This window comes from Bombilactobacillus bombi, from assembly GCF_003522965.1.
GTDB lineage: Bacteria > Bacillota > Bacilli > Lactobacillales > Lactobacillaceae > Bombilactobacillus > Bombilactobacillus bombi.
On sequence record NZ_CP031513.1, the window covers coordinates 807,400 to 1,268,772 of the forward strand.

409 protein-coding genes, 8 tRNA genes, 3 rRNA genes, 1 other RNA gene, 6 pseudogenes, 1 CRISPR repeat array and 2 riboswitches (2 of these 430 cut by a window edge) are annotated in these 461,373 nt (G+C 34.9%); of the genes and pseudogenes, 84 read left to right on the forward strand and 343 right to left on the reverse strand.

The features are described 5' to 3' along the window. The 7 genes in view from DS830_RS04175 to lysA are tightly spaced (at most 14 nt apart) and all read right to left on the reverse strand, a layout consistent with a single transcriptional unit that may run on beyond the window. Nucleotides 1-199, reverse strand: the start of a protein-coding gene (locus DS830_RS04175) for an aspartate-semialdehyde dehydrogenase (RefSeq protein ID WP_118908358.1). 860 nt of this gene lie to the left of the window's left edge; only the first 199 of its 1,059 coding nucleotides appear in the window; the start codon lies at nt 197-199; its stop codon lies beyond the left edge, outside the window. Continuing rightward, nucleotides 199-1,386 (reverse strand): aminotransferase class I/II-fold pyridoxal phosphate-dependent enzyme, encoded by a 1,188-nt coding sequence (locus DS830_RS04180; protein ID WP_118908359.1) that lies wholly within the window; start codon nt 1,384-1,386, stop codon nt 199-201. Before DS830_RS04180 ends, DS830_RS04175 begins: the two co-directional genes overlap by 1 nt. A 12-nt stretch (nt 1,387-1,398) precedes the next feature. Beyond that, on the reverse strand, nt 1,399-2,163 hold the full coding sequence (dapB, locus tag DS830_RS04185) for a 4-hydroxy-tetrahydrodipicolinate reductase (protein WP_162887574.1): 765 nt from the start codon (nt 2,161-2,163) through the stop codon (nt 1,399-1,401). Beyond that, nucleotides 2,164-3,087: a 4-hydroxy-tetrahydrodipicolinate synthase gene (dapA, locus tag DS830_RS04190; protein WP_118908361.1), complete on the reverse strand. Its 924-nt coding sequence runs from the start codon at nt 3,085-3,087 to the stop codon at nt 2,164-2,166. A gap of 14 nt (nt 3,088-3,101) precedes the next feature. Then, complete coding sequence (locus DS830_RS04195) at nt 3,102-4,256, reverse strand: N-acetyldiaminopimelate deacetylase (RefSeq protein WP_118908362.1); 1,155 nt, start codon at nt 4,254-4,256, stop codon at nt 3,102-3,104. 4 nt (nt 4,257-4,260) lie between these two features. Continuing rightward, the gene (gene dapD / locus DS830_RS04200; RefSeq protein ID WP_118908363.1) at nt 4,261-4,974 is read right to left on the reverse strand and encodes a 2,3,4,5-tetrahydropyridine-2,6-dicarboxylate N-acetyltransferase; all 714 of its coding nucleotides are present in this window, start codon (nt 4,972-4,974) and stop codon (nt 4,261-4,263) included. A 2-nt stretch (nt 4,975-4,976) separates the two neighbouring features. Next, nucleotides 4,977-6,296 carry a diaminopimelate decarboxylase gene (gene lysA, locus DS830_RS04205; RefSeq protein ID WP_118908364.1) on the reverse strand — a complete coding sequence of 440 codons (1,320 nt, stop codon included), beginning with the start codon at nt 6,294-6,296 and terminating at the stop codon, nt 4,977-4,979. Nucleotides 6,297-6,385: 89 nt separating this feature from the next. After that, a riboswitch (Lysine riboswitch) is annotated at nt 6,386-6,564 on the reverse strand. Between the two features lie 303 nt (nt 6,565-6,867). On the opposite strand from lysA, the gene DS830_RS04210 reads away from it, so the two are divergent. The 3 genes from DS830_RS04210 to DS830_RS04220 all read left to right on the forward strand — a co-directional run bounded on the left by DS830_RS04210 (nt 6,868) and on the right by DS830_RS04220 (nt 11,733). Then, nucleotides 6,868-8,220, forward strand: coding sequence for an aspartate kinase (locus tag DS830_RS04210; protein WP_118908365.1), 1,353 nt, complete (start codon nt 6,868-6,870; stop codon nt 8,218-8,220). 11 nt (nt 8,221-8,231) lie between these two features. Beyond that, entirely contained in the window at nt 8,232-9,218 is a 987-nt protein-coding gene (dapF, locus tag DS830_RS04215) for a diaminopimelate epimerase (RefSeq protein WP_118908366.1), read from the forward strand. Between the two features lie 109 nt (nt 9,219-9,327). Continuing rightward, nucleotides 9,328-11,733, forward strand: a complete 2,406-nt coding sequence (locus DS830_RS04220; RefSeq protein ID WP_118908367.1) for a Xaa-Pro dipeptidyl-peptidase — start codon at nt 9,328-9,330, stop codon at nt 11,731-11,733. A gap of 47 nt (nt 11,734-11,780) precedes the next feature. On the opposite strand, the gene DS830_RS04225 is transcribed toward DS830_RS04220, so the two are convergent. Next, nucleotides 11,781-13,217, reverse strand: a complete 1,437-nt coding sequence (locus DS830_RS04225) for an APC family permease (RefSeq protein WP_118902310.1) — start codon at nt 13,215-13,217, stop codon at nt 11,781-11,783. A gap of 135 nt (nt 13,218-13,352) precedes the next feature. Then, entirely contained in the window at nt 13,353-13,838 is a 486-nt protein-coding gene (locus tag DS830_RS04230; protein WP_118902313.1) for a GNAT family N-acetyltransferase, read from the reverse strand. Nucleotides 13,839-13,927: 89 nt separating this feature from the next. Between DS830_RS04230 and DS830_RS04235 the strand changes: the two genes are divergently transcribed. Continuing rightward, nucleotides 13,928-14,860, forward strand: coding sequence for a glycosyltransferase family 2 protein (locus DS830_RS04235; protein ID WP_118908368.1), 933 nt, complete (start codon nt 13,928-13,930; stop codon nt 14,858-14,860). A 40-nt stretch (nt 14,861-14,900) separates the two neighbouring features. Here the strand turns inward: DS830_RS04235 and DS830_RS08865 are convergent, their stop codons facing one another. From DS830_RS08865 to DS830_RS04245, 3 genes are all read right to left on the reverse strand, one after another. Continuing rightward, nucleotides 14,901-15,074 carry a hypothetical protein gene (locus tag DS830_RS08865; RefSeq protein ID WP_162887514.1) on the reverse strand — a complete coding sequence of 58 codons (174 nt, stop codon included), beginning with the start codon at nt 15,072-15,074 and terminating at the stop codon, nt 14,901-14,903. A gap of 151 nt (nt 15,075-15,225) precedes the next feature. Then, the gene (locus tag DS830_RS04240) at nt 15,226-16,566 is read right to left on the reverse strand and encodes a glucose-6-phosphate isomerase (RefSeq protein ID WP_118908369.1); all 1,341 of its coding nucleotides are present in this window, start codon (nt 16,564-16,566) and stop codon (nt 15,226-15,228) included. Nucleotides 16,567-16,659: 93 nt separating this feature from the next. Next, nucleotides 16,660-17,280, reverse strand: coding sequence for a VanZ family protein (locus tag DS830_RS04245; RefSeq protein ID WP_118902322.1), 621 nt, complete (start codon nt 17,278-17,280; stop codon nt 16,660-16,662). Between the two features lie 87 nt (nt 17,281-17,367). Between DS830_RS04245 and DS830_RS04250 the strand changes: the two genes are divergently transcribed. Beyond that, nucleotides 17,368-19,527 (forward strand): LTA synthase family protein, encoded by a 2,160-nt coding sequence (locus DS830_RS04250; protein ID WP_118908370.1) that lies wholly within the window; start codon nt 17,368-17,370, stop codon nt 19,525-19,527. A 69-nt stretch (nt 19,528-19,596) separates the two neighbouring features. Here DS830_RS04250 and DS830_RS04255 read toward each other — a convergent pair whose 3' ends face one another. From DS830_RS04255 to DS830_RS04265, 3 genes are read right to left on the reverse strand one after another with little or no spacing between them, the layout of a single operon-like run. After that, entirely contained in the window at nt 19,597-21,066 is a 1,470-nt protein-coding gene (locus tag DS830_RS04255; RefSeq protein ID WP_118908371.1) for a sensor histidine kinase, read from the reverse strand. Next, on the reverse strand, nt 21,063-21,785 hold the full coding sequence (locus DS830_RS04260; protein WP_118902331.1) for a response regulator transcription factor: 723 nt from the start codon (nt 21,783-21,785) through the stop codon (nt 21,063-21,065). Before DS830_RS04260 ends, DS830_RS04255 begins: the two co-directional genes overlap by 4 nt. A gap of 24 nt (nt 21,786-21,809) precedes the next feature. After that, nucleotides 21,810-22,637 carry a Cof-type HAD-IIB family hydrolase gene (locus DS830_RS04265; protein WP_118908372.1) on the reverse strand — a complete coding sequence of 276 codons (828 nt, stop codon included), beginning with the start codon at nt 22,635-22,637 and terminating at the stop codon, nt 21,810-21,812. 145 nt (nt 22,638-22,782) lie between these two features. On the opposite strand from DS830_RS04265, the gene DS830_RS04270 reads away from it, so the two are divergent. Next, nucleotides 22,783-23,256 carry a nucleoside 2-deoxyribosyltransferase gene (locus tag DS830_RS04270; protein ID WP_162887515.1) on the forward strand — a complete coding sequence of 158 codons (474 nt, stop codon included), beginning with the start codon at nt 22,783-22,785 and terminating at the stop codon, nt 23,254-23,256. Between the two features lie 42 nt (nt 23,257-23,298). Here the strand turns inward: DS830_RS04270 and DS830_RS04275 are convergent, their stop codons facing one another. Both DS830_RS04275 and DS830_RS09045 read right to left on the reverse strand, forming a co-directional pair. Then, nucleotides 23,299-23,496 carry a hypothetical protein gene (locus tag DS830_RS04275; protein ID WP_118908374.1) on the reverse strand — a complete coding sequence of 66 codons (198 nt, stop codon included), beginning with the start codon at nt 23,494-23,496 and terminating at the stop codon, nt 23,299-23,301. Between the two features lie 12 nt (nt 23,497-23,508). Beyond that, nucleotides 23,509-24,156 (reverse strand): C40 family peptidase, encoded by a 648-nt coding sequence (locus tag DS830_RS09045; RefSeq protein WP_118908375.1) that lies wholly within the window; start codon nt 24,154-24,156, stop codon nt 23,509-23,511. Nucleotides 24,157-24,340: 184 nt separating this feature from the next. Here DS830_RS09045 and DS830_RS04285 point away from each other — a divergent pair, with 184 nt between their 5' ends. Further along, nucleotides 24,341-25,510: an iron-containing alcohol dehydrogenase gene (locus DS830_RS04285; protein ID WP_118908376.1), complete on the forward strand. Its 1,170-nt coding sequence runs from the start codon at nt 24,341-24,343 to the stop codon at nt 25,508-25,510. A 141-nt stretch (nt 25,511-25,651) separates the two neighbouring features. Here the strand turns inward: DS830_RS04285 and ssrA are convergent. The 12 genes from ssrA to glmS form a co-directional block, all read right to left on the reverse strand. Next, nucleotides 25,652-26,019: a transfer-messenger RNA gene (ssrA, locus tag DS830_RS04290) on the reverse strand. Between the two features lie 120 nt (nt 26,020-26,139). Further along, on the reverse strand, nt 26,140-27,330 hold the full coding sequence (locus DS830_RS04295) for an acetate/propionate family kinase (protein ID WP_118902349.1): 1,191 nt from the start codon (nt 27,328-27,330) through the stop codon (nt 26,140-26,142). Between the two features lies 1 nt (nt 27,331). Further along, entirely contained in the window at nt 27,332-28,360 is a 1,029-nt protein-coding gene (locus DS830_RS04300) for a class I SAM-dependent methyltransferase (protein WP_162887516.1), read from the reverse strand. A 211-nt stretch (nt 28,361-28,571) separates the two neighbouring features. Continuing rightward, nucleotides 28,572-28,925 (reverse strand): ComGF family competence protein, encoded by a 354-nt coding sequence (locus tag DS830_RS04305; protein ID WP_162887517.1) that lies wholly within the window; start codon nt 28,923-28,925, stop codon nt 28,572-28,574. Between the two features lie 46 nt (nt 28,926-28,971). After that, nucleotides 28,972-29,277: a hypothetical protein gene (locus tag DS830_RS04310; RefSeq protein ID WP_118908379.1), complete on the reverse strand. Its 306-nt coding sequence runs from the start codon at nt 29,275-29,277 to the stop codon at nt 28,972-28,974. Next, on the reverse strand, nt 29,261-29,719 hold the full coding sequence (locus DS830_RS04315) for a hypothetical protein (protein ID WP_118902361.1): 459 nt from the start codon (nt 29,717-29,719) through the stop codon (nt 29,261-29,263). Before DS830_RS04315 ends, DS830_RS04310 begins: the two co-directional genes overlap by 17 nt. Beyond that, on the reverse strand, nt 29,688-29,987 hold the full coding sequence (comGC, locus tag DS830_RS04320; RefSeq protein WP_118902364.1) for a competence type IV pilus major pilin ComGC: 300 nt from the start codon (nt 29,985-29,987) through the stop codon (nt 29,688-29,690). The genes DS830_RS04315 and comGC overlap by 32 nt, the downstream gene beginning before the upstream one ends. 4 nt (nt 29,988-29,991) lie before the next feature. Then, nucleotides 29,992-30,993, reverse strand: a complete 1,002-nt coding sequence (locus DS830_RS04325; RefSeq protein WP_118908380.1) for a type II secretion system F family protein — start codon at nt 30,991-30,993, stop codon at nt 29,992-29,994. Continuing rightward, nucleotides 30,959-31,930, reverse strand: coding sequence for a competence type IV pilus ATPase ComGA (gene comGA, locus DS830_RS04330; RefSeq protein ID WP_162887518.1), 972 nt, complete (start codon nt 31,928-31,930; stop codon nt 30,959-30,961). Before comGA ends, DS830_RS04325 begins: the two co-directional genes overlap by 35 nt. Nucleotides 31,931-32,012: 82 nt before the next feature. After that, nucleotides 32,013-32,741: a YebC/PmpR family DNA-binding transcriptional regulator gene (locus DS830_RS04335; RefSeq protein ID WP_118902372.1), complete on the reverse strand. Its 729-nt coding sequence runs from the start codon at nt 32,739-32,741 to the stop codon at nt 32,013-32,015. Between the two features lie 77 nt (nt 32,742-32,818). Further along, the gene (locus DS830_RS04340; protein ID WP_118908382.1) at nt 32,819-33,322 is read right to left on the reverse strand and encodes a VanZ family protein; all 504 of its coding nucleotides are present in this window, start codon (nt 33,320-33,322) and stop codon (nt 32,819-32,821) included. A gap of 188 nt (nt 33,323-33,510) precedes the next feature. Beyond that, nucleotides 33,511-35,322 (reverse strand): glutamine--fructose-6-phosphate transaminase (isomerizing), encoded by a 1,812-nt coding sequence (gene glmS / locus DS830_RS04345; protein ID WP_118908383.1) that lies wholly within the window; start codon nt 35,320-35,322, stop codon nt 33,511-33,513. Nucleotides 35,323-35,560: 238 nt separating this feature from the next. On the opposite strand from glmS, the gene DS830_RS04350 reads away from it, so the two are divergent. From DS830_RS04350 to DS830_RS04360, 3 genes are read left to right on the forward strand one after another with little or no spacing between them, the layout of a single operon-like run. Further along, a complete protein-coding gene (locus tag DS830_RS04350) occupies nt 35,561-35,896 on the forward strand; it encodes an Arc family DNA-binding protein (protein WP_118908384.1) in 336 nt (111 codons plus the stop codon). Between the two features lie 13 nt (nt 35,897-35,909). Further along, nucleotides 35,910-36,761 carry an SPFH domain-containing protein gene (locus tag DS830_RS04355; RefSeq protein ID WP_118908385.1) on the forward strand — a complete coding sequence of 284 codons (852 nt, stop codon included), beginning with the start codon at nt 35,910-35,912 and terminating at the stop codon, nt 36,759-36,761. Next, entirely contained in the window at nt 36,761-37,051 is a 291-nt protein-coding gene (locus DS830_RS04360; protein WP_118908386.1) for a hypothetical protein, read from the forward strand. Before DS830_RS04355 ends, DS830_RS04360 begins: the two co-directional genes overlap by 1 nt. 54 nt (nt 37,052-37,105) lie before the next feature. On the opposite strand, the gene glmM is transcribed toward DS830_RS04360, so the two are convergent. From glmM to murB, 4 genes are read right to left on the reverse strand one after another with little or no spacing between them, the layout of a single operon-like run. Then, entirely contained in the window at nt 37,106-38,461 is a 1,356-nt protein-coding gene (gene glmM, locus DS830_RS04365; protein WP_118902389.1) for a phosphoglucosamine mutase, read from the reverse strand. Nucleotides 38,462-38,509: 48 nt separating this feature from the next. Then, entirely contained in the window at nt 38,510-39,517 is a 1,008-nt protein-coding gene (locus DS830_RS04370) for a CdaR family protein (protein WP_118908387.1), read from the reverse strand. Further along, a complete protein-coding gene (gene cdaA, locus DS830_RS04375) occupies nt 39,514-40,353 on the reverse strand; it encodes a diadenylate cyclase CdaA (RefSeq protein ID WP_118902395.1) in 840 nt (279 codons plus the stop codon). Before cdaA ends, DS830_RS04370 begins: the two co-directional genes overlap by 4 nt. A 17-nt stretch (nt 40,354-40,370) precedes the next feature. Then, entirely contained in the window at nt 40,371-41,261 is an 891-nt protein-coding gene (gene murB, locus DS830_RS04380; RefSeq protein ID WP_118908388.1) for a UDP-N-acetylmuramate dehydrogenase, read from the reverse strand. Between the two features lie 108 nt (nt 41,262-41,369). Here murB and DS830_RS04385 point away from each other — a divergent pair, with 108 nt between their 5' ends. Then, entirely contained in the window at nt 41,370-41,906 is a 537-nt protein-coding gene (locus DS830_RS04385) for a 3'-5' exonuclease (protein WP_118908389.1), read from the forward strand. A 14-nt stretch (nt 41,907-41,920) separates the two neighbouring features. Here DS830_RS04385 and tsaE read toward each other — a convergent pair whose 3' ends face one another. Genes tsaE through DS830_RS04400 form a run of 3 tightly spaced genes read right to left on the reverse strand, consistent with a single transcriptional unit; the run spans nt 41,921 to nt 44,063 of the window. Continuing rightward, nucleotides 41,921-42,388: a tRNA (adenosine(37)-N6)-threonylcarbamoyltransferase complex ATPase subunit type 1 TsaE gene (tsaE, locus tag DS830_RS04390; protein ID WP_118908390.1), complete on the reverse strand. Its 468-nt coding sequence runs from the start codon at nt 42,386-42,388 to the stop codon at nt 41,921-41,923. Nucleotides 42,389-42,390: 2 nt separating this feature from the next. Continuing rightward, on the reverse strand, nt 42,391-43,365 hold the full coding sequence (pta, locus tag DS830_RS04395) for a phosphate acetyltransferase (protein WP_118908391.1): 975 nt from the start codon (nt 43,363-43,365) through the stop codon (nt 42,391-42,393). Between the two features lie 11 nt (nt 43,366-43,376). Beyond that, on the reverse strand, nt 43,377-44,063 hold the full coding sequence (locus tag DS830_RS04400; protein WP_118908392.1) for a uracil-DNA glycosylase: 687 nt from the start codon (nt 44,061-44,063) through the stop codon (nt 43,377-43,379). Nucleotides 44,064-44,122: 59 nt separating this feature from the next. Here DS830_RS04400 and DS830_RS04405 point away from each other — a divergent pair, with 59 nt between their 5' ends. Together DS830_RS04405 and DS830_RS04410 are read left to right on the forward strand one after the other, a co-directional pair. Further along, nucleotides 44,123-45,019, forward strand: coding sequence for a Cof-type HAD-IIB family hydrolase (locus tag DS830_RS04405; protein ID WP_118902413.1), 897 nt, complete (start codon nt 44,123-44,125; stop codon nt 45,017-45,019). Nucleotides 45,020-45,027: 8 nt separating this feature from the next. Beyond that, a complete protein-coding gene (locus DS830_RS04410) occupies nt 45,028-45,576 on the forward strand; it encodes an LURP-one-related/scramblase family protein (RefSeq protein WP_118908393.1) in 549 nt (182 codons plus the stop codon). 16 nt (nt 45,577-45,592) lie between these two features. Here the strand turns inward: DS830_RS04410 and DS830_RS04415 are convergent, their stop codons facing one another. The 6 genes from DS830_RS04415 to secG all read right to left on the reverse strand — a co-directional run bounded on the left by DS830_RS04415 (nt 45,593) and on the right by secG (nt 50,935). Next, complete coding sequence (locus tag DS830_RS04415; RefSeq protein WP_118908394.1) at nt 45,593-46,144, reverse strand: GNAT family N-acetyltransferase; 552 nt, start codon at nt 46,142-46,144, stop codon at nt 45,593-45,595. A gap of 239 nt (nt 46,145-46,383) precedes the next feature. Continuing rightward, nucleotides 46,384-46,944, reverse strand: coding sequence for a TetR/AcrR family transcriptional regulator (locus tag DS830_RS04420; protein ID WP_118908395.1), 561 nt, complete (start codon nt 46,942-46,944; stop codon nt 46,384-46,386). A gap of 26 nt (nt 46,945-46,970) precedes the next feature. Next, nucleotides 46,971-47,447, reverse strand: a complete 477-nt coding sequence (gene smpB / locus DS830_RS04425) for an SsrA-binding protein SmpB (protein ID WP_118902429.1) — start codon at nt 47,445-47,447, stop codon at nt 46,971-46,973. 21 nt (nt 47,448-47,468) lie between these two features. After that, nucleotides 47,469-49,784 carry a ribonuclease R gene (gene rnr / locus DS830_RS04430; RefSeq protein WP_118908396.1) on the reverse strand — a complete coding sequence of 772 codons (2,316 nt, stop codon included), beginning with the start codon at nt 49,782-49,784 and terminating at the stop codon, nt 47,469-47,471. A 113-nt stretch (nt 49,785-49,897) separates the two neighbouring features. Further along, a complete protein-coding gene (locus DS830_RS04435; RefSeq protein WP_118902435.1) occupies nt 49,898-50,641 on the reverse strand; it encodes an alpha/beta hydrolase in 744 nt (247 codons plus the stop codon). Between the two features lie 57 nt (nt 50,642-50,698). Beyond that, nucleotides 50,699-50,935: a preprotein translocase subunit SecG gene (gene secG / locus DS830_RS04440; protein WP_118902438.1), complete on the reverse strand. Its 237-nt coding sequence runs from the start codon at nt 50,933-50,935 to the stop codon at nt 50,699-50,701. Between the two features lie 188 nt (nt 50,936-51,123). On the opposite strand from secG, the gene DS830_RS08975 reads away from it, so the two are divergent. Further along, nucleotides 51,124-51,273, forward strand: coding sequence for an SAP domain-containing protein (locus DS830_RS08975; RefSeq protein WP_240366850.1), 150 nt, complete (start codon nt 51,124-51,126; stop codon nt 51,271-51,273). A gap of 90 nt (nt 51,274-51,363) precedes the next feature. Next, entirely contained in the window at nt 51,364-51,657 is a 294-nt protein-coding gene (locus DS830_RS08980) for a hypothetical protein (RefSeq protein WP_240366835.1), read from the forward strand. On the opposite strand, the gene DS830_RS04450 is transcribed toward DS830_RS08980, so the two are convergent. The 9 genes from DS830_RS04450 to DS830_RS04490 all read right to left on the reverse strand — a co-directional run bounded on the left by DS830_RS04450 (nt 51,654) and on the right by DS830_RS04490 (nt 60,073). After that, nucleotides 51,654-53,315 carry a 6-pyruvoyl-tetrahydropterin synthase-related protein gene (locus DS830_RS04450; RefSeq protein ID WP_162887520.1) on the reverse strand — a complete coding sequence of 554 codons (1,662 nt, stop codon included), beginning with the start codon at nt 53,313-53,315 and terminating at the stop codon, nt 51,654-51,656. The genes DS830_RS08980 and DS830_RS04450 overlap by 4 nt on opposite strands. Before the next feature lie 202 nt (nt 53,316-53,517). Continuing rightward, nucleotides 53,518-54,813 (reverse strand): phosphopyruvate hydratase, encoded by a 1,296-nt coding sequence (gene eno, locus DS830_RS04455; protein ID WP_118902442.1) that lies wholly within the window; start codon nt 54,811-54,813, stop codon nt 53,518-53,520. 66 nt (nt 54,814-54,879) lie between these two features. Further along, nucleotides 54,880-55,635: a triose-phosphate isomerase gene (tpiA, locus tag DS830_RS04460; protein ID WP_118908398.1), complete on the reverse strand. Its 756-nt coding sequence runs from the start codon at nt 55,633-55,635 to the stop codon at nt 54,880-54,882. Between the two features lie 20 nt (nt 55,636-55,655). Further along, nucleotides 55,656-56,870 (reverse strand): phosphoglycerate kinase, encoded by a 1,215-nt coding sequence (locus tag DS830_RS04465; protein WP_118908399.1) that lies wholly within the window; start codon nt 56,868-56,870, stop codon nt 55,656-55,658. Between the two features lie 99 nt (nt 56,871-56,969). After that, the gene (gene gap / locus DS830_RS04470) at nt 56,970-57,986 is read right to left on the reverse strand and encodes a type I glyceraldehyde-3-phosphate dehydrogenase (protein WP_118902451.1); all 1,017 of its coding nucleotides are present in this window, start codon (nt 57,984-57,986) and stop codon (nt 56,970-56,972) included. A 37-nt stretch (nt 57,987-58,023) separates the two neighbouring features. Further along, on the reverse strand, nt 58,024-59,061 hold the full coding sequence (locus tag DS830_RS04475) for a sugar-binding transcriptional regulator (protein ID WP_118908400.1): 1,038 nt from the start codon (nt 59,059-59,061) through the stop codon (nt 58,024-58,026). 199 nt (nt 59,062-59,260) lie between these two features. Beyond that, nucleotides 59,261-59,332: transfer RNA gene (locus tag DS830_RS04480), tRNA-Arg, on the reverse strand. 99 nt (nt 59,333-59,431) lie between these two features. Then, nucleotides 59,432-59,689, reverse strand: a complete 258-nt coding sequence (locus DS830_RS04485) for a hypothetical protein (RefSeq protein WP_118908401.1) — start codon at nt 59,687-59,689, stop codon at nt 59,432-59,434. A 3-nt stretch (nt 59,690-59,692) separates the two neighbouring features. Continuing rightward, nucleotides 59,693-60,073, reverse strand: coding sequence for a hypothetical protein (locus tag DS830_RS04490; RefSeq protein ID WP_162887521.1), 381 nt, complete (start codon nt 60,071-60,073; stop codon nt 59,693-59,695). 529 nt (nt 60,074-60,602) lie between these two features. Here DS830_RS04490 and DS830_RS04495 point away from each other — a divergent pair. Then, nucleotides 60,603-61,157, forward strand: coding sequence for an NADPH-dependent FMN reductase (locus tag DS830_RS04495; RefSeq protein ID WP_118902462.1), 555 nt, complete (start codon nt 60,603-60,605; stop codon nt 61,155-61,157). Between the two features lie 133 nt (nt 61,158-61,290). Beyond that, on the forward strand, nt 61,291-61,881 hold the full coding sequence (clpP, locus tag DS830_RS04500) for an ATP-dependent Clp endopeptidase proteolytic subunit ClpP (RefSeq protein ID WP_118902465.1): 591 nt from the start codon (nt 61,291-61,293) through the stop codon (nt 61,879-61,881). 63 nt (nt 61,882-61,944) lie between these two features. Here the strand turns inward: clpP and DS830_RS04505 are convergent, their stop codons facing one another. Both DS830_RS04505 and DS830_RS04510 read right to left on the reverse strand, forming a co-directional pair. Further along, the gene (locus DS830_RS04505; protein WP_118908403.1) at nt 61,945-63,303 is read right to left on the reverse strand and encodes an FAD-dependent oxidoreductase; all 1,359 of its coding nucleotides are present in this window, start codon (nt 63,301-63,303) and stop codon (nt 61,945-61,947) included. Nucleotides 63,304-63,439: 136 nt separating this feature from the next. Beyond that, on the reverse strand, nt 63,440-64,309 hold the full coding sequence (locus DS830_RS04510; RefSeq protein ID WP_118908404.1) for an NAD(P)H-hydrate dehydratase: 870 nt from the start codon (nt 64,307-64,309) through the stop codon (nt 63,440-63,442). A 59-nt stretch (nt 64,310-64,368) separates the two neighbouring features. Here DS830_RS04510 and DS830_RS04515 point away from each other — a divergent pair. Next, a tRNA-Leu gene (locus tag DS830_RS04515) sits at nt 64,369-64,452 on the forward strand. A 103-nt stretch (nt 64,453-64,555) separates the two neighbouring features. On the opposite strand, the gene DS830_RS04520 is transcribed toward DS830_RS04515, so the two are convergent. The 4 genes from DS830_RS04520 to DS830_RS04535 form a co-directional block, all read right to left on the reverse strand. Next, complete coding sequence (locus tag DS830_RS04520; RefSeq protein WP_118908405.1) at nt 64,556-64,903, reverse strand: carboxymuconolactone decarboxylase family protein; 348 nt, start codon at nt 64,901-64,903, stop codon at nt 64,556-64,558. A 132-nt stretch (nt 64,904-65,035) separates the two neighbouring features. Beyond that, nucleotides 65,036-65,392 (reverse strand): DUF1516 family protein, encoded by a 357-nt coding sequence (locus tag DS830_RS04525; protein ID WP_118908406.1) that lies wholly within the window; start codon nt 65,390-65,392, stop codon nt 65,036-65,038. A 103-nt stretch (nt 65,393-65,495) separates the two neighbouring features. Next, entirely contained in the window at nt 65,496-66,707 is a 1,212-nt protein-coding gene (locus DS830_RS04530) for a metal-dependent hydrolase family protein (RefSeq protein WP_118908407.1), read from the reverse strand. A gap of 24 nt (nt 66,708-66,731) precedes the next feature. Beyond that, entirely contained in the window at nt 66,732-68,348 is a 1,617-nt protein-coding gene (locus DS830_RS04535) for a peptide ABC transporter substrate-binding protein (protein ID WP_118908408.1), read from the reverse strand. Nucleotides 68,349-69,187: 839 nt separating this feature from the next. Between DS830_RS04535 and DS830_RS04540 the strand changes: the two genes are divergently transcribed. The 6 genes from DS830_RS04540 to DS830_RS04565 are packed head-to-tail and all read left to right on the forward strand — an operon-like array spanning nt 69,188 to nt 75,251. After that, a complete protein-coding gene (locus DS830_RS04540) occupies nt 69,188-70,636 on the forward strand; it encodes an MFS transporter (protein WP_118908409.1) in 1,449 nt (482 codons plus the stop codon). After that, complete coding sequence (aroC, locus tag DS830_RS04545) at nt 70,629-71,798, forward strand: chorismate synthase (protein ID WP_118908410.1); 1,170 nt, start codon at nt 70,629-70,631, stop codon at nt 71,796-71,798. The genes DS830_RS04540 and aroC overlap by 8 nt, the downstream gene beginning before the upstream one ends. 13 nt (nt 71,799-71,811) lie before the next feature. Next, nucleotides 71,812-72,339: an amino acid biosynthesis protein gene (locus DS830_RS04550; RefSeq protein WP_118908411.1), complete on the forward strand. Its 528-nt coding sequence runs from the start codon at nt 71,812-71,814 to the stop codon at nt 72,337-72,339. A gap of 8 nt (nt 72,340-72,347) precedes the next feature. After that, nucleotides 72,348-73,655, forward strand: coding sequence for a 3-phosphoshikimate 1-carboxyvinyltransferase (aroA, locus tag DS830_RS04555; RefSeq protein ID WP_118908412.1), 1,308 nt, complete (start codon nt 72,348-72,350; stop codon nt 73,653-73,655). Then, a complete protein-coding gene (locus tag DS830_RS04560; protein ID WP_118908413.1) occupies nt 73,652-74,749 on the forward strand; it encodes a prephenate dehydrogenase in 1,098 nt (365 codons plus the stop codon). Before aroA ends, DS830_RS04560 begins: the two co-directional genes overlap by 4 nt. A 1-nt stretch (nt 74,750) precedes the next feature. Next, complete coding sequence (locus tag DS830_RS04565) at nt 74,751-75,251, forward strand: shikimate kinase (protein WP_118908414.1); 501 nt, start codon at nt 74,751-74,753, stop codon at nt 75,249-75,251. A 12-nt stretch (nt 75,252-75,263) separates the two neighbouring features. Here DS830_RS04565 and DS830_RS04570 read toward each other — a convergent pair whose 3' ends face one another. From DS830_RS04570 to DS830_RS04595, 6 genes and pseudogenes are all read right to left on the reverse strand, one after another. Beyond that, nucleotides 75,264-75,869 carry a response regulator transcription factor gene (locus DS830_RS04570; protein WP_118908415.1) on the reverse strand — a complete coding sequence of 202 codons (606 nt, stop codon included), beginning with the start codon at nt 75,867-75,869 and terminating at the stop codon, nt 75,264-75,266. Continuing rightward, the gene (locus tag DS830_RS04575; RefSeq protein WP_118902504.1) at nt 75,862-76,992 is read right to left on the reverse strand and encodes a sensor histidine kinase; all 1,131 of its coding nucleotides are present in this window, start codon (nt 76,990-76,992) and stop codon (nt 75,862-75,864) included. The genes DS830_RS04570 and DS830_RS04575 overlap by 8 nt, the downstream gene beginning before the upstream one ends. A gap of 33 nt (nt 76,993-77,025) precedes the next feature. After that, entirely contained in the window at nt 77,026-77,760 is a 735-nt protein-coding gene (locus DS830_RS04580) for an ABC transporter permease (protein WP_118908416.1), read from the reverse strand. 2 nt (nt 77,761-77,762) lie between these two features. Beyond that, nucleotides 77,763-78,641: an ABC transporter ATP-binding protein gene (locus tag DS830_RS04585; protein ID WP_118908417.1), complete on the reverse strand. Its 879-nt coding sequence runs from the start codon at nt 78,639-78,641 to the stop codon at nt 77,763-77,765. 145 nt (nt 78,642-78,786) lie between these two features. Continuing rightward, nucleotides 78,787-79,536: a tyrosine-protein phosphatase gene (locus DS830_RS04590; protein WP_118908418.1), complete on the reverse strand. Its 750-nt coding sequence runs from the start codon at nt 79,534-79,536 to the stop codon at nt 78,787-78,789. A gap of 89 nt (nt 79,537-79,625) precedes the next feature. Beyond that, a pseudogene (locus tag DS830_RS04595) lies at nt 79,626-79,781 on the reverse strand (amino acid permease); the annotation flags it as partial. A 248-nt stretch (nt 79,782-80,029) separates the two neighbouring features. Here DS830_RS04595 and DS830_RS09050 point away from each other — a divergent pair. From DS830_RS09050 to DS830_RS04610, 3 genes are all read left to right on the forward strand, one after another. Continuing rightward, nucleotides 80,030-80,278 (forward strand): matrixin family metalloprotease, encoded by a 249-nt coding sequence (locus DS830_RS09050; RefSeq protein ID WP_162887522.1) that lies wholly within the window; start codon nt 80,030-80,032, stop codon nt 80,276-80,278. A gap of 23 nt (nt 80,279-80,301) precedes the next feature. Next, nucleotides 80,302-81,060: a hypothetical protein gene (locus DS830_RS04605; RefSeq protein WP_118908420.1), complete on the forward strand. Its 759-nt coding sequence runs from the start codon at nt 80,302-80,304 to the stop codon at nt 81,058-81,060. Nucleotides 81,061-81,302: 242 nt separating this feature from the next. Beyond that, complete coding sequence (locus DS830_RS04610; RefSeq protein ID WP_118908421.1) at nt 81,303-82,184, forward strand: hypothetical protein; 882 nt, start codon at nt 81,303-81,305, stop codon at nt 82,182-82,184. Nucleotides 82,185-82,607: 423 nt separating this feature from the next. On the opposite strand, the gene DS830_RS04615 is transcribed toward DS830_RS04610, so the two are convergent. The 24 genes from DS830_RS04615 to DS830_RS04730 all read right to left on the reverse strand — a co-directional run bounded on the left by DS830_RS04615 (nt 82,608) and on the right by DS830_RS04730 (nt 110,165). Next, entirely contained in the window at nt 82,608-83,291 is a 684-nt protein-coding gene (locus DS830_RS04615) for an SDR family oxidoreductase (protein ID WP_118908422.1), read from the reverse strand. A 3-nt stretch (nt 83,292-83,294) separates the two neighbouring features. Further along, nucleotides 83,295-84,248 carry a DNA-binding protein WhiA gene (gene whiA, locus DS830_RS04620; RefSeq protein ID WP_118902528.1) on the reverse strand — a complete coding sequence of 318 codons (954 nt, stop codon included), beginning with the start codon at nt 84,246-84,248 and terminating at the stop codon, nt 83,295-83,297. 2 nt (nt 84,249-84,250) lie between these two features. Next, nucleotides 84,251-85,291, reverse strand: a complete 1,041-nt coding sequence (locus DS830_RS04625) for a gluconeogenesis factor YvcK family protein (protein ID WP_118902531.1) — start codon at nt 85,289-85,291, stop codon at nt 84,251-84,253. Continuing rightward, a complete protein-coding gene (gene rapZ, locus DS830_RS04630) occupies nt 85,288-86,187 on the reverse strand; it encodes an RNase adapter RapZ (protein WP_118908423.1) in 900 nt (299 codons plus the stop codon). The genes DS830_RS04625 and rapZ overlap by 4 nt, the downstream gene beginning before the upstream one ends. Nucleotides 86,188-86,291: 104 nt before the next feature. Further along, nucleotides 86,292-89,129 (reverse strand): excinuclease ABC subunit UvrA, encoded by a 2,838-nt coding sequence (gene uvrA, locus DS830_RS04635; protein WP_118908424.1) that lies wholly within the window; start codon nt 89,127-89,129, stop codon nt 86,292-86,294. Next, a complete protein-coding gene (gene uvrB / locus DS830_RS04640; protein WP_118908425.1) occupies nt 89,129-91,138 on the reverse strand; it encodes an excinuclease ABC subunit UvrB in 2,010 nt (669 codons plus the stop codon). Before uvrB ends, uvrA begins: the two co-directional genes overlap by 1 nt. Before the next feature lie 97 nt (nt 91,139-91,235). Continuing rightward, a complete protein-coding gene (locus tag DS830_RS04645; RefSeq protein WP_118902543.1) occupies nt 91,236-91,871 on the reverse strand; it encodes a YfbR-like 5'-deoxynucleotidase in 636 nt (211 codons plus the stop codon). Nucleotides 91,872-91,954: 83 nt separating this feature from the next. Beyond that, the gene (locus DS830_RS04650) at nt 91,955-93,673 is read right to left on the reverse strand and encodes a phospho-sugar mutase (RefSeq protein ID WP_118908426.1); all 1,719 of its coding nucleotides are present in this window, start codon (nt 93,671-93,673) and stop codon (nt 91,955-91,957) included. A gap of 72 nt (nt 93,674-93,745) precedes the next feature. Beyond that, on the reverse strand, nt 93,746-94,681 hold the full coding sequence (trxB, locus tag DS830_RS04655; RefSeq protein WP_118908427.1) for a thioredoxin-disulfide reductase: 936 nt from the start codon (nt 94,679-94,681) through the stop codon (nt 93,746-93,748). A 71-nt stretch (nt 94,682-94,752) separates the two neighbouring features. Further along, nucleotides 94,753-95,586: a prolipoprotein diacylglyceryl transferase gene (gene lgt / locus DS830_RS04660; protein WP_118908428.1), complete on the reverse strand. Its 834-nt coding sequence runs from the start codon at nt 95,584-95,586 to the stop codon at nt 94,753-94,755. Continuing rightward, nucleotides 95,583-96,533, reverse strand: a complete 951-nt coding sequence (hprK, locus tag DS830_RS04665) for an HPr(Ser) kinase/phosphatase (RefSeq protein WP_118908429.1) — start codon at nt 96,531-96,533, stop codon at nt 95,583-95,585. Before hprK ends, lgt begins: the two co-directional genes overlap by 4 nt. 32 nt (nt 96,534-96,565) lie before the next feature. Then, nucleotides 96,566-96,928 carry a phage holin family protein gene (locus DS830_RS04670; RefSeq protein ID WP_338024779.1) on the reverse strand — a complete coding sequence of 121 codons (363 nt, stop codon included), beginning with the start codon at nt 96,926-96,928 and terminating at the stop codon, nt 96,566-96,568. 31 nt (nt 96,929-96,959) lie between these two features. Further along, complete coding sequence (phoU, locus tag DS830_RS04675) at nt 96,960-97,643, reverse strand: phosphate signaling complex protein PhoU (RefSeq protein ID WP_118908430.1); 684 nt, start codon at nt 97,641-97,643, stop codon at nt 96,960-96,962. Nucleotides 97,644-97,676: 33 nt separating this feature from the next. Beyond that, the gene (gene pstB, locus DS830_RS04680) at nt 97,677-98,435 is read right to left on the reverse strand and encodes a phosphate ABC transporter ATP-binding protein PstB (RefSeq protein ID WP_118908431.1); all 759 of its coding nucleotides are present in this window, start codon (nt 98,433-98,435) and stop codon (nt 97,677-97,679) included. Between the two features lie 11 nt (nt 98,436-98,446). Beyond that, nucleotides 98,447-99,247 carry a phosphate ABC transporter ATP-binding protein PstB gene (pstB, locus tag DS830_RS04685; protein ID WP_118908432.1) on the reverse strand — a complete coding sequence of 267 codons (801 nt, stop codon included), beginning with the start codon at nt 99,245-99,247 and terminating at the stop codon, nt 98,447-98,449. A gap of 4 nt (nt 99,248-99,251) precedes the next feature. After that, complete coding sequence (pstA, locus tag DS830_RS04690; RefSeq protein ID WP_118902567.1) at nt 99,252-100,136, reverse strand: phosphate ABC transporter permease PstA; 885 nt, start codon at nt 100,134-100,136, stop codon at nt 99,252-99,254. Next, nucleotides 100,136-101,053: a phosphate ABC transporter permease subunit PstC gene (gene pstC, locus DS830_RS04695; RefSeq protein WP_118902569.1), complete on the reverse strand. Its 918-nt coding sequence runs from the start codon at nt 101,051-101,053 to the stop codon at nt 100,136-100,138. The genes pstA and pstC overlap by 1 nt, the downstream gene beginning before the upstream one ends. A 1-nt stretch (nt 101,054) precedes the next feature. After that, nucleotides 101,055-101,918: a phosphate ABC transporter substrate-binding protein PstS family protein gene (locus DS830_RS04700; RefSeq protein ID WP_118908433.1), complete on the reverse strand. Its 864-nt coding sequence runs from the start codon at nt 101,916-101,918 to the stop codon at nt 101,055-101,057. A gap of 77 nt (nt 101,919-101,995) precedes the next feature. Further along, the gene (locus DS830_RS04705; RefSeq protein WP_118908434.1) at nt 101,996-103,651 is read right to left on the reverse strand and encodes a sensor histidine kinase; all 1,656 of its coding nucleotides are present in this window, start codon (nt 103,649-103,651) and stop codon (nt 101,996-101,998) included. A 22-nt stretch (nt 103,652-103,673) separates the two neighbouring features. Beyond that, a protein-coding gene (gene prfB, locus DS830_RS04710; protein WP_240366837.1) for a peptide chain release factor 2 occupies nt 103,674-104,793 on the reverse strand; the annotation gives its coding sequence in 2 pieces (ribosomal slippage) (nt 103,674-104,720 and nt 104,722-104,793; 1,119 coding nt in all). A 181-nt stretch (nt 104,794-104,974) separates the two neighbouring features. Beyond that, nucleotides 104,975-107,335: a preprotein translocase subunit SecA gene (gene secA, locus DS830_RS04715; protein WP_118908436.1), complete on the reverse strand. Its 2,361-nt coding sequence runs from the start codon at nt 107,333-107,335 to the stop codon at nt 104,975-104,977. A 142-nt stretch (nt 107,336-107,477) separates the two neighbouring features. After that, nucleotides 107,478-108,026 carry a ribosome hibernation-promoting factor, HPF/YfiA family gene (hpf, locus tag DS830_RS04720; RefSeq protein WP_118902583.1) on the reverse strand — a complete coding sequence of 183 codons (549 nt, stop codon included), beginning with the start codon at nt 108,024-108,026 and terminating at the stop codon, nt 107,478-107,480. Between the two features lie 164 nt (nt 108,027-108,190). Then, nucleotides 108,191-108,874: a ComF family protein gene (locus tag DS830_RS04725; RefSeq protein WP_118908437.1), complete on the reverse strand. Its 684-nt coding sequence runs from the start codon at nt 108,872-108,874 to the stop codon at nt 108,191-108,193. Next, on the reverse strand, nt 108,867-110,165 hold the full coding sequence (locus DS830_RS04730; RefSeq protein WP_118908438.1) for a DEAD/DEAH box helicase family protein: 1,299 nt from the start codon (nt 110,163-110,165) through the stop codon (nt 108,867-108,869). The genes DS830_RS04725 and DS830_RS04730 overlap by 8 nt, the downstream gene beginning before the upstream one ends. Between DS830_RS04730 and DS830_RS04735 the strand changes: the two genes are divergently transcribed. Then, entirely contained in the window at nt 110,141-110,830 is a 690-nt protein-coding gene (locus tag DS830_RS04735; RefSeq protein WP_240366838.1) for a YigZ family protein, read from the forward strand. The two genes, DS830_RS04730 and DS830_RS04735, sit on opposite strands and share 25 nt — an antisense overlap. Here the strand turns inward: DS830_RS04735 and DS830_RS04740 are convergent, their stop codons facing one another. The 18 genes from DS830_RS04740 to rfbA all read right to left on the reverse strand — a co-directional run bounded on the left by DS830_RS04740 (nt 110,831) and on the right by rfbA (nt 128,921). After that, complete coding sequence (locus DS830_RS04740) at nt 110,831-111,913, reverse strand: glycosyltransferase family 4 protein (protein WP_118908439.1); 1,083 nt, start codon at nt 111,911-111,913, stop codon at nt 110,831-110,833. Between the two features lie 96 nt (nt 111,914-112,009). Then, nucleotides 112,010-113,575: a ribonuclease Y gene (rny, locus tag DS830_RS04745; RefSeq protein WP_118908440.1), complete on the reverse strand. Its 1,566-nt coding sequence runs from the start codon at nt 113,573-113,575 to the stop codon at nt 112,010-112,012. 122 nt (nt 113,576-113,697) lie between these two features. Further along, the gene (gene recA / locus DS830_RS04750) at nt 113,698-114,792 is read right to left on the reverse strand and encodes a recombinase RecA (RefSeq protein ID WP_118902597.1); all 1,095 of its coding nucleotides are present in this window, start codon (nt 114,790-114,792) and stop codon (nt 113,698-113,700) included. A gap of 41 nt (nt 114,793-114,833) precedes the next feature. Beyond that, nucleotides 114,834-115,364, reverse strand: a complete 531-nt coding sequence (locus DS830_RS04755; protein WP_118908441.1) for a nicotinamide-nucleotide amidohydrolase family protein — start codon at nt 115,362-115,364, stop codon at nt 114,834-114,836. Between the two features lie 105 nt (nt 115,365-115,469). After that, nucleotides 115,470-116,051, reverse strand: coding sequence for a CDP-diacylglycerol--glycerol-3-phosphate 3-phosphatidyltransferase (pgsA, locus tag DS830_RS04760; RefSeq protein WP_118902603.1), 582 nt, complete (start codon nt 116,049-116,051; stop codon nt 115,470-115,472). A gap of 5 nt (nt 116,052-116,056) precedes the next feature. Further along, nucleotides 116,057-116,893 (reverse strand): helix-turn-helix domain-containing protein, encoded by an 837-nt coding sequence (locus tag DS830_RS04765; protein WP_118908442.1) that lies wholly within the window; start codon nt 116,891-116,893, stop codon nt 116,057-116,059. A gap of 51 nt (nt 116,894-116,944) precedes the next feature. Beyond that, complete coding sequence (ymfI, locus tag DS830_RS04770) at nt 116,945-117,670, reverse strand: elongation factor P 5-aminopentanone reductase (protein WP_118908443.1); 726 nt, start codon at nt 117,668-117,670, stop codon at nt 116,945-116,947. A gap of 7 nt (nt 117,671-117,677) precedes the next feature. Further along, nucleotides 117,678-118,928 carry an EF-P 5-aminopentanol modification-associated protein YfmH gene (gene yfmH, locus DS830_RS04775; protein ID WP_118908444.1) on the reverse strand — a complete coding sequence of 417 codons (1,251 nt, stop codon included), beginning with the start codon at nt 118,926-118,928 and terminating at the stop codon, nt 117,678-117,680. Then, nucleotides 118,921-120,207, reverse strand: coding sequence for an EF-P 5-aminopentanol modification-associated protein YfmF (gene yfmF / locus DS830_RS04780; RefSeq protein WP_118908445.1), 1,287 nt, complete (start codon nt 120,205-120,207; stop codon nt 118,921-118,923). The genes yfmH and yfmF overlap by 8 nt, the downstream gene beginning before the upstream one ends. After that, entirely contained in the window at nt 120,200-122,482 is a 2,283-nt protein-coding gene (locus DS830_RS04785; protein WP_118908446.1) for a DNA translocase FtsK, read from the reverse strand. The genes yfmF and DS830_RS04785 overlap by 8 nt, the downstream gene beginning before the upstream one ends. A gap of 135 nt (nt 122,483-122,617) precedes the next feature. After that, a complete protein-coding gene (locus tag DS830_RS04790) occupies nt 122,618-123,361 on the reverse strand; it encodes a 3-oxoacyl-ACP reductase (RefSeq protein ID WP_118908447.1) in 744 nt (247 codons plus the stop codon). Continuing rightward, complete coding sequence (locus tag DS830_RS04795; RefSeq protein WP_118902621.1) at nt 123,358-123,582, reverse strand: DUF2829 domain-containing protein; 225 nt, start codon at nt 123,580-123,582, stop codon at nt 123,358-123,360. The genes DS830_RS04790 and DS830_RS04795 overlap by 4 nt, the downstream gene beginning before the upstream one ends. Continuing rightward, the gene (locus DS830_RS04800) at nt 123,569-124,075 is read right to left on the reverse strand and encodes a QueT transporter family protein (protein WP_118908448.1); all 507 of its coding nucleotides are present in this window, start codon (nt 124,073-124,075) and stop codon (nt 123,569-123,571) included. Before DS830_RS04800 ends, DS830_RS04795 begins: the two co-directional genes overlap by 14 nt. Nucleotides 124,076-124,081: 6 nt before the next feature. Next, nucleotides 124,082-124,125: riboswitch (PreQ1 riboswitch) on the reverse strand. A 34-nt stretch (nt 124,126-124,159) separates the two neighbouring features. Continuing rightward, nucleotides 124,160-125,584, reverse strand: coding sequence for an oligosaccharide flippase family protein (locus DS830_RS04805; protein ID WP_118908449.1), 1,425 nt, complete (start codon nt 125,582-125,584; stop codon nt 124,160-124,162). 23 nt (nt 125,585-125,607) lie between these two features. Next, entirely contained in the window at nt 125,608-126,453 is an 846-nt protein-coding gene (gene rfbD / locus DS830_RS04810) for a dTDP-4-dehydrorhamnose reductase (protein WP_118909099.1), read from the reverse strand. After that, on the reverse strand, nt 126,443-127,474 hold the full coding sequence (gene rfbB, locus DS830_RS04815; RefSeq protein ID WP_118908450.1) for a dTDP-glucose 4,6-dehydratase: 1,032 nt from the start codon (nt 127,472-127,474) through the stop codon (nt 126,443-126,445). Before rfbB ends, rfbD begins: the two co-directional genes overlap by 11 nt. Further along, nucleotides 127,474-128,055, reverse strand: a complete 582-nt coding sequence (gene rfbC, locus DS830_RS04820; protein WP_118902632.1) for a dTDP-4-dehydrorhamnose 3,5-epimerase — start codon at nt 128,053-128,055, stop codon at nt 127,474-127,476. Before rfbC ends, rfbB begins: the two co-directional genes overlap by 1 nt. Beyond that, nucleotides 128,055-128,921, reverse strand: coding sequence for a glucose-1-phosphate thymidylyltransferase RfbA (gene rfbA / locus DS830_RS04825; RefSeq protein ID WP_118908451.1), 867 nt, complete (start codon nt 128,919-128,921; stop codon nt 128,055-128,057). The genes rfbC and rfbA overlap by 1 nt, the downstream gene beginning before the upstream one ends. Nucleotides 128,922-129,354: 433 nt before the next feature. Here rfbA and DS830_RS04830 point away from each other — a divergent pair, with 433 nt between their 5' ends. The 3 genes from DS830_RS04830 (at nt 129,355) to DS830_RS09055 (ending at nt 132,311) form a co-directional block, all read left to right on the forward strand. Next, nucleotides 129,355-129,873 carry a hypothetical protein gene (locus DS830_RS04830; protein ID WP_118908452.1) on the forward strand — a complete coding sequence of 173 codons (519 nt, stop codon included), beginning with the start codon at nt 129,355-129,357 and terminating at the stop codon, nt 129,871-129,873. A gap of 218 nt (nt 129,874-130,091) precedes the next feature. Then, nucleotides 130,092-131,240: a hypothetical protein gene (locus DS830_RS04840; protein WP_118908454.1), complete on the forward strand. Its 1,149-nt coding sequence runs from the start codon at nt 130,092-130,094 to the stop codon at nt 131,238-131,240. 870 nt (nt 131,241-132,110) lie between these two features. Continuing rightward, nucleotides 132,111-132,311, forward strand: coding sequence for a transposase (locus DS830_RS09055; protein WP_118908455.1), 201 nt, complete (start codon nt 132,111-132,113; stop codon nt 132,309-132,311). A 585-nt stretch (nt 132,312-132,896) separates the two neighbouring features. Here the strand turns inward: DS830_RS09055 and DS830_RS04850 are convergent. The 9 genes and pseudogenes from DS830_RS04850 to trmL all read right to left on the reverse strand — a co-directional run bounded on the left by DS830_RS04850 (nt 132,897) and on the right by trmL (nt 142,247). Further along, nucleotides 132,897-133,804 (reverse strand): annotated as a pseudogene (locus DS830_RS04850) (IS30 family transposase). A gap of 659 nt (nt 133,805-134,463) precedes the next feature. Next, a complete protein-coding gene (locus DS830_RS04855) occupies nt 134,464-135,561 on the reverse strand; it encodes an acyltransferase family protein (RefSeq protein WP_118908456.1) in 1,098 nt (365 codons plus the stop codon). Between the two features lie 70 nt (nt 135,562-135,631). Continuing rightward, entirely contained in the window at nt 135,632-137,833 is a 2,202-nt protein-coding gene (locus tag DS830_RS04860; protein ID WP_118908457.1) for a hypothetical protein, read from the reverse strand. Between the two features lie 29 nt (nt 137,834-137,862). Continuing rightward, entirely contained in the window at nt 137,863-138,807 is a 945-nt protein-coding gene (locus tag DS830_RS04865) for a glycosyltransferase family 2 protein (RefSeq protein WP_118908458.1), read from the reverse strand. 5 nt (nt 138,808-138,812) lie between these two features. Next, on the reverse strand, nt 138,813-139,751 hold the full coding sequence (locus tag DS830_RS04870) for a glycosyltransferase family 2 protein (RefSeq protein ID WP_118908459.1): 939 nt from the start codon (nt 139,749-139,751) through the stop codon (nt 138,813-138,815). A gap of 2 nt (nt 139,752-139,753) precedes the next feature. Then, nucleotides 139,754-140,608 carry a glycosyltransferase family 2 protein gene (locus DS830_RS04875; protein ID WP_162887523.1) on the reverse strand — a complete coding sequence of 285 codons (855 nt, stop codon included), beginning with the start codon at nt 140,606-140,608 and terminating at the stop codon, nt 139,754-139,756. Between the two features lies 1 nt (nt 140,609). After that, nucleotides 140,610-141,269 (reverse strand): sugar transferase, encoded by a 660-nt coding sequence (locus DS830_RS04880; protein ID WP_205526770.1) that lies wholly within the window; start codon nt 141,267-141,269, stop codon nt 140,610-140,612. A gap of 34 nt (nt 141,270-141,303) precedes the next feature. After that, nucleotides 141,304-141,711, reverse strand: coding sequence for a DUF1149 family protein (locus tag DS830_RS04885; protein WP_118908462.1), 408 nt, complete (start codon nt 141,709-141,711; stop codon nt 141,304-141,306). A gap of 26 nt (nt 141,712-141,737) precedes the next feature. Then, nucleotides 141,738-142,247, reverse strand: coding sequence for a tRNA (uridine(34)/cytosine(34)/5-carboxymethylaminomethyluridine(34)-2'-O)-methyltransferase TrmL (trmL, locus tag DS830_RS04890; protein WP_118908463.1), 510 nt, complete (start codon nt 142,245-142,247; stop codon nt 141,738-141,740). Nucleotides 142,248-142,563: 316 nt separating this feature from the next. Between trmL and DS830_RS04895 the strand changes: the two genes are divergently transcribed. After that, nucleotides 142,564-143,583 carry a GMP reductase gene (locus DS830_RS04895; RefSeq protein ID WP_118908464.1) on the forward strand — a complete coding sequence of 340 codons (1,020 nt, stop codon included), beginning with the start codon at nt 142,564-142,566 and terminating at the stop codon, nt 143,581-143,583. A 53-nt stretch (nt 143,584-143,636) separates the two neighbouring features. Here the strand turns inward: DS830_RS04895 and DS830_RS04900 are convergent, their stop codons facing one another. Next, nucleotides 143,637-144,800: an AI-2E family transporter gene (locus DS830_RS04900; RefSeq protein ID WP_118908465.1), complete on the reverse strand. Its 1,164-nt coding sequence runs from the start codon at nt 144,798-144,800 to the stop codon at nt 143,637-143,639. Nucleotides 144,801-144,803: 3 nt separating this feature from the next. Next, nucleotides 144,804-145,166 carry a PTS glucitol/sorbitol transporter subunit IIA gene (locus DS830_RS04905; RefSeq protein ID WP_118908466.1) on the reverse strand — a complete coding sequence of 121 codons (363 nt, stop codon included), beginning with the start codon at nt 145,164-145,166 and terminating at the stop codon, nt 144,804-144,806. A gap of 105 nt (nt 145,167-145,271) precedes the next feature. On the opposite strand from DS830_RS04905, the gene DS830_RS04910 reads away from it, so the two are divergent. Both DS830_RS04910 and DS830_RS04915 read left to right on the forward strand, forming a co-directional pair. Then, nucleotides 145,272-146,291, forward strand: coding sequence for a lactonase family protein (locus DS830_RS04910; RefSeq protein ID WP_162887524.1), 1,020 nt, complete (start codon nt 145,272-145,274; stop codon nt 146,289-146,291). Nucleotides 146,292-146,312: 21 nt separating this feature from the next. Further along, nucleotides 146,313-147,140 carry an undecaprenyl-diphosphate phosphatase gene (locus DS830_RS04915; protein WP_118908468.1) on the forward strand — a complete coding sequence of 276 codons (828 nt, stop codon included), beginning with the start codon at nt 146,313-146,315 and terminating at the stop codon, nt 147,138-147,140. Nucleotides 147,141-147,224: 84 nt separating this feature from the next. Here the strand turns inward: DS830_RS04915 and mgtE are convergent, their stop codons facing one another. The 4 genes from mgtE to yjbM all read right to left on the reverse strand — a co-directional run bounded on the left by mgtE (nt 147,225) and on the right by yjbM (nt 151,005). After that, the gene (gene mgtE / locus DS830_RS04920; RefSeq protein WP_118908469.1) at nt 147,225-148,595 is read right to left on the reverse strand and encodes a magnesium transporter; all 1,371 of its coding nucleotides are present in this window, start codon (nt 148,593-148,595) and stop codon (nt 147,225-147,227) included. A gap of 67 nt (nt 148,596-148,662) precedes the next feature. After that, nucleotides 148,663-149,556 (reverse strand): RluA family pseudouridine synthase, encoded by an 894-nt coding sequence (locus DS830_RS04925; protein ID WP_118908470.1) that lies wholly within the window; start codon nt 149,554-149,556, stop codon nt 148,663-148,665. After that, nucleotides 149,553-150,353, reverse strand: a complete 801-nt coding sequence (locus DS830_RS04930; RefSeq protein WP_118908471.1) for an NAD kinase — start codon at nt 150,351-150,353, stop codon at nt 149,553-149,555. The genes DS830_RS04925 and DS830_RS04930 overlap by 4 nt, the downstream gene beginning before the upstream one ends. Next, a complete protein-coding gene (gene yjbM, locus DS830_RS04935) occupies nt 150,331-151,005 on the reverse strand; it encodes a GTP diphosphokinase (protein ID WP_118902684.1) in 675 nt (224 codons plus the stop codon). Before yjbM ends, DS830_RS04930 begins: the two co-directional genes overlap by 23 nt. Nucleotides 151,006-151,159: 154 nt before the next feature. Here yjbM and DS830_RS04940 point away from each other — a divergent pair, with 154 nt between their 5' ends. Beyond that, complete coding sequence (locus tag DS830_RS04940; RefSeq protein WP_118902687.1) at nt 151,160-151,774, forward strand: DsbA family protein; 615 nt, start codon at nt 151,160-151,162, stop codon at nt 151,772-151,774. On the opposite strand, the gene DS830_RS04945 is transcribed toward DS830_RS04940, so the two are convergent. From DS830_RS04945 to DS830_RS04960, 4 genes are all read right to left on the reverse strand, one after another. Next, nucleotides 151,722-152,603 (reverse strand): competence protein CoiA, encoded by an 882-nt coding sequence (locus DS830_RS04945; RefSeq protein ID WP_162887525.1) that lies wholly within the window; start codon nt 152,601-152,603, stop codon nt 151,722-151,724. The genes DS830_RS04940 and DS830_RS04945 overlap by 53 nt on opposite strands. Before the next feature lie 128 nt (nt 152,604-152,731). Then, a complete protein-coding gene (locus DS830_RS04950) occupies nt 152,732-153,376 on the reverse strand; it encodes an adaptor protein MecA (protein ID WP_118908473.1) in 645 nt (214 codons plus the stop codon). Between the two features lie 131 nt (nt 153,377-153,507). After that, nucleotides 153,508-153,906, reverse strand: coding sequence for a transcriptional regulator Spx (spx, locus tag DS830_RS04955; RefSeq protein ID WP_118902695.1), 399 nt, complete (start codon nt 153,904-153,906; stop codon nt 153,508-153,510). Nucleotides 153,907-154,133: 227 nt separating this feature from the next. After that, the gene (locus tag DS830_RS04960; protein WP_118908474.1) at nt 154,134-154,871 is read right to left on the reverse strand and encodes an MBL fold metallo-hydrolase; all 738 of its coding nucleotides are present in this window, start codon (nt 154,869-154,871) and stop codon (nt 154,134-154,136) included. Between the two features lie 25 nt (nt 154,872-154,896). On the opposite strand from DS830_RS04960, the gene DS830_RS04965 reads away from it, so the two are divergent. After that, nucleotides 154,897-155,319 (forward strand): hypothetical protein, encoded by a 423-nt coding sequence (locus DS830_RS04965; RefSeq protein ID WP_118908475.1) that lies wholly within the window; start codon nt 154,897-154,899, stop codon nt 155,317-155,319. Here DS830_RS04965 and DS830_RS04970 read toward each other — a convergent pair. From DS830_RS04970 to DS830_RS04990, 5 genes are all read right to left on the reverse strand, one after another. Next, complete coding sequence (locus tag DS830_RS04970; RefSeq protein WP_118909100.1) at nt 155,316-157,307, reverse strand: copper-translocating P-type ATPase; 1,992 nt, start codon at nt 157,305-157,307, stop codon at nt 155,316-155,318. The two genes, DS830_RS04965 and DS830_RS04970, sit on opposite strands and share 4 nt — an antisense overlap. A gap of 1 nt (nt 157,308) precedes the next feature. After that, nucleotides 157,309-157,725 carry a CopY/TcrY family copper transport repressor gene (locus DS830_RS04975; protein WP_118908476.1) on the reverse strand — a complete coding sequence of 139 codons (417 nt, stop codon included), beginning with the start codon at nt 157,723-157,725 and terminating at the stop codon, nt 157,309-157,311. A gap of 121 nt (nt 157,726-157,846) precedes the next feature. Continuing rightward, a complete protein-coding gene (ptsP, locus tag DS830_RS04980) occupies nt 157,847-159,580 on the reverse strand; it encodes a phosphoenolpyruvate--protein phosphotransferase (protein ID WP_118908477.1) in 1,734 nt (577 codons plus the stop codon). After that, nucleotides 159,580-159,846, reverse strand: a complete 267-nt coding sequence (locus DS830_RS04985; RefSeq protein WP_118902710.1) for a phosphocarrier protein HPr — start codon at nt 159,844-159,846, stop codon at nt 159,580-159,582. Before DS830_RS04985 ends, ptsP begins: the two co-directional genes overlap by 1 nt. Nucleotides 159,847-159,986: 140 nt before the next feature. Next, nucleotides 159,987-160,172 (reverse strand): hypothetical protein, encoded by a 186-nt coding sequence (locus DS830_RS04990; RefSeq protein ID WP_118908478.1) that lies wholly within the window; start codon nt 160,170-160,172, stop codon nt 159,987-159,989. 307 nt (nt 160,173-160,479) lie between these two features. On the opposite strand from DS830_RS04990, the gene DS830_RS04995 reads away from it, so the two are divergent. Further along, nucleotides 160,480-162,663, forward strand: coding sequence for an ATP-dependent Clp protease ATP-binding subunit (locus DS830_RS04995; RefSeq protein WP_118908479.1), 2,184 nt, complete (start codon nt 160,480-160,482; stop codon nt 162,661-162,663). A 248-nt stretch (nt 162,664-162,911) separates the two neighbouring features. On the opposite strand, the gene DS830_RS05000 is transcribed toward DS830_RS04995, so the two are convergent. The 12 genes from DS830_RS05000 to DS830_RS05055 all read right to left on the reverse strand — a co-directional run bounded on the left by DS830_RS05000 (nt 162,912) and on the right by DS830_RS05055 (nt 173,595). Beyond that, nucleotides 162,912-164,303, reverse strand: a complete 1,392-nt coding sequence (locus tag DS830_RS05000) for an FtsX-like permease family protein (RefSeq protein WP_118908480.1) — start codon at nt 164,301-164,303, stop codon at nt 162,912-162,914. Between the two features lie 10 nt (nt 164,304-164,313). After that, nucleotides 164,314-165,030 (reverse strand): ABC transporter ATP-binding protein, encoded by a 717-nt coding sequence (locus tag DS830_RS05005; protein WP_118908481.1) that lies wholly within the window; start codon nt 165,028-165,030, stop codon nt 164,314-164,316. 34 nt (nt 165,031-165,064) lie between these two features. After that, complete coding sequence (locus DS830_RS05010) at nt 165,065-165,961, reverse strand: DUF4097 family beta strand repeat-containing protein (protein WP_118908482.1); 897 nt, start codon at nt 165,959-165,961, stop codon at nt 165,065-165,067. Nucleotides 165,962-165,972: 11 nt separating this feature from the next. Continuing rightward, nucleotides 165,973-166,740, reverse strand: coding sequence for an ABC transporter permease (locus DS830_RS05015; RefSeq protein ID WP_118902722.1), 768 nt, complete (start codon nt 166,738-166,740; stop codon nt 165,973-165,975). A 24-nt stretch (nt 166,741-166,764) separates the two neighbouring features. After that, nucleotides 166,765-167,523, reverse strand: coding sequence for an ABC transporter permease (locus tag DS830_RS05020; protein WP_118908483.1), 759 nt, complete (start codon nt 167,521-167,523; stop codon nt 166,765-166,767). Continuing rightward, a complete protein-coding gene (locus DS830_RS05025) occupies nt 167,492-168,400 on the reverse strand; it encodes an ABC transporter ATP-binding protein (RefSeq protein ID WP_118908484.1) in 909 nt (302 codons plus the stop codon). The genes DS830_RS05020 and DS830_RS05025 overlap by 32 nt, the downstream gene beginning before the upstream one ends. A 118-nt stretch (nt 168,401-168,518) precedes the next feature. Continuing rightward, nucleotides 168,519-169,139: a DUF1700 domain-containing protein gene (locus tag DS830_RS05030; protein ID WP_162887526.1), complete on the reverse strand. Its 621-nt coding sequence runs from the start codon at nt 169,137-169,139 to the stop codon at nt 168,519-168,521. After that, the gene (locus tag DS830_RS05035) at nt 169,132-169,452 is read right to left on the reverse strand and encodes a PadR family transcriptional regulator (RefSeq protein WP_118908486.1); all 321 of its coding nucleotides are present in this window, start codon (nt 169,450-169,452) and stop codon (nt 169,132-169,134) included. The genes DS830_RS05030 and DS830_RS05035 overlap by 8 nt, the downstream gene beginning before the upstream one ends. 57 nt (nt 169,453-169,509) lie before the next feature. Next, the gene (locus DS830_RS05040; protein WP_118908487.1) at nt 169,510-170,466 is read right to left on the reverse strand and encodes a DUF4097 family beta strand repeat-containing protein; all 957 of its coding nucleotides are present in this window, start codon (nt 170,464-170,466) and stop codon (nt 169,510-169,512) included. After that, the gene (locus DS830_RS05045; RefSeq protein WP_118908488.1) at nt 170,463-171,107 is read right to left on the reverse strand and encodes a DUF1700 domain-containing protein; all 645 of its coding nucleotides are present in this window, start codon (nt 171,105-171,107) and stop codon (nt 170,463-170,465) included. Before DS830_RS05045 ends, DS830_RS05040 begins: the two co-directional genes overlap by 4 nt. Before the next feature lie 127 nt (nt 171,108-171,234). Beyond that, nucleotides 171,235-171,915 carry a histidine phosphatase family protein gene (locus tag DS830_RS05050; protein WP_118908489.1) on the reverse strand — a complete coding sequence of 227 codons (681 nt, stop codon included), beginning with the start codon at nt 171,913-171,915 and terminating at the stop codon, nt 171,235-171,237. Nucleotides 171,916-172,017: 102 nt separating this feature from the next. Beyond that, nucleotides 172,018-173,595: a peptide chain release factor 3 gene (locus tag DS830_RS05055; RefSeq protein ID WP_118908490.1), complete on the reverse strand. Its 1,578-nt coding sequence runs from the start codon at nt 173,593-173,595 to the stop codon at nt 172,018-172,020. A 117-nt stretch (nt 173,596-173,712) separates the two neighbouring features. Between DS830_RS05055 and DS830_RS05060 the strand changes: the two genes are divergently transcribed. Both DS830_RS05060 and DS830_RS05065 read left to right on the forward strand, forming a co-directional pair. Continuing rightward, nucleotides 173,713-174,177 carry a hypothetical protein gene (locus DS830_RS05060; protein WP_118902748.1) on the forward strand — a complete coding sequence of 155 codons (465 nt, stop codon included), beginning with the start codon at nt 173,713-173,715 and terminating at the stop codon, nt 174,175-174,177. Continuing rightward, a complete protein-coding gene (locus DS830_RS05065; protein ID WP_118908491.1) occupies nt 174,174-174,683 on the forward strand; it encodes a methylated-DNA--[protein]-cysteine S-methyltransferase in 510 nt (169 codons plus the stop codon). Before DS830_RS05060 ends, DS830_RS05065 begins: the two co-directional genes overlap by 4 nt. 51 nt (nt 174,684-174,734) lie before the next feature. Here DS830_RS05065 and DS830_RS05070 read toward each other — a convergent pair whose 3' ends face one another. Together DS830_RS05070 and recX are read right to left on the reverse strand one after the other, a co-directional pair. Continuing rightward, entirely contained in the window at nt 174,735-175,271 is a 537-nt protein-coding gene (locus DS830_RS05070; RefSeq protein WP_118902754.1) for a DUF402 domain-containing protein, read from the reverse strand. A 67-nt stretch (nt 175,272-175,338) separates the two neighbouring features. Continuing rightward, nucleotides 175,339-176,121 (reverse strand): recombination regulator RecX, encoded by a 783-nt coding sequence (gene recX, locus DS830_RS05075; RefSeq protein WP_118908492.1) that lies wholly within the window; start codon nt 176,119-176,121, stop codon nt 175,339-175,341. A gap of 56 nt (nt 176,122-176,177) precedes the next feature. Here recX and rlmD (DS830_RS05080) point away from each other — a divergent pair, with 56 nt between their 5' ends. Then, the gene (rlmD, locus tag DS830_RS05080; protein ID WP_240366787.1) at nt 176,178-177,554 is read left to right on the forward strand and encodes a 23S rRNA (uracil(1939)-C(5))-methyltransferase RlmD; all 1,377 of its coding nucleotides are present in this window, start codon (nt 176,178-176,180) and stop codon (nt 177,552-177,554) included. Between the two features lie 444 nt (nt 177,555-177,998). Here the strand turns inward: rlmD (DS830_RS05080) and DS830_RS05085 are convergent, their stop codons facing one another. From DS830_RS05085 to DS830_RS05095, 3 genes are read right to left on the reverse strand one after another with little or no spacing between them, the layout of a single operon-like run. Continuing rightward, a complete protein-coding gene (locus DS830_RS05085) occupies nt 177,999-179,150 on the reverse strand; it encodes a hydroxymethylglutaryl-CoA synthase (protein ID WP_118908493.1) in 1,152 nt (383 codons plus the stop codon). Then, nucleotides 179,151-180,398, reverse strand: coding sequence for a hydroxymethylglutaryl-CoA reductase, degradative (locus tag DS830_RS05090; protein WP_118908494.1), 1,248 nt, complete (start codon nt 180,396-180,398; stop codon nt 179,151-179,153). It abuts the gene before it with no gap. Then, on the reverse strand, nt 180,395-181,552 hold the full coding sequence (locus DS830_RS05095) for a thiolase family protein (protein WP_118908495.1): 1,158 nt from the start codon (nt 181,550-181,552) through the stop codon (nt 180,395-180,397). Before DS830_RS05095 ends, DS830_RS05090 begins: the two co-directional genes overlap by 4 nt. A 42-nt stretch (nt 181,553-181,594) precedes the next feature. Between DS830_RS05095 and DS830_RS05100 the strand changes: the two genes are divergently transcribed. Beyond that, nucleotides 181,595-181,894: a hypothetical protein gene (locus tag DS830_RS05100; RefSeq protein WP_118902769.1), complete on the forward strand. Its 300-nt coding sequence runs from the start codon at nt 181,595-181,597 to the stop codon at nt 181,892-181,894. On the opposite strand, the gene galU is transcribed toward DS830_RS05100, so the two are convergent. From galU to map, 3 genes are all read right to left on the reverse strand, one after another. Further along, the gene (galU, locus tag DS830_RS05105; RefSeq protein ID WP_118908496.1) at nt 181,895-182,788 is read right to left on the reverse strand and encodes a UTP--glucose-1-phosphate uridylyltransferase GalU; all 894 of its coding nucleotides are present in this window, start codon (nt 182,786-182,788) and stop codon (nt 181,895-181,897) included. It abuts the gene before it with no gap. A 73-nt stretch (nt 182,789-182,861) separates the two neighbouring features. Next, nucleotides 182,862-183,806: a YihY/virulence factor BrkB family protein gene (locus DS830_RS05110; RefSeq protein WP_118908497.1), complete on the reverse strand. Its 945-nt coding sequence runs from the start codon at nt 183,804-183,806 to the stop codon at nt 182,862-182,864. Nucleotides 183,807-183,812: 6 nt separating this feature from the next. Continuing rightward, nucleotides 183,813-184,601 (reverse strand): type I methionyl aminopeptidase, encoded by a 789-nt coding sequence (gene map / locus DS830_RS05115; protein WP_118908498.1) that lies wholly within the window; start codon nt 184,599-184,601, stop codon nt 183,813-183,815. Between the two features lie 237 nt (nt 184,602-184,838). Here map and DS830_RS05120 point away from each other — a divergent pair, with 237 nt between their 5' ends. Together DS830_RS05120 and DS830_RS05125 are read left to right on the forward strand one after the other, a co-directional pair. Then, nucleotides 184,839-185,291 carry a flavodoxin gene (locus DS830_RS05120; RefSeq protein ID WP_118908499.1) on the forward strand — a complete coding sequence of 151 codons (453 nt, stop codon included), beginning with the start codon at nt 184,839-184,841 and terminating at the stop codon, nt 185,289-185,291. Between the two features lie 15 nt (nt 185,292-185,306). Then, nucleotides 185,307-185,774, forward strand: coding sequence for a GtrA family protein (locus DS830_RS05125; RefSeq protein ID WP_118902783.1), 468 nt, complete (start codon nt 185,307-185,309; stop codon nt 185,772-185,774). Between the two features lie 40 nt (nt 185,775-185,814). On the opposite strand, the gene wecB is transcribed toward DS830_RS05125, so the two are convergent. The 5 genes from wecB to DS830_RS05150 form a co-directional block, all read right to left on the reverse strand. Then, on the reverse strand, nt 185,815-186,957 hold the full coding sequence (gene wecB / locus DS830_RS05130; RefSeq protein WP_118908500.1) for a non-hydrolyzing UDP-N-acetylglucosamine 2-epimerase: 1,143 nt from the start codon (nt 186,955-186,957) through the stop codon (nt 185,815-185,817). 72 nt (nt 186,958-187,029) lie between these two features. Then, a tRNA-Arg gene (locus DS830_RS05135) sits at nt 187,030-187,103 on the reverse strand. 65 nt (nt 187,104-187,168) lie between these two features. Beyond that, entirely contained in the window at nt 187,169-188,362 is a 1,194-nt protein-coding gene (locus DS830_RS05140) for a DEAD/DEAH box helicase (RefSeq protein WP_118908501.1), read from the reverse strand. After that, the gene (locus DS830_RS05145) at nt 188,362-189,351 is read right to left on the reverse strand and encodes a Gfo/Idh/MocA family protein (protein ID WP_118908502.1); all 990 of its coding nucleotides are present in this window, start codon (nt 189,349-189,351) and stop codon (nt 188,362-188,364) included. Before DS830_RS05145 ends, DS830_RS05140 begins: the two co-directional genes overlap by 1 nt. Further along, entirely contained in the window at nt 189,352-190,110 is a 759-nt protein-coding gene (locus tag DS830_RS05150) for a GH25 family lysozyme (RefSeq protein WP_118908503.1), read from the reverse strand. Nucleotides 190,111-190,596: 486 nt separating this feature from the next. Here DS830_RS05150 and DS830_RS08945 point away from each other — a divergent pair, with 486 nt between their 5' ends. Beyond that, nucleotides 190,597-190,908, forward strand: a complete 312-nt coding sequence (locus DS830_RS08945; RefSeq protein WP_118908504.1) for a hypothetical protein — start codon at nt 190,597-190,599, stop codon at nt 190,906-190,908. A gap of 104 nt (nt 190,909-191,012) precedes the next feature. Here the strand turns inward: DS830_RS08945 and DS830_RS05160 are convergent, their stop codons facing one another. From DS830_RS05160 to DS830_RS05170, 3 genes are all read right to left on the reverse strand, one after another. Further along, nucleotides 191,013-192,041: a branched-chain amino acid aminotransferase gene (locus tag DS830_RS05160; protein WP_118902799.1), complete on the reverse strand. Its 1,029-nt coding sequence runs from the start codon at nt 192,039-192,041 to the stop codon at nt 191,013-191,015. 389 nt (nt 192,042-192,430) lie between these two features. Continuing rightward, nucleotides 192,431-192,868, reverse strand: a complete 438-nt coding sequence (locus DS830_RS05165) for a MarR family winged helix-turn-helix transcriptional regulator (protein WP_118902802.1) — start codon at nt 192,866-192,868, stop codon at nt 192,431-192,433. Nucleotides 192,869-192,977: 109 nt separating this feature from the next. Beyond that, nucleotides 192,978-196,112, reverse strand: coding sequence for a pectate lyase-like adhesive domain-containing protein (locus tag DS830_RS05170; RefSeq protein ID WP_118908505.1), 3,135 nt, complete (start codon nt 196,110-196,112; stop codon nt 192,978-192,980). 339 nt (nt 196,113-196,451) lie between these two features. On the opposite strand from DS830_RS05170, the gene DS830_RS05175 reads away from it, so the two are divergent. Then, nucleotides 196,452-197,039 (forward strand): site-specific integrase, encoded by a 588-nt coding sequence (locus DS830_RS05175; protein WP_118902807.1) that lies wholly within the window; start codon nt 196,452-196,454, stop codon nt 197,037-197,039. A 1,470-nt stretch (nt 197,040-198,509) separates the two neighbouring features. On the opposite strand, the gene DS830_RS05180 is transcribed toward DS830_RS05175, so the two are convergent. Then, complete coding sequence (locus tag DS830_RS05180; protein ID WP_118908506.1) at nt 198,510-199,532, reverse strand: zinc-binding alcohol dehydrogenase family protein; 1,023 nt, start codon at nt 199,530-199,532, stop codon at nt 198,510-198,512. A 138-nt stretch (nt 199,533-199,670) separates the two neighbouring features. Here DS830_RS05180 and DS830_RS05185 point away from each other — a divergent pair, with 138 nt between their 5' ends. Then, on the forward strand, nt 199,671-200,042 hold the full coding sequence (locus DS830_RS05185) for a winged helix-turn-helix transcriptional regulator (RefSeq protein ID WP_118908507.1): 372 nt from the start codon (nt 199,671-199,673) through the stop codon (nt 200,040-200,042). Nucleotides 200,043-200,411: 369 nt separating this feature from the next. On the opposite strand, the gene DS830_RS05190 is transcribed toward DS830_RS05185, so the two are convergent. Further along, nucleotides 200,412-200,705 carry a hypothetical protein gene (locus DS830_RS05190; RefSeq protein WP_118908508.1) on the reverse strand — a complete coding sequence of 98 codons (294 nt, stop codon included), beginning with the start codon at nt 200,703-200,705 and terminating at the stop codon, nt 200,412-200,414. A 583-nt stretch (nt 200,706-201,288) separates the two neighbouring features. Between DS830_RS05190 and DS830_RS05195 the strand changes: the two genes are divergently transcribed. After that, a complete protein-coding gene (locus tag DS830_RS05195) occupies nt 201,289-201,483 on the forward strand; it encodes a hypothetical protein (RefSeq protein WP_118908509.1) in 195 nt (64 codons plus the stop codon). A 351-nt stretch (nt 201,484-201,834) separates the two neighbouring features. Here the strand turns inward: DS830_RS05195 and DS830_RS05200 are convergent, their stop codons facing one another. Further along, nucleotides 201,835-202,167: an ArsR/SmtB family transcription factor gene (locus DS830_RS05200; protein ID WP_118908510.1), complete on the reverse strand. Its 333-nt coding sequence runs from the start codon at nt 202,165-202,167 to the stop codon at nt 201,835-201,837. A gap of 50 nt (nt 202,168-202,217) precedes the next feature. Continuing rightward, nucleotides 202,218-204,083 (reverse strand): heavy metal translocating P-type ATPase, encoded by a 1,866-nt coding sequence (locus tag DS830_RS05205; RefSeq protein ID WP_118908511.1) that lies wholly within the window; start codon nt 204,081-204,083, stop codon nt 202,218-202,220. 407 nt (nt 204,084-204,490) lie between these two features. On the opposite strand from DS830_RS05205, the gene DS830_RS05210 reads away from it, so the two are divergent. Next, a complete protein-coding gene (locus tag DS830_RS05210; RefSeq protein ID WP_118908512.1) occupies nt 204,491-206,098 on the forward strand; it encodes a peptide ABC transporter substrate-binding protein in 1,608 nt (535 codons plus the stop codon). A 40-nt stretch (nt 206,099-206,138) separates the two neighbouring features. Next, a complete protein-coding gene (locus DS830_RS05215) occupies nt 206,139-206,981 on the forward strand; it encodes a M55 family metallopeptidase (protein ID WP_118908513.1) in 843 nt (280 codons plus the stop codon). A 191-nt stretch (nt 206,982-207,172) separates the two neighbouring features. Here DS830_RS05215 and DS830_RS05220 read toward each other — a convergent pair whose 3' ends face one another. Genes DS830_RS05220 through DS830_RS05230 form a run of 3 tightly spaced genes read right to left on the reverse strand, consistent with a single transcriptional unit; the run spans nt 207,173 to nt 209,423 of the window. After that, entirely contained in the window at nt 207,173-207,529 is a 357-nt protein-coding gene (locus DS830_RS05220; protein WP_205526771.1) for a hypothetical protein, read from the reverse strand. A gap of 53 nt (nt 207,530-207,582) precedes the next feature. After that, nucleotides 207,583-207,951, reverse strand: coding sequence for a TetR/AcrR family transcriptional regulator (locus DS830_RS05225; protein WP_118908515.1), 369 nt, complete (start codon nt 207,949-207,951; stop codon nt 207,583-207,585). A gap of 59 nt (nt 207,952-208,010) precedes the next feature. Beyond that, complete coding sequence (locus DS830_RS05230) at nt 208,011-209,423, reverse strand: hypothetical protein (RefSeq protein ID WP_118908516.1); 1,413 nt, start codon at nt 209,421-209,423, stop codon at nt 208,011-208,013. 139 nt (nt 209,424-209,562) lie between these two features. On the opposite strand from DS830_RS05230, the gene DS830_RS05235 reads away from it, so the two are divergent. Beyond that, nucleotides 209,563-211,254, forward strand: coding sequence for a phosphoenolpyruvate carboxykinase (ATP) (locus tag DS830_RS05235; RefSeq protein WP_118908517.1), 1,692 nt, complete (start codon nt 209,563-209,565; stop codon nt 211,252-211,254). Nucleotides 211,255-211,289: 35 nt separating this feature from the next. On the opposite strand, the pseudogene DS830_RS05240 reads toward DS830_RS05235, so the two are convergent. From DS830_RS05240 to DS830_RS05340, 21 genes and pseudogenes are all read right to left on the reverse strand, one after another. Continuing rightward, nucleotides 211,290-212,180, reverse strand: a pseudogene (locus DS830_RS05240) (ADP-ribosylglycohydrolase family protein). A gap of 82 nt (nt 212,181-212,262) precedes the next feature. Then, the gene (locus DS830_RS05245) at nt 212,263-213,600 is read right to left on the reverse strand and encodes a M20/M25/M40 family metallo-hydrolase (RefSeq protein ID WP_118908518.1); all 1,338 of its coding nucleotides are present in this window, start codon (nt 213,598-213,600) and stop codon (nt 212,263-212,265) included. Between the two features lie 251 nt (nt 213,601-213,851). Then, nucleotides 213,852-214,574, reverse strand: coding sequence for a DUF6994 family protein (locus DS830_RS05250; protein ID WP_118908519.1), 723 nt, complete (start codon nt 214,572-214,574; stop codon nt 213,852-213,854). A 14-nt stretch (nt 214,575-214,588) separates the two neighbouring features. Beyond that, entirely contained in the window at nt 214,589-215,947 is a 1,359-nt protein-coding gene (gene rlmD, locus DS830_RS05255) for a 23S rRNA (uracil(1939)-C(5))-methyltransferase RlmD (protein WP_118908520.1), read from the reverse strand. A gap of 60 nt (nt 215,948-216,007) precedes the next feature. Further along, entirely contained in the window at nt 216,008-217,003 is a 996-nt protein-coding gene (locus DS830_RS05260; protein WP_118908521.1) for a diacylglycerol kinase family lipid kinase, read from the reverse strand. A gap of 10 nt (nt 217,004-217,013) precedes the next feature. Next, nucleotides 217,014-218,444, reverse strand: coding sequence for an Asp-tRNA(Asn)/Glu-tRNA(Gln) amidotransferase subunit GatB (gatB, locus tag DS830_RS05265; protein WP_118908522.1), 1,431 nt, complete (start codon nt 218,442-218,444; stop codon nt 217,014-217,016). After that, entirely contained in the window at nt 218,444-219,886 is a 1,443-nt protein-coding gene (gatA, locus tag DS830_RS05270) for an Asp-tRNA(Asn)/Glu-tRNA(Gln) amidotransferase subunit GatA (protein WP_118908523.1), read from the reverse strand. The genes gatB and gatA overlap by 1 nt, the downstream gene beginning before the upstream one ends. A gap of 2 nt (nt 219,887-219,888) precedes the next feature. Further along, nucleotides 219,889-220,185 carry an Asp-tRNA(Asn)/Glu-tRNA(Gln) amidotransferase subunit GatC gene (gatC, locus tag DS830_RS05275; protein WP_118908524.1) on the reverse strand — a complete coding sequence of 99 codons (297 nt, stop codon included), beginning with the start codon at nt 220,183-220,185 and terminating at the stop codon, nt 219,889-219,891. A 20-nt stretch (nt 220,186-220,205) separates the two neighbouring features. Continuing rightward, nucleotides 220,206-221,345: a CamS family sex pheromone protein gene (locus DS830_RS05280; RefSeq protein ID WP_118908525.1), complete on the reverse strand. Its 1,140-nt coding sequence runs from the start codon at nt 221,343-221,345 to the stop codon at nt 220,206-220,208. An 11-nt stretch (nt 221,346-221,356) separates the two neighbouring features. After that, nucleotides 221,357-223,366 carry an NAD-dependent DNA ligase LigA gene (gene ligA, locus DS830_RS05285; protein WP_118908526.1) on the reverse strand — a complete coding sequence of 670 codons (2,010 nt, stop codon included), beginning with the start codon at nt 223,364-223,366 and terminating at the stop codon, nt 221,357-221,359. A 14-nt stretch (nt 223,367-223,380) separates the two neighbouring features. Continuing rightward, a complete protein-coding gene (gene pcrA, locus DS830_RS05290) occupies nt 223,381-225,612 on the reverse strand; it encodes a DNA helicase PcrA (RefSeq protein ID WP_118908527.1) in 2,232 nt (743 codons plus the stop codon). 155 nt (nt 225,613-225,767) lie between these two features. Then, entirely contained in the window at nt 225,768-227,066 is a 1,299-nt protein-coding gene (gene purB / locus DS830_RS05295) for an adenylosuccinate lyase (protein ID WP_118908528.1), read from the reverse strand. Nucleotides 227,067-227,068: 2 nt separating this feature from the next. After that, the gene (locus tag DS830_RS05300) at nt 227,069-228,187 is read right to left on the reverse strand and encodes an ATP-grasp domain-containing protein (RefSeq protein ID WP_118908529.1); all 1,119 of its coding nucleotides are present in this window, start codon (nt 228,185-228,187) and stop codon (nt 227,069-227,071) included. Between the two features lie 11 nt (nt 228,188-228,198). Further along, nucleotides 228,199-228,774 (reverse strand): xanthine phosphoribosyltransferase, encoded by a 576-nt coding sequence (locus tag DS830_RS05305; RefSeq protein WP_118902866.1) that lies wholly within the window; start codon nt 228,772-228,774, stop codon nt 228,199-228,201. Nucleotides 228,775-228,981: 207 nt separating this feature from the next. Next, a complete protein-coding gene (locus DS830_RS05310; RefSeq protein WP_240366788.1) occupies nt 228,982-229,614 on the reverse strand; it encodes a glycoside hydrolase family 73 protein in 633 nt (210 codons plus the stop codon). Nucleotides 229,615-229,717: 103 nt separating this feature from the next. Further along, on the reverse strand, nt 229,718-229,918 hold the full coding sequence (locus DS830_RS05315) for a cold-shock protein (RefSeq protein WP_118902869.1): 201 nt from the start codon (nt 229,916-229,918) through the stop codon (nt 229,718-229,720). 249 nt (nt 229,919-230,167) lie between these two features. Beyond that, nucleotides 230,168-230,253 (reverse strand) — tRNA-Leu (locus DS830_RS05320). Nucleotides 230,254-230,303: 50 nt separating this feature from the next. After that, nucleotides 230,304-230,738 (reverse strand): hypothetical protein, encoded by a 435-nt coding sequence (locus DS830_RS05325; RefSeq protein WP_118908530.1) that lies wholly within the window; start codon nt 230,736-230,738, stop codon nt 230,304-230,306. Nucleotides 230,739-230,749: 11 nt separating this feature from the next. Further along, the gene (nadE, locus tag DS830_RS05330; RefSeq protein WP_118902875.1) at nt 230,750-231,571 is read right to left on the reverse strand and encodes an ammonia-dependent NAD(+) synthetase; all 822 of its coding nucleotides are present in this window, start codon (nt 231,569-231,571) and stop codon (nt 230,750-230,752) included. Nucleotides 231,572-231,584: 13 nt separating this feature from the next. After that, complete coding sequence (locus DS830_RS05335) at nt 231,585-233,060, reverse strand: nicotinate phosphoribosyltransferase (protein ID WP_118902878.1); 1,476 nt, start codon at nt 233,058-233,060, stop codon at nt 231,585-231,587. A gap of 21 nt (nt 233,061-233,081) precedes the next feature. Further along, on the reverse strand, nt 233,082-234,149 hold the full coding sequence (locus tag DS830_RS05340) for a glycosyltransferase (protein ID WP_118908531.1): 1,068 nt from the start codon (nt 234,147-234,149) through the stop codon (nt 233,082-233,084). A 79-nt stretch (nt 234,150-234,228) separates the two neighbouring features. Here DS830_RS05340 and DS830_RS05345 point away from each other — a divergent pair, with 79 nt between their 5' ends. After that, the gene (locus DS830_RS05345; protein ID WP_240366789.1) at nt 234,229-234,942 is read left to right on the forward strand and encodes a WecB/TagA/CpsF family glycosyltransferase; all 714 of its coding nucleotides are present in this window, start codon (nt 234,229-234,231) and stop codon (nt 234,940-234,942) included. 51 nt (nt 234,943-234,993) lie between these two features. Here the strand turns inward: DS830_RS05345 and DS830_RS05350 are convergent, their stop codons facing one another. The 6 genes from DS830_RS05350 to DS830_RS05375 all read right to left on the reverse strand — a co-directional run bounded on the left by DS830_RS05350 (nt 234,994) and on the right by DS830_RS05375 (nt 239,671). After that, nucleotides 234,994-236,385: an O-antigen ligase family protein gene (locus tag DS830_RS05350; RefSeq protein WP_118908533.1), complete on the reverse strand. Its 1,392-nt coding sequence runs from the start codon at nt 236,383-236,385 to the stop codon at nt 234,994-234,996. A gap of 15 nt (nt 236,386-236,400) precedes the next feature. Further along, a complete protein-coding gene (locus DS830_RS05355) occupies nt 236,401-237,099 on the reverse strand; it encodes a GntR family transcriptional regulator (protein ID WP_118902889.1) in 699 nt (232 codons plus the stop codon). A 131-nt stretch (nt 237,100-237,230) separates the two neighbouring features. After that, nucleotides 237,231-237,302, reverse strand: a tRNA-Gln gene (locus tag DS830_RS05360). A gap of 5 nt (nt 237,303-237,307) precedes the next feature. Then, nucleotides 237,308-237,390, reverse strand: a tRNA-Tyr gene (locus tag DS830_RS05365). A 94-nt stretch (nt 237,391-237,484) separates the two neighbouring features. Continuing rightward, on the reverse strand, nt 237,485-238,969 hold the full coding sequence (locus DS830_RS05370; protein WP_118908534.1) for a peptide MFS transporter: 1,485 nt from the start codon (nt 238,967-238,969) through the stop codon (nt 237,485-237,487). Nucleotides 238,970-239,050: 81 nt separating this feature from the next. After that, nucleotides 239,051-239,671: a DNA-3-methyladenine glycosylase gene (locus DS830_RS05375; RefSeq protein ID WP_205526772.1), complete on the reverse strand. Its 621-nt coding sequence runs from the start codon at nt 239,669-239,671 to the stop codon at nt 239,051-239,053. Nucleotides 239,672-239,834: 163 nt separating this feature from the next. Between DS830_RS05375 and DS830_RS05380 the strand changes: the two genes are divergently transcribed. Continuing rightward, on the forward strand, nt 239,835-240,272 hold the full coding sequence (locus tag DS830_RS05380) for a GNAT family N-acetyltransferase (RefSeq protein WP_118908535.1): 438 nt from the start codon (nt 239,835-239,837) through the stop codon (nt 240,270-240,272). A 75-nt stretch (nt 240,273-240,347) separates the two neighbouring features. On the opposite strand, the gene DS830_RS05385 is transcribed toward DS830_RS05380, so the two are convergent. The 19 genes from DS830_RS05385 to DS830_RS05475 form a co-directional block, all read right to left on the reverse strand. Further along, nucleotides 240,348-240,420, reverse strand: a tRNA-Thr gene (locus DS830_RS05385). Nucleotides 240,421-240,465: 45 nt separating this feature from the next. Then, nucleotides 240,466-240,538 (reverse strand) — tRNA-Asn (locus DS830_RS05390). Between the two features lie 7 nt (nt 240,539-240,545). After that, nucleotides 240,546-240,662 (reverse strand): 5S ribosomal RNA (gene rrf / locus DS830_RS05395). Between the two features lie 60 nt (nt 240,663-240,722). Then, nucleotides 240,723-243,640 (reverse strand): 23S ribosomal RNA (locus tag DS830_RS05400). Between the two features lie 176 nt (nt 243,641-243,816). Beyond that, a 16S ribosomal RNA gene (locus DS830_RS05405) occupies nt 243,817-245,379 on the reverse strand. Together the 16S, 23S and 5S rRNA genes with 2 tRNA genes alongside form the textbook arrangement of a ribosomal RNA operon. A 308-nt stretch (nt 245,380-245,687) precedes the next feature. Further along, entirely contained in the window at nt 245,688-246,977 is a 1,290-nt protein-coding gene (serS, locus tag DS830_RS05410; RefSeq protein ID WP_118908536.1) for a serine--tRNA ligase, read from the reverse strand. Between the two features lie 313 nt (nt 246,978-247,290). Beyond that, nucleotides 247,291-248,157 (reverse strand): WxL domain-containing protein, encoded by an 867-nt coding sequence (locus tag DS830_RS05415; protein WP_118908537.1) that lies wholly within the window; start codon nt 248,155-248,157, stop codon nt 247,291-247,293. 22 nt (nt 248,158-248,179) lie between these two features. Next, on the reverse strand, nt 248,180-249,229 hold the full coding sequence (locus DS830_RS05420; RefSeq protein ID WP_118908538.1) for a WxLIP family cell surface protein: 1,050 nt from the start codon (nt 249,227-249,229) through the stop codon (nt 248,180-248,182). A gap of 35 nt (nt 249,230-249,264) precedes the next feature. Continuing rightward, nucleotides 249,265-250,089, reverse strand: coding sequence for a WxL domain-containing protein (locus tag DS830_RS05425; RefSeq protein WP_118908539.1), 825 nt, complete (start codon nt 250,087-250,089; stop codon nt 249,265-249,267). Between the two features lie 81 nt (nt 250,090-250,170). Continuing rightward, nucleotides 250,171-251,184, reverse strand: a complete 1,014-nt coding sequence (locus DS830_RS05430) for a WxL protein host-binding domain-containing protein (RefSeq protein ID WP_162887529.1) — start codon at nt 251,182-251,184, stop codon at nt 250,171-250,173. Between the two features lie 17 nt (nt 251,185-251,201). Continuing rightward, nucleotides 251,202-251,990 carry a hypothetical protein gene (locus DS830_RS05435; RefSeq protein ID WP_162887530.1) on the reverse strand — a complete coding sequence of 263 codons (789 nt, stop codon included), beginning with the start codon at nt 251,988-251,990 and terminating at the stop codon, nt 251,202-251,204. Nucleotides 251,991-252,019: 29 nt separating this feature from the next. Further along, entirely contained in the window at nt 252,020-253,063 is a 1,044-nt protein-coding gene (locus tag DS830_RS05440) for a WxL protein host-binding domain-containing protein (RefSeq protein WP_118908542.1), read from the reverse strand. A gap of 72 nt (nt 253,064-253,135) precedes the next feature. Continuing rightward, on the reverse strand, nt 253,136-253,975 hold the full coding sequence (locus DS830_RS05445; RefSeq protein ID WP_118908543.1) for a hypothetical protein: 840 nt from the start codon (nt 253,973-253,975) through the stop codon (nt 253,136-253,138). Nucleotides 253,976-254,036: 61 nt separating this feature from the next. Continuing rightward, on the reverse strand, nt 254,037-255,080 hold the full coding sequence (locus tag DS830_RS05450) for a WxLIP family cell surface protein (protein WP_118908544.1): 1,044 nt from the start codon (nt 255,078-255,080) through the stop codon (nt 254,037-254,039). 16 nt (nt 255,081-255,096) lie between these two features. Further along, a complete protein-coding gene (locus DS830_RS05455; RefSeq protein ID WP_118908545.1) occupies nt 255,097-256,149 on the reverse strand; it encodes a WxL protein host-binding domain-containing protein in 1,053 nt (350 codons plus the stop codon). Between the two features lie 99 nt (nt 256,150-256,248). Then, nucleotides 256,249-257,322, reverse strand: a complete 1,074-nt coding sequence (locus tag DS830_RS05460; RefSeq protein WP_118908546.1) for a DUF3324 domain-containing protein — start codon at nt 257,320-257,322, stop codon at nt 256,249-256,251. Nucleotides 257,323-257,449: 127 nt separating this feature from the next. Then, nucleotides 257,450-258,166, reverse strand: a complete 717-nt coding sequence (locus DS830_RS05465; protein ID WP_118908547.1) for a WxL domain-containing protein — start codon at nt 258,164-258,166, stop codon at nt 257,450-257,452. Nucleotides 258,167-258,272: 106 nt separating this feature from the next. Continuing rightward, entirely contained in the window at nt 258,273-258,722 is a 450-nt protein-coding gene (locus DS830_RS05470; RefSeq protein ID WP_118908548.1) for an LPXTG cell wall anchor domain-containing protein, read from the reverse strand. A 107-nt stretch (nt 258,723-258,829) separates the two neighbouring features. Next, on the reverse strand, nt 258,830-260,329 hold the full coding sequence (locus tag DS830_RS05475) for a glycosyltransferase (protein ID WP_118908549.1): 1,500 nt from the start codon (nt 260,327-260,329) through the stop codon (nt 258,830-258,832). A gap of 108 nt (nt 260,330-260,437) precedes the next feature. Here DS830_RS05475 and tpx point away from each other — a divergent pair, with 108 nt between their 5' ends. Then, nucleotides 260,438-260,929 (forward strand): thiol peroxidase, encoded by a 492-nt coding sequence (gene tpx, locus DS830_RS05480; RefSeq protein WP_118908550.1) that lies wholly within the window; start codon nt 260,438-260,440, stop codon nt 260,927-260,929. A gap of 39 nt (nt 260,930-260,968) precedes the next feature. Here the strand turns inward: tpx and DS830_RS05485 are convergent, their stop codons facing one another. Then, complete coding sequence (locus DS830_RS05485) at nt 260,969-261,730, reverse strand: flavodoxin family protein (RefSeq protein WP_118908551.1); 762 nt, start codon at nt 261,728-261,730, stop codon at nt 260,969-260,971. Further along, nucleotides 261,730-262,902: an MFS transporter gene (locus DS830_RS05490; RefSeq protein ID WP_118908552.1), complete on the reverse strand. Its 1,173-nt coding sequence runs from the start codon at nt 262,900-262,902 to the stop codon at nt 261,730-261,732. Before DS830_RS05490 ends, DS830_RS05485 begins: the two co-directional genes overlap by 1 nt. A gap of 67 nt (nt 262,903-262,969) precedes the next feature. Between DS830_RS05490 and DS830_RS05495 the strand changes: the two genes are divergently transcribed. Then, nucleotides 262,970-263,332 carry a hypothetical protein gene (locus DS830_RS05495; protein ID WP_118908553.1) on the forward strand — a complete coding sequence of 121 codons (363 nt, stop codon included), beginning with the start codon at nt 262,970-262,972 and terminating at the stop codon, nt 263,330-263,332. A 53-nt stretch (nt 263,333-263,385) separates the two neighbouring features. Here DS830_RS05495 and DS830_RS05500 read toward each other — a convergent pair whose 3' ends face one another. Then, entirely contained in the window at nt 263,386-264,732 is a 1,347-nt protein-coding gene (locus DS830_RS05500; protein WP_118908554.1) for an NCS2 family permease, read from the reverse strand. A 186-nt stretch (nt 264,733-264,918) separates the two neighbouring features. Here DS830_RS05500 and galE point away from each other — a divergent pair, with 186 nt between their 5' ends. Beyond that, nucleotides 264,919-265,917 carry a UDP-glucose 4-epimerase GalE gene (gene galE, locus DS830_RS05505; protein ID WP_118900963.1) on the forward strand — a complete coding sequence of 333 codons (999 nt, stop codon included), beginning with the start codon at nt 264,919-264,921 and terminating at the stop codon, nt 265,915-265,917. Between the two features lie 249 nt (nt 265,918-266,166). On the opposite strand, the gene DS830_RS05510 is transcribed toward galE, so the two are convergent. From DS830_RS05510 to DS830_RS05545, 8 genes are all read right to left on the reverse strand, one after another. Continuing rightward, complete coding sequence (locus DS830_RS05510) at nt 266,167-268,902, reverse strand: SLAP domain-containing protein (RefSeq protein WP_118908555.1); 2,736 nt, start codon at nt 268,900-268,902, stop codon at nt 266,167-266,169. A 199-nt stretch (nt 268,903-269,101) separates the two neighbouring features. Then, the gene (locus DS830_RS05515; protein ID WP_118908556.1) at nt 269,102-270,037 is read right to left on the reverse strand and encodes a dihydroorotate dehydrogenase; all 936 of its coding nucleotides are present in this window, start codon (nt 270,035-270,037) and stop codon (nt 269,102-269,104) included. 9 nt (nt 270,038-270,046) lie between these two features. Continuing rightward, nucleotides 270,047-273,220: a carbamoyl-phosphate synthase large subunit gene (carB, locus tag DS830_RS05520; protein WP_118908557.1), complete on the reverse strand. Its 3,174-nt coding sequence runs from the start codon at nt 273,218-273,220 to the stop codon at nt 270,047-270,049. Further along, nucleotides 273,204-274,298: a carbamoyl phosphate synthase small subunit gene (locus tag DS830_RS05525; protein WP_118908558.1), complete on the reverse strand. Its 1,095-nt coding sequence runs from the start codon at nt 274,296-274,298 to the stop codon at nt 273,204-273,206. Before DS830_RS05525 ends, carB begins: the two co-directional genes overlap by 17 nt. After that, nucleotides 274,298-275,581, reverse strand: a complete 1,284-nt coding sequence (locus DS830_RS05530; protein WP_118908559.1) for a dihydroorotase — start codon at nt 275,579-275,581, stop codon at nt 274,298-274,300. The genes DS830_RS05525 and DS830_RS05530 overlap by 1 nt, the downstream gene beginning before the upstream one ends. Beyond that, the gene (locus tag DS830_RS05535; protein WP_118908560.1) at nt 275,578-276,516 is read right to left on the reverse strand and encodes an aspartate carbamoyltransferase catalytic subunit; all 939 of its coding nucleotides are present in this window, start codon (nt 276,514-276,516) and stop codon (nt 275,578-275,580) included. The genes DS830_RS05530 and DS830_RS05535 overlap by 4 nt, the downstream gene beginning before the upstream one ends. A 198-nt stretch (nt 276,517-276,714) precedes the next feature. Beyond that, the gene (locus DS830_RS05540; RefSeq protein WP_118908561.1) at nt 276,715-278,364 is read right to left on the reverse strand and encodes a putative polysaccharide biosynthesis protein; all 1,650 of its coding nucleotides are present in this window, start codon (nt 278,362-278,364) and stop codon (nt 276,715-276,717) included. An 82-nt stretch (nt 278,365-278,446) separates the two neighbouring features. Continuing rightward, entirely contained in the window at nt 278,447-279,397 is a 951-nt protein-coding gene (locus DS830_RS05545; protein WP_118908562.1) for a GDSL-type esterase/lipase family protein, read from the reverse strand. Between the two features lie 77 nt (nt 279,398-279,474). Between DS830_RS05545 and DS830_RS05550 the strand changes: the two genes are divergently transcribed. Then, nucleotides 279,475-280,104: an HAD family hydrolase gene (locus tag DS830_RS05550; protein WP_118908563.1), complete on the forward strand. Its 630-nt coding sequence runs from the start codon at nt 279,475-279,477 to the stop codon at nt 280,102-280,104. A 55-nt stretch (nt 280,105-280,159) separates the two neighbouring features. Here the strand turns inward: DS830_RS05550 and DS830_RS05555 are convergent, their stop codons facing one another. From DS830_RS05555 to alsS, 9 genes are all read right to left on the reverse strand, one after another. Further along, nucleotides 280,160-281,932 carry an oleate hydratase gene (locus DS830_RS05555; RefSeq protein ID WP_118908564.1) on the reverse strand — a complete coding sequence of 591 codons (1,773 nt, stop codon included), beginning with the start codon at nt 281,930-281,932 and terminating at the stop codon, nt 280,160-280,162. A gap of 110 nt (nt 281,933-282,042) precedes the next feature. After that, nucleotides 282,043-283,227 carry a NupC/NupG family nucleoside CNT transporter gene (locus DS830_RS05560; protein WP_118908565.1) on the reverse strand — a complete coding sequence of 395 codons (1,185 nt, stop codon included), beginning with the start codon at nt 283,225-283,227 and terminating at the stop codon, nt 282,043-282,045. A 171-nt stretch (nt 283,228-283,398) separates the two neighbouring features. Beyond that, nucleotides 283,399-283,872, reverse strand: coding sequence for an S-ribosylhomocysteine lyase (locus DS830_RS05565; RefSeq protein ID WP_118908566.1), 474 nt, complete (start codon nt 283,870-283,872; stop codon nt 283,399-283,401). Continuing rightward, the gene (locus DS830_RS05570; RefSeq protein WP_118908567.1) at nt 283,865-284,722 is read right to left on the reverse strand and encodes a MetQ/NlpA family ABC transporter substrate-binding protein; all 858 of its coding nucleotides are present in this window, start codon (nt 284,720-284,722) and stop codon (nt 283,865-283,867) included. The genes DS830_RS05565 and DS830_RS05570 overlap by 8 nt, the downstream gene beginning before the upstream one ends. Continuing rightward, nucleotides 284,712-285,851: a 5-methyltetrahydropteroyltriglutamate--homocysteine S-methyltransferase gene (locus DS830_RS05575; RefSeq protein WP_118908568.1), complete on the reverse strand. Its 1,140-nt coding sequence runs from the start codon at nt 285,849-285,851 to the stop codon at nt 284,712-284,714. The genes DS830_RS05570 and DS830_RS05575 overlap by 11 nt, the downstream gene beginning before the upstream one ends. Nucleotides 285,852-286,230: 379 nt before the next feature. Continuing rightward, nucleotides 286,231-287,148 carry a zinc metalloprotease HtpX gene (gene htpX / locus DS830_RS05580; RefSeq protein WP_118908569.1) on the reverse strand — a complete coding sequence of 306 codons (918 nt, stop codon included), beginning with the start codon at nt 287,146-287,148 and terminating at the stop codon, nt 286,231-286,233. Between the two features lie 13 nt (nt 287,149-287,161). Then, a complete protein-coding gene (locus DS830_RS05585; RefSeq protein WP_118908570.1) occupies nt 287,162-287,713 on the reverse strand; it encodes a LemA family protein in 552 nt (183 codons plus the stop codon). Nucleotides 287,714-287,902: 189 nt separating this feature from the next. After that, nucleotides 287,903-288,607 carry an acetolactate decarboxylase gene (gene budA / locus DS830_RS05590; protein ID WP_118908571.1) on the reverse strand — a complete coding sequence of 235 codons (705 nt, stop codon included), beginning with the start codon at nt 288,605-288,607 and terminating at the stop codon, nt 287,903-287,905. A gap of 17 nt (nt 288,608-288,624) precedes the next feature. Then, nucleotides 288,625-290,298: an acetolactate synthase AlsS gene (alsS, locus tag DS830_RS05595; RefSeq protein ID WP_118908572.1), complete on the reverse strand. Its 1,674-nt coding sequence runs from the start codon at nt 290,296-290,298 to the stop codon at nt 288,625-288,627. Nucleotides 290,299-290,482: 184 nt separating this feature from the next. Here alsS and DS830_RS05600 point away from each other — a divergent pair, with 184 nt between their 5' ends. Then, nucleotides 290,483-291,580: an SLC13 family permease gene (locus DS830_RS05600; protein WP_118900926.1), complete on the forward strand. Its 1,098-nt coding sequence runs from the start codon at nt 290,483-290,485 to the stop codon at nt 291,578-291,580. A gap of 46 nt (nt 291,581-291,626) precedes the next feature. On the opposite strand, the gene DS830_RS05605 is transcribed toward DS830_RS05600, so the two are convergent. The 5 genes from DS830_RS05605 to DS830_RS05625 all read right to left on the reverse strand — a co-directional run bounded on the left by DS830_RS05605 (nt 291,627) and on the right by DS830_RS05625 (nt 295,364). Beyond that, the gene (locus tag DS830_RS05605; RefSeq protein ID WP_118908573.1) at nt 291,627-292,268 is read right to left on the reverse strand and encodes an SDR family oxidoreductase; all 642 of its coding nucleotides are present in this window, start codon (nt 292,266-292,268) and stop codon (nt 291,627-291,629) included. 122 nt (nt 292,269-292,390) lie between these two features. Continuing rightward, nucleotides 292,391-292,813: a DUF3284 domain-containing protein gene (locus tag DS830_RS05610; protein ID WP_162887531.1), complete on the reverse strand. Its 423-nt coding sequence runs from the start codon at nt 292,811-292,813 to the stop codon at nt 292,391-292,393. Beyond that, nucleotides 292,810-293,007 (reverse strand): hypothetical protein, encoded by a 198-nt coding sequence (locus tag DS830_RS05615; protein WP_118900921.1) that lies wholly within the window; start codon nt 293,005-293,007, stop codon nt 292,810-292,812. The genes DS830_RS05610 and DS830_RS05615 overlap by 4 nt, the downstream gene beginning before the upstream one ends. A gap of 4 nt (nt 293,008-293,011) precedes the next feature. Continuing rightward, nucleotides 293,012-294,379, reverse strand: coding sequence for a PTS sugar transporter subunit IIC (locus DS830_RS05620; protein ID WP_118900919.1), 1,368 nt, complete (start codon nt 294,377-294,379; stop codon nt 293,012-293,014). A 103-nt stretch (nt 294,380-294,482) separates the two neighbouring features. Then, nucleotides 294,483-295,364: an RluA family pseudouridine synthase gene (locus tag DS830_RS05625; protein ID WP_118908574.1), complete on the reverse strand. Its 882-nt coding sequence runs from the start codon at nt 295,362-295,364 to the stop codon at nt 294,483-294,485. Between the two features lie 142 nt (nt 295,365-295,506). On the opposite strand from DS830_RS05625, the gene DS830_RS05630 reads away from it, so the two are divergent. Then, a complete protein-coding gene (locus tag DS830_RS05630; RefSeq protein WP_118908575.1) occupies nt 295,507-295,980 on the forward strand; it encodes a nucleoside 2-deoxyribosyltransferase in 474 nt (157 codons plus the stop codon). 14 nt (nt 295,981-295,994) lie between these two features. Further along, nucleotides 295,995-296,846: an aldo/keto reductase gene (locus DS830_RS05635; RefSeq protein WP_118908576.1), complete on the forward strand. Its 852-nt coding sequence runs from the start codon at nt 295,995-295,997 to the stop codon at nt 296,844-296,846. On the opposite strand, the gene DS830_RS05640 is transcribed toward DS830_RS05635, so the two are convergent. Then, nucleotides 296,839-297,711, reverse strand: coding sequence for a LysR family transcriptional regulator (locus tag DS830_RS05640; RefSeq protein WP_118908577.1), 873 nt, complete (start codon nt 297,709-297,711; stop codon nt 296,839-296,841). The two genes, DS830_RS05635 and DS830_RS05640, sit on opposite strands and share 8 nt — an antisense overlap. A 97-nt stretch (nt 297,712-297,808) precedes the next feature. Here DS830_RS05640 and DS830_RS05645 point away from each other — a divergent pair, with 97 nt between their 5' ends. Together DS830_RS05645 and DS830_RS05650 are read left to right on the forward strand one after the other, a co-directional pair. Further along, the gene (locus DS830_RS05645; protein WP_118908578.1) at nt 297,809-299,437 is read left to right on the forward strand and encodes a malolactic enzyme; all 1,629 of its coding nucleotides are present in this window, start codon (nt 297,809-297,811) and stop codon (nt 299,435-299,437) included. Between the two features lie 20 nt (nt 299,438-299,457). Then, nucleotides 299,458-300,423 carry an AEC family transporter gene (locus DS830_RS05650; protein ID WP_118908579.1) on the forward strand — a complete coding sequence of 322 codons (966 nt, stop codon included), beginning with the start codon at nt 299,458-299,460 and terminating at the stop codon, nt 300,421-300,423. Nucleotides 300,424-301,160: 737 nt separating this feature from the next. On the opposite strand, the gene DS830_RS05655 is transcribed toward DS830_RS05650, so the two are convergent. The 5 genes from DS830_RS05655 to cas9 all read right to left on the reverse strand — a co-directional run bounded on the left by DS830_RS05655 (nt 301,161) and on the right by cas9 (nt 310,743). Beyond that, complete coding sequence (locus DS830_RS05655; RefSeq protein WP_118908580.1) at nt 301,161-301,535, reverse strand: ASCH domain-containing protein; 375 nt, start codon at nt 301,533-301,535, stop codon at nt 301,161-301,163. Between the two features lie 168 nt (nt 301,536-301,703). Continuing rightward, nucleotides 301,704-304,708: direct repeats of the CRISPR family, unit length 36 nt; unit sequence GGTCTTACACTTATAATTTTGACTTACCTCTAAAAC. 20 nt (nt 304,709-304,728) lie between these two features. Beyond that, nucleotides 304,729-305,394 carry a type II-A CRISPR-associated protein Csn2 gene (gene csn2, locus DS830_RS05660; RefSeq protein ID WP_118908581.1) on the reverse strand — a complete coding sequence of 222 codons (666 nt, stop codon included), beginning with the start codon at nt 305,392-305,394 and terminating at the stop codon, nt 304,729-304,731. After that, nucleotides 305,391-305,696, reverse strand: a complete 306-nt coding sequence (gene cas2, locus DS830_RS05665) for a CRISPR-associated endonuclease Cas2 (RefSeq protein WP_118908582.1) — start codon at nt 305,694-305,696, stop codon at nt 305,391-305,393. Before cas2 ends, csn2 begins: the two co-directional genes overlap by 4 nt. Nucleotides 305,697-305,707: 11 nt before the next feature. After that, on the reverse strand, nt 305,708-306,601 hold the full coding sequence (gene cas1 / locus DS830_RS05670; protein WP_118908583.1) for a type II CRISPR-associated endonuclease Cas1: 894 nt from the start codon (nt 306,599-306,601) through the stop codon (nt 305,708-305,710). Nucleotides 306,602-306,765: 164 nt separating this feature from the next. Continuing rightward, the gene (gene cas9 / locus DS830_RS05675) at nt 306,766-310,743 is read right to left on the reverse strand and encodes a type II CRISPR RNA-guided endonuclease Cas9 (RefSeq protein ID WP_118908584.1); all 3,978 of its coding nucleotides are present in this window, start codon (nt 310,741-310,743) and stop codon (nt 306,766-306,768) included. A 232-nt stretch (nt 310,744-310,975) separates the two neighbouring features. Between cas9 and asnB the strand changes: the two genes are divergently transcribed. Beyond that, a complete protein-coding gene (gene asnB, locus DS830_RS05680) occupies nt 310,976-312,934 on the forward strand; it encodes an asparagine synthase (glutamine-hydrolyzing) (protein ID WP_118908585.1) in 1,959 nt (652 codons plus the stop codon). Between the two features lie 120 nt (nt 312,935-313,054). Here asnB and DS830_RS05685 read toward each other — a convergent pair whose 3' ends face one another. From DS830_RS05685 to DS830_RS05700, 4 genes and pseudogenes are all read right to left on the reverse strand, one after another. After that, nucleotides 313,055-317,233 carry a pectate lyase-like adhesive domain-containing protein gene (locus tag DS830_RS05685; protein ID WP_118908586.1) on the reverse strand — a complete coding sequence of 1,393 codons (4,179 nt, stop codon included), beginning with the start codon at nt 317,231-317,233 and terminating at the stop codon, nt 313,055-313,057. A gap of 96 nt (nt 317,234-317,329) precedes the next feature. Then, nucleotides 317,330-317,518 (reverse strand): transcriptional regulator, encoded by a 189-nt coding sequence (locus DS830_RS05690; protein WP_118900801.1) that lies wholly within the window; start codon nt 317,516-317,518, stop codon nt 317,330-317,332. A gap of 443 nt (nt 317,519-317,961) precedes the next feature. Next, nucleotides 317,962-319,347, reverse strand: a pseudogene (locus DS830_RS05695) (MFS transporter). Between the two features lie 7 nt (nt 319,348-319,354). Then, entirely contained in the window at nt 319,355-319,765 is a 411-nt protein-coding gene (locus DS830_RS05700) for a MarR family winged helix-turn-helix transcriptional regulator (RefSeq protein ID WP_118908587.1), read from the reverse strand. A gap of 140 nt (nt 319,766-319,905) precedes the next feature. On the opposite strand from DS830_RS05700, the gene DS830_RS05705 reads away from it, so the two are divergent. Next, nucleotides 319,906-320,736: a glycosyltransferase family 8 protein gene (locus DS830_RS05705; RefSeq protein WP_420836981.1), complete on the forward strand. Its 831-nt coding sequence runs from the start codon at nt 319,906-319,908 to the stop codon at nt 320,734-320,736. Nucleotides 320,737-320,809: 73 nt separating this feature from the next. Here DS830_RS05705 and DS830_RS05710 read toward each other — a convergent pair whose 3' ends face one another. The 21 genes from DS830_RS05710 to DS830_RS05810 all read right to left on the reverse strand — a co-directional run bounded on the left by DS830_RS05710 (nt 320,810) and on the right by DS830_RS05810 (nt 343,981). Further along, entirely contained in the window at nt 320,810-321,433 is a 624-nt protein-coding gene (locus DS830_RS05710) for a CBS domain-containing protein (protein WP_118908588.1), read from the reverse strand. Between the two features lie 2 nt (nt 321,434-321,435). Continuing rightward, complete coding sequence (locus tag DS830_RS05715; RefSeq protein ID WP_118908589.1) at nt 321,436-322,140, reverse strand: ABC transporter ATP-binding protein; 705 nt, start codon at nt 322,138-322,140, stop codon at nt 321,436-321,438. After that, complete coding sequence (locus tag DS830_RS05720; RefSeq protein ID WP_118908590.1) at nt 322,127-322,921, reverse strand: ABC transporter ATP-binding protein; 795 nt, start codon at nt 322,919-322,921, stop codon at nt 322,127-322,129. Before DS830_RS05720 ends, DS830_RS05715 begins: the two co-directional genes overlap by 14 nt. After that, nucleotides 322,918-323,868 carry a branched-chain amino acid ABC transporter permease gene (locus DS830_RS05725; protein ID WP_118908591.1) on the reverse strand — a complete coding sequence of 317 codons (951 nt, stop codon included), beginning with the start codon at nt 323,866-323,868 and terminating at the stop codon, nt 322,918-322,920. The genes DS830_RS05720 and DS830_RS05725 overlap by 4 nt, the downstream gene beginning before the upstream one ends. A gap of 8 nt (nt 323,869-323,876) precedes the next feature. After that, on the reverse strand, nt 323,877-324,755 hold the full coding sequence (locus DS830_RS05730; RefSeq protein WP_118900791.1) for a branched-chain amino acid ABC transporter permease: 879 nt from the start codon (nt 324,753-324,755) through the stop codon (nt 323,877-323,879). A gap of 45 nt (nt 324,756-324,800) precedes the next feature. Next, nucleotides 324,801-325,988, reverse strand: a complete 1,188-nt coding sequence (locus DS830_RS05735; protein WP_118908592.1) for an ABC transporter substrate-binding protein — start codon at nt 325,986-325,988, stop codon at nt 324,801-324,803. 376 nt (nt 325,989-326,364) lie between these two features. Then, nucleotides 326,365-326,670, reverse strand: coding sequence for a glycine cleavage system H family protein (locus DS830_RS05740; protein ID WP_118900788.1), 306 nt, complete (start codon nt 326,668-326,670; stop codon nt 326,365-326,367). 2 nt (nt 326,671-326,672) lie between these two features. Further along, a complete protein-coding gene (locus DS830_RS05745) occupies nt 326,673-328,061 on the reverse strand; it encodes a lyase family protein (RefSeq protein ID WP_118908593.1) in 1,389 nt (462 codons plus the stop codon). Further along, nucleotides 328,054-329,118: a lipoate--protein ligase gene (locus DS830_RS05750; RefSeq protein WP_118900784.1), complete on the reverse strand. Its 1,065-nt coding sequence runs from the start codon at nt 329,116-329,118 to the stop codon at nt 328,054-328,056. The genes DS830_RS05745 and DS830_RS05750 overlap by 8 nt, the downstream gene beginning before the upstream one ends. 135 nt (nt 329,119-329,253) lie before the next feature. Further along, nucleotides 329,254-330,342, reverse strand: coding sequence for a PTS sugar transporter subunit IIC (locus DS830_RS05755; protein ID WP_118908594.1), 1,089 nt, complete (start codon nt 330,340-330,342; stop codon nt 329,254-329,256). Between the two features lie 11 nt (nt 330,343-330,353). Beyond that, nucleotides 330,354-331,292, reverse strand: coding sequence for a 2-dehydropantoate 2-reductase (locus DS830_RS05760; protein WP_118908595.1), 939 nt, complete (start codon nt 331,290-331,292; stop codon nt 330,354-330,356). A gap of 219 nt (nt 331,293-331,511) precedes the next feature. Further along, complete coding sequence (locus tag DS830_RS05765; protein ID WP_162887533.1) at nt 331,512-334,403, reverse strand: BspA family leucine-rich repeat surface protein; 2,892 nt, start codon at nt 334,401-334,403, stop codon at nt 331,512-331,514. 222 nt (nt 334,404-334,625) lie between these two features. Further along, nucleotides 334,626-335,777 (reverse strand): ArgE/DapE family deacylase, encoded by a 1,152-nt coding sequence (locus DS830_RS05770; RefSeq protein ID WP_118908597.1) that lies wholly within the window; start codon nt 335,775-335,777, stop codon nt 334,626-334,628. 9 nt (nt 335,778-335,786) lie between these two features. After that, entirely contained in the window at nt 335,787-336,548 is a 762-nt protein-coding gene (locus DS830_RS05775) for an amino acid ABC transporter ATP-binding protein (RefSeq protein WP_118900775.1), read from the reverse strand. Next, nucleotides 336,541-338,049, reverse strand: a complete 1,509-nt coding sequence (locus DS830_RS05780) for an ABC transporter substrate-binding protein/permease (protein ID WP_118908598.1) — start codon at nt 338,047-338,049, stop codon at nt 336,541-336,543. Before DS830_RS05780 ends, DS830_RS05775 begins: the two co-directional genes overlap by 8 nt. Before the next feature lie 552 nt (nt 338,050-338,601). Beyond that, the gene (locus tag DS830_RS05785; protein WP_118908599.1) at nt 338,602-339,966 is read right to left on the reverse strand and encodes an NAD-dependent succinate-semialdehyde dehydrogenase; all 1,365 of its coding nucleotides are present in this window, start codon (nt 339,964-339,966) and stop codon (nt 338,602-338,604) included. A 134-nt stretch (nt 339,967-340,100) separates the two neighbouring features. Further along, a complete protein-coding gene (locus DS830_RS05790; RefSeq protein WP_118908600.1) occupies nt 340,101-340,865 on the reverse strand; it encodes an ABC transporter ATP-binding protein in 765 nt (254 codons plus the stop codon). After that, nucleotides 340,858-341,757 carry an ABC transporter permease gene (locus tag DS830_RS05795; protein WP_118900768.1) on the reverse strand — a complete coding sequence of 300 codons (900 nt, stop codon included), beginning with the start codon at nt 341,755-341,757 and terminating at the stop codon, nt 340,858-340,860. The genes DS830_RS05790 and DS830_RS05795 overlap by 8 nt, the downstream gene beginning before the upstream one ends. Further along, nucleotides 341,757-342,749: a tryptophan ABC transporter substrate-binding protein gene (trpX, locus tag DS830_RS05800; RefSeq protein ID WP_118900766.1), complete on the reverse strand. Its 993-nt coding sequence runs from the start codon at nt 342,747-342,749 to the stop codon at nt 341,757-341,759. Before trpX ends, DS830_RS05795 begins: the two co-directional genes overlap by 1 nt. 294 nt (nt 342,750-343,043) lie before the next feature. After that, entirely contained in the window at nt 343,044-343,457 is a 414-nt protein-coding gene (locus DS830_RS05805; RefSeq protein WP_118908601.1) for a cupin domain-containing protein, read from the reverse strand. A gap of 77 nt (nt 343,458-343,534) precedes the next feature. Further along, nucleotides 343,535-343,981, reverse strand: coding sequence for a MerR family transcriptional regulator (locus DS830_RS05810; RefSeq protein WP_310648249.1), 447 nt, complete (start codon nt 343,979-343,981; stop codon nt 343,535-343,537). 131 nt (nt 343,982-344,112) lie between these two features. Here DS830_RS05810 and DS830_RS05815 point away from each other — a divergent pair, with 131 nt between their 5' ends. The 5 genes from DS830_RS05815 (at nt 344,113) to argH (ending at nt 348,984) form a co-directional block, all read left to right on the forward strand. Next, nucleotides 344,113-344,787, forward strand: coding sequence for a class I SAM-dependent methyltransferase (locus DS830_RS05815; RefSeq protein ID WP_118908602.1), 675 nt, complete (start codon nt 344,113-344,115; stop codon nt 344,785-344,787). Next, complete coding sequence (locus DS830_RS05820) at nt 344,766-345,029, forward strand: YkoF family thiamine/hydroxymethylpyrimidine-binding protein (protein ID WP_118900760.1); 264 nt, start codon at nt 344,766-344,768, stop codon at nt 345,027-345,029. Before DS830_RS05815 ends, DS830_RS05820 begins: the two co-directional genes overlap by 22 nt. 205 nt (nt 345,030-345,234) lie before the next feature. Then, a complete protein-coding gene (locus tag DS830_RS05825; protein ID WP_118908603.1) occupies nt 345,235-346,173 on the forward strand; it encodes a nitronate monooxygenase in 939 nt (312 codons plus the stop codon). A 215-nt stretch (nt 346,174-346,388) separates the two neighbouring features. Further along, nucleotides 346,389-347,609 carry an argininosuccinate synthase gene (locus DS830_RS05830; RefSeq protein WP_118908604.1) on the forward strand — a complete coding sequence of 407 codons (1,221 nt, stop codon included), beginning with the start codon at nt 346,389-346,391 and terminating at the stop codon, nt 347,607-347,609. Continuing rightward, nucleotides 347,596-348,984 carry an argininosuccinate lyase gene (gene argH, locus DS830_RS05835; RefSeq protein WP_118908605.1) on the forward strand — a complete coding sequence of 463 codons (1,389 nt, stop codon included), beginning with the start codon at nt 347,596-347,598 and terminating at the stop codon, nt 348,982-348,984. The genes DS830_RS05830 and argH overlap by 14 nt, the downstream gene beginning before the upstream one ends. Before the next feature lie 84 nt (nt 348,985-349,068). On the opposite strand, the gene DS830_RS05840 is transcribed toward argH, so the two are convergent. The 4 genes from DS830_RS05840 to DS830_RS05855 form a co-directional block, all read right to left on the reverse strand. Further along, complete coding sequence (locus DS830_RS05840) at nt 349,069-350,319, reverse strand: MFS transporter (protein ID WP_118908606.1); 1,251 nt, start codon at nt 350,317-350,319, stop codon at nt 349,069-349,071. Between the two features lie 128 nt (nt 350,320-350,447). Beyond that, nucleotides 350,448-352,457: a right-handed parallel beta-helix repeat-containing protein gene (locus DS830_RS05845; protein WP_118908607.1), complete on the reverse strand. Its 2,010-nt coding sequence runs from the start codon at nt 352,455-352,457 to the stop codon at nt 350,448-350,450. A gap of 499 nt (nt 352,458-352,956) precedes the next feature. Further along, entirely contained in the window at nt 352,957-353,781 is an 825-nt protein-coding gene (locus DS830_RS05850) for an SDR family NAD(P)-dependent oxidoreductase (protein WP_118908608.1), read from the reverse strand. 268 nt (nt 353,782-354,049) lie between these two features. Continuing rightward, nucleotides 354,050-354,871: an AraC family transcriptional regulator gene (locus tag DS830_RS05855; RefSeq protein WP_118908609.1), complete on the reverse strand. Its 822-nt coding sequence runs from the start codon at nt 354,869-354,871 to the stop codon at nt 354,050-354,052. Between the two features lie 147 nt (nt 354,872-355,018). Between DS830_RS05855 and DS830_RS05860 the strand changes: the two genes are divergently transcribed. The 4 genes from DS830_RS05860 (at nt 355,019) to xylB (ending at nt 360,882) form a co-directional block, all read left to right on the forward strand. Then, entirely contained in the window at nt 355,019-356,689 is a 1,671-nt protein-coding gene (locus tag DS830_RS05860) for a glycoside hydrolase family 43 protein (protein ID WP_118908610.1), read from the forward strand. Next, the gene (locus tag DS830_RS05865) at nt 356,689-357,933 is read left to right on the forward strand and encodes an MFS transporter (RefSeq protein ID WP_118908611.1); all 1,245 of its coding nucleotides are present in this window, start codon (nt 356,689-356,691) and stop codon (nt 357,931-357,933) included. Before DS830_RS05860 ends, DS830_RS05865 begins: the two co-directional genes overlap by 1 nt. Nucleotides 357,934-358,015: 82 nt before the next feature. Then, nucleotides 358,016-359,356 (forward strand): xylose isomerase, encoded by a 1,341-nt coding sequence (xylA, locus tag DS830_RS05870; protein WP_118900747.1) that lies wholly within the window; start codon nt 358,016-358,018, stop codon nt 359,354-359,356. Nucleotides 359,357-359,373: 17 nt separating this feature from the next. Continuing rightward, nucleotides 359,374-360,882 (forward strand): xylulokinase, encoded by a 1,509-nt coding sequence (gene xylB / locus DS830_RS05875; protein WP_118908612.1) that lies wholly within the window; start codon nt 359,374-359,376, stop codon nt 360,880-360,882. A 34-nt stretch (nt 360,883-360,916) separates the two neighbouring features. On the opposite strand, the gene DS830_RS05880 is transcribed toward xylB, so the two are convergent. From DS830_RS05880 to DS830_RS05945, 14 genes are all read right to left on the reverse strand, one after another. Further along, nucleotides 360,917-362,071 carry an ROK family protein gene (locus tag DS830_RS05880; RefSeq protein ID WP_118908613.1) on the reverse strand — a complete coding sequence of 385 codons (1,155 nt, stop codon included), beginning with the start codon at nt 362,069-362,071 and terminating at the stop codon, nt 360,917-360,919. A 96-nt stretch (nt 362,072-362,167) separates the two neighbouring features. Further along, nucleotides 362,168-362,395: a hypothetical protein gene (locus DS830_RS05885; RefSeq protein ID WP_118900741.1), complete on the reverse strand. Its 228-nt coding sequence runs from the start codon at nt 362,393-362,395 to the stop codon at nt 362,168-362,170. After that, nucleotides 362,389-363,231, reverse strand: a complete 843-nt coding sequence (locus tag DS830_RS05890; protein ID WP_118908614.1) for a hypothetical protein — start codon at nt 363,229-363,231, stop codon at nt 362,389-362,391. Before DS830_RS05890 ends, DS830_RS05885 begins: the two co-directional genes overlap by 7 nt. A 36-nt stretch (nt 363,232-363,267) precedes the next feature. Further along, nucleotides 363,268-364,257, reverse strand: a complete 990-nt coding sequence (locus DS830_RS05895; RefSeq protein WP_118908615.1) for a DUF4767 domain-containing protein — start codon at nt 364,255-364,257, stop codon at nt 363,268-363,270. A 91-nt stretch (nt 364,258-364,348) separates the two neighbouring features. After that, nucleotides 364,349-367,486, reverse strand: coding sequence for an AAA family ATPase (locus DS830_RS05900; protein ID WP_118908616.1), 3,138 nt, complete (start codon nt 367,484-367,486; stop codon nt 364,349-364,351). Beyond that, on the reverse strand, nt 367,487-368,617 hold the full coding sequence (locus DS830_RS05905) for an exonuclease SbcCD subunit D (protein WP_118908617.1): 1,131 nt from the start codon (nt 368,615-368,617) through the stop codon (nt 367,487-367,489). Between the two features lie 18 nt (nt 368,618-368,635). Next, nucleotides 368,636-369,655, reverse strand: coding sequence for a linear amide C-N hydrolase (locus tag DS830_RS05910; protein WP_118908618.1), 1,020 nt, complete (start codon nt 369,653-369,655; stop codon nt 368,636-368,638). A gap of 41 nt (nt 369,656-369,696) precedes the next feature. Beyond that, nucleotides 369,697-372,699: a type I restriction endonuclease subunit R gene (locus DS830_RS05915; RefSeq protein WP_118908619.1), complete on the reverse strand. Its 3,003-nt coding sequence runs from the start codon at nt 372,697-372,699 to the stop codon at nt 369,697-369,699. Between the two features lie 18 nt (nt 372,700-372,717). After that, nucleotides 372,718-373,974, reverse strand: a complete 1,257-nt coding sequence (locus tag DS830_RS05920) for a restriction endonuclease subunit S (protein WP_118908620.1) — start codon at nt 373,972-373,974, stop codon at nt 372,718-372,720. Between the two features lie 6 nt (nt 373,975-373,980). Continuing rightward, nucleotides 373,981-375,555, reverse strand: a complete 1,575-nt coding sequence (locus DS830_RS05925) for a type I restriction-modification system subunit M (RefSeq protein ID WP_240366790.1) — start codon at nt 375,553-375,555, stop codon at nt 373,981-373,983. Nucleotide 375,556: 1 nt separating this feature from the next. Further along, on the reverse strand, nt 375,557-376,111 hold the full coding sequence (locus tag DS830_RS05930) for a restriction endonuclease subunit S (RefSeq protein ID WP_118908622.1): 555 nt from the start codon (nt 376,109-376,111) through the stop codon (nt 375,557-375,559). A gap of 124 nt (nt 376,112-376,235) precedes the next feature. Next, nucleotides 376,236-377,216: an anti sigma factor C-terminal domain-containing protein gene (locus DS830_RS05935; protein ID WP_240366791.1), complete on the reverse strand. Its 981-nt coding sequence runs from the start codon at nt 377,214-377,216 to the stop codon at nt 376,236-376,238. Next, nucleotides 377,209-377,703, reverse strand: a complete 495-nt coding sequence (locus DS830_RS05940; RefSeq protein WP_118900725.1) for an RNA polymerase sigma factor — start codon at nt 377,701-377,703, stop codon at nt 377,209-377,211. Before DS830_RS05940 ends, DS830_RS05935 begins: the two co-directional genes overlap by 8 nt. Before the next feature lie 119 nt (nt 377,704-377,822). After that, nucleotides 377,823-378,848, reverse strand: a complete 1,026-nt coding sequence (locus DS830_RS05945; RefSeq protein WP_118908624.1) for a threonine aldolase family protein — start codon at nt 378,846-378,848, stop codon at nt 377,823-377,825. Nucleotides 378,849-378,991: 143 nt separating this feature from the next. Between DS830_RS05945 and DS830_RS05950 the strand changes: the two genes are divergently transcribed. Together DS830_RS05950 and DS830_RS05955 are read left to right on the forward strand one after the other, a co-directional pair. Beyond that, nucleotides 378,992-379,447: a MarR family winged helix-turn-helix transcriptional regulator gene (locus DS830_RS05950; protein ID WP_118908625.1), complete on the forward strand. Its 456-nt coding sequence runs from the start codon at nt 378,992-378,994 to the stop codon at nt 379,445-379,447. A gap of 26 nt (nt 379,448-379,473) precedes the next feature. After that, nucleotides 379,474-380,871 carry an MDR family MFS transporter gene (locus DS830_RS05955; RefSeq protein ID WP_118908626.1) on the forward strand — a complete coding sequence of 466 codons (1,398 nt, stop codon included), beginning with the start codon at nt 379,474-379,476 and terminating at the stop codon, nt 380,869-380,871. Between the two features lie 101 nt (nt 380,872-380,972). Here DS830_RS05955 and DS830_RS05960 read toward each other — a convergent pair whose 3' ends face one another. Beyond that, on the reverse strand, nt 380,973-382,829 hold the full coding sequence (locus DS830_RS05960; protein ID WP_118908627.1) for a glucose PTS transporter subunit IIA: 1,857 nt from the start codon (nt 382,827-382,829) through the stop codon (nt 380,973-380,975). 37 nt (nt 382,830-382,866) lie between these two features. Continuing rightward, entirely contained in the window at nt 382,867-384,327 is a 1,461-nt protein-coding gene (locus tag DS830_RS05965; RefSeq protein WP_118908628.1) for a glycoside hydrolase family 1 protein, read from the reverse strand. Nucleotides 384,328-384,453: 126 nt separating this feature from the next. Between DS830_RS05965 and DS830_RS05970 the strand changes: the two genes are divergently transcribed. Continuing rightward, nucleotides 384,454-385,449 carry an AraC family transcriptional regulator gene (locus DS830_RS05970; protein ID WP_118908629.1) on the forward strand — a complete coding sequence of 332 codons (996 nt, stop codon included), beginning with the start codon at nt 384,454-384,456 and terminating at the stop codon, nt 385,447-385,449. A 65-nt stretch (nt 385,450-385,514) separates the two neighbouring features. Here DS830_RS05970 and DS830_RS05975 read toward each other — a convergent pair whose 3' ends face one another. From DS830_RS05975 to DS830_RS05995, 5 genes are all read right to left on the reverse strand, one after another. Next, on the reverse strand, nt 385,515-386,414 hold the full coding sequence (locus DS830_RS05975; protein WP_338024783.1) for a LacI family DNA-binding transcriptional regulator: 900 nt from the start codon (nt 386,412-386,414) through the stop codon (nt 385,515-385,517). Nucleotides 386,415-386,427: 13 nt separating this feature from the next. After that, nucleotides 386,428-387,249, reverse strand: coding sequence for an HAD family hydrolase (locus DS830_RS05980; protein ID WP_118908631.1), 822 nt, complete (start codon nt 387,247-387,249; stop codon nt 386,428-386,430). A 116-nt stretch (nt 387,250-387,365) separates the two neighbouring features. Then, nucleotides 387,366-387,659 (reverse strand): hypothetical protein, encoded by a 294-nt coding sequence (locus DS830_RS05985; protein ID WP_118908632.1) that lies wholly within the window; start codon nt 387,657-387,659, stop codon nt 387,366-387,368. A gap of 164 nt (nt 387,660-387,823) precedes the next feature. Further along, nucleotides 387,824-388,153 carry a beta-ketoacyl-[acyl-carrier-protein] synthase family protein gene (locus DS830_RS05990; protein ID WP_118908633.1) on the reverse strand — a complete coding sequence of 110 codons (330 nt, stop codon included), beginning with the start codon at nt 388,151-388,153 and terminating at the stop codon, nt 387,824-387,826. Between the two features lie 341 nt (nt 388,154-388,494). Continuing rightward, nucleotides 388,495-390,219, reverse strand: coding sequence for an MFS transporter (locus DS830_RS05995; protein WP_118908634.1), 1,725 nt, complete (start codon nt 390,217-390,219; stop codon nt 388,495-388,497). A 157-nt stretch (nt 390,220-390,376) separates the two neighbouring features. Between DS830_RS05995 and DS830_RS06000 the strand changes: the two genes are divergently transcribed. Continuing rightward, nucleotides 390,377-390,946: a TetR/AcrR family transcriptional regulator gene (locus tag DS830_RS06000; RefSeq protein WP_118908635.1), complete on the forward strand. Its 570-nt coding sequence runs from the start codon at nt 390,377-390,379 to the stop codon at nt 390,944-390,946. 480 nt (nt 390,947-391,426) lie between these two features. Here the strand turns inward: DS830_RS06000 and guaA are convergent, their stop codons facing one another. The 3 genes from guaA to coaA all read right to left on the reverse strand — a co-directional run bounded on the left by guaA (nt 391,427) and on the right by coaA (nt 394,860). Continuing rightward, nucleotides 391,427-392,974 carry a glutamine-hydrolyzing GMP synthase gene (gene guaA, locus DS830_RS06005; protein WP_118900708.1) on the reverse strand — a complete coding sequence of 516 codons (1,548 nt, stop codon included), beginning with the start codon at nt 392,972-392,974 and terminating at the stop codon, nt 391,427-391,429. Between the two features lie 64 nt (nt 392,975-393,038). Further along, the gene (locus tag DS830_RS06010; protein WP_118908636.1) at nt 393,039-393,851 is read right to left on the reverse strand and encodes a Cof-type HAD-IIB family hydrolase; all 813 of its coding nucleotides are present in this window, start codon (nt 393,849-393,851) and stop codon (nt 393,039-393,041) included. A gap of 79 nt (nt 393,852-393,930) precedes the next feature. Next, complete coding sequence (coaA, locus tag DS830_RS06015) at nt 393,931-394,860, reverse strand: type I pantothenate kinase (RefSeq protein ID WP_118908637.1); 930 nt, start codon at nt 394,858-394,860, stop codon at nt 393,931-393,933. Nucleotides 394,861-394,910: 50 nt separating this feature from the next. On the opposite strand from coaA, the gene DS830_RS06020 reads away from it, so the two are divergent. Next, nucleotides 394,911-395,468: an SGNH/GDSL hydrolase family protein gene (locus DS830_RS06020; protein ID WP_118908638.1), complete on the forward strand. Its 558-nt coding sequence runs from the start codon at nt 394,911-394,913 to the stop codon at nt 395,466-395,468. A 151-nt stretch (nt 395,469-395,619) separates the two neighbouring features. Here the strand turns inward: DS830_RS06020 and DS830_RS06025 are convergent, their stop codons facing one another. The 10 genes from DS830_RS06025 to DS830_RS06070 form a co-directional block, all read right to left on the reverse strand. After that, nucleotides 395,620-397,011 (reverse strand): amino acid permease, encoded by a 1,392-nt coding sequence (locus DS830_RS06025; RefSeq protein ID WP_118908639.1) that lies wholly within the window; start codon nt 397,009-397,011, stop codon nt 395,620-395,622. 278 nt (nt 397,012-397,289) lie between these two features. After that, nucleotides 397,290-398,033 carry an SDR family oxidoreductase gene (locus tag DS830_RS06030; RefSeq protein ID WP_205526814.1) on the reverse strand — a complete coding sequence of 248 codons (744 nt, stop codon included), beginning with the start codon at nt 398,031-398,033 and terminating at the stop codon, nt 397,290-397,292. Between the two features lie 345 nt (nt 398,034-398,378). Then, nucleotides 398,379-399,842, reverse strand: a complete 1,464-nt coding sequence (locus DS830_RS06035; RefSeq protein WP_118908641.1) for a glycoside hydrolase family 1 protein — start codon at nt 399,840-399,842, stop codon at nt 398,379-398,381. Between the two features lie 20 nt (nt 399,843-399,862). Continuing rightward, nucleotides 399,863-400,696, reverse strand: coding sequence for a histidine phosphatase family protein (locus DS830_RS06040; protein ID WP_162887535.1), 834 nt, complete (start codon nt 400,694-400,696; stop codon nt 399,863-399,865). 28 nt (nt 400,697-400,724) lie between these two features. After that, nucleotides 400,725-402,611 carry a beta-glucoside-specific PTS transporter subunit IIABC gene (locus DS830_RS06045; protein WP_118908643.1) on the reverse strand — a complete coding sequence of 629 codons (1,887 nt, stop codon included), beginning with the start codon at nt 402,609-402,611 and terminating at the stop codon, nt 400,725-400,727. Nucleotides 402,612-402,727: 116 nt separating this feature from the next. Beyond that, nucleotides 402,728-403,579, reverse strand: a complete 852-nt coding sequence (locus DS830_RS06050; RefSeq protein ID WP_118908644.1) for a PRD domain-containing protein — start codon at nt 403,577-403,579, stop codon at nt 402,728-402,730. 238 nt (nt 403,580-403,817) lie between these two features. After that, nucleotides 403,818-405,359, reverse strand: coding sequence for a glycoside hydrolase family 43 protein (locus tag DS830_RS06055; RefSeq protein ID WP_338024772.1), 1,542 nt, complete (start codon nt 405,357-405,359; stop codon nt 403,818-403,820). Continuing rightward, nucleotides 405,356-406,027: a beta-phosphoglucomutase gene (pgmB, locus tag DS830_RS06060; protein WP_118908646.1), complete on the reverse strand. Its 672-nt coding sequence runs from the start codon at nt 406,025-406,027 to the stop codon at nt 405,356-405,358. Before pgmB ends, DS830_RS06055 begins: the two co-directional genes overlap by 4 nt. A gap of 2 nt (nt 406,028-406,029) precedes the next feature. After that, nucleotides 406,030-408,822: an alpha-L-rhamnosidase gene (locus DS830_RS06065; protein ID WP_118908647.1), complete on the reverse strand. Its 2,793-nt coding sequence runs from the start codon at nt 408,820-408,822 to the stop codon at nt 406,030-406,032. Nucleotides 408,823-408,836: 14 nt separating this feature from the next. After that, nucleotides 408,837-410,540: a glycoside hydrolase family 3 protein gene (locus DS830_RS06070; protein WP_118908648.1), complete on the reverse strand. Its 1,704-nt coding sequence runs from the start codon at nt 410,538-410,540 to the stop codon at nt 408,837-408,839. A 121-nt stretch (nt 410,541-410,661) separates the two neighbouring features. On the opposite strand from DS830_RS06070, the gene DS830_RS06075 reads away from it, so the two are divergent. From DS830_RS06075 to DS830_RS06085, 3 genes are all read left to right on the forward strand, one after another. Beyond that, a complete protein-coding gene (locus DS830_RS06075) occupies nt 410,662-411,684 on the forward strand; it encodes an AraC family transcriptional regulator (protein ID WP_118908649.1) in 1,023 nt (340 codons plus the stop codon). Between the two features lie 106 nt (nt 411,685-411,790). Further along, nucleotides 411,791-413,089 carry a PTS sugar transporter subunit IIC gene (locus tag DS830_RS06080; protein ID WP_118908650.1) on the forward strand — a complete coding sequence of 433 codons (1,299 nt, stop codon included), beginning with the start codon at nt 411,791-411,793 and terminating at the stop codon, nt 413,087-413,089. Between the two features lie 3 nt (nt 413,090-413,092). After that, nucleotides 413,093-414,502 carry a glycoside hydrolase family 1 protein gene (locus tag DS830_RS06085; protein WP_118908651.1) on the forward strand — a complete coding sequence of 470 codons (1,410 nt, stop codon included), beginning with the start codon at nt 413,093-413,095 and terminating at the stop codon, nt 414,500-414,502. A gap of 180 nt (nt 414,503-414,682) precedes the next feature. On the opposite strand, the gene rpoN is transcribed toward DS830_RS06085, so the two are convergent. The 23 genes and pseudogenes from rpoN to DS830_RS06195 all read right to left on the reverse strand — a co-directional run bounded on the left by rpoN (nt 414,683) and on the right by DS830_RS06195 (nt 439,757). Continuing rightward, nucleotides 414,683-415,966, reverse strand: a complete 1,284-nt coding sequence (gene rpoN / locus DS830_RS06090) for an RNA polymerase factor sigma-54 (RefSeq protein ID WP_118908652.1) — start codon at nt 415,964-415,966, stop codon at nt 414,683-414,685. Between the two features lie 84 nt (nt 415,967-416,050). Then, on the reverse strand, nt 416,051-417,175 hold the full coding sequence (locus tag DS830_RS06095) for a glycoside hydrolase family 172 protein (RefSeq protein ID WP_118908653.1): 1,125 nt from the start codon (nt 417,173-417,175) through the stop codon (nt 416,051-416,053). A gap of 2 nt (nt 417,176-417,177) precedes the next feature. Then, nucleotides 417,178-417,579, reverse strand: a complete 402-nt coding sequence (locus tag DS830_RS06100) for a PTS sugar transporter subunit IIA (protein WP_118908654.1) — start codon at nt 417,577-417,579, stop codon at nt 417,178-417,180. A gap of 26 nt (nt 417,580-417,605) precedes the next feature. Further along, entirely contained in the window at nt 417,606-418,433 is an 828-nt protein-coding gene (locus DS830_RS06105) for a PTS system mannose/fructose/sorbose family transporter subunit IID (protein ID WP_205526773.1), read from the reverse strand. Next, complete coding sequence (locus DS830_RS06110; protein ID WP_118908655.1) at nt 418,426-419,211, reverse strand: PTS mannose/fructose/sorbose/N-acetylgalactosamine transporter subunit IIC; 786 nt, start codon at nt 419,209-419,211, stop codon at nt 418,426-418,428. Before DS830_RS06110 ends, DS830_RS06105 begins: the two co-directional genes overlap by 8 nt. A gap of 12 nt (nt 419,212-419,223) precedes the next feature. After that, nucleotides 419,224-419,703 (reverse strand): PTS sugar transporter subunit IIB, encoded by a 480-nt coding sequence (locus DS830_RS06115; RefSeq protein WP_118908656.1) that lies wholly within the window; start codon nt 419,701-419,703, stop codon nt 419,224-419,226. A 73-nt stretch (nt 419,704-419,776) separates the two neighbouring features. Continuing rightward, nucleotides 419,777-422,431, reverse strand: a complete 2,655-nt coding sequence (locus DS830_RS06120; RefSeq protein ID WP_118908657.1) for a sigma 54-interacting transcriptional regulator — start codon at nt 422,429-422,431, stop codon at nt 419,777-419,779. A gap of 960 nt (nt 422,432-423,391) precedes the next feature. Then, a pseudogene (locus tag DS830_RS09060) lies at nt 423,392-423,565 on the reverse strand (IS256 family transposase); the annotation flags it as partial. A 262-nt stretch (nt 423,566-423,827) separates the two neighbouring features. Then, nucleotides 423,828-424,217 carry a phosphoglycerate mutase family protein gene (locus DS830_RS06130; protein ID WP_118908659.1) on the reverse strand — a complete coding sequence of 130 codons (390 nt, stop codon included), beginning with the start codon at nt 424,215-424,217 and terminating at the stop codon, nt 423,828-423,830. Between the two features lie 53 nt (nt 424,218-424,270). Continuing rightward, the gene (locus tag DS830_RS06135; protein ID WP_118908660.1) at nt 424,271-424,501 is read right to left on the reverse strand and encodes a phosphoglycerate mutase family protein; all 231 of its coding nucleotides are present in this window, start codon (nt 424,499-424,501) and stop codon (nt 424,271-424,273) included. 50 nt (nt 424,502-424,551) lie between these two features. Beyond that, nucleotides 424,552-424,929, reverse strand: coding sequence for a VOC family protein (locus DS830_RS06140; protein ID WP_118908661.1), 378 nt, complete (start codon nt 424,927-424,929; stop codon nt 424,552-424,554). Nucleotides 424,930-424,939: 10 nt separating this feature from the next. Next, nucleotides 424,940-426,343 carry a glycoside hydrolase family 32 protein gene (locus tag DS830_RS06145; RefSeq protein WP_240366792.1) on the reverse strand — a complete coding sequence of 468 codons (1,404 nt, stop codon included), beginning with the start codon at nt 426,341-426,343 and terminating at the stop codon, nt 424,940-424,942. Then, nucleotides 426,340-426,756 carry a PTS sugar transporter subunit IIA gene (locus DS830_RS06150; RefSeq protein WP_118908663.1) on the reverse strand — a complete coding sequence of 139 codons (417 nt, stop codon included), beginning with the start codon at nt 426,754-426,756 and terminating at the stop codon, nt 426,340-426,342. Before DS830_RS06150 ends, DS830_RS06145 begins: the two co-directional genes overlap by 4 nt. Before the next feature lie 22 nt (nt 426,757-426,778). Further along, nucleotides 426,779-427,267 carry a PTS sugar transporter subunit IIB gene (locus tag DS830_RS06155; protein WP_118908664.1) on the reverse strand — a complete coding sequence of 163 codons (489 nt, stop codon included), beginning with the start codon at nt 427,265-427,267 and terminating at the stop codon, nt 426,779-426,781. 8 nt (nt 427,268-427,275) lie between these two features. Further along, nucleotides 427,276-428,076, reverse strand: a complete 801-nt coding sequence (locus DS830_RS06160; RefSeq protein ID WP_118908665.1) for a PTS system mannose/fructose/sorbose family transporter subunit IID — start codon at nt 428,074-428,076, stop codon at nt 427,276-427,278. Beyond that, nucleotides 428,063-428,839, reverse strand: a complete 777-nt coding sequence (locus DS830_RS06165; protein ID WP_118908666.1) for a PTS mannose/fructose/sorbose/N-acetylgalactosamine transporter subunit IIC — start codon at nt 428,837-428,839, stop codon at nt 428,063-428,065. The genes DS830_RS06160 and DS830_RS06165 overlap by 14 nt, the downstream gene beginning before the upstream one ends. Before the next feature lie 142 nt (nt 428,840-428,981). Next, the gene (locus tag DS830_RS06170) at nt 428,982-431,468 is read right to left on the reverse strand and encodes a sigma 54-interacting transcriptional regulator (protein WP_118908667.1); all 2,487 of its coding nucleotides are present in this window, start codon (nt 431,466-431,468) and stop codon (nt 428,982-428,984) included. Between the two features lie 297 nt (nt 431,469-431,765). Then, entirely contained in the window at nt 431,766-432,791 is a 1,026-nt protein-coding gene (locus DS830_RS08875) for a sugar kinase (protein WP_162887536.1), read from the reverse strand. Nucleotides 432,792-432,794: 3 nt separating this feature from the next. Next, complete coding sequence (locus tag DS830_RS08880; RefSeq protein ID WP_162887537.1) at nt 432,795-433,448, reverse strand: bifunctional 2-keto-4-hydroxyglutarate aldolase/2-keto-3-deoxy-6-phosphogluconate aldolase; 654 nt, start codon at nt 433,446-433,448, stop codon at nt 432,795-432,797. A gap of 1,256 nt (nt 433,449-434,704) precedes the next feature. Continuing rightward, on the reverse strand, nt 434,705-435,598 hold the full coding sequence (locus DS830_RS06180; protein WP_162887538.1) for a dihydrodipicolinate synthase family protein: 894 nt from the start codon (nt 435,596-435,598) through the stop codon (nt 434,705-434,707). A gap of 44 nt (nt 435,599-435,642) precedes the next feature. Continuing rightward, nucleotides 435,643-436,932 carry a transporter permease gene (locus DS830_RS06185; protein ID WP_118908669.1) on the reverse strand — a complete coding sequence of 430 codons (1,290 nt, stop codon included), beginning with the start codon at nt 436,930-436,932 and terminating at the stop codon, nt 435,643-435,645. A gap of 39 nt (nt 436,933-436,971) precedes the next feature. After that, nucleotides 436,972-438,093: an NAD(P)-dependent alcohol dehydrogenase gene (locus DS830_RS06190; protein ID WP_118908670.1), complete on the reverse strand. Its 1,122-nt coding sequence runs from the start codon at nt 438,091-438,093 to the stop codon at nt 436,972-436,974. Nucleotides 438,094-438,836: 743 nt separating this feature from the next. Next, a pseudogene (locus DS830_RS06195) lies at nt 438,837-439,757 on the reverse strand (IS30 family transposase). Nucleotides 439,758-440,115: 358 nt separating this feature from the next. On the opposite strand from DS830_RS06195, the gene DS830_RS06200 reads away from it, so the two are divergent. The 3 genes from DS830_RS06200 to hxlB are packed head-to-tail and all read left to right on the forward strand — an operon-like array spanning nt 440,116 to nt 442,418. Continuing rightward, nucleotides 440,116-440,850, forward strand: a complete 735-nt coding sequence (locus DS830_RS06200) for a sugar phosphate isomerase/epimerase family protein (RefSeq protein ID WP_118908671.1) — start codon at nt 440,116-440,118, stop codon at nt 440,848-440,850. A 48-nt stretch (nt 440,851-440,898) separates the two neighbouring features. Beyond that, nucleotides 440,899-441,855: a sugar kinase gene (locus DS830_RS06205; RefSeq protein ID WP_118908672.1), complete on the forward strand. Its 957-nt coding sequence runs from the start codon at nt 440,899-440,901 to the stop codon at nt 441,853-441,855. A 23-nt stretch (nt 441,856-441,878) separates the two neighbouring features. Further along, complete coding sequence (hxlB, locus tag DS830_RS06210) at nt 441,879-442,418, forward strand: 6-phospho-3-hexuloisomerase (protein ID WP_118908673.1); 540 nt, start codon at nt 441,879-441,881, stop codon at nt 442,416-442,418. Nucleotides 442,419-443,684: 1,266 nt separating this feature from the next. Here the strand turns inward: hxlB and DS830_RS06215 are convergent. From DS830_RS06215 to DS830_RS06280, 14 genes are all read right to left on the reverse strand, one after another. Further along, a complete protein-coding gene (locus DS830_RS06215; protein ID WP_118908674.1) occupies nt 443,685-444,662 on the reverse strand; it encodes a LacI family DNA-binding transcriptional regulator in 978 nt (325 codons plus the stop codon). Nucleotides 444,663-445,637: 975 nt separating this feature from the next. Then, entirely contained in the window at nt 445,638-445,922 is a 285-nt protein-coding gene (locus tag DS830_RS06220; RefSeq protein ID WP_118908675.1) for a hypothetical protein, read from the reverse strand. 178 nt (nt 445,923-446,100) lie between these two features. Continuing rightward, entirely contained in the window at nt 446,101-446,928 is an 828-nt protein-coding gene (locus DS830_RS06225; protein ID WP_118908676.1) for a PTS system mannose/fructose/sorbose family transporter subunit IID, read from the reverse strand. After that, nucleotides 446,925-447,758, reverse strand: coding sequence for a PTS mannose/fructose/sorbose/N-acetylgalactosamine transporter subunit IIC (locus DS830_RS06230; protein ID WP_118908677.1), 834 nt, complete (start codon nt 447,756-447,758; stop codon nt 446,925-446,927). Before DS830_RS06230 ends, DS830_RS06225 begins: the two co-directional genes overlap by 4 nt. Nucleotides 447,759-447,782: 24 nt before the next feature. After that, entirely contained in the window at nt 447,783-448,277 is a 495-nt protein-coding gene (locus DS830_RS06235) for a PTS sugar transporter subunit IIB (RefSeq protein ID WP_118908678.1), read from the reverse strand. 26 nt (nt 448,278-448,303) lie between these two features. Beyond that, on the reverse strand, nt 448,304-448,711 hold the full coding sequence (locus DS830_RS06240) for a PTS sugar transporter subunit IIA (RefSeq protein WP_118908679.1): 408 nt from the start codon (nt 448,709-448,711) through the stop codon (nt 448,304-448,306). Between the two features lie 117 nt (nt 448,712-448,828). Next, on the reverse strand, nt 448,829-451,378 hold the full coding sequence (locus DS830_RS06245; protein ID WP_118908680.1) for a sigma 54-interacting transcriptional regulator: 2,550 nt from the start codon (nt 451,376-451,378) through the stop codon (nt 448,829-448,831). Nucleotides 451,379-451,764: 386 nt separating this feature from the next. Further along, nucleotides 451,765-452,964 (reverse strand): MFS transporter, encoded by a 1,200-nt coding sequence (locus tag DS830_RS06250; protein WP_240366793.1) that lies wholly within the window; start codon nt 452,962-452,964, stop codon nt 451,765-451,767. Between the two features lie 114 nt (nt 452,965-453,078). Continuing rightward, nucleotides 453,079-453,576 (reverse strand): hypothetical protein, encoded by a 498-nt coding sequence (locus DS830_RS06255; protein ID WP_118908681.1) that lies wholly within the window; start codon nt 453,574-453,576, stop codon nt 453,079-453,081. After that, on the reverse strand, nt 453,567-455,855 hold the full coding sequence (helD, locus tag DS830_RS06260; protein WP_118908682.1) for an RNA polymerase recycling motor HelD: 2,289 nt from the start codon (nt 455,853-455,855) through the stop codon (nt 453,567-453,569). Before helD ends, DS830_RS06255 begins: the two co-directional genes overlap by 10 nt. A 205-nt stretch (nt 455,856-456,060) precedes the next feature. After that, nucleotides 456,061-456,831: a hypothetical protein gene (locus DS830_RS06265; protein WP_118908683.1), complete on the reverse strand. Its 771-nt coding sequence runs from the start codon at nt 456,829-456,831 to the stop codon at nt 456,061-456,063. Nucleotides 456,832-456,869: 38 nt separating this feature from the next. Continuing rightward, nucleotides 456,870-457,640, reverse strand: coding sequence for a hypothetical protein (locus DS830_RS06270; protein ID WP_118908684.1), 771 nt, complete (start codon nt 457,638-457,640; stop codon nt 456,870-456,872). Further along, on the reverse strand, nt 457,633-458,346 hold the full coding sequence (locus DS830_RS06275; protein ID WP_118900583.1) for an ATP-binding cassette domain-containing protein: 714 nt from the start codon (nt 458,344-458,346) through the stop codon (nt 457,633-457,635). Before DS830_RS06275 ends, DS830_RS06270 begins: the two co-directional genes overlap by 8 nt. Beyond that, on the reverse strand, nt 458,321-458,713 hold the full coding sequence (locus DS830_RS06280) for a GntR family transcriptional regulator (protein WP_118900581.1): 393 nt from the start codon (nt 458,711-458,713) through the stop codon (nt 458,321-458,323). Before DS830_RS06280 ends, DS830_RS06275 begins: the two co-directional genes overlap by 26 nt. Nucleotides 458,714-458,886: 173 nt before the next feature. On the opposite strand from DS830_RS06280, the gene DS830_RS06285 reads away from it, so the two are divergent. Further along, complete coding sequence (locus DS830_RS06285) at nt 458,887-459,792, forward strand: proline-specific peptidase family protein (protein WP_118908685.1); 906 nt, start codon at nt 458,887-458,889, stop codon at nt 459,790-459,792. A gap of 118 nt (nt 459,793-459,910) precedes the next feature. Here the strand turns inward: DS830_RS06285 and DS830_RS06290 are convergent, their stop codons facing one another. Beyond that, nucleotides 459,911-460,792 carry a LysR family transcriptional regulator gene (locus DS830_RS06290; protein ID WP_118908686.1) on the reverse strand — a complete coding sequence of 294 codons (882 nt, stop codon included), beginning with the start codon at nt 460,790-460,792 and terminating at the stop codon, nt 459,911-459,913. A gap of 15 nt (nt 460,793-460,807) precedes the next feature. After that, a protein-coding gene (locus DS830_RS06295; protein WP_118908687.1) for a triphosphoribosyl-dephospho-CoA synthase crosses the window boundary here: on the reverse strand, nt 460,808-461,373 show its 3' portion. 286 nt of this gene lie beyond the right edge of the window; the window shows 566 of its 852 coding nt (coding positions 287-852); its start codon lies beyond the right edge, outside the window; it ends in the stop codon at nt 460,808-460,810.

Here is a 461,373-nt window from a genome sequence, read left to right on the forward strand (position 1 = left end):
CCACATTTTCAAATGATTTTGGAGTAGCTTCTTCCACTATTACTTCTTGATCATTGAATTTCAACTTTTTCCCTGCAGAACGTTTTGATGCTAAAAATTTTACATCTTTTACAGGAATGTTTGATTGCTCTAATTCACTAATTAACCGACTGCCAACTGCACCAGTTGCACCTAAAATAGCCACAACATACTTTTTCATTAACCTTTGACCTCTGTTTTTAAAAATTTTTGTATACGATTCATTGCTGTTTGTAAATCTTTATCGCTCGCAGCGTAAGAAAAGCGTACGTAGCCTGCACCTCCGGGACCAAAAGCACTACCTGGTGTACCTCCCACTTTAGCCTTTTGTGCTAAATCTAAAGCAAATGCTTCGTCATCTGTACCATAAACCGATGGAATCTTCACAAAAATATAAAAGGCACCTTCACTTGTGATAGTTTCCAATCCCATCTGCTTTAAAGCTGTCATAATATAATCTCGACGTTGCTGATAAATCTTTCTAGCTGCTATTGGATCAGCAGCACCATTTTCTAAAGCCTCCGCTGCAGCAGCTTGTGCTGGATTTGATGGAGCTGTTACCATAAAAGCATGCATTTTTGTAATTAAGCCAATTAAATCTTTGGGACCCACAACATAACCTATCCGGTAACCCGTCATTGCATGCGATTTAGAAACTCCATTAATTAATAACGTTCGTTCTGGTAAATAGCGGGCAATTGAAACATGAGGTTGATCATAAGTAAATTCACTATAAATTTCATCAGAAATGACATATAAGTGATGTTCTTTAATAATTTCAGATAATTGTTGTAAATCTGTTTGTGAGTACTCACGTCCAGTAGGATTAGTTGGATAATTTAATAAAATGGCTTTAGCTTGAGGATGCTGTTTTAAGGTAGTTTCTAAATCTTCAGGAGTTAAAACAAAATCACTATGCGCTGTATTAATAGCAACTAACTGCGCTTGTGTATATTGAATTAGAGGAAAATAAAGTGCATAAGATGGTGTAGGTACGATAATTTCATCCCCTGGCTGAAATAGTGCCAACATTGTAGCTGCTAAAGCTTCTGTCGCTCCTACAGTGACAACAATTTCATTTTGAGGATTATAATCTAAGCCTTCTGTGCGTTGCAAATAATGGCTAACAGCTTGCCGCAACTTTAAAGTACCTGTTTGTGCTGAATAGTGAGAATCATTATTCAAAATACTCTGCACTGCTGCTTGTTTCACATGATCTGGTGTGTTTAAATCAGGTTCTCCCAAAGTCAGCTTGACAATTCCAGGAATATTTTCTACTTTTTGTGAAAAAGCTCTAATGCCTGAAGGTTTAATATTTTTAATTCGCGTTTGCGTGATTTGTGCTAAATCCGCGGGTAAGTCTGGCATTTTTATACTTCCTTATAATATTTTTTCTAATCCAACTACTAATTCAGATAAGTCTAATACCCGATCTAAAGCTACTTGAACTCCTTGCATAAATGAAGATCGATCAAAAGAATCTTGTCTGATTGTTAAAGCTTCTCCAGGTCCACCAAAGAGCACTTGTTCATGAGCTAAATAACCGGGCAAACGCACCGAATGGACCTTAACCCCTTGATAATCAGTCCCTCGAGCAGCTACTTCATTCGAGTTATCTTTTGTTAAAGGCTGTTTTAAGCGACTTTGAGCTATGAGTTGTGCTGTTTTAATGGCTGTTGCTGATGGAGCATCAATTTTATCTTGATGATGCATTTCAATCACCTCAGCATCTGGAAAATATTTAGCCGCTTCTTGAGCAAACTTCATCAATAAGACTGCTGATAAGCCGAAGTTAGGAGCAATAAGGCCGCCAATATGCTGTTTATTCGCTAAAGCTTGAAGTTGTTCAATTTGAGAATCTTTTAATCCACTAGTACCAATAATGGGACGAATTTGATGCTCCAAGGCGTATTTAGTGTTTTCAAATACTGCTTGCGGAGTTGTAAAGTCAATCCAAATATCAGCAGCAATATCAACGTCAGCTAATTTTTCAAAAATTTGTACATCTGCTGGTAAATTTGTTAATTTTTGGGCATGAGGCGCTAAAGCGGCTACTAATTGGCAATCAGATTGCTTCATGACTAACTGTGCTGCTTGTTGTCCCATAGAACCTGTAATACCTGCAATTATCACTTTTTTCATAATTTAATTAACTCCTAACTCTAATGGTAATGCTCCCGATAAAGCATGTTCTTGGAGTCCTAAGTGCAAAGCTAATTGCTCTTTTTCAGATTCATTTAAATCCATAATTGGTAAACGACAACTACCACTAGCAAGTCCCTGTGCTGTTAATACAGCCTTTACTGGCGATGGGGAAGGATACATAAACAAAGCTTGCATTTTAGGTAGTAATTGCCGTTGTAATGTTCCTGCAGTTTGAACATCGCCTTCGGCCAATGCACCATACATTGATCGCATGGCTTTTCCATAAATATGTGCAGCTACGGATATGACGCCACGAGCACCCAAAGTTTTAGCCGTTAAAGCCTGTGCATCTTCTCCAGTATAAACCATAAAATCATCTGTGGTATTTTCTATGATATATTCTAAGTCTTCTAATGAAGTACATTGCTTAACACCAGCAATTTGTGGGTTTTGAGATAATTCCACAATTGTCTCTTTAGCAATCGTAATCCCTGTTCTTCCTGGAATATTATAAATCATCAAAGGAATTTGCGATTGAGCTGCTACTGCTGCAAAATGAGCTTTAATACCACGCTGGTTGGGCTTATTGTAATATGGGGCCACTACTAATGCTGCATCAACTCCTGGAATTTGACTTACTTCACGGGTAAATTGAACTGTCTCTGCAGTATTATTACTTCCTGTACCAGCAATTACTGGAACACGTTGTGAGATAATTTGCGCAAAATTCGTATACAATTCAATTTTTTCATCATGACTCATTGTAGCCGCTTCGCCAGTTGTACCGCCAATTACAAATCCGCGACTGCCCGTTTTTAATAAATGCTCAGTTAATTGTTCTAATCCAGGATAATCAATACTGCCATCATCTTTAAAAGGCGTAATAATTGCTGTCATTAAATCAGCATTTGTAAAATTTGTCATTGCACTTTCCTCCTTTAATTAGTTTGCATATGGTTATTCAAAAAGCCAATCATCGCTTGCATCCCAGCAAACATTGCATCTTCTTGAGGATTAAAAGTTGCAGAATGCAATTGTGCCTTATCTTGAACGCCCAGCCAAAACATTGTTCCTGGAATTTGTGCTAACAAATATCCAAAATCTTCTCCTGTCATAGCTGGTTGCGTTTCTTGATACTTAATATCAGGATTACTTTTCATATAATTAATAAATTCTGCTGTTAATTGGGGATTATTTTCAACAGGCCAATAACCGCCTTGATGGAGCTCTACTTGCACATCAGCATTAAAACTCTTAGCAATACCAGCACCAATTTCTTGCAAACGTTGATCGATTCTTTCAATCATAGTTTGTGTTAATCCTCTAATAGTACCTTCCAAATGAGCGTGACCAGCAATTACATTCCGAATAGTTCCAGCTTCCATTTTCCCGATTGTCACTACCCCACCTTCAATTGGGTCAATACTACGAGAAATAATTGTCTGTATTTGTTCAATCATTGCTGATGCCGCTACAATCATATCATTAGCTCTTTGAGGGTAAGCAGCATGCCCATCTTGTCCTTGCAGATCAATATTTATTTCTGTAGTACCTGCAAATAAAGTTCCTAAACGACAGCCAATTGTGCCTGATGGCAAATCTGGTGTTACATGTAGGGCATAAAATTCATCTGGGCGCCAAGCACCTTGAAAAACTCCCTGTTCATAAGCCAGCTTCCCGCCATTTTCACTTTCTTCAGCAGGCTGGAAAAAGAAGATTAAATCATCTTGTGGTTGGTGTTCACTGAAATAATTTAAAATGCCTAAAGCTACAGTCATATGCAAATCATGACCACATGCATGCATTTGTCCAGTATGACAAGAAGAAAACGCTAAGTTAGTTTGTTCTGTTACAGGTAAGCCATCAATATCAGCACGATAGCCAATAGTTTTTTGAGGATGGGAGCCATGTACTTTTACTAATAAGGCAGTAGGCAATTGCGGAATTGTTTTTATTTCTAAATGTTGCGCATTAAATTGTTTAATTATTTTGATTAAATAATCATGAGTTTGTGTTTCTTGTAAAGCCAATTCAGGTATTTGGTGTAAATCGCGGCGAATTTGGAGTAGTTGTTGTTTGGTTAAAATACTCATAAGCTCACAACTTTCTCAAATCAGTTTCAATTTTGGTTTTAGCACTAGTTTTAGCATCGATTTTTTTAATCAATTTAGCCGGAACGCCCGCAACTACGCTATGAGCAGCTACATCTTGGGTAACGACTGCGCCGGCAGCAACGACTGCCCCAGCACCCACCTGTACTCCTTCTAACACAACCGCATTAGCGCCAATTAAAGCACCCGCACCTATTCTTACTGGTTGGGCCGAAGCTGGTTCAATCACTCCAGCTAAAACTGCACCCGCACCAATATGAGCATTAGCGCCAACAATCGCTCGACCACCCAAAACTGCGTTCATATCAATCATGGCACCCGCGCCTATTTCTGCACCAATATTGATAACTGCTCCCATCATAATGACGGCTTGATCACCTATTTCAACTTGATCACGGATAATTGCTCCTGGCTCAATCCGCGCATTAATTGCTTTCATATCTAAAAGTGGAACAGCCGAATTACGACTACTATTTTCGATTTGATAGTCCGTAATTTCATTAGCATGTTGTTTTAAAAATGGACCTAAATCTTCCCAATCACCAAAAACCACTCCAGTTGTTTTTTCAATAAAAGTTTGCACTCCCTGAGGCCAGGAAAGATTTTCTAAATCACCTTTCACATATACTTTAACTGGAGTTTTTTTAGGAGCATCACTGATAAATTTGATGATTTCTGGTGCTGATAATTTGTTTTTCATAACTAATTCCCCCCTTTTTGTTGATAAAAACAATCATGACTTACTAAATCAGCGTACGTTTCCCGTTTTATAACTAATTGAGATTTGCCTGCTTCCGCAAAGACTACTGCAGGACGCGGAACGCGATTATAATTGGAAGCCATGCTGTAACCATAAGCACCAGTTGCTAAAACTGCAACAATGTCTCCCGGATGGCTAGCGGGCAATTTTTGTTGATCAATTAAAATATCTCCTGATTCACAATATCGTCCAGCTAAATGGACTGTTTCTACTGCTGCTGCTTGAGGATTTCTAGCCAAAATAGCTTCGTAATCAGCCTGATATAATGCAGGGCGAATATTATCACCCATTCCTCCATCAACATTAACATAAGATTGCAAACCGGGGACATCTTTTCGTGAGCCAATTGTATATAAGCTATAGCCTGCTGCCCCAACAATTGAGCGTCCTGGTTCAATCCAAATAGCGGGGATGGACAATTGATACTTGCTTGCAGATCTTTTTACTGCTTGAACAATGGCTTTGACGAAAACTTCTGGCTCAATAATTTGATCTTGAGCTGTATAACGAATACCAAAACCACCACCTAAATTCAACACTTGTGGCTGATAGTCATACTGCTGTGACCAGTCTTTAATGATTTGCATCAAAGCTTGCACTTCTAATTCAAATCCTTCGACCTCTAAAATCTGTGAACCAATATGAGCATGGATTCCAATTAAATCCATGCGAGAATTAGCTAAAACCATTTTGAGAGCTCGAGTTGCTTGTCTTGAACGAACATCAAAACCAAATTTACTATCTTCTTGCCCAGTTTGATCATATTGGTGAGTATGAGCTGTTACTCCAGGAGTAATGCGCAGCATAACTTTAATTTCAGCTTGATTTTCTTGCAGAATTTGATCCAACAATTCAATCTCATAAAAATTATCTAAAATAATAACTCCCACATGCTGCTTAACCGCTAATAATAATTCTGCTGGTGTTTTATTATTTCCATGAAAGCTCACTTTCTCCATCGGAAATCCAGCCTGTAAAGCGGTATACAATTCTCCTCCAGAAACAACATCAATATGTGCCCCTGCTTGGTTTACTACTTGATACATAGCAATAGCTGCAAATGCCTTACTGGCATAACTAACAGCATAATCAATATTTTGTTGAGCAAATGCTGTTTGAAAAGCTTGCAGCTGCTGTTTAATGCGAGCCACATCATAAACAATTAATGGTGTCCCAAAATTTTGAGCTAATTCTAAAGCATCAACCCCACCAATAGTTAGATGGTTATGCTCATTAATATCATATAGATTATTTGTTAGCATTGGCAACTCTCCTATTATATTAAAAAAGACTCTTTTGTGCGCATAAGCAAACAAAAGAGTCCTTCAGACAAGATATTATCTGGTTTCAATTTTGTCGATAGCGCTCCGCAAATTATCATTTGCGACAGTCCGCAATTTATTGGATTACGTCCCAGCTAATTAATCACTGCAATAATTAATGCTTCGGCAACCGCCCCTTTCACTAGTTTCGATGCCTTTGCAGAAACTCCACTAGCTAATCATGTTGATTGCGACCTCTTCGATTAACAAAAATATTATTATTAATTAATCATAATGTCAACACTTTTCATAATTTATTAATTAAAAAGTGCAAAAATAAAACCACAATTGCCAAAATAACTTCACTGCCAGCTTAATTTATTTTAAAAATCAAAGCCAGAAAAATTGCTTCAAAATAGGACTATACCAATATTTTCAACTTTCAAAATAAATAATTTTTTTCAATAATGCTCCTTAGTCGTTGAAATTTATATTTGCAGATTAAAATTAAAATGTTACAATTTAGCCTAATTACATTAAAAAAATTTTAATAAAAGAAGGATTCGTCAAAATGAGAGTTGTTAAGTTTGGTGGTAGTTCACTCGCTAATGGTCCTCAAGTTCAAAAAGTACTTAATATTATTTTAGCTGAACCTAAACGTCATGTCATCGTTACTTCTGCACCTGGAAAAAGGTCAGATTCTGACATTAAGGTAACCGACCTTTTAATCAAATATGCAAATTGTGTACTTCAAAAAAGAGATTATCAGGCAGCCTTAAATCAAATCTGGACACGTTATCAAGAAATTGCTGATTTTTTTGATATTTCTCAAAATTCATTGCAACCTTTAAAACAAGAACTCATTGAATTACCCTTAACTAACTATGCCAATTATGATTTTTTAATGGCTGCTTTCAAAGCGCATGGAGAAAAAATTAATGCCCAATTACTTACTCTAATTCTGCAAAAACAAGGTGTTGCAGCACGCTTTTTAGATCCAAAAACTGCTGGATTACTGGTAAGCGATGTGCCTAATGATGCCGCCGTTTTACCACAAACTTATCAAAATTTAAAAAAATGGCGCCACACCCAAGAATTGTTAATCGTTCCAGGATTCTATGGCGTCACTGAAAGTGGGCAAATTGCGACCTTTTCACGTGGTGGTTCTGATATTACCGGTGCCATTTTAGCACAAGGGCTACAAGCTGAGCTGTACGAGAATTTTACTGATGTCAATGCAATTTATGCTGCTGATCCTCGAATTGTAACACATCCTCAACCAATTCAAGTTATGACTTATCGTGAATTGCGGGAGTTATCTTATGCAGGTTTTTCGGTGTTCCACGATGAAGCATTGATACCTGCAATTGAGGGCCAAATTCCAATTAAGGTCAAAAACACTAATCATCCTAATCTTCCTGGAACTATGATTGTTCCTGAACAACATTTTCATACTCAAAATGTCATTACTGGCGTGGCTAGTTCCAATCATTTTGCAGCACTTTATTTGCATCGCTATCTGCTTAATAAAGAAGTTGGTTTCACATTAAAACTATTACAAATTTTTTATCAATTTAATATCTCTTATGAACATATGCCGTCAGGGATTGACGACTTGACAGTTATCTTTGACAAACGCCAATTTACAGAGGAATTACGCCAACAAATGTGTCAAAAAATTCAAGAAGTTTTAAATCCGGACTATTTAGAATGGATTGACGACTATGCTATTCTGATGATTGTAGGTGAAGGAATGCGAAATAAAATTGGTGTCATGAAATTAATCACTTCATCTTTGGCCAAAAAAAATATTGGACTGCATATGATTAATCAAGGTGCTTCTCGGATTTCAATTATGTTAGGAACCAAACAAGCTGATGCACCTATCGCAGTTTCAGAAATTTATCATCAATTTTTTAATTAAAGGAGAATATCATGGTTACAATTCAAAAAGTGCATGGCTCTCAAAATCAATTTTTTTTACTTGATCAAACTACTTTACAACAGCCACTCACCCAAGAAGAATTAGTCATCCTAGCAAAAAATATTACTAATTCACAAACTGGACTTTTAGGTGGTGCTGATGGCTTGTTAGTAGTTAGTAACTCTCAACATCTGCCAGCACTGGGAAAAATGCAAGTAATTAATGCTGATGGTACTATTGCTTCAATGTGCGGTAATGGTCTTCGTACTGTAGGACGCTATTTAGCCGAAAAATATCAGCAAAATGATTTTATTGTGGAAACTGAGCAGGCTGATTTAAAAGTTACTTGCCAAGCTGATTGGGCGCCAGATGTCAAAGCTATCAGCGTGGAAATTAGCCCAGTCAGTTTTCAACGTGCGGCATTACCCTTTGACAACTTAGGAACGGAACAATTAATTAATCAACCTGTCCCAGTATTAGCTTCTGATTTAAAGTTCACAGCTATTGCTGTGCCCAATCCACACTTAATTAGTTTTGTATCGGCTAAAATTTTAGCTGGCGACTTACTAAAAAATTTAGGGACCAAACTTAATCAAGCTAATCCTTATTTTCCCGATGGTGTCAATGTCAGTTTTGCTCAAATTATTAATGAGCAACAACTATTTGTTCAAACTTTTGAACGAGGCGTTGGCTTCACTAATGCTTGTGGTACAGGGATGTCGGCGACTAGTCTTGCCTTTGCTCTCATTCATCCAGAGTTGAACATTTTCGATCGTTTGCTGACAGTTTATAATCCCGGCGGTTATGTTCAAACCCGAGTTCATCAAACTGATAATCATTACTGGATTGAACTTATTGGTAATGCCACAATCACCCACTATCTAGACTTAAATGAAAATGACTTGCATCATGCCACTATCGACCCAGCACAAGTAAAAATCACTCCAACAGTTGAAGATGCTGCTTATCAACAATTTATTAAAGATCGTCGTCCATAAGTAAAAACGATATTATTTAAAATAGTTCCTACCTTTACTAGAGGTTAGGAACTATTTTGCTCACTTGTATGATGCGTTATAATTATTAAATACTCATGAGGAGGTTCTTATGAAATTAAATCAATTTGCTATCAAACCCACTGACGTACAGCAAGAAATTTTTGAACTACAGCAGATTCATTTTATTGACGCAGATTTTCTTGATTTGGCACCACATCAAGCCTTAAAGCAGCTATTGCTCACTAGTTTTCCCGAATTGGATGATATTAAATCTCAAACAGTTCAATTACGAACTTTGATGGCGACTTCTCACCAAAATGCTGAAGAATATGTACAACAAGAGCAAATCACAGCCACCGCTTTTTACAATCTTTATTTTCAATTGTTAGGCTTTGAAGTTGAGCAAGATTTTGATTTGCAGCAACCTTTAAAAATCAAAGCTGATGTTCACCATCCGCAATTTGTCGACCAACAGCTAACTACTTCAGACTTGGTTCATGGATGGTATCAACTCTTAATTACTCATACTGTTCATGGACAAACATTCTTAGATGAGTTGGCTAGTCGCGGTTATTTTGAAACAATAATGCACAATAGTTCTAAACCGTTGATTTTTAATGGCAAGACTCAGCCTGTTTTTGATACTAATCAACTTCTTCATGAGGTGGTTTATGTAGAATCTAGCTTAGATAGCGATCATGATGGTCAACGTGATTTGTTAAAAGCCGAAATTATCAGGCCCAGTGAATCTAATCACCAACCGGTTCCTGTCCTTTATACCGCTTCACCTTATAATCAAGGGACTAATGATGTAGCTGGTGAACGATTAACCCATAATGTTAATGTTTCACTCACACCTAAACAACCTACTGTATCCACGATTGAGCAAAATCAAACTACTTCATCAAAAATTCCTGCACCCAGAGCTATTAAGGGACAAACCAAGCATGCTCAAGCTAGTTTTGGTAATCATTTTAGTTATAGTTTGAATGATTATTTTCTTGCACGTGGATTTGCAGTGGTGTATGCCGCAGGTATCGGCACGAAAGATTCTCAAGGTATGCGCATCTGTGGTGATGATCAAGAAACTCAATCTGCAACTGCAATTATTGAATGGCTTAACGGTCAACGCACGGCTTTTACTGACAAAACCCAACAAATTAGTATCAGTGCCTGGTGGTGCAATCACCATATTGCTATGACTGGTCGCTCTTATTTAGGCACTCTTGCAACTGCTGTTGCTACAACTGGTGTTGCTGGACTCAAAACCATTATTTCCGAGGCAGCAATTTCTAGTTGGTATGATTATTATCGTGAAAACGGACTCGTAGTTGCTCCGGGAGGATTTCCAGGTGAAGATGCAGACGTTTTAGCAGAAGAAACTTTTTCCCGTCAAAAACAGGCAGGTGATTATCAGCAGATTAAAGCCACTTGGCTGGAACAATTACACCAAATAAAACAACAGCAAGATCGTCAAACGGGTAACTATAATGATTTTTGGGATAAACGCAACTACCGTCATAATATTAAAAAAATTAAAGCCGATATTATCATGGTTCATGGCTTAAATGATTGGAATGTGAAACCCAAAAATGTTTACAAACTATGGCAGGCTTTAAAAGACATCCCCGTAACTAAAAAGTTAATCCTTCACCAAGGTCCTCATATTTATATTAATAATTTTCGTTCATTGGACTATACTGATATGATGAATCTTTGGCTAACATATAAGTTGTACGATGTTAATAATCAAGCAGCACAGATTCTTCCAGATGTTTTAATTCAAGATAATGCACAAGCAGAAACCTGGCATAGTCAAACTGACTGGGGCAATAAAAATAATTCACACCAAGTTTATTATTTACAAAATCAACAACTGCAAACTCAGCCAGCACCTAAAGATTTGACACCGCAAATTTATCGTGATTATCTGATTCCAGAAAAATTTAATTATTATACAAATCATTTAGAAAATTGGAAAAATGACTTGGTTCAAACAGATTCCGATTTGGCAGCAACACGTTTAATCTTTAAAACGGCACCTCAAACTGAAACTCTCATCTTAGATGGCAGACCACAGGTCAAGTTACGTTTAGCCAGTGATCACAATATCGGGTTAATAAGCTGTCGTTTAATTGACTATGGTACTTATCACCGTTTAGAGAAATTACCCCAAGTTCTAGAAACACAAGCCTTTGATTTGGGATTTCATTATCAAAAAGAAGATTTACGCGAATACCAATTGTCTAACTCAACTAGCGATTACCAGCTTATTTCTTTGGCCCACATGAATCTTCAAAATCGTACTGCCTTAACTCAAGTTGAAACCGTTAATCCCGGGGAATTTTATGAATTCACTTTAGCATTACACCCCACCCATTACCGCTTATTACCAGGGCATCAGCTGGGATTAATTGTCTATGCTACCGATATGGAAATGACAATTCGAGGCAATCAAGATATTCATTATCAACTTGACTGTGCTAATTCTAAATTAATACTTCCGTATTGCTAAGCAATAAAAAAACTTGATTAATCATAGACTAATCAAGTTTTTTTATTTTAACTATTTTTCTTTTCCAAATAGGAATGATGCATACCATAAAAGAAGTAGACCAAGACCCCTACCAAGAACCAGGCTCCAGCATATAATTTAGCTGCGTGGCTCAAACCATAAAACACTATCAAAGAACCAAGAAAACCTAAAAATGGTAATACTGGATAAAGTGGCATTTTAAAACCTGTATTCACAATATCTTTACCCTCACGCCGGCGAAGTCCATAAATACCTAAAGAAACAAACATAAAAGCAATCAACGTCCCTGCTGAAATCAGTTGTGATAATTCATCAAAAGGAAATATGGAACCAATAATAACAGAAACTAGTGTAATCACAATTAAAGCATGATTTGGTAGATTTTTATCATTTACTTTTCCCAACCATTTTGGCAATAAACCATCACGACCAAAAGAATAAATCAATCTTGAACCAGCCAGCATCATCCCAATCAAGGCTGTAAACATGCCAATAACAGCAATTGCTTGGACTACAGAAGCAACAATACCATGTCCACTATGACGTAAAGCCCAGCCAACAGGCTCAGCATTATTTGCATATGAGGTATATTTAAACATTCCTACTAATACCAAGGCAACAGCAACAAACAATACTACTGCAATCACTAATGAACCTAAGATTCCACGAGGCATTGTTTTTTGAGGTTCTATAGCTTCTGCAGAATTAGCTGCAATTGAATCAAAACCAATATAAGCTAGAAAAATCATTGAGACCCCGGCATAAATACCCTGCCAGCCGCCAAAAGCACTCCCATCTGGATTAGCATGATACTTCGGAATGAACGGCGTATAATTTTGAGCATGAATAGCTGTTGCGCCAACAATAATAAATAAAATAATAGCTAAAACTTTAGCCACCACTAAAACATTCTCTACACGAGCTGCTTCTGTTACACCACGAGAAAGCAGGAGGGCTACACCAATAGTCACAATCGCAGCGACTAAATCTATTACTCCTCCATTACTGCCTAAAGGATTAGCTAAAGCATTGGGCAATTTTAAACCCAAAGGAGCAATTAATCCTCGAAAATTAGCAGATAAACCAGAAGCCACAAAAGCAACTGCAATAAAATATTCTGCAAGTAAAGCCCAACCGGCAACCCAGCCAAAAAATTCACCAAAGATTACATTAATCCAAGAATATGCCGAACCGGCAAAAGGCATTGCTGAAGCCATTTCTGCATAAGCAAAAGCAACTAATCCGGCAACCACGGCTGCACCTAAAAACGACAAGATAACTGCTGGTCCAGCATGCTCAGCTGCTACAGCTCCCGGCAAAGTAAAAATAGTGGTCGAAACAATTGTCCCCACACCTAAAGCCAAAAAATCACGCACTCGTAGGGTCCTCTCTAAATGCGCATCTTTAATTTCGTATACACTTGGATCTTCTTTACGCAACATCCGCTGTAGTAATTTATTCAAGCTCGGTACCCCCATGATTTCTTTGAAATTTAAATTAGAAATTGATTAATATTTTCTAACAACAGTACCATTTTGTCAATAACTTGAACCCAATTTAATGGAAAATAATGAAATAAATAATATTTTTACAGAAAACTAATCATTTAATGATTTTTTCATTACGATATCCGTGGGAATAAAACCCATTTTTTGATATAAATGCTGAGCTATTTGATTTTTACCAAAAACATGAAGTCCTAAATGTTGATAACCGAGTTTTTTAGCCTGCTCAAAAACTAATTGTAAGCCTTGCTGGCCATAGCCTTGATTTTGATATTTGGGCAAAATCGCATAATCATTGATAAACAAATAAGGTTCATCAGGCTGATCACCGTCCACCACTTCTGCTAACCAGACGTAGCCATATATTGGCTGTGACTTTGAACATAAAACATAGAAATAGTTATGATAAGTATCAAGTCCTTGTGGAAGTAACATCTGAAAATCTTCAGCAGCTCGCTGTTGAGCCTGATCTGGATGCCATAATTTATTGGCTACTTTTTGTTGTGCATATTCATGAATTTGTGAATGCAAAAATTCATTAAACTGTTGTTTTGTCATTGCTTGTAGTTGTAATTGCATAAATTTCTCACTTTCTATCTTAATCACAGCTAGAAATTTAGCTTAATTAAGGTTATGATTATTTTATCAAATAAAGAGGTTAGAACATAATGAACCAAAAAGTTAGTATCATTGTTCCTTGCCACAACGAAGAGGAAACAGTTGAACTTTTTTATCAAGCAATTAAAAAAACTTTTAGCAAATTACCTAACTATCAACCGTCCATCTTATTTATTAATGATGGATCTACTGATGACACATTAACCAAATTGCGGCAATTAACGGATAAAACGGATATTGATACTCATTTTATCTCATTTTCACGTCAATTTGGTAAAGAAGCTGGAATATATGCGGGACTGAAGAACGCTGATGGTGATTTAGTCACTATTATGGATGCAGATCTTCAAGACCCACCAGAAATGTTGATTCAAATGATTCAGCTTTTAGAAACTACCGACTATGATTGTATCGGCACTGCCCGCACGGATCGTAGTGGCGAACCTAAGCTGCGGTCTTTTTTTTCTAATATGTTTTACAAAATTATTAATCGGATTTCAGATACCCAAATCGTTCCGGGAGCCCGAGATTTTCGGCTTATGCGACGTGACATGGTTGATGCCATTATTGAAATGAGCGAATATAATCGTTTTTCCAAAGGCATCTTTTCTTGGGTGGGCTTTAAAACAAAATACCTCCCTTATAAAAATGTAGCCCGAGCAGCGGGCACTACGAGTTGGAATTTTTGGAGTTTATTCAAATATTCGATTGAAGGCATTACGGATTTTTCAACCGTCCCGCTGATTATTGCCGTTTGGTTAGGCTTATTTGTTATGTTTGTTGCCTTTGCTGGATTAATTTTTATTGTTATTCGGTCGCTGATTTTTGGCAATCCCACTAAGGGATGGTCATCAACGATCTCCATTATTCTCTTTTTAGGGGGAATGCAGCTGTTCTTTTTGGGGATTATTGGCAACTATATTGGGAAGATTTTCTTAGAAGTTAAAAAACGTCCTATTTATATTATTAAAGAGAAAAAATAATTAAGAAAAAAACTCCATGATTTTAATAATCAGGAGTTTTTTAATTGGGGAATTTTTTAATTTTTTCTAAATCACTTGCCTCTAAATAAAATTTAACTTCCCCAGTTTGTTCATTAACTTTAAGAACTAAGGGCTTAGAGATAGTAAACAACACGTCTGATTTTACTTTTAGACTGTTGGGCGAAACTACCAATTTATATTTATCATCTTTCATTAACCTTCCCCTATTCATCTTTTTGACTAATTATACACACCCTAATAGACTTTTACTATTTAAAGTTAAAAGAGGACGAAACTCATCGTTCCGTCCTCTTTTAACAATAGTCTTCAATAAAATTATATCTTAGCACTTTTATGCTTAATAGTTATAGTCGCTTATTTAATTGTTCACCTAATTCTTCATATCCAGGACGACCTAATAATGCGAACATGTTCTTCTTATAAGCTTCAACACCAGGTTGATTAAATGGGTTAATGCCATTTAAATAACCTGAAATAGCTACTGCAATTTCAAAGAAGTAAATCAAGTAACCTAACGTATAAGCATTTTGTTCAGGAATATGAACGCTCATTACCGGGACACCACCATCAGTATGGGCCAAAACTACTCCTTCATAAGCACGCTTATTCACGTAATCCATAGACTTACCTTCTAGATATTGCAAACCATCAAGATTACCAGCTTCTGCTGGAATAGTAACATCGTGACGTGGATTATCAATCATAATCACTGTTTCCATTAAATTACGACGTCCCTCTTGGATATATTGTCCAAGAGAATGTAAATCAGTTGAAAAGTTGGCAGAAGCCGGGAAAATACCCTTTTGATCTTTGCCTTCAGATTCACCCATTAATTGTTTCCACCATTCACCAAAATATTGCAAATTAGGTTCATAGTTTTCTAATAATTCTGTTGTATAACCTTTTCGATATAAAATATTTCTTAAAGCTGCATATTGATAAGCTTCGTTTTGATCTAAGTCAGCAACATTATAGTCACTCCGAGCTGCAGCAGCACCTTGCATTAATTGATCAATGTCAATACCAGCAACTGCAATTGGCAATAACCCTACAGCAGAGAGAACGGAAAAACGACCCCCAATATCATCAGGAACTACGAATTCTTCATAACCTTCAGCATCAGCTTCGGTCTTCAAAGCCCCTTTAGCCCGGTCAGTTGTAGCAAAAATTCGTTCTTTGGCGCCTTCTTCGCCGTATTTCTCAATTAATTTAGCCTTCAAAATTCGAAAAGCAATGGATGGTTCTGTAGTTGTACCTGATTTAGAAATGACATTAATACTGAAATCACGCTCACCAATAACTGCAAGTAAATCAGCCAAATAATTAGGACTAATGGAATTTCCACAGAAATAAACTTCTGGAACTTGGCGATCATTGTGAATATTATAAAAACTGCTACTTAAAAAATCAATTGCGGCCCGCGCACCTAAATATGAGCCCCCAATACCAATACCAACAAAAACTTCAGAATTAGATTGAATTTTTTGGGCAGCTTTTTTAATCCGAGCAAATTCTTTCTTATCATAATCAACAGGTAAGTCAATAAAACCCCGAAAATCATGGCCGGCACCTGTACCAGCTCGTAATTCTTGATCAGCTGCTGTAACCAGTGGCTGCATTTCCTTTAGTTCATTATCATGAACAAATTTTCCTAATTTGGATGCATCAAATTTAATATGTGCCATAGTTTCCTCCTCAATTATTATCTTCATTGACTATTTTAAACTACTACTGCTCAAATTGTCAGGTGTTTTTTGTAAACTCGACAATTAACTAAGCTATTTTTTAATTTTTTTCATGAAAGTTTGATATAAAGCAAAGCAAGCATAACCAATAGCTGCACCTACTGTATTAAAAATAACATCGTCAATGTCACTTACACCAGTAAATAAAACGAATTGCAAACTTTCTATCAATACAGAAAGCAACATTCCTGAAAATACTGTTTTACTGAAATTAATTTTTAACGGATTTAATAGTGGTAGTCCCAAGCCCCAAGGAATAAACCATGCAATATTACCACCAAAATTATATATAAAATCAAGAATTGATTTTCCGGTCGTTAATTTAAAAGTTTGCACTAATGGCTGAAAATTAATATTGGATAAAGAACGATGCCAGTAAAAATGAAAATCCCAAGGAAAATAACCATGTCGAAAAACGGTTAGAAAAAATAACAGCAATAAATAAATGGTAAAAACACTCAGAAGTATTTCATGTTTCCAATTCGATTTTTTTCTTTTGATCAACAAATAAACCACTCTAATTATTAAAAAGAGCAGAAAATAAAAGATTGTTTTATCTAAGCTATAAAATATCAATCTAATTAAAGGAAAATGATTGATTTTGTCAGAATATTGGAAATATACTTGTTGATAGATTGAGTTCAAAAAAATCATATTAGTCCCTCTGTGGCTATTTAACCTAATAAAATGTTAGAATTGAATTTATATTAACAGATAACTTATCTGGAGAGAAAAGTATTAATGATGACAACGAAATTAAAACAACTTTTAAAACAGCGTACTGGTTGGATTTTATTATTAGTGATTTTTATTTGGATCAAAACAGTTATTGCGTATTATTTAGACTTTAATATGGGAGCAATGGATCCATTACAGCATTTTCTAATGATTCTCAATCCGATTGCTTCGACGCTTTTATTGATGAGTTTGACCTTATATTTTAAAAAGCCTAGTACAACTTATATTACCGCAATGATTATTTATCTTTTAGAAACTATTTTGTTATACAGCAACATTTTGTATTATCGCGAATTTAATGATTTTATTAGTTTTAATACTATTATGAGTGTTGGTAAGGTTTCTAAAGGTCTTGGCAGTAGCGCCATCGCGATGGCTCAGGCTCATGATTGGATTTACTTTGTGGATTTTGCCGTTATAATCATTTTATTCTTTACCAAAAAAATCAAGATTGACCATCGACCTTACAGTCGCTTACAAGCTTTTACAGTAACTAGTATAGCTTTATTTGGTTTAGTCTTAAACTTATTTTTGGCTGAATTAAGTCGACCTCAATTACTAGTGCGTACTTTTGATCGAACTTATATTGTCAAATACTTAGGACTAAATTCCTTTTTAACTTATGATGGTTTGAAAACTGCTCAGAGCAATTCGTTGCGTTCAGGAGCACAAGGCACTAGTATGGATCCAGTTTTAAAATTTGTTAATCAAAATTATGCTGCGCCTAATCCCCAATATGCTGGTGTAGGACGCGGCAAAAATGTGATCATCATCCACTTAGAAAGCTTTCAACAGTTTTTAATTGATAGCAAGGTTAAAGATCAAGAAGTAACGCCCTTTCTCAATAGTTTATATCATGATGATAATACCTTATCGTTTTCCAATTTTTTCCATGAGGTGGGTCAAGGTAAAACTAGTGATGCTGAAACAATGTTAGAAACCAGTTTATTTGGTTTACCTGAGGGATCTTTCTTTACTAGTTTAGGTACTAATAACACTTTTCAAGCAGCACCTGCCATCTTAGATCAACAGCAAGGCTACACGAGTGCAGTTTTTCATGGTAATATTGGATCATTTTGGAGTCGTGATACTGTTTATAAAAATATGGGCTATCATTATTTCTTTGATCAAAAATATTACCAACAAACTGCTGACAGTAACACTTATTGGGGCAGTAAAGATAAATTACTCTTTTCTGAAAGTGTTAAATATTTAGAGCAGCTGCAACAACCATTTTATGCCAAATTTTTAACAGTGACTAACCACAACCCTTATGAACTATCAGATACTGATACTGAGGGCTTTGAAAAGCCTGATACCCCTAATACTATGGTTAATAATTATTTTGCTACAGCACATTATCTCGATGAAGCTTTGCGTGAATTTTTTGATTACTTAAAAGCTAGTGGTTTATATAATAATTCCATCGTTGTCTTATATGGTGATCACTTTGGTCTGAACGAAGGTGATGAAAAAGCACTAGCTCCTTTATTAAATCGTGACCCTGATACCTGGACTACATTTGATCACTTACAATTACAACGAGTGCCTTTCATGATTCATATGCCTGGACTGAAAGGTGGCATTCAAAAGCAATATGGTGGTGAAATTGATGCCTTACCTACTTTATTACATCTTTTAGGTGTCAATACTAAGCCATATATCTTTATGGGAACAGATTTATTATCACCTCAGCATAATCAAAATGTTATTTTCCGTAATCATTCCTTCGTTACCCCTAAATACACTGTTGTAAATAGTAATAATGACAAATTAACGATTTATCAAAATAGTAACGGTGAACTTTTAACCAATCCTGATCCGCTCATTCAAAAACGCCTTCAAAAAATTTCTCAGCAAAAAGTTCACGAATTAGAACTATCTGATATGATTAATAAAACCAACTTGTTACGTTTTTACACACCTGCTGATTTTAAACCTGTTAATCCTAAAAATTATAATTACCAAAATCAATATCAGCAGCTGTTAAAAATTCGCAATAACTTAGGTGAACACTCGACCAGTCTTTTTTCCAAAAATGGTAATAAGTCCACAACGGGACTTTATAAAACTAATGCTCCAGAACTTCAAAATAACAATGCTGCCCTTTACGAAATTCCTCAATTGAATAATTCTCCTAATAGCAATTCTTCCAGTAAATAAATTATAAAATCTTAAAAGGCTGAGACCAACAATTGTCTCAGCCTTTTAAATATATTTATCTAATCATTATTAACTGTCTTTCTTTTTTGTAATAATTGTTTCATCATAAAAGATTAACGTAAAAGTAGTCCCAACATTTAATTCACTGTGCACTTTAATCTTACCTTGATGTTGTTGCATTAACTGATGAACAATTGCTAGACCTAAACCAGATTCACCATATTTAGTACTTTTACGTGAGGGATCGGCCTTATAATATCTTTCCCAAATATTTTTAACTTGATCTTTACTCATTCCAATACCATTATCAGTAATAGTAATAGTTGTTGTCGCCAAATCAGAATCATGTATGGCTTTAATTATGACTGTACCATTTTTAGTAAATTGAATTGCATTTTGTGTGATATTAAAAATAATTTGAATAAAACGATCATAATCTGCATACACTGTAGCCTTTTCATCCACAATTAGTTGAAGCTGATCTTGAGCTGCTTCTGCTTTTTTAGTTAGTTGCGAAACAATATTTTCTAAAGGTGACTTAATGGCAAAAGTTCTCTGATGCAGAGGTATTTGATTAGTTCTAATTTTTTCATAGTCAAGATTTTCATTGACTAAGCGAATTAGCCGTTTAGTTTCATTCCGCATTAAAGTAATGCTTTTATCACGTGATTCTTCCGGAATAGCATTGTAAGCTAATCCTTCTAACAAACCATTAATTGTTGTTAATGGTGTGCGCATTTCGTGAGCCGCATCGGCCATAAAATCTTTTCGTCGCTGTTCTTGACGTTCAATCTCTTCATCAGATTTTTGCAACGAATGAGTCATTTCATTAAAGTCCGAAGCTAAATCATCAATTTCGTCTCGCCCATTTTGTGTAATTTGGACACTAAAATCACCAGCAGCCACTTGCTTTGTTGCCCGTCTTAAGCGATCAATTCTTTTAACTTGCCAGTTGGCTAAAAACCAACTCATAATGACTGCAATAATTGTCGAAATTAAAAACGCCAAAATTACATTATTTTTAATAGAATTAATACTTGTTTCCACTGCTGAAACTTCGGCCCCAACCCACAAAATTGCTACTAAATTATTGTCTTTATCAAACCAAGGTTTAATAATATAAGTCATCGGATGTTTACGAAATAAAGGTGCTTGTTGATTATGATTACTATTGCGTTCTCGGATAACGGTACCAGCGTTTAACAATTTCCATGTCCGATGATCAAAAGATGGTTCATTAGTAACAGAAGGATACAGTTCATGTCCGCGCTTGTCAAACATAGCAAAAGTCACTTTTTCATTGGCCAAAACATCTTGCACCGAAGCAAAAGTTTCTGGAGTTATATTTTGAATATTCCCAGTTGCTGGATTTACTCTGAGTGCCATCGCCTGTAAGTTATCAGAATAGCCTTCCATCTGCATCCAAGTCTGTTGATAAGCCATATTTTCACTGTAGTGATAAATAGCAAAAGCAATAATACTCAAACAAGTAACAACAACTACTAAAAATCCGAGCATATATTGATAAATTAACTTCATTTAGTTTGCACGTCCGAATCGTCAAATTTATATCCTACTCCCCAAACAGTTTGTATAATTTGAGGACCTACTTGTTCTACTTTATGACGTAATTTTTTAATATGGGCATCAACTGTCCGTTCATCACCAAAATAATCATAACCCCAAACTTGTTGTAACAGTTGTTCACGTGTAAATACTTGCTTAGGTTTACTAGAAAGTGCCTTTAATAAATCAAACTCTTTAGGTGTTAAATCGGGAATTTCTTGCTCTAATAAGTATGCTTCTCGAGTTGCACTACTTAATTTAAAATGTTTAGTTTGAATATCAAATTTTTTTTCTTGCGCTTTTTCTTGCGCTTTATGTTCTTCTTGTAAGCCTGAGCGCCGATATAAGGCTTTAATACGCGCAATTAGAGTAATAGGACTAAAAGGCTTAGTCACATATTCATCTGCATATTCTAATCCTAAAACTTGATCACTTTCAGAATCGCGTGCTGTTAACATGATAATCGGTACTGTTTGTGATACATCACGGATTTCTTTAGCTACTTCCATCCCATCTTTGCCCGGCAAATTTAAATCTAAGGTAATGACATCCCATTCTTGCGCATGTTGATTAAATAACTCTATTGCTTCATCACCATCATAGGCAAAAACAACTTCCCAATTTTCCTTTTGAAAAAACATTGACATCATTTCTGAAACAGATTTATTATCCTCAATCATTAGTAATTTCATGTGTTCTCATTTCCCATCTATCAATTAGTTATTAGTTAAGATAAACTTCTTAATGACTTCTGCCACTGCATCATGATTATAATCATTAGATGTTACATAATTAGCAGCATCTTTAACCTCTTTGGCAGCATTTTGAACAGCTACACCTAATCCTGCAACTCTAATCATACTCAAATCATTAGTATTGTCACCAATGGCAATAATTTCAGTAGGCTTAATATTTAAAATTTCAGCTAATTCTAATAGTCCCTTGCCCTTATTAATCCCCGCTTTATTAAATTCCATATATCGATTTGACGAATAAGTACAGGTAGTATCTGTCAGAATATCTTGCGGAATTTGTGAGTGTAAATCATCAAGATTAGCTCGTTCTTTATCTTTGTACAACATTTTAATTAAAGGCTGATTTTGTAAAAAATCTAAAGATGGCTCATCAAAAACATGATAAGCAAATCCCATTTTATCAAGATAATTTTTTTCGTCATTTTCGATATTATATACATAAATATCTGTTAGAGTGTAGATATGCATTGTGGCTTTATTTTTTACACCTACTTGAAATAACGTATTCACTGTGGCAAAATCCATCAATGTTTTAGCAATTACTCGTTCATTTCTATTTTCAGTAATTGCACTGCCATTAAAAGAAATAACATACTCATTGCTGGCCTCGGTCAAATTTAATTCTGATAAGGTTTGATGAATTAAAGTAAAACCACGACCTGTATTGGGAACAAAAATAACCCCCAAATCCCGGGCCATTGCAATTGCTTCCTGCGTTTTTTGACCGACGTGTTTTTCGTCATTTAGTAATGTTTCATCTAAGTCACTTGCAACTAATTTATATTTCATATTTATAAAACTCCTATTATTATTATACTTAGTTTACTGTATCATTAATGTTGCTAAAATTAAAATTCACCTGATTATTTTTAAGATTTATTATCGTAATTTATTTGTCTCATGTATAATAAAATAAAAAACAATGGAGACAAAGATGACTAAAAAGAACATTCTTTATTTTGCCTGTTCCTGGTTTTCAACACAAGAAAAAGAATTTATGGAAAAAGGACAACAAGCTTTAAAACAAAATCCCACTGTTGACTGGGAAAATACCTTTCGCCCCTTAGAACATCAATATCACAATATTGATGTTAGCCAGCATCCTGAAGCTCTTGCCGATCCAGCTTGGCAAATGGGAACTTTTCGTAATGACTTGTTTGGTATTGATCGTGCAGATTTTGTTTGTGGCTTATTTTTGCCCCAAAAACCAGATTCTGGTATGGCTTTTGAGTATGGTTACGCTTACGCAACTCATACGCCAATTGTTTCTGTTATTCCAGATGATGATCAATCCGAAATTAATTTAATGCTTTTACCTAGTGTGACTCGTTATTTACACTTAAGCGAACTAGCCACTTTTGATTTCAATCAAATAGAATTTGATTTATTTTCTGCAACTGCATTTTAGTTTCCAAAAAGCGATATCTCTTATTTGAGAGATATCGCTTTTTTAATGATGTATTAAAATTATTATTCCTAATACAAATAAAAGAATTCCAATTAAACCTGTAATTGCAGCTAGTAGTTTCATTAATTGACTAATATTAATATCTTTTTTATGGAATCCTTCTTGAAAGTTACGAAAGGCATAAAAAATTTGTCCAATCGCAATAATAATTAAGCCAATACCAACAATTACTCGTAACATTTAAAGCTCCTGTTAGTTGTTATTTAAACGTCGGCCAAAAGAAGGAGTAAACCATTGTAACTTACCTACTTTTACGTTTTGACCAGGTGCTGGAGCATGGATATATTGACCATTGCCTAAATAAATTGCAACATGCTCAGCCGTTCCTACATCTCCCCAAAACAATAAATCTCCGGGTTTAATCTGTGATAATGGTACATAAGTACCATAAGTACTTTGTTGCTGTGAAGTACGCGGCAAATTAATACCATTTTCGCGAGCAGTATACTGCACTAAACCTGAACAGTCAAAACCATTAGGTGTGCTTCCGCCCCAAACATATGGTACCCCTAAATATTTTTGCGCTGTCTGAGTTAAATCAGTTGCTGAAAAATCGGCCGCTACATCTTCAAAATCTATATTAGAAAAGATAGTCGTTGTGGTTGTAGTAGTTTGAACAGGTGCCAGCGTTGTAACAGGTGCAGACTGTGGCGCAAATGCTGCTGCATTAACAACAATTGGTTCTGCAGTTTTCACTGTTTTATCAGTTACAGCTATTTCAGGATTTTCTTGATGACTGACAACAATATCTTGTGCAAATACAGTGGTAGTTGATACAGACGTTAATCCCACACAGACGCCTAAAGCTGCTAATATTGGTAAAGATAATCTCAAATTCATTAATGTTTCCCCTTTATTGCCTTCAATCTATTAATTATCATAACATAATTGTCTATAGGATGGCACTTTTCTTCCAATTTCCAGTGCAAGAAAGTTTGTTTGTGAAATTACAATCAAACCGTTTACAAGTTACTTTCAGGGTGCTATATTTAAGTTGCTGACAAAGCAGATTGGAGATTATCTTATGAAAGAAAATTTTGATTTTTTAATGCCTAGTGTGAACTTTTTTGGTAAAGGTGTTATCAAAAAAATCGGTAACAGAGCCCAAATGCTTAATATGCATAAGCCGTTAATTGTTACTGATAAATTTTTACGAAAAATGGATAATGGTCCTGTTGAACAAACTTTAAATTCCTTAAAGGAAGCTAAAGTTGATTATGTTATTTATGATGGTGTTGAACCTAACCCTAAAGTACGGAATATTGAAGCCGCTAAAAAAATTTATTTAGATAATAATTGTGACAGTATTATCACTGTTGGTGGTGGCTCATCTCACGATGCTGGTAAAGGTACAGGTATTATCCTTACTAATGGTGACGATATTACTAAATTGGCTGGCATTGAAACTCTTGAAAATCCCCTGCCACCGCTCATGGCTGTTAATACAACTGCTGGAACCGCTTCCGAATTAACTCGCCATTGTGTTATTACTAATGAAGAAACTAAACTTAAATTTGTTGTCGTCTCTTGGCGTAACGTACCATTAGTATCATTTAATGATCCAATGTTAATGTTAGATGTTCCTGTAGGACTCACAGCAGCAACGGGGATGGATACCTTTGTACAAGCTATTGAACCTTACGTATCTACTAATCGTAACGAAATTACTGATGGTCAATGTGTTCAAGCTATTAAATTAGTAGAAGAAAGTCTTCGCGAAGTAGTTGCTAATGGTCATAATATTGAAGCTCGTACCAAAATGGTTGAAGCCGAAATGTTAGGTGGCATGGCTTTTAATAATGCTGATTTAGGTTATGTTCATGCCATGGCTCATCAATTAGGCGGTCAATACGATGCTCCCCATGGCGTATGTTGTGCTATTTTATTACCTATCGTGGAAAAATATAACATTATTGCTTGTCCTGAAAGATTTGCACAGTTAGCTGAGATTATGGGTGAAGATACAACAGGACTTTCAACTCGTGATGCTGCTGAATTATCCATTAAAGCAATGCGTCAAATGTGTGATGATGTTCATATTCCTCGTAGTATTAAATCAATGGGAGCTAAACCGGAGGATTTTGAATTAATGGCAGAAAATGCTCTCAAAGATGGTAATGCTCCTTCTAATCCTCGTAAAGGTACTAAAGAAGAAATTGTTCAACTATTCCAAGAAGCATATGATGCTGAATAACTAATAATTCAATAACAAATAGAACCAATAAGCAATCAAATTTTTAATTGATTGCTTATTTTAATTTAAAAACCAAAAAAGCCCCGAACCACTTGGTGGCTCAAGGCTTTGACTGCTATTGGTTAAAGATGAATAAATCTAAAATGGAGATGAGGAGAATCGAACTCCTGTCCATACATACTGCCACACCAGCATCTACATCCATAGTCATACTATTTATAGTTCACCGTTAAGAACGCTGTATGACTGAGCTAACCTTAACGGCTAGCCTGGAAGTCTCTTTCTAGTTGCTCAGGTGGTGCAACTAGACGTAGCTCAATTTTTTAAGACCCAATTTAACCCTTGAGCGAAGCTAAACGGATCACGCTAAAAACTGTTTTTAAGCAGCTAAAGCGTAAGAATTATTATTATTTTTTGCAGTTATAATTTAACTGTAACGTTTTTACGTAGACGTAACCTACGAGATGCAACCAGTGCTCAACTACATATGTCGAATCCATAACATCCCCGTTAAGCAACAACAAGTATAATCCAAATAATATCATATTTCAAGTAATATCAAAATAAAATACCTCATTACTGCAAACATTAAATGTTTTGCAATAATGAGGTAATAGACTTAAATGATTTTACTTAACTAAACGTTCAAATTCATGAACGATCATTAATTCTTCATCGGTGGGAACTACTAAAGCTGTAATTTTTGAATCTGGAGCGGAAATTTGACGGATACCTTTGCCATTTTCATTAGCTGCTTGATCTACTTTCATACCTAAGAAGTTAAAATTATCCATAATTGCTTGTCGAATAACGGGATTATTTTCTCCCATCCCAGCTGTAAAAATCATAACATCTATACCGTGCATTTCAGCAATATACGAACCTATATATTTAACGATTCGATTAATAAAGACTTCAATAGCTAACTTAGCATCAGGATTACTATCCTTTGCGGAAATCAAATCCCGCATATCAGGAGAAATACCAGATATTCCCTTTAATCCTGATTCATTATTCAGAATATCGATCATTTCGTGAATATCATTAATCTGTAATTTTTCCATTAAAAATGCAACTAACGAAATATCAATATCGCCAGCACGTGAACTCATCGTTACTCCTGAAATTGGTGTAAATCCCATTGAAGTATCAAAAGAATGTCCATCCTTAATAGCGGTTACAGATACGCCACTGCCCATATGCAAGCTAATCATTTTTTGTTGGCTATAAGGAATGTCTAAAAATTCAGCTGCCTTATGGGAAACATAATCATGACTAGTACCATGGGCACCATAACGATGAGCACCAAATTTTTCATCATATTCTTTCGGTATTGAATATACTTGATTCATTTTAGGTAATTTTTTGTGGAAAGTTGTATCAAAGACTGCAACTTGTGGAACTTCAGGAAGCATTTGCGCAAATGCCTCAATACCCTTTCTTTCTGCGGGATTATGCAATGGTGCATACTCATCAATTTGAGATAGCTTAGATAAACTTTGCTCATTTAACAAAGTTGAATCATCAAAATATGGTCCCCCAGAAACTACTCGATGACCAATTCCTGAAATATCTTGAACGTCGTTAATAACATTTAAATCTAATAGTTGTTTAATTAGAATTTCTACAGCTTGGACATGACTGTTAATAGGAATTTCTTGTGTATGTTTTTGTCCTTGATAAGTAATTTCAAAAACTGAATGATCCAACCCCAGTCGGTCAACCATCCCTTTAACAATCACTTCTTCTTCAGGCAAAGCAAATAGTTTGAATTTTAAGGTAGAACTACCCGAATTTACTACTAAAACCTTCCGCTTCATATCATTTCTCCCAATCAAATGTTTTTTGACTCCAATTTTGTAATTGGTTCTTAAACTTAATTATATCACTGGTATCGCTTAGATTGGGGATTTGTCCCATTAATACCTCTTTGGTTTGTTTGGCGTTTGCGCCGTGGCGTTGTAAAACAACCAATGATTTTTCGGCAGCTTCACTTGTAAATAAAGATTGTGGCAAGCTTAACACGGCTTGCAAATATACTGAATTTACTAACCAATGTGCTAAAGTTGATGCTTGATCAGTTTGAAAAATTTGGGAAGGCACAATAAATATGCCAATACCTCCTGCGTGCACATTTTTCATTGATTGTTCCATAATCAGGTGATGAGCGTAAGAATGACCAGATTGAGCTTTAGTTTGAAAATTTAAAGTATTTTCATCAAGTGGATAATAACCTACTGGTAAATCTGCCAAAATCAAATCATAATCGCTGACAATCCAATCAGCAACTGCATCTTGATGATATAAATCGATTTCACTTTTTAAGGCGTTTCCAATAGCAGCAGCCAGTTCTAATGAATTATGATCATTATCAATGCCATGCATCGACAAACCCAAAGTGGTACTTTTTTTCAATTCTAAGTTGGTTTCAATTAATAAATTACCTGTGCCTACTGTGGAATCCATTGTTTCCAAAGTTTTGCGCGGATAGTTACGAAACACTTCTGCTATCACCAGTGAACTTAAAGTTCCGATTACATCCGGTGTCATCAACAAGTTTACATCTAATTGATCAATCTTTTGCGCTTTGATAACGGCAAACTCTAAAGCACGCTTTATATCTAACAAAGAATAATCATTCAAATTAAAATTTTGATATTTTTGATCTAGCTGTTGGGCTTGTTCTCTAGTAGGATAGCCGTCTTCAACATAAGTTTTTTGTTCCAGAATATTAAAAATATTTTCCGATAAAGCTTCTCGATAAGAAATATTTAAAATCTTTCGCAATTCTTCAGTCGTTTGATCAATAAAACCAAATATTTGGTTCAACGGCTTTTTTATTTGAGCCATATATCCATCCCCTAATATCATAACATCTGTTAATATATGTTAACGGAAATTATCTTATTTAGCAAAGGTTATAATTTTTTGTGAATAAATATAATCAAGCTGCTGATAGTTTTTTAACTCTTGTGTATAAAAATTCAAGTAAGCTAGTATCAAAATACATTCAATATTCAACAATAAAACTGCAATTAGAGTTGTTGATGCAGACCGTTTTTTATTGAAAGTCAAGATAATATTCCCACTTTCTTTGGAATTGGTCAATAGCATTTATTTGCACAGTATGTCCTTTAGTTATGAAGTTAATATTTTGTTGATTTAACAATAAGGGCATATGTCCTTCTGTCTTTCCTGTAACCCGCAACATATTGTGATAAACCTGTAAATGATATATCTTATGAGGAAATTTATAATTAGCACCTGATTCAAATTCAATCGTTTTATTATCTGCTTTAATTAAAGAAGCATCTGCTGTTAATTGTTCCAAGCGCAACATGGAAATAGCCCAGCTGCTTTCATTTTGAAATAGGTGTTTGTTATTATTATGATAGGAATTAATTAAAAAGACCATTATCGAGAAAGTTAGTATTAAAATAAATAAAGAAACAAGGGCTTCACTAAGTAAAAAAGCGGAATGTTTTTTGTTTGCGATCATACTCCAAAGATTGGTTTTTTTGGTAAATTTCAAGTTTTTTTCCTCGATTATAAAAATAATACTTTTTATTTTTAAGTGTTATCTGCGTGATATCTGGATGCTGTATTTTTTGCCAGCAAGCTAATTTCAAAAAAGACCTTTGTTGAACTTGCTGTACTTTTTGTTGAGTAGGAATAATACAAAGTGGAATCACTGCCACAGCTTGTAAAACCAAAAAAAATCCTAACATATTATCTAATAGTAAAAATGCCTTATGTTTTGTCTTCAACTATCTCTCCCCAATGCATTTGAACTGTTAACTTGAACTGTTGCTTTGTAGTTCTGGAAGTAAAAATTATTTTTTGTGGTGTGACTTCTCCGCAAGTGATACGAATAAATGGTTTTTGTAAACGGCACTCCAATTCTGCCGGTAGTTTTTGTGTATATGATCTTTCTGGATGCACAGGATCAATAAACTGCAATTGATGCTTTTGAGAATTAAAGCTTAAATCACGCACTTCATTATATAAAAAGGAATCATTAACCAAATTATGCCAGTTACTTTGAAAAGCAATAACGGCAATTTTTTCCTGTTGTAATTCTAATTGTTCATGATAATTAATTGTTGGTAACAATAAAAGTGCACAGACTATTCCTAAAGTGATAACAGCTTCAATTAAAGTAAATGCAGCTATGGGCTTATTTATTTGGTGCCACCACATTACCATCATTAATCTTATAACCATCTTTAACGGCCTTTTTGGCTTGTGATTCAGATAAGTAATGTTCTTTTTCTAGAATTTCCCAACTTGGATTTTGACCATCGTACATATCTACTTGAGTTTGTAAGGTAGTTCTAAAAGCAGCATTTGTTTTATTTTCGGCAGATTTTTTTTGTTGATTCACATTAGGAATAATAATTAACAATAATAAAGAAATAATAAATAAAACAATAACCATTTCAATTAATGTAAAGGCAGAATGTTTAGTTTTAAGCAATGATCTACATTCCTTTCATCAAAGAATAAATTGGTAATAAAATACTTAAATAAGTACCTAAGATAAGGACTGCAACAAGTAAAAAAAACAATGGCTGAATTTGATTAATTAATTTTTGCATTTGTTGTTGCAACCGCTGATGCTTGATTTCTGCTATTGTCTGTAATTCTAAAGCAGTTTGCTTTGCACTATGCCCTAAATTCATCGCAATATTAATTTCTGTGGGTAAAAAAGGATTATGTTTAATAATTTGAGAAAGTGATATTCCAGTGAGAATTTGTTGTTGCACTTTTTCAGCTAATTGCCGCTGAATTGATCCTAGTGTTAATTGTTTACTGGCTACTAAGATTTCATTTAAAGAAAGTCCACTTTTTAAAAAAGTTGCAACCGCTGACAAAATCACATAATGAAAATAATTTCGATACATACTACCAATAATCGGCCAACGCATTTGATGTAAAGCTCGTTGTGTTTCTGTGGCATGCACTAAATATCCTATTTCCCCAATGATACCTAAAATTATCAATCCCACTAATATCTTAACTAAAATCCAATACATTGTAGGCAATGCCAAATGAGGTAGTTGTTGAGCCATTTCCACTTTTAAAAAAACTATTAAAGAAATTAAACTGATTAATAAAAAACAAGGATACGCCAATAAATTCAAAATTTTTTGTAAATTTTTTTGTCGGATAGTCAAAGTAGCTGCATTTTCTCGTAAACATTTAATTAAATTGCCATGAATATCTGCAATAGTAATTTGGCTGAGAATTGTTTTTGATAAACCTGTAAGAGCTAATGTGTCAGCTAAACTTTGCCCCTTATCCAATTGTTGAATTAAATTGATCAGCAATGGATTTTCATCTGGTAAAATCAACCGCATAGATTCCAATGCCATTTCTATAGAAAAACCATTTTCTAATAATTTTGCTAAAATTAGCAAAAACGTGGCTTGTTGTTTGAGCTTTAGTTTAACCGGTTTTATATCTTTGATACGTTTGTTCATCTAGTAATCCCTTTTTATAATCGATTTGTAACATTGTTTGCCAATCAGAATAATTACTTTGCGGAATTTGAATCGCTTGGCTTAAATTTTCTTCTAATAAAACGTCGCGATAAGCCTTTACGATACCTGTAGTTTGAAGAATTAAACGTTGATAAATAACACAATTTAAAACAGAATGTAATTCTCGTTGACTAATACCTAATTCCATCATGCGCCCAATGACGGCAAATTTATTACGCGCATGAACTGTTGAAATAACCAGATGCCCACTCAAGGCAGCTCGAATTGCCATTTCACTACTTTCTTCATCTCGTATTTCTCCTAAAATCAAAATATCTGGGCGATGACGCAAAGATGTTCTAATCAAATCTGCGTAACTCATTTGTGCACGTTTATTGACTTGAATTTGTAAAAAATCGGGTTCAATAACCTCTACTGGATCTTCAATTGCTAAAACAATTTTGTGTTGGCTATATTTTTTTGTTAATTGATACATAGCCGTTGTCTTTCCTGATCCTGTTGGCCCGCTAAATAAAATTAGCCCTCTTTGATTCATAATATCTTGCCACTGTTGTCCGTTTAATTCATTTTGTGTGAGTTGACGTAAGGGATAGATTAAGCGAATAACAAGCGACTCTTTATTGGAATAATTTCCTAAGGATGATAAACGTAAATTCACTACTTGATCTCGAAAATTAAAATTACGCGCTCCTGCTTGTGGACGCCGATGCTCACTAATATCCATATCAGAAGTGAATTTCAAATAATTTATAACTCCCACCGCAAAATCGGCTTCTAAAAGCTGATAATCATGAATACCATCAATTTCTCGCATTTTGATTATCATTTTATCTTTTTGAGGCAAGAAAAAAATATCGGAAACATCTCTTTGACAAGCAAAATCTAATATTCTTTTTACATATTGTTCTGGCTTCATTCTCCTCATCTCCTTTCCAATAATAAAATACCCAAAAAACAAAAAAAATCCCGAAATTATTTCGGGATTTTTTATTTACTTATTAGTCTTCATCAGCTGCAGCTGTGAAAACCTCAGAAACATCATCATCGTCTTCTAATTGATCAATCATATGTTCAAATTGTTCTTTTTTATCTTCAGGAACCGGAACTGTATTTTTAGGAATCATCGTTAAAGTTGCATTGGCTAACTTATATCCCTTAGCCTCTAAGGCATCACGCACAGCGGCAAATTCTTTGGCTTCTGTATAAATTTCATAGGCATCATCGGATGTCTGCAAGTCATCGGCTCCAGCATCCATTAAATCTTCTAACATTTGATCTTCATCTGCATCAGTTGTAGAGCGATCAATTACAATATAACCTTTACGATCAAATAAATAAGATACTGAACCCGCAGATCCCATGCTACCCCCATTACGAGTAATTGCCACTCGTACAGAAGTTGCAGTCCGATTTTTATTATCAGTTAAAGTATTAACTAAAACTGCTACTCCGCCCGGTGCATAACCTTCATAAGTAATTTCTTCATAATTAGCTCCACCAGCACCAGAAGCTTTATCAATTGCGCGTTTAATATTATCTTTAGGCATATTAGCAGCACGTGCTTTATCCATCACCAAACGAAGAGCCGCGTTGTTCGCCGGGTCAGAATCACCACCCTTTGCTGCCATATAAATTTCACGGGAAAGCTTTTGGAAAATCTTTCCACGTTTTGCGTCTTGGGCATTTTTACGTCCTTGTATATTATGCCACTTAGAATGTCCTGACATCCGCTAACTCCTTCTTTCTATATTTAGTGTGAATAACATAAAACCGTATATTATCATATCAGAATACTGCTTGTGCTTCAATGCTTTTTGCTTAATCTACTATAAATAAATAAGATAATTATAGTTAATAAAATTCCACAAAATGCTCCTGAACTATCAAGTATCACATCTTGAACAAGTGGTGTACGTCCAGAAGTTAACATTTCGTGAAATTCATCAAATCCAGCCCAGCCCGTAACAGTAAACCAAGCCAACCAAGGAGATAAAGCAACATGCTTAACTTCATTTTTTAAAAATAAGAATGTTGCTATTCCTAACAAACCAAAAATGCTAAAATGGGCAAATTTGCGGATGAAAAATTCTACCAACTTAAAATAACCTACCGCTGCGATTGATTTTTCTTTATCCGCATATACAAATTTAATTTTGCTTAAAGAATCATAAAAAGGCTGATTGGCTAAATAACGTTTTAAAAATGGAACTGATGTTTGCTGATGATAAGTCATTGAAGAACTAATAAATAATCCTCCGATAATTAATACTATTACTACTAAAGACAACCATTGTGCTTTATTTTTCATTAATTAACCCTCTAATTAACTTTAATAATACCAATATAACCCATTTTGTTCAAAAATAAAAAATAATATTGTAACAAACTGACTTTTTCAAACATTGATAGTGTCCAACTTAATTTTTATCAAAAAAATTCGTAAAGATGGTCAATTATCTCTACGAATTTCCACTCAAAATTAATCTAATAATTATTTTATTCTACTGTGACACTTTTAGCTAAATTACGTGGCTGATCAACATCATTGCCATGTTCTACAGCTGCATAATAAGCAAACAATTGCGCGGGCACTATTGCTACCAACGGCATCAACCGTTCATCGATATCTGCTAGAACTATTTGATCATCTGCATTTGATAAATCCTTTTTGCTAATGATTAAAGCATGTGCGCCTCGACTTAAAACTTCTTTGACATTACTACGAGTATGAGCAGCAGTGCTCTTCTCTAAAACAAAAGCAACAACTGGTGTTTGCTCTTCAATCAAAGCAATTGTTCCATGCTTCAACTCTCCTGCTGCAAATCCTTCTGCGTGAATATATGATACTTCCTTCAACTTCAAAGCAGCTTCTAAAGCAGTAGCATAACCATTACCTCTACCAATAAAAAAGGCTGCCATTTGATTATAAAAATAATCATGAGTTAATTGTTTTAAATAATCTTTTTGATCAACAATCGTTTGGATTGCATTGGCTGCTAAACTTAATTGATTATCGATATCTATTTTTTTAGCAGCATTAAGCTCTTTTTGTATACCCAAAGACTGAGCAATAACTGCCTGTACAGCGATTTGGGCCACATAAGCTTTAGTAGAAGCCACGGCAATTTCTGGACCAGCACATAAAGGCAAAGCAAAATCAGCTTCACGTGCTAAGGTCGAATTTGCGACATTAGTCACAGTTAGAGTTGGACAATCTAATTGACGAACTTTATCTAAAACCTGACGACTATCTGCTGTTTCCCCACTTTGGCTTAAGAAAACAAAAAATGGTTTTGCTGATAATTTAGGCAAATGATGACCAAATTCACTGGCTAATTGTACTTCTACAGGTACATCTGCTAAATCTTCGAATAATTGCTTACCAACTAAACCAGCATGATAACTTGTTCCAGCCGCCACAATATATAATCGATCAGCTTGTTGTAACGCTGTTAACAATTGAGAACTAATGCTAGCTTGTTCATTATGATAATAATGTTCACTAATGCGGCGCAAAACAGCTGGTTGTTCATCAATTTCTTTTAACATGTAATTATCATAAGTACCCTTGGAAACATCATCAGCATCCATTTCTACTTTGTAAGATTGGCGTTCAATAGTTTGTCCTTCCAAATTAAATAATTGAATGTGATCTTTAGTTAAAACGCCTAATTCACCATCATGTATTTCCATGAAAGTGTTAGTTTGATCTAACATTGCTAAAGCGTCAGAACAAATAACATTAAAGCCTTTTGCCAAACCTATTAATAAAGGGCTTTTATTTTTAGCAATAAAAAGTTTATCCGGTTCTTGCCGATCCATTAAAGCAAACGCATATGATCCTTCTAAAAGTTGAAGTGTTTTTTGCAAGGCTTGTTGTGCATTTAAGTGTTCAGTTGAAGCAAAATAAGCAATTAATTGGACTACAACTTCCGTATCAGTATCACTTTGAAATGGAACATCTCGCAAATATTCTTGTTTTAATTCCGCAAAATTAGTAATCACACCATTATGAACCAAATAAAAACGACGATCCTGAGAAAAATGAGGATGAGCATTACTCTGACTTGGTTCTCCATGTGTTGCCCAGCGCGTATGCCCAATACCGGACAAACCTTGATCAGCATTAGTAATAGAATTTTGTAAATTAACAATTTTTCCAGTTCTCTTGATTAAAGCATCATGACCTTCTTGGTTATTAACATAAATGCCAGCTGAGTCATAACCACGATATTCTAGCTTTTTTAATCCAGATAACAAAATTTCGGTTGTATTGGGATTACCAACCACACCTACAATTCCACACATAAATATCTCTCCTAAAATTGGTATAGTCCTTATCGTTATAAGCAAATCGAACTTAACAACTGAAATGTTAACAATCTTAAGAAAATTTGTCAACAAATATATAAAATTGGTATACCTTGATATCAGATAATGTCGAATGTAATAATATTTAACTAGCCTTAATTATTAACCATAAAATGCTTAATTTTATTTATCTCGTAATATCAATGTGATATTATAAGACAAAGGAGGTAATGCTGTGACATCTATCATGACAACAATTCGTTTTCCTAATGAAATTTATCAGCAATTAAAACAAGTAGCACAATCTCAACATACCAGTATTAATCAAATGGTAGTCCACAGTGTCCAACAAGCTTTAAACGGCGCTAATACACCTTCGATTGAAAATCAATTGGTAATCAACCAAATAGTTCCTCCAGAGCAAATCCTGAGTGACAGCGGACTAGTTAAGGTCAATGGAATTTATTATCGTTATCTCACTGAAAATAACGATTCTATTATTGCAGATACGGCCTATGTTGTCATTGCTGCCACAGGCAATATTCTCACTATAAGAGCAATTAAGAAATGAGGTAAATTATATTATGCCCTTTGGAATTAAAGTAGTATCCCAAAATTGTCAAGGTTTGGTAGAATCTTTTGGCAAATATAAACATAGTGTTGAATCTGGTTTGCATTTTTATATTCCATTAGTTCAACATATACGTATAGTAAGTCTGGCAATGCAGCCGATAGAATTACCCCATTATTCCATAATTACTAAAGACAACGCAGAAGTATCAACTTCAATTACCTTGAATTATCATGTAACTGATGCAGTTAAATATGAATACAATAATACCGATTCCGTAGAATCAATGGCACAATTAGTCCGGGGCCACTTACGCGATATCATCGGTCGTATGGAACTTAATGATGCTTTAGGTTCTACTGCCAAAATTAATGCTGATTTATCTATTGCTATCGGAGATTTAACTAATACTTATGGTATTAATGTAGATCGTATCAATATTGACGAATTACTTCCTTCTGAAGAAATTCAACGGGCTATGGATAAACAATTAACAGCAGATCGCCAACGCATTGCTACTATTGCGCAAGCTGAAGGAGAAGCAGAATCTATTCGCCTGACCAACGAAGCCAAAAACAACGCTTTAATGGCTACGGCCAAAGCCCAAGCTCAAGCTACTCGTACTCGTGCTGATGCTGAACGTTATCGAATTGATACTGTGCAAGCTGGTTTGACTCATGCAGATGATAAATATTTTAAAAATCAATCTATCAATGCCTATAGTAAGTTGGCAGAATCAGCTGCTAATGTTGTTGTGGTCCCTAATGATGACAGCAGCAATTACGGTCAAACAGCGTTAATAGCCCAAGCACTAAAGCAAGATAATAATTTTACTGATGATTATCAATCATCGGAGCCCAAATAATGTTAGCCGGTGGATGGATGGAATTAATCGTAGTTATATTAGTAATATTTTTCTTATTATCGAAATTAGTTAATTGGGCTTACTCGCATAAAAATAAGAATTTACCGAAAGCACAAAAACATCCCGGAGTATTAACTAATGTGAAACATTATCGACCGTCACATTTTGTTCAACAAGCACAAACAGATACGCAAGATAAAGCTGTTTCATCTGAGTCTTCACTACTAAATAAAAACATTAAGCAGCATCTCAAAAAGAAGTCACAGCACCATCATGATAAAACCAAATAAAGCCAACAATAGGAATAATCCGTTGTTGGCTTTATTTGATATACTTATTTTAAACTATAATCCCATTTTTGCTTGTACTACTTGGGCGATTTGTTCAGTGTATTGATTAGCTTTTTCTTCACTGGCTGCTTCTACCATTACGCGTAATAATGGTTCTGTTCCACTAGGACGAACTAAAACGCGACCGTCACCATTCATCTCTTTTTCAACTGTATCAATAGCTTCTTGAATAGCAGGATAGTTCTTCCAATTTTCTTTATCTGTGACTTTAATATTAACTAACTTTTGTGGATAAGTTTTTACAGGTGCTGCCAATTCTGAGAGTTTTTTACCAGTTTGTTTCATTACATTTAATAATTGAATCCCTGTTAACATACCATCACCTGTATTATGCACATCGAAAATAATAATATGTCCAGATTGCTCGCCTCCCAAATTGTAACCATTTTGAACAATTTCTTCAGCAACATGCCGATCGCCAACGGCGGTTTGAACAGATTTCATATCGGCAGCTTCAATTGCCTTATAAAGTCCCAAATTACTCATAACAGTAGTCACAATAGTATCTTTCTTTAAGCGGCCATGATCTTTAAAATATTTTCCTAAAATATACATAATTTTATCGCCATCAACAATATTGCCTTTCTCATCAACAGCAATACAACGATCCCCATCACCATCAAAGGCTAAACCAGCTTGTGCTTCTTGAGCAACAACTTCACGAGCTAATTTATCTGGATGTGTTGAGCCTACACCGTCATTAATATTAATTCCATCAGGATTAGTAGCAATTGTTGTAAATTCAACATTTAAATCTGCGTAAAGTTTGGTAAGTAATTTGCTAGTAGAACCATTGGCTCCATCTAATACAATTTTCATCCCTGATAAATCATCAGAAATGCTTTGCCGTAAAAATTCTAAATACTTTAAGGAACCTTCTTTATAACTTTCCAATGTGCCTAAACCTTCAGCTGCTGGTCGCGGTAAGCTATCAACTTCCTGATCCAAAAAATGTTCAATTTCAGCTTCGGTTGCATCTTTCAGTTTATAGCCGTCAGATCCAAAAAATTTAATACCATTATCACTAGCAGGATTATGTGAAGCTGAAATCATGATTCCAGCATCAGCATCTTGAACCTTAACCAGATAAGCAACTGCTGGAGTTGTAATAACTCCTAAATCTAACACTTCTATCCCCACAGATAATAATCCAGAAATTAAAGCCATTTCTAACATTTGTCCTGATTTGCGAGTATCGCGGGCTACCAAAACTGTTGCTCGATCGTCATCATTATCCTTTTGTTCTGATAATACATAACCACCAGCTCTACCCAGCTTAAAAGCTAGTTCTGGAGTTAATTCTTTATTTGCTACACCACGAACACCATCAGTTCCAAAATATTTAACCATTTTTTAACCTCTTAACTTACTTTTTATATTTAGTATTTAATCGATTCTTTAATTGCTCCCACCAATTTCGCCTACGTTAGAATTAACCTGGTTATCAGAATTACCTCGCCGGGCATAAACTTTAATTGTGCGTGGGTTTGAATCTATAATATCAGATTTTATTTGATTAAGTGTTATTATTTCATAATTCTTCTTTCCCAACTTAGTGACGTCAATTGGAACTACAATTTCATTTGTCTTGTCTAAAACCGATTTACGGGCAAAAATTGTCACTTCATTAACCTCTGAAGAAAGATTATATTCCTTGTCAGAAGCTCCAGTTTGAGTAAACCTTAAGGGAACTTTCTTTTTTGGTAAAGAAATTGGTATTTTAACATTAGTTGTTTGAGGTGACATTAAAACTGATAATGTATGCCCCTGGGCATCTAATGCTTGTAAAAGTACTTCTTGATGAAAATCTGTAGTGGAATTTTTAGGTAAATTAGCACGAGCTACTATTTGACTAACACGCTGGACTTCTGAACGGGCTCCTACAACCTGAACTATCTGTGGATTAACAGAAACATCCCCTACTTCGTATCCTTGTGCTACACCACCTGAATTATATGCAGTTTGAATAGGAAAAACTTTTTCCATCCGTGGTTCAATGTCTATATCGACATAATGTGGCTTAATTGTATATTTTAATTCGCGATTTAAACCATTTTGTCGAATACGTACGCGGTGTTTCCCAACTCCTAATTGACGTAAATCAATATACGTAGTAAAATTTTGCGTATTTTTAGTAGCAGTTACTAGAGCTGCTGGTCCTTGGATTTTGACTTCAACTTGCTTAGGATAACCTGTGACAAAAAAACTATTAGTATCAACATTTACCTGTAAATTCATGGTGATTGTTGCACTTTTTTCTGCCACTGCCACATTGTTAGAATTAGCGGCACTCCGGGTACTTCCCAACCCTGGGGCCGAAACACTAATATAAATCCAGATGGCAACTGCTAGTGATAAAATCATATAAAAGTATTTAGAATTAGTAAAATGACGCCATTTATTCATTTGTTAGCCCCCTTTTTACTACGTGGGATAAGACTACCAAAAAAGGATTTATTTTTTTCAACACGTGGTTCTAGTTGAGCTCGTAAATAATTCAAATAATCATCACGACTTAAATCCAGCATCATATGATTTTTATGTGTAATCATTACCCCGCCAGTTTCTTCAGAAACTACTACTGTTAAAGCGTCGGTTACTTCACTAATTCCTACTGCTGCACGATGTCTCGTTCCTAATTTCTTCGGAATGGCATTGCTTTCTGATAACGGCAAATAAGCTGCTGCAACCTCAATTTTATTTTTATTAATAATAACAGCACCATCATGCAACGGAGTGTTAGGAATAAAGACATTTATTAACAATTCACCAGTGACATCAGCATTTAGTTTGATACCGGTTTCGACATAATCTTCCAACCCTGTATCCATTTGAATCGTAATTAAAGCGCCTATACGACGTTTAGACATATATTCAATAGCTTTATCTAACGCATTGATTAAGTTGTCAGCAATATCTTTTTGCTCATTTTTCACAGGAAAGAAAAATGGCATTCGTCCTAACTTTTCTAATCCTCGTCGAATTTCCGGTGCAAAAATAATAATAATAACAATGACTGCCCAATTAAAAACTTGATCTGTCAAATATGCAACTGTCCGTAGATTTAAAAACCAACTTATTAATTTAATAATAATTATAATTGATAATCCCTTAAGCAGTTGAATAGCTTTAGTGCCTCGTATTAACATTAATAATTTATAAATTAAATACCAGACAAATAAGATGTCAATTATGTTAGTCAAAGTACTTAAAGTAAATAAATGACTGATAATATTTTGCATATATTCTTCCTTAACTTTTAATCTTCACCAATAATTCGCACTTCAGTTTCGAGCTGGACTGCAAATTTTTCCTTAACGGTTTTTTGAATTAAATGAATTAAGTTCAAATAATCTGTCGCGGTGGCATTACCGATATTAATGATAAAGCCAGCATGCTTCATAGACACCTGAGCGCCACCAATCGTTTTGCCTTGTAATCCTGCTTGAATAATTAAAGGCCCTGTAAAATGGCCTTCAGGACGTTTGAAGACACTACCACATGATGGATATTCTAACGGCTGTTTAGAACGGCGTAATGCATTTAATTCATCCATTTTAGCTTGAATTTGGGATTGTTGTCCTTTTTGTAAAGCAAAGGTCACTGATACTACGATACCATGATTTTCTTGGACGACACTATGCCGATAAGAAAAATGTAAGTCAGCCCCTGATAAAACTACTTCGCGCCCATCGGGTAAAATTTGATCAATACTATGAATGACATTTGCCATTTCTCCACCGTAAGCACCCGCGTTCATAAATGCTGCTCCTCCAACACTTCCCGGAATTCCTGCCGCAAATTCTAAGCCAGTCAAGCTGGCTTGACAAGCTACTTTAGTTACATCAATAATTGCTGCTCCTGCTTCAGCAGTAATTTGTTGATTATCAACTTTTATTTGTTTAAACTTGGGCAACATAATTACTAAACCACGAATGCCCCCATCTTTAATAATTAAGTTGCTGGAATTGCCTAAAGTCGTTACTGGATAACCTAAATTGCTTGCTGTTTTTAATAATAATTTTAATTCTTGTCGATTAGTCGGAAAAGCCAAAAAATCCGCTGGTCCACCAGTTTTGGTGTACGTATAGTTACTTAAAGGCTCATTAAGTTTAATTTCAATTGGTAAATCTTGTAATTTTTTTATCATTTCAAATTTAACCTCTTAACTTTAATATGAACAAAGTTAATATTTATCATTGGTACCAAATATAGTATATAATGAAAATTCAGAATAATTCACTAAGGAAGTAAAATTATGAATTTTGTGGCAATGGATTTTGAAACTGCTAATGGTCGTGGTTCCAGCGCTTGTTCATTAGCGTTAGCTTTAGTCGAAAACAATCAAATCACGGATACTTTTTATACGTTGATTAATCCTCTTCAAGACTTTAATTATCGTAATATTGCAATTCATCATATTCGACCAGCAGATGTGGAAAAAGCTCCTACATTTGATCAAATTTGGCCTCATATCCAAGATCTTTTTACTTTGGATAATATTGTTGCAGCCCACAATGCTAACTTTGATATTCGAGTTTTACGCCAGACAATGGCAATGTTTAATTTACAAGCGCCATCTTATTACGCAATAGATACTGTGCGGACTTCCCGTAAATTATATCCCGAAATGCCTAATCATAAATTGAACACTGTTGCCAGTTTGTTAAAAATACCTCTCCATCATCACCACCACGCTCTTGATGATACCATTGCTTGTGCAGAAATTCTAATTAAAACTGCTGCGCAATTTGGTGAGGAACCAATTAAAAAGATGACCAAAATTATTTCTTAGGTCATCTTTTTTAATTACTTTTTATCAAAGTCTTGAAATAGACTATTTAACAAATGGTGATAGTGTTGACCAAGTGCTTGAAATTCTAATTGACGCTGAAGTGCAGTTTGACGCGTAATTTTAATCCGCAAATAAGTTGATGGCAATTGCTCAGCAATAAATTGGGACCATTCAATAATCACTACCCCATCACCATTGAAATATTCATTCAAACCCAATTCATCAGCTGAAGAATTCTCCAAGCGATACATATCCATATGATATAAAGGAATCCTTCCAGTTTGATATTCTCTAATCAAAGTAAAAGTGGGACTTTTAACTGGACGAGTGATATCTAATCCGCGAGCAATTCCTTGTGTCAATGTAGTTTTGCCAGCACCTAAGTCGCCATCTAACAAAATTAAATCTTGTGGTTGTAACAATTTACCTAACTTTTGTCCACAAGCCACAGTTTCAAGATAATTGTTAGTTATATATTTCATCTTTAATTTTGCAATGCTTGGGCAGCTGTAATTAAAGCTAACTTGTAAACATCTTCTTCGTTGCATCCCCGTGATAAATCAGATACTGGTTTATTTAATCCTTGAAGAATAGGTCCGATTGCTTCAAAACCACCAAAACGTTGTGCAATCTTGTAACCAATATTACCTGATTGTAACTCTGGGAAAACAAAGACAGTAGCTTGACCAGCCACTTGAGAATCTGGTGCCTTTTGTTGTGCAACTGTTGGTACAAAAGCAGCATCAAATTGTAATTCACCATCTAAAACTACTTCTGAATCCATCTCATGAGCTAATTTGGTTGCTTCAGCAACTTTAGTGACCTCATCACCTTTAGCAGATCCCTTAGTAGAAAAACTCAACATAGCAACTTTAGAATCAATATCAAATAACTGCGCCGTTTTAGCAGATGTTACCGCAATTTCAGCTAATTCTTGTGCACTAGGATTAATATTTATTGCACAATCAGCGAACAAATAACGTTGATCGTCTTTTTGCATGATGAAAGCACCGCTAGTTCTGGTTAAACCAGGTTTAACTTTAATGATTTGTAACGCAGGACGTACTGTATCACCTGTAGGATGAATAGCTCCGGAAACCATCCCATCTACTTGATCTAAATAGACTAACATTGTACCGAAATAATTAGGATCGCGTAACATCTGTTGTGCTTGTTCAGCCGTATTTTTACCGTGACGACGTTCAACAAACGCAGACACCATCTGAGCAAACTCGGAGTAATTATCAGGATCTAAAATAGTAATATCGGATATATCAACAGTTGCACTTTGAGCTGCTGCTTGAACTTGCTTTGGATTACCTAAAAATACCGGCTCCAAAATTTTTTCTTGATGTAAACGAGCTGCCGCCTTTAAAATTCGAGCATCTGTTGCTTCTGGAAACACAATTCGTAAGTTTTTACCATCAATTTTTTGTTTTAATGATTCAAATAATTCCATTATAATGCCTCCTAATTTTCTTTTACTTCTTCTGGCAGCTGCCAGTTAATTGGTGTTTCACCATATTTCTCTAACGCATCATTAGTCTGAGAAAAGGGACGGGAACCAAAGAAACCATAATTGGCTGAAAAAGGGCTTGGATGAGTAGAACTAATAATTGTATTTTGAGCGGTATCAATTAAGACTGATTTTGACTTTGCAGCCTTTCCCCAAAGTATAAAGACAACGTGTCCCTTTTTAGAAAGTTCACTAATGGCCTTATCTGTTAATTTTTCCCAGCCTTTACCTTGATGAGAAAACGCTTGACCCTTGCGAACTGTCAAAACTGAATTTAATAGCAAAACGCCTTGATCCGCCCAACTTTTCAAATATCCATGGTTAACTGGTGTAATGCCCAAATCAGCTTGTAATTCTTTATAAATATTTTGTAAAGAAGGTGGCACCTTATTACCCGGCAAAACGGAAAAACTCAAACCATGCGCTTGATGTGGGCCATGATAAGGATCTTGACCTAAAATTACTACTTTCGTATCTTTAAACGATGTCCATTCAAAAGCTTGAAAGATATGATACATGTCTGGATAAATGGTCTGTGTTTGATATTCAGATTTTAAAAACTGATGTAACTGCCGATAATAATCCTTGTCAAATTCCGGTCCTAAAATATCTTGCCAATCATTTTTTATTAATTGTTTCAACTCAATACTCACCCTACTTATGTTAAAATTTCAATATAAAGTTGAGAGGAGATTTACTCGTGATTAAATTAATTGCTTCTGATATGGATGGCACCTTATTAAATAATAAATCAATTGTATCGCAAGACAATATTGCAGCTATTGAAGCTGCTCATCGTGCACACATTAAATTCGTCGTTGCCACCGGTCGAGGTTTATCTGAAGCTGCACCTTTAGTACAAGAATTAAATCAACGTCCCGATTTTATCACCCTCAATGGTGCCCTAGTTTATAATCAACAACTGCAACCAGTTGTTAAACTGCCTATTACTAACGAAGCTTTAACTGCTAGTTTAAATATTCTTGCGCAACATCACCTTTATTATGAAATCGTAACCACTGACGGTATCTATTCTACCAGTAGAATCCAACGAATTCAAAACACAGCTTACTTTTTAAAAAAATTAAATCCAACTCTATTGTATAAGATGGCAGTCGCACGAGCAACATCTCGCAGTGAATTAATGAATATTACTTACGTCAATAATTTTGCTCCCCTTTTAAAAAATCCGCAAACTGAAGTGATGAAAATTTTAACATTTAAAGGAAAAAATGCACAAGATTTCAGCGATGCTCGCCAAGAATTACAGAATTTAGATGATATCATTGTTACCTCATCATCACCTAACAATATTGAAATTAATAGCCAAAAAGCTCAAAAAGGAATTGCTCTAACTAAATTTGCTGCTGAACAAGGTATACAAATGCAAGAAGTCATGGCCATTGGTGATAATCTGAATGATCAATCAATGATTTTAGCAGCAGGAATCGGAGTGGCTATGGATAACGCTATTGAACCAATTAAAGAAATTGCTCAATATCAAACTAGTGATAATAATCATAATGGAGTCGCTCAGGCCATTTGGCATGCTATTAAATTGAACCGCACCATGGAGAGGAATGGTAAAAATAATTGATTTTTTATATGCAATTTAATGCTGCTAATATTCCGGGAGTTATTGAGGTTACAAATGTTAAACAAGAACAGCTTTATTATTTAATAAGAACCCAGCCCCACTGGAAAACTAGCTATAATTTATTAGGCATTAGTCAAGATGTTATTGGTCAGATTAAACAAATATCTTCTAGTAATTGGCCTAACTTTAAAATAACAATTGGTTCACAAGCAATTACCAATGTTTATCATGTCAGTAATTCACGCCATCAACTAATGATAGCACCTAGTTTGCATTGGATTATTAAGGGTAACCTTTTTGAAAATAATTATATTGTCCATAATTTTCATCATAAATTAATAATGACGGTTGATAATATTTATTTTAAAAATGGACATGAAGGCTACTTGCTCAATATTGAAGACACAGCTGAACCTAAAATTGGCATTTTATTGGCGGCAGTTCTTAATCAAACTAGTCGTAATACTAAAAATAAGCGCTCTATTGAGCGCTTAAAAGGTCAACAAATGAAAGTTAGCTTAAAAAGAAATATCGATATGCATTTCAACAAACGCTAATTTTCATAATAAAAAATCATAACTTTTTTTGCATATGATAATATTGATGACTACCAATTGGCATTTCACCTACAATCTCAAATCCCAAATGTTGATAAAGCTTTGAAGCTTTGTTATTTGTAAAATCTACATTTAAACCCAAGACAGAAGCATCAAAGAACTGGGGGATTGCTTGAATGAGTTGCGTAGCAATACCCTTTCCTTGATAGTTGGGTGCCACCGCTAAACAGTCTAAATACCATTCTCCAGGTAAACTCTCTTTATCAGGAAAAAGCTCAAAATTGGCTCCTAAACCATATTCTTGGGCGACAGATTGATAGTATTCATCAATTTGTGCTTCCATTTCTGCAGGATATCCCACTAACACCCCTACTACTTGTTGATCAATCTCAGCCACAAGCGTATTTTGATAATTATAATGCGTTCCCGGCTTATCAAAAGCATCTTCTAGCAAACTTTTAATTTGCTGAGGATGCTTTTGCATTGTCTTTAACTCCATATCGATAAAAATTGGTTCTAAAATCTTAAAAACTATTGAAGCATCTTTTTTTTGCGCTTGTCTAATCATAATCCACCTTTACTAAAATTATTCAAATATAATAGATACTCTAATATAGAATCTATTTAAAGACAAATTTTTAGTTTGATAATTAGACCAAAACAAAAAAGCCGTTACCGGCTTTAATGTTATCGTTTGTTGATGTTTTTATTATCATCAAGCTTTCCTGATGACAATTTAAATAATAACAGTAAAATAATTAAAAATAAAGCCACATTTTAGCAAATATGTCCCGCTTTGGGAACTTTTTATTGCATTGTATCATTATTGAAGTGGAATAAAAACATTTCAAGCCCACAATTTAATTTTTTAATAATAACTTCAGGCTTTGCTTGTAATTGCGAATCAAACCAATCCATCAAATTATACAATATCCCAGCTACCATAAAATCCAATTCATATGGATACTTATTAAGGAATATCTTAAAATAAGGACCATAATCTTGTTTATCAATATAGGTCAACAAAAATTGCTTTAGCATTTCTAATAAATAAAATTGTTGTTTTTGATTAACCAATAATTGATATACATTAAGACAACAAATACGATGATGAACAATATAACTAATACTGTAATCAATTAGTTGCGGCCAACTATTTAATTTTTGCTGTAGTAATCTCTGCAAATCTTGACGCAACATTTCAAGACACAAATCTTGCATCCCCGCAGGAAAATTACGATAAATTGTACTACGGCTCATAGCACTATAAGCAGTTAATTCTTTAATAGTTAAATTACAGCCTTGCGGCTGAGATAATAATTCACGTAATTTTTGTATTAAATAAGCAGTTGTCGCCACTGTTGTCATTAAAATCGTCCTCACGTATTTATTACTTAATGCAAAACGTTCTTTAAATTGCGGCGAATTTCACGTTCTTGATCGCGCCGTTTCAAAGTTTCCCGCTTGTCATAAAGTTTTTTACCTTCAGCTACTCCTATCAAAACTTTAGCAAAACCATGTTTCAGATAGACCTTTAAAGGGACAATTGTAATTCCTTTTTTCTGAATTTGATTTGCTATTTTTTTAATCTCTTTTTTGTGTAGAAGCAACTTACGATTACGTAAAGGATCATGATTGAACTGATTTCCTTGATCATATGGACTAATATGCACATTGGAGAGTAACAATTCGCCATTATGAATTTGCGCAAAACCGTCTTTAATATTAATTCTTCCAGCTCGAATTGATTTAATCTCTGTGCCTGTTAAAGCCATTCCCGCTTCATATGTGTCCAAAATATTATAATTATGGCGCGCTTTTTTGTTAGTAGCCATCACATTAGCCGGTTTTTGGGGGTGTTTTTTCAACACAATCACCTTCTTCAAGCGAAATTATGATTTACGCTCATATTTATTGCTTCGATTACCTGAATATTTGTGTTTATGATCAGTATTACTATTTTGTCGACGTCGATTGGAAAAACTACGTTTAGCTTCTTGGCGTCTTTGTTTTTCTGCGTCAGCACGTTCTTGTTCTTCTGCAGTGAGCACCGGTTCAAAATCTACTTGGCGTTGTTGGGCATCAGCTCGAATTAAGCGTACCTTAATAGGGTCACCCATTGTATAGGTTTTATGGGTACTCTTGCCTACCAGGGATAATTCTTTTTCGTGATATTCATAATAATCATCTAACATATTGGATATATGCACTAGACCTTCAACTGTGTTTTCTAAAGAAACAAACATTCCAAAGCTCATCACAGAATTAATGACTCCATCATATTCTTGACCAACTTTATCCATCATAAATTCTGCTTTTTTCAGATCATCAACAGCTCGTTCTACATCAATCGATTTCCGTTCACAAGCTGAAGTATTCACTGCAACCTCAGGTAATTGTTCATCCCATTTATCTTGAATTGGTAATTCTGTTCCCTCATCTGCATAACTATGAATCATCCGATGAACCATTAAGTCAGGATAACGTCTAATGGGCGAAGTGAAATGTGTATAATAAGTTGCTGCCAAGCCAAAATGTCCTAGAGGATCAGGCGAATATTTAGCCTGTTGCAAGCTACGCAATAACATAGTTGTAATAACCGTTTCTTGAGGCTTACCGGCAACTTTTTCTAAAACTGTTTGAAACATTTTAGGAGTAACATCATTGGCATTACCTGGAACAGATAAACCAAAAGAACTAGCAATTTCAAAAAAGTTTTTTACTTTATCGCCATCTGGCTGTTCATGAACTCGATACAAGAAAGGCACGTGCATTTTATTATAATGTTCTGCAACAGTTTCATTTGCTGCCAACATAAATGACTCAATCATTTTTTCTGAAGTTCCGCGTTCACGTAATTTAATATCGAGTGGTTTACCATTCTCATCAACAATAATTTGAGCTTCAGTTTCTTCAAAATCAATGGCACCTCGTTGGTGACGCATATTAAAGAGAATATCATGCAATTGTGCCATTTCTTCTAACATTGGTACTAACTCTTGATATTTTGTACGTAATTGCTCATCGCCGTCTAAGATTTTATTGACATTATTATAGGTTAAACGTGCATGAGAACGAATCACACTTGGATAAATTTCATGGTGCACAACTTTTCCATCAGCATTAATCTCCATGTCACAAGTTAATGTACACCGATCTTCTCCTGGATTTAGGGAACAAATTCCATTGGACAAGCGAAATGGCAGCATTGGAATCACACGGTCAACTAAATAGGTACTTGTGCCCCGTTCATAAGCTTCTTTATCTAACCAACTATCAGGTTTAACATAGTGGGTCACATCAGCAATATGCACCCCTAAATGATAATTGCCATTCTCTAATTTCCAAACAGTAACAGCATCATCAAAGTCTTTGGAATCATCACCATCAATTGTGACAACTTGTTGTTTAGTATTGTCGCGCCGACCTTGCCAGTCTTGAGGCTGTAACTTATCCGGAATGGTTTGCGCTTCTTGGAGCACTTCTGGTGGAAACTCATCTTTGACATCATTTTGATAAACAATTGTCATTTCATCTACGCCAGGGGCATTTTTATTGCCTAAAGTCTTCAAAGCAATTCCCATCATACTCCGTGGAAATTGATCATTCGGATAAGATTCAATCTCTACTTGCACCATATCTCCCATTTGCGGCACAAGACCATTACTTTTAATAAATACCGGATTGTTGGCTAATTTTTTTTCATAGCTGTGAACATAACCAATTAATCCTGTTTTTTGGGCTTGAACATCGCTATAAGGCATGAATTCACCCACTAGCTGTTTCACACCATGGTCAATGATTTTAGTAATCTTACCTTCGGCTCCATTATCGCCCCAAGGATTAGCTGGTTTTATAATTTTAACTTCTACTTCATCATCATTAATTGCATGTAGAGTATTAGGTTTTGCAATAAAAATATCCGGCTCCTCTTCATCATAGCGCACAAAGCCGAATCCCCGATCATTAGCCCGAAAATTTCCTGTTACAGTCTGATTAATTGGGGCTAACTTAAATTGATTATTATTATTGACAGCAATTTTATCTTCGCCTTCTAACACAGCTAAGGCTTTTAAAACCCGATTATACGCTGTCGTTCCATGCAGACGAAGAAAATCTGTAATTTGTTGAGCTGTATATTTACGTTCTGGATATTGTCGAAAAACTTCAAGAACATCCGAGATTAATTTATTTTTTTCAAATTCCATTAAGTTTGTTATACTCCCGTTAATATAATGAATTTTAGATAGTTTTTAACTTTAATAAATACTATTCCAAAGTCAAATTTTTTATTCTTAATACACAGCAAAAACTGTTGTTATTATTTCAATTGTTCAAGAAATTTCAGTAAATCTTTCTCTAATTGTGGTCGCGCTGAGTTAACTGTAATTACATGACCTGCATCTTGATATAAATGAAAATCAGTCTCAGTCGTTAAATGAGACTGTAGCTGTTGGGCTGCTTGATAATTAACCATTTCATCTTTGGTACCATGACCAATGAATACCGGTTGCTTAATTTTGGCTAACTGTTGCCCTACTTCTAAGGTTGCTTGAGAAATAGAGTCTAAAGCTGGGCCTAATAAGCGCTCAATCGTCCTTTGATGCTGGGCCTGTTGGGCAATACTTATTTGCTGCAACTGATCTATTTTTCGTGCATATTCAAAAAATCCCGCACGTACATTAGTAAAATCCTGTGAAAATAATGGTGAACCCAAAACTCCCCCGCCTTTAATTTGCGGATAAGTTTCTAGAGCTTTTAAAGCAAATATTGAACCTAATGATAACCCAAAAATCGCGGTAACTTTTTTGTTTTGCTGTTGCACAAACTCTATTGCCTTTTGCGTATCATTCCACCAAGCAGTCACACTTCCCTTATTCAAAATATCTAAAGGATTATTTGTGCCGTGTCCGCTAAAAAGCGGTGCATAAACACTAAATTGGGCTTGCTTTAATCTTCTCATAACTGCTCGAAAATCATTAGGTGAACCTGTATACGAATGTAACAAAATAATTGTTTGGGAATCCTGATTTATAAATAATGTTTTAGGGGGAACTATTGCCATTGTAAAAACCTCACAATACAAAAAAATCCTACTGCAAAAAACAGGAGGATTTAATTACTATTTTGACGATAAGAAAGCCAATGCTAACGCACAAACAAAGAAAATAATTGCTAATACTGTCGTCACTTTTTCCATGAATGCTTCAAAGCCCCGCTTCTTTTGGGTATTAAATAAATCACCCGCACCGCCAGACAAAGCATTCAAAGCATCTTGTTGTTTTTGTGGTTGCATCATAACGGCAATAACAATCAAAATTGAATCAATAATCAGAATATTCATTATTAGATTATACACGTGTAAAACCTCCGCTACTAGCACTTCTACTAGAATAGCATAAAACAGACTTCTTTACCAGTAAGACATGATATAATAGTTAAAATAATCTAAAGAAGACCTGCTATGAATCAAAGACCACAATTTTCTTACAGCTAAATTGTCAAGAATTTCAACAATATTATTGGTATAAACAAGAACTACAAGAAATTTGCCGCCAGTATCACTTGCCTGTTAATGGTACAAAAGCTGAACTAACACAATACATTTTGCGTTTATTGCAAGGAGAAAAACCTCAAACCATTAAACCCCTTCGCAATATATCTACTACCTTTTTGCTAACGGCCAACCAAAACTAAACTATTAGCTAGTAATTTTCGTCTTAATAACCAAGCGCGTCAATTTTTCGCAAATTATTTTCACAAAGAAAATTTCCACTTCAAAAATCGATGGCGATTAAATTACGGGCTGTTCAACAAAATCAAGATCAAAATGCCACCGTCCAAGATTTAGTTGAAGCATACATACATCCTAATACTAGTAAAATAAATAACACTGACGAAGAAAAAACTTATCAATGGAATAATTTTGTCAAAGACTTTTGTGCTGATCCTCAAACTGAAAAATTTCCTAATAAACTGAAAACAGCTGCCATTTTATGGAAGCATGTCCGTGATAGTAATTTACCAAAAACTTATACTTCGTCGTTATTAACTAAATATGCGCAAGAAATTAATGCTTAATACACTTTACGTAATTTTTTTAGTAATTGCCATTTATGTTCACTGACAATCAATACTAAGCCGATAAGACTAAAACAGCTAATTGCTAAAGCCACTTTAGCTAAAATAGTGTATTGGTAGCTAATTTCAATATTATTAACTCCTGACTGAGTTTGTATTTGCACTGTACCCCGATGAGAACTATGTGCTGGCACTGTAACATTATTAATTGTTGCGTGAACTCCCTTATAAAATAAAATTGGTAAATCTAGTGTTGCCGATTTTTTATTATAATATTTGACTTGATATATATCCGGTGTCGTTTGATAATTCAACTTAGTTTTAACACCATCAACTAAAAATAGATGGTGCTTAATTTGTTTGCTATAAGGCAAACTTTTTTGGGGATAGTAGTCTAACTGATTGAATTCATGAATTTGACGGTTGATATTTTGAGATGTGATTATTGCTAAAGGCTGTGTTTGTTGAAACAATTGTTGTGCACTCATATAAACTTGCAACACACAAGCAGTCATTACCGTCAATAAAGTCATTAACTTGACAATAGCAGAAAATTTTTGGACGATTTTAACTAAAATATGACTCAAATAAATTGCCAAAAAGAAATTGGCAATATTTAAAAAACGCCACGGAAATTGTAGATAATTCAAAGGTGTATTTTGTAAAGATGACCAAGGAAAAATTTTAGTCGATAAAATCACTGCGATAATTGCTTCAATTGCAACAATGCGATAACTAAACTTATCTTGCCAAACGAATAAAACAATTAAAATAAGTGCAGCTATTGCAATGATTCCTAAAGAGTAACTGCGAATATCAGTATGCAGAGAATTTTTGAATAACAAATAAGGGCTTTGGGCAGTTTGGGCTAAATCCAGTAATGCTGGTCGATTAATTTGAAGTGCTCTCTTTTGTTCAATCATTGGAAGAAAAAAGCCAACACTGGTAATTATCACTAAAACTATTGCTTTTGCTCCATTGACAAGTAGTTCTCCCCAATATTGCCAATGATGTGAAACCTTATTGAACAATATTAAAATGGGCAATGGCAGCATTATTATAATAACCGTTACGGCAGTTAATGGATGAGTCAAAATAATTAAACTCATTCCTAACGCTAATATTGGCCAACTTTCAAATTCTCCAGCCAATAATTTAGCTGCTGCATAAAATACCATCGGCATAAAGATATAGGAAAGATACTCAGCAACACCGACACGATAGAAAACACTAGCTAAGCGGAAGAATGATAATGTGTAAATAATGGCAAACAATAATGACTGTAAGGTATTGTGCGCCCATTTATTCATAAAATAATAAGCGCTGACCATTGTTAAAAAGGTAATCAATGTTAAAAAAATCAAAAACCCTAATAATGGTGTTCCGACTAATTTGTAGATTAGATATCCTGGCAAAATGGTTAACCATGGATAAAACATATTAGTAAAATTACCCACATGATTCCAATAATCAAAATTAGTCGGCGATTCTAAAATATTGCCTAAACTATCAATTCGATTCCAATGAAACAATAAATCATAACTATCTAACAAATGAATGGAGCCATGTGGTGCAAATAAAAAAGTATAAAAAATACTAATAATTAAAAAAGTTAGACCAATGATGGTGTACTTGATAATTTTATTATGATTAGCCATCATATCTCCTTTGGTATTTAAAAAATTTATGGTGCAAAACCATTTTATATTACACAGCTTAATCCCTTAATAATTTTCTAAGAGGCGGTAGTTATCTTGTTGACTTACATAGTATAACATGTTAATAATTTATATTTTAAATCAGATATGTACCAAAAAAGCCGATCTCAGTTTCAAGACCGGCTTTTAATTAGTTTAGAGCTTATTTATTAATGTTGTAAAAACTCTTAGAACCCTTGTATTCAGCAGCTGATCCTAATTGCTCTTCAATCCGCATTAATTGATTGTATTTAGCAATCCGGTCTGTCCGACTCATGGAACCAGTCTTAATTTGACCAGCATTAGTTGCAACAACCAAGTCAGCAATTGTGGTATCTTCAGTTTCACCAGAACGGTGAGAAACAATTGCTGTATAACCAGCTTCTTTAGCCATTTCAATAGCTTCAAATGTTTCTGTTAAAGTACCAATTTGGTTAACCTTGATTAAGATAGAGTTAGCGACACCCATGTCGATACCCTTCTTCAAGTAATCAGTGTTAGTTACAAATAAGTCATCACCAACAAGTTGCACTTTCTTGCCTAACTTTTCAGTGAGCATTTGCCAATCTTCCCAATTGTTTTCATCCAAAGGATCTTCAATGGAAACGATTGGGTATTTGTCAACTAAACCATCTAATAAGTCAACAATTTCTGCAGCAGTATAAGACTTGCCGTCACCCTTCATATCATACTTGCCAGTTTCAGCATTGTAGTATTCTGATGAAGCACAGTCAAAGGCAATAGCAATATCAGTACCAGGCTTGTAGCCAGCACGTTCAATAGCTTCAACTAAGACTTGGAAAGGTTCCTCGTTATTTTGCATTTTGTTAGGAGCAAATCCACCTTCGTCACCAACAGCAGTAGAATCACCACGTTCTTTCAAGATTGCTTGTAGATTATGGAAAGTTTCAGATCCCATCCGTACAGCTTCATGAATGCTCTTAGCACCAACGGGCATAATCATGAATTCTTGGAAGTCGACGTTATTATTAGCATGTTTACCACCATTGATAACATTCATCATTGGTGTTGGCATTACATAACTATTTGGTCCACCTAAATATTCATATAAAGGCATACCTAGTTCATCAGCAGCCGCATGAGCAGCAGCTAAAGAAACACCTAAAATAGCATTTGCACCTAATTTACCTTTGTTAGGAGTACCATCTAATTCAATCATTGCCTTATCAATGGCACGTTGATCAGTAACATCCATGCCAACAATCTTTTTAGCAATAACATCGTTCACGTTCTTAACAGCTTTCAAGACGCCCTTACCCATGAAGCGGGACTTGTCGCCATCACGTAATTCAACAGCTTCGTGTTCACCAGTAGAAGCTCCAGATGGAACACTAGCACGGCCAAAGCCACCTAATTCAGTATAAACTTCAACTTCGACTGTTGGGTTACCGCGAGAATCCAAGATTTCGCGGGCAAAAATATCAGTAATTACAGACATTTATAATTCTCCTTTGTTTAAATACGTTCGTTTCAATTTTAACATTTAACCATGTACAAATAAATATTAATCTTGATAATTAACAAGCTGCAAGAAAGATTCTGGCTCTAAGCTGGCACCACCAACTAAGCCGCCATCAATATCAGGTTTGCTCATTAAATCTTTCACGTTAGCTGGTTTAACTGAGCCACCATATTGAATGCGAACATTATCAGATGTTGTTGCATCATATAAATCCTTCACAGTTTCGCGAATAACATGGCAAATTTCTTGAGCTTGATCAGAAGTAGCAGTCTTACCAGTTCCAATGGCCCAAATTGGTTCATAAGCAATTACTAAACCAGCAACTTGCTGAGCTGATAATCCCTTTAAGGCTGCAGTTACTTGATTTTGAACCCATTCTTCTGCTTTACCAGCTTCACGAGTTTCTAAAGTTTCACCACAGCAAATGATTGGTGTCATTTGATTATCTAAAACCGCATGTGCTTTTTTATTGATATCATCATCAGTTTCGTGGAAATAATCACGCCGTTCCGAATGACCAATAACAACATAATTAATACCCATTTCATTTAAAACTTGGGGACTAGTCTCACCAGTAAAAGCACCAGAATTTTCAAAATAGCAGTTTTCGGCTGCAGTATGCAAGTTGCTTCCTTTAGCAGCAGCTAACAAAGCGGGTAAGTCGACTGCTGGTGCAGCAATTACTGATTCAACTTTATTAGAATCAGGTAATTGATCCTTAACAGCATTAACAAATTTGGTTGTATCTTCAGGATTATTGTTTAGTTTCCAATTTCCTGCAATAATTGGTGTCCGCATAGGAATCTCCTTTAAATAAATTATTTATCTGAAATTGAAGCAATACCAGGTAGGTCTTTACCTTCCAAGTATTCCAAGGAAGCTCCACCACCAGTAGAAATATGAGTTAATTGGTCAGCAATACCTAATTGTTGAGCTGCGGCAGTTGAGTCACCACCACCAACAATTGTAGTAGCATCTTGCAAATCACCCAAAGCTTTACCAACTTGTAAAGTACCGTTAGCAAAATTGCTCATTTCAAAAGCACCCATTGGACCATTCCAAACAACAGTCTTAGCACCTTTTAATGTATCTTCAAATAATTTGATTGTCTTCGGACCAATATCCAAAGCCATCATATTATCAGGAATTTCAACATCATCAGTCACTTCATGGTCAGCATCGTTGGAAAATTCACTGGCAACTACGTGATCAACAGGCAAAACAATCTTGTCTCCAGCTTTTTCTAATAATTCTTTTGCCATAGAAACACGATCTTCTTCAAACAAAGACTTACCAATCTTATGGCCTTGAGCAGCTAAGAAAGTATAAGCCATTCCACCACCAATTAAAATGTGGTCAGACTTAGGAATCAAATTGTCAATAACTGCAATTTTATCAGAAACCTTAGCTCCACCCAAAATAGTTACGAATGGATGAACTGGATTTTCAACAGCGTTACCTAAGAATTTAATTTCTTTTTCCATTAAGAAACCAGCAGCAACTGGTTTATTAGCAGCCTTCATGGCAGAAGAAATACCAACGTTTGAAGCATGAGCACGATGAGCCGTACCAAAGGCATCATTTACAAATACATCACCTAAAGAAGCCCAGTATTCCCCCAATTTTGGATCGTTTTTGCTTTCACGTTTGCCAAAGTCGTTATCAATATCTTGGAAACGAGTATTTTCCATTAAGATAACATCGCCATCATTCATAGTGTTAATAGCATCTTCTAATTCTGCACCTTCATTGACAGGTACAAACTTAACGTCTTGATTTAATAATTCAGATAAACGTTCAGCCACTGGTTTTAAAGTTAATTCTTTCTTGTCATCATCACTTTTAACACGTCCTAAATGTGACAAAAGAATTAATTTACCTTGATGTTCAATAATATATTTGATTGTTGGCAATGCTGCCACAATCCGGTTATCATTGGTAATTTTATTATCTTTTACTGGAACGTTAAAGTCAGCCCGCATTAAAACCTTTTTACCTTGGACATCAACGTCAGAAACGATTAATTTAGCCATTTATCAAATGCCTCCAATTTTTCAATAAAAAAAGGCCGAAGGAGAATGCCTCCCTCCGCCTTCTTCAAGTAATTCATATCCAACTTTTAAAGTTATGGATTACAACAAGCTTGCAAATTTTTGCAAAGTACGGATCATTTGAGCTGTAAAGCCTGATTCGTTATCATACCATGCAACTGTCTTAACAATTTGTGCATCGCCAGCTGTAACAACTTGTGTTTGAGTTGGGTCAAATACGGAACCAAATTCTGTACCAATGATATCTGAAGAAACAATTTCATCATCATTGTAACCGAATGATTCACTGCCATCTGTAACTTTCTTAACAGCTGCATTAACTTCTTCAGCTGTAACTTTCTTGTCTAAGATAGCATCCATTTCTGTTAAAGAACCAGTGATAACTGGAACACGTTGTGCATGTCCATCTAATTTACCCTTTAATTCAGGGATAACCATACCAATAGCCTTAGCAGCACCAGTTGAATGTGGAATTGTGTTTTGAGCAGCAGCACGAGCAGCACGTTTGTTACCTTTACGGTCTGGACCATCTTGTAACTTTTGTGTAGCTGTGTAAGCATGGATTGTTGTCATTGTACCAACTTTGATACCGAAAGCATCATTAACAGCTTTAGCTAAAGGTGCCAAGCAGTTTGTTGTACATGAAGCAGCAGAGATGATTTGATCATCTTTAGTGATTGTGTCATCATTAACGCCATAAACAACTGTCTTCAAATCGCCAGCTGGAGCGGAAATAAGCACTTTCTTAGCACCTGCATCAATATGAGCTTGTGCTTTTTCTTTTGATGTGTAGAAGCCAGTACTTTCAAGTACTAATTCAACACCGTCATTCTTTACCCAAGGAATGTTACGAGCGTCGGACTCTGCATATACAGGAATTTTCTTACCATCAATAACAATTGCATTGTCAGTTGAAGAAATTTCATGTTTGAAAATACCATGTGCAGTATCATATTTAAGCAAATGTGCCAACATTGCTGGTGATGTTAAGTCGTTGATTGCAACAACTTCCAAGTCATCATTTGCAACTTCATAAATACGACGCAAAGCCAAACGACCAATACGTCCGAAACCATTAATACCTACTTTTGTAGCCATGTTAAGATTTCCTCCTTCAGGAAAAATAAGTTTTATTTTAAAGGTTTTTATCCCTTAAAATCATTTCTGAGGCTGCCTCATCAGTAATCAAAATTGTTTGATGAGGAGCAACTTTCATATATGACTCAATTGCAGCGGCCTTTTGTGGCCCACCCGCAATCGCAATCACATGTGAAATATCATTAAGATCCGAGATCTGTAATCCTATCTTCGGTACCTTATATACTACATGTCCTTGAGCATCCAAGAAATCGCCAAAGGCTTCAGCTACTGCTTGTCTTTCAGCCAATAAATTAACCTCAGCTGTTGGCATATTCCGCCGATTAGCCATTGTCTTTGCCCGGCCAATACTGTGAATAACGACGTCAGCATGATTAATTAAATCTAATACTGATTTGACAACTGGTTCTTGAAGTAGTGGTTCTACACTTTTAGTAGAAATATCTTCTGGAACATACAAGTTACGGTAACGTCCACCACTATGTGTTGCCATCTCTGCACAAACAGTATTAGCTTGAATGGCCATGGTTTCACCTAATCCACCCCGAGCTGGAACAAATAATAAATTACGCTCATGAGACAAATTAACTGATAGTGATTCGCTAACTGAGGCCATCGTTGTCCCACCCATCACCGCAATGATTGAGCGTCCACCAGGAAGGATGGCTGCTAACAATTCATTTAATTGTTGACCCATTAGATCAAGAATGCTGTGATGATGTTCACTATTGCCAGGTACAATTATAACTCGACTAATACCTAAAACTGAAGCTAATTGCTCACTTACAACATTAGCATCATGTAGTCGGTTCATCAAACCACTTAACTGCTGGACCAATTCCAAGCCTTTAGGAGTCAAAGACATACCAGACTTTGATGATTCTAATAAGCCACTATTACGAAACAAATCGGTTTCTCGCCGCAAAGTACGCTCAGTCGTTTTTAAGTCAGCCGCCAAGATTCTCCTACCAACTGGCTGCATCCAACTAATTCTCTGCAAAATGCGATATCGCCATTGAACTGTTTGTAAAAAGTCGGGCGCAATGGATTCTATTAACTTTAAATCATTATCCATTTAAACACGTCCTTCTCATGGGACGTCAATTGTCCCTGTGTGACATAATTAGACCCATCACTTCCAAAATAAAGGTGAGTTGCTATTCCTTAACTCACAAGTAGATTATAACAAGTGTAAATTCTAATTGCAACCAAGTAGCCCAAAATATTTTTAATAACAAAAAAAGACCGCTCAATACAGCGGTCTTCCAAAATTATGCGCCACCTGGGAGTCGAACCCAGATCCCAAGAACCGGAATCTTGTGTGCTATCCATTACACTAGCGGCGCAACACGAGTTATATTTTAACCCGTGTTTATTATTTTGGCAAGTATCAATTCTTAAATATATGATTTAGTATAAACATATTAATGTAGGTAAATCTAAAATCAAGCTGACTCGCGCTTCCTGTATTTAAGAACACGATAACTAAATAGTACAAGAAAAATCACCAATGTTAAAATCAAATACAAACCGAGTAGTATGAATAAAACAACTAGCCAACCTCTGGAATCTCGTTGTGCCATTTGAAATAATTCTATAAATCGCTGCAATCTAAAGACCATTTTGCTTACAATCCGTGATACAAATAAAACCATTGCAATAACTAATGCATCAACTAAAGATCGCCTAGCTAATTTTTTCATAAACTACCTCTCTTTATGATTATCATTTATTTGCTCATAGGCTGATAATGTAAAAATAGTTAGAACCAACGACATAATCACACCTGCTAAGATAGAAAAAATCATCAATTTGGACTGAGACATTGTTTGAGAAAACAACAATAAGCAAGGTAACATGCCGCCAAGAAAATACAGTAACCACGCATATTTAATTTTAATTTTGAAAAAAATTACAACGGCCGACAACAAAAAAGCTAAAATGACAACACTTGCTCCTATCCAATTAAAAGATTGTTGAAAGATCAAGTCAAAAATCAAGTAGAAAGTTAATAGCTCTATAAGAGCAATCAATAACCGCAGAAAAACATTTTGTGCTTGATACCATTGTCGATATCGTTTCATCATTAATCACCTACCGAATTTTTAATTAGTAATAACTAAAATTATAATTGACAGAATTCTAAAAAGCGATAATTTTATGAAATAATAATTGCAATGAACTCAATTATTTAGTCAGTTTATATAATTGTATAATGACTTAAAATCTAATTATACGGTGGTAGAAAATTATTTTTCTTTAGCTTTCAAAAGTACTGATTTTTAACTTTAACAAATTAATGTTTAACTAATGTCAAACAATTAATTTATGATTTGCAAAAATGACGCAATTACTCAATATTAATTATCCATCTTTAATCTCAACACTAAAGTAGACTGGTCATTTTGCTTTAGAACCCCACTCTGCACAATTGCTGCCTTAATTACTGGTTTATTTAGCTAAATTAAAATCTCTAAAAGTTATAATTATCAAGCGATTTATTCCTATAAATTGAACCGGATTGATTATTCAAAATTAAAAGGAACAAATCTCAGCATTTTTTGTAAGACCTCGATATACTATTTATGAAGTTTAAAAAAGAAAGAGGTTTTTATTATGACAAAGACTATTGGAATTTTTGTAGGCAGTTTGCGCAAGGGTTCTTATTCACGGATTATTGCTCAGGAGATGGCTAAACAATTTCCTGCTGGTTATGAAGCTAAATTCATCGAAATTGGTGACTTACCTTTATACAACCAAGACTTTGATGACTTGAACGAAGTACCTGCACAATATCCAAAATTCCGTGATGAGGTCAAAGCAATTGATGCTGCTTTGTTTGTTACACCAGAATATAACCGCAGTGTTCCAGCAGTTTTGAAGAACGCTTTAGATGTTGCTTCTCGTCCTTATGGTGCTAATGTTTGGGATGGCAAGCCAGCAGCTGTTGTTTCTGTTTCTATTGGTGCCATTTCTGGCTTTGGTGCTAACCAGCATTTACGTCAAGCATTAGTCTTTTTGAACATGCCAACTTTGCAACAACCAGAAGCTTACATTGGTAATGTTACTAACTTTATTGACGAAGACAAGGGCGAAGTTAATAATCAAGGAACTAAAGACTTTTTGAAGTCAATTGATGAAGCTTTTGTTAAGTTAATTGACCGTTATTAATAATCTCGGCATCCGTTTAATTCGGATGTCTTTTTATTTACATACGAAGCTTTGATAGTTGACTTTTCCTGTAAATGTGATAAATTAGCAGAGTAACCAATAGAGTGCTAATTAATAAATAGGAGGCTACGAAATGTTAGTTCCAACAGTTATTGAACAAAGTCCCCGCGGCGAACGGGCTTATGATATTTACTCACGCCTTTTAAAAGATCGAATCATTATGTTGTCTGGTGAAGTGAATGATCAAATGGCAAACACTGTTATTGCCCAATTATTATTCTTAGATGCACAAGATTCTAAAAAAGATATTTATATGTATATTAACTCTCCTGGTGGTTCAGTCACAGCTGGCTTAGCAATCATGGATACTATGAACTTTGTTAAAGCTGATGTCCAAACCATTGCAATGGGGATGGCAGCATCTATGGCTAGTGTCTTGTTATCATCTGGTGCCAAGGGCAAACGTTTTGCTTTGCCAAATTCCACAGTCTTAATTCACCAACCTTCTGGTGGTGCTCAAGGACAACAAACAGAAATTGAAATTGCTGCTGAAGAAATTCTCAAAACGCGTGAACGTTTGAATAAGATTTTGGCTGACAATTCTGGTCAAGATATCGAAACCATTAAAAAAGATACCGAAAGAGATAACTACATGACTGCTCAAGAAGCCAAAGATTATGGTTTGATTGATGACATCATGGTTAATAAATCCGCGGAAAAATAAATAATAATTAAAGAGCCTGAGATAATTCTTACCTCAAGCTCTTTTTGTTTACAGAGAAATAATTTATTTAGCTTGCAATTGCCGTTGAGCTTTTTGAGCTGCAACATTCATAATATTCCAAGGACAATCAAATCCAGGTTGGAAGAAGAAATCCGTATAAGCTAAATCTGCCACAGTTAAATGTTGCTGAATGGCTAAAGAAATTGTATTAATATTCGCCGTAACATCAGCAGTCGACATGATTTGTGCCCCTAAAATTTGACCATTTTCAGGATTATAAGTTAATTTAAATTGTACTTTAGCATTATGAGCGTCAGGCACAAACGGTGGACGGTAGCTATCTTCCACATACACTGAAGCTGATTGAACAGGATAGTTTTTGGCAGTTGCATCTTTAATGCCCGTCGAAGCAAAATGATAACGGAACACTGAAAGTGCAGAAGATCCCGAAACAGCAGGTGTTGGTTGACTAGCCTTTTCCAAATTTTTCACTGCATAGCGACCTTGGCGCCGACTATTAGTGGCTAAGGCAATTTTAGCAGGTTGACCAGTAGGTGCAAAAGTTACATAAGTTGCATCTCCAACAGCAAAAATATCTGGTTGACTAGTACGTTGGTATTGGTCAGTTTTTATTGTTTGATCATCATTTAATTCTAAAGTATCAGCTAACCAAGCAGTATTAGGTTTAACTCCAACGGATTCAATCACTAAATCCGCTGCATAAGTACCCTTGTCTGTTACAACTTGTTGAACTTTGCCATTATCACCAACAAATCTTTGGACATTTTCACCTAAAGCTAAGTCCACGTTATTTTGTTTTAACTCTTGCGCCAAAACATCAGTAAATTCAGAATCCAAATACGTTCCTAAAATTCGAGGTAAAACATCAATTATTGTTACTTGTTTGCCGGCTTTAGCAAATGCCTCAGCGGCTTCAATTCCGATATAGCCTGAGCCAATCACCACCACTTTATCAATCAGCGGTTCCACAGTTGCGCGTTTGAGCTTCATTGCCCAATCACGACCCCGCATAAAATAGATATTCTTCAAATCATTACCAGCAACTGGAATTTGTGCTGGAACTGCTCCAGTGCTGATAATAAGCTTATCATAACTTTCAGTTCTGGTAGTATCATCAGCTAAATTGTGAACTGTTACTTGATGCTCAGTAGAATTAATCGCAGTAACATCCTGTTGAATAAATACATGAACACCCTTTTTTTCCATGTCCTCTTTGGTTGCATAGCTTACACTATTAACATCTTTAACGACACCTTCTAAATAAAGCTGCATTCCACAGGAGAGAAAAGAAAGAAAATCGCCCTTTTCATACCATTGAATCTCTGCTTGTGGATAGTCTTGCAATAATTCTTGCACCGCTTCAAAACCACCATGTGATGAACCAACTACAACTACTTTCATAAATTGAGTTCCTCCCTTTTCAGTTACACCTACATTATAATGGTTCTAAATTAGAATGCAATATTATCTCTAGAATAACTCTCGGTAATTGTTATAAATGTGCTTGTACCACTGCCATAGAACCAAAAATAATTATTTAATGATTGACTGAACTATCTTTTGCATGTGCAAATTGGTTCATCCATTGAGGTAAATACTGATCAATCATCGTCGGTAACACAACATAGTTATCTTTGGCTAACAACTCTGCCCCGTAGCTGTGCAAAAAAACTGCCGCTAAAACAGCATCATGCCAATTAGAAAATTGTGCTGCAAAGCCTGCTATCATACCAGTTAATGTATCACCCATTCCCCCGGTAGCCATTGCTGGAGTTCCCAGTGTGTTTTCATAGATTTCTGCTTCATTGTTGAAATAAATATGCGAAGGTGAGCCCTTAAGAATTAATGCTGTTTGGGGCGCTGCTATCTGTTGCAAATATTGATAATTATTAGTTGTTGTTTGCTGTTGAGGTGTTAATCCACTCAACCGTTGCCATTCAATTTGATGAGGTGTTAAAATCACCTGGGCTTGACAATGTTGGAGATCAATTTGATATTGAGCCAATAACGTAATCGCTGAAGCATCAATAATCAAACATTGTTGTTTACTAACTTTTTTAATAATGGCCGTCAGTAACTGCGCATTATTGGTAGTTACTTCTAAACCGGGGCCAATAGCAATGACATTTACACTAGTTAATAATTCTAGTAATGGTTTAGAATTATTTAAATCTAAAACCATTGCCTCGGGCAAGCGTGCATGCAAACTAATAAAATTATCTATACTAGTAGCGACACTAACTAGTCCAGCTCCTGTATACACTGCTGCTGTAGCAGCCATAATAGCTGCACCACCAAAATTAGCGCTTCCAGCAATTAATAAAACTTTACCAAAAGTACCCTTATAAGAATTGTGGGGGCGCGGTTGAATAACATTATTTAAAATTTTTGTTGTAAGTTTTTTCATAATTTTTAAATTTCCTAGTTACAATTAGTTTAAAATTTGATAAAATTAGTATTTGTAAAGCCGCTGTGGCGGAATTGGCAGACGCGCAGCGTTCAGGTCGCTGTATGGTTTTCCATGTGCAGGTTCGACTCCTGTCAGCGGCAATATTGTTTCTGTTAATGGTTTATCAATATTTATCAGAATACGGTCTTCTCATTCATTATATTTATTAAAACAGAAGTTCTTAGAACTTCTGTTTTTTAATTCCTAATTTTCTTTTTCTTGAAGATATTGAGCAAATGATAATGCTTTTGCACCATAAACTGTGGAAGGTCCACCTCCCATTAAAATTGCAACATTTACTACTTCTGCCAATTGTTCCATAGTAACACCATTTTTTAAATTACTTTTAACGTGTGACATGATACAGCCTTCACAGCGATCTGCAATCGCAATTCCTAAGGCAATCATTTCTTTGGTTTTCGTATCCAAAGCACCTTCTTGCATTGTAGTTTTAACTAAACCACCGAAGGCTTTCATTTCTTCTGGTGATTGCTTACGCAAATTAGCCGTTTCTTTTCCAAATTTTTCATATTGTTCACTATAATCAACCATAATCTATTCCTCCATTTATAAGTACTTATCTTTATTAAACCGCAAAAAGTAAATGCTTTCAATAGATATGCGACCAACAAAAAATCCGATATAAAATTATATCGGATCAAAATCTAGTTTAACTACCTTAGCCTAGTGAAACAATGGGAAACCATCCGTCATTATAAAACCGATAATAACCACAATAACTGCTAAAATAAGAGCCCCATAAAACATAACTCGAGAAAACTGTTTCTTTAATTTTTTGGCAAAGGCCATTTCAATTAAACCAATTAAACCTACTGCAAGGATAATTTTCACAATTGTCAAAATTGGATGCTCATGCCAAGCATAACTAAACATTAATGCTCCACTAATAATCAATATTATGTAGCAAATACGCGCAATCATTACCCAAACTTTGGCTTGGGGAACTTTAGCTAATAAACCGCCAATAATTGCTACAAATAATACTACGCCAACAACTAGATGTAACCAAGGCCACAACATTTTATCACCTCAAATATTAATAATAATTATTATAGAACAATTTTTGAATAATAGAATCAAAAAAAGCATTCCACTTTTCAGAAGAATGCTTTCATAATTTTAATTATGCTGGTTGGTGAACACAGACACCACCTTGATAAACAGCTTTTTCTTTTTGAATAACTTTAATATCTTGAATAGGATTATCTTTCATTACAATAAAGTCTGCCACTTTACCCACACTAATCTCACCGTAGTCTTTGCTGACATGCATCGCTTTGGCACAATTAATTGTCGCAGTGTCAATCGCTTGTGCTGGTGTCATGCCTGCTTTTTCTACATATAATTGCATTTCATAGGCACTTTCATTTTCAAAGCCATTATAAGGAGTCCCTGCATCAGTCCCCATAGCAATAGGGATTCCAGCAGCAGCAGCTTTTTTGATACTAGCAAAGTGTTTTTTAATATTGATGATAACTTTTTGACGTGCCCAATCAGCAACTGTGTCTTCCCCATATTTGTAGATTGCATACATAGCATTCATCGTTGGTACCACAAAAGTTTTATGTTCTTTCATGATATCAATGGTCTCATCATCAATATCAAAGGCATGTTCAACTGTATCTACACCAGCTTGAGCTGCTTCTTTAACTCCAGCATTGCCTTGGGCATGAGCAGCAACAGTCTTATTTTTGTGATGGGCTTCTCGAACAGCAGCTTTGACTTCATCTTCATTAAATTGGATATCATCTGGTGTTTCACCATTACGCAAAACCCCACCAGTCACCATTAGTTTAATATTATCGACACCATTTTTCATAGATTGACGAACGCCCTTAATCATTTCGTCTACGCCATCAACTTCAATTCCTGATCCATCACCGTGACCTCCAGTCATGGTGAAAGCTTTACCGGAAGTCATAACTCGTGGACCAGCAATCATCTTTTGATGTTGCATTATTTTAATAGGAATATCAATATCATAAGCAGCACCTACATTGCGAATATAAGTGACACCGTGATTAATGAGATCTTGCATGTTTTTTATAGCAAACATTGTCTGTATAGCTTTAGGATCAGCGCCTTCAATGCTACTTTCTTGTTCGGCCCAATAAGTTGGAGTACTCCCAATATGGGTATGAGCATTCATAATGCCAGGCATAACATATTGATTATGAAAGTCTACAATTTGATCAACAATTGACTCTGAAGGTACTCCTTGTCCCATAGCAGTTATTCTTTGAGTATCAGTGTCAACGGTAAAATATTGTTGTGGTTGAAAATCTTGTTGTTCATGTTGATAGATATTAGCGTTAATAAAAGTTATTTTAGTCATTATAAAGTCCCTCTCTTTTTAAAATTATTTCCAATAAGCATATTGCAATTGTCCTGAATTTCCAGACATAGCATCCCATTTCAACCCACCTAATTTACTGTTGACAAAATGTGCTTGGGCTGCTTGATAAGTAGGAGCTACACCGGCAATTTGCATTAAACGTTGATCGGCTTGCTTTTCAAATTCCCACCGTTGTTGTGCTGAATAAGTTGTTGTATCAGAAACTTTATCCATCAGTGCATCATATTGGTCATCTTTAGTTTTTGCAAAATTAATTTGATTATTGCTGCGCATCCCATCTAGGAAGTTTTGGGCATCAGGATAATCAGGTCCCCAACCCACTGTACAGATATCAAAATCACAACTAAAATCACGTGAAACATGAGTTGCATGTGGTACAGAAACAATATTGATTTTTAGGCCGGGCAAGTTCTTTTGGACAGCACCTTGTACATATTCAGCCAATTTCTTTTCGGTATCAACGTCATCCACCAAAAAGTCTAATGTGACCTTAGATTTACCTAAATCACTTTGAGCTTTTTGCCAATATTGTTTAGCTTGATTAACATCTGTCGGTGCTAAATTTCCTACTTCATCAATAAAATCACGTCCTGTTTTAGGATCTTTAGCATAATTTTTAGGTACTATATTAGTTGCAGGTCGCGAGCCATCTTGCAATACTTTGTTAGCTAATTGCTGGCGGTTGATAACTAAGCTAATAGCATGCCGCAAATTTTCATTAGCTGTAGCTGTTCGTTTAGAATTGAAATAAATATAATTGTTACGTCCTGTTGGCGTTACTACAAGTTCTTTGCTGTTGCGATTTTGCTTCACAAATTGACCACTAACATTAGTTAAATCTACACTGCCAGATTTAAACATACTTTGAGCTGTATTATCATCTTTGACGACATTGACATCAACTTTGGCAATTTGCACATGTTTAGCATTCCAATAGTACTTATTTTTTACGTAATGCCAAGAATCATTATTGCCATTCCACCCCTTCAAAGTGTATGGTCCATTAGCAACTGTTGTTTGATCATTAGTGCCATATTTTTCACCATATTTTTTAATAGCAGCTGTTTGGACCGGTTTATAGCCTACAAAAATATAATTAATAAATGGAATAGGCTTAGTCAAAGTTATTGAAAAAGTTCGTTGGTTGATAGCTTTGACTCCTAATTTATGTGGATCCATCTTACCAGTATTAATGGCTTTAAAGTTTTGAATATATTGAACATCTGTAGTAGCTTGCGATTTAGTTTTAGGATCGGTGGTTCTTACTAGCGAAGTTACAAAATCTTGGGCTGTTACAGGCTTACCATCTTGCCAACGTGCATTCTTTTTAATCTTAAAAGTATATTTAGTTCCATTTTCTGTGGGCTGAACAATTTTTTCAACCATCCCGGGAACTATCTTATTATTACGATCTCGTTTATAAATACCTTCACTGATTTGATCAAGAATAGCTCCCCCATTAGTTTCAATGGACTTATTAGGATCAACAGTCATCGGTTCTCCTGGGATCGTAATTTTTAAAGTTTGATTATCGGCACCAGCTGCTTTGGAACCACAACCGGTTAATAAGGCTACTCCTACCACCAAATACATCCACAGCTTCTGCTTTTTTTGCCACATAATTACTTCCCCCTTTAAATGTTTTTTGATGACTATTGCCAACAAAAAAACGCCCTTTTAGAATATTAATCTAAAAGGACGCCAAAACGCGGTACCACCTTCGTTACAGAATTGTTAATTCTGTCGCTCACGTACGCCTGCATTAATCAGGATAACGTTCGCGCTATAAAGGGCGCACCCGCGTTACTCTCAGCGAATAACTTGCTCTAACTCAACTTTCATTAATAAGACGTTACACCTTCGCAGATAACGGTGCTCTCTGACAACCTCTTAATAACTACTCCTTAAATTATCTTAGCAATTTCTCATCTATGTTTAATGATTATTATCATAACAGGTTAATTGTAATTGTCAACTATTATATTATTTTTATTTTTAATTTTTGGAATTAGAAAGCTGTTTCTAAGTTGTTAAAAAAATAAAATCAAGCTTATGGCTGATAAATCACTAGATTTTTATTAAAATGTTATTATTCTCAAAATCAAAATTATAATAACTGTTTATTTTATTATAGTAATTTAAAAATTAATGTTGACACATTTAATTACTAATGTTTTAATGTAAACATAATTTATTGAGAAAGGAAGATTAAGATGACTTGTTGTTTACTTAAGAAAGTTTATTATTTTGACTTTGCTTATTTTAAGTAGCGTTCGCATCATGAACTTAGATGCGAACGGTGCTTACGTTCGTGTCTAGGCAAAGTCATCTTGATCTTAGCCAATTAGACACGTTAGTCTAATTGGCAAGTATAAATAACCATATTTATATAATATATAAGCCAGTTAGATTATGATTATAGTCTAGCTGGCTTTTATTTATTTTAAGGAGTGATTTGGATGCATAAAAAGCAGTTATCATTTAGTTTATATCTTAATTATTTTGTACATGGCATCGGTATTATAATTTTAACCCAAAACATGCTGGCTTTAAGCCAGCATTGGCACTCTCCTCTTGCAACCGTGTCATATGTCATCTCTGGAATTGGGATTGGCAGATTTATCGCTTACTTTATTTTAGGCAATTTATCTGACCGCTTTGGCCGTAAAATTTTTGTTAATTTAGGAATGATTAGTTATTTAATTTTCTTTTTAGGGATGGCTTTTGTAACTAATATTAAGATTGCATATTTTTTGGCCATCTTGGCAGGTATCGCTAATTCAGCGTTGGATGCTGGCACCTATACTACTTTTTTGGAAATGGGTGGTACTCAAGGATCTGCTAATGTTTTATTAAAGGCTTTTATTTCATCTGGCGAATTCTTATTGCCATTAGTGGTCGCTATGATTGAAGCTCAAAAGATGTGGTATGGCTGGTCCTTTATTCTAGCTGCCATAATTTTGGTTATTAACTTAGTTTTACTTAATCGGCAAAAATTTCCACCACGTAATCAAGCTAGTGAACGCGAAGCAAATATTATTAAGCAAATATCACCTATCAAAAAAATAATTGCTTCGATTGGCTTATCTGGATATGGCTATACTTCAATGGCTCTTATGATTTTATACACACAATGGATTAGTCTTTTCGCCACCAAAACTTTTCATTTTAATTCCGTCTTAGCACATTGGCTGTTATCTTTATACAGTATTGGCTCTATCAGTGGTGTAATTATCATTTTTATTCTATTAAAAAGGACTGTTGCTGAAACCAAAATACTTATTTTCATGAATGTTGGCTCTCTACTAGCACTATTAATCATTTGTTACAGTCAGTTGGCGGGATTATCAATGCTAGCGGCGTTTGCTTTTGGTTTTACAGCTGCAGGTGGTGTATTACAAGTTGGTTTAAATCTCTTTGTTAAACTGTATCCGCAGATTAAAGGTCGCATCACCGGAATATATTTCACTTTCGGTAGCTTAGCATCGTTTACTATTCCGTTAATTACTGGATGGCTTTCTCAGCAAAGTATTGCTCAAGCAATGCGCTTTGATTTAGTAATTGGTTTAGTTGGATTATTATTAATAAGTATCACTAGCTGGGCAGTTTATACACCAAGCTCTTTAAATCACGAACGAAAACGAATTAACCAAATTGATCAACATATTATTCACTTACTCAATCAACGTTTTGATACAGTTAAGGCAATTGGGAATTTAAAACAGCAGCAGCAACTGCCGATTTTAGATCAAGAACGGGAAAATGATATTTTAAATTTAGTTGCGCAAAAAAGCTGTCATCCAGAACATACACAGTATATGCAGATAATTTACCAATCGATTATGGCTAACTCACGTGCCTACCAACATAAAAACCATTCAGATAAGGAGAATGTCAACAATGATTAATTACATTACCGCCGGCGAATCACATGGTCCCCAATTAAGTGGGATTTTAACTAATATTCCAGCAGGTTTAACTTTAAATATTGACAATATTAATGCTGCATTAGCTGCTCGCCAAGGTGGCTTTGGTCGGGGAAGTCGCCAACAAATTGAACATGATACGGTTATTATTACTGGCGGAGTTCGCCATGGCATTACTTTAGGAAGTCCAATTTCTTTAACAATTAAAAATCGAGATCATGCACATTGGTCAAAAATTATGGATCCTTTAACTTCTCCTACAGCAAATAATACTCTGCGTAAAGTCACACGCCCGCGCCCCGGACATGCAGATTTAGTTGGAGGTATGAAATATGGTCACCGTGACTTACGTAATGTATTAGAGCGTTCTTCGGCCCGTGAAACTGCCATGCGCGTTGCAATTGGGCAAATATGTAAGCAATTATTAGCACAATTAGATATCCAATTAATTGGTTATGTTCAACAGGTTGGTCCTATTTCTACCAACGAGGACACTACTTTAACTATACAACAACTACAACAAGAAATAATTAAAAATGATTTGCGTATTCCTGACCAACAATTAGTAGATAAAATTCATGATTTAATTATCGCTACTAAAAAAGCTGGTGATACTTTGGGAGGAGTTGTACGAGTTGTTGCTGAAAATGTACCAGCTGGCTTAGGCAGTTACACCAATTGGGACACTAAATTGGATGCTCAACTAGCTGCTGCTGTTATGGGAGTAAATGCCATTAAGGGAGTTGAAATTGGCGATGGTTTTACGGCAGCTAGTCATTATGGAAGTGAAGTTATGGATGAAATTGATTGGGAGGCTGAAACTGGTTGGACTCGTTTATCTAATCATTTAGGAGGATTTGAAGGTGGTATGACTAATGGTATGCCTATTATTGTCAAAGCAGCCATGAAACCTATTCCGACTTTGTATAAACCACTCCAAAGTGTTGATATTCAAACTAAGATTAAGCAAAAAGCTAATGTGGAACGCTCAGATACTACGGCTATTGTGCCAGCTTCTTTAGTCGTTGAAAGTGTTGTTGCTATCGAACTAGCAAAAGCAATTACTGCTACTTTTGATGGTAGTAACTTATCTCGATTACAAAAAGCAATTGCTGATTATCGTCAAGAACTAAATAATTATTAACAGGAGTACCTAAATGATTATTCATACTTTAGGACCTGAGGCTACTGATAGTTATGCGGCAGCACAAATTTATAACCATCAACATTATGCTGATCAAGCCCAAATTGTTGGACATCCCAGTTTTGAATCTTTATTAAGTAATTTAACAGCTTATTCGCAAGATTATTTATTAATACCTGCAGCTTTTAAATCAACAATTTTCAAAGCTAGTTGGGGAGATATTCACTACGCCTTATTAGAAAAAATAGATTTAATGGACTGCTTTATAACTAAGTTAGATCCGCTAGTCGTTATTAAAAGACTTAACGCGGATAATCGCATCGGCTATACTCATGCGGCAACTGCACAATTGCTCACCCGTATTGTCAAAAACGTGGAAGTACAAACTGTTGCGAGTAAATATTTAGCCTATCAAGCTTATCAGCTTAACCAAGCAGGCTATGTCTTAACCAACATTAAAAATGTCCAAATAACCCAGCATGAACAAATTATTAAACGTTTGACACCATCAATGGTATGGTGCGTCTATCAAATTAGTTAGGTGATTATATGATAAATTTACAGAGTCAACCACGTTATGGATTACACGGAGCCCTCAATATTCCAGGTGATAAAAGTATTTCTCATCGCGCCTTAATTATTGGGGCTTTGAGCCATGGTACCACTCATTTAGAACATTTCTTACAAGCAGAAGACTGTTTATCAACACTATCTGCTCTCCAAGCTTTAGGAGTACCTATTACTCATGAGAAAGAGACTGTAACTATTCACGGTCAAGGCTTAGCTGGTTTAACAGCACCCAAACATGCTCTAAATATGGGAAATTCAGGTACGACTACTCGTTTGCTTACCGGTGTCTTAGCAGGGCAAGCATTTACTACTACTTTAATAGGAGATTCCTCTTTAAGTCAACGCCCTATGGAACGGGTTCGTCATCCCCTCAACCAAATGGGAGCCCATATAAACCTCACAGCGGGTCATTTACCTATGACAATTAGCGGCCAAAACTTGCATGCGATTACTTACCAAATGCCAGTCGCAAGTGCGCAAGTCAAAAGTGCAATAATTTTGGGTGCATTACAAGCTCAAGGTCCTAGTACAATTGTTGAATTACTACCGACTCGTGATCATACTGAAAGACTTCTCCAAATTTTTGGTGCTGACATTCAGACAGCTCAAGATAAACGAACAATTACCATTCAACCTCAACCACAGTTAGCTGCTCAAGACTTAATTATTCCCGGTGATATGTCTTCGGCTGCTTTCTTTATTACTGCAGCTAGCATTGTGCCCAATTCTCATATTAAATTAACTAAAATAAATTTGAATCCAACACGTACTGGTCTCTTGTCTGTTTTAAAACGCATGGGAGGAAATATTCATCTTACAGCACTGGGGCAAATTGCCGGCGAACCGGTTGGTGATATTGACGTTGAAGCTGCAACTTTAAAACCAATTCAACTAACAGCCACAGATATTCCCGCCATCATTGATGAGTTGCCCTTAGTCGCTCTATTAGCCGCTAGTGCTAATGGCATCAGCAAAATCAGCGGAGCCAGTGAACTGCGAGTTAAGGAAACTGATCGAATTGCTTGCATTACTAGCGAATTACAAAAGCTAGGCATCAATATTAAAGAATTGCCCGATGGTTTTCTCATTGATGGTCGTACTGCTTGGTCTGTCCGTAATCAACAATTAGACAGCCACAAAGATCATCGTATCGGGATGATGCTAGCCATCGCAGCTTTAAAAATAACAACTCCATTAAAATTAAACCATGCCAGTGCCATCAATATTTCTTATCCCACATTTTTCCAAGATTTACAGGAATTACTGACGAAGGAGACATCATCATGACAAAAGTTTTAATTAAAGGATTAGGTTTAATTGGTAGTTCTTTAGCTTTAGCTATTAAACAAGCACATCCAACTATAACTTTAATTGGTTGTGACATCGATGCTGCTAGTCTGAGTTATGCCCAACAGCAAAACATCATTGATATATCTACGACTGATTTCAGCACTGCCGCTCCGCAAGCCGATGTGATTATCTTAGCTAGTCCAGTCAATATAATTATCAAAGACTTGCAGCTATTAGCAACCCTGACCTTAAAACCACATGTCCTCATCACTGATGTAGGCAGTACCAAACAAACAATTGTAAAAGCTGCAAAACCCTTGCAGCAACAAGGGATTGCCTTTATTGGTGGTCACCCAATGGCAGGTTCACATAAATCAGGAGTTACTGCTGGTCGAATTGATTTATTTGAAAACGCGTTTTATTTTTTAGTACCTCAATTAACCTCTCCGCAGATTATTGCTCAACTTCAAGACTTACTAAGTGCTACTCATGTGAAATGGTTAACCGTAACGCCACAGCAACATGATCGAATTGTAGGTCAACTAAGTCATCTACCCCATATTGTTGCTGCGGGTTTAGTTAATGAAACTCAAACTACCCTTCAAAATTCTCCCCTAGGTTTACGCTTAGCGGCTGGCGGATTTAAAACTCTTACTCGCATTGCTAGTTCTGATCCTACTATGTGGACAACAATCTTACTAGAAAATGCGCCTTTGATTAGCGCCCAACTCCAAGATTATATTGCTGCATTATCCCAAATTCAAACTGACTTAAAAAACCTAAATAAACCAGCCATTGAGCAATTCTTTACCAATGCTAAGATTACTCGTGATCACTTAGGTCCACAACAATTAGGTAGTCTCCCTAATTTTTTTGATTTATTTCTTAATATTCCAGATCAAGTAGGAGCAATTGCTGATGTTACGCAACTGCTAGCAAAAGGTCACATTAATTTAGTCAATATTCATATTTTAGAAGTTCGTGAAGATATTGATGGTGTTTTACAATTAACATTTGACAACGCCAAAAATCAACAACAAGCAGCTAATTTATTACGTGCTGCCAATTATCAAATTATCAGGAGGAATTAAGATGCAAGCAATTCTAGTCGGATTTATGGGCAGTGGTAAAACTACCATCGGCAGTTTATTAGCGCAACAATTAAAGACTCAACATTACGATTTAGATGACTTAATCGTCCAACAAGCAGGCCGCAGTATTACGGAGATTTTCGCCCAAAGTGGCGAAGAATATTTTCGTCATTTAGAGCAACAAACACTCAGTCAAGCTTTAACTAATAAGGGTATTTTATCTACTGGTGGCGGTACACCAACTATTGCCCCAAATGCTGCAGTACTCAAAGCTAGCTCAACACCTGTTATCTGGCTCACTGCAAAAGATCAAACGATTTTAGAACGTGTCACGCAAGATCAAAGCCGCCCGTTAGTTAATGATTTAGATCAAAACTCTTTATTACAGTTAAAACAAAAGCGGGAAACATTATATGCTGCAGTCGCTGATTTAACAATCAACACTGATTATCTAACACCTTTACAAATTGTTCAAAAAATCCAAGAATGGTTAACCAATTAAAAACGCTCAAAGCTATAACCAGCCTTGAGTTTGCGCCACATGAACTGCTTCAATACGATTTTTAGCTGCTAATTTACTCAAAATAGCTGAAATATAATTACGAACTGTACCATTAGATAAAAATAGTTTCTGACTAATTTCAGCTGTAGTCAAACCAGTAGCAATACCAGCGAGCACATTTTGTTCCTGTACAGTAAGCGGATTAGCTATACCGCTTAACACAGATTGCACAAGTTCAGGTGCATAAAGCACTTTACCAGCCATGATTTGATGAATAGCAGATATCAAATCATCACTGGAACTATCTTTAAGTAAGTAACCAGCTACTTCAGCAGCAACTGCTTGTTCAAAATAACTTTTATTAGCAAAAGTTGTTAAAATAATAGACTTAGTGCTTAGATGTTCGTCATTAATTTTTTGAGCAATTTGTAAACCAGTCATTTGGGGCATTTCTATATCTAATAATGCAATGTCAGGTACTTGTTTTTGAATTTGTTCCCAAGCAACTATTCCAGATTCATAACTTCCAACAACTTCTAAATCATCTTCTAAATTTAAAATAGCCGTTAAAGCTGAGTTTAACATTGCTTGATCTTCAGCTAAAATCATTTTAATCATTTATCGACTCCTTTAAAGGCAAATTTAATTTAATTGTGGTGCCATGATTAGTACTATTAATAGCAAAATTTCCTTGCAATTGGCTAATACGTTCTCTCATCCCTAAAATACCATGAGCCCCTGGTCGTATTTGTCCAAAACCAATTCCATCATCATTAATCACAACTAAAGCTTGTTGTTGAGTTTGCTTAAAGCTAACATGAACCTCACTTGCTTGACTATATTGCATCACATTAGTGAGGGCTTCTTGTAAAATGGCTGCAATAGTTTCTTGAACAACTAAAGGCCACTTTTGCACTAATTCTTCTTGTTCTGTAATTAAATTAATTTTTAATCCTCTTAATTTATCAGTTAAATTGACTAAAACCTCAGTCAAAGTTAATTTTCGTAAATTAGTAACAATTTCGCGAACTAAAGTCAAATTTGATCTTGAAGCTGTTTGAATTTCAATTAGTTGCTGGTTCACTTTATCCGGATTACGTTGTAATAATTTTTGCGCTAATTCTGCTTTTAAAGTTATAGTCGCAAAGGATTGTCCTAAAGTATCATGTAAATCTCGCGCAATACGGTCTCTTTCACCGCGTCTAATTAACATTTCATAACGTTTATTTTGTTGTTTTAAAATGCCAGAACGAACATAATTATTACGAATAGAACGACCACCTAATGGTGAAAATATAATAAATAATAAAAAGACAGACGTTGAAGTAATATCTCCCCAACTATAAATTTCCATTAAAAATGGATGAATAAACATTATCAATAGCCCACACGCCAGAGCGATATAATATTTTAATAAATAGCTGCGGAATTTTTGTTTTGCAATTGGTAAAGATCCTATTACCCAAGCAGTAAATAAAAACAAAAACAACATTCCTTGATAATAAATTAAAATTAAAGTTATTAAATATTGTCCTAATATCCATAATGGCAATTTAGCTGTAATAATATAACTATTACGATAAAACCAAACAAAAATAGCTAATAAGACCAATGCTATCCAATCTTTATAGTGGCGGTAAGGAAACATTTGCACTAGTGGTATCACTAACCATAATAACCATAAATAAGGAGCAAATCCAAAACGTTTGGGAAATAAAATATATTTGTGGATAAATTCCATAAATCTATCTATCCTTTCACTTACTAAAGAAATTTAGACTTTTGAACGTTTTCTTTGAACAATAAACATTAACATTATACCAAGTGCTAACCAAATTAGTTCCCCCAATAATGAAGGTAGTGACCATTTTTGTCGATTAATTAATTGGTTAATAATATCCATAGTTTGATAAGTAGGCAATGTTTTTCCAATTTGTTGTAACCAATCCGGAAACATTGTTAAAGGAAACCATAATCCACTAATCAGTGCTAAAGGAAAAACTAACATTGAAGAAAAAAGATTAACCATACCAGCATCACCCATAAAGGTAATGACTGAACCAAATATCATCAATATGATGCTTCCAAAAGTAACACAAAGAGTAATAATAGACCAATTAATTAAAGATAACTGCACTCCTACAATTACATAGGCAATTATTTCAATTGCAATTACTTCAACTACCGTCAAAAATAAGATTGTAAGAAAAAAAGAACCATAATAAGTACTAGGATTAAGAGAAGTTACATCCATTAGCCTAATAAAATGCTGTTCTTGATCATCTAAAATATTATTTACAACTGTGATTATTGAACTTAATAAAGTGGCAAAAATTAACATACTGACTAAATAAGTTACTTTAAATTCTTTCGGCACACTTTGATTCACAATTTTAGTAAAAATTAAATAAAAAAGTGCTGGCATTAAGATATCAAAACTAAAAAAACGTAAATTACGAAAAATTAAACGTTTAAAATTCATCTGTGTTAAAACTAGAAACTTTTTCATAATTATTTCTCCTCATTGATTTGACGAAAGATATCGTCTAACGACTTTTGTTGAATCTGCAAATCACGAATATATAACATTTGTGGAGCTAAGTCTTGCAAAAATTGGTCAACATTATCAACTCTAAAACAATAATAATTTTGTTGGTGACTTTCTAAAATTCCATTCTTGATTTGTAATTGCTCTTCTGTTAAGTCACTAATGAATTTGATTGTGTTTTGATTAAATTTTTGCCGTAGACTTTGTAAACTACCATCATGAATTAAATGTTGATCTTTTAAAAATAAAATTCTTGTTGCCACATCTTCAATTTCAGATAAATAATGGCTAGTAACAATAATAGTTTTACCTTGAGCAGTTAATTGCCGAATATTATTCCAAAAGTGATGTCGACTAGTTGTGTCCATCCCTGCAGTAGGTTCATCCAAAAATAACAATTGAGGATCTCCGGCTAAAGCCAAAGCAAAGTTCAATTTACGTTGTTGACCTCCAGACAATTTATTTACATAGTTATTGATATCTTCACCTAAATCAGCAATTGTTTGTAAACTTTTTGTAGTCATTGGTTGAGTATATAAAGAACGTAGTATCTCAATTAATTCAGAACCTCGCACTCGTTTCATAACTAAATCATCTTGAAACATTACTCCAATATGATTTTTAACTAAGTTGGACTGTGGATTATTTTGTAAAATGGTAACTCTTCCGGTAGTACTGGTTTGTAATCCCAGTAGAATTTTAATCAAAGTGGTTTTACCAGCACCATTAGCTCCTATTAATCCAATCACCTCACCAGATTTAATCGAAAAATTAACATCTTCAAATACTATTTTCGTATCATAACGTTTGCTTAAGTGTTGTACTTCAACGATTTTGTCCATAATTACACTCCTTTAAACTGATGAATATAGTTTAGCAAGTGTACAATTATTCCAAAAGTCATAATCGTCATCGTTTAAGATGACAAATGTCATAACAAAAAACCTGCGGACAATTGACACATGTCCGCAGGTTTTTGAAATATTATTATTCTAATAATTTTGCTTGCAACTGTTGTACTTCTTTTGCACTAAAATTCAAAGCTTGTTGAGCATAGGTATAAATATCACCATAATTATCGTTAATTAATTGTAGAGCTTTTTGTAAATACTCTGGTTTAACATATAAAGCAATTGCCATAGCATCTAAAGCCGCTTGCTTAGCTCCTTGTTGACGATAATAATCAATGATGACATCATTAGCAGCCTTACGATCTTGATTTGTCTGTAAATAATCTTGTAATATTTGATCTTCATCGACATTTAATAGAGCTAGAACTAACGCTGCTCCAAAACCAGTCCGATCCTTACCAGCAAAACAGTGAAATAAAGTTGAACCAGTGTTATTTTGTAATATCAATTGCAAGAATTGCGTATAGCCTGCTTGAGCATTTTTATCTAAAACCAAATCATGATAGATACTCATCATATGCTCATCAACTTTATCAGTGGCGCCAATAGCAATAAAGTCATCTAAACTAGCATTATTATTGGCTGATTTTAAAATATCAATGTTAATAATTTTCACACCAGGTAATTGATCATCCGGTCGCTCTTGAATTTCAAAATCACGGCGAAAATCAATTGCCTGGGTCAAGTGATAATTATTAATTAATTCTTGTTGAGTTGCTGTATCTAAATTTACTAGTTCCCCTGAACGTAATAATGCCTTAGCTTTAATTGTCTTACCATCTTTAGTCGTCATACCACCTAAATCACGAAAGTTAGTTAATTCCATTTACTCTACCCCACAACTTTAATTTATTTTTATAGTGTACTACACTTTGAACTTTAGTTATAAGAAAATACTTAAAAAATTACGCTTAATTAACGATGGGACGTAATATAAAAGAACAAATAACATAAAGCTACAAATGGTATTGTACAATATAAGGCAATTCGCTGTTGCGGATCAAACCAAATCAGAAGACAAGATAATCCACTAGCGATTAAAGCAAAATATGGAATCCAAGGATAACAAGGAGCATTGATTCCAGGCAAACAATATAGTCCAATACTTTTTGGAATCATATTCTTTACTTTTTTATTTAAATAATTATTTGGTAATGAACGTAATTTTACAGATAAAATATGAGTATTGGAACAGGAATATATACTCCTATAAATATTACAATAGGTCAAAATCAGGCACAATCAATAATGGATTTTTACTATTATAATAATGGTTGGGTGTAGCTGGAAATACAGATTATGTATTAGGTAATAGCCCCGTGAGCTTTGTATATTCAAATTTTAGTTGTGCAACTATCAATGCTTGGGGAAATATATATAACAGCCTATCAAATAGTAAAAAAATCCAGGTTTGGTCACATGAAACAGGTCATGCAATGGGATTAGCACACAATGACGACCTAAGTTACATAAGTGTAATGAGATCTTCTTTATATAGTAATGATTATAGAAATTATGACGGTCCAACAGCTAATGATCTTGCAGGAATCAATCATTTGTACAGATAAAATAATCTAAGAAGGAATGTATTATGAAAAATTTTAAAATATTAATAGTAGGGCTTATTTCTTGTATAGCTCTTATAGGTGGCATTAGCTTATATACTTCACATCATGCGTCACTTAAAATAAGTGAGGTTAAAACCATAAATACAAAATCAAGTAAGCGTAAAAAGATTACAAACAAAAAATTTTATAAAGGAAATATACGAGAAATACCAGGAGATACACTATTTGTAGATTATCCAAAAAGTTTTAATGGATTAATAAGTAAAGGTAAAGCAACAATTTTAGGCACAGTTACAAACTTACAAGATGCTTCTAATGATTCTTTACCTAACAGACCGATGACAATGGCTACTATCGCAATTGATCAAATTCTAGCTGGGAAATTAGATAAACAAGAAACAAAAGTGAAAGTTCTATTCATGGGTGGAAATATAGCAAATAATAAACTTTTAAGAGATGTTTCTAACAAAGATTATTTAACGCCCCAACAAAGAGAAGCAGCTCAATCTAACAAAATTATTACTGTTAAATATTCATATATGCCATTACCACAAATAGGAAAAAAGTACGCATTGATCATCTCGCCAGAAAAAAAGGGAGTTAATGGTATTCCAGAAGTGTTTTATATGCCAATATATTCAGGAAAAGGCGTATTCATTAGAAACTCTAAGGGACAATACTTAAGAGAAGCAGAACCGCAACCAGTGGGTGGTGGAGATGGTACAAAGAGTAGTAACACCAGCGAAAATGACGATTTAATAATGAATCGGGGGAATGAATAATTTGATTAAAAAGAGCAACACAGCAGATTAACCCAAACAAGCAATTACAGGTTTATTCTAAAACCCGCTCTAAAATCCCCTCAACATCATAAAATAGTTAATCCAATAATATTTTTAGAAAAAACAGATTGTCCACTTTCAAAAATTGAAACTACAGTAACTTTTAATCTCAACAAAGTATAGTCTAATAATATAGGGACAAAATAATAAATTAGATGCTTAAATCTAGATTGGAGCTTTAATTGGTAAATTTAAAATATAGACCAAAAAGATTATTTTATCTTGGATTATTAGCTATAACCTGCTTTTTAATAGTTGGCTGTACTAAAACTAATAAATCAATTAATAATACTTCCCATCCTCAAAAAGACAAGTATGCCTTAATTTTAGAAAAATCTAAAAATATTGGTAAAAAACAAAAAACTACTATCAAAAATTTAAAGGCTGTTACTTATGATCCAGGTCCAGCTATCAATGAATATATCAATAGAAAAGATTATAATGACATGTTAAGGATGTCATCTGGATTAGTCCAAGGTGTCGTTACGCAATGGATTACCTTGCCTAATAAAACTGGAACTATGGTAAATACAGCCGAATATCCACCGTTCACCGTGTTAAAAGTATATGTCCATCATTCCTTAGCAAATAAAAGTAAGCCCTTAGAAAACAAATATATTTACGTGTATTTCACAGGTGGCATAAAGGGCGACCAGAAATTAGCGCAGCAATTGGAAAAATCTAAGTGGAATGATTACAATGCAGATTTAAATCAGATTTCATTTATGACCAAAGAAGAATTGCCTATACCATATGTTGGCACTGAAGTGGTGATTAATCCAGCTAGAAGCCCCATTTCAGATGTTCCGGAAGCTCAAAAGTTAGTTCCATCTAAATATATTTATATGTTAACTTGGGCGGAACGCAGCCTCTGGCTCAAAGACAAAAACGGACAATATCAAATGTCTAATAGTAATTTTATCCACAAACTAAACAATTCACCCCAGTATAAAGAAGAATATGAAACCAGGCACGAACAGTATCTGCCTGGTGAGGATCCTCTCTTAAGTAAAGATCAAAAGATTACGAAAAAGATTAATCAGCTAACTAATGATGTCAAATAAGTCAGTTGAATAAATTATTGTTATTAAGTATTGCACTGAAGTCAAAGAGTTCTTTGCGTGCTGGTGTTTTTGATTGTGGCACCATCGCCTGTTTAATAAACCAGACCCCGCTCTAATTAAAAGAAGTATAGCCAATTCAAAGGATTTAAAATTTCTAAAAATAAGTCGAAGAAATATTGGCTAAAAGTCTGCTTAAAGTTCCTTCTTTGACGCCAATATTTCCAAGTTGCACCAAACAAGGCAAGCACAGCACATATAATTGGATAGATAGTTAATACTAACAATAAATTGAGAATTATTTTCATTAGATTATACCATCTTGATTTCTTAAATAATAAAATTAGTTATTATCAACAACAGATTGATTAAATTAAAAAAGGCTGAGAACTATTCTCAGTCTTTTTTATATAGAACAATATCTATTTAAGAAGATAAATTTGCTAAAGCTTGCGCAATTAAAATATCACCATTACTAATATCAAAAGCTTGATTAATAGTTCGTGGCTGATTTAAGCATTCCACAACTGTCTGCGCTACATCTGAGCGTGTTATTGTTCGTACTTTGTTATCAACAGTTAAATCTAATTGCGGCCCCAGCACTACTTCCCCTGTTGGAGTTGCATTAGTTAGAGCTGCTGGACGAATAATTGTATACGCTAAGCCACTATGCAACAACCATTCATCTGCATAATATTTAGCCGCATAATAATAATTGCCGGTACTTAGTTCACGTTGTTGATAAGACCAAAGTGACCGATTTTGAGCTCCAATAGCGCTTATAATAATAAAACGTTCTATATCTGCTTTTTTGGCAGCTTCCATAGCCTTCACGGCGCCATCTAAATCGACCATCATTGTTTTATCAGCACCAGTTTTGCCACCTGAACCAACCGCAAAAACCACTGCTTGTTGATCTTTCATTGCTGCTTGTAAATGGGTGATATCTTTTTCCACATCAACTAAAGCAGTTTGATAACCTTGTTCTTGATAATCTTCAATTTGCGAAGTTGAACGCAAACCAGCAGTAACTTCATGCTGACTAACTTGTAATTTTGCTACTAGAAGACGACCAATTTGTCCATGTGCACCAATCACTAAAACTTTCATTAATTAATTTTCCTCCGTAGCTACTTGATATTGGGTTTTAATTAGATCATCTAATTTACGCAAACGATGATTAATTCCTGATTTTGAAATTGGACCACTGGGAACCAGTTTACCTAGTTCATTTAAGGACATCTCAGGATGTGCCAGGCGCAATTCAGCAATCTCTTTTAATTTGGGTGGCAGCTGATCTAAGCCATAATTGTCCCGCAAAAATTCAATATTAGCAATTTGACGACTAGCAGCTTTAATGGTCTTATTGATATTAGCATTTTCACAATTTACCAACCGATTAACTGAATTACGCATGTCTCGGACGATACGAATATCTTCAAATTTCAACATTGAACTGGTAGCACCAATGATTTGCAGAAAATCAGAAATTTTTTCAGCACCTTTTAAATAAGTAATATACCCATTTCGGCGCTGAGTAGCTCGCGCATTGAGATTAAATTGGTTCATTAACTGCATTATTCCTTGGTTTTGATTTTCATAAAGAGAGTAAATTTCCAAATGATAACGGGATGTCTCCGGACTATTGACACTGCCACCAGCCAAAAATGCTCCTCGCAAATAAGAACGTGCTCGCTGTTGAGAAGTTAAAACTTCTTCGGGGATATCTGTTCGAATTTGAAAACTATTATTTTCAATAATTCGTAAATCAGCTAATATTTCTTGCACATGTTGGCGTAAACGCACAATATATTGATTATTCTTCTTTAATTTCATTTTTCGGCGTACAACCAGGTCCGATTCTACCGTATATAACTGATGCAACAATGAATAAATCCGCCGTGCAATTGCTGGATTTTCTGTAGGCACATTCAAAATAAAACGATGATCGACTAATGATAAACTACCACTCATTCGAATAATGGCTGATAGTTCTGCACGTGCATGTTCTGGATGCACTTCCAAACTAGTTAATTCTTTTTTAACCTCACTGGCATATGACGCCAAGACTATCGCTCCTCATTTTTACGATTACCGGCTTGAAAGGCCAAGTTTACAATTTCTCGAGCCACTTTGTTGCCATCATGAAAAGCTCCGCCATCATGTAATGACAAAAAATCATCCGTGATAACCCGGCAACCCATTTTTCTCAGTTCTGTAAAATCGCTACCAACTTGTTTTAAATATTCGTTATAGCGCACATAATCCATATAATTAGGCGGCACAGGCGTACTATTCACCAATACTGTATCAATAAAGTGACCTCCAAGGTGCTGATTTAATACTTTAACATGATCAGCATCCGTAAAGTTGACGGTTTCTCCTTTTTGAGTCATGATATTGCAGATATAAACTACCTCCGCTTGCGTCTGCTTTACAGCTTCGCCTAAATTACTAATCATAAGATTCGGCAAAATACTGGTAAACAAACTACCAGGACCCAAAACAATTACATCGGCCTGCATAATTGCAGCCAAAACAGGTAATACTGCTTCTGGTTGTTCTTCAGGATTATTAGTATCAGTTACCCAGACTCGTTGAATCGTTTTGCCAGCATACGTGATTTCATGTTCTCCAGCTAAAGTAGTGCCATCTGTAAATTCAGCATTTAAGGTTAAGGGTTCATTGGAAGCAGGAAAAACATGACCTTCCACTTCCATCATGCGTGACAATTCCTGTACAGCATCAAAAATATTATTACCATACATTTCTGATAAAGCGGCAATCACTAAATTGCCAATGGCATGTCCTGCTAAGAAGGAATCATCACTCGCAAAGCGATATTGAAAAACATCCAATGATAACTTATCCAAATTAGATAAAGAAACTAGCACATTACGAATATCCCCGGGGGGAACAACATTGATATAATTACGAATTGCTCCCGACGAACCACCATCATCGGCTACTGTTACTACGGCCGTGATATCAGCATTTAAATCACGTAAACTATTCAAAACTACCGGCAATCCTGTACCACCGCCGATTACGGTTATTTTAGGGCGACGGCCTTTAATAACCTTAATTGTTTTTGCCATATTTATACTCATGAACGATTCACCGTTTCCTTATATCGATTTATATCTCGGTGTACGATATTCACAGGATATCCTGCCTGCCGCAAGTCATTACCTAAACGTTGAGCAATTGCAACCGAGCGATGTTGCCCACCCGTACAACCAATTGCAATTGTTAGACTAGTTTTACCTTCTTGCTGATAGCCAGGAATAATATTTTTTAATAAGTTAATATATTGCTGATAAAATTTTTTCGTAACATCTTTATCAAACACATAATCTGCTACTGGAGCCTGCAAACCTGTTTGAGTTCGTAATTTTGGCAAATAATATGGATTAGGCAAAAAACGTACATCCATCACATCATCAGCGTCAATGGGCAAACCATACTTAAAACCAAAAGACATCATCACAATATGAAAAACATCTTCATCTTTTTCTTCAAACTCTTTAAAAATTTTTTCGCGCAACTGTCGTGGAGATAAGTCAGTAGTATCAATTACTAACTCAGCTCGTTCACGAATTGGCAGCAACAGTTCACGTTCGTGATTGATACCATCAATTAAACGCCCATCCATAGCCAAGGGATGTGAACGTCGAGTTTCCTTATAGCGAGCCACCAACTCAGAGTCAGTCGCATCTAAAAACAAAACTCGCGTCCGCATAGATTCAATATCCTCAAAATCTGCAAAAATACTTAGAGCCTTATCATAAAATTCGCGAGAACGAATATCAATGACCAGTGCTACTTTATCTATTTTATCTGATTGTCTTAGTAACTCACTAAATTTTTCTAATAAAGATGGTGGCATATTATCAATGCAAAAATAACCCATATCCTCAAATGACTGTACTGCAACAGTTTTACCTGCCCCACTCATACCCGAAATAATAACTAAATCTTTAATATTAGTTACTTCTGTTGTCATGTTCACACCCACTCTCCAAATATATAATAACCTTTCTGTTATCTTACTGCCAAATAAATAGACGAGCAATTATTAATTGTGCCCGTCTACTATTAATATCTAACCTATTCAAGTGTTTCAAATTTTTCTAAAACTGGTTTCAAATATTGTCCAGTGTAAGACTCTTTGACTTGTACAATTTGCTCCGGTGTTCCAATAGCTACAACTTGTCCACCTAAGTCGCCGCCTTCTGGTCCCAAATCAATAATCCAATCTGCGGATTTAATCACATCTAAGTTATGTTCAATCACAACTACTGTATTACCTTGATCAACCAGTCTTTGCAGCACATCTAACAAACGTTTAATGTCATCAACATGTAAACCCGTAGTCGGTTCATCCAAAATATAGAAATTATGACCATCTGATTTCTTATAGAGTTCTGACGCTAATTTCATTCTCTGGGCTTCTCCCCCAGACAAAGTAGTAGCCGATTGTCCTAGTTGAACATACCCTAAGCCGACATCCGCAATTGTCTGTAATTTACGCTCAATTTTGGGTAAATGCTCAAAAAATTCCAAAGCTTCTGCAACGGTCATTTGTAAAATTTCCGCAATGTTCTTACCCTTGTAGGTGACTTGTAAAGTTTCCGAGTTATAGCGCGTACCATGACAAACTTCACAAGGTACATAAACATCTGGCAAAAAATTCATCTCAATTTTAATAATGCCGTCCCCTTTACATGCTTCACAACGGCCACCTTTAACATTAAAGGAAAAACGTCCTTTAGTATAGCCTCGAACTTTGGCTTCATTAGTCTTAGCAAATAAATCACGTATATCATCAAAAACTCCCGTATAGGTCGCTGGATTACTCCGCGGAGTACGTCCTATCGGACTTTGATCAATATTAACAAGTGTTTTTAAATCTTCAAAACCGGTAATTTTTTGAAATTTACCAGGACGATGATTATTATGATTCAATTTTTGTGCTAAGGCTCGTTGTAAAATTTGGTTCACTAAAGATGATTTTCCCGAACCCGAAACCCCAGTGACAGCGATAAATTTTCCAAGTGGAAATTCGACATCAATATTTTTCAAATTGTTTTCAGCAGCACCATAAATTTTGACAGATTGACCCGTGCCATTCCGACGTTTTGTGGGTAATGGAATATATTTTTTGCCGGCCAAATATTGCCCTGTTAAAGAATCAGGATTGGCAGCTACTTCTTGAGGTGTGCCTGCCGCTACTATCTGTCCTCCCGCTGCACCCGCACCAGGACCAACATCAATCAAATAATCAGCCTGCCGCATTGTATCTTCATCATGTTCTACAACAATTAAGGTATTACCTAAATCTCGCATAGCTTTAAGCGAACGAATTAATCGATCATTATCACGTTGATGCAAACCAATCGAAGGTTCATCTAAAATATATAATACTCCGGATAAGTTAGAACCAATTTGAGTAGCTAAGCGAATGCGTTGGGCTTCTCCACCTGATAGAGTTCCCGCCGAACGCGAAAGTGTCAAGTAATCCAAACCGACATTTTGCAGAAATGTCAACCGATCAATTACTTCTTTTAAAATTGGCTGGGCAATTACTGTATTTTGTGGTGATAACTTAATAGATTTAAAAAATGGTAATGCTGCTTTGATAGGTAAATCTGAGACCTCAGCAATGTTTTGCTGAGCAATTTGTACGCTGAGAGCTTTACGATTCAAACGTGTACCATGACAAGTTTGACAAACTGATTCAGTCATATATTTGCGCATAATATCTCGCATAAAAGCACTTGAAGGCTTGCGATAACGATGGGCAATATTAGGAATGACACCTTCAAATGTAGTATCAACATCACGTACACTACCAAAATCATTATCAAAATGAAAATGAAATTGCTGTTTATCAGAGCCATAAAGCAAAAAATCTTGTTGGTTTTGGGGCAATTTATTAAATGGTGTATCTTGGTCAATTCCAAATTGCGCAGCAGCTTGTTGTAATAAATGTGGATAATACTGTGAATGTTCTTGGTTCCAAGGAACTATCGCTCCTTGATTCAAGGTTAAATGACGATCGGGAATTACTAAATCCAAATCCACTTCTAACTTCATACCTAAGCCATCACAATCTGGACAAGCCCCAAAAGGTGCATTAAAAGAAAAAAGCCGTGGCTCTAATTCTCCTACTGTAAAACCACATAAAGGACAAGCATAGTGTTCTGAAAATACTAAGGGCTCACCACCAATTATATCTGCGGTCATATACCCACCTGATAAGCGCAAGGCCGATTCTATAGAGTCAAATAGTCGTGAACGGATGCCATCTTTAATTACTATTCGATCCACAACGACTTGCAAATTATGCTGTTGATTTTTATTTAATTCAATCTCATCAGTAATATCATGTTGCTCACCGTCAATAATTACCCGTACATATCCTTGCTTGGCAATTTGTGCTAATACTTTTTTATGTTGTCCTTTTTTACTGCGTATTACTGGCGATAAGATTTGTAATTTGGTTCGTTCGGGCAATTTTAATAACCGATCCACCATTTGTTCGACTGATTGTCGACTAATAATAGTACCATCATTAGGACATACTGGCGTCCCTACTCGCGCCCATAAAAGCCGCAAGTAATCATTAATTTCAGTAGCGGTACCAACAGTAGAACGAGGGTTTTTGGACGTAGTTTTTTGATCAATAGAAATTGCTGGACTCAATCCATCAATTGAATCGACGTCAGGTTTATCCATTTGTCCCAAAAACTGCCGCGCATAAGAGGAGAGACTTTCAACATAACGTCGTTGCCCTTCTGCATAAAGGGTATCAAACGCAAGTGAACTTTTTCCAGAGCCTGAAAGCCCAGTCATCACTACCAATTTATTACGAGGAATGGTGACATCAATATTTTTCAAATTATGCGAACGAGCACCATGAATGACAATATTATCGTTTACCATTAACTAATCTCTGCTTTCAATTCTAAAATTGTATCACGTAAAGTTGCTGCTTGTTCAAAATCTAACGCTTTGGCAGCACGTTCCATTTGTGCAGTTAGCTGTTGTAACAACTCTTGTTGCTCTTGATCTGACATATTATCAAAGTCAATTTCCACAGCCGCTGCTTGTTCCACTTCACCATCATGATCGACCGTTTTAATCGCGGAAATTGCATCACGAATTGGTTTTTGAATCGTTTGTGGGGTTATATGATGCTTCTCATTATATTGTTCTTGAATTTGACGCCGACGCTTGGTTTCAGCAATCGCTGTTTTCATCGAATCTGTCATGTGGTCTGCATACATAATAACATGTCCATCTTTATTACGAGCTGCACGGCCAATAGTCTGAATTAAGGGCCGTTCTGAACGCAGAAATCCTTCTTTATCAGCATCCAAAATCGCAATTAATGATACTTCAGGAACATCAATTCCTTCGCGCAAAAGATTAATTCCGATCAAAACATCATACTTACCTAAGCGTAAATCCCGGATAATTTCTGTTCGTTCGAGGGTTTTAATATCACTATGCAAATAGGCTACTTTAATACCCAAATCTTTCAAATAGTCAGTTAAGTCTTCAGCCATTTTCTTGGTCAAAGTGGTTATCAAAGTTCGCTCTTTCTTCTCAATCCGTTGATTGATTTCAGCTACTAAATTATCAATTTGACCCATAATTGGTCGTACTTCGATATCAGGATCTAAAAGTCCTGTTGGTCGAATAACTTGTTCAACTACTTCACCAGTGCGTTCTAATTCATAGTCACCTGGAGTGGCAGATACATACAAGATTTGATTGACATGCTTTTCAAATTCTGCCAAAGTTAACGGACGATTATCTAAGGCACTAGGCAAACGAAAACCATAATCAATGAGCATCTGTTTGCGCGCACGATCACCATTATACATCCCACGAATTTGCGGCATAGTTACATGAGATTCATCAATCATAATATTAAAATCATCTGGAAAAAAATCTAACAACGTAAATGGCGGTTCGCCTTGAGCTCGTCCTTCCATGTGTCGAGAATAATTTTCAATACCGGAAGTGTAGCCCATTTCCCGCATCATTTCAATATCATAATTGGTACGCTGTTCTAAACGTTGCGCTTCTAATAATTTGCCTTGACCCTTTAATTCGGCCAACCGGTCCGCTAATTCTTGACTAATCCGTTTTAAGGCGGCCGTCATTTGCTCTTCATTCGTCATAAAATGAGTGGCAGGAAAAATGGAAACTTGTTCTCTTTCACCCAAAATTTCTCCGGTTAATGGATCCATTTCCAAAATACGATCAATCTCATCACCAAAAAACTCAATCCGTAAAGAATTGTCATCCCGCGAGGCTGGAAATATATCAATCACATCGCCACGGACGCGAAAACGTCCCCGCTGAAAATCAATATCATTACGTTCAAATTGGTTATCCACTAAGTCTTTGAGCAACTGCTGGCGATTAATCTCTTGTCCTGTGCGCAAAGAAATCACACTAGCCTGATATTCTCGAGGATCACCTAAACCAAAAATACAAGAAACTGATGCAACAACAATCACATCATTACGTTCCAATAAAGCCGAAGTAGCTGCGTGTCGTAATTTATCAATTTCATCATTAATACTAGAATCTTTCTCAATATAGGTATCGCTGGAGGGTACATAAGCTTCAGGTTGATAATAATCATAGTAACTCACAAAATATTCAACCGCATTATGGGGAAAGAATTCTTTAAATTCGCCATAAAGTTGACCGGCCAGAGTTTTATTGTGCGAAATAACCAAAGTAGGCTTGTTTAAATTCTTGATGACGTTAGCCATCGTAAAAGTTTTACCGGTTCCTGTCGCTCCCTTGAGTATTTGCTCATGATTGCCTGTCTGAAAATCGTGAGTCAATTTGTCAATAGCTTGTTGTTGATCTCCAGCTGGTTGATATTTAGAAACTAATTCAAATTTATTATCGGTTATCCGTTCTAGCATGCTTTACTCCTTTGACACTAAAAAAGCTGGAAATAATTCCAACTCTAATTTCTATAGTTATACTATCATAGCGAACATACTTTCGCTATTATTAAAGCTACTTTTCTGTCAAAATTTGTCGACTAATAGCTGTCAGTTTTTCTCGTGAAGCAAAATCTTCATTTAACAAATCTGGTAATACTGTCTGTAAGAAGTATTTTCCACAGGCTAAATTTTGAAATTTTTTGATGGTCACTAGGCTTTCACTGAAAATTTCAATGAAAACATTATCTGGATTTCCTTTTTCAATTTCACCAAAAGATTCATACAACAAATCAACTTTGTCAGCAATTGCTAAAATATTGCCTTCCAAAGTGTCATCTTTGCCTTCTCCCAGCCGCCGGCGAAAACGATCTTGTAAGTTATCCGGAATTTCTTTTTGGATAAAGTTCTCTGTCATGTCTTCATCAACTTGTGCTAACATTTGTCGTAATTGCTTAGTTGCGTATTTAACTGGCGTTTTAATATCTCCAATAAATCGCTCCGTATAATCGTGATTCAGTGCTTTTTCATATAATGACTGCCAATTAATCTGATTCCCCGCTAATTCTTCAATATCACCTAAAATTTGAGCAATTTCTGTCACTTTGAACGAATGCGCTGCTACGCTATGTTGCTGATATTGAAAATGACCTGGAGCTCGGTCTAAATTTTCGAGGTTGGTCAATCCTTGAATAAATTGATGAATTCCCATAAAAAAACGCCTCCCGCTTGCCTAAAATTTCTAATATGTTAATCCAAATTAGAAACAATTGCAAATAGAAGACGCTATTAAAATTAATACCAACTATCAATTGCTTCTACATAAGCTGCTAAATTATCATTAGCTTCAGCTTCTGTATTAGCGGTCACACCTACGTAATTTTTAATTTTTGGTTCTGTTCCTGATGGGCGCACAGCAATCCAAGTTTCATCAGCTAAAATAAATTTCAAAACATTTGCACTGGGCAAACCTAATGCTTTGGTTGTCCCATCGGCATTTTTTTGCAGTCCACTTTGAAAATCCTGAACACTAATAATCTTAGTGCCATTAAATTCTGTAGGTTCATTTTGGCGGAATCGATTCATTAATTTATCCATTTTAGCAATGCCATCTACTCCAGCAAAAGTTTTGGAAATAGTTTTTTCTTTATAATAACCGTAACGTTGATAAATATCTTGCAAGCCATCATACAAAGTCTTATTTTGACTCTTATAATAAGCAGCAACTTCTGCTAACAGCACACTAGCTTGAATGGCATCTTTATCACGGACAAATGGTTGCACCAAATAGCCATAACTTTCCTCAAAACCAAACAAAAACTCATGACTGCCAGTTTCTTGAAATTGTTGAATTTGTTCTGCAATAAATTTAAAGCCTGTTAAAACATTAATCATTTCTACGCCATAAGCTTGGGAAATTTTAGTTGCTAACTCCGTGGAAACAATTGATTTAACTACAGCCCCATTTTGCGGTAATGTGTGTGTTCTTTTTTTTGCACTTAAAATATACTCTAACAAAACACTAGCAATTTGATTACCAGTCATGAGTTGATACTGCCCATCAGGTTGCCGTACTGCTGCTCCCAAACGATCAGCATCAGGATCAGTAGCAATTAAAACATCAGCAGAAATTTTTTGTCCGTCTCTAATAGCCAAATTAAAAGTTTCGCTAAATTCTGGATTAGGAAATTCCACAGTTGCAAATTCCGGATCCAAAATAGCTTGTTCTTGAACTAATTGCATTTTAGTAAAACCTACTTGGCTAAAAGCACGACCAGCCAGCATCTTGCCGGTTCCGTGCAAAGGCGTATAAACAAATTTTAAATCACGATATTGGTTTATAAGGTTTTGATCAATCGAAACAGATTTTATTTCTTGAAGATAGGCTTGATCTACATCTTCACCAATTAAATGTAAGAGTTGCTGCTGACGTAAATCATGAATATCAGCTACTGCGATGGCAAATAAGTCCCGGGCTTGACGTACATAATTAGTAATTTGATCAGATTCTTGAGGTGGCATTTGCCCACCATCAGGACCATAAATTTTAAAACCATTATATTTAGCCGGATTATGACTAGCAGTAATCATAATTCCTGCATAAGTATGGAGATAACGTACTGCAAATGATAACTCAGGAGTAGGTCTTAAACTATCAAACAAATATACTGGAATTTGATGATGTCCTAATACGCGCGCAGATTCTGCAGCAAAAAGTTGAGAATTGTAGCGTGAATCAAAACTAATTGCTACTCCACGCTGTTTTTTGGTGTCATCTAGCGTATCCATAAAACGGGCTAAGCCTTCAGCAGCCTGGCGTACTGTATAAATGTTCATCCGATTAATACCTGGTCCAAGAATTCCTCTCATGCCAGCAGTTCCAAATTCCATCGGCGCGTAAAAGGCATCTTTCAATTCTTCTTGCTTGTCTTTCAAACTATCTAATTGTTGTTTCAAAGCTAAGTCTAAGTTTGCATAATTAGCCCAGACTTGATAATTATCTTGCCAATCCATGATTAACCCTCCAAATTGATACTAACTGCCCCTTATTATAACGTTTGCGACAAAAAAAGACTAACAAAATTGTTAGTCAACATCAGTTAAAGTTTGTAAATAGTTGAAAACTCCTTGACCTGCTAGTCCACCTTCACCAACAGCAGTAGTAATTTGCCGCAAATCTTTTTTGCGCACATCCCCGACGGCAAAAATGCCTGGAACTTTGGTCTCCATATGGTCATTAGTTTCGATCCAATTATCTGCATTAGTTATTTTCAAATTATTTAAGGCTTCAGTATTCGGCTTAATTCCCACATAGATAAAGACTCCCGCTGCGTTAATTATTTTTTCTTGACCAGATTCTTTATCTTGATAACGCACAGCGGTTACTTTCTTGTCATCACCTTGCACTTCTTCTACAGCAGCATTCCAAATAAATTTAATCTTGTCATTAGCAAAGGCTCTTTTTTGTAAAATTTGTTGAGCTCGCAGTTGATCACGCCGATGAACAATGGTTACTGACTTAGCTAATTGCGTTAAATAAATTCCTTCTTCTACCGCTGAGTCGCCACCGCCAATCACTACAACGTCTTCACCTTTAAAGAAGGCACCATCACAGACAGCACAATAAGATACTCCTTTTCCAGAATATTCATCTTCACCAGGAATACCAATTTTCTTATATTCTGAACCCGTGGCAATTATTAATGCTGGCGCTCTGAAAGTTTCATCGGTAGTATGAACCAACTTATCATTACCATCTAAACTTACTGATTCTACTGTACCATATTGATAATCAACCCCAAATTGCGTTGCTGATTGATACATTTGTTCACCCAGTTCAGGACCCATGATTGATTTAAACCCCGGATAATTTTCTATGGCTGCAGTATTATTCATTTGACCGCCATAAATACCCCGATCAAGCATCAATACTTGTAAGTTAGAACGTGAAGCATACAAAGCCGCAGTCATTCCGGCAGGACCAGCGCCAATAATAATCACATCATAATTTTTTTCTGACATAAACTTAATCCTCCATTTTTTTGCATATAATCATCATAAATTGCTTAAAGCGCAATTACCAACAATTTGCTTTAACGTTGATACGGATACTTAAAACCACTACCAGCGAGATAATCTGGTAAATTACCTTGGCGTCTTCGATAAATGACAACAACCAGCGCCCCAATAAAAAGCACTACTGACAGTACTTGCGATACTCTTAATGCTCCCCAATAAAGACTATCAGTTCGCATTCCTTCCACAAAAAAACGTCCTAAAGAATACCACAGTACATAACTTAAAAATACTTCTCCTTGTTTAAAGAGTTTTGGTCGATGACGTAAAGTTAATAAAATAATTAGACCAATCAAATTCCAAACGGATTCGTATAAAAACGTTGGCTGCCGATAATGTCCATTGATAAGCATCTGTTGAATTACAAAATTGGGCAGATGTAAGCCCTGTAAAAAACTAGCTGAAGTAATTGCCCCATAGGCTTCCTGATTCATAAAATTACCCCAACGACCAACAATTTGACCAACTAATAAACTTGGAGCAGCGATATCTAACACTAACCAAATAGGTAACTGCCGTTTTTGTGTAAAAACAATCGTTACTAATAAGGCAGCAATCAGACCACCATAAATCGCAATACCACCATGCCAAATTTTAATAATTTCACTAGGATATTGTGCATAAAATGACCACTGAAAAATTACATAATATAAACGGGCCCCAATTAAAGCAAACGGAACTCCCCATAATACCAAATCAATAATATCATCAGCCATAATTTGGCGTTTCTGGGCTTCACGTAAGGCTAACCAGACTCCAATAATAGCCCCCGTAGCAATTAACACTCCATACCAACGAATAGCAAAGGGGCCCAACTGTAGAAAAATAGGATTTAAAACTAATAAGCTCATTTATTAGCGTCACTTTCAGAATTTTTTTTGATTAAACCAGTAAGATTTTCTTCAAAACGAGCGGCTGCATCATAGCCCATCTTTTTTGCTCGATAATCCATTGCTGCAACTTCAATAATATTAGCAATATTACGTCCCACTTTAACCGGAATCGTCATTGAAGGCACTACAACATCAAAAATTTGTTCTGTATTATCATCCAAACCAATTCTTTCATAATTTTCGTTTGGAGACCAATTTTTGAGATTCATAATTAAAGAAATTTCCATAGAAGTTCTGACTGCACTAGCACCAAACAAGTTCATAACATCGATAATACCAATGCCTCGCACTTCCATTAAATTTTTTAAAATTTCGGGTGCTTCACCGACTAAAGTATGCTCATTTTGTTGGAAAATATCAACTCGATCATCAGCAACTAGACGATGTCCGTTCTTAACAAGTTCTAGAGCAGTTTCACTTTTACCGATTCCCGAGTCACCTTTAATTAAAACACCTAAACCGTAAACGTCAACTAAAACACCATGAATACTCTGACGTTCTGCCAAAACTTTTTCTAAATATTGTGTAATAATGTTAGAAACTCGCGTTGTTGTTAATGGTGAGCCCAAAATTGGTATTTGATGTTCATTTGCTGCCTGCCGCATTTCTAGTGAAGGTTGAATCCCTCGAGAAAAGACAAAGGCAGGCGTTTTATCAGTACACATTTCTGTCAAAACATGATACCGATTCTTAGGAGTCATAGCTTTTGCATAAGATGTTTCAGTTTGTCCAAATAATTGCACTCGTTCATACGGATAATAATCAAAATAACCTGTTAATTCTAGACCTGGACGCGAAATTTCGGTTTCCACAATCGGGCGTTTAGCAAGATATTCTTGGCCATAATAAACTTCAATATTAGTATTATTAATTAAATCTTGTACAGTGATGATGTTTTTTCCCATAATTACACTCATTCCTTAAAAACTTTTCTTAACTAAAATCTTCTTTGAAAAGCATGATAACCGATAAAAGAATTCGCTATTGACATTATCAAAGCAATAAAAATTGCTGCACTAAAACTACGTAAAACAAAACCACTAATCAACCAGGCAATTATCTCTAAAGTTAAACCATTAATCACTAAGGAAAAGAGACCAAAAGTTAATAAAGTAATTGGAAAAGAAATAATATGCAAGATTGGCTTAATCGTCATATTTAACAACACTAGTAAAAATCCCGCAATAAGGGCAGTTAAAAAATTATCTATAAAAAACATACTCGGTAAAACCCGAGCAATTGCCATAAACAATAGTGTGTTAATAATAGTTTGGTAGATAATCTTCACGATTGTTCCCACTTTCAAAGACTACTTTATTGAAAAAGTTCATCTAATATTTTCTATTTTGCTGATCATCTCTACAATTAAGATCTGCTAGTTTGCCTCGTTTTAAATAGACTACCCATTCACACAAGTTAGTAATATAGTCACCCATGCGCTCTAAATAATTAGTTACCGATAAATACGAAGTCCCGTTTTCAACGGTTTGGGCATCATTTTTCATATCCATAATACAAAGATGCTTAATTTTTTGTACTAAGCGATCAATATCATTATCTTGTTGCGCAATCTCAATAGCTCGCTGATCATCTTCTTGTAAATATGATTCAATTGCTTGAGTAAACATGGCCTCTACTTGTTGCGAAACTTGTTGAATGAGCTTTTCTACGTCAGGAAGCGTTGATTTTTCATGTAAACGCAAATCTGCGCGAGCAATACTAACAGCATGATCACCAATGCGTTCTAAATCTGAACTAGCTTTTAAGACTGTCATAATCATTCGTAAATCGCTAGTCACAGGCTGTTGCAAAGCAATCATTTCAAAAGATTTTTTTTCTAAGTCCATTTCACGATTATTAATTTTTTGATCATCAACAACCACTTGCTGTGCTAAATCCTGATCATGAGTAATAAAAGCAGTTACTGCCTTTTTGATAGCTTCATTGACCATCATTGCCATTTCTGAAAAACGAATGTGTAAATTATTTAATTCAGTTTCAAATTCACTTCTCATAATGAGCCCCCTTAAATATTATAGTTAAAACACTTATCCAAACCGACCACTAATATAATCTTCAGTCTTTTGCTGATGAGGATTCAAGAAGATTTTTTTAGTTTGATCCATTTCGATTAATTCGCCTTGATAAAAAAAGGCAGTCTGATCAGAAATACGTGATGCTTGATGCATACTATGAGTTACAATGACAATCGTATACTGTTCTCTTAACTCTAATAACATATTCTCAATTTTTGTAGCTGAGATAGGATCTAAGGCTGAAGTTGGTTCATCTAACAAAATCACCTCAGGCTTAACGGCTAACACCCGCGCAATGCAAACACGCTGCTGTTGACCACCCGACAGCGCCAAAGCACTTTGGTCTAGTTTATCTTTGACGTCATCCCAAACTGCTGCTTGCCGCAAACTTGTTTCTACGGCTTCATCTAAAACTTCTCTTTGTCTGACTCCTGCAATTTTTAAACCATAAACTACATTATCATAAATCGAAAAGGGAAAGGGATTAGGTTGTTGAAATACCATACCCACACGTTTGCGGAGCTGAACGGTGTCCATTGCTGGTGCGTACATATTCTGTCCTTCAAGAGCAATATTACCCGTAATTGTTACATTGTCAATTAAATCATTCATCCGATTCAAACACCGTAAAAATGTCGATTTACCACAACCAGATGGACCAATCATGGCGGTAATTTCATCACGCTTAATATCCATTGTAATACCTTTAAGTGCTTCTTTATGACCATAAAACAAATGGACATCTTGTGCTGTTATGATTGCATCTGTCATCTTCACTACTCCTAACCAAAATGTCCAGAAACATAATCTTCCGTTAATTGAACTTGCGGTCGAGTAAATATTCGACGCGTTTGATCATATTCAATTAATTGACCCTGATGGAAAAAAGCTGTGTAATCACTAACTCTAGCAGCTTGTTGCATATTGTGGGTCACAATAATGATTGTATATTGTTTTTTTAAATCTTGCATAGTTTGTTCAATATTAGCTGTGGAAATTGGATCTAACGCACTAGCAGGCTCATCCATTAACAAAATATCAGGTTCTAAAGCTAAAGCCCTCGCAATACATAATCTTTGTTGTTGACCACCAGACAAAGCCAGCGCACTTTTATTCAGATCATCTTTCACCTGTTCCCACAATGAGGCCTGCTTTAAAGTAGTTTCTACAATTGCAGCTAATTTTTTAGCATCATGCAAACCGCGTTGCTCCAACGCAAAGGTGATATTTTCACGAATAGATTTAGAAAATGGATTGGGACGTTGGAAAACCATCCCAATATGCTTACGTACTTCATAAACGTCTACTTGAGAAGTATTAATATCAACATCGCGATACATTATTTTGCCGGTTACTTGCGCTCCAGCAACTGTATCATTCATGCGATTTAAACTGCGTAAATAAGTTGATTTGCCTGAGCCAGAAGCACCAATTAGAGAAGTAATCTTGTACCGCTCAAACTGCAGACTCACCCCATGTAATGCCTCATGGCTACCATAACTGACGCGCAAATCATCGGTTGATAATGCTATTTCATGTTGTCTTTCGTCTAATATCCGTGTAAAGCTAGCTTTTTTTGTCATTAGATTATTCACCTGTCAGATGTTTGTATAATTTGCCACCCAGATAGCGTGCTAACAAATTAAAAATTAAAACTACTGCTACTAATACTAGTGAAGAACCGGCAGACACTGCACTAGCATCTGGAATCAAACCTTCTGAATTAACTTTCCAAATATGAACCGCTAACGTTTCTGCTGGCCGCATAAAATTCAAAGGCGAAGTTAAACTAAAAACATTCCAATTAGTAAAGTCAAGTGGTGGTGCACTTTGACCCGCAGTATAAATCAAAGCCGCTGCCTCGCCAAAAACTCTCCCAGCAGCCAAAATAATGCCCGTAATAATTCCTGGCAAGCATTCTGGAATAATCACATGAATAACAGTTTCCCAACGTGATAGCCCCAAGGCAAGTCCTGCTTCTCTTTGACTTAATGATACAGTTTGTAACGCGTCAGTAATGCTGCGAACCAATAAGGGTAGATTAAAAATAGTAAGTGTTAATGCACCCGATAAAATCGAAAAACTTAAGTGAAAGTTTACTACAAATACTAAAAAGCCAAATAATCCCACCACAATAGATGGTAAAGAACTTAAAACTTCAATAGCTGAACTAATCAAGTTAGCCAATTTTTGATTAGTTGTATATTCTGATAGATAAATGGCAATTCCAAGAGCTAAAGGAATCGAAACTAACATTGACAAAATTAGTAGATATAATGAATTAAATAATTGAGCGCCAATACCACCACCAGCTTGGAAACTTTTAGCAGCACTAGTTAAAAATTTCCAACTAAGATGGGGAATGCCAGCAACAAAAATATAAATGAGTAATGCTGCTAAAATTACAACAATTACTCCTGACATGAAATAAATGACCCCAGTCATTAAGTGATCAATTTTTTTTGCTTTCACTACAGTTCACCTCGTTTAGCCAAATATTTAATGACAATATTAAATAGAAGTGACATTATCAATAATAATAAGGCTAGTGTCCATAAAGCATTATTGGCACTGGTTCCCATAACTGTATTACCCATATTCATTGTTAAAACACTGGTCAAAGTCGTTGCCGGTGAAGCTAAACTGCTAGGCATGAGTGCTGCATTTCCAATCACCATTTGAACAGCTAAGGCTTCCCCAAAGGCTCGCGACATCCCAAATATTATCGCCGTCATTAATCCCGGAGCTGCTGCTCTTAGAACAACCTTATAGATGGTTTGCCAGCGTGTAGCCCCTAATGCCAAAGAAGCCTCACGATAATGACGCGGCACCGCCTTTAAAGCGTCCACAGCCATCGAAGTAATAGTTGGTAAAATCATTACTAATAATACCAAGGTTCCAGCCAAAATTCCAAAACCACTACCACCAAAAAGTTTCTGTACAGCAGGCACAATTACTGCCAATCCAATAAAACCATAAACGACTGAAGGAATCCCAACCAATAATTCAATTACTGGTTGTAAAATTTTATTCCCTCGCTTAGGTGAAATTTCAGTCATAAAAATAGCTGCGGCCAATGAAAATGGTGTAGCCAAAACAACCGCTAATAGTGTTACAGCAAAGGAACCCACAATCATTGGCAAAGCTCCAATTATGGGCCGATGATGGATGTTGGTTTGATCAGGCGCCCAAGTAGTTTTGGTGAAAAAATCTACTAAACTCCCATGATCTTGTACAAAAATTGCAATCCCTTTAGTTGCAATAAAACCAAAGATGGCTAACACTAATAAAATAATTAATAACGTACAAAATTGCGTTAATAAACGGCCACGAGTTTCAATTTTGGCTGATAGTGAACGTTGTTTTAAACTTTTAGCAATTGGATCCATTTTAGTCACGCACCTTAATTCTGGTTGTTTTTCCTGTAGCATCTTGCTGATAATGCATTTGTTTAATTGGAATATAGTGCATTTGACGCACTTCGTGCTTTTGAAAATTATCACTTAAAATATAATCAATTAGTTGTTTAGTCTCATTATTAGCATTCTTAGTTGTATACATATGCTCATAAGACCAAATGGGCCAAGTATTATTGGTCACGCTTGCTACTGATAATTTAACTCCATTTATTTTCAAAGCTGGTGTTTCCTTGGTCAAATATGGCCAAGCTACATAACTAATCGCTCCAGGTGTATTCTTAACAATTTGGCGGACCATCCCACTAGAATCTTGTTCAGAAGATTTTTTAGATGGTCGTCCTTGCATCACTTGTTGTTCAAATATTGTTCTCGTTCCGCTTCCTTGAGCCCGGTTAACTAACGTAATTGCTAAATTGGGACCACCCACTGCTTGCCAATTATCAATTTTGCCCATAAAAATTGCTTGTAATTGCTGTAAAGTTAGGTTATCAACGCCTACTTTTTTATTAACAATCGGCACAACTGCGACTACACAGACTCGATGATCTACCATGTTTGAAGCTTGGATACCCTTTTTTTGCTCTGCAAAGACGTCCGAGTTCCCAATCTGAACAGCTTGTTGTTGAACTTGAGAAAGTCCCGTGCCGCTACCTCCACCTTGTACATTAATGTACGCTTGAGAATTTTGTTTGCTGAATTGCTCACCAGCTGCTTCTACTAATGGCTGCAATGCTGAAGATCCTACAGCAGTTACTGTTTGTTGTTTAGTTTGTGAACAACCCGTCACAGTTAACAAAACTACTCCCAAAAGAAACAATTTGGGGAATCTTTTCATATCTTTCCTCCATCACCAGCATACCAAAATCTGGATTCTAGTAGTTAATTAAACTCATTTTTAATTATCTCATAATTTTATAAAGGTAGGTGTACATCAATAAGTGTCCCTTTATTAATTTGACTGGATAACTCAATGGTTCCGTTTAACGCTTGTACTGCTTCTTGGACAATTGCTAAACCTAAGCCTGTCCCTTGTTGGTGCTCTTTATCAACCCGATAAAAACGTTCAAAAACCTGTTTTTGATTTTTAGCGTCGATACCAATACCACTATCTTTAATTGTTATATTCAAATAATTTTCAATCTCATTATGATCCACTTTAATCAGCACTTGACCACCCACACGATTATACTTAACCGCATTACTAATTAAATTTTGGAATATTTCCCATAATTCTTGTTGATATGAACTAACCCAACTATTTCCTTGCCATTGTCGTTCAATTTTTAAATGCAACTTATTAATTTGTTCTTGCTGTTGTTGTAAGGCCTTTTTTACTAATTCCATTGTATCAACTCGGTCAGGCAATAAATTCTCTTGATGATCTAATTTATTTAATGTGACAGTATCGTCCAATAATTCATCTAGACTTTGTGCTTGCATCCTAATTTGCTTCAAAATCTCATTATCTGAATTGGTTTGTTGCAATAATTGATCAACATTTTGAATAATGGCTGTAACTGAAGGTTGTAATTTTTCACTTACGTTATCGATAAAATCTAATTGCTGTTGCTGTAATTGATGAATATTGGTTAAGTCATACAAAATAACAATTACTTGTTGTTCTAAATCTTCACTGCTATGGGCAATCCGAATAACATTAGCATCCACGTATCGATCTGAATCACCATATAATTGAATGTGCCGATGATGATTACGATTTTTACGTAAAGTATGTTCAATCATCCGACTTAAAGCATAAGTTTGAATGTCATCAACAAAAGGATGTTTGTTTTCTGCAATTTGTTTACCTAACATAATTGACAACATTTGATTATGCAACAAAACATTACCTTCAGCATCCAATAACATGACCCCTACTGGAAGATGTCCCATTAAACTTTGAAACCGCCGTTTTAAAATGGAATTAGTTTCTACTTGCTGTTGATTGTGCTTATCTAACGCATTAACCGCATGAATCAAAGACGTATAAGGTGTATTTTCTTTGGTAATCAAAGATTCAGTTTGTTCATTAGCTTTAATTTGTTGCAATTTTTGTACAATTGCATGTAAATAGCGGCGTTGTTGCCGATAAGTAAAGTACTGAATAGCCATTATTAACAACCATAAAACAAGATAAATCGCAGAAAATAACCCGACCAGATTAGAATGCTGCCAAACTGATTGATATTTTTTTACCATTACCCGCTGACGGTTATTAGTCGTAGAATCTAGTAAATATAATAAATAACGTTGTCCTCGAAAATGCTGTAAATAATAGGGATTAGTATTATCTAATTGATTTTGCTGCAAAACATCATGCACTTGTTTTTGACGTGTAGTCTGTGGATGGTTTGAATCTGTAACAACTGTCAATTGATGATCGTCGGCCCAAGATGCTAGCGAACGCCGGTTAGTATCTTTTTTTAATACTTGATAATCATTTTTTAAAGCTGCTAGATGATTAATTTGATCTTGTTTGACAAATTGACTCAAAATAAAGAGACAAAAACTATAAATCAAAATACCCACCAAGGCAGTTATTATAATTGTTCGTCGTTGCCGGCGCATAAGCTATTCCTCTTTTCTCGTTTTAATTGACATTACTTTGACTTAATTCCCATTGCAGATAGGAATAAATAAATGCATCCAAATCACCATCCATTACGGCTTGACCATTTCCGGTTTCATAATTAGTACGATGATCTTTGACCATTGTATAAGGATGAAAAACATATGAACGAATTTGTGAACCCCAACCAATTGCAGATTGTTCACCCTTAATTTGAGCTTCGCGCTCCTTTTGAGCTGCTAGTTCACGTTGATAAAGTTTGGCGCGCAACATGTTCATTGCTGTTTGACGATTTTGTAATTGCGAACGCTGAGCTTGAGAACTAACTACAATTCCTGTAGGCAAATGAGTAATTCGAACAGCAGAAGAAGTTTTATTGATATGCTGCCCACCAGCACCACTAGAACGAAAAACATCAATTCGTAAATCATCAGGATTAATATCAACTTCAATACTATCATCAAGTTCAGGCATCACTTCAACTGAAGCAAACGAAGTATGGCGACGACCAGCTGCATCAAATGGAGAAATTCGAACTAAGCGATGTACACCACTTTCCGAACGCAATAAACCATAAGCATTATGTGCCTTAATCATCAAAGTTACACTTTTAATCCCTGCTTCTTCGCCAGCTTGATAATCTTCTACTTCAATTTGAAAATTATGCTGGGTGGCCCAACGTTCATACATGCGCAATAACATTGATCCCCAATCTTGGGATTCTGTGCCGCCAGCTCCCGGATGTATTTCTAAGATGGCATTGTTGGCATCATAAGGGCCACTTAATAATAGAGTGATTTCATATTGGTGTAGCTGCTGTTCTAATAATTGCAAATTTTCAGTTAGTTCGTGGCGTAATTGTTGATCACTATCATCTTCTTGTAGTAATTCTAAAGCCACCTCAGCATTTTCTTGTTGTTCCTGCAGCTTGATAAATGTATCATACTGATCTTTCAATTGATTAGTTTCATTAATAATTTTTTGCGCTAATTGTTGCTGATTCCAAAAATCTGGCTGAGCCATCTTTTGTTCATTAATCGCAATACTTTCTTTTAGGCCATCTAAGTCAAAGAGACCCCCTAAATTGATTAATTTTGGCCGCAGATTGTTCTAATTTGTTTTTAAATTCTGCAATTTCCATTTTCATTCTCCATCTTATTAAAATTCTAAAAAAGAGGACCGTGACAAAATATTTATCACAGTCCTTCCCAATGTCATTTCAATTTTTACAAAATATTCGTAGAAAAATTCAGCTTAATTGTTGCTACAAAGCAGGACTCAACTTACATTAAGCAACAATAAATCACTTTTTACCAAGTAATTTATCTTTGAACATTTTGGCGAATTTCTGCTTTCATAAATAGACGTGTCACATCATATTCAATGTCTGCAATCATTTGTTCAAACATTCTGAATCCTTCTTCTTGATACTCAACCAATGGATTCATTTGTCCATAACCACGTAATCCAATAGATTGACGTAATTGATCCATTTCATCAATATGATTGGTCCAATGTTCATCCACAACTCGTAAAATAACAACTTTTTCAAATTCCAGCATTTGTTCATCATTTTGTAATTGTTGTTGCTTTTGGTGGTAATTATCTAAAGCAAAGTCATCTAACAATTGATATATTTCTGCTTGAGACTTGCCATCTAAATCCTTACGTTGCAACTGTTTCGGACTAATCATTGCAGTAATAGCAAAGTCATAAATACCATCTAAATCCCAATTTTTAGAATCACCATTAGTCCGCGAATCAACTTGGCTGCGAATTGTCCGCTTAATCATATCTAATAAGATTTTTTCTAGACTCTGCTTTTCTGTAATAACTTGCATACGTTGCTTATAAATAACTTCCCGTTGTTCACGCATAACGTCATCATACTGCAAGGTATTCTTCCGCGTATCATAGTTATTTCCTTCAACCCGCTTTTGGGCAGATTCAACTTGCCGGCTCAGCATCCGACTTTGAATCACTGTATCTTCGTCATAGGCTTTAGTATTTTCTAGCCACTTTTTGGCTCTTTCAGAACCAAAACGCTTCATTAAATCGTCTTCTAACGACATATAGAAAATGGTTTCCCCAGGGTCACCTTGCCGTCCTGAACGTCCACGCAACTGGTTATCAATCCGCCGAGATTCATGGCGCTCAGTACCAATAACACATAATCCGCCCAATTCTCTAACACCAGGTCCTAATTTGATATCTGTCCCACGACCAGCCATATTAGTAGCAATAGTCACAGCGCCCCGCTGGCCGGCTTTGGCAATGATTTCAGCTTCTTTGGCATGATTTTTAGCATTTAAGACTGCATGAGGGATATGCTCTTCATCTAAACGTTGCGATAGATATTCTGATGTTTCAACGGCCACTGTACCAACCAAAATTGGCTGTCCCTTAGCATGACGCTGTTTAATATCTTCTACAACAGCTTTAAACTTACTTTTGATAGTCAAATAGAGCATATCAGGATGATCAACTCGAGCAATAGGCTTGTTCGTTGGAATCGTAATAACTTCCATGTTGTAAATTTCCCGAAATTCTTCTTCTTCGGTTTTAGCCGTTCCTGTCATTCCGGATAACTTATCATACATTCTAAAGAAGTTTTGATAAGTTATGTTAGCCATGGTTTTGGTTTCATCCTGAATTGGTACGCCTTCTTTGGCTTCAATTGCTTGATGTAAGCCATCAGAAAAGCGCCGACCTTCCATTACCCGTCCAGTAAAGGAATCAACAATCATAATTTTTTTGTCAGTAACCACATAATCTTTATCTTTATCCATTATATAGTTAGCTCTTAAAGCTTGATCAATATGATGGTTTAACAATGTATTATCGATATCATAGAGATTTTTTAAACCAAAAGTTTTTTCACCTTTACGAATTCCACTTTCGGTTAAACCAATAGTTTTTGTTGGCCAATCGATTTTATAATCGTCAGGTACTAAAGTTTTCACAAAATGATCAGCACGCAGATAAAGTGCTGTAGATTGTTCTGCTTGTCCTGAAATAATTAACGGTGTTCGCGCTTCATCAATCAAAATCGAATCAACTTCATCGACAATCGCATAATTTAATGGCCGTTGAACCATTTGTTCTTGATAAACCACCATATTATCACGTAAATAATCAAACCCTAATTCACTGTTCGTTGAATAAGTAATATCACAGTTATAAGCTTCGCGTTTTTCATCAGGACTCTTAGAATTTAAATTCAATCCTACTGATAGTCCCAACCAATTATACAAACGCCCCATTTCAGTAGCATCACGTTGTGACAAGTACTCATTGACCGTTACTACGTGTACACCTTTACCAGTCAAAGCATTCAAATATACTGGTAAGGTAGCTGTTAATGTCTTACCTTCACCAGTTTTCATTTCAGCAATATTACCTTCGTGTAAAGTAATACCACCAATTATCTGAACATAAAAAGGGTATAAACCTAATACGCGCTTAGCACCCTCACGCGCAGTGGCAAAGGCCTCTGGCAAAATATCATCTAAGGTTTCTCCCTTTTGTAAACGTGCTTTAAATTCTGGCGTCTTCGCTTTTAAATCTTCATCTGAAAGTTGCGCATATTCATCTGCATAGGCTGTTACTTTATCGGCTATTTTGCCCATGCGCTTGACTTCGCGCTTATCACTTTCAACCCATTTTTTAATTGGATTTCCCATTTATTTAAATCTCTCCTGTACTTTTACATATCTACAATATCTTATCATTTTACCACTAATAATTAAACCAATATTAATTATTGGGTAGAAAAAAGTGGCTGGAACTTAATTATAATCGTTCCAACCACCAGATAATCTTAGACTATTCTCCAGTTTCAATCAAACCATATCGGCCATCATTGCGTTTATAAACAATGCTGGTGCCATTAGTTTTTGCATCTTCAAAAACAAAAAAGTTATGACCTAACATATCCATTTGTAAGACTGCTTCTTGAGCATCCATTGGTTTCAAAGAAACATGCTTAGTTCTAACAATAGCTAAATCGTCACTAGCTTCTGCTTCAGTGTCACTTGGTCCAACTAAATTAAAGTCTTTAATTCCTTTTTCGCGTGACTTGCGATTAATTTTAGTTTTAAATTTCCGAATTTGGCGTTCTAATTTTTCAAATACAGCATCAATGCCCTTATACATGTCAGGGTCAATTTTTTCTGCACGTAAGGTTAAATAAGGCATTGGAATCGTGACTTCTACTTTGGTACTTTTAGTGCCATATACCTTTAAATTGACATGGGCAATTGGATTTTCAGTATCTTTAAAGTATTTATTTAAATTTCCCAGACGCTTTTCAATATAACTTCTAATAGCGTCAGTTACCTCAATATTTTCTCCGCGAACATTGATTTTTAACATCAGAAACGCTCCTTTAAGGTTATTTGGAAATGAGACAAAGATTGATATTCAATAATTTAAATATCAATATAATCATTCCCACTATTACCTATTAAAAATATTTTGTCCCAAATCCCCTTATCTGTATTATAGATTTTTTTGTAATGAACAACAACTATTAATTACTAACGCGCTAAAGAAAGTGAGGATATCTGTCCTTGATAACCTTGCTGGCGTAAACAATCACGCGCATGAAAAATTGTCCGCCCAGTAGTATAAATATCATCTAAAATTGTTACTTGTGTGGCTTGTAAAATTGCCGCATAGTTTTGGTTAAAGTCAAAAAATTGTGGGGTTTTTAGACGTTGCTGGCGATTTTTTTGTGCTTGTGGCGTGCTGGTTGGTAACTTGATTAAAGCAGGAGTTAAGTTGACAAGATCGCCAAAAATTCCCTTGACGGGATCAAATTGTCGTTGTTGCCAGTGATTTTTCTGCGTTGGTACATAAATAAAAGGTGGTTGCCATTGGCGTAATACTTGTTGTAGATAAGATTGAAATACTAGACGTAATACATAATCGCCATAACGTTTATAACGCTTAAAATAATCATGCATGGCCAAATTATAACTAAATATTGCTTGATGCTTAAAATTATGATATCCCAATGCTTGCCAATATTTACAATCAGGACATTGCTTTGATTTATCTTGCTGACGAAAACAAGTAGGACAGTGTGGTGCTTTAATTTGGTGAAATTCAGCCCCACATCGTGAGCATAAAAAATCTTGCTTAATTTTCTTACCGGCAAAGATTTCTTGTGGTGTTAGTTCATGGACAATTTCATCTCGACACAATAAACAATTATTCATCCTGGTTTAACCTTCTAATCTGGCGAATAGCTTGGTCAATCGCTAAAGTATATTGCTTAGCAAAAAATATAACCTGATTATCACTATGTTCAGCACTCCGCCCTGCACGACCTGCAATTTGAATTAAAGTTTGTGTATTAAAGCGACGTGAGTCGGCTTGCCAAACCATAACATCAATATTAAAAAAAGTAACACCCCGTTCTAAAATAGTTGTAGTTACTAATGCCTGCCATTGATTATCTCGAAAAGCTTGGACCTTCTGTCCACGTAAGGGATCTTTAGTATGGACAAAAGTTTGCTGTAAATTCGGTAATTCTTGGTGCAACAACTGTGAGATAAATTCCGCTTGTTTAATACTATCTACAAAAAGCAAGAAACGCTGTTGTTTTTGATATAAAGTGGTAATACTGTGCAATAATTGCTCATTCAAACAGTTAAATCGTTGACGCCAAATTAGTCGAAATTGTGGTTCTGGTAAATCATGTCCATGAAAGCGCCGGTTCAAAAGACTATAATTTAATTGTCCTTGAGCTATTTGCTGCTGATATTCTGGGCTAGGAGTAGCTGATAAATAAATTAGCGTATGACGCTTTTTCACTGCTTGTTGGACTGCTTGGTGCAATAATGGATTATTGACATAAGGATAAGAATCACACTCATCTAAAATTAATAAATCAAAAGCTGCACGAAACTTTAATAATTGATGGACAGTACAAATCAAAATTTGCGAATAATAATAATGATTTGCACCTTGACCATGTAGTAGACTAACTCCAGTAGTCCTAAAGGCTGCTTTAATTCGTGGATAAAGTTCATTGCACACATCAACTCGCGGAGCAGTTAAGGCAATTCGTTCACCTTGCCTAATAGCTTGCGCCAACATGGCAAATAACATTTCCGTTTTGCCACTGCCTGTTACAGCCCATACTAAATGTTCTTGCTTGTTCATCTGCACTTGACAAAGTTGACAAGATATTGCGTGTTGCTTAGGAGTCAATGTACCTGTCCAAGTTAAGGGATGCGGTGGTACTATAAAATCATTTTGTTCCGGATATGCTATTAAATAGTCCTGATTAGTTAAGCGTCCTAAAACTAGGCATTCCGGACAATAAAACAACTGTGGCGTGATACTATAAGTGCTTTGACAATTGACCATTTGACAACGTTGACAGCGAAATTGATCATTGGCTAAACTAATTAAAGCCGGAAATTTTTGTGGATGTGGATTATCTTTAGTTGTTACAATTAAACGTCCAGATAAATCTTTTGTTTCTTGCAAATTATCACCCATTAATTAATTACACCTGGAAAGGAGATTTTACTATCAAAACTTATATTACAATCAAAGAAAATTACCAACATGAATTAATAATAAAAAAATCCCGTTTTATTACCAATTTAGCGCGCGTTCAGACTCCGGAAGCTGCTCAAGATTTTATTACCCGTATTAAAAAACAAGAATATAAGGCTAATCATAACTGCAGCGCCTTTATTGTCGGTGATCACAACCAATTTCAACATGCCAATGACAATGGAGAACCAGCGGGCACAGCAGGAATTCCGATGTTAGAAACTTTACAACAAATGCAAGTCCAAAACGTGGTAGCTGTTGTTACGCGATATTTTGGAGGCATTAAACTAGGAAGTGGTGGTTTAATTAGAGCTTATCGCCAAAGTGTCTCCCAAGCTATTAATGCTGTAGGACGTGTTCAAGGCATCCAACAACAAGAACTATTAGTCACTATTGCCTACAATAAGTTAGATTCACTCATGTATTGGTTACAACAACAACATCTTGTAATTGCCAATACTAGCTATACTGATCAAGTAATCTTGACCATTTTAGTGAATAAAAATCAAATCGAACAAACAAAAAAGGACTTGAACAATTTATTAAATGCTCAAATCCAAATGGAATTAGGAAATACAACTTTTAATGAAATTCCCTTAGTTTAATTAGTGTTTTTCCAAACGTTTAACTAAGTGTTGAATAGCATGAAGCAACGGTTGGCGATTTTCGCCAACTAATCCGATTGATTCTACAAATAATTCTAATCCGACTAAAGCAGCAATTGTTAATAAAATGCCTCCCCAGAATGAAGAAACTGGATATAACAAAGCAATAAAAGAAAAAACTAATGATAAACCATAAATTACCAAAACCGTTTGACGATGGCTTAATCCTAACTGCATGAGACGATGGTGTAAATGATGGCGATCAGCTTGTGAAATTGGTTTATTATTTAAAAATCTGCGCAACATTGCATAAATGGTATCAGTAATGGGCACTCCTAAAATAACAATAGGGATAATTAAAGATACAAAAGTAACATTTTTTAACCCTTTTAAGGAGAAAACTGCAATCATAAAACCGATAAACAACGCTCCTGTATCACCCAGAAAAATTTTGGCGGGATGAAAATTATGTGGTAAAAATCCTACGAGTGAAGCCACCAGCGCAAAAATCCAAATGGAAACATACGTATCTGTAGTAGTCAAAAAGAAGTAGCCAATTATCCCCATCGTAAAAAGTGCAATTATTGATACACCCGTAGCTAAACCATCCAAGCCATCAATTAAGTTAACTGCATTAGTAATTGCTAAAATCCAAAAAATAGTTACTGGTAAACTTAACCAACCTAATTGAAACGAACCAATAAATGGAATTACAACATACGTCATTTTAATTCCAGCCAAAAAATAAATTACCAATGCTGCAATAAAAATCCCCAACATTTTTTGTGAAGGTTTAAGTTCTCGGATATCATCAATTAGACCCGTTAAAATTATAATGCATTCTGCCAAAAAGACGCTAAATAACTCGTGCGTCGGAAATTGCGGTCGTAATAGAACAAAAGTTGAAAAAGTAAATGCCAAAAAAATAGCCAAGCCCCCCACAGTAGGCATTGGTTTTTTATTAACACGCCGGGCATTGGGTTTATCAACTGCTCCTAAAACAAAAGCAAGCTTGCGCACGAAAGGAGTTATTACTGCTGCAATAATCATAGTTAAAAATAATTTGACGATAATATTAAACATTGTGTAGCAAGCCCCTTTCACATACTATGAATTATAATAGTTAGCGCGAATTTATACAACTTATACTCCTAATTTTAAAATAAAAAAGCTTATGCCCTATTTGGCATAAGCAATTTTTCTAGTTTCCCTAATTACTGTTACTTTGATATGTCCTGGATATTCTAATTCTTTTTCGATTTGATTTTTAATCTTTCGAGCTAGAATTGTTGATTGGTTATCAGAGATTTTGTCAGGTTTAACCATAATTCTAATTTCACGTCCTGCCTGAATTGCATAACAATGATCAACGCCATCATAGCTATTAGCAATTGTCTCCAATTTTTCCAAACGATGAATATAATTTTCCATTGATTCAGAGCGAGCACCTGGACGTGCAGCTGAAATTGCATCAGCTGCAGCTACTAACATTGCAATCATTGAAGTAGGTTCAACATCTCCGTGACTAGCGGCAATTGTATTCACTACAACTTTAGGTTCTTTGTATTTAGTAGTAACATCGACTCCAATTTCTACGTGTGAACCTTCAATTTCATGATCCAAGGCTTTTCCAATATCATGTAACAGCCCTGCGCGTTTCGCTAAAGTTTCATCTTCACCTAATTCAGCAGCCATTGTACCAGCAATTTTTGCAACCTCAATTGAATGACTCAGAATATTCTGGCCATAACTAGTCCGAAAGTTAAGTCGACCAACAATTTTAATTAAATCAGGATTCATATTATGAATTCCCAAATCATAGACTGTTTGTTCGCCTAACTCTCTAATTCTAGTATCCATCTCTTTACGAGACTTATCGACCATTTCCTCAATTCGTCCAGGATGAATGCGCCCATCAGAAATTAATTTTTCCAATGTTAAACGTGCTATTTCACGGCGAATTGGGTCAAAACCACTCAAAGCCACTGCTTGTGGCGTATCATCAATAATAACATCAATACCCGTCAAAGACTCAATGGTTCGAATATTACGGCCTTCACGACCAATAATTCTTCCCTTCATCTCTTCATTGGGCAAAGCGACAGTTGTGACAGTTGATTCTGATACCGTGTCAGCAGCCGATTGTTGAATAGCTTCAACTACTAATTGCTTGGCCTTTTTCTTGGCATCTTGCTGGGCTGATTCTTCACTAGCACGAATGAGCTGCGCTTTTTCTTGAACCAGTTCATCATTCAATTGATTTAAAAGAAAATCACGCGCTTGTTCGTGAGTCATACCCGCAATTTCTTCTAGCTTTTGCTGCTGTTTTTCTAAGGTTGAAATTACTTCTTTTTGTTGATTCTCTAATTTTTGTTCTGTACTATCAATTTTTTCCTCGCGTTTTTCAAGAGAATGTTCGCGTTGATCCAACGAGCTATCCTTACGATCTAAGGTGTCTTCTCGTTGTAACATTCTGTTTTCCTGACGCTGAAGTTCTTTGCGTCGTTCACGCAAGTCATCTTCTTGTTGCTGACGATACTTATGACTTTCTTCACGCGCCTCAATTAGTGCTTCTTTTTTAGCTGAAGCAGCATCCTTTTTAGCCGTTGCAATAATACTTTCAGCAGACTTACCAGCTTGCTTCAAGCTATTTTCATAAGCACTTTTCCGCACAAAAAAACCGATTACAGCACCAATTATTAGCATCAAAACTGCGACCGCGAGGACAGCGAGATTAAATGACATTTGCTTACCTCCAAGTCACATTGTACTAGTTTGGCTTTAAAAATATTTTAGGTACATAATAATATTATGGTTTATTGGTCCAACTGTCAACGATGTTTGCTCAATAAAAAAAGAAGAATCCTTTAAGATTCCTCTTTGACAACTGTTTTATCTTTAGTTTTAGCTTTATCTGCCTTATTTGGAGCTTTTTCTTCAGATTCCTTAGAATCTTCCTGAGTTAAGTCAGAATCCATTCCATAAGCAACCCGAACTTTTTGTTTAATTTCAGCTTTTAAATCAGGATGTTCATCGAGATACTTTTTAACATTTTCGCGTCCTTGGCCAATTCGCTCATTATTGTAAGAATACCAGGAACCACTTTTTTCTACGATATCTTTTTCAGCACCCATATCAACAATCTCACCAGTCTGCGAAATTCCTTTGCCGTACATCATATCTACATGAGCTACTTTAAAAGGAGGTGCTACTTTATTTTTGACTACTTTGATTTTAACACGATTACCAATAACGTCAGAACCATCTTTGATTTGTTCGGCTCTGCGTACTTCTAAACGAATAGTAGAATAAAATTTTAATGCCCGACCACCAGGAGTCGTCTCAGGATTACCAAACACAATCCCAACTTTTTCACGTATTTGGTTGATAAATAAAGCAATAGTTTTGGTTTTGTTAAGTGTACCTGATAATTTACGTAAAGCTTGGGACATTAAACGTGCCTGCAAGCCCACATGGGAATCTCCCATCTCTCCATCAATTTCTGCTCGAGGAACTAAGGCCGCAACTGAATCAATAACCAAAATATCAACAGCACCACTAGAAACTAAAGCGTCAGCAATTTGTAGTCCTTGTTCACCAGTGTCTGGTTGGGATAACAACAAATTATCAATATCAACTCCTAAAGCTGTTGCATAAGTTGGATCCATCGCATTTTCGGCGTCAATATAGGCTGCTGTGCCGCCGTTTTTTTGAACTTCGGCTACTGCATGCAAAGCTACTGTGGTTTTACCAGAACTTTCCGGTCCATAAATTTCCACAATTCGGCCACGGGGAAATCCACCTACGCCTAATGCATCATCTAAAGCCAAAGAACCGCTGGAAACTGTGGAAATTTGGGTTTGTGCATTTTCACCAAGACGCATTACTGCTCCTTTACCAAAATCCTTTTCGATTTTTTTCAAAGCAATGTCTAATGCTGCTTGACGTTCATCTTTTGCCAAAAAAATACCTCCTCATCGAACACATGTTCTCACATATAGTATTATAAGCTATTAGCTACCATATTGAAAGCTGCAACCACACTTTTTTTACGCACATCAGCTCGATTGCCCGCAAACTTAAATTGTTGCGCTACAGTTGTTGTTGGACTGTTAACTGCAATCCACACAGTACCAGCTGCATGTCCTTCTAACGATTCTGGACCCGCAGCGCCAGTTAGACCAACACCGAAATTGCTATTAACAATCTGAGCACTGTGAATTGCCATTTGCATGGCAGTCCATTGACTGACAACTCCATGCTCTTGCAATTTTGTTGCTGGAATATCCAAAAGTTGAGCTTTCATCTTTAGCGAATAAGTGATAAATCCGCCCTCTAGAACCTTAGATGCGCCCGGCACCGAAGCCAAAGTAGCTTGAAAAAGGCCAGCAGTTAAACTCTCAGCTGCTGTAATTGTTTGTTTTTGTTGTGTTAATTGCTTAACCACAAATTGAAACAGAGAATCATATTTCTCCAAAACAAAGGGTGCGCTACTTGTCTGAGACTTCTTGAATTCTTGCAACAGTTCTTGCATGATATCACCTTCTATTTATAATTACAATTTTTAAACTTAATATTTTTAAAATAAAAAACGAGACTTTTTGACGACTTGTTCCGCCAAATGTCTCGTAATCTCGACTTATTTAAAATCAGCGTAATATTGCTTATTTTGAATCAAATAATCATAGGCAGAATATATTGTAAAAATTAAACAAATATACAACATAATCGTTCCAAAAGGCAAATGCCAATAACTAAAGAGCGGATCATTTAACAATAAGAAGACAATCGCCAGCATTTGAGTAGTTGTCTTGATTTTTCCAGGCATTTGGGCAGCCATCACTTGGCCTCCTTGCTCAACAATCAATAACCGCAAAGTCGTAATCAGCAATTCTCGACAAGCAATAATTGCTACAACCCATGCAGGAGCTTGTTTATTAGCAGCCAAATAAATGAACGCCGTCAAAACCAGCATTTTGTCTGCTAAAGGATCCATAAATTTACCAAAATTAGTCACCAAATGTTGACTGCGAGCAATTTTACCATCAGCCAAATCAGTTAAAGAAGCAGCTACAAAAATCACCGCCGCAATTAAATACTCCCAAGCAACACTTGTCCCTAAAAACTGTACTTGACCTAAATGAAAGTTAATTGACATAAAAATCATAAAAATTGGAATTAAGATAATGCGAACAACAGTCAATTTGTTTGGTAGATTCATAATAATTACTCCTTAATTGAAAGCGTGTAAGTGTGGACGGTTCCCACTTGATGTTCTGATACTGGTAATTGAACATCATTCAAATAAATTTCAGTCGAAGCAGCGTTACCGGTTTTAATAGAAATTTTTTGAACATCAGCTTGTAAATCTACATCGTGACTCGAACCAGCATTGACAACCCCTTGCCATAACGTTTGTCCTTCATCTCCAGTATTCACAGTAATCCAAGCATCCGCATTAGTGGCAGTTAAACGTAGATTATGTGCACTGGCAGATTGCCAATTAGTCACGACAAAACCATCTGTTTGTTTATTATCAGCTTTAATCTTTAATTGCTGCTCAGAAGCCGGTGCTTTTTTAGTTGTATCTGCTTTTTTCTTTGCTTTTGTTGATTTATGTGTTGTAGGTTTTTTTGTTTCTACTTGTGTTGTCTTGGGAATCTGATGTGCATTTTGACTATGCACTTTGGCCATTACTAACCCGATTAAACAAACAATTACTACGACTACTGCTAAAATACTAATCTGTGGTAAATGATTGCGAATGCTATTCCATAGAGTTTCTTTTTTAGGCTTTGGCGTTTCTGGCTGAACTTCCTCTGGCTGAACTTGGGGAATTTCATCGCCAAACTCCTGTAATAAAGCTTTACTATCTAAACCAACGCTTTCGGCATATTGCTTCACAAAAGCTCGAACATAAAAGTCTCCTGGTAATTGATCGAATTTTTCTTCTTCAATTGCTACCAAATAGCGCTTTTGAATCTTGGTTTTCTTTTGTAAATCATCAATTGTGTAGCCCCGTTCCAAACGGGCACTGCGTAATTTTTCTCCTATTTCACCCATGATAAACCACCGTTATTTATTTAATTTGAGTATAACACAAAATTTAATAATTTATTCTAACCAACCACCAGTAATATATAATGTTTGGCCTGTTAAATATTGAGCTTGTGGCGATAATAAAGCATGCACCCAATAGCTAATATCTTCGCCTTCAGCTAGGCGTCCCATCGGAATTTGCGCACGCAATTGTTCTTTATTAGCCGCAGAAAATTGAGCCAGCATCGGCGTATTAACAGCACCAGGTGCAATAACATTAACTGTAATACCTAAACTGGCAACTTCCTGTGCGTAAGCTTGTGCAAATGCCGATAATGCGCCTTTTAAAGTGCTATAAATAACTTCCATCGCACTCCCACGTTTGCCGTAAACAGACCCTATTAACACAATTCGTCCATTTTGACTCTGAGCTAGCTTTTCTTGCAGTTGCTGAATTAGTAACAAGGGCACTTTCAAATTGACATTTAATAATTGGTCAAATTTAGCTTTGGGCACTTGCGAAAATAACCGATAATCAGTGATACCTTGAGCAGCAATCAAAGCATCAATACTAAAAATACTTTCAACTATTTTGGGAATGCAATCAGTTTGGTTAAAGTCAGCTGCAATTATTAAAAAATCCTGCTTGGGAAATTGACAACGCCAATCTGCTACATTTTTTTGTAATTGATCTAAGTGTTGATTTCCTTGTAAATACAATGACCAGCCACTTTTAGCCAGATCATAACTGATTTTTTGACCAATTGCGCCACTAGCACCTAATATTAACGCCCATTTCATTAATAATCTACTCCGGATATAAAATTGTTTTAGTAAAATTATGTGGTTGTAAGACCTTTGTAGCCAAAGATATTAAATCTTGTACCTGAACTTGACTTAATAGTTGTGGTACTTGATTAATCTCTACTCCGTAAAAGTCTAATTCAGCCGCTTCCGTGGCCAAATTTTCTAAATAATCTTGCGCAAATAGATAAGAACCAATACTATCACGTCTAATAATTGCCATATTATCTGCGGTTAATTCTTGACGAAAACCATCATGAAATAAATATTCTTCTATTTGGGCAGCTAATTCTTGCGGATGTTGAGTTTCCCCACTAATCAAAATGAAAGCATACTGGCGTTCAACTATTACATTATACCCAAAAGAATCATCAAGCAAACCATCATTTGATAAATTTTGATGAAATTCTGACATATCGCCAAATATTAATTCCAATAACAAGTCGAGATGGTTTTGCAGCAAAATCATTGTTGTCAAATCAAAATATGCCGTATCAACCCTCAATCCAATCATCAGATGAGGCCGTTGAGCTTTAAAATGAATTATTTGTTGATTTTTAACAGCGTTGAGTTGCGGTTGCATTCTAATGGGACTAGCACCTTGACGTTGCACTAACTGTTGTAAAGATGTATTTTGCTGCGCTAAGTTCAAAATGCAATCTTGTACTTGTTTTACATCAACATTACCTGCCAAATATAATCTTAAATTAGCAGGATTATAATATTTTTGATAAATTGTCTGTAAAGTGGCAGGTGTAATTTGCTTAATGGAAGAAATACTACCTGCAATATCTTGAGCAATTGGATCATCTGGAAATAAATTATTTAAGGTAGTTTGCTCTAAAATCCAATCGGGCATGTCAGCGTACATTTGAATTTCTTGAGCAATAATTTCTTGTTCACGTGCCACATTTTGCGGAGTGAAATAAGGATGACTAATTAAATCAAGCAGTGTAGTTAAATTCTCAGAAACATGACCAATTGTTTTAAACAAAAAAGCTGTCTTTGTATAACTAGTAAAAGCATTAGCATCAGAGCCAAATTGAGCAAACCGCTGTGAACTATCATAACCAGGTTTAGCAAACAATTTATGCTCCAAAAAATGGGCCGCTCCAGCCGGTATATCTGCAAAAGTATCTAATGAACCAAAATCAACCATTGCAATAGCATAAGTTTGATTAAATTGAGTGTTGACTAATGCCCTAATTGGAAAATTTAATTGCTGGCTAATCTCAATTACTTCTAAATTATCCATTTACCTTCTCCTTTTTTGCTTTTTCTGTGCCTAACAAGCAAAATTCAGCAATTTCGTGCAAATGACTTGCAGCTTGATGAATATCTTGCAAGGAGACTTGTTGAATTTTTTGTAGATAATGTTCATCATCTATCATAATTCGTGGATTTAATGCTTTTAGTAAGAGTTGATTGGCCGGTGTAGCAATACTGTCTGCTAATTCCAAGCGTTGATTAATTAAAGCTAACTTAGCGTGTTGCAATAAATCTTCTAATTGTTCAGTTGCTAAAGTAGCAATTTGTTGTGAAATAATTTGTTTTGTTTGGGCCAATTTTTCAGCGCTGATACCTGCATAAATAGAAATAATCTGCTGATATGAATTGACATTACTGTAAATTGAATAAGCTAACCCTGCTTGTTCACGCACCTTTTGGAACAATAAGGATTGATCATCGCCACCTAGCATCATATTTAAAACTTGTAAAACAGACTTACGCGCAGGCACTTGATAAGCTAGTGCTAATTGACTTTGTTGAATCTGTTCTTGTCTTTGCTGAACAAGAGGTTCCTCAGTAAAATTCAGCAGTGACTTCATTTGTAAATTAACTGATTGTTGTCGTGCTTTTAATTGCTGTAGATAGCTGGTTAATTGCGTGATAATACTTTGATCAACATCCCCCACTAAAGTGGCAATTACACGATTAGTCTGTAGTATAGTTTGATATTGTTGCCAAAGTTGTTGTGGAGATACTTGCTGCAACTGCCTTAAAGTCCCAAAAGCAGGAATCGCTAATTCAGGATAATTTTGATAAATTAATTTTTGTAAATCCAATGAAGCTTGTAGTGAATAATTATCAGCAATACTTGCATAAGCGTTAACCAAATTAGTCTGTTCAATTTGAAAAGCTTGTTGAGAAAATTGTTTTTTAGTCTGATTAGCATTGGGATGTAACAAGCATTCCCACAACAACTTTTGTGCTGCAGAGAAAATTTCTTCATTGTCATAACTAACAGGCGCACTAATGGCTAAAGACAAAACATTAAGATTTTGCAGAATAGTTGTTTTAGCAGTTAATTCGGCGCCATATAGAGATGATAATTGCCGTGATAATAATGATTCTTTTGGCCAAGCGGCACTAGAACGCTGTAGCATATTGGCTAACAAACGACGGCTGGTTGTAGAATTTAATTCTTGTTCAGCCACAAAATTAACTTCTAAACGGGCTACATGAAATTTAGTGGTTGGCAACCATAAAATTTCTATTCCAGGTGCTACTTGAAAAGTTTGAATATCATTCATCTGTTTGTTCTTCTTCTCCTGGTTGTTTAATTAAGACCTTGCGCGGTTTCGCGCCACGAGCTGGTCCAACAATGCCTCTTTCTTCCATATAATCTACTAAACGTGCCGCACGATTATAACCAATTTGAAAACGACGCTGCAGCATGGAAACACTCGCTTTTTGTTCATGGGCTACTAAGTCAATGGCTGGTTGCCAATATTCATCATCAGGCTCATCGCTTTTTGCTTCTTTACTATCTGGATCAGCTGGTATCATTTCTTCATCATATTCAGCTGCTTGTTGATCACTCACAAATTTTACTACGCGTTCCACATCTTCAGAAGAAATATAGGCGCCTTGAATTCGTTGCGGCTTGGATTGTCCAATCGGTTCAAACAACATATCACCACGCCCTAAAAGCTTCTCCGCTCCCGGAGAGTCCAAAATCGTACGTGAATCAACATTACTAGATACTGCAAATGCCATTCTTGAAGGAACGTTGGCCTTTATCAAACCTGTAATTACATCAACTGACGGCCGCTGTGTAGCAATAATTAAGTGCATGCCTGCAGCTCGAGCTTTTTGGGCTAAACGGACAATTGAAACTTCCACCTCGTGGCCAGCTGCCATCATTAAATCTGATAACTCATCGACAATAATGACAATATAAGGTAATTTTTCCATGACAGGATTATTTTTGTCACTATTATTTACTTCAGCTGCTTGGTTGTATTCTTCAATTTTACGATTGCCCGTTTTTTCAAACAATTTATAACGCCGTTCCATTTCATTAACAGCCTTTTGCAAAGCCCCAGTAGCACGCTTGGCTTCAGTTACTACAGGAATTAATAAATGAGGAATGCCGTTATAAACACTTAATTCTACCATTTTGGGATCAATCAGAATTAACTTAACTTCTGAAGGACGAGCTTGCATTAAAATTCCAGTAATAATTGTATTGATAGCCACAGACTTACCACTACCAGTGGAACCTGCAATTAATAGATGGGGTAATTTAGTCAAATCACACATTGCAATTTGGCCATAGACATCTTTCCCCAAAGGAACAGCCAAAATATGGCCTTCGTGTTGTGGCTCATGTTCGACAATTTCGCGAAAAGATACCACTGATGGATGTTGATTAGGCACCTCAATCCCAACATAAGGCTTGCCAGGAATAGGTGCTTCAATTCGGATATCTTTAGCGGCTAAGGCTAAAGCCAAGTCATCAGCTAAATTAACGATTTTGCTAACCTTAACACCTACGGCAGGTTGAACTTCATATTTAGTTACAGTTGGCCCTAAAGTGGCCTTCTTTACTTCTACTTGAACACCAAAACTATCTAAAGTTTGCTTTAACTTTTTACGATTAGTATCAATTAATTCATATTCTGAAGATTGATCCGTTTCGGGAATTTTAGTTAATAAGTCAACATTAGGCAATTGATAATCACTATTATCTTGCTGTCTAATCACTGGTTTAGTTTCGACTTTGGCGTCAACAGCAGCTGTTTTACTTGGTTGCGATTGAACTGGTTGGGGACCTTCAATTTCAAAATCATCTTCAGCCTGTTCCAAAGGCATTTCCGGTATTGTCGGTTCAGCAAAGTCATGCACTGGTGTCGGCGACTTTTTAGCTTTAGATTTAGCTGTTGCCTTAACTTGTTTTTGATGTTTGGCATAAGCAGTTTTGAAATATTTATAAGCGTGCTGTAGCCAAGAAACTGCTTGTTGTCCGATTTGAACTACTTGCGCAAACTTCACATCAAAAAACATTAATCCGCCCATAAATGCTAATAAAGTACAAATCAAAAAAGTCCCAATTGTGGAGAATAGCGGTCGAGAAATACTAAATAATAACGCTCCTAACATTCCTCCACCAACATCGGTCGCTACTTGATTATTCTGCATATCATTAACGATTAAACGCCATGAAACTCCTAAAATATCATTATTTAACGCTAGTTTTTGAAATAATACCGCCTGCATCATAGCCAAAATACTTGTAAGTAATAACAATACGCCGAAAGAACGTTTAAACCCGAGGTGAGGAACTTTGCCTAGACCAAACATCACAATTCCTAAAATAACAAGGATAATTGCTAAAATTTGAAAACAATCGCCAACTGCTATTCGATAAATATTAGCCCAAAAACGGCCGACTAAACCTAATTTAAAACCAGCAAAAATTGAAATAATTACGATAAATAGACCAATTATATTAATTGTATAATTGGCAGAAGTTTTCTTTTGCCGTTTTGTAGTTTTCTTTTTTGTTTTCCGTTTAGTTGCCATCTTTGTCTCCTGCAAATTAATTCATCTTATATTATTGCATAAGATAGCTATTAACGACGACCTAAAAGCTATTTTTTAATGTTTTTTTAAGACAAAAGAAAAGACGGACAACGTCCGTCTGATTAAATTGCTATATTAAATTTCTTTACCGAGCGAAAAGCCACCATCAATCGGTAAAACTGCTCCATAAATATACTCAGACACTGCACTCGCAAGAAATAATGTTGCCTGCGCGATTTCTTCTGGTTGAGCATATCGTCCAATTAAGGTCTGGCGTGCTACTTTTTTAGCAGTATCAGTATTAGTGTTGAAATCTTCTTGTGTCATTGGCGTTTGAACAGCTCCAGGAGCTAGACAATTAGCCCGGATCTTGAATTTACCATAGTCAAAATTCAATTGTTTTGTATAACCTACAATAGCATGTTTACTAGCCGTATAAGCTGCGCCACCGCCACTAGCCATGAAACTTGCAATGGAGGCCATATTAACAATAGTTAAAGGGCGCTGAGCAGCTAAACTTTTCGCAATAAAAATATTGCAAACTAAATACATACTTCGTAGATTAGTATTTAAGACTTGATTCCATAACTGCTCATCAGTAGCTAATGAAGGTTGGTAATCATCCAAGATCCCCGCAGTGTTACAAATAATATCCATCCTAGCTAATGGCTCTAATGTCACTTTCACATCAGTGGCCTGCATTAAATCAAGTTGAATAAAATGAAACCGAGCATGTTCAATATTAGCTACGTGCAAATCAATGCCATAAACCTCACAGCCTTGCTCTAAAAATAAGCGACATTGGCTGGCGCCAATCCCACTAGCACAACCAGTCACTAACACTCGTTTGTCTTTTAAGTCTGGATAAATGGCTTTCATGAAACTAATTGCCAGTCATCAGCCAAAATATCACAGGAAGTTGGCTGAAATACTGAAAAGGCTGGTGTTTCATCCGTTTTAATTAAAAAATAAGGATTCACAGCTTCTCCTTGATACTGGGCATCAGTTATTTCAATAATATATTGCTCACCGCTCGTCCAAGATTGGCGCACAACTTTTTTCCCTTGTTGCAATTGTTCTAAAGCTTTAGTGAACGGCATGTCTAATAACTTCTCCCTTACTAAAATCAATTTTACGACTAATAATATCAATAATGATAGCTCCTATAATCATTGAGAGCATTTCCCCAGCAGAAACCGTTACCCAAGTCCACACTAATGGTAACTTCATAAACAAATGCATCTCCAGAGCTACTAAAAAGGTCCCTGGTATCTGACAAACGGTCGCAATGGCATATTTTTGCCATTTTATTGATGTTTTACTACCGAAATACCAGGTTAAGCAAGTACCAATAATCGTGCCAGCTGTTCCAAAAATTAAATCAGGCATTCCTACAGTAGAAAATAAATTTGTAATGAAACATCCTAAAGTTACTGCAATAATATATTTCTTGTTAAAAGCTGCCAGGTGATTAAACAACTCTGCAAATCTAATTTGCACGGCGTTAAAACTTAACGGTGCAAACAATAAAGAAATTGCAACATATAATGCAGCAACGATTGCGGGCAAGGCCCAATTTTTACTTTTTTGCATAATATTACTTCCTTAGTTTTTTTAAATGGGATTTTGCGAACCATTCACTGTTTATGATAACAAAATTATAAAATAACTCAAAACTTATTTAGCTGGTTTTTGCAACAATTGTCTCACAACTTGCAAAATTGGTGGCTTTAAAATAAAGATTCCCAATCCATAAATTACTATACCAATAATTACTTCTATCAAAGCTGTTAATATGGTGAATTTCCAAGTCATGTGTAAATAAAATACCACTATAAACATAATTAAACCCGATAAAAGATATTTCCAAAGGCCAATAAATAAATCTGATAACTGCATGGACTTATGAATGGCCACTAATTGATAAATAGTAACAGCCCATTCACAAAGCACCGTTGAAATCATTGCCCCATTAGTTTTCAATAACAAAATCAGTGGTACATTAAAAACCACACTCAAGATAGCTCCTAAAGTGACAGAAGCAGTGTATTGGCGATTTTTGCCCAAGGGTAAAAGATATTGATTTCCTATAATACTTGACCATGCAATCGGTAATATTATTAAAGACTCAATCATAATTAAAGGTGAAATAGACTCATACCCGTGACCAAAAAATAAAGGTGCAAACTTCCAAGCAACTGCTGCAATGCCAAACATCATTGGAATTGCAGCCGCACTTGAATAATCAAAAGCCTGTTGGGTATAGCGATTAACCTTTTTTAAGTCTCCATGGGCAAATACATTGGCCACTCGTGGCATCATTACTGTAGCTAGCGAAGTAACTATTGCTAAAAGCATCCGAATAATATTATCGGAATAAGTATAAAAACCAGCAGCTTCTACTGAGACCATAATTCCTAGCATGGTTTTATTTAATATCAAATAAACTTGTAACGCAATCTGAGGAAGAAACAAGGTTAATGATGGACGTAAATGTTGCCAAATATTTAATTGGTGCCATTTAGGCGGTACAATATAAGTTTTTAAATAAGGAAATAATGACATATTTCCCAGTAATTGAGACATGGACAAAATAAAAATATAAAGTATTATATCGTTTTTGTTTTTGACTAAAGTAAAGATAAAAATAATCGAAATCAACTTCACAACAACATTTCGAACCACAGTCACTTTAAAATTCTCAACTCCCATAAAAAACCAAGAAATATCAAAAGCAGCTGCAATAATTAAAATGGATTGCATTAAGTAAGCCAACTGATAAGTGTGAGTCAAAAATACAAATAAATAAAATAGAATTAAAGCTAGAGCAATCGTAAATAGACGCATAATAAAAATTTCCCAAAATGTTTGGGAAACCTTGTCTTTATCATCTCTTAAATAGGCAATTTGTCGATTACCGTAGAGAGCTACTCCGATACTGCCAAATAAGATAAAATATTGCGTATTAGCATTTGTTAATGAATTAATTCCACTGCCTGTTGGTCCTAAAACTCGAGAAATATAAGGCATTGTAATTAAAGGTACAATAATAACAAAAATTTGATAAAAAGCATTGTAAAGATAGTTCTTGATTAACTGCAATTTAATTACCTACAAACTTATTTTTAAAGATCAAAACACTGATTAACAGCCGTTTGCCAACTAGGAATTTCAAATCCTGTCTGCAAAACTTTATCAATACTTAAAATTGAATGTTTTGGGCGTTGAGCAACCTGGGGATATTGGTTTGAAGTTACGGGCAAAACTTGAACAGCTTGATTTTTTAAAATTTCCTGCGCAAATTCATACCAAGAACAACTACCCATATTAGCTAACTGATAAATTCCAAAGTCAAGTCTTTGTTGCCAAGCAAAGACCATAAATTCGGCTAATGTCTTTGTCCAAGTAGGACGACCAAATTGGTCATTAACTACTGTAATTTGGTCATGAGTTTGGGCTAAGTGCAACATAGTTTTTACAAAGTTGGCTCCATATTGACCAAACACCCAAGAGGTTCTAATAATATAATAGTTATTCATTATTTGTGTAAGATGTTGCTCACCCGCTAATTTGGCTTTGCCATATTCATTTTGTGGATGTGGTTGATCATCTACTTGATAAGCAGTCAAATTAGTTCCATCAAACACATAATCAGTACTAATATAAAACAAAGTAGCACCAATTTCTTGTGCTGCTTGCGCAAGATTAGCTGTGCCCTGATCATTCACCTTGTAGTTCAAGCTTTTTCCAGGTTCGGTTTCAGCAGCATCAACTTTAGTATAAGCTGCACAATCAAAAATAACTTGCGGCTGATACCTAGCCAAATAATGCTGAACAACAGTTAAATCGGTAATATCTAATTCTTGTGAACTGGGAGCTAAATAAGTTATTTTTTGGGTTTGCAGCAACAATCGTAATTCGGTACCTAATTGTCCGTTAGCACCCAAGATTAAAATTTTATTATTGGCCATTTTTTTGATATTCACTTTCTACGGCCTGTTTATCATTAATCCACCACTCACGATGATTACGATACCAGTCAATTGTTTGTTTTAATCCTGCTTCAAAATCTGTATATTGTGGCTGCCAGCCTAATTCCGTGCGCAATTTAGTAGCATCAATCGCATACCGTAAATCATGCCCTGGTCGGTCTTTCACTTCATCATAAGCATCCACAGGCTGGTGCATCAACTTTAATATTAATTCTAAAACATCGCGGTTATTTCTTTCACCATTAGCACCAATTAAATAAGTTTCACCAATTGTACCTTGCGTTAAAATCGACCAAACAGCATGTGAATGGTCTTTTGTATGAATCCAGTCGCGGACATTCTTTCCACTGCCATACAGCTTTGGACGAATACCACACAAAACATTCGTAATCTGACGAGGTATAAACTTTTCGATATGCTGATAAGGTCCATAATTATTGGAGCAATTAGAAATAGTAGCTCTTAACCCAAAAGAACGTACCCAGGCATGTACTAATAAATCCGAACTGGCTTTAGAAGCTGAATAAGGGCTGCTGGGATTATAACGACTAGTAGGTGTGAATTTCTCACCTATACCTTCCCCATGACCCGGTAAGTCTTCTCGCAATGGGAGATCACCGTACACTTCATCAGTGGAAATGTGGTGATAACGAACGTTATGCTTCCGGCATGCTTGAATTAATGTATAGGTACCCACAATATTAGTTTGAATAAAAGGATCAGGGTTATTTAAAGAATTATCATTGTGACTTTCAGCAGCATAATGTACAACCGCATCAGTTTGAGCTATTAAATTATCTACTAATTGGGCATCACAAATATCCCCAACAACTAATTTAACTCGATTAGAAGGCAATCCTGCTAAATTTTCTCGATTACCTGCATACGTTAATTTATCTAGAACTGTTATTTGTGTTTGGGGTTGGTTTTGAACTAAATAATGTACAAAATTAGAGCCAATAAAGCCGGCTCCTCCAGTTACTAAAATTTTTTTTAACATTAAATTTCTCCATAGACAAAGGGATTATTTTTTTCAAATTCTTGTAAGCTTTGCCGATGTGCATCTTTTTCAGAAGTTATAGCTTGATCCAAATCAATTGGCCAAGCAATCTTTAATTGTGGATCACAATAAGAAATGCCATCGTCAGCCTGAGCATCATAATAATTATCACACTTGTATAAAAAATTAACATTATCAGTTAAGGTCACAAAACCATGAGCAAAACCTTTAGGAACTAACAATTGGCGATGATTACTTTCAGATAAGATATAACCTTGCCATTTTAAATAAGTAGGTGAACCCAAACGCAAATCAACTATAACATCCCAAACAACACCAGTCACAACTCTAATTAACTTAGTCTGAGCTGCTTGTCCGTTTTGAAAATGCATCCCTCTTAAGACTCCTGCTCGAGTAGATAAGGAATGATTATCTTGAATAAAGTTAAAACTAATACCAGCATCATGAAAATCTCTTTGGGAATAAGATTCCGTAAAAAAACCACGTTGATCCCCAAAAAACTGTGGTGTAATTAACTTCACATCTTGCAAAGCAGTTGTTTGAATTTGTAATTTACCCATCATTGTGCCACCAATCGTAATAAATATTGTCCGTAGTCGTTTTTTTGCAACGGTTGAGCTAATTTAATAACTTGTTCTTGACTAATATAACCCATGCGATAAGCTATTTCTTCTAAGCATGCGACTTTCAAATTTTGATTGTGTTGAATTGTCGCAATAAAACTGCTAGCTTCTTGCAAAGAATCATGAGTGCCAGTATCTAACCAAGCATAACCCCGACGCATAATCTCAACGTCAAGTTGGCCTTGATTTAAATAAGCTTGATTAATACTAGTAATCTCTAATTCTCCTCGAGTTGAAGGTTCGACTTGCTGGGCAATGTCCACTACTTGATTATCATAAAAATAAAGCCCCGTTACTGCATAATTACTGGCAGGATGCTTAGGTTTTTCAATAATCGATTTAACATGTTTATCCTCGTCAAATTCCACCACACCAAAACGTTCTGGATCGTTAACATGATACCCAAAAACCGTGGCACCGTGAACTTTTTGAGCCGTCTTTTGTAGTAATTGGGATAAACCACTACCGTAAAAAATATTATCACCCAAGACTAAACAAACCGAGTCGGAACCAATAAACTGACGTCCGACAATAAAAGCATCCACTAAACCACGTGGTTGTTCCTGGACAGCATAACTAATATTTAAGCCTAAACCACTACCATCATTAAATAACTCTTCAAAACGTGGTAAATCATGAGGTGTTGAAATAATTAAGATATCACGTATGCCAGCGAGCATCAACACCGACATGGGGTAATAAATCATTGGCTTATCATATATTGGAATTAGCTGCTTTGAAATAGCCTTTGTAATTGGATATAGTCTCGTACCTGAACCACCAGCTAAAACAATTCCTTTCATTATTGGGTCCTCTTCTCTTGAATAAAATTCCTAGTCTTTATGATAACATATGACTTTAATATTATTAATTTACAATACTATGGATAATTTTTAAAAGTCTAATCTTAATATAAACATAGATAGAAAGATAATTGTAATTTGATTTTTCTAGCATATAAATGAATTATATATTAGAAAAGTAATCTAAGGAATAAATAATATACTAGAATCTATACTTCAATAATCACATGAACTGCGTAAACTTTTAACTAAAAATTAACTTGTATTTGCTAATATAAATATATAAAATATTGATGTTAACTTTTATTAAATTACTAATTTAAAAATAGCAAGTAATTGTTTTGAATACTTTATTTATAATACGCTATAAACACAGCAATTTTAATTATTCAAAATTAATAATTCAAGGAGAATAGTTTTTACAATTTTACATATGAAAAATAAACATTTAATTATTTTATTAATTATTAGCTTTTTAGGAATTATGATTAGTTATATCATTTTCAGTAAGAATTCTTCCTATATACAAAACATTTCACCTTCAAAAAAAGATTTTGTAACAGCAACTGAGTTCAAAGATAATAAGACAACATTCAATAACGGTACTTATATTTATAATATTGATAATATAGGTATTAGCAATAACACAAATAAGAAGAATTTCATAGATATTAATGGCTGGATATTAAAAAAGGGAGTCAACATTAAAAACATTGTTATCAATGCTGCTTTTAAAAGCAACTCAACCTTCTATTACTTATTACCCACCTCTGTTGTAATCAGAGAAGATGTTACTAATTTATTTAATAAAAAAAATAATTATGATTATTCAGGATTTACTGTGCACATACCTATTGATAGTAAACTAGATATTTCGCAACATCGACTTTATATATTTTTGAAATTAAACGGATCTGAAAAAATAATAAAAACAAATTCATACCTTAATTAGATAAAGGGAATAATTATGAGATTTTTAAATAAATTAAAATTAGATTTTATAAAAAACTATGAATTTTATTTATTAGGTTTAATGTATAGTATCCTATTTAGTACAATCAAAATTTTTGGTGACGATAGTATAAATATGCAAATACCATTGAAATGTGTATTAGAAAATGTTTATAAATCATATTTTACTTGGTCATCTCGATTATTGTTAATACCATTATGTATTATACAGAAATAATTAGTAATTATCATATTTTCTTTTTTGGATTTGTAACTGGTTTATTGATATTCTTACTGGCTAGAACATTAAATTTATTATTTAATGAAAAAAATAATAAATTGATTAAATGGGGAATTATATCTTGCATTCTAATGTATCCTTTTGACATATTGTCTTCTGCGGGTTGGATTGCCACTATTGCTACTTACTTTTGGCCATTTGCATTAACAGTTGTCAGCCTTATACCATTAATAAAATCTTTAAAAAATCAAAAAACATCAATGATTCAAAATATTTTATGTTCTCTCAGTTTAGTTTATGCTGCTAACAATGAACAAATAGCAGTTATACTTATAATAATATATACATCTTTTTTGATTATTTTAAAAATAACACATAGGTTAAATAAATTAATTATTTTACAATACATTTTTATATTGATTAGTATTATATTTATATTAACTACACCTGGAATTATCGCTCGTAGTAATGCAGAAGTTAAAAATTGGTTTCCTAGCTTTATAGCATTAAATAATATATCTAAATTCCAACTAGGATATACTAGTACTTTATATACAGCAGTTTTTCATCCCAATTGTTTAATTATAGCTATTGTTTCAATACTCTTCATTATTAATAATAACAATAATAGAAGCAATCTAATAAGAATAATTTGTACTATTCCTCTTGCAATAATTATAGCTTTTAATCCAATATTTACTAATATTATTTATATAAGCAAATCAATAACTTATCCAAAACTTATATATGGATTAGTAACTACTTATAACTATACAGATATAAGTATTTTTTTAGAATATCTAGTATTAAGTTTGTTTTTGATAACTCTTGTACTAAGCATTTATTTTTCCTTTAATACTATAGAAGATAGAATATTATCCTTGACGTTATTAATTGGAGGCGTTATGTCTAGAATTGCAATGGGTTTTTCACCTACTATTTGGATATCTAATCTTAGGACTTATAGTCCTTTATTTGGCTGTATATTTTTAATACTTATAATGTTAATAAAAAAATTATTTTTTAATGATTATTGTGGAAAACAACAAAAAATAAATATTATTACTATTTTCATTATATTTGGATGTTTTAATACATTATCATTGTTTATTCAAGTTATAAATTAACTAAAAATATGTTAGTGTTTTTTAGAATATCTAACTAAATATGTATAAATTTTAAAAAAGCTTTCTTTTTGGGCTCTATACTTTTGAGTGTTGATAGAAATATCAATACTTTTTTTGATATCTGATCATAATTAGATAAAATAAAAGAAACATTGTCCTGCTCGACCACCTAGTCGATTAAAACTAATGAAAGTAAGTTAGACAATATCTCTTAATAATGATTAAATCAATCTTGTCCTTGGAATAAAAGACCCCGGCTCATTTTAAATGAAAAATGTCCGTGAGAACGTGCTGAAAAATATGGTCAAACGGTTACTTCTTTTATACCCATTTAACTTATCTGCGCACATACTGTTTTTATTGCAACAATGAAACAGTAGTCAATAATTTCTGAAAAGATAGTTGGCTGCTTTTGCCCACACTTAACCGTAGTCCCTGCTATTTAGAACTGCAGAAACCGCGCCATTAGTGTCGTGTTTGCCGTCACAGTACAATAGCTCAGACTGATGTGGGTGGCTCCTCATTGTTGTATTTATCCGCGGCGTGCATTAGAATGTGATTTTAGAAGCTCGGCACAATACTTCGTCGAAAGATATTGCTGATCGGCAGAACATCTCTGCCAAAAGTGTACAACGATTTTTAGACTAAGATTATGCTGACTTACAACATTTACACTGTTACCATTTGCCAGCTCATTTATCGTTTGATGAATGTAAAGCCGCCAAGTTGATTGCTTTATTATTGCAGATGCTCAAACTCATCAATTGTTAGAAGTATTACCGACTCGCCTAACCTAAGGTCTCAAGGCTTATTCTTAACGCTTTTATGTGCAACAAAGAAGTTAGATACAGATAATTGTTGTAGATTTGAATGCTGCTTATATTCATTGGATTCTCCAAGTATTTCCACAAAACTAGATTATTATTGATCGGGTTTCATGTAGTGCAATTAGCTAATCAAGCTGTGAATACTATCCGTGAACAAATTATGCAGACTTATGAGCAATCAAGTTCTCCGTATCGACTGTTGAAATTTCATTGGAGACTCTTTTTGAAGAATAGTAGTGCCTAGAAGCACAACGTATGCAATATCAGTTCCACTTACGCCTTTTTGAGACCCAATTTAATCTGGTTCATGCTGGACTGCAATTAAACAAAGCTTTGGCTAGACTTATGAAAGTCTGCGCCAAGCTATCGCTGAACGTAATCCTACTTTATTACAGCAGACCTTCAGCAATTATCATCCACTGTATTAATGCCATGGATTAGGTAGTGCAAACATTGAAACAAAATCAAGCTGCAGTAGTGAATAGCTGTCAGTATTACTTTTAGTAACGGGTCCCCTTAGAAGGATTTAACCATCGCAATTTTACGGACTAGTTATGGCATCCGCAATTGGCAGCATTTACGCTTACGCATTTATCTAAAGTTTGCCGTTTAATGGGTGTAAGGCAAAACCGTCTATCAGTTGAATTCTTTTAGTGTACCCTAAAATTGAAATCAAGGCTTTAAAAATCCATAACTACTGGGAAAACGAGAAAGCCAGTGTGACTAATTAGTCACACTGGCAGGAAAAAATCTATCAACACTCTTTGACATAGAAACTCTTTTTGTAATAAATATAATAATTTAGATTTATATCAGGTAGATTACAAATTTAATCCGAACAAGCTCTAAAAACTTCAATGGCAGTTCGATAATAATGTAGTTTTAAAGGTCGGTTATTAATCAGTTCCACAGCTTCCAGTACTTGATCAGCTGTGACCTCATTAAAATTAGTCTGCTTGGGAAAGAACCAGCGCAGCTTCCGATTAAAATACTCATTACTGCCCCGTTCCCAAGGCGAATAGGGATGACAGAAATAAGTAGTTAAACCATAGTCCTGTTTCAGGTCTTGATACTGGGCAAACTCTTTGCCATGATTGACCGTAATGCTTTGAACGGTGCTGCCAAACCGGCGCATAAAGCCTGCAAAGGCTTGATTTAAGGATTGAGAGGTCCGATCTGGAGCCTTTGTCGCCCAAAAGAAGCGACTGCGTCGTTCTACAAAGGTAACTAAGCAAGCTTTGCTTTGCCCCCGACTAGATAAAACAGTATCCACTTCCCAATGACCAAACGTCTGACGTTGATTAATCGCTGCTGGGCGTTGTTCTCCAGTTTGATATTGTCCTCGAGTCTCTGCTTGCGTTGACGACAACGATTACGATCAGGCAAATTCTGACAATCAAAGTCCAATCGCCTCTGATGCAGCCAATGATAAATCGAAGCTGGCGCTATCTTAAATTTAGCAGCAATGGCTTCCGGAGACCAAGCCAAGCGTAAATGGTTTTCAATCAACTGCTTGAGAGACGCATTCAGAATGGTTTTACGGCCGCAATGTTGTCTTTTTTGATCGGCATCCTGCTGGGCTAAAACCGGGTCATAGGGTTTTACCCGTTGTAATTCGGTACAGATAGTGGACTTAGCTACACCAACTGCATCAGCGATTTGTTGTTGCGTTTGACCTTGTTGCCGTAAAAGGGCTATCGCTTCACGGTCAAACTGTGTTAAAGTAGAAGTGCTCAAAGTAATCCCTGCTTTCATGGTTTGTGTAGTAACTACCATTGAAAAGGAATTATTTTGGGTTTTTTAGATTAATGATGTTCGAATTAATTATAGAATCTACGATCACCAAAAAAAGTTTAGTAATGGTTTTTACAATAGCATTAATCCAAAAATAAGATTTCAGCGAAACTTTTTTGAAACATTTAGGACAACTATTAATAACTTATTTTATACGGTTCAACTATTTTTCGACTATGCATGCGTAATCATATTTATCATTTAACTTTTAAGACTTCAATATTGAATTTTTCTATTCTAAGTAATTATAACCATTATATTCAGCACTAAACTAAAAATTAAAAGCTATCGTAATTCAATTTTATAAAAAAATTAGCACTAGTAAATTGCTGGTCTGATTTTGTTGAAAAATATATAATTACCAATTTCATCAATTAATAATTAATGTAGACAAACTTATAAAGTAGACTAACTTATAGACTTTGTCATTAAGTTAGTAAGCTTTATAAGCAGTATTTACTAGCCAATAATATCAATAAAAACGTTTAACTAATCAAAGATACTTTAAATTATTAATATACTAAAAAGAGAGATTTCTTAGTAAGATATTTACACTAGATTCTTAACAAACACAATTAGAATAAAATTGCAATCAAGTGTACTCATATTAAAAAATTTTTCTTTACACTTTTTAACTTATCAGAAATATTATTAATAACTTTTATTTCTATGTTATTTAGGAAATATTGTCTTATTAAATCAATAATAACCAATAAAATTAATATACAAGCAGCCCATAAAAAACAATACAAATATATGATTAATATGTTAGAATATTGAAATCTTTTTGCATTAATTATAGTTGGTATTATAAATATTGAAAATAAATAATGAGTATGAACTACATATACAGATAAAACAGTATTGGAAATTTTATTAATAAAAGAATTATAAAAACTTTTTTTATTCAAAGTTATGATAAATAACTCCGTAGCCGCGATTACTTCAAAGGGACTATTTCCACCAATAAAATATATTAATTTTTTAGAATCATAAAAAACTAAATGGTATTTAATAAGTAAACTCATCACTGCAATAGAGCAAATCATTAATAAAATCATCAAAATAAATATTGATAAATGTTTTGATAATTTATATTTTTTATTAATAAAGTTTGATTTATATAAACCAATATAGCTTCCTAACATATAAATATATAAACTAGTAATAAATGTATCACCTGATGTTCCGGTTGAAAGATTTTTAAAAAAAGTTGAACAAACAAATAAATAAATAAATCCAACAATTAAAATCCATAAAAATTCAGATTGAGATAAATTTTTTAAAAATTTATTAATAAACGGAGAAAGTAACATCAAAACTATATAAACTGTAATAAACCAGTAAGTACCAAAAAATACTGGAAAAATGAATTGTATAATTTGTTCAACATTTAATATATTAGGTAAAAAGATAATACTAACTATTGTTAAAATCCAAGAGTAAAAAATAGTTGTCAGCCATATCTTAATAGTTGCAGTTATCCTAAAACTATTCTTACTAATCAAAAAATATCCTGTTATTAAAAAAAATATATTAACTCCTAATTTTGCTCCTATCCACATTGTTTCTATTAAGACAACTCGCGGTATTGTCATATTAAAAAAATTCCACTTAGTTTCTATTGCTATATGACCTAAAATAATTAAAAAAATAGAAACAATACGTAATACTTCTATTTTTGAATCTCTATATTCCATCTATAAGAATCTCCTATATATTTAGAAAATTATATATCTAAACTAGAACATAATCTCAAAATTAACATATCTACTCAATAACATCTAATTTAGATTTTCTAATATAAATCATTATTGCAAGCAAAGGCAGACACAAGAATACAGGATAAATATAACGTACAAGTACTACAGGAGCAGCCCATAATGTTGCCCACTGAATTGTCATAAAGAAGGAGATTGTTAATGCTTTCCAAGATGTTTGTGCAATTAAGATTAATAAAACAACTAATATTATCCATCCCCAAAATGCTGGATCAAAGAAACTTGCAATCACAGGATATTGGTAATAAGTTCCATCTTGTTCTAAGCCATAAATCAATTGATACAATGATGGAAATAATTTCCAATTATTAATAATAACGCCATCTTTTTTCATCGGACCATTTTTAGTTTCATTAATTACCTCGTTATAAATATTACCAGATTTAGAAGGATACGTACTTTGCGGATAATACCAACCTAAATTTTGATTCAAAATAACTTGTAAAGTGGCTAGTGGATAATGTGAAATAATTTGCTTCATCATTTTAGAACGTCTTTGATTATAATTCCCCTGATAAATATGATGATAGTGAACTCCTAATTGACCCCACACCGTATTAGCCTGATCAGCAAATTGTGGACTATAAAAATGTGAATATTGTTCAGGTGTTCCTTTAGGCAAAATTGTCCACAGCAATTGTTTGTCAGCCAAGCTAAATTTATTTCCAACATTGACATAACCACCAAAAATAATCTGTGCTTTCAATCCGCCTACATTATCCATATTCCTGACGCCACCCCCTTGGTTAACATCAACTGCAGAACTAGGCAAGCTATGAACAACTGGTCCATTAAAAAGATAAAACAATGCCCCTGTAGCTACAATGATTGCTACAATTTGTTTCCAATATTTCCAACAACCCCCTAACCAAAAAGGTAAAAACATAATTAACACTAATCGACTACTGTTTCTAAAAGTCAAAAATACAAATAAAGAGAGAATTAAAAGAACTAATTTACCATATGAATGGAAAAATTTCGGACCATCTTGCCACATTTCCAGCAAAAAAATCATGATTAAAACCGCAGCTAATCCACACCAAGTATCTTTGGTGTTAGATTGGGCTAAAGAAGTCCAATTAGTAATATGCAACGTCCACCAACTCCAAACAACTACTTGAAGTATCCAAGGAAGCTGCCAACGATTGAGCACCTTAAAACCATATCCAAAAATAGCAGCTGCTAAAATAAACTGTACTACAATCATGATAAATAAACCTGTAGCTACTGAATGTAGAAAATTAACGCCAATTATTTGGACAAAGAAATAGACAATCATCATACTGGCAATAGGTTGACCCATATTCCAATTATTTCTCGTCATCGAAAAATACTGATAAGGCGTATCATAACTCCAAATTCCTGGAGCTAAAGCTATGATTGCCGGTATAAAAATAATAAAAGTGACTACTGCACTCCATAACCAAGGATGTTTTAACTGATTAAACCAATTTTGAATTGGGGAATTTTGCTGATTAGAAGAGAATACATTTTGAGTATTAATTACATAATTTATTATCAAAGCAACAATCGCAGTCCAAAATAGTACAAATCCCATGAAAGTTAATATAGTAGCCACATTAAAAGCAGGAAACTGATAATTATCATAAAGTTGCTTGCCTAAAACCAAAGCTAAGGAAAACAATATTCCCGCAATACTAGATAGTAGCCAATAACTACGCTTTCTAACATATTTTAAAGACACTAAATTGATTAATAAATTAATACTACCAACAACTAATACCCAACTCCATAAAGTCTCTCCAACGTCAAAATTAAAACAAATGGCAATAGTTTCAAAAAAAGACATTATCAAAGCAACAACGATTTTAAATAAATCATTTTTTTGATACTGAAAAATAATAATCATATTGATTAATAATATTATTATTATAGATTTAACATCTGGAAAAGAAAATGTATTAATTTGTGATAAATTAACTAAAATTCCCATTAATTCTTCAATTACCGTAACTACAGCAGAAGTTGCTAACAATAACCACTGCTGTGATCTGATAGCCAATAACTTATGTATTAAATAATTAAATCCTACTAAACCTACAACAAAATAAACTACACTTATTGGTGAAATAGCATAGTTATTAAAAGTTAAATTTAGCCATGAAGTCATAACTATTGCTAAAATAACAGCAAATAAAATATTTAATAGATTAATTAATCGTTTATTCATTTTTTAACTTCCTAAATCTTTATATTCATTTAAATCAAATGTAACTTATGACAAAACCATAGTAGCATGCCCTTTCTTGAAACATGTGTTTTTAAAGACATCGACAACATTGACTTAAATGACATTCTATTTAAAAAACTAAATATAAAGCTATAATTTCTTTTATTTTTTATGCACCATATCCAAATAAAAGAAATGTTGTTAAAAAGCAATACATTATATGCCTTTTTTAATTTTTTATTAAAAATAATGTTTTTTCTGATATATTTTAAAGACCAGAGAAGATCATTACAAGTTTTTTCATTGAAACTATTTAATATGCTTCCTTCTCTATTCTCACGATAAAAATAATCCGTGCTATTAAGTAGCATTATTGTATGTGCATGACTAATTATAACCGGGATATTTGCCATATCTTCATAATAACGTCCTTCAGTTATAACTTGACTTTGTAGAAAGCTACTTTTAAAAGCTTTACCCCAAAAAGAAACATAATATAAATCATCATTATGCAAAAATACTGCATTTAAAAAATGTTTTGAATCATATTTTTTTATCCATAGGATATGACTGTTTTTTAGTTCACGTGGTTCAATTAAAAACGACTCTTTTTTAATTGAAGTTATTTCAACATCTGGCGTTGTAAATCCTTTTAACAAATGTTCCAAATATAAAGGAGAAACAAGATCATCACTATCAATAAAAGTGATAACATCAGCTCTTGCACGCTTAATCCCAACATTTCTAGCGGCCGCAAGACCTGAATTTTTTTGATGAATCACAACAATCCTTGAATCATTTTCAGCTAATTGATCAATAATCTTGCCAGAATTATCTGTAGATCCATCATCAATTAATATCAATTCAAAGTTATACACAGTTTGGTTTTTAACACTCTTAACAGTGTGATTTAAATACTTTTCTGTATTATATACTGGAATTACTATACTAATTTCAATGTTTTGCTTTGTCATTATTACTAAATATAAAATATTTCTCCTATTATTCTTAAAATTCCTTGCTTTATATATCCTTGCTTTACAAACAAAAATTTTCTTTTTAAAACAGACGATTTAAATAGATTTATAAAGTTAAGTACTACTTTTTTTAAGTCTAAAGGTAAATTATAACTATTTATTAAATAGTTCGCTTGTTGAACACAATTTTTTAAAGATAACTTTACAGAATTTAAATTCTGCAACTTATATTGAATATATTCATAGCTATACTCTTTTTTTACCCCAACTGCATTATCATCATGCTGTCTATACAAAATAGTTCCTTCATTAATAAAAACAATCTTGCCATAACAACAGGCAATTAGAGCAATAAACCAGTCATGCATAATAGCTTGGTCAAAGTTGGGCTTAATAATTTGCATTAAAGCTTTATTCCATGCCATCGTACAACCGACCACATTGTTTTGCACTAATAATCTTTGTAAGCGATGTTCATTACCATTTAACGAACTCATTTTCATAAAAGAATTATTTATTAGTTTAAGATTTTGATCAACAACTTTTAAATCTGTATGCACTAACGTAGGCTGAGTACAATTCAATAATCGAGAAATACTTAATTCCACTTTATTTGCTCGCCAAAAGTCATCTTGATCACTAAACATAAAATACTCAAAATCATCTAAACAGTGCTCTTGGACATATCTTACCAACAAACCAAAATTATCCTTAGCACTCCCAGCTTTAAAATGATCTTTAATAACTACTATTTTATCTGGGTAATTAAGTTCATATTCATTAATGATATTTTGAGTATTATCAGTAGAATTGTCATCCCGAATCAATAAAACAAAATTTTGATATGTTTGCTTTAAAATAGAATTAATCTGTTGTTTAAGATACTTTTCACCGTTATATGTAGCCATCATAATAGCTACTTTTCTATTGTTATTTTCCATTGTTACCCTAACTTATATCCAATATATTTGATTCCACTGCGAATAACTAAACTAGGAATTAAATACAATAAGCCTCTAGAAATTAAAAATTTCATTTCACCAATCACTAAGCTGATTCCTTGAGAATTTGCACTACCAAACTTTTGTTTAATCCAAGGATATTGATGATGAAATTCTCCTATTTTTCGATAGCGTTGATATAGCTGGTGATAATTTAACTTCTGGTTATGTTCACAAATTGCCGTGGCACAATAACCGATACTATATCCTTTTTGAACAGCTTTTGCTGCCATTAACATATCCTCAGAAAAGTTGACTGTAAGTGGAAAATTGCCTAATTCCAGCAAAACATCACGCCGATAAATTGAAAAAGCATCTGACGAAAAAACAGTTTTTAAACCATATTTGCGCCGATTTTTCCAATTCTTGATTACACTCTTACTAGGATAATTATTTTGACGGTCTAAAGCATCTAACCAGCCCACAGTATTGACATCAGCAATTTGTCTACCATAAGCAATAGCCATTTGATGATGTGATTGGATAAAGTGCAAAATATTAGCGATTGCGTTCTTTTGTAAATAGACATCCTGTGTCAAAAAAATAATATAATCACAATCAGATATTTTTTCTACAGCATAATGCCTTACTTTACCATGCGTAAAAGTTTGGACTGGTATTGTTTGATATTCAAATCCTGCTTGTTGGGCTAATTGAACAGTATCATCGCTAGATTCACTATCAATAATCAATTTACGTAACTCAAAGTCGCCACTCTGTTGATTAATCTGATCTAAAACTTTTTTAAATTCTTTGCCCGCATTCAGGGTAGGTATGAATAATCCTACTTTAATCATCTTAATACACTCCATCATGCTTTAAGACACTGCTAAAGCTTTTAACAATAATTTTTAAATCAAATAAAAGTGAGGCATGGTCCACATAATACAATTCAACATTACAACGTTTTGGATAGCCAATTTTATTTCTGCCAAAAGCCTGCCAACAACCAGTAATTCCTGGTTTCACTGACAAAAATTTATTTAAGTGTTCCGGCGTGTCATAATTTTTCAATTCGGCTTCTACAATCGGACGCGGACCAACTAAACTCATTTCACCTTTTAAAACATTGATAAATTGAGGAATCTCATCAAGCGATGTTAACCGAATGAAATGACCAAAGTGCGTTATTCTAGGATCAGCATCAACTGGTAATTTAAAATCATTCTGTAAATATTTTTGATACAAACGTGGATTGGCTTTTAATTTAGTATCAGCACCATTTACCATTGAACGAAACTTATATATCAAAAATTTTTTTCCATTTTTACCTACACGTAATTGCTTATATAACATCGGTCCTTTATTTTCCCCAAAAAGATATACCACCTTAAAAATTAAAAATAATGGACTACAAACCACTAAAGCTAAGGTCGATATCACTATATCAAAAAACCGCTTCAATAATCGATAAAGCACCTTGCCCTTTTTGGTATGTGTCTCAGCTAAATCCCCCATTGCTTTCCACATCCATCAATCTTATTTAGCTTGATTAATCATCTACATCTTCATTGTCACCAGTATTAGGCTGGAAATTCAATTCGTATCCATGATCTAAGGTCATCGCAGTTAGTTGATAAGTGATAATTTGAATTTGTTCTACTAGAGGACGTGAGAGTTCTTCCATTAATTCGGTACTCAAGGTGTAGTCTTCATCAGCAGCCACATCTTGCAACTGGACTACTTGTCCGATTAACCCGGAAATAGCAAAAGGCGCTTGCTCAGGATGAATCCCAAAAGGAGTCATAATTTGAATCATTTTTCCTTCGGTTGATTCTGCTTCTTCAGAATCATTGTAATCTTGCACTTGAACCTGTAAATCAGTTTTAACTTCACTGTCTGGATCTACTAAATCATAATGATAAGACTGGACAACAATTGGTCCTTTAGCAACTTTCATATTTATTCCCCTCAATAATTAAAGTATTAGTGTAACTTGTCGTGTTGATACCGATGCGTTAATTCCATCCCGACAAAATGCTGTTGTCGAACCACTTCATAAATAACCAATGCACATGTATTTGATAAATTCAAAGCGCGAATATTATCTGTCATTGGTATCCGCAAACATTTTTCTTGATTTTCACGCATGAATTTTTCAGGTAAACCGGTAGTTTCCTTGCCAAACAAGAAATAATGATCCTTGGTAGTATCCGAATAATCAACATCTGTATAAATTTTATCAGAAAACTTAGTAATTAAATACAAATACTTTGGATCAGCAACAGCTGCCAAAAAATCATCCAAATCATCATGGATTTGTACATTTACTTTATCCCAGTAATCTAAGCCGGCACGTTTCATGTGCTTATCATCCAGACTAAATCCCAATGGACGAATTAAATGTAAAACTGTATCGGTACCAGCGCAAGTTCGTGCAATATTTCCCGTATTAGCTGGCATTAACGGTTCAAATAAGGCAATATGATTAGTCATCATAACACTTCTTTCAATAAGAATAATTCTAACATAAGTTAAACTTGATAAACAGCCACAAAAAAACGTATCTTCTCGGCCACAGCAGCAAGAAAATACGTTAGTGCACTCATCATCAAATACTTTTATCAAACTGCTATCTGATAAAAGTATTTGAACCAAGTAGCTCTTTACAATATATCTCAAATCCTATTTAAATGCAACCACAAATTAAGTCTTGACTTATTTGAAAAGTATATTTAAATAGTATGTGGCGAACATTTTTTGATAGTAATTTTTAAATAGTTCGTAAATAAGTTTAAGGTGGTCGCTTTAAATGGCAAATAACTCTTTCAATGTTTTTGATTACGAAGATATTCAACTAATTCCCCAAAAATGTATTATCGAGCATCGCTATCAGGCTAATACTTCTACCCAGCTTGGATCACATACCTTCAAAATACCAGTCGTTCCCGCAAATATGTCGAGTATCATCGATGAGAAATTAGCTATTTGGCTTGCACAGAATAATTACTTTTATGTGATGCATCGATTTGAGCCCGAAACACGGCTAGCCTTCGTCCAAAAAATGCACCAGCAGCAACTCATTGCTTCTATTAGTGTGGGCGTTCAAGCTCAAGATTATCAACTGATTGATCAATTAGTTCAAGCTCAATTAGCGCCTGAATATATTACAATCGATATTGCTCATGGTTATGCTGAATCAGTGGCCAAAATGATTAAGTACATTAAAGAAAAATTACCAACAACTTTTGTCATTGCCGGTAATATTGCCACTCCAGATGCAGTACATTTCTTAGAAGAAGCTGGTGCTGATGCCACCAAAGTTGGGATTGGTCCCGGTCGAGCTTGTATCACGAAAATCAAGACTGGATTTGGGACTGCTGGTTGGCAACTAGCCGCTATTAGAATGTGTGCTAAAGCTGCCCGTAAGCCGATTATTGCTGATGGTGGTATCCGAACCAATGGCGACATAGCTAAATCTTTGCGTTTTGGTGCCAGTTTTGTGATGATTGGATCTTTATTAGCTGGACATGATGAAAATCCAGGTGAAGTTTTGGAACAAAATGGCCATAAAGTCAAAATTTATTATGGATCGGCCTCAGCTTTACAAAAAGGCGAACGCAAAAATATTGAAGGCAAAAAAGTAATTGTTCCCTATAAAGGTTCAATTGTTGATACACTCAAGGAAATGCAAGAAGATTTGCAATCTGCTATCTCGTATGCTGGTGGCAAAGAACTAGAAGATTTACGTCATGTTAATTATGTCATCATAAAAAATTCTATTTATAATGGTGATGCTGGTGTCATTAATCATGACTTGAGTAATTTATAAATAAAAAGACAAGTAACTCGCACAATTATTGAGCTACTTGTCTTTTTATTTACCTAATTAGTGGTCGAATCTGTCGATTGTTCTTCATCACTATCATACCAAGAAGAGTTTCGTTGTATCCAGGCAAAAATTTTACCGACAAATATTTTGATAATTGCATAAATCGGAATGCCCCCAATTACACCGATTAAACCAAACATTCCTCCTGATACTAACAATACAAAAATTGTCGTTACCGGATGCATATTCATCTTATTACCAACTACTAATGGCGAAACCACACGAGTTTCAATAGTTTGCTCAATCGCAAAAATAATAATGACATATAACAACATCTGCTGACCATTAATTAAACCTAAGACTATGGCAGGAATCAAGCCGACAGCAGAGCCGACATATGGAATTAGATTACAAATTCCAGCAAAAATTCCTAATAAAACGCCATAAGGCATACCAACAATTAAATATCCAATTGCAAACATCACGGCCACCCAAAAGGCTACTGTTAATTGACCACGTACATAAGAACTTAAGGCCTGATTAATCTCTGTCAACGTGTCAGATACTGAAGCTTGAAGACGTTCAGGCATATATTTAATGATGCTTGGTTTAATCTTGTGGTCATCTTTTAACATAAAAAACAAAACAAACGGAGCCGTTAAAATAATCATTACCACATTGGTGACGACTCCGACAGCAGAAGTGATATTACCTAATGCGTTGTTAAAGACGCCATTTAAACTGTTCGAAAATGATTTGGTCAATTTCAAAGGGGATAATTTATTCGCCAAATGCAATCTTTGCAAATGTGGCTCTTGACTTAAATTAATCAACATTTTCTGCAAAGTCCGCCAATATTGGGGAATATTGTGAACTAACGAAGTGGCTTGATTTTGAATAATTGGAATCAAAGACAAAATAATCCAAACTAACACCGCCAAAATCACAATAAAGACTATACTAATAGACCAAACGCGCTTCACATGACAACGTTGTTCTAATAAGTCAATCAGTGGATCAATTAAATAATATAAAATACCCGCTACAATTAACGGTGGTAAAATTATACCCAAAATTTGTTGTATTGGTTTAAAGATATAACTCACTTTGATAAACGCGGCAATAATCAAAAAAATCAATAAAACATTAAGTAAAACTACTGTTACCTTATTATTTAAAAACCATTTGGTAAACCATGTTTTGTGCTCAGATTTCATATACTAATCTCCCATTTGATAGACAATCTTACTACCTAAGTGCAATTTGGGCAGTGGTCCATCTAAATAAATACTATTAGGCAAAGGTTCTGCTGGACACTTGTCAAAAGCTAAAACTGCATGCCCAATAGTAGATAGTTGCGAATTAACCAAATCGCCTACAAAGGTTATTGGATATAAAGTCTGATCAATTATTAATTGTGCGTGCTTATCCAACTTAAATTGGTTTCTAGACGTTAAAAAATGTTGTATAATGGCAACTTGCTGTAAATCTTCACTAGCACTTTCATCAAATAATAATAAAAAATTGGTCTGTTCATCGACAGCTTGATTACCGATGAATGTAACTTCTGCTGTAATTTCCATTTTCTATCACCTAACTTTACTTCTAATCTTAGCAAATTATAGGAATTCTACCAGCATTTTGCCAGAGTTTGTTATAAAATGTTGTTCAAAGGAGTGATTTATCACATGCAAGAAAATGTATTAATTGGCGGTTATACTAAACAAACCAGCCAAGGAATTTATCAATTGCAATTTAATTCGCAAACTGCCCAACTAACACCTGCTAAGTTAGCGGTCAAATTACAAGGTCCGACATACTTTGCCGTTTCTAACGAACATATTTTATATACTGTTGTTCAAGACGGCGAGCAAGGCGGGCTAGCTGCTTATGATATGAAAAATAATTTTGCCTATTTAGGCAGTGCTTTACAACCGAAGAATTCACCGGCTTATGTTGAGGTTTCTGATAAAAGACAATTGGTCTTTTCAGCTAATTTTCACACAGGTATTGTCACTATTCATCAAATCCAAGAAGATAAAACTTTAGCCATTACGGATCACATCCAATTAACCGGTCGCAGCATTCGCCCGGAACAAGAAGAGTCGCATCCACATATGGCCCATTTGGCACCCGATGGTAATTTAGTGATTTGTGATTATGGTAGTGATAAGGTCTTCACTTATAGTATCGATGATGCTGGAAAAGCCACCAAAATGGGAGAATTTACTGCTCCTGCAGGCTCAGCTCCCCGGCACTTGGTTTTTAATCCACAACATCCAGACATTGCTTATTGTATTTGTGAATTAGCTTCAATTGTTTTAGTCTTAAATTATCATGACGGTCAATTTGAACAATTACAAAGCTATCCTTTACTGCCAGATAATTATAATGAGGATAATACAGCTGCTGCTATCCGTATCAGTGCTGATGGTCAATTCTTATATACTTCTAATCGCGGTCATAATTCCATCGTATCTTTTAAAGTTAGCGCTAGTGGCCAATCTTTAGAACATCTCCAAACTATCAAAACTCAAGGAGATTTCCCTCGTGATTTTGATTTTGATCTTACTGGTCAATATCTTTTAGTTCCTCATCAAAAATCTAATGATGTGACTATTTTTAAACGTAATTTAGAGACTGGTTATCTAACTTTTATTAATAATGATACCCAAGTACCGGAAGGAACTTGTATCGTCTTTTACTAATTTATTTGGAGTGTAAATTACATGTTAAACATTTTCAAAGCAATTATTCTCGGTATTATTGAAGGAATTACCGAATTTCTACCGATTAGTTCTACCGGGCACTTATACTTGGCTAATGAATTCGTCAAACTGCAGGAATCATCTGCTTTTATTAATATGTTCATGGTTGTTATTCAATTAGGGGCTATTTTGGCAGTGGTTGTTATTTATTTTCACAAGTTAAATCCTTTTTCACCACGCAAAAGTACTGAAGAACAGCACAATACTTGGATTTTATGGTTTAAAGTCATCGTGGCTTGTCTTCCATCAGTCATTGTTGGCTTGCCACTCAATGACTTTATGGATGAACACTTTAATACTTGGCCTGTTATTTCCGCAACATTATTAATCTATGGTATTTTATTCATTGTTGTTGAAAACTATAACCGTCAAAGACAAGCAAGTCTGACTAACCTTAATTCTTTGCCATATTCCATTGCCTTGGGAATTGGATTATTCCAAGTACTATCTTTAATTCCCGGTACTTCCCGTTCGGGAGCAACTATTTTGGGTGCGATGTTGATTGGTGCATCACGTTTTGTTGCGACTGAGTTTTCTTTCTTTTTAGCTATTCCTACAATGGTTGGTGCCAGTGGTTTGAAGTTGTTCAAATATTTTTGGCATGGACATACTTTTACTGGTTCGCAAACCATCGTGCTATTAGTCGGTACCTTGGTTTCCTTCATTGTCGCCTATATTGCTATTAAATTCTTATTGGATTATATCAAGAAAAACGACTTCAAAGCTTTTGGCTGGTACCGAATTATTCTTGCAATAATTGTTATTGGTTATTTTGGTTTTATCAAATAAAATAAATATATTCAAAAAGCATAATTGCTGACAGTTATTCACAGCGATTATGCTTTTTTGATTTTGCAATTTTGTATTAAATTACTACATTCCCTTAAAAAATCCCATAAACAAACTAGCAATATTAAAATAAATCAATACACTAGTTAAATCACTTAAGGTACTAATAAATGGTCCACTTGCTACCGCAGGATCAAAGCCAATTTTGGCCATTAACATCGGAATTAAGCTTCCTGCCAAATTAGCAACTGTAATAGCAGCCATCATTGCTAAACCAATGACTGCACCTAAAACAAAGCTATGCTTCCAAATGCCCACCACTATCATAATGGTCATACCTGTTATCAAACCTATCACTAATCCAGTAACTAACTCTTTCAATAATAATCCCCAAAGATGCTGTGGTTTATTATTAGTTAAGGACAAACGTCGAACAGCAACCGCTAAGCTTTGAGTACCAGCATTACCGGCAGTACCGGTAATTAGTGAAATGAAAACTGCTAAAATACTCGCTTGACTAAGTAAATCCTCAAAATGAGCAATCAAAGTCGCAGTAATCATCCCTAAAAATAATAAGGTAATTAACCAGGGTAAGCGGCTGCTAGCAGCCTTCAAAGGTGTACTTTTAGACTCATCGACATCTACACCGGCTAATTTAGAATAATCATCTTGAGCTTCATCATCAATAACTTCAATTACATCATCTACTGTGACAATTCCCATTAATTTGTGGGCATGATCAACAACCGGCAAGGCCACAAATTGATAATCACGAAAGACCTGAGCTACCGCTTCTTGATCATCATCAACAAAAACCGAAATCACATTGCTTGTCATAATCGTACTTAAAACAGCTTTTTCATTATGTGTAAATAATTCCCGCAACGACAAAGTTCCGACTAAATCATTATCATCGTCTATTACGTATAAATAATAAATAGTTTCAGCTGTATGAGCAAATTTGCGCAGTAAATCTAAAGCTTCCTTAACGTTTAAGTCTTGGCGCATGACTACATAATCAGTAGTCATCAACCCTCCAGCTGTTTGGGTATCATAATGCAATAATCCCCGTAATTGATTAGCATCTGCACGAGGCATCAGCGCCAGATAGCGATCAACTTCACTTTTATCTAAATGTTCCAAAAAATCGGCCGCATTATCATCATACATGCTGTTCAAAACATCAGAAGCATACTTTAAATCCATCTCAGCTAAAATTTTTGACATATCTATCTGATCATCTTCTAAGGTGTCAAACATATCTCCCACTTCATCAGGAGCCATGATTTGATATAGTTGCAAACGCTGCTCATGATTTAATGTTAAAAAGAATTGTCCTTGCTCATAAAAATGCATATCCAAAAAACGTTTGCGAAATTGTTTAGAATGTTGTTCATCTAAGAGCTTTCTTAGTTTATGAAATTGTAAGTTAATTTGATTTTGTAATTCTTGCACAATTTTCACCTAATGTCTGGGTACCGAAAAAGCAGCCCGTTCATTGACTACAAAATCTGCCCGTTATTTATTTTCTATTTTGTAATAATTTTTGTAAATCATTCGGTAAATCCGCTTTTACGCTCAATTGCTGATTAGATATCCGGTTAAAAAAACTAAATTGGCGGCAATGAAGTGCTTGACGCTGAATTAATTGTACTGAACCACCGTAGGCCTGATCACCTAACAATGGATGGCCAATATGCGCAAAGTGAACTCGGATTTGGTGAGTACGACCAGTGATCAAGTTGACTCTCACCCAAGCAAAGTTTGCATATTGTTGAATCACCTGATATTTAGTTAAGGCATATTTACCTGTTGGACTCACGCAGCGTAAATTATGATTGTATGCATTTACCCCAATAGGAGCGCAAATTTGCCCAGTTAGTTCTCGTGAAGTAAAATTACCCTGAACTATCGCATCATACTCCTTAACAACGTCAGGCGTTCGAAATTCAGCAGCTAAGAGACTATGTGCATAAGCATTTTTAGCAAAAGTAATAACCCCCGAAGTATCACGATCTAATCGTGATACTAAATGAATAGCATCATTACTAGCTTTACTTATTTGGAGATAATATTTTACATAATTAGCCAAGGTCGCACTGGTAATATTCATTACTGGTAAGGAAGCTAAACCAGCAGGTTTATTAACTAACAAATAATTATCATCTTCGTATAAAATGGCTAATGGTCCAGCAATGGCAGCAATTTTATCTGATCCTTCTTCTTGTGGCAATAATACTACAACTTCATCTCCATAATGCAGCTGATAACCGAAATAACGCCGGTGATGATTAACATATAATTGTCCTTGATGAAACTTGAGTTGTTTTAACTGAGTTTTGGAAAAACCCTGCTGGCTCAAAAAATTCATTAATTTTTGCGGATGCTTGTCTTGCTTTTGCCAATGATAAATCATTTATCACCATCCACCAAAAAGGCATTTCTAACCCGCAACCAAAATCTCTTGGGACGATATGATGCTATTTTAATTGTTTCTTGAGATATTTGATAATCAACCTTTTGCACAGAGCAATGATCATAAGATAAGTTATCAATCGTAACAATATAATCAGTTTGCGGTGCGGGAACCACAGTTAAAATTTGTTTTTGCGGTAAAATCAGCGAAGAATTAACCGTTCGATATACCCGGTTATTAATCGGTGCAATTTCATTGAATTGCATCACTGACAAAGAAGGATCAATAATTGCGCCTCCTAAGGACTTAGAATAAGCTGTCGAACCACTAGGTGTTGATAATACAATCCCATCACCACGAAAGCGTTCAAAACGACGACCATCAATCATTATATCTGCTCGCATTGTCTGTGAAACCCGCTTTAAAATTGATTCATTTAAAGACAAAAAATGACTAACTACACCACTACTAAACGTAACTTTAACATCTAACAAGGGAAATTTAATAACATTTTTTTGCTTATTCACAATTCGACTTACTAATTCATCTACTTCGCTATCTTGCCAATCAGTATAAAATCCTAAGTGCCCGGTATGGATACCGACAAATTCGATATGAGATAATTGGTTATTAAAGCGATGAAACGCACTCAAAAAAGTCCCATCACCACCAACAGTAATTACTAAATCAGGATTTTTCTCGCTAATTATGATTTTTTCATATAACAATTTTTGGCGTAATTCTTGAGCAATCTTTTGAGAAATACTTTTCGCATTATTTTGAATCCAAACTTTCATGTGAATGCTCCTTTATCGGTACAGATTCAGGACCTTTTTGGTTGGAAAAGTATTGCTGTGCATCTTGAATTTCACCACGAATTTTAGACATTTCTTCATCCAGCATAAAAGAAGCTTCCGCAGCTCTTTTTAATCGGGCATTAATGTCTTCTGGAAAATCGCCTTGATACTTATAATTCAAGGAATGTTCAATAGTTGACCAAAAATTCATGGCTAGAGTCCGAATTTGAATTTCTGCTAAAATATCTTTGACACCATCAGCTTGTTGAATCGGATATTTGATGACCATGTGATAGGAGCGATAACCACTAGGCTTACTATTAGCAATATAATCGCGCTCTTCAACAACTGATAAATCAGTACGATCATGTAAGATATCAACAACTTGATAAATATCTTCTACAAATTGACACTGAATTCTAATTCCCGCAATATCCTGCATATCTTGTTCTAATAACTCATCTTTAATATATCGTCGTTGCATTTTTTCTTTAATACTTTCAACTGACTTGACTCGCCCCATCACATATTCAATGGGCGAGTGTTCACCCTCTTCAATGTATTCTTTACGCAAGCTGCGTAATTTGATTTTCAATTCATTTACTGCTTGTTCATAGGGCAATAAGAAAGTTTTCCAATTTCTTTTCGCCATTGCGCTCACCTCAACGTTTTAACTATACCATATTCTGAAGTGAAATTTAGCAATTTACCTTACAGTAAAAGCGCAAATAAATTGCAACTTTGTCAAAATTTGATAAGGTAGTATTTGAACTTTAGCCAAACTTCACCATTAAGGAGGGTTTTTCATGTGGGAAATATTTATTTTTGTTAACCCTATTGGAAATCGCTGTTTAACAACCGAAAAAACTATTATACAATTTGCTCAACAACACAAAATGAGCGTTCATTTTAAATTTATCGCTCTCAATAATGTATATGCGATTGACGATTACATGCAGCGAAATAATCTGGATTTACATAATATCACTTTACGTAATAAAGTGACTGAAAAAATCCATCAGGCAACACTATTTTACAAAGCTGCAACCTTTCAAGGCAACAAAAAAGGCCGCAATTTTTTAATGTCTTTGCAAGATGCCATTAATATTAATCATTTAACTTTTAATCTGGATTTAGTTAAATCCTTAGCGCAACAAGCGCACCTCGATTGGGAAACTTTGGTAGCCGATAAAGACAGTCAATTAGCATTTACCCAATGTCAAATTGATCAGCAAAAAGCAGCTCAATTCAAAATCACCGCGCCACCAACCACCGTAATTTATGATTATTCTAATTATCTTTGTGAGCAAGGTGTCATTATCCAAGCTTGTTCATTGGCGCAATTGCAGACTTTTTTAAACAAACTTATTAAAAAAGATTATCAAATTTTGCTTGATCGGCAGTTACACACGCTTGAATAACTGATTCACTAATTAATGGTAAATCAGCTACAACATTGGTGTCCATAAGTTTTAAGATGGTTAAATAACACGGCCAATAACGATAGATTGGAAACATCGTTGTTGGTGGTGTTTTTTTAATGAAAAATAATAACGAGCATTGATGTTGATAACACCAATTTTGTAACGCAATAAAATTTTGTTGGGGATGCAACTGCTGAAATTGATACCACTGCTGCCAATCAATAGTATGCACAGGATAAGACGGCGATTTTGGCTTGAGATGCGATAATTGTTGCCAATTTTCAATTTTTGCTTGCTGCCAATACAATTTATTGCTATAAGGGCTACTTTGATAATGATGGTTTAATCGTAAAAAATCATCTTGTGGAAGTTTAAATAAAACATAAAATCCCCAACTGCTCGAATAACTGACAACATTTTGCAGATGTCTTAATTTATGAGCTTGTTGATAATGTTGTGGGCCAAAAATCCATAAAGGCTTTAATCCTTTTTGCACATATAATTGGTTACGGCGTTGTAATTCTTTTTTACTAATTGGCGAACATTGGTATTCAACAGCAAATTGCCAGCGCTGATTGCGCGCATACAAATCTAAGCGTTGCTCAACATCCCACACATACTCTAAATCAACCACAAAAAAGGACGCAAAAAATTGCGCTAACCAATGCTTCCCAGCTAAATGCAGCGAGGATTCTGGTGCTGTAATAGTTTTAGAGCCTATATGTCGAAAATATGGTCGCTTAACACCTTTAATTAACTGAACAGGACGTTTGCATTTAGGGCAAAAAAATAATTCATGAGCTGGATTTTGGATGGCATAAATCAACTTTCCCTTTTGATTATAGGCAGCTAAAATAAAATCACCCTTAAGTTAATTACCCTACAAAATCCAAAATTCCAAAAAATTGCTAAAAAAATAGGACAAAAATTGTCCTATTGCTGAGTACAATAAAATTATTTGAAGTAATAACGTGTCAATTCTAAGGCAGTTTGTTGCATAACCACTTGACCAAATTCAGATAAAACATCCGCTGGTTGCTGGACGACTTGGCCATATTCTTGAAGCAAAGCAACCAAGTTACTAACAGTGGTACTGCGCAATTCATCAACATAGACAGTTAATTTTAAATAATATTGATTTTGATATTTATATAAATCGCTCACTACACTTTCAGCCACTAAAACTTGGCTTAAAGCCACAAAATCTTCAAAATTATCAAATTTAACAACAATTTCTTGCACTACAGCATTGCTTTCATCAACATCAGTCATATCGTCATCATTAGCTTCGTTCTGATCTAATAAACCTAAAGTCTTCAAAAACTGATTGGATTCTTGTAAAGAATCATCTTTGCCATCCTTAGGTGCTTTTGAGATTAATAATTCTAAGCCATTACTATTAGGCACTACCTGAAAAGTGACAGTCTGATCTTGGGCAAAAGTATGATCGGTATCAACTTCTTCAAGAATACTATAAAAAAACGACTCAATTTGCTTGCGGTTTCCGAGTAAATCTAGTACAGTCACGCCTCGTTCTTTTAAATCGTGATTGCCTAAGACTACACGAATCATATTCTCGCTTACGTGTTCAATTTCCACGGCTGCCAACCACCAATCTTCATTACTTATTACCTTATTTTAACAGTCACATTATTAATGTAAAGCAATTAACCCAAAAAGAGTTGAAACAATCAATGATTGTTTCAACTCTTAGAGTCAAGCAAATAAAATTAAACTGTTTGTGCCTCTTGTAATTGCTTTAATTCCATTACTCGAACCTGACGTGGCAAAAACCGCCGAATTTCATCTTCATTATAACCAACTTGTAAACTCTTATCATCCATCATAATTGGACGCCGTAAAAGTCCCGGATTAGTTTCGATCAAACTAATTAACTGATCAATTGTTAAATCATTAATATCCATTTTTAAAGCTTGATAAGCCTTGGAACGTGTCGAAATGATTTCTTCAGTACCGTCTTCGGTCATTTGCAAAATTTTCTTAATTTCATCTTTAGAGAGCGGTTGTGCAAAGATATTGCGTTCTTTAAAGGGAATATTGTGCTCTTTAAACCATTTCTTAGCCTTTCGACAAGATGTACAACTTGGAGATGTATATAAAGTTACCATAGATGAATCTCCCCTTTCATTAGAAAGTTGTAAACATTATTGCTACAAAAACTATTATAATAGGTATAAGTCAAAATGTCCATATTTTTTCAAAAAAACCCCGAAAATTTGTTCTGTTTTCACAAGTACAATTGGAGAAAATCACTTATAAATAGGCATTTTATTTTTTCTGAAAATTATTAATTGAAACACTTTTCACTAATTATTTGGATAACTTAAAAATAATATTAAAAAACAATTTTGAGTCCAGTTCTAGCTCTTATTACAGCAATATCGCCAGCCGCTTGTTGGGCTTCACGTTGTAATTTATCCAAGGAATATTCTTGTGGCAAATGAGATATAACCAATCTTTGCACATGAGCATCTTGTGCCAATTTACCAGATTGCTGTGAAGTCATATGCCAAATTTGCCCCTTTTTTGCTGCGCCAAAATTAGTATCAGTCACTAATAAATACGCTTGCTGAGAAAATTCAATTAAGCCTTCAAAATATGCAGTATCAGAAGTAAAAACAAAAATTTTATTATCCTTTTTTGATACAATTTTGGTAGCAAAAGCTGGCACTGGATGAATTGTTTTTAAAAAAGTAATCGTAAAAGGACCTAAATCCAAAGGCTGCAGATCTGAATATGCTAGACCTTGACTGACGTTGGGCATGGTTAAAGAAGCAAAGTTCAAAGGATCTTGCGTATGTCCATAAATTGTTAATTGGGAATGTTTCTTCTTGCCTGTTTTCAGCTGCCAATAATATTGCAGAACGCCTAAATCTGCCATATGATCATGATGATAGTGAGTGAGTAAAACAGCATCTAATTGCAAAGGGTCGATAACTGTCATTAACGAATTAAGCACCCCACTTCCACAATCCAAAAGCAAATTAAACCCTTGTTCTTGAACTAAATACCCACTGGTGGCTTGTCCTCGATATGGATAACCGCCATAATAACCTAGTATTGTTAATTTCATGATTACACCTCGTTAGGAGAATATTATGTTTGATTTAATTATCAATTTAGGAACCAAGAAGTTCTTGACTCCCTACATCACTAAAAATAGTATTTTTGCATATAATATGCAATATCACGATGACTTTATTTTGCTGCAATTTAACCAACCACTAAGACTAACAATGGCTAGTTGTTGGCATCAAATTGCTGCTTTCCAAAATTTCTTAAATAGTTCCAAATTTTATTTAATTTATCTTAATTTAAATCAAGACAATCAAAAATTATTAATCAGTCAAACTAATTTACTACCTCAAAATGTTAATTTATACCAACGAGATAATCTGCGACAATTATTATTATTAACAGAAGATGCACAAGTATTAACCTCTGTAGCAGATATTCTCCATTTGACAATTACGCAATTAAACGCTGCTGTCACTCATTATCAAGTAGCTAAAGATGACTAAATTTTCAACAGAGAAGCATTAATAGCAACAATGATAGTTGATAAAGACATTAAAATAGCACCAACTGCAGGACTTAAAACAATCCCTGCAAAAGCAAATATGCCGGCTGCTAGTGGCAAAGCAATAATATTATAACCGGCTCCCCACCACAAATTCTGGACGGTTTTACGGTGGGTATTACGTGCCAACCGTAAAAATTTAACAATATCTAATGGATCACTATTAACTAAAACTACATCTGCTGACTCAATAGCAATGTCTGTTCCTGCACCAATCGCTACACCGATATTAGCTTGCGCCAAGCTAGGAGCATCATTAATGCCATCACCGACCATCATTACTTGATGACCAGCTGCTTGCAGTTTGAGAATTTCAGTTTGTTTGTCTTGGGGCAACAAATTCGCCTTAAATTCCGTTATTCCTAATTGTTGAGCAATATCAGCCGCAACAGCTTGATTATCACCAGTTAACATGATTGGTGTCATATTTTGTGCTTGTAACTGTTTAATTAATTCACGGGCAGTGGGTTTGAGTTGATCACCAACGCCTAAATAACCTACTACTTTGTTATTGGCAATTAAGTAACTGGTGGTTAAGTTCTCATTAGAAAGTTTTGGCAAATCAATATCTAATTCTTTAACGGCTTTTTGATTGAACAATTGATATTCCTGATTGTCAATTATACCTTTTAACCCACGACCAGCTAAGTTTGTTACTTTAGTAGCCCTTTGTGGCTGTAAATGTTGTTCTTGTAAATAATGTTGAACACTTTGAGCGATTGGATGATTGGATTGGGCTTCTAATCCACCAATTATTTGAATAAGTTCTTCATCGGTCCATTGAGTTGTCAATGAACGACATACTTGTACTTGAAACTTGCCTTGAGTTAAGGTTCCAGTTTTATCTAATAATACATAATCTATTTTGGGACTGATATCAATCACTTGACGATTGCGTATCAACAAGCCATTTCGAGCGCTTAAAGTGGTACTGCGTGTATTCACTAAAGGAATTGCTAAACCCAAAGCATGCGGGCAAGCAATCACTAAAACGGTAACTAAGCGTTGGAGACCTGTAGCAAAATCAATCAAGCTTGCCCAAACAATTAACGCTATAATACCAATGACCAAAGCTGCATAAAATAACCAACCAGAAACTCGATTAGCCCGGGTCTGCAATTTAGATTTGTTATGTTGTGATTCTTGAACTAATTTTTCTACGTTAGCTAAAAATCCTGTTTCCACACTTTTAGTAGCCTTAATAGTCAAAGTTTGCTGACCATTAAGGGAACCGCCAATGACACTATCACCAGTTTTTTTTGTTACTGCTTGACTTTCACCAGTGACCAAGGATTCATTAACTGAACTTTTTCCAGTTAATACTGTGCCATCCAGAGGGATTGACTCGCCAGCACGTACTTCAAAGACTGCGCCTACTGAAACTTCATTTAAGTCAACATCTTTAATCTGATCACCTTTTTGAAGATGAACTTTAGCTGGTAATAAAGATGCCAACGTATGAACCGAACTTTGTGCGCTCATTAATGATTTCATTTCCAACCAATGACCTAATAACATAATTAAAATTAGAGTTGCTAATTCCCAAAAGAAATCCATTATCATCTCAGAATTATGCAAAAGATCATTTTGAATAAAGGCATATATGCTGTAGGTATAAGAAGTCGTAATTCCCAAGGCAATCAAGGTCATCATTTCTGGACGATGATTTTTTAATTCTTCCCAAGCTCCTTTTAAAAATGGCTGCCCACCATAAAAAAATAACGCAGTTGCAAAAATTACAACTATAATATCAGAACCAGGAAATTGAAATTGAAATGGTAAATGAAAGCCCATTGCGGGCGATAAAAACAGAATAGGTACCGCTAAAACAAGTGATGTCCAAAACTTTTGCTTAAAATTTTCCATATGCATCATTTGTCCACCTGGCATCATCTCATGAGAATGATGCATCATCTTCATATCAGACATTTCACTCACAGTTATGACCTCCAACTACACAATCGCAGTCAATTTTTTTTGGTGCTGTTTGCATTTTTTTTTGTAAAATTAATTGCATCGATTGAATATCTTTTTGACTTAAAGATGTGTTTTTTAATAAATTTATAATTGTTTGGCCTTTCTTCATAGCACATAAATGACTAAACAAAGCCATTGTCGCTTGATTCATCGCTGTATTTTCAGCAATTAATGGATAATAAACAAATGGTCGTTGTTGTCTTTGAGCTGCTAAACAGTTTTTTTTAACTAAACGTCCTATTAAAGTCTTAATAGTAGCAGGTTGCCATTGTGAGTGGCATAAGTTAGCAATAATTTCTTGTGAAGTAGCTTTTTTTAATGTCCAAACAACGCGCATAACTTCCCATTCAGCATTCGATATTTCTTCCATCAGTTACCTCCTTTTTGTTATTTAAATTTACATTTGTAAACATGAATTGTCAACTCTTATTACTTATATTACCGCAAAAGAAAAAGCCTAAAGCGTATGCTTTAGACTTTTAGTTAGAAGTTTAATGTTTATGAGCTTCTACAAATTCGCTTACTAATTTTTTATTGTCATCATTGGTTAAGGAAACATTGACTGCTTGATCAACTAAAGATTTAAGTTCTTCAGTATTCAAATGCTTCATCAATGAACGAACTTTCAAAATTGAAGTAGCACTCATTGAATATTCATCTAGCCCCATACCCATCAATAATGGCGTCATCACAGGGTCACCAGCAGCTTCACCACACATACCAACCCATTTTCCTTCTTTATGTGCCGAATCAATGACATACTTGATTAAGCGCAAAATGGAAGGGTTATAAGGCTGATAAAGATAAGAAACGCGATCATTACCACGATCTGCTGCCATTGTATATTGAATTAAATCATTAGTTCCAATGCTAAAGAAGTCAACTTCTTTAGCAAATTGGTCTGCCAAAACAGCAGCAGCTGGAACTTCCATCATGATACCAACTTGAACATTAGCATCATAATCAACGCCTTCAGCCTTAAGCTTGTCCATTTCTTCTAACAAAATTGCTTTTGCTTTCCGAAATTCTTGCAAAGTACCAATCATTGGAAACATAATTCTTAATTGACCAAAAGCAGAAGCACGCAATAATGCTCGTAATTGTGTCCGGAAGATATCTTGACGATCTAAGCTAATACGAATAGCCCGATATCCTAAGAACGGATTCATTTCTTCAGGAAGTGGCAAGTATGGTAAATGTTTGTCGCCTCCAATATCCATTGTCCGAACAACGACCGGTTTACCAGCCATACCTTCTAGAACTTCTTTATAAGCTTCAAATTGATCTTCTTCTGTTGGTAATTCGGCTGAATCCATGTATAAGAATTCGGTCCGATACAAACCAATAGCTTCTGCACCATTAGCAATTACACCGGTTAAGTCTTTTGGTGTACCAATATTAGCTGCGATGTCAAAATGTTTGCCATCAGCAGTAATTGTAGCTGCGTCTTTCAATTTAGCCCATTCAGCTTTTTCAGCAGCATAATCTTGAGCCAATTGTTGATAATGTTGAATATCATCATCACTAGGATTAATAACAACATCACCATCAACGCCATCAATAATTACTGTGTCATTAGCTTTAATATCAGTAGTAACTGTGTCGGTACCAACAATTGCTGGAATTTCTAAAGAACGAGCCATAATAGCAGAATGAGCTGTACGACCGCCAACATCAGTTACAAAAGCTTTAACGTATTTCTTATTCAATTGAGCAGTATCACTTGGAGTTAAATCATGGGCAACAATCACTACTTCATGATCAATCAAAGCCGGATTAGGTAATTCGACTCCCAACAAGTGGCTCATCACTCTTTTAGTAACATCACGCACATCAGCTGCACGCTCTTGCATATACTTATTATCAGTCATTGCTTCAAACATTGCAATAAACTTATCAGCAACATCTTTTAATGCCTGCTCTGCGTTAACAGCATTCTCTTTGATTTGCTTTTCAACTTCACCAGTAAATTCTGGATCAGCTAAAATCATCTTATGCGCATCAAAAACTTGAGCTTCTTCTTCGCCTAAAGAATTCTTAGCAATATCTCGAATAGTAGTTAACTCATCATCGGACTTTTTAATTGCTGCTTGGAGACGTTGAACTTCAGCAGCAACATCACTTACAGACGTTTTCTTAAAGGAAAGATCAGGTTCAACCAATAAGTACGCTGGAGCCGTTGCAAAGCCATCACTAGCAGCTATTCCCTTTAAGGTTTTAGTCATTATTCTGAAAGTCCTTCCTTTGTCATGGTTTCTGAAATTGCAGCCATTGCATCACTTGCGTCTTCACCATCAGCAGTGATAGTTACATCAGCACCTTGACCAACACCAAGAGACATAACACCCATAATGGACTTCAAATTAACAGTCTTGCCAGAGTATTCAAGATTAATATCTGAACTAAATTTGCTAGCTGCTTGAACTAACATTGTTGCTGGACGTGCATGAATACCTGTTTCTGCAATTACGTGAAAATCTTTCTTTTCCATATTTAAAAACCTCACTTTAAATTAAAAATAATTTTCATAATTAATGAAAAGGATTAACTTAACATCAATTTTAACATTACCATTATTCAAAATACATGGCAAGTCTTTAAGCAAAAAAGTTCTGTCAATCCTATTAACTTCTACTTGCTTTCGTTTTCAGAAAAACAATAGATAACTTTCCCATCATGTGCTGCAGTTCCAATAATTTGTTTGTGCTGCGGGCAGGCAAGCCAAGCTTGATTAAAAGCAAAAAAATTATCTTCATTAATTTCAATTTGCTTAACTTTGCCGGCAACTAAATCTTGCAGCAACTTAACAAAATCCATCACCTCACCTCCTGCTCTTAAACTTTTCTACCATTATATTATATTCATTATTTTTTTGCAGGGCTAGCGCAAAATCGCGTAAAAAAATAATTTATATTTCCAAGACTTAGCACTTGCATGTGTCGAGTGCTAATCGTATAATAACAATTGTACTAAATAATTAGTACAAATTATTCATGATTTCTCAAGTAAGACCAGTACTTGCTTAAACTGTGATATTAATTGCTTATTATATTCCAATCATAACCAGTTTAGTAAATAAAATGACCTTACTCAATTTTAGATAAAGAAAGGTGGAATCGTGTTAATGCTTTGTCAAAATTGTCATAAAAATGAAGCAACTATCCATCTCTATACTAGTGTTAATGGACGAAGAGCAGAAGTTAATCTCTGCCAAAACTGCTATCAAAAATTAAGAGACCAACAAGGTCAAAGTGGAAACTCAATGATGTACAGTGATCCCTTTGGTTTTGGTGATTTAGGTGAATTATTCGGTAATATCGATCCCCAACAAGCAGCCATTCGGCGTGGACAGGAAGTACCCAATCAACCACAACGTGGTGGGAACAACCGTAATGGCGGTAATGGCATATTAGATCAATATGGGGTTGATTTAACAGCTCAAGCTAAAGCTGGCAAGATTGATCCAGTTATTGGTCGTGACCAAGAAATTTCTCGTGTAATTGAAATTTTGAACCGTCGTACTAAAAATAATCCTGTGTTAATTGGTGAAGCCGGCGTCGGTAAAACTGCTGTCGTTGAAGGTTTAGCCCAAAAAATCGTCGATAGCCAAGTACCTGAAAAGTTGCAAAATAAGCGAGTTATTCGTTTAGATGTTGTTTCCTTGGTACAAGGTACTGGTGTCCGTGGACAGTTTGAACAACGGATGCAACAGTTAATTAAAGAATTGCATCAAAACAAAGACATTATTTTATTTATTGATGAAATTCATGAAATTGTCGGTGCTGGTAATGCTGAGGGAGGAATGGACGCTGGTAACGTCTTGAAACCTGCCCTAGCTCGTGGAGAATTACAATTAGTTGGCGCTACAACCTTTAATGAATATCGCCAAATTGAAAAAGATTCTGCGTTAGCTCGGAGACTACAACCAGTTGAAGTAAACGAACCTACCGTTGAACAAACATTGCAAATTTTAAAAGGTATTAAACCTAAATATGAAAGCTATCATCACGTCAAATATACAGATGATGCGATTGAAGCTGCAGCAACCTTATCCAACCGTTATATTCAAGATCGCTTCTTACCTGATAAAGCCATTGACTTATTAGATGAATCTGGTTCACGCAAGAACTTGACTTTGAATCCAATTGATCCTAAAGACGTTCAACAAAAGATTAATGAAGCTGAATCACAAAAACAAACGGCTCTCAAACAAGAAGATTATGAAAAAGCGGCCTTTTATCGAGACCAAGTGAAAAAGTTTGAAGCCATGCGTGATGATAAAGTAGATACAGAAAAAGAACCTACCGTTACTGAAAAAGATATCGAAAAAATTGTTGAGGAAAAGACTAATATTCCAGTAGGCGAATTGAAGTCTCAAGAACAAGAACAATTACGTAATTTAACCCCAGACCTAGAAGCTCATGTTATTGGCCAAGAAGATGCCGTCAAACAAGTTAGTCGGGCTATTCGCCGTAATCGGGTTGGTTTTAATAAGACCGGTCGGCCAATTGGTTCGTTCCTATTTGTAGGTCCAACAGGTGTTGGTAAAACGGAATTAGCTAAGCAATTAGCACGTCAGTTGTTCGGCAGCAAAGATGCAATGATTCGCTTCGACATGTCAGAGTACATGGAAAAACACAGCGTTTCTAAGCTGATTGGTTCCCCTCCAGGGTATGTTGGCTATGAGGAAGCCGGTCAATTAACTGAGCAGGTTCGGCGTCATCCTTATAGTTTAATTCTGCTAGATGAAATTGAAAAAGCTCATCCTGATGTAATGCATATGTTCTTACAAATTATGGATGACGGACGTTTAACTGATTCTCAAGGCCGCACTGTTAGTTTCAAGGATACTATTCTCATCATGACTTCTAACGCTGGCCAAGGAACTACTGAAGCTAGTGTCGGCTTTGGCGCAGAAGCTAGTGGGACAACTAATTCAGTCATTGATAAGTTAGGCAACTTCTTCAAGCCTGAATTTTTGAACCGCTTCGATGGTATTATTGAATTTAAGCCATTAGAGAAAGATAGTCTCATGAAAATTGTTGATTTGATGATTACTGATACTAACAAAATGATTGCTGATCAAAACTTAGATATTACAGTTACTCCCGCTGCTAAAGAAAAGATTGTTGATTTAGGCTACAATCCAAGTATGGGGGCACGGCCATTGCGGCGTGTTATTCAAGATCAAATTGAAGACAAAGTAGCTGATTATTATTTGGATCATCCTGATAGCAAGCATTTAAAAACTGATGTCAAAGATGACAAAATTGAAATTAGTGCCGCTGAAAAGACAACTACTGAATAGAAAAAAAGCTGAAACCTACTGGTTTCAGCTTTTTGTATACATACAATAATTGCTATAATGAGGCAAAAATAGGAATGATACTATGTTTATCTTTCAACAAGTTTCTTGTAATCACTTTACCCAAAGTTGAACAAGCTGAGGCGCTGTTTTGTCACATTGGCCATGATTGTTTGAAAATAGAATAATATAACTTAAGTAACTCATAATTAAAAAGAACAATTTTAAAGAACTTTAAAGTCTATTATCAATTATTTAATAGATGTATTAGATACTTTTTGCCTATTGGTTCGATAAATATGCAATGTATCAATTATTATGACAAATAAAAAAGCCAGAAAACTACAGATAATAGGAAAAATAAATATTGATAGCCAATTATCTTTAACTACAACCCCGGTATTGTGAGCCGCTCTAATAATAGCACCAAATAAGAATGCATTATTCATTGAACCACTAATAAAAATTACCAGTGCATATATAAGCGCTTCCCAATATTTTTCAGTTAACAAATCTTTCATAGAAAACCCTAATATTTGCAATTGTTGAACATTATAATTGCGTTGAGGACTAGAAATAATCGTGATAGAAATTGCATTCGCAAAAATTATTAAAAATGGTGTTCCTAAAAACATTGTTAGTGTTCCCAACAAGCCAGCAAAACTACGTTTTGAAGCAATATTAGCCAAATCTATGGCCAAATAGGCAAAAAAAGAACATAGTGTTGCTAGAATAAACAACGGCATTACTACCGACTTCAAAAAATCTTTTCTAACAAAGACATTCCAATAAGCAGTACTAAAAGTCTTTAGACGATGAGGTAAGATTATTTGACCAATTAATCTTACTATCAAGGGTAGAATAATTGGAGCAGCTAAACTAAAAGCGATAATAACAATAAAAATTGTTCCTAAAAATAAGGGCGTATATAAACTAACCAAAGATTGGTTGTAAGCTCCTAGAAGATTCCGCAATTGAGTTGTATCCATAAAAAATAAATTATAGATAAATACTAATCCACTTATGCTAATTAAACTACCTAACCATGATAAGGGTGTCATTCCCCATTTGGTTAATTTGTACCAATGATGAAAATGACTAGCTTTAGAAATAAAAATTTTATGCGCATCAAAAAAACTTATTACCCAGCTAATTATGCCAATACTTAACAAAGTTATCAATAATGATCTCCATGAAAAATGAAATGGAACTTGTGGAAATTGCTGCATTCCCGGTGATGTTCTAACCCACGCATATAATCTAGTTACCAGTGGATAAGATAGACAATAACCAATTATGCCACCTACAAGACTAATAATAGCCATTTGTGAGCTTATCAGCTTGGACAACTGATTAGGATTAGCACCAAGAATAGACCAAAGGGAATATTCTTTTTGAAAACTATTAATTAATAAACGTGTCATTCCATTAATAATTAAGATTAAAGTAATTAAACCAAAAATTGTTGGCATCATAAATAATTGTACTGGATTAAAATTCCCATAATTTAAATGAGCTTGGATTGTTGAAAAACTGCCAATAGAAGTAAACCCTAAAAATAATCCCGCTATTATAAAAACAAATAGTGTCCCTAACCACTTTTTCCACGAATACTTAAATTGCCACCAAATTAAGTCTAACATCAGTTCACCTTCATTCTTCCATTGTTGTTAGCAATTGTGACGCTGTTGGTTTGATCAGATTTTCTTGAATGAGACCATCTTTTAAAATGATAGTCCGATCAGTTCTCATAGCTAACTCAATATCATGTGTTACCATTACAACACAAGCACCATCATCAGCTAATTTGCGTAGTAGCATGAAGATTATTTCTTTTGAAATAGAATCGACAGCGCCTGTAGGTTCATCAGCAAAAATAATTTTAGAATGTGTTAATAATACTCTAGCAATAGCTACTTTTTGTTTTTCACCACCGGATAAATTAGTTACAAAACTATTCAAATCAGCTGCGAAATTCATCTTTTCTAATAAATTCTGAACTGTTTTTCGCTGAATTTTTTCTCCAGATAAGCGTAAAGGTAAGACTATATTTTCAAAAACCGGTAAAGCAGGAACCAAATTGTAAGATTGAAAAATAAAGCCAATTTCTTGGCGTCGCATTTGTGCGAGCTTAGATGGTGATAGTTGGTAAGGATTAACATTATTAATTAGTACTTGCCCTGCTGTAGGTTGAGTTAATCCAGACATACAATTTAACAAAGTGGATTTCCCACTGCCTGAAGGCCCAACAATACTAAGAAATTCCTGTGATTGAGCTGATAAAGAAATACCTTTTAAAATTGGAATAGTTTTGTTGCCTAAAGCAAATGCTTGGTGAATTTTATTTACAACAACTGCTTTTGTGTGCATTTTTTCTCCTTATTGTTAATCTCAGCATTAACTTCTATTTAATTTTGACATAACCTTCATCCCCGATGATGTCTAAAGAATTAGGTGCTACCTGATCATGATTAAATTCTTTATTATATTTTTTATTATGATAATAAGTTGGGATGTTACCTCTTATCTTAAAATTTAAATTAGAATTGAGCTGCTGCAGCTGAAGATATAACCCATTACTTTGAATATTGTTATTACCTTCTATCTGAGATTCATTAATTCTAGCAGTTAAATTATCAGCATTTATCTTAAAATTATGCAGTTGAGATTTATTAATAAGCAAATGGCAATCATCTACCTCCCAATGAGAATTTGCCAAATTACAATTATCAAATTGATACTCACCATCGGAATCATTGATATTCAACTGATTAGTTATTTGAACATTTTTAAATTGAGTTTGTGCTTCATAATTATCTAAGTTAACATTTTGCAAAATTAAATCGGTAATTTTAATTGGACCATAAGTATCTAATTTTAAATTCTGCAATGCTTGTGCATTGGGAAGCGTAATGACTAATTGACTTCTAGTGTGAGAATGTTGATTCTTTTTATTAAAATGAATAAATGAAGGCCTCTTCTTAACATGAGTCGGTACAATTCTCAGATGCTGGTTTTTAACTTCCAGATGTATTTTTTGATTCGATCTTAATTTGACATTGTATTGTTTGCCTAATTGGATGACTACATCTGCTTTATTAATAGAGATCTCAGCACTATTAAATTTTTGTTGAGTGGTATATGTGTGCATTTTTTGAATTTGATTGTCTTTTAAAACCACAAAAGGTCCACTTTGACTATTACTGCTAACAGTTTGAAAGCCTTGATTTTTATAGCCCACTATCAAAATAATAATTCCCATAAAAAAAGCAATAATAGTTATAAAATAATATTTCTTCATCCTTTTCTCCTTCAAAAGTGCTTTTTACGAAAAACTAGATAACCTAATAGAAAGAAAGTTATTGTATAGAGTATTGTGCCTGTTAGCAATTGCGAATTTAGTAAATGTGTAGTTTGATGATACATAGCGTAGTTATAATATTGAGTGGTTAAATTCGTCATATTCAATGGATTCCACTTCATAATCGTAATAAGTTGTCCACTGTGATTTAAGATGTCTGCTGAAAAGCCACTCCCCATAAAGATAATCCCTAAATTTAAAGCAATAACAATCGCATTATTATTAATTAAACAAGACATTAACAGAATTAAACTAATACATAAGGTAGAAGATAATAAATCAAGTATTGTCGTATGGAACATATTCAACCATAATGGTTGCTGATATTGATAAATTGCTAACCAATTTATTTTTCCACCAAAACCAACCGATTTTAGCAAAACAGTAAAACTAAGCGCTAATAAATGTAGTCCAAGGTTATAACTCTCTATTACTATTAACTTGGAAATAAAAACATATACCTTATTAGAAGCTTTATAAAGAATAGTTAAAATAGCATTATTCTGAAATTCCATTGAAAAACTTGTAGAAGCAATTATTATCAGCAATAAAGTAAGCCACTGATCCGAATTATAAGTAGCCATAGCTTCTAAACGGGCTTCAGAACTGGGCATTATTAGACCCGTTAAGATCATCAACCCTAATAATAACAACGGTATAATCCAAGTAATTTTACGATGAACTAATTTATAAAATTCCTGTTGCAAACTATATCTCATCGCGATCCATCCTTTGAATAAAGATTAGACTCTTCTTTTTTTAAATAACCAATAACCCAGTCCTAAAAAAATTAATGTATCAACGATTACTCCTATAATTATTTGTAAATTACTTAATTGAGAAATTGCAATATTATTGGGTTTAGGCAATTGGTTAATAATATTAATCATATTTAGGGGATTCCATTTCCAAATAAAACTCATATTAGGAAAAGCTGTCATTATTATGCCTGATAAACTATTACCAATAAATCCAATTGCCATACCTAATCCAATCACTGCAACATTGATTTTAACTATAGAAATTAGCATAAAACAAAGGGAAACCATAAAAAATAAATAAAGTCCATTACCGATTAAATTGAGTAGCAGCGTAGTCAATAAACTATGATGATTTTGATAAATCATATTCCAACTATACTTATCGCCAACAATTGTTATTTTCAAGAATATTGTTAAGGCTAAACCCAGTAATAAGAGAAAAATACCGTAACCTATCACTATAAAATATTTAGACAAATAAATATAAGACTTACTGGAACTTTTATAGAACATTGTACAAATAGTATTGTTTTTATATTCCATTGATAAAAAGGTCGAACTCAGTGTAATTATGATTAATAATGTCCATTGTCCTAATCCAAAACCTTGAGCAATTATCCTAGGAGTAATCGGCCTACTAAATGTTGCTTCCAACATCAGTAATAACAAAGCCATAACCCCATATAAAGGTATCCGCTGATGCCAGAATTTAAAAAGTTCCTGTTTTATGGTAGTTATCATGTGTCTGCCTCCGCTGTTGTTCTAACAAATTTACAATTATTTTTTCAAAATTAGTCTCTTGAGGTTCCAATTCTAACAATCGTAAATTATGAACATACAACAAATCCTGCACTTTAAAAATATCAGTATGATTAATCAATAAGTAATTTTCATTTTTTTTAACTGGTAAATGATGTTTGCTTAATATGTCAACTGTCTTATCCAGATTTGTAGTCAGTAACTTATATTGACATTGATTCAGATTCCTAATTTCTGTGAGTGCCTGATCTATAATAATTTGTCCATCATTAATTAAAATCAATCTCGTCATGATTTTTTGTAATTCACTTAGAACATGACTAGAAATCAAAAATGCTGTCCCTTGTTCAGCATATTGTTGAATAATTTTTCGAATACCAATGGTTGCTTCAATATCCAAGCCATTTAGCGGCTCATCTAAAATTACTAATTGTGGGTGATTTAATAAAGCAATTGCAATCCCCAGTTTTTGCTTCATTCCTAAGGAATAATTTTTAGATTTTTTACTAATATAATGCTCCATTTGCAATCTTGAAATTACCTGCAACAAGTCTTCATGGCTGTGACTATACAATTCTAAATTTTGCAGTCCTGTTAAAAAAGGATAAATTGCTGGATGTTCAATCAATGCTCCTACTTGAGCTAAGGCTGTATGATTATTTTCAGTTATCTTTTGATTAGCAAATATAATTTGTCCTTGAAAATTAGTTAAACCAAGAATTGTTTTCATAATGGTCGTTTTTCCAGCACCATTAGGCCCCACTAAACCCACAATATCACCAGGTTGTACTTGAAAAGAAAGGTCATCAATAATCTTTTTATGTCCAATACAAACAGCAATATTTTTTACCTGTAACATCTTGTGGTTGCTCCTTTCTCTAATTTGGACTATTGCAGCATAACTTCAACGTCTCAAAAAATTAGTTTTCGACTAATCTAATATGCTCTCCTTCTTTACTCGTAATATTTGTTCACCTTTATATTTTTTTATGGTATTCATGATTTTTGAAAACTTTTCTACCTAACCACCGTGCTGCTTGGGCGCCTAAAGCAATTAACCAGCGTCCCACTCTCAAAACAAGCGGCAATATCATAAATAAAACAGTTAATAAGATAATACCTGCCCCGGTATAAAACCATCCAACTGCCCAATTAGCAGTAGAAATAAGCGGTAGCGCTTTATAAATTATTGAACAAGCGGCTACAAAAAAGGCTACAAAAAGGCTCACTGCTACTACACTGATAACAAATAAAAATAAGATAATTCCTAGCAAAACAAATAATAATGGTATGCCTAAGGGTACTGCACACATGCCTAGAATAATCCACCAAATAGCACGCACATCTTGTCTAGATTTAATATGAGAATTATTATCAGTAACTGCCTCTTCTGTAGGATTTAGAGAATAATTAGCCATAATTTTGTGGGCTAGTTGTTTGGGGGTTCCTAACTCTTGTTCAATGTCAAAGCGATTATGCAATTTGGCATCTAATAAAAATTCTCGATAAAATTCTTCAACTTCCCTACGTTCTTCGGCCGGTAATCGTGATAAATGGGCATCTAATTCTGTAATATATTTTTCAATCTCTTTAGTCATCTTTATTATCATCCTCCAAGGCCTGATTGACTTTTTGATAGAAATCATGCCATTCATTAACAATAGTATTTAACCGTTGACGGCCCAAATCCGTTAATTGATAGTAGCGGCGATTGCGTCCTTGGTAAGGTTGATCATAAGTAGTCAAATATTTATTCTTTTTCAAACGACGCAAAACGGGGTAAATAGTTGATTCTGAAATATCAAACACCGATTGCACTTGCTGTGTTAAGGCATAGCCATACAAATCGTCATGTTTCAGCGCTGATAAAACAACCCCCTCTAATATCTCAGAAGAAATCTGAATTGCCATTTAGTTCGTCTCCTTTAAAAAGGGGAATTGCATAATTAAATTCATTAATTCCACCTTCTACTTAATTGATACATCAAGGTCTTCACCATTTACTGCCAAACGATTTTTCTTACTATTATTTTTTACAAAAGTACCATCACTATGTTGGTTATAGTAATGAATATTAGAATCATCACCGCTAAGATGATAACTCAAATCACGGTTAATATTTCTTATTTTCATATTGACATCTTCGGCATCAATCGAATTATTATGTTGTAGCGTGCTATTAGTTAATAGCATATCTACATCTTCACTATCTAAATTCCAATTAGCAATTATCGAATTATCAATATAAAATTTGGCATCACCTGTATCACTAATAAAACTATTGATATGTGATTTATTGATTTTTAAATTTGTATCTCCACAATCTACCTTTAAATGATTGAAGCGGCAATTATTGATTTGTCCTTTGACATCTCCGTCATTTGCTACCATCTTCTGCTTCACTATCACGTTTGCCATTGTTAATGTGGTATCTTCATTATCTAAAGCAATTGTATCTATTATTAAATTTTTTAATTGCACATGTGTATCAGTACTATCAAACACAATTTGGTTAAGTGCTGATTTATTAGGGACAGTAATGTTAATTTGTGTTTGGTTAGTTTTGGCCCAGCCCAAATTGAAATTCGTCAGAAGTTTTTTGTGCGATTCTGATTGAGCAATATTTAAAGTTTGATTTTGAATGTGAGACTGCAACGTGGTGTCTTTATCAGCAGTAATAATTTCTGCACTAAATTTTGCACCGGTTTGAATCTTAACATCAGCGTCATACACATCAATATTAATTTTATTAAAACGTCCTTGTAGATGGTAATGCTGACCTTTTTGAGATTTGCTGGACTCGATGGCTCCCACAAAATCCCAATCCCAAGTTTTCATTTGACTGCCGCCATTTATCCAACCAATCGAAATCATCAAAACTCCAATAGTTAAAACTGTTAATACTGTTACATAATATTTTTTCATTGTTGATGCTTCTCCTTATTAGCAGTTTGATAATATTGATTTTTAAAGACCTTATGCCCCAATCTACGAATTAACTGAAAACTAGCATCTATAACTATTCGAATTAAGTTAATTAACATCGGAACTATTAAAGCTACTAGTGCTAAAGCGACTAAACCACATCCGGTATAAAATAAGCCAACTTGCCATTGTGTCCATAGTAACGGTATTGCCTTGACCACAATTGTCAGACCAATACCAGCTAAAGCAAAAATTAATCCCCAAAAACCAATAATTAAAGCACAAATAACACTAATAGTAGCTACAATAATTCCTAACAAGGCACTTAATATGGGTATACCTACTGGCATTGCCAATATACCTAAAATAATCCACCACACTGCTCGTAAATCTGATTGCGAACGTTGATGATTAATTGGATGTGTAGGTGGCTCATCTAAATTCAAAGAATAATCGGCCAAAATTTTCCGGGCTAATTGTTGGGATGTTCCCAACTTTTGCTCAATAGATGAGCGCGAATATAGCTTACCATCAAGTAAGTATTCACGATAAAACTCTTCTGTTTCTTGGCGCTCATCTTCAGGCAATCCTTGTAAATTAGCAGAAAGCTCGTTGATATAAGCTTCAATTTCTTGATTCATCTTACTCCTCCAACAACTAAATTATCTTCGCCAATACTATATACCGTATAATATTGTATGTCAATAATTATTAGAAAACAAAAAAGAATCAAATCCTGATGATAGATTTGATTCTTCATTATTTTATTTATTGTTGTAGCCTTGTATTGTTAATACTTACAACTTGATAAATGCCATCTTCATAATCAACTTGTGATACGCTGGCATTATCTAAGCCCTGTTGAGGCAATATTACCGAATTATCCAAGATAGACAATAAAACTAATAAACTTAATCCATGCGCTACAATTAAAACCTGTTGAACTGACTGCCTGGAAGCTTGGTGAATTATCATTTGCATTGCAACTTGTAAACGGCTTATTACCATTTGATAATTTTCAGCTGTTTGATCTAAGTCGCTCAAAGTATCCAATATAAGCTCTAAGGTCTTGGACCAGCCGTTTTGTTGAATAAATATTTGCAGCTGCTGGGGTTGAAATTCTAACTTGTGCAATAGGTCAGCAGCTAAATCACTTTCCAATTGACTTTCATAATTACCAAAATTAACTTCACTTAGTTGTGTTAAAGTTTGGATTGGCAAGTCTGGATTAACCGCAGCCAAAACAATTTGGGCCGTCTGCCGCGCACGTTGGCTGGGACTGCTAAAAGCCAAATCAAAATGAAGTCCTCGCTGTTGAAAATCAACAGCCGTTGCCTGTACTTGACGAATTCCCTTGGTATTGAGCCACCCATCAGTGACCCCTTGGACGAGGCCAGCTTGATTTAACTGAGTTTGTCCATGACGCATTAAATAAAGTTTAATTGGCATAATAGCCTCCACCAATAAATAATCCAAGTAAATAACTTGGATTCAAAGGTTTAATTTTAAAATTGGATATCTAACTGATGTTACTGTCTTGAAGTTCAATATCTATAATTTTGCTGTTAACTTAACATCAGGATATTTATCCTTAAACCAATTTTCCGCAAATCGATTCTCGAATAAGAATAGTGGCTGATCATCTAAATCTTTCACCAATAAATTACGAGATGATGACATTGTTGTATCTAATTGTTCTGGATCAATCCAGCGTGCAATTCGCGAACCAATTGGCTTCATAATTACTTCAGTATTATATTCATTTTGCATACGAAATTTAAAAACTTCAAATTGCAGCTGTCCCACAGCTCCCAAGATATAATCACCAGTTTGATAATTACGATATAATTGAACTGCACCCTCTTGCACGAGCTGTTGCATCCCTTTATGAAAGGATTTTTGCTTCATGACATTTTTAGCAGTGACTTCCATAAATAATTCTGGTGTAAATTGCGGTAAAGCCTGATATTCGCGTTGCGGTTTACCACTGTAAATAGTGTCCCCAATTTGAAAATTACCAGTGTCATACAAGCCGACAATATCACCGGCAACAGCTGTTTTTACTTGTTCACGCTGAGAAGACATGAATTCGGTAGCATTGTTAAGTCGTAAGGTTTTCTGTGTCCGCTGTAAGGTTACATCCATGCCCTTTTCAAATTCACCCGAGCCGATACGTACAAAAGCAATCCGATCACGATGTTTAGGATTCATATTAGCTTGAATCTTAAAGACAAATCCTGAAAATTGCGGATTTGTCGCAGATAAAGTAGTGCCATCCGTCATTTCATGTGCGCTAGGAGCAGGCGCTAATTGTAAAAATTCATCTAAGAAAGTCTGCACCCCAAAGTTAGTTAGAGCTGAGCCAAAGAACACAGGGGTTTGTTTACCTTGGGCAATCTTATCACGATCAAACTGATTGCCAGCCCCCTTAATTAATCCAATTTCATCTAAGGTCTGCTGATAAATACTATCTTGCGTCAAGGGATGATTTGCTGGCAAATGGCCCTCTTGATCAAGCTCCACAAATTGAGGTTCATCTTCTTTTTGACGATACAGTTCAATGCGATTATGATAAATATCGTATATTCCCTTCAGAGTTTTCCCACTGCCCATTGGCCAATTCATTGCACAACCTTCAATATTCAACAAATCTTCCAATTCACCAATTAAATCCAGTGGTTCGCGACCATCACGATCTAACTTATTCATAAAAGTAAAAATTGGAATTCCTCGTTGTTTAACCACTTTAAATAACTTTTTGGTCTGCGCTTCAATACCTTTAGCAGAATCAATTACCATAACAGCAGCATCCACTGCCATCAAGGTTCGATAGGTATCTTCAGAAAAGTCCTCATGTCCAGGTGTATCCAAGATATTAACATGCTTACCTTGATAATCAAATTCCATTACGGAACTTGTAACGGAAATTCCTCTTTTTTTCTCAATTTCCATCCAATCAGAGGTGGCATAGTTCCCAGTCTTTTTCCCTTTGACTGTACCGGCAGAACGGATTACCCCACCAAAAAGTAACATTTGTTCAGTAATGGTTGTTTTTCCGGCATCTGGATGCGAAATAATCGCAAAAGTGCGTCTATTCGCAACTTCTTGTTGTAATTTTTGCTGATTCATTAATTTTCGCCTCATTTAACATACTGTTTAAAATTATATCAAAAATTTTGTTCTTTGTATGCTTTTGCTCACCTAATCCTGATAGATAAGTTATAATAATGACGAAAGGAATTTACTATGTCAAATAAAAAAGTTTTTGTTATTTATACTTTTCTCTTTATCATTCCGTATTTTTTGTGTCTTTCTTTAATTGGCACAGGTTATGGTGCCCTAATTAATCACTATAATAGTTGGTGGCGTTTGGGTATTTGTGCGCTTATTGGGGCTATCTTAATGGTTGCTGTAAAGTCAATTGCCCACCGGCCAATCAGCATCATTGCCAAGCAAACTACCAATCGCTACTTACGGTCTTTAATTAATTTTTTTAATATTTTAGACTACAATTCTAGTAATTTTTACTGGAACTTTGCGATTGATTTTGTGTTTACAATTATCTTTGCTAAATTAATTCATTATTTCTTTGCCCCTTATCAAATATTAGGCACCCTAGCTGGTTGGATTATTACGGCCTTGATCATTTCTCTAGTATTAGCATCTAATCTTGAATACAGTACCCTAAGTATTGATCCGGAGCAAAAATGAATTCTCCACTATTTAAACAAGAGATGAATTCTCCATTAGGTCGCTTAGTGATTGTTGCTAATCACAATCAACTTCTAGGCTTATGGATGGAACAGCAAAAATATTTCGGGTATGGCTTTAACTTAGAAAGTATCGCCAACCAAGAAAACAATATTACAAAAGCTACCAAAACTTGGCTTCATAGTTATTTTATGGGAAATCAACCCCAGATTACTTCTTGGAATTTAAATCCGAGAGGGACTGATTTTCAAAAACAGATTTGGCAAGTTTTAATGCAAATTCCTTATGGTCAAACATGGAATTATCGCCAAATTGCTCAAGTATTAGGTAATCTCAATTATACGCGTGCTGTAGGGCAAGCGATTGGACATAATCCCATTTCGATTATCATTCCTTGCCATCGAGTCCTCGGCAGTCAGGGACAGTTAACAGGTTATGCTGGTGGTTTAGAACGCAAGCAGTGGCTGTTGCATCATGAGCAAGTAAATTCAACCAAAAAAAGCTAGGATAAAAAAGAGCAAGGATTAAATCCCTGCTCTTTTTCCATAGCTAATCCATCAATCACGATGCAACAATTCTTGATAACGTTCTTGCCAAAGACTAACATAACCAGGTGAAAAAGGCCCCTTTTGTTCTCTAATCCAGCTAATTAAAGTTTCGGTACTATACTTCAAAATATCATCAATTGTATCTGAATAATGCCACAAATGTCGATGTGCTGCATATTCGTCAACATCTAACAGCCGAATCTCACCATCGGGAAATACTTTGACATCTAAATCATAATCAATATATTTCAAGGCTTCTTTATCAAGAACAAACGGTGTCGCTAAGTTACAATAATACGACGGACCATTATCACGCAACATCGTCACAATGTTAAACCAATAATGTCGGTGAAAATAAACCAGCGCCGTTTCATGAGTATACCAGTGACGTCGATCTGACTCCGTAACTAACGTATGGTCATTACAGCCAATGATTTCATTTTCACTGGTCTTTAAGACCATGGTATCACGCCAAGTACGATGCAAATGACCATCATGTTTATAACTCTGGATTGCTATGTAATCTCCTTCTTTAGGAACTTGCATAGTTTGACCCAGCTTTCAAATTTCTCCTGCAATTAGATTATATCAAAGCTCAAGCTCTGTGCCACTATTAATTTAAATCTTGCAGAAAATTATGAATATCATCACTGTTAAATCCTCGACGTGCTAAGGCCGCATATAACTTTTGTTGACCGTTTGGTTGTTTTTGATACCGTCGCCAAAGTTTTTGACCGATTGTTTGAATAACATTTTGCTCGTGTTCCGGATCAATTTGTAAATTAATTGCTGAAACAGCCTGCGTAATAATTTCTGCAGGATAACCTGTAGCATGCAGACGTTCTCGAATTTTATTCAACTGGGCTCGATAGGGTTGTTGGCGGGTTTGATGTTGCGTTTTGATGGCTAACTTAGTAGCATTGTCAAGCATTAATTCTGGTGTAAATAATTTTAAAGCCTTGATTATTTCGGACTCCGCAACTTTTTTGCGTTGCAATTTATGTTTAATTTTTTGTGGACCATCTACAGTAGTTTTGATGGCTGTGCGCACAAAGCTCTGAGCGTATTCTTGGTCATTCAGATAATTCAGTTCTTTTAATTGTGCGATGACCTGCTCAATTGTGACAGTATCAATGCCTAATTCTTGTAAATGATCACTTAATTCGGCTACACTGCGTAATTGATAACTCAAATAATTCAATGCTTGGACATAGGCTTTGGCTTGGTCTTCGGCTTTTTGAATTTGATTAATTAAAGTTTGATCTAGTTCTTGTCCCTTAGCCAAACGATATTTTACTAAAACTGCTTCACTTACAGGAAAAGCGTATTGGCCATCAAGATAAATGTTATAACGTTCTTTGCGCCTTTGGGTACTGATTTTAGTAATTTTAGCCATGCTGGCCTCCTCATGCTATACTAAATAATATCATAGCAGAAATAAGGTAGATTTTTTTGAAAAATACTCAAAACACTATTAAAGTTGGTACTCGTTTAAAGCTTACCATTAAGCGGATGGGAATTAATGGTGAAGGAATTGCTTATTACCAAAATACGCTTATTTTTATCCCCCAAGCTTTGCCTGGTGAGGTCATCTTAAGTGAAATTACCACAATTAGTCATAATTTTTTGCGGGCTAAATTAATTAAAATTATTAATTCGAGTAAGTTGCGTAATCCTAATCCTCCACAACTCTTGGGCAAAGTAGGCGGCTTGGAATTAGCTCATTTACGTTATCCCCAGCAATTAAAGTATAAACGACTGATGGTAACTGAAGCATTACGCCATTTTCGCCCAGACGGTTATCATTCTTATGTAGTTAAACCAACTATTGGCGCTAATCATCCTTGGCATTACCGCAATAAAGCCCAATTTCAATTACGACAAGTCGGCAATCAACTAATTTGTGGTCTTTATCAAACAGGCACCCAAAAAGTTGTTGATTCTTTAAATATGCCCACCCAACGTCCTTTAACTTTAAAAATTTTAAAATTATTATTACCTATTATTCAAGCTTTAGAAATTCCAATTTATAATCCGGAACAACATTCAGGTATTATTAAAACTTTAGTTGTTCGCGAATCCGTTCACTTTCAACAAGCCCAACTAACTTTGATTACGAATTCCCGTAAATTACCCCATAAGCGCCAGTTAATTGCGGCAATTAATGAACAAATCCCAGCAGTTATTTCAATTGCTCAAAACTTTAATCCTAAAGATGATGGACCGCTTTGGGGAGATGAAACTAACATTCTCTGGGGTAAAGACTATCTGCAAGAAAAAATTGGTAACAAGTTGTTTAATCTATCTCCAGCTGCTTTTTTTCAATTAAATCCTGAGCAGACTGCCAAATTATATCAAACTGCTATCACAGCCTTAAATCCCCAAGCTACTGATATTGTTGTTGATGCTTATGCAGGTGTTGGTACTATTGGTATTAGTCTGGCAGAACAAGTTCAACAAGTCATCGGCGGTGAGATTATTCCGGCAGCAGTAGAAGATGCGAATTTAAATGTCCAACAAAATCAACTCAATAATGTCCGTTATCAAGTTGGTGCTGTAGAAGAGTTGTATCCCCAATGGCTGCAGCAAGGTATTAAACCCACTGCTTTAGTAGTTGACCCACCGCGTGTTGGCTTAAATTCTAAATTTATTAACTTTATCAATCAATCACAACCACAAAAGTTTATTTATATTTCTTGTAATCCGTCCACTTTGGCGCGTGACTTAAAAGAGCTTGTTAAAGTTTATCAAGTTCAATGGTTGCAGCCTTTAGATATGTTTCCTCAAACTCCTCATGTTGAAGTAGTCGCAAAATTAATCAGAAAATAAAATTTAAAAACACCCCTATACTCATATGAGTTAGTGGGGGTGTTTCTTTTTAATTATAAAAAGAGCTGTGAACTTAGTCACAGCTCTTAATTACGTGGCTTAGATGATAGGCAACTGCCTCTTATCCGAACAGTAACACTACACCCTTTATTACACTAGATGAAATCATCTCAATGACGCCATGTTTATATAAGAAATTTTGATGTCTGATATTCAGGATCATCCTCTATTCAAATTATTGTCACTTTAATGAAAACATCTTATTATTTACAACAATCTGTCTATTCAGACGATCATCTCCATCAATAATATTTCTTTAATCCGATTTGAATCAATAACCTTTTAATTAAATACCTTACGATATCTAAACCATACAGTTGCAGGTAGGCTAATCATCTTTCCACGCCTTTATAGTATCATTCTCAAATAATTATTGCAAGCGTTTTATTGATAAAATCTTTCGTGTTGATCAACTTTTTTCAAATAATGTTGAGCAGCTCGTACGGGACTAATCAGCTGACAGGATCCATCGGTAACTAACTGCTTTTTAAAAATTGCCTCATATTCAGCTACACTTAGTCGCTGGCGCTCATCTAGTAATTGGCGATGCTCAGTAGCGTTCAAATAATCACGATAATGAGGCTGCAAATGCCCAAAGAACAATTCTGCTACTGCCCCAGAACCATAGCTGAATAAGGCAATCCGCTCACTATCTTGCAAACTATCATCATTTTCTAACAAAGACAGCAAACTTAAATATAAAGATCCCGTATAAATATTACCTACTGTTTGTCCATAAATAATACTTTTTTCAAAACGGCTTAATAAACGCTGATAATCACCATCTGAAATTTTAGTTTTGAGCGTTTGTAAAGCCTTACGGCCCATTTTAGAAAACGGAATATGAAATAATAAGGCCGCTAGCGACTCTTTACTAATTAAAGAATCTGCCTGCTGGTAAATTTGGGTAAACATTTGTAAGTATAATTCTTCAGAATATTTTCCCCGTGCCAAAGCTTGTTGTGAATAATTTGGGCGCCAAAAATCCCCTGCATTTTGACTTTGATAAATGGATTCTTTTTCTAAAGCCAAAATATGTGGATTTTGACTGACTAACATTGCTACAGCTCCTGCACCTTGAGTTACTTCGCCTGCAGTTTGCAGACCGTAACGAGCAATATCAGCAGCAATCACCAAGGCTTTTTGGTTTGGATGTAAACTCACAAAATCATAAGCAAACTGTAAACCAGCAGTTGCGCCATAACAAGCCTCTTTGACTTCTAAAGCCCGAATATTATTATTAATGTGTAATAATTCCTGCACGAATAATGCAGCTGCTTTGGACTGATCCACACCACTTTCTGTGGCTACAATCAATAAACCAATCTCTTGGCGATCGGCAGTAGTCAAAATTTCTTCAGCAGCATTAGCGGCCATGGCTACAATATCTTGATCTAAATCAGCTACTGCCATTTGTTGTTGACCGATGCCTATTAAATATTTATTAGGATCTACTTGGCGAGCATGAGCCAAGTCAATTAAATCTAAATATTGCTGAGGTGTATAAAAACCAATTTTATCAATTCCAACTGTCATTTATTTATCCTTTCGTAATTGCTCTAATTGTTTGTGGGCATTGGCGAGATTTGCCACTTGAGGATGAGCTTTTAAATAAGCAACGATGGGAGCAATCTCATCAGCCTTAGCACCGGCCATAATCGCTAAACTTTGCCACTGTAAGTTCATATGACCTGCTTGAATTCCTTGAGTTACTAACGCTCGTAAAGCTGCCAAATTGGAAGCTAAGCCAACAGTCGCAACAATTCCCATTAATTGGGTAGCTGAGGGCTGCTGTAAAATCCGCATAGCTAATCGCGCCATTGGTAATGTTGAAATTGCACCACCAACACTACCTAAAGGCAAGGAAAGTCGAATATTACCAACCAATTTTTGATCGTGGATTTGCCATTCACTTAAAGTTTTCTGGCTTTGATTTAAACCTGCATAAACAGCTGCATTAATATTGCGCGTATCATTGCCAGTTGCCAACACTGTGGCAATAACGCCATTCATTATCCCTTTATTATGCGTAGCTGCTCGAGCTGCAGAAATCTGGGCAAATTCACTAGCCGCTACAATCCGCTGAGCTACTTGATAGCCCGAATATTGTGAAGTGGCTAATTGTTCAAAATCAATTTGGGCACTGGCACTGGCGATTTGTTGAGGCGCTTGATTAGACAAAATCGCCATTAATAAATCCAATTGAGGCAATTGTTGCTGTAAATAATGAGCTACGGCTTCTAAAATAGTATTAACTACATTGGCACCCATTGCTTCTGCTGGATTAATCAACAGATTAAATTCTACAAAATCTTTATAATTATTAATATTAATATCTTTTAACCCACCACCATGTTGTTGCAGCGTTGGATGTGCTTGATCGGCAATTGTCATAATTTGATTGTGATGTTGCTGCAAAAAACTAGTTTTATCTTTCAAGTGACCTTGAAACACAATTTGGCCTTGAAGACCATTGCGAAAAACTTGAGTTTGAAATCCGCCACTACGAGCAACACGTTGAGCCGCATTACTTGCAGCTGCAATTACTGATGGCTCTTCAGTAGCCATTGGAATTAAGTAATCTTGTTGGTTAATTAGAAAATGATTGGCCACACCAAACGGCAGTGCAAAATTTCCCAGATAGTTTTCTACTAAATGACTTCCAATTGTTGCAGGTAATGCAGAATTTGTCTGCAATAATTCCATATCAGATTGGGTCAAATAGCCTTCCATTTGTAATTGTTTTAAACGTTGTGCTGTGGTCATTTCATATAACTTGGTCATTGTAAGTTCTCGACCTCCAGTGCAATTGCTTGACCGCCGCCAATACACAAAGCAGCAATGCCATATTGTTGTCGTGTTCGCTTTAAATTGTGTACTAAAGTCGTCACAATTCTACTTCCAGATGAACCTAAAGCATGTCCTAAAGCTAAAGCTCCACCACTAATATTATAACGTTGATTATCAATCCCTAATTCTTGTTGGACAACTAAGGCTTGCGCTGCAAAAGCTTCATTAACCTCAAATAAGTCAATATCGCTCACTTGTTGATGAGTTTGAGCCAACAAGTTTTGAATTGCAATTACTGGCGTATAGCCCATCAAATCAGGACGATATCCTACTTCTTGATAACCTACAATTTGTGCTAAAGGCTGCAACTGCAACTTTTGAGCTTGCTTTTTCGTCATCAAAATTAAAGCTGAAGCCCCATCACTTAGAGGTGATGAGTTACCTGCCGTCACGCTGCCTTGAGTTTGGTAAACTGGTTTTAACTTAGCCAATGATTCTAAGGTTGAGTTAGACCGAACAGGTTCGTCATAATTTAAGTTAACCACTGGTATTATTTCATCATTAAACCATCCCTGCTCTTGCGCAAAAGATGCACGCTGTTGCGATTGCCAAGCATATTTGTCTTGTTGCTGGCGCGTAATATGAAATTTTTGAGCTAAATTTTCCGCAGTTACACCCATGGCATAATGTCCAAAAGCATCTTTAAGCCCATCTTCTTGCAAACTATCTTGCCACTCATTCGCAAAATTATTTTTACTGATACGCGCTGCAAAAGCAGGAGCATTAGACATACTCTCGACTCCTCCCGCAATTGCTGCTTGCGCATCTCCCATGACTAATGCTGCTTGTGCTAAGCGAATCGCTTTGAGACCTGATCCACAAACTTGATTAATAGTCATTGCTGTTTTTGATTGATCTAGCCCCGCATTAAGTTGCACTTGTCGCGCAATGTTTTGACCAGCACCGGTTGCTAAGACATTGCCTAAAATTACTTGATCAATCATTTGAGAATTAATGGCAACTCGGTTTAAAATTTGTTTAACTAATTGGGAAGCCAGTTGAACTGAATTTAAAGGCTGCAGCTGTCCCCAAAACTTTCCTGTTGGACTACGATAAGCAGCAACTATCACAACTTGTTGATCTGTCAAAATACTAGCACCTCTTATTTAATTATTTTGAAAGGACTTATTATGGATGTTCAAACATTAATCAAATTACTTGCTGATGTAAAGCAAAACAACCAAATATTTTTTGAAGACTCTAAAAAGCGTCTTCTCGGAATCTCTAGTATATCATCAGATGTAACTAATGAAAATCATTCAGTATTACTAAATCTCAATTATCATTCTCATAAGACTTTAAAAGCATGGGAATTAGTAGTTTTACTGAAACAATGTCCTGCAGCGGCAATTATTTGGGTCCAAAATCAAAAAAAGCGCCAGCAAATCTTTGGCATTCGCTTCGCCGGCGTTCAAGTCTATTTAAAGTAATTACTTTGTTTTCTGTGAAAGTTTTTGTCCTAAATCGATAATATATTGACGTAATTCATCTTTGATTTCGGGATGATTTAAACCATATTCAATGCTTGTCTGCATATAACCAAACTTGTTACCTACATCAAAGCGTTCTCCAGTAAATTCATGAGCAAAAACCCGTTGCGTAGTATTTAAGCGATCAATCGCATCAGTTAATTGGATTTCATCACCGGCACCAGGCTTTTGTGTATCCAAAACATCAAAAATATCCGGGGTTAATAAATAACGACCAATAATTGCTAGATTGCTGGGAGCTTTATCAACAGCAGGCTTTTCTACAAAATTCTTCACCCGATATAAGCCCTTTTTAGCTTGACCATCAGGTGCAATCACTCCATACTTGGAAACTTCTTTTTTGGGTACTTGCATAACGGCAAGTGTCGAAGCATGAGTCTCATTATAATCATTAATTAGCTGTTTTGTCAGAGGAACCTTATCTTTCATGACATCATCACCGAGCATGACTACAAAAGGCTCATCGCCAATAAAAGACTTCGCTAAGCGTACAGCATCTCCTAAGCCTTTAGGATAGGCTTGGCGAATGAAGTACATATGCACTCCAATATTAGTAGTATCTTGCACTACCTTCAATAAAGCGTCTTTGTGCTTAGCTGCCAAGTTCTGCTCTAATTCTGGTGCCGAATCAAAATGGTCTTCAATTGGTCGTTTGCCTTTACCCGTGATGATTAAAATATCCTCAATGCCAGAAGCTTTGGCTTCTTCAACAATGAATTGGATAGTTGGTTTATCAACAATGGGCAGCATTTCTTTGGCCATAGCTTTAGTAATAGGCAAAAAACGTGTTCCCAATCCTGCAGCTGGAATCACAGCTTTTCTAACTTTTTGCATAATTAATCCTCTCATACATTAAATTAATTCTATCTCTATCATACAATAAAACGATTACCAATGGCGGGTAAATTTATTTTTTAGATAAAAATTGCAGTCGCTTTTGTTGTTGAATTTCACCTATCCAACCTTCGGTATAAGCAGCATTTAAAGCTGCTCCAATCAAAAAAATATAACCGACAAAATTAAGCCACAAAATTAGAATAAAGAAAGTTCCAATCGTACCATAAGAATTCCATCGTCGTCCAAAATAATGTAAATATAATGAGAAAAACTGGACTAAAATAATGAACCCCACAGCCGAAAAAGCTGCTCCTGGCCAAATATAACGGATTTTGACATGTAGATTAGGTAATAAATAGTACGCAACTACCATTACAGCTACCAACGTTAAAATAGTGATCGGCCACTTCCAAAACAAAAAAGCTGTTAAAAAATTAGGTACCCAAGAAAAAATGGGCTTAATCCAATTTAAAACTTGTTGTCCTAATACTAATGCGATTAACAAGCAAACTAAAACGATAATAAATAACGCTGTTAGTAAAACTGATATTATTCGTAACAAAATATTATTAACTAATGATTGATCAGTTTGTGTATAAAGCTTTTCATTATCAAATCCATAAATATAATTAACGCTCCGCCGTAAAATATTGACAACTCCTGAACTAGTCCAAAGTGTACCTAAAATACCAAAAGATAACAAACCACCGCTGCGCTTGGTTAATAGTTGCACTACTAATGGTTCTAGCAATTGTTGTAATTTTTGCGGGGTTAAAATTTGCAGATAATTAAGTACTACCTGCACATCCAAATGTAAAAGTGGAATTATACTACCCAATAGCGAAATTAATGGAAAAAAAGACAATAAACTATAATAGACAATCGCCTTCGAAGATAAACTTAAATTACCATTTTTTATTTTTTGTGTTACTAATTGGCCGAATCCTTGTAATTTTTTCCAGAAAGTTTGATTAGTCCGAAACAAAGGTATCTGAGAATTAGTTGTCATTGGCATCAGCTTTTATAAATATTTTTTATCAAATTCAGGATCTTGGGAAGTCAAAATCTTAGGACCATCTTTGGTAATTGCCAAAGTATGCTCATATTGTGCTGATGTGGTTCCGTCTGCTGAAACAAAATATTCCCAATCTTCATCCGTAAACTTACTCTTAATTTCCCAAGTACCGAGGTTGACCATCGGCTCAATAGTAATTGTCATACCTTCTCGCAAGCGCAATCCTTTACCTGGTTCACCATAATGAGGCACATTAGGGGCTTCATGCATTGTTGGCTGAATCCCATGTCCAATTAAGTCGCGGACATCTCCCATATGCTCTTGATCTTCAACATAATGTTGAATTGCCCAGCCAATATCACCTAACCGATTACCGACAACCGCTTGATCAATCCCCAAATAAAGTGCTTTTTTAGTTACATCCATCAAATGTTGATTTTCCACAGAAATTTCCCCAACTGCATAGGTCCAACAAGAATCGCTTTGGTATCCATCTAATGAAACAGTCATATCAACTTTGACGATATCACCATTTTTTAAAATTAATTTTTCCCGTGGTTCTGCATGAGCTACTTCGTCATTGACACAGACACAAGTTGCAAATTGATAACCTTCAAAGCCTTTTTCAGAAGGAACGCCACCATTTTTAGTAATGAAATCATCGGCAAAATTTTCAATTTCCATGCTTGAAATACCTGGTTTAATAATTTTACGCAAGCCTAAGTGCGTTTGTGCCAGTAAAGCGCCCGATTTGCGCATGCCTTCAATTTCACGTTCTGATTTTAATGTAATCAAAATATTACCTCCACTTATTAACTGTACACATTATAGCGCATCTTAGATATAATTGACTAATTGCATATTCCTTTTAATATTTCTCAAATAACTAATTTATATCGCTGGAATATTATGGGTTTGCTACTCAGCCTGTAATCAACTAAAATATTAACTAGTTCTTAAAACCCAAATACTTTACACTAAGAGATTTGTTATAATATAATTTTGATAATTTATTAAACGAGGATGAAAACTGTGACTAAGGTTAAAATTGTATATGCCAGCATGACTGGTAACGATGAAGATATGGCTGATATTCTCAGCGAAGATTTTGAAGAAGCTGGAATGGACGTTGATATGTCAGAAATCTCGCAAACTGATGTAGCTGACTATCAAGATGCTGATATTTGTATTATGGTTAGCTATACTTATTCTGATGGCTTAGAAGGCAACATTCCCGATGAAGGCTTAGACTTTTATCATGATTTATTAGAAGCAGATTTAACCGGTAAATTGTATGGTGTATGTGGCTCTGGGGATCGCTTTTATCAAGATTTTTGCATTGCAGTGGAGCACTTTGAACAAGCCTTTGAACAAGCCCACGCCCAAAAGGCCGCTATGAGCGTGAAAGTTGAATTAGCCCCAGATAATGATGATATTGCCAATCTTGATCACTTTGCCCAGACAATTATTCAAAATTGTCAGTAAAGTTAAGAAGATATTATGATGAAAATTTATAAACGATATCGAAATTTTATTATCTATAGTCTTTTTGGCTTTTTAGCCTCAATTTTAAATGTAATTGTCTTTAACTGGCTGCACAATCATGCTCAAGTAACGATGCTTATTGCGAATACCTTAGCCTGGTTTGTTGCTAATTTGTTTTCTTTTATTGCAAATAAAAGCATTGTTTTTAAATCACGATATCAAGAACCTAAGACCTTTATAAAAGAAATTACCCTTTTCTTATCTCAAAGAATCTTAGCTTTGTTACTAGATAATATTTTGATGTGGGCGGGAATTAATTGGTTACATTGGAATAATTTAATTGTTAAAATTATTGACCAAATTATTGTAGGGTTAGTCAACTACTTTTCCACACAAGCAATATTTACACATGAGAACAAACTCTTATTACAAAGATTATCTGCTATGCGAAAAAAAACCAAACAAAATGATTGTAACCATTAAAAAAGCTCTTGCAAATAAAATTGCAAGGGCTTTTTAGTACTTAGGAAAAATCTTCTGGTCGCTGATCTAACTGCTGAAAATGATAACGAATTGCTGCACACATCCGTTCACTAGCATGACCGTCACCATAAGGATTCTTAGCTTGCGCCATCAATTGGTATTCTTGTTGATTATTTAATAACTGTTCCATTTCATGTTTAACATGACTATATTGGGTACCGACTAACTTTAATGTGCCAGCAGCAACACCTTCTGGCCGCTCCGTAGTATCTCGCAAAACTAACACTGGCTTACCTAAAGCGGGAGCTTCTTCTTGCACACCACCGGAATCACTCATAATAAAGTAAGAACGATCGATTAAATTATGAAAATCTAAAACATCTAATGGTTTAATCAAATGAATTCGTTCCTGATTACCCAGGATTTCTTGGGCTGTTTGTTGCACTATAGGATTTAGATGAACAGGATAAATAATTTCAACATCACTGTATTCTTGGACTACATCGCGCATAGCTTGAAAAACTTGGCGCATAGGCTCGCCTTGGTTCTCACGACGGTGCATTGTTACTAGAATCATCCGCTTATGAGGATCAATTAAATTTAATACTTCATGATGATAATCAGCTTTAACCGTTTGATTCAAAGCATCAATAGCAGTATTGCCAGTCACAAAAATGTTAGCTGCTTGATGATGTTCCTGCAATAAATTAGCCTTACTTTGTTCCGTAGGTGCAAAATATAAGTCTGCCAAATTGTCTGTCATTTGCCGATTCATTTCTTCTGGCCAAGGTGAATACTTATTCCAAGTTCTTAAGCCCGCTTCCACATGTCCAATAGCAATTTGGTGATAAAAGGCTGACAGTGCTGCTGAAAAGGTCGTCGTTGTATCGCCATGAACCAAAACTATTTGTGGCTGCTCTTGTTCTAAAATATCATCTAAATCTAAAATCACAGAACTTGTAATACCACTGAGAGTTTGTTTTTGCTTCATGATATTTAAGTCATAGTCTGGTTGAATATCAAAAATATTTAAAACTGAATCTAGCATCTCTCGATGTTGCGCAGTGACAACCGTAATTGTTTCAAAATACGCACTTTGCTTTTTTAACTCCAACACTAAAGGTGCCATTTTAATTGCTTCAGGCCGGGTACCAAAAATCGCCATTACTTTAATTTTTTGCATGCTTTTACTTCCTATTATTCTAAGTATAAAAATAGAGCCTTGAATTCCAAAATATCTCAGCTCTGATATGAATGATCTCGATCGGATTCGAACCGATGACCTACTGCTTAGGAGGCAGTTGCTCTATCCAGCTGAGCCACGAGACCAGCATTGTAGTTAAATTACTACAACAATTTTATCTTGCCACGAATTTAACTACATGTAAAGTTCTTTAGTGCTGTTTGCCCTTATTTTTTTGATTACGCCAACGCTTTTTAGGAGCAGAGACTTTTTTCTTTGGTGCAGATTGCTTTTTATGGATGTGCGGTGGCGTCGAACTTAATTCATCGCCTTGTAGATAGACTTTGGTCAGTGGAATATTGTTATTTTTTAAGAGTGTTTGAAGTTGGCGCCAATCATGCTGATTACCTAAGGTAATCACTTCACCATTGCGACCCATGCGTCCTGTTCGACCACTACGATGAATGTATTCTGTTAAATCTTGCGGATTTTCTAAATTGATAACCGTTGTCAAATCAGGAATATCCATTCCGCGAGCGGCTACATCAGTTGCCAATAACATTGAAGTTTTTCGATTACGAAAGGCGTTTAAAGCATCTGCCCGTCTTTTTTTAGGATCACTGGTATCTAAAACTGTGAAATACGTTTTTCGGTAACGCATATCGGCTGCTAAGCGATGCAATTGTTTACTTGATTGACAAAAAACTAAGTTCTTTTTATTTTTTCGATGGGCTAATCTTTGTAATAATTCTGACTTACGTTGGTTGTCAACCGTTATAAAATAATGCCTTAAGCCTGCTCTAAAGCTCTCATCGGTTGACAAATTCACAGCTGTAAATTCTTGTCCAAACCATTTTTTTAATTCAGAAAATAAAGGAATTGTCGTAGCTGAGAAAAAGGCTAGTTGAACTGCACTAGGCATGCGATTAATTACTCCGCGAATATCTTCTAAGCGATCACTTAACATTTCATCAGCTTCATCTACTAACAAAGTACTGATATTTTGCAGTTTCAGCTTTTTCTTATCTACTAAGTCTAAAATCCGACCTAAAGTACCTACTATAACTTCAGGCTTTTGCTTCAAATGTTCAATTTGGCGTTTGAGATTGGCACCGCCAATTACTCCATAAATGTTCACTTGGGGATTCAATTCTCGTAAAACATCCCGAGTTTGAATCGCTAATTCTTGTGATGGTTCCAAAATTATCTTTTGAATACCTTGACCTAATTGTACTTGCTCTAACAAAGGCATCCCAAAGGCAAGCGTTTTGCCCGACCCCGTAGGAGCTAAGGCCAATAGCGATTGTCTTTGAATAAAGGGTTGGTAAACTGCTTTTTGCACGGGGGTTAATTTTTGAAAATGATGTTGCTGAAAATAAGTTTGATAAACTGCTGGAATTTCCATTATGCCTCACTTCTATCGGCTGCAAATTTAATACCAGCCGCTAAACGGATTTGTGTTAATAATTGATTAACTTGATCAGCCATTTGCCATAACTGATTAAATTGAGTTTGATCTTTTTGTTGAATGATTTGTGCAAATACTTCCGTTTCCGCTAACATGGGATTATGGTCAGCACCCGTAAATTGCCAATCATTATAATTATTCCAAATTTTGCGCACCGTGCCCCCATCATCAAAAGATAAAGTCTTTTTGCCACTATATATTTCTGAGGGCAAGATAGAATTGGAAATTTTTCCAACTAACATTGTCACATCAAAATGATCATAATGTAAGACTATTGTTCCTTGACCATCGACACCTGTGGCAATCATTTGCGGTAAGTACTGCGCAGACAACGGTTGACCAAATAAGCAAACTGCATCATACAATAAGTAAACACCCAAATCGTACAAAGCACCACCAGAAAACTTGGGTGAAAAGATATTAGGTTCTTGTCCAGTCAAAACCAAATCATAGCGACTGGAATATTTCCGATAAGTGATAGTGGCCCCATCAATTCGATCTAATTGTTGTACTTGCTGTTTTAAAGTTGCAAATTCGGGCTCATGGATATGGCGAGCTGCTTCTAAAACATAAATTCCTGGATGGTTTTGCAGTAATTCTTGAATCTGTAAAAACTCTGCTCGTGTAGATACCATTGGTTTTTCCACAATGACTTGTTTATTAGCTGCAATTGCTTGGCAAATATACTGAAAATGTAAACTATTCGGCGAAGCAATATAAACAACTTCAAATTCTGGACTAGCAAAAAATTTAGTTAAATCTGTGGTAATTAAGGTATCAGTACCATTTACTTGATTAATTAAATTTTGCGCATGTTCTTGTGTTCGTGAATAAACCTCACGTAGCTGAAAAGTATGTGTTTGTTGAGCAGCTTCAATAAATTGTTGTGTAATCCAATTAGTTCCAATAACTCCTAGCTGTAACAATTAATAGCCTCCTGTTTGTACATAATGTTGCCAATGATTTTCATTACCAATAAAGACTGACATATGATATAGATTAGTCGAAGCCAAACTGGGGATTTTTCCTTGTTGGTCATATTCCCAAAAATCAATATCTTGTCGTTTATGCAGTGGCAGCTTTGGAGATTGCAACCACACTGTATCTTTTGGATTATTAAAAATCTTCGCAAACGTTGGTGTTGTTTGAATAATAACCTTGCGCTGATAATAGTTTACCAGTAAAGTGCACAATTGTGATACTGATTGCCTAATTTTTTTAGTAGCGGGATGCGGATTTTGATAATCATTTAATTGAATAACTATTGGCAAATTACCGATTTGCTGACCGATACTAGTTTTAAAATTATCAAATTGTGCTTGAGGCGATGATGTAAAGCTAAAATAATGATAAACCCCAAACGGTAATTGTGCTCCTTGAATCCGCCAATAATTACTTAAAAAATTATCATCAAAATAATCTGCTCCTTGAGTTGCTTTTAAATAGACAAAGTCGACACCGTGTTTTTTCAGTAAGCGAAAATCTTGGTAGCCATCTTCTTGACTGAGACTAACACCTAAAACAGGATATTCTTGTGTATCTGGTCGCCCAGCTTTTTGCCAGCGATTCAATAATAATAAACCAAAAAGTGTCCCAAAAATAATTAACACTACAATCGCTAAAAATATTTTCTGATGCATAAAATGTCCGTGGTAGGCATGTTTTGCCTGATAACTTTTTTGCATATATTCACAATCCTTATGTCTATTTCATTGTAAATCAATGACACTCATTGCACATAATTATTTACAATTTATTTTAAACTATTTTTACACTATGATTGACTTGCAAGCAATTCAAGTAGTTAATTTAATTAATAATTAGGAGAAATTTAGTAGGAAACTTGCTCTCTGTTTTAGAAACATAGTGGTTGTTGTAAACTATGCAAAGCATTTTTCTCAATCTCTACTATTAGCGTTAATTACGTTATAATTTTGAGATGCAAAACACATAAATATGGATGGTACTGCGAATCACTTCGTCCCAGAGTTAAACTCTTAACTCTGGGACTTTTTGCCTTATTACACAGATTCTAAATAATAGGAGTATCAAGTTTTGATTACAAACCACAAAATAAAAACAATTAAAGTAAGCAAATGTTATATTGTCTTGTGCATCATTTTAGCCATTTTAGGTTATGCCATTATCATTTTGCAATAATCACCACAGTTATGTATTATAGCTTTCAACTTATTCCTAATAAATTCTTTTTACCCGAAGTTTTTGTGGTTTATTCATTAATTGCATTGGTATGTGGCAGTTTGTTCACAACTATTTCTACTTTAGGTCTTGTTTTTATGGCTATTGCGACTATTTTAAAAATTAAATTAGATATTGTTTCTGGAGCCTTTTTCGGTGCTAGCATTTCGCTTTTTTCAAGAATCACCAATTTAGGACAATTAACTTTGGTTACAGCACTCACCCGTTTGGGTGTTAACTTGTTTATTGGAGAACAATATTTTTCAATAATTCTGCCAGCATAATCTTTAAAAGATGGTTTTAAAAAAATCATTTTCTCAAGCCTCACGATTTAAAAACACAAAAAAAGAAGCTGAAACAAATGATTGCTTCAGCTTTAAATTTTATTTTAAACTTTAACTACCCAACCTTCAGGTCCTTGAACATCACCAAATTGGATACCAGTCAACAAGTCATAAAGTTTTCGCGTTACTGGTCCTACTTCAGTTTCACTATAAAAGACATGCAGATTTCCGTTGTGTTCCAAACCACCAATTGGTGAAATTACAGCTGCGGTACCACATGCACCCGCCTCTTTAAAGCGATCTAAATCATCAATATAAACATCGCCTTCTTCAGTTTCCATACCCAATTCATGTTCTGCTAAATATAATAATGAATATTTCGTGATACTTGGCAAAATGGATGGTGACTTCGGTGTCACAAACTTATCATCTTGTGTAATACCAAAGAAGTTAGCAGATCCAACTTCTTCAATCTTTTGATGATTAATAGGATCTAAGTAAACACAATCAGAAAATCCGCGTTTATGTGCTTGATCACCTGGCATCAAACTAGCAGCATAGTTACCGCCAACCTTGCTTTGACCTGTTCCCTTATGAGCAGCTCGATCATATTCAGAAGTTGTAAAATTAGTTGGTGTTAAGCCACCTTTGAAGTAATTGCCAACCGGCATAACAAAAATTCTAAATAAGTACTCCGGCGCTGGATGAACACCAATTACTCCTCCAACACCCCACATTACAGGACGAATATATAAAGTAGCACCATTACCATAAGGAGGGACAAAGTCAGCATTGGCTTTAACAACTTGTTTCACGGCATCAATAAACATCTCAGTTGGTACTGAAGGCATTAATAACCGTTCACAACTACGTTGCATCCGCTCAGCATTTTGATCTGGACGAAATAATTGAATATCGCCATCCTTAGTTCGATAAGCCTTCATACCTTCAAAGTCAGACTGCCCGTAATGTAAAGCCGTCGCGCCTTCGCTCATTTGCACATCACTATCTTCTACTAAACCTGCATCTTGCCATTCGCCATCACGCCAATACGCTTGGTAACGATACGGCAAATCTAAATAATCAAAGCCCAAGTTATTAAAATCTACCTCTGACGCTTTAACCTTTGCCATAATATTCTCCTCCGTTTTTAATTTTATTTTAATGAAAAGAATACCATGAAACTGGCAAATGTCAATAACTTTTAAATAATTACTTTAATAAATTCTGAGTATAAATCAAATAAGATTTAATTAAAGCTAATAAACTTTTTTAAATATTACTTACCTTTTCTAGAAAAATCTCGATGTGACTCAGCCCTTATCTTAAACGTGCTAACAAATCAATAATAAATGAACTGCTATCATTGCTAGTTATAATGAACGATGTATTGATCAAATATTAGAAGGTATCAAGTCAATAGTTCTCTTTCGTGGAAGTTTTAGAATTCACTCTGATTAAATTTGTCATCTACTTATTATTTACTTCTTTATGTCAATTTTTATTCGTTTCTAATAATAATTTAACTGCCAAAAAAAGTATTAATCTTTTTCAATGATTTACTTAATATTTGTACTTCTGTATCGCTCAAATCTTCTACTGCAGTTTGTATCATTAAGTAATAATACAGTCTGTACACACGATAAAACTTTTTACCTTTTTTAGTTAATCCCAGATTAACTGTTCTACGATCTCCATCTCTACGAGAACGTGAGACATATCCTTTTTTTAATAAATGATTAACTATAACTGTTACAGTACCTGGAGATAATTCTAATTCTTGCGCCACTTCAGAATTTGTCTTTTGCTGTACTTCTGTTATTGCATTAATTACATGAGCTTCACTTAATGTAATATCCAAAAATCCTAGCCTTTGTAATTGTTTTTCTTCTGTCTTTACTACCTTATTGGAAATATCGTTCATTAGATTACCAATATTTTTGATTTCCTGCTCTCTCATGGTATTTACCGCCTTGATTAAGTTATTATTTAGACTTTCCGAGTTCTGTAAAGGATAAAAATAAAAAACACGATTTCTTAAATAAAATCGTGTTATCTATTTATGAGAACTACGGCAGGCTATTAGTTAACGTCCACTCTAAGGTGCCTTGATGATGCCCCAGCCTATAATCACGATCATTTTTTAAATAAGGTCCTTTCGGAACGTCTGTTGTGGATCGTGTGGAAGTCGTCCAATCTTGGGAAATAACAAACGGATTCTCATCTACTTGCGGTTGAGCTTTTGTATAGATAAGCGCTGGCTGATTACTAATTGGAATTGATTGTCCCTGATCATCACCATAGTATAATGGTAAATCACTCGTTCCTAAATCTCCCCCTTGGGCACTTAATGTGATTTGCCAAGCTAAATCATGTCGAGTATCAGTAACGCTCAAATCTCCCGTATACTTCTGCATAGGAATATTATTCCTATCAACATTAACTTTATTTCCAAAATCAATGCTTAAGGGCACGCGCATCCTTAGGTGCCCTTCAATATTCAATGTCGTTGCAGGCGCAAAAGTAGCATCATGATAGACAGTCTCAGTACTAGGATTAGAATTGCCAGCTGCATCCGTCATAATAAAACGTAATTGATCACCTACATCTAATCCTGAAATCCCGTCTAACTTCCAGGTGCCGTCTGGTTTGACTGTTGTCGTTGTTGGTCCATTAGTTACTTGATTATTATGAATTAATTGCCAAGAAACTGTAGCTCCCGGTTCACCATCATAGCCACTCACTGACTTAGTAGAAGGTGGTAGATCATCACCATCATTTACTAACTTGGCTGGTGCTGGTGGGGTTTTATCGATAACTGTTGTAACTGGATATAAAATATCTTGTGGATCTGAGATAATTGCTCCTTGATCATTAGGATCGGGATCACTACGCCATAGTCTGGTGACTTCAATTTTTGTTCCGGTGGGAATAAAATCACCATCATTACCAGTTATCTTGATAGCACCGTTCATAATTGTTTTATCAGCATACTCATAGTAACCCGCGTGCTGAATTGATGTGCCGTTAAATGTTTTTGTAGTTCCATCTGGCATAGTCAACTTGACATCAGCAAAGACTTCACCGTCATAAGCTTCTCGAGTAACATTATTTTCAGCTGGTATTAAAGCTTTTATCCAGATATATTTATCAGCATTAGTCGGTGGCAAATCTGGACTAGTAACCTTCGCTGGTGAAGTATTAGCTGTCATTCTACGAGCTGTAGTTAAACCTGCGTTCAAGCTCATATAATTAGCAAAATCATCTGTACTAGGTCCAGTAGTACTAGGAGTAGCTACACTAAATGGTCCTCTGCCACTATAGGCAGCCCCGACATATTTCCAAGACTTAGTTGGTGACTCTAAGACTTTAGCACTACGATCCCAAATTGATAAGGGAATCGGTCCATGAGTGAATTCACTTGTAGGATTTCCATAAAATAAATTACCAGTATCTCTGGGACCATCAGCATAGTTCATAAAGTCAAAATATCGAGGTACATCCATATGAAATCGTAAATCGGCAGCAGAGTAAAAAATAGAACTGTTCGGTAATCGTCCACGAGCAACAAAAGAGGTTCCATTCCCAGCGTCAATACTTAAGCTAGTAGTACGTGACAAAATGGCTGCTCCATTATTAGAATCAATCAGTACTTGTGAATCTTTACCTGTTAAATTAAAAGTACTAATATTGGGTCCACTACCACCACCACCAGCATAGAGAATACCTTGTGCCCTAGTTGCAGTTACAGCAACAGATGTTGAAGCTTCGTTGGGATCAGAATTGTTATAAACATTAAATTCTGCACCACCGCTAACATTAATTGAATTTTGATCACCAAACATTCGGATACCATACGTATTAGTGCGCGGATTATTTTGATAAACTTCAACCTTGGCTTTGTCAGTAACATCAAATGACATGTTACCAGTATAAGCAAATCTGATTGGAGAATTATTAGGTGGATCAGAACCAATCTCTCCTCGGGTCAATTTTAGTTCTGTCCCTTCACCATCTAAAACAAAAGAGCTTCCCGAACCAGATTCAACGAATGCTGCTCCACGAGGATTATAAACATCTAGTATAGAACCCTCACTTAAAGAAACCTTTGTGCCTTGACCGTATATTTTAATCGTACCACAAATATCATAAGTTGCTATCTTACTGGCAGTGACAGAAGAATGACCTTTAATCGTTAGTTCTATTCCTGCATCGGCAACATTTTGATTTCGAGGTGTAGCAATAAAATAAAAAAGCTCACCTGTCTGATTAACATCTGGCTGAGTGGAGATAATCTTAGAATTATCATCAATTAAAAAAGATTTATGAGGTGCTCCATCAAAGAAAATGAATCCATATGAGTTATCATCAATCGTGCTGTTTAAGACTTTTATTGAACCTGCAGCACTTCCTGTCATAGCAATTATTGCATACCTTGAGTTTCCTAAATTATTCCAACCATGCTGATCATAATAAAATGACACAGTAGCATCTTGAAAAGTCAAATCACCTGGAGTACCAGTAGAATTAAAAAAAACACCTGATATTTGAGCATTACCAGTAACTTTTAAGCTACCACTTTGATAAGTAAATGTTGGTGGTGCAGCTGCTGATGAACCATTATTTTCAATTGTAGGAGAAACTAATGTAACATTACCACCTGCAATATTAATAGTTACATTTGTTGATGTATTAAGACTTATTTTAAAGCCATTAAAGTTTATAATTTTATCAGAGCTAATGGTTGCGTTACTGGAAGCCTGGAGATCAGTCTTTAAATTAATTGTATCAATATTAGGATCGCTAACAGCACTGACAAATTCATTCCATGAAGAAACATCTGCATCGCCTACTGCTCGACGACTTAAGTGTCGTTCTGAGCGTTGCTTAGCATGATAGGCCTCGATTCTTTTCAAATCATCTTTTTGCTGTAATTGTAGTTGTAACATATGCATTATACTTGGGCTATTAATATCATTTACTTGAGAATCACTAGTTGCAAGTCCACTTGTACCCAAATCATTAAGCATCTGCGCTTCTTGAGAATCTTCTGTTTCATCCAATTTTGGAATATTTCCATATGCTGCAGCATCGACATTAGAAAAAGAAGTGGTCAAGCAACCTATTCCCCCACTTGCAAGCATTATCAGTGTTATAACAATTTGTTTGAAACCAAATAGTTCATTTCTTGAAAATATCTTCACTTCATTCCTCCAACCAAAAAACAATCTACCAACATCTTGATTAAATAGGGCAAATATTATTAAATATTATTTAATAATTTAACTTAAACATAGAATTTTTATGCTAAGCCCGAATAATTAATCTGCATAAAATCATTCAAAATATTTTGAATTTTTAACTAATATAAATTAACAAATAAACTTAGGGGCTATTTCTATTAAATAGCCCCTTTGATTTGTTGCTAAATCAACAAGCAAGCGTGATAATTAATATAATTACGCTGTTAAAATAAAAAATATTTCATAGTCGAAGAATGTAGTTATAAAGTGCTATAAAATTTTGTGATCGGAGAATTGTAAATGCGTCAAATTGTATTACCAATAAAAGATTCAAATGTTCTAAAAGAAGTTCAGGATACATTATTAAATAATTTTCGTGCAGGAAGAAGAAACTATACAATTTTTCAAATTGGAAAAGCCACTCTATTACGGGTTAGTGATGTTATGCATTTAAAAATGACGGACACTTATAATGAAGATGGAACAGTAAAAAGCCATGCTTTTATCCATGATAAAAAGACAGGTAAACCTAATACACTTTATTTGAAACCTGTAGTAAATGATTTGATTACTTATAAAATCTGGTTAGACAAAAATCTTATTAAATCAACTTGGTTGTTTCCATCTTTGAAGAATCCTACACGACATATTAGTGAGAAACAATTTTATAAAATTATGGCCAAAGTAGGTGATTTATTAGGAATTAACTATCTAGGTACCCACACTATGCGCAAAACAGGCGCCTATCGCGTTTATGTACAATCAAATTATAATATTGGTTTAGTAATGAAATTATTAAATCATTCCAGTGAAGCAATGACACTAGAATATTTAGGGCTAGATAGAGTAAGTACAGAACGAGCATTGGATACAATAGATTTTGGCTAAAATAAATATGTTTAGCTTATTAAGCGTGTTGAAAGGTGGAAAAAATAGCTCTATGACTACCTGATTTTTGTTTGAAAATAACCACCAATAATAAGTGGTTTGATTAAAAAACATTAAAATAAAAGTTTATTTCTTACAATAGTATTTTTACAATCAAATTATTTTATAAAAAAACAATTTGTTTTTTTAAAGCCTCAAAGTCCTTAGTAATTAAGGAAATTATCAAAAAAATTATTGACATTCAATCTTATATACAATATGATACAAACTATAAGAAATTTGATTATCGAACTAATATTTGCCAGAAGGTGATACTTATATATGACAAATAACTTAAAATTTAACCATATTATTAAAGGGAATGACATAAATCATTTAAATGTTGTTGTAAAATTTAGCTATGATAATTTAAGCTAGTTTCAATGATAATGATGTGATAACTATTTTGATAATCAAAATAGTTATCACATGAGCCTTATTTGATTTAGCAACAAATCAAAGGGGCTATTTAATAGAAATAGTTCCTATATCCAAATTAACTGCAATCAGTAAGGCTTTTGACTGTAACACAGCTGTTCAAATCCTAGTTAGGTCTACAACATTATTTTTGCTAATATAAATTAAATAAAAACATCTCCGTATTGGACACAATCCACTGCGAAGAAAATGGTATTTAATATGTACTTTTTAACAGAATACTTAGTACTCATAAACTTACATAAGTAAGCTGTTCACTATTTAATAACTTTCTTATCGAAAAAACATTTAGAAAATTATTAAATAATACCTATTAAAAGTCTCTATACTTTTAAGTGTTGATAGACAATATCAATACTTTTTTGTTTTAAATATCATTGTAAACAAGATTAAAGAATGGACATATAACAATGGAATTCAAGAAATTGATCTTGATACATTAAGTCACGCACATTAACTGAAATATAAAGATAAGCAAGCTTATTTTCCTCAAAATTAATAGTTATATGCACTATAAGAGTTAGTGTCCTCCCAGCAACTTGGGTATAGAGTTGTTTGCATATAAAAATAACCGCTACTAGTCAAAGTATGGCGGTTATTTTTTGATTAAATTTAATTAGTTCTAGAATTACTATAATAATTTAATGGCAAAGCTACTAACACCAAAAATAATTGGAGAATATCCACAATGGACATTTAGGCTTAATTCTCGTTAGGATTTAAAGTATTGTTATAATCCAATTGTTCTATGGATATTAAGATAAAAATTAGCAGTACAAATAATATTTGATTGTATCAATAACTGCAATTTAAGAAAATAGTCCTTAATTTCCTTTTGTATTCCATTATTTGAATACTTATCTGTAAATTCTTCATCACTAGTTTTTAGAGATAAAATTACTTTCTAATTCGTATAGCTCTTTTAATCAATCCAAGATGAACAACAATATAGACTTGTAGAATTTCACTGGAATTCATTTTATAGTATTTAAACTACTCATTATTAGTAATAACAACTTTTCCCATCATATGGCCACTTTCTACTGCCTGGTGGGCTTTTCTTATATTTTCAGCATTAATAGGTGATAATTCTTTTGTTACTGTACTTTTAATTTTTCCACTGTCAAGATATTCAGCAACCTTATCTAAAATCTCTTTTTGAGATATAGAATTATCAATAGAATAATATGATTTGGAGAACATCCATTCCCATGCAAAATTTACACGTTTTCTAGTTAATGTTTTTAAATTAATTGGTTTTTTGTTTTCAGTAATGGAGACAATATTACCATCTGGTTTAATAAGCTGTGACATCTCATTCCAATGCTGATCAATATTATTTAATTCTAAAATATAATCAACATATTGATATCCCAACAAATGTACTTCATCTATTAAATTCTTATGGTGATTGACTACCATATCTGCACCATGCGCTTTAGTCCATTTTATTGTTTCTGGTTTAGAAGCTGTCGAAATAACATTTAAACCAGCTATTTTTGCTAATTGTGTTGCAATGGAACCTACTCCACCAGAGCCATTAATTATTAATATTACTTTTTCTGAATTTTCTTTAGTATTATTAATATTAATAGGTAATTTTTCAAATAAACTTTCCCAAGCTGTTAATGAAGTTAATGGCATAGCAGCAATTTCTGCATCTGTAATATTTTTAGGTGCATGTCCGACAATTCTTTCATCTACTAAATGAAATTCACTATTACATCCAGGTCTTTTAAATGAACCTGCATAAAAAACTTTATCTCCAGGTTTAAACAATGTAACTTTATCACCAATATTTTGAACTACGCCAACTGCATCCCATCCAATAATTTTTGGAGCCTTTAAACTAGTACGTACAGACTTTCTTACTCCCACATCAACTGGATTTACGGAGACACCTATTACTTTGACTAATAAATCATGTCGCCTTGGCTCAGGTTTTGATAATTCAAATTCTTGTATACTTTCTAGACTATCAATAGAAGAAGATTGATTAATACCAATAGCTTTCATTTTTAATTCACCCCTTGAAAATAACAATAAAACTTTTCAAGTAATTATCAATTATGTAATTTTGGTAACTAGGTAACAAAAATTACACTATAAAATAGACTATTGCTATAATAGGTTTGTAATAATCGGAGGTAGTTTATGAAAAAAAGAAATAAGATTTATAATTGTCAAGATGGGTGTCCCGTAGAAAGTACTCTACAGATTATTTCGGGAAAATGGAAAAGTGTTATTTTATATCATCTATTTAAAGAAGAAGTTTGTAGATTTGGTAGATTATCCAATTTAATGCAGGATTGTTCTAAAAGAATGCTATCTTTACAATTAAAAGAATTGGAAGAAGATGGAATAATAATTAAAAAAATTTATCCTGTTATTCCCCCTAAAACAGAATATAGACTCACTGATTTTGGTCAAACATTGTATTCAGTAATTAATGCTATGGAACAATGGGGAAACTATTTTAATCATCACCAACAAGAAAAGAAGATAATATATGATAAAGATATTTAGTAATCGTTTTTTATTATTCAATTAAAAGTCTTGTAACTACGTTGTACAAAAATTAATTATAGAATCTGCGATATATAAATAAAAGAGTTGGCGTACTAACACCAGCTCAGCCGCTGTAAAGTTAATAAAACAGTATTAAGCTACCCTGTAACCTACCAAAGTTACGTAGGACGGCTTTTTTATTACTTGTGGTTGTCCGAGCAACACAAGTAATAATATGCCAAACATCAATATCAACGAGAGTGTCTGAAAGATACTCATTGACTGTGAAACCCTTTCCATGTTCCCATAGACCTCACCTCGTACCTGCTTATTCATTTTGTAGATACTCTCATTATTTTGTCAAACACAACCGATTCAATTTTAGTATTAATAGTTCCTAAACTTACTTTTATAGGAATTATATCCATGGATAAATTCGCTGATTTCGGAAGCCTTATTGCCAAACAGTTTATTCAAAATACCAATCGCTAATTTGGGATACGTAGCAAAAGTTCTGTTCTGTTTATAATCATTTTGAGCTTTTTGTACACCCATTTCAAAATCAGATAAGTTAGTTTGTTTATCTTTTTCAGTTTCCCAAGACGTATATGCAGCCTTAGCATTATCATAATTGCCAGCTTCGTAATTTTCTTTTACATAATCGTGAATATTTTTTAGCATAAATTACACCTCCCAAAATTAACTACTAGTATATCCAAGATCTTGCTTAAAGCAAAACATTTAACGGTATTTGTGTGATTTCCTTATTCGCTTACATATCGTAAAAGTCTAAAATAAGATTTGCTCTAATCAAGTATGTATAAGTTACGTACTCTATTAAATATTACAATCTGAGGAAACACAATTAACTGTGTATTTAAAGTATAGTTCAGAAGTGCTTTTGCTTAACTATTTTAGTTGTTGATTGGTATACCCTGATCGAATGAATCAACCACGGTTTTATTAATCTGATAAGAGCTCCTGACCGCTTTCTTTAGTGCTTGGAGCAAAATTTAGCAGGTTAGTAACAAAGTGATTGATCTTAGTGACAATTTAATCAAGCAAGTAAAGCTACAATAATCGTAAAAAGACCTCGACTATGACTTGAACCAACTGGCAACCAAAGACTTAATCAATTCAAAATTTAACAAAGTTAGTTAACGAGAATATAACAGCAGTTATCTGCTAATTCCATTAATAACTTTACACAAATTTTAATTGGTTTTATACTAATACTATTCTAACAATGAGGAGGTTGACCAACATGTCACGAACTTTTATCATAAACGTAACTGTCGGTGTTTTGCTTTCATTTGCGATAATGTGGTATCTCTTAACAAGAAGTAATCCATCTTATAGTTTAGTAATTATTGGAAGCGTTATTGCAACAATTTGTGCTGGAACAGCAATCGCTGAAGTAATTACAGGAGATTTTCCAGACAAAGGAAAGATCAACTAATGATATCCAGCATTGAATGCCAAATCGCTTAACTGTCATATCACGCTGGACAATTCTGAAGTAGTAATTGCAAAAGTTATTTTAATTTAGAATGATTATTTAGTTAAGTCGCATATTGGGATTCCTAAGTCAAATTAATGACTTTGAGGATGCCTGGTATACGACTTTTTTACATTTGGTCATTGCAAACTTTATGGTGCAAGGATTATATTGGTAAATTAATATCATCAAATAAAATTGGCAAAGTGATTAAATTTAATCTAAAAAACTCAAAGTAACTCCTCCATAAGGCAGTCGCTACAACTAACCATACAATAGAGATTACTTTGAGTAATACTAACTTGATGCAATTTAACTATAATGCTCGTTTTTTTCTTGAATATGGGATTTAGTCAAAAAATATATTTGTAAAACATGATCATCTACCAAACGATAAAAAATTTGCTTACCTGAACGTTCTCCAACAATAAAACGTTGTTGCTTTAATAATCTTAATTGATGTGAAATCGTTGATTGTGATAAATCTAACTTTTGAGCAATTTCCGTCACAGTGATGGGGCCATTAGCGATAGTCAAAATTATTCGCATTCTCGTAGGATCACTTATTGTTTTAAAAAAATCAATTATTGGCAATAACTCGCTTGTAGCAGGGATGTCAATTTGATCTTTATTTAAGTTACTCATACTCTTTCTCCTTGTGATACTTCTTTTTAAGTGTATCACATTTGGAAAAATTATTTACGGAATAATAATAACCTCAAACCGTTGACAATGACTAGTAATGTACTACCTTCATGCAAGAATACTCCCCAAGCAATATTAGTCATTTGTAAAAGATTTAAAATCGTCAATAAGACCACAACTGCCAAAGAAAAAATAATATTTTCTAAAATTATTTTGTTCATTTTACCAGATAAAGAATAAGCAAATGTTAAGCGAGATAAATCATTTTTTACCAAAACGACATCTGCAACATCAATGGCTACATCAGTCCCTGAGCCCATCGCAATACCAATATTTGCATTAGCCAAAGCTGGCGCGTCGTTAACTCCATCTCCCACCATTGCTACCGTTGGTGTCTTTTGCTGCAAAGATTTGATAATTTCTACTTTTTTCTCAGGTAAAATATTTGCCACTGTTTGTTGTACTTGTAGTTGTTCGGCGACTGCCTCTCCTGTTGCAGTTGAATCGCCTGTGAGCATTACCGTTTTTATATGATGACGATTAAAAAACTTAATAGCTTTTTGAGCGGATGTCTTGGGTAAGTCCATCAGCGCTAATAAACCGACCACTTGTTGATCTTTAACGATATATACAACAGTTTTTCCAGCGTTACTCCATTTTTGTTGCCGTTGTTGATCTTCAGGAGTTATTGATATTGAGGGTGCCAATTTTCCAATTACATAATGATGACCACGATAGTCAGCTTCTAGGCCACTGCCAATTTTATTTTGACAACTTAAATCTGATAATTCTTTTGCTTGTGGAAACTGATGTACAATCGCACTTGCGAGTGGATGATTGCTCTGTTTTTCCATGGTGACTATAATATCAAGTAATTCATCCTTGGCAATTTGTGGATTAAAATATTGATCTGTGACAATCGGAACTCCTTGAGTCAAAGTTCCAGTTTTATCAAAAGCAATCGTTCGTAACTGGGATAAATTAGCTAGATAAGATCCACCTTTAAAGAGCACTCCATTATGAGCCAAATTAGAAATCCCTGATAAAGTAGCCGGAACCGCACTGGCGGCCAAAGCACATGGTGAAGCTGCAACTAAAAAGCCAATCATTCGATAAAAACTTTCTGACCAACTCCAATTTAGTAAAAATGGTCCAGCTAATAAAACTAATGGCAATAAAAACAAAATTGTTTTGACATAAAGCGGTTCTAATTTTTGAATAGTTGTTGCGGTACGTCCTGGAGAATCTTGAGCCGTTTGTACCATCTCAATAATTTGAGCAAAGACAGTTTCTTGACTATCCTTAGTCACAACCATTTCAAAAGTTGAATTGCCATTAATAGTTCCACCAAATACTTCATCCCCGACCTGTTTTTCTCGTGGAATACTTTCACCATTGATGGCTGCTTCATTAATACTTGCACTGCATTTTGTAATAGTTCCATCAGTTGGAACTTGTGATCCGTTTAAAACTTTTAAAGTGTCACCCACTTTTAATTGTGTTACTGCCACAATTTTCCAACTGCCATCTTCTTGTAGCTGGTGAGCTTCAGCAGGAGCCATTTTTAATAACGATGTGATTTCTTGACGGCTTTTATTTTCAGCGTATTCTTCAAGAAAATGAGCCCCAGCAAAAATCAAAATCAATAAAGCTGCTTCTTCAAAGCTGCCAATAATAATCGCACCCACAGCCGCTAAACACATTAAAATATGAATATTAGGGACAAACTTGTGCTGACTTTGAGACATTTTTATTGTGTCACCAAAGCCTTCACCAATCACATGATATCCCGCAACGAAATCTGTTATGACAAAGAGCAAATTTTTAAATATTACAAATTGCCCTGGTAAAATTAATCCAACGAAAAATATCATAATACCTATAAAAAATAGTAAGATCGCTCGGGAAATTTTCATCATAATAACCTACTTTCGTTTTCCGTCTCAATTGATCATATGCACATTCGTTCATTTGTTAATTAAAATATAAAGCAGCAATTGCTACTTGTCAATAATTTATTTTTTTGATTTATTCAAAAAGTGTAAGACAATAAGAGGCTTTTACTTACAACTAATATATTAAATGCTGAAGATTATAATCAAGTTTGATTAATAATTCTTTTATTACAAGATTACTACTATATATTTATATACTAATTCACTTTATAATTATCATTCCTATTCCAAAAATTAGATTTATATTTAATTTGATTAACTAATCCATTTTTTATAAACGCTTTTTAATATTAATGTGATTTTATATTGTATTAATTATTAAAGTAAGTTAATATTATAAGAAATAAATTGGTGGAAGGGCTGACAATATGAGAAAAATACCGATGCTATTTTTAATAGTATTAAGCAGCATTAGCTTGATAGGTTGTAATAAAAGCAATAATTCAGCTAACAATAAAGAAATATCTATAGCTTCATCAGCAGAACTAAGTACCGCTGACGTTTCATTGGCAATGGATAATAAATCGGCTGAAGTGGCAGAACAAGTAAATGAAGGATTATATAATTTTAATAATAAAGGACAATTAGAACCTGCATTAGCAAAAGGTATGCCTAAAGTCTCTAATAATGGAACAATGTATACAATTGATTTAAAAACCAATGGTAAATGGAGCAATGGCAAACCTGTAACGGCAGAGGATTTCGTTTATGGATGGCAAAGAACAGTTAATCCCAAAACAAAGTCTCAACAGGCATATTATTTAGATGGAGTTGAAAATTATAAGGATATCAGTGAAGGAAAATTATCTCCAAAAACATTGGGTATAAAGTCTCTTGGAAAATATAAGATTCAAATTAATTTAGACCATCCTATTCCTTATTTTCCTTCAATTTTGGCAATGAGTGCTTCATTTCCATTATATAAGCCTTACGTAGAAAGCCAGGGCAAAAAATATGGAACAGATTCCAAACATACTTTGTACAACGGTCCTTTTGTACTTCAAGGTTGGGATGGAACTAATGATACATGGTCCTATGTAAAAAATAAAAATTATCGTGATTCAAAAAGTGTTTATTTAAATAAAATTAATGTTTCCGTGGTAAAAAGCCAAGATACCGGTGTTTATCAGTTTCAATCAAAAGAATTATCATTAGTACCTATTTCTGGACCAGAAGTTAAAAATCAAAAGAATAGCAAAGATTTATATGTAAGAAAAGTGCCAGGTACTTCATATTTGCAATATAATACTCGCAAAAAACTTTTTAGTAATGAAAATATTAGACAATCTTTATCTTTATCTATAAATTTTGAACAATTAACAAACAAAGTTCTTCAAGATAAATCTATACCGGCAACAGGATTTGTTCCTACAGGATTTAAAAATTCTCAAAACCAAGATGATTTTGCCAAACAAGCTGGTAATCTAAACAAATATAATCCAAAAAAGGCTAAAGAACTCTGGAATAAAGGCTTAAATGAATTAGGCATAAAAACCGCGCAATTTACAATATTATCAAGTAATGATGATAGAAGTAAAAAAGTCGATGAATATCTGCAATCTCAACTTGAATCAAATCTTCCGAATTTAAAGGTTTCAATAAAATCAGTACCCTTCAACAACCGGCTAACATCAGCAAAATCAGGAAATTTTGACGCAGTTCTAAGCGGATGGACACCCACATATTCTGATCCAACAGACTTTCTAAATTTGTTAAATTCCAATAATAGTAATAATGATGGAAAATGGAATGATAGTCAATATGATCAATTGTTAAACGCAGCCAACATAGAAAACGCTAATAATCCTGAAAAACGTTGGGAGTATCTTCAAGCTGCAAATAAGTATGTTTCTCAAAAAGCTCCAATTACACCACTATACTATTTATCTGAAGTTTATCTTATAAATCCTCATCTTAAAGGAGTAGTTATGGGACCAATGGGTTTCCCATATTATAAAAATGCATATTGGAAATAAAGTTAAGTAATAATAATATATAAAATTTAGGAGATAAAAAATGAAAATTTATATTTCTACCGATATTGAAGGCTTAGCAGGAATCACAGATTGGAATATGGAAAAAGATGATACTATCGAATTTCGCAAATTATATAATCAACAAGTTGCTTGGGTTTTAAAAGGCATTCAATCATCTGTAAATAATGATAAAATAACAGAAATTTTAATTTCTGATTCTCATTCTAAAGGAAATAACTTGAATTATAATTATTTATCAGATATAGATGAAAGAATTTCATTGATTAACGGTTATCCACGTGAAGATTATATGTTAAGTGAACTTAACTCATCATTTGACCAAGTATTTTTTGTTGGATATCATTCTGGAATTGGTAAAGAAAATGGCAATATGGATCATGGATATAGTGCGCGTTCTGCTTATAAAATATGGATTAATGATGCATATCAAAATGAAACAACTATAAATGCTGCATATGCTGCTGAATTGGGCATACCTGTAACCCTAATAATTGGAGATTCATCGTTACAAGAACAGCTTTTTAATGATAATATGTTTTCAACTCCAAAATTTGTTTCTACAAAAAAATCATTAGCTAGATATGCTGCTTTGAGTTATCCTAGAAAACAAATACGATTGGAAACTATAAATGCTGCTAAAGAAGTAATAGATAATCCAGAACCTTATAGTAAAATAAAAACACTTGCTGAGCCTTTGAATTTAAAAATTCAACTATACAATACTGCCCAGGCCGATTTGATAAATCAATTAAAAGATGTTAAAAGACTTGATGGCAGAACCATTGAAATTCAATGTTCATCTATGAAAGAATTAATAAACGAAATTATAGCAGTAGTCACTATAGGTGGTACACAAGCTTAAACACAGCAATTAAGCATTCATCATTAAAAACAACTAAAATAGAAATTTTAATTTAATCAAGAATAGTAATCTAAAAAACTCAAAGTAATCCTTACTTTAATGTATGGTCCTGATGGACTATCCTCATAAGGAGTTGACTTTGAGTTTTTTAGATTGCTTACAGACTTTTTAGTTATATTAACTAAAAATCACTAGATACTACTATTAATTTGATCAACTACTTGGCGTGCTTGACTACGAGGCATGCTTACGACTATACGCACAAATTCTTCATCATGCAGTTGAATGACAATCGGGTCATCTTTAATAATTGCGTTCCAAAAAGTTCGTTCTCCCTGACTAATAAAAGTACCTGCTAACTTATTCGGTAACCCAAGTCCTGGATTTCGAATTCCTTTTTGATCTTTCCAAATACCAGCATCTATTGTGGCTCCAACAACATGATCTAACGGAATACTCAATTTACTTTTAAAAGACCACAGTTTATCTAAGCCCATAGGAACTATTGTTAACCGTTTATCGTTAACCTCAATTCGATTATTCATCATCTATACCTGTCTTTCATTTTTGATTGTTTAGTCAACAATTATCCAAAACATAGTTACAATTTAATGCCTGCTCGATGTAACAACCTTTGACCTAACAAATTAGTTACTTCTGACTGAGGCAGATTTTGACACCAACCTGCAATTAAGTTCCGCACAGTAACATCTTTTGGCGCTAGTTCTAATAGTCCCACTAAGATTAAATCAAGTTTCAAAGTAGAATTGGTCTTTTGCACCAGACAATCTTTTAATGCTTCAATAAACATCCCTCGTTTACTGCCAAAGGCTGAATACAAACTACCACGCAATAATCCACTAGCTTTAACTAAATCATCCAGCGACGTACCTTCGTAACCCAATTTGACAAAAATTTGTGCCATTGCACTAAGTACTTGTTGACGATTATATGAAATTTTTCTTCCCATAAATTCATTATAATATTTTTGACCAAACAGTCAATAATTATTTATAAATTAACTGCCTTTTATTCAAAGTCATTTGGAGTACATTGACGAATAATACTTTTTAAATGATCTAAACCCAAAAAAGGAATTTCATTACTAATCTTTTGAATACGTGCCTTTAATTGATGATTATCACTGCCAACAGGGACTATTACCCAATCACCTACTTGCAGGCCATCTTTTCCCAAATAATTATAAAATTTACCTTGCTTTTTAAAAGTCACTTGACAAATTACTCGTTGTTGTGAGTCTGACAAGAGTAACGGTGATTTTAAGAGTTCTCCTTGCTGGTAATTATCTAAAATTTTTTGGAGTTTTTGAACAAATTCTTGCCACATAATCAATAAATCTGGTTGTGTAAAATCTAGATAAAATTTAGCAGTATTACCTTGGCGTGTTCGCCAGCTAACCTGCCATTTTTGTGGACTAGTGCTAGCAGCCTCTTGTAAATCTAAATCCCAGATATCTAATAAATCGTTAATAGTTGTTATTAAATAATAAGTTTGTAGCATTTTTTGACCATTGAGAAGAGTCTGTTGATAAATTAAAGTGCCTCGTTGGCGATTAAGTTCCAAGTAATCGGTTGCAGTAATGCCTTGATAAGTTATCTTTAATTGATCAATCCGCTCAAAGTTACCGTCAAAAACATATAAGTCAGAAATTTTGAGTTGTTGGCGAATTAATTCAGATAAATCCTGATTATGAACCTTTAATTTTTGACATAATGAACCTTGATATTGCAAAACTCGTCCAGTTGTATTGATTAATTGGATTTGCCAAGAACCCTCGTCAAAAGCCACTATCGGCAATATAGAAATATGTCCAAAATAATAACTCAAAGCTTCAAAAATCACCTTAGTAGAAGTAAGCTGAAAATTTTGTGAACTTAATAATTGCAATTGGAGAGATTTATTATCTCCAGCATAGCGTTCTAACTGTACTTGACCATCTTGTTGGATAGTTAATCTTTGTTCTACTTCGTCAGCAGAAATATTTAATTCCATACCGGTTCGATTGGATACTAATTTTACCGTCTGTAAAGTACCCTCAAATAAGTATGGACTGCGCAACTGGCATGAAGTAATCACCGCTAAACGTTCAAAAGCAGTTTCCATCCAAGAACGCGGTTCGGCACTCAAAGTAGAAAAGTTCTGCAATCGACAACGAGCATAATAAGAAAAAATTGCATTACCTAATAACTGGATATCATCAATGCGATCAATTATCTGTTTTAAGTAATGACAATGATCGAATGTCTCAGGATAATAGGCATTAATCAAGGCTTGTCCACCATCAATTTGAAATCCCAGGCTACTACAAATGGTTTCAAAGTCTTTGCTTACAAGAGTATTAATTGTTTGCGGATTTCGATATAAGTCGAAATATTTTACAGCAAAATTATGAATAGCATCCTTTTGGCTTAATTTTCTCATTATTTTCTCCTAACGTCATTTTTACATCACTTATCAAATTGTAGATTTAATCTTTATTAAAATTATCTCAAAAACAACTTTTCATTAACTTTAAATAGAGTAAAATAGCCCTATAAGTTGGAAAGGAGATTCTCATTTAATGTCTCAATCATCAAATATTGAAACCCCCGCCTTTTATTTGAATTCACAACGGAAGGTTGCTGTTATTAATTATAGTCAACAATATGTTTCTGATATTTTTTCCCTTTTAAATACACCAGAATTGGTCAAAATTGTGCAACTATTTTTAAAACAGCGACGTCATGTTCAACCGCAAAATTCATTTGAAGATTTAGATGCTGCTGACTATTTAGCAACTATTAAGGCTGTCATCTTAGATGATCCTACAGCCTTCGATCAATTTAATCGAGTTGAAATTTTACAAAGTGTTGAATCTCTGTATTCATTTTATCGCTCTTTCTTGCGAATTGCTGTTCTAAATTTGCATCAATCTGATGTCATGGCCAATAATTTTATAAATATCGATAATCAATTTAATGACTTGGTTATCAGACTTTACAGATTAATAGAAGAAAAATTGCAAGGTCACCCTAACCAAACTTATCGGCAGGTTAGTGCTGGTTCTTCAGCTTGTATTCTGACGCAATCTCATAATTGGCCTATTCCCCCAGAATATCAGGCCTTACAGCCGATTCGTTTTATTAATACTTTAATGTTAAGACCACCTATGATGATGACTACTCCAAGTAATAAACGTCAAGGAACTTTTAGTGCTGTTTCAACGAACCCGATTGCCAAATTTAGTGGTCAACAAGATGAATGGTATTGTTTTCCAGCTAAAATTGGCGAAAGTTTGGCTTATATCTATTTCCATCGTGATTATTTTGTTAGTGGAATTGCCCTGGCTAATTTATTTGAAGTTGCTTCAGCTAGCGATGTTGAAGGTCACAAGCCCGATTTAATCTTATTATTTGGACTGTCTGAAACTGAAAATGGAACTTGTCATTATTATCACGATACCAAAAATAATATTTGGGTAGGAGAAGTTCCTTACAACGACCAAACTACTTATTTTGGCTATATGAAAAAGATGTGTCTTACCTTGCATAATTTGCATATGATTTATGATGGTAAATTGCCTATTCATGGCTCTATGGTCCAAATTAACTTTGCGAATGGTAAACAACGTAACGTGGTCTTTTTTGGTGATTCAGGTGCTGGTAAATCTGAATCTATCGAAGCCTTACAAGAAATAGCTGATGATCAAATTATCAATATGGAAACTATTTTTGATGATATGGGGACCTTTACAGTTGATAATTCTAACGTTTATGCTCAAGGTACTGAAATTGGTGCTTTTGTACGTTTAGACGATTTAAGTTCTTCGGTAGCTTTTAATAATATGGATCGTGGCATTTATCTTAATCCTGATCAAAAAAATGCTCGCGTCATTATTCCAGCAGATTCCTATCATCGAATAGTGGCTCATCATCCAATCGATATGTGGGTTTACGCTAATAATTATGATGATAAAGTCGGTATTCATCGCTTTGATAACCAAGAAGCTGCTAAACAAACCTTTATTGCTGGCAAACGTAAGGCTTTAGGCACAACTGATGAAGTTGGTATGAGCTCGACCTTTTTTGCTAATCCATTTGGGCCAGTACAAGAAGAAGCTCGTACCCGGCCGATTATTGATCAAGTATTTACTAATTTATTCAACCAAAATGTCTACGTTGGTGAAATTTACACACACTTAGGCAATGACAAATCTAAAGATAGTCTCCAGCAATCTGCTCAAGAGTTACTACAAATTTTAATGAATTCATAAAAAACAAAATCACTCCCTACTTGAAGGAGTGATTTTTATTTGCTTAATTCCCAAGCCATTTTTACAATGGCTGTTCGCAATTCTAATTTAGCTGCAAATTCCCTAGGAAATTCGTTCACACCATGGGTACAACCTAGTATTTGACCAGTTAATGCTGCTGTCGAATCTAAATCACCATCATGATTAACAGCCTGAATAATAGCCTGCGAAAAATTATTTTCATACTTTAAAGAACAATATAAGGCAATTGCTAAAGCTTCTTCTGCAACTGCGCCTGAACCTAATTGTGAAATAGGAATTTCAGTTTTTTCACTAGCTAATTGTAAAACGCGTTCAACATTAATTACCAATTCTTTTATGGTTGGTATTTAAGAAAAATATTTTTTAATTAGTTGTAATGTAGTTAGAACACAACAACGTAAAGTATCTTGAGTTACTAGTAACTGTTGCATTAACTCTGCCATAAATGCTGCTGTTAACCAACTTAAGGGGTGTCCATGAGTTAAGGCTGCTGATTCAGCAGCCAATTGCATTACTTGATTAGGAGTAAATCTTTGAGGCTGTAATCCTAAAGGTGCAACCCGCATAATTGCTCCACAGCCTTTACTCTGATTAATAGGTTGAGCCATTGTTCTGCGTTGTCCATGCATTAAAGCCATTATACAAGTACGCCCTGGTTCTCGACTAGCAAAAATCTCTGGATAATTCACTAACCAAGTTTTTGGTATTTGACTTAAGTCAGACTTATGAAACTTAAATTGAGTTTCCAACCATTCTTGATAGCAATCCCACAAATTATGCAAAACATCCCCTTCTAATAGCAAGGCATTGGCAGTAAATAAAGTCATTTGCGTATCATCAGAAATAAGTGGAATTCCCGAAAAATTAGCGAAATTAATTCCTTTTTCACCATATTTTTCTTTAATTTCAACCCATTAATCAAATTCTACAGGATAACCTAAAGCATCGCCTAGAGCTCCACCGAGCAAACAACCTAATATTTGCTGATTAATTTTGACCATAAGCCGCTAATAATTCAGCCAAATAATAAGTGCCTGCTTGATAATCGGCTAACCGAATATTTTCATTTGGTGAATGAGGGTGACTTCCCGCATAATGAATTCCTACTAATGCAATTGGAGCTTTGACGTAATCCAAAAATGGTTTGATTGGACCTGCACCAGCCATATTCGGAATTAATTTGACATGTTGTTTGCCGTAAACTTGTTGTGCAACGGTATGATTTAATTGAATAAAAGAATCTTCTAAATCAGTTCGTCCTGCTTGTTCACCTAACAAGTACTCAACTTTTACATCTTCAAAACCATTTTTGATTAATTGCTGCTGAATTAACTCAACAATTTTGTGGGGATCCTGGTTGGGCGCCAGTCGACAGTCTAATTTGGCCTGTGCTTGCTTAGGAATAATTGTCTTTACACCTTCGCCATTATAACCGGCTTCTAATCCATTAATCGTCATAGTTGAACCATTAATCAGTTCTGTTTTGGGATCGGTGGTAATCAAGGGCCGCTTTAAGCCATAATTGGCTTGCACCTTTTCAACGTTAAAATCCATGGCTTGAGTTGCTTGTTGCTCAGCTGCAGTCAATGGTTGAATATCATCATAAAAGCCCGCAACAGCAACTTTATTGTCACTTGTTCGCAAGGAAGCCAAGGCTTGTACGAGTCGCCAAGCTGCATTATCGGCATAACTAGCCAAAGAAGAATGTAAATCTACATCAGCTGTCTGCACATGCAAATTAAAACTTACGGCACCTTTAGCTCCACAAACGATTTCAAAGTTCTCATCTTCATCTTTACCGCCGCCTTCCCAAATACAAGCGTCAGCTTGTAAATCAGCAGCATGAGCAGCCACATAATCAGCGACATGCGGGCTGCCAATTTCTTCTTCACCTTCAATATAAAACTTTAAATTAACAGGCAAACCACCATGTTCTTGAAAGTATTTAATCAAAGTTAAACGACTCATTAATTCACCCTTATCATCACAAACTCCTCGAGCAATTAATTTACCATCAATTGCAACTGGTTCAAAGGGTTGAGTGTGCCATTCTTCTAAAGGTTCGGGTGGCTGAACATCATAATGATTATAAAATAAAACTGTTTTATCACTGTTTCCAGCTAATTCAGCAAAAATAACTGGATTACCACCTTGATCAGTCCATTGTTCAACTCTTTGTGCCTTTAATTGGCGAAATTGCTCCATAATCCAAGTACTCGTTGCCTGAATTCCCTTATTTTGCGCAGAAATGCTCGCAATCCGTAAATAGTCTGTTACATTCTTTAAATTATCAATAGCATATTGTTCGATAGCTGCTCGATTCATTTCATCACATCCAGTCTCTGATATTGAAACTAATCATAACTTAAACTAAATAATTAATAAAGGATTAAATTAAAATTAATTTATTACAATAAAAAAGTTCACCTAAAGCAGTGAACTTTTGGATAAAAATTATTTTTGATTTATATGTTTCATGGATTGATACTTAATCAAGATATCCCTAGTCAATTATATTATTAGCAAATTATTCTCTTACTAACTACATCTCATTACCACAAATTAAATGCTATAAACTATTTAGCTATTGAAAATTTACCTTTAATATTTAATTGTAACAGTTGTTCTAAATATTGTTTGAGAGCTGTTTTGTCTTTAGCATTAACCCGTAAACGTTCTAAATCACCTCTAACTACTTGCTTTTGACCAAATTCAATATCTAATACTTCAAATTTTTTATTAACAAAATTCTCAAATCGTAATTTTTTTACAAAATTTGGAAAATTATGATCAAATTGTTGGAGCCAAATTTTAGTATTATCATTTTGATAAGCTTTTGACATTGGTGTTAGTTGACCGGTAAAATAACATTTCAAATCATATAATAAATAATCAATTCGATCTCTATATATTGTATAGCGATAAGTGTTAATGGTTGGCACTTTATGTTGCGGCCAAAGAAAATGCAAATTTATATTAGAACGAATATTTTCATAATCAAGTATCCAATCTTTAAAATTAGGATGTAACATTTCTAATTGTTTGGAACCACAAACTACATCTGCAGATAATTTTATACTATGATTACTAACATTATCCAATAAATTACATCTTTTTTGGGGTAAATGATATTTAGCAGCTAATGCCTTATACAAGTCAACATCATATTTATCAGGATCATTATACAGAGCTTCTCTTACAATTTTAAGCCACTTAGAATCATAATTAGATAGCCATTGATAATAATCACTTTGATAAAATGCCTGCAAACGTTGCATATTTTCTTGATAAATTTTCATATTTTTCTCAATAATTATTTTCTTTCTAACTTTGTTACGCTTTCAACATGTTTGGTCATTGGAAACATATCAACTGGTGTCGTTTGCTTTGCTTGATAATGCTGCTGTAATAGTTGGATATCACGGGCTAAAGTAGCTGGATTACAGCTAATATAAATAATTTTTTGTGGCTGTAAGGCAAAGATACTATCAATTAGACTAGCATCCAATCCTTTACGGGGTGGATCAACAATTAGAACATCAATTGAACGCTTTTCTTGAGCCCATTGATTTAAAATGTCTTCCGTTTTACCCTTGATAAATTTAGCATTGTGAATACCATTAATAGCTGCGTTAGCCTGCGCATCTTTGACAGCACTAGCCACACTTTCAATCCCGATTACTGACTGAGCCCGATTAGCTAAGCTTAAACCGATTGTTCCAATTCCACAATAGGCATCGACCACATTTTCTTGTCCTTGTAAGTCGGCGGCATCAATCGCTAGTTGGTATAACTTTTGTGTTTGGCGGGGATTAACTTGATAAAAAGATTGCGGTGAAATTCGGAATTTCTTACCTAAAATCTCATCCGTAATATAGGCTTGACCGGCTACTAACTCAAAACGGGAGCCTAAGATGACATTAGTCTTTTTAGCATTAACATTAACATACAAAGAAGTCACGGCAGAATTAGCAGCAATTGCCTCTAATAATAACGCTAAATTTTTGATTTTTTTGGAAGTAATAACTAACACTACCATCATTTCACCGGTAAAATGAGCCCGGCGGATAACAATATTACGAACATCACCGCGGTTAGTATTTTCATCATAACCTTTAATTTCATATTGTTGCATTAAATCACGAATTTGATTAATTTCAGCATCAATAGCTGGATCTTGAATTAAATAATCATCTAAAGCAATTAAATCATGCGACCGTTGACGAAAAAAACCTGTTGTTGCATGTCCAGCAATTGTCCGGACTGGAATTTGGGCCTTGTTGCGATAAGCTAAGGGTTGATCTGCCCCCACTGTGGGTTGAACTGAAATATCTAGGCCTAACTTTTGGTAATCAGTAACAATTTGTTGACGTTTGAATTCTAATTGTTTGTTATAAGACAAATGGATTAACGGTGCAATCCCAGTTTGAACATATTTTTTGTCATATTGTTCTATTCGATCTGGTGATTTTTTTATAATTTTTAAAGTTTTCGCAAAACCAAATTTACGTCCAACTTTAGTAATTAATGCTTGTACTTGTTCGCCCGGCAAAGCATTTTCTACAAATAATGAATAGCCGTCTACTTTAGCTACTCCCAATCCCTCATACGAGAGATCTATAATATCTAAAGTTATTTCTTGGTTTTTAGTTACATTAATAGTCTTTTTCATGTTTCCCTTTCAAAAAGAGCCAGAACAAAAGATTTTTGTCCCAGCTCTACTATCTCCGTTTTATTCTTTATTTTTCAGTGAATTAACACTATTGACAAAATGTTCTTCAGCTTGCTTTTCTGCTGGAGTTTCAGTATTAATAGACTCATCAGGAATCGCATCTAAATCAGCATACATTTCGATATGCCGTTGCAATACAGTCAAAGTGATAGGTGCATCACCACCATATTCTCCATCCAAGTTAATCATAATTCGCTGATCATCATTAGGTTTCACTACTAATTTGCGGGTTTTCGTATAAATAATTTTGGGATCATTAATATGTTTGCCCCCATTGAGCGCTTTGGCAATCAAGACAAGCATTTCCGCTATATTAGTATCTTTAACAATCAGTAATGACAATTTGCCATCGCCTAATTCTGAATCAGGAGCAACTTGTTCAAAACCACCCACTGAATTAGTTAATCCAGACAAAAACAACGTAACCGCACCATCATAAACGCCGTCATCATATTCTAAGTGCATATTCATTGGCTTAATTCGCGGTAACATTTCTGCACCCTTAACCAAATAAGCCAAATATCCTAGAATAGACTTATACTCTGATGGTACTTCATAAGTTAACTCCGACATTGACCCGCCACCAGCAATATTCATAAAATAATGCTCACCGGCGCGACCAATATCCATCGGCAAAGTTTGCTTTTTTAAAATAACTCGCGCGGCAGCAACTGGATCATTGCGAGGAATTTTTAAAGCTCGCGCATAGTCATTAGTCGTACCACCAGGAATAATCGCCATTTGTGGCCGCTTAGACAAAGGAGCAATTCCATTCACTACTTCATTCAAAGTACCATCACCACCAGCAGCAACAATCAATTCAAAACCAGCTTGCGCCACTCGACGAGCTTCATTTTCAGCTGATTGTGGTTCAGGAGTGGTGCGAAAAGCACTAGCTTCATAGCCAGCTTGTTCCAAAACGTCCAAAATATCAGCCACACTTTTTAAAATACTTTCATTCCCTGATGTCGGATTATAGATTAAACGAGCTTTCATTTGCTACCTCTTAACGTTTCTTAATTTCAGCGGTTAAAATCTGATTAACTACCTTTGGATTAGCTTGACCATGAGTTTGTTTCATGATTTGGCCAACTAAGAACCCAAAGGCACGGTCTTTACCATTTTTAAAATCAATCACAGATTGTTCATTATCATCCAATACTTGATTAATAATTGGTGTTAAGACATTAGGATCAGATTGCTGTACTAAGCCTTTAGATTCTACCCAAGCCTTTGGTTCGCTACCATTAGCGATAGTTTCAGCAAAAACCTTCTTAGCAATCTTAGAAGAAATTGTTCCATCTTTGACCAAGCCTATCATTGTTGCCAAATGCTCTGGGGTTAGTTTAGTTTGATTCAAGTCCAAATTATGCTCATTCATATAAGCATTAACATTAACCATTAACCAGTTAGAAACTTGCTTAGGATCAGCGCCTAAGGCTACGGTTTGATCAAAGAAATCTGACATTTCCTTAGTATCTGTCAAAACACCGGCATCATATTCAGGAATTTTCAATTCTTTAATGTAGCGTTCGCGGCGTTTATCAGGCATTTCGGGAATTTCTTGGCGAATTTGATCAATCCAAGCACTATCAATATGATAATCTGGCAAATCAGGCTCTGGAAAATAACGATAATCGTCAGCGCCTTCCTTAACCCGCATCAAAATAGTTGAATTGGTTGGTTCATCATAACGACGAGTTTCTGGTTGAATTATGCCGCCAGCCATCAGAATTTGTACTTGCCGCTTTTCTTCATATTCTAAACCATTGCGAACGTGTTTAAAGGAATTTAAGTTTTTTAACTCAACTTTTTGACCAAATTTTTCAGATCCAATTGGGCGTACCGAAATATTCGTATCTACCCGCATGGAACCTTCTTCCATTTTAACATCAGAAGCACCGGTAAATTGAATAATTTGGCGCAAACGATCTAAGTAAGCATACGCTTCATCTGGAGATTGAATATCTGGCTTAGAAACAATTTCAATTAAAGGTGTTCCTTGCCGGTTTAAGTCCACATAAGAATAACCTGCTTCACCGTGTGTATTTTTACCAGCATCTTCTTCAATATGCAGTTCTTCAATACCGATTTTCTTTTTTTGACCATTTACTTCAATTTCCACCCAGCCATTTGTTGCCAACGGCTTTTCTTTTTGAGTAATTTGATAAGCCTTAGGATTATCTGGATAAAAATAATTTTTCCGATCAAAATGAGTATCCTGTGTTACTTGTGCATTTAAGGCTAAAGCTGTCATAATTCCTAATTTATAAGCTTGCTTGTTAACAGTCGGTAAAGTTCCCGGAAAGCCAAAATCGATAATATTAGCATTCGTATTTGGTTGTGCCCCATAAGATACAGGCGAAGGACTGAACATTTTAGTTTTTGTTTTTAATTCAACGTGTACTTCCAAACCAATTGTTGTTTCAAAATTCATTAGTTTTGGCCTCCAATCTGTGGACGCTGTTGTAAAAAGTTGGTTTCATTTTCCACAAGCTGCGCAGCATTAAAGATAGTTTGTTCAGCAAAAGGTTTAGCAATCATTTGTAAGCCTACAGGCATACCATCTGCCATTCCTACTGGTACTGATGCTGCTGGTAAACCAGCTAAATTAGCTGGAATAGTTAAAATATCATTCATGTACATTACTAAAGGATCATCAATTCTTGAACCAATATCAAAAGCTGTTGTTGGTGAGGTAGGTCCAACAATTAAATCATAATCCGCAAATATTTTATTAAAATCTTCAATAATCAAAGTCCGAACTTGGGCTGCTTTATTAAAATAAGCATCAAAGTAGCCGGCTGATAAAGCGAAAGTTCCTAACATAATCCGCCGCTTAACTTCGTCACCAAAGCCCTCACTGCGAGATTTTATATAAACATCTTCCAAATTACGCACATCTTGTGCGCGAAAACCATACCGAATACCATCATAACGTTGTAAATTAGAAGAAGCTTCACTAGAAGCAATAATATAATAGACTTGCACTGCATATTGTGCATGTGGCAACTTCACAGTATCCACACTCGCCCCATTATCTTCTAACAACTTAATTCCACGTTGCACTTGTTCTCTGACACCCGCGTCGATACCTTCGCCCATGAATTCTTCTGGAACCGCCACTTTTAAGCCTTTAACATTGGCTTTGATTTGACTGTAATCAGGAACTGGCAAATCAGCACTAGTATTATCATGCTGATCAAAGCCACTCATTGCTTGTAAGACCTGAGCAGAATCAGCCACATGACGCGACATAACTCCGACTTGATCCAAACTAGAACTGAAAGCAATAACACCCCAACGCGAAACCCGACCATACGTTGGCTTGATTCCAAAAATACCATTAAATGAGGCAGGTTGTCGAATGGAACCACCAGTATCAGTACCTAAAGCTGCTAATACTTGTCCGCAAGCAACTGCTGCTGCTGAACCACCAGAAGAGCCACCAGGAACTTTGTTAGTATTCCAAGGATTTTTAGTAATTCCAAAATGTGAAGTTTCCGTAGATGAACCCATAGCAAACTCATCCATATTGGTTTTGCCAATGTTAACCATGCCAGCAGCTAGAATTTTTTGAGCTACAGTTGCTGAATAAATTGGTTGGAAATTAGCTAACATTTGACTGCCAGCAGTAGTTTTTAAACCCTTAGTTAAAATATTATCTTTAATCGCCACCGGAATAGCTTGTAACGGGCGATCAGCCACCACTTCTTCATCGTCTATATGAGCTTTATCATTAATTGTAATAAAAGCATTAATTTCTGGGTTGAGTTGATGAATATTCGTCAAAGTTTCTTGCGTCAATTCTGCTGCACTAATTTGCTTTGCAACTAACTTTTGATGTAGTGAAGCAATTGTTTCATTAAAATAATCCACTGCTAATCCTCCTCATTGTCCAAAATAGCTGGTACTTTAATTAAGCCATCTTGTTGTTCTGGAACATTTTGTAATAATTCCTCACGACTATTGGTTGGTTGAACTTCATCAGCTCTAAAAGATGTCTTTTGGCGAGAAATATGCGTCGTTGGTTGGACACCAGTGGTATCTACTTGTGCTAATTCATCTTCCATCGTAATAATTTCATCTAGTTGCTTTGTAAACTTATCTAGTTGGGCATCGTCAAACTCTAACTTTGCCAAATGAGCTACATGTTGAACTAACTTTTTATCAATCATCAAATCATCCCTTCTCAGTTTTAATAAGATATCAAAACATGGTTCGTAAACTGTTTACTATTATAATCCTTAGTAATCAAAGATTGCATGTCTTGGACCGTTTGAATTTTAATTTCTAATGCTGGCTGTTGCGGTAAATACCGATTAGCAGCTTCTTGGACAAATTGGGTAAAACTGCGAATCTGAGCAACACCATAAAATTGGGTGGTAATAGTAATAACCATGCCATTTAAGCTCCCATCTTGGTAGTGCACTTGCGCCGTTACCCCACTTAAGTTAGGAAAATAACTTTCAATATGATTTTTAAAATTAGAAAAATCATCTGCATCATTACTATTGATTGGCGTTTCATTATTTACGACCGGCAAAACTTGATTTTGTTCTTTAATTGGTTTCCAATCCTTGATACTTTCCCCATTTTTATGGCTGACACCATAACTAAAGAATGTTCCTCCCACTAAAGAATCATTAACATTTTGCCGATAGAGTCCTACCACAATTGGTATATTGCGTAAATTATTGTTTTTACGTAAGCGTTGCACAATTTTATTCGCCATTTCTTGTCCCATAGCTTGTCTTTGGCTGTCAGAAATTTTAGTTTCAAAAACGGCTCCATAACGTTCTTTGGTATAGTAATCTATATCATTCATTGATAAACCAACAGTCATACCAGCTAAGCGGTAGTCTTTATCATTTTGTGTATAAAAATCTTGTTCTAATAACTGCTGCAAATAAATCGGATTGCGCTTATCTGGATCTTTGGAACCATTATCTTTGGGATTTAGTCCCAAAGGATTATCAGCCGATTTCCGATTTAACCACTTCTGAGCAGTAGCTGTAGAAATCATTTGTCCTTCTTGAAAAAAATATTTATCTGGTGAAAATTCTTTTTGTGATACTGAGATTAACCCTGCTTCAAAAGACCGTAAATTGTGATTATTATTGCTGTCACTATCACCTGTTACGCCACTTATTGGACTAGTTTTATAGTGACCATTTTGCAATAAAGTACTATATTGTCCTGACTTCGAAGCTTGGGTTGTGGTAACTTTTTTACCATTTTGTGAATGTGAAGATAATGAAGATTCTCCCAAATTGCCACAACCAACTAATAAAAATAGAGTCATTACTATCATACTTAATTTAGACAATTTTTTCATTTATGAAACTCCTACTTTTCATCTTGAAGCTGCTGTTGCAACTGGTCTTCGCTCATAACTTTAACTCCTAATTGCTGGGCCTTGGTTAATTTACTGCCAGCTTTGGCACCAGCAATGAGAAGATCTGTTTTTTGAGAAACAGAATTAGTAACATGTGCGCCTAAACTTTCTAAGAGGTCACTTAAATCTTGACGTTTGTAATGGGCTAACGTTCCAGTTATCACAATCGTTTGCTGGTTGAACGGATTATCTGATAAATCCATTTGCTGTTGGGGATTTTTATATTCTAAATTAACATGCAATTGAGCTAATTCTTTAATTAACTGCTGTACCTTAGGATTAGCAAAATAAACCTGCAAACTATTTGCAATAGTTGCCCCCATACCATCAATTGCTAATATTTGTTCTGCACTTGCCTGCATTACTTGTTCCATGGTTCCAAATTTTTGGGCCAATAATTTAGCAGCCTTGGCGCCTACATGACGAATACCTAGGCCGAATAACAAATCTTCTAGTGAATTTTGACGGGACTTATCAATTGATTCTAATAAATTATTAATTGATTTTTCTTGAAAACCATCAATTTGTTCTAAATCATGACTAGTCAATCGATATAAATCTGCCACATCACTAACTAAGTGATGCTGCCATAACTGTTCAACAATCTTTGGACCTAATCCGTTAATATTCATTGCTCTGCGGGAAGCAAAATGGGTCAACCCTTCTTTAACTTGGGCCGGACACATCGGATTGATGCATCTTAAAGCAACCTCATCTTCCAAATGCACTAATTTTGCGCCACAAGAAGGGCATAAAGTCGGTGCTGTATAGGGCTGAGTATGTGCTTTTCGCTTGGCTAGCAAGACTTGTGAAACTTCAGGTATAATATCACCAGCCTTATGCAAAAGTACTGTATCACCTATACGAATATCCTTCTGTTGAATCATATCCATATTATGCAAAGTTGCACGATTAACATTAGTTCCAGCTAGTTGCACTGTATCCATCACAGCCGTTGGTGTAACTACACCTGTTCGCCCAACAGTCCATTCAATTTGATGAATTGTAGTTTGTGCTTCTTCCGGTGGAAATTTATAAGCAATTTCCCAACGAGGGACTTTGACAGTATTGCCCAATTGCTGTTGCAAGGTTAAATCGTTCACTTTTAAGACGATACCATCAATTCCATAAGGCAATTGATCACGCAATTGTTGATATTTAGCAATATAAGCTTCTACACCCTGTAAATCATGACTTACAAACCGCTCGGGATTAACATGATATCCTAATTGTGTCATTTTCTCTAACGCTTGACTTTGGGTAGCCACAGCAATATTTTGCGGGTTAATCACCGTATAAATGAAAGTACTGAGTTGGCGTTGCGCAGTTATTTGAGCATTTAACTGTCTTAAGCTGCCGGCAGCTGCATTCCTAGGATTAGCAAAAACTGTTTCACCATTTTGTTCGCGCTGATTATTTAATTTTGCAAAAGCAGCTTTCGGCATAAAACATTCACCGCGTACTTCAAGATCTAATGGCTCTGGTAAGGTTTGCGGTATATTTTTAATAGTACGGACATTATTAGTAACGTCTTCGCCAATCGAACCATCACCTCTAGTTGAGCCTTGGACTAATTGGCCTTGTTGGTAAACTAATGATAAAGCTAAACCGTCAATCTTCAACTCAACATTGTAATCAACTGGATGGCCAACAGCATTTTTAATGCGCTCATTGAATTCTTGCAATTCAGCAAAAGAAAAAACATCCCCCATCGATAGCATCGGTATTTCATGAGTTACTTTGGCTAAATTTGAAGCGGGCACATCGCCGACTAATTGACTAGGAGAATCTGGCGTCACCAATTCTGGAAATTGTTGTTCTAATTGCAATAGTTGCTGATATTTTTGATCATAAACACTATCTTCAACTAAGGGAGCATCTTCAGTGTAATAAGCTTTCCGATAGCGATTCAACTCTAAGCGTAATTGACTTAATTGTGTTTGCGCAGTTTGTTGATCCATGTGCTCACCTCCAATTAAACTTTTTTAATCGGTGCAAACTCCGCTAATAGCCGCTTAATGCCTTCTTGGTTGAAAGCAATATCCAGTTCAGCATTTTCACCGTGACCACTAACTTTCACAACTGTACCTAAACCCCATTTCTTATGTTCAACTTGATCGCCCAACTGCCAATCAACGGAACCAGCTGTGGTTTTACCTGCTACTTGCGGTTTGGTTGGCGCTGATTGGGATTTATGAGCTGGTGTTTCAGCAAAAGGATACCTTGTTGTGGGCCGATTAAAGTCTTCCGGTTGTTCTGAAGAGTTTTCTAAGTCCAATAACTCTGGCTTGATTTCTTGGATAAATTGGGAAGGTTGATTAGATTGAGTTTTACCATAAAGCATCCGATTATAGGCATTTGTTAGATAAAGCTTAGTTTGCGCTCTGGTAATTCCCACATAAGCCAGCCGTCGCTCTTCTTCTAATTCATCAGGTTCACTTAAAGCACGTGCTAAAGGAAAAATTCCTTCTTCCATTCCGACTAAAAACACAACCGGAAATTCCAATCCCTTAGCTGCGTGCAAGGTCATCAAGGTAACTTGATCTGAATCAGTATCGCTCGTATCCTCACTGCTAACCAGCGCCAAGTCCGCCAAAAAATCATTTAAGGGATCTGCATCTTCATCAACTGGTTCGTATTCTTGATCAAATTGTTGAGTTACAGTTAATAATTCTTTGATGTTTTCCAAGCGGGTTTGAGCTTCTAAATTATTTTGCTTTTCTAAATCGCTTTGATAACCGCTTTGTTCCAAAACGGCAGTCATTAATTCCGTAATGGTTTGGCCACCGCGATGTCTGATCAACAAATCCATCATTTGGGCAAACTGCTCAAATTTATGACTCACACGACTTGTTAAAGGAGCAGTACTAGCTTGGCGAGCGGCTTCTAAGAGACTTAAATGCTTTTGCAAAGCATATTCGCGCAATTTATCTAATGAAGTTGCACCAATACCGCGTTTGGGTACATTGACAATCCGTTCAAAGCTTAAAGAATCTTTAGGATTAGCAATCAACTGCAAATAAGCCAAAACATCCCGAATTTCTTTGCGGTCATAAAACTTATGACCTCCGATGATTTGGTAAGGAATATTTGCTTTCAGTAATCGATCTTCTAAAATTCGCGATTGGGCATTAGTGCGATATAAAATCGCAAAATCGGTATATTTTAAATGCTCCTTTTGACAGCGTTTTTTGATTTGATCAATGACATAAATAGCTTCACTTTGTTCATTGTCAGCGCGATAATAGGTGATTTTTTCGCCTTGCTCATTATCGGTCCATAACTTTTTGGGTTTCCGATAGTTATTATTACTTATCACCTCATTAGCCGCTTGTAAAATAATCTTCGTAGAGCGGTAATTTTGTTCCAGTAAAATGGTCTGCGCCTGTGGATAATCTTTTTCAAAATTCATAATATTTTCCATGTTGGCACCCCGCCAACCGTAAATGCTTTGGTCACCATCACCCACAACGCATAAATTATGATATTTATCAGCCAATAGATGCACTAAGCGATACTGAGCATCATTAGTATCTTGATACTCATCAACATGGATATAGTGAAATTTATCTTGATAATTAGCCAAAATTAATGGATTTTTTTCAAATAATTCTATTGTTTTCATAATTAAATCATCAAAATCCATACTTTGATTCTCAAATAATGCTTGTTGATAACGCCGATATATCTTGGCCACTGTCTCTTCAAACAGAGTTTTAGCTGCCGTGGCAAAATCGGCTGGTGTTTGCAATTCATTTTTGGCTTGGCTAATCATACTCAAAATAGTCCGAGGATTATTTTGTTTAGGATCCAAGTTTTCTTGTTTTAAAATTTGTTTGATTAAAGTTAATTGTTCTGAAGAACCTGTGATTGTAAAGGCCCGACTATAATTAATTGCTTCGGCTTCATGCCGCAATATCCGAGCACACATCGAATGAAAAGTTGATACCCATACACCGGCTGCTTGATCACCTAATAATTTAGTTACTCGCTCTTGCATTTCACGAGCAGCCTTATTGGTAAAAGTAATAGCCAAAATATGCCAGGGCATTACTTGTTTTTCTTTAATTAAATAAGCAATCCGATGAGTTAACACTCGAGTTTTGCCGCTACCAGCTCCTGCCAAAATTAATAAAGGTCCTTGCGTAGCTACTGTGGCCTTTTTTTGCTGGTCATTTAATCCCTTAAGAATTGCGACTTCTGCCATTTAACTCTTCCTTTTTTCCAAAAATAATTTTTATCATTAAAATATCACAACCATAATTATAGCAAAATCAGCGCCACAAAACAGGTCTAATCAATCGCAATTCTCAATAAAAAAGAATTAGTACAAAAATTTTGCCTAATTCCGTTTAATTTGTTTTATTCTAAACCCACACGCTGAAAAATTTCATCTACATGCCGCAAATGCCACCGATAATCAAAGGCATCATCTAAATCTTGTTTGGATAAACGTTCAGTTACTTGAGCATCGTTATCTAATAATTGCCGAAAATCAAGATGCTTCTGCCAAACTTGTGCGGTTAATGGCTGTACAATATCATAAGCAGCTTCGCGACTCAATCCAGTTTTAATTAACTTTAACATGACTCTTTGTGAATAGATTAACCCGTGAGTTACTTGTAAGTCAGCTTCCATTTTTTCTGGAAAAACAGTTAACTCTTGGACAATCTTAGTAAAACGATGCAACATATAATCTAATAATTCGGTCGTATCTGGTAAAATAATTCTTTCTGCTGAACTATGAGAAATATCACGTTCGTGCCATAATTCAATATCTTCTAAGGCGGTAAACACATGCCCCTTAATCACTCGAGCCAAGCCGGTAACATTTTCCGAGCCAATTGGATTACGTTTATGCGGCATTGCTGAAGAGCCTTTTTGTCCCGAAGCAAAAAACTCTTCTACTTCACGCACTTCGGTACGTTGCAAATGGCGGATTTCTAATGCAAATCGCTCAATACCAGCAGCAATCAAAGCTAAAGTCATAATATATTCAGCATGTAAATCCCGTGGTAAAACTTGTGTTGAAATTTCTTGAGCACGCAAACCTAATTCTTGGCACACTAACGCTTCTGCTTGCGGAGAAATATTGGCAAAGGTACCAACAGCGCCACTAATTTTGCCTGCTTCCACACCAGCTGCTGCATGTTCAAAACGTTCTTGATGGCGCTTAATTTCAGAATACCAATTAGCTAATACCAAGCCAAACGTAGTTGGTTCTGCGTGAACTCCATGGGTGCGGCCAATCATGACTGTCTGTTTATATTGACGCGCTTTTTGAGCCACAACATCAGCTAAGTCTTGTAAATCTTGACGTAAAATATCATTGGCTTGTTTTAACAAATAACCATAAGCGGTATCCACAACATCAGTAGAAGTCACGCCAAAGTGAACCCATTTTTTTTCGGCACCTAGACTTTGAGAAATGGTACGGGTAAAAGCTACTACATCATGTTTAGTCACTTTTTCCATTGCTAAAATATCTTCAACCTTGAAGCTAGCATGTTCAACAATATTTTGTAAGTCTTGATCAGGAATTACACCTAGTTTATTCCAAGCGCGATCAACTGCAATTTCTACATCTAACCAAGCTTGATATTTATTCTGATCACTCCAAATGTGCGCCATTTGCTCTCTTTGATAACGTTTAATGACCATTATTACACCTTCCAAAATTTTGTTACATTTACATAGTGCTGTAATTTTTGATAATCATTCCCCAAAACAGTTACTACTCCCAAATAAGGATTCAAACAATCATGTTGCAGTTTTTCTGGAATTAAATTCAATTGCCATTGTGGATGATTCTGTAATTCTGTAATTGCTAGATCTAAGTTATCTTTAGTTACTACTAAGTTGCAACCAGCAATTAAAGGCTGCAGATTAGGTACTGGCCAGCTGCACACACTCCGTAAAAATAGTTCTTCTTGAGAATAAGCAGTCACTGCTTGATAAATATTAGCCGCAAACACCGTTCCCAAATAAATTCTCTCCACATAAAGTGCTTGGGCCTTGGTTGTGCATAACTTTATCGCAATTAATCCCCGAAAATTGACATTTTTAGCAATTGTCTGGGCGATTTCCTTGATTTCACCTTGTAAAATGGAATTGAATTGTGGATTAATCAACGCCGTGTGTGCCCACCGATTTTGTGATGTTAGTTGCACAACTGGATAAGTTGCAATTTGCCCATGCTCATCTTTGCTGGCTAAAACTACAAATTCTTGTTGGATATCTAGTAGTGATTCTAAAATAAACGATCCTTGTAAAATATGATATGCATCTATTTCATCTTGATTATAAAAAACTTTCCCATCAATCGCACTAACATCTTTTTGAATGGGTTTCAAAATACAGGGAAAACCAATTTCTTGAACAGTTTTTTGTAAATCTTGATCATCAACCACTGCAGCAAAGGGTACTACATTTAGATTATGATTATTCAAAAAACTTTTTTCTAAGTAACGATCTTGAACCAAATCCAAAATTTGTGTGCCTTGGACTAACTTTTCTCGTCCCTCAATTTGATCCAGCAAATCTAAGTGTAAATCCTCATTATCATAAATTACCAAGTCTGATTGCGAAAATAAATTTTGCAAATCTGCCACTTGATGATGAGAACCAACAATTAACTGCACGTTTTCATGATTAGCTAAGGCCGCTTTTTTTGCCAAAATAACGACTTTAAAGCCCATTTTTAGGGCTTGTTGTGTTAATAAAAAGGTGGACTGACCACCGCCAATAATTCCAATCGTACTTGCTGGACCTAAAAAGCTCATGAACCTTTCCCCTATTCTTCTTCAAACACAACCTGTCCGTTTTTAAAAGCCTTAATTCGGGCAAGTGATAAAATTGGTATATTTTGATGATCGATTAATTGTCGTCCTTTTTGGAAGGTCTTTTCAATGACAATTCCAATACCCTCTAACGTTGCATCTGCTTGTTGAATAATATTGGTTAAACCAGACACCGCTTGACCATTAGCCAAAAAATCATCAATGATTAAAACATGATCTTCTTTACTCAAAAAGTTTTTTGAAATACTAATTTTATTAGTGGTCTTTTTTGTAAATGAATACACATCAGCAACGTACATATCATTATTCATAGTAATCGATTTATGTTTACGCGCAAAAACCACAGGCACTTCAAACGCTAGGCCTGTCATCACTGCAGGGGCAATGCCTGATGATTCGACAGTTAAAACTTTAGTAATCGGTTTATCTTGAAAATATTCATAAAACTCTTGCCCCATTTTGTGCATTAAAACTGGATCTACTTGATGATTTAAAAAGCTATCAACTTTTAAAACATCTTCTCCCAATACACGTCCATCACGTTTAATTCGCGCTTCTAATTCTTTCACAGCTTTTTCTCCCTTAAAATTTAACTTTATCTTATTTTAACAGGCTTTAGACTCAGACAAAAGTCATTCCTTAGTAAAATTGCGAATAATTCGAGAATAAATATCATTATATAAGTAAAAATAGCGACCATTTGTTCTCATTAACCAATTAAAGTTCGTACTTCGTCTTTTAAAGCCGTTTTTTGCAAATAACTAAATACTAAGTTCTTAATTGTCATAACGATTGAGATGATATTTTTCAATAATTCTAATTATTTTTTGAGTATAATCGGGATCTGTGGCATAACCATCTATTTGCAAGCTATTAGCTGCTTCTAAATAATTCTTGGATGCGAGCACATGTTGATATTGTTGCTTATTCCAAGTAGTACCCTTGGCTAACAACACCGCATGATCTGCTATAGAAGCATCAAAACTGGGATAAACTTTAAAACTGGCTGCAATTGTAACCCACTGCCCATTTTGATATTCCTGCGTTTTTAACATTTGAGAATTATTGGGATCATCACTTTTAATTCCAAATAAATTATGATATTTGCTGGCTAATTGGCTTTGGCCCCAGTCACTTTCTAAAATGGCCTGCGCAATTGTAATACTAGGTAAAATATTATACATTCGGCCATACTTAATCGCAGCTGGTGTTAGTGTTTGAATAAACTCTTCGTGTTGCTGCTGAATTGTTTTGACTTGAATTGGTTCTTGAGCAACCATCCTATTTTGCCGCACAAAATTTCTTGCTAAAATAATTGCTGACAAAATAATCAACAACGCAATTGAACTGGCACAAAATGTCAAAAACGTCTGTCGTTGCCGTTTAGTAATTCTTTTTCTTTTCGTCAATTTTCAACTCTCCATAGAAAATTAACTTTATCATAACATTGAATCGAAGCTTAAGATACAAAAAAACCAGCCTTTAGGCTGGTCAAAAGCTAATAACTAAATATTAATTTTTATCAACGTTAACAGCTTGTGGGCCACGATCGCTTTCTTCGATATCGAAAGTTACTGATTGACCTTCTTCAAGAGTTTTGTATCCTTCACCGTTAATAGCGGAGAAATGTACAAATACATCGCTACCGTCTTCGCGAGTAATAAAACCATAACCTTTTTCAGCGTTAAACCATTTTACTGTTCCATGTTCCATGTGAACAATCCTCCTAAAAAACTACTTTTTGCATTTCTTTGTGGCACTGGAAGCTAGTTACACATGAACCATCGAACCATAACCATTCAAAAATACAAGTTCATAATAACATGTAATATCAAATATAGCAAATAATTTTTGTTTTAACTTTATATATTAAGTCAACTTTTTTGAACAAATACTTTTGAGTAAAGTCAAAAAAAAACCGTTTATAGAAATAACTCCATAAACGGTCAACCAATAAAGTCATGCGGGTAAGAAGACTCGAACTTCCACGGAGATAACTCTCCACAAGATCCTTAGTCTTGCGCGTCTGCCAATTCCGCCATACCCGCAAACAATACCTTTTTATTATAATATGAACGGACAGATTCTGCAAGACAATTTAATTCATTTGGTTCATTTTCATCAAATATTTACCAATTTTATCTAAAATTTGATCCTGAGCCTCTTCAGAGGCTGCAAATGCGGATTCGTCAACAGTTCGATCATCTTTCATACTGTTAATCATATCCTGACATGCTTGCGTATAGTCTTTATAAGCTTGTACAAGCGATAAATGAACTCCCATCAATTTAGCAGGTGCCTTGGCATTATGCAATTTATCGGTTAGTTTAGCATATTCGTCAGTACCACTTTGAAAATCTCCTTGAATTTTTAAATACTCGGAAGATTTCATGTCTGTTAAATTACCAGCAGCGAGTGCCTCTTTAATTTGTTGAAATTTAGGATTTAAATCATCCTGAATTTTTTGCGTGTCTTCAATTACTTCATTTAAGACGTGTGCATAGGTAATGGCTCTTTTTTGTGCTTGATTCATAATAAGTCTCCTTAGTTAAAAGTATCAAAAACTGTATACGGCAATCTTCTTTTATGGGCAGTTTTTTGATACCAAGATTCGATTTTTTCAGCAGCTGCAAGAGCTATTTCTTTACCTTCCAAGTAATCATCAATATCTTGATAACTTACTCCTAAAGCTGCTTCATCAGCTAATCCTGGACGTTGATCTTCTAAATCCGCTGTAGGGGTTTTGGTAATCAGTGCTGCAGGTGCTGCTAAATATTGCAATAATTGTCTGCCTTGTCGCTTATCTAAGCGAAATAAGGGTGTTAAATCGGCAGCTCCATCACCATATTTAGTATAAAAGCCAGTAATATTTTCTGCTGCATGATCGGTTCCGACTACACATCCCTTTAAATCACCTGCTAGCGCATATTGAACAATCATGCGTTGACGGGCCTTAATATTACCCTTATTAAAATCAGAAATTTTCAGGCCATTACTTTCAACACTTGCAACCGTGGCATCAACAGCAGGTTTAATATTAACACGCAGTGTTTGATCAGGCTTAATCCAGTCTAAAGCCTTTAACGCATCACTTTCATCAGCTTGCTCACCATAAGGTAAGCGAACTGCTACAAATTGATAATTGGGATTACCAGACTGTTGGCGCAGTTGCTCAATTGCCATTTGGCATAAGCGTCCAGCTAAAGTTGAATCTTGTCCCCCAGAAATACCTAAGACTAAAGTTAACAAGTGATTCTTTTGTAAAAAACTTTGCAAAAAAGTAATTGAGCGTTGTACTTCTTTAGCTGGATCAATGTGAGGTTGTACTTTTTCATATGCAATAATTTGTTCTTGTAAAGGTCGCATTTTTATCTCCTTATTAATCATCCGTACCCATATTTTTGACTTGTTGATGCACATATTCAATATAGTGCCGTTTATGATCATAAAGGCGTTGTGATAAGTCTACTGGATAATCTTGAGGATTCAGATCACGCTTATATTCATCCCATAATGAATCTAAATTTTGTCGACAATAATTTCTAATTTGCGCTAAAGTCGGTAATTGATAGACCAATTGGCCATTCTCAAATATAGATTGTAACACTGGGCGCGCCTTAAAATCAGTAATGGTTTTATTAATGTAGGTATATTGGGGATGAAACATATATAATTCTTGTAATTCATTAGGATTTTCGTCGCGTAAAGTGACATAATCACCTTCAGATTTGTCATCTTTTTTGCTGTTAGTAATCCGCCAAACTTGCTTTTGACCAGGAGTACTGATTTTTTCAGCATTGCTGGATAATTTGAGTGTATCCATCATATTGCCATTGCCATCTTCAATGGCTACCATCTTATAAACTGCCCCTAAAGCTGGCTGATCATAACCTGTAATTAAATGAGTGCCGACACCCCAAATATCAATTTTTGCTCCTTGCATTTTCAAATTTTGAATCTTAATTTCATCTAAATCATTAGAAGCAACTATTTTGGCATCAGGGTAGCCAGCGTTATCTAGTTTTTCACGCACTCGTTTGGAAATATAAGCCATATCGCCAGAATCAATGCGTACGCCTTTAAAGCTAATTTTATCGCCCATTTCCTTAGCCACTTTAATTGCGCTCGGTACCCCACTTTTGAGCGTATCATAAGTATCAACCAAAAAGGTACAGTCATGATGAGTTTGTGCATAGGCTTTAAATGCTTCATAATCATTTTGATAGTATTGCACCAAGGCATGAGCATGAGTTCCAGCTACTGGAATATTGAAAACTTTACCTGCTCGAACATTACTGGTTGCATCAAAGCCGGCAATATAAGCAGCCCGTGCTCCCCAAACACCAGCTTCTAATTCTTGCGCACGTCGAGACCCAAATTCAAGTAAGACATCATCACCCGCAGCTGACTTGATGCGTGATGCTTTAGTAGCAATTAAGACTTGATAGTTAATAATACTTAAAATCGCTGTTTCCACTAGTGAACATTGATCAAGGGGACCTTCAACTTGAAAAATGGGTTCATTGGCAAAGACCAAATCGCCTTCAACTACAGAACGCACATCACAACAGAAGGTCATATTCTTCAAGTATTGTAAAAAACCTTCATCAAATTCTCCGTTTTCACGTAAATAATCAATATCCGAATCGCTAAAGTGTAAATTTTGCAAATAATTCACGACTTGTTCTAAGCCCGCAAAAATAGCATAGCCACTATTAAAAGGATTTTGACGAAAATAGCATTCAAACACAGCTCGCCGACGATTAATTCCTTTTTTCCAATAGGTATACATCATATTTAAAATATAATAATCTGTGTGCAAAGCTAAGCCATCGTCTAAATTATTGATTTTCATAATTTTGCCTTTCTTCCTCAATTAAACATTTTGATAAATTTTCATTAATGCGGTCGCCAAATTAGCACTGGAAAAATGTTGCGAACAATATTGATAAAATTTTTGACCCATTGGCCGTAATTGATCTTGTTGCCATTTCTCGTAGGCTGCTGTTAACGCTTTTGTTAACTGACTACTATTTTCCGGAGCAACAATCCAACCAGTATCGTCCTTAACAATCCAATCACAAGATCCCACATCAGTGGAAATCGCTGGAATACCTTGGTTGGCAGCTTCTAACAATACAAGAGGAAAACCCTCGGAATTAGAAGTCAAAACAAAAATATCAGCAGCATGATAATAAGGCATCGTATCATCTTGAAAACCGACAAATTCTACTTTTTGTTCTAAATCCAACTTTTTTGCTAAATTCTTTAGTTCGTTTTCTAATTCACCATCTCCTACAATGCGTAATTGAAAGTTAAAATCTACTTTAGCTAAGGTTTGTAATAGCAATTTTTGATTTTTGACGGGCATTAAGCGAGCCACATTTGTGATCGAAAATATTTCATGATGCACAGTTTGAGGACATTCTGCGGAAAATTCCATCGCATTAAAAATTGGGGTCATTTTATTTTCCGCAATGCCTAAATCCATTAAAACTGACTTAAAGCGCGGCGTAATTAAAATAAGATGATCGGCCTTTTTAATAGCAGCGGTGTTTAACTTTGTTAAGAAATTACCCTTGGTGTTATTCGAAAAATCAATAAACGGATCACTATGTACAGTAACAATCCATTTGGCAGCAACATGCTTATGAATCAATCCCATAATAAAGTTAGCACGGGGACCATGTGTGTTAACTATATCAATATGATTATCATTAATAAACTTGCGTAATCGACCAGCAACTCTTAAATCCATTCTTCCTTCTTGATTCATAATTGTTGTTGGAATATCAGCTTTTTGAGCCCAATCTGATACTGGTCCTTTTTCAAAAACTATTAATTGTGTATCTATTTTTTGTTTTTTCAATGCTTTTAATAAATTAATAAGAATTGTGCGGCCGCCACCACTTTCTGTACCGGCATTTACTTGTAAAATTTTCATGATTAATCCTCACGTTCAATTGTTAAAAACCTTTACTTATCGTAAACTTATTATATCAAATAAGGAGTTGACATTAACTTTGAGTAAAACAATTACAATTTTAAATCTACCTTTTATTAATACTACTAATCAACAATTTATCTCTAATCTCCAAAAAAAAATAACCACGAAACAAAATACTTTTATTGTAACGGCTAATCCGGAAATTGCTGTTTACGCATATGATCATCCCCAATTTCAAAAATTGGTTCAAACAGCTGATTATATTACACCTGATGGTATCGGAATTATCAAAGCAAGTCAAATCATCCAGCAACCTCTTAAAGAACGAATTACCGGGTTTGATACACTTACTAGTTTACTAGAAATTGCAAATAATAGTAGTCTTAAGGTCTATTTATTAGGTGCTAAACCTGAAGTATTACAAAAAACTGTCCAAAATGTCAAAAAAAAGTATCCTAATCTCCAATTAGTCGGCAGTCATGATGGTTATTTTTCCGATGATCAAGAAATTGTTGCAGATATCAAACAATTACAACCAAATATTGTGGCAGTAGCACTCGGATATCCTAAACAAGAAGAATTTATCGCCCAGCATCGCCAGCTTTGTCCAGCTATCTGGATTGGTGTGGGTGGCAGCTTTGATGTCTTATCAGGTACGGTTAAGCGCGCTCCGAAAATTTTTCAAAAATTAAATTTAGAATGGCTTTATCGGTTTATTAGTCACCCTTCTCGATTATCTAGATTTAAAAACTTGCCCCGTTTTATCTATTTAGTTAAACATGTTCATTAATATAATAATGGAGCTGGAAAATTAATTCCAGCTCCATTTATTATATCCAAGTTATTTTAGAGATGTTGCATTCAATAAATAAGCACTGATAGAACTAAAATAAATACTTACTGCGGGTGCATTTAGCACATGCCCGGCTAATAAAGACATAAAAATTCCAATCGCAACAGCTGCAAAATACAATAAATTACTTTGGATCATATTAGTATTCCAATAACGTAAAAATTTATATAATAAAATCACCATCGTCATTAATAAAGGTGCAATAACGACAATAAAGCCAATAATTCCAAATTGAAAGAACAAATCAAACCAATCCATTTCCACTGTGCGTGGGTGTTTACGATAATTACTACCATACCCCATACCAAATAGTTTTTGGGCAAGCGGTGCTTTATTATAGTGTCGACTATTAAATTCAAAATAATTAGTGCGTCCACTTAAGAGCTTGGCTAAAACAGGGTTACTGAGTTCTTGGTTATCCAGTAAAAATTTTTCATAATGATCTAAATGTTTGCGGTTTTTCTTTTTATGCAATAACTTCAATTTATTAAGTCGATTTTCTCTGACTATTTTTGCTTGAATAACACTATTGGTATGCACTGGAGAAACTGGATAAGAAACAGCAATCCCCACTACAATTAAGCAAGTCAAAGCAAGACTAATCAATATGTTCTTTTTATCTTTGGTGTGCTTAGGCCAAAAGAAATAGATGATTATTTGATAAACAAATGCAAAGATTAATCCAATAATCATCCCGTAAAAACAACTTTTTGTTCCGACCATAATTATTGATAATGCTGCAAAAATAACACCAATCCAAGTCCAATACTGACCTACTGCATGACTTCTTTTTAAAGCATATAACACCACTAAAGGAAACAGAATAGCTAAAATTGCTCCCAACTCATTACCAGCGTTAAACCAGCCAGTTTGGCCCATTTTACCTTGGGGATAGGTGGAAAAACTCGTATGTGTGATAGCTGCCGCAATCATCACAACATTAATTATCATTTCTGCCCAATAAAACACCTTAGGCACCAGTTGAGCTAGCTGTTGTTTGCTCAAATTACGAAATGCATAATAAAATCCTACTAGAATAACAATATAATGCAAACTCTTAAAAATTGCGGCAATCTCCGTAAAAGAAGCAAAAACCGGCTTATTAAACTTATTAACGGCTAAATTAATAACTATAATCAGAGCCAGACATAAAAAATACCACCAAATATGCCTATCTAGCCAATTTTTATTTTCCTTTGCTGCCATTGCAATAAAATATAAAATAGCTAATAGCATTATGGCCCGAACAACGATTCCCAGCGTTAAGCTAAAATGCGGCATAATCCTTACCTGCCAACCTGTAATCACATCTAGTATTGGTTGAACAAGAATATACATCATTAACAAAACACTAAATCTTGTTATATTAATCTTTTTCAAAATAGAAAACTCCAATTATCTTTCTAAATAAAATTCAAAACGATCTCCAACATACTGAGACCGCACATACTCAAAGGGACGACCATCACTCAACATTGTTATCTGTCGCAAGCGTAAAATGGGAGTTCCTTTTTTAATTTGCAGTAATTCTGACACTTTTTCTGAAGAGAGCATCGCCGAAACTGTCTGAAAAGCATGCCCCAATTGATAACCGTGCTTTTCTAAAGCGTGATAAAGCGATTTAACAATTTCATCACGACTAATTCCCGTAACAATATCTGCCGGAACAGAGGTAATATCAAAACAAATTGGAATATTATCAGCCAGTCTAATTCTCTCCATTCTCAAAACCGAAAATGGCGAATCTATCTGTAATTGCTCTTGTTCACTCAAACTAGACTCAGCAAAATAGTAGGAGACTAACTTACTGGAAGGCTTTTTGCCTTGAGATAACATGATATCAGTAAAACTAGTAGTTCCTGACATTTTTTCTTGAACTTTTTGACTGGCAATATAAGTTCCAGAGCCGACTTTACGTTGCAAAATACCTTCATCAACTAAAGTTTGAATTGCTTGTCTCATAGTCATTCGACTGACATTAAACTTCTTAGCTAAGGCTCGTTCTGAAGGTATACGCTGTCCAACATGCCATTTGCTTTCGGCAATTGTTTGCTTAATTTGATTATGGATTTGGACATAGATTGGCTCTTGCATTATACACCCTCCTTCAGCAAGTTTCATCCCAATTATCAATTGCTCATAAACAATATTATTTTAAATTAATTTATTCAGTAAGTCGACCTTTTAGTTACAAAAAAAGCTGAAACATTCGTTTCAGCTATCTATTGGGTTAGCTGGATTCGAACCAGCGCATAATGGAGTCAAAGTCCATTGCCTTACCACTTGGCTATAACCCAATCAATGGAAGGGAGTGGATTCGAACCACCGAACCCGAAGGAGCGGATTTACAGTCCGCCGCGTTTAGCCAGACTTCGCTACCCTTCCAAAATATTATCTTAAAGAACAATAAATATAATAATCGAATTAAAGACATTTTGCAAGTATTAATTTAAAATTCTTTAGATAATATTTCATTTAATTAATTGATACCGGCCATTAACTTCTCAATTTTTGGTGTTAATACGAGCAAGATTGCTGCAAAAGCAATTGCCACAATCCCAACAACACCAAAATAAGTTGCTTCATGTCCAGGATAAAATTGCACTACTTGAGCATTAATTGCCTGCCCCGCAGCATCTGCCAAAAACCACATACTCATCATTTCGGAAGAGAAAGCTTTAGGAGCAAGTTTAGTAGTTACAGACAAGCCGATTGGCGAAATTAACATTTCACCAATTTCAACAATTCCCCAACTCAAAACTAACCACCATGGACTTACTTTGCCACCATTACCAGTCATTAATGGAATTAACAAAACCAAATAAGAAATACCCGTTACGACTAATCCCATCCAGAATTTAGCTGGTGATGAAGGCTGTTTTTTACCTAATTTAGTCCACAACCACGCAAATATTGGCGTATAAAGAACAATAAATAATGGATTTAACGATTGGAACCAACTAGGAACTAATTTATCCAAATGTAATCCTAAGAAATTAAGATTAACATTTAACTGTGTATTATTAGCAACAAACAAGCCCAACACTGTTGATCCCTGCTCTTCAATTGCCCAAAAAATAACAGCTGCAATAAATAAAGCAATATAAGCACGTACCCGTGACTTTTCCACTTTTGTAACTTTTTGACTAGATAAAATAATTACAAAATAAGCGATCGGCAAAGCGACACCCAAAATCGTAAATAAAGTAATAATATTAGTCAGATTGACTGCATGAACAGCAAATAAAATTGCAAAAATGACAATAACAATTGCTAAACAAATTGCTACTCGCTTGTATAATTTTTTCTTTTCAGCATCAGACAATGGATCTGGGGCTTGCAAACTATTATCTGGTAAATATTTTTTGCCTTGGAAATAATAAGTAATTAAGCCAAAGAACATCCCAATTGCAGCCAAAGAAAAACCAACATGAAAATTAAAGGACTTCCAGGCTTGACCAACTACAATCGGAGCAATTAATGAACCAATATTGATACCCATAACAAAAATACTAAAACCAGCATCACGTCGAGGATCATTTTCACTATAAAGTCCCCCAACCATTTCTGAAACGTTAGGCTTTAATAATCCAGTACCAATTGTAATAAATAAAATTGAAAGATATAAAGTCGGCTTTCCCATCGGCAATGATAAGAAAATATGACCGAACATAATCAAAACTCCGCCCCAAAAGACAGTTCTTCGACTACCTAAGATACGATCACTGATAAAACCACCTAAAACACTAGTCATATAAACTAGTGAACCGTAAATGGACATTATCGATACTGCAGTTACTTGGTTAAAACCTAAACCACCACGACTAACAGCATAATACATGTAATACAATAAAATCGCGCGCATACCATAATAACTGAATCTTTCCCAAAATTCAGTCATAAACAACGTCGACAAACCATAAGGTTGGCCGAAAAATTTCTTTTCTTTGTTTTTTGTAGCCATTATCACTTCTCCTAAAATTAAATAACGATACTTAATTTTAATATTTATTAGAAGGAATGTCAAAAATTGCTCTTATATAACTTATTGCCAACCATTAGTTTGAAAATCACAATCACGTTTTTTTATGCCGGATACATACGGATTGTTAGCCACATAAAAACGTAAAGGCCGATCATGCCAATTACCCTGGCTAACATTAACTCTGGGAGCAGCTATGATCTTTTGAGGACATTTAACCCGTCTATTAGAAATATCTAACGGTGTTTGCTGTAAAGGACATAAATTTAATTCTAATGAATTAATACCTAGCGCTGCCATTAACTTACCCGGTCCATTAGTTAAATTAACTCCTTTTTGCTGCCGATTTTGTTCCATAATCTTTATTCCATGTGTTGGCTGCAATGCCCTAATTAAAATCCCTTGTGGTTCATTAACTTTTTGCGTCGCTACGTCTAACATATAATGGCCATAAATTGAGTAAATATAAATAGTTCCTGCTTGCGCGTACAACGCTTCATTAGCCGGACTACGGCGTCCCTGAAAAGAATGTGCAGCTGTATCTTCAATTCCCATATAAGCTTCCGCTTCTACAATTAAACCGCCAATAATCCCTTTAGATGAATTATATGTTAACTCATGACCTAATAAATTTTGTGTAATAATATCTGTTGAATCTTTTTTAAAAAATGATGTAGCAATCATAGAATCTCCTCATTATAATGTGATAAAATAAATTTTAACGATATTATTATTGTAATAAAATTAGAAATAATTCATATTAATCCTTAGTAACGCATTGTGAAAACAGTTATTCTGCCATTGTTCGGGATAATTTTATCAAATCTAAACTTAAGCAGGTGAAAAAATGAAAATATTAATGACAAATTCAATTAACTCTTCTATTTATCAGAATAGCCTTCAAATTAGACAAGAAGTCTTTGTTCAAGAACAAAAAGTTCCAACTAATATTGAAGTAGATAACTATGAAGAACGGTGTACTTATTATGTTGGTTACATTAACCATACACCAGTTGCAACAGCGCGTAATTATCTCACTGAAGATCACGGCTGGCACATTCAGCGAGTGGCTGTACTTAAAAAATACCGCCAACAAGGTTATGCCCGTGAATTACTGACTTTCATTGAAAATCAAGCACGCCAACAACATATTAACTACTTAATCTTAGGTGCCCAAGATCAAGCACAAACTTTCTATCTCAAGCAAGGCTTTACTGTAGTTGGTGAACAATTCGTAGAAGCAGGAATTAAGCATCATAATATGATTAAGCAACTCACAAATTAATTATTTTAATAGAAAACAAAAAGTAAGGTATATTCACCAATTGAATATACCTTACTTTTACAATAAATACTATTATGCCGGCTGCAGGACTCGAACCTGTGACCCCCGGATTACGACACCGATGCTCTACCAGCTGAGCTAAGCCGGCACAAAATATTTAGTTACAAAAAAAGCCGGCAACCCGACTATTTAACTCCGGTTGTCAGACTCGAACTGACGACACCCTGATTAACAGTCAGATGCTCTACCAACTGAGCTAAACCGGATTAATAAGCGTGGCAGCGTCCTAGCCTCGCAGGTAGTTTCCCACCAACTACTCTCGGCGCTGAGAAGCTTAACTTCTGTGTTCGGCATGAGAACAGGTGTATCCTTCTCGCTATCGCCACCACACTTTGCCTCTGAAAGAACCTTCGTTCCCTCAAAACTGAATATTAAGAGTCCGTTCTGCGCTCGGTTAAGCCCTCGACCGATTAGTATTGCTCCGCTCCAATTATCACTAACCTTCCACGCGCAACCTATCTACCTCATCTTCTTTGAGGGGTCTTACTTCATTACTGAATGGGAAATCTCATCTTGAGGTGGGTTTCACACTTAGATGCTTTCAGCGTTTATCCCTTCCATACATAGCTACCCAGCGATGCTCTTGGCAGAACAACTGGTGCACCAGCGGTATGTCCATCCCGGTCCTCTCGTACTAAGGACAGATCCTCGCAAATTTCCTCCGCCCGCGACGGATAGGGACCGAACTGTCTCACGACGTTCTGAACCCAGCTCGCGTACCGCTTTAATGGGCGAACAGCCCAACCCTTGGGACCGACTACAGCCCCAGGATGCGATGAGCCGACATCGAGGTGCCAAACCTCCCCGTCGATGTGAACTCTTGGGGGAGATAAGCCTGTTATCCCCAGGGTAGCTTTTATCCGTTGAGCGATGGCCCTTCCATACGGTGCCACCGGATCATTAAGCCCGACTTTCGTCCCTGCTCGACTTGTCTGTCTCACAGTCAAGCTCCCTTCTGCCTTTACACTCTGCGAATGATTTCCAACCATTCTGAGGGAACCTTTGGGCGCCTCCGTTACTGTTTAGGAGGCGACCGCCCCAGTCAAACTGCCCACCTGACACTGTCTCCCGCCATGCTTCAATGGCGCGGGTTAGAACCTTCATCTAACAAGGGTAGTATCCCACCAGTGCCTCCGTCGATACTAGCGTACCGACCTCTTCGGCTCCTACCTATCCTGTACATGTTACACAAAAATTCAATATCAAGCTACAGTAAAGCTCCATGGGGTCTTTCCGTCCTGTCGCGGGTAACCCGCATCTTCACGGGTATTATAATTTCACCGAGTCTATTGTTGAGACAGTGCCCAAATCATTACGCCTTTCGTGCAGGTCGGAACTTACCCGACAAGGAATTTCGCTACCTTAGGACCGTTATAGTTACGGCCGCCGTTTACTGGGGCTTCAATTCAAACCTTCGCTTACGCTAAGCTCTCCTCTTAACCTTCCAGCACCGGGCAGGCGTCAGCCCCTATACGTCATCTTTCGATTTGGCAGAGACCTGTGTTTTTGATAAACAGTTGTTTGGGCCTTTTCACTGCGGCTGGCTCTTACACCAGCACCCCTTCTCCCGAAGTTACGGGGCCATTTTGCCGAGTTCCTTAACAATAGTTCACTCGCTCACCTTAGAATTCTCATCTCGACTACCTGTGTCGGTTTGCGGTACGGGTAACCAGTTCCTCACTAGAAGCTTTTCTTGGCAGTGTGACTCTCGTGCTTCGCTACTTATATTTCGCTCCCCATCACAGCTCGTCCTTAGAAGTAAGCATTTAACTCACTCCCAGACTCACTGCTTGGACATGCTTTTCCAGCTGCATGCTCACGTTTATCTCCTGCGTCCCTCCATTGCTCAAACAGAACTGATCAGTACAGGAATCTCAACCTGTTTTCCATCGGCTACGCCTTTCGGCCTCGTCTTAGGTCCCGACTTACCCTGGGCGGACGAGCCTTCCCCAGGAATCCTTAGTCATTCGGTGGACCAGATTCTCACTGGTCTTTCGCTACTCATACCGGCATTCTCACTTCTAAGCGCTCCACCAGTCCTCACGATCTGGCTTCTTCGTGCTTACAACGCTCTCCTATCGCATAACTATTTCTAGTTACACCCACAGTTTCGGTACCATACTTAGCCCCGGTACATTTTCGGCGCAGAGTCACTCGACTAGTGAGCTATTACGCACTCTTTGAATGCATTGCTGCTTCTAAGCCAACATCCTAGTTGTCTATGCAGCTCCACTTCCTTTTCCACTTAGTATGGATTTTGGGACCTTAACTGGTGATCTGGGCTGTTCCCCTTTCGACTACGGATCTTATCACTCATAGTCTGACTCCCGGGTATAGATTAATGGCATTCGGAGTTTATCTGAATTCAGTAACCCTTGATGGGCCCCTAGTCCAAACAGTGCTCTACCTCCATAATCCTCTTCCCCGAGGCTAGCCCTAAAGCTATTTCGGAGAGAACCAGCTATCTCCAAGTTCGTTTGGAATTTCACCGCTACCCACACCTCATCCCCGCAATTTTCAACTTACGTGGGTTCGGTCCTCCAGTGCGTTTTACCGCACCTTCAACCTGGACATGGGTAGGTCACTTGGTTTCGGGTCTACGTCAAACTACTTTGCGCCCTCTTCAGACTCGCTTTCGCTGCGGCTCCGTCTTCTCAACTTAACCTCGCAATTTAACGTAACTCGCCGGTTCATTCTACAAAAGGCACGCCATCACTCTTTAACGAGCTCTGACTACTTGTAGGCACACGGTTTCAGGATCTGTTTCACTCCCCTCCCGGGGTGCTTTTCACCTTTCCCTCACGGTACTAGTTCACTATCGGTCACTAGGGAGTATTTAGCCTTGGGAGATGGTCCTCCCAGATTCCGACGGGGTTTCACGTGCCCCGCCGTACTCAGGATCCTGGTTGAGTGCTCTTGATTTCGTCTACAAGACTGTCACTTTCTTCGGTGCAGCTTCCCAACTGCTTCGACTATCGCAAGCCTTTTTCCTCGTCTACCAGTCCTACTACCCCAACAAGCATGCTCGTTGGTTTGGGCTCTTTCCTTTTCGCTCGCCGCTACTCCGGAAATCGATTTTTCTTTCTCTTCCTGTGGCTACTTAGATGTTTCAGTTCACCACGTCTTCCCCACATTAACTACTTCATTTCATTAATGTGTGACTGAGCTTGACCTCAGCCGGGTTCCCCCATTCGGATATCTCCGGTTCTTCGCTTACTTACAGCTCCCCGAAGCATTTCGGTGTTTGTTCCGTCCTTCATCGGCTCCTAGTGCCTAGGCATCCACCGTGCGCCCTTATCATCTTAACCTATTTCTTAATTCTTTTCTTGAATCTCTCGATTCGCGCAGTTTCTCGGTGATATACTTTTGCATATCGTTTCTCTTAATATTCAGTTTTCAAGGTTCAAAGTTTCTTTTGTTTGAGAGTTGACCTCTCAAAACTGAACAAAGTTTCCACAAAAGTGCTTCCGTTTATTTTCCTTAGAAAGGAGGTGATCCAGCCGCAGGTTCTCCTACGGCTACCTTGTTACGACTTCACCCTAATCATTTGTCCCACCTTAGACGGCTGGCTCCCTTACGGGTTACCCCACCGGCTTTGGGTGTTACAAACTCTCATGGTGTGACGGGCGGTGTGTACAAGGCCCGGGAACGTATTCACCGCGGCATGCTGATCCGCGATTACTAGCGATTCCAGCTTCATGCAGGCGAGTTGCAGCCTGCAATCCGAACTGAGAATGGTTTTAAGAGATCTGCTTGCCCTCGCGAGTTCGCTTCTCATTGTACCATCCATTGTAGCACGTGTGTAGCCCAGGTCATAAGGGGCATGATGATTTGACGTCGTCCCCACCTTCCTCCGGTTTGTCACCGGCAGTCTCACTAGAGTGCCCAACTTAATGCTGGCAACTAGTAACAAGGGTTGCGCTCGTTGCGGGACTTAACCCAACATCTCACGACACGAGCTGACGACAACCATGCACCACCTGTCTTCCTGTCCCCGAAGGGAACCTCTAATCTCTTAGACTTGCAGGAGATGTCAAGACCTGGTAAGGTTCTTCGCGTTGCTTCGAATTAAACCACATGCTCCACCGCTTGTGCGGGCCCCCGTCAATTCCTTTGAGTTTCAACCTTGCGGTCGTACTCCCCAGGCGGAGTGCTTAATGCGTTAGCTGCAGCACTGAGAGGCGGAAACCTCCCAACACTTAGCACTCATCGTTTACGGCATGGACTACCAGGGTATCTAATCCTGTTCGCTACCCATGCTTTCGAGCCTCAGCGTCAGTTACAGACCAGAGAGCCGCCTTCGCCACTGGTGTTCTTCCATATATCTACGCATTTCACCGCTACACATGGAGTTCCACTCTCCTCTTCTGCACTCAAGTCTGCCAGTTTCTGATGCTCTTCCTCAGTTAAGCTGAGGGCTTTCACATTCAGACTTAACAGACCGCCTGCGCTCCCTTTACGCCCAATAAATCCGGACAACGCTTGCCACCTACGTATTACCGCGGCTGCTGGCACGTAGTTAGCCGTGACTTTCTGGTTGATTACCGTCACGATGTGAGCAGTTACTCTCACACCCGTTCTTCTTCAACAACAGGATTTTACGATCCGAAAACCTTCTTCATCCACGCGGCGTTGCTCCATCAGACTTGCGTCCATTGTGGAAGATTCCCTACTGCTGCCTCCCGTAGGAGTTTGGGCCGTGTCTCAGTCCCAATGTGGCCGATTACCCTCTCAGGTCGGCTACGTATCATTGCCTTGGTGAACCGTTACTCCACCAACTAGCTAATACGCCGCAGGTCCATCCTAAAGTGACAGCCGAAACCGTCTTTCAACTTCTCGTCATGTGACCAGAAGGTTTATGCGGTATTAGCACCTGTTTCCAGATGGTATCCCCCGCTTTAGGGTAGGTTACCTACGTGTTACTCACCCATCCGCCGCTCGTTCCATTAATTCCGCCCGAAGGCTTCCTTAACTTCACTCGCTCGACTTGCATGTATTAGGCACGCCGCCAGCGTTCGTCCTGAGCCAGGATCAAACTCTCATTTTTTGTAGTTCTTTCTCTTGCTCATGACTTGAACTCGCGTTCTTGTCTTTTCTTTATTGCTTTTCTCATTGACAGGTTCTTATTGAACCCTGCACTTTTGCGTTTAGAAACTTTATTCAGTTTTCAAAGATCAACCTTCGCTGTCATTTAGCAGCTGTTTTATTATATCAGCTGCTCGGTGGCTTGTCAAGAACTTTTTTTATCTTTATCGCTTTGTTCTTTTAGCTCTCTTTTTGCTCTCCGTGACAACAGAAAATATCTTACCAAGATTACCTCCTCTTGTCAACAGCTATTTTGATCTTTTTTTATTTTTATTCAGATTTTTTTACTTGAAGCCGTTTTACCCCATTCATATAAGGTATTAAAGCCTTAGGTATATCAACTGAACCGTCTGCATTTTGATAATTTTCCAAAATAGCAGCTAATGTTCTGCCCACAGCTAAACCTGAACCGTTGAGAGTATGAACAAAATTCAATTTACCATTTTCGTCACGATAACGAATCTGGGAACGTCGTGCCTGGAAATCAGTACAATTTGAACAACTAGAAATTTCTCGATAGGTGTTTTGCTGGGGCATCCAAACTTCAAGATCATAAGTTTTGGCCGAACTAAAGCTAGCATCGCCACTGGCTAAAGTGATTACATGATATGGCAATTCTAATTTTTGTAAAATATTTTCAGCATTAGCAGTCAATTTTTCTAATTCTTCCCAAGAATCTTCTGGCTTGCAATATTTGACCATTTCTACCTTGTTAAATTGATGCATCCGGATTAATCCCCGAGTATCACGACCTGCAGAACCAGCTTCTGAGCGAAAACATGGTGTCAAGGCTGTCAAATAAGTGGGTAATTGTTCTTCGCTCAAAATTTCTCCACGGTAATAATTGGTCAATGGTACTTCAGCAGTTGGAATCAACGTTAAAGGACGTTCTTCATCAATAACGGTATAAACATCTTCAGTAAATTTAGGAAATTGACTGGTACCAAACATGGAATCTTCATTTACCATGTATGGCGGAATAACTTCAGTATAGCCATCTTTTTGGTGCTCATCTAACATAAAATTGTAAATTGCACGTTCTAATTGAGCACCCATTCCTAAATAATAAACAAAGCGGCTGCCCGCAACTTTTGCAGCACGTTCAAAATCCAAAATACCTAAATTTTCGCCAAGTTCCCAATGAGCTTTGGGTTCAAAGTCAAACTTTCGTGGCTGCTCCCACTTACGTACTTCAACATTATAAGATTCATCAGGACCAACAGGCACAGAATCATCGGGAAAATTAGGTAAACGAACTAAAATGTATTCTGTAGATTTCTCTACTTTTTCCAATTGCGCATCTAATTCTTTTATTTGTTCACCGACTTGTTTCATCGCAGCAATTTGTTCACTAGCATCGCCATGATTGCGTTTAACCTGTGCAATTTGTTGTGAAACTTCGTTGCGCTTGGCCTTCAAATCTTCAGTTTGGGTCAATAATTGCCGGCGTTGTGCATCTAATTCTAATAAATCATCAATTTGTTCTGGTCCGACATTACGTGCGGCTAACTTTTCCTTAGCCCATTTAGGATCTTTTCTAATCAATTTAATATCTAACATCATCAAATCTCCTTTATAAAATAAAAAAGCCAACTCATCCCCACTAAGGGACGAATCAGCTTATTCGCGGTACCACCCAAATTCAGCATCAAATACTGCACTTTAACGCTGATAACGGCAGCTCCGTATAACTTCAGTTGTTATCCGCTTCAAATACTGGAAGATGAGTTAATCAAGCTCTCAGCTAACACCTGATTCTCTGTTCGTAACTCTAAAGGTATTTTGCGTTAATCTAATTATGATAATAAGCTATTTAATCCAAAAATGCAACAACTAACAAAAAAAGCTAAATCCCAAGATTTAGCTTTTGAACTTAAGGCAATGGTGTAGTAGATAAAGTCCAAGTTAATTGTGCTCGATAATCTCCAGGCAATTGATCTATCTGATTAACCGGAATTAGCTGCACATCACCCTTATCAACGAATGATAATCCCCAGACACTTTTGCCTTGGACAGGATTACTTGGGTCATTAACATCTCCAGGATTGGCGTTCCAAATGACTGCTTCGTTTCCCTTGACGGGTGATCCATAATCACCTTTTGGGACAACAGAAATATCAGGATGAGAATCACTTCCTAATATATTAGCAGGTGCATCACTCGGCAAATTCCCCTGAGAATCATGAGCATCATGAAAATCAAACATTGACTTTTGAATAGCTTCATCACTAACTGGAACCTTAAACTTACCGTTCATTAAGCTTGCATGATGAAAAATCATTGCACGAATAGGTTGAACTTCTTTAGAATTTTTCACATTAACGAATTTAGTTACATTAACATTCAAAGACCATCCGCGTTTATTATAGCTACGAAAATCACCAACCGCTATACTATTGGCCTTAATATCATTTTGTTTTGTAACAGTTCCACTACTATTGGCAGCTCCACTAGGCAACAAATCCCAGGTTTTATCTGCAGACCATAGATGGGTTCCAAAGTTAAAACTAGGATTACCATACAAGTACAGTGAGCCCTCTTCAAAAGCAACACCTGCTTGTGATTGTCCGGAAGCGTACCCATCAGTACTATTTCCATTCGCAACAGCTGATGAATTCAAAATAGCACTCGAGCCAACACCATCTAAAGCAGCACTACGAGCGGCAAAAGCAGGAGTAGTGGATGCAAGGGTTGAACATGCAACTGCACTCAAAGCTAGTGCCTGTGTTAATTTTCGCATTAATAGACATCTCCCCCCATTACTACTTGTTCTGCTGAACTTGGTTTTGACCCTTCTTATAGAACCAATAGAATAGTAAAGCAATCAATAGTAAAATAATTAAAACAATTATTAGAATCAAAGGCCAATAGTTCTTGTGATAATTCGGGTTAGCTCGATTAAGTCGATCAGCATCAGCTGGCGAAATAGTAAAATTCTTGGTAAAATACCAGCTGCGTTCTGGTGTACGAACTCGAACTCGGGCTTGATAATCACCGGCTTGCATCCGTTTGCCACCCCAACTTACAGGAAAGTTAAAATTCGAATTAGGGGCAAAGCTCATTTGTGTTTGCTTATTTTGAACTACTAACTTATTACTTTTCCGTGGATAAATGCGAGCATGAACCTGCATCTTATGATTACTGATGTATTTAGGCTGAAAATTTTGTAAATTAATAAAAACTGCCGGATCAACCTTAAACAGTCCCACCTTAATATTACGTAAACGCAAATCAGGTTGCGCTTTGTCAATATCTCCGATATTAAACATGGCCCCAACAGAATATGAATAAAGATTTGTAATTGCCATCTTTCGATTCTTCTTTAAAGAATCTTTTTTTAATTTTTTATTGACTGTCGGTGAATAAACATAAAAGCTTCCTAACATAACTCCATTAAAATTGCCTTGAGGCACAGTAAGTGTCTCAGTTACTTCTTGACTTTGACCAGGCTGGACCGTCACTGTTTGACGCGTTGGACCCATCTTAGTCCAATCGTACTTCAAACTTGAATCGCGCTTCTTGGTGAGATTCGTGTAATTGATTTGTCCATTATCAGAAGTACCAGCTACTGTGGGCACAACTGTTATTTTAATGGCCTGACCAAGATTATTGGTCAATTTTAACTTTAACGGATAGCTTTGACCCGGTTGAACATTCAATTCAAAATAATCCGTCTTATCTGCATCGTCACTAACTGGTTCAACAGAAAAGCCGGCAGCACCACTAATAGCGGCCTGTGCCGGCGTTGCCAGTGCGAACCAAGTCATAACACTAAATAATATAAAAAAACAATATCGCACTAATTTCTGCACAAGCTAATCTCCTATCATTTGACTTAGTTTAAAGCTTATTGAAGAGGAGAAGCTGTCAATGTCCAAGTAATTGGTGCAACATAAACATGATTTGGAACTAACTTATTTGTTCCACCAGCAATTGTTTGTAAAACTGCACTATCATTTTTAGTAAATACTAAACCTGTAGCTCCTGGCTGTGTATTTTTGTCAGCAGTCGCAACTGTAGCTGGAGTATTGCCAGAAATAACAATATCATTACCCATCTTCAAACCAGTTGGTAAGGCCCCAGGTGTACCAGCAATTTCATAAATATTTCCAGTACTATGTGGGCCGTTTTGATCCTTAGGTTTGTTATATTCTACTTTCCCAGTAGAATTGCTATCATTAATAACAATCTTAGCAACTGTAGTATCTAATGTTTTAGTATGATCAGCAGTATCTGTAAAATCATCAGCTTGAGCAGACAGTGTCCAATTATAATTTTTAGCACCTACAGCAGTAGGATCAGTAAATCGATTATCTACGATAACTGCCATCCGGTTACTGTTATTATTTGGAACTGAATCAAGCATATCAAATGTACCAACACCGATTTTATTATTCTTACCAAAGTCAAAGTTAGGTACTTGATAAAGAATCAAATCACCAGACTCAAACCCAATACCAGCCTGAGACTTACCAGTAGCTTTACCACTACCATTAGCATCAGCTGAAGCTGAATTATTTATAATTTCAGAACCAGAATAGTCAGTAACACCTGCAACACCTGATAAAGCTGATGATGGACCAGCAGCGCTTACTGTTTGAGCAGCTAATGGAGCAACAACGCCAAACATTGCCAAAGCACTTGCGGCCATACTTATTTCTTTAATACGCATAATTAAAATCCCCCTCGATAATTTGTATCTTTAGATATCATTACAATTATAAGCTATAATTGTCAATAAATAAAGCAAATTTTATCTATTCTTAGAAGCTTTAACTGCTCCCTTGTTCTTAGCATACCAGAAAACTAACCAAAAAAACAGAGCAATTGCAACTAAGGCGATTGCAATAAGGGTAATAATTAATGGTCGATGATCTGGCTTGAGATTAAGATTTTTTTGATTAAGCTTAACTGCTTGTTGGTTAGTAATTGTGAAATGACGCTTAAAATGCCAATAATGCTGACCTTCGCGTACTTGAGCCTTAAAGAGATAATTCCCAGCTTTTATTGGTTGCTCACCCCAATCCAAGGTTAGCGGCAAAATAGAATTGGCAGCCAGTGCTGCTTGAGACAAATGCACCTTCGTGATTGGTTGGTGCTTGCTATTGATAATTTGTCCTCGATAATCAAGCGCACCATTTCCATAATAAATTGGTCTTTGATTATGAATCGGGCAAATCGTGACTGAATGCCCACCTTGTGAACGTACTTGAAGTGGTCCAAGACTAATTTTGGGCGATAATTGATCATAGTGGCCAACATTTAACAAGACTCCATAGGCTTGCTGAATTTGATTAGTTTCTTGTGCTTGTCGGCTAACAACAGGTCGTACAATAATTGAGCCCGAGATACTTCCTTGATACTTAGGAATAGTCAATTGCACTGATATTTTCTTAGTACTTTGCGGAGCAACGGTAATAGTTCGTGAATGAAAGCCCAGATCACGCAAATGATAATGCCAAGAGCTGTCCATGCCCTTGCGGCTACTATCACCCAAAAATATGGCTCCATTCTCATTAGTTTTAGCAACTCCGGGTGCTATTTGAATTTTTACAGAGTTGTTACTGGAATTACGCAGTAAAACCGCAAAATTTACAATTTGCTGCGGTTGAACATCTAAATTAACAACCCCAGTTGATTTATTATTTGCTGGCAGTTGTAATTGAACTGTGACAGGCATGCCTTCAGCTTGGACCAAATGATAATTAAAAAAAAGACACCAACCTAAAGTCACGATTAGTGTAATTAAGTTCTTTATTATTTTCATTAAGAAACCTCTATCCATTAAGCGGTCACAGATAATGTCCAAGTAATTGGGGCAACATACTTAGCAGAAGTAACAGGTTGCTTGGTTTTCTCGTACATAAACCAAGCAGAATTGGGATCATTAAAATTAAGGACCCCCGCTTGTTGGGGCGTTCCAGAACCGGCTATATGAGAAAAAACAACAACAGGATTAGTTGTATTTAAAATAGCTCCTGGAAAACTTAAACCATCTGTTTTAACAGCACTTATAGGGTTTATGGAATTGTTCAACCAAGTCCCCGTTTGCACAGTCGGATTAACCGCTGGACTGCTAGTACCACCTAAAGCAATCGAAACATCTGCATCTTTAATTGTAGAACTAGAAGAAAGATTTGCAGTATTGGTACCTAATTGGGCCGATACATTCCAATTTAGGAGGCCATTCTTGTCATCAACTATTAAATAGCGTTTAGATGCACCATCAACTAAAGGAAAGCTATCTTTGCCCTCAGTTTTCTTGTGATAACCAAAGTCAAAGTTAGGCACTGCAGCTAAAGTAATCGGATTCGTCAAAAACTGATCGCTAAAGCCAATCCCTGTAAAAGACTGTCCCCCAGAAGATGCGGCTGATGCCGATTGATAACTATTTTCATGACCCGGTGTCAATTGTGAGTATCCTGATAAAGCGCTGCTGCTATCAGCTTGTACTAATTGTTGTGTTGTTGCTAATAAGGCTGGTGTTAAAGCTAACAAAGTTGCACTGGCAGTTAACGTAATCTTAGTTTTTAATTGCACAAATAATCCCCCCATGACTCTCTCAATTATCATTTTAAGACATCCTTGCATAAAAGTAAAACTTATTTTGACCTTGCTTTATGTAAGCCATAATGATAAACCAAAAAAGTTAATAAAATTAATAACGCCACCAGGATAATCACAATCACTGTAAGCATAATCCAATAGTTACGCTGACTTTTAGGCAGATACTTATTCAGCTTATCCACATCTGTTTGACTTAAAATTAACGTTTTCTTGAAGACATAATGCATGCGTGGATTAGTAAAAGTATATTTCAAATAATATTTTCCGGCTAATAAAGGACCCTTTTGCCACGGAATATTCCAATTGGTACTGGAGTTGGCAGCAATATTAATATTATCAACCGTTTGTTGAAAGTTTAACGCACGGTTTTGCTGATTAGTCACTGCTAAGGTTACTTTACCTTGTAAAAAAGGATATGCTGTAGTGTTTTTGAGTGGCGTGCTCAAGATTGGCTGTTGATTATTTAAAGTTAATTGCGGCGCGCCTAACTTAAGATGCACTAGTAACCGTGTCATATCCTGTTGTAAATAGGCGCCATAACTAATTGCAGCTGTGGAAATTGTAGATGACTGAGCTTGAGTGTTTTTTTTAGATTTCAAACGATTGAGTTGATTTTGAACGTCTGACTGCGAACGAAATAAAACTCCCCCCATCACAATTCCTTGCACTCCAGTTGCCGGTACATGAACAGTGATTGAATCGGTCACAATTTGCTGTGGCTTTAAAGTAATCACTTTGCTTTGGGTTAACTTACGAAAATCATATTGCGATTTTGGACCGGGAGCAGCTTGTGGATTATTAAGGCTGAGTTGCAAAGATGGACTTGTCTGTGTAATAACTGGTGTTACTTCAATGACATTCGTAGTATTGGTCGCATTTCCCAGTTGAAACTTTAACTGATAATCAGTATTAGGCTGAACCCGCAAATACCAACCTTGTTGAGGGGAACCAATTTGATTAGGAGATCCTTTAGGTACTACTGTAAAAGTACTCCCCGCAGCAGATACAATATTTGAAAGTCGCCATAAACAAAATATTAAACTAAATACTAAAACAATTGTTCTTTTCCAATGACTCATACTATCCTCTAAAAAGAAAGACAGCTTTCAAGGCTGCCTTCATGCAAATTAAGATATTAAAATTGACTATTATTAAGGTTGAATAATAGCACTCGGATTAATCGTTGCTGTCCATTGTAATGGAAAAACAACATTGACATGTTTATGTGTCTCACCATTATGAGTTCCTAAAACTTCGGTTCGGAAATGTTGCATTGCCTGAGGATTCAAACTCATTTGGGCACTTTTTTTATTAGCAAAAGATACTCCAAAACGTCCCCCGTCAGAACCACTATTATTGGTTGAACCTTTGACAAATAAGATTCGATCACTGTCAGTATGAGTGTCTGTGGGTGAAAAAACCCCTAAATCAATCGCAGGAGCACGAGTTGTTCTAGGATTTTTATTTGAATCAGATCCAGTTCCCTTAACATCAGCAAGAACCCATTTAGAATTATCATTAATGTCATCAATATTAGTATTAGTAATTTGACCTGATGCATTTGGGGCAAAACTTAATGAAGCAAATTTGTGAGAATAATCATATTTAATTGACTGTTTCTTGTCAGTATCCCACATATACGGAACACCACTAGGAGCTGAAACTTCGACACTGAAGTCAACATTAGCGTCAGAACTTACAACTAAAGAACGTTGGGTCGCATTATCACTATATAACGAGACATTTTCATCATCAATTAGGCTATGCTTATTTCCAAAATCGAAGTTGGGCATACGCTCAATATAAACGTTTGCTTGCGTAAATTCTACCGTTACATTAGTCTCACCGGAAGTATTACCAGAAGCTGTCCCCGAAAGATAACCGACAGGATTACTATCTGCTAAAGCTGAACTAGTTGGCTGAACTGCAAATGCAGATAGACATAAAGCCGCACTGCAACCATATAAAAATCGCTTTTCCCACTTTTTCACGTCATACACCTCTTTTTGATTATACCAATTAATTCGTCTAACGTCCAATTAATCTGTTAAATTAATGACGTTTACGTCCTTGCATATATACCCATAGCAAGTAGCCGATAACTAATATCACTCCCAAAACAATAATCAAAACAATCCAAGTCACAATCGGCCAATTACGTGAATGTTGATTCTTGTTCAATTGGTTTTGCTGATCTTTAGTAATTGTAAATTTACGAGTAAATTCTTGTTCTAAGCCACCTTTAGCCTTAACTTGAAGATGTAAAACGTAAGAACCAGCAGCCAGATTCTTGTAAGGTACAAAGGCGTCCCAAGTCGAATTGGGAGCCATCTGGGCATTATTGATTTTTCGAACGGGTACACGGTGTTTATTAGACGTCACACGCACATGTAATTGCATTTGACTGATATTAACTGGTTGAGCGTTTTGCAACTCAAAGCCCAATCCTGGCTGCATACTACGCGATTGAGCTCCAATCCGTGGACCTAAAGTTAAATGGGGCTTCACCGGACTGGCATCTGAATGCAACACAACTCCGGTCACATAACGGATGCGATTTTGAATGGTTAAATTCTTGTTATCAGAAGTTCCAACTCCTGCAGATGCAGTAATACCCCCGAGCATAATGCCCTTAAATTGTTTTTTAGGTGCTCGATAAGTAAATTTTACAATCTGTGAATGTTGTGGAGCAAGGGTTAATTTTTTATAACGAGTACCGATTACCAAATCTGATAAAGCCGGTTGCTGAGCCTGATAGAGCTTGACGTAGGGTTTGTCATAGCTAATAACTCCATTTTGAGAAGTATATGCATTATTAATCCGGACAGTAACCCTTAATTTTTTAGTTCCTAAATTAGTTACTAATAATTTTAAAGTTTGTTTTTGATTAGGTTTAGTTTGTAAATCGTAATAAGTTAGTTGCTTGTTGATTTGATTATCTGGAATAATTGCCTTCACTGTAAAAGAACGTGACGGCTGTTGTGTAGTCGATTGCTTGTTTTCTGCTGCTAAAATAACTGAACCACTATCTGCTAGCAGGAAACAACTTATTACTATCAGTATAATAGTTTGCATCACTTTAGTTATTTTTTTCATCAGAAATCTCCTTAAATTAACCTTGATTGTGTGGTGGATATCCTCCAGAATTTGGTGGGGTCTGCTGAGAAGTGTTGTCCAATTGCTTGCTGCGGCGACTCTGGGACCACAATCCCCAAATTACAAAAATTATCAAAAATATCAAAGCCAAAACAATCATTAAATACATTACAGTCTTATCAGGAGTTAAGTTATGACAAGCCTTATTCACTCGATCAGCTTCTTGTTGCGAAATGCGATAGCTACCAGAGAATTTCCATTTGGTTTTACCACTGCGAGCTGTCCCCGTTGCTTGATAAATACCGGGCTTAATTGGCAGCGACTGTTGATCAAAGGCTACTGGCACATTAGAATTAGGTGCAATCTTTTTATAAACCTGATCGGCATTAACCGGTTTAAAGCCCAGGTTAAACAGTTCTAACAAACCGCGGCGTTTGAGCGTCATATGCACTGTAACATCTTTCATTAATCCGGGCTGATTATTACTCAAATTAACATTGATAAAGGGACTACGGTTAACAGCCTGGGGTTCAATCCCATCTAAGATTAACACACCGCCAACAGCTTTATTAGTTTCAGTCATCCATACAGGCACCTTTAATCCACCAGCGTTAGGCTGGTTAACGTCATAAATATAAAAGCCTCCCATAATAAAACCTGGTAACTTATCCGGTGGGGTTTTTATATTAAAGGTTAATTCTTTAGTTTGATTGGGTTTCAAAGTTACCACTTGTGCATTAGTCATGTCTTGAAAAGCTGTTTTTAATCCATTGGAACCAGATTTAACAACTTCTGAATAAATAATTTGACCTGTGGCATCCGTAGAAGCGTTCGTCGGACGGATACGCAACTTAGTCATCCCAGCCCCAAAATTGGTTAGCGAAATTTTTACTGGATAGACATGATTCGGCTGAGCGATAATCTGAAATTTATCCGTCACGTCTGAATCATTAATAATTGGCGTTACAGTAATATCTTGCACATCGGCTGATACTGTAGTCACTGATAAACGTAAACAAAACACTACTCCTATTAATCCTAATAAAAGTGTTAGTACTCTCTTCTTCATAATTAATATCAAATCCCTTTAGATTGTCACTATTGATGATATCATATTATAACAAAAAAATGCAGGCACTATCAAAAGTGTCTGCATTATTTCATCAAATTATCTTTGATTATTCATATTATTGTTCATTGGTTGCTGTTTGTTTTGATTACGACGACCAAAGTAAATACCTAAACCAAGTACTAACAAGAGCGCTAAGATAGCAATCAAAATCCAAAGCCACATATAATTTGGCTTAATACCAGATAACTTGTTATATTTAGCTGCATCAGCATCAGAAATTGAGAAATCTTTATCGACAATCCAAGACTTAGTCTTATCATCTGTAGTATACTTCATGTGCAAGTGATAATTACCTGCTTGTAAAGGCTTTTTACCCCAATCAATTGCTAAATTATAGTTAGAGTTAGGAGCAACATCTTGTGAATTAGCAGTTGCCTTCACTTTAAACTTATGATCATCAGGACGACGAGTAACAGTCGATTTAACATTCAAATTTCCTACATAACCATCGACGTAGTTTTGTACATTAGCAAGTACACCACGTGACTTCAAGGTCTTATTTGCAGTGGGTACTACCTTAAGAACCCTAAATTTAGGATCTTTTTTGTTATTGCGATCTTGACGAATTTTAACTGGAATTCCTTGACTGTATTTATTTTTAATCAGAGTCCCATTACTTGTTAAAGATGTTTTAGCTTTTTGCTTATAAGGAGCAACTGATATACCGCCCATTAAGTATCCTGAAAAATTGTTAGTTGGAATAGTTATATTAAAACTAACATTTTGAATACTATTAGCCTTAGCTGTTACAATTTGTTTTAATGGTTTTACATAGTTTTTAGCATTTATCTTCATACTAGAATCTTTTTTTATACCTTGCTTAAATTCGTAAATACCATTATCAGAAGTTCCTGCAGTATAAAAATTCACTTCAAATCTTTGATCAGCATTAGATTGGTTAGCTATAGCAATTGTTACAGGTATGGTTTGCCCAGGATTACCAAAAATATCAATCTGACCGTTTTTGTCTACTTGATTAGTACCATATACAGCCTTTAAAGCATACCCAGTTTCAGTCGCCTCAACAGTACTACTAGTAAAAACCCCGAGCAAAGCTAGTACTAATGTAAAAAAAACAATACTCAATTTATTACGTACTTTAAGTTTCATTAATATAAACTCCTTGTTATTATTTATGTAATACCTGAAATAAATCAGCCAATTACAATAATATAAAAAATAAAACCACTACTGATTGTAGTGGTTTTATCAAAAGTAGTCAATACTTTTTTAATTATTATACAGCCTTGCCATATAGTGTCCAATCAATTGTAGCATTATACTGACCAGCAGCAACATCAGGCACATCTAATGTTACACCAGAATTAGGGCCTGCAAATTCGAAAGTATGGTTACCATAAGAAGCCTTCTCAGGAGCAGTTACTACGTTAGTTTCCTTGTCTGTAACTAATGCTGTAGCAGTAGAATTTAATGCATATTTTTTAGAATTGTCATTAACTGAAGGAAGATTTAATACAAAATCTTTCGAAGAATTAGTACCATCTGTAAAACTACCCATCTTAGCAGTTAACCGAAATCCCATACCATCTTTAGTAGTTGTAACACCATCAGAATGACGAGAATCAACAACTGTCAACAATCCTGCTTTATTACCATCATGATTTTTTAGAGATTTATTATCAAACAACGAAATTGTTTGATCAGCAGCTGTAACACCAAAAGCAAAATCAGGAACTGCTCTTAAAACTAAAAATCCATCAATAACATTTACACTAGCATCAGATTCTGCTGTTGCGGAACCATCTTGAACATTTTGTGCAGCACTTGTTGCCATACCTTTACCTAAAGGTGCATTGCCTGTATAAGGATCCACACCACTGCCATTAGCTGACATAGGATTACCTGATGCAGCATTTGCTACAGCAGCAGGTGCTAAAGCTGTCAATACCATTGCAGAAGCTGCGATTGAACTAAATAATTTATTCATCTTCATGAATAATTCCTCCCCAAAATATATCTTGGATAATCAAATTATCCTGTATTATAGAATACCACTCTTAGCAACAAATGCCAAGATAATTCTATAATAAATCACTTGATTATCGCCGATTAAAGTTTAAAAACAGTGACATTAACTTCTTGCGGTAAACCACAACTAGACCTAGCAACATTGCAAATCCCAATACAATTGAACTATAACTAATTTCATCACCCGTATTTGGGTAATTAGTATTTTCAACAACATTTACAGCACCTGGTGTACTCGTTTTAACCGGAGCATTGGTTGTTGGCTTTACATTATCAGTTACAAGCACATGCGCATCAGACTGTGCGGTTGCATGACCTATATTGCTGTTCTCTCCCTTATTAGCCGCAACAGGAAGAGCTTGTCGAACTTCATTGCCAGAATAATCATAACCAGTACCCGCCCACGTTAATGTGGTATGGATTCCAATTACAACTCCTATAACAACAAAGAGTGCCAAGATCAATCCTGCCACTTTACCAAAAGTGAGTCGCTTGAAATTACTGTTTGTACGATATTTCATTCAACGACCCCTCCCACTAAGTCAGAATTGAAGTAATGCACTAATTACAATATAGCACAACTTCTAAAAAAAGCTACACTTTTTCAAATAAAATTCACAATTTATTCTTAAATAACTGACTGCCAAAGTTTCCAAATGTGCTCATCATCGAATCTCTTGGCAGTTTGATAGGACCCTTCAGACAATTGTTGTTGTAATTTTTCATCAGTCATCATTTTAATTATTTTAGCTGCTGCTGTTTTTTGATCATCTTGATGAATTAAATAGCCATTTTTACCATCTTGAATAATATCACGCGGACCATAACGGCAATCATAGGCGACCAAAGGTACTCCATGACTAGTTGCCTCTAAAAAGGTTAAGGGAAAACCTTCACTAATAGAAGTTAACAACAACAAACCTGCTTGATCATATTCAGGATCAAGATTAGGAATAATTCCTCGAATCTTCACGACATGACGCAAGTTATTTGTTCCAATTAAACTTTTAACCTGCTCGTATTCTTTTTGTTCAGTAACGCCGCCAAAAATGTCTAAATGAGCTTGAGGAACTTGTTGGCGCACTTGCTGTAAAATCTTAATTGCTTGCGGAACTTGCTTTTCACCAGAAATACGTGCCACCATCATTATTTGATATCGATCACGTTCTTTCATAGTTAATTGTGGGACATCAGTCATTGCTGTTCCTCCCGGAATAGCAATGACTTTATCTGCAATTTGAAAACGCTGGTTAATTTCTTCAGCTTCAAATTGTGAAGGACAAATCAGCCAATCAAATAATTCTGCATGTTCTAATGCAAAGCGATAATTAAAGTTCAATCCCCCAGTCAGTGGGCTAGTGCGGGGATTATTGCCAAACTGATTGTGAATGTAGACGACCTTTTTCGCTGGTGTCTGCATATGAGTTAAACCTTCTGTACATTCCACTCGATCTGAAATAAAAAGATTGTTTTCTCCGTAATCGCGATTAAGACTATCAAAGAACAACGCTTGAAAATCTCGCAAATCTCGAAAAGTATACTTTTGGCCACGAAAACGTAACTTATATAAAGCCACATGCTTATCATCTTTAAAAACTTGCGTACAAAAGGTCTCACCTTTTGTATTTAAAATTTCTTGTTTTTTAACATTACCATTTTGGTCATAATAATACTTTGCTGAAAGAAAACCACGACCATCATAAGCCTCTCCATAAACTGGCTTTTGACTGCCAACTGGCGCAAAAGCGACTGAGGATACTTGTTGATTAGAAACATAAGTGCGCACTAAAGCCTGTTGACCATTATTGGTATAAACCAAATAACCAAATTCATCTTTATCTTGGCCTAAGTAACGTTGTTGAATATAATGATTTCTCTGACAATATTCTTCAATTGTATTGCTGCGATAAAAGTCATTATCATTGTCACCAAAGTAATCAAAAATATTAATAATTTCATCCATCTGAACGCCAAATTTACCTGGACCAGCAGCCCAATTATTTCGATAATATGTCGTAATAATCTTGGCTGGTTGGTTGTACTTTTGAAAAAGGCGCAGACGTTTAATCTCCGAATGCTCAATTCCCGAACTGGCATTGGATAAATCCACGTTCACAAAAAAATTCATTTTGACAACTCCTTTGGCTCATATTATAACAAACTCCTTGAGAACAAAAAAGCATTGCCCCGTACTTCCAGCGTTGAATCAGTTATAATGATACCGAGGTGATGAAATATGAAGATTACGCGTCATGACAAACCATTTGCAACGTTGACAGACATTCCCGAAATTGGAGAACAATTTCCTAATTTTACAGTGACTAATCGTGCCGGAGAAAAAGTGCAACTAGCTGATTTATTAGATCAGCCACTATTGATTAGTGTTGTACCTAACATCAACACGAGTGTTTGCAGCTTGCAAACAAAGCACTTTAATGAAGAAGTGGATCAATATGCAGGCATTAACTTTGTCACAATTTCGACTAATACTCCTGAACAACAAGCGCAGTGGTGCGCTGCACAAAATGTCAAGAAGATGCAACTGCTCTCAGATGTCAAACAAAACTTTGGCCAACAAACTAATCTGTTGATGGATGATTCTGGTTTATTGGCACGTTCCGTTTGGGTAATCAATCCAGATGGACAGATTACTTACCGTGAAGTTGTCAGTGAAATGACCAACGAACCTAAGTACAACCAAGTATTAGATCAAATCAATCAAAACTAGTAACCAAAAAAGCTGGAAAAATTTTTTCCAGCTTTTTTATTAGCGACGTCGATGTTTTACATATGTTGCAAAATGTAAGATACATGCCAATAATATGAAGAAAATCAACGTAAAACTTAAATAATTCCACCAAAAATTATCTAAAGGCAAAACTTCTTTTAATCCTAGTTGAATTATCATTGTCAAAAGCGCCATCATAGCCACCATTACAAACAATTGCAAATAACGTTTCACAGTCGAATCATCCTTTCTAGTACGGTGGGAGATTTTTTGTCCATAACAAGCGCACAAACGCTTTTTGGAGACGGGCAAACTTTGCAGATGCAAGGTGTTCGGACAAACAATTTCTCCAATTTTAATAACACCAGCAGCACTCATTACGCGATCAACAGTCTTAAAAGTTTCATCTGTGATACCTGTTAGATAATTTTCCAAAGTGCTTGCATAACAATCAGTAATTGTTAAATAATGTTTATTCTTAAAGGGACCCGGAATAGTATCCCCATTGGACTTAAAATAGACTAACTTAGGACGCAAACAATCTAACAGCTTTTTCATAATACCAGCTAAGCCACGCCAATAAGTAGGTGCAGCTAGCACCCACACATCACTGGCAGCCATTTTAGCAACAATTAAGTTCAAATCATTATTAGTTTGCACGCCGGTGGCATGAATTTGATAATCTTCTAAGAAAATAGTTTCAGTTTCAACATTATCAACAACATTAGTTAAAACTTGATCTAATAATTGAGCTGTGATGCCATGTCTATCTTGTGCACCTAAAATTCCTAAGACTTTCACTATTTATTCGCCTCTTTGAATTGCAAATTATTCCAATAATTCATAATCGTAATTACCACCATGGCTATCCCCGCAATAATGAATAAAACTCGAAAAGATGAATGATCAATTACCATCCCGCCAAATACTGGTCCTAGCGCGCGTCCAACTGAAGAAAATCCTCCTACTAAACCTTGATTGCGCCCTTTGACCGTAGCTGGCGACCAATTATCAATAATTACTGGAACGCTGGGCACATAAATTGCTTCACCAATTGTTAAGAGAATCATCCCTAAATAAATGTACACTACATTATGGCTAACTACCGTCACAAAATAAGAAATCGCTAAGAAGAACAAGCCAATATTCACTCGGTTGAATAAACTTTTAATCATATTTGGAAAACGAGACAGTAATCCCTGAACAATAATAATAACTACTCCATTGACTGCCCACAAAATACTATAAACCCGCAATGGAAAACCGAGATCAATTAAATACACAGAAAAGTTCGATTCCCATTGTGAATACATCATCCACATCACTACTAAAGATAAAAAGGACAACGCAAATAAGCGACTAGTAGAACCAATATTTGTTTTTCTTTCCACATCTACTCGTGTCACAGCATGATTGAGATAATCCACCCGCTGGCGAGGAAAATAAAGCAACAATACTACTAAGGATAACCCGTAAATACCTGTAGCCAAAAGAAAAATTGGGGCAATCGAGCGATGAAAGACTTCACTAATAATCATTGTACCGACCACTAAACCCACATTTAAAACCAAATAAACTTCATTAAAAACTTTCGTCGTAGACTTGCCAGGTATTAAGGTTCCATAGACATTCACTGCCGTCGTCAGCCAGCCGGAAGTAAAACCAAACGCAGTTAAAATAATGGGATAAGCAGGCCAGCCTTCAATCCAAATACCTACAGCACAAATAAGGACACACAAAGCCATTCCCGTAATGGTTAATTTATACTGGTTGAATTTATCGTAAAGCTTTCCCAAAACCACAGAACCAATCACATTAGCCACCGAAAAGCAAAATAAAGCCATTCCCGCAACTGTTAAGGATTTATGTAAAATAGTATTCAAATAAATCGTTGCCAGCGGCCACATCATGCTGTAAGCTGTTTCATTCAAAAAAGCAACTGCCATTAATGGTCTTAACCGAACTTGTTTCATTTTTCCCTCCAGCGTTATAATCGTCTATAATTAATATCATAACGCAAATGCAGAAAGGATAGCAAAGATGAACAACCAATATCAGCCACAGAATACGAAAGATGCTTTACGCTATCTAGAAAAACTTGTTAACCAATATTTAAACGCACCGCTTACTCCTGAAATTATCGCATATAATCAAAAACAAATTAACTATTTGCGCCAACAAGTAATTCCCGTAGCTCAACAACAAGAACATAATCCCCAAAGAGCCCAACAAGCGGCTTTAATGGCACAACAATTAGCCCAATGGCAAACTCAAAAATTAGCTGGGCTACCCACTCCCACTAAAATGCGCCATTTCCAATTAGAAACCCCACATCCAATTAAATATCAGCATCAACGCGGTAAATCTGCTCAACCAGGCAATTACCGCGCACAACATCGTTAATTCACAAAAAAGCTAGAGCAAAATTGCTCTAGCTTTTTATTATTTAGTGGATTTTAATGAGCTTGATTCATTGCAATTAATAAGAATAAGAACACAACAAATGCCAAATACATAATAGGATGGACTTTTTTGGCTTTGCCTTCAGCAACCATAATAATGACATACGACATCACACCAAAAGCAAATCCATAAGAAATATCATAAAACAAAGGCATTCCGGCAATTGTAACAAAAGCTGGAAACGCACTTTCAAACTTACTCCAATCAATGTTGCCTAACGACTTCACCATATAAGAACCTACAATAATCATAATGGGTGCTGTTACTTGCGAAGTTACCACAGCTAATAAAGGTGAAAAGAACAAACTTGCAGCAAAGAACACGGCCACTGTCAAAGACGTTAAACCAGTCCGGCCACCCACAGCAATCCCAGTAGAAGACTCAACATACGCGGACGTTGGTGAACTACCAAAAATCGAAGAACCAATCATCGCCGTCGCGTCACTTAATAATGCTTTGCCAACTCGAGGCGAAACTTTTTCACCCCGCTTCATTAATCCAGCCTGCTCTAATAAGCCAACCACTGTACCTGTAGTATCGAAGAAAGCGACAAGGAAGAAGATAATAACCACCGTAATCATTTGCGGATTAAAGACATCTTGAATATGAAAAAGAGCCTGCCCAAAAGTCGGCTTCAAACTAGGAATAGGAGCCACAATCGCATGGGGCATTTTAATTAAACCTGTTACAATGCCAACAATTGAAGTAACTGCCATCCCGATTAACATGTTAGCGGGAACTTTTTTAGCTACTAAGATTAAAGTTAAAACCAAACCAAAAACCGTTAACCAGACAGTAGGATTATGAAAATTCGTAATGGTTAATAAAGTTGACTTATCCGTTTGGACCAAACCACCATTTTGCAAACCCACAAAAGCCACAAATAAACCAATCCCGGCAGCAATCGCCGATTTTAAATCTGCAGGAATATTATTAATAATCTTTTCCCGCACTTTAAAAATAGTCACTAATAAAAATAAAATGGAAGCCACAAAAACGCCCGCAAGCGCTGTTTGCCATGGCACTTTCATCCCCAAAACTACAGTATAAGCAAAAAAGGCATTACTACCTAAAGAAGGTGCAATGGCAATTGGATAATTAGCTAAAAAGGCCGTTGCCAAACAACCAATAATCGCCGCAAGCGCCGTCGCAACAAAAATCGCCCCTTGATCCATGCCAGTCGCGCCTAAAACTGTCGGATTAACAAATAAAATATAAGACATTGCCACAAAAATCGTCGTTCCTGCCACAATTTCTTGGCGAACTGTTGTTTGATTAGCTTTTAAATCAAAAGTTCGTTCTAAGATGTTATCGTTTATTTTTTGGGAATTATCTCCCATGACTAACTCCTCCAAATGTTCATGTATTATCAAAAACAAATTCTATTATAACGAATAAATGTGTAAATTCCAAGCTAATTGAGAAATATTTTTGATTTTAGGTAATATATAGTTCGTATTTTGCTTAGTAACATTAGTTGAGAAATATGATAAACTAAAGACAATTTAAACTTTGGAGGTAGAGTTATGGCAGAAACAATTATGGTAGCCGGTGGCGCTGGGTATATTGGTTCCCACATGGTTCATCAATTAATTACAGACGGATATGATGTGGTCATTGTGGATAATCTTTCCACGGGACATCGTAAAGCCGTCAACCCGCAGGCACGCTTTTATGAAGGTGATACTCGAGATGGGCAATTTTTAGATGAAGTATTTACTAAAGAGAATATCACAGCAGTTATCCATATGGACGCCTTTTCCATTGTACCTGAATCTGTTCAAAATCCTTTAAAATATTTTGATAATAATGTGATTGGCATGATCAAGCTCTTTGAAGCAATGCAAGCGCATGCTATCAAATACTTAGTCTTTTCGTCCACAGCGGCAACCTTTGGTCAACCAGAACAAAGTCCAGTTGGCGATAATTCACCTCAAAAACCTATCAATCCTTATGGTGAAAGTAAATTAATGATGGAACAAATGATGAAATGGGTCGATCAAGCATACGGAATTAAGTCAGTTGCCCTTCGTTATTTCAATGCTGCGGGGGCTTTAGCTGATGGCTCAATTGGTGAGGATCACCAACCGGAGACCCATCTTATTCCCATTATCTTGCGGACGGCCATGGGCGAACAAGATAAATTAAAAATTTATGGTAATGACTATCAAACTCCTGATGGAACCAACGTTCGTGATTATGTGCATATCATCGACTTAGCGCAGGCACATATCTTAGCTTTGAAATATTTGCAAGCGGGCAATCCAAGTGATGCCTTTAATCTAGGATCCAGTCATGGATTTTCTGTGCAAGAAATTTTGCAGGCAGCCCGCACAGTTACCAATAAAGAAATTCCTGCTGAATTTGCGCCACGCCGAGGTGGCGATCCTGATATTTTAGTAGCTGATAGCAGTCGAGCAAAAAAAGTCTTAGGATGGAAGCCGCAATATGATAACATTCACGATATTATTCAAACTGCTTGGACTTGGAAACAAAAGCACCCGCAGGGATATCAAGATAAATAAATGCTAAAAGTCATACTTTTTTCACATTTTAACAATTACTACTTCACAACTACTCACTATAATATGGTTTGTAAGTTGATAAGAAATAACTTGTTTCTTATCTCCCTCCCCAAAATAAAAATAATTTAAATATTGAACCCCCCTCAATAATTTAAATAAATAAAGACCTCGCAATTGCGAGGTCTTTTTATATATAAAAAATGCTTGTTAGTGTTGATTCTTAACCAACACTAACAAGCATTAAGCAAATTATTTAACTAGATAACCTTTAGTTTCTTTGACCCATTCATTAGTAGAAACTTGATAGAAGGTTGCACCATCAATAACTAGCTTTTGACCAGTTTTCCAGCTGCTGCCAGTTACCAACAAGCGATCAGGTTTTTGATTGAGGCGTTGGCCATCAGCAGATATTTCCCAAAGATAAGCTTGCGGTTCTGTCACTTGAAAAACATTAGCTGCCATATCAGAGCGGGTAATCCCAGTATCAATCCACGTTGACTTGGTAGGAGTATCTGTATAAATTACTTGATCTAATCTGACATACTCATGAGTCGAAACCCGATAATAATAAGTTCCATTAATTAAACGCCGCCGATCAGTCTTCCAAGCACTATTTAAAGCTAGATAACGATCAACTACCACATTACCATTATCATCAAAAATCTGAGCATATTGGAATGATGAACCATTTAAAATAGTTACAACACCATTTAAATCTTCATCAGTAACAGCCGGTTTATTATCAGGTGTAGGTTGGGTAGGAGTTACAACTGCTGGTGCTGTTGGCTGTGGTGCTGGAGATGGATTAACTGGCTGCGTAGGTTGAGTAGGCTGACTCGGAGTAGAAGGCTTAGAGCCCGGCTGGGAAGGTTTGTTACTATTACCACCACTAGCTTTTTTAACCGTTACTTGATACGTATAGTTACCGTCAGAATCTAGTGAAACTGGCGTTGTCTGATTGTCCTTATTAATAGATATTTTATGAGCATTAATGAACTTGTCATATTTACTATTTCCTAAAAGTGCATGCAAATCAATAGTTACTGTATAAATTGGATTACCATCTTGATGATCTTTCTTACCACTATCTTTAATTGATGTATTATTCTGCAAGCTTTGATCCCAGTTGGTTTTTCCTTTTAAGCCTGTAATACTTTCCTTAATTTTACTTTCAATGTCTTTATCATCATTTATTGCACTTATAGTACTAATACTAATAGAATCGAGTTGGTTGACTGTAATGTCTCGTGTATAAGTGTAATCACCTTTTCCATCAGGTGTAACTGGCTTCTTATCTAATTGGAAAGCACTATAATTATTATCTAAAATTTTGCCAACATGAATAGTTACTTGTTGGTGATAGGTTCCAGGTTGCAGATAAATACCTTGATAGTACTTGTCATTATCATCTTTTATTGCTCCAAATTTGACATTACCTTTTGCTGTTAATACCGATGTTTCGTCGTCATTTTCACCTTTTATACGCAATAAACCAATCTTGTTGAAATCACTCACAGGAGTACCTTCATCAATATCATCAAATTTTTTATAATTTGTATCTGGTTGAGCGTTAAATACAGGCTTTGATGGTACCAAAGCATTAGCTTCAACTTTTTGTTTGAAAGTATATACATCTCCCTTAATATCTGAGCTTGTAACTGGCTTTCCATTAATTGTTACTTTATTATCGTTTACTGCATCCATATAATTTGATCCTAATAAATCCTTAAGATTCAGTTCAACCTCTTGTTCATAATCATTATCGGCTGTTAACTTGTCGCTAGTATATTCTTTATCACCCTTAAACAATTTACCAAATTTGACTACATCTTTAATATCTTTAACTGTTGTCCCTTTTTCAACTTTCAATTTGTCTTTTATTGTGTTTTGTAAGCCTGTTTTAGTTGTACCTTCATCTATCTTAACTGGATTCTCAACACATGCTACTTCAACTGGTTTTATTTCTTGTTGATCATTTATAACATTGAATGTTCTTGTGTAGGTCAAAGTACCGTTTGTGGCATCAAAATGTGGATTTGTTGTATTTCTATAGTCATAGATATTATTTCCACCCACCTTTAAATTACCATGACTTATGAGAATTTCATAACCATTATGAACTTCTTGTTCAAATAATTTTTTAAAATTAATCGTGATGTATTGTGTGTACATTCCTTGTTTAATTGGAGAGTTTTCGTCAACTTCTTTATCACTATCATCATAAAGTTTTTGCAATCCATCAGTATAAGGTGTCATTTTATCGACATCATAACCATTGGCTAAAACATCTGGTTTTTTACTTAATTCAATTAATTTTTTAGGATCTACATCATCATAATAATCAGAATTACGTTTATTAAAATTGATAGGACTATTGTCATAACTCATTGTACCTACTGCATCAACTTCAAATCCATTATCACCAGTAATGTGGTATGTTAATTCAATATCTCCACCAGACAAACGTATATCGGTCGTTATAACACTATCAGAATATGGATTTCCACTCGTGAGAGGATAAGATCCTCCATTATGAATTTTAGCTACGGCACTAATAGTAAATTTCAAATTTTTTAAAAGTGACTTACCATTTTGTATTTCAAAACCCGGCTGATTAGGTCTAAATGCACTATTAATATCAATCGAATTAATGCTGTATTTATTAGTTGAAGAATTAAATATAAGTGCACCATTAATAGAATCAGTAGGGTCAAAAAAGTCCTTATTATTGGCCACTGGCATATTATCAATAAAATTTAAACCAAGATTTTTGAACTCATTATAATGTAGAACGTTATACTTATTATCTTTCACAAACATGTTTTCAAGTGTCGTTTTTAAAGCATCTTCATCATCTTGTACCAAAGAATCTGCTTGCACCACTTGCGGTTGCAGTGGATTAACGTTCATTGGTGGAGCTATTAGAGCAGCGCCAAACAAGGACGCTGCAATGATGCTAGAGCTAACTAGCGTGGTTTTTTTCATTATAAATTTTCCTCCTCAATAATTGTGGTGATGTTTTAATTGTTCTCCCCAAATTAATCATCACTAACATGACCAAGATTAAGGAAACCGCTTTTATAAACGAGTTCCTTTTTTATATTAGCCATCTAAATTGAGTTTATCATAAAAATATTCCCCATAAAAGTGCTAATTAAGCCATCTCAACATAAAAAGCACCTTCTTAATTTGAAGGTGCAATACTAGTTTGAATTTCTGTGATTAAGTCCTGTAAATTAGTAATTTGATATTTATCCATCGCCTGAGGCAAATCATGAATAATTTGACAGCAAGCATCAGCTTGGTGGTAGGTAGCACTGCCGACTTGTACCGCATTAGCGCCGGCAACTAATAGTTCCAAAGCGTCGGCTGCACTTTCCACACCGCCCACGCCAATAATCGGTAACCGAGTTACTGTCCGAACTTGGCGAATCATGCGAACAGCTAGCGGATGCAGGGCACTGCCAGATAATCCGCCTGTCCCATGAGCCAAAATTGACTGGCGTGTTTTTAAGTCAAAGCCTAAACCAGTTAAGGTATTAATCATTGTTAATCCACTAGCACCCCCACGCTCGGCCGCTAGCGCAATCGGTACGATATCAGTGACATTGGGTGTCAGCTTCATAAAGACTGGCTTATTGACCACTTGGCCAATTTGGCGCGTTAATTGCTCAACTGTTTGGGGATCTGTTCCAAAGGCTAGTCCTCCTTGTTCCACGTTGGGACAAGAAATATTAATTTCAAGCCATTTAACATTGTCAGCCGTAGCCATTTGTTGTGCCACGGTCACATATTCTTCTACGGTTGAACCAGCAACACTGCCGACAATGGGCAAGGTCGGATAATGTTGTGCTAACCAGGGCAATTGCTCTGTTAAAACAGTCTCAATTCCCGGGTTCTTGAGACCAATGGCATTAAGCCAACCACCAGTCATTTGCGCCGTTGTTGGTCGTGCATTCCCGGCGCGTGCAGTTGCAGTAGTTGACTTAATAACTAAAGCACCCAGAGTGTTTAAATCAAAGTTTTGGGCCATTTCTTGACCATAAGCCGCAGTGCCACTGGCGGGCATGATGGGATTTTTTAAGGTGATTTGCGGTAAGTTAACTGCTAAGCGATTCATATTCTCCTCCTATAAAGCTTGAGTGACAAAGGACTGAGCTTCCAACACTTGCAAAATGGCGTCTACAGTATCTAAAGCTGTGAATAACGGTACTTCATGAGCAATAGCTGTTTGCCGAATTAAAACACCATCGGTGGCACTAGCTTGTTCATTAGAAACCGTATTAACTACCAATTGTACTTGGTGATTCGTAATTAAATCCAATAAATTCGAATTTTCTGTAATTTTGGCGACGGCGTCAGCTTGCAAGCCAGCTTCATGGAGTGCTTGGGCCGTACCATGAGTAGCCACTAGTTGAAAGCCTAATTCATGAAAACGCTGAGCGAGTTTAATTGCTTCGTCTTTGTCTTCATCTTTTACGGTCATCAAGATAGTGCCATGTTGTGGTACATTTGTTTTGGCAGCTGCAAAAGCTTTATAAAGGGCTTTGGACAAGGTATAATCGCTTCCCATGACTTCACCTGTGGATTTCATTTCTGGCCCTAACAAGCTATCAACTCGAGCTAATTTAGCAAATGAAAAGACGGGAGCTTTCACATGAATCATCTTGCCTTCTGCCACTAGTCCATCTTGATAACCTTGAGCTTGCAGACTAGTACCTAAAATTGCCTTTGTTGCAACTTGCGCCATCGGAATATCAGTCACCTTACTTAAAAAAGGCACTGTTCGGCTGGCACGCGGATTAACTTCAATAACATAAGCTTGTTCATCGCGAATGATAAATTGAATATTCATCATCCCCAAGCAATTTAAACTGTACGCTAATTGTGTGGTATATTGAACAATTTGTTGTTTGACAGTAGCAGAAATATGCTGGCTGGGATAAACAGCCATAGAATCGCCAGAGTGCACTCCTGCGCGTTCAATATGTTCCATAATACCCGGAATCAACACATCTTGACCATCACAGATAGCGTCTACTTCGCATTCTTTACCGACTAAATACTGATCAATTAAGACCGGATGTTCATGTGAAACTTGCACCGCATTATGCATGTAATGGCGCAAGTCAGCTTCATTATGCACAATTTCCATGGCTCGTCCACCTAAGACATAGCTGGGACGTACCAAAACAGGATAACCGATGCGCGCAGCAATTTTGAGGGAAGTTGCTTCATCATTAGCGGTATCACCCACTGGTTGAGGAATTTTTAAGGCTTTAATTACTTGGTCAAATTCGTCTCGGTCTTCAGCACGATTAATATCAGCTACAGTAGTACCGATAATTGGAACACCTGCTTGGGCTAATGGTTCGGCCAAGTTAATAGCCGTTTGTCCGCCAAATTGTACAATCACTCCTTGGGGCTGTTCAAGGTCAATAACGTTTAAAACATCTTCTAAACTTAAAGGTTCAAAATACAACTTATCCGAAATGGAAAAATCAGTTGAAACAGTTTCTGGATTATTATTAATAATAATTGCTTCATAACCAGCACTTTGAATTGCTTGGACACAATGGACGGTCGCATAATCAAATTCAACCCCTTGTCCAATACGGATTGGTCCTGAGCCTAAGACTAAGATGGACGGCTTAGAGCTAGGGTGACTTTCATTTTCTTGCTCATAAGTTCCGTAAAAATAAGGCGTTGAAGCTGCAAATTCACCTGCGCAGGTATCAACCATTTTATAGACTGGCGTAATTTGCTGTCGCAGCCGCCATTGCCGCACAGCTTGGGGAGTCATTTGCCATTGACGGGCAATGGTTTCATCAGTGAGGCCGTTGGCTTTGGCGAGTGTCAAGGTGTCCACATCTTGAGGGTGTTGCTTTAATTGAGCTTCAATTTCTTGAATATGGAGCAATTTGTCTAAAAAGAAGATATTAATTTGCGTTAATTGATTTAACTTTTCTAAAGAATAGCCGCGTCGTAAGGCTTCTGCAAGATAAAATAACCGATCATCTTGCGGATGTGTTAACCCCTGTTCTAATTCTGATGCACTTAAGGCTGTTAATTCAGGTTTGTGCAGGTCTACTAAGCCAATTTCTAATGACCGAACCGCTTTTAAGGTAGCTTCTTCAATATTACGTCCAATCGCCATTACCTCGCCTGTAGCTTTCATCTGGGTGCCTAATTGCCGATCAGCTTGGGTAAATTTATCAAATGGCCAACGGGGAATTTTGCAGACTACATAATCTAAAGCTGGTTCAAATTCTGCGTAAGTGGTTTTTGTTACGGGATTTTTAATTTCATCAAGAGTTAAACCGACTGCAATTTTGGCAGCCATTTTCGCAATCGGGTAGCCTGTAGCTTTTGAAGCTAGAGCACTCGAGCGGCTCACCCGCGGGTTAACTTCGATTACATAATATTGATAACTATGTGGATCTAATGCCAACTGGACGTTACAGCCACCTTCGATTTTTAAAGCCCGGATAATTTTCAAAGAGACATCCCGCAACATCTGTACTTCCCGATCAGATAAGGTCTGAACAGGCGCATAGACAATCGAATCACCGGTATGAATACCCACGGGATCAAAGTTTTCCATATTGCAGACTACCAGAGCGTTATCTGCATGATCGCGCATAACTTCAAATTCAATTTCTTTGAAACCGGCAATACTTTGCTCAACTAATATTTGCGTCACGGGGGAAAGTGCTAAACCATTTTCCGCAATGGTAGCTAATTCACTCTCATTAGATGCAATCCCACCGCCACTGCCACCCATGGTAAAGGCCGGACGCACAATTACTGGATAGCCTACATCTTGCGCAAAAGCGATTGCTTCAGCAGTCGTATGAGCAATGGCTGATCCAGGTACAGGTTCATGTAATTCTTGCATTAATGTCCGAAATTCTTCGCGATCTTCAGCTTGTTTGATTGCTGATAACTTGGTTCCCAACAATTCAATCTGCAATTCATCTAAAATCCCAGATTCAGCTAAAGCTACTGCCATATTCAGTCCTTGTTGGCCACCTAAAGTAGGCAAAATGGCTTCAGGCAATTCCTTGCGCAGAATTTGCGACACAAATTCTAAGGTTAAAGGTTCCAAATAAACCTTATCGGCGATTTTTTTGTCTGTCATAATAGTGGCCGGATTAGAGTTAACTAAGACTACTTGATAACCTAATTCTTTCAAAGCTAGACACGCTTGCGTGCCCGAGTAATCAAATTCAGCAGCTTGGCCAATAATAATCGGACCAGAACCAATAACCATTATTTTATGAATGTCAGTACGCTGTGTCATGGGAAGCCTCCTGTTGTGAATTGTTATCCATTAATTGAATAAATTGATCGAATAATGCGGCTGCATCATGTGGTCCGGGTGCAGCATCCGGATGAAATTGGACGGAAAAGGCTGGATATTGTTGATGCTGCAGACCTTCAACGGTTTGATCGTTAATTTCTTCGTGAGTTACTTTCAAATTTGTCGCCGTTAAAGACTGCCGACTAACCGCATAACCATGATTTTGCGAAGTAAAAGCAATATTACCAGTAGCTAAATTGCGCACTGGATGATTAAAACCGCGATGACCGAATTTCAACTTATAAGTATCAGCTCCATTAGCCAAGGCAAATAGCTGATGCCCTAGACAAATTCCAAATAACGGAACTTGTTGTTCTACTGTGCGAATCATTTCCAAAGCTTGCGGTACATCTTTAGGATCACCAGGGCCGTTACTTAATAAAACTCCATCAGGATTTAAGTTTAAAATTTCTGCTGCGGTACTGTCAGCCGGAACAACCGTAAAGTTACAATTGCGTTGAGCTAATTGCCGTAAAATAGAATTTTTCAAACCAAAGTCTACAACAACGACCTTATGTCCTGTAGCTGGACCAGGATAAGGATTTTTAGTCGTACTCATTGCTACTTGGTTATGAGGTAATTGCTGGTGTTGTAAATTTTGAATGGTGTTGTCATTCACTTGATTAACAATGGCTGCTTTTAAGGCTCCTTGTTGGCGAATATGTCGAGTTACAGCCCGTGTATCAATTCCACAAATGCCGGGGATTTGATGAATTTTCAGATATTCATCCAAGCTTAAAGTTTGGCGCCAATTGCTGGGGCGACGTGCTAATTCATGTACAACCACTGCTTGGCAGGTCGGCTGCAAAGATTCATCATCATCCCGATTAATCCCATAATTGCCAATCAATGGATAAGTAAACATCAAGATTTCCCCATTGTAGGATTGGTCGGTTATTGATTCTTGATAACCTGACATGCCTGTATTAAAGACCAACTCGCCGATGGTTTCACCAGGCGCACCAAAAGCCCAACCAGGATAGATACTGCCATCTTCTAAGACTAAGTAGCGTTTCATTATGCTTGCTCCTTTCGATAAACCCATTGTCCGCCAACCATCGTTGCTTGAATTGTTGCTGTTACTGGCGCACCAATAAAGGGCGAATTTAATCCCTGGGAATACATATGTTGTGCTGTAATTGTTGTTTCGTCTTGCACATTTAAAATGGTTAAATCAGCTGGCAATCCACTTGCTAGCTGACCCGCTTGAGTTAAATTGAAAACTTGTGCAGGTTTAACACTGAGCCATTGAATTAATTGTGCTAATGAACAAATACCCGGCTGAACTAAGTGGGTATATAAGAGTGGAAAACTAGTTTCTAAACCGGTAATGCCAAAGGCTGCCGTCTTCATTGAGCCTGCTTTGTCAGCAACTGTGTGTGGTGCATGATCAGTGGCAATCATGTCAATCGTGCCGTCTAATAATCCAGCCAACAAAGCTTGGCGATCACTTAAGGTCCGCAAAGGCGGATTCATTTTTAATTGAGGATTATCTTTAGTAATCATGGATTCATCTAGTAACAGATGATGAGGCGCAACTTCAGCACTGACGTGCAAATGCCGCTGCTTGGCAAAACGAATTAAGGCTACACTATTAGCTGTTGATACATGACAAGCATGATAGTGAACGCCAGTGGCCGCAGCTAATTCTAAGTCACGAGCTAACTGAGCAGTTTCTGCAACGGGCAAAATACCAGGTAAACCTAAGCGTTGCGCGGTGGCACCGGCATTCATTACCCCTTGATTCATTAAACTTTCATCTTCAATATGGGCCATGAGCGGCAAGTTAACTTGATGGGCTGCTTGCATAGCTTGATACATAGTATTAGCGCTTTGAACGCCACTACCATCATTACTAAAGCCAAAAGCTCCAGCCGCTTTCATACCTGCAAAATCGACTAACTGTTCACTAGTGCGTTCTTTAGTAATGCTGGCATACTGTAAAACATGGACTTGGGCTTCACGTTGATTGAGCTGCACCATTGCTTGTAATTTTGAGGGTGTATCAGGTACTGGTTTAACATTAGGCATCGCAGCCACTGTCGTATAACCGCCATGCGCTGCCGCCAAGGTACCAGTTTTGATGGTTTCCTTTTGCGTAAAACCCGGTTCTCTCAAGTGCACATGCACATCAATAAAACCTGGGGCAATGACCTGTTGGGGATTTAAGGGTACGATTTGCGCTTCGGAGCCATTAATCTGAGGAGCAATTTGGCTAATTCGATCATTATCAATCAATATATCTTGGCGTGAGATATGGTTATTAACAAAAACTTGACCGCCTTTGAGACAGATTTTCATTTGCTCAACTCCTTTAATTCTTGGTCTGCAATTATATCTTGACTAGCTAATAATTGTGCGACAATTGCCATGCGAGCGTAAACGCCATTTTGCATTTGGCGAAAAATCCGCGATTGTGGACTTTCCACTAATTCTGAAGCAATTTCCACACCCCGATTAACTGGAGCGGGATGCATAATAATTGTATGTGGCTGCAATTGTTGATAACGCTCAGGAGTGAGACCATATTGTTGATAATAAGTTTGTGCATTAAAGTCTGCTTCTTCAACTTGTGCAAAGCGTTCATGCTGCACCCGTAATAACATTAAGACGTCAACTTGTTTAATTAAGTCTTCCAGAGGGAGATATTGTCCCCATTGCTGTAGGTCTTTTGCAAACCAAACCTTCGGACCACTAAAGTAAATCTGCGCACCTAAACGCTGCAATAATTGTGCATTAGACCGAGCCACGCGCGAATGTGCCAAGTCACCTACAATCCCAACTTTCAAACCAGCAAAATGCTTAAATTCTTCAAAAATAGTAATAATATCTAATAATGATTGTGAGGGGTGTTGGCCACTACCGTCCCCGCCATTGGCGATGCTAATTTGTAAATTATCCGCCAGCAATTGTTGATAATATTCATTTTGGGGATGGCGAATAACCGCTAAATTCACGCCAATTGCCTGCAAGGTTTTGACTGTATCTGATAAACTCTCACCTTTAGTAATCGAGCTTGCACTAGGAACAAATGGTAATACTTGCAGGCCTAGTTTGCGCTCAGCCATTTCAAAGCTTGTATGCGTGCGGGTGCTGTTTTCGAAGAATAAATTCATGGCGTAAGCAGGTTGTCGCAAATGGACTTGGGCTCCCTGCTTGAATGCTGTAGCTAAATTAATTAAATGACGAACATCTTCGAGTGATAATTGATTAACATTGACCAAATCGTGAATCATGATTTTTCCCCTTTGCAAATTTAATCAATTAAAAAACACCTAACATCTTCGCCAATTATTGCTTGCAAAGATGCTAGGTGCACTTCGATCTTAGAACCCATCTGTTCCTCACGGGAAACAATTAATTGGTTAAAATATTCAAATGTTTTTAAATTGTCATTAGTTTAATATAAAGTAAAATTACTGTCAAGAATTAATTTATTTAATATGCAGCATTTTTCGCCAGCGGGTCGCATCAATATTCAAACTTTGGTCTAATAACCGTAATTTTAAAGTTAAATATCCATAAACAGCTGCTCCCAGCCCCACTTCGATTAACATATAAGCAGCACTTAAGACGCGGCCAATTTTAGCCGTTAGCGCATATAATAGCCAATCAGCTCCAAAAACGACAATCGCCATAACCACTGCCGCTAAGAAGACTTGGCTTAAGTCATGAGTGATTAAATGCCGTAAATCAAACGGATATAAACAATAAATTCGATGCAACATCAAATAACAAATCAAAATTAAAGCCAATACTGTAGCTGTTAATGGTCCATAAGCTTGCAAAAGATAAACTAAAGGCCATTGGATCAGCACTTTGAATCCAAAACCAATGAACAGATATTTAATCGCCAAATTATTCCGATATAAAGCTTGCAAAATAGCAGCTAACACCATAAAAAACCCAATTAATAAAGCTACAATACACGAAAAGCGCAACATATTAATACCCAAGCGGTCATACCCGTAAAAGGCACCCCATAAAGGTCGAGCTACAGCTGCCATTCCTAATGTTGCTGGCAACATAAAAAAGCCAAAAAGGCGGATAATATTAATAATTTGTTGGGTGATTTTTTGATTATTTTTACTTGTATATAATGAAGCTACTAACGGAATTGAAGAAGAAACAATTCCCGTTGCCAAAGACACAGCCACCATCATTAACTTATTAGCCTGAAAACCAAATAACGAATAGTAATAATCTAATTGCTGTTGTGAAATTTGCATAAAACTTTGCATCATTGGATTAAAAGTAGCTTGATCAAACAAGTTAAAAATCGTCACCGCAGAATCAATGATAATGAAAGGAATTGCCTGCAGCAAAATTTCTTTTGTAAAATCATGCGCCGTAAAGTTAATATCGTGACTGCCCGAAGCTGCTAAATCCTTTAAATGCTGCCGTTGCCGTGCAAAACAAGTTAACAAATACAATACTGAAATCCCGGCTCCTATAAAAGAGGCAAACGTTGACTTGGTAACTGCATCTACATAATTACCGCGTTGAATTTGCATAATAATATAGGTGATAGCCAGCATATAAGCTACCCGTGCCAATTGTTCGAGCATCATTGAAATAGCTGATGGACCCATTTGGCCGTAACCTTGAAAATAACCCCGCATAATACTTAAAGTCGGCAAAATTAAAACAGCAACGGCTAAGGCGCGAATCGCTGGAATACTACGCGGATCACTGTTAGTAAATAAGGCAGCTACCCAACCAGCACCAAAATACATCAAGGCGCCAAAGATTATTCCAATTATAGCTGTCACCTTTAAAGCCTGCTTAAATAGTTGATTGCCAGCTTCATATTCTCCTAAAGCGTTATAATGGGAGATTTGCTTGGAAATCGCACTAGGTAATCCCGCCGTCGAAACTAACAGAAAAAAATCATAAATATGATAGACCTTGCCATACAAGGCATTAGCTGAAGCAACAATTACAGCCGAGCCCATCCATATATTCCAAGGAATAACATATAAAGCGGATAAAGCTCGGGAAACAATACCACTGGCAGTAATCCAAGCCGAGCCTGATAATAATGAATCTTGCCGGGGTACTTTTTGCTTATTATTTGCAGACATGCTAAACCTTCCTTTTTCTACTAAAACCATATTATACAAAAAAGGCTGAGACAAAACTATATTTTTCTCAGTCAATTGTGAATTAATTATTGGTCGTTAGTGCTTCTACCAAACGGTGGGCAATTTCTGAAGACGAGGCTAAATCAGGATGCAAACCATCTGTGTAAGTTAAGGGCCAATCTGCTGTTTCCAAAATTGTTGTTTGCGGATATTCAATTGACTCTTCGCGAATCACTGCCGCATGTCGTTGTGAAAAAGGAATCATTACTAACTTAGGGGTTTGCGGATATAACAATTGAACTTTTTGCATAAATAATTCCCAAGCGGCACGAAACTCAATTTCATTGGCTTTTTTATCAGGAGTGCCTAAATTAATTACGACATACTTCGAAGACTGCGGCGTCCATGAATGAGTGGCGTCAATTTTATCCAAAAATTGCGCAGCCACTGGTACACCACCTGATCCAGGTTTGACCAACCCCGCACCTGGATAAGCTACCCGAACATCTTCTAAACCTAATTGTTCAGCAGCTAAAGCGGCAAAATTGCCTTCTGCACAATAATCTTGACCTGCAGTTTTGCCATGTACCCAAGAACCAGCAGTAATTGAGTCGCCAATAAAAGTAATTACGTCCCCAGCTGGCTTGACTGGTGTTAATTTTGCGGCAGAATCTGTCTGAATTTGATCAAAATATAAACCACCATGCCGCTTCCAAACATTATCTTGGGGAGTATTACCACTGTAGACCACACTGATAAGATGTGTTTGTAAATCTGGCAGTTGAATTTTTAAAGGCATTTGCGTTAAGTTACACCGTTGATAATCTCCATCATCAATTTTATAGGCTAACCAGACGCCTTCTGGTTCCGATTGGGTAGAAAAATCTAATTCTACTTGGCGAGTGCCCGTCACTTGTGTATATAACCGGGCTCCTAAGTTGGTAGTATATAAGCCATGACTAGTTTGGGCCCATCTTCCCGAAAAATAAATTCCTGCAATAGCAAAATTAGCTGCTGTTGTTTGCATTTTCATGATATGTCCTCCTTATTACTCTCAACAATCTATGATACTATAATACTGACATGATAACTCATTAAGGATAGGTAAAAATGTATAAAAATATAATTTTTGATATTGACGGTACGCTTTTGGATACTCATGATGCAGCTTTGTTAGGCTTACAAAAAAGTCTTTGGGAAGATTATCACATTAAACAAACTCTAGCAGATTTGGAATTTAGTTTTTCAGGTACTGCTAGGGATGTCTTTAATAAATATCAAATTCCCCAAGATCAAGAATATGCATTTGCAGAAAGCGTTATGACTAATTCTTTAACATTTACTGATGAAATTAAACCCTTTGCTGGGATCGAAGAAACTTTAGAACAACTGCAAGCACGCCATGTTCCGTTAATTGTGGTTACTTCTGAAGATCAACAAGAAGTCGATGCTGTTTTTAAAAAAACAAGTATTAGTCCTTATTTTCAACAATTTGTCACTGCTGATCAAGTTCAAGAACACAAACCCGCAGCAGAACCCACTTTAGCCGCTTTAAAAAAATTGCAGGCCACTCCCCAAGACACCTTATATATTGGTGATTCCAAAAATGATGTTGGCAGCGCCCATAATGCTCAAGTAGCCTTTGGCTTAGCAACTTGGGGTGCCAATCCTCAAGATAGCTTCCCTGAAGCTGAATATCTTTTACAAAAACCACAAGATATTTTGCAGTTAGTACCCTAATAAAAACCGATATTGAGATTAGCAAGAACTCAATACCGGTTTTATTTAGTGTGAATTAAAGTAAGTGTGCTTCTTGGAGTAATTCTCCCAACCAAGTTTTTTGTGATTTATCTAACGCCTTGTTTTTGACCCAACTAGGTATAGGTAAGTCTATTTCTCGTAATTGCTTTTTGTCATTCAGATAATAGATTGCTTTAAATAATTCGCGAATATCGTAAATTGAATTAAAGACTTCAGGAACTCCGCGGTCGACATTTAGTAACGTATAAACAGCTTCCATTGCTGTCCGGACGGAATACTCTGTTGTAAAAACGGTGTCGCGCGTTGGGGATTCTGCAAAGTTACCAATAAAGGCTAAATTCTTTGAACCTTGAGGAACGACGGCTGGGCGATCACCAGCTGTACGTGGCATGAAGTAACTGGTAATGTATGGCATATAAACTGGGTTGGTGTTAATAGATTCTTGTTGAGATAACTTGGCAATTAAACTTTCTGGCACTCCCAAGTGATAAAGCCATTCCTGAGTAATTTCTTCGCCAGTACATTCAGTAATAGTCTTTTTAATATAATTACCTTCAGTGTCAGAATATAAGCCATATAACCATACCACGGTTTCGTTTTCCTTTTGAGCTTTAAAATGTGGCTGGCGATGTACCGCAAAACTTAACAACCAATTAGAATCGGTAATCGTGACAATTCCACCAGTATTAACTTTATGATCATGTAAGTCACGCTTAGTTAAGCGTTCAATATAAGGATCAAGGGCAGTATTTTTAATAGTAGCAGTTGCTGAAACAAACCAACTGCGCTTAGGCAGATTCTTATAAAAAACTTGTGGATGTCCAAATTCCGTGGATTGTTGAGCTAATTTTTCCCATAAGGCCCAACTGTTACCCATTGCATTAGTTACTGGTGCTGGCTGGTGGTGGTTGCCGTAAGTAGAACTTTCAGTAATAGATCCATTCGTTACAAAAACCAAATCATCAGCTGTCAAGTTAATCTCTTGAGCTTCACCAGCTTGTTCCAAAAGAATTTTTTGTGCTATTTTTTGATTATGCGTAGTATCTACTAAAACATTTTTCACGGCACAGTCATAGCGAATATCTACATTATGTTGCTCTAAATATTTAATTAAAGGCATAACCATCGATTCATATTGATTATAGCGATTAAATTTTAAAGCGGTAAAATCTGGCAGGCCATCAATATGGTGAATAAAGCGCATCGCATAACGCCGCATTTCAACGGCTGAGTGCCATTTCTCAAAAGCAAACATTGTTGCCCAATACATCCAAAAGTTACTTTCAAAAAATTCCGGTGAAAAGAAATCTTCAATAGTTTGTTTACCCAAACGACTTTCAGGAGTCATAATAAGTTTGATAATTTCTTTAGATGAGCCGTCTAATGTGTATTTGCCATCATCGGGTACTCGATCGCCACGATGATGAATTAAGCGACAATTAGAGGAATTAGGATCATCTTTATCAAGCCAATAATATTCATCTAAAAATGAAGCACCCTCAATTTCTAAAGACGGAATGGAACGATATAAATCCCATAAACATTCAAAATGATTCTCCATTTCTCGACCGCCACGAATGACAAAACCAATATCTGGGCGCTTGGCTCCATCTAAAGAGCCACCACTTTGAGGTAATTCTTCAAAAATATGAATTCGCTCGCCTGCTATTTGAGCATCCCGAATTAAGAAAACTGCCGCTGCTAATCCAGCCAATCCAGCACCAACAATATAGGCCGATTTTTGATCAACATTAGCTGGTTTTTGCGGATGAGCAAAAGCTTCATAATTACCATTAGAATAATACATATTATTGCCCCCTCGTTTTTGATTTACGCTTTCATTATACTCTTATTGAAATCATCTATCCAACGCAAAAAAAGCTGAAACCGTCATGGTTTCAGCCTTCTAGCACTATTTTAATAATATACACCCACAATTGTCGCGGTAATCACAGAAGCTAAAGTTGCCCCTAGTAATAATTTCATGGTAAAACTAGCAACATAGCCCCCTTGTTTGGCGCTGATAGACTTCATCGAACCAGTGATAATGCCAATAGAACCAAAGTTAGCAAAAGAAACTAAGTAAGTTGATATAATCGCAATTGACTTGGCACTGAGGCCTTTCATTGCTTGCAAATCAGCCATGGCTACAAATTCATTCGTCAACAACTTCGTTGCCATTAAACTTCCAACTTTAACTACATCTTGTCCAGGCACGCCCATAATGAATGCTACTGGTGAAAATATATAACCTAAAATTTGCGTAAAGGAAATATGAATAGCAGCTTTTAAAGTACTATTTAAGAAAGCAATCAAAGCAACAAAACCAATAACCATTGCTCCCACAGTAATAGCAATATTAAAACCATCCATAATATAATTACCTAACATTTGGAAAAATGGTTCGGATTGCGGGTCAGTTGAAGGAGTAATTTCTTGATCTTCTTCTTTAATGTCATACGGATTAATAATACAAGAAACAATTAACGCTGATAAAATGTTCAAAAAGACTGCCACCACCACAAATTTACCCGGAATCATCTTCATATATGAAGCCAATAAGGAAGCTGATACAGCACTCATTGCGGAAGCACAGATTGTATATAAACGTTGCCGATTTAACTGTGAAATTTGATCTTTAATGGTAATAAAGACTTCTGGCATGCCTAAAATTGCTGTCGAAATGGCAAAATAGCTTTCCATCTCACCCATACCAACGACTTTATTTAAAGCCCAACCAACCCATTTAATAATGAATGGCAAAACCTTAATATAATTCAAAATACCAATTAAAGCAGCAATAAAAACAATCGGCATTAAAACATTGAAGAAAAACACCGTTTGCCCAGGTTTAATTACAATATTGCCAAAAACAAAGTTAACACCATCAGCAGCTTGGTCCATCAACCAGTTAAAGAATGCTGAAATATGGGCTAAAGTACTCACGCCTCCAGACGTATGCAAACTCAAAAAAGAAATAATAAATTGCAATAACAGCAAAATGCCAATTCTTTTATATTTGATATTTTTGCGGTCAAAACTAACTAACCACCCAATTACAAACACTAGTGCCAAGCCCAGTATTAAGAAAACAAAGCGCATCAAATCACTCCTTCATCATTGTCCAAAAATTATCTCCGATTATCTAACTTAAAGTATTATTGGACTAATGTCAAAGTAAAATCTATAATTGTGTAAAATTTTCTCTACAGTAACTAATATCTCCCAGTAAAAAAGCTGAGACAATTAAAGTCTCAGCTCAACTTAAACTTCTTAAACTAAATGGCGTTCAAATGGTTGATCACTAATACCCTCACTTAAAATCTTTCGGCACCATTCTTTAGCGGAAAAGAGTGAATGATCCCGGTAATTACCACAACTTTCAATAGTTGTACCTTGTACATCTGACCATTGAATATTATCGCGAATTTCAATTAAAGCATCTTTGAGTGCTTGTGCTACTTCAGTAGTTGAATGTTCGCCCCAGGTAATCAGATGAAATCCAGTCCGACATCCAAACGGCGAACAGTCAATAACTCCGGTTAAACGATCGCGTAATAATCCTGCTAATAAATGCTCAATTGTATGCAAACCTGCAGTAGGAATCGCATTTTCATTTGGTTGAACTAAGCGCAAATCATAATTAGCAATTTTATCTCCTTGTGCGCCAGTTTCCACAGTGATTAAACGGACATATGGAGCTTTTACTTTGGTGTGATCTAAGGTGAAACTTTCTACTTTAGCCATGATTACTCTCCTTTAAATTAGCAATTGGTTCTTTAACTAGAATTTTAGTATGATGAAAACTTTTTTGAATATAACGTTGAATACTAGGTTGGCGATACAGTTGGACTAATTTTTTCATTGCAGGTTTGTGACTTGATTGTGGTCTTACTGCAATGATATTGATGTTTTTTTGAGTCGAGCGATTTAATTTCTCGTGCGCCAAGGTATCGTGCCAAACATTTAATCCACTTTCTTGAGCTACGGTATTAGTAATTAAACCAGCCGCTACATCATCTAAGACTCTTGGTACGGTGGAACTATTCACAGGATAAAATCGTAAACGATGAGGATTATCCTGGACATCAGCGATAGCCGCAGCTGTGGAATGCTTGGCTTGCAGCTTAATCAAACCTAAATGCTGTAATAGCTGCAAGCTGCGGGTCTGATTAGCAGGATCATCAGCAATAGCAATTTTAGCATGCTTAGGTAATTGATGAAGATGACGATATTTCTTGGAATATAATCCCAGCGGCTCTAGATAAGTTGTCCCAATGGGAACTAACTTACCTTGTGGATTATCATGATTGTATGACATCAAATAGCCATACGATTGAAAGGCATTCGCGTCTACGCTGCCTTCAGCAGTAGCGCGATTTAATTGAATACCGTCATTAATTTCTTTAACTTTAATTGTCAAATGTGCCTTTTTAGCTGCTGTGGATTGGGCAATATGCCGCCAAATTTGTGCATCAGCTCCTTGAGTACCCACAACTACTGTGGCAGTCTTGGCTTGAACATTTGTATTAATTGTAAATAAACTTAAAACCAAACACGCCAAAAGTAATATAATTTGTTTTTTATCAAATTTCATGACCCCACACCTCTTGGGCAACATCTTGGAGTAGTTGGATTTTGGCCCATTGTTGATCTTCAGTTAAAATGTTGCCTTCTTCCGTGGAGGCAAAACCACATTGTGGACTAATAGCTAAATAGTCTAAATCAACATATTGACTTGCTTCTTGAATACGATTAATTAAAGTTGTCCGATCTTCTAATTGACTTGATTTACTAGTTACTAAACCTAATACCACATACTTTTTAGGTGTGAGCAATTTGAGTGGTGAAAAATCGCCCGCTCGCTGTGAATCATATTCCAAATAATAAGCTTGGACATTTTCTTGGGAAAACAAAGGATCAGCAACACTTTGATAACCGCCGGAATAAGACCACGTAGAGTGATAATTGCCTCGGCAAATATGCGTATTAATAGTTAAATCAGCTGGCTTGTCTACAAAAGCAGCATTATTTAATTGCACATATGTTTGTTTTAATTCTGGGATATCAACTGGTACAGTTAAATGTTCTGGATGAGCTTGCCAGTCAGCCAAAGCTCCCCATGTACAATCATCTAATTGGATAGTGCGGCAGCCAGCTGCGTATAAATCGCTAATGACTTGTTGATAAGCTTGCGCAATATCAGCTAACAATTCATCTTGGTTAGGATAAAATTGCTCAACTTGACTTTGTTGTGGCTGTCGCAATAATTCTGCTAAAAATTGGCTCGGAGCTGGAATAGTTTGTTTAACTTGAATTCCAGCAGGCGTATGTGCTGCGGTAAATTTAAAGTGTTGGACAAAAGGATGGTTGTGACCACTAATTTTGCCAGTTAATTTTACAGTTTCTGCGCGGGTCACCTCATCATGAAAATGATAACCAGTATCAGCAGCTGCTTTTTGTACTCCCTCTAGCCCCCAAAAGAAATCCAAATGCCACCAACTACGCCGAAATTCGCCATCAGTTACTGCATGTAAACCAGCTTGAACTTCTTTATTCACTAAATCAATAATTGCTTGATCTTCTACAGCTGTTAAATCGGCAGCACTAATTTTATCTGCTTGAAATTGTGCGCGGGCTTGTTTTAAAGCTTGAGGTCGCAAAAAGCTGCCTACAATATCATACCGAAAAGGTGACTGTGTTCTTTGTGTAAATGTTTGTGCCATAAATATCTTCCTCCTTGAGCCGAAAAATGAGAACAAAAAAGCGTCTCTAATCACAACTTAATGTTGTAACTAGGGACGCTTTACTGCGTGTTACCACCCAAATTCAACAGTATCTCACAATACTGTTCTCTGCAAGTACACTACTTAAAAGCTATACTTGGACTACGATATCAGGTGTCAACCGCAAATAATTCACTTTAAAGTTTGTTATTTGATTTTGCTCCCAGACCATGTTCAACATTGTAGCTATCCCACTTCTCAGCTGCCGTGGTTCTCTGTAAATATTACTAATGTTTACTCATCTTTTCTCAGCATTTTTTAATTGTGCTTATCTTAAACCCAGAAATTACAATTGTCAAGCAGATATTTAAAATTAATTTTACATATGTTCTAATCGTCTAATTCGATCTGCTAACGGTGGATGAGTATCAAATAACCGTTCCACAGAATGATGTCCCTTTTGGGGATCATTAATATACAAAGCAGCACTAGCATCATCAACATGCTGCATCGGCTGACTAGCTTGTTCTAACTTGTGCAAGGCATTAATCAACCCCTGCGGATTCCGGGTCAATTCCACACCGGAAGCATCTGCCAAGTACTCGCGATTACGAGAAATTGCCAGACGGACAATCGTTGCAATAATAGGTCCTAAAACCGCAAATAATAACCCTACTATATACAAAACAATCTGAATAATATTGTTATTATTTTCGCGTGAGTCATTTCGGTCATTGTTACTACCAAAAAGCCAACCCCAACGATACATATTACCTAGCATTGAAGAAATAAAAATAATTGCTGAAGACAAAGCTACTGAAATCGTCGATACTCGAATATCATAGTTACGAATATGCGAAATTTCATGACCTAAGACTCCTTCTAATTCTTCACGGTCCATTATCTGATACAATCCAGAAGTCACTGCCACCGCGGAGTGTTCTGGATCTCTCCCCGTAGCAAAAGCGTTAGGACTAGGATCATCGATAATATAAATATCAGGACGTGGCACCTTAGCAACCATGGCTAAATCTTCCACAATATGCCACAAGTCAGGTGCTTGCTCAACACTTTTAATTGGCTGTGCATGATTCATTTGCATCACAACACTAGTAGATTGAAAATAAATCATCACAGCATAAAATATGGTAATAACTAAAGCAATGACCACTCCACTAATGGCACTATTAAAAAATAAGTCTCCAATTACCCAGCCAATTAAACCTAAAATCACAAAGAAAATCGCAAATACTAAATAAGTCTTCCGCTTGTTCTGCGCAATTTGTTGATATAACATCGCCAATTACTCCTTAAAATTTCACTTGCGGTGCTTGTTTCTCCTCTTCTGGAATAGTTAAAAATTCCATTGGCTTAAAGTGATGAATTCCTGCTACTAAATTGCGAGGAAAAGTTTGCGTAGCAGTATTGTAATACTGCACAGCACTATTATATGCTTGCCGTGCATAGGCGACTTTGTTTTCAGTGTTCGTCAGTTCTTCCATTAACTTCCCAAATTCTTGATTAGCCTTTAAATCAGGATAATTTTCTGCTAGCGCAAATACCTGGCGTAAAGCTCCTGTCAGCATGTTATCAGCATCAACTTTATCTTGTAAATTGTCCGCACTCATCACAGAATTACGCAACCGGACTACTTCTTCTAATGTGGTTTTTTCATGAGCTGCATAACCTTTCACTGTTTCAACCAAATTAGGAATTAAATCCGTCCGCCGCTTTAATTGCACATCAATTTGGCTATGAAATTCTTGTGCTTGATTGCGTGCTCGAACTAAACCGTTATATAAAACTGCATACAAAACTATTAACGCTATGACTACAATAATCACAATTAACATTGTTGACATAAAAACTCTCCTTTAATCTATTTGGCAATATCTTAACACAAAATCAATTTGAACCCTAATATATCTGCTGACAAATCTCATTCAACAACATTTCTTCAAAAGATTAATCTTGCAAACTATTTTGTCATATATCTGATTAACAAAAAAGACTGAAATATTTATTATTCCAGCCTTCTTTATTGATAACTATTATTCTGATTGGGAAATATCAGAACTAATATTGTCTTTGGTAAAATCATGCTGCATAAATTCTTGATTTTCAATTGGCAAATGTTGCTCCAAAGTATCAAAAACCTGTACTTGAACTTGACCGCTTGTCAATGCAAAATCCAACACGTGACCACCAATCGTCAAATCTTCTGCGAGAAAATGACTATGATACCCCGCTACAGCAGCCCCATGAAATAATTCTGGTGAATAATAACTTAATAACGTACCCGAAACATTTTCCGCAGTAAATTCTTGCTGATTTTGGGCAGTTGCTAATAAAGTAGCATATGGTGGTGTTGACTTAGAAGCAGAACGCGTATGCATTTTAGCAAAGGTGCCAGTGATTTTGACCGAATAAAAAGTATTGGGAGCTTTAATTCGATCATTTAATTGTTGATATAGTTGAGCTTGCGTTAAATCAGATAATTGAGCTAAAGGTTGATAGTCAGCGTGGTGGATATTAGCAAAAGGCACCGTAAAATCACCAGGAACTTGCCGAATGTGACCGGTGCTTTGAACTTGATAAACTTGTCCTTGTAAAATTACTAACTCACCATCCAGTCCTTCTCCAGTACCAATGCCGGTATCACCATGTTGTAATAATTCTTTAATGGTTAAAGTGCCAGTTAACAAGCCCGGTACTAATAAAGCTAATGTCCCATGTTGAAATAAAACTTGTTTCATAATAATTGTGCCTCTTTTTAATAAAATTGATCAGTTAATAAATCTTGACTTAACTCTTGATTATGTGAATAATCAACAGGAATTGCCACTACTACAGGGCCTTCCTGTGCAAAAGCTTGATCTAAAACTGTTTGTAAGTCATGTTGCTTATCCACTTGTAAGCCGGTGGCACCAAAACTTTGGGCATACTGAACAAAGTCTACCGGACCAAACTTAACCCCTGCGTCATGGCCATATTTGGTTTGTTCTTGAAAACGTACCATATCATAATAGCCATCAACCCAAACCAATTGGACAATATTAGAATGCAAGCGCACAGCTGTTTCTAGTTCTTGTCCTGAAAAAAGAAAACCACCATCGCCCGCTACTGAAACTACTTTTTGCTGTGGATGTAATAATGAAGCAGCAATCGCCCAAGGCAAAGCTACACCTAGTGTTTGCATCCCATTACTAAATAAGAGATGACGTGGTTGATAACTGCGAAAATGGCGAGCCATCCAAATATAATGGCTACCAACATCTACAGTGACAATCATCGAATCATCAACATGGCGCTGGAGTTCTTCTACAATCTGTAAGGGATGTAAATCTGCAGCGCTAGTAGTTACTGGAGGAATATCTTTACGATCAAATTCAGCTTTAATTGTTTGTAATTGCTGCTTCGTCGTAGCTTTTAATTGGTAAGAATCAACAAATAATTCGGCTAAAGCCTTTAAAGTATCAGCCAAATTACCTTGTAAAACCATTTCTGGTTGATATTCTTGAGTTAGTTCTGGGGCTACACTATCCAAATTAATAATTTTGCCCGTGCGTTCTTGATTCCAGTTGCGAGCTTCATATTCAATAGGGTCATAGCCGATTGTTATAACCAAATCTGCTTTTTTAAGTAACATATCACCAGTTTGGTTATGAAATAAACCGACCCGGCCAAAAAATAAATGTTCTAATTCATGCGAAATAATACCTGCACCTTGAAAAGTTTCTACAACTGGCAGGGGAATTTTTTGTAAAAAACTGCGTAAAGCTTGGGTAGCAGCTTGATCACTAGCTCTCATCCCTGCTAAGATAACAGGTAATTGAGCTTGTTTAATTTGGGCAGCAAAATCAGCCAATTGTTGTTTAGCGGGCACGCCTTGTGCCATTGGTGGATTACGTCGCATAACTGGCCGTTTAACATCAGCGTTAATAACGTCTTGCGGAATAGAAATGAAAACAGCCCCACTTTTGGCATCTACAGCTGATTGATAAGCATTAGCGAAAGCTTCTGATAAATTATTAGGATCTTGTACTTCCACACTGTACTTAGTTACTGGCGATAAGATAACTTGGTTGGGAATACTTTGATGTGTTAACCGTGCTAAATCATCACGTTGCACTTGTCCACCCAAAGCAATTACAGGATCGCCTTCTGAGCTGGCAGTGACTAAACCGGTCGTTAAATTGGCAACTCCAGGTCCAGATGTCACAAGGACTACACCTGGCTTTCCCGTTAGCCGTCCAATTGCAGCAGCCATGAAAGCTGCATTTTGTTCATGACGCGTAATAATTAAGCGTGGCTTTTGAGGATTAGTGCTGTGTTCTAATTCTTCAAATAAGCGATCAATCTTAGCACCTGGAATCCCAAAAACATATTTGATACCGTAATTAACCATTGTTTCTACGAGGATTTGTGCCCCAGATTTAGTTACCATTTAATCAGTCCTTTATGAAAGTTAATCTATCTTTAGTAGTAACATCCAGCTTACTGAAAGTTAATAAATGTGTCAATTATTTCTTTCTGAAGTGTATTCACTCTTTATTATGTGCCCCAATTAAAGTACAATAATAAGTGGTATTTTGCTCTTTTTTCATATCTTTAAGCAAGAAGGTAAAGAAATGGCCATAATTAAGAACATCTTCACTGATAAAATGCTCTGGATTGCCGCGATTGCGGCATTACTGTCAACTATTATTAGTAAACCAGAGCTGGCCGATATCAATTTTCATACTGTCTTTTCATTATTATCTATGATGGTGTTAATTCAAATTTTTGAAAATATTGGTCTATTGCAATATTTATCTACTACTTTTACTTCTCGTGCAAAAAACACCCGACAATTAATGATTATGTTAGTTGTTTTAACGTTTTTCGGTGCTATGTTAGTAACTAATGATGTTGCAATTTTGATTATTGTACCTTTATTCTTTAAGATGGCCAAAAAGATTTCTGCTAATCACATATTTACAGTAACAATGATTGCAGCGGCTGCCAATATTGGTAGTGCTTTTACTCCTTTTGGAAATACTCACAACTTATTTTTGTTATCACATTATAATTTAAACGTTATTAACTTTTTCAAGGTCTCAGCACCTTATTCCTTTATTGGATTAGCAATTTTAGTATTAATTGCGGCACTTTTCACTAAATCCAAACCAATTGACGTCAATGTTAGTCGTTTCAGTGTTCATTTGCCAGCTTTGGTCGTGGCTTTACTTTTAACGGGTTTAGTATTTTTAGGTATTTTCAAAGTTATTCCGATTATCATTGCAGCTATAGCTACCATCGTGGTAGCATTTTTAATGAATCGAAAAATTTTATTACATGTAGACTATGCTACTATCCTAGTATTTGTCTGTTTTTTTGTGGCTGTAGGTAATTTAAGTCGTTCTACAGAAATTGCTGCTTTATTACGTGTATTAGAAGCCAATAAATATGCTACTTATTTTTCCGCTATTGGGTTTAGTCAGTTTATGAGTAACGTTCCTGCGACTATTTTAGTAGCTAAATTTACTAATAATATTGGGGCTGTCTTTTTAGGTTCTAATATCGGGGGAATTGGTACCCCTATTGCTTCTATGGCTAACTTATTAGCCTACAAACAGTTTTCTTTCTTTACGGAAAAACAAGAATCTACGAAATATTTAGGACAATCATTTCTATTCAATGTTATTCTCTTATTGATTTTAGGCATTATTGGTTGGTTCCTAGTCTAAAAAACTGCTCACATTAACAATGAGCAGTTTTTTTGTTAAATAATTTCTAATACCAGCTCGGCTTATCACCATCTGTCTGGGGTTTATTCACACCAAGGGATTCTTGGACATATTTATTAGGATCTAACACGATATCCGTTACTAAGCTAGCGATACTTTTACGAGAAACTTCAGTGCCTTTAAAGGGTTCACCTTTATGGGTAACTTCATAATCTACTTCATCTTGATCTTGTAACCACGCTGGTCTAATAATTGTATAATCAAGATTACTAGTCTCAATTACTTTGGCTGCGGCAGCATAAGTTGGCAAGTAGCTTTCGCCTAACATTTTATTATTCCACTCACCAAACTTACCTGGAACTTCATCATAAATCCCTAAAGTAGAAATCCAAATCAGCCGTGATACCTTCTGCTCTTTCATTGCAGCTACAACATTTTTAGCTTGCTGTTCAATATTATCGCCTGCTAAATTGGCATAAACAATATTTTGGAATTCCATCGCCTGCGTTAAAGTGGTTTTATCAATAACATCGCCACGAATAACTTGACCCCAAGTTTTATTTATCTCGGGTAGTTTGTTCAGATGTCGCAAATAATAGGTTAACTTAATATCTTTGTGTTGATGTAATAATTCTTCTGCTGATTGGGCAATTTTGCCACTGGCACCTAAAATTAATAAATTTGTCATTTTAAGACTTCCTCTCACTTAATAGTTCTTAATATAGACGCAAAATAACTGCTTAGCAAAAGAAAACACTTTCGAACAACAAAAAAGAAGCTGTCCAAAAACAGCTTCTCTGAGATTTATATTTATTGTTTGCGATAATCTGCTTCGATTTGGCGTTTCATTTTCTTGAAACGGCGTTTTCGAAACCAACCCATCAAAAAACCAGATGCATGGTTATTAGCATTAATAGTCGCACTTTTGCCTTGAAGCTTTTCTTCATAGGTAAATTGCATGTGCTGCTCATCAACAGCCGCAACATTATAAGATACATAGTAATCATTACGTCCAGTCTGCATCTTATAAGCATATTGTTGATTAGGCTGATAAGCCGTCACAGTCATTGTACTAACTACACCATTAGCATGTTTTCTTTTGAAGGTAAAACCTCTTAGTTGATTGGGACTAATTTTTTTACCAGTTTGTTGCTTGATATCATATAGTGAAGATTCAATTATTCTTTGAAAAAAGTAATCTACTGGAACGGCAACATTCATGGTTACTTTCACTTTTGATCGCGGTCCTTTCCTTGTTTCTTATTATCTTTAAAGAAACTAATTCCACCACTAATAGCTATGATAATGCCTGCAATCATAAATGTATAGTAAAAGGTGGGCGAATAAGAATTAAACAAAGGGCTGAGCATAATAATTAAAAATCCACCACTAATTGCAACTAAATCACGTTTTAATTGAGAATTCATGCAATTATTCCTGATTTAAATCTGCCGGATTAACTTTATTGGCCGCCTTGACGAACGGAACATATATCAAGAAACCAATAATGGCATTCACTAGTTGCAGAATTGGCGCTCTCCAATCTAAGGTTGCAAAAATAGAATTAATAAAGATTGGCATTGACCAAACATATTGTACTCTAATCGGTGCCACCCAGCCTGCAGCTAATACAAAGTAAGCAATAGTAACCATCACTACTGGAGCAATAACGAATGGAATGAAATAGATAGGATCTAACACAATTGGTAAACCAAACATTACTGGTTCATTAATATTGAAAAATCCTGGTGCAATCGCCATTTTGGCAACTGCACGTTGGTCATCACGAGTACTAAACATTAAAATGGCAATTAATAGTAATAATGTTGAACCGGCGCCACCAATCCAGGCATACAAGTCAAATGCATTACGTGTCCAGAAATATGGCAAAGCTTTATGAGCCGTAGCAGCACTGATATTAGTTAATTGAGCTGTCAACCAGATAGAATCCAAAACAGGTCCTAAAACATTAGTACCATGAATCCCAAAGAACCAAAATACTTGAACCAAAATGGTCATTAAAAGCACTGCCCCGTATCCTTGAGACATGTTCAATAACGGTGCTTGAATAGTATTAGAAATAATTTCGATAACAGTTGATTTACTCATCGTATTCACTGCCCAAGTAATAATACCACTGACATATAAGGAACCAATAGCTGGAATAATTCCAGTAAAGGCATTAGCAATTGCCGGTGGTACAGAATCAGGCATCTTAATGGTGAAGTTTTTGTGCATGAACCAAATGTAAATTGCACTCGCTAAACCACCCAAAATCATAATTGTAAAGAACCCATTAGCACCAAAGTAAGTATTAAAATTGAAAAATCCTGGTGTGGAAATCGTCTTACCACTAACAGTCGAGCCAGCATCCGTAATGGTTTTGATATCAGCTGCTGATAAGGTCTTTTTTAAAGTAATAATACTATTTTGCGGCAAAGCCATAATAAAGGTACCTAAACTAACAATTCCACCAGTAATCGGTTCAACTTTATATTGAATCGAAAGATGATAACCAAAAGTAAAGGCAAAAATCAAAGCCAAAATTGCCATTGAACCAGTCCACACTTGGACGTTAATATTGACAATTGGCTGCATCGCATTAACAAAACCTGTCCAACCAAAACGAGTTGGAATATCTCTCACAAGTGCGTTTAATAACGACGCAACTGATCCTACCATAGTAGCAGGCATCATTGCGATAAAGGCATCACGCAAGGCTACCAACCACTTAATAGATCCGATTTTAGCAGCAACAGGGACTAAGTGTTTGTTGAGCCAATTAATGAAAGCATTCATTCTATCTCACTCCTTATATTTGTACCAAATAATCTCAATCAACCAATTGGTATATTCCAATTATATAATGGATATGAGGTAAAATCAATCGCTTTCACATAAATTAGTGCATTTTTTTACCATTTTTTACTAATCGTTCCGGCAACTCAAAGTGTTGCTTCTTGTGAGTAAAATCATCTTGAAATTCTAAATAATACGCCTCTAAAGCCTGATACTCATAGCCATAGTTTAATGGACCGCCATATAAATGATCACCTACTAGCGGATGCCCTAAATAAGCAAAATGTACTCGAATCTGATGAGTACGCCCTGTGTGTAATTGAACTTTAACTAGTGTAAATTGACTAAATCGTTGCAGAACCCAATATTCTGTCCGCGCCGTTTGTCCAGTAGTAGTTACTTGGCGAGCTACTTGTTGCCCTACTCGCCCAATTGGCTGGTCAATTATGCCATGGTCATCTACTAATGTGCCTGCAACTAGGGCATAATAAAACTTTTTAATTTGACGCTTAGCTAATTGTTGGTTAGCCCAGATATTAGCTAAACGATGTTTAGCCACCAACATTAATCCTTGAGTATCACGATCTAAGCGCGTAATAATGTGTGGTACTAAGTTCACTTCTTTTTGATTTTTTAAATGGCCTTTAACGCGGTTGACTACCGTATCAAGTGGATTGTTAGGCCCAGGAACCGAGGATAAGTAAGCGGGTTTATCAATTACTAACCAGTTTGAATCTTCATAAACAATTTCTAAAGGTTGATAACTTGTTGCCACTTGCGGATTATCCACTTCGGGAGGCAAATTAATCGTCACTTGATCATGATAATTAATTTGTACTGTGGCATCCACTATTTGTCCATTGACAATAAAAGCTGCTGCAGTATGTTTCATTTCATTATATAAATGCTTACTAATACCTTGATCTGTTAAAAAACTCTTCAAAGATACAGTATTTGTTTGTTGACTGATAAAAGTAAATTTCATTGTATACCTACTATTAATTATTTAATTTCAGTTATATTTTGCACGTGAATTTTTTAATTAGCAACTAAGAGATTTTTTATTTGGTATCGTTTTAGTTTTCTTATAAAATAGTAGTGAAGACATTTTGATAAGGAGAAAGTATATGCAAAAACATATTTACTTAGCTGGAGGATTTTTTAACCCAAAGCAAAATCAATTGGTAGACCAAATTGAAACTGCCCTACAAAAAAATCCTACTATTGGCTACATTCACAGCCCACGTAATCATCAATATAAAAACGTGAGTGAAGACCATGATCCGGAAGGGATTTTTGGCAGTTACGAATGGGCTAACGAAACTTATAATAATGATTTAACAGCTATGCAATTAGCTGATTTAGGAGTTGTTGCCTGGGATAATGTTGCACCTGATACCGGAACTGCCTGGGAAATGGGTTATCTGACGGCCATCAATAAACCATTAGTTATGGTTTGTGAAGACAACAATGTGGATACTACCGGGATTAATCTCATGTTAGTCAAAAGTATCAAAGCTTATCTAACCAAACCAGCTGAGCTAGCAAAGTTTGATTTTAATCTGATTGAGACTAGTCTTTATAAGGGTAAGATTATTTAATTAGGAGGTAAAACATGACTATTCCACAAATTACTTTAAATAATAATGTTCAAATTCCCCAATTAGGGATGGGCGTTTTTAAAATGAAAGATCATGACCAATTTATCCAAGCCTTTCAATGGGCACTGGAAATTGGTTATCGCCATTTTGATACTGCTGCTATTTATGGCAATGAAAAATGGCTCGGCGAAGCTATTAAAAAATCAGGTATTAATCGGCAAGAATTATTCATTACCTCTAAACTTTGGCCTGCAGAATTTGATGATGTTTCAAAAGCTTATCATGATTCTTTATCACGCTTGGGCTTAGATTACTTAGATTTATATCTGATTCATTGGCCAGCACCAGGTTACCAACAGGCTTGGCAAGAAATGGAGAAACTATATCAAGAGCACAAAATTAGAAGTATTGGTGTTTCTAATTTTATGATTAAACATTTGGAAAAACTGCAAGAAACTGCAACTATCACGCCTGCAGTAGACCAAGTTGAACTGCATCCTTATCTGCAACGACCAGAATTATTAGATTATTTACAAAAACATAAAATTGCAGTTGAAGCTTGGGGCCCACTTGGTCAAGGTATTAATGGCGTGTTTGAAGAAGCAAGTCTGCAAGCTATTGCACAAAACCACCATAAGGGTAGCGCTCAAGTAATTTTACGCTGGCATTTACAACGCCAGACGATTATTTTCCCCAAATCAGTCCATCAAAAACGGCTGCAACAAAATTTTGATATTTTTGATTTTGAATTAACTGACTCAGAAATGGCAACTATTGCAGCATTAGACAAGAATCAGCCTAATGGCTCTGATCCTAATGATGATGAGCACTTAGCCCGCACCAAATTGCGTCCAGTCATTAATTAATGGCTGATTTTATTTGTTGAATAAATGCTTGTAATATAGGATTTTGTTCATGATTAACCCGTGATACTAAACTAATATAAAAATATATTTGCTTTGCTTCTTTTAAATCTAATGCTACGATATCATGGCTGCAAGCTGCGAGTGCTGTTTCTGTTAAAAAGCTAATGCCGCTATTTTGTTGGACCAATGTCAAAATAGTATTAAAATTAGCTGTACAAAAAAGCACCCACGGATTAAATAAATGTCGGCTCATCAACTGAGAAAAAACTTGTTGATGAGTCGATTTTTTGTCTAACAAAATAAAGGGATATTCTTGAAGTTCAGTTAAAGATACTTCCTTGTTATTGGCTAAAAGTGAGCGGCTGCTACATATAATTTTAAAATGATGCTGACAGAGAATATCAGCATTTAAATCTGGCTCAACAATAGGTTGGGCACTACCAACCAAAGAGACATCTAAATTACCCTTAATCAAATCTTGAAAAGTATGTTGTGACTCTTCTGAATATACTGTCAAATGTTCTAAGTTAGCTTGAAAAACTTTTAGATATTTTGGTTGATGTAATAGATAGTTAGTAATAATTGGCGGTAAGCCCAACTTTATTCTTGGAGTTAAGACACCTGCCATATCTTTGGATAATAAATCCATTTCATGTGTTATTTTTTGTGTATGCTCATAGAATTGTTTCCCTGCAATCGTTAAATTCATTGTCTGTCGATCTAACAAAGTTGTGCCAAATTGCTTTTCCAAACGTTTGATTGTATAAGAAATAGTTGGTTGCGTTACAGAAAAATAGCGCGCTGTTTGCGAGTAATTACGCAATTCCACTAATTTATTAAAATATAGTAAATCTTGAATGTTCATTTTTCACCTATAAATTTATTTTATTAAAACTAAGCCTTTTGACTATTGTTATTTATTAATAATATTATACAGATATTTAATATGAGGAGGAAGCATTATGGAAAACAATGGTCAAGACTTATTAAATAATCCCTTTTTAAATCGAGGCACAGCATTTAGTCTCGCCGACAGAGAAAAATTTCACTTACAAGGTCTATTACCACCAACTGTCCAGACTATCGAACAACAAGCGCAAGTAACTTATGAACAGTTTCAAAAAAAGAATTCAAATTTAGAAAAAAGAATTTTTTTGATGACTATTTTTAATACTAATCGAGTTTTATTTTTCAAACTATTTAGTCAACATATTATGGAATTTATGCCTATTGTGTATGATCCCACAATTGCTGACACAATTGAAAACTATAGTCATTTATTTGTGAATCCACAAAATGCCGCTTTTTTGTCAATTGATAATCAAGAAAACATACGTACAGCACTAAACAACGCGGCTGCAGGCCGTCAAATCAAATTAATCGTTGTCACTGATGGTGAAGCAATTTTAGGTATTGGCGATTGGGGAACTCAAGGAGTAGATATTGCGGTTGGTAAACTGATGGTTTATACAGCGGCTGCAGGGATTGATCCAGCTCAAGTATTACCCGTTGTTTTAGATGCTGGCACCAATAATCAAGCTTTATTAAATGATCCTTTGTACTTAGGTAATCACCATAAGCGAATTAAAGGTGATGCTTATCATCAATTTGTTGATAATTTTGTCAATACTGCTGAAGAATTATTTCCAGAAATGTATTTGCACTTTGAAGATTTTGGCCGTGATAATGCTGCCACTATTCTTAATCGTTATAAAGACAAAATTTTAACTTTCAATGATGACATTCAAGGTACTGGAATTATTGTTTTGTCAGGAATTTTAGGTGCGCTTAATATCAGTAACCAAAAATTAACGGAACAAAAATATCTTTGTTTTGGTGCTGGTACTGCTGGCACTGGTATTGTCAAACAAATTTATCAGGAAATGATGAACGAAGGTCTTTCAGCGCAAGAAGCTAAGGAACATTTTTATTTGGTTGACAAACAAGGATTATTGTTCGAAGATACTGCCGATTTAACTCCTGAACAAAAAATGTTTGCGAGAAAACGCAGTGAATTCAATAATTCTTCAGAATTAACCACCTTAGAAGCTGTTGTTAAAGCCATTCATCCAACAATTATGGTTGGAACGTCAACTAAACCAGGGACCTTTACCCAAGAAATTGTCAAAGAAATGGCAACTTATACTGACCGTCCAATTATCTTTCCCTTATCAAATCCCACCAAGTTAGCAGAAGCTACTGCTGCTGATCTAATTAAATGGTCAGATGGTCGAGCATTAGTTGCAACTGGAATTCCATCAAAACCGGTAGAATATCAAGGTGTAACCTATGAAATTGGACAAGCAAATAATGCGTTAGTATATCCTGGCCTAGGATTAGGAGCAATTGCTGCAAACGCTAGAGTTTTAAGCGACACTATGATTAGCGTGGCTGCTCATTCTCTAGGAGGCATTGTCGATCCCAAACAACCCGGAGCCGCCGTTTTACCACCAGTCTCTAAATTAAATATCTTCTCACAAACTGTGGCAGAAAATGTCAGCAATCAAGCCATTAAAGAAGGATTAAGTCAAAATAATTTTACCAATGGTCATGATGCTGTTTGTGCAATCAAATGGGAAGCCCAATATTAAAGTGGAGGAAAATTAATATAATGCAAGCCTTTATTACATCTTTACAAAGTGTAGCAGAAATTGTTATCGTTATTGCCCTTGGTTACTGGCTCAAAAGTGCTGGTAAAGTGGGTGAACAATTTAAGGGTAATATTTCTTTTGTCATTATGAATATCGCGTTACCTGCTTCAATCTTTGTTTCTGTATTAAAATATCTTACCCGTGACAAATTAATCGGATTAACTGGCGGTCTGGTTTATGCATTTGCCAGTTTTGCTGCGAGCTATTTATTAGCGTGGTTATTGACCAAACTTTTAAAAATTCGTAAAGGGCGTCGCGGTACGTTCATCAACATGTTTGCGAACGCTAATACTATTTTTATTGGTTTACCATTGAATCTAGCTTTATTTGGTCAAAAGAGTCTACCCTATTTTTTGGTTTATTATGTGGTTAATACGGTTTCCACTTGGGCGATTGGTGTTTTCTTTATTTCTGCAGATGATCCAACCATTACTCAAGGCACAAAAAAAGAATTTAATTGGAAGAAATTATTGCCTGCTCCCTTAGTTGGCTTTATAGTTTCTTTAGTGTTCTTATTATTAGCTATTCCTATTCCTGGTTGGATTAATTCAACTCTCAGTATGATTGGTGGTATTGTTACACCGATGTCATTAATTTATATTGGTATTATTTTGGCAGATGCTGGTTTGAAATCAATCCGTTTTGATCGTGATACTATTTGGGCTTTAATGGGGCGTTTCGTTTTTGCACCGGCGTTAATGATTTTATTTATTTTATTAGGCAGCAAAATGGGAGCTCACATGCCTAACATGGAGCAAAGCACGTTGGTAATTCAAGCGGCTACTCCTGGTTTGGCCGTTTTGCCGATTTTAGTCGGTCAAGCTCATGGGGATGTTAGATATGCCACAAATGTTGTTACTACTAGTACTGTTTTATTCGTTATTGTAGTACCTATTTTAATGCAAGTAATTAACTTAATATTTTAATTAAAATTAAACAACAAAAATAAAGGTCTAATTGAGAGACCTTTATTTTTGTATTGTTAAGCTTAATTGCTTTTAAAACAATATCGGCAATTAAAACTGCGCAATTATTAATCTTCCACTAATTATTTTGACTTACCTCTAAAACTATATCCTATATTTAATTATTCTTTTGTACAATGAACATTATATAACTAATACAAGAAAAGTTAACCTAAAAATCCCAAATAGTCATTTATACTAGTAGTAATCATAATCAACTACTAAAGAAAAGACTATTTTGAATAATTTACTTTAACATAGTTTGACTTAAGAATTATATATCTTTTACAACAAACTAACAATAAATAATAGACAATATTGGTATAGCTAGGTCACAATACCTATGATAAATTACAGATAATTTAGTATAGATTCTAGCCTTAGTTCTTAAAATGGGATTTGTAGCATTTTATGCAACATTTTTTAAACGTTAAAGTATTGATATAATCTGACTTAGTCATTCTTATTTATGTTAGAAAGATGACAGCAATGAGTATTTTAACTGCAAGCTACTATTTTTTAAAACTAACATCAATTATTAGAAACTATCATAATACAATCTACAATGAAAATTTTAGAGACTGCTCGAATTAATCTTGTAATCTACTATATAATAAATAACTATTGGTTATTTGATTTACTTATATAAATAAAAATTAATTCACAGTATAGTACAAAAAAGCACAAAATTCATAAGACTAAACAAATAGTGGTTCTAAATATTTGTCACACCATTCGTTGATTTTATCAATATCTGGTTCGTTATCTATTGGAGCTTTTTTAATTAGTTTGTCATCAACATTGAACAAGCCTTGCTGACCTTTAACTGCAAAAGGATAGATACTATACACTGGGTCAATAACCCATTCAAATTGATGATCAGCCAATTTATTAACAGCTTTCAAATCAACTACTAATAAAGCGTGGCCGGGAATAGTATCTTTAATTTTTCTTGCAGTCGAACAAATTAGCAATGGTCCACGATAGTTGGTTGACCAGCTGCGATATTCTTTTGTCTTATCGCCAATCATAATTAAAAAAGCATAGTCTGGCCTGATACTTAAAGCTTTCATATAAAGCCCTCCTGAAATTTGACAAAGTATTATCTCATAATCTTAAAGATCGATAAAAAATTTTAAAATTCGGGTTTAATATTTTTAACAGAATAAAGAAAAAATACTCTACTAATTATTTTGACTTACCTCTAAAACTTAAGATTCTGTTATACATTCTGTTATTTTGGTCTTACACTTATAATTTTGACTTACCTCTAAAACGTAACTTTGTGGTAACAAAAAGGAGTAATTGGTCTTACACTTATAATTTTGACTTACCTCTAAAACAACATAATGTTTCCTTTCCAAATTTAATGGGGTCTTACACTTATAATTTTGACTTACCTCTAAAACAATACCAGCGTCAACCACACGGTCGATGATGGTCTTACACTTATAATTTTGACTTACCTCTAAAACATTGATTCATCGACGACTATAAATGTGCTTGGTCTTACACTTATAATTTTGACTTACCTCTAAAACTGACCATTACTGTCATATCTTTTACTAGTGGGTCTTACACTTATAATTTTGACTTACCTCTAAAACCATATTTTTCTTATCCCCTTATCAATTTATGGTCTTACACTTATAATTTTGACTTACCTCTAAAACACAAAATTCTCTCTCACAAATCCATCTGCTGGTCTTACACTTATAATTTTGACTTACCTCTAAAACGCTAGCGAATCGGTTGGCTACTATATAACAGGTCTTACACTTATAATTTTGACTTACCTCTAAAACTAGTCAATATCAGTGCCCCTTGCCTTGTTTGGTCTTACACTTATAATTTTGACTTACCTCTAAAACTCAATAGTCTCACGCAAGTAGCTGTTAGCAGGTCTTACACTTATAATTTTGACTTACCTCTAAAACTATCTTTAAACAAAGCAGCTAAACCACTTAGGTCTTACACTTATAATTTTGACTTACCTCTAAAACATCTGAGACAATATCATCCACGCGCGAATTGGTCTTACACTTATAATTTTGACTTACCTCTAAAACTGTGCACCATAAGGTCCTTTTCTTCTCTGAGGTCTTACACTTATAATTTTGACTTACCTCTAAAACTTGTAACCATTGCCCAACCTTTGCCGTATGGGTCTTACACTTATAATTTTGACTTACCTCTAAAACAATTCCTTTGAATGCATCGGCTGCACGTTTGGTCTTACACTTATAATTTTGACTTACCTCTAAAACGCCCGCCTAGTTTTTATATATAGTAACTATGGTCTTACACTTATAATTTTGACTTACCTCTAAAACTATCTTTAAACAAAGCAGCTAAACCACTTAGGTCTTACACTTATAATTTTGACTTACCTCTAAAACATCTGAGACAATATCATCCACGCGCGAATTGGTCTTACACTTATAATTTTGACTTACCTCTAAAACTGTGCACCATAAGGTCCTTTCTTCTCTGAGGTCTTACACTTATAATTTTGACTTACCTCTAAAACTTGTAACCATTGCCCAACCTTTGCCGTATGGGTCTTACACTTATAATTTTGACTTACCTCTAAAACAATTCCTTTGAATGCATCGGCTGCACGTTTGGTCTTACACTTATAATTTTGACTTACCTCTAAAACGCCCGCCTAGTTTTTATATATAGTAACTATGGTCTTACACTTATAATTTTGACTTACCTCTAAAACATTGACCATGATAACAGTTCTATTCGTGGCGGTCTTACACTTATAATTTTGACTTACCTCTAAAACACGAAGCTGTTAAGCTAGCGCTAGTTGCTGGGTCTTACACTTATAATTTTGACTTACCTCTAAAACAAACTACCAGTAAAAATGGCAAGCCAATTCGGTCTTACACTTATAATTTTGACTTACCTCTAAAACAATGAATTTGACCATGTTCACGTTGCTTTTGGTCTTACACTTATAATTTTGACTTACCTCTAAAACTTTAAACTTTTCACTAATGTTGTAATTGCTGGTCTTACACTTATAATTTTGACTTACCTCTAAAACCCAAAGGAAGAACAACTAACTACCGATGATGGTCTTACACTTATAATTTTGACTTACCTCTAAAACCATTTATTGCGGAACAAGATAGCGTTGCAGGGTCTTACACTTATAATTTTGACTTACCTCTAAAACTCGTTACTTGTTGAATATATAGCTTTTACAGGTCTTACACTTATAATTTTGACTTACCTCTAAAACTGTAAAATTGGATCTGACTCAGGCACATTTGGTCTTACACTTATAATTTTGACTTACCTCTAAAACTACCGTTTCATAGATTGATAAGTTAACTACGGTCTTACACTTATAATTTTGACTTACCTCTAAAACAATCGGTACGATTATCCATGATATATTTAAGGTCTTACACTTATAATTTTGACTTACCTCTAAAACTATTGTGTAATGGCGGGCGATTAAAATAAAGGTCTTACACTTATAATTTTGACTTACCTCTAAAACCCCTGAGCATGGCATAAAAAGGCTTGTTTTGGTCTTACACTTATAATTTTGACTTACCTCTAAAACCGTCGCCTTTTTTGCCAAACGAAGTGACTTGGTCTTACACTTATAATTTTGACTTACCTCTAAAACTATGCCGTTCAATTTATGACTAGCAGAAATGGTCTTACACTTATAATTTTGACTTACCTCTAAAACATAAATATTTATCCAAGGTGGCGATTAATGGGTCTTACACTTATAATTTTGACTTACCTCTAAAACAAATTCTATTGCTTCTAAGCAATTATTATAGGTCTTACACTTATAATTTTGACTTACCTCTAAAACAGGATTTTGCTGATGTTAATGACCCTAATAGGTCTTACACTTATAATTTTGACTTACCTCTAAAACCCAATAGACCATTTACTTAAATTATCCATGGGTCTTACACTTATAATTTTGACTTACCTCTAAAACATTTGTATTTACCTCCTTTCCTCAAGATTTGGTCTTACACTTATAATTTTGACTTACCTCTAAAACAAATCCTAAGGATTAGCAAGGCTAAAGGAGGGTCTTACACTTATAATTTTGACTTACCTCTAAAACATGGGCATGGAGCACCTGATTCTTCTACCCGGTCTTACACTTATAATTTTGACTTACCTCTAAAACCCGTAGCGTTGGGTTTAAGTTGACTTAAAAGGTCTTACACTTATAATTTTGACTTACCTCTAAAACCGTCCAAATTTAATCCAATTTTAATATTCATACATAAAACCATCAGTATCAATCGCAAATCTGGACAGTCCACGTATATCACCTCCTAGACTTCTAACATTATCAATTAGTACTATTTTAACATTTTTCGAAACTGCTGTATCGATAATTTCTTGGATTTCTTCTGCATTAAATAATGAATTTAAGCCTGCCACAATCAAGACTGTGGCTAATTTTAGTTCCGCAATAATCTCAATAACTCCAATCATCTTATCCAATACATCTGTCCATTCAAACATATCAATTTTTAACTCTTTCGACAGCAATAAACTATTAATATCCAAATTATTGCGAAACGATAAAGGCATTTGCCAGCCGGCAATTTCATTAAAAAGAATCCGATTTAAATCTTGATTAAGTTGTTGAATTTCATTAATTTGTGTCAGTTCAAGAGACTTTTTCATAATCGGTAAAATTTTTTGCAGAGTGGCATTACTATTAATGTCAAAAGCAAAAACATCAGTAATTACTTGAATATCGCGATAATTTATTAATTCATTATTAGTAAATAAGTGTAGCAGGCGATGATCCGAAACTAAATCAAAAACAACTTTTCGATATTCAAATTGATCGGCCAAATAAAGGCTGAGTGCATTGTGGGAACTATCAATTGGGTCATTAGGATAATAAACTAGTCGAAAACTCATATAATTGTTAGCCTTTCAAACTTATCTTCTAAAATATTAGGATCTTGACCAGTCAAATAACGAATATTAGCGTATTGTTTTTCAGTAATAATTAATGATTGCACTAAACCACGAGGTGGTGCTTGCTTGGCAATACGCTCTTCCATAAATTCAGCTGCTGGTTTATTAACTGCAATTCTGCCATAAATAGATTCTTGGATCATTAAAAAGCCTTCGTTAATTAACACTTTGCGAAATTGTCGATAATTACGCCGATCGGTACTCGTCTCTACTGGTAAGTCAAACATAATTATTAAACGCATAACTCGTTGCCTCATTTCTTCTGCTCCGTTAAATCAAAGGTAGTTAGCCGTTGAATACTACTTTCTCCATTTAAAACATGCAAGCAGTCACGCACATAGGCAGTAATTGCATTTTGTAGAATCATCTGTTTACCACCAAAAGTAATCTCTGTATTTAATAAATCAACTAATTCTAATTTGGCATATTTAAGATTAGGCTCTTTGCGCAATTCATAAACTTTTTGATCAATTATTTGCCGAAAAGGTTCCATCAAGTCAGAAGAGAGATTAAAAGTGTTTTTAATACTGTGATGATGAATACCTAATTCAGTTAAATAGCCTTGAGCGGTAATTTCCCGATTAAAGTTAGATAATAAAATAGAATAACCATAATTTAAGTACGTATTAATTTGTGAATCTTGTCCACGACTGAAACTATTGCCAAACAATTTAGTAAAATACTTCCGTGCAATTACCGCTTCACGATTAGTTTCATCATTAAATACTATTTGCTCAATTTCTTGTTGAATTTCCTGCTCATCATCTAAAAGTTGTAATTGTAATAAGAGTTGATTTTGGTTAATCATTTTTTGGCGAACAACGTGTGTCCATAGTTCTTGTTTGGCATTGATGGACCAATTAATTTGATTTTCGATAGTTTGATTACGGTTATTATAAGAATAATAACCGTCAACTTCTGCACAAGGATTATAGTCCTTATCACAAAAAATTAATTTAATATTATTTTCAACTAATTTTTGTACTAAAAAGGCTGTAATTGTTACCTGAGTACTTTGCAGTACAATAGTTGCAATATCCACCAAAGGAAATTCATATAATTGCAGATGATCTGTTTGAATTAGTAATTTATTAGCTTTATAAGATAATTTGGAGTGGTTGGTAATCACAATTTGCCGCCAAGCCATGTTAACTCCCCCTTGACAATTTTGTCATATCGTTTTATTCTTTAACTGTTGATTGATTTCAACAACTTACACTTGTAATTTTGATTTATCGATTTAAAATAAATGTTTACATTAATTGCTCATTATGAGTGGCCCGACTTAGGGCCTTTTTTTGTTGTCTAAATTTATTTAATTAAGACACGCTTTTCAAACAAACCTGTTGGTGAAGTATATATAAGATAGATATTATTTAAATCCATTCCATTTGGTTTTTTGCCTAAAGCCGTAGATTTAATAATTCCAAATTTTAAGTCTTTAAAATTACCATTCAAAGCATTGGCATGTAACATATTCAACAACTGTTCGATGATTTGTTGTTGTTTGGCAATATCACAAGCTTTGAAATCTTCAAAACTATCAGCTAATGATTGATATTCATATGAATAAAATGGATAGTATTGAGGCATCAAATCTAAAATTTCTTGATAAATATCAATAAAACTATAATCCATATCTTTAATAATGGCTTCAACAACAGCATTTTTTTGATCTGTTCGCGTTAAAAATTCGTACGACTTAGATGATAATCCTAACTGCTGGAAATTTTGAATTTCCGTGGCAGAAGATAAGCATAAGCGGCCTACTTCTTTACTCCATACAACTTGATATTTCGGCACTTTAGTCAGGATTACTTGTAAAGATTTTTTATGCTTCACATTATCATGCAGCCATTCATTTAAGTTAACTTTTTGTTCTTGAATTAACTTATCTACATAAACAGGAATTCCTACTAATCTTATCTTCTTATCATCAATTCTTACTAGTGATGAATAGGCAAATTGTTTACTAGAATAGCCTCCATAAATTGCCGGATCACGATCTTGTTTTTGTGCAATAAGACCATTTTTAGCTCCTGGAGCAAACAATGTTTCTTTATAAAATGCCCCATGATTAAATTCAGTCTTGCGCGTAACATTAACTTGTTTATAACTAAGGACTTGGCGAATAGTTTGAATTTGATCAGCAGGCCAAATAATTTCACCATTTTCATCAGCTAAGGCTTGATTATCTTCAATATCATGCAATAAGAAACTGCTATTAGCTGCAAGTTCTTTTTTACGTTTGTCTGTTTCTACACGCATAACTTGCTTAACTTGGTCAATAAACTTGGTATAGTTGTTTAAAATAATTTCACTTTCTAAGTCCGGATATTGCTTCAATAAATAAGTTCCCACAATATTGGCTAGGTAAGCATCATGTGCATGATGAAAATCATTAATCTTACGATTTTTATATAATTTAAATTTGTGACGTAATTCTGAACTGGTTTGCGCTTTAATGGCAACTACTTGGGTATTATCATTTTGAAAGTAATTATCAAAAATTGTCGCTACATTTTTAATAATTTGCCGAGTTTCCACTAATTGCCGATTAATGAATCCTTTTTTATTACCAGTTTTAATTTCTCGACGGGTCAAATTAAAGAATTTTTTAGGTCCCATAAGTCCCCATTTATACATTTGTTCCCAACGATGTTGGTTTTGATTAATAATTTGATCATCGAGTAATAAGTTATCCAATTTATGCTGATTTTCGGATTTTAAAACCAAAGCTTTATTTTCTAAAGAGTTATCCTTGATATAAGATTGCGGCAAAATGTGATCAACTTCATACTGCTGCAAATTATTAATGTCCAAAGGTGTATCAGAGTACAAGCTTTTACCCAATTGAGCAAAATAAAGGTATAAGCGCTCATCTTCAAGACGCCCCTTGTTGTCAGTTAACTGATCAACTAGAGCTGGTTGAACCTCTTGAATCTGCTTTTTAATAGCCCTATACACTTTGTCTAAACGGTCATAGCGGCTTACGGTCCGTTTATTCTTTTGACTATCTAAAGCTCCCCGAGCAAACTCAATAAAGATTTTTTCTGGAGCATGTCCCATAACTTTAACAATATCTTGAACAATTAAGAACGCTTGCCAAATTCCCCGTTTAATCGCTGGAGAACCCGCCAATTCATTAATAATATCCAGCATAGACTTATTAACATTATTATTTTCATTAGCTTTTTCAATTAATTCTTCAAAATTATACTTATCAGAATGCAGAATTTGCATAAAGTTTTGATTTGTGGTCCATAATAAAGACAAGATGCTTTCATCAGTTTGCCCACGCAAATCACTTAATAACTTATGTGAAAGCCGTCCCCATCCTTGATAACGCATATTACTCAAGCGTCGAATCTGTTCATCAGTGTAATTGTAAGGTGAATTTTGCAATTTCAGTTGTAAAATATGATGATCTTCAAAAACTGTCAGCCAAACTACCAATTCTTCTAATTGCACCTGATTGTCGGGATTATCTAAGAAGTCAGCTCCAAAAATCGGTAAAAAGTCGTGATAAGTACTTAAAGAACTATTAAATTTAGTTTCACTGCTTAAACCGCCAACTTTGACATCATTTTCAAAATAACCATTTTCTACTAACCATTTTTTTAAAGATTTAACAGAAACTGATTTTTGTTTTTTAAATAATTCATTATAAATCCGTTGCTTTAACTCCACATCCCAATTAGGACGATAGTCGAGTTTGATTTTATTAAGTTCATTGAGGACTTCATATTTTTGATATAACAAACTCATTTTAGGTAAAACTGGTTCTCCCAATAAGTAAGTATCAGTTGCCGTCATCCGATTAATAAACTTCATTGAAGATTTTTCTAAATCTACTTTTTCTTGAAAATTCCACGGGTAGATTTTACCTGTAGCTTTGCGGCTCATCCATGCAAACTGACTGCGCTGAGAATCTGTCAATGGTCCAACATAATAAGGTACTCGAAAACTTAACAAAGAAGTTAATTTATTTTCTTGATCTTTCAAAAAAGGATAATATTGACTTTGATTTTCAATAATCTTTTTTAATTCTACTAAGTGCAATTGGTAAGGAATAGCTCCATTATCACGTGTGCGTTGTTTGAGTAAATAATTATCATTTTCAATATCTTTTAGAGCTTGTTGCGCTAACTCGCTTGGTTGAGCATCTTTGAGAAACTTTTTGACAGCTGTATAGAATTTGTCACGATCCATTTTATTATTCTGAATGTAATCAGTATAAAGTTGTCGTTGCGCACGAGCTTCTTTAGGTTCAGCTTGATGCCACATTTGTTTTAAATCTTGTAATTGCTCATGATGCTGTTCGTACAATTCGACCCAAGAATCACTCAGATAAGTTTTACCATTTAATATCTTAGCTAAGACGATTTCGTTATAAATTTGATAAATTTTTTCCAATAAGGCATTTTGGGTGTCGGTTAGGATATCTTGAACTTGTTCTAACTTAGTATCCAAGTTGCTATCGGAAAATTTTAAAGTGAATTCATCTTTAGCAGCCAAGTCAATACCCAAAATAGGAGCTAAGTCTCCCTTATTCCCTACCAATAACTTTAATAAGGCCGTAATCTTAGGCTTATCTGCTTTAGCATAAGTAAGTTGATTTTGCGCTTTTGTTACCTTAGCGGCAGCCCCAAGATTCTTATCTAACAAAATCCCTTCAATATCTGTCAAATCAACTTCTAAGCCATAAGCTTCCAAATCTTGACTTAATTCCCCTAAGAGAGCTTGCAACTGAGCACCAGAACTTTTTAGATGTTCTCCTTGGCTTTCATACAAGAAATTGCCGCGATACTTGATAAGGTTATGAAATGCCAAATATATTAAGCGCAAATCAAATTTTTGTTCTGGATGGTGAATCATTGCCGAACGTAAATGACTGATAGTAGGATACTTGTCATAAAATTTTTCCTCAGACTCTTGATCATTAAAGACAATGTGGTTAAATAGTTGATGCTGTTGGTCACCGTGAGCAACCCAAGAATAATTGAGGCGCGCAAAAAATTCTGGATCAATTGGATTAATCTCAGGAGCAAAAATTTCCTTTAACCATTGTAACCGTTGCTTGCGTCGATTTAATCGCCGCCGTACAGAACGATAACCCCGCCGTTCTTCGGCCGTGTTGCCACCGTCGAATAAGCGTACTCCTAAAGCGTTTTTCTTTTTTAAAGAAAATAATTGATACTGGTCATCAGTAACAGCCCAGCCGACACTGCTGGTACCAATATCTAGACCAATATTATAATTATCGGATTTTTTCTTGTTTAGTCCCATAATTGTCTCCTTAGATATTTATTCTTCAATTACCTTAGCAATGTAATTGATTACAATAACTATCTAACCATTATAAATAGTCAGATGTCAACTCTTTATAGACCAGCACTTGACAATATAAGGTAAAATAAATAAGTCATTTTCGTCAAATTCGAGTATACTTTAACTATTACAAATTGACACTGATAATGTATTTAATTAAACTATTTTTATGTACAGAGGAGGAAATGTTATGTGCGGTATTATTGCATTTAGCGACCCAACGGTTGCTGATAAAGAAACCACGATTAAATCTATGATGAAAATGATTCAACATCGTGGTCCTAATATCAAAGGTAGCGGTTTATATACTAATGACACAGTGGCCATGGGCTTTCGGCGCTTAAGTGTTATTGACTTAAAGGGTGGTAAGCAGCCTATCTACAATGAAGATCAGTCAATCCTCATTACTTTTAATGGTGAAATTTATAATTATCAAAAGCTTCGCGATGAATTAATTGCTGCCGGTCACACCTTTACTACTCAAGCCGACACCGAAGTTCTCCTCCATGGCTACGAAGAATGGGGGATGGACGGCACATTACAAAGAGTGCGCGGAATGTTTGCATACTTAATTTGGGATAATAACAAGCAAACTCTCTATGGTGCACGCGATTTCTTTGGTATTAAACCTTTATATTACTATCAAAAAGATGAAACTCTCATTGTTGGTTCTGAAATCAAAGCCTTTTTGAAGCATCCTCATTTTCAAAAAGAACTCAATCAAGAAGCCTTAAAACCGTTTTTAATGAATCAATATAACGATTTAGATGAAACCTTTTTCAAAAATGTTTACAAATTCCCTGCTGGTCATTGGTTTGAATTTCATAACCAAGATTTGCAGATTCATCAATATTGGGATGCAAATTATCGAATCAATCACCAGCGTTCTCTGCAACAAACAATTGATGAAATTGACCAAACTGTGAAAGATTCTGTAAAATTACACCACATTGCTGATGTCCCAGTGGGCAGTTTCTTATCTGAAGGAGTGGATTCAAGCTATGTAACTGCCGTCTTGCATCCACAAGAAGTCTTCAGTGTCAACTTTGATAATGGTCCCTATGATGAAGCCAGTGTGGCCAAAGAACTAGCTGATAAAGAAGGCTTGCACTTTAATGAAGCTACTGTAAATGGTGATGAGGCCTTTGCTGACTTTGCAGAAATGCAATATCACCTCGATGAACCAGATAGTAATCCTTCAGTTATTCCCTTGTGGTATCTTTGCCGCCTAGCCCGTAAAAAAGTAACTGTCGCGCTTTCTGGTGAAGGTGCTGATGAATTATTTGCGGGATATGTCAATTACGGCATGCATACTAAAAACACAGTAGTCAAAGTTTTTGCTGATGGATTACACAAGTTACCGAAAGGTATTCGTTATCATCTGGCCAAAAACTTACAAAAATGCCCTGACTTCCCAGGTAAAGTTCATCTCTATAGTCAAACAGCCCAACCATCAGAATATTATGTGGGAGAATCTTTGATTTACGATCCGGATCAACCCACTATCTTTACTTCTAAGCAGGCTAATGATGTCTTACAGCCCCAATATCAAAACGATTTAACAGTTCAAGGCATTTATCAAAAAGACTTTGCTAAAGTTAAGGATGCTGAAGATGTTAAGCAAATGCAATATATCGACTTACACCACTTTATGTTCAATGATATCTTGCAAAAAGCTGACAAAATTTCAATGGCTCATTCTTTGGAATTGCGTGTACCCTTTTTAGACCGTAAAGTAGCAGAACTCGCCAATTCCATTCCTTCAAAAATGTTGATTAATAATCATGATACCAAGTATGCTTTTCGCAAGGCTGCTAATCGCCATTTGCCAGCAGATTGGGCTAAACGTCCGAAATTAGGTTTCCCTGTACCAATTAAAACTTGGCTGCAAGAAGATAAATATTATCAAAAAGTTAAAGACCTCTTTAGTGAAGATTGGGTCAATCAAATTTTCGACCAAACTAAGATTTTGCAATTGTTAGATGATAATTATGCCGGTAAAATTGATGGCCGCCGCCAAGTCTGGAATATTTTTACCTTCTTAACTTGGTACAAACTATACTTTGTTGATTTTGATGCTACTGTTCAAAAATACGAACACCTACAACCAGATGTTCAACAATTTATGGATAATGGTACCTTAGTTTAAAATAATTAAATTAATCTTCGAAACCGTTAGGCCAAAATGGTCGAGCGGTTTTTCTTATAATTATTACAAACAAAAAAGCATTGATATTTTTGTATATCAATGCTTTTTATATAAGTCTCATTAAATACTATTAACTACTTGCCATTCTAGCTTAGAATGAGGTTGTCCCATATGCGGATTACGTGGAGCTTGAGTCTCCATGAAAAGTCCCTTACTTTGTTTACCACTTGAATTCCACCACTCATTTGCTAACTTGATATGATGAACAGGATCTCCTAAATTAGCTCCTTGTATCTTGCCACTATCATAAATCAAAACAAGATCATTACCGATATAAGAGGTTTTTTTGCCGTCATTATAGCTTAAGGCATTGTCCCAAAACTCATCATCCATAATTCGAGCATATACTTGAATACCACTACTTTTCCCCACATTAGGATCATAATTCAAAATCAAATTGGACTTAACATCATCAACATTAGCAATTTCATATTTCTCATTTTGATTAGCTATTGAAGTATGGCTACCATAGTCAATCGTCTTTGGCACTGTTAGCTGTAAGAACTGGATACTTCCTTTAGTCTGAGCAGCAATGCTACCAAGGTCAACTGTTGATAAATTGATATTTTTATTATCATTTTCTGTACTTAAAGTAATTGTACCTAAAGTAATATCGGGTACATCAGTAATTTGGACTTTAGTATAAATTTTGAATTGGATATTCTTTTTAAAATGATTACTTTTGCCATCTACCAACTTAGATAATCTACGATCACTGGTGTTATAATTTTTACCATATTCAAAATTTGATAATGAAACAGTATTCGTTGGATTATCAAGATCAACAATAACCAACGTACTACCTTTAATAGCCACTTTATCGTCACCATTTCTAGTAAACTCAAAGTTACTAATGGGGGCTGTATCACTTTTAGGTGTGAAGACATTGTGCTCATAGTAAATCCCCATTGGCAATGGTTCATTCCAATCAATGGGTGTATCTTTGGATCTATCATTACGATAATGCAAATCAGGTTTTTTAAAGGTTCTTTCTCCTGTATAACCTGGAACATTTAAGACATTATAATTATAGGTGTACTCATCAAAGTCCAAAGCTTTAAGTGGAAATTGACCATTTGCATCTATATCAAACGATGGACTTTGGCCATTGGCATCATCAGCACCATATAACTTAATAGTATGATTACCTACAATATTAGTTGCCTTCGCAGCAGGAATTTTCCAATCGTCTAAGTCAGTCCAGCTAGTAACCTTTTGTTGCACGGAATAAGTTGTAGAAGCAGTCGGCTTTTTAGAATCCAACTTATCTGGCAAATTATTTGGATCAGCAAAATACCAACTGTTAACTGTTAACGTAGGATCTGCCTTACTTGCATTTTCCTGATATTGTAATGGTATCTGTAAATCTTCTCCTAAGAGATAATAAGAACGTTGCTTTTTAACTTTATCGCTATCAATTCGCAAATTTAGTGTTGCCACCTTGATAGTTGATACTTGTGAAGCTTGAAAAGCATATTCTGAGGTAACAGTAATTGTATCGGTTCCTGTCAAATACTCAATTTTATTATTTGGGTTCTTAGTATTATATTGTTCAAGAACCTTATCAATATCAATTTGATAATTCTTGTTATCTGTATCCCAAGTAACTAGACCTTTTACCGTATTATCAAGATATTGCCAACCTTTAGCATCAACATCATTCTTATCCTTATATAGAGCTTTACCTTTAGCAGATAAAGCTGGGAATTCTTGATTACCCCAATCGTAGTCATCAGGGGCAATAGGAAACTTGGACGGATTAGGACTTAAAGCTGTGGCCAATGGATCAACAATATCTCTTTCTTCATCAGTCTTTGTTCCTAGATCAACAGTTGTTCCATCTTTATGATTCAACACCACATGCAAACGAGCATCAGGATTATTATAATTGCTATTTTGTGAATCAGTATTTACAATTGGCTTATTTTGCTCTCTATCAGTTATAGTTCCTTTAATAAATCGTTGATCAGGAGTTATCGAAGGATCACCATGTAGTGTGGGTGTTTGGTCTTGCATTTGTGGACCTGCATCAATAGCAGTTACAGTGATAGAGTCAAATTCACGAATATTTCGTTGTAATCCTGTACCCGGCTGTATCATGCTTTGAATTGTTTTACTTAATCTACCCAACGAGCTCTGGTTAGATTCCACGCCCATTTGATTATTTACAGAAGTATCTAGTCCTGTTATCAAGTTAGTACCTCGAAAGGGTAAATTCAAATATTCAAATGGAGTGGTTTTTAGATTAACTGTGGCATCGCCAAGACCTTGAGATGCCCAAGTATGACCTATAGCTTGTGCCTTAACTCCGTGCATTTCAACGACTCCAGTACCATTAACTAAATAAGCCTTTTTATTTTCTTCAGGTGTGACAATCCGGAGTAACTTCGGTTGATAGACGTTGATTTTGAAAGTACCGGCACCTAAGGTATTTACCATATTAACATTCCCTTGCGCATGAGGAGCAGATAAATCAAATATTCCATCTTTACCAATATAAACATTAGCACCAGCACCAATTGCTAACAAATTATAGTTGGCAGTTGGCACATTAAGATTCTCAGCTTCAACTAATAAAGCTCCTTCACCAATATTAGCTGTACCACCTCTAACAGTAATCAGATTAACATTATTCTTTAAAGGAATAGTACTGTTGACATTAATAACTGCATTAGAATCTTTTTCAAAATAAATCCCGCTATCTTTGTCAGTTCCATTCATATAAAGTCCTATAGCTGCATTAGTATATGATGCCTTTGAATCGTCAGTAGTACCTGCAGGCATTTGTGGCACATCATATTCATAATCATAACCAGCAGCTGGATCTTTGGTAGAAATAGTTCTTTTAGCTGATAAGGGGAGTCCATCAGAAATAACATTAAGCTTACTATCTTTCCCCATCTTAACTTTAGCACTACCATCACTTAGAGAGAGACCTGCAGACATACCTGAAGCAGGTGGAGCTTCAGGTAAAACATGATCTTCTGTATGAGGGAACAAATTAACAGTTGCGCCTTCTTCTAAAATGGCATCACCACTTAGTTGAATCGTATTACCACTATACGTATAACCGTTATATATACAATTCTTTTTAAATACAATATCTTTTGCTTGAATGTTTTGTTGATCACCACCACCAATAGCATTGGTCTGGCAAATATAATTTTTGCCATCAGGTGCATTATAATCATGTAATGAATAAGCATTCGTAGTACCAGCAATGTAAATAACAGTGTTAGATGAATTACCGCCGTAAGCAAATTGTGCACCGTAGTAGTTTATATTTCGATAGGTTTCACGAGCATTACCAATCGAAGTGTCAAGCAAACCATAATAACTATTACCGTAAACAGTTATATTTTGGTAAGTAATATCTTGATTTTCTCTATCAGCTCTTGGGCCTGATGATGGAGTCCAAGTTTGTAAAGTAAACTGTCCTAAATTTAATTTATGATCTTTTCCATCAATTCCATGTCCGTCAATAATTAAATGACTAAAAATTCTTTTTTGACCTTTTGCATCAGTTTCTTCTTTTTCACTGGGGAATCGTCTTAATACAAAATAAACTGAATTATTGCCCCCAGCTGTGGAAGCAGATGTTGATTGAATAACGGCCTCTACTTTTTCGCCTTTATAATTTCTTACATATAATTTAGGTTCATTGTTAGCATTAGGCAGATTAATATCTTTTTCTAAAACAATTTTTGTTATATCAGAATAACTGTGCTCCTGACCTCGGGCATTAGCACCTTCATTGGCCTGAGCATATTTATATGGAATATGATTATCATCATTCATAACATTTCCATGAATATCCACATCATAAGAGCCAAGTAAAGCTTGCAAAAATTGCTTAGCTGTCTGGACATGCGCGATATATCCTCGCACTTTTCTCTTATTACCATATCCATCATCTATTTCCTTTAATGGATATTCAGGATCTGGCTCTAAAGCAAATTCATGTGTTTCATCTTCATCTGCAGGCCATTGCCAAGTTCGCAACAAAGACGAAGTTTGGCCACTAGGCATATATAAATTAGAAGAGCCTAAATTGGTATTTAAAGTAGATTGGGGATTAACCAAATTATGAAGATTTGTTGTCATATTTTCGTTGTTGGCAGAGACAGTAATTGGCTTCACTTTCGCCTGCACTGGGTTATTTAAATATTGACAACAACCAATTAATGTTAATACTATTGTCAACACCAAAATTAAATATTTTGGCTTTGTATATTTCAAAATAAAACCTCCGAACATTTTATTCTAATTTTTATTAAATACCTATAGTACTTTTCACATGACTTTCCTTAATTATTAAATAAGTATTTATTGAATCTATATCAACATCTCTAAAGGTATTTTGAGGTCGTAATGTAATTTACGAATTTCACTTTGAGTAAAGTCTGCATGGTGATTAATTTTGCGATTTGTAGCAGACATTGAGCGCCCGATTGCTTCAGCCACTTTAGACTGCGGTATATGATTGGCCTTTAAATAGCCTAGTAGTTCGTTGGGTTCTTCCATTGATAAAAGTCCTTTCACTATAAATCGTGAATCAAATTAAAATTGGTATTTCATATTTACTAATCACTATGTTGTTCAAATTTTAATTAGTAAGCTGTTTTTCTCAAAATAAGACACTAAAAAATCACGCTCCGGTTTAGAAAGCGCTTTCTTGAGTCACACCCATTTATCTATCGATAAAAAGCTTACTCTGTAAAAGATGTTCTAGCATAGGCCTTACTCCAAAATTAATATTTTTCACTCCTTAATTAATATACCGTACAAATAGCTCATTTTCAATTGTATTTTAGTAATTATGTGCGCTTAGAGATATTTTTATACTTATAACGCTAAAAAAGATTAGTAATTAGTTTAGTAAAAGGCTGTTATAACAACAAAAACCAGCTAGTTTAAATTATGCTAGCTGGTACAACTTTATTATTTTATTTAAATTTTTTAAGTGATTAAACTTCTTTATGATTGATTATGACTTTACTCAAAATCAATAATTCTAAAATAGCTAAAATCAACAATACAATAAATGCATTATGACTACCATTAGCAGTAGCATTACTTACATGGGCTTGATTTTGACTTTGGGCAATAATCGCAGCCACAACAGAAGTGCCCATTGCACCTGCAAACTGCTGCAAAGTTGTTAAAATCGCATTCCCATCAGCTTGTTGTTCCACGGTTAAATTCTGTAGACCACTGGTCATAATATTACCAAAGGCAAATCCAGTTCCTGCCATATAAAGTAAATAAATTAACAAAATGGAAATTAAAGTCAAATGGCGACTAAAGATTGTAAATAATAAGACTGCAATAACTGCAAAAGTTGTTCCCATTAAGATTGGTTTGCGTGCACCAAAATGATCCAAAATCTGTCCGCCAAAGGGTGCCAATATAGCGCCTAAAGCAGCCCCTGGTAATACCACCAAACCTGCAATCGTTGCTGATTGATGATTTACTAACTGGATATAGTTAGGCAAAATAAAGGAAATTCCTAAACCACATAACTGAAAGAAAAAGAAGCTAATTACATGACCAGTAAAACGTGAATTATTCAAAACACCCAAATTTAAAATGGGGGTGGCTACACGATTACGATACAAAAGTAAGAACAAACCTAAGATTCCGATTATCCAAGCACCTTATACCTGCCAACTCAAAATTGCAGCCGTTCCTAAATTACTAAATCCTAAAATTAAACCCGTAAATAATAAGATAATGCTAACAATACTCAACCAATCGACAGGAGTTTTGTGAATAGCACTAACTTGAGTAATTGAGTACCAACCCAAGAATAAAGATACAATTAAAATTGGTAATAACAAAATAAAAATATAACGCCAGCCTAAACTGTTCACTACTAATCCCCCATAAGTGGGACCAATGGCTGGTGCAATCGCTGTAATTAAAGAACCAATTCCCATCATCAAACCAATCTTTTCAGCTGGAACTTGTTCTAAAATAATATTAAACATTAAAGGTAAAGCTAATCCAGTACCTACACCTTGAATCATCCGACCAATTAACAATAACAAAAAGGTTGGCGCTAATGCATCTATAATGGCACCTAATATAAATAACAAATTAGCTGCCAAAAAAATGGCTTTAGTGGGGAAATTTTTTTTCAAAATGGCGGATAATGGTACAACAATTGCGATTACCAATAAACAACCCGTAGTCATCCACTGAACGGTAGTTGTATCAACATGAAATTCTTTCATTAATGTGGGAAAAGTGATATTCATTGCAGTTTCTACAATCACTCCACAAAAAGACATAATTCCAGCCGCAATCACGGCGGCTAATACACGAGCTGTAATTTTTTTCTTGGTTGTCATTTGTAACCTACGCTTTCGTATAATATTGCAGAACTTTTTCAAAAATGGCTATTTCTTCTTTGGTAAAGTGTTGCTGCAGTTGTGCTTGTTGTTGTTGCATATAGTGGCTAATTTGTTGAACTAATTGTTGTCCTTTAACTGTGAGTTGAACTGACTTTTGCCGTGCATCAGTTTGTGCAGTTTGACGTTTAATTAGTTGTTTTTTTTCCATACGCTGCAAAATCAAAGTTGCTGTTGAGCGTCGAATGTTGAATTCCTTTTCTAAATCCCGCTGTAAGATTTCGCCCGGTATTCGTCCTAAATGATCAATAATGGACATTTGTGTTCCTGTTAAATCGTATTGGCGTGCAAACTGATCAAACTGGATGGTTAATTGGCGCGCAGCCATTTTTAGCAGTCGTCCGGTATCATGAAGCATAACATCACTCCTTTAAAATCGCTAGCTAGCTAACGATAGTACCGTACAATTTATACTTGCTTTTTTGATTTGTCAATCATTAAATTACAAATTTTTATCATTTTCCATGCTACAATTAACTTAAGTAAAGGATGGTAATTATGACAATTAATTTACTTTTTTCGATTGATGATCATTATTTTCAACAAATAAAGACCACTCTATGGTCCATCAAACAAAATTCCGCCCCTCAGCAACAATACGATGTTTACGTTTTACAACACCCAGCGTTGTCATCTAACCAAGAGTTAGACCAATTTTGCCGCCAATTGCAGATGCGTTATTTCCCTATTGTGATTGAAGATGCCCAGCTATTTGCTCAAGCTCCCACTTCTAAGCGTTATCCACTCACTATTTATTATCGCTTGTTAGCCCATAACTACTTGCCAACTAATCTTCAACGAATTCTCTATTTAGATGCTGATATTTTATGTATTAATGACTTTTCCCAATTTTATCAATTAGACTTTCAAAACAATCTCTACGCTGCTGCTATTCATTCTGGGTTAACTGATCTGACTTCAGTTTTTAATAAAGTACGCTTGGATACTTATGAAAGTGAAGGTTATTATAATTCCGGTGTCTTGTTAATGAATTTAGCAGCCATCCGCCAAACAGTGACCTCTCAAGATATCTTTCAAACTATTAACAATCTGGGGAAATTTTTTTTGTTGCCTGATCAAGACATTCTTAATTATCTGTATGGCAAACAAATCTTAACTGTGCCCGATGAGTTGTACAATTATGATACTCGAAAAAAACTCATCTATGAGACTACCAGCGGCGGCCAATATAATTTATCTTGGGTTATCCAACATACTGTCTTTTTGCATTATTGCGGCAAAGACAAACCTTGGCAGCATACTTATAAAAGCAATTTTCGAGAGTTATATCTGCATTATCAGCACCAAGCACAACAAATCACGCCTTAATTATAGTTAGACTAAAGATAACTTATACAAACTAAAAAGAGGTATGATCATTAGGTCATAACCTCTTTTTAGTTTAACGAATAGTAAATCCTGCTTGTTGTAATATTTGTCGTACTTCAACTTTATCTTGGGGATCGACGTGGATTTCAATTACAATTTCTCCTAAATGTCGTGTAACCATTAAAGTCTGGATATTTACCTTGTTTTGGGTCATTATTTTACCAATCTGCCAAATTACACCAGTGTGATCCTGCTCTATCACTACTTGCACAACTTCAGATTTTTGAAAATAATTCGTTATATCTAAGAAGGCATCTAAAATATCATTATTGGTAATCATGCCCACAACATTATCAGCTTGCATGACTGGTAAAACTCCAATTTGATGTTGGCGCATTTGATAAATGGCATCTTCCAAAGAAGCATCATAAGCCACGGTTAAGACTTTTTTAGTCATTACTTGCTCAACTGTCATTTGATTAAAGAGATAATTAACTTCATAAATAGATAAACTAGTAGCATCTGAAGGTGACGCTTGGGCAATTGTGCCAGCTGTAATTAAGCCGACTAATTGTTTCCCATCAATCACCGGTAAGCGATGGATGTGATTTTCTTCCATTAATTTCACAGCAACATTTATTTTGGTTTGGGGACGAATTGTAATTACGTCTTTGGTCATATAATCAGCAACAGTCATGGTTAACCTCCTAAATAGGCTTTTTGGACAGCAGTATTAGCCAATAATTCTGGACCGGTGCCGTGCAAACTGACTTTTCCAGCTGCTAAGACATAAGCGCGATCAGCAATTGCGAGGGCTTTTTTGGCGTTTTGCTCAATTAACAATACTGTCGTTCCTTGTTGTTTAATTGCCTGTACAATATTGAATATTTCATTAATAAAAATCGGTGCCAACCCCATTGATGGTTCATCTAAGAGTAATAATTTGGGCCGTGACATCAGTGCGCGCGCCATAGCTAGCATTTGCTGTTCACCACCTGATAAAGTGGCAGCATCTTGATTTTGCCGCTGCTTTAAAATGGGAAAACGTTTATAAACATTTTGCAAGGAATCACTAATTTGAGCATGGTCATGTTGTAAAAAAGCTCCCATTTGTAAATTTTCAGCCACTGACAGACCGGCAAAGATATGTCTGCCTTCGGGGACTTGGGCGATACCTGCAGCCACAATTGCTGGTGCCGATTGGTGTTTTAAGTCTTGTTGTTCATAAGTTATACTTCCTTGAACGGGTTTTAATAATCCCGAAATAGTCTTCACAATGGTGGTTTTACCAGCACCATTAGCACCAATCAAGGCCACAATTTCGCCTGTATTAATATGAAAGCTTACATCTTTAACAGCTTGGATAGCACCATAATTAACTACTAAATTATCAACTTTGAGCATATTCATCCTCCTCACCTAAGTAAGCTTTAATAACGGCGGGATTTTGTTGGATTTGGGCTGGTGCTCCTTGAGCTAGTAAGGCCCCTTGATCTAGAACATAAATTTTTTCAGCTAAGTTCATTACCAACGACATATCATGTTCAATCAGCAAAATAGTAATATGGAAATCGCGTTGAATCATGCGGATTAAAGCAGTTAAATCGGCCGTTTCTTCTGGATTCATCCCGGCAGCGGGCTCATCCAAAAATAAAATTTGCGGTTTAGTGGCTAAGGCCCGGACAATTTCTAGGCGGCGCTGAATCCCATAAGGCAAATTACGCGCCAGATTATCTGCTTGTGTCTGCAAATCAAAAATTTTTAATAATTTAAAAGCTGCAGTGCGCATTTGTTGTTCTGTTCGATAAAAACTGGGCAGCCGTAAAATAGAAGCTAGAAAGTGTTCTTGATATTGATTAGTCAGTGCAATTAAAACATTATCCAACACACTCAAATCACTAAATAACCGAATATTTTGAAAGGTCCGTGCTAAACCTAAGTTAGCAATTTGTACTGCTGATTTTTTATTTAAAGCAATCGTCCCTTGATCGCCACGAAGTAAAATTGCTCCGGAAGTTGGTGGAATCACGCCAGTTAGTAAGTTAAATAAGGTCGTTTTGCCTGCACCATTGGGACCAATTAAGGCAACTAATTCATTCGTTTCTAACGTTAGCGACACATCCGCCACCGCCGTCAGACCGCCAAAGTTTTTCACAAGGTTATCAACTTGTAAAATTGTTGTCATGACTTAGCCTCCTTTTTACGTGGAAATAATTTGGTTAATGATAACTCACGCGTGCCTAACAAACCAGTCGGTTTGAAGACCATAATCAAGATAAGTGCTAATGAATAAATCACCATTCGCAAAGGCCCAAAGCTTTGCAATACTGTATCCAAAACTCCTAAGACAATTGCCGCTACAAAAGTTCCAGTTAAACTACCAATTCCGCCTAATACTACAATAATCAAAATCGAAATCGACTCCATAATACCAAAGTTATTAGGTGTAATAGTCTGCAGATAAGAAGCGTATAGCGAGCCGCCAATTGCTGCTGTAGCTGCCCCTAAAATAAACGCAGCTAATTTCCAAGAAGTCGTCTTAATGCCCATTGATTCAGCAGCTATTTCATCTTCTCGTACCGATTTAATAGCTCGACCCGAACGACTATGCACAAAATTAGCAATAACTATCGTAGTTAAACAAACCATAATATAAACAACCGGCCAAGAAGCAAATTTCGGAATATTGAACATTCCTGATGGACCATTGGTGATTTTTAAATTATTAATAATAATGCGAATAATTTCTGCAGCGCCCATCGTCGCAATGGCTAAATAATCACCATGTAAACGTAAAGTTGGTACTCCAACAATAATGGCGGCTATTATTGCAATGACTATCCCGACAATTATAGAAACATAAAAACTAAAACTATTGGGTTTGGCAGATGTGATAATAGCAGTTGCATACGCACCAATTGCCATAAAGCCAGCATGTCCCAAAGAAAATTGTCCCGAAAAACCAACAACCAAATTAAGTCCCATAGCCAAAATAATATTAATTCCAATTACTACTAACATATTTTCCAAAAAGGCGTCGATTACTCCCATTAAAATGAGCGTATTCATCAGAACAAAACCAGCAACCATAATCACAAGCCAACTTAGACTATATTTTAAATTTGCTTTCATCTGCTCACCTAAACCTTTTCTTTTTGATTTTTACCTAAAATGCCAGCTGGCAGAATTAATAAGATTACAATCAATACTAAATAAACGGCGGCATCTTTGTAGGCTGAAAGCCCAACTGATTGAACTAGAGTTTCCAAAAGGCCAATGATAAATCCACCTAATGTTGCTCCTGGTATAGAACCAATACCGCCAACAACTGCAGCTACAAAGGCTTTAATTCCGGGAGTCATTCCCATCAAAGGATCAATTGAGTTATAGTACAATCCAATCAAGACACCGGCTGCACCAGCTAGAGCTGACCCGAGAGCAAAAGTAAAAGATATAGTCCGATCAAGATTAATACCAACTAATTCGGCTGCATCAGCATCTACCGAAACTGCTCGCATTGCTTTGCCCATTTTGGTTTTCTTGATGACAAATTGCAATGCTATCATCAAAATAGCGGCTGTTGCCAAAATTAAAATTTGGATATTAGAAACTAAAACACCACCAATATTGTAATTAACTTGTTTAATTACTTGTGGAAAATCCCGAGCCGTAGAGCCAAACAAGTAGGCCATCCCATTTTCTAAGAAAAAGGAGACGCCAATTGCCGTAATCAAGGCTGTGATTCGTGGTGCTTGCCGTAAAGGCCGATAAGCAAAGTATTCAATAATGACCCCACTTACAGCACCTACAATCATTGATGAGATTAAAGCTTCAATAAAATTAAAATGCCAAAGATTGATAGAATAATATCCCCAAAATGCACCTAACATATAGATATCGCCATGGGCAAAATTAATCAACTTAATAATGCCATAAACCATCGTATATCCTAGCGCCAAAAGTGCATAAATACTTCCTAGCGATAAACCATTAATTAATTGCTGCCCAAAAGTTTGCACATTCTTGACCTCCCTTACTTATATGAGATAGATTTTTAACATTAACTATTTAATGGCTACTGAGTCAGCAACTTTCCCATTTTTCAAACTTTCAATCGCAATTGGTTTGGTTGCATTATGATGCTTGTCAATTGTAATTGAGCCTGTTACACCTTTATAGTTTTTAACTTTGGCCAAACCAGCGGCAATTTTAGTAGAATCAGCTGAATTTTCTTTTTCAATTGCATTTTTAATCATGTAAACTGAATCATAAGCCAATGCTGAAAAGGTCGGTGCTTCTTGATGGTAACGTTTATGATAAGCAGTCATAAATCTGCGTGCGGTCGTACTCTTTTGTGCTTGAATGATAGAAAATGGTGTTGTGTAGTACACGTTGGAAGCATTTTGAGCACCGGCAATTTTGGCCAATTTAGGATCAGCCATTCCGTCTGTTCCAATAATTGGGACTTTAATACCTGCTTGACGGGCTTGCTTGATAATCAATCCAACTTCTGAATAATAACCAGGAACATAAATTGCATCTACATTTTTACTCTTGAAAGAAGTCAAAACCGCGTTAAAATCTTTGTCTCCTTCAGCAAAAGTTTGACTAGCTGCTATTTCTCCAGGAAAAGCTTTTTTAAAGGCTTTTGCTAGGCCTGTTCCATAATCACTAGAATTATCAGTCAAAACGGCTACCTTTTTAGCTTTCAAATTTTCAGCAGCAAACTTAGCAGCTGTACTTCCTTGAAAATCATTTTGATAACAAGCACGGAAAACATACGGTTGAACCTTGCCGTTCTTTTGCATTGTAAATCCAGGATCAGTAGCTGAAGGACTTACTGCAGGAACAGCCGCTTTAGTAATATTAGGTGTTTGTGCAGTGCCGGCACTGGTTGTAGCTGGACCGACAATGGAAGTTACTTTATCATTATTGGTCAATTGTGCCGCTACTGAAGCAGAAGTACTTGTGGCTGATTTATTATCTTTGATGATGGCTTTGATTTTTTGTTTGTGACCGTTAATTTTGACACCACCATGATGATTAATCTCATCAACTGCTAATTGAATTCCTTGCTTTTGTTGATTACCATAGCCACCAGCGCCACCGGATAATTCCATGTTGACACCGATTTTGACAGTATTACCACTAGCTTTTACACCCTTACTGCCGGTTGAAGCCGTATTGCATCCAGTCAGAAGACTCATTGTCATCACAACTGCTGCAAGACCTCCAATAATTTGTTTTTTCATGTTAATCCCTCCCTGAATTAATAACTAATAAATCTTATCTTAACAACGAAGAAAAACCCCATTCGTTAATGAATGGGGTTTTGACTCTTAAGTTATATCGTCGTTAAGCCCCATCATTAAACTAAAACAAGGGCTCAACGACTTGAAATTCTTAGCACACGGCTAACAAATAATCAATGTTGGGTCCTACTGTTTAATAATAAGGCTAAATCTTGACGCTGAGTGTCTACATCAATAAAAATTATGGATTGGTAAATATTAATCATCATGGTGTAACCTCCTTCAAAGACTTATTAACTAATTGAGCTTAGTATAAATAAATACTCATCAAGAGTCAAGAACTTTTTAATGTTTTTTTAATAATAATGGGTAATAATTAATATAACTCAATTACCCAATTATCATTATGATTATCATTATTAATTTTTTCGGGATGATCTAACAAGTCAACGTTGACTTTGGCAACGTGACCAGCTATTGGTGATTCCAATTCAGTGACTGATTTTGCTCCTTCAACAGAAACAATCGGATCACCTGCTTGAACTTCTTTTAAGTCGTCGGGAAAATCAACAAAGGACACTTCCCCCACTTCATCTTGGCCAGCAGAATTTAAGCCTAAACGAATATGTTGATTATCTAATTTTTCCTGCCAAAAATATTGTTCTTCTGTTTTATCTGCCATAACTACTTGTTCTCCTTTATTTGTAATTCCGGATGATGCTGCTTAAATAATTGCAAAATCTTTTGTACTTTGAATAAAGCATTCGGAATATGTTCTACACTAGGTGTCATAATTGCTTGTAATTCATCAGCACTTAAAACCGCGCCAATTCGTGAACTATTCTCAATTACGACTCGCAAAGACTTTCCCTGTGCATCCGCTTCCACGCGCATTTGATACAAAAGATCATGCGCTTTTTGACGGCCAATCTTAGAAGACATAGCCACCATTAAGGCACCCGAATACATTGTACCATCATCAAGCTGCAAATTGTTACGCATTTTCTCAATATTGAATTGTCCTTTAGTGAGTAGGACTAATGCATAATTTAATTGACCGGATAAATACATACAGATTTCAGGCATGGCAACATACAAGTCACGCCAAACGGCGGTATCTTTTTCTCCACTTACCAACATTTGATCATACATTAAAGTCATTTCATTACGAATAACTGTGCTGAGATTCAACATTGATTCACACATATAAGGTTCACGTGAAGTAGGAATAACTGTTGAACCTTGGCGTCCAGGAGCATAAGGTTCGCTGAATTCTTGTACTGAAGTTTGGCTCATATATAATAATTCTTTGGCTAAGCGGCCCAACACTTGCGCGATTTCTGTCAAAAAATGGGTATAATCACAAAAACGCTCCCGTTGCGTATGCCAATACATTTCAGGAGTATTTAAGTTTAAATATCGGCAAAAGTCTGCTTCCACTTGGTCACTATGATCGCCAACCATTGTTGACAAACCGTCCCCATTGGCTAAACTGCCACAAAAACTTTGGGGAGCCTGTTGTTCAAGTTTGGTTAATAAATTTTCTAAATCATTTAAAAAAACACCTAATTTAAATCCTAAGGTTGTATAAGCTCCATAAGTTCGATGAGCAATAGCGGCACAAAGATCTTGCTGATGGGCTGCTACTAGTTGACTTAGACGTTGGCAAATGCGCTGTACATAATCAACAATGAGTTGGTGCGCTTGCTTTAACTGCAATACATAAGCAGTATCTTCAATATCTTCACTAGCAGCCCCGTAATGAAGATACTGACCACCTTCATGTTGAAAAAATGGTTGCACATATTCAATTAATCCGGCCAAAAAGTGCCCATTGCGGGCTACTGCTAAGCGCAATTTCCGTAAATCAAAGTTTTTAGGCTGCATAACTTCTTTAATTTCGACTACTGCTTCTTGGGGAATTTTGTGATTATCAGCCATCGCTTGTGCTAAAGCAATTTCAGTTTGACAGATTACCGCCAAACGATTCTCATCTGTCCAAATTGCCCGCATCCGTGCCGTAGAATATTCATTTTGATTAAAAATAGAACCTAACATTTCTCCACTAGCCATAATGCACCTCTTCTTGTTTAGTTGGATCCAATATGACATTGGCCAAATCTTCAGCACTCAAAGCTCCAATATTAGTTTTTAAATCACTTTGATTCAAAGCTTCTATTAGGTTAGCTTTTTGCAATGGTACTCCCACTAAGTTACGTTCAATAACTGTCAAATCACCAGAAGCCAAGGAAAAGTCACCATAAATTTGACAATGTGAGATTACTCCCCGATCCACTGAAAAACTAATCTCCACTGTGCCAAAATCAGCAAAATGCTGAGCATGGAAATATTCATCTTCTTGATTATTTTCGCCATAAACCCACTTAGGATCACCATATTTGGATTTACCTAAAGCCACCAAATTCTGCCAATCAGCATCTGTAAATTTATAAGTTGGAATTTGACTTAAATCATCTGTTTTAAAAGCAAATTTTAAAAATAAATCTCGAATTTCAGGCAAAGTAATATTTTGATATTTGGGTTTAAAGTAAGAACGAATATTAGTGACCCGACTATGCACGGATTTGACACCCTTTGAACGTAACTTAGCTTGTAATGGATGTAATGCTCGACTAGCATTTTCTAAATCGACATCAATCATCAAAGTACCACCACAGGAAAAACGATTGCCAATCTTTAATGAAGACATCCCCGAAAACTTTTTCCCATCTACAGTCAAGTCATTACGACCACCCATTTTGGCAGGTACGCCTAATTCATGTAACACTTCTAAAGCAGTCTGTGCGTACAACGGGAAATTTTGATAGTTATTTCCATTGTCACTGTCGATGTAGCCATATGTTAAATTGCCTTGATCAACATAAACAGCGCCACCACCAGCACCACGCCGTGTTAATTCAATGTTGTGTTCTCGTAAATAATCTAAATTAACTTCTGCATAAATATTTTGATTAACTCCACAAATCACAATCGGTGTTTGCGGCTGGAAAAACATCAACAATTTTTCATCACCAAATTTAGTTTGGGTTTCCAAAAATTCTGAAGTTGCCTGATTCACATAGGGATATTTTAAATACTTCTCACCATCACTCATATCGACATATAACATAACTTTACCTCCTTGATAAATAAGCGCTTACAACAACATTTTACTCTACTTTTTTGAAATCAGATACATAAAGACTCTAATCAGCTCACAAAAAAATTGTGATCTCCAATGAGCATCACAATTAGTATTAAAATTTTATTCACCTAAATAAGCAAAAGCCTGTTTTTCATCATAAAGATGCAATACTTTGCTATATACAAAACGGCTTACCAAAGCACCAATAATAGGTATAACGAACCACACAATCACTGCTGTAAAGAGATTAATACTCATTTTACCAACATCTAAAGAAGCCAGAGGTCCAACTAAGCCAACTAAACCAAATCCAGCTGAAGCCGGAGTACCAGCAACTTGCAAAAGTGCGACCGGAATCGCAGAAATAATAGCTGTTGTCATAACGGGTAATAAGATGATTGGATAGCGAAATAGGTTAGGAATCATCATTTTCATTGCTCCCAAAGCCACTGCCAGCGTCACTCCAGACTTATTAGTTCTCCAAGAATGCACCACTAAGACAATCGTAGTAGCAGCCACTCCCATAGCTGCAGCCCCAGCAGAAATACCATTTAACTGGATAGCCATACCAATCGCTACTGTGGAAATCGGTGTAATAATTAACAACGCAAACATACAAGCAATCAAAATACACATAACAATAGGTTGAAAGTTAGTAAAAGAATTAATTAAATCTCCAATCCAAGTGGTGATTTTGGCAATAAAAGGTAAGATCAAATAACCAATCCAACTAGCACCGCCACCAATTAAGATTGGACCTAACACAATCTTAACCGAGCCTAATTTGTCCCCAATAATCAACGTCATCCAAACAGCCAAAGCAGCCGTAATCATCGTGTTAATTAAATCACCAGTTCCAGCAGAAACGTAAACTCCTGGAACCTTATTCGCTGGATTGACAATTGCTGGATTAAATTTAGTAACCCCGGAACCCACATAGGCAGCTGCAGCTACTGTAGCAATATCTACTGGAGTTAATTTAAACTGATATGCAATCAAAGCACCAATCAATAACGGCGTTGCGCATTGAAAAATAACCAAAACTTGATTTAAAGATAAAACCCAAGCACTATTACCAAATAATTTTAAAATAGCAGACACAACAGCATTAGGAATTAGTCCAACAATAATCCCAGTGGCAGTTCCTGCCAATACATTATTAAAAAAAGTTTTAACATTATGTTGTGGTGACGCCGTGGTTGCATTCATAATTAATCTCCTTATTTATTCAACAACTGCTCCTTAGCATGGATGAGTTGTGTAATTAAGGCACAGTAGGGAGTCGCGATACCATATTCTTGTCCTCTGCGCCAAACAGCCCCATTAATAAAATCAATTTCAGTGTTACGATGGTTCTTAATTAAATCTTGATACATAGAAGGATAATGATCCGCAATATCAGCAGTAAAAGTTTCCGCTACATGCTCAAAAACTTCTGCTTGGTCTAAGTCAATGCCTTCATGAGCGGCTACAGCGGCAAATTCGGCAATAATCGCTTTTAATAACGCCTCAGATTCTTTAGTTTGACCTAATTCACCAATGTTGCAATCTAAAATAGAACAAAGCGTATTCAAAGTTCCATTAACACAAGCTTTACGCCAAATGGAATAGCTGACATTATCACTATATTTAGGATTTAAGCCGGCCGCTGCAAAAACTTGTTCGACTTCTAAAGCAAAATCTTTATCCACAGCAGCAAAATTTTGTAATTCAACATTGCCATTACCAAATAAAGTTGCTTGGCCTGGTCCTGCTAGTCCTGCTGTCCACATCGTAATACCCAAAATTAAATGCTCTTCGGAGACATATTTTTTTAAAATTTCTTCATGGCCCATACCATTTAATAAACATAAGACATAAGTTTGTGGACTAATCAAAGATTGGGCTTTTTGAAAAGCTTCATCTAGTTGATTCGACTTAGTAAAAGCAATAATTAAATCAGGTTGGTAATCCTGTAATTGATCTACTTCATCTAAAGCATAAATTGGCATTTTGCTTTGGACATGTTTACCATTAAAGTCTGCTTGTAAACCATGTGCTTTAATGGCTTCTACATTAGGTTGCCAACCATCAATTAGAGTAACCTCATTGCCGCTATGTTTTAACATTAAAGCAAAGCGGCTGCCCATGGCCCCAACACCAACAATTGCAATCTTCATTTGTTATCCCTCCATATTTATCATTTAATCTTAATGTGATATACAAGATGATAATTTGGTAAACTCATTATTAAACGCCAATTATAATGAGTTTTTATTAATTATCTTTAATTTAAATTAAATTAAATTCTAACAGGAATTCAAAAATTGTCAATTAATTTTTTTCAAAAAAAACGCTCTAACAAATTATATATATTTATAATCTGTTAGAACGTTTTATTAAGGTGCATCTTTCAAGGTGTAAGTGATAGTACTATGGTATTGCTTACCATAATGCAGCCAAGGATACACAGTATTTAAATTTAACTTAGCTTTATAAGTCCACGGATAATCAATTCCTGAATTACTGGTAGTACTATAAATAACTTGTGGTGACTTTGTTAAAGTTATGGCCTTATTGCTATCATACAAAACAATATGGGCAGATAATATATCTTGATCAGTCTTCAAATCAGTGGCAGCTGCCATTACTTGCCAAAATTTACCATTATGACCATAACGGCGATCTAAGACTTTATAAGTTTGGCTTTGACCGTTATTAAATTCGTAATTAACATTATTAGTTAATGTCGCTTTCAAATCAAATTTTTGCGGATATTCAACCAAACTCAATCCCGCCGCAATTGGTTGCCAAATCCAAGTTCTAATCTTAGTAGGTTGATTAGAACTTCCATAAACAAAGTACGTCAAATCATAAGATGAATGAGTATCCCCACTCGGATTTATTTCTTTTTCATTGGATTTTACTTCCTGCCATTTACCAGTACTAGCGGTAATATAACTATGATTTAATTCAGTATGAGCATTCCCAGTTTCATCATCAGGAAACAGCGACGGAAAATCACTATTTACAGGAACTTCACTCAAGGTCACACTGTTTTGTGATTTAGCAGTTGGACTTAAAACTACATTAGTTCCCAAAGTCATCTTCCACAAACTATTATCATATGCAAGCATACTGTCATTATCTGCCTGCCGTAAATTTAAATGACTTAAATCTAAAGTTTGTAAATTATTACAGCCCAATAAAGCTTGCTTAGCATTTATTAATTTATCCGAATCATCATTATTTAAAGTGGCTTTTTGTAAGTTACCATCATAAATAAACATCCCTTCGATTGTCGTGGCGTTTTTCATATGCCAATTTTCTATTCCCTGCACTTCTTGTAAATGACGACAACTTGCAAACATCAAGCTAAAATCAGTTACATTAGACACATCTATATCTTTAGTGGTGACCGCTTCTAAATCGTCATCGTAAGCAAACATGGACTTCATATTAGTAATTTGAGCACCGTTAAAGCTGGACAAATCGAGGTTTTGAAGCTTTTTACAGGAGCCAAACATTCCTTCCACATCAGCCACCTTAGCAGCATTCCATTGATCAGTTCCTGTAATTGAAACCAAATTCTCACAGCCAAAAAACATGTAGCGCAAGCCTCTAGTGATTTCTGTTTGTGAATCCGAAGAAGTCGACAAAGTATTATTGACCTTGGAAATATCAAAGCCTTGCAAATTTAGACTTTTTAAGTTGCTATCATAGGCAAACATATATGACATGTTCTCAGCACTAGGAGTTTTCCAATTTTCAATTCCTTTAATTTCCTCTAGCTTATTGCAAGCATAAAACATCTTACTAAAATCTTTAATATTTTTCGCATCAAAGCCCTTCGTATTCACTACTGTTAAAGCACTATCCCCTGCAAACATTAAACTCATATCTGTGACATTAGAAACATCAAAATTAGTTAAATCTAATTTTCCCAAGTTCGAATCATAAGAAAACATATTATTCATATCTTGAGCAGCAGAAGTAGTCCAATTATCTAGACCATCAATTGCCGTTAATTTACTACAGCCAGTAAACATTTGACTAAAATCAGTCACCTTATTTACTTGAAATTGGGAAACATTCAGGCTTTGTAAAGATTCATCTTGATCAAACATATGTGACATGTCTTTGGCATTGGGGGTCGTCCATTGGTCTAAGCCTGTGATAAGCTCTAACTTATTGCAACTAGCGAACATTGTACTGAAATTAGTGACTTGTGAAACATCCCATTGAGAAACATCGAGATGAGCGATAGCCCGATCATAAGAAAACATATTCGACATATCAAGAGCATTTTTAGTATTCCAATTTTCTATGCCCTCGATTGTAGTTACTGCTTTACAACCATTAAAAACTGCATAGAAATTTTGAACATGGGAAACATCAAAGTGGCTAACATTAATTGTTTGTAAAGATTCATCTTGATCAAACATATTTCTGATTTCTAACAATTTAGAAGAGGCATTTGGACTGTAGAAATGTCTTAAATCCAACGTCTTTAACAGTGGACATTTTTGAAACATTGCGACCATCGACTCAGCTGCAGGAGTTTGCCACTGATCTAGACCTTTAATCTCAGTTAAAGCATCACAGCCGGAAAACAGATAATCAAAATTAACAACTTTATCCACCTTAAATCCAGCTAAATCTAGAGTTGTTAAACTTTTATCACTACTAAACATACTACGAAGATCTGTCACATTAGAAACATCTAACTTATCCAATCCTGATATTGACGTTAAATTTGTCATTCCTGAAAACATATATGAAGTATTGGTAAAGTTAGCAATTTTATCTTTAATATTTACTTGTGTGATCTCTTCCAGATGGTCTTTCCAAGGCCACGATTGATTATCATTGATATTAGTTGGCTGTTTTAAGGCATCGGTTATTGTTAATACACCTTTATCATCAAGCGACCACCCTGGTCCACTAGCCGGAGTAGCTCGGACTAATCGAGCTATCGGAATTGGTTTAGTTAAGGTAGTAAGTACCGAGATTGACGGTTGGGTTTTGGGCAATTGGGTTAATTGACTAATAGCAGGTAAAGTTTTATCAGTAGCAATTATGATAGACGAATCAGATTGTACTTGTGCTTTCACAACGATATTTGAAACAGGACACCAATAATATACGAAGAACCCTATTAAAAAGAAAAAAAACTTCCAAAAATCAGATTTCATCATTATCAATGAGGAAAGTATTTTTGGGAGAGAAACTGACCAATTAGTCATGATAAGATGATTATAATTAGTAGTTCGCGGTCGTTCATCTGACATAATGAACCTCCTCATAACTCTAAAATAATTTTTGAAATAAAAAATTTATATTTAAAACTGTAGAAAATGCTTTATTAAAAAGACATCTTTATTATTTTAAAGTCACTTTAAGTCTATTATATCATTATAAAAACTTAATAAATAAATATTTTTTTCTTAAATAATTCCCCTTATACAAAAAATAAAAAAACAGCCCGCTAAACGGGCTGTTTTTAGGATTTGTTAATGATTTACAGTGAATTTTTGCCAAAAAGCGCGGGCAAATTTTTCATAAAATTTACATCCTAATAAATATTTATCAATAGAAACAAATTCGTTAGGTTGATGATCCGTTGTACCATCAGCTGGTCCCACAATAATAATCGGTAAATTAAGGACATGATGATATTCAGAAGCATCTGTAGCACCCATGCCTGCTGTCAAATCACCTTGCAATTGAAATTGTTCTTGCAAAACTTGACTAGCTAATTGTGCTAATGCGGTTTGCCCTTGGTTTGGCAATGGCGGTTCGGGATAACTATAAGTAATCTTTAATTGTGCTCCTTGTGAATTTAAATGGTGCACAATGTCATCTAATTGCTGCATTACTAACTCATTGGGATAAGCGGGAATGGTCCTAATATTTCCTGTTAACCAGGCATGTGCTGGCACAGTATTAATTTGTGCACCTCCTTGGATTTGACTCACTACATGGGTTAATGAACCTAAGATTTCATCTACTTGATTATCTTGACTTAAAGTTATTTGTGCCTGATGCACAAACTCTACTAATGGTAAAATTGCGTTTTTACCTAAACTAGGCTGCGAAGAATGCACACTTTTACCTAGTGATTCCACTCTATAATCAATAACTCCCTTGTGAGTCACTCGAATGTGCAAATCAGTAGGTTCGCCAATCACTAAGCCTTGTAATTCACTAGCATAACCAGCTTCGGTCAATTGTGCAGCTCCATATTCACCGGTTTCTTCACCGACAGAAGCTAATAAACGAATCCGTCCGTCTAAAGGCTGTTTACCATCTAGCAAATCTAACATTGCCACTACCATGGCAGCTAAGCCCGACTTCATATCACTAGCGCCTCGCCCATAAAGCTTGCCATCTTTCATAGTGGCAGTAAAGGGGGGATAATCCCAATCTTTACTAGAATCAACAGCTACTACATCTTCATGCCCAGAAAAACCTAACAAGGGACCATGATCACCAATAGTCACCACTAAATTGTCACGTCCAGGTGCATAACGGACACGTTGAATCTGTGCTGGATAACCCGCGAATAAATCAGCTAAATAATCAGCCACTTGTGCTTCTTGGTCATTAATTGAAGGAATCGCAATTAAATCTGATAAAATTTTTAGAGCTCGTGTTTTTTCCATATTAACCCCCTAAGCTTCCAAAATCTTTGCTAAAAAGTCTTGTGCCCGTTCCGTTTGTGGATGAGCAAAAAATTCTTGCGGGGAATTAGTTTCTTGAATATAGCCATCAGCCATAAACCAAACTTGGTTGGCAACATTCTTCGCAAAACCCATTTCATGAGTTACTACCACCATGGTCATTCCTTCAGTGGCCAAATCTTGCATAACCTTTAAAACTTCACCAACCATTTCGGGATCTAAAGCAGAAGTTGGCTCATCAAAAAGCATAACCTTGGGATTCATCGCCAAAGCCCGCGCAATGGCAACCCGTTGTTGTTGTCCTCCTGACAAGTTATTAGGAAAAGCTTCTGCCTTGTCTGCCAAACCAACTTGTTGGAGTAATTTTTGCGCTAATTGAGTTGCGTCTTCTTCCGTCATCCCTTTAACTTTCATCGGGGCCAGTTTTAAATTTTCTAAGACACTTTTATGTGGAAACAGATTAAAATTCTGAAATACCATTCCCATTTGTTGCCGCAATTGATCTAAATTTTGGTCATCTAAAGCCGTCAATTCATCGCCTTCAAAAAAGACTTTCCCAGCAGTGGGTTTATCGAGAAGATTTAAACATCTTAAAAAGGTACTTTTGCCGGCACCAGAAGGTCCAATTAAACAAATTACTTGCCCATCATAAACATTTTCACTGATATCTTTTAATACTTCATTTTTACCAAAAGTTTTCTTTAAGTGTTCAACTGCAATCACTGGTGTTGCTTTTTCTTCATTATTATTCATGTGACATCTTCCTTTCAAAGTGTTTCATTAACCGTGAAATTCCAAAAGTAATAATAAAGTATAAAATCATCGTAATCACTAATGGCATTACACCCCGATAAGTATCAGCTTGTACAATCTTGGATTGATAAATTAAATCTTTTACCCCAATAACTGAAACAATAGAACTTTCCTTAATTAAAGAAACAAATTCATTACCCAAAGCCGGCCAAATATTCTTCATTGCCTGTGGCAAAATAATATATTTCATCGTCATTGATCTGGACATCCCTAAAGAACGCGAAGCTTCGGTTTGTCCTACTGGGATTGAATTAATACCTGAACGGATAACCTCAGCCACATAAGCCGCTGAATTCAACGATACCGCAATAATTCCGGACAAAAGCGCAGGAATATTAACAACTAGCCCTAAACCAAAGTAAACAAACAATAATTGAACCATTAAAGGTGTGCCCCGAACAAATTCAATATAAGCTGTAGCAATTCCAATTGCCACCTTACTATGACTCAACCGCATCAAAGCTAAAATAATCCCAAGTAAAAAGCCGAAGAATACTGAAATAGCTGAAATAAAGATGGTATAGCCTAAACCGGCAATAAAGAAGTCTTTATAAGCCCACATTGAATTACTGGATTTAGCTGCTGCTTTTTTATTTTTATTAGCTTTAAAACTGCCGGTAGTCATATACTTACCTGCTTCAGGTAGGTATTTTTTATTGATTAAATTTTTAGCTTTAATTTCTGTAATGGATTGATTAGCTGCATTTACTAACGATTGTGCCCCTTTAGGAAAAGCAATAGCGGTCCCCGGAACTTTAATTTTGAATTTTGCATCTACCGCCGTTAAACCATTGGTATTATTCGCATAAGCCTCCGCTGAAGCCTGATCTAAGACTACGGCTGCTACTTTGTGCGTTTGCAAAGCTAAAATTAAATCTGTAATCTTATCCATACCTTTTAACGTGGACTTTTTAGCTTGATTTTTAACTAAGTTATATTGAATAGATCCTGTTTGTGCCCCAACACCTTGGCCGGCTAAATCTTTATAGGTCTTATATTTACCCTTGTCACCTTCATGGATAACCATATACATCCCACCATGAAAATAAACATCACTGAAATCAACACTCTGAGCCCGTTTAGCTGTCTTACTCATCCCAGCCATGGCCATATCAATTTTGCCCGTTTGTAAAGCGACCAGTAAAGAATCAAAATCCATGGACTTAACAACTAATTTCACACCCAAATCTTGAGCGATTTTTTTGGCAATGGCGACATCCATTCCTACAATTTTGGACTTACCATGAGCCATAAACTCATAAGGGGGAAAGTCAGGACTTGTCCCCATAACTAAAGTTCCCTTGTCTTTAACCTTCTGTAAATATTGATCATTAGCTGGTGGAACATTATTGTCAGCTGCTTGTACTAAAGTAGTACCCAAACTACTAATAAAGAAAACTGTTGCTAATATAACTGTTAGCCATTGCCGAAATTTTTTCATTATGCTACTCCTTTAAAGGTTATTAATTATTTTAATTATTATGTGCTGTTTGGTACTTGGGATAATGCATCTAACTACCTCAGCTTTCTTAAAAATAAAAAAGAGGAAGCCCACAATGAGGCTTCCCCGGTTAACCAAAGAAAAAGCCTGCATGTGAGAATCCATGCAGACTTAGCTATTACAAGAGAATGAAGTCGGCATGAACACGAACTGACGTCTCAGGTCGCATCCATCCAAAACGGAATCAACCCGAGTGTTACCGGCTTCGCAGGCGGATATTCAATTGTGATAAATATGAATTAATCATTGCCCTTTCTCCTTAACCTTGTCTAATTAGTTTTTAATTTTACGGGAAGTGAATGATTCTGTCAAGCATTTTTTGAATTTAAAATAATAATTAAAAGTATTTTACAATCTAGTTTGCTTGGAACAATACCAAAGATTAGCCCCCATTAGTAACTTATCTTAAGATTTAACGTGTTTCTAAATTCGAGGGTAATATATGTAACAAGTCATCTTCAGTAGTATTTGAAGATGACTTAAAATATTTACTTAAGGTTTTAAAACTAAATGTTGATTGACAAAAGCATCAATTCCTAAATCACTCAATTCCCGACCATATCCAGAATTCTTGATACCGCCAAAAGGCATATCGGGTGTAGACGACCAGCCAGCATTGATGAAGGACATCCCTGTTTCAACTTGTGCTGCTACTTTTTCTGCATGCTGTAAATCACTTGAGAAAACAGTCCCACCTAAGCCATAGCTGGAATCATTGGCCAATTGGATGGCTTCTGCTTCATTTTGTACACGATATACGGAAGCTACTGGACCAAATAATTCTTGATTAAAAATTGGATTATCATGACTAATATCCGTTAAGATAGTAGGTTGGAAGAATTGTCCTGGCAAGTCTACTGGTTCGTTACCGTAATAAACTTTAGCACCTGCGGCCACAGCTGTATCAACTTGTGCCTGTAATTTTTCTTTGGCGCTCTTTGAAGATAGTGGTGCTAAAGTTGTAGTTTCAGCCATAGGATCACCCATTTTCACTTGACTGAAAGCTGTCTTTAACATTTCTAAGAATTGATCATACATACTATCCATCACAATAAAGCGCTTGGAAGAGGTGCAAACTTGTCCCGCATTAAATAAACGAGCTTGCGGTACAACTTTTTGTAGTTCATCCCAATTTGCATCATCTAAAACAATAAAAGCATCATTACCACCTAATTCTAAGGTTGACTTCTTTAAATTTTGACCTGCAGTAGCAGCAATTGATGTTCCTGCTCGTTCAGAACCAGTTAAGCACACACCCGCAACTCGTGGATCAGCAATCGCGGTAGCTACTTGATCATAATTAATAAATAAGTTAGTCAAAGTCCCTGCGGGTGCACCTGATTCTGCGACTAAATCTGCAAACATTTGAACAGACATTGGACAAATAGAAGCAGATTTTAAAATCATTGGATTTCCAACCATAATATTAGGAGCTAAGACTCGCATTACTTGATATAATGGGAAATTCCACGGTTCAACAGCAACAATCACCCCAGTTGCTTGTTTTAGATAATAAGCATCACCAAATTTAGTTTTTAGAGGTACAGGTTGCAATAACTCTGCTCCATGTTCGGCATAGTATTGGGCAATCCAAATACATAAATCTACTTCGCCTTGAGCTTCTGTTAATAACTTTCCCATATCATAAGTCATAGCTCGAGCTAAGTCGTCGCGCTTTTTTTGCATTAAATCAGCAATATTTTGTAAGATTTTGCTCCGACTTTCTGGCTTTTCTTGGCGCCATTGTTGATATAATTGATGACCTGTCGCTAAGGCCTGCTCTAAATCAGCATCGGAAGCATTAGGATATTCTTTTAAAGTTTCATTTGTATATGGATAAATAGTTTTATAAGCCATTGTTACTCTCCTTTATTTACACCAAAATTACAATCCTTGGTACGACCGCTAAAACAATTGTTGCGTACCAATTCTATTCTTATTATATGATGCAAACGCTTAAAAGTAACTAATGATGCTTGTTAATCAACTAACTATTCTTGAAAATAATCATAAAGCTGCTGGGCAGTTAGGGCCTTTTTAGCAGGTCCGCTAAAGTCAGCTTGAATTTGTCCTTGACTTAAAACTAATAAACGATTGCCATATTGCAGCGCATCTTCTAATTGATGAGTAATCATCAATGCAGTTAAATTATCCGTTTGAATGTGCTCATTGGTGGCTTGCATTAATGTCGCACTAGTATGTGGATCTAAAGCTGCTGTATGTTCATCAAGCAAGATAATATCAGGACGTTTTAAAACAGCCATTAAAAAACTCAAAGCTTGTCGTTGTCCTCCGGATAAAGATCCTGTCGCTGTATCTAAGTGAGTTTCTAAGCCGTTATTCATTGTTGTTGCTAACTCATGAAAATGATTTAAATGCTGCTTTAAATGGCGTGGCCGCAAAGTCCGATGTTCACCACGTTTCGTGGCTAATAACAAATTTTCTGCGACTGTCATTCGAGGAGCAGTACCCATTTTAGGATCTTGAAAAACACGACTGAGAAATTTAGTATGTTGTTCTTCTGACATTTTGGTAATATCTTTTCCGTTATGCAAAATCTGCCCGGCATTTACTGGCAGTAGGCCACTAATCACATTAAACAAAGTTGATTTACCAGCTCCATTAGTTCCCACTAAGGTAATAAAATCACCTTGATTAATTTGTAAATTGATGTGCTTTAAAATTGTGGTTTCTTGTGCAGTACCACGATTAACAACTGTACTAACATTTTTTAACTCCAAAATTGGCTTAGTCATAATGGCGCACCCCTTTTAACAAAGTAGTTTTTAAGCGTAAATGTTTTTCTAATTGCGGCAGCATCATACAAATAGCCAAGACTAAAGAAGACAATAAATTTAAATCATTAGCATTAAATCCAAGCTGCAAGACGGCCAATAATAATAGCCGATAAACAATACTTCCTAAAGTCACCGCAATAAGGCGTTGGTTTAAAGTTAGCTCGCCAAAAATCACTTCCCCAATAATAATTGATGCTAAAGCAATTACAATAGTACCAATACCCATATTAATGTCGGCGTAACCATTGCTTTGAGCAATCAAAGCTCCACAAACACCAACCAAGCCATTAGAAATCATTAATCCCATAATGACCATGCTGTCAGTCTTGATTCCTAATGATTTGGCCATTTGGTCATTATCACCAGTAGCAATAAATGCTTGTCCCCATTGTGTTTGCAAGACAAAAATCAAAGCTAAGGTAATCACTAAGATAATTATCATCCCGACTATGACACTATCAAAATATTGTGGTAATCCTTGTAAAAATTTGCCGCTAAATAACGTTTTTTGACCTAATAACGATATATTGGATTTACCCATAATGCGCAAGTTAATCGAATATGCGGCTGTCATTACCAAAATTCCAGCTAGTAAACTGGGGATTTTGCCTTTGGTATATAGTAGACCTGTAATCAATCCTGCTAAAACGCCCACTCCAAAAGCTAATAATGTAGCCATTATAGGAGACACGCCATGTGTTATAGCTGTCACTGCTGTAGCAGCTCCTAACGGAAAAGTTCCCTCAACTGTCATATCTGCAAAATTTAAAATCCGAAACGTTAGATACAATCCTAATCCTAATAATGCCCATAAAAGGCCTTGGCCAATGGCCGAAACTACTAAATTCATTATTTAATAACCTCCCCTTTAGTTTGTGCTTCTTTTAAGAAGCGTTTAGGTACCTGCAAGCCTAATTTTTGGGCTTGCTTTAAGTTAACTACCGGATCTCCATGGCGCACATATTCAATCGGTGTGGTAGCTGGTTGCTTTTTACCCTGCAAAATTGCTGCTGTTAAGTGTCCTCCAATAATGCCTAATTTGTATTGGTTAATACTATAAGTAGCTACGCCACCTTGTTTGACCATGGTATCCACAGCAGGAAAAACTGGCTTGTGTACAGCATCTGAATTTTTCACTAGCGTCTGCATCGCTCCTGCAATCACATTATCTGCAGGTACAATCACAGCATCTACATGTTGCAACATCTCTTGGGAAACTTGATTCAAATCATTGCTGTTGGCAATTGAATATGATTTGAGAGGGATTTTCATTTCGCGAGCTTTTTGGACGATTAACTTGTGCTCAGCTACAGCCGAACTATCACTAGAAGTATAAATAACGCCCAAAGTCTGCAAATGTGGTAAGAATTCTTTAATTAACCGTAACTGATCGGCTACAGGTGATAAGTTTGAAACACCCGTAATATTACCGCCTGGGCGCTTAAAATTATGAACTAAGCCGGCAGCCTTAGGATCTGTGACAGCTCCCAACACTAAGGGGATTTTTTTAGTGGCATTGGCAAGTGACTGTGAAGCGGGAGTCGTAATTCCTACTACAACGTTGGAATTTTCATTAACTAATTTGGAGGCCATAGTTTTCAGATTACTTTGATCACCTTGAGCATTTTGATAATCAATATCCACATTCTTGCCATTGTGATAACCCTTTTGTGCTAATCCCGCCGTAAAACCTTCTTGAATTTGATCTAATGCGGGATGATGCATCAAAGTTAAGACACCCACGCGCGGTTTAGCTTGCGCATTTAGCTGTCCACCTTCATTAAAAAAGGCAACTACTAAAAATGCTGCTAGAATTCCAATTAATGCTACCATTCTTTTCATTTTATTATTCCCATCCTTTCCAAAATAAAAGAGGAGCCCACAAGAGGCTCCTCTTTAAAAAAACAAAGAAAAAGCCTGCATGTGAGAATCCATGCAGACTTTAAAATTATGGAGATTAGCCGGCATGAATACGAACTGAAACCTCAGGTCGCATCCATGACGGAATTAACCCAAGTTACCGGCTTTGCCAACGAGCATTTAACTGTACATTTGAGTTAATCATGACTATTCTCCCTTTCATATCTGATTTAAGGGAAATTATAAAGACAAAAGCAATACTTGTCAACTATTAATTTATTTTTTTAAACTTTGATATTGTTCATCACTAACTGGTTCTAACCATTCAGGAGTTCCCGCTGTAATCGCAATATGTGAAAACCAGCTATCTTGAGTGGCTCCGTGCCAATGTTTGACACCATCATGCGTTACAACAACATCTCCTGGCACTAAATATTGAGCTGGCTTGCCTTCTTCTTGATACCAGCCTGTACCACCAGTCACTAACAAAATTTGGTAACCTGCACGATGGATATGCCAATTATTGCGACAACCGGGCTCAAAAGTAACATTTCCCACAGTGACATTAACTTCAGGATCACTAACTAAAGTATTTAAATAACTTTGTCCTACAAAATATTGGGCTAAAGCATCATTTTTTGCTCCTAAATTAAAGATAACGCCATTTTTTATATTTTCATTTTCTGCCATTTTAATTACTCCTTTTTCATATTGTTACGGATTTTGACAAATTCCAGCAATGAAACCTGCAATACTAACGCACAAAATTAAGATTCCTTCTTAAATTTTTGTAAATACTGCGCAAAAGATTCATCATCGGAAATTGTACATTGGAGTTTGCCATCATACCAATCAATTTTATGATTGACAATTTCTAAATTGTGCTGCAAATCAGAAATTTGCTTGTTAGCACGTTGACGAACTTTTTCCAATAGTTGCTTGCGTTTCGCAATTGTTTGATCACCTTCTGCACGCCAAGTAACATACTCTTTCATTTCACTCATTGTCATTCCAGTGCCTTTTAAATGCAATAAAAAGCCCAACCAGCTCACATCTTGTTCAGTATAATAACGGCGATTAGCATCATCTCTTTTAGGGATAATTAACCCTTCTTGCTCATAAAAGCGCAAAGTATATGTTGACAATCCTACTAATTGGGCGAACTCACCAATCGTAAAAGTCTTTTGCAGATTAGATTTCATTGCTGTCGTCAAATATATATCCTCCTTAAATAGCAATTTTAGTTTATTACTTAGAGTCGACTCGAAGTCAAGCGTTAATTAATCATTTGAAACGTTTTCTTTAATATTATGTTACTATGAATGGGTAGAGGTGGGTGATTAACATGGAAAATGTTTTTAATAAATTTTTTAATGACTATGATGATTGGTATCAAACTCCAGTTGGGCAATTTGTTGATCAAGCAGAAACTCAAACACTAGTCAAATTATTGCAGCCAAAAGCCCAGCAAAAAATTTTAGATGTCGGCTGTGGCATTGGCAATTTCACAATTAAACTAGCTCAACAAGACTGTCAAGTAACTGGAGTCGATATTGCACCTAACATGTTGCAACAAGCACGACAAAAGTTACAGCAGCAACAACTCACTGCACAATTAAAAATCATGAATGTTGAAAAATTGTCTTTTTTAGATAATAGCTTTAATGCAGCTTTTTCCATGGCGGCTTTTGAATTTATTAATAATATCCAAAGCGCTTACCAAGAAATGTGGCGAGTGGTACAACCTGGTGGTCATATTGTTATTGGTACTATTCAAAAAAATGGCTCTTGGGCTAATTTTTATGAAAGCCCCGCTTGTCATGGAACTGCTTACGAATTTGCCCACTTTTGGACTGCGGAACAATTAATTGCTTTGGATCCAAAACATTTTGTTCAACAAAAAGATTGCTTATTCTTACCACCCAATCTTCCCGAAAATAATTACAATTTAAAAGCTGACCAAAATGCAATGCAAACAACTAATATAGGGGGATTCACATGTCTACTATTCCAAAAATAAGTTGTCAAATTAGTTTTTATCCTTTAGGTGATACTGATTACAACACAACTATCAAACAAGTTTTAGATATCATTCACAATTCTGATATCACCGCTGAAGTTAATGATATGGCAACCATTTTACGTGGTGAGGCACCAAAAATCTTTAATTTGTTACAGCAAATTACTACAAAAATGGATACAAACAATGTCCATTATGTCATCACAACTACGATTTCTAATACCTGTGGCTGCGAATTATAATTTAATATAGCTAGCAGCAGATTAAAAGTCTACCTACTCTTTAAAATACTATTACCCTATTTTCACTTTTAAACAAATACACAATAGCAAGTTATGCTCATACTTTTGACTAGTTTGAAAATAATTATTGTAATTTAGGATATTTCTTATTAAATATAATTTGTATTGTCACAGTTAATATTTATTAGAGAGGCCACGATATATAATGAATCGAGTTAATCAACTTTTAGGTACTAAATATCCTATTATTCAAGGAGCCATGGCTCAATTAGCTACCGCCCAACTAGCAGCAGCTGTTTCAAATGCTGGAGGTTTGGGAATTATTGCTGCAGGTGGTAAAACTCCTGACGAAGTGCGGGAACAAATTCACGAAGCTCGTCAATTAACTGATAACAATTTTGGTGTCAATCTTATGTTAATGGATCCTAATTCTCCTAAGATTGCTCAAGTGATTGTTGAAGAACAAGTTCCTATTATTACGACGGGTGCAGGAACACCTAAAAAATTAATGCCAGTTATGAAGGCTAATGGTATCAAAGTTATTCCAGTCATTCCCAATGTTGAATTAGCAGTTAAAATGGAACAATTGGGTGTTGACGCGGTAGTTGCCGAAGGAATGGAAGCAGGTGGTCATATTGGGCAATTAACTTCTCAAGTATTATGGCCTCAAGTAAGTGATGCAGTTTCTATTCCAGTAATTGCTGCAGGTGGGATTGCTGATGGACGTGGAATTGTTGATGCCTTTGTCGATGGCGCAGAAGGAGTGCAATTGGGAACATTATTCTCAATAGCCAAAGAAAGTCCTGTCGGACCTAAATGGCGCCAAGCAATTATTGAAGCAACAGATACTTCAACAATTATTACTGGCTTGTCTTTAAGCGCTCCAGTAAGATCCTTAAAAAATAAAATGACTTTGAAATTTAGTGAATTAGAAAGAAACGCCCAGAACCGTGAAGAGTTAGAAACTATTGCAGTTGGTGGCTTAAAGAAAGCAGTTTTTGATGATGATGTAGAAACTGGTTCTTTAATGGCCGGCCAAATTTCAGGGATGATTAAGGAAGCTAAAACTTGCAGAGAAATTATTGAAGATTTATTTAATGATGCCAATGCAGTCACAAATAAAGTTCAATCGCCTTTATTTTAAACAATATAGTTAACACTCAACAAGGCTGAGATAGATAGTGGTTTCAGCTTTTCTTCGCCCATAATTGCAACTGTTTAATGCCCTTTATAATATCTTGGTTTCTACTGAATTTTCCTTAAAGTAGCTTTAATCTACATAAGACAATTCTAAAAAAACGTTGCATATTATCAAAATTTTATTTTATAATTTCAATAAATTGAATGGAGTGAGATATTATGGCAAAAGATAAAATCGTTTTAGCATATTCTGGCGGGTTGGATACTTCTGTTGAAATCGCCTGGTTGAAAAACAAAGGTTATGATGTCATTGCTTGTTGTATTGACGTTGGTGAAGGTAAAGATTTAGAAAAAATCAAAGAAAAGGGCTTGGCAGTTGGTGCTGTAGAATCTGTGGTCATCGATGCTAAAGAAGAATTTGCCCAAGAATATTGCTTACCGGCTTTACAAAGTCATGCTTATTATGAAGACAAATATCCTTTAGTTTCAGCGTTATCAAGACCTCTCATTGTTAAAATTTTAGTCGAAGTTGCCAAAAAGTATGGTGCCGTTGCGATTGCCCACGGCTGCACTGGTAAAGGTAATGATCAAGTACGTTTTGACGTTGGTATTCGGGCCTTAGCACCTGAAATGAAAATTGAAGATCCTATTCGTGAAACTCATTGGTCACGAGAAGAAGAAATTGATTACGCCAAAGAAAATGGGATTCCTGTACCAATTAATAAAAAAAGCCCCTATTCGATTGACGAAAACCTTTGGGGAAGAGCTAACGAGTGCGGGATTTTAGAAGATCCTTGGGCTAGTGCTCCCGCAGATGCTTATGACCGCAGTGTTGATATTAAAGATGCTCCCGATGAACCCGAAATTATCACAATTAGTTTTGAGCAAGGTGTACCAGTCAAATTAAATGACGAAAAATTATCACTGGCTAGTTTAATTATGAAACTAGATAAAATTGCTGGCAAACATGGTATTGGCCGAATTGATCATGTGGAAAATCGTTTGATTGGTATTAAATCACGCGAAATTTATGAATGCCCTGCAGCTACAGTTTTATTAACTGCTCACAAAGATATTGAAGATATCACATTAGATAAAACTTTAGATCATTTTAAACCTATTGTAGAAAAAGAAATTGCCGAATTAATTTATAATGGACTTTGGTTCTCACCGTTAATGGATAGCTTGTTGGCTTTCATTAAAACCAGCCAAAAAGACGTCAATGGTATTGTTCGCGTTAAACTCTTTAAAGGAAATGTTATTTGTGAAGGCCGCAAATCACCAAACTCTTTATATGATGAGAAGCTTGCTACTTATACAGCAGCTGATGAATTTGACCAAGAAGCTGCTTTAGGATTTATTAAACTCTATGGTTTACCAACACAAGTATATGCTCAAGTTCACCAAAAACAGGCAGGACAAAGCAATGGCCACAAATAAACTTTGGGGGGGCCGTTTTGAAGCCAGTGGTGATGAAAATATTGATGCTTTTGGCGCTTCCATTAACTTTGACCAGCTTATGGCTGCTGAAGATTTGCAAGGATCATTGGCCCATGTGGAAATGTTGCAAGACACCAATATTATCCCTGAAACTGATGCTAAACAAATTATTCAAGGCTTAAAAAGCCTACAACAACAACTAGCCACTGGTAAACTTAAATTTGATACTACTAACGAAGACATTCATATGAATATCGAAGCCCTTTTGACTAAAGAGATTGGACCTGTAGCTGGTAAACTGCACACTGCTCGCAGTCGCAATGATCAAGTGGCAACTGACTTTCATCTGTATCTCAAAAAGCGCTTGCCCAAAATCATTCAAACTATTCAAGAACTACAAAGAGTTTTAGTAACCAAAGCTGAAGCAAATATTGAAACCATCATGCCTGGTTATACCCATCTCCAACACGCACAGCCAATTTCTTATGGTCATTATTTAATGGCATACTTTTATATGTTGCAAAGAGATGTAGAACGCTTTGAATTCAACCAACAACACACCAATTTATCACCTTTAGGAGCAGCAGCGCTAGCTGGTACTACTTTTCCAATCGATCGCCAACAAACAACTCGCAAGTTAGGATTTGATAAGCCTTACTCCAATTCATTAGATGCAGTGTCAGATCGTGATTTTGCGTTAGAATTTTTAAGTAATGCTGCGATTTTAATGGTGCATCTCTCACGTCTATGTGAGGAAATCGTTCTTTGGTCTTCATATGAATTTGGCTATTTGGAATTGTCCGATCAGTATTCTACAGGTAGTTCCATTATGCCTCAAAAAAAGAATCCTGATATGGCCGAATTAATTCGGGGCAAATCAGGACGTGTTTTTGGAGATTTATTCGGACTTTTGACAGTCATGAAGTCTCTGCCTTTAGCATATAATAAAGATATGCAAGAAGACAAGGAAGGTACTTTTGATGCGGTTAAAACTATTATTCCCAGTTTAAAAATATTGGCTGGAATGTTGGACACTGCCCAAGTTAATTCTGAAAAAATGGCCGCAGCCACAGAAAAAGATTTTTCCAATGCTACTGAATTAGCAGATTACTTAGCAGTAAAGGGAATTCCCTTTCGCCAAGCACATGCTCTTGTTGGCCAATTAGTCCTAGAAGGTCTCAAAACTGGCGTAACTTTGCAAGAAATACCACTCAGCAAATATCAAGAAATTATGCCTGAGATTGGCTCAGACGTGTATCATGATTTACAATCAAAAATTGCGGTCGAACGACGGCAATCACTAGGTGGAACGAGTTTTGCTCAAGTCAAACACCAAATTGCTGAAGCTAAGAAAATTTTAGATAAAATTGATTAAATGATAATTATAAAAAACAGTTAGGAAATATCCTAGCTGTTTTTTTACATATAACTTAAAATAATAATCAAGTATATCTTTTTATTAATGAACTTTCTTAATCATAAGAATTAGAATCGCTCCAAATAAACACATAATCCCAGCTATTGGAAAAATAAATTTATATCCGCTTTCTGCAATGATTATCGAAGCAACTATTGGTCCAAAAACTTGCCCTAAAGAATTGGCTAAGTTAACAATTCCTAAATCCTTGGCAGAATTTTCTGAACTCGGTAAAACTGAAACATTTAATGCTTGATCAACAGAATTATACATTCCCATTGCAGACCCACTTAGGGCTGCATATGCAAACATTGTCCATGGTAAAGGCTCTATGGCTGGAATAACAGCACCTATTCCCATTACTACAGTAGAAACAGCAACTAATAATTTCAAACTATGAAATTTATCAGCAAGAGGTCCTCCAAGGATTGCAAAAAATACACCAGTAATAAGTAATATTATGGACATAATTGATAAATTATGAGTTGCATTAGCTGAAGAAAGATTCATATAATCTACAAAAATATATAATTGATATCCAGTAATAACATATTGTGCTGAAACAAATAACAGTTTACCAAACACAGCTAGATAAAAATCACGAACATCACCATGAATTGGAAAAATAAATGCTTCTAGTAATTCGGATCCCTTAAGTTTCTTTACTTTATCTCCTTTGTTACTTCCATCACCTACTAAAATTAATCCTAAAATAGTAAAAATAACTTCAAGTATCATAAAAACATAAATACCACTGTTAATTTTAGTAATGTATTGAGAAGCAATCATAGTACCTACTGGAGCACCAATATTCATTCCAACCCCATAAAAAGCTGAAATTGATCCTCTATATTTTTTTGGTGCCTTATCTGCAATAAAAGCAACTATTGGTGCAACCATTGAATTCAGTGCAATTTGAAAAAGTGACCAATTTACGATAATTCCAGTAATAGTTTTAACTTTTGTTAAGAAAAAAAAGCAAATCAATGTAGTAATCATACCCAAAACAATCCAAGGATTTCTTTTTCCCCAACGGCTAACAGTTAAGTCAGAAAGTGCGCCTTCAATAATATTTGCGATTGTAGCAACTATCATCGCAATAGTTGCTAACAATGCAACAATCTGAACTTTTTGATCAGGTGCTATCTGCTGAATTTTGGCCGGCAAAAGTGTAGAATTAACTCCTAAGTAAGGTATTAACCATCCAAGCAAACAAAACAAAAGTCCAAAACCCAATCGATATGGAAATTTATTTTTTGATTCATCTTCAATGGCTAATTGACTTTTATCCATATTTATATCCTCTCAATAATAAACTAAAGCTTATATTTGACAATTAATTTAAAAAGAAGAAAAACCACTTAAAATAATTCATAAATACAACATTGATAATTAAATTTTATCAATATATTTTATATTTTTTAATTATTCCATAATGCGTTATTTAAATTTTCAATTGAAGCAAACGGACCAGGCATTGTTGAAAGTCCACGATGATTTCCAAAATAGTCTTCATCAAATGTAATATCATCCCCATTAGGCATTTCAAAACGTTGTTCTGGTTCAAATGCTTTTCCTAAAATATCAGTGTTAATAATACCATCTTCAAAATTTCCAAGGAAATCATATAGATTAGTTTTAATAAGAACATGTGTATCATTCTCAATTAATTTAACTTCTATTTTATCTTTATTATTTACAATATTATGTGTTTCTTTTTTCCAAGCTTGAGCACCATTAAAATATACATTACCCTTAGCCCAAATAGGTAAATGTTCAAATTGTGCAGATTGAAGTTCGACCATATCATTCCCTTGAGCAGCCTTACCTTCTATTTTTTTAAATGGTTTATACCATTCTTCATAGGTGGGATAATCATCAAATACTGCTGTACCTACTATTTCGTTTTCCTCTGGTGATGGGTTAGTAGCAGGCCATTTTTGAATGAATATGTTATTATAAAAACGATTATCACCATGTAGTATTGTTTGAAATCCTGCAACTTCTGTACGATGTGGAATATGATATGGAGTAAATCTAGGTTGAATAGGACCTTTCCCAGGATAATCAGTTCCTTCTCCAACAAGAGTAAAGGAGCCTAAAATCAAATTATGAACAATGGCTAAACCTTGTGTTGGAATCTTTAAGGAATTTTTGGATAAAAGTAAATTATTATCTATTAGTGTTGGTCCATGGCTAACCTCAATCCAAATATCTTGACTAGTCATTGCCCCATTCAAACGCGGAGCTGTACCATTTGGAGCATAATTATGATCAAATAAATTTTGAGTAATACGTGTTCCTTGTGCTTCCCAATCACACCATAATCCCATAGTCGTATGGTCAAATCTGTTACGTCGAATAATTACATCAATAGCAGCATGCAGTTTAATACCAGCAATTTCAGCACCTGCTAATTCCTGCATATTATTAATATGATGAATATGGTTATCTTCAATTACACTAAAAACTGCACCTTGACGTCCAACAATACCATCTTGTTCACAATCATGGATGTTACAACGCCGAATAATATGATGACCAATTTTTTCTTTTAGCCAACCATGATATTGTCCACGACAAACTGCGTCTCTTTCCATTTGTGTAGGACTTTTAACATGTTTATAGGTAAAATATTGATCATTTTCTGGATCTCTGTATTTACCCAAAGAAATGCCTGCGCAACGGCTGTGACTAATATCACAATCTTCAATAATCCATCCTTTAGACCAATGAGGACCAATCATACCATCTTGATAAGACGCAGGAGGTGCCCAAGTGGTAGCTGCTTTATTAATATTAAAGCCACTCACAGTAATATAATTAACTCCTGTTTTTTGCGGCCAAAAAGCTTCTCGACGAACATTAATTTCAACTTTTTCTTTATTAGGGTCTTTATCTTGAAAATTAGCATAAATAATTGTTGTATTCGTATCTTTATTTTGTTCTGTATACCATTTAAATACTGAATTTTTAGGATTCCACGATTTATCATATATTTTTGCATTAATACATTCATTTAGTGATGATGTCTCATAAAATTGGATATCATTCATATACACTGCACCTGTATGCTTATTAACAGAGCCCATATACCAATCACCCATTACATAGGTTGTATATGGATTATATGATCCAAACAAACTATTGTTAATATAAGTAACCCATACCCCTCCTTGATAGCGTTTCCAATTATTTGCCTCTTCAGCACCAGTTATAACCGCTTTTAATGGCTCAACACTTTTATAAATTATACGTTGGTCACGGGTACCAGAATTCATCGGATTAACGTTTTCATGATATATACCAGGAAACACAATAATCTCATCACCAGGCATAGCAACTTTAGCTGCACTATTAATTAATTTATAAGGAGTTTTCTTTGAACCATTACCATCTCTAGTAGCTTTTGCATTAACATATATCTTCAAAATAAGATTTCTCCTTTCCAAAAAGTAAATTATATGTTAGTTTGTTTAAAATACTAACTAACATATAAACAAATCCTAACATTGGAAAGTAATAATGTCAATATATTAAAATCACTTTGCATTACATATTTTTATAATATAATTAATAGTTTTTCAAGAATTCAGGATTTTTTTATTATTAAAATAAACAATTAACTTCTTAAGTATCACAAAGCAACTACAATCTTTCATATCTGCTTAAATTATCTACCAACTCAATATCTATATTTCATTATTTAGCAAAAAATGATTTAAAAGCTAGGAACATTTTGCCATCTATGCTGAATCAGTATCTTTTATCTTTGTTATATAAAATTCAAAAATAGCGTTCAATCTTGCAGTTAATTTAATTAATACATAACAGAACTCATATAAACAAAAATCTACTGAATTAGATTAAATATTGATTCAGTAGATTTTTACTAAGTGAATTCTAAATAATTAACTCTTAAGGAGATTTTTATGAATTAATTATATAACCTCCATCGACAATTAATTCTTCTCCTGTTACAAATTTGGATTCATCAGAAGCTAAATATAGATAAGCGTAGCCAATATCTGAAGCATCTGCTACATATGGTGGCAAAACTGCATTGCCTTTTTGGACTTTGCTCATTTCTTCTTTTGTGCTAGCTCCTACACTCTTAGTGAAAGTCATTCCTGGACGATCGTCATTAGATTTTTGAGTTCCAAAAAATTTCTTAGTCATGCTGGTAAAAGTTACTCCTGGATGAACTGAGTTAACACGGATACTATCTTTACCAAATTCTTGAGCAGCAAATTTAGTAATTGAACGTACAGCACCTTTGGCAGCACTATAAGCAGCACCATTGCCGTTCCCACCAACAAGAGCACCGATAGATGAAGTGTTGACAATGGAACCGTCACCATTCTTTTGCATAATAGGAATTACTGCCTTCATACCTAGCCAAACACCAGTCGAATCAATGTTCATAACTTTATTCCAAGTCTCAAGATCAGTATCAAGAATACCAGCAGAATTATGAGTACCCGCATTATTAACTAAGATATTAATTTTACCGTACAATTTAACGGTCTGATCCACAACATCCTTCCAGCCTGCAGGGTCAGCTACGTCTAGTTTCATAGCTGCAGCTGTTCCACCGTTCTCTTTAATATCAGCAACAGCTTTATTAAGCTTATCTTCAACTACATCTGTTAGAACAACACTAGCACCTTCTCTAGCAAAAATCTGTGCTCCAGCTAGACCCATACCACTAGCAGCTCCAGTAATAATTGCAACCTTATCATCCAAACGTCCCATATATAAAAACTCCTTTCTTAAAATATTTTTCTTTACACAGTTATTATATATTCTCTTATATACTTCTGAAAGCGTTTACTCTTATGACCTTTTTAATTTATAATCTATTATTACAAACTGTAGTACCTGTATATTTCAATTATAGATTGTATTAATTATTTTCGAGCAAATTTTAAAGAAGTTGTCACTAATTAAACATTAGAAATATTTAGATTATAATTTGTAATACAGATATAATAGAATTTCTACTTAATATTTAAGCCACTAATTATTTAGATTGTAATATCTTGTCTTGGCGAATTTGTAAAGGTAATTTACCATACATATTTTTAAATAAATTTCTTGCTGTTCGTTGATTTGTTAATCCATTTTTATCCATTAATTGTTTGATTGATATATTAGAAGATAAAAGATCTTGATACAATGATGCTAGTCTTAAACGATAAATATATTGAATAATTGTAATTCCTGTTTGTTGTTTAAATATTCTTGACAAATAGCTTGAATTATAACCAAATTTATTGGCCAAAATATTTACACTTAAATGTTCTACATAGTGTTCATTGATATAAACAATAATTTCTTTGAGACTGCTTGTACTTTGTAAAAGTGGATTTGTATCATCAGTGAAATTTAAAATTAATTCTTTCATAATTAATAGGATAATTACTCCTAAGTCAAACAAATATCCTTTATAACCTTGTTTAACTAAAGAATTAATTTTAAGTAACAATCCAAATATTTGTTTATAAGCTTTTGAATAACACTTCGTAATTTCAAAATTAATATTTTCAGGATGAGGATAATAATTTTCAATAAATTTTAAAGGAACTTGTAATACTAAGGACTGATTAGGAATGTTTTCTACTGCATGTACCACTCCTGAGGGAACTACTATAAATTGTTGGGGATTAACAATTTGTTCTTTACCATTAAACATAAAAGTTAGTCGTCCAGAAATGACTCCCACTATTTCAATACTACTATGCCAATGAAAGGGTACATAACCATTATTTCTAACTAAAGATTCATAAAAGCGAATCCCAATATCAAAATTTGTAATCACATTTTCATGATGAAGTTTACTCATTTTATTCCCCCAAAATATTACATTTATTACTTTATTAAGTTAGTTTATTTACTAATCCAACTTATAGTATTGCTCTGTATCATCCGGCAACATATGATATAGCTGTTATCTAAATAACAATTATTATACTATAAGGAGCATAAATATATGACATTAATAAAAAATCCGATAATTTCAGGTATGGCGCCAGATCCCTCAATTATTCGTGTAAACAATGATTATTATCTAGCTACTTCAACATTTCATTGGAAGCCAGCAATTCAAATTTTCCATTCTACAGATTTATGTAATTGGAATTTAATTACTTACGCATTAACTAATAACAAAATTGATTTGCGTGGAACAAATACACCTGCTGGTATTTGGGCTCCTCATTTATCGTTCGATACTCAAACACAAAAATTTTGGTTAGTGTATTCACATATGCAAAATATGGCAGGTAGAGAATTTAATGCTGAATCATTTGCTATTTGGGCAAATGATATTAAAGGTCCTTGGTCTCAACCACTTTACCTAACTTCTATAGGTTTTGATCCTTCCCTTTTTCACGATGATGATGGTAAGCACTATTTATCTATTCTAGAATGGGAAACTCGGAGTGGTTATCCTTCTCCTGGCAATATTGTAATTGCTGAAGTAAATTTAAAAACAGGACAACTTATAGGAACGTGGAAGCGGGTCACTACTGGATTTACTAGTCGAGGTTGTGTAGAAGCTCCTCAAATTTATAAACATCATGGCTTTTATTACTTACTTGTTGCTGCTGGTGGAACTGGATATGCTCATGATGTAGAAATTGGTCGGTCTCAAAAAATATTAGGACCTTATGAACCAAATCCTAGTGGTGAACCGATTATTACTTCATCACCCCATCATTTGTTTTCTAAAGGAGACCCGGATGCTGGACATTTTGAAATGTATAATCCACATACTGACATCCAAAAATCTGGTCATGGATCTTTAGTTCAAACTACTACTGGTGAATATTATATTGCACATCTAATGTCTCGTCCTCTACCTCAAACTAAGCTTAATCCTCTTGGACGTGAAACTTCATTGCAAAAAATGATATGGACTAATAATAACTGGTTACAAATGGCTGATGGTTCAAATTTAGCAAAATCTCAAGTTGAAATTTCACAAGCGGTTAAACAAAATAAGACTGATAATATTAATGATGATTTTAAAAAAAATCATTATGATTTGCGTTTTATGACTCCCTATCGAGAACAAAACCCATCCTGGGTTAATACTACAGAACATCCTGGATTTTTACGTATTTATGGTGGCAATTCTTTATTTTCTAAATATAATCCAACTATTATGGCAACTCGTGCTACTGCTTTTGAATACCAAATACAAACCAAAGTGCTTTTTAATCCTGTACATTATTCTCAATCGGCTGGCGTTGGATTATATTATGATTCTGATAATTGGTTATATGCTCGTATTTGTCAAACAGATAACGAAAAGCAAACTTGTTTACAAGTTATACAAGCCAAATTAGGTCAACGTATTGATAATATTTTTGATCAAGTTTTAATACCCCATAATAAAGCAGAAATTAGAATTAAATATTATTTTGGAATTGCAACAGTATTTTATCGATTATCAAAAGAAAAAGTATGGCAACAATTAGGATCAGAATTTGATGTTAAATATTTATCTGATGAAGGAGTAAATGGTACTCCTGGAGAAATAGGTGGTTTTACGGGACTATTCAACTTTATTGGTGCTGTTGATGCATATCAAAAACAATCTTTTGCCGATTTTGACTATTATTCTGTAATTAATCAAGTTTCTGGAGGCAATAAATAATGAAAAAAATAACTATTCCACTTAAACGATTAATTCCCGGATTAATAATTGGACCAGCTAGTTGGTTAGGACCGTATGTAGCAATTAATAGTTTATTTCTACCAGCTTTAGTTCAGCATATCGATGCTGCTCACAAAGTTAATTTAATTGCCCTACTTTCAACATGTGGTATGATTGTTGCTGCTTTATCAAATATGTTAGCTGGAGCTTTATCTGATCGAACAAGATCAAGATTTGGCCAAAGAACACCTTGGATTATCGGTGGAGCTCTTGTTTTTTCTTTAACTATGATTATAGCATCTTTTGCTACCACCATGGTATATTTATTATGCTTTTGGATGATTGGACAAATTTCTCTGAATTTTATTGTTGCACCAATGGTAGCATGGATTGATTTTGCACCAGATGATGGTAAAGGTGTAGCATCTTCTGCCTATGGCGGATTAGGTATGGCTTTAGGAAATAATGGTTTTAATGTTTTAGCAGCCATGTTTTTAAGTAAATTTAGATTAGGATTTATTATTTTTGGTATTTTCACAACGATTGGAACAATAATTGCAGTATTACTTGTTAGAGAACCGTCAAATTTAACATCTAAAATAAGGCCCAATCAGAAAAAAAACAAAAAGCAAAAAATTCATTTTCACGATTTGAGAACCATTTTCCCCAAATGGTCAATTGGACGTGATTACTACCTTGCCTTAATCGGCAAATTGTTCCAAGGTGTAGGCAATTTTGCAATAACAGGTTATATTTTATATATTATGACTGATTTTTTACATCGAGGAAGTCAAACGCAAAGTTCAATTCAATGGATTAATACTATTATGTTAATTATTGGAATTGCTATGGGATTTATTGCTGGGCCAATTGCTGATAAATATAAAATTTTAAAATACCCTGTAGGATTTTCAACAATTTTACTAGCAATTGCTGCTATATCTTTATTCTTATTAAGAAACAATTGGGGTATTATAATTTATGCAATTACTGCAGGTTTTGGTATGGGAATTTGGAATTCTTTAGATAATTTATTAAATTTAGAAGTTATTCCTGACAAAGATAGAGTAGCTTTTTTCTTGGGTATTTATAACTTAGGTAATACCATAACTCAGGCTTTAGCACCAGTAATAGCAGCTTTAGTAATTTCACACTTTGGATTTTCTGCTATTTTCTTCGTATCTTTTACATTTTCACTGATTGGCGGTATATCCATGCTTTGTATTAAATCGGTTAAAAAATAAGTATATTGACATGTGAGTTAAAAGCTATTATATTTTAATAGAAAGTTCGTATTAAAAACCAACCAAATAAAGGAGAAACATAATGTCATATTGGAATGTAGATAAAATTAAATATATTGGAACTAAAAAAAGCTTAAAATCTGGGCTGGGATTTCAGTACTATAATCCGGATGAAATTATTGGTGGCAAAAAAATGCGCGATTGGTTGCGTTTTTCAGTAGCTTATTGGCATACATTTGATCAACGTTTAGTTGATCCTTTCGGTGATGGTACAGCAATGCGTCCTTATGATAAATATCAAGATCCAATGGATCAAGCTTTAGCCAAAGTGGATGCAGCGTTTGAGTTTTATGACAAACTTGGTGTTGACTATCTAGCCTTTCATGATCGGGATTTAGCTCCTGAAGGTGATACTCTCCGTGAAACTAACCGTAATCTCGATAAAGTTGTTGATAAAATTGTTGAATATCAAAAAACTACTGGCATGAAAGTTTTGTGGAACACTTCTAATATGTTTAACAATCCTCGTTTTGTCGCTGGTGCTGCTACTTCTCCGTACGCTGATATTTTTGCATATAGTGCAGCCCAATTAAAACATAGCTTAGAAATTGGTAAACGTGTCAATGCAGAAAATTATGTCTTCTGGGGTGGACGCGAAGGTTATGAATCTTTATGGAATACTGATATGAAACTTGAGCAAGAACATGCAGCTAAGTTCTTTCACATGGCTAAAGACTATGCTAACGAAATTGGCTTTACAGCTCAAATGCTATTAGAACCTAAACCTAAAGAACCAACAACTCATCAATATGACTTTGATGCAGCCACAACGATTGCTTTCATGAAAGAATATAATCTCGATCAAGATTTCAAGTTAAATCTTGAAGGTAATCACGCCAATTTGGCAGGACATACTTACCAACATGAAATTCGTGTTGCCCGTGATGCTGGTTTACTAGGATCTTTGGATGCCAATCAAGGAGATAAGTTAATTGGTTGGGATATTGATGAATATCCTTCCAATCTTTATGAAACTGTGGCTGCCATGTATGAAGTAGTTCAAGAAGGAAGCATTGGTCCTTGTGGTGGTTTGAACTTTGACGCCAAACCACGTCGCTCCTCTTTTGAACCTAATGACTTATTCTATGGTCATATTGTTGGAATGGATAGCTTTGCCGCTGGCTTACGTGTTGCACTAAAATTAAAAGAAGACCACGTGCTAGATGATATTGTCAAAAATCGCTACAATTCTTATAATACTGGTATTGGTGCGCAGATTGAAGCTGGACAAGTTAATTTTGCTGATCTAGAAAAATATAGCCTCGACAAGACTCAAGCACAATTGCGTGCAGCAACTCATTCTGATCATTTGGAACAAATTAAAGATACTATCAATCATTATATTATTGAAACATTAAGTTAATTAAACTAGGTGGAATTATGGAAAAATATGTTTTGGGAGTTGATTTAGGCACTAGTGCTGTGAAAGTAGCGGCCATTACTAAGAATGGAATCATTGCTGCACAGCAAAGTAGTTCTTATCCCCTATCTCATCCTCAAGTGGGTTTTAGCGAACAAGATCCGCAAGATTGGGTTACTGGTACTACAGCCGCTATTCATAAATTACTTGCTCAAGATCACATTGCACCAACAGCTATTGCTGGTCTCAGTTTTTCAGGTCAAATGCACGGTTTAGTATTATTAGATCACAATAATCAAGTTTTGCGGCCTGCAATTTTGTGGGATGATACTAGAACTTCCAAGCAACGACAAGAAATTGAAACCAAAATGGGCCATAAATTTATTCAAATCACCCATAACCAGCCACTAGAGGGTTTTACTCTTCCTAAATTACTTTGGGTACAAGAAAACGAACCTGAAATTTGGCAGCAAGCAACGACCTTCTTACTTCCCAAAGATTATGTGCGTTATTGTATGACTGGCAAGTTAGCCACTGATTATTCTGATGCTACTGGAACCGTCATGCTTGATATTGATACTCAATCTTGGAGTAAAGAGATTTGTGATACTTTTAATATTTCTTTATCTATCTGTCCACCATTATTGCATTCCAGTGAGCTAGCTGGTCACATTACTGATGCTTATGCCAAAACATCTGGCCTTCAAGCCAACATGCCTGTGTTTGCTGGAGCCGCTGATAATGCAACTAGTGCCCTGGGAGCTGGTATTCTTCAAACTAACACTGTTTTATCTAGCATTGGAACTTCAGGAGTAGTTTTAAAATATGAAAGCAATGCCCAAACTAACTATCAAGGAGTACTACAGTTTGAAGATCATGCTATTAATGATGCTTATTATTCAATGGGTGTAACTTTGGCCGCGGGTGATTCCTTAAATTGGTTTAAAAAAACTTTTTATCCTCAAACTGATTTTGTCCAAATGATACAAGATGCTGAACATTCAACACTAGGTGCTCATGGTTTATTATATACACCCTATTTAATTGGTGAACGTGCTCCTTACGCTGATGCTAAAATTCGCGGCAGTTTTATTGGTGTTGATAGTAGTCATGTTCGTGGTGATTTTGTGCGTGCCGTCTTGGAAGGTATTATTTTTAGTTTTGAAGATCTTATGCAAATATATGCGTCTCACAATAATATGTTCGATACTGTAATTTCCATTGGTGGTGGTGCCAAAAGTCCCTTATGGCTGCAAATTCAGGCTGATATCTTTAATAAAAAGGTTGTGAGTTTGGCCAATGAGCAGACTGCCAGTTTAGGAGCAGCAATGCTTGCAACAGTGGGATTAGGTTGGTATCCTGATTTTATCAGTTGTACAGAAAATTTTGTTAAAGTTAAAACAACCTATAATCCAATCCCCGAACATGTTAGCCAATACCATGAACTATATGAGATTTATCATCAAATTTATTCTCAAACTAAAGACTTAAGTTCTAGATTAATCGACTTTAGACAAAAAAATAAATAATTTCTACAATAATAGTCCTCGAAAATTTCGAGGACTATTTATTTTTATAAGAAAATTTCAAATTATAATCATCCAAATTTAAAACGTGATGATTAATTAAAGAAGCTGCACCTAAGAGATTAGCATAATTGGAATTAGCAATTAAATATAATTGTGGATTCATTTTTAATTGTTGTGTTTGCAATTCAATTTCATCAAAGAGCGCTGGTAATTCCTCTAGTAAAGGCGAACTCAAATAAATCTCTTCAGGAGCAAAAGCAACTGAAACATTAAATAAAATCCGAACAATACCGTGGATAAAGTCTTGTAAAGCATTATTCACATCCGCATCTTTATCTCTAGCTAAAGATACTACATCTTTTCTTTCTATCCTATTATCATTTTTTAGTTGACGGACCCGCTCAACAATGGCATCTTCTGAACAAATGTTTTCTACTTTGATATCTTGATTCAACATCATTAAACTGCGGCCAATTTCACCAGCAGCTCCCTGGAAGCCACGGTAAATTTGTTGATTCAAAATAATCCCTGCACCAATTCCTTTATGGATGCTCACACAAATCAAATTTGCTTTATTATATTCATTGTTGAAATCATGTTCAAAAATTGCTGCTAGGTTGGCTTCATTTTCTAATAATACGGGAACGCCATATTGCTCACAATAGCGCTGTTGCAGGTCAATATTTTCCATATCTAAAAAAGGAGAACTAATTACTTTTTGTTCATCAACAATGCCATGAATTGAAAAAGCTATTCCTAACAACCCATTCTTGGTATCATCATAGTACTTAATTTCATTAATTTGCTCATCGACGATTTTTAAAATGTCACTAACTTGAGAACTTGGATTTTTAATGCGACGATAATAAAAATCCCGACAATTTAAATAGTTAGCCATAATGTGTAAATGCTTATAACCTAAATCAATACTAATTGTATAGCCGTATTTTTCGTTAAGGGCTACTAAAATCGGCTTACGGCCACCGCTTTTGGAGGCTTGACCGATTCCAATTTCTTTTAAATAACCTTGATGCTCAATTTCATTATATAAAGACGTAATGGATGATTTATTCATATCCAAATTACGCGCAATATCGATTCGCGAAATCGGAGAATTATTAATAATTTGTTGTAATACGAGATTAAGATTTTTTTGATGGAACGATTGTTTTTTTGATATTCCAGCCATGCGGACCTCACTTAAATTTTACATAGTTGGTTTAATTATACAACTTATTTAAAAGAGCACAAATAAAGTTACAGCATTAAAAGCCAGCACACTATTTCATTTCTCCACTCCCAAAAGCCAACGCCAAAATTTTAAACTCCATCGATCAAATACAAAGGCCACAATTGCACCAATAAACGCGATTGTATACGAATGTTCATCAGTAAAAGTTGGAAACAGCGTATCCATAACTATTAAATAAATTATTCCAACCACAATAATATTAAAATTAAACCGTAGTATCAAAGCCCCAATTGTCAACAAATTATCCAGAATTCTTACCAATCTTCATTATCTCCTTTTTGCGCGTTTTGATGCTCTTGCCAATAACCATACATGTAGCCTTCCTCAAATTCACCGTCCACATTGCGCCGATTGTAATCGTCATAACCTCCACCGCGATCATCATGCAATCCTTCAAGTGAAATCACAACAAACCAAATAATAAGTGCAAAAGACCATAAGCTCAATAATGTATCCCATTCTAAATTCCCCCACTGCACTTTGTTATGCCGTTGAATAAAATTATTGTATTTATGCACAACTTTCATTAGTCGGCGATTATTATTAATCTTTCGAGGTGCTAATCTATGCAAATACCACAATTGAAAATCACCTATAGGCACATTCTCATTGCTGGCTAATGCTACGCAATTTTGTCCATTTACTGGATAAACTATCACAATATTAACTTGGTCATTGATGTGCTCATTGTGTTTTTGAATTTGATCGGCATGTTTTTGAGCAGTTTCTTCTTCTTCGTAGTCATCATAATCAGTGGAGTCAATCTCAGGAACTTTTGGTATAGTGTTTTCGACAGTATCCGAGCGATATTCTTCTAAATTAGAATTATCTTTGTACATATTTTTTAATTTTTTATTATCATAAATACGCCAATCACTAGGTACTTTTCGATAGGTGCGTACCCAAATTTGTTGCGGATGCGGCAATTGAGCTAATTTTTGATTTAAGTCGTGAATCGCCTGGATATCTGCAGGTGTTAAGATTTGTTGCTGGTCGCGCACTTGATATTCGGCACGGACTGATTGAACCTGCATCAAGTAAAAAATACTTATAACAAAAGCAAATAAAATAATAAAACGTTCAATTTTAAACTTCATAAAATCAGTTTCCTTTATAATATTGCTAGCAATACATTATTCATCATCACGACCCTTAGGTTCATCACCAAAGGTGTAAGTATCCATAATTTGGGCCTGGCGTCGTTGCAAGTAAGCATTATTATCAAACCATATTCCAGCACCGGAAGCCATCATTGCTACGGGTACTTGCTGTCCATCAAAATACCGATAACGTAAATAAATATCATTGCCCACGCCAGCAGTCTGTTGAGCAGTCCGGACGTTTAACCATTGGGGCGTAGTTGTTGTATAGTAATCTAAGCGCAAATCTTGGGCGTTAGTTAAATCAAAATTTTCTATATTATGAGTAGTCTGATCTTGCCAATACCAGGTATGCCGATAAGCACTTGGAATTTGCTGTTGGGCAATTTGAGCCGCTGCATCTTGATTTAATTCATTATCCGAATGACTCACTGGAATTTTACCAGTTAAAATTTTCGCAAAGCCTTGCTGTAGTTCAACATTTTGGGAATCATACAAATAAATTAAATCGCCCTTATCTTTACTAGCTTCAAAGACAAGGGGATGACCATTATGAATTGTAAAAAAATATGTTTCAGCCAGTGTAGTGTTTTCACTAGCAACAGCAACTACTTGATATTCTCCTTGTTTGTCACCTTTAGGTGACCACTGTAAAGCTATTGGCAAAGCCCCCCAATTTACTTTGTCTTGCAATTGGCCATTAATTAATACATCTGGAAAAACATTATCTCGATAGCTCGGCTTTTTACCATCATATGTACCTAAATAAGATTGAGCCATCTTGGTTTGCCATTGCTGCATAAAGGCTGATAATTCTTGATTTTTATCATTATTCCAAAGAGTTTGCACATGTGCACTTGGATTTGTTGAATTTTTAGGGTGCTTTTTTGTTTGGGGGGATTTTTTTGCAGGCTGTTGAGTTGTTGGTTGTTGATGTGCCGGCGTTGACGCTTTTTCTTGTGGCCGACAGCCCACCATTGATGAGAACGCTAACAAAAACATTATTTTAGCAATCATTTTCATTTTAATAGCTCCATTTGCTTGTTATAAGTCAAGTTTAGCATAATAAAAAAGCCAATCCCATGATAAATTTATCTGAGATTGGCAATAATTATTAGGCGGGAACAATAATTTGCGCGGTACTTTTGCCTTGTCCTTGTGTAGTTACTTTGATTTGGTAAGGGATGCGTTCTTGCAATAACGTGACATGACTGATAATGCCAATCATGCGGCTGCTGCTTTCAATATTTTGTAAAGCGTCTAAAGCAGTAGCTAAAGAGTCTTGATCCAAAGAACCAAATCCTTCATCAATAAAGAGCGTATCAATCTTAATTCCACCAGATTCATTTTGAATCACTTCTCCTAAAGCTAACGCCAAACTTAAAGCCGCAATAAAACTTTCACCACCAGACAGGGTATGAACACTGCGCTTTTGGCCGACATTATCATCATAAACATCAATTTCCAGACCGGTATTTTTTTGGAAAGTACCAATTTCTTTATGCAAAGTTAAGAAATAACGACCAGAACTTAATTGTTGTAAATGCTCATTTGCTACTTGCAAAATTTCCACCAGTTGTGCTCGCAAGACATAACGTTCTAAGCCTAACTTAGCTTCACCACGACCATTTACTGTTTCTACTAAGAGTTGTAATTCATTAATATCTGCTTGTTGGCCAGCAATTTGCTGCAAACTTTGTTCCACAGCTTGTAAGTGCGCATCATTAAGATTAATTTGATCGCGTTCTTGATTATAAGTCTGGCGAGCTGTTTGCAGTTGTTGTTCTGCCCGTTGTAACTGGTCCTTAGCTACGGTTAAATCAACTGGTTGTTGGTCACCAATGATTTTTTGTAATTCTTCAGCCTTGGTCTGGACTTGCAAAAGTTCTTGTTGATAAGTATTCAATTGTTGCTCATACTGTGGCAATTGTGGTAATTGTTCTAACAATTGCACTAATATCTGCCAATCACTTGTTTGCAATTGCGCCTGTAATGCCTGTGTCAGTTGTGCTTGGATTTGTTGTAATTGGGTATTTGTTTGTTGATAATCTTGTTGAATGTGATCTTGAGAAGCTTTGGCAGCAGCTAATTGTTGCTCAGTTTGTTGTAATTTTTGAGTATTAGTTTGCACTGTAGTTTCATAGTCTTTTATTGCTTGTTGCAACTGCTGTAAATATTTATCTAAAGCCTGCAAATTAGGATAATCAGCCGGTAATTGTTGCTTAGCATCAGCAAGTTGGACTTGCAGTTTTTGATATTCCGTTTGTTGTTGCTGCAATTGTGTCACGGCAATTTCAACTGTTGGTTCTAAAGTCTTTAATTGCTGCTGAATTTGGTCTAATTGCTGATTTTGAGCGGTTAATTGGGTGCGCTGAGTTTGTAACCTAGTTAATTGAATCTGTTGTTGATCCAAAGCTGCTTGTAAGTTAGTAATAATATCAATTAGTTGTTCAGGAATGACAGTTATTAATTGGTGTTGTGCTAGTTTTTGTTTTAAATCTGTTAAATCTTGCTGCCATTGTGTCGTTGCTTGAGTTAATTGTTGCTGCTTTTCTTTTAAAGCTGACTCTAATTCTGATTGTTTAGCTGTTTGGGTGCGCAATTTTTCTTCGGCACTTTTTACTTGTTCATTAGATACGGCTTGAACTGTATTGATAGTTGCTGGCTGAGGATGTTCAATACTTCCACAAATTGGACAAGGAGTTCCTGGTTCTAATTGTGCGACCAAGTTTGCAATTTGACTTTCCAGCCATTGATTATGCAGTTGTTGGTAACTAGCTTCTAATGCTGCCACTTGATCTTTTGCAGTGACAAGATTTTTTTGTGCTTGAGTAATTTGGTTTGTTAATTTTTGATTCTTTTGTTGCGCAGTTTGTAATTTATCAGCCTGTTGTTGTAAATTAAGCAATTGACTTTGGTCTTGCTGGACTTGATGTAATTGTTCAACAATCGTTGGTAATTCTGCAACAGCTTGGGTGAGTGCAGCTTGTTCTTGTTGTAGCTGTTGTTGCTGCTGGTGCAATGCATCTACTTGTTGTTGACTAGCTGTCAAAGCATTTTGGGACTTAGTCAATTTGGTTTGTAATTGTTCAACTTGTGCAAAGGCTGGCCGTTGATTCTTTAATAAGGGTTGCTCTTGCAAACGTTGATCTTGTAAGGGTTTTTGCGCTGTTAATTGTTGTTGTTCTTGTTGTAATTGACTTTGCTGTTGTTCAGTCGTAGTGATTGTTTGTGTTAATTGTTGTAATTGTTCTTGTTTCGTTGTCATTGCAGTCTGTAATTCTTGGTAATGACGATAATCACTTTGTTGACTTTGAGCCCACTTTAATTGAGCAATTAATTGTTGCTTTTGCTTCATCGCTTCAGATTGCCCTATCAAATCGCTTAAGCGCTGTTGCTGAGCTTTTAAATCTTGCCAGCGTTGATTTTGTTTTTGAGCATCATGGTAAGAGGTTTGCTGTTGTTGATATTGTTGTTCTAATTGTTGCTGTTGTGTTTCTAAAGTTGCCAAAGTTTGATGAGCGGTAGTTTGTTGTTCTTTTAGTAGTTTTAATTGTTGCTGTGGATTTAAGTCAGTTAAATTTTCTGGTGGTTGGTTCCAAGTAACTTTAGCCAATTCTGAAGTTATAGCGGTTTGCCATTGCTGTTGCTGATTTTTCTGTTCTTTAAGTTGATTATTCAAAACTTCGCTCCAGCGTTGGTATAAGCCAGTTTTGAAAATTTGCCGCAAGACTCCTTCTTTGTCTTTACTATCAGCCATCAAAAAGCGCCGAAAATCCCCTTGTGGTAATAAAACAATCTGCACAAATTGTTTACGACTTAATTGCAGAACACTTTCAATTTTGATACTAATATCTTTTAATTTATTAATTTCTGCAATTTTGGTATCAGCTCGAAAGATCTCTAAACGGCCAGTGCTTTCGTACACTTTTTGTCCTGAACCGCGTTTTTTGGCTAGTGTTTGTTTGGGCTGACGCATTACATGATAAATTAAATCTTGATGCTCAAATTCTAAATCTACTTGTGTCGGTGTTCGATCATCAGCAAAGTCAGAACGCAAGCTTTCTGGCTTACGATCATCACTAATGCCTTCGCCATAAAGAGCAAAAGTCAAAGCATCAAAAATAGTAGTTTTTCCACAACCTGTGCGTCCTGAAATCAAAAAAATATCCGTAGCAGCCAGTTTAGTAAAATCTAAACTTTGTTTGGCATATGGGCCGAAGTTTTGCATAACTAATTTTAACGGTTTCAACTATTTCTCCTCCTGATTAGCAATTTTCAAAGCTGCAGCAGCCCATTTCTTTTGCTGGTCGGTTAGCGGTTCTTGGGCAATATGCTCATAAAAATCACTTAATAAATCTAAGGGATCTTGTTGTTGAAGTTGCTGCCGCTTTTCACCTTGATAAGCAAATTGCTCTACAAAACCTTCTGCACGATTCAAAGAAATAATACGCGGATAAATTGTGCGCAATTGCGTTAAGACATTGGGAATCGGTTTGGTATCAGTCAAAGTAATCCCAAAATAATCTGTTAATTGATATTGCTGATAAAATTCTGGTTGAGTTAATTCCGCAAAACTAGCCGTGAGTTGTTGTACATCATGTAACGGCGAGAGTGGTTTAAAAGTTATTGTTTGCGTATCTGTATCTACCAGATAAACGCCCTTCTTTTGGTGAGCTTCAGATAATGAAAATTTCACTGGTGAACCCGAATAGCGTGCTTGGGGAGCCTGCAATGCATCTTTGCCATGTAAATGACCTAAGGCTACATAATCAAAATCTGATAATAATGATAATGGTACTGAAGCTAAGCCTCCTACAGTTAATTGCGTTTCGGAATCTGTCTGAGCACTACCATTCACAAAAAAATGAGCCACTAAAATGTGAGTTTTCCCCGGGGTAAAGTGGGTTTTCATTTCGGCAATCACTGCAGCAACACTTTGATCTAAATGCTGCAAAGATTCGTCTTGAAAATATTGTTGAGCTGCAAAAGGTTCAAAATATGGTAATAAAAAAATCTGGGTATCAGCTAATTCAATGGGCGTAAACGCTTGCTCTAGCTGAGTATATAAATAAAAGTTAGTTCGTGGAAACCACGGTGTGCCAGTAGCTAAACGGATATTACTATCATGATTGCCCGAAATAGCATAAATGGGAAACTTATCTGTCAAATTCAATTGTTGAAGCATTCGATTTAATTGTTGCACTGCTGCCTCCGCAGGCGCACTGCGGTCATATAAATCCCCGGCAATGATAATACCATCAACGTGCTCACTTTGAGCAATCGTTTCAATTTGTTGAAAAGCATAATCTTGCTCTTCTGTTAAGTCAAATCCGTGCAACCGTCGGCCAATATGCCAATCAGCAGTATGCAAAAAACGCATCTTTTTTCCTCCTAATTATTAATTTAACGAAATAGCATCATTAGAAATTTCCAAGGTCGTGCGTGTGATTTCAGTTTGATTGACTACTAATTTCATCGTATTGAATGCCAATCCTTGACAAGTCTGTACGTAAAGTTGGCGTTGGGTCAAGTCATAGCCCACCCAATAGCGCGTATAATCACTTACCGGACTTTGGGCGTGTCCATGTTCTAAGCCTCTGGGAATCATGGCAGTTTTTAAGACTGAATAGAGTTGATTAATCCCATCCACTGCTGTAAAACTGTCCAAATTATGCGCCAGCAAAGCTGCGCGAACAAAACGGGAAGGTGAAGTATAATCCCCTGGCAAGCCAAACATCCCGTAACCGGTGCCAGTCTCAATGGGCCTTAATGTTAGGCGGTCATTATAAACTTTTTTACTTTTGATCGGATCAACATTGGTTAATTTTAAATAGTTCCGTAAATTAGTTAAGTGCCAATCATATTCAGGACTATTAGTCATCACCCCAATACTGTCATAAAGCTTAAATCCGCCTTGGTCAGTTGGTTCGATAATCACGCTATCATTGGTTTCATCAACAAACATATAATGTCCAGGCAATTGTAAACGCTGTTGACCTCGCCGATAGGGATGATGCAATAAGCCATATTCTTGAATATGAGCCTTAATCTCAGCCACACTGGAAAAACTAGTCAACACAAAAGTCACAAATTCTTCGCCTAATAAGGGCTGTAGTTGACGTGCTTGTAATTGTTCAGCTTCTGCATGCGTGCTCTCCATTAAAACTTGTAAGCCACCAGCTAAACCAGCTGCATTAATACCATCAAACACATTAAAGTTATCGGCCGCACACAGCCCCATCATCGAATATTTACTTGTCCATGGCTGTAATTGACTGGCAATTATAGCTCCACAAGGAATATTAATAATGTCAACATCAATCCCTGGATCCTCACCAAACATTCCGAGATTCATATCCATTGTCCGACCCCAAAAGACTTGTCCATTATCAGCATGAATCGCAATACTAGTACACATCGTTGGCCTCCTTGCTCCCAATAAAAAGTAAGCAGTTAATTTTAACTGTGTTGCATTAAAGGCTGAATCTTATCAAAATAATATTTACCAACTTCTTGTCGAACTTGTTGCTTCCACTGCAATAAATTAGTTAAATCAGTTTGAGGATAAGCACTCTTAAACTCTTGAAAAGCTGATTTATCAACTAAATCATTCATTCCTCGTTGTTGTTGTACATCTGCATCTGGATCATAATTAGCCATCACATAGCGCAAGCTTTCATAATTAACCTTATAGCGCTGAGCAAAATCTTGCATTATCCGTTGACTTTCCTGATCAATTAATTGTTCCAAAATCTGATCTACTTGTTGATCAGTGTACTGTTGGGGAGTTTGTTGCACTCGCAGCCATAATGAACGGATAATATCAGCTAATGGTTTATTAGTCTGTGCTAAATCATCAATATATTCACTAATTTTATCGAAGTCCTTTTTATCAACTTGAACAATTGATTCTGATTGATTATCAGGAATATATGCTTGAATTAAAGCTAAAATATAACGCTCATCGACTTCTTTAGTATGAAAGGATTCCAACTCATATTCATCATCAACTGGTGAATCTGATTCATTGATTTCTTCGCTATTAGTCCGCAATTGTTCAATGACATTTTCATAAGTGCCACGCAAAGCTTCTAATTGTTCAACATCAATATCATCTAATTGTACGCGTTCTGCGGGTGGAAGTTGATCTTGGTGATCTAATTCGTCATAAGTTTGAATGGCCGTAAAACTCTTATCAAAATCTTGAAAAGCACGCACAAATTGTTTTTGTTCGGCAACTGTCGCTTGTAAAAGAGTCGCACCAGCATCTGGTTGTTGTAAATATTTATCCAAAGCCTTACGAGCAGTCACATAATGTTTGCGAGAAGTTGACCAATCAGGAGCCAAAATTGTACTGGTTCCTCCATGTGAATAAAGCTTTAGTGCGTTATCAATGTCTTTACTAAAAGTATCGGGATATTGAAAAGTGACAATCTGTCCCCAAGTTTTACCGCGGTCATAAATTCGATTAGTTCTGGAAAAAGCTTGAATCAAATTTTGCGGATTTAATGGAGGACGGTCCAGATATAAAGCTGCCAAGTTCGGAGCATCAAAGCCAGTTAAAAGCCGATCAACTACAATAACTAAATCTAATTGTTGCCCTGGCAGTTGATATTGTCTTTTTTTGTGGGCTAAACGATCATTGACATTGCGATTATAAGCTGCCAATTCTCCCATCGAAAAGTTGGTTTGAAACATTTTATTATAATCAGCTAAAGATTGTTTCATTTCGTCTTGATTAGCTTGTGATTCAGCTTCATTTTGAGAAATTGAGTACGTAATTGCTATCCGTGGAAAGTCAGGCGCCACTTGTAATACTCGCTTGGGCACTTCTCCTTGAGCAATAGCCTCTTTAAAGAGACGATAATACTTTTGAGCTTGTTTAATTGAAGAAGTAGTAAAAATAGCTGAATAGCGATGTCCATTCATTAAACCTTGCTTGCGATAAGCTAATTTTAAGACTTTTTGTACTACTGTGTGCATATGTTCTGGTGAAGCGTAAACACTATCTAACTGGGATGTATTAGATTCATCTTGAGTGCTCAAGCTTCCCTGATTTTCAATTTTAAATCCTAAAACTGCTTGATCCCGAATAGCATCTTCAATTGTATAAGTATGCAGTACCGGACCATATAATTGTTCTGTGGTTCGGGCATCTTGTCCATTTTCTGCACGGGCATTTTCGGCAAAAATAGGTGTCCCGGTAAAGCCATACCACAAAGGTTGACGCGTAAAGAACTTATCTAATTCCCGTTTTTGCGTCGGCGTCACCGCGCGATGACATTCATCCACAATGAACGCTAAGCGCAAATTCTTTAATTGTGCGTATTGCTGGGTAGCTAAAGTGTCACTTTCTAAACGTTTAAAAATTGCTTGTAGTTTTTGGCGGGTAGTAACTACCACATTGCGTTGACCATCTGTTAATTGTTCTGCTAAATCGTAACTGTTATTGGTTTCATTGACACTAATTGTATCATTGCTGGCATAAGTCTGAAAAGCAGCAGTCGTCTGCATATCTAAATCTTTGCGGTCTATTAAAAAAATCGTCTTTTGCAAAGCAGGAATTTGCAACAGATTACGTGCCACCTTGTAAGAAGTCAAAGTTTTCCCCGAGCCAGTGGTATGCCAAATATAGCCGGATTGACCTTGGCGTGAGGCTGCAAAAATGGCTTGAATTGCATGAATTTGATATGGCCGCAATAAAATGAGTCGGTGAGCTTCACTATCTAAAACCGTGTAATCAGCAATCATCTTATGAGCTGTCGGAATTGATAACACTTGCTGAGCAAAATCAAGATAATTATCTACTAAGTTGTTGTCAGCATCCACCCATGATGTTAAAAACTGAGCATTCAGTTTTTGTCCAGCGGAAATATAGCGTGTGCTGGTTCCATTAGTAACTACAAACATTTGCACAAAACAAAAAATATCAGTGAATTTACCTTCATTAATATACTTTTGAATTTGATGGAAAGCTTTCATATAAGGCTGTTGGGGTGTCTTTAATTCGATATGAATCAAAGGCAAGCCATTAATTAACAGTGAAACATCAAATCTACGATCTTGATCCAAGACCAAATTTTTCGGTACTTGAACTTGATGCACTACTTCGTAAACCGAGGATCCACCCGAAATATTCGTATTGTCTAACACTAATAAGTTGGCATCTGGCAAACTGGAATCTTCCCGTTTTAAATGAAGATGCACCTGACGATTAGCTCCTACTAATACCGACGCCGCTCGATAAAAGTTAGGTTGCACCAATTGGGATTGAATTGTGTCTTTTTCTGTGGGAGTGAGGTCAACATCCGCTAATTGATCTTGATTATTAGCAGTTAAAATCCGAAAAAAATTCTCCCATAATTGGGATACCGTCTTTAAATCTTCGCGCAAGACCCATTGATTAACTCCTTGCGTCAAACGATTAATTAACTTAGCCTCCATTGCTGCTTCTTCAGTCATTAGCAACTCCTTTTGAATTTAAATAAACATATTTTGTAATAAGGACTTCTTAAGTGATTTTAAGTTGGTAAGTTTGTGGTTATTAGTTGATATTAACTGGTCTAATTCTTCAAAGAAAACACCAATTTTTTGTTGCTCTTTTAACATAGGAAAGAAAATCTCAATATTCAACAATTTATTTTTTGATATATTAAATCTTGAAATTCCTTGAGCTAGAATAATAACTTTTTTTCTAAAATCATTAGAACGTAGCATAAATGCAAGATAATTTAAATCAAAATTATAATCAAGCCTATATCCAAAACAAAAACTATTAAGATAAACATTTGGAGAATTATATTTCCAAACACTGGACATACCAACTTCCATTGGAGTTTCAGAAGATATTGTAAAAAAAACATCCCCATACTTTATTTCATGTTGTTTATTATCAATTTCAATTGGCTCAACTTCTAATAATGAAGCTAAAGGATTTTTAAAAACATTCATATAAGTTACAAATTTAGCTTTTCCATGTCCAAAATCTTTTTTAGATTTACCTGATAACCCTGAAAAAGCATGTCCTAGATTAACTAATTTTTCATGTTCCCATTCATCATTAAATCCCACAAAACGAATTTCTGGTACCTTTTGGTTTTCACTAGCAAACATCTTCTGCAAAAAAGCTTTCTTGAGTAGTTCCAAGAGAGCAATTTTTTGCTGTTGCAGAGCTATTAGTTGATCGATTTTTTTTAGTAAATTACCAATATTTTCCTGTTCCATTTTTTCTTTAGGAACTTTACATGGAGTTTTTCTAATAATTTTCAAACCCAAGTTTTTTATTGTTGTTCCTGTTAAATTATTAATAAAATAATATATAATCTGTTCACTTTGTAGTAATTGATAAATGAATAGTTTAGAATACTTATTAGTTTCTAAAAATGCTACACTTTTGCTTAACATCACATTCTCATTATTATAATATGCTAAATTTCCAATAGTTCCATTAATAGACATTAATATTGTATTATCATTTAATGATTTATCATTTTTAGATTGTTGAAAGTTATCAACCATTTTTGTTTCTTTATTAATAACAATTTTTCCATTAATTAGATTATTACCATTAACAAAGGCTGTATTACCATTAATATTATAAATCGGAGTCCCGTGCAGTCCATCCCCAATTTTTAATAATATTTCTCCTAATTTTTTTGCTTCCCACTCCTCCGTAAATCCTTGAAATCTAATTTTGGGGACTAACTTTTCTACTTTCATCTGTTTCCACTTTCTCATAGTTTTTTATTTTAAGACTTCTTTTAAAAGATCTAATGTGGCTTTGGCTTCTGGGGTAGTTCCAACTAATTCTGCCATCATAGTATTAATTTGATCTGTTAACTGCGCTTCTTCTTGTTTAATAGCCTTCATCTGCGTCAATAATTGATTTACATCTACTGGTTCTTCTTCTTCAAAGGTATCAACATACCGTGGAATGTTCAAGTTAAATTCATTTTCTTGAATTTCTTCAAAGGTAGCTAAATGAGCATACTTGTCGACATCCACGCGTTTTTGATAAGTGTCAATAATGCGTTGAATATCACTTTCGCGCAGAACATTTTGGGTTTTAACTTTTTCAAATTCTTTAGAGGCATCAATAAAGAGCACATTCCGGTCTGTTTTGTCCTTTTTTAAAACGACAATCGTAGTCGGAATACTAGTACTATAGAATAAGTTCGCTGGTAACCCAATAATTGCTGCAATAGCACCATTTTCTAATAATTTTTGGCGAATTTTGCCTTCGGTACCCCCTCGAAACAAAATACCATGAGGTAAGACAATCGCCATCGCGCCACTATGCTTCAAATGATAAAATCCATGCAACAAAAAGGCATAATCAGCTTTGGACTTAGGTGGTAATACTCCATAGGCTGCAAAGCGGGGATCTTCTTTAAAGCCTTCGGCTGCGCTCCATTTTAAAGAATAAGGTGGATTCATTACTACTGCATCAAAGTTTGTTACTTCTTCAGCTGGCCAATCTTCATCCAACGTATCACCATTCCGTAAGACTTGGTTCGCCATCTCAACATGATGCAAAATCATATTCATCCGTGCTAGATTATAAGTGGAAGTGTTGATTTCTTGACCATAATAAGTAATTCGATCGGGATGTTTCACATAGTTTCGAAAATTTAACAATAATGAACCTGAACCCATAGCCGGGTCATAGACAGTCATTCCTTTACTATAATCTTTATCTACTAAAGTTAAACGGGTTAACAATTCAGAAACCTTTTGCGGAGTATAGAATTCACCCGCCTTTTTACCCGATTCAGAGGCAAATTGGCTAATTAAATATTCATAAGCATCACCTAAACTGTCTCCGGATGTCTTGACAATTTCTAATTTGCCAATAGCGGCAATGACGCCAGCAATCGTATCCGCTTGCTTTTGTGCCGTATTGCCCAAACGCTTAGAATATAAGTCATAATCTTCAAATAAACCATCAAATTCTTTGCCTGTACTTTCCAGTTTATTAAAGGCATCACCTAGTTGTTTTAATTGAAAAGTATGATTCTGAACCGCTTTTAAAATATTTGTATAGGTATACTCTGGTGCAATGACATAGCCAAAGGTCGCTTGTAGTTCTTGAATAAGATCCGTGTTGGATGCATTTTGTTCATAAAGTTGCTGTGCTTGAGTGAGCGTTGCTTCGTCTTCACCTAATAATTCCGCTATTGTATACAATTGGCTATCAGATAAATATTTGTAAAAGACTGTTCCTAATAGATAATCTTTATATTGATTGGCATCCATTTTAGAACGTAAAGCGTCTGCAGCACTAAACAATCCATTTTCTAAGTTAGTTGTAGTGGTCATGTTACTTTCCTCCATTAAGGTCATTTTTATTTAAAATCGTGAGATAAAGCTGATTTAATTTTTGTAGATATTCTCGCTGTAAACGTTCCTGAATTAAGATAGTACGATAAAATTTGCCAATTTGCCGCTGTTCTTCTAATGGTGGCAATTTAATATTCAAATTTTTAATACTAGTGGCTGTGACACGGCGCAAAACTGTTCCTTCCATAGTACTATATAATTGACGTTTGACGCTATGAGATTCATTAAATACGTAGCATAAATACCAAGCATCGACTTGTTGATTATCTAAGCTTAATTGCATAATGTGTTGCGGTAAAAGTTTTCCCACGGATAGCGGAGAAACAACTGTTGCTCGATTAGTCATCATATTAATTATGAGATTACCAGCATTGGCTACCGCTTTTTGTATTATTGGAAGTTCTTCGCTCCAATAACCTTGACACAAATCAATTTCCATATCATCATTGGTATAAGTAGCTGCATGATGAGGAGATTTCTTTAATTCTAAACTGTTTAAACCAGAACTAAATTGCGCAATTTGTTTGAGTTTCATTCGTGGTCTCCTTGATTTATTTCAGCTGATATATAAATCATAATATTTCAGCTGAAATATGTCAACAACTTTTTTAAAATATTTCAATTGAAATAAAACAGCCTCCATAAAGGAGGCTGTTTTGCTAATATTCTGGTTTAATATAGGGTACGCGTTCAATTGTTGCCCCGGTTGAACTAGCACTAATCCAATCGGCATTTTCTAATTGTTTAAAGTTTTCACTTTGACCTGTGACAATTACTCCATAAAACCGAGCTTTCTTTAAATCAGGATATTTTTTAGCATAGTAAGCAGCATATTGGGCTGGTTTGTAAGGTTGATCATTATTCAAAGTGAAAGTTTCTGTTAAACCTAAGGTCTGGGCTTGGGCAAGTAACTTGCGAAAATCTTGATAATCATGATTACTAATGCGATTATTATAGGCTTGAATACCTAAGTAGTTATTATTAGCGACTTCCAGACTATTATGCTTATTAGTCCCAATCCAATACCAATTAGCATGTAAATTTTGAGGTAACTTTTGTTGAATTGCCTGATAAGTTAAAGGCTGCTTAAAGGTAAGGGCTACCTCAGCTACATAATTGGACATTTGCGCTACGCGTGGCAGTTCTTGGGGTTTAACTAACGAATCAGCTTTAAGGTGAGCTTGATATTGATTGTTATAAAACAAAGGTATCTTGGTTTGGGTGGTACGATCATAGTCCAGCACTTTAATTTTGTGAGATTTTTGAGTTTGAGAATGACTATCAACCACATTGGATAGCGCCATTGCATTGGTGAACAAATCATAACGTCCTTCGACTGAACTCCAAGGAATCCGATAACCATCAATTTCTTTATAGCGATGGCTGATGATTTTGCCATGTTGATTATTATCATCAGCTAACAGTCGATCACTTGTTTGAATGTTTGGCGCCATAATTGTTGAGCGCATATCCATTTGTTTAAATAATTGGTTAGATTGCTGCCTTACTAAGTGTCCTGTAATTTTGTCAAAGCCAATCATTACTAAAGGTACTAAAATCACAATCAAGCCAATTGTCCACAGCCACCGTTTGATTTTGACTTTGCGAGCTAAATTTTCAAATTTTTGATTTTCATCCATGATGTTCATCTCCTATAAGTTGTTTAAGTTTTCGTCGCAGACGATACAAACGCATTTTGACAGCTGCCACTGGGATTTGTAATTGATCTGCCATTTGTGCTAGCGAATAGTTATCAACATATTTTAAACGTAATAATTGTTGATTTTCGGTGGACAATTGTTCTAATACTTGAACTAATTGCTGCTCTCGTGGTGATAATTTTTCTTCTGTTAATGGCCGTTGGAGGTCAGGAATAAGATATCTTTCCAGCAATTGTTGCCAATGTTGCTGACGGCGATAAGTATCAATGTACTTCGTTTTTACCATGCGATACATATAGGGGCGCAATTGTTCTGGCGGCAAAATTAATTCCATTTCGAGTAATTTAACAAAGACATCTTGAATGACATCCTCCGCGATTTGCGCTTGGGCTCCCTGCCTAATTAAATAATTACGTAATTCTAATAACATATCTTTGATTAATTCTTCATAACCATCAAGCTTCATTGCGCCCCTCCTTTCACTTAAACAACGAATGAGAACTTCAAAAGTAACGCTCATAACAAAAAAATAATATGCTATTTCTATTTGGATGATAGCATATTATTTGGTCTTCAAATATTTAATTAAATCAAGTCAAGTAATTGATCAATGTCCTTTTCTGGAGTGGCCCAAGAAGTCACAAAACGAATAATCGTCTGGTTTTCATTATATTTTTCCCAACGAGTGAATAAGACTTGCTGACTCAATTCTTGGACTTTTTGATTATCCATAATGAAAAATTGCTGATTTGTAGGAGAATCAATGTATAATTGATAACCTTTATCCAAAAATCCCTGTTTTAATTTTAAAGCCATTGCTACTGCATGTTGGCTAATATCAAAATAAAGATTATCCGTAAATAGTTCCAAAAACTGCAAACTATTTAAGCGGCCTTTAGCCAGCAAAGCACCGTGTCGTTTGACAAAAGAATAAAATTGTTCTGGTTCATTATTTTTGGTGAAAACAACTGCTTCCCCGCATAAAGCTCCGATTTTGGTCCCACCAATATAAAATACATCAGCTAATTGGGCAATATCTTTAATTGTCATATCGGCAGCAGCACTCATTAATCCATAACCGAGGCGGGCGCCATCAATATAAAGCGGCAAGTGGTATTTATGGCAAACAGTTGCCAAATCCGTTAACTCTTGCTTGGAATAAAGTGTTCCATATTCAGTAGGATAAGAAATATATACCATCCCCGGGAAGACCATCTGTTGATAACTGTCATCTTCATAAAAGTTTTGCACATAATCAGCCACAGTTTGAGCCTGTAATTTGCCTGCTTTTCCTGGCAAAGTTAAGACTTTATGTCCTGTAAATTCAATGGCTCCTGCTTCATGCAAGTTAATGTGCCCACTATCAACAGCAATGACACCTTGATAACTTTGCAAGAGTGCATCAATGACAATCTGATTGGTTTGGGTTCCACCAGTCAAAAAACAAACTTTGGCCTGGGGACAATCAATGGCGTCTTTAATCTTCGCTGTGGCCTCAGTAGTAAAATTGTCCGTCCCATAACCAGTTGCTTGTTGCAAATTGGTATCCACTAAACGTTGCAACACTTTGGGATGGGCACCTTCGGAATAATCATTCAAAAATGAAATCAATAATAGTCCCTCCTTCATAATTAATTATACATAACAGTTTGGCATAAATTACTATCTAGTACAACCAAATAAAATCCGATTTTGTAACTCATATTTGCATTCATCCAAAAAGTGTAGTATGCTACACTTTCGAGGTGATAATTTTGAAAACAAATATTAATAATTTAGGTTCTTTAATTAAAATTGCAAATACACTCATTGAAAAAGAGCTTAATTTGCGGATGAATAAACTTTTTGCTGAGTACAATTTAACTGGACCACAAGTAACTTTATTAATTTATCTTTATGAGGCTCAAGAACGCCCAGTTTCGCAAAAAGAAGTCGAAACGGTCTTTTTTCTAAGTCATCCTACTACTCGTAGTATTGTTAAGCGTTTGACCAGTAAAAAACTTATTATCTCTAACCCCTCTGATAAAGATCGCCGCCAAATGATTTTACAGCTTTCAAAAGAGGGCAATAAATTTATTAGTACTAACATTACAACGATTTATCAAAATATGGACCAAATCAACCAAAAAATAACGCACAATTTGACAGAGTCCAATCAAGGGCAATTAGTTGCTAATTTACAGCAAATCATTAATAACTTTCAAGATTAGTTGACTTCATAGATAAGGAGAAAAGTATGAATATTTCTAACCAAAAACGTAATATAATGATGATTACATTGTTATCTGGAGCTTTTCTGGCATTATTAGCAGAAACTTTTTTAAATAATGCCCTAATTACCATCATGCACGCCTTTCATGTTAACCAAGCCACCGCCCAGTGGCTATCCACTGGCTACTTACTGATTGTTGGGGTCATGATTCCATTATCAGCCTGGGTTTTCCATCGTTTCACAACTCGTTTTAGCTATTTGACAATGTTGATTGTTTTTATCATGGGTACCTTAATCTGTGTGCTAGCAAATAATTTTTATGTCTTATTAGCAGGACGAATGATTGAAGCTATTGCAGCAGGTGCCATGATGCCTTTCATTCAAAATGTCATTTTACAATTATTTAAACCAGAACAGCGGGGAATCGCTTTGGGGTTAACGGGGTTAGTTATTGCTTTTGGACCAGCAATTGGACCCACTATTTCTGGATTAATTTTAAAAAATTATGATTGGCGCATGCTCTTTTGGGTCTTATTAGTTACTAGTGTGCTGATTTTGATTTGTGCTCTTTGGCAATTTCCCACGATTAATCAACCACATGCCATTAAATTAGATTGGTATTCCTTCTTAGAATCAATTAGTGGATTTGGAATTATTCTATTTATCTTTTCCGAAATTGGTAATACAGGCAAAATTAATTTTTGGCAGATAATTATTTTTATAATTGGTCTTATAATTTTGTTGGCTTTTGGAATTCGACAATTAAAATCAGACTCACCTTTGATTAACGTTCGTGTCTTTATTAATTCGCAATTTAATTGGAATACTTTGTTGAGTACTTTAAGCAATATTGCGATGGTCGGTATTGAGTTGGTTTTACCGATGTATTTACAAACTACTCGTCAAGAAAGTGCTCTTTCAACGGGATTAATAATGATGCCTGGAGCAATTATCATGGGAATTTTCAATCCTATTTCAGGATATTTGTACGACAAATTTGGAATTAAGAAAATTTCACTAATTGGATTTTCAATATTATTTGTAGGCACCTTACCGATGGTCTTTTTCAATACTGCCACTCCCGTTTGGCTAATTACAACTAGTTATGCTATCAGAATGATTGGAATTGCTTTAACCATGATGAATACTTTTACCGCTGGAATTAATGAGCTGCCCTCTAATGCGGTCGCTGATGGTAATGCAGCTGCTTCTACTATTCGCCAAATTGGAGGTTCTTTAGGCACTGCACTTTCGATGACTTTGATGAGTGTCGGTGTTACCATTGCAACACATCAAGGTGTTGCTCCACAATTAACTACTGAAATTGGTTTTCGGTGGGCATTTTATTTAATGATTGCTATTGCTATCATAGGTATAGTGACCTCATTTAAATTGTCGCCTACAATGCGTAAAAATAGTTAGAAAAAAGATTGGAACGTTTTGTTTCAATCTTTTTGTGTATTATTAATTTCGAGTTATTGCCTTGATATTTTACAAATTTTTGAACATTTGATTTTACACTTTTAATCTATACCAGCAGTAATGATACTATCTTTACTTGTAACAGAATTTTCTTGAAAATTAAAATCTATATTTTTAACCATATTCTTATAATTTGTGATTACAACTATTATTGTTGGGTCCTTACCCTCTTTTTCTACTTTAGAAATATTCATAAATGCAAGTTTCTGTCCTTGTATTACAGATTCATTATTGTGTATAAATATATCAAATGGATTATTTGTTAACGATACTGTATCAATCCCCATATGGATTAAAATTTCTAATCCTTCTTTTGTAGTAATACCTATAGCATGTTTTGTTTTTGCAATCATCGATATTTTTCCTGATACTGGTGCATATATCTCTCCAGAAATAGGTTGAATTGCAAAGCCTTCTCCCATCATTTTATTTGAAAAGACAGAATCATCAACCTTGTCTAACTGAATTATTGTACCTGACACTGGTGAATTGATAAAAATATTATATTCAATATTTTTATCATTACTAGTTTTTGATTCAACCTTACTGCCTAATAAAATGGCTACTAATGCACTTACTAAAAATGAAGATATTAAACAAATAATCATCATTAAAACATTAGAAAACCCTTGTCCAGCTTTAACATATACAGGTAGTGAAGTAATACCAGGCATAACAAAAGCAAAACATTTAATACCAAAGACAACGGTTAACATTCCACCAAATCCGGATCCACACATTGCAGCAAACATTGAACTTTTATGAATCACATTTACTGTATACAAAGCTGGTTCAGATATACCCAAAAAGGCAGAAAAACTGGTAGATAAGCCTGCAGCTCTCAGTTCTTTATTTTTCATACGCAAAGAAGTCCCAAAAGCTGCGCCTGATTCAGCCATATTATGAACAAAGGAAACAGGTAACAGGTAATCATAACCTAAGGTTGCAATATTCTGAATTTGAATTGGTGAAGTCGATTGATGCATACCAGTTAAAACAATCAAAGGCATAAAAAATCCTAAAAGAAAACCAGCTAATAAACCGGCCTTATTAAACAGCCATACAATTCCATCAGCTAAATATTTGCCACCATAAGCACCTAACGGTGCTAAAATCCATAAAGCTATTGGAACAGCAATAATCAGAGTTACTGCTGGTACTACCACTAATTTAAGAACATCTGGTATATAATGATCTACAAAATGATAGACAATTGCCATTAATCCTACACCTAAAATAACTGGGAAAACCGAGGTAGAATAATCAAATACTGGAATATTTAAGCCAAACAAAGTCAATCCAGAATTACCATTGGAAATTTTTGCAACAAAAGTAGGATATAATAGTGCTCCTGCCATACAAACACCTAAAAATTCATTCAATTTAAATTTTCGTGCTGAAGAAATACCTAATAAAAACGGCAAAAAATAAAAAGGGACATCAGCAATCAAATTAAATAAAGCAATAGTTGTGTTTTTTTCTAAATTAGGCAATAAAGCTAAAATAATAGCTAGAATCCCTTTAAGCATACCTCCAGCAACTAAAGCCGGTAAAATAGGTTGAAAAACTCCTGATATAACATCTAAAATTAATTTTCCAGTAATTTTATGATTTGATTCTATTTTATGATAGCTGTTATCATTATTCTTACTAAAATTTAAAATATTTTCAATTTCATTAAATACGTCATCAACACCTGGTCCAATAATAATTTGATACTGATTACTTTTTATAGTTGTACCTAATACACCTTGTAATTTTTCTATTTTGGATAATTTTGCTTTTGAATCATCTTCGATTGTAAAACGTAATCTTGTAACACAATGCCAGTAATTTTTTATATTATTAGCTCCACCAAGAAGATTGATTATCTTTTGAGCTAGTTCTTTTTTTTGCATGCAATACCTCTATCTTTACTAAACTTGTTGTTATAAATTATCTTATGTGTTGCTTAATTCTATCTTTATACCAATAATATGAATCTTTTTTATAACGTTTTCCAGTTCCATTACCGCCGTTATCCAAGTCTACATAAATAACACCATACCGTTTATCCATAGTTAATGGACCACATGAAACAATATCTATTATTCCCCACATAGTATACGCAATTAAATCAACACCGTCTTTTACTGCCTTATCTAATTGATCTAAATGAGCTTTTAAATAAGCAATTCGATAATCATCATGAATACATCCATCACTTGTTAGCTCATCATGAGCTCCAATTCCATTTTCAGCTACAATCACCGGCAAATGATATCGATCATATATTTGATTTAATGTGAATCTTAATCCAACCGGGTCAATCTGCCATCCCCACTCTGACTCTTTTAAATAAGGGTTCTTTTTCGTCATAATTAAGTTACCCGCTGTTTTTTCCCATCCGGAATCGTTTGTAGATACCTGAGAGAAATAATAAGAAAAAGATACAAATCCAACAGTGCCATCTTTTAATAATTCCTTATCACCTGGTTCAAAATGAACTTGAACATTAATTTCATCAAAATATCTATACATATACTCAGGATAATATCCTCTAGCCAAAACATCTAAATAAAACCAATTTGAATATTGATCATCTTGAATAGCCTGTAAATTATCTTCTGGTTTAGATGTTGCTGGATAAGTAGTAAATCTGGCAATCATTCCACCTACTAATTTTCCAGGAACCAGTTTTCTTCCTAACTGTACAGCTCTAGCACTACACAAAAATTGATGATGTAAACATTGGAATATTTTTTGATTTAAATTTTTCTCTGTTCCAGGTATTAGACAAACTCCATCCCAAGGTGAAAATTTAGCGGCATTTATTTCATTAAATGGTAACCAATAATCTACTAAATCACCAAGTCTTTTATAAAGAACAGTTACATATCTTTCAAAAAATTTAATAATTATTCTATTTTCCCATCCACCATATTTCTCAACTAAGTTTATTGGTATATCATAATGAATCATGGTTGCAAACACTTTAATTCCATATTTTTTACATTCTTTAAACATATTTCTATAATATTGAATACCAGATTCATTGGGAATTTTTTCATCTCCATTAGGAAAAATTCTTGACCAACTAATAGAAGTTCTAAATATTTGTAATCCCATATCAGCAAACATCTTAATATCATTTTTGTAATTGTGGTAAAAATCTACTCCTCTTCTTAAAGGATAGTTTTTTGTGTCATTATCTTTTAAGGCTCTACGATATTCTTCTCTAGAAAATGGATTATTTTGATGTTTATTTTCAATTTGCTTTGGAGTCCATGATGGATCTAAATATCTAAGATCTTGTGTAGATATTCCCTTTCCTCCTTCTCTATATCCTCCCTCTGCTTGAGAAGCTGCAATAGCTCCACCTAATAAATAGTTTTTATCATAATCTTTTGTAAGCACATTTATATCTCCCTTTCATTTCATCATTAATATCGCTTGCAATGATATAATAATTAAATATACATAGTATTGAAATATCATAACTATTTCTATTTAGTATCATATTCAAGAAGGAAAAATTATTTTATGGATAAAAAACTATTAAAAAAAATTTATGAAAACACACCTAGTGAAAATTGGCATTTAAAAAATACAAATAGGTTGAGTCCGTTTTATAATTCCTTACCCACTAAGAAAAATAATGGGAAACTAGTATTTATGTTTGATTTTGTTAATACACTAAAAACAAATCGTATAGGAATAATTAAAGAAAGTCGTTATACTACTATTCCACCTCATTTACACAAAGATATGGAAATGAATTATATTTTTTCAGGTAAGTGTGAATTTTTAATTAATGGAAGAAAAATAACATTAAATAAAGGAGATATTTGTATTTTAGATACACAAGTAGTAAATAGTGCAGAGTATAAAAATGCAGATGATATAGTGTTTAATATTATTTTTAAAAAAGAATTTTTTTCTTCTACTTTTTTATCTCAATTTAATGATTCAGATACTTTGAGTAAATTTTTATTAAATGCAATTTTAAATAAAAAAGAAACAGATAATTTTTTGATTTTTCACACTTTTAATTTATCTTCTTTTAGAAAAGTTTTTAATTTAATTCTAGAAGAATACTATTTTCCTAAAAAGAACAGTATTAATATTATAGAAAAATACTGTTCTGTACTATTTTTTTATTTAAGTCGTCTAATTGGTGATAGTAACCAAAATTTAATTACTAATAATTTTGATAAGAATATCTTATTAATTTTACAAGAAATTGAAAAAAATGATGGTAATTGTTCGTTAAAAGAATTATCTAAAAAAATTCATTTTTCACCTAGTACTATTTCTAAATCACTTAAAAAATCAACCGGGAAAAATTTTTCTCAAATAAAAATAGAGGCTCAATTAAAAAAAGCAAAATTACTTTTAAATGAGACCTCTATGCCAGTTTTAGATATTATGTTAGCTGTAGGTATTAAAAATACAACTTTTTTTTACAACAAATTCTTTGAAAAGTTTGGTGAAACACCTAAAAATTTCAGAAAAAATAATAAAAAACTACAAATTTAATATGTAAAATTATATTTTACAAATTTTTGAACAGTTGATTATTCAAAACAAAATCAGCTTTAATTTTAATTTTTTGATTTTTTAATTCTGGACTGACAACCAATTTGAGCATAATGGTGATTAATTGTGGGAATATTTAAGGTAACACTGGCTACTTGACCATTTTGTCCAATTAAACCAGGAATTGGCAGGTGTTGATCAACATAATATTGACGAACAGCAGCAGCAATATCATCTCCATTAGTGAAAAAATATTGTATTGTGTTATCTTTCACAGCTATTATTTGGGCAGCACGATAACCTTCTTGTGGAGTGGTCACATTAGTAATAATGTGCTTATTAGCAGACAAGTGACCGTAAACTTGTGCAAACCAATCCAAAGTTAACTGAGTTGTCATACTTATTGTTGCTGGTCGACTAAACAGAAAAACAATTTTTGCAATCGAATGATCTTTCAACCAAGTGAAAGCTTGGATATAGGCAGCTTTACGATCAGAAAAAGCTGCCGTTAAATGTTTTTTACCAGGATTTTCACAGCAAACAATCGGTCCATACTTCGTGTATTGAGTTAATTGTGACAATGAAATGCCCCGCGAAGTAAAAATCAACCCATCATATTCTTTGCGTTTCAGTTGTTCCAAATAATGCATTTCTAAAGTGCTATCATATTCAGATGGTAACAAAGTTACACTATATTCAGTCTGCAAAGCCGCATCCATAATGCCCAGCAACATTTGAGAAAAATAAGAATGCCGAAGGTGAGGTAAAACTACGCCAATTTTATGAGTTTTGCCCTTGCTTAGGTCTTGAGCAATCGCATTAGGAACATAATCAAGTTGTTTCATCACTTGCTTAATTTTTTTATTTGTTTTTATCGATACATAACCACTATGATTAATGACACGTGACACTGTTAAAGGTGAATAACCACTTATTCGAGCTACATCTTTAATAGTTACTATTATTAATTCCCTTTTGTTACAGCCATACGGACTGGTTAACTAGTTGTTCTATTGCGTATCCCAATCCCTGGTCATCATTTGATTTTGTCACAAAGCGGGCTGTTGACCGTACTTTATAATTAGCATTGGCCATTGCTACTGGATATCCAACTAATCTTAACATTGACAAATCATTTTCACCATCACCCACTGCCATTGCTTCTTGAATGGTTAAATTTTCTTGTTGTAAAATTTTTTGAATTCCTGCAGCTTTTTGAGCAGCTGCACTAGTAATTTCTAAATATTCCGTTCCCGATTGTTGAATATTAATTTTAGAAATATTTAAATCGTGTAAAAATTTTTGCAATCGATCCATTTCTTCAGGATCAAAAGTAATTAGCATAATTTTAAATAATTTGTGTTTTGCTTGTTTAAAAAAATCTCGATAATTAATTATCGTTGCAGTTTGATGTACTAATTGCTCTTCAAACTTAATTCCTCGATCATAGCGTTGAGTATACCAATGATGTAAGCTATAAAAACTCAAACTTACTTGCGGAAAATATTTACTTATTAAAAGTACCATTTGTGCAACTACTTCGAAATCCAATGGCTTTTGGGCTAGCGAGTGCCAATGATTGCTATTACCTTGAAAAATCACACCTCCGTTAAAAGCAATTTGTGGAGTTTGTAACTGCAATTGGTCGATAATCGGTAACATTTCTTGAGGTGCTCGCGCAGACACTAAAGTTAGTGGTTGACTGCAAGATTGAATAATTCGTTTGTTCGTCATCGATACTTGTCCGTGACTGTTTAGTAAGGTCCCATCAATATCTGAAAAAATATATTTTATTGTCATCAGCTAAACTCCTTTATCATTGCTTAGCCTGATTATAAAATGTGGAACGCGTTTTATGTCAAATTGCACCAGTAGACAATTATTAAAAATCTATTAGTATCAAATATCGTTAGCAATTAAACTTGTAATCTGCCATATCTAATTATGTCTTCAGTAACCTCAAATAATATCGCAGTAGCTCCTGAAGAATGTCCATAACCGCATAATATAATTTTTTGACCAGGTAAAGCATGATTCAAAATAACTTCCAGTGAAAGTAAAGGGGAGGCGGAGCCTGAATCTCCAATATAAGAAGCATAATCAGATTCAGGCTCATAGTCTGTTTTCAATGCTTTAATAATAGGAATGGAAGTAAATATCCCAATTTGATTAAACGCATAACTAGATATATCAGTTATTTTTAAATTCATCTTATCTAAAAGTAAATTAATAGCCTTAACACAATGTTTTACAAAGCAGACGTTCGTAACATTATGATTAAGAGGAGCAGTTATCCTAATAAATCTTTCATCTTCAGGTCTAGACTGTTCAGGAAATGCCGAATTATAAGAAACAAAATCTAAAAATTTCAGAATTATATTTTATTTCCTATTAGCATAGCAGCTTCCCCATTGCCAATATATGACTCACGCAATTCGCTCGAAAATATATGTCTACTTAAAGAATCTGCGCCTATTGCCAAACAATTATCTACGAAATTAGATTTAACTAAAGATAATGCAGATAATACAGCGTTCACTTCAGATGATTCAGAGGATTGGACATCAAATCCAATATAATCATGACTATTAGTTAAAAAGGACATAATTTGATTAGCGTTACTTTTAAATAAATCAGGATCAGTAGAGGTGCCTACAATTATAGCATTGATACTTTCAGGAGTTATTATAGATTGATTATACACTTACCTGCATCAGCGGATAGTGTTAGAGTATCTTCATCGCTAGATAATACTGAGCGATAATTCACACCAATATTATTTTTGATCATATCTAAATTATTATTTTTCCAGCAACCAATAGTTTTTTCTATGGGAAGTCTTAGATATGGTACTTTTGCATTATAAGATATAATTCCACATTCTATTACATAATCTCCTTAAAATTAATTATTATAAGATAACATTCAATTATTTCATACTACTATAAACACATTTTTTTATATTGCACTTAAAAATCAAAAGTTACTCACTATTGTGATTTTGTGACATTATATATACAAGATTGTAAATAATTAATCTTCCAATTAAATCGTTCTTTTTTTACTAATTTTAAATAGAAGGCCACAAAGTATTGAGATTAAGGCAATGGGGATCATTGTTCGATAAATTTTCAGAAAAGATTCTACTAGTTGTTTTTTGGAATAATCTTTTATTGTATTAGTTAAGCTTGTGATTTGATGATTAGTAGATTGTACTTTTTGTTTAATTTGACGTTTCGCAATTCGCATCAATTTAGGATATAAAGTTTTTTTAACCATCGGTGGTAAAGGACCTTTTTTCTCTAATACTAGCTCTACCTGCTGCTGAGCTTTACTATTTAATTGAGCATCACTTATTGTAATTTTTTTTGGTTTAAGATTATTAGTAGAAATTGCACTGTTTTTAGATGTATTAATAGTATGCTTAATCTTTTTAAGAGCCTGACTTTTTACTTTATTAGGCAAACTTGAACTAGAGATTTGTGTAGATGAATAACTAAGAATATTATCTTTAGCATGATTTACATTAATAGTTAATAATGAAACAAAAATTGCAGTTGCAAGTACTAAACCGATCTGTCTAAAAACATTAGCGACACTTTGTGATGCTGTAAGTAATTTACCATTAAAATCAGACGCAGCCATCACGTTGGCTGGTCCAGCAATAATTCCATATCCTAAACCTAAGAAAATATTCGCAATAACTAAAGAATTGATTGCAATATTTGTTTTCATATTGCCTAATATATAATAACTAAAACTCAAAAATATAAAGCCGGAGATTACCAAATATTTAATTTTAATTTTTTTCATTAAAAGCGAAGCTAAAATAACAAAAATAAATACCGAAATTGAATATGGAGTCATTAACAAAGCTGCCTGTAATTCACTTTTACTTTGGGTTTTCACCAAAAAAGTAGGCATTGTAATAGCGAAACCACCTAGAAAGAAATTACATAAAATGAGACTTAAAGAAGCGCCATTAAAGTTTCTACTTTTAAATAAAGCTAAATTAATCATAGGGTCAGGAACCTTATACTCAGTTATAATGAATAAAACAAAAGAAACAATAGTTGTTATAATCAGAATTATTATAATCAAGGATGACCAACCCCAACTATTTCCTTTAATTAATGTCAAGGTTAGAGAGAACAACATTATCATAGATAATATAGATCCCAGAATATCAATTTTTTCTGATAATTTAGTCTCATTCTTTATTGGTAATACAAATGGAGCTAGAAAAATTATTATTAAAAGAAAAGGCACATTAATATAAAAAACCCAACGCCAACTATAATACTGAGCAATCATTCCTCCAATAGTTGGCCCTAAAGCAGCAGCGAATCCTTGAGCGCCACCTAGTAAGGCAACAATTTTGTTACGTTGATTCACTTTTACCTGTGCTAAAGAAATAGTCATAGTTAAAGGCAAAATAGTCGCAGCTCCTAAACTTTGAACAATTCTTCCAAATAATAAAAAGGATAAATTCTCAGACATTCCGCTGAGGATAGAGCCAATAGTAAATAAAACTAATCCAATTATGAAATATTTGTTTTTGCCTCTAATTTCTGCCAATCTGCTAAGCAAAATCGTTAATGTAGCAAAAATAATTGTATATAAATTAACAGCCCAAGAAAGTGAATCTAGACTTACATTCAATCCAGTTTGGATTTCAGGTAATACTATAGTCATAATGGTTGTGTCCAGCATACAAAAGAAAGTGCCAACAGTCATAACTAGGATAATTAATGCTTTTTTCTTAGTCATCTAATCTTTCTCCATTTTCTAAAATATTTTTCACAATAGTGAATAAAATACACACATGTGACAATATAGGTATAGTATAATAAAAAAAAGGATTAAACAATCCTTTTGAATGAATCTTAATAACTGACACAAAATTGATTATATGTGAGGTAGAAAATTGTCACAAAGAATGACTAATCAAACAAAACAATGGATTTTTGAATCCTTTATCGATTTAGTTCAAGAACACGAATATAATAAAATCTCGATTTCTATGATTATGGAGAATGCCCAATTATCAAGAAGGACCTTTTATCGATTTTTTAAATCTAAGGATGATCTGCTACAAAAATATTTCTTAAAACTATTTGATGGCTATAAGGAGTATGTCAGCCAAAAGAGTATTAATTCATTTAGTGAACTAATATTTTATTTCTTTTCCTTTTGGAATCAATATCGTTCTATCTTAGCAGCTTTTCAAAAACAGAATTTATTAATCTTAGCGGTTAATATTTATGATTCAAAAATAATACAAGAATATAGCTCTGTAGCTTTACCGTGGCATAAATATAATTTGAGTAAAGAACAGATAGAAACAATTACACGTTTTTTTGTAGGTGGCTTATGGAATGTATTTATTTCATGGGATTTTAATAATAAACAAAGCATAAAAGAAATTACTAATTTAGTTGTCAACTCCATAAGTATTATGTCAATGCAGAATAAAAATACTAACAGCACAGAGTAGAAAGTAAAAATGGAAATATTTTATTACGGCAGATTACAAATTTAATCCGAACAAGCCGTTATCCAAAGACTGGTGAAAAACAATGAGGGTGATAAATCTCAAAGAAGATTATACAATTCAAAGGCGAATCAATTTACGATAGTTGTGATTGTTGATGTTGTAACTAAAAAAGCCACACTCTTCAAAAGCGTGACAATTACTTGTTCTTTAATCTATTAATGAATTCAAATAAGCCTAAACAATCCGCGTCTGTTAATTTTCCAATTGGTCAACAATTGAAAATCCACTTTTTATCATTTCTAAATGCTTTTATGATCCATTATTATTCTGTACGCTCTAAAACTGTAACAAAATCAGTGCACACTTTTTCAGCTATCACTTAATAATGCTTGGATAACTTTCTCACATAAAAAACATTTACTGCAATTAAAAAACCAGTCAGATAAATTTATCCAACTGGAGTTGTTACAACTATATAAATTATTCCCATTCAATTGTTGCAGGTGGCTTAGAAGTAATATCGTAAACTACGCGATTGACATGATCCACTTCATTAGTAATCCGAGTGGAAATTTTGGATAATACTTCCCAAGGAATTTGTGCAAAGTCAGCAGTCATCCCATCAATGGAAGTTACAGCTCGAATGCCTACAGTATAATCGTAAGTCCGGCCATCACCCATCACACCTACACTGCGCATCCCAGGTAAAACTGTAAAGTATTGCCAAACTTCTTTCTCTAAGCCGGCATTCTTGATTTCTTCGCGTAAAATATAATCACTATCACGCACAATTTGTAACTTATCTGCTGTAATTTCACCAAGCACTCGAATCCCTAGTCCAGGACCGGGGAATGGTTGCCGCCAAACCAACTCATGGGGCATATCCAATTGTTCACCTAATTCTCGTACTTCATCTTTAAATAAAGTCCGCAAAGGCTCAATTAATTGAAAATGCATATCTTCTGGCAAACCGCCGACATTATGATGCGATTTAATGGTTTGGGCAGTATTAGTTCCACTTTCAATTACATCAGTATAAAGGGTTCCTTGTGCTAAAAAGTCAATCCCATCTAGCTTTTGGGCTTCATCATTAAACACCTGAATAAATTCATTACCAATAATTTTACGTTTTTGTTCAGGATCACTGATACCTTTGAGCTTGTTCATAAAGCGTTCTTGGGCATTGACTTTAATGATATTTAAGCCAAATTTACCTTCTAAGCTATCCATGACTTGCTCAGCTTCACCCTTGCGCAACAAGCCATGATCGACAAAAATACTAGTCAATTGGTTTCCGATTGCTTTGTGCAATAAGACACCAACAACTGAAGAGTCAACCCCACCAGACAAGCCTAATAAAACTTTGCGGTTACCCACTGTGGCTCTAATCTGGTCAATTTGTTGATCAATAAAGTCACTCATTGTCCAGTTGGCTTGGGCACCACAAATTTTAAAGGCAAAATTTTTCAAAATATCTAAACCATATTCAGTATTACGTACTTCAGCGTGGAATTGGATTCCATATAACTTTTGGTCAGCATTTTCCACAACAGCATATGGGGTATTATCACTAATAGCAACAATATCAAAGTCAGTCGGAATTTTGGTTACGCGATCTCCATGACTCATCCAAACAAATTGTTGGGCAGGTAATCCCGCAAATAATAAAGATTCAGACTTTGTCACAGTAATATCAGCATGTCCATATTCTGGCGCACCAGCAGCTTCAACCTTACCGCCTAAATCATGCATCATCAATTGCATACCATAACAAATTCCTAAAATTGGTATTCCTAGCTGCCAAATATCTGCATCAATTTGTAAAGCTTTAGGATCATACACACTATTAGGACCGCCCGAAAGAATAATTCCCTTAGGGGCGATTGCTTTAATTTCTGCAGCAGTTATAGTATGTGGCAATAATTCCGAATAAATGCCAAAGTCACGAATACGGCGCGTAATTAACTGGTTATATTGGCTACCGTAATCCAGCACAATAATACTGTCTGCTTTTACTTGCTTATCCAATCTCCACACTCCCTTATGTTATTACTAATATTGTACAAAAAAAATTTCTTGCTGTATAGCAAACTCAGCGTAAAACAAATTTTTCTAATGCGTGAGCCACTCCGTCGTGGTCGTTATCTTCGGTCACATAATCGGCAATAGCTTTCATCTTGGGATTACCATTTTTCATAACTACTGCCATACCCGCAGTTTGAAACATTGTATAATCATTGAGTTCGTCCCCGATTGCCATTACTTCATCTAAAGCAAAATCCAGCTCTTCAGCTAAGTCACGCAAAGCTCGACCTTTGGTAGCTAGAGAATGAGCAACTTCTAACATAATCGGCATTGAACGCACAATCGAATGCTTCTGCCCAAATTCCGCACCCAATAAAGGTTCAATTTGATCGATTTGTTTTTTTTCACCGGTTAAAACTGCTTTGGCTAACGGAAATTGAATAGGCAAATCACTAGGATCTAAAATTGTAATTCCGGCCTGCATTTCACTAGCTTGCATTAAAGTATAAAAATTCACTTCATGATCCAATGTGTAAACATGGCTTTGATTGTCTAAAACATTAAAGTGTACTTGATGTTGAGCACTAAATTGCGACAAAGGTTCAAAATCAGCTGCAGTTAACATATGTTCTTGAATAAGCTGACCCGTGGCTGTTTGAATGACACCACCATTATAAGTAATAATATATTGTTGCGAACTATCGATGCCTAATTGTCTTGCATAAGGAAGAATACCCGCTAAAGGACGCCCAGAACAGAGGACGATTTTTACACCTTGTTTGAGAGCTTGAGCAATTGCCTGTTTAGTCAACAGGGTGATTTCCTGTTGGGAATTTAAAAGCGTTGCATCCATATCAATAGCAACTAATTTAATTGTCAATCTTTTTCCATCCTTTAAAATATTTGTTACGAGTATTTTAGCAGTTTTCAATTAATTTATCATTTTTTCAGCATAAATTTCAATATTTCTTCAATAAAACCTTATCCATAAAATGCCCTTTAGTCTTATGCAAGATTAAATCCGCACGATTGATTGTAGGCGCAATATACTCAACTAAGTTTTTATAATTAACATCATGCCAAACTTGATGTGCATAAGCCATTACTTCTGATCTTGGTTTTTTAGTAAATTGATAATAATAATTACTTGGATTCGGATGCTCAATTTCCGCTTGCAAAAAGCCTTCAAAACGGTGTATATACCATTGTTCAATTAAGTGTGGATCTGCATCAACATAGATGGAAAAATCAAAGTAATCGCTCACATAAATATTTTGGTTATGAGGTAATTGTAAGACATTAATCCCCTCAATGATTAGAATATCTGGATTATTGACAACGTTTATTTGATTTGGGACGATATCATAAATTTCATGAGAATAACTAGGATATTCAACGGGACCGCGATTAGCCTTAACTTGTTCTAAAAAGAGTAATAATCGTTCATTATCATAACTCCATGGAAAGCCTTTATCGCCTAAAATGCCGCGTTTTTCTAATTCAGCATTAGGATATAAAAAACCATCGGTTGTAATTTGTTCAATATTATATTGCGGATAAGCCCGCTGCAACATCACTTTAAGTAATCGAGCTGTTGTACTTTTACCCACAGCAACGCTGCCACTAATACCAATAATAAATGGAATTTTGTGGGGTTTAACTCCCAAAAAGTCTGCTTTAGCTCGTGATAAGTGTTGATAATGATGCAGATATAGATGCAATAAATGGCGCAGTGGCGCATAAATTTCTTTAACATCCTGCAAAGATACTTGATCATCAACTGATTTAATTTTTTCTAGGTCATGATCATCAATTTCATTAAAGTAATCGCCATGAAATTGAGACCATTCTTGGCGTGTATATTCATTATAATTCATAAAATCTTGCATAATTATTCCTCACAAATGATATGATAATATAGTTAAAAAGGAGTCAATCTATGAAAAAAATAGTTCTTTTTGGAGATGCCATTTTAGGTGGCGTACATCATGAACGTGTAACTGATTGTTTTACGAATCGGATTCAAAATGCATTTGCGGATGCTCAAATCATCAATTGTTCGATTCCCGGACATAAGACTAGCGATGCGTTAACTCATTTTCAACGCGATGTTGTGAATTTACAACCAGATATTGTGGTCTTATTCTTTGGTGCCAATGACATTTTAACTACTAATGAAATGAAACCAGGCTATTTCACAAACAACTTGTCTCATATGATTACAGAAATTGGACCGCAAAAAGTGGTCTTAGTGTCACCACCTTATGTTGATTATCATAAACATCCCGAACGCAGTTGGCCTCGACAATTACAATTTGCCTTGGCTGCGGAGCAAATGGCTAAGAGCTATCATCTGCCCTTTGTTAATTTACTTGATGCGATGCAAGCACAAAAGCAACCTGAACAATATCTACAAGCTGATGGCTTACATTTTAATGAGAGTGGTTATGATTTATTGGAGCGCTTACTTGTACCCGCTATCAAACAAGCTTTATAATATTATGTTTTCACTAGAAGTACAAGTAAGCACTCTCATTTTAATTGCTTTTCTTTGTATTTATCACTTGAATAACTCTTTAATATGTAAAAAGGATTGAGAAGAAGTTACTCAATCCTGATTAATTAATACTTAATGTTTAACTAAATAATCAATTGGCTTTGCTTTTTGAAGCTTTCAAACTAGCAGGTTGAAAGACGAAATAATAAACAATCAAAAGCACTTCAAATATCACACCCACAATGATTGAAGCTCGTGTTTCTGGATTAATAAACATGAAGAACAAAATTATTGTTAAACCAATTAAAGCTATCCAATTAGTCCAAGGTGCGCCGGGCATTTTAAAGGGATGATTCACTAATTCATCTGCATGTAATTTTCGAAAGCGTAAATGGCTAATTAAAATCACAAACCAAGGCACCATTCCAGGTAAGACACTTGAGCTATATACCAATACAAAAATATTAGCTGCTGAATGGGTAAACAAAGGCAAAACATAATTTAAAATTGTACCTAATAAGATTCCGCCTGAAATGGCAATTACTGGCCAGTAAGGAACTTTACGTTTGGATACTTTCGTGAAAATTTTTGGTATATCGCCATTTTGAGCTAGTGTGTATAACATTCGGCTAGCACTAAAAATTCCGGAATTGCAACCAGATAAAGCCGCTGTTAAAACTACAAAATTAATAATCTCAGCTGCAAAAGTAATTCCAACTTTCGCAAATGTTTTAACAAAAGGTGAACCAATGCTGCCTAATTGATTCCAAGGATAAATAGCAACAATGACAAAGATAGCACCGATATAAAAAATTAAAATACGAAAAACTAACGATTTAATTGACTTCACAATGCTCTCTTGCGCATTATCTGCTTCACCTGCTGTAATACCAACAACTTCAATTCCTTGATAAGAAGCTGCGACAATTGACAAAGAAAACATAAATCCCTTAAATCCACCAGTGAAAAAGCCACCATGTGTCCACAAATTACTAATACCTACGGGATGACCATGGTTACCAACTCCAAAAACAATTACTAATAAACCCAAGATTATCATCAAAATAATAGTAACTACTTTAATAATGGCAAACCATGATTCTAAATCACCGTAAGCCTTAACAGAAGCCAAGTTAGCCAAACATAAAGTAATTACTACCACTACACCCGCAATCCATGCTGGAAAATGGGGCCACCAAAATTGTAAATATTGTCCTACTGCTATTACTTCACTAATTCCTACAAGCGCCCATTGAAGAACGTTGCTCCAAGCCGTAACAAAACCAGCAGCTGGATGTACATATTCAGAAGCAAAATCTGCGAAAGAACCAGTAATGGGATGTATATAAAGCATCTCACCTAAAGCCCGCATCACTAAATATAAGATTCCTCCAGCTAGCGCATACGCCAGCAAAACTGATGGGCCGGTCCACTTGATAGTCGACGCAGAACCCATGAATAAGCCGACACCAATCGTCCCACCCAAGGCAATCATTTGCATTTGGTGAGAAGACAAGGATTTATTTAATTCTTGTTTTTCCATAAACTTGTCCTCCTCAGAATAAGATATTCCAGATTTTACATGATTTAAAGACATAAAGCAAAGTTTTTTAATGTAAATTAGAAAAATCTTATATATAACGTGATGTTTAGTTCTCTATAATTAGTAATGAATGTTTAACTTATGCAACTGCTATAGGTACAGACGAGCATTTATTTAAATAATATAAGAAACACTAAACATTTATATAATAAATTATCAAAATTTATAAACTTTTTAACAACAAAAAAGCAGGAACAATTATTCCTGCCTTAAATCTATTATAATTCTTGTCCTGTAGGGCGAATCAAAATTTCACTCACAGTAACATGTTTAGGTGTACCTAAAGCATAAACTACAGCTTGGGCTACGTCTTCAGGATTGAGCGAATTATTCGGTTCATTCCACAATTCAACTAAATCTTGAGCAGCTTGTGGGTCTGAAATAGATTTATATAGCTCAGTATTTACTCCTCCTGGCGAAACAATAGTGGAACGAATGCCATTATCTTTTTGTTCTTGACGTAAACCTTCCATAATTGCCCGCACTGCAAATTTAGTTCCACAATATACTGCTGATCCAGGATACACTAGGTGTCCAGCAACAGAATCAGTTGCTAAAATATGTCCATATCCTTGTTGCTTCATAAGCGGTAAAACAGCTTCAATCCCATTTAAAACACCCATCACATTAATTTGTAACATGTTTTGCCACTCGTCATGATGAAATTCATCTAAATTAGCAGTTGGCATAATCCCAGCATTATTGTATAGAGCATCAATTTTGCCAAATTGTTTTTTAGCTAATTGCACTAAACTTTTAACATCCTCTAATTTGGTAACGTCCGTTACTTGATAGTATACTTGATCTTTTGGCAATTGTGCTGCTACAGCAGCTAGTTTTTCCTCTCGCCGAGCACCCAAAACTACTTTAGCGCCTTGTTCTACTAACAATTTGGCCGTTGCTGCTCCAATACCACTAGATGCTCCGGTAATGACGACTACTTTATCTTTAACTGACATAATAATTCTCCTTTATGATACTTGCTTAAATTGATAACTAATTAGCTTTTTAAATATTATAAAACGTTCATTTTAATATGTATAATACCTATATTACATAGTTATCTATAATTTATAGTTATAGTAGTTTAAACAAAAAAGAAAGAAATTTTTTAACTTTAGGACAGTATAATGTAATGACTCTAAAATTAGCGATATAAGACACCTGTGCCTAAAGATTATGTAAAATATTAAAAAAACTTACCAGTAAAGATAAAGAGAAAAAAATGCTATAAAAAATGAACCCCCAAAGATTGGATAAAAATCCAATTTTGGGAGTTCATTTTAATAAAGGCTATGTCACCAAACCTAATCTAATTCTTCACCATTAGAAGCAATCACTTTTTTATACCAGTCAAAGGAATCTTTCTTATAACGTTTGAGTGTTCCTTGACCTGCATCATCTTGATCCACATAGATAAAGCCATAACGTTTCGACATTTCAGAAGTTGATGCACTAATCAAATCAATTGGGCCCCAAGTTAGATAACCCATTAATTGCACACCATCTTTTACAGCTTCTTTCATTTGTTGGATATGCTGACGTAAATAGTCAATGCGGTAGCTATCATGTACTTGATAATCATCTGTTAATTTATCCTCGGCACCTAAACCATTTTCAACAACAAACAATGGCACGCGATAACGATCCCACATTTCATTTAAACTGATACGTAAGCCAATTGGATCAATTTGCCAACCCCAATCACTAGTTTCTAGATAAGGATTCTTTTCACCAGCCATAAAGGAATCTGCAAATTTTTCTGGTTTACTATCAGTAGAAGTGATGCTAGACATATAATAACTAAAGGCTAAATAATCAACAGTTCCGTTTTTGATAATCTGCTCATCATCAGCTTGCATTTGTAATGCTACACCGTTTTCTTGGAAGTAACGATTCATATATTCTGGATATTCACCACGAACTTGAACATCAGTATAGAATAAATTCAATTGATCTTGTAATTGCGCAGCACGTACATCTTTAGGATTTGGTGTTTTAGGATAATTTTGCGCTCTAGCCAACATACAACCTATTTTTGCATTAGGATCAATGGTATGACACTGTTGAACAGCCAAAGCACTGGCAACAAATTGGTGATGCAAAGCTTGGAAACGTAACTGAGCCTTTTGTTCCAGATTTAATTCATTATCGACTGCTCCGGTTCCAGTGAATCCACCAGTAATTGCGTTAATTTCATTGAAAGTCATCCAATATTTAACAACGCCTTTATAATGTTGGAAAAGCGTTTCTGTATAATGAGTAAAATTATCAATTGTTTGTCGACTAGCCCAGCCATTTTGCTTTAAGGTCAAGTTAAGGGGCATTTCATAATGTGAAATAGTAACTACTGGTTCAATCCCATATTTATGACATTCAGCAAAAACTTTATCATAAAATTCTAAGCCGGCAGCATTAGGTTCTTTTTCATCACCTTTAGGAAAAATTCGTGCCCAAGCAATAGAAATACGAAAGGCTTTAAAACCCATTTCAGCAAACAGTTTAATATCTTCTTGATAATGGTGGTAAAAGTCGATTCCTCGACGTTTAGGATACATTTCATCAGTTTTATCTGCGATAGCTTCTGCAATACTTTCTTGAGAAACGGTATTCATAGATAAATCATGATGAGTGGCAGCTTTTTTAACAACTTCAGCTGTCGTTAAGCCTTTGCCATCTTCATTCCATGCTCCTTCGATTTGGTTAGCAGCAGTTGCACCGCCCCAAAGAAAATCTTTTGCAAAACCTGTTGGCATATTTTTAGAATACATTTAATCTTCCTTTCTTAACTTTATTTAGCTAACTCTTTTTTACCATTATTAAAGTATTTTAGTGATCCTACTGAACCAGATACTTTAAATTTTCCATCTTTGTAAACAACTTTAGTTACCGCGTCATTTTTCATTGGAGAACCAGTATATTGTTTAGAATTGAGTGTTGAAATAAACAAGCTAATAGACATTCCTGAACTAACAACTAAAACATTGCCTCCACCTGATTTTTGTTGCTTTTTAACAATTCTAGTAAGAGACTGTGACATCCTTTTCTCTACTGTCTTAGAAGCTTCGGCTCGATATTTAGCTGGTAATTCAGTATTTAGTTTATTTTGCTTATCTAATTCATAATATCCATCCTGCATTTTATTTATTGCATTTTTTCCTGTTTTTTTCAAAAATTCCTTACTATCTTTAAAACCATAATATTTGGCAATTTCCGGAATGTTTTGAGCGGCATCTGGTCTTCCTTCATAACTACCATAATTACACTCTCTCAAATTGTTATCAATCTGCAAATTAATTTTTTTATTTCCAGAGTTATTTAGTACTCCTTGAGCTGTTTTTTCTTGTCTTGTCAAATCACCTGAATAGGCAGCCTTAAAAGTTGTACCTTTTAGGCCACGTCCCAAGTACTTAGCCCCATCAATACCATTTTGAGTTAAAGTATAGTCACTCCATCCTTGCGCTCGATGCATAACATTTGCAGTAGTTTCTCCATGACGTACAAGGTAAACTACTACTTCTTTGGAGTCGCTGTTACTTTTAGCATAGGTTAAATTACAATTCACGAATAATGAAGCAAATAAAATAGTAACCAACATTAGTGTACTGCTAATTATACGTTTCAAAATATATTCTCCTAATATATAATCAAAGTCATTTTAATTCTAATAATTCATCCTTTTGATTAATTTTACCTGTAGCAACAGTCTTAACTTCATGATAATTCTTCGTATTAGTAATAATAATCGGTGTGGTTACTTCTAGTTTAGCATCCTTAATGATATCAATGTCAAATTTAACTAACAATTGACCAGCAGTAACATGATCGCCTTTTTTAACCAAAGTTTCAAAACCTTTGCCATCTAATTGCACTGTGTCCATACCAATATGAATCAAGATTTCTGCACCATCATCGGTTGTTAATCCTACAGCATGTCCAGTAGGGAACACCATTTGTACGGTGGCATCTGCTGGAGCAACCACTTCACCAACACTCGGTTCAATCGCAACACCTTGACCCATTGCACCTGATGAGAATACTTCATCTTTAATATCAGCAAGAGGAACAATGGTACCAGTTAAAGGACTTGCTAGTTTAGTAGCCTGATTATAATTAATTTCCTTTTTATCATTATTTATATTGTTAGAAGCTGTATCACCTGTATCAGCAACTTCTACTTTATTGTCATTAACACCACCCCATAAAATCGTGAAAATTGTTCCTAAAGCAAAAGCTACGATATCTCCAATAATTGAAAGACCAAAACCCTTTCCAATAAATGTTGGTAAAGACAAAATGGTTGCTAAGCTAACAGAATTAGCATGTGCACCAGAAATAGCTACTATTGCACCACCGATACCACCTGCAGCCATGGCACAATAAAAAGTTTTTTTCATTTTTAAAGTAATTCCATAAACTGTTGGTTCAGTAATACCAAAAATGGCTGTTATTGTATTAGATCCGGCTAAACCTTTCATTTTTTTATCTTTAGTTTTTAAGAAGACACCGAATGCAGCACCAGCTTGTGATAAAACTGCTGGTAATAAAATAGGCATAAGTGGTTCATAACCCCATTTAGTTAAATTATTCATCATAACTGGAACGAAGGCCCAATGTACACCAAAGATAACAAATACTTCCCAGAAAGCGCCTAAAACTAAACCAGAAAGAATTCGAGCATTTTGATATAATGCCAAAACTAAACCAGCTAAAGCATTACTAATAACAGTACTGATTGGACCAACAACAATAAAGGTCAAAGGTACTAAAATCATTAATACACATAGTGGTGTCAAAATATTACGAACTGATTCATGCCAAAATTTATTAAATATAGGCTCTAAATACTTTTGAACAAACACAACTAGCAGAATAGGAATTACCGTACTTGTATAAGTAGTCGGTACTATTGGTATTCCAAAAAAATTAATTGCTGCGTGCTTAGTAGTTAGAGCAACCATTGTAGGATAAACAAGTGCCATAGCAATTGATACCGTTACATATTGATTAACTTTTAATTGTTTAGCAGCTGTAAAAGCTAAAATGATTGGCAAAAAATAAAAAATGCCATCAGCTGCAGCGTACCACACTTGATAAGCACCTGTATTGGGCGTCATCCAGTGAACAGCAACAAATAAAGATAATAGTCCTTTTAATATACCGGCTCCTGCCATTGCACCAAGAAATGGTGTAAAAGAGCCGGAAATAAAGGCAATAAAAGCATCAAAAGCACCTTTAAAAGTTAACTTCTTCTTTTCAGTTGTCGTTTTAGTAACTTCAGAGTCATCACCTAAACGACTATCTATTGAAATTAAAGCATCATAAACTTCACCAACGTTATTTCCAATAACTATTTGGTATTGTCCCCCAGCTTTAACAACTTTAATAACTCCATCTAAATCTTCAATTTTTTCAGTATTTGCCTTTGTTTCATCTTTTAAAATAAAACGCAAACGTGTGGCGCAATGCCATGCTGAATTGATATTAGTATCGCCACCAACAAGTTCGAGAATATTTGTCGCTAAGTTAGTATAATCCATGCTTTCCCTCCTAATATAAAAACCCGCCAATAGCTACACTGCTGGTATAATAATGCCAACAAGATAACTATCAACGGGTTAATGCCTGATCGAATCAGTAACACACCATATTGTGGTTATTTATTATTTATTTGACGGTGAGTAACCCGCCAAATATGTAAAGTTAGATAAACCTTATCATCTGGTTGTAATTCCCAACCAGTTTTTTGTTGTAAAAAATTGCCAATGCGTTCGACAGTTGCGTAAGCTTTGGGATACTTAGCAATCATCAACTTTAAAATTGCAGGATCTAATTCGTCGTTATGATTCTCAGTCTGCTTAAGGTGCTGAATCATAAAGGAACGCAAATGCGTAATAAAACGATTAAAGTTGAATGAATCATTATCTAAAGTAATACCATACTGATATTGTACTATTTCCACAATTTGCCCAATTAGTTTAGTAATTTTGACCGTATCGTGTAAACCGGTACCATCAGAGCGTAAATTTAAAAAATGATAAGTAATAAAAACTATTTCACTATCAGACAATTGTTTTTGCGTTAATTTTTCAACTAACTCAACTGCTTGCTTAGCAGCATCGTATTCCTTAGGAAACAACTTTTTAATGCTCCAGCTTGTGGTTCCATCAGCCAAATCCAATCCTTCATCAGCTCGTTGTAAAGCAAATTCTAGATGGTCTGCTAAAACAACATATTGATAACTATTAAATTTGACTTGCAATAATGGCTCTACTAATTTAACAACTTTAGTCGTAATATCAATTGTCTTGGGCGAGATATCAGATAAAGTTTCCATCTGGGAATTGTCATTTTCTGTTGCTATAAAACGACGCTCAATTTTAGATTCATCAACTACATCGCCTGTTTTTTTACCAAATCCTATACCGTTACCAATCACCACCCATTCTGTATTATTCTTGTCTTTAACCAGAGCGACATTATTATTAAAACTTTTAATAAAATTCATCTTAACCTCCTGATTAAAAACACTAAAAAACCTATCTCTTATGATAATACGTCCACTACGTTTTATTAAGAGATAGGTTAATGCCTGATCGTATCAGTAACACACCTTATTTACAAGTAATTATTATAAAGGGTCCTGGAAACGGTGTCAAGTATAAAAACGAATTATGTTAAAAATTATACAAACTCAGCTTTAATATATTTGATTTTACAATTTAGTAAACTTGATAACTTTTTATTTAATAACGTTGTGCTTGACAAATTGTCAATTGTGCATTGCCCAATACATAAATTCCTTGTACATCACCAGTATTTAAAGCTGCAACTGCCTCATTAGACAAATGTAGAGCTGATAACTCAAAAGCAATTTCTTGATCAGACCAACAAGCTACAAATTGTTTACTAGCAGGCTTATTTCTAATTAATAATTTTTCAGGTAAAGTTTGCATAGTCGCTACAGTTTCCACTTGCTTCAAATCAGCAACTTTTATTACTTTGAATATTTGATATTGTTGCTGTAACTTATCATATTTTAACATTAATGCTAAATAATGATCAGCATTAATTAAACTGATAATACCTGCTTGCCCCTGATTAAGTTGAGTAGTTTGTGAATCAAGGGTCACTGAAAAAGTTTCTTGAGCTTCACTTTGTCGGATACCGATAAAAGACGGAGTGCCTAAATCTTCTATCTGGTAATCACTACCGACTAGCGTAAGTTTACCAGGCTCTAAATGAAGCCGTTCTTTTAAATTATTGCGCAAGGATAGCCATTCAGAATTTAATTGATTATTTTTAAAATCATCAGTAAAATTCTCTAACTTTTGTTCCCCAATATTTTTTGCATGCTGTGCAAATTTAGTTAAATCAACTGACTGGGTAGGCACTCCTTGATAAATTTGTGGCCATTCTTTATCCCAAATAACTGGATACAATAAAGTTTCCCGACCCAAATTGGTGATTCTACTAAAGTCGAGCGGACTAGGACGAGTACCCAAACAAGTCAACCACCAGTTACCCTGAACATCTTGAAATAAATCAGCATGACCAATATTTTGTAAAGGTTCATCAGCTCGATCACGATTAGTAAACAGCGGATTAACTTCAAGTGGTGCTTGATAAGGTCCCCACAAATTATGACTTCGCTGCATAGTAAGCATATGTCCTAGACCTGTACCACCTTCGGCCATCAACAAGTAATACCAATCATTTCTTTTAATAATATGGGGACCTTCAACATCTCGTCCCCCTGTCCCAAGAGTTAAAACTTGGGGATCACGTAAGATTTGACCAGTAGTTAAATTTATTTCAACTTGTTGAATAGCCTTAGTTCCTTTGTTATCAATATAACCAGTAAACTGTACATAAACATGATTATTTTCAAAATATAAATCTGGATCTATACCTTGGATATCTACTTCAACGCGCTGATTTTCCCAAATAATTTGTTGTTGCTGCTTATCTAATTGACCTTTGATAATAATAGTCTTAAATTCAGAAAAATTAGTAGTAATTACATAGAAATATCCATGATAATAGCGAATATTTACTGCAAAAATACCTTCATTAGATTTTGCCTGCGTTAAATCCGCTTGTTTGGTTGTTTTAATTACACCTGGCATTTGCTGCCAATTAACTAAATCTTGACTTTGTGAAATAGCAATACCGGGATAATATTCAAAAGTACTATTGGCCAAATAATAAGTTCCATCTACTTGAACTATACTCGGATCAGGATACATCCCCCGCACAATCGGATTTTGGTAAGATTTACTCATCATAGTCCTTCTTTCCATTGTTGATAAGACGTTTCAATTTGAGCCAGATTAAGCTCTTTTGTTTGCGCAAATAATAAATCCGCCGCTGACAATTCTACAGAAGAACCAATACCAACAGAAAACGCTTGGGCCTGATTAATAGCTTGAATTCCTGCTATTGAATCTTCAAAAGCAACACAATCTTGTGGTACAACATTAATTCCGGACGCAGCAGCTAAGAAAATGTCAGGAGCTGGTTTACCTTGTTTTACTGCAGCTGGATCAGCGATGGCTGCAAAATAATCACTTAATTGCAGCTTTTCTAAAATTACTGGAGCATTCAAACTAGCTGAAGCTAAGGCTAATTTGACTTTTTGTTGTTGTAATTCCTGCAATAATTCTTTAATTCCCGGTAAAATATTATCCGGAGTCAAAGTTTGTAACAGTTGCAAGTAATATTCATTTTTTTGTTGCATTAATTGCTGAAATTTTGCAGTATCAACTTCAATTTGTAAATAATCTAAAATTCTTTGTAAAGAATCAGCACGACTAACACCTTTAGTTTGCTCCTCTAATTGGCTCGGTAAATCTTGCTGAAAATTATCTTGAATTAATTTTTTCCAAGCTTGAAAGTGATATACCGATGTATCAGCAATGACACCATCTAAATCAAATAAGGCACCTTTAAACATAATTATTCCTTTCTTTGGGTTAATACTGGAGTTTGCTCTAAAAGTTGATTGATTTGCTGCAAATGATCTGGACTAATATTAATAAAAGGAAAAGTTGTATCTAACTTAGTCAAGGACATTTGTGCTAAATCACTGGTAGGGTCATCTTTGAAGAAATCCAAAATTGGATCAATAGTCTGAATTTGCTTTACTAATTCTTTATCTTTTAAGATTTCAGCTACTGGAGTATCTTGATGATAGGTTTCAATATAATCTGTTGTAGGTTGATATTGTAAGTCGTATTTCCCTGCTGTTAAAACAAAGGTTCCCGACAAATATTTTGTATCATTAACCAATATCTTTGGAGCTCGTGGCAGCCGGACCTTAACTTGTACACCAAACGGTATTTCTAAATGAACTTTAACTGTATGCTGTTCATCAGTCTCAATAGCTGATTGAATCCGTAAATCGCCATATGGAGTTGTGAAATGACCTTTCATTTGCGGCAAACGATAATCAAATTGAGGTGCAAAAGTAATTTGTTGATAACCAGCACTGTGCTCGGTAATGCCTAATAAATATTGATAAGCCCAGTGCATAATAGTACCAATACTGTAGTGATTTAAGGAGTTCATTCCTTCAGGATTCATGGAACCATCAGCTTGAATGGAATTCCAACGTTCCCACACTGTTGTTGCTCCCAAGTTTACCTCATTGAGCCAACTAGGATAATCTTCATTTAAGAAAATTTTAGTAGCTAATTTATGTTGGCCAAATTTTGATAAAACTGAGCACAAATATGGAGTTCCTACAAAGCCCGTCTTTAGATGATCATTATCTTTGTGCAGGCGTTGCACTAAATCGTCCACTACACGTTGTTGGTATTGTGGCTCGACCAAATTAAATTGAAGAGCTAGTGTATATGCTGTCTGTGTGTCAATGGCAATGCGGCCTTTAGGCGTAATATATTCAGCTTGAATGGCCTTTTTAATCGCTGCTGCTAGTTGGGAATAATATTCAAAATCAGCGGAATTATCAAATAATTGAGCTGTTTGGGCCACAATCCAACTAGAATAATAATAATAGATAGAAGCAATAAAATCTTCATCGGTTTTACCAGTCGGCATTGCTGGATTTTCACCATCCAAAGCTAGCCAGTCTCCAAATTGGAAAGGACTCACCCATAAATTAGGTGTTTGCGTATTTTTACTAATCCAATCAACCCACGATTTCATAGCTGAATAATTTTGTCGTAAAATAGCAGAATCGCCATAATTTTGATACATATTCCAAGGAATAATTGTTGCAGCATCACCCCAAACAGCAGCTCCCCCATCATTTTGACCCATGGCAGGCGCATACATGGTTACCATTCCATCATGTTGCTGTTGCTCGATCGCTAAATCATAAGCATACTTCTTAAAGAAGGCAAAAACATCCATATTGCAGGCCGCTGTATTCGAAAAAATTTCTGCATCCCCGCTCCAGCCTAAACGTTCGTCGCGTTGGGGACAATCAGTAGGCACATCAAAGAAATTACTCTTTTGACTCCATAAAATATTTTCAAACAGGCGATTAACTTTGGCATTGTTAGTTTGAATACTGCCTGTGTTGTCCATATCAGAATAAATGACATCTGCTTTAAAATCTTGGGCACGCAGAGATTGAGTTATACCTGAAACCTTAACATAGCGATATCCATAATAAGTAAAGTGCGGACGTACCCATTTTTCTTGACCATCTGAGATATAAACAAAGGCCGCACGCGCTTGCCGTAAATTATCACGATAAAAGTTACCTTCTTGTAAAACTTCACCAAACTGAAAAGTGATTTTGGTGCCTTGAGGTTCGCGATTGTAAAATTCCAACCAGCCAGCTTGATTCTGACCAAAATCCAAAACTTGTTCTTGAGCAGGAGTATGAATGATTTGTTGAACAGCAACTTGCTCTTTAATAGTTAAGGGCAAACTTAATCGATCTTGTAAAACCGCATAATTATGCTGAACTTCAATTGCTGGCTGCCAGTCAGTAATTTCTAAGGTATCGTCGAAATCTTCACCATAATAAATTGCTGACTTAGTAATTTTGCCACTAGTAGTCTGCCACGTATTATTAGTCACGATTACTTCTTCTGTACTATCAGTATATTCTAAATGGTACTCTGCAATTGCCAACTGCTGGTCACCGTAGATACAATCTTGACCACCATCAAAACCATAATTACCTTTGTACCAACCATCACCACAGGAAATTAATAATTCATGGGAATTTTGAGAAAGTTGCTTAGTTATATCATAAGTTTGTACTTGAACCCATTGATCATAAGCCGTTACACCGGGAGTTAAATATTCGGAACCAACTTTTTGATTATCAATATAAGTTTCATATAAACCCAAGCCTGCAATATATAAGCGAGCAGCTTTAAGCGGTTTATCAACTGTAATTGACTTTTTAAATAGAGTATTTTGAATCTTTTTATCAGTATTTCCAATCCATTGTGCCTGCCAAGATTCATTCATTTTTCCTGTTTCAAAAAAAGATTGTGCTTGTATATGTTCTTGTTTCGAACGAATTTCCACTAATACTTGATAACGAGTCCGAGCTTGTAAGTGCAAATCAACATCAAAATAGTTATTATCATAATTAAGCCACTCACTTTGCCAACAAGGTTGCTTGGAAGTTGTTAAATAAATGGTTAAACGTTTTTCAACTGGAATAAATTCAGTTGCCGCCAATTTAAACGCTACTCGCAGATCATTTAATTGAAAACCTAGCGGTTCATGGAGATGATTAATCGTAATTGAACTAATTTTCATTATTCTTTACCCCACTATAATTTTGTCTGAAAATCACCACAAAACGGATCAACTGGATTAATACCTTGGAAAGCTTCTTGACCCATAAGTTTGCGGATAACCGCATCAATACTAGCTTCATTACCCGTATAGGCATTAATAAAGGTTGACATATTCGGGACATCAAACAAATGATAGGGATTGGCAGTCGATACAAAGACTGTTGGAATGGATTTCATAAACCATGGCGCATCGGCAGCCATTAAGTGAATCCAGTCTAGTCGTGTTGTTGTCTGATTGCTGGCTGTTTCAATATTGGCTACATATAATGCTAAGTCAAACTTGTCCTGTAAATCAGCCACACCTTCATCAAAAACTTCGTGAAAATCAAGTTGTTGGCGATTAAATAAGGAAACTTCAAAACCAGCTTGCGTTAATTTATCTTTAAATAGATCTGTGACGTGTCCGCCTTCTTTAAATCCACCATCATCACTATCACCTAAAACTACTAAACGAATCCGGTGATACTTGTCTGGAGTTAGGGGCAACAATTGGTCACGATCTTTTACCAAAGTAACTGACTTTTTGGCAATTTGTTGAGCAATTTGTTGATGCTCTGCTAGCTTAAGATTGAGATCTTCAGGAACAGTTTGTGTGAGCTCTTCTTTCACATTCATAATACCTTGAGCTAATTTAGTGCCTAAGATACGCATAACAGCTTCATTCACTCGCTCCATGCTCAAGATGCCATTATCAATTGCTTGTTGAATGTAATGATAATCTTCATCAATATTTTTATTGAATAGTATCATATCAATACCAGCGTTAATTGTTGCAGGTAACAAATATTTACGTGCCATAGTTGTGTTATAACCTAACATTGGAGTTGCATCAGTAATTGTCAGCCCATTAAAATGCAAAACATTACGCAACAAGCCTTCAATTAATAATTTTGAACTAGAAGCAGGCCGTAAATCCTTATCTGCAATTCCTGGTTCTAACTTTCGTTCCCAAGCCGGCTGCATAATATGGGCAATCATCACACTTGGAGCTCCTTCTTCTATCAAGGTATGATAGATTTGACCGTAAGATTGTAACCATTCATCAGTTGATAAGGAATTAACTGAACTTAATAAATGTTGATCTCGTTCGTCAACACCATCCCCTGGAAAATGTTTAATTACTGGAATAATATGATTAGCTTCAAGTCCTTTGATTTGAGCTTGTGACATTTTTAATACTCGATTTTTATCGCTGCCAAAAGTTCTTGTATTCATAATTGGATTACGGAAGTTTTTATCAATATCAACAATTGGTGCAAATGACATATTGCCACCTACTTGATAGGCTTCACTACCCGCAACATTTCCTAATTGATAAGCACTTGCAGGATCATCAGTAGCTGCCATTTGTAACGGCGTGCCTAGCCAAGTACCTTCACTTACCAAGCCATTGCCACCTGATTCCAAGTTTGCTGCCATTAATAGCGGAATCGTACTAGCTTTTTGTGCTATATTTAATTCACGCTTTAACTTTTCAGCCTTATCTGGGCGATACATCATCCCACCAGGTTGATATTTATGAATAAATTCAGCAATATCAACTGTTGCTTCATCTTGCCCAATAACAAAAAATAGTTGCCCAATTTTTTCAGCAACGGTCATTTTTTGAATTTTCTTTTTGAGATATTCGATTTGTTCTTGTTTTAAATAATATGGTTTTTTGGTTAAATCCAGCATATTTTGCCTCCGTTATTGTTTACGTTTCCAGTTTAGAATAATTACCTTGTTTTAACTATTGCGAAAAGCTACAATAAGTGTGTTCATTTTACAGAATACGTCTAATCAGAAAGGAATAAAAATGAATCCTGAAGTTTTAGAATTACTACGAAAAAACAATCAACCTCGACCTTGGGCAGAACTAAAACCCACAATGAGCCCCTTTAAAGTTACTGAAATTAATCAAGAACCTGTTTATGAATTTTTTTATACATTGACAGATTCTCTCACTATCAATCCTCATGCTATTGGCCTTTCCGTTCAGCCAGTTAAATCATATATTCCTTTTCATATTCATAATTACGTGGAACTTACTATCCCTTTATTAGGCGAATGCACCGTAGTAACCAACAAGGAAAAAATTCATGTTAAACAAAATAATATTATCATTATTGGCAACCATACAACACACAAAGTGGAGCCTATTGATACAGGTTCTATTGTCGTTAACATGTCGTTAAAAGAATCAGCTTTTACGCTGAATGATTTTAATTTTATACAACAAAGTGTGCCTAATCAAAGTATTTCTAATCTATTATTTTCGCTGTTATCAAATGAAAATTTGGGCGAGAATGCCTATACTCTCTTTCAAACTGCCCACAGTCAACAAATCATTAATACCTTGTATGACATAATTTTTGAGTACTATCATCCAGACATCCAATCCAACCAAATTATTCGGCTCGAAATACTAACTTTATTCTCACGCTTCATTCGGGTTGCTTCAAAAACTAATATTAATATCAAAGTTAATAAAAACAATTCTGGTAATAGTGTATTATCTATGCTTCTATATATTGAACAAAATTATGCTCATATTACTTTAGAAAAAATGGGACAACATTTTGGATTTAACCCCAACTATTTATCTAATTATTTAAAGAAACAAACTGGAATGTCCTTTATTCAATTAGTCCATTTACAAAGAATCAACGTTGCGGCAGAATATCTAACTTATACAAAGGCCCCTATTGAACAAATATCATTGAAGGTTGGTTACGAAAATCCGTCATACTTTTATAAAGTATTCAAAAAAATTCTACACGTATCACCTACTGAATACCGATATCGTAATCAAGTGAAACAACATGAATCTGTAAAATGAACATAAAAATAATAACTTTTGAATATAGTACTTGTTTTACCTTCCGCTTATACTTTATTTGTTAATGTAAACGTCAACAATTTTATAAAAGAAGGAAGATATTATTATGAACAAGTTTCAAGAGTTTCTCCAAAAAACTTTAGTACCTTTTTCAAATAAACTTGGACAAAATAAAATACTTCAAAGCATTTCAGCTGGTATGGTGATGACTTTACCAGTCACAATTGGTGCTTCTGTATTTTCAATTTTGGCTAGTTTTCCAATTAAAAGTGTTAGTGACTGGTTTAATTCAATTGGTATTACCAAGCCAATGAATGCCGTGGTTAACGGTTCAATGAATATTTTAGCTGTCTTTATAGCATTTTCAATCGCATATAACTATGCTAAAAAGAGTAAGGCTAATGGCGTAATTGCTGGATTATTTAGTTTATCTAGTTTTTTTGTTTTAGCACCTCAGACTGTGCCATCAGGCAAAAAAGTTGTAACAGCATTTAAAATGGATTATTTAGGTAGTAATGGTATTATTGTAGCTATCATTTTATCTATTCTGATTGCTATGCTTTATGTTCGTTTAAGTAAAGTGAAAAGATTAGTTATCAAGCTACCTGATTCTGTTCCTAGTATGGTTAGCACCTCAATTGAACCCTTAATTATTGGTATTATTATTTTCACAATAGTATTTATAGTTGGTGCCTTTTTCAGTTATACACCATATAACAATGTATTTGATTTTGTAAATAAACTTATTACTGCACCATTAGTTCATGTTGGCGGTTCACCTTGGACTATTATTTTGATTATTACTTTATCTAATTTATTATTTTTCTTTGGTATTCACCCAGCAGCTATTCAATCAGTTATTATGCCAATTGTTATTTCAATGATGGTAGCCAGTGCTCCTATTTACCAAAGTGGTAAACAAATTCCATATTTGAAAAATTTAGTAGCTTTTGGTTTTTCCAATAATGATGCAGCTGGTGCCACTTTAAGTTTAATTTTAGTCGGATTAATTTTTGGTAAATCAAAACGTTATAAAGAATTCTTTAAAGTATCTTCTATTCCAGGACTATTTAATATTAATGAACCTGTTGTATTTGGTTTGCCCATTGTTTTAAATCCTTTAATGCTGATTCCATTTTTGCTTTCTACATTGATATCTGGTTCAATTGCAATGATTGCTGTTAATATTGGCTTTATTACTAATTATAATCCAATGCTGGGTCTTGGAGTGCCTTGGACAATGCCAAAAGTAATTGCTGATTTCTTAATTATGGGATGGCAAGGTGCTGTTGTTTGGATTATTAATTTTGTAATTATGTTCTTCATATATTTACCATTCTTTAAAGTATTAGATCAACAGGCTTTAGAAGCAGAACAAAATGAACCCAAAAAAGAGGAAAATTAATTTATGAAATATCAAGCCAAATTACCACAAGATTTCCCTAAAAATTTTTTGTGGGGAGCTAGTACTTCAGCTTTTCAAGTTGAAGGTGCAGCCAATGAAGATGGCAAAGGAACCACTGTTGCTGATTTAAGAGCGCAAAAAAGTAAATATTTAGATACGTCAGTATCTGTTGATCATTATCATCATGTTGATGAAGACGTAAAATTAATGGCTGAGTTAGGATTAAAGAGCTATCGTTTTTCCATTAGTTGGGCGCGAATTTTCCCCCATGGTAATGACAAAAAGCCTAATTTAAAGGGAGTTGAATTCTATAATCATTTAATTGATTCGCTAGTAGAAAACAATATCGAACCGATTGTAACAATTTTTCATTTTGATTTACCACAATCATTGGTTAAACAATATGGCGGTTGGGCTAGTAGAAAATGTATCAACGATTATTACCATTATGCAAAAACTCTATTCCAGTTATATGGAGATCGAGTAAATTATTGGTTAACAATCAATGAACAATCATTATTAGCTAATGTTCCTTCTATGAATGGAATTACTGATATAGATGCGGATACTTTGCACCAAAAAGGAGAGCAATCAAATTATAATATGTTTGTTGCTCAAGCAAAAGTTTATAATCTTTGCCACCAAATATTGCCTAATGCTAAAATTGGCCCTGCTGTATCTTATATGACTACTTTACCTTATGATCATACCTCGATAGATGCTCTTAAAAGTAAACAATTAGAAGATATGATTGGTTTTATTGATATGGACGTAGCGCTTAGAGGAAAATTGCCCAATTATTATTTACGCTATCTGCAAGACAATAAAATTGAACTAGATATTGAAGAAAAAGATCAAGCAATTTTTAAAGACGGCAAAGCTGATTTTCTAGGATTAAATTGGTATTCTACTAGTATTTTTAAATTAAATGAACAATCTAATCCAAAAATGCTCACTGGTGTTATTTCAGGAGTAGAAAAAATTAGTGACGAACGCATCATGAACTCAGAATGGGATTTTTCATACGATCCACAAGGTCTTCGTTACGCTCTACAAAAAGTAAATGACCGTTTTCCTAATATTCCTATTATTATTACAGAATGTGGTTGGCCAGAAAAAGAGAAGCTTGAAAACGGAGAAATACATGATCAAAAACGGATTAAATATCTAAATGGTCATATATACCAATTAAGAGAAGCTATAAAAGATGGAATTAATATTATTTCATTTAATCCCTGGTCATTTATTGACTTATTAAGTGTTAATGATGGTATGGATAAGCGCTATGGTCTAATTTATGTTGATCGTGATAATTTTAACGCTAAACAACTTCATCGTTATAAGAAAGATAGCTACTACTTTTATCAAAAAGTAATTCAAACTAATGCTAAAAATGTGAAGAAATGCGAATAATATGTAAATAAGGATTGGAGCAATGATATGTTCCAATCCTTATTTAATCATTATCATAATTTTACAGACAAATATAATAAGTTAACATATGTATAACAACCAATTCAATAACAATATGGTTTTATAACATATATTAAGAATATCGCTTAAAATATATAATTATTAAAGTAGCAATCCTAATCACTTTTTTCTTCTTTTACTTGCTGATATAATTCCTAATTGCTGGCGGTATTTAGCCACAGTACGCCGGGCAATTTGGATGTCCTGTTGAGCTAAAAGTTCCACCAATTTTTGATCACTTAAGGGATGTTGCTGATTTTCTTGGTCAATTAAATTTTTTATTTGTGCTTGCACTTGATTAACCGATTTATCAGAATTGGGATTACTGCGCTTAGTAAAGAAATGCTTCAATTCAAAAATACCAAAATCAGTTTGTAAATATTTACCGTTGATAGTGCGACTTACTGTCGAAATACTAATGTCTAATTTATTGGCTACATCCCGCAATAATAATGGCTGTAATTCTGAAGTTTTTTGTAAGAGAAATGGTGCTTGAGCTTCTACAATACAGCGTCCAATTAAGGCAATAGTTTGAATTCGACGTTCTAAATTGCGCTGTAGGCTTTGATATTCTTGATACTTATTTTTAATGTATTCTTGAGTTTCTTGATCAGTGCTTTGCTTCAATTGTTCATATGTTTCTTGGGCAAAAACAATCTTAGGATAACCATATTTAGTTACTTCTAATGACAATTTATCATCATTAGTTTTGAGAATTAGCTCGGGAATAATATAACTATTATTATCATAATCTTCGGTATAAGGATAAGGAGTTAATGTTTGGATAACTGCAAAAGCAGCTTCAACTTCTGGTATTGATACTTCCAAGTGCTGTGCAATCGTTGACCAATTATGATTGACAATATCATCGAAATATTTTTCTAACATTGTCAAAGCTAATGTTGTCTGGGCAGTGGCCTTTTTAGCTTGTAATTGTAACATCAGACATTCCTGCAAAGATTGTGCTCCAACCCCTGGCGGATCCAAATTAAACAGCAATTCTTTCGCATCTATTAATGTGATTTTATCCACGGGCAACAACTCTAGTAATTCTTGATCGGATTTCATCAAATAACCATGTTCATCTAATTGATCGATAAGACACAACACTACATCGCGCAAAGATGTGGGTCTCATTGTTAGACGTACTTGTTCTAATAAATAATCATATAGTGTTTGATGACTAGCAGAGTTGTTTTCTAAAGCTGTTGACATTTCTACTTCTTGTTTAGATACTGTCGGATTGACGTCAAATAAAGGATTAGCCATACTTAAGTCTTGAACATAATCAGTTAAGTCCAAAAGATTAGTTTGCAGCATTAAAATTGACTGTTTCATACTTTGAGTCAAAACTAGTCCCTGCAGCTGTTTTTGATTAATTTGATAACTTTGTTTTAGAGCCATAATTAAACCTCAACTATTTTACTCGTTAGGTCAATTATAAACCTAGGTTTTCAAATTTTCAGATATTATGTAAAACAGATTGCCTTATCTCGGCAATCTATCTTCTCGATTTAAAATATTTTTAAATTTATTATGAGGCTCATTTTGATACCAATAGGCTACTGTAGAAATATCATCTTCTCTTTCATATAACTTAATATCATCATTACCTAAATCTTGAAAAGTTACTCGTAAATTCTTATGAAAAGAAATTGGATCAGGTAAATGCCAACGATATAGACCATGCATGGGTAAAGCATCATCGCCAAAACCATGGGGAGAATTAGGATTAGGTTTACCAGCACTAAAATAATCACGTGTACTATCACGCTTAGATTGAAATGGATATCCCATAAATAATGTATTAAAGTTCTTAGCATATGGTAATTCTCCATAATTACGTTTATGAAAGGCCCAAGCACCACCAAAATAATCTTCGGCTCCAGTTGAAGTAATTGTAGGAAATTCTTGATCATCATCCAAATAAAACTTAAACTCACCTTCGCCCCACCAATATCGCTCTAAGGCACATAAAGCCATATAAGTGCCGACGTAGTAACCATGCCCCTTAATATTATCAATCAAAGTATAATCGATACCTTTTTTAGTAGAGCGTTCACGATTCCATTTAGCATGAAAATATAAGGCATCATCAGGAACATCTGTCAAAGCATAACTAAAAGTATAAAATATATGTTTAATAAAATTAGGGTGCTCACTAGTTAATGTGATTTTTGCTTTTTTACGAAATGGCATTTCAAAATAAGAATTCATTCCTGCTGTTGGGTTAACAACAATAGGTAAAGAATTAACTTCACAACTTTGACCAAAACCATTGCAGAAAAAATCGCCTAAAGGAACTTCTACAGATGGTGTTGATTCATCATCCCAATACATTCTTAAAATTAAATCACGTAAAACAAAACTCCCTGCTGTAGTTTTATCGGGAACTGTCATCCAAATATGACGAATAATTCCTGGTCCTTCAATCTCAGCCAAAGTAATGGTTTCATTAGGATTAATAGGAACTGAAGGTGATCCTTTGCGACCAACACCTAACTTGCTTGCGGACATTGCAGCCTTGCCTTTTTCTCCATACTTATTTTCTGGGGTAATGTTTCGACTTTGTTCGCCTTGGTAATTCCAAATACTATTTAAATAGTTGTTCATTATTATTCATCTCCAATAGCATTTACATTTTTCTCCAAATTCAAATATATAATTTGCTGTTGCGATTCTTTTACTAATTGTTTTAAATTTAAATTTTCATTATTAATTTGTAATGCAATACTCAATGCTAACGGCAAATTAATTCCAGATATTATTTGTACTTTATCTGACATATATTGGTAAAATTTTTGATTCACACTACCTCCTGCCATATCAGTTAAAATAATATACTCATCTGATTCCAAATTTAGTAACTTTTCAATCATTTGGTCAATATCATCATTACCATCAACATAAGCACATAAAGCAAATATTTGTTCATTTTTAATACTTGTTAAAAATTGAACCGTATCTTTTAAGCCCTTTGCAAAATTAGAATGACTTGCTAATATTAATTTTCTCATCCGAATAAATCCTTTTATAAATTTTTCTATGCCAAAATACCAAAAGCAGACATAAACATTGCAAACACGATAATCAGTAAAATTAACCATGTCATGCTGATTTTCTTTTTAGTTAAAAGGTAATAAGAAAACCATGTAATAGCAACAGGGATCATTGCTGGTAGAATTTTATCTAACATTGGTTGTATTTTCATTGCAACTGCACCAAATTTAAATTTAACAGGTGTCGTAACTGTTATTACAGAAGCAATTAAGGCTCCAACTACTGTCAAACCTAGTACTGATGCAGCTTCAGTTAAATAATTAATCTTATCGCCATATTCAGTTATAATTTTTACACCTTGTTTATGGCCAAATTCGAAAGCCCGCATACGTAAAAAGAAAATAACAAAAATTAAAGCCATCCATAAAAGAATTCCAAACATATTACCTTTGAGGGCCATATATGCAGCAATAGAACCCATAATAGTAGGAATCATAGTCATTAACAATGAATCACCAATTCCAGCCAATGGACCCATAGTACCAACTTTAAAATCTTGAACAGCATCTTTTGCAGCTAATCCTTGCTTTTCTTCCATTGCTACGCATGCCCCAAGAATAATTCCGGCCAACCATGGTTGTGTATTATAATATTGAAAATGATTATTTAACGCTTTTGTATAGTCATCATCATTTTTATAAATTTTACGTAAAATGGGGGAAAGTGCATATGCAACTGAACCACCTTGTTGAGTTTGATAATTAAAAGTACAAACACTCATTAACCACCGATAATTAGCTTTACGTAAATCCTTTTTAGTTACAATATATCTACCTTGACTATCGTAATTATTATCTGACATTTTATTCATCCTCTCCTACGAATGATTGAGTATTTTGTAAAGATTTTTTCCATTCTCCTTCTTTTTCAGCTTGTTTATATACAGCAAAAGCTAATGCAAAACCGAAAATAGCAACGCCAATAATTGGAACTTTTAAAAATGCAGCAAAGAAAAACCCAATTAATAGATAATTAATATATTTTGCAGCTGGCATATATTTTAAAAGCATTGCAATACCAACAGCAGGCAATAATTTTCCAGCTAAGGTCAGTCCTCCCATAAACCAACTAGGTAAACTTTTTAGAATGAAGTTAACTGCTGCTTGTCCTAATGTTACAGAAATAAATACTGGAATGGCTGCTGATAAACCAAAAAATAAAGGACCTAGCCATAAAATTGCATTCATTTTTTTATATTGATGATTATTATTATATTCTTGAGATTTTTTAACAACAAAACCATTTAAAATCTTTACAATCACATCTAATTGAACACCCAACATCCCTACTGGTAAACCAATTGCTAAACCAGCTTGTTTTCCAACAGCTGCACCAAAGGCAGTAGCAATTATAGCAGTAGTTCCATAATCAGGTACTGATGAGCCACCAAAGCCTGCAACTCCTAATGACATTAGTTGGACTGTTCCACCTACAACTAACCCTGTCTTAATATCGCCCATAATAATACCAGTAAATAAACCCCAAAAAACTGGATAGTTCACGAATAACATAGGTATACCATAGTAATCAACATGTTTAATAAAAGCTAGAAGAGTTAGCATAATAATTTGAATCACAGTTAAATGCATTTTTCATACCTCCTAAATTAAAGAACTTATATCTTGCGGCTTATCAGCTGGGACAAATTGAGTAACTACTTTCACACCAGAATTAATCAATTTATGATAATCAACAATATTTTCAGGTGTAGCATATGCTCTTTGAGATAATTGAATAACCTTATCTCCTTCTTTAACTACTGTTCCACCTACGATAAGCTTATTAAACTCAACATTGTGTTCTTTCAATTTGACAAAAGTACTTGGTTCTTTGGCAATTATAAAAACATTCTCATGATCATATTTCCCACTTTTAAAATTATTAAGCGCTTTATCTTCAGTAATTATAGAAATAGCCATTCCCGCTGGACGTGCTAAACGCATACTTGATTTTGCAATATCATCATTAGCTACTTTGTCATCAATTACCATAACCCTATTTGCTTTAGACATTGGTGCCCACTGAGTTACAATAATGCCATGTAATAAGCGATTATCAATTCTTGTCATAACTACTGTCATAATATTTTCCTCCTAAAATATAGTTCAAATAACTATTAGCAAATTATATGCCAAAAATAAAAAGCCTGATAAATCAGGCTTTTTTAATATAATCATAGACATACATCACTTCATCTATAGATATTTCGACACTATAATAATTTTCAACGACGGTGAATGCCATTTTAAAAGATTTATAAAATTGTTCTTGTTTATAATTCAAATTAAGTGATATTTCGTCATGAATATTAGATTGAGTTACCAATCTTTCAATAAGACAACAAATATGAACGTACAAACCAAAACAAATCTTATTATCTAAATGTAAATGCAATTCATTCTGCAAAATATATAATGCATCAGATACTTGAGATAATAACTTATTAGGATTTAAAATAGTTAATTGTTCCATTAAATTAGTCAAGCTAAAGTTTTTTAAAATTTGATTATTTATGCTTTTTATTTCTGTATCGGAAAAATGCTGGCTCAAATGTGCTGATAAATCCTGAACTTTAATTCCTAATATCAAGTCTTCAATAGAATAAAAACGTACCTTTTCTAAATTAGGATTCAAAGTCCCTACAATAAATAATACATGATAATCTTTTTCTAATTCTGATAAATAATCTTCTTTAGCCAAGGAATAATAATCACAAGTAATAATATTAATATCAGAATTTGCAGGTAAACTCCTTTTTAAAATTTGTTTTAATTTATGAGATGTTCCCAATCCACTTGCACAAGAACAAATAATTAAATCTTGCTTTTGTTTAGGAGCTTTATAATATGTCTGTATTTTTTGATTATTTTTAATGTTACTTAAAATATCATTCAATGGCACATTTAGGTTAATATATTGATTAGCAGCTTCTAATGCAATTCCTGTAGAAACATTATTTAAAATACCTACTTTTTGTTGGTCACTAATTCTTAATTGTGGAATAATTTTTTCCAATGATCCCATATCCACAAAAATCAATAATTCTTTAAAATTAATACGTCCAAGCAAATAATTGTTAACACGCTTTACCACTTCATTATTATCAATTGTTAGAGGCATGTCTATTGCATCAAAAATATACTTTTTCATTAATAAATTTGTTGTAGTGGCTATTGAACTTGCTACGTTGTCCCCATGAGCAATAATTAATGCTAGCTTGCGTTGTTGGAATTCTTTACCACTCATTAACTTAAATAATACCGTTAAAATAATCTTTGAAGAAAGAGATACATCAATATCACAAAATTGTAAAAATTGCTCACTTAAATTCAATGCCTGACCAGCAGTATCCTTTAACATTTGATTAAACTCAGCTAATTGCTTGGTAGTAATATTAATATTGTCAGCCTGGTACAACCATGAATCTAAAAATAACTTAGTTAAAGTTATATAGAAATTATCAAATTCAGTTTGATAATATTCTTCATTTTCTTTAACAAATTGATTTAACTTAATTTCTAAATAAGATTCATTTGTTGTCAATTGTAAATTACTAAGAAAATGCCGCTTTAAATAATGATCAAAGTCATTAAACAAATGATTGTTATCAGGATTAGATTGCCAATGATAATAAAAATAGTTAATTAGTTGATTAAATGACAATTGACCATAATTTTGGCTTAATTCACTAAGCTTTAAATATTTATTAATTGGATATCTAATATTCATTTTATGTGTCATTTTAGCCATCTCATTCGGTAAATCAGCCAATTTTATCTTTACAATTTTTGAAGATAATTGATGGGAATAAGCATTAGCGCAGGTCAGCTGAATAACATTTTTTAAATTTCCAACATTTTCTTTAAAGGTGTAGTTTAATAAAAAATCTAGTAATGAATATGATAATACTATTTCTTTTTTTAAGCGATGTGACTCGTGTTTAAAAAATTCTGATATTAGTTCCCTTTTTTCGTAAATTGTTCTATTAGATAAATTAGGCAAAGAAATCTTTACTGGTATTCGTCGTAATAATGTAGGTAATATATATTGCTTTGGATCTTCTGATGTGGCAAAGATTATCCAACAATGTGATTCACATACTTTTTCATTATCTCCCAATCTATGAAATTTATTTGTATCCATAAATTGAAACAATTTTTCTTGACATTCTTTATTTAGAGAATGAATTTCATCTAAAAAAAGCACTCCATTATCAGCCAGTTCAATAATTCCCTTTTTGTCAGTAATAGCACCTGTATATGCACCTCTCACAACACCAAATAAGTTAGCCAAAAATAATTCTGGATTATTAGAATATTCACTACAATTAATAGAAATAAATTTAGATTGTTTGTTGATATTATGATGGAGCATTAAATGCTGATAAATCATGTTGGCTAAATAACTCTTACCAGTTCCAGTAGAACCCATTAACAAAATAGGAAGCCCATTAGGAGGGTATTGAATTGCAGCTTTAATTTCTGTAATGATTCTTTTTAAACTTCCTGTATTCCCAATGACTCTATCCAATCCTACTTCTTGAACAGATTGATACCACTTACGCGCATCAACCAAATTTGAAAAAACTACTGGAACGTCGCTATGCTTTGGTAATTTAAAAAATAAAACTGGTCTAGAATTAATTTTTCCAAATGAACCATCACGTACAAATTCATTCAAATACTGCGATACGATATTACGACTAACTTGTAATTTTTGTGATAAATAATTAGCAGAGTTATACTTCCAATCTTTATCATTTTTACTATTTTCTTTAACATAATTTTTGATTTGTATTTTTAGATTCATACTATCGCCTTAGACACTAATTTGATTATATCGACAGTATATCATATTTTAGTTATACTTATTTAAATTTGATTTTAATATATGTTAACAAATCTAAGAATAGCTAAAACCAGCTAAATTAAATAAGTTCTATGCCAAAAAGTTCTGATATGACAGTACCAAATTAATTCTTAAAAGAATAACTATTCTTATGTACACCTGCTGTAAACAAGATTAAAAAATTTCCATGACAGTTTAACATTAATGTAGCTTGAGTGGATTTTTATTAATCAGTTATAATACTTGATTAAAATTGGCTGTATTTGCAAGAACCTAACACTACTTTTAATTAATATATTCATTAATACCGCGTTCACAAAGTAAAAAAAATTATAAAAGTTGTTCTAAAGTTTAATATTGAGAAATTTCTTGCAGTAATTAACGATAATGCTTATGACTTATTCCTTTAAAGAACTGCATAAATTACTGAAAAATTTGGCTTGAAAATTGATTGCAGTAACTACCATATCAAGGAATTTCTTTAAATTTTTTAGATGAATTATACACTTGTATATAAAAACAGTGTTGATAATTTATATCAACACTGAAAATTATAAAACTACATAACTAACATATTTAATTTTCAAAGACCATGGTTGTAACAAAAAATTTAGAAGGTCAAGAATCTTGTTTATTACATAGCACTGTGAAAATTAAAACAAACTAATAGTTATGCTCTAACTTAATATTTAGTCTAGTTTAATTTGGTCTTGATAAAATTACTTAAAGTCATTAAGCACAGTGTCCATCAAGTACATGTTATGTTTTAGACTACGACTAAATTGTTGCTACGTAGAAGAAGATAAATAATCGCTTATTGTTGAACTAACGTGCGCTACTTGAAGTATTACATTTGTTAATTAATTATCTTGATTAAATTAGAAATCGTTTAAGTAGGTTGTAACAAGCGCTATACATTTTTCAACAAGATATCAATTCACTTATGGTAATGCCACTTTGATAAAACTGAATTAAGTTATTTCTAATTGCTCTATTTGGTGTTAATAAGATGGTAATGTGTGATTTAAAGTGACTATTATGATTTCGTGGAATAGTTAAATTCAAAACATCATATTGGGTCTTAAAAGTAAGTTTATAACTGCCATTACATTAATTTACAAAATTAAAACCATGCAATTTTTAGATCCGCAGCTTAAAAAGCAGCTAATTCATTCTGGATTAATAGCTTGTTCCAAATATTGATGAAAGATTTCTGCTACCATAATATCTCTGTTAAACTAGTTTATAGAGGAAACTTCCTATAATAAATATAGAATTGAATACTTTTATCATAAAGAAGAACTTTTCCTTTTATAATCTCTAAAGAAGTTGTATTTACGTATAATTATTTAGACACTCAATTATCATAATAAGGTTCATCATTAGTTAAATTTATATTATAGTTAGTAACATTAATTTTTTTCTTTTTTCTTTTTATCTTAGTAAGACTTAAATTATCAGCCCGATTAGTATACAAACTATTTCCATATTTACTAGCTATAGACTCAATTGTTCCACCATGACTTACTAATAATATCTTATCTCCATTATTAACTAGATTATCTAGTTTATTAAATCCATTATCAATCCTTTGCCAAAATTCTTTCGAATTTTCTGCATTATGAAATGGATCTGATTTCTTAGTAAAATCTTTTATCTTATCTAAACCAACTTTTTTTGAGGCTTCTTCATATGATCTAATTCCATAAGGAAATAATATCATATACCAAGCTTCACCAGAAAACATTCCCTCAAAATATCCATAAAATACTTCTCTAAATTCTGGTAATATTTGTAAATTTAAATTTTATTATTTATATTAGATTGTATTATTAATTTGCATGTAGATATAGCTCGTCTACTATCAGAAGAAAACACTTTATTAAAAGTTACATTTTTTAATTTTTGAGATGCCTGCTTAGCAGATATTATACCTTGAGTAGTTAAGGGGGTGTCAGACCATCCTTGTATTTTTTTATAATTATTAAACCAAGTACGTCCATGTCTAATCATATAAATTGTATATTCCATAAAATTCTCCCCTAAATATATTTAGATATTTAATATAAATTTTATATATATCATAATTTTTGACAAATTTCGATAATCTCTTTATTTGGCCCATAAAAATTAAAATACCTTATTCCATTATCCCAAAATGGTAATGATTTTATATTTTTATCAATTAGTTGAAGACCGAGTGATTTAATCCATTCAAACACTGATTCAATATCGCTTGTATCTAATGCAATATGGTTAATTGCTCCAGCATGATTATTAGTTTCCAAAGATTCCCAAATTTCTAAAATCAAACCATTTAATTCCAAAAAAGCAACGCAACTCCCATTATTATCTTCTTCATCTATTATTTGAAATCCTAAAGTTTGATAAAAAATCTTTGTTTCATTCAGAATATTAGTTGGAATACCAATATGTTGTAAACCATTTAATTTATTCATAACTTATCTCCTAAAAACCAGACATATAATCTGTATGATATTGTAAGTTTGTAAATTTAACAGCACCTTCTGTAACGGCTACACTTAAGGAATTACCTGGTTTACTATACATACGAGTACTTAAAGCTACTCCATCAATATATAAAATAGCAATATTATCATCAACAATTAATTTTAAATGGTACTTTTTATTGGATACTAATTTTAATGGCCTTTGTAAGCCTTTATCAAATAACTGAGGCCATGGATAATTAGGACTTTTATCAAATTTTAGTTGATTTTTAAATAAAGAAATAGTGTATTCATAGCAATCTTCTGTATCTTCATTTTCAAATAGTCTTATTGAAACTTCTTTTGTATTACTATCAATTACTACATCTGTTTCTAGCAAAAAATAATTCGGAATATTCGATAAAATTATCTTCTCTTTTTTTGCACTTTTGTTAGTTATGTTCACATCACTAATAAATTTTTTAGATTTAAAATTATTAGTAATCGTTTTTGGTAAATCAACACCTAAAGTTAAATCAGAACGTTGAATAATTTGGTGAGGTACCAATGCACCACCCCAGTCATAATTACCGAGATCACTATTATTTTCCTTAGTTGCAACCCATCCTGTCAGATAACAACCAGTATTATAGTTTCCGACTGTACGAGCAGCATAATATGCCTTACCATCAAAGGCCTCATCTAAAGGAGAATACCACTCGCCAAATAAATCATTACTCATCCGATATTTTGTAATCTTATCTTTAGAATATTCTGAAAAAATCAAATACCATGTCTTTCCTATTTTAATAATTTGTGGCATTTCTACCATATTAAATTCTTTTGGATTCCAAAAGTCACCTTTAAAGTTCCATTTTTTTAAATCTGATGATTCAAAATAAACCAATCTTCCTGTAGGTTTTTTCTTGTTTGATGGCAAACGAGCTCCCAAAATCAAAATATATTTTTTATTTTTTTCATCAAAAACTACTGTTGGATCACGCCAATCGTTATTGTCATATCCTTTTTGAGGAATTAATTCTGTAGCATTCCCCTGCTTTTCCCAATGAATCAAGTCATGACTTGTTGCTTGCATTAAAATTTCAGAAGTTTTCTTAGCTAATTTTGCTGGCCTATTATGACCTGTATACAAGGCAATTGCTTTATCGCCCGCATCAATGACACTACCAGCATAAATAAATTGATCCGCATCACTATCATTACCATGATTAATTACTTCACCATAATCATGAAAATCAACAAAATCTTTGGTTGTTACTAAGGACCACCCAAAAGGATCTGTTAATGGGCGGGGTTGGCGTGTATCTCTTTGGTGAAATAAGTAATAAGTTCCTTGATAATAAAACGGCATGCAATCTCCAAACCAATATCCTTTTGGTTGATAATAAACTTTTTGCATCATTCATCTTCCTCACTAATACTTTGCAAATTCAAATCACTAAAATATTTAATGGAATTCATATTTTTAATATGTTTAATAACATCTTCTAAAGGTAGATTTTGTTCTCGTAAATTTAACACTTCAATTAAAATAGGAAGATTTATTCCTCCCATTAACTCAAAATATCCAGTCCATTTAAAGCTTTTTTTGGCAAATTCATTGAATGGAGTTCCACCAAACAAGTCAGTGAGTACTAGAGTATCTTTATTCAAAATTGGTTTTATTAATTGATCGATTTTATGAGAAAATGCATTAATTCCTTCATTGTCTAATGTTATCGTATATATATCACTGCATGATTTCATAAAAATATTAGCAGTTTGAGATAATTCATTAGCTAAATTACCATGAGTTGCTATAATTAATTCAAACATAATTACCTCTATATTTATATTTTTAAAGAAAATCTTTCATATATTCTAAAGAATCTTTTGGCGTTTGTATTACTGTTACTTCAACACCAGCATCAATTAGGTCTTGAAAAGCTTGTCGTTCTTGTTCATTTATATTAATCGTTGGCCGAATTCTTTTTGTACCAGAGCGTCTAGATAAATTACCTACATTTACTGTTTTAATAGGCAAACCATTATCTAATAAATATTTAATATCAATCGGAGAAACTGCAACAACTAAAACTCTTTGTCCTTCGTATTTTCCATTTAAGATATTATTTAGAGCCTTCTCTTTAGTAATAATTGATGTGTGAACATTGGGTGGAGCTGCTAAACGAACTATGCTTTTTCTAGTTATATCATTTGCAACTTCATCATTTATTACCATAATTCTTGAAGCATTTAATTGATTAGTCCATTGAGTAGCTACTTGACCATGAATCATTCGATCATCAATTCTAATATGAATTATACCTTTCATTTCTTTAATCATAATTTCACCTACTTTAATATGTGTAAACCAGTCAAAACAACAGAAACAATTAAAACTATTAAAATAACATAAACAGGCTTTACTTTTTTACTCAATAAATAATATACAATAGCAACTACAGCTGCTGGCAAAAGACCTGGCATAATTTGATCTAAAATTTGATTACCGGTCATCGATAATTTACCTTGTTTAAATGTAAATGCCCAGTTTACTTTAACTACAGTTGCTATTAAAGCCCCAACAACCATTAAACCTAAAATAGAAACAGCATTTGTAACTGATTTTAAAGTTGTTTCTATTTTAGTAAGAAGATTGGTTCCAGAAATTAGACCACCTTTAAATAAAGGATATGCTGTTAATCGCAAAGCTATAGAGACTGCTAACCAAATAAAAATACCAACAGAACTTCCTTGTAAGGCCATGTTAGCAGCAATAGCTCCACAAATAGTCCAAGGTATAACTACAAACAAGCTATCTCCAATTCCTGCTAAAGGGCCCATAAGGCCAGTTTTAAGTGCACTAACAGCCTCTAAAGATTCTTCTTTTTGTTTTGATTCAATTCCAACGTTCATTCCTAAAATATAAGGAGCTGTATATGGAGTAGTATTAAAAAATTGTAAATGAGCAAGAACAGATTTTTTCATTCCTTCTGGATTATCTTTATAAGTTTCTTTAATAAAAGGTAACATAGAATATGCATATCCTAGTCCTTCCATTTTTTCATAATTTAAGGACGTAGCCCCATTAAAAATCCATCTAGTTACTATACGCTTATATAATTTACTAAGTTTTTCTTTACTCATCTTCATCTGCACCTCCTGCTTCAATGTTCAAATTTGATGATTTATTACTATTCTTATAAGTAATTAACGCAATTGCAGCACCTAATAAAGAAATTCCTAAAATTGGCACCTTAAGATATACTGCCAAAACAAAACCTACTAAAAGATATGCAAAATAATCTTTGGTTGGCAAATATTTTAATAACATTCCTATACCAACTGCAGGAAGTATACCACCAGCTACCTTTAAACCATTAGTAATCCATAATGGAATATACTTGATGATACTACCTACTATTTTAGGACCTACAAGTACAGTAAATAGTACAGGTAATCCTGATACAAAACTTGTATTAATAGTAGCCAAATATTGCATCAATTCTAATTTACGATACTGTTCTTTTTCGGCATATTTTTCGGCTTTTTGTTGAAAATAAATATTAGTCGACCATTTTAGAACATCTAATTGAACAATTAGCATTGCTACTGGAATAGCAAGAGTAATACCGATAGATGCATCCTGTTTAGTTGAGACTGATAAATAAGTTCCTATTAAAGCTGCAGTTTGATAATCTGGTACAGATGCACCTCCAAAACTAGTAATTCCTAATGTCATCAATTGTAAAGTTCCACCAATATATAATCCTGTTGTTACATCCCCCATAATCAGACCAGTTAAAAATCCAGCTACCACTGGCTGTGCAGTACCAAATTTTGGACCTTCTTTATCATAGTTAATAAAAAAGCCATAAAATACAACCAATAAAGTTTGCCACAGTTGAACATGCATATTTAATTCCTCCTTTTTATCATTCCAATTACTTAATAAGCAAAAATTGTGCCAATATTTTGTTGAATAACACTAATTAATTAGCAATAATATAAAGGCTAGTGTTGAAATTTTATCAACACTAGCCCCTGATGCATCAACACTAATCTTTAAACTGAGATTCAATAATTTGATAGATATATTCATATTCTCTTAACGGAATAGTGATATTATATTTTTCTTTGATGGGCGAAAATATCGCTTCTGAATTGTGCAAAAATTGTTTTAATTTAGGACTGGGATTAGAAATAGGATCATCCGCAACATCTCCTGTTAATAATCTTTCAATCATTGAAGACAAATGCAAATATAAATTTACTTGAATAAAATTTTTAAAAACTACATGATATTGCTGCTCTAAAGCAGTAATAATATCTGCAATTTCATTAATTACCTTATCAGGATTTAAAAATTGTAGACGCTGACTTGCCCCTTCAATAGTAAATAATTTGATTAATTTATTGGTAAATTGTTTTAATTGCTCCTCAGTATATAAATTATGCAAGCAGTCCAAATTTTGTGTGCCGTTAACTACTTTTTCAATATTTATACATTCCACTCCAGCAATATCAATTTGAGAAGTAGCAATAATACAAAAAGTATTCTTAAATGTTGTTTGTGTATGTTGTTGCTTCAATTTTTGTAACTCATCATAGTCTAAAGTCAAAATTTCTACTGAACTTTGCGGTAGAAAATCTTCCAAAATATCTTTAATCTTTTCTGCTACTCCTTGACCAGACATGCACGAAATAATAATATTTTGAGTTTGTGCGATACCTTCAAAATATTGGCTTTGAACATTAAAAGGAGTGTAATCCATTTGTGTAAAATATTTCATTGGTTGATTTTGCTTAAGTGCAAAGCCAATTTGTAGTGCTAAAGCGGTCGAAACATTATTTAAAATCAACAGGTCGCCGTGAACATTACTTTTAATCTCAGTGTACATTTTTTCAAGTGAACCCATGTCTACTAATAGAATTAGTCCAGCTTTTGTGTTTACCTGTTCAACATACTCATTGACTTTATCAACTATTTCTTTAGTTTTTACATTAATTGGCATATCAAATGAAGTAAATGCATAATCTCCAATTAATTGGTTAGCTTCGCTAGCCAAACTAGTAGCAGAATGTCTTCCATGCATAATAATTAAGGCATTACGTTCACTGCTAATTGTTAAATTAAGTTTTAAGTATGCCGAAATCATTAACAATAACAAAGAATTATTCTTGTTTTGATGTGTCAATTGCAAAATTTTTTGTGCTATTTGTAAATATTTATAAGTGTTCTTGAAGTTAATATTAATTGTCATTGAAGAATGATAATCACCTAGAAGATTAATCAGTAATGCTATATCAGATAAGTGTTGTGGTAAAAATTGCAAACCAAAAAAGCTTAATTTTCCTAATTTAGTTGTCAAATTGTGCAATATCAGCTGATATCCCATATCGTCATTAGAACAGTATGGTTTAATTGCTATTAAAAAGCGACGTAAATGACGACTAACATCAGTAATAGTTAACGTGGCAAAATTCTGTTGAATAATTTCGGTTAATTTATTTTGTGATAAAGTTTGCCAATGTATCACCTGTTTAGAAGAAATTAATTCATAATGTTCTAGATTAGTTTCTGGAACAAAAACTTTTTTAGCAAGTTTCTGCTGGCTATAAGCTTGAGCACAACTGACTTTGATTTTATTTTGGAGAGCACCCACATTACCTTCTAAATCACTTTGCAATAGCTCTTCTAATAAACGCGTTGATACTGCTAAAGTACTTTGCAAATGTTTAGCTTCATTTTGAAAAAAGCGCCAAATCAATTGTACTTTTTCACGATGCGTTCGTGCTTGAAAATCTGGCAAGACAACTTCTAGAGGAATTCTACGTCGAAAAGTTGCTAATAATGTAGTTTTAGTATCTTCTGTCGTTGCTAAAATAATCCTAATAGAAGCTTGATGCCACTGATCATCTTCTCCTAAGCGATGAAATTTCTTTTGATCAATTAATAAAAAGAGCTTTTCCTGATTTTCTTGTGACAAGTTGTGTACTTCGTCTAAGAATAAATATCCCCCATTAGCTGCATCTAATAGTCCTGTTTTATTACTATTAGCACCAGTAAAAGCTCCCTTTACATACCCAAATAAAACTGAAGATAGTAATTCTGGATTATTTGCATAATCGGCACAATTCAATGTTATAAAAGGTGCATTTTCATTAATCACATGTTGAGTAATTGCATATTGATAAACTTTTTTAGCTAGCATACTTTTGCCAACACCACTATTACCCCGAATAATCACCGGCAATCCATCTGGTGGATAATTAACAGCCGCCTTACATTGTTCAATAATCGGTGCTAAACTTGCATCTGCTCCAATCACATCGGAAAAAGCTTCCTCTTTAACTGGCAGCCAAAATTGTGTTGGTCTAGTATTAGCCTTTTCTAAAAATCCTTTTTTGTACAATTGATTCAAATAACTGGAAGCCATACTCCGTGATAAGTGTGTCAATTGCATAATATGTTGAGCTGTGAATTTCTTTCCTGGACGATAATTTGACTCTAAACGCTGTTCTAACTCTTGCAACGTTGACATTTATCTCACCTCACACATCAACACTAGCATAGTGTAATCGTTTTTACCAGAAATAATTATTAGTGTTGGTTATGAAGCGAACTATAGCGACTATTATCGTCTCTGTGATTCTTAATATATTTCAATGATGAGTAATTGATACAATTATTGATGAATCAACTTTTATTTTTTAACCAACAGTCTATTTTGATACGCGATTCTATGTTAACTCGAGCAATGATTTCATCAGCTAATTATTAAAAAAAGCATTGATAATTTCTTACCAATACTTTCGTACAGAGAACTAAATTTATTTTATTAGCGCATCACGCGCGTGCCATTTTGTTTATTCATGACTGCTAATACATCAGATTCATTAACTAAATTCAAATCTCCACTAATAGTTAGCTTTAAGACACTAGCAGCTATTGCAAAATCAAGCTGCTTTTGTGGATCAAAGTTATTGATAATTCCATGCATTAGACCAGCTCCGAAGGCATCCCCAGCAGCAACACCTTCCCAGACATGCATTGGATAAACTGGGGTGTCATAAACTTGGTCATGATTAACCATTAACCCCATCCATTGTGAATCTTCTACAGATTTAATATTACGTAAAACACTAGCTACAGTTTGCACATTCGGATATTTCTCGATAATTTTTTTCATCCCTGCGATAAAGTCAGCTTTTTGCTCGATGCCGTGACTCATATCTCCGTCAAAAGCCTTAATTCCTAAAGAAGCTTCAAAATCTTCATCATTGGCCAAACAAATATCAACATAAGGCATAAGCTTGTCCATCGTGGCTTGAGCTTGAGTAGTTGTCCACATTTTGCCACGATAATTCAAGTCACACACTACTTTAACCTGATTCTCTACACAATATTGACAAGCAGCTAAGATTGCTTGGGTTGTTTCAGAAGAAATTGCTGGTGTAATTCCGGAAAAATAAAAATAATCTGCATCAGCCAAAATGCGATTCCAATCGTATTCATCAGCTTGTGATAACGCAAAAGAACTACCTGCACGATCGTATACGACACTTGTGTTTCGTACACTAGCACCCTTTTCAAAAAAATAAATCCCCAAGCGCGGTCCACCTTGCAAAATTTGTGAAGTATCTACTCCATAACGACGTAATGTTCCTATTGCTGCTTCTCCTACGGCATGATTTGGAACTTTAGATACAAATTGAGCTTGATCGCCAAAAAGCGCCAAAGATACAGCCACATTAGCCTCAGATCCTCCATAAAGAGCAGAAAATTGATTTGCTTGGATAATGCGTTCATTTTCTTGTGGCTTTAAACGCAGCATCATTTCCCCAAAAGTAACTACCTTTTTCATTATCTACTCCTTTTCTGATCTAATCCGCAATAATTCTTGATGATAAGCTTGAGCTTGTTGAGTTACAGCGGCAAAATCGTTTTGAGCAGCTGCACCTGTCAAATTGCTACCAGCACCAACAGCTACTACCCCAGCTGCAAACCATTCATGCATATTCTCCAAATTGACACCACCAGTAGGCATAATATTAACCTGTGGTAGTGGTGCTTTAATCGCCTTAACAAACTTTTGTCCCAAAACATTTCCAGGAAAAGCTTTAATAATCTCTGCTCCATAACGCATTGCTGTTTGGACTTCGGTAATTGTCATGCAACCAGGTAAATAAGGAATTTGATATTCATTGCATAATAATGCTGTATCTTGATTAAAAGAAGGACTGACAATAAACTTAGCACCCGCTAAAATTGCAATACGTGCTGTAATTGGATCTAACACTGTACCTGCTCCAATAACCACTTCAGCATCAGCAGCATATTCTTGAACTAATCGGGTGATATTTTGATCAGCCGCAGGAGCCGTAAATGTCATTTCAATCGCTTTAATATCACCCTTAATACAAGCAATTGCAGTTTGATAAGCTTGATCTTGAGAATCACCTCTGACAACTGCTACCACTCCGGCGCGTTCTAAAGCGTTAATAGTCTCTGTTTTTTGCATTATTTTTCCTCCTTACATACATTCATTAACGAAATAATTATTTTTTAAAAAATAATTTAATTTATTAGTAACACTAATTTTAAAGTGTTTAAATGATTATGCGTAAATACAATTTCTCTTGAGATTATAAAAGGTAATATTTTTTTCTTATGATGAAAGTTTTAAATTCTATATCACCATAAGGCCGAACCTATGAGCTGGTTGATCAAATATATTGCGATAACAATAGTCCAAAAACAAGATTTAGACAAAATATTTCGTTAATATTTATAACAAGCTATTAACGACTTGATAAAGCACAAATTAGATACTTTTTAAGACACAAATCCTACGATCAACACGACTTTAATTTTGACAATTCATTTAATAATAGTTTATCACCATAAATTTAAGACACAGTAAGATGCTCTGAATTTAATTATTAAGCATGATCGTAACGACAGCTTTAATAATCACATATTTCTACCCTATTAATCACAAATAATCTAGTTAGAAACAACCATAATTCAGTTTTATCAAAAAGACATTATCATTAGTGAAATTGCTGATTTTATTGAAAAATATATGATGCTTATTATGCACCTCCAAATGATTTTTAATTTCATCAAAATAATTGATGGGCAAACCCAACTGCTACTCTACCAAATTTTATCTAAATTTGGCAGAACAGTTATCCTAAACCGACTAATAAGTTAGAGTATAATCTATATTTATTAGTATGTTTTAACTTTTCCAGTGATACTCGAGTCAGCATTTATGGTACTAATCTGATTGAATCTTTTAACAAAAAATCAAGTGACAAGCCAAAAACGAGAATGATTTCCTAATAAAGTAGCCTTGGAGTGAACATTAGTATTGTATTGAATTCATATTAATTAATTTTACTAACAAACAATATCATTCAACATTATATTATCTCAATTTTATGATTAATCTACAAAATATTTCAATCTAAACAATTACTTTACACATTAGTAGTATTAGAAAATAAGATGTACAATGAATATAAAATCACTTTGATAGAAATAAACGATTGATCAAATATTAAAAACAATTCAATTTATTAATCAACACAAATTAGATATACATCAGTACCTAACTGTTATTAAATTTTTATAGTCTGTTCTAATTAAACTTGTAATCTACTATTTCTCTATTTTAATAATAAAAACCTGAATCTTTAATACTATATTACTAAAGATTCAGGAGATATTAGACCTATAATAAACAATTAAATATATTATTAACAATACCTATTATAAAGAACGAACTTCTTTATACATTTTAGATGCCTTATTTTTTTGTTCATTTGTTAGGGGAGCTGCTGGTGTCAAACAAAAACCATTATTAGTAATTCCCTGTAAATTAACTATATATTTGAAAGTAGACATAAATGGTGTACTTATATTTAATAAATCAGAAGCATGCTCAATAATATTTTGATTCTTAGATACTCTGTCTTCATCATCATTCTCATAGCTTTTAATTAAATCTACACAGACATCACTAATGATATTTGACAAACCACCTACTACTCCTTGTCCTCCTGATTTAATAACCTCTAAGCAATTGCCATCAAAACCCGTATAAACTTTAAAATTAGGAAATTTACTATTCACATTTTTAATTATGCTAATAGTGTGCTTAACATCACCAATAGTATCTTTAATGCCTACAATATTGTTATTTTCTTTTAATAATGAAATAAGCAAATCATTATTTATATCATAGCCTGTTCTTTCTGGATAATTATATATAATAATATCACCATTAATAGATTTTGCCATTTTGTTAAAGAAAATAAATAAACCATCATTTGTAGCAGACATATAATATGGCCCAACTAATAATATACCGTCAGCACCTAATTCTATTGCTTTATTAGCAAAGTCAATACTAAGTTGGTCATCCATTCGATTAGCACCAACATATACTTTTGTCCTATGATTTATATATTTTATACCGTCCTCAACTAATTGATTACAAACATCTAATGTTTGGGCATAAAATTCTCCACAACTTCCCAATAATGCAATAGCTGAAATACCATCGCTTATAAGACGATCATATAATTTGTGCATTGCCTCAAAATCTACAGTATTCTCATCCTTTAAAATTGTTAATATTGGACAAATATATTCTTTTTCCATTCTAGTACTCTCCATTCTTTATAATATTAAATTTTATAAATTATTTAACCAAAAAAGAAATAAGCAATTATTTCATTTATTATAGAAACTATCCACATTACAGGTACACCATACTTTAAAAAACTTTTAGTATCTACTTTCATATAATCTAGTCCCCAAATATTCCAAGATTGTGTAACATCGGTTGAAATAGCAAGTAAACTAGGAATTAATAGTAGTGGAAGAAGAAAATAGTCACTGAACAAATGTGTACCTGATAATACTGCTGCAGTAGCAGCTCCAGCACCCCAAACATGTAAAGGACCCCTAAATAACGCTAATGGAGCCAAAACGCCGAAAATTATAGCCAATAGAAGATGACTATGCGGTAAAATAGCACTAAACAATGGTTTAAATTGACTAGCATTAATCGAAGCAGCCCCAGTAAACATAGTTAAAGCCATTAAAAACATTATTAATCCAGCAATATCAGAAATAGATTTTTTTATTGTATTATCTAAGAAGGATACAAATTTTTTATAATTTGACATTTGATTTGTTAATATCATGGCAATAATTGTAGCTAAGGTTAATGCTGGTACTGCATCCCATTTAAATAACATATTCATTGCAACAGGGATAATAGGAACAATATAAGAAAATTTAGAAACTTTTTTTATACTATTATCTCCTGTTTCTGCACCTATTATTTCTAAATTTTCATGAGCTTTTGTAATATCTATTTTTTTTCTATTTAATATTAATAATAAAATCACAAATACTATTTGAACTATTGCAGCAATCCATCCAAATGATAAATATTTAGTATCGTATGTTACTGATGGAAAAAATGGTTTTATTTGATTAAATAAAACAACATTAACATACATTGGAGCCCCAATAGCTAAGCAAAAAGTAGTCAAAGCTAAATCGCGTGGTATTCCTATTGATAATAGAATTGGTAACAAAATAACACCTATTGCAATAACTGAGCCCACTCCATAAGCGCTTACAAAAATAAATGAAGTTACTAATAATACTAAAATAGCAGAAATCAATGGCTTATTTTTTCCAATTTTATTAGTCTCCTCAGAAATAGAAGACGCAATACCGCTCTCAACTAATACACGTCCAAACCATGAACCAAAAATTATATATATAATTGTAGGACCATAATTTAAAGCAGGTTCTGTAAAAACTTTTTTAATAGCAGTATTAAAAGGAACGAGTCCAATTATAGACCAAATTATGGCCATAACAAACAAACCAATAGTTAAATTTCCACCCTTTAAAATGAAAACAATAAAAGCAAAAAAACTAATTAATAATAATATAGGAATAATCATTGAGCTCATATTTTTGCTCCTCTTATTAGGCTATTTAAATCTTGCCTATTATTTATTAGGTTGATAATCTTTATCAATAATTAAAACTGGTTTGATAGTTTTGCCTGAAACAGAGTCAGCGTTAGCTTGATTAATATCTTCAAAATCATAAAATTTTTCAGTCTTATCAAAATCAAACATACCCAGTTTGTAGAACTCTAATAAGCGAGGAATATCCACTTGAGGAATAGAATCGCCCATATTAACACCAACAATTTTCTTGTCATCAACACATAAATCGTTCCAAGTTGAAAGTTGAATTAACTGTGTTGTCACAGCAATTGCGGCACAAGTACCACCTTGAGCCAAAGCTTGGACAGCATTAGTAATAACACCAGCAACACCCGTAGTATCAACTGTCCAATCCACACCATAGCCACCAGTTAATTCTTTGATTTTGGCAACAGCGTCTTCATCTTTACTATTAATTGCATGAGTAGCACCTAACTCTTTAGCTAATTCTAAACGTTCAGGAACAATATCCACAGCAATTACTTTAGTACAACCAGCGATTCTGCCTGCCATCATTGCAGCTAAACCAACAGCACCAGTACCAAAGACAGCAATCGTATCACCAGGTTTAGGTTGTAAAGTATTAAAGACAGTACCGGAACCTGTTACATAACCACAGCCTAAAGGCCCTACTTTACGTAAATCAATTTCAGGATCGATTTTAACTGCATTGCGTTGGTCCACAACAGTTGTAGTAGTAAATGATGATTGATTGAACATATCTGAGATATGTTGGCCGTTTTCTTGAAAATGATCTTCACCATCAGCCCGAACACCAGACAAATTATAATCACCATAATGACGACATTGAGTTGGCACTCCTTTTAAACAGTTATCACAAATGCCATCAGCATAAAATGACAAAATAACATGATCACCAACTTTAAAATTGGAAACTTGGTCGCCAACTTTTTCGACAATTCCAGCACCTTCGTGACCCAAAATTACGGGATAACCTAAATCGGCATCACCTTTACGAATAGCCTCATCTGAATGACAAATACCACTTGCAACCATATGAACTTGCAAATCGGTATGACCTACTTCGTGTAAGTCAATATCATCTTTTATTGTAAAATCTGCACCCTTTTTTTCAACAACAGCTGCTTTAATCTTCATCTTCTTGCATCTCCTAATAATATTGAGTAAACGTTTACCTAAGGATATTGTTACACTTTCCTCAAAATAAATCAACAGAAAAATAACTTTTTTAAATTTTTAATTCTAAACCGAATATCTTTCGATTAATAAAAATCACAATTTAATTTAAAAATTATAAAACAAACTTTTGTAAAGATAATTATTACAAAAATTTCAAAAGCATGAATTATCTTAAATATTTTAAATAGTATGCACTTTAATTACAAAATAATAGTACTATAAAAAAAATACAAAATTCAGAAACATATTGTGAAATTATTAAAATCACTAAACATACAATTTAAAACTAAACTTAAATTATTTAGTTCTTCTTATTCATGCATAATTAATTATTTTGACTAATAACTAAATATATTAAATGAAATTAATATTTAAAAATATCTTTAGATGTGAGTCCGAGAAAAATACTTTAGTTCTTAAAGTCAATCCTTCAAGACAAGGTTAAAATATCATGAGCCAATCATATTGGCAATTTTTTATATATTATTTATATAAACTTTAATTACAAAGTATACTAATTTTTGAGTAAAAAAGGACCTAAACAAAGTTGAAATTGTAATATAAAAATTAAGTAATTTTTACAGTTATAATAGATCTCATATTTATGTGATAATTAAAGAGATTTTGTATTATTTGATTAATTATATCGAAAATTTATATATAGATTTATATTAAAATTATTATAATTGGCAGATTACAGTTTAATCCGAATAAGCTCTAAAAACTTCAATGGCAGTCCGGTAATGGTGCAGCTTTAAAGGGCGGTTATTAATCAGTTCCAAAGCCTCCAGTACTTGCTCAGCTGTCACCTGATTAAAAAGTTAGTTTTCTTGGGAAAGAACCAGCGCAGCTTCCGGTTAAAATACTCATTACTGCCCCGTGCCCAAGGCGAATAGTGATGACAGAAATAAGTGGTTAAGCCATAGTCCTGTTCCAAGTCCTGATATTGGGCAAACTCTTTCCCATGATCTACTGTAATGCTTTGAACGGTGCTGCCGAACCGGTGCATAAAGCTCGCAAAGGCTTGATTTAAGGATTGGGCTGTCCGATCAGGAGATTTCATCGCCCAAAAGAAGCAACTATGTCGTTCCAAAAAGGTAACTAAACAAGCTTTGCTTTGCCCGCGACTGGATAAAATGGTATCCACTTCCCAATGGCCAAATGTCTGGCGTTGATTAATCGCTGCTGGACGCTGTTCAATACTTGTACCTGGTTTGATATTGACCTCGAGTCTCTGGGCTGCGCTGGCGGCGACGATTACGCTCCGGTAAATCCTGACAGTCAAAGTCTAATTGACCTTGATGCAGCCAATTATAAATCGAAGCTGGCGCTATCTTAAATTTGACAGCAATGACTTCCGGAGACCAAGTCAAGCGTAAATGGTTTTCAATCAATTGCTTGAGAGACGCATTTAGAATAGTTTTGCGCCCACAATGCTGTCTTTTTTGATCGACATCTTGTTGGGCTAAAACAGGGTCATAGGGTTTTACCCGTTGTAATTCGGTACAGATAGTGGACTTAGCTACACCGACTGCATCAGCGATTTGTTGTTGCGTTTGACCTTGTTGCCATAAAAGGGCTATTTCTCCGCGGTCAAACTGTGTTAAAGTAGCAGTGCTCAAAGTAATCCTGCTTTCATGGTTTGTGTGATAACTACCATTGTCAAGGAATTACTTTGGGTTTTTTAGATTAATGCTTGTTCGGATTAATTATAGAATCTGCGAATTGTTTAAATTAAATTAGTAATTTAATAGATATTCAACAAATAGGATAAATTATGGTATAAACAACGTAACAATAGTCTTTACAATTTTAAGTTATAATTAAATTTATTAAAGAGTAGCTTTAGTATTTAAAATTATATGTTAAATTAATATGTTTTAGTAATTATCTTGAATTTTTTTAGGTAAACGTTTGACATATATTATGAAAGGGATTTCAAACATTCCTTTAAAAACAATAAATTGTAGGAGGTATAAAATGTCTATCATTTTAAATACGTTAATTTTTGAAAAAGAAATTCAGAAAGGAATAAGTCAAGTAGCTTTAGTAAAGCGAATACATGATATAGGCGTAAATGGTATCGAAGTCAGAAGAGAATATTTTAAAAATTATACAAATGAATTGGAACAGCTAAAAAACGAAGCAGATAAATATAATATGACTGTTAATTATAGTGTACCAGAGTCAATTTTTACAAAGGATGGAACTATAAACGAAAAGCTAAAAGATTATTTTCAAGAAGGTAAACAATTAGGAGCAACAAAGATAAAGTTTAATATAGGTAACTTCAAAAACTTTAAGGGAAATCTAGATAAAGCTTTAAAACAATTCCCTATTGATGATATTGAAACCAATATTGAAAACGATCAGACAGAAATAAGTGGTACATTAGAAGCGATAAAAAGTTTTTTACAAGCCATATATTCAGAAAATATAAATATTGGTTATGTGTATGATTTAGGAAATTGGGCATTTACTCATGGTGACGCACTTAAAAGTGCAAATGAGTTATCAAAATATACTAGATATGTTCATTTAAAAAACGTTATAAATAAAGAAGGAAAATTACAGACATCTGATAATTTAAATATAGGAATGTATGATTGGCGTCTGATTTTAAAAAAATTACCTGTTAATGTGGACGTTGCATTAGAATATCCTATGGAGTCCGATGAATTTATTTATAATCAATTAAAATTATTAAACAAATAATCAAACAATTTGTTTTCTATTTATACTAAACAACTAGGAGTGTTAATGATGAGTGAATTTATTACTATCGGCGAACCGCTAGTGATTTTTGCTTCAAAAAATAAAGATAAATCATTAGTTGATTCAAATGATTTTCATAAAGTTATGGGAGGAGCAGAACTTAATGTTGCAGTAGGTGTTAGTAGATTAGGGCACACAGCACAATATATTTCACAGGTCGGTTCAGATCCTTTTGGTAAATATATTAAAAAAACAATATTGAGCCATAATATAGGTGTAGATTATCTATATGAAGATCCTAATCATTTTACAGGATATCAATTAAAGCAATTGGTATCACATGGGGATCCCAGTACATTTAATTATCGTAAAAATTCTGCTGCATGTTATTTAAACAAAGATGTAGTAAATAAAATAGATTTGTCAAATGTTAAAATAGCACATATGTCTGGTATCTTTCCTGCTATTTCAGACATAGCAGAGGAAACCTTTAAAAATTTATTTAGCAATCTTATTAGAAATAATATAGTAACTACTTTTGATCCCAACTTAAGGCCTCCTTTATGGTCTTCTCAAGATAAAATGATATCTACTATTAATGAATTAGCAAATTATGCTCAAATAGTATTACCAGGAATAGAAGAAGGAAAAATACTTGTAGGAACAAAAGATCCTGAAAGAATAGCTGATTTTTATTTGAAAAGTAAGCATACAAAAGTTGTAATAGTAAAAATTGGTGCAAAAGGCGCATTTGTCAAAAAAGATAATGGCGATAAATATACAGTAAACGGATTTCATGTAAAGAATGTTGTGGATACTGTGGGCGCGGGAGATGGCTTTGCACTAGGAGTTATAACAGCATTATTAGAAGGTCAATCATTAAAAAGAGCTGTTATTCGAGGGAATGCAATTGGTGCTTTACAAGTACAAACCCCAGGAGATAATGATGGCTACCCTACACAGGAACAGTTAAAGAATTTTTATAAAAAAGAAGGAATACTTTAATAATTAAGGTGGCCATATTAAATATGATTAAAACCATAATGAACGAAATTAATACAGTAATGAGTTTAGTTAATATTGAACAATTAAAAGAAACAGAATCGTTATTAATGCAAGATAGAAAAGTATTTGTTTTAGGTGCTGGAAGATCAGGATTAATTGCTAAAGGATTTGCAATGAGATTAATGCAACTAGGCTATACAGTTTATGTTATTGGTGAAACTATAACTCCATCAATACAAAAAAACGATATTTTATTTTGTATCTCGGGATCTGGTGAAACACATAATATTATTACTCTAGCCAAAAAAGCAAAAGCAATAGGTGTTACATTAATCACAGTTACTAGTAATATTGATTCTTATTTATCCAAAATTAGTAATTCTATAGTTTTGATCCCAGGAACAACAAAAGATAATGATGGTGCTGTTAAATCAATTCAATTGTTAAGTACATTATTCGATCAATGCTCTTATATAATTTTAGATATATTATGTTTACAATTAAGCCATATAAAAAATATTAGTGATAGTACTATTAAATCAAGACATACTAATATGGAATAGCACTATCTAAATCTAAAAATATTTTTAAATTTAGACGAGTTATAAGATTTACATTATGAAATCGTAATAAAGTAATATCTTATTTTATGAGATAAAGTAATGGGATAATATTTATTTATTAATACACTCATAGCTTATAATATTTTGTTTCTAAAAATTTTTTGTAACTAAAAAGATCATAGTAATACCGATTAATTATATATATTCGTATTATACAATAACTATTTAGGGACTCTATTTTAAATATTAATAGAGAATGAAATAAATTTAAAATTAGATATTTTGAATCTAAGGATTAATTAAAATATTAAAGAATATAATATAATGTGCAATTAGATAGGTAATAATGAATAATTTTTGTTCTGCTGATCCAACATAATATAAACTTAACTTTATATTGAAAATAAGCTCACAGAACAAACCAATATCTCCAACAATGCTTCGTCAATGATTGTCAGATTATAATCTTCTTGTCAAGAAGTTAGTCTACACTCTATAATATCAGTATGTAAAATATAATAGGGTTGATTATCATTAAATTAATGTTTTACTTGTTTATACCTTGATTCAGTGTCCTCACTAATGACAAAATTCATTGTACAGTCAAAAATGGCTTTAAAGAGAGATAGTTGGATTTTATTGCTGACTAATTTAACTACAAATCTAAAGACTTATTTTTAAATTTTTCCAACAAATGAGTAGAATATAAATAATCGTATTGAATTCAAATGTTGCTTGTGACTATTGAAATTTCTAAGTATCTCTACAAGTACAGATTATTATTGACTGGTTTTATTAGCCAAGCAAGCACTTAGAAACTATCAGACCTTATATAATATTATGATCAAATACACATATTCTAACGGCCATTATTTTAATATTATAAGTCTTTTATGATACAAAGATATAAGCAAAAGACTTTTTAAAGCAATAAATCCCACTTAGTGATTCTTATAAAACATCAAAGTTGCTTTTTATAGCCATTATGAGCTATAAAAACTAAAAACAAGATTTACAAAGTATATTTAAAATGTATAAATGTTTAATCATGAAAAAATATTTGCGCATTACAAAGTTTGATAACATTATCGTGGTGGCTATTTAACCGTAATTTATATTGATTTCTTCAAAATACAAATACTTTATATAATAAAGTATTAAAAACCATTAAATTGATTAATCAATATCTCTCTAAAGCTATATCAATTTAGAATTGATATAAAAATTTTTAAATATAGTTTAGATTAAATTTATAATTGCCATTTATTAAAAAAATTTTGCTGGAATAATTATTTTTTTATCTGAATTCTGTTTTGATTTTATTATTTTAACTAGAAGTTCAGCTGCAGTTCCTCCCATAAGAAAAGAATTTTGAGTTATAAATTTCGCATTAGGAACAATAGAACGAATTATATTTGTATCTATAAAACCTGTTGTAGTTAAGTTAATATTATCTAATATTCTTTTAGATATGAGATATGGTACTATTTCTAATAACCACCTCTCCTTTAATGAAAAAATAACAGTTTTATCATTCGAAGATTTTATTAATTTTAAGAGTTTTTTTATGATTTCTTTCATATTGTAAATAGTTTCAGATATTTCAATAATATCAATATTTTGAGTTACAGATTTAATTCCATAAAATCTTTCCCTTCTGGTAGATACACAATCTATTTTAGATGTTAAAACTATTATATGTTTAAATCCATTCTTGTTAAAGTATAAAGTAGCAGTCCGAGCAATTTCATAATTATTTGATAACACCTGGGGCCATTTAATTCCATTAAATTCTCTATCTATCAATACAGTTGGTGTATCATTAAATAAATTACTATTAATAAAATTCCAATTTGTAGTATTAGGTTGAAAAATTATCCCATCAAAATTATATGATTTTATATTTTTTAATATCTCTTTTTCTCTTTCTTCACTGGCATTTGTATCAAATAAGACAGCAATATATCCGTTACTTTCTAAATAAGTGCTTACTCCTTTGAAAATCTCAGTTGAAAAATAATCATCAATATTTGCAACTATAACAGCAATCATTCTACTAGAGTTAGTAACCATTTGTCTAGCTGCAAAGTTTGGAACATAATGTAGTATATTAATTGCTGAATTCACTTTAAATGCAGTTTTGCTAGACATTCTTTTAAGATCGCCATTTAAAAATCTGGATACTGTGGCTGTTGAAACGTTTGCTAATCTTGCCACATCTTTTATGTTAGACTTTTTATTCATTATAAAAATTTCCTTAAAAATTTATTTATATAGAATTAATAAATATCATATAAAAATTATGAGTAATCTAATTTTGTTTATTTAATGCTAAAGTATTAAAATCTTGAAAGACAATTTTAAGTTTAGCTAATAATTATTTCTATTGCAACTATCAATCATCAAACAAAATCGAAATAGAAATCACTTTAAGTATTTCTAATTGTACACAATAGTGAAGTGCTCCGTAATATTTAGATATTAAATTCTAACTATGAATAATATTTTTTCTATAAATATTAGTTTTATGGCAAAGAGTGCTGATAAATATTTTACTTGCCAGTTCAATAACTATTTGAACTGGTTTTTTTGTTTTTCTATTCATTATTGAACTCGTTACCGTTGCTAATAGTTTATTTTTGATCGAATTGGAGCGTCAAACTATAGATAAATTCGTAATTATAAATAATGATAATTATGAATACCATAGCTGTACAAATAATTATTTTGATTTTGTTATTTCTTTCCTACAAAGTACATTATTAAGCTGTTTTTGTAATTTTAAATAACAAGGCTGTCGATTAAGCGTAATTAAGAGAAACAACTAGTTTTCTCAACTATTCTTAACTAAAATATCATTTTGGCATTAAAGGAAGTACGTAAATTGAAAGAAGGCAGAAAAGAGAGTGCTAGTTTGAATTAATTTTTCTGTGCAACGTACATGGTATTTTTTATCTAATATGCTTTTATGTCTCTTTAATTTTGAAGATTAAACTAATAGAATAAAACCGTTGTTAAAAGACATTGTCTAACCTACTTTCATTACTTTTATTCAATTGTATGATTAAAAGTAATCAATATTTCCTTTAGTTTATCAAGTTATTTTTAAATATTAAAAAAGTATTGATATTTCTATCAATACTCAAAAATATAGAGCCAAAATATATAACTTCTATACTCAACTTAAAATTATATTTTTGCTTCATTCATTTAACAGCATCAAGCATGAACACGACGGATACGCATTACATTGTGATTAAGTGAAATATCTTCAATAATTCGTGCACAAGCAACAGAATCTGGTCCTTTTAATTCAAAAGTATTCACATAAACCGGATGATTATTTTCGCGGGTAATTGCAAAGTCCACGCAATTAGCTTTGATATTATGTTGCTTAAAGTAATCCTTAAAGAATCTCTTCGTTTCGTGTTGATGTTGGTATTTAATTTCAATTTGCTTAGGTGCATTCAAATGCAATACAGTTTTTAAATTACTCAACACCAAATCAATCAACCTCCTCTAAATAAAATTTAGTATTGTATGTTAGTAATCGCTTACTTTGAATAACATTGTCAAAATAATACTTAGACATTTGTCTGTATATTTTAGTAATGATATTATTTGTACAAGAAAAGGTCAAGAGATTGGCTTAGGATGTTAATCACAAACTTTATATTATCTATTAAACAACTCCTAACAGACCTAAAACAATTGCTAAAACTAGCACTCCTAATAAGATCCAATTAACATTAACTTTTTTACTTAATAACCAATAACAACCTAAAGTTACCACTAATGGCACTAGGCCTTTCCATAACTGATCCAAATATGTTTGAATTAAAATAGGCTTACCACCAGTGATTGGAATAGATAGCTTACTTTTAAAAGTAACCATACTAGCTGTCATACAACCAATCATCATAAGTCCTAAAGTGGAAGCAGCTTTATTTAATAACTGCATACTGCCACTCTTATACATGTCTGAAATAAATGTGTCTCCTAAAGTAAAACCCATATAAGTGAGATAATATCTGGTTAAAATGGCAGGTACATTATAAATAATCAAAAATAAAATAGGTCCAAAGATTGATCCTTGACTAGCTAAGCTAATCCCAATTCCAGCAGCAATAACTCTTAAAACTCCCCAAAAAATTGAGTCTCCAATACCTGATAAAGGCCCCATTAATGAAGTTTTCAATGCCACAATAGAATCTGTATCAAAATCAGGATCTTCTGAATTTTTCTTTTCCATTGAGGCAACTAATCCCATTACAAAAGTTCCAACATTTTGAGTAATGTTATACCAAGTTGTATGACGACTTAAGGCCTCAGCCTGCGCCTTTTTATCATCTTTATAATAGCGATTAATTGCTGGCAAAATTGAATACATAAAACCTGGTGCATGAGCCTTAGTTGCACCTGCACGGCTAGCAAAAACAGTAAATGAACGCCAAAAAATTGAATTAATCATTTCTCGATCTTCAGGGGATACATTTTTGGTTAATTTCATGAGAAAAAGTCCTCCTCTTCTTGTTCCATTTCATTTGCATTAGTATTAGTTACTACAGCACTTTGACTTTTTAAAGCGACTTGCTTATTTTCAATATCCATAATTTGCTTATCACGTTGCCATTGTAATACTACGATAATAATTCCAATCGCCGCTACAGCCACTGATGGCAATTGTAAATATGCTGTTAAAATAAATCCCAAAAAATAAAATGGAGATAATTTTTTACTCCAAAGCATACGCATTAAAATAGCAAAACCTACGGCTGGTAATAATCCACCTGTTGCTGATAATCCTGCCATCAAATTTTGAGGAATTGCACTAACTAAATGTTGTACCGGTTTAGCACCTGCTAATATAGAAAAGAAAGTAACTAAAGAAAACACAAAGTAATTTAAGAACCACATACCAAAATGAGTCCAAATTAATCCCTTTTGATTATCACTAGCCGCTACTTTATCAACTACGGGTGCAAATATATTCATAACTACATTTTTCATAAACATAGATATAAAAGCTGCAAAAACGCCAATAGGTACTGCGATTGCTAATGCTGCTTTTTGATTTACATTCAAAATAATTGAAAAAGTGGTAGCCAAAACAGTAGCTGTTACTGGTTCAGCGGATAAAGCACCACCAATATCAACAGCACCCATAAAAATAGCTTCTAAAGAAGCACCCATCATAATTCCAGTTCGAATATCACCAAAAATTAAACCAGTAATCATTCCTACTACAAGTGGTCGTTCAATCATGGTTTGACCCCATAGCCAATTACCACCAAAACAAACAAATACACACAAAGCAGCTAATATTGCTGTCTTTAACATATAAATCACTCCTTTAATTAATACTCAATTTACATTTTTTAATAACGAAGTAATAGCAGTTTTATTATTGCTGGGTACCACCTGATTAAAAACTGGAATATTAAGTTTAACTAACTCCTTTAATGCTATTAATTCATTTTGGTCAAGCATCAACGTAGAATTTAACTGAATTGATTGATCAGCGTTGTCTGCAAAACGGCCTACATTAGCAACATTAATTCCATCAATTTCAGAAACATTTTGTGCAATTTTTAAAGCATCTTGAACACTATTAGTTAAAGCAAACATTCTCATATCTTTACCTTTTGGATTATTAAACACTTTAATCGCATCGTCTACTGAACGAATAAGTAATTTTTTACCTGTTGGTGTAGCCATTTTTAAAGTCATCTTGACCATTTCATTATTAGCAGCATTATCATTAGCTACAACAATACCCGGCGTATCCAATTCCTTAGTCCAAACTAAAGCTACCTGTCCATGTATTAACCGATCATCTACACGTAATTGTGCAATCATTTTAATCTTCCTTTCCTTTATGTTCTTTATGCCAAAAAATCACTATCAGATAAATCTTCCGTTGCACTAACTTGTACTCGTTGTACTTGTGACTCATTAATCAACTGGTCTAAACGCTTACTAGTTAATGTTTCTGTATCTAATAACACTGACAAAACCACAGCCAAATTAGCTTGTGTCACAATATATACCCCTTCTTGTTCGCCTACTTCTAAAACAACTTTTTGATTAACACTGCCACCGTTTAAATCTGTAAAGATTACGCAAGGTTTGGATGCTGTCTTAGCAAAATGTTTGATTTCAGGAACATAATCATGTTGATCAACATAAGCATCAATGGTATGTATTTCATTACCTCTTCCTGTTAAAATATCAATTGAGCTCTGTAAGCCACTGGCCAAATGCCCGTGGCTAGCAATCAAAATAGCTGTCATTATGCCAAACTCCTTTGAGAAATTATTTTACATTTATGTATAAGCAAATTTGGTGCCAAGTCGCTATAAAAGCGTATCTTAAGCAAAAAAATAAGAGTGTTTGCTAAGCAAACACTCTTATTTAATTGATTTAAACAGTTCATACATCAATGATAATTCATAATCTGATATTTTAATATTATATTTCAATTCAATTGGGCGAAAGACACTATGTGATACTTTAAAGAAATCTTGTTCTTCCATTTCTTTGACAACTATTGACTCATCAATTGTTTTTCTCACCATTAATCGTTCAATCATTAAAGAAATATGCATATATAAATTGAGTTTTACTTTTCCAGTTAGCTTCAGATGATAATAATTTTCATATTTGGTAATAACAGTTCCTACTTCTTGAATAATTACTTCTGGATTCAAAAAACTTAATCGCTCACTAACACCCTTTAATGAGAAAAATTGCACTAATTCATCACTCAATTTTTCAATATTGTTTAATTGCAAATAAGGTGATAACCATTTTTTGAACTTTAACAAACCACTATTATCTAAAAGATCATAAACATTTAAATGAGAAAATAACTGTGCATCATTTAATTCAATGGTAGTAAGGACAAATAATGTCTTGGAGAAAAATTTGAAATCATTACTAGCTATCTTTTCCTTTAATTGAGCATAATCTAATGAGATTACTTGAATATTAGGTGGCAAATATTTTTGCATAATTTCTTTAATTTTCTCTGCTAAGCCCAATCCTGAAATACAAGAAATCAAAATATTGGCTGTCTGCGACACTCCTTCATAATATTTAACATCAATTGTATAGCTTTTTTCTGCATGCTCTGCAAGTTCTTTAAAAGATCGATTTTGCTGCATATTTAAGGCTAAATCTAAAGCTGTAACAGTAGTTAAGTTATTGACAACTAATAAATCTCCATTTAAATGTGACTTAATAGAAGTATATAGTTGACTTAAAGATCCCATATCAATCATTAAAATAAAACCTTTTGTAGTATCAAAGTCATCTAATAACTTAATTGTTTCTTTAATGATAGAATCCACTCCAGTATCAATGGGCATATCTAGAGCATCAAAAAGATAGTTGCCACATAATGAATTAACTACAGTTTGAATACTAGTAGCTGTACTGTCACCATGAGCTACGATTAGTCCTCGTAACTGAACAGTTTCATCAACGTAATCTTGCAGCATAATTGCTAAAATAACTATCAAACTTATTTGACTATTTTTATTAAGTATTGGTAATTTTTGATAAAAATGACGTGCCAAATGTAAAGAGCGCGGACATTGAAGTTGTAAATAATGAAACAACTGAGAATAATCAGCAATCTGAAAATGAAAATGCTGTCGATACAAAACATACATAAGAGGTTCTATATAGACTGCTGCTTTAAGCCCAAATTGGTGACAAATAATTCGTTGAAAAATCAAACGATGCTGTTGATGCTCGCTTGTTTGTAAAACCCATGATGGAATTTTTCCTTCTAGCTTAGTCAAACAATCATGAATTTTAGAAATTAATTTGTCCTGATCACTTGTAGAAAATGTTATTTGTAATTCTTCTAATTGATCTGTCAAAATATCATGTGCATATAACATTTTAGGCTCATTAGGATCAATAATTAAGTTTTCTAATTGACTAGTAGTCTTACTTATCTGTTCAAAGTAAAAACTGCTCTGGTCAACATGTAAAATTGATTGCGATTTTTGTTCACGATAAGCAGTTGCACATCCTACCTTGATTAAATTTTTTAAATAACCAATATTTCCTGGATTATCAACCATTAATAATTGTTTAACAACTTCTCCTGAAATAACCATTGTCTTTTGAACTTGTTGGGCTTCTTGAAAAAACAAACTTTCTAGAATGCCTAATCGCTCATCTATGGGACGTTTAATATAATTGGGTAAATGTACAACAATTGGAATTCTTCGTTGAAATGTTGTTAACATTACTTGTTTAGGATCCTCAGTTGTTGCAAAAACCAATCTCACATTAGCATGACAGAGAGTTTTACTATCACCCATTCGATGGAAAGTTCCAGTATCCATAAACGTAAACAACTTTTCTTGATTTTCACTAGCAAGTTGATGTACTTCATCTAAAAACAAGTAACCACCATTTACTTGCTGTAATAATCCTAAATGATCTTCTGTGGCTCCTGTAAATGCACCTTTAACATAACCAAATAAAATACTAGAAATTAATTCTGGATTATTGGCATAATCTGCACAATTTAATACTACATATGGTGCATTATGAGCGATTACATGTTCATAACGGGCTTCTTCAACTATTTTTTGTGCTAGATAACTTTTTCCAACACCAGAATTTCCTGTGATTAAAATATTAATTCCTTTAGGTGGATATGATACTGCGGTCTTACATTGATTAACAATCTTTTGTAAACTTCCTTTTGAACCAATAAAATTAGCAAAAGGCGACTGGTTATCTTCTATAGCAGATTTTTTATAAGACCAAAGAACTGGATAATTTGGTATTTTTTTTATTATTTTGTCTTTAGCCAGTTGATTCAGATAATGACTTGTAATTGACCGCGATAAATTAAGCTTTTGTGCTAATGAATTAGTTGTTATAGAATCGACCTTAGTTAGTTCTTCTAATATTTTGGTTTGCGTATTATTCATCATTATCCTCATATAATAATCCCATTTTGCCTATAATTTAACTGTATATTATTATAACAAAGTAAAAGCGACCTTTTAAATCTGGTCGCTTCATTATTTATTATTTTGTAGGCAAAAATTAGCTTAAATTCCACAAGATTATATCAGTAGCCATAATTTGTTCGTCTGTAATTAATTTAATTGTCCATCATCAAACCCAAAATCAATTTAGGTTTATTAATCACACTCTGAAAGTAACGTCCAGTAACTGTAAATAAGAAATATTAACCTGCCAATTTTTTAACATCAAAACCTAAATTTAATACTATTTCAACTTTATCAATGTTAGAAAATTATTTTAAATCATCTGTGTAGTTAAACGTAAAGAAATCTGCCATCATTATAATTTAAACTATTTTATCTTTCTGGGTATTCAAAGGTGGGTGATTAGTAATCATAATTCCATCAAAGCCCATTACAACTGCAATTACAGCATATATTAACATTACTGGGACCCAAGAATGCGTCCAACTATTAATCATTCCGCTAAACACTGGACCACAAGCAGCTAATAAATAACCTACTGATTGAGCAATACCAGAAATTTGAGCTGTTTCAATAACGGAACTAGTGCGTCTTTGAAAAAAGACCACGCACATACTAAAAGAAGCTCCAGCAGCTACACCTAATAAAATAGCAATTAAAACATTCCAGACAAAATTATGCCGACAAACCAACAGCAAAATAGCACCAAAGCCAAATCCGCCGCCCATCAAACAACTAATAAAATACATCCCTGAACGCTTGCGGGCAATGATAGGTGTTAATAAAGAGAGCGGCATACCACACAATTGAAAAATTGTCGCTAACAAGCCGCTTATTGTTGTGGAAAAACCGGTATTGGTCCAATAAACTGGCAACCACGTTAACATTGAATAATACAATAGCGATTGTGCTCCAAAAAAGAAAATAATCATCCAAGTCAAAGGTATTTTTAATAATTGGCTATTGCCATGATTATGAGGAGTAACTTGCTGCTTAGCTTGCTTATGGGGTAATTGATGCACTGCCATTGCCCAAATCAGAAGTGCTACTACGCCAAACAAGGAAATTACTGCCATTGCACCAACTAATCCTATCTGTTGTGCTAACGGCGCAGATGTTCCAGTTCCAATAGAAGCGATAAAACCCATCATAAAAGTATATAAACTAGTTAAAATAACTGTTTTGTGGGGAAAATATTCTTGAATCACTGCAGGCAATAAAACATTGCCTCCCGAGATTCCCACCCCAACAATCAGTGTTGCTCCTAGTAAAAACCATTTATTGGGCAAAATCCGCAGGTAACATCCCACAACTAACGTCACTAAAGTTCCTAACAATACTTGCGCATTTCCCTTTTTAATACCTAAATTCGCAATCGTTGGCGATAACAAAGCAAAAACAATTAAAGGAATTGTGGTCAACAAGCCACTCATACTAGTAGACAAACCTAGATTATTTTTGAGCCACGGAACCAAAGGCGGCATCATTGTAATCGGTAGACGTAAATTGGCCGCAATGAAAAGAATCCCGGCTGCCAACCAATAATAAGTTCTTTTTTGCACACAAACACATTCTTTCTCAACAAAATTAAACACAATTATCAATTTTACTAAAAATAACCCCCACTAGGCAAATAAATTGTTTCTCATCAAAAAAGCTGACGTAGATACGTCAGCTTAATTTACTGTCCAATGATTTATTTGTTTAGCGTTACATGGCTGTTGCAACAAAAAATTGCGAATTTTTAGTTTGTCATACTTATCTAAGAATAGGTAGGATCGAGGTACGGTGAATTTGCCAAATTGATTCCGTAATTGGGTTAATGCTATTCTAGGAAATTGGTAAACTTCCAAAATGGGAATCGCGTAACCGACATTTTTAGTGGCGAAATATTTTTGAACCATTTCTTGATTATCAACGACACCTAATGCTGTCAAAGCTTGCACAGACCCAACAAGCGGCTGCGCACACTGGATAAAAAGTTCTAAACCACCATTTTTACCAGTTAAATAAACAAACGCTTGAAATTTATCTTTGAAAAACCGACGTCGATATTCAATAATCTTGTTTCCACTTAAAATACTGGGAGCAATATCGGCATGTAAAGATAATAATAACGTCGGCAAATCAGGATGCCAAACTTGCTTGATAGTTGCAGGTAGACTTATTGCCATTGGGCTAAATCTTTCGGAACAGCTGCAATAATTGGATCTAATTGTTGGTTGGCAATAATACTTAAGCGATGCATGGCCCGCGAAGTAATTGTATAAATCAATTGTTGGTCCTGGTTAGTAAATTGACCAGCGGTAGCATTCCACATAATGACAGCATCAAATTCTAACCCCTTGGCTAAGTACGCCGGAATGACTAAATCACCTGTGGCCAACCGTTGATTTTCCGACTTAATTAAAGTTACAGGAACATGTTGTTGCAGTTGTTGTTGTAATTGTTGTGCTTGGGATAAGTCTTTGGTAATAATCGCAGTGGCATAATTTTGTTGCTGATTAGCTCGTAATTGTTCACGTGTAGCTTGCAACATTTGTTCAGCAGAAGCTGATACTTTAATATTGGGTAAATCACCTGGTCGGTTGAAAGGAATAATTTTCTCACCCACAGTTAATAAATGTTTAGTAAATTCCGTGATTTGCTTTGTAGATCGATAAGAATGCGTGAGTTGAATAACACGTGTTTTTTCAGAATCAAATAAACGAGTAATTTCTTTTAAAAGTGTTTGTGAGTTATCATGAGTCAAAATAGCCTGATTCAAATCACCCAACATTGTATAGCGAGCACGCGGAAAATTGTACTGCAGATAGGCTAGTTGGAATGGCGTATAATCTTGAATTTCATCAATAAAAACAAATTTCATTGTTAAATCACCATGATGTCCAGTAAGCAAATCATATAAATACAGATATGGTGAAATATTAGCTAACGAAATTTTGTGTTGTGACCAATCTGCTGCAAATTGAGCTACAAAATTTTGCCATTGTGCATCACTAACTTGGTATTTGGTCAATGGCAGCAGTTGCGGCACAACTTTTAAAAATTCATAATATGTGGCAGCAATATTAATAAAACTATTATGTCGAATTTTTTTAACCACTGGACGCAAAGCATTGGTAACAATTTTGCGGGCTAAGAATTTAGTTTCATCATCACTATTTTTAAATTCTTGATCTGGGTAATCATACATTTGGCGTAATTCTTCTTGACTTAAATTTTGAATTTGTTCTTGAACCCATTTTTTACGCATTTCACTACTAATCTTACGTTGCACTATCTTGATTAATGCTTCTTTAGTACCATCAATTCGATTTAACAGGGTATATTGTGGGCCAAAACCATAATAAATATTGGCAATTTGCGCACGCGAAATCAAAACCTGTTTGCGAAAATACAAATTGCGGAAGTGAACTCCCCCTTGCTGAAGTTGCTGGGCATAACTAGTGACTAACTTGAAAAAAGCTAAATCACTGACAAAGCGAGTCGCAGGCGTAATCGTATCTTGTTGAATGGCTTCGAATTGTTCATATAAATCTTGGACTTGCACTTTAGGTAACCGACGGGCTACATACTGCAAATAAGTCATCTGCACCATGTTTTGCTCACCCATTTCGGGCAAAACTTGACTGACATAATCGTTAAAGAGCATATTAGGAGAAAACATTACTACTTGACCAGAAGTTAACTTTTTACGATAACGATATAATAAATAAGCCACTCGCTGCATAATCGCTGAAGTTTTCCCCGAGCCCGCTGCACCTTGCACAAATAATAAATCAGACCTAGTATCACGAATAATCTGGTTTTGCTCTTGTTGAATGGTCGTTACAATACCCTGCATTTGCGTAGAAGCATTGTGACTCAGGGCAGTCAATAACATTTGATCACCAATAGTTTCCTGTGTATCAAATAGTGAAACAATCTGACCCTCTTCAATAATAAATTGTCGCTTTAGTGATACCTCAACAACTTGCTCTCCATCAGGAGTTTGATAGGTTACTTGGCCTAAATTGCCATCATAATAAATTGAAGAAATTGGTGCTCGCCAATCATAAATCAAGAAATGATTTTGTGCATCTGTAAACGAGGCCAAACCAATATAAATCGTTTCTGGATGTCCGCTAGGTAATTCTCGAAAATCAATCCTGGCGAAATAAGGATTTTTTTCTAATTTTTGTAAAACACTTAATTGTTGTTGTGATCTTTGCCAAGCGTTATTCCGTTCTGCCAGCATTTGTTGCTGTTGATGAATTGACAAAGCACCCGCTATGGAAATCGAATCATCACCGGCGCCAATGTGGACATCATCACCAAAGGTACGATTAATATCATCAATATCTGCTTTGGCATTAGTAATACTACGAGCTAATTTTTGTTCAGCACGTTTAATTTGGTCAATAATTGCATTTAAATGTTGCTGTTCTTGTCGCTTATCTTTTTCTGCCATGAACTATCACTCCAGGCTTTCTCCAATATTAACGAAATATTTTAGCACAACTTAGGTTTAATTAATAGTAATATACAGCCATGATAATTAATTACTATCAGAATAATCTTTGGTCTACAATAAAACTCTATAAACTCAGTCATATTAAAAAACTAGAGCATATTTTGCTCTAGTTTTTTTAATATGCTTGATACATTATCCGATTTTAGCGAATAGTTTCCACACCATGTAGAAGTGCCATATTTGTAGAGCCTGAAATAATAATTAATCCGGTTAAGAACAAATCCATATTCCAAACTGAACGGGCACCACTAACAAAATTACCATTTACAATAGAAACCCCCACACTGAAAACATTAGAAATGACATAAATAACTATGACAATCACCACAATATAAACCAATACTCGTACTACTCTTTGAGCACCTCCAGGAATATAACTTAGAAAAATAGTACTGATATAATCAATTAAATGCACTAGTAAAATAATCAAAATTGGTGATAACAAGGTCAAAATGAGACCACTGGCTGTTGCACTAATCACTGGTCCATTGACTAAGACATGCCAAGATAAGCCATTAATTGACGCATCAGGTGTTGTGAAATATGCCAACCAAAAACTCAAAAGCAAAAGCACCAGATGGATAAACTGTACAACAATCAAGCCTACCCAAGAACTACAAATATCAGCTAAATATAACTTATTTCCAGAAATGGGAATTAATCGAAAACGATTGCTCTTCATTAAATTTTTAGAAGAGATAATCAAACGCACCAGATAAATAAACATAAATACCATAGACCAACCTGCAATATTAGCCATTAAACTAACTGACCATGCTTGACGGGCATCTATTGAAAACATACTAAAAACAAAAGAGACAGCTACAACCAAAAGATAAATCAAAAACGTTTGCGTCAACATCCATAATTGAGCCTGTAACGTCGCTTTAAACACTCGTGAAAATTTCGTCATTTCATCCTCTCCTCCTCAAATACGTTGTCTGGTACTTATTAACGGATAGTTTCCACATTACGCAAAAGATAAATATTAATAACACCAATGACAATAATAAAACTACCTACAATACCATTGGTTAACCAAATAGCTCCCGACTCTTGTGCTAGAGTGCCTGTATAAAATGAAACTAAGACTTTACCTAAATTAAAAATTATATAAATCGTCAAAGCAATGACAATAATATAAATAATCACTTTAATAAATTTTTGTGCCCCACCTGGGATATAATTCAAAATCACTGTGCTAATAAAATCAACCAAATGAACTAATAAAATCAATAAAATGGGCGATAATAAACTCAATACATCACTACCAATATCGCCTGCACTGATATTATTGTATTGAAACCCAGCTTTAAAACTGGCCCCAAAACTATTACTAGGCAAGGTAAACCACATAATACCCAATGAAATGATTATAAAAATTGCCTGCATAATATGTGCATAAATAAAACTAATTAAAGAACTTAAATTATCAGCCAAGTATAATTTGGTTTCGGAAACCGGAATCAGACGAAATCTATTACTTCGAAGGTCATTACGCGAAGTCCAAGCTATCTTGATTAAAATAGCAATCGCAAAAATCATAAGCCATAGCACTACGTTAATAAATAAACTTAATGACCAATACTTGCGGGCTTCTCCAAAAAACATCGTAAAAATAAAAGAAACTGCAATCACTGCCACATTCAAAACCAATAAACGTGTTACCATTTTAATGCGGCTTTGAACTGTAGCTTTCAGGGTTTGGGTAAACTTAGTCATAGTCCTCATCCTCTGCATATAAACTTTCAAAGTAATCTTCAATTGATAGATGTTCTTGCTCTAAAATATCATCCGTCGAGCGGTGTTCTAAAATAGTTTGATCCTTAATAATAATTAATTCGTCCAAGATATGCGCAATTTCTTCCAAATGGTGACTACTAATAATAATAGTTGCCTCTTCGGAAACCCAATTTAACATTCCTTGAATGATTTGCTTACGACTCATCACATCAATACCACTAAACGGCTCATCTAATAAGTACAATGATGCTTGACGGGCTAAGGTCAAAGCAATTGTTAGGCGCTCTTTTGTCCCTTTGGACAAAATTGCTAACCGCTCATCAGTTTTTAATTTTAAAAATTTTGCTAATTCTTGATAACGTTCCAGGGAAAAGTCTGGATAAACAGTTTGATAGAAAAACACGACATCATGAATAGTTGTCTGTCGACTAAATCCTAAAAGTTCATCAGAATAACTTACTACGGCCTTTTTAGCAACTTCAGAAGCTGAACCATTGACAGAAATTTCACCTTGATAATTTTTAGCCACACCAGCAATCAGGCGCATTAAAGTCGTTTTCCCAGCACCATTGGCTCCTGCTAAACCAACAAAATGTCCTGCAGAAAGAGTTAAATTAACATCATGAAGAATAGTTTTATTATTTTTTCGATAGGTTAAGTTATTTATTTGCACTAGATTGGTCATTGTCTTTTATCCTTTCTGCTAAGTACATTTTAATATAGTAAAAAATTTCGCCTTGATCTAATCCCATAGCTGTTAGTGATTCATACATATCAGCAATTGTTTGTTTAATCAATTGATCTTTTAATTCATCAACTACCTGCACATTTTCGGTTACAAAGTTTCCTAACCCACGTTTGGTCACTACCACTTCTTCTTGCACTAATTCATTCACTGCTTTTTGAATGGTATTAATATTGACCTCTAACTTAACAGATAAGTCGCGGACAGACGGAATCTTAGCTCCCAAAGAATATTTACCAGCAATAATTTGCCGATTAATGATATCTTTAATTTGCAAATAGATCGGAACATTGTCTTTAAATTTCATGACATTTCCCCTCTCATCTCTGTACTACAACACTATAACACCATTATGACACTTTGCCAAGTAAAAACTGCATTATTTCCCACTTTTTCTCATTAAAAAATCACATAGTATTTACTATTAAATTATTCTCATTTTTGATATGATAGAACTATCCTAAAGAAAAGAGTGACGACATGAAACAGGGAACAACAATTCTTACTTTAAACAATGGTTACCATTTGTGGACCCGGACAGTGGGTCAAGGAGATATTAAGTTATTATGCCTTCACGGCGGACCTGGCGGCACCCATGAATATTGGGAAAACTTTGGTGATGAACTAGCCGATTTAGGGGTGCAGGTTTCAATGTATGACCAATTAGGCTCTTTTTATTCCGACCAACCTGATTATAGTAATCCTGAAATTGCGGCGAAGTATTTGACTTATGATTATTTTTTAGAAGAAGTTGAAGAAGTACGGCAAAAATTAGGCCTGGATAATTTTTATTTAATCGGTCAGTCTTGGGGTGGTTTACTAGTACAAATGTATGCCGCTAAATACGGTCAACATCTAAAAGGTGCCATTATCTCCAGTATGGTTGATGAAATTGATGAATATGTAACCAACGTCAATCAATGCCGACTCAACACTCTAGGAGCTGACAAAGTTGCTTACATGGAAAAAATCGAACAAGAAAACCGTTTAGATGATCCTACCTACCAAAGCTATGTTGATATTTTAAATGCTGAATATGTTGATCGTAAACAACCAGAAGCTATTCGCCATTTAGTTTCTACAATGGCAACTGATGTGTACAATGTCTTTCAAGGCGATAATGAATTTGTGATTACGGGCAAGTTAAAAGATTGGCACTTTCGTCAGCATCTTCACGAAATCACAGTTCCCACTCTTTTAACTTTTGGGGAGCATGAAACTATGCCTCTTGCTACAGCAAAAATTATGCAACAAGAAATTCCTCATGCACGTTTAGAGACAACACCCAATGGTGGCCACCATCATATGATTGATAATGCCCCAGTTTATTTTGCACATTTGAAAAAGTTTATTCGTGATGTTGAAGCTGGAACTTTTAATGAATAAAATTCTCAATAATAATATTATTTTATTACAAAAAAGACCGGGATAAAATTATCTCAGTCTTTTTTGTAACTTATTTCTCAACGTCTTAAAACTTTTCAAGTTTAAATTGAATTAACATTTAAACATTCATTTTCGATAATTCAGCTACCAATTGGGTTTCCGCTTCCGATAAAACATATTCTTGTCGCTGCACAATAGAAATATTAAAACGTTCTGGATAAGGATCGGTAAGGTAAATTTTATGTAACTGGTCGGTTGGTAAAATTGCATCATCTGCTAATAAAGCAACTCCCAAATTTGCCCGCACCAAACCTTTAACCCAACTAATATCTGGAGCAGAATAGACAATATGAGGATTAATAGCAGCATATTTACAAAAATTTTGAAAAACTTTTAGATGCACGTATTGCGCTGTAACCCCAATAAATTGTTCATCCGCCAAGTCAGCAAAAGCAATTTGGTTTAATGAAGCCAAATGACTTTTCGGACTCACTGCAATACAAAATGGTCGTCGACCAATAATCTTAGCTTTTAAATCTGAATATGTTAAAGGTTTCGGCGAAGCCATTAAGGCCAAATCAATCTCACCATTTAAAATTTTTTTCAAAAGCGCATTAGAACCCGTTTCAGTAATTTTAATTAATGATAACAGACTTAGTTGCTGTAATTTTTCAGCCAATTGGGGCAAATAAGCAGTTCCAATAATCGGTGGTAACCCAAAGCGTATTTCTCTTTGTGCTGTTGCTGCTAGTTCCTTTTGTGTATTGGTAAGTTTCAATTGAATCGCAGTAGCACTTTGATAAAGTATCTTTCCAGCTCGAGTAACATGCAAGCGCTGATGAATACGATCGCGCTCAATCAATTTGACAGCAAATTCTTTTTCTAGACGTTTAATAGCAGCTGTAATAGTAGGTTGTGATACATGACAAGCAATTGCTGCTTCAGTAAAACTTTTTTTATCAACTAAAATTTTAAAATAATCCAAATCTCGTGTATTCATATTGGTTCCTATTTTCTACAAAATTTGTTCTTGTAAAGCTAAAAAAATCGTTAAAATTAATAAATCAGCGCTACCGCCGAGACTCAAATTCTTCATTATAAAAACTTGATTAAGTTCTTGTAAAAATTGCTTACCCGCTAATGTTTTAGCCCCACCTAAATCCAAAAAATGCCGGGCTTGTTGTTGAGCCCAAGGGATAATCTGCGGTGTTTGCGCTCTTTTAATCAAATTAGTGTCTTGTGAGTGTTGTAAAATCACCATCAAAGTATCTAGCAAACGCTCATTAAGAGTTCCTGTAGCTTGTTTCAAGGCTGGTAATGCCCAGTTAGTAACAGTAGGAAATCCTTGCTGAGCTTCACCACGAATACCAGTTAAACCATATTGCAAATAAAGACGTTGCCCTGCTGTTAAACTTTGCTTCTGCTTTAAATTTTCTGTTTGGAGATCATTTTGAGTTAACCCAACTAACATCTGTTGCACCACAAACGTAAAAGTCAATTCATTGTGTTGCTTTCGATAAGCTTGCGCCCCAACCGCAATTCCTAAAGAAAAAATGGCTCCTTTATGGGTATTAACACCCT

Coding starts and splice junctions, on each gene's coding strand:
- DS830_RS04180 (WP_118908359.1), bottom strand. CDS start 1,386: ATGCCAGACTTACCCGCGGATTTAGCACAAATCACGCAAACGCGAATT.
- dapA (WP_118908361.1), bottom strand. CDS start 3,087: ATGACAAATTTTACAAATGCTGATTTAATGACAGCAATTATTACGCCT.
- DS830_RS04195 (WP_118908362.1), bottom strand. CDS start 4,256: ATGAGTATTTTAACCAAACAACAACTACTCCAAATTCGCCGCGATTTA.
- dapD (WP_118908363.1), bottom strand. CDS start 4,974: ATGAAAAACAAATTATCAGCACCAGAAATCATCAAATTTATCAGTGAT.
- lysA (WP_118908364.1), bottom strand. CDS start 6,296: ATGCTAACAAATAATCTATATGATATTAATGAGCATAACCATCTAACT.
- DS830_RS04210 (WP_118908365.1), top strand. CDS start 6,868: ATGAGAGTTGTTAAGTTTGGTGGTAGTTCACTCGCTAATGGTCCTCAA.
- dapF (WP_118908366.1), top strand. CDS start 8,232: ATGGTTACAATTCAAAAAGTGCATGGCTCTCAAAATCAATTTTTTTTA.
- DS830_RS04220 (WP_118908367.1), top strand. CDS start 9,328: ATGAAATTAAATCAATTTGCTATCAAACCCACTGACGTACAGCAAGAA.
- DS830_RS04230 (WP_118902313.1), bottom strand. CDS start 13,838: ATGCAATTACAACTACAAGCAATGACAAAACAACAGTTTAATGAATTT.
- DS830_RS04235 (WP_118908368.1), top strand. CDS start 13,928: ATGAACCAAAAAGTTAGTATCATTGTTCCTTGCCACAACGAAGAGGAA.
- DS830_RS08865 (WP_162887514.1), bottom strand. CDS start 15,074: ATGAAAGATGATAAATATAAATTGGTAGTTTCGCCCAACAGTCTAAAA.
- DS830_RS04240 (WP_118908369.1), bottom strand. CDS start 16,566: ATGGCACATATTAAATTTGATGCATCCAAATTAGGAAAATTTGTTCAT.
- DS830_RS04245 (WP_118902322.1), bottom strand. CDS start 17,280: ATGATTTTTTTGAACTCAATCTATCAACAAGTATATTTCCAATATTCT.
- DS830_RS04250 (WP_118908370.1), top strand. CDS start 17,368: ATGATGACAACGAAATTAAAACAACTTTTAAAACAGCGTACTGGTTGG.
- DS830_RS04255 (WP_118908371.1), bottom strand. CDS start 21,066: ATGAAGTTAATTTATCAATATATGCTCGGATTTTTAGTAGTTGTTGTT.
- DS830_RS04260 (WP_118902331.1), bottom strand. CDS start 21,785: ATGAAATTACTAATGATTGAGGATAATAAATCTGTTTCAGAAATGATG.
- DS830_RS04265 (WP_118908372.1), bottom strand. CDS start 22,637: ATGAAATATAAATTAGTTGCAAGTGACTTAGATGAAACATTACTAAAT.
- DS830_RS04270 (WP_162887515.1), top strand. CDS start 22,783: ATGACTAAAAAGAACATTCTTTATTTTGCCTGTTCCTGGTTTTCAACA.
- DS830_RS04275 (WP_118908374.1), bottom strand. CDS start 23,496: ATGTTACGAGTAATTGTTGGTATTGGCTTAATTATTATTGCGATTGGA.
- DS830_RS09045 (WP_118908375.1), bottom strand. CDS start 24,156: ATGAATTTGAGATTATCTTTACCAATATTAGCAGCTTTAGGCGTCTGT.
- DS830_RS04285 (WP_118908376.1), top strand. CDS start 24,341: ATGAAAGAAAATTTTGATTTTTTAATGCCTAGTGTGAACTTTTTTGGT.
- DS830_RS04295 (WP_118902349.1), bottom strand. CDS start 27,330: ATGAAGCGGAAGGTTTTAGTAGTAAATTCGGGTAGTTCTACCTTAAAA.
- DS830_RS04300 (WP_162887516.1), bottom strand. CDS start 28,360: ATGGCTCAAATAAAAAAGCCGTTGAACCAAATATTTGGTTTTATTGAT.
- DS830_RS04305 (WP_162887517.1), bottom strand. CDS start 28,925: ATGGTCTTTTTAATTAATTCCTATCATAATAATAACAAACACCTATTT.
- DS830_RS04315 (WP_118902361.1), bottom strand. CDS start 29,719: ATGATGGTAATGTGGTGGCACCAAATAAATAAGCCCATAGCTGCATTT.
- DS830_RS04325 (WP_118908380.1), bottom strand. CDS start 30,993: ATGAACAAACGTATCAAAGATATAAAACCGGTTAAACTAAAGCTCAAA.
- comGA (WP_162887518.1), bottom strand. CDS start 31,930: ATGAAGCCAGAACAATATGTAAAAAGAATATTAGATTTTGCTTGTCAA.
- DS830_RS04335 (WP_118902372.1), bottom strand. CDS start 32,741: ATGTCAGGACATTCTAAGTGGCATAATATACAAGGACGTAAAAATGCC.
- DS830_RS04340 (WP_118908382.1), bottom strand. CDS start 33,322: ATGAAAAATAAAGCACAATGGTTGTCTTTAGTAGTAATAGTATTAATT.
- glmS (WP_118908383.1), bottom strand. CDS start 35,322: ATGTGTGGAATTGTAGGTGTGGTTGGTAATCCCAATACAACCGAAATT.
- DS830_RS04355 (WP_118908385.1), top strand. CDS start 35,910: ATGCCCTTTGGAATTAAAGTAGTATCCCAAAATTGTCAAGGTTTGGTA.
- DS830_RS04360 (WP_118908386.1), top strand. CDS start 36,761: ATGTTAGCCGGTGGATGGATGGAATTAATCGTAGTTATATTAGTAATA.
- glmM (WP_118902389.1), bottom strand. CDS start 38,461: ATGGTTAAATATTTTGGAACTGATGGTGTTCGTGGTGTAGCAAATAAA.
- DS830_RS04370 (WP_118908387.1), bottom strand. CDS start 39,517: ATGAATAAATGGCGTCATTTTACTAATTCTAAATACTTTTATATGATT.
- cdaA (WP_118902395.1), bottom strand. CDS start 40,353: ATGCAAAATATTATCAGTCATTTATTTACTTTAAGTACTTTGACTAAC.
- murB (WP_118908388.1), bottom strand. CDS start 41,261: ATGATAAAAAAATTACAAGATTTACCAATTGAAATTAAACTTAATGAG.
- DS830_RS04385 (WP_118908389.1), top strand. CDS start 41,370: ATGAATTTTGTGGCAATGGATTTTGAAACTGCTAATGGTCGTGGTTCC.
- tsaE (WP_118908390.1), bottom strand. CDS start 42,388: ATGAAATATATAACTAACAATTATCTTGAAACTGTGGCTTGTGGACAA.
- pta (WP_118908391.1), bottom strand. CDS start 43,365: ATGGAATTATTTGAATCATTAAAACAAAAAATTGATGGTAAAAACTTA.
- DS830_RS04410 (WP_118908393.1), top strand. CDS start 45,028: ATGCAATTTAATGCTGCTAATATTCCGGGAGTTATTGAGGTTACAAAT.
- DS830_RS04415 (WP_118908394.1), bottom strand. CDS start 46,144: ATGATTAGACAAGCGCAAAAAAAAGATGCTTCAATAGTTTTTAAGATT.
- DS830_RS04420 (WP_118908395.1), bottom strand. CDS start 46,944: ATGACAACAGTGGCGACAACTGCTTATTTAATACAAAAATTACGTGAA.
- rnr (WP_118908396.1), bottom strand. CDS start 49,784: ATGGAATTTGAAAAAAATAAATTAATCTCGGATGTTCTTGAAGTTTTT.
- DS830_RS04435 (WP_118902435.1), bottom strand. CDS start 50,641: ATGGCAATAGTTCCCCCTAAAACATTATTTATAAATCAGGATTCCCAA.
- DS830_RS08980 (WP_240366835.1), top strand. CDS start 51,364: ATGGCGATTAAATTACGGGCTGTTCAACAAAATCAAGATCAAAATGCC.
- DS830_RS04450 (WP_162887520.1), bottom strand. CDS start 53,315: ATGGCTAATCATAATAAAATTATCAAGTACACCATCATTGGTCTAACT.
- eno (WP_118902442.1), bottom strand. CDS start 54,813: ATGTCTGTAATTACTGATATTTTTGCCCGCGAAATCTTGGATTCTCGC.
- tpiA (WP_118908398.1), bottom strand. CDS start 55,635: ATGCGGACACCAATTATTGCAGGAAATTGGAAACTAAACAATAATCCT.
- DS830_RS04465 (WP_118908399.1), bottom strand. CDS start 56,870: ATGGCTAAATTAATCGTTTCTGACGTTGATGTCCAAGGTAAAAAGGTT.
- gap (WP_118902451.1), bottom strand. CDS start 57,986: ATGGCTACAAAAGTAGGTATTAATGGTTTCGGACGTATTGGTCGTTTG.
- DS830_RS04475 (WP_118908400.1), bottom strand. CDS start 59,061: ATGGATAATGATTTAAAGTTAATAGAATCCATTGCGCCCGACTTTTTA.
- DS830_RS04485 (WP_118908401.1), bottom strand. CDS start 59,689: ATGAAAAAATTAGCTAGGCGATCTTTAGTTGATGCATTAGTTATTGCA.
- DS830_RS04490 (WP_162887521.1), bottom strand. CDS start 60,073: ATGATGAAACGATATCGACAATGGTATCAAGCACAAAATGTTTTTCTG.
- DS830_RS04495 (WP_118902462.1), top strand. CDS start 60,603: ATGACAAAGACTATTGGAATTTTTGTAGGCAGTTTGCGCAAGGGTTCT.
- clpP (WP_118902465.1), top strand. CDS start 61,291: ATGTTAGTTCCAACAGTTATTGAACAAAGTCCCCGCGGCGAACGGGCT.
- DS830_RS04505 (WP_118908403.1), bottom strand. CDS start 63,303: ATGAAAGTAGTTGTAGTTGGTTCATCACATGGTGGTTTTGAAGCGGTG.
- DS830_RS04510 (WP_118908404.1), bottom strand. CDS start 64,309: ATGAAAAAACTTACAACAAAAATTTTAAATAATGTTATTCAACCGCGC.
- DS830_RS04520 (WP_118908405.1), bottom strand. CDS start 64,903: ATGGTTGATTATAGTGAACAATATGAAAAATTTGGAAAAGAAACGGCT.
- DS830_RS04525 (WP_118908406.1), bottom strand. CDS start 65,392: ATGTTGTGGCCTTGGTTACATCTAGTTGTTGGCGTAGTATTATTTGTA.
- DS830_RS04530 (WP_118908407.1), bottom strand. CDS start 66,707: ATGACTAAAATAACTTTTATTAACGCTAATATCTATCAACATGAACAA.
- DS830_RS04535 (WP_118908408.1), bottom strand. CDS start 68,348: ATGTGGCAAAAAAAGCAGAAGCTGTGGATGTATTTGGTGGTAGGAGTA.
- DS830_RS04540 (WP_118908409.1), top strand. CDS start 69,188: ATGCATAAAAAGCAGTTATCATTTAGTTTATATCTTAATTATTTTGTA.
- aroC (WP_118908410.1), top strand. CDS start 70,629: ATGATTAATTACATTACCGCCGGCGAATCACATGGTCCCCAATTAAGT.
- DS830_RS04550 (WP_118908411.1), top strand. CDS start 71,812: ATGATTATTCATACTTTAGGACCTGAGGCTACTGATAGTTATGCGGCA.
- aroA (WP_118908412.1), top strand. CDS start 72,348: ATGATAAATTTACAGAGTCAACCACGTTATGGATTACACGGAGCCCTC.
- DS830_RS04560 (WP_118908413.1), top strand. CDS start 73,652: ATGACAAAAGTTTTAATTAAAGGATTAGGTTTAATTGGTAGTTCTTTA.
- DS830_RS04565 (WP_118908414.1), top strand. CDS start 74,751: ATGCAAGCAATTCTAGTCGGATTTATGGGCAGTGGTAAAACTACCATC.
- DS830_RS04570 (WP_118908415.1), bottom strand. CDS start 75,869: ATGATTAAAATGATTTTAGCTGAAGATCAAGCAATGTTAAACTCAGCT.
- DS830_RS04575 (WP_118902504.1), bottom strand. CDS start 76,992: ATGGAATTTATCCACAAATATATTTTATTTCCCAAACGTTTTGGATTT.
- DS830_RS04580 (WP_118908416.1), bottom strand. CDS start 77,760: ATGAAAAAGTTTCTAGTTTTAACACAGATGAATTTTAAACGTTTAATT.
- DS830_RS04585 (WP_118908417.1), bottom strand. CDS start 78,641: ATGGACAAAATCGTTGAAGTACAACACTTAAGCAAACGTTATGATACG.
- DS830_RS04590 (WP_118908418.1), bottom strand. CDS start 79,536: ATGGAATTAACTAACTTTCGTGATTTAGGTGGTATGACGACTAAAGAT.
- DS830_RS04605 (WP_118908420.1), top strand. CDS start 80,302: ATGAAAAATTTTAAAATATTAATAGTAGGGCTTATTTCTTGTATAGCT.
- DS830_RS04615 (WP_118908422.1), bottom strand. CDS start 83,291: ATGAAAGTTTTAGTGATTGGTGCACATGGACAAATTGGTCGTCTTCTA.
- DS830_RS04625 (WP_118902531.1), bottom strand. CDS start 85,291: ATGAGTATAAATATGGCAAAAACAATTAAGGTTATTAAAGGCCGTCGC.
- rapZ (WP_118908423.1), bottom strand. CDS start 86,187: ATGACAACAGAAGTAACTAATATTAAAGATTTAGTTATTATTTCGGGT.
- uvrA (WP_118908424.1), bottom strand. CDS start 89,129: ATGGTAAACGATAATATTGTCATTCATGGTGCTCGTTCGCATAATTTG.
- uvrB (WP_118908425.1), bottom strand. CDS start 91,138: ATGCTAGAACGGATAACCGATAATAAATTTGAATTAGTTTCTAAATAT.
- DS830_RS04645 (WP_118902543.1), bottom strand. CDS start 91,871: ATGGGAATTCATCAATTTATTCAAGGATTGACCAACCTCGAAAATTTA.
- DS830_RS04650 (WP_118908426.1), bottom strand. CDS start 93,673: ATGGATTGGCAAGATAATTATCAAGTCTGGGCTAATTATGCAAACTTA.
- trxB (WP_118908427.1), bottom strand. CDS start 94,681: ATGTCAGAAAAAAATTATGATGTGATTATTATTGGCGCTGGTCCTGCC.
- lgt (WP_118908428.1), bottom strand. CDS start 95,586: ATGAGCTTATTAGTTTTAAATCCTATTTTTCTACAGTTGGGCCCCTTT.
- hprK (WP_118908429.1), bottom strand. CDS start 96,533: ATGGGAAAAAACATCATCACTGTACAAGATTTAATTAATAATACTAAT.
- phoU (WP_118908430.1), bottom strand. CDS start 97,643: ATGAGAAGTGAATTTGAAACTGAATTAAATAATTTACACATTCGTTTT.
- pstB (WP_118908431.1), bottom strand. CDS start 98,435: ATGACAGATGCAATCATAACAGCACAAGATGTCCATTTGTTTTATGGT.
- pstB (WP_118908432.1), bottom strand. CDS start 99,247: ATGACAAAAAAAGCTAGCTTTACACGGATATTAGACGAAAGACAACAT.
- pstC (WP_118902569.1), bottom strand. CDS start 101,053: ATGGATCCAATTGCTAAAAGTTTAAAACAACGTTCACTATCAGCCAAA.
- DS830_RS04700 (WP_118908433.1), bottom strand. CDS start 101,918: ATGAAAAGATTCCCCAAATTGTTTCTTTTGGGAGTAGTTTTGTTAACT.
- DS830_RS04705 (WP_118908434.1), bottom strand. CDS start 103,651: ATGCGCCGGCAACGACGAACAATTATAATAACTGCCTTGGTGGGTATT.
- secA (WP_118908436.1), bottom strand. CDS start 107,335: ATGGGAAATCCAATTAAAAAATGGGTTGAAAGTGATAAGCGCGAAGTC.
- hpf (WP_118902583.1), bottom strand. CDS start 108,026: ATGTTAAAAATCAATGTTCGCGGAGAAAATATTGAGGTAACTGACGCT.
- DS830_RS04725 (WP_118908437.1), bottom strand. CDS start 108,874: ATGAATAATTGTTTATTGTGTCGAGATGAAATTGTCCATGAACTAACA.
- DS830_RS04730 (WP_118908438.1), bottom strand. CDS start 110,165: ATGGGTGATAATTTGCAAGAAACAAAAGATTTATCTGGACGTTTAATT.
- DS830_RS04740 (WP_118908439.1), bottom strand. CDS start 111,913: ATGTTTAATATTATCGTCAAATTATTTTTAACTATGATTATTGCAGCA.
- rny (WP_118908440.1), bottom strand. CDS start 113,575: ATGTCATTTAATCTCGCTGTCCTCGCGGTCGCAGTTTTGATGCTAATA.
- DS830_RS04755 (WP_118908441.1), bottom strand. CDS start 115,364: ATGCAAGAACTGTTGCAAGAATTCAAGAAGTCTCAGACAAGTAGCGCA.
- pgsA (WP_118902603.1), bottom strand. CDS start 116,051: ATGAATCTACCAAACAAATTGACTGTTGTTCGCATTATCTTAATTCCA.
- DS830_RS04765 (WP_118908442.1), bottom strand. CDS start 116,893: ATGGGTGAAATAGGAGAAAAATTACGCAGTGCCCGTTTGGAACGGGGC.
- ymfI (WP_118908443.1), bottom strand. CDS start 117,670: ATGAAATGGGCGTTAATATTAGGTGCTAGTGGCGCAATTGGTCAAAAA.
- yfmH (WP_118908444.1), bottom strand. CDS start 118,928: ATGGATAATTTAGAAGTAATTGAGATTAGCCAGCAATTAAATTTTCCA.
- yfmF (WP_118908445.1), bottom strand. CDS start 120,207: ATGAATGATATTCAAACTTTTCAAGTAGCACCTGGAATAGAAATTTTA.
- DS830_RS04785 (WP_118908446.1), bottom strand. CDS start 122,482: ATGGCAACTAAACGGAAAACAAAAAAGAAAACTACAAAACGGCAAAAG.
- DS830_RS04790 (WP_118908447.1), bottom strand. CDS start 123,361: ATGAAAGCCATTTATCCAGACTTAAAAGACAAACGAGTGTTAGTGACT.
- DS830_RS04795 (WP_118902621.1), bottom strand. CDS start 123,582: ATGCCGTTCACTAAAGCTTTAGAACAATTGCAACAAGGGAAAAAAGTT.
- DS830_RS04800 (WP_118908448.1), bottom strand. CDS start 124,075: ATGCAAAAAAGTAAAAATTGGGCCTTGCCCGCAATCGTTGCTGCATTA.
- rfbD (WP_118909099.1), bottom strand. CDS start 126,453: ATGGCCAATAATAAAATTTTAATCTTGGGTGCTAACGGACAATTAGGT.
- rfbB (WP_118908450.1), bottom strand. CDS start 127,474: ATGTTAAAAAAAATTTTAGTAACTGGAGGAGCCGGCTTTATTGGCTCT.
- rfbC (WP_118902632.1), bottom strand. CDS start 128,055: ATGGGTAAATTACAAATTCAAACAACTGCTTTGCAAGATGTGAAGTTA.
- rfbA (WP_118908451.1), bottom strand. CDS start 128,921: ATGAAAGGAATTGTTTTAGCTGGTGGTTCAGGTACGAGACTATATCCA.
- DS830_RS04830 (WP_118908452.1), top strand. CDS start 129,355: ATGAAAAATAAACATTTAATTATTTTATTAATTATTAGCTTTTTAGGA.
- DS830_RS04840 (WP_118908454.1), top strand. CDS start 130,092: ATGTATTATACAGAAATAATTAGTAATTATCATATTTTCTTTTTTGGA.
- DS830_RS09055 (WP_118908455.1), top strand. CDS start 132,111: ATGCTGCTTATATTCATTGGATTCTCCAAGTATTTCCACAAAACTAGA.
- DS830_RS04855 (WP_118908456.1), bottom strand. CDS start 135,561: ATGGAATATAGAGATTCAAAAATAGAAGTATTACGTATTGTTTCTATT.
- DS830_RS04860 (WP_118908457.1), bottom strand. CDS start 137,833: ATGAATAAACGATTAATTAATCTATTAAATATTTTATTTGCTGTTATT.
- DS830_RS04865 (WP_118908458.1), bottom strand. CDS start 138,807: ATGACAAAGCAAAACATTGAAATTAGTATAGTAATTCCAGTATATAAT.
- DS830_RS04870 (WP_118908459.1), bottom strand. CDS start 139,751: ATGGAAAATAACAATAGAAAAGTAGCTATTATGATGGCTACATATAAC.
- DS830_RS04875 (WP_162887523.1), bottom strand. CDS start 140,608: ATGATTAAAGTAGGATTATTCATACCTACCCTGAATGCGGGCAAAGAA.
- DS830_RS04880 (WP_205526770.1), bottom strand. CDS start 141,269: ATGGGGGATTTAGCTGAGACACATACCAAAAAGGGCAAGGTGCTTTAT.
- DS830_RS04885 (WP_118908462.1), bottom strand. CDS start 141,711: ATGAAAGTTGCTAAAGGACCAATTGTTGTCCAGTCTTATCATTATGAT.
- trmL (WP_118908463.1), bottom strand. CDS start 142,247: ATGACTAATCATATTGCCTTATTTGAACCGTTAATGCCAGCTAATACG.
- DS830_RS04895 (WP_118908464.1), top strand. CDS start 142,564: ATGGCAAATAACTCTTTCAATGTTTTTGATTACGAAGATATTCAACTA.
- DS830_RS04900 (WP_118908465.1), bottom strand. CDS start 144,800: ATGAAATCTGAGCACAAAACATGGTTTACCAAATGGTTTTTAAATAAT.
- DS830_RS04905 (WP_118908466.1), bottom strand. CDS start 145,166: ATGGAAATTACAGCAGAAGTTACATTCATCGGTAATCAAGCTGTCGAT.
- DS830_RS04910 (WP_162887524.1), top strand. CDS start 145,272: ATGCAAGAAAATGTATTAATTGGCGGTTATACTAAACAAACCAGCCAA.
- DS830_RS04915 (WP_118908468.1), top strand. CDS start 146,313: ATGTTAAACATTTTCAAAGCAATTATTCTCGGTATTATTGAAGGAATT.
- DS830_RS04925 (WP_118908470.1), bottom strand. CDS start 149,556: ATGATTTATCATTGGCAAAAGCAAGACAAGCATCCGCAAAAATTAATG.
- DS830_RS04930 (WP_118908471.1), bottom strand. CDS start 150,353: ATGAAAGTTTGGATTCAAAATAATGCGAAAAGTATTTCTCAAAAGATT.
- yjbM (WP_118902684.1), bottom strand. CDS start 151,005: ATGGCGAAAAGAAATTGGAAAACTTTCTTATTGCCCTATGAACAAGCA.
- DS830_RS04940 (WP_118902687.1), top strand. CDS start 151,160: ATGTGGGAAATATTTATTTTTGTTAACCCTATTGGAAATCGCTGTTTA.
- spx (WP_118902695.1), bottom strand. CDS start 153,906: ATGGTAACTTTATATACATCTCCAAGTTGTACATCTTGTCGAAAGGCT.
- DS830_RS04960 (WP_118908474.1), bottom strand. CDS start 154,871: ATGAAATTAACAATACTAGGTTATTATGGCGGTTATCCATATCGAGGA.
- DS830_RS04965 (WP_118908475.1), top strand. CDS start 154,897: ATGTTTGATTTAATTATCAATTTAGGAACCAAGAAGTTCTTGACTCCC.
- DS830_RS04970 (WP_118909100.1), bottom strand. CDS start 157,307: ATGTCTGATATGAAGATGATGCATCATTCTCATGAGATGATGCCAGGT.
- DS830_RS04975 (WP_118908476.1), bottom strand. CDS start 157,725: ATGGAAGAAATATCGAATGCTGAATGGGAAGTTATGCGCGTTGTTTGG.
- ptsP (WP_118908477.1), bottom strand. CDS start 159,580: ATGACTAAAACCTTAAAGGGAATAGCTGCTAGTGATGGCTTTGCAACG.
- DS830_RS04985 (WP_118902710.1), bottom strand. CDS start 159,846: ATGGAAAAGAAAGATTTTCACGTAATTGCAGAAACAGGTATTCATGCA.
- DS830_RS04990 (WP_118908478.1), bottom strand. CDS start 160,172: ATGGATTTTGTTAAGTTGCTGCAAGATTTAGTTGCCGGCAAAGTTAAG.
- DS830_RS04995 (WP_118908479.1), top strand. CDS start 160,480: ATGCTTTGTCAAAATTGTCATAAAAATGAAGCAACTATCCATCTCTAT.
- DS830_RS05000 (WP_118908480.1), bottom strand. CDS start 164,303: ATGTTAGACTTAATTTGGTGGCAATTTAAGTATTCGTGGAAAAAGTGG.
- DS830_RS05005 (WP_118908481.1), bottom strand. CDS start 165,030: ATGCACACAAAAGCAGTTGTTGTAAATAAAATTCACCAAGCATTTGCT.
- DS830_RS05010 (WP_118908482.1), bottom strand. CDS start 165,961: ATGAAGAAATATTATTTTATAACTATTATTGCTTTTTTTATGGGAATT.
- DS830_RS05015 (WP_118902722.1), bottom strand. CDS start 166,740: ATGAGATATAGTTTGCAACAGGAATTTTATAAATTAGTTCATCGTAAA.
- DS830_RS05020 (WP_118908483.1), bottom strand. CDS start 167,523: ATGATAACTACCATAAAACAGGAACTTTTTAAATTCTGGCATCAGCGG.
- DS830_RS05025 (WP_118908484.1), bottom strand. CDS start 168,400: ATGTTACAGGTAAAAAATATTGCTGTTTGTATTGGACATAAAAAGATT.
- DS830_RS05030 (WP_162887526.1), bottom strand. CDS start 169,139: ATGACTAAAGAGATTGAAAAATATATTACAGAATTAGATGCCCATTTA.
- DS830_RS05035 (WP_118908486.1), bottom strand. CDS start 169,452: ATGGCAATTCAGATTTCTTCTGAGATATTAGAGGGGGTTGTTTTATCA.
- DS830_RS05040 (WP_118908487.1), bottom strand. CDS start 170,466: ATGAAAAAATATTATGTAACAGTATTAACAGTTTTAACTATTGGAGTT.
- DS830_RS05045 (WP_118908488.1), bottom strand. CDS start 171,107: ATGAATCAAGAAATTGAAGCTTATATCAACGAGCTTTCTGCTAATTTA.
- DS830_RS05050 (WP_118908489.1), bottom strand. CDS start 171,915: ATGCCAATTAAACTTTATTTAATGCGTCATGGACAAACTCAGTTAAAT.
- DS830_RS05055 (WP_118908490.1), bottom strand. CDS start 173,595: ATGAATCAGCAAAAATTACAACAAGAAGTTGCGAATAGACGCACTTTT.
- DS830_RS05060 (WP_118902748.1), top strand. CDS start 173,713: ATGTCAAATAAAAAAGTTTTTGTTATTTATACTTTTCTCTTTATCATT.
- DS830_RS05065 (WP_118908491.1), top strand. CDS start 174,174: ATGAATTCTCCACTATTTAAACAAGAGATGAATTCTCCATTAGGTCGC.
- DS830_RS05070 (WP_118902754.1), bottom strand. CDS start 175,271: ATGCAAGTTCCTAAAGAAGGAGATTACATAGCAATCCAGAGTTATAAA.
- recX (WP_118908492.1), bottom strand. CDS start 176,121: ATGGCTAAAATTACTAAAATCAGTACCCAAAGGCGCAAAGAACGTTAT.
- DS830_RS05085 (WP_118908493.1), bottom strand. CDS start 179,150: ATGACAGTTGGAATTGATAAAATTGGTTTTTATACACCTCAGCAATAT.
- DS830_RS05090 (WP_118908494.1), bottom strand. CDS start 180,398: ATGACCAAGTTATATGAAATGACCACAGCACAACGTTTAAAACAATTA.
- DS830_RS05100 (WP_118902769.1), top strand. CDS start 181,595: ATGGATGTTCAAACATTAATCAAATTACTTGCTGATGTAAAGCAAAAC.
- galU (WP_118908496.1), bottom strand. CDS start 182,788: ATGCAAAAAGTTAGAAAAGCTGTGATTCCAGCTGCAGGATTGGGAACA.
- DS830_RS05110 (WP_118908497.1), bottom strand. CDS start 183,806: ATGCCAATGACAACTAATTCTCAGATACCTTTGTTTCGGACTAATCAA.
- DS830_RS05125 (WP_118902783.1), top strand. CDS start 185,307: ATGATGAAAATTTATAAACGATATCGAAATTTTATTATCTATAGTCTT.
- wecB (WP_118908500.1), bottom strand. CDS start 186,957: ATGCAAAAAATTAAAGTAATGGCGATTTTTGGTACCCGGCCTGAAGCA.
- DS830_RS05140 (WP_118908501.1), bottom strand. CDS start 188,362: ATGGAAATTCCAGCAGTTTATCAAACTTATTTTCAGCAACATCATTTT.
- DS830_RS05150 (WP_118908503.1), bottom strand. CDS start 190,110: ATGCAAAAAAGTTATCAGGCAAAACATGCCTACCACGGACATTTTATG.
- DS830_RS08945 (WP_118908504.1), top strand. CDS start 190,597: ATGTATTATAGCTTTCAACTTATTCCTAATAAATTCTTTTTACCCGAA.
- DS830_RS05160 (WP_118902799.1), bottom strand. CDS start 192,041: ATGGCAAAGGTTAAAGCGTCAGAGGTAGATTTTAATAACTTGGGCTTT.
- DS830_RS05165 (WP_118902802.1), bottom strand. CDS start 192,868: ATGAGAGAGCAGGAAATCAAAAATATTGGTAATCTAATGAACGATATT.
- DS830_RS05175 (WP_118902807.1), top strand. CDS start 196,452: ATGCGTCAAATTGTATTACCAATAAAAGATTCAAATGTTCTAAAAGAA.
- DS830_RS05180 (WP_118908506.1), bottom strand. CDS start 199,532: ATGAAAGCTATTGGTATTAATCAATCTTCTTCTATTGATAGTCTAGAA.
- DS830_RS05185 (WP_118908507.1), top strand. CDS start 199,671: ATGAAAAAAAGAAATAAGATTTATAATTGTCAAGATGGGTGTCCCGTA.
- DS830_RS05190 (WP_118908508.1), bottom strand. CDS start 200,705: ATGCTAAAAAATATTCACGATTATGTAAAAGAAAATTACGAAGCTGGC.
- DS830_RS05195 (WP_118908509.1), top strand. CDS start 201,289: ATGTCACGAACTTTTATCATAAACGTAACTGTCGGTGTTTTGCTTTCA.
- DS830_RS05200 (WP_118908510.1), bottom strand. CDS start 202,167: ATGAGTAACTTAAATAAAGATCAAATTGACATCCCTGCTACAAGCGAG.
- DS830_RS05205 (WP_118908511.1), bottom strand. CDS start 204,083: ATGAAAATTTCCCGAGCGATCTTACTATTTTTTATAGGTATTATGATA.
- DS830_RS05210 (WP_118908512.1), top strand. CDS start 204,491: ATGAGAAAAATACCGATGCTATTTTTAATAGTATTAAGCAGCATTAGC.
- DS830_RS05215 (WP_118908513.1), top strand. CDS start 206,139: ATGAAAATTTATATTTCTACCGATATTGAAGGCTTAGCAGGAATCACA.
- DS830_RS05220 (WP_205526771.1), bottom strand. CDS start 207,529: ATGATGAATAATCGAATTGAGGTTAACGATAAACGGTTAACAATAGTT.
- DS830_RS05225 (WP_118908515.1), bottom strand. CDS start 207,951: ATGGGAAGAAAAATTTCATATAATCGTCAACAAGTACTTAGTGCAATG.
- DS830_RS05230 (WP_118908516.1), bottom strand. CDS start 209,423: ATGAGAAAATTAAGCCAAAAGGATGCTATTCATAATTTTGCTGTAAAA.
- DS830_RS05235 (WP_118908517.1), top strand. CDS start 209,563: ATGTCTCAATCATCAAATATTGAAACCCCCGCCTTTTATTTGAATTCA.
- DS830_RS05245 (WP_118908518.1), bottom strand. CDS start 213,600: ATGAATCGAGCAGCTATCGAACAATATGCTATTGATAATTTAAAGAAT.
- DS830_RS05250 (WP_118908519.1), bottom strand. CDS start 214,574: ATGAAAATTTATCAAGAAAATATGCAACGTTTGCAGGCATTTTATCAA.
- rlmD (WP_118908520.1), bottom strand. CDS start 215,947: ATGAAAAAGACTATTAATGTAACTAAAAACCAAGAAATAACTTTAGAT.
- DS830_RS05260 (WP_118908521.1), bottom strand. CDS start 217,003: ATGAAAGCTCGTTTAATCTATAATCCGACATCAGGGAATGAAAGTATT.
- gatB (WP_118908522.1), bottom strand. CDS start 218,444: ATGAATTTTGAAACAACAATTGGTTTGGAAGTACACGTTGAATTAAAA.
- gatC (WP_118908524.1), bottom strand. CDS start 220,185: ATGATTGATAAAAAGTTAGTTCAACATGTAGCTCATTTGGCAAAGTTA.
- DS830_RS05280 (WP_118908525.1), bottom strand. CDS start 221,345: ATGAAAAAATTGTCTAAATTAAGTATGATAGTAATGACTCTATTTTTA.
- ligA (WP_118908526.1), bottom strand. CDS start 223,366: ATGGATCAACAAACTGCGCAAACACAATTAAGTCAATTACGCTTAGAG.
- pcrA (WP_118908527.1), bottom strand. CDS start 225,612: ATGGCAGAAGTCGCAATTCTTAAGGGATTAAATGACCAGCAAAAAAAG.
- purB (WP_118908528.1), bottom strand. CDS start 227,066: ATGGTCATTAAACGTTATCAAAGAGAGCAAATGGCGCACATTTGGAGT.
- DS830_RS05300 (WP_118908529.1), bottom strand. CDS start 228,187: ATGAGCTTTTTAGGTCCAGCAAGTACGATTGGAATTATTGGCGGTGGT.
- DS830_RS05315 (WP_118902869.1), bottom strand. CDS start 229,918: ATGGAACATGGAACAGTAAAATGGTTTAACGCTGAAAAAGGTTATGGT.
- DS830_RS05325 (WP_118908530.1), bottom strand. CDS start 230,738: ATGAATCAAGCACAAAAAAGAGCCATTACCTATGCACACGTCTTAAAT.
- nadE (WP_118902875.1), bottom strand. CDS start 231,571: ATGCGACCTTTACAAGAACAAATTATTGCATATGAAAAAGTACAACCT.
- DS830_RS05335 (WP_118902878.1), bottom strand. CDS start 233,060: ATGAAAATCAATAATTTAGACGATGGCTTAGCTTTGCACACAGATTAT.
- DS830_RS05340 (WP_118908531.1), bottom strand. CDS start 234,149: ATGAAAATTTTACAAGTAAATGCCGGTACAGAAAGTGGTGGCGGCCGC.
- DS830_RS05355 (WP_118902889.1), bottom strand. CDS start 237,099: ATGCAAGAGCCAATCTATGTCCAAATCCATAATCAAATTAAGCAAACA.
- DS830_RS05370 (WP_118908534.1), bottom strand. CDS start 238,969: ATGGCTACAAAAAACAAAGAAAAGAAATTTTTCGGCCAACCTTATGGT.
- DS830_RS05375 (WP_205526772.1), bottom strand. CDS start 239,671: ATGATTGCTACATCATTTTTTAAAAAAGATTCAACAGATATTATTACA.
- DS830_RS05380 (WP_118908535.1), top strand. CDS start 239,835: ATGAAAATATTAATGACAAATTCAATTAACTCTTCTATTTATCAGAAT.
- serS (WP_118908536.1), bottom strand. CDS start 246,977: ATGTTAGATATTAAATTGATTAGAAAAGATCCTAAATGGGCTAAGGAA.
- DS830_RS05415 (WP_118908537.1), bottom strand. CDS start 248,157: ATGCGAAAATTAACACAGGCACTAGCTTTGAGTGCAGTTGCATGTTCA.
- DS830_RS05425 (WP_118908539.1), bottom strand. CDS start 250,089: ATGCGTATTAAAGAAATAAGTATGGCCGCAAGTGCTTTGGCAATGTTT.
- DS830_RS05430 (WP_162887529.1), bottom strand. CDS start 251,184: ATGAAAATAATAAAGAACTTAATTACACTAATCGTGACTTTAGGTTGG.
- DS830_RS05435 (WP_162887530.1), bottom strand. CDS start 251,990: ATGATAATTGAGAGAGTCATGGGGGGATTATTTGTGCAATTAAAAACT.
- DS830_RS05440 (WP_118908542.1), bottom strand. CDS start 253,063: ATGAGTCATTGGAAAAGAACAATTGTTTTAGTATTTAGTTTAATATTT.
- DS830_RS05450 (WP_118908544.1), bottom strand. CDS start 255,080: ATGAAAAAAATAACTAAAGTGATGCAAACTATTATACTGATAGTAATA.
- DS830_RS05455 (WP_118908545.1), bottom strand. CDS start 256,149: ATGAAGAAGAGAGTACTAACACTTTTATTAGGATTAATAGGAGTAGTG.
- DS830_RS05460 (WP_118908546.1), bottom strand. CDS start 257,322: ATGAAACTTAAAGTACGTAATAAATTGAGTATTGTTTTTTTTACATTA.
- DS830_RS05465 (WP_118908547.1), bottom strand. CDS start 258,166: ATGAAGATGAATAAATTATTTAGTTCAATCGCAGCTTCTGCAATGGTA.
- DS830_RS05470 (WP_118908548.1), bottom strand. CDS start 258,722: ATGAAATATCGTACAAACAGTAATTTCAAGCGACTCACTTTTGGTAAA.
- DS830_RS05475 (WP_118908549.1), bottom strand. CDS start 260,329: ATGAATTTTTTTGTGAACGTGGATTTATCCAATGCCAGTTCGGGAATT.
- tpx (WP_118908550.1), top strand. CDS start 260,438: ATGAAGATTACGCGTCATGACAAACCATTTGCAACGTTGACAGACATT.
- DS830_RS05490 (WP_118908552.1), bottom strand. CDS start 262,902: ATGAAACAAGTTCGGTTAAGACCATTAATGGCAGTTGCTTTTTTGAAT.
- DS830_RS05495 (WP_118908553.1), top strand. CDS start 262,970: ATGAACAACCAATATCAGCCACAGAATACGAAAGATGCTTTACGCTAT.
- DS830_RS05500 (WP_118908554.1), bottom strand. CDS start 264,732: ATGGGAGATAATTCCCAAAAAATAAACGATAACATCTTAGAACGAACT.
- galE (WP_118900963.1), top strand. CDS start 264,919: ATGGCAGAAACAATTATGGTAGCCGGTGGCGCTGGGTATATTGGTTCC.
- DS830_RS05510 (WP_118908555.1), bottom strand. CDS start 268,902: ATGAAAAAAACCACGCTAGTTAGCTCTAGCATCATTGCAGCGTCCTTG.
- DS830_RS05515 (WP_118908556.1), bottom strand. CDS start 270,037: ATGAATCGCTTAGCAGTTAACTTACCGCAAATCACCTTAAAAAATCCC.
- carB (WP_118908557.1), bottom strand. CDS start 273,220: ATGACACAGCGTACTGACATTCATAAAATAATGGTTATTGGTTCTGGT.
- DS830_RS05525 (WP_118908558.1), bottom strand. CDS start 274,298: ATGAAACGCTACTTAGTCTTAGAAGATGGCAGTATCTATCCTGGTTGG.
- DS830_RS05530 (WP_118908559.1), bottom strand. CDS start 275,581: ATGAAAATCTGTCTCAAAGGCGGTCAAGTTTTTGTTAATAACCATATC.
- DS830_RS05535 (WP_118908560.1), bottom strand. CDS start 276,516: ATGATTCACGATTTGGTCAATGTTAATCAATTATCACTCGAAGATGTT.
- DS830_RS05540 (WP_118908561.1), bottom strand. CDS start 278,364: ATGTCTGCAAATAATAAGCAAAAAGTACCCCGGCAAGATTCATTATTA.
- DS830_RS05545 (WP_118908562.1), bottom strand. CDS start 279,397: ATGAAAATGCAAACAACAGCAGCTAATTTTGCTATTGCAGGAATTTAT.
- DS830_RS05550 (WP_118908563.1), top strand. CDS start 279,475: ATGTATAAAAATATAATTTTTGATATTGACGGTACGCTTTTGGATACT.
- DS830_RS05555 (WP_118908564.1), bottom strand. CDS start 281,932: ATGTATTATTCTAATGGTAATTATGAAGCTTTTGCTCATCCGCAAAAA.
- DS830_RS05560 (WP_118908565.1), bottom strand. CDS start 283,227: ATGCGCTTTGTTTTCTTAATACTGGGCTTGGCACTAGTGTTTGTAATT.
- DS830_RS05565 (WP_118908566.1), bottom strand. CDS start 283,872: ATGGCTAAAGTAGAAAGTTTCACCTTAGATCACACCAAAGTAAAAGCT.
- DS830_RS05570 (WP_118908567.1), bottom strand. CDS start 284,722: ATGAAATTTGATAAAAAACAAATTATATTACTTTTGGCGTGTTTGGTT.
- DS830_RS05575 (WP_118908568.1), bottom strand. CDS start 285,851: ATGGCACAAACATTTACACAAAGAACACAGTCACCTTTTCGGTATGAT.
- htpX (WP_118908569.1), bottom strand. CDS start 287,148: ATGTTATATCAACAAATTGCGCAGAACAAGCGGAAGACTTATTTAGTA.
- DS830_RS05585 (WP_118908570.1), bottom strand. CDS start 287,713: ATGTCAACAATGTTAATTGTGATTATTGTAGTCATAGCGTTAATAGTT.
- budA (WP_118908571.1), bottom strand. CDS start 288,607: ATGAAACAAGTTTTATTTCAACATGGGACATTAGCTTTATTAGTACCG.
- alsS (WP_118908572.1), bottom strand. CDS start 290,298: ATGGTAACTAAATCTGGGGCACAAATCCTCGTAGAAACAATGGTTAAT.
- DS830_RS05600 (WP_118900926.1), top strand. CDS start 290,483: ATGGCCATAATTAAGAACATCTTCACTGATAAAATGCTCTGGATTGCC.
- DS830_RS05605 (WP_118908573.1), bottom strand. CDS start 292,268: ATGACAAATTTATTAATTTTAGGTGCCAGTGGCAAAATTGCCCAATCA.
- DS830_RS05615 (WP_118900921.1), bottom strand. CDS start 293,007: ATGAATTCTCAATTAAAACGTGATTTAGTTGCAATTAGTGGTGGATTT.
- DS830_RS05620 (WP_118900919.1), bottom strand. CDS start 294,379: ATGAATGCTTTCATTAATTGGCTCAACAAACACTTAGTCCCTGTTGCT.
- DS830_RS05625 (WP_118908574.1), bottom strand. CDS start 295,364: ATGAAATTTACTTTTATCAGTCAACAAACAAATACTGTATCTTTGAAG.
- DS830_RS05630 (WP_118908575.1), top strand. CDS start 295,507: ATGCAAAAACATATTTACTTAGCTGGAGGATTTTTTAACCCAAAGCAA.
- DS830_RS05635 (WP_118908576.1), top strand. CDS start 295,995: ATGACTATTCCACAAATTACTTTAAATAATAATGTTCAAATTCCCCAA.
- DS830_RS05640 (WP_118908577.1), bottom strand. CDS start 297,711: ATGAACATTCAAGATTTACTATATTTTAATAAATTAGTGGAATTGCGT.
- DS830_RS05645 (WP_118908578.1), top strand. CDS start 297,809: ATGGAAAACAATGGTCAAGACTTATTAAATAATCCCTTTTTAAATCGA.
- DS830_RS05650 (WP_118908579.1), top strand. CDS start 299,458: ATGCAAGCCTTTATTACATCTTTACAAAGTGTAGCAGAAATTGTTATC.
- DS830_RS05655 (WP_118908580.1), bottom strand. CDS start 301,535: ATGAAAGCTTTAAGTATCAGGCCAGACTATGCTTTTTTAATTATGATT.
- csn2 (WP_118908581.1), bottom strand. CDS start 305,394: ATGAGTTTTCGACTAGTTTATTATCCTAATGACCCAATTGATAGTTCC.
- cas2 (WP_118908582.1), bottom strand. CDS start 305,696: ATGCGTTTAATAATTATGTTTGACTTACCAGTAGAGACGAGTACCGAT.
- cas1 (WP_118908583.1), bottom strand. CDS start 306,601: ATGGCTTGGCGGCAAATTGTGATTACCAACCACTCCAAATTATCTTAT.
- cas9 (WP_118908584.1), bottom strand. CDS start 310,743: ATGGGACTAAACAAGAAAAAATCCGATAATTATAATATTGGTCTAGAT.
- asnB (WP_118908585.1), top strand. CDS start 310,976: ATGTGCGGTATTATTGCATTTAGCGACCCAACGGTTGCTGATAAAGAA.
- DS830_RS05690 (WP_118900801.1), bottom strand. CDS start 317,518: ATGGAAGAACCCAACGAACTACTAGGCTATTTAAAGGCCAATCATATA.
- DS830_RS05700 (WP_118908587.1), bottom strand. CDS start 319,765: ATGCTTCATGATACCGGACGACTGCTAAAAATGGCTGCGCGCCAATTA.
- DS830_RS05705 (WP_420836981.1), top strand. CDS start 319,906: ATGACAATTAATTTACTTTTTTCGATTGATGATCATTATTTTCAACAA.
- DS830_RS05710 (WP_118908588.1), bottom strand. CDS start 321,433: ATGACTGTTGCTGATTATATGACCAAAGACGTAATTACAATTCGTCCC.
- DS830_RS05715 (WP_118908589.1), bottom strand. CDS start 322,140: ATGCTCAAAGTTGATAATTTAGTAGTTAATTATGGTGCTATCCAAGCT.
- DS830_RS05720 (WP_118908590.1), bottom strand. CDS start 322,921: ATGACAACAATTTTACAAGTTGATAACCTTGTGAAAAACTTTGGCGGT.
- DS830_RS05725 (WP_118908591.1), bottom strand. CDS start 323,868: ATGAAAGCAAATTTAAAATATAGTCTAAGTTGGCTTGTGATTATGGTT.
- DS830_RS05735 (WP_118908592.1), bottom strand. CDS start 325,988: ATGAAAAAACAAATTATTGGAGGTCTTGCAGCAGTTGTGATGACAATG.
- DS830_RS05740 (WP_118900788.1), bottom strand. CDS start 326,670: ATGGCAGATAAAACAGAAGAACAATATTTTTGGCAGGAAAAATTAGAT.
- DS830_RS05745 (WP_118908593.1), bottom strand. CDS start 328,061: ATGGCTAGTGGAGAAATGTTAGGTTCTATTTTTAATCAAAATGAATAT.
- DS830_RS05750 (WP_118900784.1), bottom strand. CDS start 329,118: ATGTTATATGTCGATATGAGTGATGGTGAGAAGTATTTAAAATATCCC.
- DS830_RS05755 (WP_118908594.1), bottom strand. CDS start 330,342: ATGAATGCAACCACGGCGTCACCACAACATAATGTTAAAACTTTTTTT.
- DS830_RS05760 (WP_118908595.1), bottom strand. CDS start 331,292: ATGAAGATTGCAATTGTTGGTGTTGGGGCCATGGGCAGCCGCTTTGCT.
- DS830_RS05765 (WP_162887533.1), bottom strand. CDS start 334,403: ATGTCAGATGAACGACCGCGAACTACTAATTATAATCATCTTATCATG.
- DS830_RS05770 (WP_118908597.1), bottom strand. CDS start 335,777: ATGGAAAAAACACGAGCTCTAAAAATTTTATCAGATTTAATTGCGATT.
- DS830_RS05775 (WP_118900775.1), bottom strand. CDS start 336,548: ATGAATAATAATGAAGAAAAAGCAACACCAGTGATTGCAGTTGAACAC.
- DS830_RS05780 (WP_118908598.1), bottom strand. CDS start 338,049: ATGAAAAAATTTCGGCAATGGCTAACAGTTATATTAGCAACAGTTTTC.
- DS830_RS05785 (WP_118908599.1), bottom strand. CDS start 339,966: ATGGCTTATAAAACTATTTATCCATATACAAATGAAACTTTAAAAGAA.
- DS830_RS05790 (WP_118908600.1), bottom strand. CDS start 340,865: ATGACTAAGCCAATTTTGGAGTTAAAAAATGTTAGTACAGTTGTTAAT.
- DS830_RS05795 (WP_118900768.1), bottom strand. CDS start 341,757: ATGAATTTAGTAGTTTCGGCCATTGGCCAAGGCCTTTTATGGGCATTA.
- trpX (WP_118900766.1), bottom strand. CDS start 342,749: ATGAAAAGAATGGTAGCATTAATTGGAATTCTAGCAGCATTTTTAGTA.
- DS830_RS05805 (WP_118908601.1), bottom strand. CDS start 343,457: ATGGCAGAAAATGAAAATATAAAAAATGGCGTTATCTTTAATTTAGGA.
- DS830_RS05815 (WP_118908602.1), top strand. CDS start 344,113: ATGGAAAATGTTTTTAATAAATTTTTTAATGACTATGATGATTGGTAT.
- DS830_RS05820 (WP_118900760.1), top strand. CDS start 344,766: ATGTCTACTATTCCAAAAATAAGTTGTCAAATTAGTTTTTATCCTTTA.
- DS830_RS05825 (WP_118908603.1), top strand. CDS start 345,235: ATGAATCGAGTTAATCAACTTTTAGGTACTAAATATCCTATTATTCAA.
- DS830_RS05830 (WP_118908604.1), top strand. CDS start 346,389: ATGGCAAAAGATAAAATCGTTTTAGCATATTCTGGCGGGTTGGATACT.
- argH (WP_118908605.1), top strand. CDS start 347,596: ATGGCCACAAATAAACTTTGGGGGGGCCGTTTTGAAGCCAGTGGTGAT.
- DS830_RS05840 (WP_118908606.1), bottom strand. CDS start 350,319: ATGGATAAAAGTCAATTAGCCATTGAAGATGAATCAAAAAATAAATTT.
- DS830_RS05850 (WP_118908608.1), bottom strand. CDS start 353,781: ATGGGACGTTTGGATGATAAGGTTGCAATTATTACTGGAGCTGCTAGT.
- DS830_RS05855 (WP_118908609.1), bottom strand. CDS start 354,871: ATGAGTAAACTTCATCATGAAAATGTGATTACAAATTTTGATATTGGG.
- DS830_RS05860 (WP_118908610.1), top strand. CDS start 355,019: ATGACATTAATAAAAAATCCGATAATTTCAGGTATGGCGCCAGATCCC.
- DS830_RS05865 (WP_118908611.1), top strand. CDS start 356,689: ATGAAAAAAATAACTATTCCACTTAAACGATTAATTCCCGGATTAATA.
- xylA (WP_118900747.1), top strand. CDS start 358,016: ATGTCATATTGGAATGTAGATAAAATTAAATATATTGGAACTAAAAAA.
- xylB (WP_118908612.1), top strand. CDS start 359,374: ATGGAAAAATATGTTTTGGGAGTTGATTTAGGCACTAGTGCTGTGAAA.
- DS830_RS05880 (WP_118908613.1), bottom strand. CDS start 362,071: ATGGCTGGAATATCAAAAAAACAATCGTTCCATCAAAAAAATCTTAAT.
- DS830_RS05890 (WP_118908614.1), bottom strand. CDS start 363,231: ATGAAGTTTAAAATTGAACGTTTTATTATTTTATTTGCTTTTGTTATA.
- DS830_RS05895 (WP_118908615.1), bottom strand. CDS start 364,257: ATGAAAATGATTGCTAAAATAATGTTTTTGTTAGCGTTCTCATCAATG.
- DS830_RS05905 (WP_118908617.1), bottom strand. CDS start 368,617: ATGCGTTTTTTGCATACTGCTGATTGGCATATTGGCCGACGGTTGCAC.
- DS830_RS05910 (WP_118908618.1), bottom strand. CDS start 369,655: ATGTGTACTAGTATTGCGATTCATGCTGATAATGGACAAGTCTTTTGG.
- DS830_RS05915 (WP_118908619.1), bottom strand. CDS start 372,699: ATGACTGAAGAAGCAGCAATGGAGGCTAAGTTAATTAATCGTTTGACG.
- DS830_RS05920 (WP_118908620.1), bottom strand. CDS start 373,974: ATGAGAAAGTGGAAACAGATGAAAGTAGAAAAGTTAGTCCCCAAAATT.
- DS830_RS05925 (WP_240366790.1), bottom strand. CDS start 375,555: ATGACCACTACAACTAACTTAGAAAATGGATTGTTTAGTGCTGCAGAC.
- DS830_RS05930 (WP_118908622.1), bottom strand. CDS start 376,111: ATGAAACTCAAACAAATTGCGCAATTTAGTTCTGGTTTAAACAGTTTA.
- DS830_RS05935 (WP_240366791.1), bottom strand. CDS start 377,216: ATGGATGAAAATCAAAAATTTGAAAATTTAGCTCGCAAAGTCAAAATC.
- DS830_RS05940 (WP_118900725.1), bottom strand. CDS start 377,703: ATGAAGCTTGATGGTTATGAAGAATTAATCAAAGATATGTTATTAGAA.
- DS830_RS05955 (WP_118908626.1), top strand. CDS start 379,474: ATGAATATTTCTAACCAAAAACGTAATATAATGATGATTACATTGTTA.
- DS830_RS05960 (WP_118908627.1), bottom strand. CDS start 382,829: ATGCAAAAAAAAGAACTAGCTCAAAAGATAATCAATCTTCTTGGTGGA.
- DS830_RS05970 (WP_118908629.1), top strand. CDS start 384,454: ATGGATAAAAAACTATTAAAAAAAATTTATGAAAACACACCTAGTGAA.
- DS830_RS05980 (WP_118908631.1), bottom strand. CDS start 387,249: ATGACAATAAAATATATTTTTTCAGATATTGATGGGACCTTACTAAAC.
- DS830_RS05985 (WP_118908632.1), bottom strand. CDS start 387,659: ATGAATTTAAAAATAACTGATATATCTAGTTATGCGTTTAATCAAATT.
- DS830_RS05995 (WP_118908634.1), bottom strand. CDS start 390,219: ATGACTAAGAAAAAAGCATTAATTATCCTAGTTATGACTGTTGGCACT.
- coaA (WP_118908637.1), bottom strand. CDS start 394,860: ATGCAAGATTTTATGAATTATAATGAATATACACGCCAAGAATGGTCT.
- DS830_RS06020 (WP_118908638.1), top strand. CDS start 394,911: ATGAAAAAAATAGTTCTTTTTGGAGATGCCATTTTAGGTGGCGTACAT.
- DS830_RS06025 (WP_118908639.1), bottom strand. CDS start 397,011: ATGGAAAAACAAGAATTAAATAAATCCTTGTCTTCTCACCAAATGCAA.
- DS830_RS06035 (WP_118908641.1), bottom strand. CDS start 399,842: ATGTATTCTAAAAATATGCCAACAGGTTTTGCAAAAGATTTTCTTTGG.
- DS830_RS06045 (WP_118908643.1), bottom strand. CDS start 402,611: ATGGATTATACTAACTTAGCGACAAATATTCTCGAACTTGTTGGTGGC.
- DS830_RS06050 (WP_118908644.1), bottom strand. CDS start 403,579: ATGAATTTTATTAAAAGTTTTAATAATAATGTCGCTCTGGTTAAAGAC.
- DS830_RS06055 (WP_338024772.1), bottom strand. CDS start 405,359: ATGATGAGTAAATCTTACCAAAATCCGATTGTGCGGGGGATGTATCCT.
- pgmB (WP_118908646.1), bottom strand. CDS start 406,027: ATGTTTAAAGGTGCCTTATTTGATTTAGATGGTGTCATTGCTGATACA.
- DS830_RS06065 (WP_118908647.1), bottom strand. CDS start 408,822: ATGAAAATTAGTTCAATTACGATTAATCATCTCCATGAACCGCTAGGT.
- DS830_RS06070 (WP_118908648.1), bottom strand. CDS start 410,540: ATGCTGGATTTAACCAAAAAACCATATTATTTAAAACAAGAACAAATC.
- DS830_RS06075 (WP_118908649.1), top strand. CDS start 410,662: ATGAATCCTGAAGTTTTAGAATTACTACGAAAAAACAATCAACCTCGA.
- DS830_RS06080 (WP_118908650.1), top strand. CDS start 411,791: ATGAACAAGTTTCAAGAGTTTCTCCAAAAAACTTTAGTACCTTTTTCA.
- DS830_RS06085 (WP_118908651.1), top strand. CDS start 413,093: ATGAAATATCAAGCCAAATTACCACAAGATTTCCCTAAAAATTTTTTG.
- rpoN (WP_118908652.1), bottom strand. CDS start 415,966: ATGGCTCTAAAACAAAGTTATCAAATTAATCAAAAACAGCTGCAGGGA.
- DS830_RS06095 (WP_118908653.1), bottom strand. CDS start 417,175: ATGAACAACTATTTAAATAGTATTTGGAATTACCAAGGCGAACAAAGT.
- DS830_RS06100 (WP_118908654.1), bottom strand. CDS start 417,579: ATGAGAAAATTAATATTAGCAAGTCATTCTAATTTTGCAAAGGGCTTA.
- DS830_RS06105 (WP_205526773.1), bottom strand. CDS start 418,433: ATGAATAAAATGTCAGATAATAATTACGATAGTCAAGGTAGATATATT.
- DS830_RS06110 (WP_118908655.1), bottom strand. CDS start 419,211: ATGCATTTAACTGTGATTCAAATTATTATGCTAACTCTTCTAGCTTTT.
- DS830_RS06115 (WP_118908656.1), bottom strand. CDS start 419,703: ATGACAGTAGTTATGACAAGAATTGATAATCGCTTATTACATGGCATT.
- DS830_RS06120 (WP_118908657.1), bottom strand. CDS start 422,431: ATGAATCTAAAAATACAAATCAAAAATTATGTTAAAGAAAATAGTAAA.
- DS830_RS06130 (WP_118908659.1), bottom strand. CDS start 424,217: ATGTTTTCTGGTGAAGCTTGGTATATGATATTATTTCCTTATGGAATT.
- DS830_RS06135 (WP_118908660.1), bottom strand. CDS start 424,501: ATGGAATATACAATTTATATGATTAGACATGGACGTACTTGGTTTAAT.
- DS830_RS06140 (WP_118908661.1), bottom strand. CDS start 424,929: ATGAATAAATTAAATGGTTTACAACATATTGGTATTCCAACTAATATT.
- DS830_RS06145 (WP_240366792.1), bottom strand. CDS start 426,343: ATGATGCAAAAAGTTTATTATCAACCAAAAGGATATTGGTTTGGAGAT.
- DS830_RS06150 (WP_118908663.1), bottom strand. CDS start 426,756: ATGTTTGAATTAATTATAGCAACTCATGGTAATTTAGCTAATGAATTA.
- DS830_RS06155 (WP_118908664.1), bottom strand. CDS start 427,267: ATGATTAAAGAAATGAAAGGTATAATTCATATTAGAATTGATGATCGA.
- DS830_RS06160 (WP_118908665.1), bottom strand. CDS start 428,076: ATGAAGATGAGTAAAGAAAAACTTAGTAAATTATATAAGCGTATAGTA.
- DS830_RS06165 (WP_118908666.1), bottom strand. CDS start 428,839: ATGCATGTTCAACTGTGGCAAACTTTATTGGTTGTATTTTATGGCTTT.
- DS830_RS06170 (WP_118908667.1), bottom strand. CDS start 431,468: ATGTCAACGTTGCAAGAGTTAGAACAGCGTTTAGAGTCAAATTATCGT.
- DS830_RS08875 (WP_162887536.1), bottom strand. CDS start 432,791: ATGAAAAAGGTAGTTACTTTTGGGGAAATGATGCTGCGTTTAAAGCCA.
- DS830_RS08880 (WP_162887537.1), bottom strand. CDS start 433,448: ATGCAAAAAACAGAGACTATTAACGCTTTAGAACGCGCCGGAGTGGTA.
- DS830_RS06180 (WP_162887538.1), bottom strand. CDS start 435,598: ATGGAAAAAGAATATATTTGTCCAATATTAACAATTTTAAAGGATGAG.
- DS830_RS06185 (WP_118908669.1), bottom strand. CDS start 436,932: ATGAGCTCAATGATTATTCCTATATTATTATTAATTAGTTTTTTTGCT.
- DS830_RS06190 (WP_118908670.1), bottom strand. CDS start 438,093: ATGAAGATTAAAGCAGCTGTTGTTGAAAAAAAGGGTGCAGATTTTACA.
- DS830_RS06200 (WP_118908671.1), top strand. CDS start 440,116: ATGTCTATCATTTTAAATACGTTAATTTTTGAAAAAGAAATTCAGAAA.
- DS830_RS06205 (WP_118908672.1), top strand. CDS start 440,899: ATGAGTGAATTTATTACTATCGGCGAACCGCTAGTGATTTTTGCTTCA.
- hxlB (WP_118908673.1), top strand. CDS start 441,879: ATGATTAAAACCATAATGAACGAAATTAATACAGTAATGAGTTTAGTT.
- DS830_RS06215 (WP_118908674.1), bottom strand. CDS start 444,662: ATGAATAAAAAGTCTAACATAAAAGATGTGGCAAGATTAGCAAACGTT.
- DS830_RS06225 (WP_118908676.1), bottom strand. CDS start 446,928: ATGAAATTAACCAAAAATGTATCCCCTGAAGATCGAGAAATGATTAAT.
- DS830_RS06230 (WP_118908677.1), bottom strand. CDS start 447,758: ATGTTAAAGACAGCAATATTAGCTGCTTTGTGTGTATTTGTTTGTTTT.
- DS830_RS06235 (WP_118908678.1), bottom strand. CDS start 448,277: ATGATTGCACAATTACGTGTAGATGATCGGTTAATACATGGACAGGTA.
- DS830_RS06240 (WP_118908679.1), bottom strand. CDS start 448,711: ATGACAGCTATTTTGATTGCTAGCCACGGGCATTTGGCCAGTGGCTTA.
- DS830_RS06245 (WP_118908680.1), bottom strand. CDS start 451,378: ATGAATAATACGCAAACCAAAATATTAGAAGAACTAACTAAGGTCGAT.
- DS830_RS06255 (WP_118908681.1), bottom strand. CDS start 453,576: ATGGCAATAAGTCTACCTGCAACTATCAAGCAAGTTTGGCATCCTGAT.
- helD (WP_118908682.1), bottom strand. CDS start 455,855: ATGGCAGAAAAAGATAAGCGACAAGAACAGCAACATTTAAATGCAATT.
- DS830_RS06265 (WP_118908683.1), bottom strand. CDS start 456,831: ATGACGAAATTTTCACGAGTGTTTAAAGCGACGTTACAGGCTCAATTA.
- DS830_RS06270 (WP_118908684.1), bottom strand. CDS start 457,640: ATGACTAAGTTTACCCAAACCCTGAAAGCTACAGTTCAAAGCCGCATT.
- DS830_RS06275 (WP_118900583.1), bottom strand. CDS start 458,346: ATGACCAATCTAGTGCAAATAAATAACTTAACCTATCGAAAAAATAAT.
- DS830_RS06280 (WP_118900581.1), bottom strand. CDS start 458,713: ATGAAATTTAAAGACAATGTTCCGATCTATTTGCAAATTAAAGATATC.
- DS830_RS06285 (WP_118908685.1), top strand. CDS start 458,887: ATGAAACAGGGAACAACAATTCTTACTTTAAACAATGGTTACCATTTG.
- DS830_RS06290 (WP_118908686.1), bottom strand. CDS start 460,792: ATGAATACACGAGATTTGGATTATTTTAAAATTTTAGTTGATAAAAAA.